Here is a 461373-nt window from a genome sequence, read left to right on the forward strand (position 1 = left end):
AGGTCCTCGGCATCACAACGGTCCAGGACGCCGTCACGGCAGCGTTCGACGGCGAGGAGGTGTCGATCGACCTCGGAGAGGCAGAGGAGGAGACCTTCGTGCTCAACGCCAGTTCGGGGTGGGACGCCGCCACGATCGCGGGGGTCGACGACGGCCTGAAGCGATTCGGTCGGGCCGGCTTCGCCGTCGCTGGCCTGAGGGAGTGGATCCGCAACCGAGCGCTGCCCGTGCGGGTGACCGTGGACGGTCACACCTGGCACGACGGCCACGCAGTCGCGGTGCTCGTGCTCAACGTCGGACAGCGCGCATCCACCGACTTCGACGTCGCACCGGAGGCCTCCGTGGAGGATGGTCGACTTGACGTCGTGGTCCTCCCCCGACACTCGGTGGTCGGCCTGATGCGGTCGATGGCTGCGATCGTGCGAGGAGGCGACGCCACACATGGCGATGCCCGCGCCACGCAGGGGGCCGAGATCACCGTGCAGTGGGGGACCCCGGTGGCCCATCAGGTCGACGGCGACGCGACCGGCCTCGTGGCCAGCGTGACGTACCGGGCCAGGCCGGGAGCGCTGCGGGTCAGACGGCCCCCCCGTCGCTCAGCGGTCCGTGATCCCGCGTGACCGCTGCTCCTCGATCGTCGGGCATCAGCACGGTGCTCACCAGACGCCGGCGGCGCCCCCGACCCGGGGTGTGCTGCAGTCGTTGCTCGAGCAGGCCCCGCATCTCCCTCGCCAGCTCGTCCGCCTCCTCGTCGGACAGCCAGAGCGGCACCTGCCGATAGCCGACGCGATCTGCCTCGAGATCCGGGGCGCGGGCGTCACTGACGCCGTCGAGGAAGGCCGCGTAGTCGGCCAGCAGTGTGCCGACGAAGGTCGCGAAGTAGCGGAAGTGATCGGCGCGACTCGTCCCGGCCAGGTCGGCCGGCCCCAGGTGGACAGCGTCCTCGACCACCCGGTAGGTCCGCTCGACGGTTCCGCGAACGGGCCGCTCGGCCGCCACCTCGATCAACCCGCCGGTCTCCAGCGCCCGGAGGTGCCGATACAGCGTCGCCTGTGCCACGTCGCCCAGGGTCTCCAGCAACGCGCCGGGGGTGAGGGATCGGCCGACCAGGGCCTGCACGATCCGCAGCCGGACCGGATGCAGAAGAAGGTCTGCTGGCCGGTCAGCCACCGGCCGTCACCGCCTGGTTCGGGGGCGCGAACGATTCGGTCTTTCCCATTACTATCGAGACTGATAACATGATCAGCAATGATAGCAAACGAACGTCCAGCTCGACTGGAGCCCACCGAGATCACGATCGACGGGCCTGCCGGGCAGCTCTCGGGCACCCTCGTCCACGCCGCCGACGGGGTCGCTCGACCAGTGGTGCTGCTGATCAGCGGCTCAGGGCCGATCGACCGGAACTCCGACAGCAAGAAGCTGGCGATCGGCGTCATGGGCCGACTTGCCCGCTGTCTTCGCGACGCTGGGGTTGCCTCGCTTCGCTACGACAAGCGCGGGGTGGGTGCCAGCAGCGGGGCGTTCCTGACGACCGGCTTCCACGACAACGTCGGCGACGCCACTGCCGTCCTCGACGCGCTGCGCTCACGGGATGACGTGGACCCGAGCCGGGTCGTCGTGATCGGGCACAGTGAGGGTGCACTGATCGCCGCCGAGTTGGCTGCGGCCAATCCGGACCTGGCCGGCGTTGTCCTGCTGTCCGGTGCGGCGGTGACCGGCGAGGAGGTTCTGCGCTGGCAGGCCGGTCAGGTCGGCGCCACGCTTCCCAAGCCGGTCAAGCTGATGCTGCGGCTGCTCCGGGTCGACATCCTGCGCTCGCAGGCGAAGCGGCTGGCCCAGCTGAAGGCCACGACGGAGGACACGACCCGGATCCAGTTGGCCAAGGTCAACGCCAAGTGGTTCCGGGAGTTCATGGCGCACGATCCGCTCGAGGCGCTTCGGGCGACCACGGTCCCGGTCCTGGCGCTGACCGGGTCGAAGGACATCCAGGTCGACCCGGTCGACGTGGAGCGGATGGCTCAGGTCGTCACGGCGGCGTACACCGGTGAGATCCTCGACGACGTGACCCACCTGCTCCGCACCGAGGAGGGTCCGCCTTCGCTGCGGACGTACAAGAAGCAGGCCAAGCAGCCCCTTGCTCCGGCCGTGCTCCGGCGGACCACCGACTGGGTCCTCGCGCACACACGCGAGAAGACCGGCTAATCGATCACAGCGGTCCCCCGGATCATGATCCGGGTGTTGAAGGACGTCCAGCCCTCGTCGATGGTGGTCAGGTCCAGTTCGGCGAAGCCAGCACTGGTCAGCAGTTGGCCGGTGTCGCGCATGACGTCGCAGCCGTTCGCAATCCACTTCTGGGCCGGTCTCGTGACGCGCTGGAGCAGACGGACCCCTGGGGTGGTTGCGACGACGTGCTCCAGGAAGAAGAAGGTGCCGCCCGGCTTCACGACTCGCTGGATCTCACCGACGACGGACGCGGGGTCACCCACGCCGCACAGGACCAGGGTGCCGACGGCGTGGTCGGCCTCGTCGTCCTCGAGGCCCATCCGCTCACCCGCGACCGTGCGGATCTGCAGGTCGACACCGTGCTTTTCGGCCTTCTGCCGCAGTCGGTCGTGCATGACCGGGTTCGGCTCGACGGCGATCACCGTCGTCCCGGCGGGGTAGTAGCGCAGGTTGGCTCCCGTCCCGGCACCCACGTCCACCACCGTCCCGGTCATCGCGCCGATGGCGGCCTGCTTGGCCTCGCCGTGCAGGCGGTGGACCGCGGGGTCGATGAGGTCGAGCGTGCGGGCCTCGAACCGCGATCGGAGGCGGCCGAACGTCGGGATCCCGGCAGGCATGGGACCACTATGGCACCGGTAGCACCCTGGCCGGGACGTGCTTGTGCCAGGGCGTCCCGATCAGATCGTCGGCCAGGTCTGAGCTCGTCAACTCGTTCGGGGCAACCCCGACCCCACGATCGTCGTCCGAGAGGGTCAGGCCTTGCCCGTTCGGCAGGCTCATCTGGCCTGGCGCGGCCTCCTCGGTCACCGCCGCCACCCCCTCCACCGCGCCGGTCGCAGTCTCGATCCGGACACGGCCGCCGTCAGTCACCCCGAACGCCTCGGCGTCGGCCGGGTGGATGCGGACAGCCCCCTCCGCGTCGCGCTTTCGCCAGGCCGGGTCCCGAAAGATCGTGTTGGCCGTGTACGAGCGTCGCTCGCCAGCAGCCACCAGCAGCGGGAACGCCGGATCCTGCACTGGGTCCACGGGCAGGCTCGCCAGCCGGGCCAACAGCTCGGGGATGGCGAGGTGCACCCGCCCGTCCTCGTGGGCCAGCCGTTCGAAGCTCACCGCTGGGTCGTCATCGCTGCTGAACACCACTCCAGACCGACCGTCGAGAACAGCGTGGAACAGCGCGTTGCCCAGTGCCAGCGGACCCTCTCCGTCCGGCTCAACCCCTGCTCGACGAATGGCGGACGCGTTCCGCTGCGCCGCCTGATGGCACACGGCGAACAGCACCGCGCCCTCACGTAGATCAGGATCCAGCGCCGGACCAAGCGTCTCGTACAGCAGCACCGGCAGCACCTGCAGGGCAGCAGGGGTCGACGCTGCCGCCCCGAACAGCGCGGTGGCGTAGGCCTCCAACCCCTCCGACGCCGCCTCCGTCAACCCCTCGACGTCGATGCCCTCCATGGCCCCCAACGCATGGCAGAGCCGACGGTGGATCTCCGCCTCGGGCAATGTGCCGTCCAGCGGATCGAGGATCGCGTGGCGCAGGTGGAAGGTGTTCTCGGGGAAGTCGGTCGTGAAGAACGTCGCCTCGGCCTTCTCGAACTGCGACGAGGCGGGCAGGACCCAGTCGGCCAGCCGAGCGGTCTCGGTCATCGCCACGTCGATCACCACGACGGTGTCGAGCGCGCCGATGGCCTCGCGCATCCGTCGAGAGTCCGCGATGGAGTGTGCGGGATTGCCCGACTCGACGATCAGCGCCCGGAAGCGGTCCGGGTGGTCGGTCAGGATCTCGTCGGGGATGTGGTTGCAGGCCAGCAGTCCGGCGGCCAGTGGCCGGTCCGCCACCGGTGAGCGGTGCCGCGAGTGCGAGCCCATCAGCGGCGCCATCGCCGTGTGCAGGTTCATCCCGCCGGCCACGCCGAAGTTGCCGGTCAGCAGGTAGATCAGCTTCTCCAGGTAGCTGTTGAGCGTCGAGTGGCGCCCCTGCTGGACGCCGAGGTCCTCGTAGACGGAGACGCTGGAGGCGGTTGCGATGCGCCGTGCGACGGCCTCGATCTGGGGAAGGTCCAGCCCGGTTGCGGCGGCGTGGGCCGCCACGTCGAGGGTGGCGAGGACGGCCATGACCTCCTCCAACCCCTCGGCGTGCGCGTCGAGCCACGCCGCATCGAGCAGCCCGTCACGGACGATGATCCCGAGCATCGCAGCCAGCAGATTGGCGTCGGTCCCAGGCCTGACCGCCAGGTGCACGTCGGCCATTGCGGCGGTCTCGGAGCGGCGGGGGTCGATCACGATGATGGTCCGGTCCGGGTCCCGCTGCGCCTCCTTCAGCACGATCCGTGCCCGCTCCACGCCGTGGGAGATCCACGGGTTCTTCCCCAGGAACACCAGCACCTCAGCGTGCTCCCAGTCGCCGGCGGTGTGGCAGGTCGACTTGCCGTAGAGGTGGCCGTCGACCCAGAACTCGCCGGTCTTCTCCTGGCCCAGGGCCGAGGACGCGACAGTGCTGCCGAGCACCCCTCGGGTCGCCTTGGCGTAGGCACCGGGCAGGTGGTTGCCCTGTCCGCCGCCGCCGTAGTACAGGATGGACCGGCCACCGTGGGCGTCGCGGATGGCGGCCAGGTCGGCGGCGACCCCGGCGATGGCGGTGTCCCAGTCGACCTCCTCGAAGGTTCCGTCCTCGCGGCGGCGCAGCGGCGTGGTCAGGCGGCCCTCGAAGTTCTGGTAGTGGTCCAGCTGTCGTGCCTTCTCGCAGGTGTAGCCCTGGCTGCCCGGGTGGGCCTTGTCGCCGGTGGTCCGGACGAAGGTGCGGCCCTCCAGCTCGACGGTGACGCCGCAGTTGAGCTCACAGAGGATGCAGGCCGTCGTGACCAGCTTGGTCCCGTCGTCGGTCGGGGTGGCGCGAAGCGGGAACGTGGGCACAGGGACCTCCGGGTGCAGTCAGGTGGGATCAGGAGGACCGATCAGAGCACATTCGGTTGCGTAACGCAACCTAATCACCTGTTGTTCGGTACGGTGGGCTGGTGAAGCGGTCCGACATCACCCACCTCAACTGCTCCGTGGCGCGTGCCCTCGACGTCGTCGGGGAGTGGTGGAGCCTGCTGATCATCCGCAACGTCGCCTATGGCCAGCACCGGTTCACCGACATCGCGGAGTCGCTGGGCGTGGCTCGCAACGTCCTGACCGACCGACTGAGGACACTCGTGGAGGCGGACGTGCTCCGCCGGGTCCCCGATCCGGACGATGGGCGGGCCGCCCGGTACGAGCTGACCGACAAGGGGCAGGAGTTGGTCCCCCTGCTGCTGATGCTGATGCAGTGGGGCGATCGCTGGGAGTCACCGGACGGCGCCCCGCTCAACGTGGTCGACTCGAGTGGGGAGGTGGTCGACCTGGCCCTGGTCAGCCGCCGAACCGGTGAAGAGGTCGACCTGGCCACGATGCGGCTGCGGCCGGGACCTGGATTCAGACACGAGGCTCGGGGCGGCTAGCTCAGCGATCGGACGTGCCGGTGAGGAGTCCCAGGGCGCGGGTGCGGATCCTCTCATCTGGGTCATCGGCTGCACGGGCATGTAGCTGCCGGAGGTGCTGGTCGTTCCAATAGTCGACACTGCGCGGCCACCCGCATCTTCATGATCGGATGCGTATTGACCGCTACACCCGTAGGTGCCGCGGCAGCCGGTGATGTTCCAGGCAGGCGCTGTCGTAGGGTTATCCACAGCGCCTTGGTGTGGACGGTTGCGGCCCCCGACCATGTCCGAGCATGATCCGAGGAGATGACCACGTTGCTCTCACCCGTGACCGAACTCCCGCCTGAGTTCCGACCCCTCCTCCGCAGCGAGTATGACCGACTGGTCGAACTGGGCGTGTTCGAGGGGACGAAGGTGGAGCTCATCGGAGGACTCCTCGTCGAGATGTCACCCCAGAACAGTCCGCACTACCAGTTCATCGCCGACCTCACCATGCTGCTGGTACCGATGGTCGTCGGGCGGCACACCGTCGGCGTGCAACTCCCGCTTCTGGTCGACGACGTCTCCGAGCCGGAGCCCGACCTCACGATCCTGCCCCTGCCGCAGTATCGAGGTGTCGGCAAGACCGGTGAGGCCCTCCTGGTGATCGAGGTGTCGGAGTCCAGCCTGGCCCTCGACCTGGGTGAGAAGGCCCGCCGATATGCAGGCGCCGGATACCCGGAGTACTGGGTCTTCGATGTCGTAGGGCGGCAGTTGATCCGGCACACCGAGCCTGCGGAAGACGGGACCTGGGGGACGGTGACCACACTCAGCTCGGGAACGGTGGCCGCCGTCGCAGTCGAGGGGGTGACGATCGACCTGGACGATCTCTTCGACTTCTGACGTCGAGCTGCTTGGACACGCGATCTACGCCCGACCTCCACGCGACCGGCGTCCGGGCTATGGTGCCCGCGGACCAGGCGGTCAGCGATGACCTCGAGTGAGAGAAGGCGGAGACGATGCGGATCGGAATCCTGACAGGCGGCGGTGACGTACCCGGGCTCAACCCGTGCATCAAGGCGGTGGTCGAGCGAGTCATCGACGACGGGCACGAGGTGATCGGACTGCGGCGAGGCTGGGCCTCGCTGGTCGACGGGGACCCGGCCCAGCCCGAGACGCTGAAGGCGATCAGTCGACCGCTGCCGCGCAACGCCGTTCGCACCATCGACCGCACCGGCGGAACCACGCTGCACACCTCCCGGACGAACCCCAGTCGGGTCAAGCCCTCCGCCCTGCCAGCCCACCTGGCCGACCGTGCCCCGGAGGACCAGGACAACGACGACCCGATCGACGTCACCGACCACGCGGTCTCGGTCCTCGAGGCCCTGAAGATCGACGCCCTCATCCCGATCGGCGGCGACGACACGTTGTCCTACGGCCTCCGGCTGCACAACGAGGGTGTACCGGTCGTGGCCATCCCGAAGACGATGGACAACGACGTCCACGGGACGGACTACTGCATCGGCTTCTCCACGGCCGTCTCCCGCTCGGTCCAGTTCATCCACCAGCTGCGGACCAGCACCGGCTCGCATGAGCGGATCGCCGTCATCGAGCTGTTCGGCCGCTATAGCGGCGAGACCTCGCTCATCGCCGCCTACCTGGCCGGCGCCGACCGGGCGTTGATCTCCGAGATCCCCTTCGACGTCGAGAAGCTCTCCGGCCAACTCGTGAACGATCGAGATGCCAATCCCTCCAACTACGCGGTGGTCACCGTGAGCGAGGGCGCGCGGATGCTGGAGGGTGAGGTGCACCTCTCGGGCGAGGCAGACGACTACGGGCACCGCAAGCTGGGCGGGATCGGCGACACCACCGCCGAGGCCATCAAGCAGATCACCGGCGTGAACATCATCTCGCAGCGGCTGGGCTACCTCATGCGCTCGGGCAGTCCGGACTCGCTGGATCTCATGGTGGCCACGAACTACGCCGTGATGGCGGCCGACCTGGCGGTTGAGGGCGCGACCGGCCGGATGGTCGCGCTGCGCAGCGGCACCTACACCGACGTGCCGGTCTCGGTCACGGGTGAGGGGGTCAAGCGCGTGGATGTCGACGCGCTCTACGACGCGGACGCCTACCGCCCCAAGGTGCGCCAGGTCGTCGGCAAGCCCATGTTCCTCTACTGACCGTCACCGCCCGCCCGTGGCGCGGCGGAACCGAGATAGCCTCAGGGTGGTGAGCTACCCAGCGAACCGCCCGTCCGGACCGCCGCCAGACGGGAGTCGCCCTCCCGGTTACGGAGAGGCCGGCTCGAGTCTGGCCGATTCCCGTCCCAACCCCTTCGCCAGCTCGGGCAATACGTGGACGACGACGAGTGCCTCGACACCAGGCCGTGAGCCGACCGGTGGCGAGGATGGCCGAGGAACGGCCAGGTGGCTCCTGCTGGCGGTCATCATCCTGGTCGTTGCTCTGGCCGCAAGCAGCACGGTCGCCGTCGTGCAGACCGACCGTCTCTCCGACACCAGGGACGACCTGACCGACACCCGCTCCGACCTCGCAGTCGCCGAGCAACGGGCCGCCGATCAGCAGGCCCAGATCCGGGAGTTGGAGGAGGAGTTGGCAGCCGGAGGAGCGCCAGGCGACAACCCCCTGGAAGACCTCTTCGGCGGTGCCGCACCCGGTGGCGAGAACCCACTCGAGGACTTGCTCGACCCAGAGGACTTGGAGGAGCTGTTCGGTGAACAGGGCCTGGAGGACCTGTTCGGCGAGGGGGGTCTTGAGGACCTCCTCGGCGAGGGTGGCCTCGAAGATCTGCTCGGCGCGGCCGAAGATGCGCCGGACGTCAACGCCTGCCTGGCTGACGTCGAGGACCTGCCCGACGTGGACGCTGACACGTTGGAGGGTCAGTTCGAGCAGGTGGCCGAGATCGTCCAGACCCTGCGCGGCCAGACCTTCCCGGAGCCGTTCACGCCCACGATCAGGACCGCTGAGGAGATCCGCGAGTTCTTCGCCGAGGAGATCGCCGAGGCGTACAGCGAGGAAGCCGCAGACGCCGACCAGCGCATCCTCGGCGCGCTCGGTGCGGTCCCGACGGGCACCGATCTGATCCAACTGCAGACCGACCTGCTCGGGGACCAGGTGGCGGGTTACTACGACGACGAGACCGGCGAGCTCGTCGTCCGGGCCGAGAGCGGCGACGATCCGCTCGGTGGCATCGGGCTGATCACCCTGGCACACGAGTTCGAGCACGCCTTGGTCGACTCGACCATCGGCCTCCCAGACCTCGAGGGCTTCGGCGATGACGAGGACGGTGCGCTGGCGGCGCTCTCGATGGTCGAGGGCAGCGCTGTGGCCCTCCAGTCACGGTTCCAGACCTCCGCGCTCGACCCCTTCAGCCTGCTCGGTGACCTGGACGGGCTGGACCAGGGTCTTGACGAGGTGCCCTTCTACCTCCGCGAGAGCCTGACCTTCCCCTACGTCGAGGGCGCGACGTACATCTGCAGCCAGTACGCGGTCGGCGGCTGGGACGCCGTCAACGCGCTGATCGCCCAGCCGCCCGCAACCTCCCACGAGGTGCTCTTCCCCACCGGTGTGACCGGCCTGGTCGACGTGCCGCAGGCCCCGATCCCCGACGGCTTCGACGAGGTCACCCGGCGCTCGTTCGGGGCCGCCCAGTTGAGCTGGTTGTTCGGCGCCCCGGCCACGGACGAAGCGCTGTCCCTGTCAGACCCGGTCAGCGCCGTCGAGTCATGGCGGGGTGGTGAGGTGACGCTGTCCACGGCAGGTGAGGACTCCGCCGTCGCGGTCGTGCTCGCGGGCGGAGGCCTGTGTGATCCCGTGACGGAGTGGTGGGGCCTCCGGGCAGGCGGGAGCGGTGAGACCGGGGATCTCCAGGACGACGAGACCCTGACCCAGCAGACCGACGATGGCTTCTGGGGCGCGGTCAGCTGCAACGGCGACACCGTCCGCGTCGGGATCGGCCCCGACCTGACCACCGCCCGCGCCGCCATCGGCTGACCTCACTCCGTCTGAGGGGCCAGGCCAGGATCGACTCGCAATCTCGAGGACAGGCCGTAGCCTGCGAGGACATGAGCAGCGACAGCGGCCAGCGACCGCCGGCCGACCAGCACGATTCCGCCGCGCCGGGGGACGACGGCTCGGCCGACTCCGGCCACCTGGCCACCCTCATGGACGAACGACGGGCCAAGGCCGAGCAGTGGCGTGCCGACGGCGTCGAGCCGTACCCCGTCGGAATCGAGATCACCGACACCCTGGCCGACATCGCCGCCCAGTACCAGGACCAGCTCGAGGCCGGTGAGGAGACCGATCACGTCGTCACCGTGGCCGGCCGACTGGTCATGCGGCGTGGCATGGGAAAGCTCGCCTTCCTGGTCCTGCGAGAGCGCGGGACCGACCTGCAGGCCATGGTCTCCAAGGCCGTGGCGGGGGAGGGGGTGATGGCCACCGTCGACCGCTTGGACACGGGCGACTGGGTCACCGTGACCGGACGGGTCATCCGCTCACGGCGCGGCGAGCTGAGCGTCATGGCTGACAGCGCAGGCATCCTCGCCAAGTCCATTCGACCGCTGCCCGACAAGTGGCACGGCCTGTCCGACACCGACACGCGGTACCGCCAGCGCTACGTCGACCTGATCGTCAACGAGGACACCCGGCGCGCGTTCGCCGTCCGCAGCGCCACCATGCAGGCGTTCCGCAGCGAGCTCGTCGAACGCGGCTTCGTCGAAGTGGAGACGCCGGTCCTGCACCCGATTCCCGGCGGGGCGGTCGCCAAGCCATTCATCACCCACCACAACGCACTCGACGTCGATCTGTACCTGCGGATCGCGCCAGAGCTGTACCTCAAGCGGCTCATCGTGGGCGGCATGGACCGGGTCTTCGAGATGGGACGGGTCTTTCGCAACGAGGGACTCTCGCCCCGGCACAACCCCGAGTTCACGATGCTCGAGACCTACCAGGCCTACGCCGACCACGAGCAGGTCATGGCCATGACCCAGGCGTTGGTCCAGCGCGCCGCGAGCGAGGCCACGGGCTCGGAGGTTCTCACCCACGCCGGTCGCGATATCGACCTGAGCGGCGACTTCATCCGACGTCCGCTCCTGGATCTGGCTCGAGAGGGGACGGGCGAGGCGACGCTCTCCTACGACAGCCACCTCGGTGATGTTCGCGATCTGTGCGACGACCACGACGTCCCCTGGGAGGAGGGGCACGGTGTCCAGAAGCTGATCGTCGAGCTCTACGAGAAGCTGGTCGAACACACGCTGTGGGACCCCACGTTCGTCACCGAGCACCCGATCGAGACCTCCCCGCTCGCACACGCCCACCGCAGCCAACCGCACATCACGGAACGCTTCGAGTTGCTGATCGCTGGCCGCGAGATCGCCAACGGCTTCTCCGAACTTGCCGACCCGGCTGACCAGCGCGATCGCTTCGAGGCCCAGGCCACGGCCAAGGCGGCCGGCGATGACGAGGCCATGGTGGTGGACGAGGACTACCTGCGTGCCCTCGAGTACGGGCTGCCGCCGACGGGCGGTCTGGGCATCGGCGTCGACCGGCTGGTGATGCTGCTGGCCGGCGTGGAGACGATCCGCGACGTCATCCTCTTTCCGACACTCCGTCCCGAGGCCTGAGCGCCCGCCGACCTCCCACACCCACGACCGCCCCCGCGCGACAAATCTTCGACAGCACTGTCGAATCGGTGCTTGGCTCATCGTCGGCACAGGTGAGGGGACACGTCCGGTGTCCTCCGGAGCCACCCGAGAAGAGGGACCACCGATGAACTACATGTTGTTGATCACATCCACCCACGAAGACGAGCCCGCCACTGAGGAGGAGGGCCAGACCCGCATGAACGCCTGGTTCGAGTACAACCGGATCGCGGAGGAGGCGGGTGTGTATGTGGCTGGCGAGGCACTGCACGGCGTCGAGACCGCCAAGGTCGCCGACGTCCGCACCGGCGTGGTGACGGATGGGCCGTTCGCCGAGACCAAGGAGGTCATCGGCGGCTTCTACGTGCTCGATGTCGCCGACGAGGACGCTGCCATCGAGTGGGCCCTGAAGATGCCGCCGTACGTCTCGGTCGAGGTCCGACCGGTCATGGCCTTCGGGTAGGGGCTTGCCCCTCTACCCCGACCCGGCCACGTCAGCGGCGGCCCAGGCGGTTGCCCGGGCCGTCGAGCGGGCCTTCCGCGAGGACGAGGGGCGGGCGGTCAGCTCGCTCATTCGCAGCTTCGGTGATCTGACGCTGGCCGAGGAGAGCGTCCAGGAGGCATACATCCGGGCCCTCGCGACCTGGGGGGCGGGCGTCCCGGACAATCCGGGCGGCTGGATCCTGACCACGGCCCGCAATCGGGCGATCGACACACTCCGCCGTGCCGGTCGCCTGGAGACCAAGACCGCGGAGATGGCTGTCGAGCTGGATCGGCGCCAGCAGGACACCGACACCTTCGGCCCCGTCGAGACCATCGCCGACGATCGGCTGCGACTGGCGTTCCTGTGCTGCCACCCGGCGCTGGACGCCCAGGCCCAGATCGCGTTGACGCTCCGGCTCGTCGCCGGCCTGTCGACCGTGCAGATCGCCGCTGCCTTCATGGTCAAGACCGCCACGATGGCGGCCAGGATCACGCGTGCGAAGGCCCGAATCGCCGCTGAGGGGACCCCGTTTCGCCTCCCCGACGACCACGAGCTCCCGGACCGTCTGGCGTCCGTCCTCCACGTCCTGTACCTCATCTTCAACCAGGGCTACGTCTCCCGCGACGGTGCGCAGCTGGTGGACCTCGACACCGCCGCAGAGGCGATCCGCCTCACCAGTCTGGTCCGACGCCTGATGCCCGAGGAGCCCGAGGTCTCCGGCCTGCTCGCCCTCATGATCCTCACGCATGCGCGTCGCGACGCCCGTCAGGTCGGCCTGCGCATGCTGCTGCTGGGAGAACAGGATCGGCGCCGGTGGCACACCACCGAGATCGAGGACGGACTTGCCATGCTGGAACGGGCGCTCCGCCGTGGTCGTCCCGGCCCGTACCAGCTCCAGGCGGCCATCCAAGCCGTCCACGTCGAGGCGACGACGGCCGAGCAGACGGACTGGACGCAGATCGTCGGGCTCTACGGTGCGCTCGAGGCGCTGGACCCCTCACCGGTCATCCGCCTGAACCACGCCGTTGCGGTCGGAAAGGCAGACGGTGGCGCAGCCGCCCTGGCCAGGCTGGACGACCTGCGGGGGGAGTTGGACACCTACCACCTCTTCCACGCCGCCCTGGCGGAGTTCTCGCTCGACGTGGGGGACGTCGACACCGCAAGGGCGGCGTTCGCACGTGCTCTGGCGTTGACGGACAACGAGGTGGAGCGTCGGCATCTCAGCAACCGTCTGGCTTCGCTGAAGTGAGATGAACGTCTTCTCATCGTGCCCTAATCGTGTCTTCAGGCCCGCCGGACACAGTCCATAGCACCTGACACGCGGCCGGAGGCCGGTACTCGATGAGGAGACACACGTGATGTTCACACCACTCAGCCCCGCTCGAGCAGACCAGCTCAAGCGCAGCTACACCACACGCATGGTCCCGCAGGAGCGGATTGCAGGTGTACGCCACCAGGGCACCCCCGAGTCGGGAGACGTCGTCGTAGCACGGGTCCTCGAGGTGGGACAGCACACCCGTCTCGAGGCTCCGGATGGTCGACGGCAGACGCTGTTTCCGGGGGACGAGATCATGGTCTGCTTCGCCAACCGCTACGCGCCCGCCCAGTACGAGGCCGTGGTCCCCGAAGGACTCGGGATCTGTGACCTCGTCGCGGCCGGCGGCGTTGCCGCAACGGCCCTGTCCTGGCACGCCGCGAAGGACGCCCCGACGGTGATCGACGTCATCGGCTTCGCGTGCGACGACTTGGGCCGAAAGATCAACCTGGAGCAGCACCGCATCCCGAGCTCGGCCCCAGCCGGACTCGTCCCCGTGCCCACGGATCGACCCCACACGGTCGTCGTGTGCGGGACGTCCATGGACTCCGGCAAGACCACCGCAGCCGCTGGCATGATTCGCGGCCTGGTCGGCGGCGGCCTGGATGTGGGAGCCGCGAAGGTGACCGGCACCGGCGCGGGTGGCGACGTCTGGCTCATGCGAGACGCGGGCGCACGTCCGGTCATGGACTTCACTGCTGTCGGCATGGCCTCCACCTACCTGATGAGCCACGACCGGATCGTGGACTCGTTCGTGACGCTGACCGACGAGCTGTACGCCGTCGGCATCGACGTGGCCGTCATCGAGATCGCAGACGGGTTGTTCTTCGACGAGACCCGAGACCTGCTCGACGACCCTGCACTCCGAGACCGCTGTGACGCCCTTGTCTTCGCTGCCGGCGACGCCATCGGCGCCCAGGCCGGTGTGCAGCTGCTCCAAGGCATGGACCTGCCGGTCCGTGCGGTGTCCGGTCTGCTGACCGCCTCGCCGCTGGCCATCCGCGAAGCGCAGGGGGAGCTCGACGTGCCGGTCCTCGACCTGGAGCAGCTGTGGACAGCCGACCACGACCTGGTCGACGGCGCCGCCTGCCGGGCACGCCTCGAACCGTCCTCGCTTCCGATGATGGCGCCAGCCGCGGCGCCCGCTCGCAGACTCCGCACCTCACGGGCACATCAGCTCGCGGTCGAGGCGGACACCGCCGTCCGGGAGGAGACGAGCGTGCGGGCCGTCTCATGATCCCGCTGTTCCGAGACAGACGCGGCGTCACGTTCGTCCTCCTCATCGCCAACGGCTTCGGCCAGGCGCTGTCGGCGATCGTGGCCGCCTTCGCCGTCGAACACGCCTTCACTCGCTTCGGCCAGCCGAACAGCGCGGGCGACATCGCGTCCGTGGCTGGGGTGCTCGCCGGTGCCGCCGCCCTCAGCGCGATCCTGCGTGCCAGGGAACGAGTCGACGCCGAACGGTTGGGCCAGAGCTACGTGCACGAGCTGCGAATGCACCTGTTCCGCCGGCTCACGGCCATGTCCCCGCGAGCGGTGTCGCGGCGCAGTCAGGGCTCGACTGCCCTTCGGTTCGTCGGTGACTTGAGCGCTGTCAGGAAGTGGGTCAGCTTGGGCCTGTCCCGGCTGGCGGTCGCCACGACGATGATCGTCGGGACGCTGGCCGCGCTCTCCGTCGTCGACCCGCTGCTCGCCACTGCGACCGGTGCGGCCGCGCTGCTCGGCGGGATCGGCGCCATCGTCCAGGGCCCGTCGTTGCGGGAGGCCGATCGGAGGGCACGGCGGCAGCGTTCGAAGCTGGCCGGCACGGTGACCGAGACGATAGGGGCGGTCGGAGTGGTCCAGTCCAGCAACGCCGTGAACCGCGAACGTCGCCGGGTGGGCAAGAGAAGCCGACGGCTGCGATCGGCGATGATCGACCGGGCTCGGCGGCTGGGCCGCCTCACGGCGATCGCGGAGGCAACGGGATCCGCAGCCACCGCCCTGCTGCTGCTGGCTGCGCTCCACTTTCGAATCCCCGCGCCAGAGGTTGCCGCCGGAATGACCGTCGTCGGGTTGCTCGTGCCCCAACTCCGCGGACTCGCACGGGTCCAGGAGTACCGGCAGCGCCAGCAGGTCGCGGTCGACGCCATCCAACGGTTCTTGGATCGTCCCGCGATGCTGACCGAACCTGAGGAGCCCATCTCGCTGCCACAGGGCCCCGGCCGGATCAGGCTCGTCGCGGCGTCACACGGGGTGGTCCGTGAGGTCACGGCCACCGCCGAGCCGGGACGGACCGTTGCCGTGGTGGGGCCGAACGGCGCCGGGAAGTCCACCCTCCTTGCGATGATCGGCCGTCTGGTCGACCTCGATGCCGGTCGTGTCCTCTTCGAGGACGTCGACCTGGCGGAGGTCTCGCTGGCAGACGTCCGCGCCGCGGTGGGGATGGCTGGCCCGGACCTGCCGCTCATGAAGGGGAGCCTTCGCCGCAACCTCACCTATCGCGACAAGGACGTCGATGACGCAGTGCTGCAGAGGACGATCGAGCGCTGTGGGCTGGGTCCGCTGATCGAGGAGTTGGACGGCGGGCTGGACTTCAGGATCTCGGAGGGCGGCGCAAACCTGTCCTCGGGACAACGACAGCGGATCATGCTGGGGAGGGCGATCCTCACAGCTCCCCGGGTGCTCCTCCTGGACGAGGCCGACGCAAATCTCGACAGCGCGACGGCCGACTTGATCGACGCGGTGCTCACCCCGCACATCGGCCCTGCTCTGATTATCACCCATCGACTGGAGCGGGCCATGGCTGCCGATGACCTCTGGCACCTCGCCGACGGTCGCCTGGTTGAGCAAGGTCCTCCCGACCAGCTGCTCAAGCCCGGAACGGCCACGGCTGCACTGTTCGGGGTCGAACGGACACCCGAGCTCGAGTCCGGCGAGCTGGTCTCGGCGTGAACGGGATCGGACCGATCAGGTCGGAGCGAGGTGCCCTGACCGTCATCGTCACCGTCGTGGGCGCGGTGCTCGCGCCGATCGCCAACCAGTTCAGGGCCGCACCCCGCGACAGCTTCCCGTTCTCTCACTACCCGATGTTCTCGGCCCGTCGTGGCCACGACATCGGCCTGTCGTTCGTTCGCGGGGTTCGTGCAGATGGGACGTTCGTGCCACTGGACTCCCGCCTGGCCGCCCGTGGAGGCATGAACCAGGAGCGCAAGCAGCTGGCGGCCGCCGCGCGGCGGCGAACGCGGGCACGGAAGGTGGCGTCCCGGGTCGCCCGTCGAATCGCCCGTCGTGACCTCCATCTCGATGTCGTCGCCGTGGAGTTCGTCAGAGGGCGGTTCCTCCTCGCCCAGTACTTCGATGATGCGCCGCTGGAGTGCCACCTCGAGGAGGTGCGCGGCTTCGCCGTCGTCCCCGGCCGGCCCGGCGACGACGTGGCGCCCGATCTGCAGCCATCGGGCAACTGCCCACCGTCGACGCCGGCTCCTCCTCGGCGTCGACCCGCGGCTCGAGCTGAGGGCGCTGGAGACACGGGTCCCGTCGCACGCCCGAGGTCAGCCCCGTGAAGTTCCTCCTCCGCTGGTGCTTCCGGCCCGCAACTCCGCAGGCGCTGGCTCTGGTGCGCATCGCCACCAACGGGTGGATGCTGTGGTACCTGGCGAAGCGCTGGAAGCTGATCACCAAGACGGCGTCGGGTGACCCGCGGAACTTCGAGGGCGTCGGGATCACCCGATCATTGCCGGGCCCGCTTCCACCGTCGCTGATCAAGGCGACCACGGCCGCCAACTATGCCGCCACGGCGCTGGCCGCCCTGGGGGTGGCCCATCGCGTCACCGGTCCGGCCAGCGCCGCGCTGTCCTGGTGGACGCTGACCTACCGCAACTCCTGGTCGATGGTGTTCCACACCGACAACCTGGCAGTCCTCCATCTGGTCGTCCTCGGCCTCTCGCCTGCCGCGGATGGCCTGTCCGTCGACGGGTGGCTGGCCAGGCGCCGCGGCACGCCGGCGGTCACCCAACCGAGCGGGCAGTACGGCTGGCCCATCCAGACCGTCAACGCCGTCACAGCCGCCGTGTACCTGGTGAGTGGGACCGCCAAGCTGACGGGCCCGCTTGGGCTGCGCTGGGCCACCGGCGACCACCTCCGCTCACAGGTCGCCGTGGACGGTGTCCGCAAGGCGATGCTGCGGCCTGACCAGGACAAGAAGGCCACCCCGTTCGTCGCGTTCGTGGACCGGCGGCCATGGCTGTGGTCGGCCTTTGCGACTGGTTCGTTGCTGGCCGAGCTGGGCGCGCCACTGGCCCTCGTGAATCGACGGCTCGGCCGACTGTGGTCCCTTGCGGCCTTCGGGATGCACGTCGGCATCAAGGCCATCATGCAGATCACGTTCCGCTATCAGCTCTCCGGCGTTCCCTACGTCGGGTTCGCCGTCGCGCCCCGTGCACCGCGATCGTGACGCGGCTCAACCGATGCCGTCCCCGCCGATGAATGCGCACACCGCGGCCACATCGAGGTCACTCTGGTGGCCATGGCCACCAGACTCCGTTCGTCCTTGCTCCTCGTCTTGCTGCTGTTCGTGGCGGCGTGCACGGGTTCGGCTGACTCGGGCGATGGGGGCGATGGGTTGGACCTGGCGGACGAGGTCGATCTCTCCGACGCCGAGGTTCCCGAGATCGAGGTGACGCCGGGCTTCTGCGAGCAGATCGCAACCATCCTCGACACCGTATCCGCGGGGTCTGACGGCCCGGAGGCGCTCGAGAGCTCCTTCGTCACCATCGACCAGGCGTTCGCCGAGGCGCAGGATCTCGCCCCGGCCGGGACAGAAGACACGCTCGCCGGGGCACGGGCCTTCTTCGGAGAGCTCGATGCCGCGGCCGCAGCAGTGGGCTACGACAACGAGCAGGTTCCGGACGAGGTGTTCACCGATCTCGAAGCCGAGTACGGCGAGGACGTGGAGACGATGGAGGCCTACTTCGCCGCCTGCGAACTGGACGGCGAGGGCTGAGCCGACCGCCCGGCGGTCGCTGCCACCCGCTGTTCGGAGCCTCACCGCGCGACCAGCACGGTCCCCTCATCCGCGGCATCGGTCCCCTACGTCTCGGAGACCTCGAGGTCGGCGGCGACCGCGTGGGCTACGACGACCTCGACCGGGTCTCGCTCATCGTCGACGGGAGTCAGGTTCGTCGTGAACAGCTGCGTGCGCCCGCCGTCGACATCAACACCCTCGATGATCGTGTCCCCGGACTTCCGACGGACTCTGAGCGCAGCCAGGCTGTCCCACGTCGTCGTCGTGCTGCCGTCGTGGACGCCATCCCCATCGATGCGGACGCGCTTGGCACGAGCGTTGTTCGCCACCACGCCGAAGACAACGCACAGGGGCAGCATGCCGCCGAGCGCCGCACTGCCCTGGACGAGGCCGAGGATGCCGGAGACAGCGAACATGACAGCCGCGGCGGCCGGGAGCTGCCAGGCCATGTCGCGATTGCGGAGGACGAGTTGGTCGGTCGTCGGAAGATCGGTCATGTGACCACCATGGGGCAACGTGGGAGCAGGATCAGCGGCGAGCGTCGATCAGGTCCGGCATCAGGTAGTGCAACTGCCAGGCCGCGAATTCAGCCGGCTCATCGAAGGCCCACCCGAGGTGGCCGGCCACCTCAACGGACACCAGGCCGAGGAGGCGCTGCCAGCCGACCGCGGTGGCGTAGAGCTGCACGGCGGTCACGTCTCCGGGACCAGCCGCCGCACGCTGCTCCAGCGATGTGCGCAGCGACGTCGGCAGGAACTCGAGGTCGTCCACGAGGATGCGGCCCGCGGCGTCCAGTTCCACGAAGATGCGCGTGAACAGGTGGCCGAGTTCGCGGGACGCCGTGGTCGTGGGACCGTCCTGTGGCGCCTCGTAGCCGATGATCGGCGTCCCGTAGAGCAGCCCGAACTCCGAGGGGTTGGCCAGCGCCCAGTCCCGGAACGCCGCACCTGCGGCGCGAAGCCGAGCCAGAGGGTCTTCCACACCGGCAGCGGCAGCCGCACACCGTGCCGTGAGCTCCCGCAGCAGGGCCGCGATCAACTCGGTGAGCAGGCCGTCTCTCCCGGCGACGTGCTTGTACAGCGCCGGTGCGGTCACGGCCAGGCGGCGTGCGACCTCGCGCACAACCACAGCGTCGGGGCCGCCCTCCACCAGCAGGTCGCGTGCCGTCGTCGTCAGGAGCTCGACGGACAGGGGATCGCGTTTCGACGTTGACACCATGGTTAACGATGTTAGCCTGAGGGTTAGTTAACGCCGTTTACCAAAGGACCTCTCGTGCTCGCACCACTCCGCCCACTCGCCAGGCGGGCCTGGGCGGTCAGTCCCGCCATCACGGTCCTGTTCGCGCTCAACCTCGTGCTCGCACCCTCGGCGATCCTGCTCGGACTGGTCGATGACACCGTGGTGGGTGGCGTCTCGGCCTGGGCGAAGCCCCTGAAGTTCGCGCTGTCGTTCCTCGCCTTCTCACCGGCCCTGCTGTGGATCTTCGACCGCGTCGAGCGCACCCGAACCGTCCGCGTCGCCCTGGAGGTGATCGGCCTCTCGATGATCCTCGAGATCGTCCTGATCACCCTGCAGGCTGCACGCGGCGTCGCCTCGCACTTCAACTTCACCACCGCCTTCGACGGCGCCGTCTTCTCGCTCATGGGGGCCGGGGTCGGCATCTTCAGCGTCGTCGCCGTGGTCGCGGGGCTCGTCCTGGCCCGACGACGACTGTCAGGACCCGTGGGCCTCGGCATGACGATCGGTGTGGGGCTGATGGCCGTGGGAGCGACCCTGGGGTTCACGATGACCGCGCCACGCCCCGACCAGCTGGCTGACGGTGGCGTGTTGGGCGCTCACGCCGTGGGTGGCCCGGACGGTGGTCCAGGCCTGTGGCTGCTCGGGTGGTCCACGGAGTTCGGTGACCTCCGCGTGGTGCACTTCATCGGTCTGCACGCCCTGCAGGTACTGCCGCTGATCGGACTCCTGGTGCGCCGACTGTCCGACCGTGGGTGGTTGCAGATCGACGCGGTGCGGCAACGCCTGGTGGTCTGGTGGGCCGCGGGTGGCTACCTGGGGCTGATGGCGACGTCACTCGTGCAGGCACTGCGCGGCCAATCGGTGGTGGCGCCGGATTCACTGACGCTGCTGATGCTGCTGGTCCTCGCCCTCGCGCCGGCCGGCGTGGCCGTGGCGCTGGCCCGTGGTCGCTCGGTCAGCGCCGACGAGTCCCACGAAGTCGCTCCATCTCCCGACGGTCCTTCTTCGTCGGACGCCCTGCCCCGCGATCCCGAACCCCCTCGATCAGGTCCGCCACATCGCGCGAGGGCGGGGGCGGCGAGTGGTCGACGTAGCACTCCACCGCGATCTTCGCGCCGACGCGGGCATCGATCACCCGGGTGACCTCCACCGAGCGCGCCCACTGCCCGACGCGGGCATCCACCCGATCACCGACCCGGACCGGCGAGGAGGGCTTGGCCTTGGCACCGTTGACGGAGACGTGCCCGGCACGACAGGCCTGGCCAGCCGCCGTCCGGGTCTTGTACAGGCGGATGGACCAGAGCCATTTGTCCACACGAGTGGTCTCCACAGGCTCCATCCTGCCTGCCCGCGGTTGCGGACGGAGGTAGTTTGGAACTCTCAACTGGACCCCTCGCAGTGACGATACAGGAGAGGTCCCTTCAGCTTTCTCCAAGCCGCCTCGAAGGAGGCAACCCGTGTTCGAACGCTTCACAGACCGAGCCCGGCGAGTGGTCGTACTCGCCCAAGAAGAAGCTCGGATGCTCAACCACAACTACATCGGCACCGAGCACATCCTGCTCGGCCTGATCCACGAGGGAGAGGGTGTCGCCGCCAAGGCCCTCGAGTCGCTCGGGATCTCGCTGGAGGGTGTGCGCGAACAAGTCGAGGAGATCATCGGCCAGGGTCAGACAGCACCCGCCGGCCACATCCCCTTCACCCCCCGCGCGAAGAAGGTCCTCGAGCTCTCGCTCCGTGAGGCGCTCCAGCTCGGGCACAACTACATCGGCACCGAACACATCCTGCTCGGTCTGATCCGTGAAGGCGAGGGTGTCGCCGCCCAGGTCCTCCAGAAGCTTGGCGCCGACCTCAACCGCGTGCGCCAGCAGGTCATCCAGCTGCTGAGCGGGTACGCGGGCTCCGAGGGTTCCTCCAGCTCCGGGTCGAGCCAGAAGGCCGGCGTCTCCGGGGGCTCCGGCGACTCCGAGACCAAGGGGTCGGCGGTGCTGGACCAGTTCGGGCGCAACCTCACCCAGCACGCTCGCGAAGGCAAGCTCGACCCGGTCATCGGGCGGAAGCGCGAGATCGAACGGGTCATGCAGGTCCTGTCTCGCCGGACCAAGAACAACCCGGTCCTGATCGGCGAACCTGGTGTTGGCAAGACCGCGATCGTGGAGGGCCTGGCCCAGATGATCGTCGGCGGGACCATCCCCGAGACGCTCAAGGACAAGCAGCTCTACACCCTCGATCTCGGCGCCCTCGTCGCCGGGTCCCGGTACCGCGGTGACTTCGAGGAGCGCCTCAAGAAGGTGCTGAAGGAGATCACCACCCGCGGTGACATCATCCTGTTCATCGACGAGCTGCACACCCTGGTCGGAGCCGGTGCCGCAGAGGGAGCGATCGACGCCGCCTCGATCCTCAAGCCCATGCTGGCCCGTGGTGAGCTGCAGACCATCGGTGCCACCACCACCGAGGAGTACCGGAAGTACCTGGAGAAGGACGCCGCCCTCGAGCGCCGCTTCCAGCCCATCACCGTCGAGCAGCCCTCGATCCCGCACACGATCGAGATCCTCAAGGGCCTCCGTGACCGGTACGAGGCCCACCACCGCGTCACCATCACCGACGCGGCACTCGTTGCCGCCGCGAACCTGGCCGACCGCTACATCGCCGACCGCTTCCTGCCGGACAAGGCCATCGACCTCATCGATGAGGCGGGCTCCCGCCTCCGCATCCGCCGCCTGACCGCTCCGCCGGACCTCCAGGACCTCGAGGACGAGGCCAACCGGGTCCGCAAGCAGAAGGAGCAGGCCATCGACGACCAGGACTTCGAGAAGGCTGCGAAGCTCCGGGACGACGAGAAGAAGCTGCTCGAGCGCAAGGCCGCTCGGGAGAAGGAGTGGAAGTCCGACGGCATGGACTCCGTCCTGACCCTGGACGAGGAGGACATCGCCGAGGTGCTGTCCAACTGGACCGGCATCCCCGTCTTCAAGCTGACGGAGGAGGAGACCCAGAAGCTGCTGCGCATGGAGACCGAGCTCCACAAGCGCATCGTCGGGCAGGAGGAGGCCATCCAGGCCGTCTCCAAGTCCATCCGCCGGACCCGCTCCGGTCTTAAGGACCCCAAGCGTCCGGCCGGCTCGTTCATCTTCCTCGGCCCCTCCGGCGTCGGGAAGACCGAGCTCGCGAAGACCCTGGCCGAGTTCCTCTTCGGCGACGAGGACGCCTTGATCCACCTCGACATGTCCGAGTACATGGAGAAGCACACCGTCAGCCGCCTGATCGGGTCCCCCCCGGGCTACGTCGGGTACGAGGAGGGCGGTCAGCTGACCGAGGCGGTCCGCCGTCGTCCCTTCTCCGTGGTGCTGTTCGACGAGGTCGAGAAGGCCCACCCGGACGTGTTCAACTCGCTCCTGCAGATCCTGGAGGACGGTCGTCTGACCGACTCCCAGGGCAAGGCCGTGGACTTCAAGAACACGGTGCTGATCATGACCTCGAACCTGGGAACCCGGGAGCTGGGCAAGACCGCCACCGGCTTCGGTGTGCAGGATGAGACCAGCCACTTCGAGCGGATGCAATCCCAGGTCGATGATGAGCTGAAGCGCCACTTCCGCCCCGAGTTCCTGAACCGGATCGACGAGACCATCGTCTTCCACCCGCTGACGCAGCCGCAGGTCCAGACCATCGTCGACATGATGATGAAGCGCGTGAAGGAGCAGCTGAAGTCCAAGGCACTGGACATCGAGCTGACCGACGACGCCAAGGTCTGGCTGTCGAAGAAGGGCTTCGACCCGACGTTGGGTGCCCGGCCGCTGCGCCGGACCATCCAGCGGGAGATCGAGGACGCGCTGTCCGAGAAGCTGCTCTACGGCGACTTCACAGCCAACCAGCTCATCGTTGTCGACATCGAGGACGACAAGGTCGTCTTCCGCGCGGTGGACGCCCCGGAGGTGCCGCCGATGGAGATGGTCAGCGCATCCGGGGACGCCGAGGAGTAGACGCTCCGCTGATCCGACCGGCCCGGGCCCCACGGCCCGGGCCGGCCTGTGTCCGGAGGCTCAGCGGTCGCAGAGAGCGGGGAGGTCGTTGCTCACACGGACGAACTCCGGGTAGACCTGCTCGACCTCCGCTGCGGCGGGCTCGACCGCCGCGATGTCGAAGTTCGCCCGCTCGCCCAGCGCACCGAGGGTCTGCGTGCCCTGCGTGACCCACTCCAGCAGGAGCGCGCGACGGCGGTCAGGGGCGGCGGCCGCTGCGGCCCTCGCCGACTCGAGGAGTTCGTCGAAGGTCGTGCGGAACTCCTCAGGTGTGGCCGGCTCACCCTCGGCGATGACGGCGACCTGCTCCACGGCCTCGCAGAAGCTGCTCTCGTTGCCATCCCGATTCGCGCAGTAGGACTCAGAGAGCAGATCCACCAGTGGCTGGAGCTCGGTGGTGACCGTCTCGTACGCGCCGGCGTCGGCCTGTCGGACGGGCTCGCCCTCCGGTAGGTCCAGCATGCCCAGAGCGCCGAGAGCGGTCTCGAGCGGCCCGTCGGGCCTGACCTGGATCTCGGTGGACTTGGCGATGGCCGCCGACAGATCGGTCGCAGCCGCGTCGGCATTGTCGACCAGTACGGAGGCGAGGGTGGTGTCGTCGCCCCGGCCCATCGCGGTGATGGCGACCTCCACGCGGAGCTGGGCGGTGCAGACGTCGGTCCGCACCACATCGCTGTCGACCTGGACGGCCGGGGCAGGCGACCCCTCCGGCGCTGATGACGGCGTGGCGTCGGCTGGTGCCGGGTTCGCTAAGGTCGGCTCAGCCGGCTTCGGGGTGGCTGATGCCGAGGCCACTGTCGCCGGATCGGTCTGCTCCGTGACGGGGGTGTCATCACCACTGCCGCAGGCGGTCAGCACGAGCACGAGGGGTAGGCAGATGGCGACTGCGCGTCGGATCATCCGACCACTCTGCCGACATGAACGCGGGTTTTCGTTGGGTACTTCTTCCCTTCATCCGCTGGCCGTCACCCGCCGTGCGTCAGCAGCGCTCCTGACGAGCTGAGACGGCGCAGCGCCTCGGCCGCAGTCGCCCGGAAGGCGGGATCGTCCGAGCCCAGGTAGATCGTCAGTGAGAGGTGAACCGCCCAGCCCATCCCGCGGGCCCACGTGTGGTCGTCCATCGAGTGGGTCTGGTGGCGGAGGACACCGTGCACCTCAGGGTCCAACAGCAGCCAAGCGACGATGGCGTCAACCGCCGGGTCGCCACCGCAGACGTCGGAGAAGTCGATGACGGCGTTGATGACCCCGTCGTCGACCAGCAGGTTGCGCGGGTGGAGATCCCCGTGGCACCACACTGGTCGCCCGGACCAGCGTGGGGCTGCGAGCGCCTGGTCCACGACGTGCTCCAGGCTGCCCCGGTCGAGGTGGAGCTCCGGGCAGGCGCGGGCGAGTCGCTCCTCGATCGTTCCCAGGGATCCGTCGCCCGTCGACTGGCTGACCCGATCGGCCAGCGGGACGCCCCGATACGGGTTGTGTGGCGCGTCTGCCGGTGCCGGCCGGTGCAGGGCGCCCAGGAAGCGGCCCAGCATGGCAGCGGTCTGATGCTGGTCTGTTGGGGGTGCCACGGTGGCCGGCAGACCCGGCAACCAGGGCACCACCGACCAGCGGTACGGGTACGCCGTCGTCGGCTCGCCCGTGCGCAGCGGGACCGGGACGGGAAGTGGGAGCTCGGCTCCGTATGCGGCCAGGAACGATTGTTCGTTCCCGATCATCCCGGCGCCGAGCGCCCGCCGGGGCAGCCGCACACAGAGGTCCCGCCCAAGCCGCGCCATGACGTGATCCCACCCGCTGTCGATCAGCTCGATCGGGAGCTCGGCCAGGTCAGGATGCTGGTCTTTCAGCAGCGCCCGGACCAGGTCCGCGGTGATCCGGACATCGCTCGGCACGGCTTCGACCATGGCCCAGCGGTACCCGACCCGCCTGGGCGCGTACCCTCCCTGCGATGCGTCTGCTCGTCGCCCGCTGCACCGTCGACTACGACGGCCGCCTGACCGCACATCTCCCCGAGGCCAAGCGCCTGATCATGGTCAAGGCCGACGGGTGTGTCGCCATCCACGCGGACGGCGGGGCCTACAAGCCCCTCAACTGGATGAACGCCCCGAACACGCTGGTGGAGGAGGAGGGACGGTGGGTCGTCACGTCCAAGAAGGGGGAGTCGCTGACGATCACCCTCCACGAGGTCATCTGGCAGTCGACCACCGAACTCGGTGAGGATCCGGGACTGACCAAGGACGGCGTCGAGGCCCATCTCCAAGAGCTCCTGGCGGCCAACACAGCCGCCCTTGGCGATGACCTGTCCCTGGTGCGCCGCGAGTTCCCGACCGACATCGGCCCCGTCGACCTGCTGCTCAGGGACGGCGACGGCACGGCCATCGCCGTGGAGATCAAGCGTCGCGGAGAGATCGACGGCGTCGAGCAGCTGACGCGCTACCTGGAGCGGATGGATCGCGACCCGATGCTGCGGCCCGTGCGCGGGATGTTCGCCGCCCAGGTCATCAAGCCCCAGGCGCGCGTCCTGGCCGAGTCCCGCGGTATCGAGTGCGTGGAGGTCGACTATGACGAGCTGCGCGGCATCGAGTCCGACGTGCTCAAGCTGTTCTAGCCACAGCGGTAGGTGAGCAGGAGTTCCCCGTCGGCCTCCAGCACCTGGGCCAGGGTCACGTCGCGTCGTTCGGTCAGCCCGTCCACGATCCGCTTGCCGTCGTCGCCTCCAGCCAGCGCCGGGGCCAGGGTCACGCACACCTCGTCGGCCAGCCCAGCCGTGAGGATCTGGCCGTTGAGGTTGGGCCCGCCCTCGACCAGCAGATGGGCCAAGCCGTGGTCCGATCGCAACTGCTCGAAGCCGGCGGTCAGGTTCACGTCGCCCTCACCGGCCGCGACGACGAGCCCGCCGGCGTCCTCGACGGCGGCGACCCGTTCCGTCGGCGCATCGGTCGTCGTCAAGACGATGGTCGGGGCCACGGCCTCGGTGAACACCCTCGACTCGAGGTCCAGATCCAGGCTGCGCGTCACGATCACGATCGACGCAGGGCCGTGACGCCCGTCGGCGCGCCTCCGCTCACCCCAGCCGTCCCGGACTCTCATCGGCCCGTACCCCTCGGCGCGGACCGTGCCTGCCCCGGCCACCACGCCGTCGGCGTTGTGGCGCATGGCGAAGAAGGCCTGGCCGTCACCGTCACCGCCCAAGGTCCCGCTGACCCCGTCATCTCCGACCACCCGACCGTCGAGCGCGGAGACCATGTTGATGCGGACCAGTGGGGCCAGGGGATCTTCGGGTCGGTACGCCTCATAGACGTCCACTGCGGTGGAGGGGTCGATGCCGGGCCGGTTCGGGTAGAGACGACGCATGTCCGCAACCCTCCCCGCTGACGCGCCTCGTGGCACCTCGGAGTCGGTCGACTCCGCGGGAGTTGCCGCCATCGCGAGCCCGTTGCTGGCCTGGCACGACCCCACAGCCCGGCGGCTTGCCTTCCGCGAGGGCACCACGCCGTTCGGCGTGCTGGTCAGTGAGATCATGGCCCAGCAGACCCAAGCCGAGCGGGCCGCCTCGGGCTGGACCGCCTTCATGGCGCGGTTCCCCGACCCAGCCACGCTGGCGGCCGCCGCAACAGCCGACGTGATCGACGCCTGGCAGGGCCTGGGGTACAACCGGCGCGCGGTCAATCTGCAACGAGCCGCCCAAGCCATCGTCGCCGACCACGACGGGCGGGTGCCGGACGACCTCCAAGCGCTGCTGGCGCTCCCGGGCGTCGGCCCGTACACCGCCCGGGCCGTGCTGGCCTTCGCGTTCGACCATCCCGTCGTGCCCGTGGACACCAACATCGCTCGCATCCTGGCGCGAGTGACCGGCCGGGTCCTCACCCGCCCCGCCGCCCAGCAACTGGCTGACGACCTGGCCACCGCGCCTGAGCAGGGCTCGCTGCCGGCCGCTCTCATGGATCTGGGAGCAGCGATCTGCACCGCGAAGGGCCCCGACTGTGGGATCTGCCCGCTTCGCGACCACTGTGGCTGGCGTGGCGGCCCGAGCCCGGATCCAGCGGCGCGCGGGGCGCACAAGCCGACCGCGCAAGGCCGATTCGAGGGCTCTCGACGACAGGCCCGCGGCCGCATCATCGATGCCCTCCGCCGGGGAGCGATCTCGACCAAGACGGCAACCGAGCTTGCGGGTGACCACGGTCCAGCCCTGCTCGACGGCCTCGTCCGGGATGGCCTGGCCGATACGATCCCCGGCGGATTCGCCCTCCCGGGCTGGTCCGGCGACCTGGCGAAGGGAACACTCGATGTCCACGACCGATGAGGCCGAGCAGGACGAAGCCGCGACAGATCGAGCCGCGCAGGAGGAGTCCTTCTGGAAGATCGGCAAGGAGAACTGGAAGACCGTCCTGAAATCGACGGGGAAGCAGTTCGCCTCCGATCAGGTGGCGACGCTCAGCGCCTCGGTCACGCTCCGGATCGTCCTCTCCCTGGTTCCGGCGCTGATCGCCGCCATCGCCATCGGCGCCCAAGTCATCTCCACCGCCGACATCGAGGAGTTGGTCTCCTCGGCTAACAGCATCGTGCCCGGCGAGTCGGCGCAGGACTTCGTGTCCAACACCGTTCAAGATGCCATCGCGAGCCTGCAGGACCAGGGTCTCTCCGCGCTGCTGATCTCGATCGGGGCCGGTCTGTTCGCCGCCAGCAGCGCAGCCGTCCAACTCATCAAGGCGCTGAACGTGGCCTACGACGTCGAGGAGAACCGCGGCTTCATCGGCCAGCGGTTCGCCTCGCTGGCGGTCATCGGCGCGCTCGTGCTCGCACTCGCTGGCATGTTCGTCGCGATCGTGCTCGGCCCGAGCCTGCTCGAGTTGGTGCTGCCCGCCAACATCATCGAGTCGCCGCTGAACATCCTGATCACCCTTGGCCGCTTCGTGGCCGCCGTCCTGATCCTGATGGGGTTCTTCGGCTTCGCGTTCTGGTACGGACCGGATCGCGAGCGACCCAAGCTGCGGTTCCTCAGCCCCGGGGCCGTCTCCGGTGTGATCGGGTGGCTGGTGCTGAGCTACCTCTTCAGCCTCTACGTTCGGACGGCAGGAAGCTACAACGCGACCTACGGAGCCGTCGCGGGGATCGTCGTGCTGCTGATCTGGCTCAACTACTCCTTCATCGTGCTGCTGATGGGCGCCGAACTCGACTCCGAGTTGGAGAAGTTCATCGAGCAACGACGCATCGAGCGGTCGCTGACGGCCATTCCGGGGTCCGAATCCGAGATGGTCGGAAGTCTGCCGGCCGCGCCACGGGACGCTCCGACGCTGGATGACGTCTCACCGGACATGCCGCGCCATCCGGAGCTGATGGCGGCCAGCCGGCCCGCCACGCGATCGGAGGACGAAGCCGACCCTGACCAGGTCGATACCGGCGCTGCCGCGCCCAGCCCGGCGGTCCTGATGGGCGCAGCGAGGAAGACCAGCGGTGCCAGCATCGCGGCAGCGCTGTGGGGCCGGATGCGTGACTGAATCGGGCAGGCCGCATCGGCTGGGCCGTTCGCGGCGTCGCTGCATAAGATGAGATCGAGCCACGAGAGGAGTTGCGGTGCCGGAGAGTGATGCGTCGATGTTGGAGATGCTCCAGCTCGTCGCACCGGGGACGGTCCTTCGGGAGGGCATCGAGCGCATCATCAAGGCGGGCAAGGGTGCGATCATCGTCCTCGGCTACGACAAGCAGATGGAGGAGATGCGCTCCGGCGGGTTCCAGCTGAAGGCCAAGGTCACCGCGCAGCAACTGTCGGAGGTCGCCAAGATGGACGGGGCCATCCTCCTGGACGACGCGTGCGAGAACATCCTCTTCGCCAACGTCCACCTCGTTCCGGACTCCTCCGTCGAGACCGAGGAGACGGGGACCCGACACCGCACCGCGGATCGGGTCGCGAAGCAGACTGGAACGCCGGTCATCAGCGTCAGCGAGTCGATGCAGATCGTCTCGTTGTACTTCGGGCAGGACAAGCACGTCTTGGAGGACCTCGCCCAGATCATGTTCCGGGCCAATCAGGCCCTGGCCACGCTCGAGCGCTATCGCAACCGACTGGATGAGGTGTCAGCCGCCCTCTCTGCCCTGGAGATCGAGAACGTGGTGACCTTGGGGAACGTCGTGGCCGTTCTCCAGCGGGCAGAGCGGGTGGCGCGCATCGCGGCGGAGATCGACCACGCGATCACCGAACTGGGCACGGAGGGGCGGCTGCTGGAACTGCAGTTGGACGAGTTGCTGCACGGTGTGGCCAGGGAGCGGGAGTTGGTCGTCAAGGACTACATCGCTGACCGACGTCGGAAGGACTCCAAGGTGCTGGAGCGCATCGCCGAGTTGGACGATGCCGATCTGCTGGTGCCCGGCAACGTCGCCTCAGCGCTCGGCTACAGCCCGGCCGAGCAGGGCGATGAGCGTCCGGTGGCCGCGCGTGGCTACCGACTCCTCAGCCGCATCCCCCGCCTCCCCTCCACGATCGTCGACAAGCTGGTCGACAAGTTCGGGTCGCTGGATCGGCTGCTGGACGCGACGATCGATGATCTGGGAACCATCGACGGGATCGGTGAGGCCCGCGCCCGCTCCATCAAGGAGGGTCTGGCCCGACTCGCGGAGTCGTCCATCCTCGAGCGATACGCCTAGCAGTCGCGGTCACTACAGAACGTGACAGCGTGTCACATACGCCACTTGTGCAACACCCTGGATGGGTCCGGTGGTTGCGTCGTCCGCAGGCGGCATCGTAGGCCGCTGACCTGCCCTTTCCCATTTGGGTTCTCGTCATAGATGTGTTACAGTCGCAGACGGCACTAGTCGCGGAGGGCCCCCCGACGTTCCGTCACCGGCATGCTCCGCCATCACTCGCCGTGATGTGTGCGTCACCCATACAAGCGACTCCAACAGGAGAACCCACATATGACCTATTCCGTTGGCGATACCGTTGTGTATCCGCACCATGGAGCAGCCGTGATCGAGCGCGAGGAGACGCGCAAACTGCTTGGGGAGGAGAGGTCGTATCTGGTTCTGAGGCTCACCTACGGTGACCTGACGATCAAGGTTCCGGCTGATCAGACGGATGAGGTGGGGCTGCGGAACGTCTGCGATGACCAGGAGATCGAAGAGGTCCTCGACGTGCTGCGACTGCGTGGCGCGAAGGTCCCGACGAACTGGTCGCGGCGGTTCAAGGCGAACAACGAGAAGCTGAAGGGTGGGGACATCATGAAGGTGTCTGAGGTCGTTCGTGACCTCTCCCTTCGTGAGATGGACAAGGGGCTGTCGGCAGGGGAGAAGCGCATGCTGTCGAAGGCCCGTCAGGTGCTGGTGTCAGAGCTCGCCGCCTCCCTCGAGAAGGAGGACGAAGAGGCCGAGGCCTACCTCGACGAGGTGCTCCAGAGCTAGTCCCGAAAGAGGGGTCAGCCCCCACCGGTCACGCGGTTCGTCGAGCAGAAGTGCGGCGAAAACCGCGTGACGAGTTGCCCGGTACGCTCGGGCTGTGAGCAACCACAGCGCGGACGTGCCGGGCGGTATCGCTTTTGTCGAGCTGATCCGTCTTGCGATCGTGATCCTCGCGACCGCCGCGGCCCTCGAGATCTCAACAGCTCTCGACCTCGACGGGTCCCCGCGCGTGGTCGTGACCGGTCTCGGCGCCGGCGCCGGGTATGTGATCGGTGGGATCCTCGGTCGGTTTGCACAGACTCGGATCACCAAGACCGAACGATCGTTCCAGCGAGTCGCGACCAGCGAGATCGTGGCCGGTGGGGTCGGGGCACTGGTCGGGATCATCATGGCAACGGGGGTGACGTGGCCGGTGCTGCTCTTCGGGGGGAAGACCTTGACCGTCCCCATGGCCGCGATCGTGATCATCACATTGGCCTGGGCAGGGTGGCGGTTGGGACGGGCTCGAGCCGGCGATCTGATGGTCTTCCTGGGGGCCGGCGGCCGCCTCCCCAGCGGCTCGCGTGCGCAGGGTGGCGGTTACAAGCTGGTGGACACCTCGGTCCTGATCGACGGGCGGATCGTCGACATCTGCCGCGACGGCTGGGTGGACGGTGTTCTCTGTGTACCCGCCTTCGTCCTGCTCGAGCTGCAGGGTCTTGCCGACTCCGGGGAACCAGAACGCCGTCGCCGCGGACAGCGCGGTCTCGACACCGTTGCGGAGCTGCAGCTGCTCTCCTCGATCGCAGTCGAGATGCTGGAGGACGAGCCGCCCGGCGAGGAGGTGGACGTCAAGCTGCTCCACGTCGCCAAGCAACGCGGGACCCCGCTGATCACCACGGACGGCAATCTGGCCCGCGTCGCGCAGGTCCAGGGCATCGCCGTCCGCAACGTGCACGAGCTGGCGGACAATCTGCGGCCGCCGGTGGTCCCAGGCGACCAGCTCCAGGTGTCCGTGGTCAAGCGAGGACGGGAACCGGGGCAGGGCGTCGGGTTCCTGGCAGACGGGACCATGGTGGTGATCGAGTCCGCTTCCACGGCAGTCGGGCGTGAGGTGCTGGCCGAGGTCACCAGCATCATGTCGAACTCCCACGGTCGAATGCTGTTTGCGACGAACGTGAGCAGCCGGTCCGTACCCGACACACCCCAGTCCAGCGCAAGCCGGCGCTAGAGGTCGGAGCGTTGGACATCCGCATCGGCCAGGGCGTCGACGTGCACGCGTTCATCGACGTCGAGGACCCCGGGGCGCTGGAGCGGCCGCTGCGGCTGGCCGGCGTGACGATCGATGGACCGCTCGCGCTGGCCGGTCACTCCGACGCCGACGTCGTGCTGCACGCCTTGGTCGATGCGCTCCTCGGGGCGGCGGGAGCCGGGGACCTCGGGTCACTCGTCGGGGTCGACCGCGACGAGACGGCCGGTGCGGACAGCGCCCTCTTCGTCGACCAGGCGCTCGACGTGCTGGATCGGGCGGGGCTGCGGGTCGGCAACGTCGACCTCACCGTGATCGCCCAGAAGCCGCGGCTCGGGCCCCACCGCGACGCGATGCAGCACCGCGTCGCCGAACTCCTGCACGTCGATGCGGGCAGGGTCTCCATCAAGGCCACCACCACCGACCGGCTCGGATTCATCGGTCGTGGTCAGGGCGTGGCCTGCCTCGCCATCGCCTCGCTGGTCAGCGACTGATCAGCACGCCGCGGTCAGGAGGTGGTCAGGAGGCGCTCACGAGACCATGAGCGAGGCGACCCCGGCCACGATCAGGACCAGCGTCACGTAGAACGCGATGCTCTGGACGCGACGGAAGCGGTGGTAGTTGCGAGTTGTCGTGCCGTTGCGCTTCCGCTGCAACTGGCCCGCCACCCGGCGGGCGCGCAACTCCTCGGACAGGGTGCGAGTTGGTGCGTTGTTGGCCATGCCGACGCTATCGGCGTTGCTGCGCGTCACCTTGACTGCCCTTTCGCTGGTGCGTCCTCGTGCGCCGGCCCGGTCTGCCGGCCCTGACTGCGTATCCCGCCCGGAATAGGCTACGACGACGATGCGTCTGTACAACACGTTGACCCGGGACCTCGACCAGGTTCTCACCGACGCCCACCGCTCGGGTGAGACGCCGTTTTCGATGTACGTGTGCGGGCCCACGGTGCAGGACGTCCCGCACTTCGGCCATGCCCGTGCCGCGCTGATCCCCGACGTGTTCAGGCGCGCTCTGGAGCACCAGGGCATCGAGGTCCTCCACGTCCGCAACATCACCGACGTCGAGGACAAGATCATCACCCGTGCCGAGGAGGAGGATCGCGACCCCGCCGCCGTGAGCGAGCAGTACTCGCGGGTCTACGAGGCGCAGATGAAGCGGCTCGGCATCCTCGAACCCCACATCGTCCCGCGTGCCACCGGTCACATCATCGAGATGATCGAGCTGATTGAGTTGCTGCTCGACAGCGGCCACGCCTACGTGGTCGAGGGCGGCGCTGACGCCATCCCGGGCAGCGATGACGTCATGTTCCGGGTCCGCTCGTTCGAGGGGTACGGCAAGCTGTCCAACCGGGACGTCGACCAATCCCTGGCCGGCGCCCGCGTTGACGCCGACGCGCGCAAGGAGGACGCCGCCGACTTCGTGCTGTGGAAGGCCGCCAAGCCAGGTGAGCCCAGTTGGCGGTCGCCCTGGGGGCCCGGGCGGCCGGGCTGGCACATCGAGTGCTCGGCGATGGCCCGCAAGTACCTCGGCAGCGACTTCGACCTCCACACCGGCGGCACCGACCTGATCTTCCCCCATCACGAGAACGAGATCGCGCAGGCTGAGGCGGCCTACGGTGAGCGGTTCGCCCGCCTCTGGCTGCACAACGGGATGCTGAACATCGACGGCGAGAAGATGTCGAAGTCGCTGGGCAACTTCATCACGTTGGATGACGCCATCTCGCGCTACGGCGGCCCCGTCGTCCGGTTGTACTTCCTCCAGATCCACTACCGGTCCATCGCGCAGTTCAGCGGTGAGCGCCTGCGCGAGGTCGAGTCCGCGTGGAACCGGCTGACCGGATTCGTCTCCACGGCTCCGGAGGGTGGGCAGGCACGTCAGGAGGTCATGACCGCTGCGGTGGCCGCGCTCGGCGACGACCTGAACACCCCCGAGGTGGTCTCGGCCATGTTCACCCAGGTCAAGGAGGGGCACGCCGCGTTGGCGGATGGCCGATCCGCGGACGCAGGCGCGGCCCGGGCCACCGTGATGGAGCTGGCAGGGTTACTCGGCCTGGACCTTGCGACCGGCACCCACGACGACACCGACGTCGCGCCACTGGTCGAGACCCTGCTCGAGCTGCGCGATGCAGCGCGCGAGGCCAAGGACTACGCCACCTCCGACACCATCCGTGACGCGCTCAGCGCGGCCGGCATCGTCGTCGAGGACTCCCGCGACGGCGCCCGCTGGCGTCGCTCGTGAGTCGCGGAGGCCGCAGCGACGTCATCCCCGGTCGGGGGCCGGTGCGTGAGGCGCTGGCAGCCGGACGTGAGCTGCGGGAGATCGTGGTCGACCGCAAGGTGGCCGACGCCACCAGCGACATCGCCGAGCAGGCACGTGCAGCCGACATCCCCGTCCGCCAGGCCACCCGACACGAGATGGACACCCTGACCGGCGAGGTCCGGCACCAGGGCGTGCTCGCCCTGGCGGCACCCTTTGCCTACGCCCCGCTCGACCAGGCCACCGACGGCGACCTGGTGATCGTCCTGGACGGCGTCACCGATCCGCGCAACCTCGGGGCCATCGCGCGTGTGGCGGAGCTCGCCGGCGCTGCTGCCTTGGTGATCCGAGACCGTCGCGCCGCCGCACCCTCCCCGGCCGCCGAGAAGGCGTCCGCCGGGGCCCTGTCGTGGTTGCCGATCATCAAGGTGACCAACATCACCCGGGCCCTCGAATCGTTGTCCGATGCGGGGCTGTGGACCGTGGGCCTCGAGGGTGGAGCGACGACGTCCATCTGGGACCAACCACTGCTGGACGAACGCATCGCACTGGTCATCGGGGAAGAGGGTCAGGGGTTGTCACGCCTGGTCGCTGAACGGGTCGACGCCCGCGTGACCATCCCGATGGCGGGACACCTGGATTCCCTGAACGCCTCCACCGCGGCAGCCGTCGCCACGTTCGAGTGGTGCCGGCGTCGAGTGCAGACGGAAGTATGATCGCCCCGTGCTGACCGAGGACCTCCGGACGCTGATCGATCGCCTTGAGCGGATCGACCGTGCGGTGGACCTTGCCTGTGTCAGCCTCGAAAGGCACTACTCGCCGCAGATCGCCGACGCGCTGACCGACACCTGTACCGAAGCCGTCAGCCTCGGGCACGAGCTCACCATGCGCGTCTTCTACGACGAGCCGTGGAGCCGCCTGGACACCCTCCACCAGATCTGGGTGTTCGTCCACACCATGATCCGCCGCGTCGCCGGTCACGGGGTCGACACGATGGACACGATGCTGGTCTCCGACGCCACGCGGGATGGGTTGGCGACGTTGTGCATCGCCACGGCGGCGCTCGAGACGGCCGGGCTGCAAGTTGCCACGACGCCGCGGGACGCCACGGCGCTCCGAGCCGCCTCCCAGGCCATCACGGACCTTGCTGCTGCGGCCGACCACGTGTTCATGACCGCGGTGACGGCCATGGCGGGTCCGGAGGCCCGTGGGGTCTCACGGCTTGACGCGGCCTATGCGATCCTCACCGCGACAGCGGCACGGGCAGCACGCGAGCGGGCGTCGGTCAACGCCCACCAGTGACGACCAGCAGCGGGGACCGATCGTGACCACCAGCAACCTGACACGCGAGGCTGCCGTCCGACGTGCATCACTCGTCGGGCAGGTGTCCTATGACGTCGACCTCGATGTCGCCGGACCCGACGACGAGACCTTCGGGTCGACCACCCGGATCACCTGGACCACACCCGACCCGGGCGAAGGTGTCTTCGTCGACCTGGCAGCCCACACCGTGGATCGGGTGGTGCTCAACGGCCGCGAGTTGAGGGACGTGTACCGGGACGGGCGGATCCACCTGGACGACCTGACCGAGCGCAACGAGCTGGTGGTCGAGGCGCGGTGTGAGTACTCCCGCTCCGGCGTCGGACTGCACCGCTTCACCGACCCGGTCGACGACCAGGTCTTCCTCTACACCCAGTTCGAGCCGTTCGAGGCGCATCGTGTCTTCGCCTGCTTCGACCAGCCGGATCTCAAGGCCCCCTTCCGGCTGGCGGTGACGGCGCCCACGGGCTGGCAGGTCGTCTCCAATGCCGCGGTTGCCAGCGGGAGCCCCGACACCGGTGTGTGGGCCTTCGAACCGACCCCGCCGATCTCCACCTACATCACCGCGATGGTCGCCGGGCCCTACCACAAGGTCGAGGCCACCCACGGGGACGTGGCGATGGGCATCTACTGCCGTACGTCCTTGGCCGAGTTCCTCGACCCCGACGAGATCTTCGAGATCACGACCCAGGGTCTGGACTGGTTCGCAGAGGCCTTCGACGTCCCCTATCCGTTCGGCAAGTACGACCAGCTCTTCGTCCCCGAGTTCAACTTCGGCGCCATGGAGAACCCGGGGTGTGTCACCTTCACCGAGTCCTACCTCTTCCGCTCGCGTGTCACCGACGCCACGCGGCTGCAGCGGGCGAACACGATCCTGCACGAGATGGCCCACATGTGGTTCGGGGACCTCGTCACCATGCGCTGGTGGGACGATCTGTGGCTGAACGAGTCCTTCGCGACGTTCATCGCACACACGGCGGTCGGTGAGGCGACCCGGTTCGGAGACGACTCGTGGTCGGACTTCGCCCACTCGATGAAGGCGTGGGCCTACCAGCAGGACCAACTGCCGTCGACGCACCCGATCGTCGCGGACATGGTGGACACGGAGTCGGTCATGGCCAACTTCGACGGCATCACCTACGCCAAGGGCGCCAGCGTCCTGAAGCAGCTGCACGCCTGGGTCGGCGAGGACGCCTTCATCAGCGGTCTGCGCGACTACTTCGACGCCCACGCCTGGGGCAATGCCACCCTGCGCGACTTCCTCAGCGCGCTCGAGGGACCCTCGGGCCGCGACCTGCTGCCCTGGGCCAAGCAGTGGCTGCAGACCGCCGGCGTCGCGACCCTCTCCGCCGAGGTCGAGACCGACGACAGTGATGTGATCACGGCGGCGTCGATCATCCAACAGGCGCCCGTGAAGCATCCCACCTTGCGTCCCCACCGGCTTCGCGTCGGCCTCTACAACAACGGTCCCGACGGGCTGACCCGCACCCAGCTGATCGAGGGAGACATCGACGGTGCGACCACGTCCTTCCCCGGTCTGGTCGGCAAGCCCCGCCCCGACCTGCTGCTGGTCAACGACGACGACCTGGCCTATGCGAAGGTCCGGCTGGACGAGCGGTCCATCAGCACGCTGGAGGAGTCGCTCGGCACGCTGGCGGGTGGCGTGGCACGGGCGGTCTGCTGGGGCTCCCTGTGGGACATGACCCGGGACGGAGAGCTGGCTGCCCGGCGGTTCGCGGAGCTGATCGCACGACACAGCGTCGCCGAGAGCGACATCGGGGTCCTCCAGACCCTCGTCCGCCAGATGACGGCCTGCGCAGACCGGTACGGCGCGCCGATCAACCGCGAGACGCTGCGTGGCCGCCTCACCAACCTGGCGCACGAGCAGCTCGAGTCGGCTGAGCCGGGCAGCGATGAGCAGCTGGTCTGGGTTCGGGCCATCTGCTCCTCGCGGATGGACTACCCGTTCATCCGGGGCCTGCTGGACGGCGGCCTGGTCGTGGAGGGGCTGGCCGTCGACCCGGACCTGCGCTGGTTTGCGCTGGGACACCTGTCGGCCATGGGTCACGCGGACGCGGAGCGGATCCAGCAGGAGCTGGAGCGGGATCCAACGGATGTCGGCCGTCGCGGGGCGGAGGCCTCTCGGGCGGCACGTCCGCTCGGGGAGGCCAAGGCCGAGGCGTGGGAGCGCGCCCTCGACACCTCCCTGGCCCTTCACTCGCGGCGCGCGATCCTCCGCGGCTTCTGGCAGGTGGAGCAGGCCGAGGTGCTGCGTGGGTACGCGACGACGCGCTGGCTCGAGGCGTTGCCGTCGCTCTGGGCCGATCGAAGTGGTGAGGAAGCGCTGTCGATGACCGAGCAGCTGTACCCGCACAGCTTCATCGACGAGATCGTGGTCGAGGCTGCCGACCGGGCGATGGCCCTCGACTTGCCACCGGTCGCCAAGCGTCGGGTGGCGGAGAGCCAGGACTCGACCCGCCGGGCGCTCCGGGCGCAACAGACCGACGCCTCAGCGACGTAGGGTCGCCGCTGAGCGTGTTCAGCAGAGGTTCTAGAAGCTGCCGACCAGCACGTGGATGTTGACGCTCTCGTTCAGGCCACGGTTGGGTTCCACCACCTGGAAGCGGGGGTCTCGGGCACGGAGCGCCTCGGCCTCAGCCTCGTTGTCCGCCGTGAAGTACACGGTGGTGGTCGAGACGTCGCGACCTGAGGACGCGCGGGCCACGATGTTGTAGCCCAACTGCTCGAGGACCGAGGCGGCAGCGTCGACCGCGGCGCTGCCACCACCGGCATCGAGGATCTGGACGGTGGTGTCGCCAGGCGGAAGGGCGGCTGCGATGAGCTCCTGTGGGTCGACCGTCGGCGGCGCTTCGGTCGGCTCAGCCGTGGCACTTGGGTCAACGGCTTCCGGAGTTGGTGCGGCGGCGACCTCGGACTGGGTCCGCTCGCTCTCACTGGCGTTGGCGGCCGCCTCGGCTCGTGCGATCGAGGCGGCATCGGGACGGTCCTCGATGGCGAGCGCCCACGTCAACCCCACGTACAACGCCAAGAGCAGGCTGCCCACGAAGAGAACCCGGGCGGCGTTGAGTGAGATCAGGCGGAGAATCGTCGACACTGCAGTGAGCGAGGGTACTCCCTCAGGAGACTGACGCCGGTTCAGCCGGACGGGAGTGCTGGTCATCCGCGGTCGCCTTGGACTCGGCCATCCGTCGGCGCAGCAGCAGGGGGTAGCCGATCAGGCCGATGAGCGTGAAGGCGAACCACTGCATGGCGTACGAGACGTGGTTGCCCGAGTCGAGCGCCGGAGGATCGGCCGGTCGAGGGATGGCCCCAGCCAGTCGGGCTTCCTCGTCGATCACCTCGACGTATGCACCCGTGGTCAGGTCCGGCACCTGGGGGCGGAGCTCGTCGAGGTCCACTGCGCCGAGGACCTCGACCGTGCCATCGTCGTCGCTGATCACCTGTCGCGCCGGTGTCGGCTGCCGTAGGCGTGCCTGGATCGTCACATCGCCCGCGGGCGGCCTGGGGGCCTGGTCGTCCAGCGGCACCCAGCCGCGGTTGACGAGCACGGTCTGTCGGTCGGTCGTCGTGAACGGGGTCAGGACCTCATAGCCGGGCCTGCCGTTGCGAGAGCGCGGGCTCAGGCTGACATCCGCGTCCTGGGCGAACGCTCCCTCGACCGTGACGGGTTGATACTCGATCGGCGTCCTCAGCAGTTCGGCGCTCAGCGGGACGGGAGGGCTGTCGATGACGGCCTCGATCTGGGCGTTGATCTCATCGACCTCACCCTGGCGGTCGAGTTGCCACAGGCCCAGGTTGATCAAGCCGATGGCGATCGCGATCACCGCGATGTGGGTGGCGATCCAGCCGGGCTTCAGCAGCATGCTGCGCATGGCCCCACTGTAGGTTTCGGTCCGTGACCGTCCCGTCGTCTGCGCTGTCCTCCCCGCCGCCCGAGATTCGTCGTCATCGAGTGGCCATCGATGGTGGTCGGGCGCTCAACGTGCGGGAGCGGTCCGGCGATGACCGCGCCTTCCTGCTGGTGCACGGCTTGGCGTCGAACGCCAGGCTGTGGGATGGGGTGTCGGCGGAACTGGCCGGCCGCGGGCATCGCGTGGTGGCCGTCGATCAGCGGGGCCATGGGCTGAGCGACCGTGCCCGGACTGGGTACCGCTACCCCGAGGTGGTGGGGGATCTCGTGGCCCTGGCGGAGGTGCTGGGGCTGCATCGCCCGGTGCTCGTGGGACAGTCGTGGGGTGGGAATGTGGTGATCCACGCCGGGGCTCAGGCCGGGTCGCGCTGGCATGCCATCGGGGCCGTCGACGGTGGGACGATCAACCTGGGTGACACGTTCGACGACGCGCAGGCGGCGTGGGAGGCCTTGCGCCCGCCGCCGCTGGCCGGGCGGCCGGCATCGGAGGTCCGGGACATGATCGCCGGATCGGTCCAGGGCTGGCCTGCGGGAGCGCTCGAGGCGCAGATGGGCAACTTCGAGATCTTCGAGGACGGGACGCTGGCGCCGCACCTGGCGCTGGGGGACCATCGGCAGATCGTGGAGGCGATGCTCACGTCGGACCCGCGGGACGTCTACGACCAGGTGGACCTGCCCGTGCTGCTCATGCCAGTCCGTGGTGGGACGGGGGAGTGGGCGGAGCGCAAGGCAGCAGCGGTGGAGGAGGCCATCGAGTTGCTCCCGGATGGCCGGGTCCAGTGGTTCGACGGCGCCCACGACGTCCACCTGCAGAAGCCGGCGGAGGTGGCGGAGGCGCTGTTGACGTTGCTGTAGGCCGGGGTCTGCTCAAAGGATTCTTGAGGTCGACCCAACCTGATGGGGCGGTCAGACGTGTGAGGAGTGTGCAGACCATGACAGCGGCGGGGGAGGTCCCGGGCGAACGTCTCGAGCCCGAAACGGCCTTCGCGCGGGCCTATCTCGCGTCGCACGCCCAGACGGTGCGGCTGGCCTACCTGTTGACGGGGGACGCCTCACGGGCGGAGGAGCTGGCACACGACGCCTGGGTGAACGCGTATCGGCGGCATCGCCGTCAGCCGATCGATGACCTGATTCCCTACGTCCGTCGAGCCGTGGTGAACGCCACCCGGTCGCGCGGCCGGCGCTCCGCGCTGGAGCGGGCGTACGTGAAGCTGGTCCGGTCCCGAGATCACTCCGTCGCAGCCGACGAGAGCGTGCTCGAGCGTGACCGCATCCTGGTGGTCCTCAACCAACTCTCCCAGCGCATGCGGACGGCAGTGGTGCTCCGCCACTGGCTGGATCTCTCCGTGGCCGAGACGGCCCGGTTGATGGGTGTGACCGAGGGGACCGTGAAGTCCACGGTGCATGACGGGTTGGCGCGGCTTCGCACGCTGCTGGACGAGGAGGACGCCGATGGCTGAACGCGAATCAATCGACCCCGATGACCCGGTGAGCGACATGGCCGTGCGGGTTCAACGCGAGTTGGCTGCGTCCGCCGCAGATCTTGAGGTCTCAGCGCCAGACCTGGCCGCGGTCCGTCACGGGGGTGCTGGCAGCCGCGAGGGGCAGGTCTTCTGGGGGGTCGCCGCATGTCTGGTGGCGCTCCTCGTCGTCGTGGTGGTTGCCGGTCCGTGGCAGTCTCCAGATGCCGTGGTCGTCGGATCCGTGCCCTCGCGGAGCGCGGGCGACCTGGTCCCGGCTACCCCGACCCTCCTCGACGGGCGGGCATTCGAGGGAGCGTGGGACGTCGTGGAGGCGCCGGATGACCCACGGATGATCCGCGTGGAGTTCAGCGTGAATCCAGATGGCAACGAGCGAGGCCTGATCACTGCCTCGATGACCGGGGCCCAGAGCTGCGAGCAGTCCATTGCAGAGCTCCTGCTGGATGACGGAGTCGTCCTGACCGGGCCCGTTGGCTTGACGATCGATGCTGAGTGTCCAGAGCTCGAGGGGCCTCAGTGGTCGCGGGAGTTCTGGGTGACCGTCGTGGGCATGGACTTGGGGCAGGAGCAACTGATCATCAGACGGTCCGATGGCAGCCGCGTCGTTCTCGATGAGGACCCCGCTGGTGCGCCGGAGTTGCCGACTCCCGCGCCGGTCCTGGCGACGGCCGATCAACTCGCCGGGCGGACGTACAGGGCCGATCCGGCCTCGCTCGACGTTCCTCGCGCGTCTTCGCTTCAGCTCGTGTTCCGCCTGCCGGTGGACCCCACTCCCACGCCTGTCGGAGCGTCGGGGCTCCAGGTCACGGCACGGCGGGCCCCCGACTGTGAGCTCGCGTCCGGGACGGTGCGGATCGACGCGGGGCGCGTGACCTTCGTCGATGGTCTTCCCACCACGCCGAGCACCTGCACCGAGGGTGATGACGACCTGGTTCGCTGGGCCATCGAGTTCCTGACGTCGATGCAGGAGATCACCATCAGTCCTGTCGGCATCCACGTCTCGCTCGATGATGGACGAGACGTGCTCCTCAGCGAGTTGGTCGACCCGGCACCGGCTGCCACCCTCCCGCCACCTGATGGCGAACCGATACCGGAGGCCACCATCACGGCACAACCGCAAGGACACTCGGAACCGCTAGCGGGAGGTGGACCGCCGGTGGTCGGCCGCTGGTGCGGCGACGTGGGGATGATCGGGGCTGCCGTCAGCACCTCTGGCAGCCTTCACGTCATCTGTGCGGACGGAGGTCAGATCCCGGTGGATGAGTACACCGACCGCAGTCGCGTCGACATCGACGCAGAGCGCCTGGCCGCCGACTTCTCGGCACCGAACAGCACGATGGAGATCTTCGATCTAGCGGAACCGACTGGTCCCGCTGCAGCGAGAGGGGACGTCCCGGCATTGGCCTCGGACGGCCGGCTGGCGACCAGGGTGACCGAGACCCAGGTGGCCATCGAGGGCGAGCCCACGCCGTACGAGACCGGCGCGCGCATCTACGACGTGTCGTGGACCCGCAACGCACGATGGCTGTTGACCCTCCGCGACCGAGAAGATGGCTCCCTCCAGGTCGACGCCCTTCGGCCGGACGGCTTCGGTGGCGGCAGCGGTGTGGGCGACTATCCCGACGGCCTGGTTGCGATGTCCGGCGAGGTCGACACGCCGGATGTCGCCGCCCTGCTGATCGACGACGGCACCGGTCCGGTGATCGCCGGCTTCCACCTGACGGATCCGAACGGCCGGATCGACGCCGTAGCCGCCGTGGACTTGCCGTCAGGGACGTTCCCGACCGACGGGACGGCCTTCATCGAACCAGTGGGACTACTGGCGCCCGACGCCGACAGCACCTGGGTGCAGGGCAACCGCATCGGCTGGGTTGTCGGCGACGGCGAGAGGGCTTGGTACGTCGACGGCGCACGGACGGTCGAGATCCTCACCGGTGTTCGGGACGTTGCGATGATCGCGCCAGCTGGGCAGTGATGCGGAACCAACCGCGATGCCGTGGCGTCACAGGTGGTGATGGATCCTCGTGATGACACTGGCCGGCAACGGGTCTTCACGGCCATTACGGCCGCCATGCTCCTTGGCGCAGCCTTTGGTCTGGTGCCCTTCGTCATCGGCGATCGAAGCGCCGGTCAGCCTCAACCAGCCGCCACCGCACCGGTTCCCTCGCAGGACACGACGCTCCCACCACTCGAGCCGGTCCCGCCGGGGGACCAATCGCTGGACGGCCGTGCATTCGTCTCGGAAGGCCCACTGCCTGGAGCGCCGGAGAGGGGACAGATCACGCTGTCGTTCCGGGAGGGTCGACTTGGCGTGGGCATCGACCCTGGCTGCAACGGCGGTGGGGGGCTCTACGCGATCGACGATGGTCGGTTGCTGGTGTCGGACCTGACCCGGACCGCAATGGGGTGTGACCCGGCGCTCGAGGCCATGGACGAGTACGTCTTCTCGCTGATCAGCGCAGCACCTGAGATACAGATCGACGACCAGTTGATGGTCCTGCGGCACGTGGGCGGGGACGTTGTGCTCTACGACCTCGGTCTGGAGGACTGCCGGCCGGTGGCCGAGCAGATCGCCGCGCAGGTCGACGTGGCGGTCGCGACCTTCGACGTCGAGGCGTACCTGGCGGGGCAACCGGTCCTACCGGACGCCAGCGGCGTGGAGTTCGGCGACCAGTTGGAAGCCATCGAAGAATCAGGCTGCACCGACCAGCTGGAGCGGAACGTCATTGCTGAGGCCATCACGGCTGTTGGGCAGGCCTACGACCTGACGGGACCGGAGCGGATTCGCTGGGAGGTGGCGGGGAACCTGGCCTCGCTGGCGGCGTCGGGGGCCTCGACGGCGGTCCCACGGCCGTCACAAGCCCCGGTCCCACCAGGAACGGACTTCCTCAACGATCGGACCTACGTCACCACCGCACGCCTGACCGACACGGGGGAGGACGACGTCATCGTCGTGCTGTCGTTCGAGGAGGGGCGGGTGAACGCCGAAGTGCAGCCGGCCTGCAACCAGATCAGCGGCTCCTACACGGTGAGCGAGCGGAGCCACCTCATGGTCGACGACGCCAGCAGCACTGAGCGTGGATGCCCTGATGAGGTGGTCGCAGAAGAGCGGTGGCTGATCGACTTCCTCGCCTCCAGTCCGCGAATCACGCTGGAGGACGGCGGGCTGATCCTGTTCGATGGCCGCGACACGGTCGTCTACCTCGACCAGCAGCGCTGAGAGCCGGGAGCGAGAATCGAACTCGCGACATTCGCTTTACAAGAGCGATGCTCTGCCAACTGAGCTATCCCGGCGATGAGATGTGGTTCAGGGTAGTGGACGCCAGTGGATGGCGCCCACTCGGGCATCACGTCACATGTTCCCGACTCGCTTGTGGTTTCCGACCAGCCTCGGCAGGCCCCTGACGAAGTCCCAGACGGCGACGATGCCGCCCATCAGCAGCGTGCGGACGGCGCCAAGTGAGAAGGGCGGCACGGCCTTGAGCTCGCGGGATTGGACCGGCTGTCCGTCAGCCACGGCGCCCAGGATGTCGTCCATCTCCTCGGCGTTGTTCCAGATGCTCCGGAACAGGATCGTGCCATCGGGGTCGATGACGAAGATCGAGTTCGGCATCGTGCCGTAGTGCCGATGTGCCGCACCGTCCACGTCGTCGACCACGATGGGGCGGCGGTCGTCGTAGCGGCTCTGTGTGCGCTTGGCGGCCTCGACCTTCTCCTCTCGGGTCTGGTGCTGCGGCTGGCGCTCACCGGGGTGGGCCTCCCGGACGTACATGAGGAGGTGATCCAGCTGCGGATACTTCTCCATCAGCGACATCATGGGCGGCACGCTCTGCGCGTACATCGGGCAGGTCATGCTGCCGGTCTCGAGGACCAGTGGCTTGTCCTGCAGGTAGTCCGAGAGGCTGACCTGCTGCCCCGTCAGGGTGTGCAGTGTCACGTCCTCGAAGGTCTCGCCTGCCTGTAGTCCCTGATCGACGGTGAAGTCGTACTCCTCAGGGGTGAAGCGGCGGTACCCGTACTCGTTGATCGCGGTGGTCGTGTTCATCGTGTCTCTCCTTCTCTTGTGGGGTGCTGCCGTTCAGGTCAGCGAGGTCTGGAGTGCGATGACTGCGAGGAGGGTGGTGCTGGTCATGAGGAGACCGCGGTGGTGCAGCAGCGCCAGGCGGCCCAGTCCGCTGCGAACCTCGGATGCCTCGCCGTCGGAGGGCACCTCGTCAACGCCTCGGATGTCGCGGAACAGCCGAGCGACGATGAGTGCCAGCTGGATGAAGAAGAGCGCCGCGAGGCTCACGCTGGCGAGGGTGACGCCGGTCTGCACCAGCAGCAGGATCATCAGCAGCGAGGCCGCCCCCATGGTCGTCATCATGGTGGGTGGCAGCAGGTGGATGACCCGCTTGAGGATCGCGTGGACCGTTCGTGCCTCGTCGTCGCTGACGCGGCCTGACCGCGGCTGCCACATCAGGCGCCAGACCGGCTTCTCGATCAGGGACAGCACGACGAAGATGCCGGTCCCGAGACCCAGCAGTGCTGAGAGCAGTGGGAGGAGACGGTCCATGGTGATCGTGGCCCTTCCTGGTCATGTAAGATGTAGTCAATGACAACATACAGGTTAATGTAGGCAATGTCAACATCTACTGATCAGGGCTCAGCCGATGGGGCGTATCACCATGGGAACCTGCGGGAGGCGCTGCTCGGGTTGGCGGTCGAGACGCTCAGCGACAGCGGGGTCGAGCAGCTCAGCCTGCGAGCGATGGCCCGCGAGCTCGACGTCAGTCATGCCGCGCCGCTGCGGCACTTCAAGACCAAGGCCGACCTCCTGAACGCCATCGCTGTCGAGGGGGTCAAGAGCCTGCTGGCCGCCACCTCCGCGGCTGCGGCCGATCAGCCATCCGGCGTTCGTCGTCTGCGGCACATGGCGTTGGCATACGTCGACTGGGCGCGGGAGCACGCCGCGTTCCACCGCGTGATCCGGAACCCTGAGGTGATGCGCCATGCCACCGCACCGCTCCACGAGATGCTCGCGGAGTTCGCGTCCCTGCAGCGGCGTGAGATCAGTGCGGCCCAGGGTCAGGGCTGGCGAGCAGACGCCGACGCCGACGTGCTCTTCGTGCACCTGGTGTCCTTGACGGCCGGCACGGCCATCGTCGCCACCGATGCGATGTACCAGGCGCCCATGGGCGCCGCCACGTCACGCGAGGCGCTGACGGCCTCGTTGGACCTGTTCCTCAGCGACCGCAGTTCCTCGTGATCGTCGCCGACACCAACTGGGGCGCACCGATCAGTCCTGTCGTCGCTGATCAGTCCTGTCGTCGCCGGTCGGTCCAGGCGCGACTAACAGCCAGGGCACGGTCGTGGTCGTCGGCCACGACCACGAGCTGGTTGTTGTGATCGCTGTACAGCACCTCGATGTTGACCCCCTCGTCCCGCAGCATCGCGGTGAACGCACCAAGCTGGCCCGGCGCGTCCTGGACCAGTCGTTGGACCACGACGGCTCTGACGCGGACCACCTCGATCCCCGCGGCCCGGAGGGCAGCTGCGGCGGCCATCCCGTCGGCGACGAGGAAGTGGGCCACGCCGACACCGGCCACCGCCCACGCGCCGCCGCCCTCGACGCTGATGCCGGCGGCGCCGAGCGCCTCGCCCATGGCCGCCAGTGCCCCCGGTTCGTCGACCAGTCGGATTTCGATGTCGTCCATGCTCGCCTCCACGCCTGGCCTGACCGTCCGTCGGTCGTGAGCGGGGGTCGTCCTCGCTCTGGCAGGCTCGAGCAGGACGGTACGAACGGCACGCTTCGGCAGGGGCCGAATCGTTCTGCGGCACACTCGGGGGATGTCAGCCGACCGACTCGCGGCCGTCGCGAGCCTGCTTGCCGACCAGTCGCGTGCAGCGATCCTCACCGCCCTGCTCGGCGGGACGGCGCACACCGGGAACGAGCTGGCGCGACACGTCGGCATCGCACCGTCGACCGCCAGCGAGCATCTCGGTCGTCTTCTCGATGGCGGGCTGGTGGCGGTCGAGAGCCAGGGCCGGCATCGCTACTGGCGACTGGCCTCCCCCGACGTCGCGGAGCTGATCGAGTCGCTGGTCGCCCATGCCCCCGACCGCGTGGATGGCCCGTCCCTCCCTCGGCCGTCGGACCTGGCACTCGGCCGGAGCTGCTACGACCATCTCGCGGGCCGTGTCGCGGTGGATGTGTACGGCGCCCTGGTCGAGCGGGGCCATCTGCTCGCCAGACCGGGGGCAGTGGAGGTGACCGATTCCGGCCGGGTGTTTCTGGGCGATCTGGGCCTTCCGCAGGCGGCGTTCGAGGCGACGACCAGACCGCCCGTACGAGCCTGTCTGGATTGGACCGGGCGTCGTCATCATCTGGCCGGTGCCGTAGGGGCAGCACTGCTCGACACCCTGCTCGATCGTGGCTGGGCACGACGCGGCCCCCGGCCGCGTCAGATCCGCTTCACCCGGACGGGGCGTGCCGAGCTCACCACTCGGCTGGGAATCGGCTGGTGATGGACCGACAACACCAACGGTGAGCTTGCCGGCTGCGGCTGAGGACCGTGGAGGTTCGTCGGATCCGAGGACGCTCGTGCGTAGGATCGGCCCCGAGCGACTCAAGGAGTGAGGTTTGTGCCTGCGCGGAAACTGAGCAAGCGAGAGATTGCGCTGCTCGACTTCGAGCGTGACTGGCCTGCGCACGAGGGCGGGAAGCTCGCCGCCATGCGCGCGCGCTTCGAGCTATCGGACTCGCGGTACTACCAACTGCTCCGCGAGTTGACCGATAGCGATGCGGCGATGGATCATGATCCGCTGCTCATCCGTCGCCTGCGCCGCCGCCGGAGGGAGCGCGACGCCGGGGCGGCAGACCACGGTCCGATGGTCCACAGGCGGCGAGACCAGACCAAGTAGGGTTTCGAGCAGTATGGATGACTTCGAACAGGTAGACGGCTACGCCGAGGAGCGAACAGGCCCTGGGATCCTTGGTCCGATCCTGACCACGGTGCTGGTCGGCCTGATCACCTTCCTGCTGTACGGACTGGTCTTCGGCGGACTCGGCGGCGGTGACGACGGGTTGTTGGCCGAGGACGAGGCGACGACACCCGCCGACGCCCCGGCGATCGAGACGCCCACCCCCGGTGAGGTTGCCACGCTGGCCCCGGAGGAGGAGCTCGGCGCGGAGGTCGCTCCGACGCCCATCTCGCCAGCCCCCACCCCACCAGGACAAGAAGCGACCGAAGCAGCGCCGGCGCCCGGTGGCCAGATCGGCGCAGGGGTGTCCGTCCAGGTCGTCAACGGCGCCAACACCGGGGCCGAGCGGTTCGACGCCGCAGTCACCGCGCTCAACGAGCTCGGCTACAGCGTCACGGAGTCCGGAACCTCCCCCAACGCCTACGCGCAGACCACGGTCTTCCCGAGCCCCGGGCAGGAGGCCCAGGCCCAGGCCCTCGTCGACGGTGACCCGCGGTTCATCGTCGTCGGTGAGAACCCCGGCAATCTGCGTGAGGACATCCAGATCCATGTGCTGGTCGGCGAGGACTTCCCAATTCCCGAGGCGTGATCCAGCGGCATCCGCGTGTTGGGCGGGTGGCGTTCCAACCTCCTCGGCGGGGAAGTCCACCCACCACGAGGTGGGCACCCGACCCGATCGGACTGTGTGAGGGTTCTGTGTGAAGGTCTGTTTGAGCGGTCGCTGTGAGGGGTTTCTGTGAGGGTCAGCGTCCGCTTCGTCGGAGCGCAGCCGTGACCGCCTGCGCCACGCCGGCCCCGTTTCGCCCGGTCACGGTGAACCGGTTGCCGCCGGGCTCCCCGTGCCCGTTGCCGACGATGACGTAGGTGCCGACCACCTCCGCCATGGTCTGGTCCTCCAGCGAGTCGCCCACGGCCATGGCCCGGTCGGCGGGGATGCCACGGGCGATCAGATCGTCAGCCACCGCTCGTGCCTTCCCCACTCCACGGGCGACCAGGTGGTAGGCCCGGACGTCGTCACGCCCCCGCCAGCCCCTGGTGAGCCCGTTGTCGACGATCTTGGCCCAGCCGATGCCGGCCTCCGCCAAGGCCTGATCACAGCGCCCGGTGTCGACCAGCCCGACCAACAGGCAGTCGCCTTCCCGACCCTGATCCCACGGCTCGTAGTAGCGGAGGTCGTCCGGGTAGAGCTCGAAGAGCACATCAGCGGCCCCGACGGCGTCCAGCGTCTGGCGCGGGTCGTCCGCGATGCCACGAGGCGCCTCGCCCCACTCGAAGTGGTGCTCGCGACCGCGGATGATCACGGCCCCGACCTCAGCGATCGCGCCGTCCAGACCCAGCAGCCGCGCGTTCTGCTCGAGCATGCGCGCGGCCCGGCCACTCACGCCCACGACGGCGACGCCCGACTGCGCAGCCGCGACGAGCGCTCGGACAGCGCGATCATCCGGTGCGCCATCCGCGTCGTGCAGCACCGACCCGTTGCGGCCCAGCAGCGTGCCGTCCAGATCCGTGTACACGATCTCGACGGGCGGCAGATCGTGCAGGTGGTCGAACAGATCGTGACCTTCGACGGACGACGTGGTGCTCATCGGGCCACAGCCTCACATGCGCAGCCGCCGGCGACAGGGCCGGCCGTGCGACAGCCCGTTCCAAGCCGGCATGGTGCAGACTAGGAGCTTGTGAGTGACACCCTGCGCAAGCCTGTCCGCGAGTTCGTCGCCGGCGTCGCCCCGGCCATGGCGGAGCTCGGGTCAGACGACCCCTCGGCCGATGTCGTCGCGGAGGCATACGAGATCGTCTCGGCGATGGTGGACGCTGACGGGGCCCACTCCGACACCGAGCTGTGGGCGCTGATCGGGGCGTTCAGCGGCCTCATGGACACCCACATCCACCACGCCACGCCTGCTGATCTGCGAGCCATGGGGATGATGGCGGGCAAGCGGGTGTTCGTCGACAAGCCCTCACTCATGTTCGACACGCTGGTGGCGGCCGACCAGTCCAAGCAGACCTCCCACGCCTGGACCTACTACGTCCACGCCCTGCGGCTGGCCCATCACGTCGTCGCCCTGGATCACGTGACCCAGCACGTCGAGTTGCAGGCCATCGAGCGGTTCCGGCGGACCTTGCTGACCGCGATCTCCTCAGCTGGGCTGCCGCGCGGTCCGCGGGACTCGGGCCGCAGGTCGACGACCAATGATGCACCGGTGGCCCAGGCTGCTGCACAGGCCGAGGCGGACACCGATGCCGAGGTGGCGGTGGAGTTGCCTCCGGCCCGACCGCTGGAGGAGTTGCTGGCCGAGCTCGACGAGTTGGTCGGCCTCGACGCCGTCAAGTCCGAGGTCAAGCTGGTCACCAACCTGCTGCAGGTCCAGAAGCTGCGGGCAGAGAAGGGACTGAAGGTCTCGGACTCGAGCCGTCATCTGATCTTCACGGGCAACCCGGGAACCGGGAAGACCACGGTCGCTCGGCTGATCGCTCAGATCTACCGCACCCTCGAGGTGGTCCCGAAGGGGCATCTGGTCGAGACGGACCGCTCCGGCCTCGTCGCCGGTTTCGTCGGCCAGACGGCAGCCAACGTCGTCAAGGTCTTCGACTCGGCCCGTGGCGGGGTCCTGCTGATCGACGAGGCCTACTCCCTCGTCCGCGGTGGCGAGAAGGACTTCGGCCGTGAGGCCATCGACTCGATCGTCAAGCTGGTCGAGGACCGACGGGACGACACCGTGGTGATCATGGCCGGCTACCCGGACGAGATGGCCGACCTGATGGGCTCCAACCCCGGGCTGGTCTCCCGCTTCCCCCAGACGATCCACTTCCCGGACTACACCACCGACGAGCTGGTCACGATCGCCGGCCTCATCGCCGAGGGCAACGAGTACAGCTTCGATGACGGGGCGAGGGAGCGGCTGGCCGAGCTGCTGGACGAGGTGCCGCGCGACCGTGGCTTCGGCAACGGCCGGCTGGCCCGCAACGTCTTCGAGCAAGCGGTGGCGATCCACGCCAGCCGGATGGTGGAGCTGCTCAAGCGAGCTGAGAATCCCACCGGCTCGCAAGCCCGCGGCTCGGGAGCAGCGACCGATGACGAGGCGTCGGAGGAGCCCTCTGCGGAGCTGCTCCAGACCCTGACGGCGGAGGACCTACCAGGGGAGATCACCACGTCGTGATCAAGTCGATAGCGGCCGGGATCGCGGCCATCGTCCTGATCGTCGGGGCCCTGTGGGTGCGTACCAACCTGATCGAGTCCGGGGACGATTCCGTTGCCGGCGAGGAGAACTCCGTCGACCAGGGCGACCTCGACGACCTCCGGATCGCCTGTGACGCCACGCTCGGCAGCGCCTGCCCGTCGGGGTCGGATCGCCTTGACGTCGAGGAGATGCTGGGAGCCTTCTCGACCACACCGGTGGCGTATGACGTGGTGGTGGCCCCGTCGGTGGTGGTGGAGCTGGTCGAGCAGTCCCAGACCGCCCTCGTCTCGTTCTCCGAGGAGCGCACCCCGGTCGCCGTCAGCCCCGTCGTCCTCGCCACGGCGATCGCCGTGGACGAACAGGTCGCCGACGCCTGCGGCGATGCGGTCACCTGGACCTGTGCGGCACAGCTGACGTCGGAGGGAGCGCTCCGGCCGGCGTTGCGCGGGACCGATGACGTCAGCGGATTGGTCGGGGCCGCCGCGATGACCGGTGGGTTCCTCGAGAACGCCTCCTTCTCCGCCAACGCCCTGGGCGGCTCGGCCTTCCTGGGCTGGGTCGACGCCTTCGGCGACGCGCGAGCCACCGCGCAGCCGATCCAGAACGTCATCCAGTTCAACGCAGCGCAGGCCAACGCCGGTGTCGAGCTGGAGGCAACCGGGCTGCCGACGGTGACCTCCTCCAGCCGACAGGTGGTCAACCTGTCCTACCCCACACCGCTGGCGTTCGTCGGGGTCGTGGCTGTGGCTGTGGATGACGCCGACCCGGACGCGGCTGCCGAGATCGGCCAGACGGTCGGTGCGGCACTGGTGGACTCGGGCTGGCGTGGACCCGATGGTGCGGCGCCGGGAGCTGAGGGGGTGGTGGTGCCGCCGTCGTTCGACCCGGCCGGCGATGATGGCCTCCCCAACGGCGGGACGCTGTTCTCCCTCCGTCAGCGCCTCTAGGTCGCAAGCGGGTGCGGTGCGCGTCAGGCGTCCGCTTAGTGGGCCACCAGCGCCCGATGACGCTCGAGCGCATCGATCGACAGCATGAACCAGTGCCGTCCCACGCAGCGCACGTAGACGTGCTCGATGGGTCCGTCGGTGCTCTCCAACACGTCCCGGCGCACGATCTCGGCCGTGTCACCACACGACGGGCAGGTCGTCAGCTGGGTGGTGGTCAGGGTCTGGGTGGCGTTCATCACAGGCTCCAGAGCAGTGGTTCGAGCGTGCGGCTGTCACAGGGAAGAGAGCCCGATTCCGGGCCCTGATACGTCCCGTCATCTCCGCGAAAGGTCTTGCCGCTCAGCAGCCGAGGACGGCGATAGGGTGGCGGGAACGAGCAACAGCGGAGAAGGCAGAGTGTGATGAGACGTTGGCGGGCGATCGTGATCCTGCTGCTCCTGACCATGGTGGCGGCGGCCTGCACGGGGGGTGACTCGCCGTTCGACTTCGGTGGCGAGGACGAGTTGGGCGAGGAGGGCCTGGCCGAGGCCGACGCGGGCGACTGCATCACGGTCGACATGGCCGTCTCGAGCGAGAAGATCGACTTGCTGACCGACCTCGCGAACGAGTTCAACAACGCCGACGCCGCCGAGTTGGACGGTGAGTGCATCTTCGTCCGTCCGCAGCGCAAGGCGTCCGGGACGGCGGCCAGCCTGCTGTCCGAGGGCTGGGACGAGGAGCTGGAGGGACCGCGGCCGGTGATCTGGTCCCCGGCCTCCTCCGCCTGGGGACAGGTGCTCAACCAGCGCCTCATCGATCAGGGGCAGGCGGCCATCGCGCCGGAGGACTTCACCCCGTTCATGCTCACGCCCCTGGTCATCGCGATGCCCGAGCCGATGGCCGAGGCGCTCGGCTACCCGGAGGAGCCGATCGGCTGGAACACCTTGCTGGAGCTGTCCCGTGACCCGCAGGGCTGGGCCGTGTTCGGCCACCCCGAGTGGGGCCCGTTCCGCCTCGGCAAGACCAACCCGAACTTCTCCACCTCCGGGCTCTCCGCCCTGATCGCGCAGTACTACGCGCTGGTGGACAAGACCCAAGGGCTGACGAACGAGGACATCACCCGCCAGAACGTGCTGGACGACGCCTCGAGCATCGAGTCTGCGGTCGTCCACTACGGCGACACCACGCTGACCTTCCTCAACAACTGGTACCGCAACGACGTCCGGGGGACAGCGCTCACCTATGCCTCCGCGGTGGCCATCGAGGAGGTCAGCCTCATCAACTACAACCGCGGGAACCCCGACGGGGTGATCGAGCCGGGTGAGGAAGTGGTCCCACCGCGCGTCCCGCTGGTCGCCATCTACCCGGAGGAGGGGACGCTGTTCAGCGACAACCCGTTCTTCATCCTCGAGGACGCCGACTGGGTGGACGCCGACCAGGCCGCCGCGGCCGAACTGTTCACCGACTTCGTGCAACTGCCCGAGAACCAGGAGCGGGTCCTCGAGTTCGGGTTCCGACCTGGCAACATCGAGGTCCCGATCGCCGACCCGATCATCCCGGCGAACGGCGTGGATCCGAGCGAGCCGAGCACGACCTTGGCGACGCCGGAGTCCGACGTCATGGTCAACCTGATCAACCAGTGGTCGCAGACGCGCAAGCCGGCGCAGGTGCTGATCGTGCTGGACGTCTCGGGGTCGATGGGTGACTTCGCCTCCGATGACGGACGCGAGACGCTGCTGGATCTGGCGACCCAGGCGGCGACGACGGCACTTGACCAGTTCATCGACACCGACGTCGTCGGCCTGCGGATCTTCTCGACCGATCTCGGGGCCGATCCGGAGACGGGGGAGCCGGTCGACTACATCGACCTGGTGCCGCGGGCACCGATCGCGGAGAACCGCGAGGTGCTCGCCCAGTCCCTGCGGCAGCTCTTCCCGGTCGCCGGGACGCCGCTGTACACCGTGACCGAGGACAGCTTCAACGACATCGTCGACACCTTCGATCCCGAGAAGATCAACGCGATCGTGTTGCTGACCGACGGGCAGAACGACGACCCACGGAACAGCGACCGCAATGGGATGCTCCAGACGCTGGAGGGGGCGCAGGGCGAGAACGCCACCCAGGTCCGGATCTTCCCGATCCGCTACGGGACGGGGGCCGACCTGACGGACCTCGAGGCCATCGCGGAGGCGACGGACGCCACCGTCTACGACTCCTCCGATCCCCGCTCCATCGACCAGGTGTTCACGGCGGTCATCTCGAACTTCTAGGTGGCTACCTCCGGGGTGTGTCATGTCCGCGTGCCCCGGCGCTCGTTGGTGACACAGCCAGCGCCAGGTGAGCCCCTGTGCGCGAGGGTGTGTCGCGTGTGCCTGGCGCCTCGCTCAGAGGTGACACACCCCCGCAACGGCTACACGCGCGAGATCACCACCGCGTAGGACCCGATGCCGAGCAGGCGCGCCTCGTAGCTCACGCCGTCGGCGGTGACGCTGACCACGGCACCACCGGCATCCATGGTCATGTCCTCGACCTTCCCCAGACGACGACCCGTCTCGTCCAGCAGACGGCTGCCGCGCGCGTCGTCGTCCGTCGGCAGCGCACCCGGGTCCTCGATCACCACCGAGCTGTCGGGCAGGGTCACGGCGTCAGGCCCGAAGCTGATCACGTCCGTCCGGGCCACGATCCCACCGGGCCGGCCCTTCACCACGACGGCGGCCACGGAGGCCGTGTCCAGATCGATCTGGAACGCCCGGACACGGCCGATGGTCTCGGCGGTCGCCGTGTCGACGACCTTGCGCTTGCGCAGGCTCTTCAGACTCAGCAACTCGGTCACGAGGACGCTCCTCCAGCCCCGCCCTGCAGCATCGCCCGGAAGGTGTCGACGGAGGCCCCGAAGCCGGACAGGTCCTTGGAGATGAAGTCCAGAGCCTCATCCGGGACCATCAGCCGCCCCTCGTTGACCGCCAGCGTGTCCGGCAGCGGGACGAATCTGACGTCTCCTCCGTCGGGCGGCTCAACCTCGTATCCGACGACGTCCAGCTCGCCGTCGGGTTCCAGACGCAGCACGGCATCCACGACCTGCCCGATGACCTTGCCCGACCGGGTCAACACCTCATCACCGGTCACGTCACCCTTGACGGCCTTCTTCTGCGCCTTCTCCTGCGCGACCAGTCGCTCAGCCGAGTCGATCATGATGGCGTCCGGACCGAACCCATGGACGCCCGACCACGGCAACCATTCCTTCTTCGGCCCACTGAACAGACCACGGCCGGCGAGCGTGAACCCCTCCACCGAGCCCTCCGGTGTGAACACGACGTCCCTCACCTGCGCGACGTCTTCGCCGCGGAGGGTCACCACGGGCTGACCGGTCACCTCGCTCGCGTGTCGGAGCAGTCGTGTGTCCTCGGTCATGTGTCGTCTCCATCGCCGGTTCCACCCTTGCGGGTCACCTTGATGCCGCCCTGGCGCCGTCGACGTTGGATCAGTAGCGCGAGGGTGACGAGCACGATGATCGCCACGATGACGATGATCGCGATCGCTGTGGTGTCCATGGCAGGCCTGTCAGTCGGGGGTGACGTCAGGACTTTCCCCTGACAACTCCCTGAGAAACGGCGTCTGGGCCTCCAGAGCCTCGAAGATCATGCCACGCGCCGGTAGGCTCGCGGCCGGATGACAGCAATCGAGGACCGCTCACTCCGGGACCGCTTCTTCACACCTGCGGTGTCCCGAGCCATCACGGCGCCGTCCTCGTTGTTGCTGCTCGGCGGGGCGGCTGCCGTCGGCATCGTGGCGGGTGGGCCGGTCATCGGGGCCGTTCTCGGCGTGGGTGCCTACGCCGGCAAGGTCTGGCGGGCCATCCCCCGCCGAGGCCGGGCCGAGCAGATCGACCCACGGTCCCTGCGCTCGCCGTGGCGGGACTACGTTCACGAGACGCAGATCGCGCAGGCTCGCTACCGGCGGGTGGTCGAGCAGGCCCAGGAGGGCCCGCTGACCGACCGGTTGGAGCAGATCGGCGAGCGCATCGGCGACGGTGTGCGGCAGGCCTGGGGCATCGCGAAGCGCGGGCAGGCGTTGGAGGACGGGCTCCACCAGTTGGAGGTCAATCAGGCCCAGCGAGAGCTGAAGCGGACCCTGGAAGAGGTCCAGCGCCACCCCACACCATCCAATCGGCAACGCCTGGAGTCACTGCAGTCCCAGGTGGCTACCGCGCAACGGCTCCAGCGGGTGACGACCGACGCCTCCGAGCGCCTCCGCCTGCTCGATGCAAGGTTGGACGAGGCCGTGGCGCGAGCAGTCGAGTTGTCCTTGTCCGGCGACACCGGCCAGTTGTCTGGCCTCGGATCAGATGTTGACAGCCTCGTCGGGGAGATGGAAGCCCTGCGACAGGCGCTCGAAGAAACCGGCGGTACCACCGCACAGATGGGAGTGACGTAGACATGATCAAGTTGTTTCGACGCACGTGGGCGTACCTGGTGGCGCTGTTCACCGGGAAGTTCAACGAGCGTGCAGATCCGAAGGTCCAGCTCGAGCAGGCCATCATGGAGGCGCAGGAGCAGCACCGGAAGCTGAAGGAGAACGCGGCCAATGTGATCGCGAACCAGAAGCAGACGGACATGCGCCTGACCCGCGCCATGGAGCAGATGGAGAAGGTCCAGAAGTCCGCGCGGCAGGCGGTGCTGATGGCGGAGGACGCCTCGAAGAAGGGGGACACCAAGAAGGTCGGGGAGTACACCGCCGCTGCTGAGTCGTTCGCCAACCGGCTGATCGCCGTCGAGCAGGAGGTGGAGGACCTCAAGGCCCTCTCGCTGCAGCAGGCGCAGTCTGCCGACCAGGCCAAGGCCGCCGTCCAGCAGAACTCCACGGCCCTGCAGAAGAAGCTGGCAGAGCGGCAGAAGCTGCTGAGCCAGCTGGACCAGGCCAAGATGCAGGAGCAGATGAACACGGCGATGGCCTCGCTCTCCGAGACGGTCGGTCAGGAGGCCCCGACCTTCGACGAGGTCCGCGAGAAGATCGAGGGCCGGGTGGCCAAGGCCAAGGGTGTCCAGGAGCTCCAGGGCGAGTCCGTGGAGGGCCGGATGCTCGAGATCGAGCAGGCCGCGCTCAACACCGAAGCGCAGGCACGGCTATCCCAGATCCGCTCGGAGTTGGGCCTGGATGTGGCCGAGGCCCCAGCCGAGGAAACGCCGCAGGTCGCTGAGGCGACCGCAGAGCCTGCGGCGGGGACCGAAGCGGGCGCCTGACGCCCCGCTGACCGACGTGCACTGACGGGCCGCTCCCTCCGTCGGGGGCGGCCCGTCGTGTGTCCAAGCACCTGTCAAGACGGACACTTGGGCGGTCGATACCTGCAGCCCAGACTCATCGTCGAGGTACTGCATGCAGGTCTTCCCCATCACCATCAACTCCGCACTGCGCTTGGCCCTGACCGTTGTCGGGCTCGCGTTCGCGGCGCTGCTCTTGACGGCATCTCCAGCGATGGCGCACGGCGACACGCCTCACACGCCCTGGCACAACGACCACGCTGAGCCATCCGCGACGTGGACAGCTGAGGGCGATGAGTACGTGGTCGACCTGACCTTCCCGCACCCCGGCACGGCGGCCTACAGCTACACCGACACCTACGACGCCTGCCGCAGCGGCTGCTCCCGTCTCCACCGCGCCACCGACATCATGACCGACAAGATGGTGCCGATCCACGCCACCGTCGACGGCGAGATCTGCTGGGCGCCAGGCATCGACGAACCGATGCCCAGCTACGGCTACATGATCAGCCTGTGCGGCGACGACGGGTTCAAGTACGTCTTCGTCCACCTCAACAACGACACGCCTGGCACCGACGACGGCCTCGGCGGGCCGGAGAACGCCTACGCACCGGGGATCGAGCAGGGCGTCCGGGTGGAGCGCGGCCAGCACATCGGCTGGGTCGGTGACTCCGGCAACGCCGAGGGCACGGCCCCGCACAATCACTTCGAGATCCACGAGGCCCACTCCGGGGACGTCCGGATCAACCCGTACAACTCGCTCCTCGCCGCCGAGGCTCGAGGTGACTTCCCCGAGTCGATCACACCGCTCGAGGACGACGGTGGCCCGGAGGGTGGAGGGTCCGGGGAGGGAGACCACAGCAACCCGTTGGGCCCCGACGACCTGCCCGACCCTGAGTCTCCTGGCGAGGGCGCCGAGGCACCCGAACCACGGCCCGAGACCGACCAGCCGGACACCGACGAGGAGGAGGACACCCTCGCCCCCCAGGCCACGGGCCGGCTTGCCGGGCCCACGCGGGTGGAGACCGCCGTCGCGCTGTCCCAGGCCACCCGGCGTCCTGGAACGTCGCGAGCCGTGGTCATCGTGCCCTCCGACTCACACGTCGAGGCGCTGGTGGCGGCACCGCTGGCTGGGATGCTCGACGCGCCGGTGCTGTTGTCCGGCACCGGCGGGCTGCCCGTGGCAGTGCGTGATGAGGTGGACCGACTGGACGTCCGCAACGCCTACATCATCGGGTCCGAGGCCCTGCTGTCCTCCCAGACGGAGGCTGACCTGGCTGCTGCCGGCGTGGCCAACATCGCACGGATCGGGGCGACAGACCGGTACGCCCTGAGTGCCGCCGTGGCCCAGGAGCTGCTGTCATATGGAGGCGACATCGACGATGTCATCCTGGCACTGGGGGACGCGGAGGAGGCCAGTCGCGCGTGGCCAGATGCGCTCTCGGCCAGCGCCCTGGCGGCGCAGACCGGGGCGCCCATCCTGCTGACGGACGGGACTGGGCTCTCCGACGCGGTGGTCGACGTATTGGCCGTCGTTGGGGCGGACCAGGTCACCGTCGTCGGTGGCACGGCGGCGATATCAGACGCTCTGTCAGGCGAGGCCGCCGCGGCAGCAGGCGCGTCCGTGCGCCGACTGGGCGGTGCCACCCGGTACTCGACCAGCGTCGCCGTCGCCGAGGCGGCCGTCGACGCCGGTTTGGACGCTGGGCGCGTCTGGGTGGCAACCGGCCTCAACTACCCGGACGCCCTTGCGGCAGGGCCGGCAGCGGCCTCGTCGAGCAGCCCGTTGGTGCTGGTCGACGGTGATGGTCTGCCGGGCTCACCTGCCAGCCAGATCTGGCTGGCCCGCCACGCCGAGGAGGTCGTCGTGGTGGGTGGCGAGTCGGCCGTGACCGGGGCGGTCCAGGCTGAACTCATCCGCTGAGGTCGGCGGCTCACGGACGTTTCCACGGGCACAGCGATGGCAAGGGTCTAGGTACACCAACTCGACCCTCTGAGGAGTGCCATCACCATGAGTACTTGGACCGTTCCCGGACTTGACGACGCGGCCGCCGACAAAGTGAGGACGATGCTGCAGGAGCGTTTGGTTGCCCTGATCGACCTGCAACTGACCCTCAAGCACATCCACTGGAACGTGGTCGGCCCGAGCTTCATCGGCGTCCACGAGATGTTGGATCCGCAGACCGACGCCGTCAGGGAGATGACCGACGCCGCCGCCGAGCGGATCGCCACACTCGGTGGCGAACCGGTGGGCACACCAGGCTTCGTGTCCTCGACCCGTAGCTGGGAGGAGTACACCGTCAAGCGCGCAGCCGTCCAGACGCACCTCGAAGCGCTCAACGCGGTCTACGACGGCGTCATCGGCGATCACCGCAAGGTACTGCTCGAGGTCGAGGAACTTGACCCGATCAGCCACGACATGCTGGTCGAGCAGACCGAGCAGTTGGAGCTCTTCCAGTGGTTCGTCCGCGCCCACCTGGCCAACGAGGACGGCACACTGGACCCCAAGCCCGCCGCCTGACACCGGGGACCCTGACACGCAGGACCTCGTGCGAAGCCCCCGTCTACTTGGCGGGGGCTGTTGTTGTGGTTGCCTACTGCGGTCGGCGTGCCACCAGGTCGATCTCGACCAGTGCACCGACTGCCAGGCCCGTGACGCCCACACAGGTGCGAGCTGGCAGGCTCCCCGGCTCGAAGTAGGACTGGTAGGCGGCGTTCATGGCCGCGTAGTCACGGTCGAACTCAGTCAGGAACGCGCGCACCTGCACCACGTTGTCGAGGGACAGGCCCACGGCCTCGAGCACGATGATGAGGTTGTCCATCACCCGCCGGGTCTGTGCGTCGATGCCATCCGGCAGCGGCTTGTCCGGATCATCCGGCCAGGTCGGCATCTGCCCCGTGAGGAAGACCCAGCCGTCGATCTCGGCCGCTTGCGAGAAGGGCGCCACGGCCTGTGGGGCCGCGTCGACCAGGTGGAAGGTCGGAAGAGACATGGTGCTCAGACCTTCGGCTCAGGGCGGCCCGGGAAGCTCTCCGGGCCATCGCCGCGCTTGGGGATCAGGACCTTCCGCGTGAACTCACACACCACGGTCCCGTCCTGCTTGTAGCCGATCGTGCGGACGCTCACGATCCCACGGTCCGGCTTGGAGCGGGACTCCCGTACCTCGAGCACCTCGGTCTCGGAGTAGATCGTGTCACCGTGGAACGTCGGGTTCGCGTGCTTGAGCGACTCGATCTCGAGGTTCGCGATCGCCCGCCCACTGACGTCCGGGACGCTCTGGCCGAGGACGATGGAGTACACCAGGTTCCCCACCACCATGGCCTTGCCGTGCGGAGTGGCCGCCGCGGCGTAGTTGTCGTCGGAGTGCAGTGGGTGTTGGTTCTGGGTGATCGCACAGAAGAGGATGTCCTCGGCCTGGGTGATGGTCTTGCCGGGCCAGTGCTTGTAGACATCCCCGACGGTGAACTCCTCGAGGTACCGACCGAACTGCATGACATGGGCTCCTTGCCTGCGCGTGAGGGTTGGTCTGTGGCGGCGCCAGCGTAATGACCGCGCTGCCGGCGGCGAAATCCGCGCACGGCCGGGGGAGACGTGCGGCCAGCCTCCGTTAACCGTCCGGCTACCAGCACTGGCTACCGTGCCGGCCATGTCACAGCGCCCCAGCATCGTGTACCTCTGCATCCACAACGCCGGCCGGTCCCAGATGGCCGCCGCCTGGACGGCTCACCTCGCCGGCGACGCCGCAGCGGTCTTCAGTGGAGGATCGAATCCAGCGGCAGAGGTCAACCCGGCCGCCGTCCAGGCGATGCAGGAGGTCGGGATCGACATGTCGGGTGCCCAGCCGCAGGCGTGGACCGATGAGGTCGTGGCCGCGGCCGACGTGGTCATCACGATGGGCTGCGGTGACACCTGCCCGGTCTTTCCCGGCGTGCGCTATGAAGACTGGCCCCTGGAAGATCCGGCGGGCCAGGGCGTCGAAGCCGTCCGACCGATCCGCGACCAGATCAAGTCCCGCGTCGAGGGGCTGCTGGCCGAGCTCGGCGTGGCCACACCGGCCTGACAGTCGCCACGGTGGACGCCCACCTGCTGCGCCCGGTCCTGGCAGAGGGGATCGGCACCGCGCTGCTCCTCATCGCCGTCATCGGGTCGGGGATCATGGCCTCGACGCTCTCGACGGGCGATGACGGGCTGCAGTTGCTGGAGGCGGCCCTGGCCACCGGCGCCGGGCTCGCCGCCCTGATCATGGCCTTCGGACCCACCTCGGGTGCCCACTTCAATCCGGCGGTCAGCCTGGCCGACCAGTTGCTCAACCGGACCGGATGGTCCCGCACGGGGCTGTACATGGCGGCCCAGGTCTTGGGCGGTGCGATCGGCGTGGCGATCGCCAACGTGATGTTCGAGCTCCCGATCATCTCGATCGCCACCAACGACCGCGGCGGGCTCGGGCGAGTGGTGGGCGAGGCGGTCGCGACCTACGGCCTCGTGGCAGTGATCTTCCTCATGGTCCGGGCGTCCGCCTCCATCGCATCGATCGGCGTCGCCGTGGGGGCCTTCATCGCCGGCGCCCACTTCTTCACGTCCTCGACCAGCTTCGCCAACCCAGCGGTGACGATCGCCCGGACGCTGTCGGACTCCTACGGCGGCATCGCGCCGGCCAACGTCGGCGCGTTCATCCTCGCGCAGGTCGTCGGCGCGCTGCTCGCGGTCGGAACGGTCGCTCTCCTGGCGCCTCGTCACGAGATCGAGTAGTAGGCCAGCGCCGCAGCTCGCCGAGCTTCCCGGAGTCGACCGGCACGGCTCAGCTGAGGACGGGAAAGCGCGGGTCGGGGTGCGCCTCCCGACCGGTGGCTGCCAGGATGAAGCTGGGAGGGTCCATCCCCTCCGGTCGTGGGGCACCGAGCAGCCCGGTCAGGATCGACTCGGTCACCGCCACGCCCTCATCGGTCACGCTCGGTCGGACTCCGAGCGCGGTCGTCAGGTCGAGGTGGTGGACGGTCAACTCGAGCACCCGCGTCGCCAGGTACTCGTGCAACAGCATCGGCCCGCGAAGCGTGGCCGTCAGGTGATCTGCCGATCGCGCCCGCACCTGCTCGGCGGTCTCGGTCCACGCCGCCGCGAAGGTGCTGACCAGCGCGTCGGTCCCGATCCGCGCCGCGTCTGCCCGCGACCTGGCCGCGACGTCTGAGGCGACCGCAGCCGTGTCGAAGTCGAAGTAGCTGACGCGGTCGCACGCCGGGGCGATCCTCTCCGCCGACCTCTCCACCGACCCCTCGACCGGCCGCTCGACCGGTTGAGCGAGGTAGTGGGTCGTGCGATCGGCTGCCCGGACGAGATGAGCGGTCAGCTCGGCCAGCGACCACTCACCCAGGCCGGGCTGATCCCACTGATCGGGCGTGATCGACCGAAGGGTCTGCTGCACGGCGAGCGCCTGCGCAGAAAAAGCTTGGAGGACGTCCATGAGGTGACGGTACGCCAGTGGCCATGGCCACGTCTGAGCCCACTCCACGATCGGGTGCTGCGAGGTCGACTTTGGTGTGCGGCTACTGGTCAGTAACACTGGGAGCATGTCCCTTGCAGCAGCCCGCACCATCACCTCCGCAGCCCGCGAGGTCGTCGACACCGCTCTGGCCCGCCTGGCCGTGGACAGCCAGAAGGACGGCCGGATCGATCTCGAGCTCATGGACCGTGAGCAGCAACTGGCGTACGACCTGGCCAGTGCGGCCTCCCGCGTCACCGCGGCTGAGGAGATGCTGGCCTACGGCGAGCAGGGGGAGTACCAGGCGCAGCTCACGCTCGCCTTCGCGGGTGAGATGGCTGCCGACCTCGCAGCTCGGATGGCTGGCCGCGAACAGACCTGGGCCCTAGCTGCCGACGCCGCCTGGCACGGTGAGGCGTTCACCGACGCCTTCCGCGCCGCTCGCTCCACCCAACTGCTCGAGGACCTCGGGGATCGTGCCCTTCGCAGTCCGGATCTCCCCCGGGACCTGGGCGAGGAGATGCAGATGGTCCGGGGCACGTTCAAGGACTTCGCCGAGCAGAAGGTCATGCCGATCGCCGAGCACGTGCACCGCGAGGACGCCGACATCCCCGACGAGATCATCGCCGAGCTCAGCGAGATGGGCTGCTTCGGCTTGTCGATCCCAGAAGAGCACGGTGGCTTCGCCGAGGGTGAATCAGAGAACGACTTCATGTCGATGGTGGCGGTCACCGAGGAGTTGTCCCGGGGCTCCCTCGGGGCTGCGGGATCGCTCATCACGCGCCCCGAGATCCTCTCCAAGGCCCTGGTGGGTGGTGGGACGGACGCGCAGAAGGAGCGCTGGCTGCCCGGTATCGCCGCCGGGGAGCTGATGTGCGGCGTGGCCGTGACCGAGCCGGACTTCGGCTCCGATGTCGCCGGCATCAAGGTCTCCGCAACCCGCGACGGCGACAGCTATGTGATCAACGGCGTGAAGACCTGGTGCACCTTCGGCGGGAAGGCCAACCTGCTCATGGTCCTGGCCAGGACCGACCCGGACCGGTCGCTGCGGCATCGGGGTCTGTCGCTGTTCGTGGTCGAGAAGCCGTCCTTCCCGGGCCACGCCTTCGAGTACACCTCGCCGCTCGGCGGTCGCATGGAAGCCAAGGCCATCCCCACGCTGGGCTACCGCGGGATGCACAGCTTCGAGATCAGCTTCGAGGACTATCGCGTCCCAGTTGACAACCTGGTCGGCGGGGAGGAGAAGCTCGGCAAGGGCTTCTACCTGCAGATGGATGCCTTCGCCAACGGGCGGCTGCAGACGGCAGCCCGGGCCAACGGCGTCATGCAGGCGGCCTTCGAAGCCGCTGTCACCTACGCCGGGGAGCGCAACGTCTTCGGGGTGCCCCTCGGCAGCTATGGACTGACCAAGACCAAGTTGGGTCGGATGGCCGCGACCATCGCCGCGTCACGGGCCTTCTCCTACCGCTCTGCGGCGCTGCTCGGCGCCGGGAGCGGCCAGATGGAGGCCTCGATGGTCAAGTGCTTCAGCTGCCTGGCAGCGGAGTGGCTCACGCGAGAGGCCCTGCAGATCCACGGTGGGTTCGGCTACGCCGAGGAGTACGCCGTCAGTCGCTACTTCGTGGATGCGCGGGTGCTGTCGATCTTCGAGGGGGCCGACGAGACCCTGGCGCTGCGCGTGATCATCCGTCAACTGCTGCAGGAGGCGCTGTGACGGACAGGCTCGTCGGACGACGCTTGCAACCTTCGGCGCAGTAGCCATCTCGTTCTGCATCGAAGGTGCACGGTTCGGGCAGGTCACGTCTGCGCCGGCGCCCTAGACTGCTGTCACATATGTGAGCGGTCGGTCTGCCCGCTTGACGCCGACCGTGCCCGGACAGCGAGCCGACGCCGATGAGGAGCCCGACACCTGATGGTCCTGAACAGAATCGATGGCCCGCAGGACCTGAAGAGTCTGACCCACGATGACCTGCTGACCGTGGCCGAGGAGCTGCGGACGTTCATCGTCTCCTCGGTCGCCAAGGTCGGCGGCCACCTCGGCTCCAACCTCGGTGCGGTCGAGCTGACGCTGGCCCTGCACCGCGTCTTCGACAGCCCGCGCGACACGATCCTGTGGGACACCGGTCACCAGGCCTACGTCCACAAGATCGTGACCGGGCGCATGGGGCTGTTCGATCAGCTGCGTCAGGCGGGTGGCCTGTCCGGGTACCCCAGCCGCGCAGAGTCCGAGCACGACATCATCGAGAACTCCCACGCCTCGACCTCGCTGTCGTGGGCGTTCGGTCTGGCCAAGGGACGGTCCAGGGACGACGGCCAGGTCATCGCGGTCATCGGCGACGGTGCCCTGACCGGTGGCATGGCCTATGAGGCTCTGAACACCATCGGCCACCTGCAGGTCCCGGTGGTCATCGTGTTGAACGACAACGGCCGGTCCTACGACAAGACCGTCTCGCGGCTCGCCAGTGAGGTGTCGCGGGTGCGACTCTCCGGGGTGTACCGCGCTGCCCGCCGTGCCGTCGACCCGATCATCGACCGGGTTCCCTACGCCTCCAAGGTGGCGGATGCGGGCCTGGGGGCCGTCAAGGCCGTGGTGGCTGACGATCCGGCGCTGCAGGGGTTCGTCGAGGCGCTCGGCATCCACTACCTCGGGCCGGTGGGTGGGCACGACTTCAAGGACCTCGAGCACGCGCTCCGCGTTGCCTCGGCCGAGAACGGCCCTGTCCTGGTCCACGTCCTGACCCAGAAGGGCAAGGGCTACGCACCGGCTGAGACCGACCGCGAGAAGAAGCTGCACGACACCTCTGCCTTCGACATCGCGACGGGACGCGGGACCAAGACCAAGCCGCGCAGCTGGACGCAGGCCTTCAGCGATGTCCTGCTCGACGTGATGGACGCCAACGAGGACGTGGTGGCCATGACGGCTGCGATGCCCGGCTCCACCGGCCTGCTGCCGTGCGCTGCCCGACATCCGGAGCGCGTGATCGACGTCGGGATCGCCGAGCAGCACATGGTCACCTCTGCCGCCGGTCTGGCCCACCAGGGCAAGATCCCCGTGGTTGCGGTCTACTCGACCTTCTTCAGTCGGGCGTTCGACCAGGCCAACCTGGACGTCGGGCTGCACGACGAGCACGTGGTCTTCTGCTTCGATCGTGCGGGCATCACCGGCGACGACGGAGCCAGTCATCACGGCGTGTTGGACCTGAGTCTCTGCTTGCGCATCCCGGCCATGACCGTCTTCGCGCCGTCCTCCGAGCAGGAGCTCGTGGAGATGTTGCACACGGCCGTGACCCTGGACGGGCCGGTGTCGCTGCGGTGGCCCAAGTACGCGGCGGCGCAGCGGGACACCGTCGGATCGGGCCTGGCGGCCCACAAGCTGCGAGAGGGGACGGCCGCGGCGGTGGTGGCGATCGGTGATCGGGTGGAGCCGGCGCTGGTGGCCGCGGAGGCCCTGGCCGAGGATGGCGTTGACGTGGCCGTGTGGGACCCGCGGGTGATCCGACCGGTCGACGGGGCGATGTTGGACGACCTGCGGCGCTACGACCTGGTCATCACCGTGGAGAACGGCTACGCCAGCGGCGGCGCCGGCGCGCACATCGCGGACCGGCTGGTGGAGCTGACCGGTGTGATGGAGGCCCCGCGCGTCCTCCGGCTGGGTGTCCCCGACGGCTACATCCAACACGCGAAGCCCGATCACATCCTGGCGGAACTGGGGTTGGACGCAGCCGGCATCGAGGCCGGCATCCGCAAGACGCTCGGCATCGACGCGGCCTGACCGGCCCGGCGGGCGAGGCGAGCGCAGATTCCAGGCGGTTCCTGGCGCGCGAACCCTCCCCGTCCCCTATGGTCACCAGAGCCCACTCCGGACTCGTGATCGACGGTGAGGGGATCACGAGCCCGTCTGTGGGCATCGCGCTGGCTGCTACACCGCTCGGCGATCGGCCATGAAGGGGAAGCGCTGCCGGGTTACCGCGACCTCCTCGGCGTGGACCGCGGCCAGGAGGATGGTCTCGACCTCCGCGGCGCTGGCCAGCACCGCACCCATGGGGGAGATGACCATCGAGTCGCCGGCGTAGGACAGGTTGTTGCCGTCCTCCCCGACCCGGTTGACCGCCGCGACGTAGGCCTGGTTCTCGATGGCCCGAGCACGCAACAGCGCCTGCCAGTGCTCCCGTCGTCCCCGCGGCCAGTTGGCCACCACGACGTACAGGTCCGTATCGGCGGCCGTGGCCCAGAACTCGTCGGCGAAGCGCAGGTCGTAGCAGACGAAGAAGGTGGTGCGCAGGCCGCCGATCGCGGTGGTCAGGAACGAGGATCCGGCGTCGTAGTGCTGGTCCTCACCGCCGTAGCTGAACGGGTGGATCTTGTCGTAGCAGCCGACCAGGCCCTCAGGGCCGGCCACCACCAGTCGGTTCGTCGGCAGACCATCTCCCTGCGGTGCCGTCGCCATGGAACCGGCCAGGTGGATGTCGTGGGTGGAGGCCTGGTCGATCATCCACTGGACCGTAGTCCCGTCGGGCGGCTCGGCGATGTCGGTGGAAGCCATGGAGAACCCGGTGGGGAACATCTCGGGGAGCAGGACCAGACCCGCCCCGGCCCCCGCCGCTGCCCACAGCCGTTCGGCGAACCGACGTCGGTTCGTCTCGTGATCCTCCCACTCGAGGTCGGCCTGGATCGCCGCGATGCGCATGGCCTCGATCGTAGTCGGGTCACGTCATGGCGCCGACCGAGCCATCCGCGGAAGGCCCGTTCGGAGCCGCTCCAACCCCTCCGCCAGCAGCGACTCGCTCTTGCAGAAGGCGAACCGGACCCAGCCGCGACCGTCCTCCGGCGAGGCGTGGAAGACCGAACACGGGATGGCGGCCACACCCACCTCGGCTGGCAGTCGCTGGCAGAAGTCGACGTCGTCGGCGAACCCAAGCGTCCGCACGTCGGCCGTGACGAAGTAGGTGCTGGTCGAACTGGTCCGGCCCAGACCGACGTCGTCCAACCCGTCGATCAGGACGTCGCGGCGTGCCTGGTACTCCGCCGCCAGGGGAGCGGTGTAGGACTCACCCCAGGACAACGCCTCGGCGATCGCGTGCTGGAACGGCGTGCCGGAGGTGAAGGTGATCCACTGCTTGGCGGCCTCGATGGCCGCGGCGACGGGTGCGGGCGCACACGCCCAGCCGACCTTCCAGCCGGTGACGGAGAAGGTCTTGCCGGCCGAGGAGATCCGGACGGTGCGCTCGCGCATGCCGGGGAGCGTGGCGATCGGCGTGTGGCGCTCATCGTCGTAGACGAGGTGCTCGTAGACCTCGTCGGTGACCACGAGCAGGTCGTGCCGGGTGGCCACGTCCGCGATGGCCTGCAGTCCGCCGGTACTGAAGACGGTGCCGGTCGGGTTGTGGGGGGAGTTGAGGAGGATCGCCCGTGTCCGCTCGGTGACGGCCGCCTCGAGGTCGTCCGGGTCGAAGCGCCAGACCCGAGCACCGGCCTCCTCGACCGGCCGGAGCGGGACACCCACGACGGTCGCGCCAACCATCGCGATCGCGGCTGGGTAGACGTCGTAGACCGGTTCGAAGACCACGACTTCGTCCCCTGCCTCGACCAGCGCCTGGACGCTGGCGAACATGGCTTCCGTGGCACCCGTGGTGACGATCACCTCGGTGTCGGGGTCGAAGTCGAGCGCGTAGTTGCGGCGGTCATGATCGGCGATGGCCTGGCGCAGGGACGGTACGCCACGGCCCGGCGCGTACTGGTTGTGGCCAGCGGCCATGGCCGCCTCCGCTGCCTGGACCAGTGCGCTCGGCGGGTCGAAGTCGGGGAAGCCCTGCCCCAGGTTCACCGCATCGTGCCGGCGTGCCAAGGCCGACATCTCGGTGAAGATCGTGGTCCCGAACCCCTGGAGACGGGAGGTCAGGTACGGGTCGGTCGACGTCACATCCAACCTCTACGCAGACGGCTGGAGACCAGCGGCCTGCCCACGGCCCGCAACGACTTGAGCCATCTTCGCCGAGGCCTCGTCGATCATGACGTCCCCGAACATCAGCGCTCCGGTCCCCTCCGCGCCCGTCGCGCGGTCGTAGGCGTCGAGCAACGCCATGGCGTGATCGAACTCCTCCTGGGTCGGACTGAAGACCTCGTTCACGACGTCGACCTGCGCTGGGTGGAGCACCCACTTGCCGTCGAACCCCAGCGCCTTGGCCATCTCCGCGACCTCACGGAGGCCGTCACTGTCCTTGATCTTGGCGTAGGGGCCGTCGATGGCCTGGATGCCGGCGTTGCGGGCGGCGATCAGGATGCGCATCAGCACGGCGTGCCACATGTCGCCGGGGTAGCTCGCCGTCCGCTCGCCGAGGGTGGTGCCGGGCATCCCGAGGGCCGCGGCCATGTCGCCCGGCCCCAAGATGAGGGTCTCCAGTCGGTCTGACGCGAACGCGATGTCATCGATGTTGGTGAGGCCCTGCGCGTCCTCGATCTGAGCCTCCAGACCGATCCGGTGCGGCAACTCGCTCTCGACCTCGACCATGCGGAGGAGATGGTCGACGAACTCGATCTGGCCGGGGTTCTGGACCTTGGGGACCATCACGCAGTCGATGTACTCACCAGCGGTCCCGACGACGTCGATGATGTCGCGGTGGCAGAAGTGCGTGTCGACGGCGTTGACCCTGACGACGACGGTCTTGTCCCCGAACTCGGTGTCCTCCAACGTGGCGATGACGTTGCGCCGCGCCTGCGCCTTCTCTCCTGGGGCGACGGAGTCCTCGAGGTCGAGGAACACCTCGTCGACGGGGAGGCCGGCGGCCTTGCTCAACATCTTGGGTGAGGAGCCGGGAACGGCCAGGCAGGTGCGGCGGGGACGCGTGAGCGGAGAGTCGGACACGCGGACACGATAGTCGCCACGGCCACAGTCACGAAACGCGTCACAGCGTTTGATGGGCAACACCTCGGGGATGCTCGTCGCTGATGGATTGGATGCGCAGGCCGAGTGGCGATCCGGCCGACCCGCACGGGGTCGCGGATCTGCTGGCTCGCGCCTGTGGAGCGGTCGCCACGACCGCCGTCGAGGGGACCCGATTCGTCTTCTCGACCAAGGAGATGCTCCGGGTCAGTCGTGAGATAGAGCAGGCCGCTCTGGTCGAGCCCGCCGATCCGCTCTACGTCGGGGTCCAGCACGGCCACCGACTCGACGTCCAGGACGAGGTCTACTCGGACTTGATCAACCGGGGGGTCACCGTCTTCGCCTTCGGCACCGACGAGGGCACCGTCGTCGATGGTGTCCAGTGGGTGAGGGTGCACGACGACGATCGACTGCTGGCTGCGTCATGGTTCCTGGTCCGTGGGGGCTCCGACGCCCACGCGCTGGTGGGCTTCGAGGTCGGTGAGCCGATCGACGGCGTGCGCCAGTGGGAGGGCTTCGAGTCGCGCGACAGCCGTCTGGTGGACGGGATGATCCGTCACCTGGACGCACACCTCGAGGGATCGGCCGCTCGGGCTGGGTAGATCCGGGAGTCGCACCCCGTCAGCTGACGCGAACCCGTGACTCAGCGTCGTCAGACGAATACCATTGGTCTAGACGATGGCTGAGGCACCAAGCTCCGCGAAAGGTGCGATGACCCGCGCCAAGCTCCTCCAAGCCGCCGCGGACGAGTTGATCGAGACCGGGGGATCACTCGAGGTGGCCGCCGTCGCCCGTCGCGCGGAGACCTCCATCGGACTGACCTATCGGTACTTCCACAACAAGGGGGCCCTGGCGGCTGCTGTGGTGGAGGAGTTCTTCGATCGGCAGAACGAGGCGGTCCTCATGGCCACCATCGACGCCGACGGGTGGCGGGAACGGGAGCGTCGGCGCATCGAATTGATGGTGGCGTTCCACTACAGCGAGCCCTTGGCCAAGGTGGCCCTGGGTGGCTTGGCCCGTGAACCCGAGGTTGCAGCCGTGATGATGGAGAAGCAGGCCGGCCAGGCCGCGATCGTGGCGGCGATGTTGGCTCGCGGGCAGGACCTGGGCTTCATCGATCCGAGTCTTGACCCCTCGGTGGCGGGGGCCATGGTGCTGGGCGCGATTCGCGAAGCGATCCGGGTTGCCCTGGCGGCCGGCGAGCACCTGGACGCGGGTGCGCTGACCGAGCAGATCCTCACCTTCGTCGACATGGCCACGCGGCTGCGCACGTAGGTCAGGCGGTCTGGCCGATGGTGCTGGACCAGCGCGCGCCGGCCTGATCGGGTTCGACGGGTTGCCGGGCTAGGAGGTGGAGCATCTCAGCGAGCCCGACCACGAGCATGATGTCGCCGACGCTGAAGACGTTCGACAGGGGCCACGAGGCCGGGATGGCGAACACGTCTCCGAGGAACCACAGAGGACTGCCTGCCGACACGCTGGAGTTGGCGAACTCGCCGTCCGCGACCAGACCAGCGACGCTCGTGGCCCAGGGTGTGGCTGGCATGACCCCACCGTTCATGGTGATCGCCGCCAGGTTGCAGGCGGCCCCGACGGTGATCATGGTCAGCCCCTGGATGGCACGGTTGCGCCACAGGAAGTAGACGATCAGGCCATAGGATCCGACGTGCAGCACCAACGGCACCATCTCGAGACCGGCCAGAGGGCCCTCGATCGCCGCGGTCTGGACGACGATGGCGACCAGGGGAATCCACGCGGCTTGCAGGCGCAGGGTGGTGACCGCGGCAAGGGATCCGCCGGTCAGCGGGACCGATGCCACGATCAGCAGCGCCAGGACCAGCACGATCACGTCGAGACCGCCGGGTCGGTGTCGGTGAGGTAGATCGGACGCTGGACGCTGGACCGGCCGGCCAGCCACGCGAGGGACTCGCTTGGTCCCATGGGGCGTGAGATGCCGTAGCCCTGCGCTTGATCACAGCCCGAGCGGGCCAGGAAGTCGAGCGTGGAGGCGTGCTCCACACCCTCAGCGGTGACGATCAGGTCGAAGGAGTCTGCGATGTCGATCAGGGTGCGGATCATCCGGCGGCCGCGATCGGTGTCGGCATCACGCAGGAAGGAGCGGTCGATCTTCAACCCGTTCACGGGGAAGTCACGCAGCTTGGCAAGGGACGAGTGACCGGCGCCGAAGTCGTCCAGCGAGACGTTCACGCCGAGGGCGATCAGCTCCGCCAGCGTCTCCATGGAGGCGTCCGCGTCGGACATCAGTGCGGTCTCGGTGATCTCGAGCGTCAGGTACTCCGCTCGCAGGCCGTATCTCGAGAGCAGCTGACCGACGATCTCCGCGAAGCCGCCTTCGCTGAGGTTGCGCACGGAGATGTTGACCGACATCCCGACGGGGTACCCGCCGGCGTGCAGCTTCAGCAGGTGCTGAAGCGCGTGGTCCAACACGTACTTCGTCAGCGGTGCGATGAGGGGTGTCGTCTCGAGGAAGGGCATGAACTCCGATGGCGGAATCAGCCCTCGCTCGTCGTGGTCCCACCGGATCAGCGCCTCGAAGCCCGTGACGGCCTCGGTTCGAGCATTGATCAGCGGCTGGTACTGCAGCACCAACTCTTCGCTGGTGAGCGCTGACGCGAGCTCTGCGAACTTGCCCTGGCGGGAGTTGTCGGCCACGGAGTAGTCAAGTCCAGCGGCCTTGGCGATGTACATGGCCGCGTCGGCAGCACGCGCCAACGAGCCGACCGTGTCGAGCCCGGGCCCCGAGGCAGCGATCCCGATGGACGCCGTGATCGACAACTCCACGTCCTCGTCGACGTCGTCGGTCGAGATCGGTGCGTCCACGGCCGTGGTCAGCGACATGGCCAGGGCCTCGACGTCCGCGACATCGCCGACCTCTGGGAGGAGGATGGCGAACTCGTCGCCGCCGAGCCGTGAGACGGTTGCCTCGTCGGGCAGGACGGCCACGAATCGGGTGGCCATCTCCTGCAACACCGCGTCGCCGACGTGGTGTCCGTAGGTGTCGTTGATCTGCTTGAAGCCGTCGAGGTCGACCAGCAGGACGGCGACAACACCGCGGTGCGCCGCGGCGTGTTCGAGTGCCGCTTCTGCGTCGTCATCGAACCGACGCCGGTTCGGTAGGCCGGTCAAGGCGTCGTGGTTGGCGCGGCGCTCTGCCTCAGCCGACCGCTCGATGACACGGGCGATGCCGTAGGCGAGGAGGATGGCCAGTGGCAACAGGACCGGGTGGTCCTGGCCGATGCCGACCATCACCGGCCCCAGAGGGAGGAGGACTCCGTCCGTGGGCAGGGTGAGGAAGAAGTGGCTGCGAATCGTCGCGATGACATCGCGCCTGGTGACCAGGGCCACGACGACGTAGACGACGACGCTGCAGACGGTGTAGACCACGGCGCAGGCGAGCGCGATGGTCAGCAGTCCGAGGATCGAGACGGATCCACCATCGAGGTGTTGGATGTCTCCGAGGCGCAGCACCGCAGTGCCCGCCGCAAGACCCAGGGACAGCATCGAGCCGTTGAAGGCCGACTGTTTGATCGGGACCCCTCTGCGGAGGTCGGCGAAGATGGATAGGAGACCGACGAGAACGGCCGCGCCGTAGCCCGGAACGACGAACATCAGGGCGCACGCGTAGGCGAGCGACACCGTGATGAAGCCGGTCCGGAACCGCATGAGTGGGCGGAACTCCGCTGCCAGGAAGCACCCGGCGAAGAGGACCGCCAAGAAGGCGTTGGTCGGACGGACTCCCTCGCCCTGGCCGACCATGATGGCCAGCACAGCAACAAGGACTCCGCCGGCGATCACACTGCCGACGTAGGTGTTGAGTTGAGCGAGGGAGGGTTCATCGTCGGCCGGGATGGGCCGACGAGCGCTCACCCCCCTACCACCACTTGTACGGTGCAGCGGCTACTGCCACGACCGATACGAGCACCATGAGGTTGAAGAGCATCAACTTTGACCGCGAATTCATGAAATCCCTCTCAGATACATCCCGACCTCGACTGCCGAGACCGGTGGTTCACGGCGTGTGGTATCGGCACGCGATCAGCCAACCTGAGGACATTTTCTGAGCGAAGTTCAGAACCACTCACTCACAGGGCATCTTGGAGGGGCTCCAGCACCTCAGGTTGCATTGTCCCGAGGATCATGGTGCCGATTCGCGAGTCCTTCCACGCCTCCAACCGATCCAGAATCCGGTCGAGTGGTCCGACCAGCGCACACTCGTCCACCAGGGCATCCGGGACCAACGCGATCGCCTCGGACTTGTTGCCGGCCAGGTACAGGTCCTGGATCTTCCCGGCGGCCTCCTCGAAGCCATACCGACACGCCAGGTCGTTGTAGAAGTTCTTCTCCTTCGATCCCATGCCGCCGATGTACAGCGCGAACATGGGTCGCAGCATGTCCCGGCAGGCTTCGATGTCATCACCCATGACCACCGAGACCGTCGGGGCGATGTCGAAGTCGCTGCCGTCGCGCCCGGCAGCCTCCATGCCCGCATCCAGATTCTCGTTGTAGATGGTCTCGCGCTCAGGGGAGTAGAAGATCGGCAGCCAGCCGTCGGCGATCTCGGCCGTCAACTGGACGTTCTTCGGTCCGATGGCGGCCAGGTAGATCGGGATGGCCGGCCGGACCGGGTGGAGGATGGACTTCAGCGGCTTGCCGAGACCTGTCGCGCCCTCGCCGCTGTAGGGGATCTGGTACTCCTCGCCGTCGTGCTCCAGTCGCTCGTCGCGGGCGATGATCGTCCGCACGATCTCGACGTACTCGCGAGTCCTCGTCAGCGGCTTGCCGTACGGGACCCCGTGCCATCCCTCCACGACCTGCGGGCCGGACAGGCCCAGCCCGAGGAGCATCCGGCCGCCGCTGAGCGCATCCAGCGTCATGGCGGTCATCGCCGTGTTCGCGGGTGTCCGTGCCGGCATCTGGAAGATCGCCGAGCCGACCTTGATCCGCTCGGTCTTCGCAGCGGCGTACGCCAGCACGGTTGCGGCGTCGGAGCCGTAGGACTCTGCGGCCCACACCGAGTCGACGCCGACCTCGTCCGCGTGCTGGATGAGCGGCATGACATCGCCGATCGAGGATCCGGAGTATCCGATGTTCAGGCCAAGGCGCATGACGGTGTCTTTCGGTCGAGGGGTCGGGTTGTGCGTCGGGTGGCGGAGCCTAGTCCGAGACGTCCACAGCCTCGATGATCTGCTCTCGGGGCATGGCCGCGATGGCGAGGATGTTGGCCCAGAGCTGCTCGTCGGAGACGCCGCGCTCGTTCACCAACGCGTACTCCTGCCCCAGGTCGGTGTTGAACATGGCGGGGTCATCGGTGTTGATGGAGAAGGCGACACCGGCGTCGAGAAGGGCGTCCAACGGGACGTCGTCGGTGTGGTCGACCGCGCCGGTCCTGACGTTGGAGGTGGGGCAGACGTCGAGGCCGATCCCCTCGTCAGCAAGCCGTGCCAGGAGAGCCGGGTCGCCGGCGGCCCCGATGCCGTGACGGATCCGATCCGGCTTCAGGTGGTCGAGCACCTCCGCCACCCGGGCGGGGCCGGTGACCTCGCCGGCGTGGGGCACCGAAGCCAGCCCGCCCTCGCGCGCGATCGCGAAGGCGCGGGCGTAGGTCGCCGGCTGCTGCCAGTGCTCGTTGCCTCCGATGCCGAAGCCGACGATGCCGCGGTCGGAGTACCGGACCGCCCACCGCGCTGTCTCCTCCGCGAGGTCGGGCTCGATGGACCAGAAGATGTCTGGTGTCAGCCGCATGAGGACACCGTGGGCATCCAAGGCCTGCTGGGCCCCCGCGCAGTAGCCCTCGAAGAGATCCTCGAATGGCACGCCGCGCATGACCCGTTCGGCCGGTGAGAAGATGGCCTCGACGTAGCGGGCGCCGTGGGACGCCGCTTGTGCCGCGTAGTCCAGGGTGATCTGCTGGAAGTCCTCGGCGGTCTGCAGGCAGTTCGTCGTCAGGTGCCAGACCTCGATGAAGTGCTCGAAGTCCGTGAACTCGTAGAGCGCTCCGAGTTCCTCGACGGTGTCCACCGGCAGTGGGCGGTCATTCCGACGTGCGATGTCGAGCAGGACCTGCGGGCGGACAGATCCCTCGAGGTGGATGTGGAGCTCCCCACGTGGTGTGATCATCGGCTCGACTGAGGGTAGCGGACGTGGTGGCCTGTGGCCTCCCTGGTGCGGTTGAGACCCGGCTCGCCGCTCAGATAACGCCGCACGCCGTACCCTTGCGCCATGGTCGGACCCGTTGCGCTTGCCCTTGCGCTGGTGGTGCTGGTCATCGTGGCTGTTGTCACTGCCGAACGGCCCACGGTCGTCGTGCCCGACCGCGAGGGCTACTTCGACAAGTGGCAACCACTGCACGGGGGCGTCGACCCGCGTGCCAACCCCTGGCTGCGCGGCTGGCTGGCGCTGGGCTACCGCGTGGCCCGTCCACTCGCCGTCTGGGGCGTGAAGCCCGACGTCCTGACCTTCACCTCGACCTGGATCGCCCTGGCCGCGATCGTGGTGGCGACGTACGGGGGTCGTTGGGAGATCCTGGCCGGATGGCTGATCGTCTTCAGCGGCCTCGGTGACACGCTCGACGGCGCGGTCGCGGTGGCCACCGACCGGACCACAACATGGGGGTACGTGCTGGACTCGGCCGTCGATCGGCTGAACGACGTGCTCTACCTGGTTGCTGTGTGGATCGTGGGTGGGCCGTTGTGGATCGTGGTCGTGGCCGGCGTCGCGTTCTTCATGCTTGAGTACGTCCGGGCCCGCGGTCGGAACGCCGGCGGCAGCGAGGTGGGGACCGTCACCGTCGGGGAGCGCGCGCTGCGCGTGATCTGCTGCTCCATCGCCGTCCACTGGGGTGGGGTCTTCCTCTCGATCGACGAGTTCATCGCGACGCTCCTGATCAGCATCCTGGCCGTCCTCAGCGTGATCGGACTGGCCCAGATCATCCTGGCCGTGCGGCGTGACCTGCAGGCCCTCGACCGGGCCCAGGCGGCCGCGCTCAGCGACGAGGCCGCCGCCAACTCAGGCCGCGCCGACCTGTCCGGCGACGATCTCGGCTGACAGCAGCACCAGGGGCAGCCCGCCCCCCGGGTGCGCCGAACCACCTACCAGGAACAGACCCTGCAGATCGCTGACGTTCGGCGGTCGGAGGAAGGCCGCCAACGGACCGTTGGACGAGGTGCCGTAGATCGCACCGCCGGGTGTGGCCGCCGTCTCCTCGAGCACCGCCGGAGGCCGCTCCACGCGCAGGGTCACAGCGTGGCGCACGTCGACACCTCGCGCGGCCATGAGCCTGAGGATGTGGTCGGCGTAGCCGTCCGGGGGAGAGGTGGCCTGGTCGGTCCGCGGTGCGTTGACCAGCACGAACCAGGCCTGATGTCCGGCCGGCGCAACGCTGGGGTCATCGGGAACCGAGATGTAGATCGTGGGGTCGGGCACATACCGATGGCGGTGGACCGTTGCCCCCACAACTCGGCGGACGACAGCACGCCGGAGGCTGGGCCGGCCGAAGAGCGAGTCGAACTCGTCGTCGTAGTCGGCTGGGAAGAGCACGGTGTGGGCAGCCATGTCGGCGGCGGCCCCGGACAGACCTGCCGTGCGCACCCCCAGCAGCAGGACGTACCCCGCAAGCGACCGTGGTGCGTGGCGCAGGCGTCGTCGCAGAGGCCGGCGGTTCGCGGGAGGGAGCAGGTGAGCCGCCAGGATCTGTGCGTCGGCGTTGGCCACGACCACGTCAGCTTCGATGCGAGTGCCGTCGGCGAGTTTGACACCGGTGGCCGCCGCGCCATCGGTCAGGATCCTGCTCGCCGCAGTTCCGGTCGCAACGGTGCCACCCAGTGCGGTGATCCGGTCGGTGAGCACGGTGGCGATGGTTCGCAGTCCGCCGTCGATGTACCAGCCGCCCCAGGTGCGCTCGGCGTAGGGCACGGTCACCAGCGCCGCCGGCGCGCGACGCGGATCAGAGCCTGAGTAGGTGGCGTAGCGGTCCAGCATCATGCGCAGCCGGGGGTCGCTCAGGTACTCACGACCCAGGCTGCGGAGGGTCCGGTGCGGCGCCACGGCGTGGAGCGCACGAGGTCGCGCGGCCAGGGGCAGCAGGTCCAGTGGTCCCCGAAGGGCCGACCGGAGGATGGGCTGCTCCGAGGCGTCCCAGACGCGTTCTGCACGTTCCATCAGGGCGCCCCACTGCACGCCTGCGCCCAGCCCGAGGTGGCGGTCGAGTTCGGCCTTGAACGTGGCCTCGTCGCTCCACGCGTCGAGCCAGGTGTCGTCGGCGAAGCGGTAGCGGGCGATGGGGTCGAGGCGACGAAGGGGCAGGTTCTCCGGCGTGCCACCCGTGGCCTCGAGTGTCTCGAGAAGCGTCCATGGCAGCGTGACCAGCGACGGGCCGGTGTCGAACGTGAACCCGGCTTCGCGGTGGACCCCGAGCTTTCCCCCGACGGTTGGCGCCTGTTCGACGACCGTGACCGAGTGCCCGAGGGCGGCCAGGCGCGCGGCGGCGGCCAAGCCCCCGACGCCAGCGCCGATGACGACCACCCGCTTCATGTGACGGCCCGACCCTTCCACGTGAGCAGGCCGCGTCGTCTGCGGTCGAAGGACCGCACCGTCAACGCGGCCAGGGTCCCGATCGAGAGCGGGTGGAGAGGCGCATCGACCACTCGGCCACCGGTTCGGCTGGCAGTGAAGGCTCGGCCGATGGTTGCCGCGCCGTACCCGAGGGCGCCGAGGCGAACCAGTCCGCGGTCGCGCCGTGCGAGGCCGACCAGCAGCCCCAGCGGCGGAGCAAGGTACAGCAGGGCCAGCAGGGAGAGGGCCCCCACAGCACCCCGCGGTGAGCCGAACGCAGCCCACAGCGACTTGCTGTACCCCTCCCGCAACTCCGACCAGCCGATATACATCCGGCAGTGGGCCAGCTGGGTGCCGTCGGCCATCCCGACGCGGAACCCCGCGGACTTGAAGGAGCGCGCCAGCGCGACGTCCTCGATGACCTCGTGCTTGACGGTCTGATGGCCCCCGGCTGCGTGGTAGGCCGCGGTGCGGCAGACCATGAACTGACCGTTGCCAGCCGTGAGGCTTGTCGAGCGTGTGCGCTCGGCCAGTCGGAGAGGCAGGAAGGTGAGCCAGGACCACTGCAAGAGCGGCTGCACCACTCGCTCCATGGCGCTGCCCGTGACCTGACGCGGGTACGGCGACAGGAGATCCAGCGCGCCGTCCAGGAGCACGCCGACCGCCCGGATCACCGCGTCCTCCTCCAGCCTGACGTCGGCGTCGAGGAAGACGAGCACCTCTCCCGTGGCGTGCTGGGACAGTTGCCAGCAGGCATGTGGCTTGCCCAGCCAGCCATCCGGTCGAGGGTTGCCGTCGAGCACACGAACGGTCAGGTCGCCGTGCTCTGATGACGCGGCGATCCGACGAGCCAGCACGCCGGTGCCGTCGGTCGAGCCGTCGTCCAGGACCACCACCTCGCCCGACACTCCTCCCTGGGCCATGGCCGCCCACAGCGTCGGCTCGAGTCGGTCGGCCTCGTCGCGCGCGGGAATGAGGATCGACACGGTCGGAGGATGGGGGACCTCGGAGGTGTCCGGCTTGCGCAGCAGCAGCCAGTTGAGCAGCGAGTGGGCGCTCAGGAGTGACGCCCCGACTGCGCCGACAGCGACGGTCTGGCGCAGCAGACCGGGCAGATGCACCGCCTCAGCTCACCGGCCCCGGTCGTGTCATGCGGGGGTTGCCGGCTCTGGCGGAGCGGGCCCTGCGGTCGCGGACGCGGCGGGCTGGGTGGGTTGGCGCAGCCTGGCCCAGGCCAGCAGGCCGACGATCAGGCCCATGCCCACACCGCCGTAGACGCCGGATTGGACCAGGTCGAAGTAGAGGATGTGGGCAACAGCGCTGCCGCTCCAGGTCCAGACGTAGAGGGCCACGGGGACCACGCTGTGCCCATCGCCACGGGACCACCGGTCGGTGAGGTGCCACGCAGCCATCATCATCAGCCAGGCGGTGCCCAGCCAGGCCAGGTAGTTGCTGGCCGGGACCGTCCCGATCAGGTAGGGACCCGTTCCCTCCCAGGTCCAGTACCCCTCCGTCACCATCTGCGGATCCAGGTACAGGTCCCAGGCGGCCAGCGCCGCAGCGCCGATGGAGGTGCCCAGCCAGCGGCTGGGTGTGATCTGACGTGCTACCACCAGGGCCGGATAGCCCATCATCGCCCAGGCCAGCGGGATGATGACGGGCACCTCACCGATCAGCGGTCCGATCCGGTCGGAGTAGCTGTAGCTGCCGAACGGGAACCCGGTCGCGACACCGACCACCTCGACCAATAGCCCTCCGCCAGCGAAGACCGCCGCCACGGTCAGGGCCGAACGCGGACCACGGCTGAGCCACACGTGGGTCAGTGACGCCGCCGCGAACAGCAGCACGGTGACGACCGTGACGACGTCACGCTGGGCACCCGAGTAGTTGGGATAGCTGATCTGGCCGGCGATCACCAGGACGGCCAACACGACGGGAATCCATCCCGCCGGACGGGCGGGCCGCCAGCCACGGACGGCGTGGCGCGTCCGGTCCCGCAGGCCAGGGGCGCTGACGTGCGCCGTCACCGTGACAGCCGTGCCTTGACGTCTCGTGACACCCGGGCCATGACGGAGGGTTTGGCGTCGTCCAGCACGATCCGTGCAGCCGTCCGACCGCTGGCGCCGAACACGCCGCCGCCGGGGTGAGTGGACGCGCCGGTCAGGTACAGACCGTCCAGCGGCATCCGATAGCCCGAGAGCTCGGGCATGGGCCGCCACGAGAACATCTGGTCGAGGGACATGTCGACGTGCATGACCTGGCCGCGGACCAGCCCCAGTTCCCGCTGCAGATCCAAGGGCGTCTGGACGTAGGCGTGTTCGACGCTGTCGGCGAATCCGGGGGCGCGAGCGTCGACTGCGGCGATCAACTTCTGGCCCTCACGCTCCTTGATCGTGTCCCACTCCTCGCCGTTCGACAGCTCGAAGGGATGCCACTGGCCCCAGACCGTGATGTTGTGCTTCCCGGCTGGTGCGATCGAGGGGTCGATGGCGCTGAAGGCCATGGCGAGGGCGGCCGGCTTGGACGGTGGCCGACCCGCAACGAACTCGCCATGCGCCTCGCGGAGGAACCGGCGCGACGGGGCCAACAGCTGCATGGCGTGGTGCTCCGCGCCGCCCAGGGAGCCGGGGTACTCCGGCAGTGTCGACGTGCCGAGACGCACCACCATGCCGATCCCGTTCCCGGTGCGGATGGTCCGCCGAGCCCGCTCCGCGAAGCCGGACGGGAGGTCGTGCTCCGCCACCAGCGAGAGGGTCGTGAGCACGTGACAGCCCGCGACCACGGTCTGCGCGGCGATGTGGTCGCCGGACTCGGTCAGGACGCCCGATGTCCGCCCGGCTGCGGTGGTGATGCCGGCCGCCCCGTCGCCGAGGCGGATGGTGCCGCCGTATCGCCTGAACCGTTCGGCAAGAGCCACCGAGAGGGATCCGGATCCACCGACAGCCCGACCGGGCGCCAGGTGGTGCATCACCATGTTCCAGCCGACCAGGTCGGCGGTGGCCGGCTCGTGGGTCGGTGGGCCGGACTGCGCGCCCAGCCAGGCCAGCGCGGACTTCAGCCGCTCGTCGGTGAAGTGCTCGTCCAGCAGCGCGTCGGCGGAGGTCAGGAACTGTCGCGAGAGCTCCAGGCTGGACAGCCCAGCCCGACGTCCCAGCCCTGCCATGCGCCGCCCCATGTTCACCATGGTCGGCGCCTCTTGGAAGAGCTCGAAGATCCGCTGGTTTCGACCCCCCCAGTCCGTTGCGAAGGCCTGATAGGCGTCGGCCTCGGCGGCACCACAGACCCGCGCGATCGACTCGCAGGTGGTGTCCAGGTCGATGTGGAAGGCGATGGCGTCCGTCGCCTCGGCCTCCACAGCCGTCGGATCAGCGGAGACGGGCGCAAAGCCCCACGGGTCCATGTCGATGTAGGTCAGCCCGCACTCGCCCAGGGCGAGCTCCTCCACGATGCCCGTGTGACGGACCATGATGTGGGCGCTCGACCCAACATCCATCTTGTAGCCGTCGAACCGCTCGACCGTGGAGACCGCACCGCCGACGACGTCACGTCGCTCGACGATCTCGACATCCAGACCGGCGCGAGCCAGGTAGCACGCGGCGACGAGGGCGTTGTGCCCCGCACCGATGACGACGACGTCCCTCATGTGACGCCCGCGCCGCGTCTGTCGTCGGAGAGATCCACTCCGAACACGGTGCCACGAATTCCCAGGACCGCGAACCGCGCGAACATCTCCTCGGCGTACCAGCCCAGTCGACTTGTGTCCTCGATGGCCTGACGGTGCGGCGTGCGCCGGTAGGCGAAGTCGATCAGGTCGTCCAGGCTGGACCAGATGGTGAACGTGCCTTGGAGGCCGATCGGGGCCTCGCCGATGCCGACGCGGAGGAGGGGCCCGCCACTGGCATCGGGAAGGTCGGCCACCACCGGCGGCACCGCCCGCCAGAAGGTGCTGGCCTTCCTCGCCACCAGTCGTGCCCGGGTGATGGATGCGACTGGTCCGTCCCAGACCCCGGGGTCAGCCGTGGGCACGAAGGGCTCCCTGCCGCTCCACTGCCCCCGGCTGCGGAGCGGACGGAGGTCGGCCCGCCACTCCTCCTCCGCAATGCGACGCCACCCACGCAGCGTCGGGTGCGCCTCGAACGCAACCGAGTCGTGTCGAGTCCGCCACGTCGCCACCAGCCCCCAGGTGCGGAGGTCAGCGTCCCGGGGGCTGAAGGTCGTCCCGTCACCGGTGCCGAGCAGCTTGTGGAAGATCATCCCGGGGGTGCCACGCAGCCTGATCCGATCGACGCCCATGCGGCCGATGGCCTGCGGGATGCGAGCCGTCGGGACCCGCCACAGGTGCATCGTCACGTGTGACATCGCCGCCTGATCCTATCGGGGGAAACCCGCAGATCAGTGGGCCCATCTCAGGGTCGGGAAATCAGTGGGATGCCCGATTTCGGGAACGGGGCCGGGCCGCCACAGTACGGACCCATAACGAACTGACCCCCACGCGTCACGAGGAAACATCCCATGCAAACCATTCAGGAGACGACGGCACCCACATCGCACGGCAGGCCGCGGCTCGCGGCCCGGGCCATCGGCTTGGAGAAGATCTACGGAGACGGTCACACTGCGGTGCGCGCCCTGGACGGGGTGTCCCTCGAACTGCCGGTCGGCCAGTTCACGGCCGTCATGGGCCCCTCCGGCTCGGGCAAGTCGACGCTGATGCACTGCTTGGCCGCGCTGGACCGACCCTCCTCGGGTCAGGTGGTACTGGGCGACACCGACGTGACGGCGCTGTCAGACAAGCAGTTGACGCTGCTGCGTCGCGACCGCATCGGCTTCGTCTTCCAGGCCTTCAACCTGTTGCCGCAGCTGACCGCCACCGAGAACATCCTGCTCCCGCTGCGCCTGGCCGGCCGGCGCCCCGACGACGACTGGTTCGACGAGGTCGTGACCACCGTGAGCCTGGGCGACCGTCTCACCCACCGCCCCTCCGAACTGTCCGGCGGACAGCAGCAGCGGGTCGCCGTCGCCCGCGCACTGGTCGGACGCCCCGACATCGTGTTCGCCGACGAGCCAACCGGCAACCTGGACTCGGCCTCCGGCGAGGAGGTGCTGACCTTCCTCCGCAGCAGCGTGGACCGGCACAACCAGACCGTCGTGATGGTCACCCACGACCCCGTCGCTGCCGGGTACGCCGACCGGGTCGTGTTCCTGGCCGATGGCCAGATCTGCGGCGAGATGGCCGACCCGACCGCCGAGGCGGTCCTGGACCGCATGAAGGCGCTGGGCTGATCATGGGACGCGCCGTACTTGCAAGCCTGCGTGCCCACAAGCTGCGTCTGCTCGCCACATCGCTCGCGATCGTGGTGGGTGTCGCCTTCGTCTCCGGCACACTCATCCTGTCTGACACGCTGCGACTTGCGTTCGACAACCTGTTCAGCGAGACCACCGCGGGCATCGACGTGGTCGTCACCGGCCCCGAGGACTCAGCCGACCCCTTCAGCGGTCAGCGAGACCCGGTTCCAGCCGAGTTGGTCGAGGTCGTCGAGGCCGTCGAGGGGGTCCACACGGTCGCGCCGGAGGTGCAGGGCTTGGCCCAGCTCATCTCCGGGGACGGCGAGCCCGTCGGCGGCGGCGGGCCACCCACCCTCGCGATGGGCGCCCCTGTCAGCGAGGCCATCACCACACCGGACGTGCGCTCCGGGCGGTTCCCGGACTCCGCGGATGAGATCGCGGTCGACGTCGGGGCCTTCGAGGCCCTCGGGGTCGAGCTCGGCGACACGGTCGGCGTGGTCCTGAGCGGTCCCGTGCAGGACAAGACGGTCGTCGGCACGGTCGGGTTCGGCGATCTTGACAACCTGGCCGGCGCCACGATGGTCGTGCTCGAAGCGGAGTACGCCGTCCAGACGTTCGGCCAGGACGGGTTCACCCAGCTGTCCGTCATCGCCGACGACGGCGTCGACGCCGCTGACCTGCGTGACCGGATCGCGGCCGTCACCGACGAGGTGGAGGTCTTGACCCAACTCGAGGCCGCCGATCAGGCAGCGGCACAGGTGTCGGAGGGACTCGGCTTCTTCACCACGGCACTGCTCGTCTTCGCCGGCGTCTCGCTGTTCGTCGGGGCCTTCCTGATCGCGAACACCTTCACGATCATCATGGCCCAGCGAACCCGGGAGATGGCTCTGCTGCGAGCCGTCGGTGCCTCCCGAGCCCAGATCCTGCGCTCGGTGCTGGCCGAAGCCCTGGTCATCGGGCTGATCGGCTCGGTGCTCGGATTCGCCGCTGGGATCGGGCTGGCCCAGGGTCTCTACGCCCTGCTCGACGCCTTCGGCATCGCCCTGCCATCCGGTGACCCGGTCGTCGCCGGCCGGACCTTCGCCGTCGCGATGGGCCTGGGCACGGTGTTGACCGTCGTCATGGCGGTCGTGCCCGCGATCCGCTCCACGCGGGTTCCGCCCGTCGCGGCTCTGCAGGCGGTGGCTGCGCCGTCTCTCAAGCAGACGGGGCCCGGGCGCGTCGTCTCCGGCGGCGTCGTATTCGTCGGCGGAGTCGCCGGCTTGGCCGTCTCGCTGCTGCAGTCCCTCGGTCTGGCCGCGGTCGGCGCAGCTGCGGTCGTCACGCTGATCGGTGCGGCCTTCCTGGCTCCGCTGGTCACCCGGCCCCTCGTCCGCCTCATCGGTGGGCCGGTGCGTGCCAGCCGTGGGGTGCAGGGTGAGCTGGCCAGCCAGAACGCCATGCGCAACCCACAGCGAACCGCGTCAACGGCCTCCGCGCTCATGATCGGGCTGGCATTGGTCAGCTTCGTGGCGATCCTCGCGGCCTCGTTCTCGGCCTCGATCGAGCAGACCATCGAGGACTCCTTCGGCGGCGACTTCATCGTCTCGCAGACCGGCTTCGAGCTCGGCATCGATCCCGGTCCGAGCCTGGCGGAGGACCTGGCCGCCGTCGACGGCGTGGCGCTGGTGGTGCCGGAGTCCTTCGCCTTCCTCGAGGTGGAGGGAGAGGAGGCGACAGCCTTCGCGACCGATGCCGGTCTCTACGAGCAGGTCATCGCCACCGAGATCATCGACGGCGGGGCCGACGGCCTGGTCGGTGGTGGCGCGGCCATCGATGAGGAGTCGGCAGCCGAGCAGGGATTGGCCGTCGGTGACGTGGTCCAGATGTCGGCGCTGGGTGGTGACCCGGTTGACGTCGAGGTGGTCACCATCTACAGCGCGGAGGCGCTGGACGATGGCTGGTTGGTTGATCAGGCGGCCCTGCTGGCTGCTGGCATCTCGGCCGACAGCTTCCGCCTCTCCTCGACCTACATCGAGCTGGCCGACGATGCGGATGCCGCAGCCGTCAGCGACCGGCTCGACGACCTGTTGGCCGCGGAGTACCCGGCACTGTCCGTCCTGGATCAGACCGGGTTGATGGAGCAGATCACCGACCAGATCAACCAGTTGCTGGGCCTGATCACGGCGCTGCTGGCACTGAGTGTCCTGGTCGCGCTGTTCGGCATCGTCAACACGCTGGGCCTGAGCGTCCTGGAGCGCACCCGCGAGCTCGGGCTGCTCCGAGCCGTCGGCGCCACGCGGCCGCAGATCCGCTCGATGGTCCGCTGGGAGTCCGTCCTCGTGGCACTCCTCGGCGCGGTGTTCGGGTTGACCATCGGCATCCTCTTCGCGTGGCTGGTGGTCACCGCCCTGGCGGAGCAGCAGCCCTTGACGCTGTCCATCCCACCGCTGCAACTGCTGGTCGGCCTGGTGGCCGCAGCCGTCGCGGGTGTGGTGGCAGCCATCCTCCCGGCCAGACGGGCGGCTCGGACCGACATCCTGCGGGCGTTGGAGGCGCAGTAGGGGTCGGCCGGTCACCGTCGGAGGGCGTTACCTCACACGTCATTGCGTGGGGTGACGCCCTCCACTCATGGTCATGGGCATGAGACGACAACTCCTCAGCATCTGCCGCGAGTACGACCGCCCCACGGCCGCGATGTGGGCTGTCGTGTCCGACCTGGACTCCTACGCCGACCACGTCGAGGCGCTGGCCTCCACACCCGTGCTGCGAGGCTCCGGTGTCGGGGCCGTCCGACAGTGCGTCACCACGTCGGACCAGCGGTGGCAGGAGACGGTCACGGCGTGGGATGACGGGCGCTCCTACGAGATCGAGGTCGACACCAGCACCTACCCTGTGGTGCTGCGAGGGGTCTTCAGACGCTTCACCGGTGTGTGGCGTGTGGAGCCCGTCGGTGAGGACGGGTCCCGGGTGTGCATGGACTTCATCGCTGACGTGCGAGGTGGTTGTCTGCTGTGGCCGTTGGTCCGCCTGGCCGCCCGTGCGACGCGCAAGGATCTGGAGGCCACGCTGGAGAGCTACGGCGCCTGATTCGGGACGAGGACACTAGAGTCCGGTGCATGATCAATACGCGCACCGACGGCCCCATCACGATCGTCGAGATCGACCGCCCGGAGAGCCGAAACGCGGTCGACGGGCCGACCGCGGATGCGTTGCGGCGGGCCTTCCAGATCTTCGATGGTGATGATCGCCAACTGGTGGCGGTGCTGACTGGGGCGGGTCCTCACTTCTGCGCGGGTGCCGACCTGACGGCGTTCGTGGCGGAGGACGGACGTGAGTTGCGAATCGAGGCTCCGCCGGCTCCCGGGCCGATGGGTCCGACACGAATGCGGCTCTCCAAGCCGGTGATCGCGGCAGTGGAGGGGTACGCGGTCGCCGGCGGGCTGGAGTTGGCCGTCTGGGCCGACATGCGCGTGGCTGCTGAGTCGGCGGTCTTCGGTGTGTTCTCCCGCCGATTCGGTGTGCCGCTGATCGACCTGGGTGCGGTCCGGCTGCCGCGGTTGGTCGGGCACTCACACGCCATGGACATGATCCTCACCGGTCGCCCGGTGGCCGCGGAGGAGGCCCTGATGATGGGACTGGCCAACAGGGTCGTGCCCGACGGGATGGCCCTCAGCTCGGCGATCGAGCTCGCGCGGACCATCGCAGCGTTCCCCCAGCAGACGATGCGATCGGACCGTCAGGTTGCGATCGAGCAGTGGGACCTGGACGACGAGCGCTGGAACCAGCGGGAGTACATGTTGGGCCGCAACGTCCTGCAGTCGGGGGAGGCGCAGACCGGCGCCGTGCAGTTCGTTGCCGGCGCCGGGCGGCACGGGCAGTTCGGCCAGTAGAGCCGCCCACCGGGCACAGGAAGACGCCCCGGCCAGTGACCGGGGCGTCTGAGTCCGCGCAGGCGGGTGCTAGCGAAGGGCCTCGCCGGACTCCGGGTCGAAGAAGTGCATGTTCTCGGTCTTGAACACGATGTCCAGTGAGCTGCCGACGGTCGGTGCCTTGCCCGGCTCGAACCGTGCGACGATCGTGTGGCCACCCTTCTTGGCCTGCTCCTTCAAAGCCTCGAAGGCCTCGTCGTCGTCCAGCGCCTCACGCATGTCCTCACTGATCACAGCGCGGGCTTCGGTTCCGACGTGGACCAACATCTCCGAGCCGAGCATCTCGACCAGCTCGACTTGGGTGTTGTGCCACACCATGTTGGGTCGGGACTCGCCGCTCGCGGGCTCGAAGTGCTCCGGGCGCATGCCGACGGCCAACGGCTTGTCGACGTACTCCGGCAACCTCGGGTAGGCGTCGAAGGCCTCGGGGTGGACGCGGAGCTTGTTGTTCTCATCGATCGCGACGTAGTGGTCATCACCCTCCTTGGAGAGGGTGGCCTGGACGATGTTCATCGACGGGGAGCCGATGAACCCGGCCACGAAGAGGTTGTCCGGGCGGTCGTAGAGCGTCTGCGGCGAGTCGGCCTGCATCAGGACGCCGCGCTTGAGGACGGCCACGCGGTCACCCATCGTCATGGCCTCGACCTGGTCGTGGGTGACGTAGAGGGTGGTGACGCCGAGGCGCTGCTGGAGCGCCGCGATCTCGGCACGCATCTGGACACGCAGCTTGGCGTCCAGGTTGGACAGCGGCTCGTCCATCAGGAAGGCCTTGGGAGAGCGGACGATCGCACGACCCATGGCGACGCGCTGCCGCTGACCACCGGAGAGGGCCTTGGGCTTGCGGTGGAGGTATTCGGTGAGGCCGAGGATGTCGGCGGCTTCCTTGACCCGCTCGTCGATCTCGTTCGCGGGGACCTTGGAGAGCTTCAGCGCGAAGCCCATGTTGTCGGCGACGCTCATGTGGGGGTACAGCGCGTAGGACTGGAAGACCATCGCGATGTCCCGCTCCTTCGGGGACAGATCGTTGACGACCTCCTCGCCGATGGAGAGCTTGCCACCACTGATCTCCTCCAGGCCGGCGACCATGCGGAGGGCGGTCGACTTCCCGCAGCCGGACGGACCGACCAGGATCATGAACTCGCCGTCAGCGATGTCGAGCGACAGGTCTTTGATGGCGTGGTAGCCGTCTGGGTAGAACTTGTTGACCTTGTCGAGGGTGACTCTTGCCATGTGGGGGTGCCTCCAGGCTCGGGTTGGGGTGCCGTCATCTTTCCGCAGGACGTGGTATCGCGCAAGGGTCAATCCTGTAAGCGCTTACATAGTGGGCAGCCGGTGGTCGGGCGGTGCCATGTGGTGCCAGTCCGGTTGCTGGCTGCGCTCAGAGGTCGGATGGGGCAAGGTGGCGCCCCAGCCCCCGTAGCTCAGTGGATAGAGCGTCGGTTTCCTAAACCGTGCGTCGCAGGTTCGATTCCTGCCGGGGGCGCCATCGAAACCGCAGGTCAGCGCCACTTGCCGTTCTGGGTGCTCGGCTCGACATGGTGCTGGGGAGCAGAACAGGGAGCCAAGCGGCACCGGGCGCAACTCGACCCGGCCGTGAAACGGCTAGCCGACGCTCCCGAGAACCGTTCCGTCGTCGATGCGCAGCGGGCCGGGGCCCTCGTGGTCGATGACGGCCTCGCCGTGCACGGCGACGTTGCCGCCCACGGTGACATCGCCGTTGATCGTCAGGCTGTCCGCCAGGACGAGCGACGGAGGGCCGGCTGGAAACCGCGCCTCGAAGTCGTCGAGCAGCTTGTGGTGTGTCGGGTCGAGGTTGACCAGCGGAGCGGCGTCCCGGCCACTGTCCAGGCGCGCTCGGACGAGGGCTACCGTGGCCTCGGCGGTCAGCTCGTAGGCGTCAGAGCGGAGCGCGAGCAGATCGTTGGTGGTCTTCACGGGGAGGAAGCGCGACCGGGGGACCCGGATGGCCGTGGTCCCGTCGATGACCCCGATGGCCGCACCCATGGCGGTCTCCAACTGGATGACCGGGGTCGAGGTGGGGTCGGTGGGGTCGACGGTCTTGCGGTTGACGATCATCGGGAGTCCGAGTTCACCGTCCCGCTCGGTCAGCAGGTCCTGCATCGCGATCAGGTCCAGCCACAGCGAGTTGGTGTTGAAGTACCGGTGACGTGAGATGTCCTGGAAGGAGTCGAGGTCAGCCTCCGGGGTCTGGGCGATCTCGCGGAGGATGAGACCGCCGTCCGGCCGGCGCGCGAGGTGGCCGCCCTTGCGGTCGGCGGCGGTGCGGTCAGCGACCTCCATGGCGAAGGGGGCGCCGGAGCCGGCGAACCAGCCGAGGATCGCTCGGTCAAGGGTGGCACCCAGATTGTCGGCATTGGAGACGAATGCGTACCGAAGGCCGGCGTTGATCAGGCGGGCGAGCAGCCCATCCCCTTGAATGGCGGCGTAGAGATCGCCATGACCGGGCGGGGCCCACTCGAGATCACGGTTCGCGGGCCAATCGACCGGCTCGAGGTCGTCGGCCCGCAGCTTCGGCACCCGGTTCTGCAAGAAGTCACGCGGGACGCCTTCGACACCGGGATCCACCGCCCGTACGGCCTCCAGACTCGCGTCTCGCGTCGCGAAGCTGTTCATGAGGATGAGCGGCAGCCGCGCGCCCATCCGCTCCCGCTGACCGTGCAGCTGCCGGGCAGTGATGTCGAGGAACGACAACCCATCCTTCACCGGCAACAGCGACTTGGGACCGGTCATCCCCATGCTGGTCCCTAGCCCTCCGTTCAACTTGATGACGACCGTGGCGTCGAGTAGGTCGGGGTCATCGCTGTTGGGCAGGCCACCGGCGTCCTCGAGCGTCTCCACCGGTTCGATGTCGCCCTCGCTGATCTGCCCGGACCCGCCAGACCGAAGATCCGCGAGTTGGCGGACGAAGGTGTCGATGGCTGCTTGGGCAACCCCGGCCTCGCGCATGCGTTGGCCGGCCGTTACTTCGGGGTCGTGGGACGCGTTCATCTCACGGACCGTACGGCCTTCGGATGGCTGGTGGCCAGCCCATCGCTGAGGATTTCAAGGAATGTGGGTATGCGAATCCGGTGACCGCATCGGCAGTTCTTGAAGGCGATCACTCGCTTCTCGCAGCTTGACCTCTGGTGTCGACGGCGACACCGCACGATCGGCCGAGCCCACGGCTCGGGCGCCCAGCCGACGGGATTCTTGCTCGGTCGGCCATCTGTTCCGTCGTCACCGACGAATTGCCTGGCAGAGGGGTCCTGCGGGGCACAGGACGACAGACACCGAGCTGAGGAGCGGACAATGATCTTCCGAGAGGTGGCTGAGACCGCCACATCGTTCAGGGCATCGGTGGATGCCGCCACCACTGCCACGGCCCGGTTCACGAGAGCGGTAGCTGCCCTGCTCGGGGCCATCGGAGCACTGCTCAACGTGCTGAAGTCCATCGACTTGCCCTTGGCGACGCTCAACACCGGCATCATCGCCCTCACCCGGGCGCTCCGTCGGATTCGGACCGGCCCACCGCCACTCGTCGCGCTCGCAACGGTGGCCAGGCAGGTCCTCGTCGTCGCCCGGCGACTGATCCGAACGGTTCGAGTCCCCGTCCGTCGGGCCAACACCGCGCTGGCCAACCTGCGGAGGTCCCTGCTGGCAGCCCAAGCGGGGCTGAATGCAGCCGCGACCCAGATCCCGGCCCTAGGGCCGCAGATCCAACAACTCATCGACGTCGCCAACGCGCTGGAGCCACAACAGGACCTGATCGAACCGCTCCTGCCACCCGAGCTGCGGGCCCAGATCCGAGCGCTACTCGCCGATCTCCGGCGCGCAGGCCGAGAGCTGGACGAGGTCGCCACGGACTTGAACGTCCAGTCCACGGAACTCGAAAGGGTCAGCGCCATCCTCATGTCGATCGCCCAGGACCTGAACGCCCAGACCCAGGCGCTCCGATCGGCCGTGTCGAGCTTCGATGGCATCGTGCAGTCGATAGCAGACGCGGCGGACTACGTCGAGGAGTTCATCAACGACATCCCCGGCGTCGGCGCGCTGCTGAGCCTGCTCGACGACGTCGGAGACTTCATCGACGACGCGATCCAGTCCTTCCTCGACGCGACCGGCATCTCCGGGCTGATCAGAGATGCCATCAACGCGCTGGCTGACCTCGACGAGCTGGTCACCGGTCTTGGCCGTCTGCTCGCCGAGATCAGCGGGCTGAACGCCGTCATCAGGGCCGTGAACCGCATCGTCTCCCGCGTCACCGACGCCGTGCGCGAGGCCCTGGACGCGATTGTCGAACTGCTCACGATCTTGAACGGCCTGGCGCTGATCAAGTTCCTCCTGGAGTGGGTGATTCCCTGGGTGTGCGAGCGCCTGGACGAGGAGATCGAGTACCTCGGCGACGCGCACCGGGACGTCGATGATGCCAAGGCGTCCGTCGTGCGATTGCGGCGGTACCGCAAGGACCTGGCAGCCACGTCGGTCGCGGCCACGGTGCCGGCGGTGCAACTGGCCGCGCTCGACGACGTGCAGCAAGTCGTTCGTCGGCTGGACACCGCCACTCGTTCGCTCAGTCGGTCGTTGTCCAGGGCCGCAAAGGCTGGGGAGGCACCTGGCCTCGACGCCGGCATCGCTCACCTGGAGGACTCGGTGAGGATGTGCCGCGATGCCGCGGCCGCCTTCCCACCGTGCGAGCTGCCCGACTCCTACTTCGAGGACATGGGTGAGCTCATCGAGGTTCCGTTCGCCCGGGCCGCCTGAGCGTCGGACAACGGGCAGCACCCGCCGGCTGGCTTGGTCGAGCGGCCAGCTCAGTCGGCGGTCATGCGGTCACGGCGGCGCCACACGAACCGCATGATCAGCAGGACGAGTGCGGCGAGGATCGCCCCGTTCAGCCAGTCGGAGTACTCCCCGACGTTTCGCCAGTTCGACCCGATCAGACTGCCGAGCCAGAGCCAGACCGCGTTCCACACTGCGCTGCCGATGGCGGTCAAGATGCCGAACCGCACCCGACCCATGCCCTCCGTCCCGGCCGGCAGCGAAATAAGCGAGCGCACGAAGGGTACGCAGCGACCGGTCAGCACCGACGCGGTTCCATGTCTGCTGAACCACGAGGTCGCCCGCTCCATGTCATCGTCATCGACCAGCGGGATCCGGTTCAGCAGTGCTGCAGCACGCTCGTGCCCGAAGGCCCTGCCGACCTCGTAGTACACGAAGGCGCTGGCGGTCGACCCGACAGTGGCGGCCAACAGCGTCAACCAAAACGATATCCGTTCCTGCGATGACAGATAGCCGGCGAAGGGCAACACCACCTCCGACGGCACAACCGGGACCACGTTGTCCAGCGCCAGCAGCAGACCGACCCCGACTGGCCCAAGCGACGTGATCACGCTGACGACCCAGCCGACGATGCCGGTGAAGTCGGAGCTTGCTGCTGCGGCTGAGGAGGACACGGGCAACGTCCTTCCCGCTGCGGTGCGATACGACCCACCACGGCTGGAGTTGTTGCTGGAGCAGACCTACCCAGCCCCGTCGGTCAGCCGTCGGCCTCGACGCGACGCTTCAGGTTCTCCAGTGCCGTCGGCAGCGCCAGGGCCGCTCGCGACCAGATGCGCGCCATCACCCAATCCAGACCTCGACGGCCCTGCACGCCTTGTCGATAGGTGACCCGGCAGCCGGTATCGGTCGAGGTCAGTCGGACGGACTCGGCCAGGCTGCCGAGGACCGGGAGGTTCGAGCCGGTCACGGCGAACGCGAAGTGGGCGGCCTCGTCCCACGCCGTGAATTGCTCGTCGATCGTCAGGACGCTGGCGGACACGCGCCTGGTCCCGCCGACTCCGGCTGCGATGGGGCCGGGGTCGACCCGGGTCAGGGCGGTGAACCACTCCGGCCAGGCGGCGTGATCAGCGATGTGGGTCCAGACCTCCTCCGGCGTCGCAGCGATGTCGATCGACTCCGCCACGACGGTGGAGGCGGACTCGATCCACTCGGGCGGTCGGACCGGGTGGATGGGCATGCCGCCACGATAGTGGGCGAACCGGCGCCGGCGTCGGCACGGACGGTTGTGAACCATCCCTCACAATGGGGAGCCATGAAGGATCCGTTTGCGGGAGCGTGTGGATGAGTCCGACCAACGCCGAGGTCGTCAGCGCCGTGGGAGCACACCGGCCCCGGCTGCTTCCCGACCCTGGAGGTCGCGCGGCCGCCGCCACCGCGCTGATACTCGCCGATGTCGTCAGTGGCCCCGAGATCCTGTTCATCGAGCGGGCGGCACGGTCCGGCGATCGCTGGAGTGGGCAGATGGCCCTTCCGGGTGGGCGCAGGGACCCTGGCGATGCGGACCTGGCCGCGACCGCCGTCCGCGAGACGGCGGAGGAGACCGGCCTCGTGCTACCGCGACCGCCCATCGGGCGTCTGGACGACGCCGGTTCGGGCGGCATGCGCAAGGGGACCGTGTCGACCTTCGTCCACACCGTCGCGGGCCGGCCCGACACCATACCGGAGGAGCGAGAGGTAGCCGCCTGCGTCTGGATCCCACTGGCCCACCTCCTGGACCCGGCGAACGCGGTCCGGTACCGCTACGGCGCCATCGGTCCCTTCGCGGGCATCGAACACGACGGCCGCACAATCTGGGGGCTGACCCACGGCATCCTGACCGGCTTTGCCGCCATCCTCGGCCGGGATCTTCCCCGCCCCCGCGGCTTCCTATTGGGCTGACGCGCCCTCCGACATTCGTAGGATCTCGTCTGTGCCCAGCGCCGACGTGGTCGCCCAGTTCGCGTTGGCGTCGTTGCTGCTCGCTCTGGTACGGGGCCGTCGGCCGTCCTGGCAGCCACCATCGGAGCCGAGCGCGGAGTGCGTGCGGGCCTGGCGGCCGCGGTCGGGTTGGGCCTTGGCATCCTTCCGTGGGGCGGTCTCGTCGCCGCAGGTCTCTCGGCCCTGCTGAGCTCGGGATCGGGCTCGGCTATCGCGCTCGCGATCGCCGGCGGGTGCTACCTGCTGTGGATGGCGTGGCGGGCATGGCCGTGGCCGGATTCGCAAGACGACGTCACAGCGGCGACCGTGGCCGAGGCGACCCCGGGCGGCGGAGCCGTCGCGAATCCGTCGCCCACATCCGGGACATCGAGGGGCCTGAGTCGTCCGCTGCGGGACGGCATCGTCGTCAACGTGACCAATGCGACGCTGGTCCCCTTCCTCGGTGCGGTCCTGCCGCCGTTCATCGTCGTTCCGGGCCCCTCACCCGCTGGGCAGGCGTTCCTGCTCGTGGTGGTGCTGGCCGTCGTCTCGACGGTCGTCAACGCCGGCTGGTCCATCGGTGGCGCCACGGCGGGCCGGCGCTTGCGACGAGGCAGCGGCCACCTCGCCGCGAAGTTGGCCGCGGTGCTGTACACGGGCCTCGCTGCGTTCGTGATCGCACACGCCTTCCTGTCCCGAGGGTGACAGCCCGCGTCGATCCGCAACGGCCTGCTGGCGGCCAATCGGACCACGCCGCAACCGGCACGATTCGGTACGGTCCGCCGATGAGTGAGGAACTGGTGAACCGCTTCTACACGGCGCTCGACGACCAGGACGGCGACGCGATGGCGGCCTGCTATCACGAAGACGTGGTCTTCAGCGATCCCGGGTTCGGGGAGCTTCGGGGGGAGGACGCGGCAGACATGTGGCGGATGCTCTGCCACAACGCGACCGACCTGGACGTGACGCACGAGATTCTCCACGTCACCGAGGAAGGGGCGAGCACCCGCTGGGTCGCCCGCTACTCCTTCGGGCCGAAGAAGCGACCGGTGATCAACCGCATCGAGGCATGGATGCGCTTCGCCGACGGGCGCATCATCGAGCACCACGACACCTTCGACGCGTGGAAGTGGGCGGGACAGGCCCTTGGGCTGCCGGGCCGCTTGCTCGGCTGGGCGCCCCCGATGCAGTCCAAGATCCGCTCGACGGCTCGGGGGCAGTTGCGGTCCTACCAGCGGCGGCACCGCAGCTGACGGCCACTCACGCGCCGGCGTCGCTGATGACTCGAGCGGCAGTCACATCGGTGTCGTAGCGCAGGAAGGTGATGTGGGCCCACCGTGGATCCTGTTCCTCCGCGGTGAACTGAGCCGGCCGACGGCCGTGCGTGGTCCAGGCCCAGAGCAGGATGTTCTCCTCCGGGGTGGTGTGGAGGAGGGATCGCGGACGCTCCCGGTTGCCGTTCCACAGGGGCTCCTGCATGATCATCCGCCGGGCAGTGCGTGGGACGAGACGTCGCATGACCCGATGACGGGGTGGATGGAGCAGGACGGCGACCTCGGCCCGCAGGAGGACGACGTCGCGGACCGCGGGGTAGGTGCCGCACACCGTCCAGCCCTCCTGTGAGCAGAAGTCTCGAACGCGGTCGCGGAACTCCGGGGTGGGCAGGCGCTCCCAGTCCGGCTGGTGGGCCAGCGAGTCGAGTTCGAGATGCGGGACGTCGAGGCGTTCGGCAAGCGCCCTGGCGAGGGTTGTCTTGCCCGCGCCGCTCACACCCGAGACCGCAATTCGCATGGTGGTGCACGCTACGTGGATGTGTGTCCGGTCTCCGCTTCCCCACCGCGAGGTCAGGTTCCCCGCCGCGAGGTCAGGTTCCCCGCCGCGAGGTCAGGTTCCCCGCCTGTGCATCGAGCTTGTCGACCTGTGCAACAGTCAGACCATGCGTTGGTTCACGACCCTGATCGCGCGTCTGACCACCTACTTCCTGTACCGGCGGTTCGAGGTGGACGGTGAGGAGCACATCCCTCGTGATCGACCTGTCCTGATCGTCGCCAACCACGTCAACGGCCTGCTCGACCCCGCCGTACTGGTGGCCGCCCTCAACCGCACGCCACGATTCCTCGCCAAAGCCACCCTCAGCCGGATCGTCGGTGTCGGCTGGTTGCTGCGGGCCTGCGGGGTCATCTTCGTCCACCGACAGCAGGACGGCCGGGGGACCGGCGGAAACGTCGAGGCCTTCGCCGCCAGCCACGATGCCCTCCGCGACGGCGACACGGTCGCCATCTTCCCGGAGGGGACCACACACGACCGGCCCAGCGTCGAGCCGGTCCGAACGGGCGCCGCCCGGATCGCCCTCGGTGCGATCGACGCCGGCGCCGACCGGCTCGTGGTGCTCCCCATCGGCATGACCTTCACCGACAAGGTCTCGCTCCGCGGCGACGCCCTCGTGGTGGTGGGGCCCCCGATCGACCCGACCACGATCGTCGATACCAGCGGAGGCGCCCAGGACACCGAAGCCGTCCGAACCCTCACCGCCGCGGTCGACCACGCGCTCCGGCAGGTCAGTCCTGACTTCCCCGACGTCGAGTCCTGGTTGGCGCTCGGGCAGGCCGCCGAGGTCACGGCCCGCAAGGCCGATCGGCCCCGCCCGCCGCTGGCCGTCCAGGCCAGGATTGCCCGGCAACTCTCCAAGGCCGCCCCCGACCGCCAAGCCGAGGTGCAGCGGCAGGTCGGCCGCTACGCCACCGTGCTGGCGCGACTGCGCATCGACGACCGAGATGTCGTGACGCCGATGAACCTGCGGCGACTGGTCCGCTCCGCGATCGGGACCGGTCTGCTGGTCGTGATCCTCGGCTCGCTGGTCGGTGCGACCATCACGGTGAACATCATCCCCCTCGGGGTCGTCATGCTGGCCAGTCTGCGCATGACGGCGCCGGTGATGAAGGGAACGGTCCGAGCACTGGTCGGCCTGGTCGCCTTCCCCACCACCTGGTTCACCGCCGCAACGTTGTCAGTCGACGGTGCCTGGTCGGTGCTCGGCCTGGCAGGCCTCTTCGCATTGGGCGCGGTGGCGGCGATCGCACTGGCAGACCGGACGGTCCGCTTCGTGGGCTCCCTGCTGCGCTGGAGGTTGGCGCACGAGCGGCAGGCGACCCTCGTCGACGCCGTGGCCATCCGGGCGGACGTCGTCCGGGCGGTCGAGGAGGCGCTCAAGCCGGCCTAGCCGTATCCGTCCGGGCGGCCCGTTGTCTCGTGCGATCGCGCGGTTCGTCGGCTATGGACGAGGAAGTCCACGATCGCGCACCAGCGGCCTGGCGTCAGACCGTGCCCGCCGGCCCGATCATCGCGTACCCGATGAAGCCGACCATCGCCGCCGCCACGCAGTAGTAGGCAAAGCCCGTCAGGCGCTCACGCGAGACCAAGGCCACCAGGAAGCGGATCGCCAGATACCCCGAGACGAACGCCGCCACGATCCCCACCAGCAACTCAACGGCGGTCTCCGAGCCCGCCTCCCCGAGGTCGCCCAGGCTCAGCAGGGTGGCGCCCACCAGCGCCGGGATGACCAGGAGGAACGAGAACCGCGTGGCCGCCTCGCGCGTCAGCCCGGCGAACACACCCGCCGTGATCGTCGCGCCCGACCGGCTCACACCGGGCAGGACTGCCAAGCACTGCAGCGCTCCGGCGATCATGACCTGCTTGAGGGTCAGATCCGCCAGCGTCGTTCCCAGCGGGTCGGCATCGTCCACACCCAACGGCAACACCACGTCGGACTCACCTCTGGCCCCTGACCCCGACTCCCCGGACGCACCCCCTCCGCGCCAGTCACCCTCCCAGGCCGGCGCCTCAGCCGCGGCCGTGGACCGCACCGCGCCCGCGGCGACCGTCTCCCGGGCCGCCTCGACTCGTCGGGACCGAACACCCTCCATCGCCAAGAGCAGCAGCGCGGTGACCAGCAACATGGACGAGGCCACCAACGGCGAGCCGAACGCCTCCTCCACCTGATCCTTGAACAGCAGCCCCACCAGGGCGATGGGGACGCTCGCCGGCACGATCAGGAGCCCCACACGCCGGTAGATCTGGCCCTGCGCCGAGCGGTCCAGTCGCAGGATGCCCTTGATGATCGCCATCAGCTCACCACGGAAGAACAGCAGCACCGCGAACATCGTCCCCAGGTGGAGCACGACGTCGAAGGCCAGGCTGGAAGGCTCCCACCCGGCCAGGTAGGGGACCAGCGTCAGATGCCCAGAGCTCGAGACGGGGATGAACTCCGTCAGGCCCTGGACCACACCGAGGATCAGGGCCTCGAGCCACGCAGGAAACATGGGGCCCGATGGTACTGCCCTTGCCGGCCTGACCCCGCCGCCCTCACTCCCGCCCGACCAGGGTGAGCAGCACCGAGCCGCGGGCCAGTGCCGTCGTGGTCGTCGCCACCTCCTCCTCGGGGATCGAGACCAGGGCGACCGCGGCCCGCCCATCATCCTGCACCTGCAGCACCACACGCTCGCCGGCCAGACGGCGCAGCTCGCCCTCTCGAGCCGGCGAGACCCACACATCCACCAGCCCGCCAGCCTCGATGCCCCAGCCGAGCTCCACCGGGATCGGCACAGCGCGCTCATCGTCGGGCAGTGAGACGGCCGGACCGATGGGATCAAGATGCTGGGTCGTCAGGATCCCACCCTGAACGAGCGGCAGGCTGAGCACCGCCGCCCGGTCCACCCGGCCCACCACCGCATCGGCGGGAACCGCCGCCGCCGGCAGGGTCACCGCCTCCAGGTGATCATGAGGCGAGCCACCCGCCGGGACGATCTGCGTCGCCCGCCACACCCGCTGGCCCGCGCCACCCCACCTGGTCTGCACCCCCGCGACCTGGGCGCCCTGGACTCCCAGCAGCACCAGGATCACGAGGATCAGGGCGAGGAACCGGATGCGCGGCGGCAGTCGCGCCCAGCGCTCGGCAAGCCGGTCGAGCCAGCGGGGCAGCACCAGTGGGGGGCCGTGCAACAGCGAGGGCATCCACCGAAGGGTGCCGGATCACGAACCGGCCCCGATGCGGGATCAGCTCGACCTGTGGACAACCTCGCCGAGGATGTCCTCGGCGGCGTCGCGGCAGTCGTCAGACGCCAACACCACCCGGTCACGACCGTCTTGCTTGGCCGTGTACAGCGCGGCATCGGCCCGGGCGATCCACTGCTCGACCAATTCGCCCGGAACGCCTTGGGCCGCACCGATCGACGCCGTGACGTCCGTCCTGCTGATCGCGGCCCGAATGCGCTCGGCGGTGTGACGTGCCGCGTCGAGGTCGGCGCGACCGAGCAGGACCAGGAACTCCTCACCACCCCACCGGCACACGGCATCTCCGGGGCGGATGGCGTGGGCCAGGATCTCTGCGATCTCCACCAGGGTCGCATCGCCGGCCGCGTGGCCCCGGGTGTCGTTGAGCGCCTTGAAGTGGTCCAGGTCGATCATGAGCACGGTCGCGCCAGGTCCGGTGTCATCGATCGCTGCGGTCACGGTCGTCAGGCGCCGCACCATCGGTCGCCGGTTCTCCAGGCCGGTCAGCGGGTCCAGGTCGGCCAGCTGTCCTGCCTCCTCGGCGCGGTCCGTGTGAGCGTCCAGCGTCAGCAGCGCGGCTGCGTGCGTGGCGATGATCGCGAAGGACTGCATCAGGGTGATGGGGGCGTCGGGCAGCAAGCGGAAGGACCCCGTGCCGAGCATCAGCGCGGCGACGGCCACCGACCAGCGGCGACGTGTTGTCCGTGGTGCGACCAGCATGGTGAGCAGCGGCATGATCGTGCCGTACCCGACCGTCTCGACGCCCGCCCGACCCGGATCGACCGTGGAGCCGATGGACCAGCCGAGACAGGTGATCACCCCGAGCGCCAGAAAGGCCCGGCCTGCTCGAATCGGTGTGATCCGATCGGTCAGCAGACCGGCCAGCAGGGCCGCCAGGAAGACCAGGCGCGGCAGCAGCGTCAGCTTGAAGGGGCCCACCCCGTCGGAGAGGAACTCCGACGGGGAGACCGCCATGACCGCCACGATCAGCCATGCCATCGACCGCTTGGTGAGGCGGCCAGACAGCAGGGCGGAGGAGTCAGGCATGAGCGCCTGATCGACCGACCGTGCCCCGGACTTGAGTCGTTCTCAGCCCGTGTCACGCAGCGTGACGGCCACTGCGGACGACTAGCGCTCGGCGTTGGCCACGATGGCGTCCCGGTACCACTCGGCCAGGCCGGGCTCGTGCTGGTCGTAGTACTCCGTGAAGCGGGGGTCGGCGACGTACATCTCACCGAGGTTGACGTGCATCTCCTTGGAGCAGTCGTACATCTCCCGGTTGATGCCGAGTCGCGCCTCCTCCGCCAGGTCCATCGCCTCGGCCGAGCCGGGATCGACGCCACGCCGCTTGGCTTGGGCCATCCGCTTGGCATGGTCGATGCCCTGCTGGATGATCCGTCGCTTGTCCTCCTCGGTCCACGAGGCCTGCCGGGCCTTGGACTGGGCGTAGGCGTCGGTGTCGCCCCAGCGCTCCCTCACTTCCTCTTCGTACTGGGCGTTGTCGAACGCCTCGAACATGGCCTCGTCGGTCACGGCGGGGCCTCCTCTCTCTTCGGTCAACGCATCGTCGACGGCCTTGAGCATCAGACCCAGGTCGTCCAGACGAGCGCTCAGTGCCGCCCGCTGGTCCTCCAGCGCGGCGACGCGGTTGTACTCGGGGTCATCCAGCAGGCTCGCGATCTCCTCGAGGGAGAAGCCGAGCGCCCGCCAGAACAAGATCTGCTGCAGGCGCTGCAGGTCCTCGCGGTCGTACAGCCGGTAGCCGGCCTCGGATCGCGCAGACGGGCGCAGCAAGCCGATCTCGTCGTAGTGGTGCAATGTCCGCACGGTCACACCCGCCAGACGAGCCAGGTCGGAGACCGTTCTCAGGCGGGGGGAACCGTGGGTGATGCCGTTCATGTCCCACACTCTGGGGCCTCACGTCGCGTGAGAGTCAACCGCCGCTCGAAAAAAGATTCAGTGGGGTGTCGTGGACAGCGCGCTGAAGGCCGGCCGGTCGGGTGAGAGCGGCAGGGCCGGAACCAGCGCGAACAGCAGGTCCCGCAGCGTGGAGATGTTGGCGGCGAAGACCTCCAGCACCTCGGAGTGGGTCACCGCGGCGATGTCGGGGTCATCGGCCAGGCCCACGTCGTAGTCGGTGATCAGCGAGATGTTCAGCGCGGCCATCTCGAGTTCCCGGCAGAGGATGACCTCCGGGTACTGGGTCATCCCGATGACCTGCCAGCCCTGGGCTGCGTACCAGCGCGACTCGGCGCGGGTCGAGAAGCGCGGCCCGTTCACCACCACCATGGTCCCGCCGTCGTGGACGGTGATCCCCCGCTCGCGGGCCACCGTCAGTGCGGTCGCGCGCAGCTCCTCGTCATAGGGGTCGGCGAAGGACACGTGGACCGTCTCAGGGCCGTCGTAGAACGTGTCCGGCCGATTCTTCGTGCGGTCCACCACCTGGTCGCACAGCACGAACGAGCCGGGTGCGACCTGCCGGTCAAGACTGCCCGCCGCACACGGCAGGATCATGTCCGTGGCGCCCAGGTGCTTCATCGCCCACACGTTGGCGCGGTAGTTGATCCGGTGTGGCGGTAGGTGATGGTCTGGACCATGACGGGGCATGAACCCCACCGTGCGATCCTCGATCCGACCGACGGTCACCGGTGCCGATGGCTGGCCGAACGGGGTGTCGATCAGGATCTCCTGGGCGTCGTCCAGGAGGGAGTAGAACCCGGACCCGCCGAAGATGCCGACCTCGATCCGCACATCGGCGTGGGCAGGGACGAGCGCCGCGAGATCGACCATCGAGCTCAGTCAGACGACGAGCTGGAGGAGGAGTTGCTGCCGGACTTGCTGGACGAGGAGCCGGACGACGAGGCCGCAGTGCTGCTGGTGGCCTTGTTGCCCGACGAGCTGCCCGACGAGCTGTCCGACGAACGCGTCGAGTCGGACCCTGAACTCCCGGACGTCGAGCCGTCAGAGCCTGACGAGCTGTCGCCGCCCTCCTTGCTGCCGTTGGACCCCCCAGGCGAGGATCGGGTGTCGGTCACGTAGTACCCCGACCCCTTGAAGACGATCCCGGCGGCGCTGAAGACCTTGCGGACGGGCTCACCGCACTCGATGCACTCGGTCAGCTTGTCGTCGCTGAAGGACTGCTTGACCTCGAAGCGATGGCCGTTCTCGCGGCACTCGTACTCATACGTTGGCATGGCGTGAGCAACGGTACACGTCGGCCTCGGTGATGACGGCACCAACGAGTTGGTCGTGGTCATCGCGCGGAACCTGCTGGACCACCAGGACGTCCGGGCAGACGCCGAGGGTCTGGGCCTCGGGGTGCGCCGCGAGGTACCCGTCGTAGTAGCCACCGCCGTAGCCCAGCCGGCCACCACCACGATCGAAGGCCAGGCCAGGCATCACGATGACGTCGGGAACCACCGGGGCCGCGTGCGCCCGGGGTTCCCGGATCGCCGGCAGCCTGGGGGTGGTCTGGCGTGGCTCCAGATCGCCGAGCGCGTCGACGAGGCGAAACGTCATCTGCCTGCCAGCCCCCACCCGGGGGAAGGCCACGCGGTGCCCGGTGTGCAGGAGACGGTTGGCCAGCTCATCCAGGGCGACCTCCCGTGCCAGGGCCGCGTACACCCCGATCGTCAGGGGCGCCGCAGACGTTCCTGCGATCAGATCGACCAGTCGGTCCCGGATGCCAGCGCTGATCCGCCGGAGCTCCTCCTCGGCCAGTCCGCGTCGCACCCCGTGAGCCCACGTGCGGAGCGCTGCCTTCTGCTCCCTGACCGGTCGATCGTCAGATGGCGGGCCGGCGGGTAGGTGTGCCATGGATGTCCTAGGATGCCTGCCATCCACCGCTGCCAACAGGAGTTGATGTGCGAGCACGAAAGGCGGTCATACCCGCTGCCGGTCTGGGGACGCGGTTCCTGCCCGCGACGAAGGCGCAGCCGAAGGAGATGCTGCCGCTCGTCGACAAGCCTGCGATCCAGTACGTGGTCGAGGAGGCGGTCAGAGCCGGGCTCGACGACATCCTCATGGTCACCGGCCGCGGCAAGCGGGCGCTGGAGGACCACTTCGACCACGCCATCGAATTGGAACGCCAGCTCGCGGCAACCGGCAAGGAGAGCCTGCTGGCCGCTGTCCAGGCCGTGACCAACCTCGCCCTCATGCACTACGTCCGGCAGGGGAAGCCGCTCGGTCTGGGCCACGCCATCGGGTGCGCCCGGCATCACGTCGGCGACGAGCCGTTCGCGGTCCTGCTCGGTGACGACCTGCTGGGTGAGGACGAGAAGCTGCTGTCCCAGATGGTCGACGTGTGCGAGGAGTCGGAGCGGACGGTCATCGCGGTCATGGAGTTCGGGGACGACGCCCTCTCCAAGTACGGCGTGGTTGCGGCCGAGCCAGACCCCGACATGGAGGGCGTCTACCAGGTGACCGACCTGGTTGAGAAGCCCGGCAAGGCCAACGCGCCCTCGAACCTCTGCATCATCGGCCGGTACGTCCTCACGCCGGACATCTTCGATCACATCGCGAGCACCAAGCCTGGACGAGGCGGCGAGATCCAGCTGACCGATGCCATGCGTGCGCAGGCGAGGGAGAAGCCCATCCGGGCCATCAAGTTCGACGGGACGCGCTACGACGTCGGGCTGAAGAGCGACTACCTGCGGGCCACGGTCCAACTGGCGGTGCAGCGCGATGACCTCGGGCCTGGCTTCGTGGCCTTCCTGCGGGAGTTCATGGCGGGCATCGACGACGAGCTGGCGGGCTGATGGGCGACCGTCACCACGTCGACCCCGGCGAGCTGACGGCGGTCGGTGCGCATCGGCACACCATCCTGTCGGGGATCAGCCCGGGCGAGCCCACCTCCTCCTCGCTGCTGGAGGCACGCGGTCTGGTCCTGGCCGAGGACGTCACGGCCCCGGGCGACATCCCGCCGTTCGCGAACTCGGCAATGGATGGCTTCGCGGTCGTGGCGGACGCCGTGGGCGAGGGCTCGCGCCTGCGCGTGGCCGGGGAGATCGCCGCGGGAGCGGCTGACCTGCCCTCCCCACGTGGTGATGAGGCCATCCGGATCATGACCGGGGCGCCCATCCCGGCCGGGGCGACAGCGGTGGTGCCGGTGGAACTCGTCCGCGAGCAGGGTGGCGAGATCGTCCTGGACATCGACCCGGCAGAGGGGGAGAACCTGCGGGAGGCCGGCGAGAGCGTCCGGGCGGGGGAGGCCATCCTCGCCTCGGGCACCCTGCTCGGCCCCAGCGAGATCGGCCTGTTGGCCGCCATGGGGATCCCGCGCGTCCACGTCCACCCCAAGGTCCGCGTGGCGACACTCGCTACGGGTGACGAGCTGGTCGAGCCCGGCAAGCCGCTGGCGCCCGGTCAGATCCACGAGTCCAACTCCTACGGACTGGCCGCGCAGGTGGCCGAGGCCGGTGCCGTCGCGTATCGACAACCCACCGCACCCGACGACCGACAGGCCCTGCGCCGGGCCTTCTCCAGCGCGCTGTCGACCGCGGACATCCTGGTGACCAGCGGCGGGGTCAGTGCCGGCACCTACGACCTCTCCAAGCAGGTCATGGCCGAGATGGGCAATGTGGTCTTCAGCAAGGTCGCGATGCAGCCGGGGATGCCGCAGGCCTTCGGGACGATCGACGGTGTCGTGGTCTTCGGGCTTCCGGGGAACCCGGTGTCGGCCGCCGTGAGCTTCGAGATCTTCGTCCGGCCCGCCATCCGGCGGATGCAGGGACGGGCCGACCTCAACCGGCCACGGCTGCGCGCCACGCTGGGGGCGGACATCCGCAGCCCGGAGCACAAGGTGTCCTTCCTGCGGGTGACACTCGCCCGTGAGGACGACGGGTGGGTCGCACGGACCACAGGCGCGCAGGGGTCGGGGATCCTGAAGTCCATGGTGCTCGCCGACGGGCTCGCCGAGGTCCCGGTCGAGCGCACCAGCATGTCGGCCGGGGAGCAGGTCACCGTGCACCTGCTGTCCGACCCGACATGAGCACATCCGGACAGCGGTCCTCCGATGCGGGAGGGCTGACCCACGTCGACGAGTCCGGTCACGCACGGATGGTCGATGTCAGCGGCAAGCCGGTGACCAGCCGCACGGCCACGGCCTCGGCGCTCGTGCGGATGGCGCCGGCTACGGCAGAGTTGCTGGTCGCGGGTGGACTTCCCAAGGGCGATGCGCTTCCGGTCGCGCGGCTGGCCGGGGTGACCGCCGCCAAGCGCACACCGGACCTGATTCCCCTGTGCCACGTGATCGCACTGGCCGGCGTCGAGGTCGAGGTCGACGTGGATGCCGAGGCGGGAACCGCTCGGGTCGTGGCGACCGCCAGGGCGGCCGACCGGACCGGTGTCGAGATGGAGGCCATGGTTGCGGCCTCCACGGCCGCGCTGACGCTGTACGACATGACCAAGGCCGTGGACAAGGGCATCCTGATCGAGCAGGTCCGCCTCGAGGCCAAGACCGGTGGCAAGAGCGGCGATTGGCATCGGGACCGTGACGCGTCGGGTGGCGGGCAGGAGTAGGCATGGACAACGCCGAAGTGACCGTGCAGGTCATCACCATCTCCACGAGGGCGAGCGCCGGCGTCTACCAGGACACGGCCGGCCCGGCCGTCGTCGAGGTGCTCGAGGCCGAGGGGTTCCACTGCCTCGACATCGTGGTCGTTCCCGACGGGCGTGAGGGCGTGTCGGCCGCCATCGTCGAGGCCTGCGAGTCCGCCGACGTGGTTCTCACATCGGGTGGGACGGGCATGCACCCGAAGGACACCACACCCGAGGCGACGAGGGATGTGCTGGACCGAGAGGTTCCAGGCATCGCGCAGGCCATCCGTGCTGCGTCGCTGGCGATCACCCCGATGGCGATGTTGTCGCGGGCCATCTCGGGCATTCGCGGGGATACGTTGATCATCAACGTGCCGGGTTCTCCGAAGGGAGCGCGTGAGTCCGTGGAGGTCGTGACCGGCATCCTGGCCCACGCCGTCGACCAGCTGGCGGCCGGTGACCACGAGCGGTAGCGCCTCCCACGCTGAGGGTGATGGGTGTCCTATCGTCGGTGGCGGAGTTCGCCGTCGTGGGTAAGGATGGTGCCGTTCAGCCATGAGTCTCTTGCAGCAGCGTCGCCCCGGCCGTCAGTTGATGGTGCTCGACGACGCAGAAACCATCGCCCGTCAGGCCCGGCGGCGGGCGGCCGCGCGTCGGCGCCGTCGTGAGGCGCTCAAGGGTCTGGGCGTGATCACCGGCCTGCTGGCGGTTGTTGCGATCCTGCTGGGTGCGGCCATCCCGACCGTGCTGGTGTCGTGGGCTGCCGTGATGGGCGTGCTGCTGTTGGCGTTCGCACAGCTTCGCGAGCGTCGGCAGATGGACCGACAGCGGAAGCGTCGAGCCAACCCGGGCCAGGGCATCGGGACCCCCCGGCCGAAGGGTGCCTTCTCGACGACGCGGCACCGCTCCGGCGCGCCGGTCTGGGTCAGCGACCAGGCGGCCTGACCGCTACCATCCGGGGCACCCTGGGGCTGTAGCTCAATTGGTAGAGTGCCTCGGTCGCCACTGTGGGGGCTCAGGGGTTGAGAACTGAATAAGGGGCTGTAGCTCAATTGGTAGAGTGCCTCGGTCGCATCGAGGAGGTCAGGGGTTCGATTCCCCTCAGCTCCACGCCGGACGACTCGCTTCGCTCGCGTTTGACGTCCTCGGCACTCCGTGCCGACTCCATCTCCGGCGTGGAGCGAGTCCACGCTTCTCCCGCTCCGCTCTCGGGCGTTCAAGGCCACGCAGGCCGAGCTGATCCTGTTCCTTGTCGAGTCTGTGCGTGGGGCCGGTTCGTCCGCAGGGTGGGGAAACTAACTTCGTCGTGGTTGACCCTCGTGTCGTCGTGGGAGAGTCGACGCGCCGCCTACCCTGTTCGCCATGCCCACGGTCATCGCCTCCGACATCGACGGGACCCTCCTCAGGTCCGACCGGACGGTCAGCGATCGGACCCGTGCGGCCGTGACCGCCGTTGAGGACGCCGGCATGACCTTCGTGCTCGTGACCGGGCGGCCTCCCCGGTGGTTGGCGCCGGTCCGAGACCAGATGGCCCACCGCGGCCTCGCGATCTGCGCCAACGGCGCCCTGGTCATGGACCTCGAGACGGAGGAGGTCGTGACCGTCAACGCCTTCGACCCCGAGGACGGTCTGGAGGTCATCGACGCCATCCGCTCGCTGTCCGACGGGTTCGGGTTCGGCGTGGAGTGGCCTACAGGGTTCGCCCACGAGTCCAGCTACCCGCGTGGCGTCCGACAGTCCGAGATGGTTCCCAACACCAAGAGCGACGTGACCGACGACCGGGAGTTCTTCGAGCACCCCGTCATCAAGATCCTCGTCCGGGCCGAGGGGCATCACATGGAGCACCTGGCGGCGCAGGCCGTCGAGCTCACGCGCGGCAAGGCGACGGTGACCTACTCCGATCTCGAGCTGCTGGAGATCTCGGCGGCTGGTGTCTCCAAGGCCTCCGCTCTGGAAGCGTTCGTCGCCCAGCGGGACGGCGCCCCCGAGCACGTCGTGGCCTTCGGGGACATGCCGAACGACCTCCCGATGCTCCGGTGGGCGGGGTCCTCCGTCGCCGTCGCCAACGCCCACCCACTCGTCCTCGATGCGGCGGACCGAACCACGGCCAGCAACGACGAGGACGGGGTGGCCTTGGTCCTCGAAGAGCTGGCTGGCGCCTGAGCGCAGGGAGCCGGCCGTCTCGTCCAGACGGCGCTCGTCAGAGGGGCAGCCCTGACTCGATCGCGCCCCAGGCGACCACGATCAGCAGGAGCACGGCGATCACCTTGGCTGCGGTGCCGATGCCGAGGTCGATCATCCGACCGTCGTTTGGCCCCGGGCGGGACCAGTCCTCGTCAGCCTCCGGGATGATCGTGTCCACCGGGTGCTCCACTCCGAGCAGGCCCCGCGCCTCGTCCACCCGATCGGCTGCTGTCTGGACCTCGGCGCCGCTGAAGCTCAGCGGGAAGCCCATCCCGTCCGCGTCGTCAGCCCGGACACGGTAGGCGATGCCGGCGCTGGCCAGGGCTGAACCCGCAACCTCTGCCAGGCCCCGATTGGGGAAGCTCTCGACGGTGACCCACTCCTGCGACCCGGCCATCACACCCTCCCTCAATCGACGCTCACGAGCACGACCGTACCTGCGTCAGACCCAGCTCGACCACAGGATCATCGCGTCCCACAGGCGGCGGGGGACCTCGAGGCCCAGGAACACCGGCGACCAGAAGACGAACGCTGCGGTCGCCAGGAACGCCACCGTTGCCGGCACCCACTTCATCGTGAAGGAGTCCATGGCCTTGTCGACCAGGAAGGCCAGCGACAACACGATGAAGGGCACCGCAGGGGTCACGTAGAAGAGGAAGACAGGTCGCGGGCTGATCGCGTACGGCACCGTCTGCCCGAAGAGGAACAGGGCGATCGTCAACGCCGGCCACGACCGTCGGGCGATCGCGAAGAAGAACAGGAACGGATACCCGAGCAGCGCCATCCACCAGATCGCCGGGTTGCCCAGACCCAGCACCTCGCTGACCGTCCCGGGGGCCACCACGCACTCCTCCCCATCAGCCGGCCCGCCCTCGGGACACGACTCGTAGTAGTACGCCACCGGCCGGGTCATCAACGGCCAGGTGTAGGCCGGAGCACGGTAGGGATGCTCGGCCTCCAGGTCGCGGTGGAAGCGGAAGATCTCCCCCTGCTCCTCCCACCATCCGCCCAGGATCTGGCTGACGGCAGCCACGCCCTCGCAGCGGCCGTCGGACTGGACCGGCCCGGTCGTGTCCAGTTGGATGACCTCGGTCTGGCAGCGGTCGGCCTTCCGGGTGTCCTCGAAGTTGGCGAACCAGCCTGAGTAGCTGACCAGGTAGACCACGACGGGGACCACGACGAGGGCCAGCACCCCTCGACCGATCGCGCCGCCGAGCCCGACGGTCCACGAGCCGGTCAGGCGCCGCCGCCACCACAACTCGCTGGCCAACAGCCAGGCCCAGGCCAGGCCGATCGGGGCCAGCGCCGACCACTTCGTCGCGACGGCAAGCCCGAAGAACAACCCGGCGGCCCACAGCCACCCCCGATTTGGGGTGGGAAGGTCCGGAGGTGGCGCGTCCAACTCGGCGTCGCCGTCACCCGTGGCAGGCAGATCGTCGGGAACTGCTGCCCACATCCGCTCCCGGTCGACCAGGAGCGCCAGCACCCCGAGCACGACGAAGAACTGGAGGAAGATGTCCAGCATCGCGATCCGCGACATGGTGACCGCCAGCCCGTCGACGGCGAGCAGTGCACCTGCCAACAGGGCGGCGGACTGCCGACGGAACATGCGCAGCCCGATGAAGTAGGTCACCAGGACCGCACCAGATCCGAAGAAGGCCGAGGCGGCCCGTCGGGCGAAGGCATCAGCGGCCTCGCGGGCCCGCACCTCCGGGTTCGGTCCCTCACCCTCATCCACCAGGCAGTTGTCGTCCTGGACCACGATGGCCTGCTCTTCGGGGGAGTTCTCGTCGGTCCCGAAGGCCGAGAGGCTGATCGCGATCAGCCACTTCCCGACCGGAGGGTGGACGGCGAAGGAGTCCTCCGTGCCCTGCTGCAGGTAGTCCCGCGCGTCGTAGTAGTAGTACGTCTCGTCGAAGTAGCAGCGCTCCGGATTGCCCAGTTGGTAGAAGCGCACGGTCCCGGCGACCAGCACGATGATGAGGGGTAGCACGACACTCCAGACCAGCCAGTTGCGATCACGCAGTGGCGTGGGGGCCGCGTCGGCCCCGTCCTGGTCACCGGAGGGCGGTGGCAGGTCGGCTGGTTCGGAGGTGACGGTGTCGCTCATCGTGTGGGGCCCGCGGCGGCGCGCTGAGATAGCGGCGACGATAGAACCTTGTGAGCCCGGCAGCAGAAACCGACCACGGCCAACTGGTCGTCGTCGCCACCCCGATCGGCAACCTGGACGACCTGTCGCCCCGGGCGGCCGCGATGCTGGCGTCGGCCGATCTGATCGGCTGTGAGGACACCCGCCGAACCGGGCAACTGCTCGCCCACCTCGGGGTGCGCACTCCCATGCGGGCGGTGCACGACCACAACGAGTCCGCCGTGGCCGGCGAGCTGTGCGATCTCGTTGCAGCCGGTCAGACCATCGCCCTCGTGAGCGACGCGGGGACGCCCGGGATCTCCGATCCGGGGCACGACGTGGTGCGCGAGGCCGCTCGCCGTGGGTTGACGGTGACGGCGATCCCGGGTCCTGCCGCCGTCATCCACGCCCTCACGATCAGCGGCCTGCCGACGGACCGATTCGCCTTCGAGGGGTTCCTGCCACGCAAGCAGGGGGCACGGCTGTCGCGACTTCAAGCTGTGGCTCGCGATGACCGGACGTTGGTCTTCTACGTCTCCCCGCACCGTGCCGCAGACGACCTGGCCGCCATGGTCGAGGCGTTCGGCCCCGAGCGACCCGCCGCCCTGACCCGCGAGCTGACCAAGCTGTACGAAGAGGTCACGCGCGGGACCCTGGCCCGGTTGGCGGAGGAGGCGGTGACCAACCCTCCCCGGGGTGAGGTGACGCTGGTGGTCGGCCCGGCACCCCCGACGGACCCATCAGAGGAGATGACCGATCAGGAGGTCCGTGACCGCGTGCAGGCACTCGTCGAGCGAGGCGCGAGTCGCCGCGATGCGGTGCGGCAGGTTGCCGACGAGACCGGTCGCCGCAAGCGCGAGGTCTACGATCTCGCGACCTGAACCCCGCGGCCAGGACCGGCCAGGACCGGCCAGGAGAGGTCGTCAGGTCTTGGAGGGAGGGGAAGGAGGCTTGGACGTGGGCTCCCCGCCCGGCTCGGTCGCAGCTGACGGCGCGGGTTGGTCGGGTTCGCTCGTTGCGGGCTCGGCGGCTGACGGCAGAGCAGATTCGTGGCGCCCGGTGCGTCGCTGCTCCACGGTGCTGGCACCGTCCTGACCGGAATCATCCCGCAGGGTCGGCACTGCAGACAGCGGGATCTGAACGGTTTGGGACGACAGTGGCCGGGCGGCCGCGTCGGGCTGAGCTGGCTGTTGGAGGTGGTCCGGCAGCGCCGGTCCGCCCTGCTGCTCGAACACCGGTGCTGACTGGACGGGCGGTGGGGCGACCGGAGAATGACCGCCCGGTGGTGGCGAGGGTGGCGGCCCGGCGCTCGCGACTGGGTAGGGCGTGGCCGCGTAGGCACCGGGAACTGCCGCTGGATGCTGCGGGAGTGCGACAGGCGGGCCCGGAGCAGGCACTGACCGAGCAGTAGCCGCCCCACGTCCGAGCGCCCCGCTTGCAGTCAACACCAGGCCGAGTGGGACGAGCATCACGACCTGCAACGAGGCCGAGCCCCCGAGCCCGGGAAGGTCGAAGACGAATCGTGGTGCGACCACCGCCAGGACCCCGGCGACCGTCAGCAGCACACCGGCCACAACCCGTGCGGTCCCGCGCACCACCGGCAGGCACACCGTGGCGAGGAGCAGACCGCCCACGATCAGCAATGCCAGGCCGAGGTAGCGGGAGCCCGTGTCGAGGAAGGTGAGGCCTCGGATCACCCGGTCCATGCCGATCAGGATGAGGGGTAGGGCCAGCAGCCCGACGACCAGCCCGATGAGTCCCGCTACTGCACGTGGCATGACTGCTCCTTACCAGCTTGCTGGAGCGCCGCTTCGCAGGCGGGCCGGCTGGTCGCCGCCCTCGTTCGGACAGCGGAACGTGCCGTCCCACAGGGTCGTGAACCGGGCTCGGAATCCCCAGGCGATCAACATGGGCCGCAGGCTAGGGACGGCACCACCCGACCACCAGGCCTGTTCGGGACCCGTAAGACCTGTCGCTGAGCCGGAGAGGGCGCTTACCCGCCCGAGCCGCCGAACCTCGCGGTCCAGGCTTCGATCTCATCGTCCTCGATCCGGCGGAACAGCAGCGGGGGCACCTCGAAGGGGTGCCCCTCCGGCAGGGCGGTGAGGTCGACGGTCGGCCACCCGCTCGGCTGTTGTCCCACAGCGGCCAGGGCGGTCGCCGCGGCCGTCGGGATGACGGGCGCCGCCACCTCGGCCATGACGGGGATCAGGTTGATGGCCGTCCGCAGGACCATGGCTGCGGCGTCCCGACCTGACTGGGTGCCGCCCGGCTCGGTGTCGGCCTTGACCAGTCGCCAGGGCTCCCGCGCCTCGAGGTAGGCATCACCGAGCGACCAGAGCTCGCGGATGGCTCGCGTGGCCTTGCGGAACTCGGTCCGCTCGAAGTGCGCGGCGATCTCCTCCGCCTTGGCGGTGACGCCTGCGGCCAGCTCCGCCTCCATCGCACCCGGTGTGCCACCCGTCGGGACCTGCTCGCCGAACTGCTTGCGCGTGAGCGAGAGGGTGCGGTTCACGAAGTTGCCCAGCTTGCCGACCAGGTCGCCGTTGATGGCCTGCTGGAACAGCGGCCAGGTGAAGGCCGTGTCGTCGGACTCGGGCGCGTTGGCGATGAGATACCAGCGCCAGTAGTCGGCGGGGAGCAGTTCGAGCGCGTCGTCCATGAAGACGCCCAGGCCCTGGGAGGTCGAGAACTTGCCGCCGTAGTAGGTCAGCCAGTTGAAGGCCTTGAGCAGGTCGACCTTGTGCCACGGCTCGCGCGAGCCGATCTGGGTGATCGGGAAGGACACCGCGTGGAAGGCGACGTTGTCCTTGCCCATGAACTCGGTGTAGGTGACGTCCGGTGAGTCGTACCACCAGCTTCGCCAGTCCCGCTCGGTCTCGCCGTCCGCCCACTCCTCCTTCGGCACATCGGCCCACTCACGGGTCGCGCCGATGTAGCCGATGGGGGCGTCGAACCAGACGTACCAGACCTTGTTCTCGAGGCCGGGGCGGTTGACCGGGATGCCCCAGGAGAGGTTGCGGGTGATGTCGCGGTCGTGGAGCCCCTCGTCAAGCCACTTGAGGGCGATCGAGCGAGGCAGTGTTGGCCAGTGGTCGTTGGCCTCGATCCATGCGCGGACCTCATCCGCCAGCGCGGACTGCAGCAGGAAGACCGAGGTCGACTGGCGGACCTCGAGGTCGGTGGCACCGGTGACGGTGGAGCGGGGGTTGATGAGCTGCGTCGGCTCGAGCAGTCGACCGCAGTTCTCGCACTGGTCGCCCCGGGCCCGATCGTAGTCGCAGTGCGGGCAGGTCCCCGTGACGTACCGGTCCGGCAGGAACCGTTCCTCGGAGGGGGAGTAGATCTGCTCGATCGTCCGCTCCTCGAGGTAGCCGTTCTCCGCCAGCTTGTCGGCGAAGTGGTTGGTCATGTCGTGGTTCTGCTGACGGCTGGTGCGGCCGAAGTGGTCCCACGAGAGGCCGAAGCGCTCACCCAGGTCCTTCTGGATCAGGTGCTGCTCGTCGCAGTACTCGCGGACGGACTGGCCTGCCTCCATGGCTGCGAGCTCCGCCGGCGTGCCGTGCTCGTCGGTGGCACAGATGGCCAGCACCTCGTGCCCGCGGGCCCGCATGAAGCGCGCGTACACATCGGCGGGGAGCATGGACCCGACCAGGTTGCCGAGGTGCTTCACCCCGTTGATGTAGGGCAGGGCGCTGGTGATGAGGTGGCGTGCCATAGGTGGAGGCAAGGCTAGCGTCGGCCTGGCCTCGCACGGGAGCGGCGAGTAGCTGGGTGGTGGTCGCCCCCGACGAACACGTCGGCTTGGTCTTCCCTTTACGCATCGGCCGCTGAAGGCCGGGATATCCTGGCCACATGCGCACATCCAACCCTGCACTGTCCGAGTCTGCGTTCAACCGCCTTGGCACCAACCAGGGTCAAGCCGGCTACACCCAGCACGGTGACTTCGGCCAGAGCCCCTTCGGCCAAGGCACCTTCGGCTCCGGCCCGGGCACCCAGGCCCGGCCGGTCACCGAGCGCTTCACCGTCGAGGGAGCCATCTACAAGACCGGGATCCTGCTTGCGATCCTCATCGTCTCGGGGCTCGCCACGGCGCTGCTGCTCCCACCCGCGCTGTACTACCCCGCGATCATCGGCGGGGTCATCCTCGGCTTGGTCGCGCTGTTCACGATCATGTTCCGGCCACACCTCGCCAAGATCATGGCCCCGGGATATGCGGTCGTCGAGGGCGTGGTCCTCGGCGCCATCACCGTGACCATCGAGAGCCAACCCGGCCTCGACGGCATCGCCGGTCAGGCAGCACTGGGGACCGTCGGCGTCCTCGGCGTCATGCTCTTCCTCTACCGAACCGGCGTGATTCAGGTCACCCAGCGCTTCCGGATGGTCGTACTCGCCGCCACCGGAGCCATCTTCCTCACCTACCTGGCGTCGTTCATCCTGGGCTTCTTCGGGATCGAGTTCGGGTTCCTCCACGGCAACTCGATGCTCTCCATCGGGATCTCGCTGGTCGTGATCGGCGTGGCAGCGCTCAACCTGGCCCTCGACTTCGACTTCATCGAGCGGGCTGCCGCGGCCCAACTCGAGCAGCAGATGGAGTGGTACGCGGCCTTCGGGCTCCTGGTCACACTGGTGTGGCTGTACCTCGAGATCCTCCGCCTGCTGGCGAAGCTGCAGTCCAGGGACTGACGCGGCCCCGACGGGAGGCCTTGCCAGACCTCACTCCTTCTGTTAGACCCTGAACTATGTCCGTTGCGCTGTGGGTTCTGCAAGGTCTTCTCGCGGCGGCGTTCCTCGCCGCAGGCGCCATGAAGGCGTTCACGCCCGAGGAGAAGCTGCTGGCCAACGACAACATGGCCTGGATCGAGACCGAGGGCATGCAGCGCGCCCGCACGGCTGGCTACGCCGAGATCGCCGGGGCACTCGGGTTGATCCTCCCCGGGGTCACGGGCATCGCGACCTTCCTGACACCCCTGGCGGCGCTCGGACTGGCCATCACCATGGTGCTGGCCATGCAGGTGCATCAGAAGCGGAACGAGCCGATCGTCCCACCGGCCGTCCTCGGCGTGCTCTGCCTGATCGTCCTCATCGGACGGGTCATCGAGCCGCTCTGACTGGTCTCACTTCGCCAGTCCGGTGCGACCGATGCGCTTCGTCGGGCGGAGCCTGACCACGTCCTCGCCGGGATACCGGGATCCGGCAGGATGGCCCCGTGACGATCGACGTGGTCATCGACCTGCTCCGCTGCCCGGTCTGCCACGGTCGGCTGCGCGCCGAGCCGACGGTTGTGGTCTGTCACGACGGCCACCGCTTCGACCGTGCCCGGCAGGGCTTCGTCACGCTCAGCCGGACCGGCATCCGCCATCCGGGTGACACCGCTGCCATGGTCATGGCCCGCGAACGGGTGCAGCGGGCTGGTCTGCTCGACACCGTCCGCGATGCGATTCGCTGCGCGATGCCGACCGCTGCACGGACGCTCGTTGACCTGGGCGCAGGAACCGGCTTCTACGCCGCTGCGGTCGTCGGGGATGGCAGCGACCGTGTCGGAGTGGCGCTGGACTCGTCCAAGCCCGCCCTCAGACGAGCGGCCAGGGCGCACGATCGCATCGGAGCCGTCGGAGCGGATCTCACCGCTGCGCTGCCGCTGCACGACGCCTCAATCGATGCCTGCCTGGTCGCCTTCTCCCCGCGCAACCTGGCGGAGATCCGCAGGGTTGTGGCCCCCGGCGGTGTGATCGTGGTGGTGACGCCGACCTCCGATCACCTCGCTGAGTTGGTCGGTCCTCTGGCCATGCTGACGGTGCCTGCTGGAAAGCGGGATCAGATCATCGCGCGCTTCGGCGACGCCGAGGTGGTCACCAGCCAGCAGGTGCGGACAACGGTCGAGGTGACTCCGGCCCAGGCGGCCGATCTCGCCGCGATGGGCCCGACGGGCTTCCACCACGACACCGAGACCTTGGCTGCGCGTGCCGCGACGCACCTGGCCGGGCAGCACCCGGTAACGGTCTCCGTCGACGTGACCACCCTGCGCCTGCCCAGCGCCGCGCAACCCCTCGACCGACCACCCTCCATCGATGGACCACCCGAGGCCTGACCGGGGCCGGTTCGCAGCCACCCACCCCGAGCAGGCGGTGGGCGCCATGGATCAGGGATCGAGCGCCGCTCAGCCGAGGAGGTCGCGCATTGCTGCGAGCACCAGGCGGACGTTCCGCTCACTGGCCGAGTGACCCATCAGCCCGATCCGCCACGCCTTGCCAGCGAACTGGCCGAGGCCACCGCCGACCTCGATGCCGTACTCATCGAGCATCCGGCGTCGTGTGGGAGCCTCGTCGATGCCATCCGGCAGCCCGACGGTCGTCAACTGTGGCAGCCGATGCCCCTCCTGCGCGAGCAGCGGCAGTCCCATCTCGCTCAGACCGTCCTGCAGCATCGAACCGAGACGAGCATGGCGGTCCCACCGGGCCCGCAGTCCCTCCGCCAGGACGTGGTCGAGCCCGGCCTGCAGGCCGTAGAGCATCGAGATCGGTGCGGTGTGGTGGTAGGTCCGTCCGCCTTCACCGTCGACGTAGGCCAGGATCAATGACAGATCGAGGTACCACGACTGCACCGGCGTCGACCGCGACTTCAAGGCCTCGACGGCCTTGGGGCTGAACGTGACCGGTGACAGACCAGGCGGCACCGACAGGCACTTCTGGGTCCCGGAGTAGGCAGCGTCCACGCCCCAGCCATCGATGTCCACGTCCACACCAGCCAGCGACGTGACGGTATCCAGCACCAGCAGGGTGTTCGTCTCCGCGAGCGCCGCGCCGATCTCCGCCACCGGTTGGTGGGCACCGGTGGAGGTCTCGGCATGGACGATCGCCGCCACCTTGGCCCCTCGGGCCGCCTCGATGAACGCCTCGGGTTCGATGATCCGGCCCCACTCACGCTCGACGGTGCTCACCGTCGCGCCCGCCCGCCGTGCCACTTCCGCCAGGCGGCCCCCGAACACGCCGTTGACCCCGACGACGACGTCGTCGCCCGGCTCGATCAGATTGACCATGCAGGCCTCCAGGCCCGCGCTGCCCGTTCCGCTGATGGGTAGGGTGGCGCTGTTGGAGGTCCGGAAGACCGTCCTCAGCTGATCACAGATGCCGTCGAGGACGGGGAGGAAAGCAGGGTCGAGGTGGCCGAGGAGTGGACGACCCAACGCCTCCAGCACACTCGGGTGGACGTCGGAGGGACCGGGGCCCAGCAGGATCCGGTCAGGTGGGAACGTGTTCGTCATGATGGGCCGTACCGTAGGCCATTCAGGCCAGCGGAGCGTCGACGACCGTGCAGTTCCGCCCCTCGGCCTTGGCGTTGTACAGCGCCTTGTCAGCCAGATCCATCATGACCTTGAGCGCTCTGCGGTCCCCGTCGTTCGGATCCTCGCAGACGAAGCCGCCCACGCTGACGGTGATGTCCAGATCGCCCACCTCCGTGGCGATCGGCCTGGCCGCAATGGCGGCCCTGAGCCGTTCGGCAACGGTCATCGACATGATGAGGTCGCTGCCGGCGAGCAGGACGACGAACTCCTCACCTCCCACCCTGGCGACCAGATCGTCGGGGCGGACCACCTGTCTCAGCCGGTCGGCGACCGCAACCAGGACCTCGTCCCCGACCGCGTGGCCGTGGCTGTCGTTGACCTGCTTGAAGTGGTCCACGTCGATCATGAGCAGTGAGAGTGGCTGCTCCTGCACGAGGGAACTGGCGATGATCGGCTTGCTGGCTTCTTCCAGATGACGGCGGTTCGGCAGGCCGGTCAGCGTGTCGTGACTGGCCAGCCGCTGCATCTCGCCGTACATGCGGGCGTTGGCTATGGCGACGGCGGCCTGGGCGGCAAAGGCCTCGGCCGTTCGCGCGTGCGCGTCGTTGTAGAAGTCCGCCTCCTGCGAGTCGATGGTCAGCATGCCGAGCAGTTCACCCTTGAACGTGAGTGGCACCCCCATCCAGCCGCGGATCGCGGCCGGCCGGTGGGGTCCGGCATTGAAGTGGGGGTACACGGTGGCGGCATCCTTGAGGATGTGGGTGGCCCGGCTGCTGATGACGTCCTTGTTGGGGTTGTGACCGTCGAGGGAGAAACTGAGCGTCAGGATCTCGTCGCTGTTGTCGAAGCCCTGGACCCCGATGATCCGCAGGTTGGTGTCGTCCTCGAGCAGCTGGACCGAGGCGGAGTCGAAGGGCACCACCTTCTTCAGTTGACCGAGGATCTTCTCCAGTACCTGGGTGACGTCCATCGTCTGGCCGAGGACCTGGCTCGCGTGCGACAGCGTCCGCGTGTGACGTTCGGCCTCCAGTGCGCGGGCCCTGGCCTCGAGGAGGTCAAGACGCAGCGCGAGGAGCACGACGACGTCCTCGACCACGGTGTCGGCGAGCACGGTGTCGGCCAGGTCGGCGACCATGGTGAAGGTGGCGGCCGCTTCGGTGGGGATGGCGAGTTGCAGGAGTCCGTCGTCCGAGAGGTCGGCGCCTCGGGCGAGGGTCCCGACGGCTGCCAGCACGCGCCCGTCGTCGGTGTCGACGAACGAGACGCCGTCGGCGATCCCAGCCGTGACGATCTCGGCGGCGAGATGGCGGAGGGACCCCGAGCTGGTCGTCGCCATCGTCCGGATGGTCTGTCGCACGGCCCGCATCCCCTCGACCGACAACGGGGCTGGCATCTCGGTTCCTCCTCGTCGGGGATCCCGAGTCTAGACCAGCCTCGAGCGACCGAGTTGGGGAAGAAATACCCAACGACAGCGGCAGTGGCGTTGCGTACGGTCCCTTCACGCCTGTACGCAGTCGGTGCCGACCGCTCTGGCCAACCGTGCGACGGTCGGCCGGAGTGAGGGCGAGACACCTGCCGCTCGCAGATCCATGAGGGGTAGGGCGGGACCGTGGTCCCGCCCTCACTCATGGCGCCCGCGCGCCGCTCAGACGTCGCCGATGACGCGGAAGGTCTCGATGGCACGGCCCAGTGCCTCCAGGTCACGCTCGGCGGTGACCTGGACCTCGACGCGGATGACGAACGCGCGGGTGTTGGGGACGGCGCCGATCACGACGTAGCCGGTCTCCGTTCCTCCGCAGAGGTCGTAGATGTCGGCCTGCCCGGTGTACAGCCCGTCGTCGTAGGGCTCACGGCCGAGATAGGTGCACTGCGCCGAGAGCGGCTCGACCAGCTCATCGAGCAGCGTGATCTCGTTGGCCGATTGCGCCACGTCGCTCGAGGCCGTGATGATGATCCCGGGGATCTCCCACGTGGTCAGGAACCCCTCGAGATCAGGAGCCGTCCGTACGTCGAAGAGTTGGCGGCCAGCGTCGTCGGTGAAGGGACGGCCGTCCACCTCGTCCCACTCGGTCGGCACCTCGACCTCGATGGTTCCCGCGTCGTCGGTGATGACGGTGTAGCTGTCGTAGCTGGTCTCGCCACCGACGTCCATCGCCTCGGCGACATCTTCCTCCGGCTTGGGATCATCGGCGGGGGCGGCCTCGGTCGGCACCTCCTCGATCGGCTCGGCGGTCGGGGCGGGGGGCTCCGTCGTCTCCTCGGGCTTCGGGGTCGGGGTCGGGGTGGGGGTCGGCGTCCCCGCCTCCTCCGCGGGGGTTGCCTCGGCCGCCGTCTCCGCGGCGGGGGCGTCCTCGGTGGCTGCCGGCTCCTCGGTCGCGGCCGCTCCCTCGGTGGACTCTGCCGCCTCGGTGGCCTCGCCCTCGTCCCCGCCTCCACAGGCGGCAGCCACCAGGGCCAGGATGAGCAGCAGCCCGAGCAGGCGCAGTGGAACGGACGTGGTCTTCACGAGATGTCTCCCTCAGTCAGCGACGATGCAGGACTCATTATCCCGCTCGGATCATCCACTGCCAGCGGCGAAGGTGGCGAGCAGCGCCGCCACCATGCCGAAGACGATGACGAGGACCATGATCTGGACCCATCGCTTGTTCTTGTTCATCGACCTTCTCTTCCTCGGGCTCGGACGGCGGCCACGCAGGACCAGCACACCGGGCGGTTCAGAACCTCGCTGAGGTCATCGGGGCTGTCGCAGAACGTGCAGGTCGTTCGCGGCTTCGCGAGCGAAACCGTGTCACCGGCCAGCCGGACCTCCAACTCGTCGCCCTCGATGATGCCGAGGACACGGCGCATGGAGGCCGGGATGACGATCCGACCCAGGTCATCGACCTTCCGCCGGACGCCGCGCCCTGACCCTGACCCTGCCGTCATGGGCCCACGCTACAGTCAATCTCCGTGCGGATTCGTACGTCCACACCCCTGGAGCCCGCCGTGTTCACCGACACCCACTGTCACCTCACCCATCTCTCGGGTGCGGTGAGTGCGGCCGTCGACGAGGCGAACCAGGCCGGCGTGACGACGATGATCACGGTCGGGACGGACCTGGCATCGAGTGCGGAGTCGGTGCAGATTGCGACTTCACATCCCGGGGTCTACGCGTCGGTCGGGATCCACCCGAACGACTCGATCGAGGCCACCGAGGCCGTCCTGGACCGGATCGAGGATCTTGCGCGCCACCCCCAGGTCGTCGCGGTCGGTGAGACGGGACTGGACTGGTTCCGCGAGGGTGCCCCCCGGGTGCGGCAGGAGGAGTCCTTCCGCGCCCACATCCGGATCGCCCGCGACCTCGACCGGACGGTCGTCATCCACGACCGGGAGGCGCACGACGACATCGTGCGGGTGCTCATGGACGAGATGCCCTTGCCGCGGGTGGTGTTCCACTGCTTCTCCGGCGGGCCCGACCTGGTGCAGACCTGTGCCGCCAACGGCTGGTTCATGTCGTTCGCCGGCAATGTGACCTTCTCCAACGCCGCTGACCTGCAGGTCTCCGCCAAACAGGTGCCGTCCGATCTGCTGCTGACCGAGACCGACTCGCCCTACCTCACCCCTCACCCCCACCGAGGGAAGCCGAATGCGCCGTCCTACGTCCCCGTGACGACGGCGTTCCTGGCCGACCTGCACGACATCGAGGCTGAGGAGATGGCCCGGATCACCGCCAGCAATGCACGCCGGGCCTTCGCGCTACCGGATGGGTGAGCGCTCGCGCGACCTGCTGGGCGGCCGTGAGATCCGACGACTGCTGGACGCCCACGGACTCCATCCGACCAAACGACGTGGCCAGAACTTCGTCACGGACCCGGGCACGGTGCGTCGAATCGTCCGGGATGCCGGCGTCGAGGCGGGAGACCTGATCGTCGAGGTGGGGCCGGGACTGGGCAGCCTGACCCTGGCCCTGCTCGAGGCCGGCGCGCAGGTCATCGCGGTCGAGTTGGATCGCGGGTTGGCTGCCGCCCTTGAGGAGGTCGTGGGGCCGGACGTCCCGGTCGTGGTCGGCGATGCACTGGACCAGCAGTACCGCGAGCTCACCTCCGGTCGACGTGCCGCAATGGTGGCCAATCTCCCCTACAACGTGGCCACGCCGATCCTGCTGACGGGGCTGCGGGAGGGGCACCTGGCTGCCTACCACCTGATGGTCCAGCGGGAGGTCGGCGAGCGGTGGGTGGCAGGCCCGGGCGAGAAGGCCTACGGGGCCGTGAGCGTGAAGATCCGGCTGCTGGCTGACGCGGCCATCGCGGGCACCGTCAGTCGGCAGGCGTTCCATCCCGTCCCCAACGTCGATTCGGTGACCGTCGACGTCCGCCCGCACGGCCGCCACGACCTCGCCACCGTCGAGCGGACCATCGCGTTGGTGGAAGCCGGCTTCGCCCAGCGTCGCAAGCTGCTCCGCAATGCGCTGGCGGTGAAGGGGCGTCGTGGTGTCGAGGTCGACGGTTGGCTGGAGGCCGTGGGGTTGCCGCCGACGGCCCGGGCCGAGGAGCTCGGTGTGGACCAGTGGCTGGCGCTCCGCCGCGTGGCAGACCACGGAGAGGCCGCCGACCGTAAGCTCGCCCCGTGAGTCCCCCCGAGCAGCTGATCAGACGACTGCAGGTTCGTGCGCCCGCGAAGATCAACCCCTACCTGGCGGTCCGCGGCGTTCGTGACGACGGGTACCACGAGCTGACCACCGTGTTCCAATCGGTCGCCCTCAGCGACACGCTGGTGCTGACGCTGCGGCCGGGTCACCGCCAGCCGCTGGCCGAGGGGGTTCGGCCGCTGGGTCAGTCCCGCCGTCGGATGGCGCTCGCGCTGACCCACGACGCCGGGCCCTCGGTGCCCACCGGGTCGGCCAACCTCGTGGTCGCCGCCGCTGCGGCACTGGCCGAACGCCTCGACCTGGACCTGGTCATCCTCGGCGACTCCGAGGAGACGGTCGAGGCTGACCTGCACACCACGATCGATCTGCACAAGCGAATCCCGGTGGCCGGTGGGATGGCCGGCGGGTCGGTGAACGCCGCCGCCGCGCTGGTCGGACTGAACGAACTGTGGACGGGGGAGCTGTCCCGCGCGTCGCTCCAGGAGATCGGTGCCACACTCGGCTCCGACATCCCCTTCGGCGTGATCGGTGGAAGCGCGCTGGCGACCGGGACCGGCACCACGCTGGCTGGCGTCCTGGCGCGCGGGACGTTCGACTGGGTGGTGTGCACCGCCGCCGAGGAGCTGTCCACCCCGGAGGTCTACGCCGCCTGGGACGAGCACTGCGCGCCGGGCGGCGAGTCCGAGCCGGATGCGGTCCTGTCCGCCATCGCCAGTGCTGACCCGGAGGCCTTGGGAGCGGCGCTGCACAACGACCTGCAAGCAGCGGCCGAGATGCTCCTGCCCCGCCTGGTCGGTGACCAGAAGGCGCTGATGGACGCCGGGGCGCTGGGGGCGATCGTCAGCGGCAGCGGCCCGACGTTGCTGGCGCTGGCTGCGGACAGCGAGGAGGCGCAGCGCATCGCCGGACGTGTGGCGGGCCGGTTCGCGGCGGTCCACCTCACCCGCTCGCCGGCCTCCGGCCCGGTGACCACACCGGTCTGAGGGGCTAGGCTTGCGGCCCACTCGCTCGGGGGTGGTGAAATGGAATCACGTCGGCCTTTGAAGCCGAAGTCGAAGGATCGATACCTTCTCCCCGAACTCGTGCTCCCACGGGAGCTGACCCACTTCCCCGCCTGACAACTCCCGCCTCCGGAAGAGACCAACAGTCTGATGAGATCCGCCGTGGTGCTGGCCGCGGGCAGGGGAACCCGCCTCCGGTCGAGCAAGCCGAAGGTGCTGCACGAGGCCGCCGGCCGGCCGCTGCTCGGCTGGGTGCTGCACGCGCTTGCGCCACTCGAGTTGGACCACATCGTGGTCGTGATCGGTCACGGCGCTGAGCAGGTTCGGGCCTACGCGGAGTCGCTGCCGATCCCCGGCATCAGCTGCGTCGTCCAGGAGCAGCAGAACGGCACCGGTCACGCTGTGCGGATTGCGATGGAGTCCGGGGCCCTGGACGCGGCAACCGACGTCATGGTCCTGGCCGGTGACGTCCCCGGCATCTCCACCGAGACGTTGTCCCGAGTGTTCGTCGAGCGTGGCGGCGCAGCCGCTGCCGTGGTCACGACCCGCCTGGACGACCCGACCGGCTATGGCCGCATGATCCGCTACGGCAGCCGGATCACCGGCATCGTGGAGGAGAGAGACGCAAGCCCGGAGCAGAAGCGGATCGACGAGATCAACACGGGCCTGTTCGCCTTCGAGGCCCAAGCGCTCCGCGACGCGCTGGGCCAGCTGACGACCGACAACGCCCAGGGCGAGGAGTACCTGACCGACACGGTCGCCTACCTGGCGCAGACCCGCACGGTGGTTGGCCTCGAAGTCGACAGCGATGAGGTCGAAGGCGTCAACGATCGGTCCCAGTTGGCCACGATCTCCTCCACGCTGAACGCGCGGACGCTGGATCGCCTGATGGCCGGCGGCGTAGGGATCGTCGACCCCTCCTCCACCTACGTCGACGCCGACGTGGTGGTGGAGCCCGACGCCCTGCTGCTGCCCGGGGTGATGCTGCACGGCGCGACGCGGATCGCCTCCGGCGCGGAGGTCGGCCCGTACTCGCGGCTGACCGACACGGTGGTCGAGTCTGGCGCCACCGTGGCATTCACCGTCTCGACCGGTGCGGAGATCGGACCGGAGGCCCAGGTGGGCCCCTACACCCACCTCCGGCCTGGCACCGTGCTGCACCGGGGCGCCAAGGCCGGTGGCTTCGTCGAGACCAAGAAGGCCGTGATCGGTGAGGGTTCGAAGGTCCCGCACCTCTCCTACGTGGGTGACGCCGACCTGGGCAAGGGGGTCAACTTCGGAGCCGGGTCGGTCACCGTCAACTACGACGGCTTCAACAAGTTCCACACCACCATCGGGGACGGGGCGTTCGTCGGATCCGATACGATGTTGGTCGCGCCGATCGAGGTCGGGCCGGGGGCCTACGTCGGCGCTGGCTCGACCATCACCACCGACGTGCCGGCGGATGCGCTGGCGATCGAACGGGCGGAGCGACGCACCATCGACGGGTGGGGGGCGCGGAATCGCGAGCGTCATACCAAGCAGTCATCATCGGAACCGACGAGCCCAACCGAGTCGGGCCAGAAGGACAACTGAGCGCATCGTGGAGCACAACCTCGAGATCACGAACAAGAAGCGGATGCAGGTGTTCACGGGCACCGCGTTTCCGGGGCTTGCGAAGGAGATCGCCGACGAGTTGGACCTGGAACTCGGGGACGTCGACATCCACCGCTTCTCCAACGGTGAGATCTACGTGCGGTACGGCGAGAACGTCCGCGGCAGCGACGTGTTCCTGGTGCAGACCCACTGCGAACCGGTCAACGCCAACATCATGGAGCAGTTGATCATGATCGACGCCGCGAAGCGGGCGTCGGCCAAGCGGATCACCGCCGTCGTCCCGTACTACGGCTACGCACGGTCGGACAAGAAGACCAAGTCGCGCGAGCCGATCACCGCCCGGCTGCTGGCCGACCTGTTGACGACGGCGGGAGCCGACCGGGTCGTCAGCGTGGACCTGCACACCGGACAGATCCAGGGGTTCTTCGACAACCCGCTGGACCACCTGACGGCGTTGCCGCTGCTGGTGGGCTGGATCACCGAGAACTGCTCGCACGACGATCTGGTGATCGCCTCGCCGGATGCCGGTGGTGTGCGTCTGGCACAGAAGTTCTCCAACCGGCTGCACAACGCGCCGATCGCCTTCCTGGCCAAGACCCGGACCGCACACAACGTGGCCAAGACCCTCGCTGTCGTGGGTGAGGTCGAGGGCAAGACCGTGGTGCTGGTGGACGACATGATCGACACGGCCGGGACCCTGTGCGGTGCGGCGGACATGCTCCTGAAGAAGGGTGCTCGGCGAGTGATCGCCTGTGCCACCCACCCGGTCCTCAGCGGTCCGGCGTACCAGCGGCTGCAGGAGTCCCCGATCGAGAAGATCGTCGTCACGACGACGATGCCGATCCCGGAGAACTCGGGGTGCGACAAGATCGAGCAGATCTCGATCGCGCCCATCCTGGCGTTGACGATGCGGGCCATCTTCGAGGACCGCTCGGTCAGCGAGTTGTTCAACGACGACAACGCCTGACCTCGCTGCGGGGAACCTGACCTCGTCGCGGGGAACCTGACCTCGCTGCGGGGAACTTGGCCTTCGTGGTGGGGAACCTGACCTCGCCGCGGGGAAACTGACCTCGTCGCGGGGAACCTGACCCCGGCGGGGGAGTCCGTCTCTCGCGCCCAGACCTCCTGGAGAGCGACGTATCACGGCCGGTCCGTTACCCTTCTCCGACGCGCAGTGCCACAGGGGTGTTGCGTGACCCAGCGAGGAACCACATGCGTCGTGTCCTGATCGCTCTGTCCGTGGCTGTGCTCCTGATGGCGCTGCTCCCCGTCTGGACGGCGACGGCCCAAGAGGGCTCCAGCGACCAGGACTGGCCCGGCCCCAACGGGCCGATGACGAACACGCGACGGTCAGTGGACGCCGGACCGACGTCGACGCCGGGGGTGGTCTGGTCGACGCCGGGAGCCTCGATCGACGTGGCGCCCGGGGTGTTCGTCGGCCTCGACGGCGCCACCGGCGACTTCGGGTACGACGCGGTCCTCGATTCGCTGGGTCACGTGGTCTGGCAGGGGGCGAGCGATGACGATGACCCCGGCACGCCGGACAACCTGCTGGTGGCCCTGGACGCTGAGGACGGCTCGGTCGCCTGGACGACCGACCCAGCCGAGGTCGACGTCGTCGACCAGTGCGAGGCGCTCGTGGACTCGACCGGCGGCCTGTGGACCCTGGCAGACGTCACGGCGGAGGCAGGTGGCGGGAACGCCCGCGTGCTGCCGGTCGAGATCGACCCGAGCGACGGCTCCGTCGCCAGCCGCCCCCTGGACGACGTACCAGCCGACGAGCTGCCCGACACCAGGCAGGGCATCGGCTGCACCTTCTCGCCCGTCATGACGCCCGACGACGTCTTCGTCTTCCAGATGCTGACCTTCGACCAACCGGTGGTCGGCGTCGACGTGGCTGACGGCACCCTGGCCTGGTCGACCGACCTCGCCGCCGCGGGCTTCCCCGGCGACGGCGACGCCAAGTGGCTGATTCCAACGCCGGATGGCCAGCGGATCCTCCTCGGGCTCGACCCGGACGCCAACTTCGAAGGCGACGAATTGATCGTGGTGGCGCTGGACGCCCAGGACGGCAGCGTGCTGGGTTCGACGACGGTGCCAGGTCAGGACTTCTACACGACCAACGAGCAGAACCCGGCCGTCGGGCTGAGCGATGGAAGTGTGGTCGTCGGCACGGAGACGTCCGAGACCGAGCGCACCGGCAACCTGGTGCGAATCGGCAGCGACCTCGATGTCATCTGGACCGTGCCCACGGCGACGGATACGCCCGAAGGTCAGCTACGACCGCTCGGCACACTTGCCGTGGGCGGGGCGGACGAGGACCTGATCATCGGCTGGTCGTGGGCTGGACCGAACGACGTGTACGCCGTCTCGGTCGACGATGGCTCGCTGGTGTGGGAGGTGGACCCGGACAGCTTCGACTCCACGCCCTCGATCACCGTGGATGCTCGCGGCTACGCCTACATCGGCGTGTTCAACACCGGCGGCGAGGACCCACGCATCCAGGTGATCGACCCCGATGGCCAGATCATCGGTTCGGTGCTCGGCGGCAGTGAGGTGGAGGACGACACGTTCGGGACGACCACGGTCACCGGGATGGGCCCGGTGGTCGACGGACGCCTGTTCCTCGCCATCGGCTCCGGTACGGAGACGGGTTTCATCGCGGTCGAGGACGAGGCCGGCGGCTTGGTCCCCGGTGTCAGCCGGCCGGCGGGAACCTCGGACGATCCCCGTCAGATCGCGATCGACCTGTGCAACTTCCTCCAGCCCCTGCCGGACTCCGCGCGGGCCGTGATCCTCGCCCAGGATGAGATCTTCGCCGACGCGCTGACCGGTTCGCCGCTGGCCGGCGACGACGGCTGTGTGCTGTTCACCGGTCGCGCACCTGAGGCGCTTGACGAGGCGACCGCGGCCGAGATCGATCGCGTGCTGCCGGAGGGTGGGACCGTCTACCTGCTCGGTGGCGTCAGCGCCGTCGACCAATCCGTGGAGGACGACCTGACCCTGACGGGCTACGACGTGCAGCGACTGGCCGGCCCCGGCCGGGTGCAGACCGCGGTCGAGATCGCCCGCGAGGTCAGGCGCCTCAACCCCGCCGTCACCGACGCCATGCTCGCCACCGGCGGCAACTGGCCGGACTCGGTCGCCGGCGGTGCCTACGGCGCGGAGACAGGCACACCGATCCTCCTCACGGAGGCCGAGGTGCTGAACCCCGACACCGATGCGGCCCTGACCGAGTTGGGTGTGCAGGACGTGACGATCCTGGGCCAGACGGCGGTGGTCTCGCAGGCCGTGGAGGACTCGCTGTCGCAGCCAAGTGTGGGTCGGGCTGGTGGCGTCAACCGCATGGCGACCGCCGTCGCGATCACGCAGGACCTCTGGCTGACCCGGACGTCGGCCCCCGGTGAGAGCTTCCTGGCGGTCAACCTGGAGGCCCCGAACGCCTGGACGATCGCCCTCGCCGCGGCGCCGCTGTCGGCCCGGGAGGACGCGCCGCAGCTCGGCCTGGGGAGTGACCGTTACCCGACCGAGACCGCAGACTTCCTGACCGGACAGGGGTTCACCGAACTGCCGTCCATCGGACTGATCGGCGGCCTGGCCTTCATCGGCGAGGACATCGAGTCCGAGATCGGCGAGGACATCGAGCCGTAGCCGGACGACCAGCCGTGGCCTAAAGAGAGCAGCAGCGGATGTATCACGACCGCGACGGCAGATGTCATCTCCCCCAACGGGCCCGCGTGGGGCCTCATCACCGGGAGAGGGAAGCCTCACATGCGTCGTACAACCATCGTCCTGCTCGTCCTGTCCATGCTGCTGGCCGCCGCGCCGGCCATCGCACAGCCAGCATCGTCCTGGCCCGGCGCGGATGGGCAGCACACGCACGACCGCCGGTCACTCGATGTCGGGCCGACCACGCCCGGCGTCCTTTGGGAGAGCCCGTTGGCCGATCTCGACGTCGGGCCCGGCCTGACCGTGAGGGGCGTCGGTGGCAGCTTCACCGGTCAGGGCATCCCGATCATCGATGACGGTGTCGGCCACCTCATCACGCCGGTCGTCCTAGATGATACCGCCACGACCTTGACCATCGATGACCACGCGCTCGTCGCGCTCAACCAGTCCGACGGCTCGTTGGCCTGGAGCACCGATCCCGAGGAGGTGGATGTCCAGCAGGGCTGCACCCCCTGGATCGACGGCGACGGCGATCTGTGGACGCTGGCTGCGCGCTCGGCAGAGATCGGCGACCCCCTCCCCAACGTGCTGCCTGTCAGACTCAACAGCCTGGACGGGACCGTGGCAGCCCGGCCGCTGGACGATGTGGCCGAGGAGGATCTCCCTGACACCCGCCACGGCAGGTGCGAACTGGAGCCCACCATGGTCGGGGGCGACGTGGTGGTGTTCCAGACCCAGAGCTTCGAACAGCCGCTGGTAGCAGTCGACCTGGCCGCCGAGACGCTGGCATGGACCGTGGACCTGGAGGCGCTGGGCTACGCAGCCGAAGCGCAGTGGGTTCTCGGCTCGGACGACGGCTCCACCGTCCTGGTCGGCGTCGACACGCCGGATGAGGCGGACAACGAGGTCACCGTCCTCGCGCTGGATGCGGCCGACGGGTCCCTGGTGGACTCTCAGGTCGTGACCGGCGAACGCTTCAACACCATCGTGCAGGAGAACACCGTCATCGGCCTGCCGGATGGTGGGATCGTTCTGACCACTGCGCTGCCCAACAGCGGAGGCGCGCTGCAGGGTCGCCTCATGCGGCTGAGTGCCGACCTCGACGTCGTCTGGGACGTGGCGACGGAGACAGACGAGGATGCTCCGGTCACTGTCGAGACGTTCGGCTCCCTGGCACTCGGAGGTGCCTCGGAGGAGTTGGTGATCGGCTGGGACGCCTCCACCGTCGCAACGACAGTGAGCGCGGTCTCGATCGATGACGGCGCATCGGTCTGGGAGGTCGACCCCGCCGGTCTTGAGTCGGTCCCATCTATCACGGTCGACGCCGACGGCCGGGCGTACGTCGCACTCGCCGCGGATGCCGACCACGACCATCGCCTGCAGGTCATCAGCCCCGATGGCGCCCCCGGCTTCGCTGTGGCCTCTGGCGCCCTGTCGACCGAGGAGACCATTGCAGCCATGGGCCCAGTCGTCGACGGAACGCTCTTCGCTGCCACGGGAACCGCTGAGGACGCCGTCTTCGTCGCCTTCGACAACTCTGGCGAGCCCACGTCACCGGTCGACCCGCCGACATCGGTCGATCCGACTGATCCTGAGTCGCTGCTGCCCCCTGGCATCACCCGACCCGCCAGCTCCTCCGACGACCCCCGCCAAGTCGCGATCGACCTGTGCCAGTACCTGAACCCGGAGGAGGGATCCGCGCGGGCCGTGGTCCTGGCCCAGGACGTGATCTTCGCCGACGCCCTGGCCGGGTCGCCCCTGGCAGGCGACGACGGGTGCGTGCTGTTCACCGGCCGTGCACCCGAGACGCTCGACCCTCGGACAGCCGCTGAGATCGACCGAGCCCTCCCGCCGGGTGGAACCGTCTACCTGCTCGGCGGTACGGCTGCGGTTGCGCCAGCGGTGGAGAGCGAGTTGCTGACAGACGGCTACGACGTCCGTCGACTCGCGGGACAGGGTCGCGTCCAGACGGCCATCGCGATCGCCGGTGAGGTAGTCAGGGAGGTCAACCCTGCCGCCACCACGGTGATGCTCGCCTTCGAGGGCAACTGGCCGGATGCCGTCACCGGCGGTGCCTACGGTGCCGAGGCCGGCATTCCAATCCTGCTGACCGCAACCGACGAGCTCTCACTCGACACCCGGATGGCGCTTGCGTCCTTCGAGTTCGGGGAGGTAATCCTCCTGGGCAGCGACGTCGTTGTAAGCGAGGAGGTGCAGGCCAGCATCGGACTGCCGACCTCACGGGCCGGCGGGGTCAACCGCATGGCGACGGCGACGGATATCGCGGGTGAGCTGTGGCAGATCAGGTCCGGCATCACCGAGGACCGGTTCCTGCTTGTCAACCTGGAGGCGGCCAACGCCTGGACGCTCGCCTTGGCGGCGGCACCGTTGTCAGCTCGGGCCGACGCACCCCAGCTGGGTGTTGGCAACACCTTCTACCCGACCGAGACCAGCACCTTCCTCCGCAACCAGGGGTTCCCGGACCTGCCGTCCATCGGCTTGATCGGTGGCGTGGCCTTCATCGGCGAGGACATCGAGGCTGAGATCGGTGCATCCATCGAGCCGTAGCTCGTGATCGCGTTGCCGGCCGTCGTGGCACAAGGCGACCGGTCGCGGCTACACTCGCACGCCCCCGGTGGCGAGCGGACGACTTCTCTGCGCCCACACCGGGGTATCTCCCTGCCCCGCCCCAGTGGCCGGTGGCGCGCCCCGAACTTCCAAGGAGTACCCCCGATGGCCGACCAGATCGTGATCTCTGCTGAGCCCCGCCCCGGCGACGGCAAGGGAGAGGCCCGCGCCCTGCGTGCCGAAGGTCGTGTCCCCGCCGTCACGTACGGCGCCGACGTCGAGAACCAGCCCATCCACGTGGATGCCCGTGAGCTTCGCGCCGCCCTGTCGACCGAGGCCGGGGAGAACGCGGTCATCGACGTCAAGGTGGGCGACACCAGCCACCTGGCCCTGCCCCGCGAGATCCACCGCCACCCGGTCCGTCGAGACATCCTCCACCTCGACTTCGTGGCCATCAACCGAAACGTCAAGGTGACCGTCGACGTGCCGTTGGTCGTCGAAGGCGACGCGCCCGAGGGGTCGATCGTCAGCCAGCCGCTGAACACCCTCTCCATCGAGGTGCTGCCACTGGAGGTACCGGGCAACATCACGGTCTCGATCTCCGGGCTGGAGATCGGCGACGTCATCCGGGTCGGCGAGATCACCGTCCCCGACGGCGTCGACCTGCTCGATGACCCCGAGCGGACTGCAGTGTCCATCACGCTGCCGGACACCGAGCCGGTGGACGAGGCCGCGGAGGACGAGCTCGACGGTGAGGTCGAGGGTGAGGCGGTAGAGGCTGAGGACGGTGCTGAGGAAGCTCCTGCGGAGGGCGACGCCGAGTAGCGTCGACGACGCACCTGACGGGTCGGACATGGATCGCTGGCTGGCGGTCGGTCTGACGAACCCGGAGGGCGAGTACGGCGGCACCCGCCACAACATCGGTGCTGACGTCATCCGGGCGTTGGCCGCACGTCAGTCGACCGACCTCAAGCCCCACAAGGCCCAGGCGCTGGTCGCCGACACGTGGGACCGGCCCGGTGGGACCCCGCTCACCCTCGCGGTGCCGTTCGGCTACATGAACAACTCCGGAGGCCCCGTCCAGCAGCTCGTCCGCTTCTACAAGATGCCGACCGAGCGCGTGATCGTTGTCGCCGACGAACTCGATCTGGAACCAGGTGTGCTCAAGCTGAAGCGTGGAGGGACCAGCGGGCACAACGGCTTCCGCGACGTCAAGAACAAGCTGGGCGCTGACGACTACATCCGCCTCCGCTTCGGCATCGGGCGTCCGCCCGGACAGATGCCAGGCGCCAAGTACGTCTTGGGCCGGTTCAGCACCAGCGAACGCGCCGAGGTCATCGATGTCGCCGTCGAGGAGGCGGCCGACACGATCCTCCGCATCGTCGGTGACGGCTTCGATGCGGCGCAGAACCGGCTGCACACCACATGACCGGGCTTCACGGCTCGGGTGGAGCGACCACCAGCACCGACGTCGCCGAACACGCCGATCCGGTGATCGATCGGCCTGCCGGCCAGCCGTGGCAGCCCTCCGGTCCGCTCGCCGGGCTGCTCACGCGCACGACGGAGGACCTCGACGATCTCTCCCTGTCGACCGACGCGATGGTCTCGCCCACGCTGCGCCCGTTCGTCCTGGCTCAGCTCGCGCGGCGCCGCCCGCTGCTTGCCGTCACGCCGACGCTGAAGGACGCGGAGGCACTGGCGGACGACCTGGCGGCATTCATCGGCACTGCGGCTGTTGAGGTCTTCCCGCCCTGGGAGACGCTCCCCCACGAACGACTCTCGCCGCAGCCCTCAACTGTCGGACGTCGGCTGCGGGTCCTCGACCGCCTGCAACACGAGACGGCCGCTGCGACTGACCAGCAGCTCCGCGTCGTCATCGCGCCCGTCCGGGCGGTCCTCCAACCCATGGATCCCCGCCTGGTCGAGCGGCACCCGCTCCGGATATCCACTGCAGGCATCGAGGCCGCCACCTCCGAGGCCCCGAGCACCGGCGACGACGAGCCCCTCGGGCTGACCGGTCTGGTCGACCAGCTGGCCAACCTGGGCTACGTCCGCAGCTCGATGGTCACCGAGCGCGGCGAGTTCGCCCAACGCGGTGGACTGATCGACGTGTTCCCCACCACGGAGGACCACCCCGTCCGCGTCGAGTTCTGGGGCGACGACGTCGACGAGCTGCGGGCCTTCTCCACCGCCGATCAGCGGGCGCTGGAGCCCGTCGAGTCCGTCACGATCCATGCCGCCCGCGAACTGGTGCTGGACGCCGAGACGGTCGGGACGGCCCAGGCGCTGGCCGAGCAGGTCCCGGCGCTGGCCGACCAGCTGCAGATGCTGGCCGACGGGGTGGCCTTCGAGGGCATCGAGGGGCTCGTCACCGCCATCCATCCGACACCCGCCCACCTGCCGTCGCTCATGCCCGACGGCACCGGGCTGGCCCTGATCGACCCCGTCCAGTCCGCGGATCGGGCCGAGCAACTGGTCGCTCAGGCGTCAGAGCTCATGATCGCCGACTGGGCGTCGCTGGTCGAGCAGGTCGGCCACGCGGCCGAACCGGTCCAGATGTCCGAGCCAGGTGCCGGGTCGCCCACGACCGGGCCGCCCACGACAGGGCCGCCCGCGACCGCACCACGAGCTGGCTTCGCCCACCTCGACGAGGTCATCGCGGAGGTCGAGGGTGCCGGCGGGAAGCTCTGGCGGCTGACCCCGTTCTCGAGCGCCGACACCTTCGTCGAACTGAAGGCGCGCCCCTGGGACACCTTCAAGGGTGACGTCGTCTCGGCAGCGCAGACCGTCAGGCGGTACCTGAAGCCGAGCGGCGACGACGACCCGCCGATGACCGTGGTGCTCACCACACCCGGCCCTGGGCCCGCACAGCGGTTGGCCGAGGTGCTGCGGGCCGAGGGGGTTCCGGTCGATGTCGATGACCCCCGCACACGAATCGCCACGCAGCCGGATGGCCGGGCTCACATCCGCGAGTCATCGCTGCGGACGGGTTTCGTGGCGCCGGAGCTCGGCATCTGCCTGCTGGGTGAGTTCGACATCTTCGGGCCGCGCCGCCACCGTGCCGGCCGGCGTCTGAAGAGCCGACGGCTTGCCGCCCAGACCGTCGTCGACCTGGAGCCGGGCGACCCGATCGTCCACTCGACGCACGGCGTCGGCACCTACGTCGGCATGGTCACCCGTGAGTTGCGCGGCACCACCACACTCGGGGGCGGCACCGCCGGAACGGTGACCCGGGACTACGTCATCGTGGAGTACGCCGGCGAGGACCGGCTGTTCGTCCCCTCCGACCAGGTCGACACACTGGCCAAGTACGTGGGCGGCGAGGAGCCCAAGGTCATGCGCATGGGGGGCGCCGACTGGGAACGGGCCAAGGGCAAGGTGAAGGCCGCCGTTGCCGAGATGGCCGGTGAGCTGATCCGCCTCTACCAGGCTCGGATGCACGCACCGGGGCACGCCTTCAGTCCCGACACGACCTGGCAGACCGAGCTCGAGCAGGCCTTCGCCTACCCGGAGACCCCGGACCAACTCGAAGCCATCGACGCCGTGAAGCAGGACATGGAGGCGCCGGTCCCCATGGACCGCCTGATCTGCGGCGACGTCGGATTCGGCAAGACCGAGGTCGCGGTGCGGGCTGCCGCCAAGTGCATCTTCGACGGCAAGCAGTGTGCCGTCCTCGTCCCGACCACCCTCCTGGCCCAGCAGCACGGCGAGACCTTCACCGAACGGTTCAGCGGATTTCCGGTCACCATCGCAGTCTTGTCCCGCTTCGCCTCCGACGCCGAGCAAGCCAAGATCCTCGACGGCCTCGCTGCCGGCACCGTCGACCTGGTCATCGGCACCCACCGACTGCTCAGCAAGGACATCCGCTTCAAGGACCTCGGACTGCTCGTCGTTGACGAGGAACAGCGCTTCGGCGTCAGCCACAAGGAGCGCCTGAAGCAGATGAAGACGTCCGTCGACGTCCTGACGATGTCAGCGACCCCCATCCCACGGACGATGGAGATGGCCATTGCCGGCATCAGGGACCTGTCCACCATCGAGACCGCTCCCGAGGAACGGCAGCCGGTCGTCACCCAGGTCGCCGCCCTGGACGAGAACCTGGCGGCCCTCGCCATCCGACGCGAGTTGCTCCGCGAGGGACAGGTCTTCTGGCTCCACAACTCCGTCCGCACGATCGATGCCGCCGCGGAGGCCATCCGCGAGCTCGTGCCCGACGCGAAGATCGGGATCGGCCACGGACAGATGGCGGAGGGGCAGCTCGAGAAGGTGATGCTCGACTTCTGGCATCGCGAGTTCGACGTGCTGGTGTCGACGACGATCATCGAGTCCGGGCTGGACATCCCGAACGCCAACACCCTCATCGTGGAGCGGGCCGACATGTTCGGGTTGGCCCAGCTCTACCAGCTCCGTGGGCGTGTCGGCCGGTCGCGCAACCGCGGGTACGCCTACCTCTTCTATCCCGAGGACTCCCGGCTGACCGAGGAGGCCTACAAGCGGCTCGAGTCCATCTCAACCCACACCCAGCTGGGATCGGGGATGTCGATCGCGCTGAAGGACCTCGAGATCCGTGGGGCCGGCTCGATGCTCGGTGCCGACCAGTCGGGCCAGGTCGCCAGCGTCGGGTTCGAGGCCTACAGCCAGTTGATGGCCGACGCGGTCACCGAGCTGACCCAGGGCACACCGGCCGAGCCGGAGCCCGAGATCAAGGTCGACCTGCCGATCGACGCGCACCTCCCGAAGGACTACATCGCCGCGGAGGGTCTGCGCCTGGAGGCCTATCGAACCATCGCAGCGGTGCGGGACGCCCGTGGCGTCGCGGCCGCCCGGGAGGAACTCGTGGACCGCTACGGGCCGCTGCCGCCCGCCGCCGAGCGCCTGATGACGGTCGCCGCCCTGAAGGCCGCGCTGCGGCGCTTCGGCGTGGAGGAGGTCTCCACGACTCCGCGACGCACGATCCGGATCAGTCCCGTCAAGCTGTCGGACAGCCAGGAGGTCCGTCTGCGTCGAACCGACCGCTCAGCCTCGTACAACGCCGCCGCGGCACACGTGGAGCTCCAGATGCCCGGGAAGACGGGGGACGGCGGCGGCGACCTCATCGGCTGGTTGGCCGGGCGGGTGAAGCACGTCCTCGCTGGCAAGTAGCCGTCACCGCCGACAAGTAACGTAAGGACCCTCATGACACGTCGACTCGTTCTCCTCGCGCTGGTCGCTCTGCTCGCCACAGCCTGCGGGCAGGCCCTGAGTGATCCGGGTGCGGCAGCGGTCGTCGGCGACGACACCATCTCGATCGCCGAGGTGGAGGAGCTGGCAGCCCCGCTGGCCGGTCAGATCAATCCGCAGACCGGCGCACCGGGCGGGCTCGACGAAGCCGCGACCCAGGCCCTCGGCGAGCTCAGCCTCTTCACCGTCCTCAATCAGGAACTCGAGGCCATCGGCGGGCAGCCGGTGACCGACGACGCGGTCGACGCCTCCATCGACGAGGCCATCGAGGCCGTCGGGGGAGAGGACGCCTTCCAGGCACAGCTCGACGAGCAGGGCATCACCGACGCGCGGCTGCGGCTGGATCAGTCCTTCACCCTCCTGCTCGACAACATGACCGACGTCGTCGCTGGTGACGAGGAGATCTCCGAGGAGCAGATCCAGCAGGCATACGAGACCCAGTTCGGTGCGCCGGAGGTGTCCCACATCCTCGTGGAGACCGAAGCGGAGGCCAACGAGGTCCTCGATCGACTGGACGACGGTGAGTCCTTCGCCGACGTGGCAACCGAGGTCTCGCTCGATCCAGGCAGTGCGGCCAACGGCGGCTCGCTGGGCCCGCTCCAACCAGGAGCCTTCGTCCCCGAGTTCGAGGAGGCTGCGCTCGCCCTCTCGCCCGGCGAGGTGAGCCAACCGGTGCAGACCCAGTTCGGGTTCCACATCATCACGGTCGGCGACGTCCCGCCGCTCACCGACGACGTCCGTGAGGTGATCGTCGATCAGCTGCAGCAGCAGCAGTCACAGCTCGCCATCCAGACCGTCATCCAGACGGCGCTGGAGGAGGCCGACGTGCAGGTCAACCCTCGCTTCGGCCGCTGGGAGCCGGTACTCGGCCCGCAGGGGCTGTCCCAGATCATCGCTGCCGGGGAACCGCTCGGGGATCTGGTTCCGGCCGCGTCGGCTGACCTGCAACTCGAGCAGGCACCGCCTCCGCCGCCCGACGGCGAGTAGCCGACGGCACTGACTGATGAGTGACGTGGCAGGCCAACGGCTGCTGCTGGTCGACACGGTCGATCAGCTCCCGGGGCTCCTTCCCTGGCATGCGTTCGTGGCGTTGCGTGGCTGCGACCTGATTCTCCTGGGCACGGCCGATCATCCCATGGCGAGCCACCTCGACATGGCCGAGGAGCGCTACGAGATCGTCCCTGCCGACGTCGGGGAGCAGGCGGTCGGACGTGCGGACCTGCTCGGTGGCCTCTCCCTGGCCGACAAGGCTCGCGCCACCTGGGTCGTGGAACGGATCACGGCGACCGGCGCGGTGGCCTACATCTTCGGGCCCGACGACACCGATGCGTTCACCCGAAGCCTGGGCATGGAGGCGGCTCGAGAGGGCATCGAGGTCGAGGTGGTGTACTTCGGCGTGGCACCGAAGGGGGTCAAGCTGCTGGATCTGGTCGGCGTCGAGGAGCGGCTGCTGGCGCCCGGCGGGTGCCCCTGGGACGCCGAGCAGACGCATGCGACGCTGGCCAAGTACGCCATCGAGGAGGCCCACGAGCTGGCCGACGCCATCGCCATCGATGATCCAGCTGCCATCGCCGAGGAGTTGGGCGATGTGCTGCTGCAGGTCGTGTTCCACGCCGAGATGGCTGAGACCTTCGACATCGACGCCGTGGCGGCCGGGATCACCGAGAAGCTGGTCCGGCGCCACCCGCACGTGTTCGGTCGGGACGGGGACGCCTACACCTCGGCCGACGACGCCGGACAGGTCCAGTCCAACTGGGACGCCATCAAGGCGGCGGAGAAGCCTGACCGAACCGGCCCCTTCGACGGTGTGCCCAGTGGCCTGCCGGCGATGGCTCTGGCGGCCAAGGTCCAATCCAAGGCCGAGCGTTTGGGGTTCGTCTGGGAGGACGAGGCGGCGGCCGCCGAGAAGGTGGCCGAGGAGCTCGGTGAGGTGCTCGACGCGCGAGACGCCGAGGAGACACGTGAGGAGATCGGCGACCTGCTGCTGGCCGCGGTCAGCTTGGCGCGAGCCTCAGGCGTGGACCCGGAGGATGCTCTGCGCCGGCGGATCGCCCGCTTCCGCTCGCGGTTCGAGGCAGTGGTCGAGGGTCTGGACGCCGACGAGGTCGCGGCGCTGACCCCGGAGGCGTGGCGGGCGCGCTGGGCCGCGACGGCGGAGTAGGCCCGACCCTGGCAGCGTGATGCCAGCCGACACGATCGTGCGGATTCGGCTGCCTATGACGGTTGGGCCCCGATCGTGACATCTGAACGGGATCATCTTGCCTTGACCCCACGAGGAGCTCTACGGTACGCAACTGTCTCTGTAATCGCTTTCACAGCTTGGATCGATGACCGCCAGCATCACCGACGTCGCCGCGCGCGCTGGCGTGTCCGTCGCCACGGTCAGCCGGGCGCTGCGAGGGCTCCCGAACGTCGCTGACGGCACCCGGCAGAAGGTGATGGCCGCCGCCGAGGCACTGGACTACGTCGTCAACCCGAACGCCTCCCGACTGGCAGCCGGACGGAACACCACGATCGGGGTGGTCCTGCCGCACACCGTCGGCTGGTACTTCCAGCACGTGATGACGGGCCTGCAGGCGCACCTGCGGCTGCGAGGCTTCGACCTGTTGGTCTACACCGTGCCGACCCCGGAGGCGCGTGACCAGTTCTTGACCACCCTGCCGTTTCGCAAGCGGGTCGATGGCCTCGTGCTCGTCGACGTCCCCCTGACCGACGCTGAGCAGCGGGCGCTGGCCGAGCTGGACATCCCCCTCGTGGCGGTGGGCGAGGGCGGCCGGCACTTCCCACTCATCAAGGTGGACAACTGTCGGGGTGCCGAGATCGCCACGGACTTCCTGCTCGACCTCGGCCATGAGCGCATCGGCTTGGTGTCAGGGCCACTGGACGATCCGATGCGCTTCCGCGTCGCCAACGACCGGCACGAGGGCTGGGCGAAGAGCCTGGCCGGCCGCGGGGTGGACCCCGAGCCGAGTTGGGTGTCGATCGGCGACTTTCGGATGCAGCACGGGGTGAGCGGCATCATCGACCTGCTGACCCAGTCGACCGGGCTGACGGCCGTGCTGATCATGTCCGACGAGATGGCCACCGGCGCGCTCCACGTCCTGAGCCAGCAGAACATCCGCGTGCCGGAGGATCTCTCGGTGATCGGGTTCGACGGTCAGGAGATCGCCACCTACCTGGGCCTGACGACGGTGCACCAACCGATGGAGATGTTGGGCGTGCAGGCGGGGGAGGTGCTGCTGGCCCTCATCCGTGGGGAGTCCCCGGGCGCGTTCCCGCGGGTCCTGCCCGTCTCACTGGCCGTCCGGGAGACCACATCGATGCCGCCCGCGTGCCGATGACCACCCGATCTGCCCGATTGGGTGTTGGTCATGTGGCTGGTGTGGCCTAGGGTGGTTGATGGTGTCAGCGTGGCATCGTGGCTGCGGCCCGCTGTCGCGGATCGCCGGAGGAGGACGACGTGGAAATCATCGATGTACTAGGCCGAGAGATCATCGACTCGCGCGGGAACCCGACCGTCGAGGTCGAGATCCTGCTGGAGGACGGATCGCTTGGCCGCGCGGCCGTACCGAGCGGCGCATCGACCGGGCAGTTCGAGGCAGTCGAGCTGCGGGATGGCGGCGACCGCTACCTGGGCAAAGGCGTCACGGCTGCCGTGGAGAACGTCAACGCGCAGATCCGTCCCCTGCTGGTGGGCTTCGACGCCACCGACCAGCGGGTCATCGACGACGCCATGCTGGATCTGGACGGCAGCGACAACAAGTCCGCCATCGGCGCCAATGCCATCCTCGGTGCGAGCCTCGCGGCCGCCAAGGCTGCTGCGGCGTCCCGTGGGCTCCCGCTGTACGCCTACCTGGGTGGACCGAACGCCCACCTGCTCCCGGTGCCGATGATGAACATCATCAACGGCGGCTCGCACGCCGAGTCGTCCGTGGACTTCCAGGAGTTCATGATCGCCCCCGTCGGCGCCCCGACCTTCTCCGAGGCGCTCCGCACCGGCATCGAGGTCTACCACGCCCTCAAGAAGGTCCTGTCATCCCGGGGCATGAACACCGCCCTGGGCGACGAAGGCGGGTTCGCCCCGAACCTGCCGTCCAACTCCGCCGCGCTGGACCTGATCATCGAGGCCATCGGGAACGCCGGCTACGAGCCCGGCACCGACGTCGCACTCGCCATGGACGTCGCGGCCTCGGAGTTCTACGCCGATGGCAGCTACAACCTGGCCGGTGAGGGGAGAAGCCTCTCGTCGGAGGAGATGGGCGGCGAGCTGCAGGGCCTGGTGGACAACTACCCGATCGTGTCCATCGAGGACGGTCTGGACGAGGAGGACTGGGCGGGCTGGAAGGCACTTACCGAGGCCGTCGGTGACCGCTGCCAGTTGGTCGGGGATGACCTCTTCGTCACCAACGTCCAGCGGATCAAGCGTGGCATCGATGAGGGGTCGGCCAACAGCGTGCTGGTCAAGGTCAACCAGATCGGAACGTTGACCGAGACGTTCGACGCCATGCAGATGGCGCACCGCACCGGTTGGACGTGCATGGTGTCCCACCGCTCGGGTGAGACCGAGGACACCACGATCGCGGACCTGGCCGTGGCCACCAACGCCGGTCAGATCAAGACCGGTGCGCCGGCGCGGAGCGATCGAGTGGCCAAGTACAACCAGCTGCTCCGCATCGAGGAGGAGTTGGGCGATGCCGCGCGGTACGCCGGTTCCTCGGCCTTCCGATTGGCGACCTAGAGCACCTGCATGGGCCGTCCGGCAGCAGCGCAGTCGCCCCGCACTCCGTCGTCACCACGGGGGGCGCGGGGTACGTCGTCGCGCGGCGATGCAACGCCGACCCGCCGGCGAAGGAAGGCGGCTCGCGGGAAGCCGGTCCGTGGGAAGGCGGCTCGCGGGAAGCCGGTCCGCGGGAAGCCGGCTCGCGGGAAGCCGGCCCGCGCGAGTGAGCGGTCGCAAGCGAAGAGGAGGGCCCGGCCGGCGTCAACCACGCGTGTCCGCCCGGCCAGACGCCCGCCAGCGGCACCCTGGATCTACCCGCTGGTCCTCCTCAGCGCCGTGGCGCTGATCGGGGCCATGGCCCTCACGCCGTGGGCCAGTCTGACCGCCGCCACCGATCGGGTTGATGCACTCGAGGCCGAGCAGGCCGAACTCGACGCTGCCGTGGAGGAGTTGCAGGCCGAGGCCGACCGCCTGCAGGACCCGCTCGAGCTGGAGGGTCCGGCGCGGGAGGACCTGGGGCTGTCACGTCCCGGCGAGATCCCCTACATCATCACCAACCCGCCGTCCGACAGGCCGGAGCCGGCCGGTGCCTCCGCCGACGGTCCTGGGGGGAACGAGGAACCGTCGGTCTGGCAACAGGTCGGCAGCTGGTTCGCGGACCTCCTGCCCTGAGCATGGCTGGCGCAGCGGCGGCGCTGGTCCTGCACGACAAGCCGTTGGCCGATGTCGACAGTCGCGTCCTGCTCGGCATACTTCGGCTGCGCTGCGACGTCTTCGTCGTGGAGCAGCAGTGCGCCTACCCCGAGATCGACGACGACGACGCATCACCGTCCACACGACACATCTGGGTGGCGCCCGCAGACGAGCCTGCCGTCGTCGCGTCCTACCTCCGCGTGATCAACCCGGTCGGCAGTACCCCTCCCGCCTCTGGCCGTCCGCAGCGGGTCGGCCGGGTGGTCACGGCGCCGTCATGGCGTGGCCGGGGTCTCAGCCGACGACTGCTGCACCATGTGCTGGATCGCCATCCCGGACCAACCGTGCTGAACGCTCAGTCGCGCCTGCGCGGGTTCTACGAGGGGTTGGGCTTCGAGGTGGTCGGGCCAGCATTCATCGAGGACGGCATCCCGCACCTCCCCATGGCCCTGGCCGTGCCGCCGTCGGCGTCAGGACGCGAGTGATCAGTTCCGGCCACGAACGTGGTGGATCATGATCAGCAGCGGTAGCAGCCCGGCGTCGTGGGACGCCACGCTCGGTTCGAACGCCGGATCACCCAGGACCCCGTCTCGCTCAGGAGCCGTCGGCGACCTCGACCGACTCGAGGATCGCTCGGAGCTGGGCCGGGTCCGCAGAGTCCACGGGAGCCTCTGACCGTCCGTACAGCAGCTGACCTTCGGGGGTCAGCACGAACAGGTCGAAGTGGTGGACCGCGTCACCCTGTGCGGTCGAGAAGCGGAACTCGTGCAGCTCCGCCGTGGTGGCCCCGGCGATGTCCACCATGTCCACGGCCAACTCCTCGACGTCCGTGCGCACGTTGTTCAGTACGGTCAGGGTTCCTTGGACGGCTGCCTCGAACTCGGCCTCGCCGCCGGTGAACGCATCATCGAGGGTCAGCGCTGCTGAAGGCGGCAGGCCCTCGACGTCTGGCTGGAGGACTCGTATCTCGGTGTCGCTTTGGCCTTGGACGTCCCAGCCCGGTGGGTAGGCCATCGTCGCAAAGGGCGCTTCGACCGGTGTGAAGCCATCGGGAGTCTCGGCGGAGTCGGTGCCCGTGCAGCCCACAGTTACAACGGCCATCACGATGATGACCAGGATCGTTCCCCGCACTCGTGCTCTCCTATCCGAAGCAGTTGATCCACGGCTCGAACTGGCCGGTGCTCGGATCGTAGTACGCGGCTTCGACGAGTCTGGCGTTCTCGCGTATGAGGTTCGCACTCAGGCGACCGCCGACGATGAAGTCGCCGCTCGCATCGATGCCGTAGACCCCGTCGTTCAGTTCGTAGACCTGCCGGGTGACGGTTGAGTTCTCCACGATCGCCGTGCCCAGCGCGGCAGCGTTCTCGTCGAGGGGCTCGCCACCCGGGGCCAGGGAGACGATGAAGTCGACCGTCGCCTGCTCGAGCTCTGGGCTGTCGACGTCCAACTCGAAGGTCATCACGACCTGTTCGGTGGCGTCCTGCGGGTTGACCACGCTGTCGGCCAGCTGCTCCAACGCCTCTCCTGGATCGTCGCTGATCAGCGAGCTGTCCTGGGTGACGGTGCTGGTGACCGTCAACGCGACGGTGTCGATCGTGCCGTCAGGCGCGAAGGTCACGGTCAGCTCGTGGGTCCCGCCGGAGCCGAGGTCGACGTCGGCCAACGCCGGGATGCCGATGCTGCCGGCCAGTTCGGCGTCGATGATGAAGGTCGATTCGATCGAGCCGTCGGGCTTCAGCGTGTGTCCGGCGGCTGCCTCGAGCCCCGCCGACAACTCGGCTGACGCCACACCTCCGACGGCCTCGGCCACGGCGGTGCCGGTCACGCCGACCTCGACGCTGACCCCGTCCTGCTCGGTGTCGACGTCGTTGCCACCGATCCCGATGAGGCCCAGTCCGCCCTCGGCGAGGTCGCTCACGATGGGCAGCCCCGTGATCGGATTGGAGTGGATCGCGTTGCTGACCAGACGATCCTCGATGTACCCGTCGGCGGCGTCCTGGTCGGCGACGATCACGCTGTTCCCGAGCTCGATGAAGACGCCGGCACCCGCACCGGCCTCGGCTGCGCCGCCGACCTGTTGGTCCCCGGCGTTGACGGTCACACCGCCCCCGACCCCGGTTGAGACGCCGCCTTGCCCGCGAACGACCTCGGTCACCCTGACGGTGCCGTCGGACAACTCTTCGGTGATGAACCCGTACGACCCGTCCACGTCGACCACGACCACGGTCACGCCGAGGTCGAATCGGTCGGAGTTGGAGGCCACCACGCAGGGCTGCGTCGGGCCACCGTCGGCCACGTCGGGTCGGCCGCAGCTGTCACCTCCCGTGATCCGGCTGACCAGACATCTGAAGTCGTCGGCCAGGCCGTCGCCGATCCCCGGCGAGATGAGGACCAGTGCCGTGAGGAGCGCCACGATCACCGCGGCGATGCCGAGCCACTCGATGGTGGTCTGGCCGTCGTCGGGACGCAGTCGTCTCATTGCATGGTGGACGCTAGTGGTCGGGCGCCGCATCGTCTTGAGCCGTGGGACCCATATTTGGTGCGGGATGGGGGCCCAATCATCTGGGCCCCCAGGGACCCCGTACGAGCGCCTGCTACGGGGAGCGGCGCAGCCGGGCGAACACCACACCCGCCCCACCGCCCGCGCCAAGGACCGCAGCGAGCAGCGCGCCCAGGCCGGCGGTGCCATCGCCGAGCTGGCTGATGACGACGCCGATGACGATCGTGCTCGTGACGACGCCGAGGCCCAGCAATGCGGCAGAGGCATCGGCGTAGCCACGTCGAGCGGCGCTCCGCGTGGTGATGGCAGCGGCGACAGCCGTTCCGGGTGCCAGTGTGACGGCCGCCACACCCGCCGGAGAGGCCGATTGCAGCAGCACCGCCAGGACGGCTGCCAGGATCCCGGCCACGACCGCGGCGAGGACGGTGGTTCCCACCCCGATCGCGGCAACGGCCGCGAGCGGGTTGTCGACCAACCTCACGGGTCGACGGATCCTGGCTGCACCAAGCCGATGAGCGCGGCGTGCTCCGCGACCACGCGGCTGTCGGCCGCCAGGACGAACGGCACGTCGACCGACCACCGACCGCGCACGGCCTCGACGCGACCGTCCTCCGGGTCCAGTCGGACCTCGCGGATGTAGACGGCCTTGACCCGGCCAGGGTGGGCCCGGGCCACCTCGGCATAGATCTCCGGGTCGTGTTGGCCTGAGTCGCCGATCAGCACGAAGGGGAGGGTCGGGTGCAGGGCGAGGATCTCGTCGATGCGCTCGTGCTTCGCGGAGCCGTGGGTCCGGTCGAGATCCTTCCCGATGAGTTCGCGCAAGAGGATGGGGCCGAGTGGGAAGGCGCGGTGCTCCATGAAGGCCGTCAGGAACCCGTGCAGATTCCAAGGGCTCGAGGAGACATAGAAGACCGGATTGCTGCTGGTGCCCTCCGGGCCGGCGACCAGTGCGCGGTACAGGGCTGCCGCTCCCTCGAACGGGATGCGGGTGAGTGCCGACCCGAAGAAGGTCGTCTTCAGCATCTCGGCGACCCGCTGCGCGCCCGTCTCGAGGATGGTGTCGTCGATGTCGGAGATGACCCCGAACGCACAGTCAGGGGAGGGGACACGAGCGCGGATCGTGGTGGCGTGGAGTCCCGTGGTCCCCCGAACTGGCGCGGCCAGCTCGACCCGGCCCTCCTGCCACGGCCCCTCGAACGGCGTCTCGCCGGCCTCGACCTCGACCCGGAAGTAACCCTGGTCGTCCGTGGTGGTCTCCACCTCCACCCCTGCGATCTGGATCAGCAGGTCGACGTCGGGGATCTCATCGGTGATGAACCGTTCGAAGGACCGACGCAGCGCGGCCAGAGCGTCCTCACCAGGCTGCGCCGCCGCCGGTTCCCGCCCGTCGAGGACGCGGCCGCGCAGCACGAGGCGCTCGGCGTTGCCGTGGCCGATGTAGGGGACGATCGTCAGATCCTCCGGCGGGTCGTCCTTCATCTGCTCGCGGCGAGCAGCATCCCAGGCAACCTCAGCCGCCCTCACCGATCGCTTCAGGAACCGCTTGACGGGTTGCTTCACGATGGTGGGGACGAGATGGTCGGGCACGATCCAGAGCGTAGACCGGCGTCCACGCGTGGTGTGGCTGGCAGGTGGTGCCACACTTGGCGCCATGAACGCAGCCAGTCCCGTCCCCGACCCCGAGGGACTGCCCGATGCACTGACGCTGGCGAGCGACGCGGGCTACGAGTCCCAGGCTGCGCGACCGGCGATCGACGCGGATGACGCGGCCGTCGCAGCGGCCATGATCGGCCGGCCGCTCCGAGGCCGATCGGCTGCAGCCGTGCGCTGCGGGTGGGGGTTGCCGGCGGTGCTTCGCGTCGACCCGGTGCTCGAGACCGGTGCCCCATTCCCCACGGTCTTCTGGTTGGCGTGTCCGCTGGCCAACTCCCGCATCGGGACGTTGGAGGGGACGGGGGCGATGGAGACGCTCCGCGAACGGGTGGCTGATCCCGAGGAGTGGCGGGACAGCTATCGGCAGGCCGGCGAGCGGTACGTGGCGTTCCGCAACGGCCTGGGGGAGCGGGTACCGGGCGACCCGGCAGCCGGCGGGCTGCCGGAGCGGGTCAAGTGCCTGCACAGCCTCTACGGCCACCACCTGGCCACGGATGACAATCCCGTTGGAGCCTGGGTGGCGGAGCGGCTGGAACCGCTCCACTGCCCGACGCCGTGCGTGGACGTCTCCCCTTCCACCGATGGGTAGGTTCACCCGGCTGGTCAGGCACCGCCGGCGCAGGTGTAGCCCCAGGGGGCACCGATGAGCCCGGCGTCGGCGGGCGGGCGGGTGGTGGCCGCAGTGGATGTCGGAACCAACTCCGTGCGGCTGCTGGTCCTGCGCGAGTCCGGCGACGGCCCGTCCGCACTGCGTCGGGAGCTGCGTCTGGTGCGCCTGGGGGAGGGGGTCGACCAGACGGGCCGACTCGCCCCCGCCGCCATCGAGCGCACTGTCGCGGCGATCAGCGAGTTCGCGGGCATGTGGGAGGCCGCGGGCGCGGAGGCAGTCCGGATCACCACGACGAGCGCCGCGCGGGATGCCGACAACGTCGACGATCTGGCCGCGCGGGTGCGGGAGACGACCGGGGTGCGGTTGGAGGTGATCTCCGGGGAGGAGGAGGGACGGCTGGCCTTCGCCGGCGCGACCGCGGGTCTGCGGGATGAGGAGCCCGTGGCAGTCCTGGACATCGGCGGCGGATCGACCGAGATGATCGTCGGGACCACCAAGCCTCGGGCCTGGACCTCCCGACAGCTCGGATCGGTCCGCCTGACCGAGCGGGTGCTGCTCTCGGACCCGCCGACGGAGGCAGAGGTCGCTCGGGCGCGGGAGGTGATCGACGTCGAGCTGGACGCGATCCTCGCCGAGACCGCGCCAGCCAGCGGTGCGCGGCTGGTGGCTGTCGCCGGGACGGCGACCACCGTGGCGGCGCTGCACCTCGGCGCCGACACCTATCCCGAGGGGCAGATCCACGGTCTGGTCCTGACGACGGCGGAGGTGGGGACGATTGCTGACACGTTGCTGGCCCGCTCAGCGGCGGAGATCGCCCGTGCCGGCGGAGTCCAACCCGGGCGAGAGGACGTGATCGCGGGCGGTGCGCTCATCCTGCACCGGACCATGGAACGGCTCGGCTTCGACGAGGTGACGATCAGCGAATCCGACTCGCTGGACGGGTCTGCTGCCCGCCTGCTGGAGGAGCAGCGGAGAGCCGCGGCTGCCGCGGAGGAGCTGGTCGAGGTCGTCGAGCGTGACGGATCCGTCGTCGACGTCATCACCCGGGCCGAGATGCGACGCCGCGGGGCTCGCCACCGCTGCACCTTCATCGCGGTGGTCCGCTCGAGCGGTGCGGTCGTCGTGCACCAGCGCGCGGCCTGGAAGGACGTGTCGCCCTCCCGCTGGGATCTGGCCTTCGGCGGGGTGTGTGACGTCGGGGAGGGGTGGCTCGAGTCCGCGACCCGGGAACTCGAGGAGGAGGCGGGAGTCAGCGGCGTCGAGCTGACCGAGCTGGGACAGGTGGCCTTCGAGGGCGAGGGCTTCGCCATCGTCGGGCGCGTCTACGCGGTGCTGTACGACGGACCGGTGAGCCCGGATGACGGCGAGGTCGTCGCCCTGGACGAGATCCCGATCGAGGCCCTGGACCAGTGGATCGCCACCACGGAGCTGGTGGACGACTCGCCGGTCGTGGTCCCGCCGTTGCTGGTCGAGTGGTGGCAGGGACGCTGAGCCGGTAGAGCAGTTCGAGCCGCTGCGCCCAGTTCGAGGTGGCAGCCTCAGGCACACTCGCTCTCGCCCAGCTGGACCGCGAAGCGCTCGGAGTTGCCCCAGTCGGTGTAGAAGTCCGGGTCCTCCTCCAGTGCTGGCATGGAGTCGTGGACCTTCAGGTCCGCCTTCAACGTCTTCGGGCCCACACGGGCCACCCAGTCGGCGAACTGCTCACCCCGCTGGCGTTCGGTGGCGTAGCGCTCGAGCAGTGTGACGGCGACGTCAGGAGCCTTCTTGGCGGGAACCTTTGCGACGTAGTGGCCGAACTTCGCGCCGCCGTCGCCGATGCGCGCGCCGACGAACACCCGGTAGCCGGGAGCCTCGTTGCCGTTCGGGTCGCGACGGGCCATCCCCGAGAAGCCGAGGTCGGCGGTGGTGTGCTGGCCGCAGGAGTTGGGGCACCCGGAGATGTTGATCCGCAGGTCCTCGATCTCGTGCAGGCCACCAGCCTCCAGCGCATCGGTCACCGCGCCCGCCAGGCCACGGGATGCCGTCACGGCCAGGTTGCAGGTCTCGGCGCCCGGGCAGGACACGATGTCCCCGGACCGCTCGGCTCGGGCCAGCGCCATGTTCCCGTCGTGCAACGCCGCGAACAGCACGGGGACGTCCTCAGCCTGGAGGCCGACGAAGAGCAGGTTCTGCCGGATGGTCGTCCGGACCGAGACGTGGTCGCCGATCCGCCGCCAGACCCTGGCCAGGTCTCGCATCTGACCGCTCGTGAGATCTCCCAGGTGGAAGGTCGCGTAGGCGCCGTAGGCGACCTCGCCGGGCTCGTCCTCGACGTCGTAGCCGAAGACGTTGGCGTCGCGCCACGCCTCGTAGGCGGGCAGCACCCCGGCGGCCAACGTGGGACCAGCGCCGGGGAGTGGGATGGTCGTGATGGCCTCGCCGTCGGCACGCCGGGCGGCGGGGCGGATCGGAGCCTCGATGTGGGGGTAGATCGTTTCGCGCTCGAGCCGGATGCGGTGGGTCTCCACCTCTGCCCGGAACCGCTCGATCCCCCACTTGTTCAGCAGGAACTTCATGCGGGCGCGGACGCGGTTCTTGCGTTCCCCGTGCTCCTCGAACACGGTGAGGATGGCCTCGACCGTGGGCAGCACACGGTCAACCGGGGTGAACGGCTCGAGCAGGTCGGCCTCCCGTGGTGCGGAGCCGAGGCCGCCTCCGACGTAGAGCTTGAACCCGGCCTGACCGTCCTTGACCACACCGAGGAAGCCGATGTCGTGGATGCCGAGTTGGGCGTGGTCGCGCGTCGACCCGTCGAAGGCCATCTTGAACTTGCGCGGCAGGGCCTGCGTCAGGGGATGGCGCAGGAAGTACCGGGTGACCACCTCCGCAGCGTTCCGGGTGTCCACCACCTCGTCGGGGTCGATGCCAGCCAGGTGCGACTGGGTGATGGTCCGGACGCTGTTGCCGCATCCCTCGCGGGTCGTCAGCCCGCTCTCGGCCAACCGGCGGAGCATGCCCGGCACCTCGTCGGTCTTGACGAAGTGCAGCTGGAAGTTCTGGCGCGTGGTGAGGTGGGCGAACCCGCGCGAGTACTCATCGGCGACATCGGCGATGGCGTCCAGGTGATCCGGCTCGATGAGCCCGCCGGGGATCTTGATCCGGATCATGTGGTCTTCGGAGTTGCGGATCCCGTAGGTGCCCATGTGCAGGCGCCTGGTCCGGAACTCGTCGTCGTCGATCGTTCCGGCCTTCCACGCGGCGATGGTCTGCTCGAACTCGTCGATCTCGGCCATGTCGGCGTAGGAGCGGTCTGCCTGGGACTGGACGGTCGGCGCAGTGGTGGTCATGCGCGAGAGGCTAGGTCCGGGCCACGCCAACCCGTTGTGCGGGAGCAGGGGAAACCACGCAAATGGCAGTGGCAACAGTGCTATTCCGGTCGGCAGGCGGGCCGGGTCCAACTGGGTACCCTGCCCCGAATGGGACCCTCCGGTAGTCCGATCGAGCGCGTCCGTGCAGGCCTGACTGCCTTCGACGCGGCGGATCTGGACCCTCCACCCGAGGCTCGGACCGGAGCCACCCTGGTGCTGCTCCAGCCGGAAGGTCAGGCCGTCAGCATCCTGTACACCCGGCGGCAGGCCCACCTGTCCAGCCACCCGGGCCAGATCAGCTTCCCCGGCGGACGGGTGGACCCGGGCGAGGGGATCGAGGAGGCGGCACTCCGCGAGGCGGAGGAGGAGATCGGCCTCCGCCCCGAGAGCGTCACCGTGCTCGGGCGTCTCCCAGCCTTCTACATCCCACCATCCCGGTTCTGGATGTCAACGGTCGTGGCCGCCTGGGACCGCCCTCACGACCTCGCGCCGAACGAGGCGGAGGTGGCGGAGATCCTGCAGGTCGAGCTGTCCCGGCTGCACGACCGCGCGGCGTGGCGGGCCGTCCCGCTCAGTCGGATGGGGATGAGTTGGGCCTGGGACCTCGGCGGGACCAACCTGCTGTGGGGCGCGACGGCGGTCGTCACCAGCGTCCTGCTGGGTGTGATGGACGGTGACTGGGCAGGTGGCACCCAGCCTGAGGACCTGCCGCCTGAGCGGTATGTCCGGCCCTGGGAGCGGCCGGCGACCGCAGGGCTGCAGCCCACCGCCCGACGACCCCGCGCCCGACTGCAGGACATCCCCGATGCGGAGTTCCCTCCGGATGAATCGGACGTGGAACAGCGGGCCGCAGGAGTCGATCAGCCGAAGGCGGACCGGGCGTTGGCCGCCGACGTCGTCCTCGCCGTCGAGCGTCTCATCCACCGCCCGGACGGACCGATCGTCGTCCTGGTGGGTCCGGGACGGACCGGTCGGGTTGCGGTCATGGCGGCTGATCTGCTCCGCTCCGCCGGCGAGGAGGTCGTGGTCGTCACGCTGGCGTCCGACGCCGCGGGGAGCCTGACCGACCCCACGGGGAGCCTGAGCGACCAAGACGAGATGCCATCCGCCTCCGACCCCCTCTCCAAGCGCCGCCTACCCCGCGGGGATGCTCCCGCAGGCCTCGACGGGCCGATCGGCGTCGTGATCGACGGGATGCTTGGGCGGGGATTCGTCCAGCCGCTGCGCGAGCCGCTCCTCGGGGTCGTTCGATCCCTCGCCACCACCGGTGCCCCGCTGATCGCCCTGGACCTCCCCAGCGGCATCGACCCAGAGGAGGGCATGATCGGAGATGCCGTCTCGGCCGACGTCACGATCGCCGTCGAGCCCCTCCTCCCAGCGCATCGGGGGCTTGGTGTCGCCCCCTTCCTCGGCGACATCTACGTCAGCCGTCTGCAGCACGACTTGGCACGCGCCGTCCTGGTCGATCGGCCGACGGCCTGGGCTGAGTAGCCGGGGGGCCCTCCCCCCGCGATCACGTTCGGAGGCACAGCCCCTACCCTCGGGGGCCATGAGGTACCTGAGCACCCGAGGAGACCACACACCTCGGCGCTTCTGCGACATCCTGCTGGAGGGGCTGGCTCCGGACGGTGGGCTCTACCTGCCGTCGGCCTACCCCACCGTGGACGACCAGACCCTGTCAGCATGGCGAGGGCTGCCCTACGACGACCTCGCGTTCGAGGTTCTCAGCCTCTTCATCGACGACATCCCGCCGGATGACCTTCGCGACCTGGTGGGCAGGACCTACACCGCGGACGTCTTCGGCAGCGACGAGATCACCCCTCTCCGACCGCTTGACGACGGAGTGCTCCTGCAGGGTCTCTCGAACGGCCCGACGCTCGCCTTCAAGGACATCGCGATGCAGCTGCTCGGAGCGCTGTTCGAGTACGAGTTGGCTCGGCGTGGCGAGGAGCTCAACATCCTGGGGGCAACCTCCGGCGACACGGGCAGCGCGGCGGAGTACGCGATGCGTGGTCGCGAGGGCATCCGGGTGTTCATGCTGAGCCCATACGGCCGGATGAGCCCCTTCCAGCAGGCGCAGATGTTCAGCCTGCGGGACGCCAACATCCACAACATCGCTGTGGAGGGGGTATTCGATGACGCCCAGGACATCGTCAAGGCCGTGTCGGGGGACCTCGAGTTCAAGCGTCGGCTGCGGATCGGGACGGTCAACTCGATCAACTGGGCCAGGCTGCTGGCGCAGGTCGTGTACTACGTCGCCGGATACCTGCGGGCCACGTCCTCGAACGACCAGACCGTCAGCTTCACCGTTCCCTCCGGCAACTTCGGCAACGTCTGCGCCGGCCACGTCGCCCGGTCGATGGGCGTCCCGATCAGCAACCTGATCGTCGCAACCAACGAGAACAACGTCCTCGCGGAGTTCTTCGAGACGGGGACCTACCGCGTGCGTGGCGGGGCCGAGACGCATCAGACGTCCAGCCCCTCGATGGACATCTCCAAGGCCTCCAACTTCGAGCGCTTCATCTTCGACCTCGTCGGTCGCGACACGGATCGGACCCAGACGCTGTTCGGCACGTCGCTCCGCGAGCACGGGGAGTTCACCGTCTCACCAGCGGAGTTCGACCGGATCGGGACCTACGGCTTCTTGGCCGGGACCAGCACACACGCCGACCGGCTGGCCATGATCAAGCGGACCTGGGAGACCGACGACGTTCTGGTCGACCCGCACACCGCCGACGGCCTGACCACGGCGCGCCGTCTTCGCCGGACCGGCGCCGTCGCCAGCGAGCCCATGATCGTGCTCGAGACGGCCCTGCCGGTGAAGTTCGCTGAGACCATCACCGAGGCCGTGGGGTTCCAGCCGGAGCGGCCGCCGTCGCTCGAGGGGCTGGAGGACCTGCCGAGGCGGGTCCAGGTCATGCCACCCGACGTCGACCAGGTCAAGGACTACATCGAGACCCACGCCGGGGCGTGAAGCGCAGGGCCGTTGGTGGTCAGCTGGCTCGGGCCTGGTCGAGCAGGTCCTGGCACACTGCGGCCTCGCCTCCGAGTGCGACCACGCGGTCAGGGTGCAGGCGGGCGATCTCGTCAGCCACCACACCCGGCAAGACCCCGCAGGACGGAACCAGGAGTATCGGGCCGGCGGTCAGCGCCCCTCCGGCGACGGCGTCGGCGAACACATCGGCTCGGGCCAGATAGGCGGTCGCCGCCCCGTCGGGGAACTGCTCCTGGGAGATCGCGATGGCCGTCTCGATGCGAGACGGCCCGGCCAACCGGTCGCCGTCACGGAGCGGACCGGTCTGCGTCGGTGTCGGCGACGGGGTCGGTTCGCCGGGTTGGCGGGCGGCACCCGAGTCGGGCGCCACCTGAAGGCCACTGACGTCGACGGCCTGCCAGGCGCGACCGGGAATGTCCCGCAGCGACCGGAGGGCGTCGTTGTCCCAGCGCTGGTCGGGGACCCCACCGATGAACCAGGGCGAGCCGTTGTCGGCCAGGATCGCCCCGTAGGTCTGCAGCGCGACCAGGACCGGCCTGACCTGCTCGGGGAACTCAGCGGGGTCCAGGGTCGGGTCCAGGCGGAATCGGGCACCCATCGGCGGGAGAGACGGATCGTCGGCTGCTCCTGCCTGGTGCCGGGCTGGCCAGATGAAGCTGCGGTCAGTCCGTGGCGCCGTCATCCGGATGGCGTGGTCGATCACCCCGGCTTCCACCTCGTCGTACCGGACCAGGCCGGGGAGGATCGGCAGGCCGGCGGCGTCCGCCGAGGTCCAGGTCTCGGGACGGAGATCGTTCGAGGTGAGGTCGAAGATCGCACCTGAGCCGGCGGTCCAGCTGGCACCGCCATCGTCGCTGCGGGCATCGAACAGCTCGTAGAGGCTGCAGGAGTCCCGGTCGATGACGAGGATGTGCCGGTCGCCGTCCGCGTCGGGACCACCTTCGATGGGCGCATCCGGAGGGACGGGGTAGGGGCCGGGGTCGCTCTCGTCATCGAACCGGAAGGTGACGGGCACCCGCGGCTGGTCGTCGTCGACCACGACGTAGGGGATGCCGATCGGGCCTCCGGCGAACGTGCCCGACCCGAAGTCGGTGACGATGGTGGCATCTGACCCGATGGAGGCCACCCACGCCGCTGACTGCTCGTGGACGGGGGCATCGACGATCGGCGTGTTCCAGATCGAGTCGTCCGGGAGGACCGGGCAGTCCGGGGCCTCCGGGAGGGGTGCGGCCACGTCGACTCCGGCGGGGGCACAGGCGGAGAGGAGGAGGGCCATGGCGAGGATCAGTCGACGCATGTGTGACTTCTACCGGATTGGCCGGGTCAAGCTACACATGAGGCGACCGGGTCTCGCACGCGATGCCGTCAACACGCGAGCGAAGCGAGTCGTATCGCGTGGGGGTGGCGGGATTCGAACCCGCACTGGACCGATTTTAAGTCGGGTGCCTCTGCCGGTTGGGCTACACCCCCGAGAGTCCTCAGTCTAGGGAGCCGGCGCCGTCCGGATACCGCACCCAGAGGTCCCGGATCCAGCCCACCACCGTCGTGATGAACTGCTGGGAGTACGGGCCGTCCAGCTCGCCGGCCATCCAGTTGCGCAGGTGGGCGTCGGCGTCAACCGACTCCGGGATCGTGTGCATCCCGTGATCAGCCCCGCGGATGATGGCCAGCGTGACGTCGGGGTTGCCCGCCGCCCTCAGCGCCGCCGCCGAGTCGTAGGCCTGCTGCACCGGCACGTTGATGTCCCGGTCGCCGTGGATCACCATCACCGGTGCCCGGACGTGGGCGAACTGCTCGGGATAGGCGTGCCGGAGCTCCTGGATCGTCCGCTCCAGGTAGTCGACCCGCTCGGTGCCGTCCTCGTCGGTCCAGCGGTACTCCGGCTCACCCCGTCGCGCCGCCGCCAGCATCTGCGGCCACACCCGGGCCACCCCGAGGAACGGTCCCTTCGTCCGCTGCACGAGCGCGAGCTCGTCGGGACCGCGCTCGCTGAAGTCCAGCACGAGCGAGTAGATGTAGCTGATGAAGTCGCCGATGTCCTGGTGCACACCGCCCCACAGGATGTAGGCGGCCGGGATCTCGGTCCGTTCCGCCACACGACAGGAGAAGTGGGCGCCGGCACTGGTGCCCATCACGACGATCCGGTCGGGGTCCACCTCCGACCGGGACGCCAGGAACTCGATGGCCGCGTGGACGTCCTGCACGTCGGTCTCGACACTGGTGTAGCTGTCTCGCTCACCCGGCGGATCTCCCGGCTCACGTGGCCCGCCCGTGCTCGCCTGCACCCCTCGCTTGTCCCAGCACAGCTGGGCGATCCCGGCCTGCGCCAGCTGCTCGCCCACCCAGTGGTGGCGCGAGTGGGGCTGCACCGTCCCGTCAGGCAGCACCTGGTCGCCGTATCGGTTCTGCGGGCCGGTTCCGGCCACGGACAGCACCAAAGGATGTGGTCCCGGCCCCACCGGCACGACCAGGTCGCCCACCAGGGTCTCGGCGCCGGAGGGGAAGGTGACCTCGAACCTGCGGTGCTGACCGGTCATGCGTCCAGCGAGGCCGCGAAGGTACGAGCCGGATGATCTTCGGGTAGCTCGGCCAGGGTGAACACCGCCCCCTCCTCGCGGACCTGGCGTTCCAGGCTCGCCTGCATCTCCACCAGCCCCTCCACCATCTCGGCGTGGGTCCACGAGCCGGACTTGAAGATCAGCAGGACCGCCGGCTCGTCGAAGGGGTTCTCGAAGCCCGTGGGCACGTCGTAATCCATGTGGAAGAGGTCGCCGGGTCCCAGCACCGTCCGGATCTCCTGACCCTCGTCGTCGGTGGTGCAGAACACCCAGCGCCCGGATGGGGTGAAGATCAGGCTCTCGGTCGGGTGTGGGTGCGGGTAGCACCACATCCCCGGCTCCATCACGATCATGTGGGACGTCACGTTCTCACCGGAGAGCAGCGGCACGACCCGACCCTCGAGGGTGTCGACGCCGGGGAGGTCGGCCACGCCGCGGAGGACGGTGCACGCACCGATCGGCTCGGACGACGGCTCGAGGAGGGTCGAATCGGGCGGGGTGAGGTCGCTCATCAGGACACCCTAGAGGCGGGGATTGATCCGCTCCTCCATCCAGAACGCCATGAGCGCGAACCCCAGCGAGGACGCCATGATCATCAGCCCCGGCGGCAGCACCCACCACTTCCAGGCCGGTGTGAAGAAGGCGCCGCGTTCCTGCGCCCAGAACAGGATCGAGCCCCAGCTCTTCTGGATGGGATCGCCCAGCCCGAGGAACGACAGGGCCGCCTCGAGCAGGATGGCCTGCGCGGTGGCCTGCACGAACTCGCCGGTCCCCAGCAGCGCCGTCCGGGGCAGCACGTGGCGCCTGATGGCCCACCGATCACGTGCCCCCATCGACTTCGCCGCGAGGACGTAGTCCCGGGTGCGCAGCGAGAGCACCTGCGAGCGGATCACCCGCGCCGTCGGCGCCCAGATCAGGATGCCGATCACGAACGTGGTCGTGACGATGCTGCGCCCGAGGTAGGCCGCCAGCACGATCAGCAGCGGGAGGAACGGCAGGATCAGCACGACGTCGACCCCACGCATGAGGAACGACCCGAGCCGCTTCGGGTAGTACCCCGCCAGGATTCCGACCGTGCCCCCGATCAGCATGGCGAAGGTGGCTGCGACCAGCCCGACCAGGAGCGACACCCTGGTGCCGAAGATCAGCTCGCTCAGGAGGTCGTTACCGACGTCGTTGGTGCCGAGCGGATGCGTGCTGCTGGGTGGAAGGAACGGTGTGGCGACCCGCTCGGTCGGGTCGAAGGGGGCCAGCAGCGGCGCGAAGATCGCGATGATCAGCAGGGTCGCGACCATCCCCGCGCCCATGATCCCGAGGATCCGGGGGAGCCGCCGCCGTCGGGCCAATCCCGCCGCGGCCTTGGCGTCGGCGGAACCCGGCTCGATGTCGATCGCCGTACTCACCTCGACGCCCTCGTCCGCGGGTCGAGCACCGGGTAGATCAGGTCGGCTGCCAGGTTGGCCAGCAGCATCGCGATGGTGAACACCAGGAAGGCGGCCTGCATGACCGGGTAGTCGCGTCCGCCGACCGCCTCGAACGTCAGCCGGCCGAGCCCGGGATAGCTGAACACCGTCTCGATCACGACGGTCCCGCCGAAGGCGAAGCCCAGTCGGATCGCCAGCACCGTCAGGACGGGGGCGAGCGCGTTCCGAGCCACGTGGCGGAACAGCAGCCGCGCCTCCGAGGCGCCCTTGGCTCGGGCCGTCCGGATGTAGTCCTCGCCCAGGGTCTCGAGCATCGAGTACCGCATGGTCAGGTACACGGCGGGGGTCGAGACGATGGAGAGGGTGGCGACGGGCAGGACGGCGTGCTGCGCGATGTCGAGGGCACGGTCCCACCCGGTGAGGCCGCTGGCTGCTGTCTCGGCCCCGAACGACGGCAGGATCCCGAGCGTGACGGCGAAGCCGGAGATCAGCAGCATCCCCAGCCAGAACGGGGGCATCGACTCCAGGCTGATCATGGTCGTCAGGGAGGTGAGGTCCGAGGCCTTGCCGCGCCGCCACGCCGAGATGGCCCCCGTGGTCACGCCGACGAGTGCGGAGATGGCCAGCGACGCCAACGTCAGCAGCAACGTCCAGGGCAGCCGCTCGGTGATCATCTCGATGATCGGTCGGCTGGACCGGTAGGAGAACCCGAGGTCGCCGGTCAGCAGGTTGCCCCAGTACTGGACGTACTGCTGCAGCAGGGACTGATCCAGGCCGGCCGCCGTCACGATCTCCGCGCGCTGTTCGGGGGTGAGCAGGCCGACGTCCACACCCGCGATCAGTGCCAGGGGGTTGCCCGGCATGAAGCGGGGGAGGAGGAAGTTGATCGTCACCGCGATCACGAGTACCAGGAGGTACTGCGCGATCCGTCGGGTGTCGAGTCGGCCCACTCGGCGTGCCTGGCGGTGCGTCGCCGCTACGGACGAGCCTCGGCCGGCAAGAGCGAGAGCTTGCTGACGATGCCCTGACCGGCGATGAACTCCCACTCGCCGTAGACCTCGCTGTTGTAGGCGTACGCGCCGTCGCGGTACAGCAGGGTCACGAAGGGCAGTTGCTCGGCGAAGAGGGTCTGCAGCTCACCGATCAGCTCGAGTCGGGTGTCGGGGTCACCCTCGACGGTGAGCGCCTGCGCGACCTCGTCCATCTCCGGATTGCTGAACGCGGTCAGGTTGAGCGCGCCGATCGAGGGATCGGAGTGCACCAGTGAGGCGACCCGGCTGGCATCCGCCTGGATCGGCGCCGACCAGCCCCACATGGCCAGGTCGTAGTTGCGTCCGTTGGCGATGTCGAAGCCCGGCCACACCGCCTCCTCCCAGGTGGTGGACTCGACGGATGTGACCTCAGCCCCGATGCCGATCTCGGCCAGCATCTCTGACACCAGTTCCGCCGTCCGCAGCCGGAGGGTGTTGTCGGAGGGGGTGATCAGCTCATACGACATGGGCTCGCCGTCGGCTTCGCGGATGCCGTCCCCATCGGAGTCGGTGTACCCGGCGTCCTCGAGCAGTCCGTTGGCCTGTTCGACGTCGGTCGTGGTCTCGACGTCGGGGTTGAAGCTGACCTGGTCCGGGTGGATCCAGCCAGCCGATCCGGGTGTCGCCGCACCCAGGAAGACGGTGTCGACGATGTCCTGCCGGTCCATCGCCAGCGACATGGCCTGCCGGACGGCGACGTCATCGAACGGTGCCTTGGAGGCGTCGTAGTACAGCAGGTCGGTTGAGAACTCGGGCCCCTGGACGATGTCGATCGGGTCCTGCGCATCGAGCAGCGGGACCTGCTCGGGCGAGACGCCGTCGAAGATCACGTCAACCTCGCCGGACCGGATGGCCGCCTGGGCGCCGGTGTCGTCGGCGAACTGGACCAGGACCAGCTCATCGACGGCGGGGGCGCCGCGGAAGTAGTCGGGGTTGGCCTCCATCGTGTAGCTCTGGTCGGGCGCGTAGTCGGTCAGGACGTAGGGGCCCGAGCCGACGTTGGTCACGCTGTCGAACTGGTGGTTCTCCGGGTCGGTGACCTCCGACCAGACGTGTTCGGGGATGATCGGGACGTCGGAGAGGGTGCTGAGCGGGAACGACGGGTTCGCGGCCTCCAGGGTGATGTCAACCGTCAGGTCGCCGGTGGCCTCGGCCCCGGTCACCCCGGCCAGTGCCCGGCTGAACCGGCTCTGGCTGTTGTTGAGGAAGTAGTCCACGGTGAAGGCGACGTCGCTGGCGTCCAGGGTCTCGCCGTCGTTGAACGTGACGCCCTCCGCGAGGGTCAGGCTGTAGGTCAGTCCGTCGTCGGAGACGTCGACGGTCTCCGCCAGCCAGGGCTGCGGGATGCCGTCTCCGTCGATCTGCATCAGCGAGTCGTACTGCATCATCAGCAGGTTCCAGCCGGGGAAGCCGGTGATGTAGGTGTAGGGGTTCAGCGACGCCTCGTCGCCGATCATGCCGGCCCGCAGCGTGGTGGCGGCATCCGATCCACTCGCCGGCTCGTCGGGCTCGGCCAGAACCGCATCTCCGTCGGAGTCGCTCTCTGTGTCACCCTCGGACGGATCGGAGCTCTCCGTCGCAGCGTCACCGTCGGCGGCGTCGGCCGTCTCCTCGGTGTCCACGCCCTCATCGTCATCGCCCTCGTCGTCGCCGCCCCCACAGGCGGCTGCCAGCAGCGCCAGCGCCAGCGACATCGCGAGCAGTCGCAGCCAAGCGGTGTTCGAGCCGGTTCGGTTGAGCGTCTTCATCATGTCGTTCCTTGGTCGAGGGTCGTGTGCTGTTGGGGGCATCGGACGAGGGGACGATCACTGGGGTACTGCGGTTCCACCGGCTGGCTCGACCAGATGGCAGGCAACGGTGCGGTCGGCCGTGATGGCACGAAGCGTGGGGACCTCGACGTCGCAGGTCCCGGGAACGGCCAGGGGGCAGCGGGTGTGAAATCTACAGCCGCTGGGCGGGGCCAACGGGCTCGGCAGGTCTCCCCTGAGCCGGGTGTCCTCGCCGCGACCACCGTCCTCCCCCTCGTCGTCCTGGGCTCGGGGCTCGGGGGAGGGCACCGCGGCCAGCAGCGCGACGGTGTAGGGGTGCAGGGGGTTGGCGTAGAGCTGGTCGCGAGGTGCCCGCTCGACGATCTGGCCCAGGTACATCACGGCCACATCATCGGAGATGTGGCGGACGACGGCCAGGTCGTGGGCGATGAAGAGAAAGCCGAGTCCGCGCTCGATCTGCACGGTTGCCAACAGGTTGACGATCTGGGCCTGCACCGACACGTCGAGGGCGGAGACCGGCTCGTCGCACACGATGACGTCGGGCTGGGCGGCGATGGCCCGCGCCACCGCGATGCGTTGTCGTTGACCGCCGGAGAACTCGTGGGGGTAGCGCGACACCGCGTCCGCTGGCAATCCCACGGCCGCCAGCAGTTCGATGACGCTCTCCTCGATCCGGTCCTCCTCGACCAGTCCGTGGATGCGCATGGGCTCGGCGACGACGTCGATCACCCGGGCGCCCGGGTTCATCGACGAGAAGGGATCCTGGAAGATCATCTGGATGCCACGCCGATGGGGACCCGGCTTGGAGGTCACGGCCACGCCGTTCAGGGTGATCGTGCCGGCTGTCGGCTCGACCAGTCCGACCAGGGCACGGCCCAGGGTGGTCTTGCCACAGCCGCTCTCGCCGACCACACCCAGGGTGCGACCGGGGCGCACGTCGAGGGTGACGCCGTCCACGGCACGGACCGTGGCCGACCGGGAGCCGAGGAAGCCACGCCGGACGTCGAAGTGCACCGAGAGGTCGCGGATCGCAACACCCGGCCCCTCGGTCCGAGAGGTCCAGGATCGGGTGGTCGGGGCCGCCCATCTGAGCTCCCGGACGATGTCCGCATGTCTCAGGCAGGCCGTCCGGTGGCCGTCCTCCGCCAGCGGGGTCAGCTCGGTTGGTGTGCTCTGGCAGGCGTCGTCGGCCATCGGACACCGATCGACGAAGGCACAGCCGGTGTGGGGTTCGGTGACCACCTCCGGCGAGCCGGGTATCTCGGGGAGCGTGCCGGTCACCTCGCCGTCCAGACCTGGGATGGAGCGCAGCAGGCCGGCGGTGTACGGGTGACCCGAGCCGCGGTAGACCTGCTGGGCGGTGCCGGTCTCCATGACCCGGCCGCCGTACAGGACGCTGACACGGTCGGCCAGCTCGGCCACGACCCCGAGATCGTGGGTGATCCACACGACGGACATGCCGGTCTCCGCCTGCAGGTCCCTGACCAACTCGACGATCTGGCGCTGCACGGTGACGTCGAGTGCGGTGGTCGGCTCGTCGGCGATCAGCAGCTTCGGGTTGCAGGCAAGCGCCATCGCGATCATGGCGCGCTGCCGCATGCCGCCGGAGAACTCGTGGGGATGGTCATCCACGCGGCGTGCTGCGGCTGGTATGCCGACCCGGTCGAGCAGGTCGATCACACGGGTGCGTCGCTCACGCCGCGAGAGGTCGGTGTGCAGCTGCAGGGACTCGCCGATCTGGCGGCCGACGGAGTGCACCGGGTTCAGGGAGGACATCGGGTCCTGGAAGACCATCGCCATGTCTCGGCCCCGTATGGCCCGCATCCGCTTGGCCGAGGCGTGGAGGAGTGATTCGCCTGCCAGGATGATGTGCCCGCTGACGGCCGCCGTGGCCGGCAGCAGTCCCATGGTGGCCAGCATCGACACGCTCTTGCCCGAGCCGGACTCACCCACCACGGCCAGGACCTCGCCGGGGTCCACCGAGAGCTCGATGCCATCGAGTGCCAGGACACGCCCGCGAGGCGTCGCAAACGATACCCGAAGGTCCCGCACGTCGAGGAGGGGGCCGGCGACCGTCATGCCCCCACTCTTCACGACCGACGTGTCGGTTTGATGTCTTTCTCCCGGCCGGTCCGTCAGCTGGGAGGCTTTTTGCCCGCTACGACCCGACGATCATCGTGATGTCGGGTCAGCTCGTGGTGGTCGTTCCCGCTCGGATCCACGTGGACGGTGACCTCCTCGAGCCTGGCCACGCCGTGGAAGAGGGTGTGTCGGACGGCCTCGGCCACCTCGTGACCTGCAGCCACCGACAGCGCCCCGTCGACCTTGATGTGCAGGCTCGCCTCCATGCGGTGGCCCAACCAGCGGACCCGGACCTGGTCGGTGCCGAGGACGCCATCGACGTCGTCAGCCAGGCGCTGGATCGTCTCGGTGACGGCGGGATCGACGCCGTCCATCAGGCGCCGGAAGACCTGGCGCAGGGCGTCGCGGAGGACGAAGAGGATCGCGACCGTGATCAGCAGACCGATGATCGGGTCCGCCAGCGGGAAGCCGGCCCAGACGCCGATGCCGCCGAACACGACGGCGAGCGAGGTGAGCCCGTCCGTGCGAGCGTGGTGGCCATCGGCGATCAGCGCTGCTGACCCGATCTGGTTCCCGATCCTGATGCGGTACAGGGCGACGGCCTCGTTGCCGAGGAAGCCGATGATCCCCGCAGCCACGAGCAGGCCGACGTTGTTGACCTCCTGTGGTTCGACCAGCCGGCCGATCGACTCCCAGCCGGCGACGACGGCCGAGAGGGCGATCATCGCCACGATGAACAGCCCTGAGAGGTCCTCGGCCCGGCGGAACCCGAAGGTGAAGCTCGTCGTCGCTCCCCGGCGACCGAGGACGAAGGCGATCCAGAGCGGGATCGAGGTCAGCCCGTCCGAGAAGTTGTGGATGGTGTCGGCGAGGAGCGCCACCGAGCCCGTGATGAGGACCACGACAACCTGCAGCAGCGCCGTGACGAGCAGGCCGACCAGCGAGATCTTCACGGCACGAATCCCCTGCTCCGAGGATTCCAGGGCAGTGTCGACCGAGTCCGCCGAGTCGTGGCTGTGCGGCTGGTAGAGCTCCTTCAGCCACGCCAGGGGACCTGACGGGTGGTCGTGGTCGTGCTGGTGGTCGTGGTCGTGTTGGTTGTCGTGGTCGGGCACTGGCGTTCCCATCGGCGCACGGATACCTGCAGGGCAGGGCCTTAGATATATCAGCAAGTCTATACAGATATATCTGACGGTCAAGGAGTCCCTCAGTCCAGAGCACTAGGGTCCACGTGTGTCCCGCTACCACACCCAGGCACATCGCCCGGCGCACCCGCCGGCGCAGAGCGCCACCACCCGGGCGTACCTGCACCTCAAGGAGCGGATCCTCACCTGCGAGCTGGCGCCGGGCACGTCGATGTTCGAGGGGGAGTTGGCGGCCGAGCTCGAGATGAGCAAGACCCCCGTCCGTGAGGCCCTGGGGATGCTGTCGCACGAGGGGTTCGTCCAGGTGATCCCGCGACAGGGCTACCGGGTCAGCGACATCTCCCTGGCGGATGTGAAGGAGCTGTTCGGTCTTCGGCTGCTGCTCGAACCGGAGGCGGCCCGACTGGCGGCCGCGCGGGCTGATCCTGACACGCTCGCGGAGCTGGGGCGACTGGCCGCACACGATCCGGACGACGACGCGGGAACCCGTGCGACACAGGCCACCGCGTTTCACATGGCGCTGGCTCACGCCTCGGGTAGCGCGCGTCTGGCTGCCACGCTGGGCAATCTGCTCGAGGAGATCCAGCGACTCTTCTTCATCGGTCTGCCGTTGGGGGAGGGGTCAGGACACGCCGAAGCTCAGACCAGCGGAGAGCACCACGACCACGGCGGGCACGCCGCGCTGATGGACGCCCTCGACGCAGGGGATGCCGACGCCGCCGAGCGTCTTGCCCGCCAGCAGGTGCAGGCCAGCCGAGATGCGGTGATGGCGGCGATCATGGCGACGTTGGCCGGCAGCGGCCCCGCCGCCTCGGCCGAGGACGTCATGCTCGGCCAGGCCCTCTGAGCCTGCCCCCTACGCCTGGTCGGTGGCCGACCCGACCGCGCGCGGGCACGCATGCATGAACTCACGCGCTCTGATCGGGCTACCTCACGCCTGCGTCGGCGCCGTGGTGACCGAATCGGGCCAGCCCCGGAGTGCAGCCGCCAGGATCTGATCGGTGTCTGCCCGACGGGCCGGGTCGGGGAGCGGGGCAGCCGGGCCGGTCAGGTGCCGGTCGATGAAGCGGCGCACCACCGCAACCCCGGCGTGGTCGTCGTCCTTGGCGATCCGATGCGAGGCGTGTTCGACCAGCAGGGCGGCCGTGTAGACCCGCCCGGCACGCAGCGCGAAGATCCGCATGGTCGCCTCCACGTCGGCGGCGTCGGAGGAGGCGAAGGCCGCCGCCCCCTCGGCCAGCCGCCGCAAGTGGGCCGCGACCACGCTGACGGGCTCGGCCAGGTCGGGACTGTCCGTGCCGGTCATGCGGTCTGCTGCGTCCTCCAGGAACGCCGCCACGGCATCCTCACGGACGGCCGCCCGCAGCAGGTCCAGGGACAACACGTTGGTGGTGCCCTCCCAGATCGAGAGCACCTGGGCGTCCCGGAGCAGCGCGGGCAGCCCGGTGTTCTCGACGTAGCCGGCGCCGCCGAAGGACTCGACCACCTCGGACGCGGCAGCCACGGCCGAGCGGGCGGTCAGCAGCTTGACGACTGGCATCAGCGCCCGGCGGGCGAGTGCCTCTGCAGGCGAGGCCGTCCCGGTCTCGGCGCGTCCCATCAGCTGGGCGGCACGCGCGACGATGGCGGCCGATCCCTCGTACTCCACGGCCAGATCGGCCAGGGTCGTGCGGTGCAGCGGCAGGTCCAGTAGGCGGCGTCCGAACGCCTGGCGGACCTGCCCGTAGGACAGGGCGAGCTGCAGGCCACGTGCCTGGCTGCTCATGGACCAGTAGGCATTCCACAGCCGGGTGACGGTCAGCATGCCAACGATCGACTTGACCCCGCGGTGCGGCGGCCCGACCGGCGTGGCATACGCCCCCACCAGGTCGAGTTCGGCCGTGGGGAGGGACTTGGTCCCGAGCTTGTCCTTCAGGCGTCTGACCTGGATGGTGCGGCCGATCTGCGAGCGCCCATCACGTGGGTCGACGCGCTCGACCAGGTACAGGCCAAGCCCCCGCGATCCCGCCACCACGGAACCGTCGGCCGCTGCCGTCCGGGCCAGCGCAAGCGCACAGTCCGCTGTGGTGGCCGAGGTGAACCACTTGGTCCCGCTCAGCGCGAAGCCGCCGTCCGGCAGCGGGTGGGCGACCGTCTCGGTGCGTCCCACATCCGAGCCGCCGGGCTTCTCCGTCATCCACTGGCCTGACGTCCAGGCGTCGGGGGTCCTCCCGGTCAGGCGGGGCACCACACGGTCGCGCACCTCGGGCTCGCCGACGTCGGTCAGCACCCGTGCAGCCGCGTCGGTCATCGAGACCGGGCAGGTGTAGACGGCGGAGGAGGGGCCGTACAGGTGCACCAGGGCCATCTGCTCCAGGCGCGCGTGGGGATCGTCGGGTCGCTCGTAGGGGATGGCTGCCAGTCCCAGGGACGCCTGGACCTCGTGGAGCCTCGTCCAGGCAGACGACACCGCGATGTGGTCAACGCGCCGTCCCCAGGCGTCGTACTGCTCCAGCGTGGGTTCCTCGCGCTGAGCCTGGGTCGCGAGGTCAAGCAGCTCGCCAGCCGCGCGCTCCCCAAGCTGGCGAAGCTCGGGCTGGATCTCCTCCCACCGGGCAGCAGGGAGCAGACGCCGGAGGTGCGACCGGAAGATCGGATCGGCGTCGTAGGTGTTCGGCAGGCTGGGCCCGTCCTGGATGAAGTCCATGTTCGAACACTATCGCGGAGTCCCGCCCGGCTCGGTTGGCACGTCGACGTGAGCCAAGATGGCTCCGCGTATGGTGTGAAGACATTCCAACCCAAGGAGCCTCTCCCCATGACCGCCGACGAGGAGCGCATCGCGCTATTCCTCGACTACGAGAACCTGGCCATCGGTGCCCGAGAAGACCTGCGCGGCATGCAGTTCGCCCTCCGGCCCCTGGCTGATGCCCTGGCCGAACGAGGTCGCGTGGTCGTCCGCAAGGCCTACGCCGACTGGTCCTACTTCGACTCGGACCGCCGGATGTTGACGCGTGAGAACGTGGAGCTCATCGAGATCCCCCAGCGGATGGGGGCGGTCCGCAAGAATGCCGCCGACATCAAGATGGCGGTCGATGCCATCGAGTTGGTCTTCGAGCGCGAGTACATGACCACCTTCGTGATCTGCACCGGCGACAGCGACTTCACGCCGCTCGTCAACAAGCTCCGCGAGCTCAACAAGCGGGTGATCGGCGTGGGCCTGGAGGCCTCGACCTCCAAGATGCTGCCGCCGGCGTGTGACGAATTCCTCTTCTACGAGCGACTGGAGGGCGTGGACCTGCCGACCAAGAAGGGCCGCTCCGGTCGTCGCAGCGGCGGGGGCCGCAGCTCGTCGGGCCGTGGGTCGGGCGGGTCGTCGTCGAAGAAGTCGTCGCAGCCCGAGGAGTCGACCTCGTCCACCTCCGACGATGACTCGGCTGATGACGCGCCTCGGCACACCGATGTCGGCAAGCTGGTGACACAGACCCTCTCGGGCCTGCAGCGGTCCAGTGGAGGGGTGGTGCTGGCTTCGGCGCTCAAGCGCGCCATCCTGCGGAAGGACCCGACCTTCAGCGAGGCGGACTACGGCTTCCGCGCCTTCGGGGAGTTCCTGCGCGACATGGAGTCCAAGGACGTCATCGAGCTGTCGAGCAGCGCGGCGAAGGGTGACCCGGAAGTCGGCTTCCCCGAGACCTCCAAGACCGAAGCCGATGCCTTCGAGTTGCTCGGCGACGTCGTGCGAGACAACCAGCCCACACCGCTGTCAGGCCTCAAGGACAAGATGCGGGCGATTCAGCCCGACTTCTCGGAGAAGCGCTTCGGCTTCGGCGGGTTCCTGCAGTTCTGCAAGGCGGCGCGGACGCGGGACATCGTGTCCATGGAGTGGGACGACGACGTCGACGACTACGTCCTTTCCATGGTCAGCAGCTGACGAGTACCCTCCAGCAAGCCGACAGACCAAGGAGGCGAGGGAGTGGCTGAGCCGATCGGTGTCGTCATCGTCGACGACCACGCGATGGTCCGCATGGGCCTGCGCACGATGCTCACCGCCCACCATGACATCGCCGTGGTGGGCGAGGCCGGGAAGGTCGAGGAGGCGCTCGACGTCGTGGAGCAGGCCGAACCCGGGGTCGTTTTGCTGGACCTGCGACTAGGCGAGGAGGAGGGTGTCGAGGTGGCTCGGCGTCTTCGCGAGAAGGGCTCCGAGGTCACGATCCTGATGCTCAGCGTGCACGACTCGTCGCGGCACCTCCGGGATGCGCTGGCCGCCGGAGCCGATGGCTATCTGCTGAAGAGCGTCGCCGCCGACGACCTGGTAGCCGGGATCCGCAGCGCCTTCGCGGGCGAGACCGTCATCGGGCAGGAGTTCGTGCCGAAGCTGCTGGCGGACGCCCAGCGTGGGGTGCCGCTGGGTCAGCCGGGCGTGACCAAGCGGGAGCAGGAGGTCCTCGAGTTGGTCGCTGACGGCAAGGCCAACCGTGAGATCGCGGAGCACCTCGGGATCAGCACCCGGACGGCCCAGAAGCACATGGAGAACCTGTTCAAGAAGTTCGACGTCCACGACCGAACGGAGCTGGTCGCTCACGCCTTCCGCCGAGGCCTGCTGGGGTGAGCACGACTGCTTAACAGCATCGAAACACCACGGATGTTGGTCAGAAACCATGGCACCAATACGCTGCGGTCTCAGCAAGACCCGGGCCTTCCGGGAGAGCCACAGCCAGTCTGAAGGAGACACCGTGAAACTCGTCATGGCCATCGTGAAGCCGTTCAAGGTCGAGGACGTCAAAGAAGCCCTGCGTGAAGTCGGTGTCGCCGGCCTCACCGTGTCCGAGGCCCGCGGCTTCGGACGGCAGCGCGGCCACACCGAGGTCTACCGCGGTGCGGAGTACCAGGTGGACTTCGTGCCGAAGAGCCGCATCGAGGTCATGGTCGACGACGACCAGGTCGACGGTGTCATCGATGCGATCGTCAAGTCGGCGCGGACCGGCAAGATCGGGGACGGCAAGGTCGCCGTGATGGCCCTCGATGACGTCGTCCGCATCCGCACTGGTGAGCAGGGTCCCGACGCCATCTGAGTTGAGCGGCCGCCTCGACGTTCGGTCCGTAGCCGAGGAACCCGGCCGAGCCTGGTCGCACGCCTGGACCGCCATCGTCGACGACACCATCCGGTCGGCTCTGGCCGACCACCAGTCACAGAGCCGACGAGGCGGTGTGGTGTCGCTGATCGCCCTGGGATCCTACGCCCGACGAGGGTTGTGTCCCGGGTCGGACATCGACCTGCTGATCCTGCACGACGGGTGGCCGGGGCCCGATCTCGAAGGCCTGGTCCAGGCCGTCTGCTACCCGTTGTGGGACGCCGGCCTCTCCGTCGGCCATGCCGTGCGCACCGTGAAGGAGGCGGTGCGGTCGACGGGCGACCGAATCGACACCGCCACGGCGCTGACCGACCGTCGGCTCGTCGCCGGATCATCCGGCCTCGCCGACGACCTGTCGGCCCGGATGGCGAAGTGGCTCAGGAGGAATGGCGGGGCCTTCGCCACACAGATCGTGGAGGCGGACGCGGACCGTCAACGACGCCACGGGGGCACCGCCGGAGCGCTCGAACCGGATCTGAAGAGCGGTGCCGGCGGGCTGCGGGACCTGCACTCGATGCAGTGGGCGGGAGCGATCCTGCTCGGCGAGGCCGGGCTGGACCCGCTCGTCAGCGCCGGCTACCTGGGTGCTGACGAGCGAGCCCGTCTGGCCGGTGCCGGCGATCAGCTGCTGGCGGCCCGCTGTGCCCTGCACATGGTCGGGGACAAGTCCGTCCGCAACACCCTCCGGCTGGACCTGCAGGACGAGGTCGCCGTCCGCCTCGGCATGGGTGACGGCGACGACCTGCTCCGCGAGGTGGGTCTGGCAACCCGCACCATCGCGCACCTCCACGCGCGGACCTGGCCCGTGATGCTGGAAGACGCGACCAGCGGTCGCCGTCGTCGCCGGCCCTCCCCCCGTCCGGTGGATCACGGGTTGGTCCTGATCGACGGTCTCATCGAGGTCACCCCGGGGGCAGGCCTGGCGGACGACCGCTCGCTCGGGTTGCGCGCCGTCGCCGCAGCCGCGGAGCACGGCACGGTCGTCGGGCGCCGCAGCGCGATGGTGCTCCGCCGCGAGGTCGCCACGGCCGGATCGCTCGAGTGGGACGAGGACAGTCGCGGCGCCCTCCTGCGCATGTTGCGCTCGGGACGGCGCGGCATGGCAGCCATGCGCGATGCCGACTACCTGGGGCTGTGGGATGCCTACCTGCCGGAGTGGCACAAGGTCCGTGGGCGCCCCCAACGCAACCCGTTGCACACCTTCGACCTGGACACCCACGCGCTCCAGGCGGTGGCGTGGCTCGCGGATGTCGTCAGTGGCCAGCTGGATCCGGCCCACGCAGACATCTTCTCCGAGATGGAGGATCCGGACGGTGTGGTCCTCGGCACCTGGCTGCACGACGTCGGGAAGGCCTGGCCGGGGGATCACTCGGAGTCGGGGGAGATCATCGGCCGCCAGTGGATGCTCCACATGGGCTTCAGCGGCAAGCGGGCGGACCAGATCGCCAAGCTCATCCTGCTGCACCTGGTCCTGCCGGATGTGGCCACCCAGCGGGACATCGACGACCCGGACGAGATCGAACGTGTCGCGCTCATGGTCGGCGACGTCGAGACGTTGGACGGGCTGTACCTGCTGGGCATCGCGGACTCCCGGGCCACGGGCAGGGCCGCCTGGTCGGAGTGGAAGGACCTGCTGATCTCGCGGCTGCACGGCAAGGTGCGTCGGCTGCTGGTCGGCCAGGTCGGCGTGCTCGCCGGACCGAGCCCGGCGGACCTCGTGGTCCGATCGGCCCGCCACTTCGATGGGGACGTCGGGCTGCTCCGCAGCACCGTGGGCGGCCTGCCCGAGCGGTACCTGCGCCACGCCGGCCCCGAGCAGGTGGCCGCCCACTGCTCACTGCTCGAGAGCTTCTCCGCCGGGATTCGAGCTGCGGTTCGCCCCGGCCCCGTCGACTCGGTCGTCACGCTGACGGTGGTGGCCACGGACCGTCACGGCCTGTTCGCCGACGTCGTCGGGGTGCTGGCCTCGAATCGGATCGAGGTGGAACAGGCACGGGCCTTCACCCATGACGACGGGACGGTGCTCGACTGGTTCGTGGTCACCCCGCCGGAGGAGGTCGACTGGGAGCGCGTGATCGCCGATCTGGAGGCCATGGAGCGCAACGAGCACGAGGTCGCCGAAGCGGTCGAGCGACGGGAGCGGTCGCGAGACGTCCGACCCCCGGTCCTGGCCCGGCCCGTCCCGATCCGGGTGAGCACCTATGACCGGGGGGACGTCACCCGTGTGGAGGTCCGGGGGCCCGACAGCCCCGGGGTGCTGTACCGCGTGTCACGGGTCCTGTCGGACCTCGGGACCGAGCTGACGGGAGCCCTGGTCGCGACCCTGGGTCCGGAGGTGCGGGACGCCTTCTTCGTGTCGGGTGAGCTCCCGCCGCTGGAGGAGTTGGAGGCCGCGCTCGAACCAGCGCTGCTGGACACGCCGGCCGTCGCCTGAGGCCATTCTGCAGCATGTTGGACCTGGCCCACCTGGGGTCGGCTTCGCGCAACCTGTTGCTCAGTGGCTGCGGCTACAACACCCCGCCCTCCGTCATCTTCTTCATGTCGAGGATGCGGTCGACCTCGTCCTCGGACAGCCCCGAGTCCGCCTTGACGACCTCACGGAGCGGGCGGTCCTCCTTCAGCGCCTTCTTGGCCAGCTCCGCTGAGAGGTCGTAGCCGATGGCCGGCACCAGTGCGGTCACCGACGAGAGGTTCTTCTCGACCAGCTCGGTGTTGCGCTCGACGTCGGCCTCGACGCCGGCGATGCACTTGTCGACGAAGTTGCGGCAGGTGTTGGACAGCAGCGTGATGGACTCGAGCACGTTGCGGGCCATCATCGGGATGTACACGTTCAGTTCGAAGTTGCCGGAGAGCCCGCCGATCGTGACGGCCGCATCGTTGCCGATCACCTGGGCGGCGACCTGGGTCACCGACTCGGGGATCACCGGGTTGACCTTGGCTGGCATGATCGAGGAGCCCGGCTGGATCTCCGGCAGCCGGATCTCCCCGAGGCCGGTCCGCGGCCCCGAGCCCATCCAGCGCAGGTCGTTGGCGATCTTGGTCAGGCTCGCCGCAATCACCTTGAAGGCACCGGAGAGTTCGACCAACGCGTCGCGCGCGCCCTGCGCCTCGAAGTGGTTCTCGGCCTCCCGCAGGGCATCCAGGCCCGTCCGCTCCCGCAGATCCGCGATCACACCATCGGTCATGCCCTCGGGCGCGTTCAGGCCGGTGCCCACGGCCGTTCCGCCCAGTGGGAGTTCGGCAACCCGCTCCATCGCACTCTCGACCCGGACCTTGCCCAGTTCCACCTGGCGCGCGTAGCCGGAGAACTCCTGTCCGAGCGTCACCGGCGTCGCGTCCATCAGATGCGTCCTGCCGGACTTGACCACGTCGGCGAACGCCTCCGCCTTGTCCGCGAGGGCCTGGTGAAGGTACTCCAGCGCCGGAACCAGGTCCGCCGCGCAAGCCTGGTAGCTGGCGACGTGGACGGCGGTTGGGAACACGTCGTTGGAGGACTGCCCCGCGTTGACGTGGTCGTTCGGGTGGACGAGCTTCGAGCCGAGGTCCCCGCCGAGGATCTCCGTCGCCCGGTTCGCGATCACCTCGTTGGTGTTCATGTTCGAGGAGGTCCCGGACCCGGTCTGGAACACGTCCACGACGAAGTGGTCGTTCAGGGTCCCGTCGATCACCTCCTGGGCTGCCGCGGCGATCCCGTCGAACTGTGCCGGCGTGATGACGCCCTTGTTCCGATTGACCACGGCTGCTGAGGCCTTGATCTGGCCGAGGGCCTTGATGAGCGCCGGCGGGATGGGCTGGCCGGAGATCGGGAAGTTCTCCGCAGCACGCTGCGTCTGCGCGCCGTAGTAGGCCTTCGCGGGCACCTGCATGTCGCCCATGGAGTCTGATTCGATTCGGAAGTCGCTCATGGCGCTCACGATAGAGCGCCGTCCCGTCCGCGGCGATGCCTGCGGGCCGGCGGATCGCGATCAGCTACCAGCCCAGCGGCTCCCCATCCCGGAAGAAGCCGCCGGAGGGGCCATCGTCGGGCAGCGTCGCGGCATACACGACGGAGCGGGCCCCGTCCTCGATCGGCCTGGCACCCATCTGCTCGGCGCCCGGGAACGTTGCCGTCAGGCCGGGACAGACGGCGTTGACGAGGACATCGTCCTCGGCGAGTTCAGCGGCAAGACTGCTGGTCAGCGCGTTGATAGCGGCCTTGCTGATCCCGTAGCTGGCCGCAGCGCCGCCGCGGGCGGTGAGCCCGAAGTCGGGATCGGCGTGGCTGCCAGCCCCGCTGGACACGTTGACGATCCGCGGGTGGGCACTGGAGCGGAGCTGTGGCAGGAAGGCCTGGATCATGGCCCAGGTGCCGTACAGGTTGACGTCGAGGACCTGGCGCGACCGGTCGAGGTCCGCACCGGAGGTGGACTCGGTCCAGTCGACGAACGCGGCGGCGTTGTTGACCAGGATGTCCAGCTGTGCTTCGGCCGCGGCGAGGGCGGCTGCGTAGGCGCTGATGCTGCCGGCATCCGCGACATCCAGCGGCAGTGGCAGGCTGCGGGCACCATCCCCGAGGGCGTCAGCGGTCTGGGATGCGGTCGCCGGGTCGCGCCCGCTGACGTAGACCGTTGCACCGGCGCCGATCAGCTGTCGGGCCACCTCCTGCCCGATTCCCCGCGTCGACCCGCTCACGAGCGCCACACGCCCATCGAGTTCTGCCATCACCCACATCCTTGATTGAAACGGACTGTTCCGTCACAATGACTGGTGATGACTGAACGGTCAACCCCCCGACGCCCGGGCCGGCAGCGCCTCCCGCGGGAGGAGCGAGCGCGCCGGGTGCTCGACGTCGCCGCCCGGCTGTTCTACGAGCGGGGGGTCCACGAGGTCGGCATGGACGAGCTCATCCGGGAGACGGGGCTCGGCAAGGCGACGGTATATCGCCTCTTCCCGAGCAAGGACGAGCTGATCGGCGCCTACCTCGAGCGGCGGGCGAGGGTGACCCTCGGCTTCATCGATGCCGACATCGCGGCCCACACCGGGCGGCCTGCCGAGGCCATGGCAGCGATCGTGGACGGCGTCCGAACCCACATCGAGGGCGATGGGTCTCGAGGCTGTCCGTTCAACAACGCCTCGATCGAGTTCGACGACCCGGCCCATCCCGCTCGGGTGCAGGCCCGTGCCTACCGCGAGGGCCTTCGAGCACGGTTGCGGGGGCTGGCCGAGGAGTTGACGGGTGCCTCCGAGCTCGGAGACCACCTCGCCGTACTCATCGACGGCATGTACACCAGCGCCGCGCACCTGGGTGCCGCCGGTCCGGCCCGCAGCGGACACGAGCTGGCACGACACCTCATCTCCCGTGCATCGGGCAGTTCGGCGGTGGACGACTAGGCTCGGCTGCTCATGGCAGCAACGATCCACCTGGTCCGGCATGCAGTGACCGAGGCCACGGGCTCGAGACTGGGCGGTCGCACGCAGGCGTCGCTCTCGGAGAAGGGGCAGGCCCAGGCGGCGGTCACCCGGGACGTTCTGGCCGGAACCAAGTTCGGTGCCGTCTACGCCTCGCCGCTGCCCCGCACCACCGAGACGGCAGAGATCATCGCGCGGCCCCATCGGCTCAAGGTGCGTGACGCGCCGGGCGTGATCGAGATGGACTTCGGCCGCTGGACCGACAAGCCCCTCAAGCCGCTGTTCAAGCACAAGCTGTGGCCGGTGATTCAGCAGACGCCGTCGCTGGTCACGTTTCCCGACGGCGAGAGCATGCGGGGCGCCCAGGCCCGCGCGGTCGACCAGATCGAGGCGATCGCGGCCAAGCACAACGCCAAGAACGTGATCGTGACCAGCCACGCCGACATCATCAAGATGCTCATCGCGTTCTACTCCGGGATGCCCTTCGACACGTTCCAGCGGCTGCGCGTCGACCCCGCGTCGGTCACCGTCATCTCGACCGGCAAGGGGGAACGACCCGTCGTCCACTCCACGAACCACGTCCCCTACGGCGGGGAGTTGCGATGATTCCCGTGCTGCGCACCGCGCCGCCCCAGCCGTCCGGCTCCGAGCCGGCGGGATTCTCGCAGGACTGGCGGCGCGCATGAGCCCGAGCTTCGACTTCGACCCCGTGGAGTGGATCACCGCATCCTCGATCGGGCCGCCGGGAGACCGCACCTTCTACGTCCAGGCCCGCAAGGACGGCGAGTACGTCGCGCTCGTCGTGGAGAAGGCGCAGATCCGTTCGTTCGCCGACCTCGCCCAACGCCTGCTCGCCGAGGCCGGGGTCACGATCGTCCCGGACGATGTCGACTCCACGCTCGAGTTGCACGGTCCGGTCCAGCCGGTCTGGCGAGCCGGACAGATGAGCCTCGGTACGGACGAGGCTGCCGAGATCTTCGTGCTCGAGGCGGTTGAGTTGGTGACGCTGGAGCCGGGAACCGATCCGGAGTCGCTGGACCCCGACGAGATCGAACCCGCAACGGCGCGCTTCGTGATGGACCGTGAGCAGATGACCGCCATGACGGCGTTCGCCGCGTTCGCCGTCGAACACGGGGGACGGGAGCGGTGTCAGGTGTGTGAGGGCCTTCGTGACCCACTGGCTGGGTGCATGGGCTGCCCGTTGACGAACGGGTCCGGTCCGAAGCGCATATGAGCGCGAGCGGGCTCAGCGTGTTCGACAGCGAGGCTGCCGCCTTCGCCCGAAGCCACGGCGACGGCCTGGTGCACCTGGCCGAGGACGAGATCACGATGCTCGGGTTCATCTCCTCCGCCAGCAACGGGACCATGCTGGTCCACCTGGGATCCGAGGCCGAGCAGCGCTACGCGATCTACAAGCCCGGCCAGCACGAGCGGCCGCTGTGGGACTTCCCCGGCGAGCTGTACCTGCGGGAGGTGGCGGCCTTCGAAGTCAGTGCCTTCCTGGGGTGGGACCTCGTGCCACCTACCGTGGTGCGCACGGGCCCGCGAGGTGAGGGCTCCCTCCAGCTCTTCGTGCCACACGACCCCGCGGATCACTACTTCGAGCTGGTCGAGGACGCCTCGCTCTGGCCGCAACTCGTCCGCATGGCGATGTTCGACATGGTGTGCAACAACGCCGACCGCAAGGGTGGGCACGTCCTGCGGCGCAGTGGGGCCGATCAGCTGTACGGCATCGACCACGGACTGACCTTCCACACCGAGACCAAGCTGCGGACGGTCATCTGGGACCTGCCGGACGTGCCGTTTCGCGAGGAGGACAAGGACGACCTCCGGCGACTGGAGCGCTGCATCGCTGGCGATGAACCCTTCGCCAGGCGGCTGCACGAGCTACTGACCATCCGCGAGGTGGACGTCCTGCGCGCCCGGTGCGAACAGGTTGCCGGCATGACAGCCATGCCGCGGATCCCCTCGCAGGACCGCTGGTACCCCTGGCCGCCCATCTGAGCCGGACGACCACGCCACCGATCAGCGATGTGGCCGGGGCGAGCCCGGCGCGTCAGTCCTGTTGGGGGACCAGACACCCGCCCTGCAGCCGGTCAGGACCGCCTGTTGGAGCCTCCTCATCCCCGCACAACGCGTTGCCGAGGTCCGAGCCGCCGGTGTCGAAGGCGATCACCTCGCTGACGACCGCGTTCTCGGGGAGTGGGATCAGCGTCCACGCGGCCGGCAGTTCCCGCGCCTGGGTGAGCCCGTTCAGTCCCTCACCCGTGGTCGTCGTGCCGCCGACGGTGGCCACCTCGGGCGGCGACGCAACGATCACGTAGGCGGGGTCCGCGTCGTCCGGCGCGTCGATGCCCCAGATCGGCCGCAGCGGATCCGGTGTTGCGCAGGTGCGATAGATCGAGCCTTCGCTGTCCGTCACCTCGGCGCAGACGCCGTCGCGTGACCATGTGGCCTGGCCGACCTCGGCGCCGGCCAACAGGAGGGGGCTCGTCACCGGCCCGTCGGGCGGTGGATCGAAGCCCAACCCGGCGTTCAGACCCAGATCGTCCTGCAGCCGTGGGGAGATGGTCAGGATGACCACCAGGAACACCAGCAGGAAGGCGCCAGCCGCCACCACGAAGAAGGTGCCGCTGCGGCGCGGGGGCTGGGCACCGACATCGGTTGTCGTCGACCGCGATTCGCTCACATGGCCATCATGCCGCGCGCTACTTGACGCGCTTGCCGCCGTGGGAGTCCAGCCGATAGATCCGGACCTGGCCGTCCTGTCGGACGTAGGCAATGATCCCGTCGCTGGTGCGGTGGGTGGAGATGACCTGGCGGTCCATGGTCTGACCTTCCTTGGTAAGCTGTCAGAGCGAGTTGGACCTTACAGATGAGGTTGTAATTAGTCAATGGACTACGGTCATTACACGACGCAGACGATGGAAGAGACCGTCGCGCTGACGAACGGCCTGGCGAACGGGGAGCGTTCGATCTCCGACGATGAGCTGGAGGAGTTGCTGGTCCGCTTCGGGACGTGGGAGCGGGGCATCGACATCGAAGGGCTCACACACCTGGCCAGCCGTCTGCGGAGTGTCTTCTTGGCGGACGACGAGGCGGACCAGGCCCGGATCCTCAACGAGCTGATCGCGTTCTACCAGCCGCATCCGACCATCACGGACCACGACGGCCAGGGGTTTCACCTGCACTACGGACCGCCAGGAGCCGGGCATCTGCGGATGATCGCGACGTCGATGACGATGGCCGTCGCGCTCGTCTTCTGCGACTACGGGGCTGACCGGCTGGGTGTGTGCCCTGACTGCGAGGACGTCTTCGTCGACACCACCCGCAACGGGCGGCAGCGATTCTGCTCGAGGACGTGTGCCAATCGGGTCCACGTGGCACGTCATCGGGAGCGGACGCGGTCAGAGTGAGTCACGACGACTCGAAGCTGGTCGGCATCGACGACATCCGCGCGGCGCGTGAACGCATCCAGGATCTGATCCAAAGAACTCCCATCGAGGAGTCTCGCTCGGTCAGCGCCATCACCGGAGTGGAGACGCTGCTGAAGTGCGAGCACCTGCAGCGGACCGGGTCGTTCAAGATCCGCGGCGCGGCCAATCGGATCGCGGTCCTGGGAGAGGCGGAGCGAGCCGCCGGGGTGGTCTGCGCCTCGGCCGGCAACCACGCGCAGGGCGTGGCCTTGGCGGCATCGACCATCGGCGTCACCTCGACGGTCTTCATGCCGGCCGATGCGCCGCTCCCCAAGGTCGAGGCAACGCGCGGGTACGGTGCGAACGTCGTCCTCGGCGGCGCCACGTTCGATGACGCGCTGGAGGCAGCCCGGGCGTTCGAGCACGAGCACGGCGCCACCTTCGTCCATCCGTTCGACCACCCCGACGTGATCGCCGGCCAGGGGACGCTGGGGCTCGAGATCCTGGAGCAGGCACCGGAAGCCGCGACGGTCCTGGTGGCCATCGGGGGCGGAGGGCTGATCGCTGGCGTTGCCGTCGCTCTCAAGGCGCTCCGGCCGGACATCCGCATCATCGGTGTGGAACCCGCGGGGGCGGCCAGCGCCGTCCAGGCCCTGGGGGCCGGCCACGCCGTGACGCTGCCCGAGATCGGGACCTTCGCCGATGGCATCGCGGTGAAGCGGGTTGGGGACGTGCCCTTCGCGCACATCCACCGGCTGGTCGATGACGTCGTCGTGGTCACCGACGAGGACATCGCGCGCGCCGTGCTCCTCTTGGTCGAACGGGCCAAGCAGGTGGTCGAGCCGGCGGGAGCCGCCCCGCTCGCCGCACTGCTGCGGGGTGACCTGGACATCACCGGACCGGCCGTCCCGCTCCTGTGCGGGGGCAACGTCGACCCGCTGCTGCTGGGCAAGATCATCCAGTCAGGCCTGTACGAGGAGGGCCGGTATCTGGTGGTCAACACCCGGGTAGGGGATCGCCCCGGCGCACTGGCACAACTCCTCGGCCTGATCGCGGGGGCCAAGGCCAACGTGCTCGCCATCCAGCACCACCGTCTCAACACGGCGCTCGGGCTGCTGGAAGTGGGCGTCGAGATCCAGCTCGAGACCCGCGGCGTTGCCCACATCCGTGAGGTGGTCCGGGTCCTGGAGGAGGCCGGGTACCCCGTGGAGGCGGAGATCCCCGACTGAGGGAGTCTTGCGGACCAGCGCTCCTCCACCGCGACCGCCAGCCCGCGCCCGCCGGCCTGTCCCGGCAGCCCGTGCCACCATGGCCGGTCATGGCGTCGTCTCCTCCCCTCGAGCATCCGCGGTCGATGCCGGTGCAGTCCCCGGGCACGTCGTTGGGTCAGGTCGTCTCGGGCTCGCTCTCGTGGCTGCTGGCGTCCATGACGGTCGCCGGGGTCATCGTCCGCGCGGTGGGCCTGGATGTCGGGCCCCTGCTGATCCCCGCCATGGCCATGTTCCCCTATGCCGTGGCTGCCGCAGCGTTGCTGTGCCTCGTCCCCTGGCTGACCCGGAACCGGGTGGCCGCCGTGACCATGACGGTGGCGGTGGGTGTCGGCGTTCTGTTCCTGGTACCCCGGGCGGTGGGTGCACCGGCAACCGTGCAGGCGGGCACGCCCGAGTTCCGGGTCGCCTCGCTGAACGTGCTCTTCGGCCAGGCCAGGGTCGAGGACGTCGTCAGGATCGCCGAGCAGGTCGACCTGCTGGCCCTCCAGGAGATCGACCAGCCCTTCGTCGAGGCTCTGACCGACGCGGGTATCGACGAGTTCCTCCCGCACCGGGTCGTTGAGTTCCGCGGCGGGGCCGGTGGGTCCGGCGTGTGGTCCCGCGACCCACTGCAACCACTCGCGCCCGTGGCGACGACCTTCGCGACGATCCACGTCGAGGTCCAACGATCGGACCGGATTCCCATGAGCGTCGCTGCGGTGCACCCGGTCCCGCCGATCGGCTTGGAGGGGGCGCCGCTGTGGGAAGAGGAGCTAGCGACCCTGGCTGATCTCGCCCCACTGGACATCATGCTCGGCGACTTCAACGCCACTGCTGACCACCGCCGGTTCCGGGCGATCGTGGACCGGGGCATGACCGATGCTGCCGAGGCGGTGGGACAGGGCCACCGTCCGACCTGGCCTGACCGGTCGTGGTTTCCGGGGATCCCGCTGGACCACATCCTGACCGGTCCTGGGGTCGCGACGCTGGCGTTCGATGTCACGCCCGTCCAGGGGTCGGACCACCGTGCGGTCATCGCCCGGCTGGCTGTGCCTGACCCGACCCTGAGCGTGCCGCCCGAGGGCTCCGGTTCGTAGGTATCTCCGGCTTCTCGGTGTATCGACGGCCCAGCGGCCGCTAGTCCCGCGCGACCAGGTCGGCCATCTCGGCGATGAGCCGACTCACCTCGAAGTCCTTCGGGGTGTACACCGCGGCGACGCCTGCGGCGAGCAGGGCCTCCTCATCCGCTGCCGGGATGATCCCGCCCACGACGACGGGAATGTCCTCGGCGCCCTGGCCCCGCAAGCCCTCCAACACCTCCGGAATCAACTCACCGTGTGAGCCCGAGAGGATCGACAGGCCGATCAGGTGGACGTCCTCGTCCACCGCGGCCCGAACGATCTGAGCCGGCGTCAACCGGATCCCCTCGTAGATCACCTCGAACCCGGCATCCCGAGCCCGGACGGCGATCTGCTCGGCGCCCGACGAGTGACCGTCCAGACCGGGCTTGCCCACCAACAGGCGTGCCTTGGTGCCCAGTCGCTGCTCAGCCCGCGCGACCGCCGCACGGGCGGCCGCCAACGATTCCGCACCGTCGCCTCCGACGGCCGAGGGGGGGAGTGCCGCGGCGGCCGAAACCCCGGTCGGCCCCCGGTAGGTCCCCCACTCGGCTCGCAGTGCCTCGGTCCACTCGCCCGATGTGACGCCAGCCTTGGCGGCGGCGATGGACGCGGGCATCACGTTCTCACCAGCGGCCACCGCCTCCCGCAGTTCCGCGAGCGCCCCCGCCACCGCCTGGTCGTCCCGTTCCGCCCGGAAGGCCTCCAACCGCTCGATCTGCTCGGCCTCGCTGGCCGGGTCGACCTTCATGATCCCGCCGTCAAGTCCGTCCATCAGCAGGGAGGGTTCCGACTCCGTGAACGCGTTGACACCGACGACCGTCTGGTCCCCGGACTCGATCCGCCGGAGCCGCTCCGCGTTGGAGGCGACCAATTCGGCCTTCATGTACTCCACAGCCGAGACCGCCCCGCCCATGTCGAGGATCCGGGTGTACTCCGCTCGCGCGGCGTCAGCCACCTCCGCAGTCCTCGCCTCCATGACGTGGGAGCCGGCGAAGATGTCCTCGTGCTCGAGCAGATCGGTCTCGTAGGCCAGGATCTGCTGCATGCGAAGCGAGAGCTGCTGGTCCCAGGGGCGGGGCAGGCCCAACGCCTCGTTCCAGGCCGGCAGCTGGACGGCGCGGGCCCGGGCGTCCTTGGAGAGGGTGACAGCCAACATCTCCAGCACGATCCGGGCGATGTTGTTCTCGGGCTGCGCCTCGGTCAGACCCAGGGAGTTCACCTGGACGCCGTACCGGAACCGCAGGTGCTTGGGGTCGCGGACGCCGTACCGCTCACGGCCGAGCTCGGCCCACAGCTGTCCCATCGCGCGCAGCTTGGCGACCTCGTCCACGAACCGGATGCCGGCGTTGACGAAGAACGAGATCCGTCCGAAGACCCTGCCGAAGTCCTCCTCCGACACCGTTCCCCGGCCGCGGATCTCATCCAGCACCGCAGTGGCGGTGGCCATGGCGAAGGCCACCTCCTGCACCGGGGTCGCCCCCACCTCCTGCAGGTGGTAGCTGCAGATGTTGATCGGGTTCCACTTGGGGACCTCGGCGACCGTGAACGTGATGACGTCGCCGATGAGGCGGAGCGACTCCTCCGGACCGAAGACGTAGGTCCCGCGGGAGAGGTACTCCTTGATGATGTCGTTCTGCGTGGTGCCGCGGAGGACGGATCGGTCGACCCCCTGGTTCTCGGCGACGGCGATGTACAGCGCCAGCAGCCACGCAGCGGTGGCGTTGATGGTCATGGAGGTGTTCATCTCGGCGAGGGGGATTCCGTCGAAGAGGGTCTCCATGTCCGCCAGCGAGCAGATCGGGACGCCGACCTTGCCCACCTCGCCCCGGGCGAGGACGTGGTCCGCGTCGTACCCCGTCTGGGTCGGCAGGTCGAACGCAACGCTCAGGCCCGTCTGGCCCTTCGCCAGGTTCGATCGGTAGAGCTCGTTTGAGGCCTTGGCGGAGGAGTGCCCCGAGTAGGTGCGGATCAGCCAGGGACGGTCGCGCTCGCGCTGGTTCATACCTGTCAGTGTGCAGGACGCGCAGAGTCGCCCACAAAGCGTATGGTGCCAACCGATGGAACCCGTCTACACACCGGTCATCGGTGCCGCTGTCGGCTTGTTCAAGGCGATGCGCTGGACGGTGCACGTCAGCGGCGCACACAACATCCCGTTGACCGGTCCGGCCATCCTGGCCAGCAATCACATCGGGTACCTGGACTTCGTGGTCGTGGGCTACGGCGCTCGCGAGGCCGACCGGTTGGTGCGGTTTGCCGCCAAGCAGGAGGTGTTCGAGCACTCGGTCGCCGGGCCCCTCATGCGGGGTATGAAGCACCTGCCCGTGGACCGGGACGGCGATGCCATGGCCATCATGCGGCTGGCCAAAGAGCGTCTGGCGCTAGGACAGGTGATCGGGATGTTCCCGGAGGGGACGATCAGTCGGTCGTTCATGCCGGCACAGGGGAAGACCGGCACCGCCCGGATGGCGCTCGAGTCCGGCGTGCCCTTGATCCCGACGGCGGTGTGGGGCTGTCAGCGCCTCTCGACCAAGGCGGTCACGAAGAACATCGAGCGGAACATCGAGATCAGGGTGACCTTCGGCCCACCGATCCCGTACGACCAGGACGACGAGCCCCGAGACCTCAGCCGCCGGCTCATGGAGAAGATCACGGGGCTGGTCGTGGCGTTGCAGGAGGCCTACACCCAGGTCCCGGCCGGGCCGGAGGACAGCTGGTGGCAACCGGCGCACCTGGGCGGGTCAGCCCCCACGCCGGAGGAGGCTGAGGAGATGATCCGCCAGGAGCGGATCGAACGACGTCGGCGGCGGAAGGCCGAGCGGGAGGGCGGCGGGTAGGCCCCGGTCAACTCGCCGTCATCGCGGTGACGAACAGTGGCGTTCCGACTTGGCAGAAGGTCGCCATGCCGGGGTCGATCGCACCCTCCACCGTCACCTCGTCGCCGGCGCTGGCGATCTCGCTGCCGCTGGCGTCCGCGACCACGCCGTTGCGTGCGTCGACTGCCAGCTCGGAGCTCGGGTCGGCCAGGACCTCGTACTGCTCGCCGTCGACGTCGAGCACCAGGCAGCCACCCTCGACCTCGACCAGTTCCAGCGTGCCCGTCAACGGGAACCGGGGCCCCGACGCCCCATCCGCGGACTCCTCCGCCGTCTCCGAGACCCCGTCAGAGCCGGCGGTGTCGCCCTCTGTCGGCGCGGGCACGTCGCTCTCGTCAGCGGAAACCGGCGCATCGGAAGCGTCGTCCGATGGCTGGACGGTCACATCTGCGGCCTCGTCTTCTGCGGCGCAGGCTCCGAGCAGCACGGCGGAGAGCAGCACGATCGCGACGACGGGCAGGCTTCGAGACACGGGACGCATGATGACCTTTCTAGCGCGGGTGCTTGCGACTGGTTGGACGCACGACCTGGGAAGATCGTTCCATGGAGGTCCTCCAAGCCAGCAGCGCGGCGGATGTCTCGTCCTGGCTGGCGGAGACGGCGAGTGTCCCCTTCCTGGCCGTCGACACCGAGACGACCGGCTGGGACCCGTGGCGCTCACGTGTCCGCCTCGTGCAGGTGGCCGCCGGACCGGCACATCCGGTCTTGGTCCTCGACACGGCGCGGGTCGACGCGCAGAGCCTGAGCAAGGTCCTGGCCGATACCCAACGCCTGAAGGTGTTCCACAACGCGGCGTTCGACCTGCGCATGTTGTGGGCCACGGGCCTGGACACGCGCCGGGTTGCCGACACGATGCTGGCCCAGCAGCTGCTCGACGGCGTCGCGGTCACCCCGGTCGGCGCGTCGCTGGCCGCGATCGCCCTCCACCGGTTCGACATCGTGCTGGACAAGTCGGTCCGCACGACGTTCATGGACGGCGGGACCTTGACCGACACCCAGATCGAGTACGGCGCGTTGGACGCCCGCGTGACCTGGGACACCTTCGCCGAGCAGATCGAGGAGCTGAAGGCGCAGGGCATGGTCCGGGTCGCCCGACTGGAGTTCGACGCGCTCCGAGGGGTCACGGCCATGCAACATCGTGGGATCGGGCTCGATGCCGACGCCTGGCGCACCACGCTGGCGGTCACCGAACGACGCCTGCCGGCCCTGCACGACCGGACGCAGCGGGCGCTGGTCACCGACACATCCCCGCAGACGCTGTTCGGTCCGGAGCCGGTCAACCTCGACTCACCGGAGCAGGTCATCACGGCCCTGGGCCGGACCGGTCTGCACCTCGAGTCGACTCGGGAAGCCGTCCTCCGTGATCACACCGACCACCCCGCGGTCGACGCGCTCCTCGCCTATCGACAGGCTGCGAAGCTGGTCAGCGGCTGGGGTGGGGACTGGGTCGAGCGGGCACTCCACCCCACCACCGGCCGTGTCCACGCCAGCATCCAGCAGATCGTCGGCACGGGCCGGATGGCGCACTCCGACCCGAACCTGACCCAGATCCCCGCTGACCCGACCTATCGGCGTTGCTTCGTCCCCGGTCCGGGGAACGTCATGGTGGTGGCCGACTACTCGCAGCAGGAGTTGCGCGTCCTGGCGGCGGTCTCTGGCGATGCGGCGTTGACCGAGGTCTTCGCATCGGGCGCTGACCTGCACAGCCGCACCGCCGCCACGGTCTTCGGGGTGGACGCCGAGGCGGTCTCTGCCGACCAGCGCAAGGCCGCGAAGGCCCTCAACTTCGGGCTGATGTATGGCATGGGTGTTCGTGGGTTCGCCAGGGCCACGGGGATGACAGAGCCTGATGCCAGGGCAGCCATGGACGCCTACTTCGCGGGCTTCCCGCAGGTGGCCGCCTGGCTGCGGGGCATCGAATCACAGGCCCGCCGTACCCACCGGGTCGCCACGCCCCTCGGCCGGGCACGCTACCTCACCGACGCTGGGACCTTCGCCCGCAACGCACCCATCCAGGGCGCCGGCGCCGACATGACGAAGCTCGCCGTCGCGCGGACCGAGCAGGCGCTGGCCGACCGATTCGGTGACGACCCCGCAGCCCCGCGTGGCCTGGTCCTGACGGTCCACGACGAGTTGGTCGCCGAGGTCCCGGCTGCGCACGCCGAGGAGGGCCGGATGCTGGTGGAGCAGGCGATGGTCGAGGCCGGCCGGGAGGTGCTGGGTGAGGTTCCTCCGGCGGTGGACGTGGCGGTCGGCTCGTCCTGGGCCGCGAAGGGTTGATGGGCCGCGCGGTCAGTCCGTCAACGATCGGTGCAGCGCCGTGATCGGGTCGACGTGGTCATAGCCCAAAGCCGCTGCAACCGCCGGCTCCGTCACCATCCCGGCGTGGACGTTCAAGCCGGCGGCGAACATGGGGTCCTGGGAGAGCACCGTCTTCGCCCCGTGATCAGCCAACCGGATGGTGTAGGGCAACGTCGCGTTGTTGAGGGCCATCGCCGAGGTCCGTGGCACCGCGCCGGGCATGTTCGCCACGCAGTAGTGGACCACCCCATCGATCACGTAGGTCGGGTCCGCGTGGGTGGTCGGCCGTGACGTCTCGAAGCAACCACCCTGGTCGATGGCCACGTCGACCAGCACGGACCCGTCACGCATCTCCGGCAGCATCTCCGCCGTCACGAGTCGGGGTGCCCGCGCCCCCTTGACCAGCACGGCGCCGATGACGAGGTGGGCTGCCAGCACCTCGGCCCGCAGGCTCGCTCCCGTCGAGTAGATCGTCCGCAACTCCGCCCCGAAGCGACGGGACAGGCGGTCGAGGACGCCGAGGTCGCGGTCGAGCACGGTCACGTCTGCGCCCAGCCCGATGGCCATCTCGATGGCGTTGACCCCGACCACACCTCCGCCGATCACCACGACCTTGGCTGGTGCCACACCCGGGACGCCCCCGAGGAGCATGCCGGCACCACCGCTCTGCGTCTCCAGGGCGTGAGCCCCCGCTTGCACGCTCAGGCGTCCGGCGACCTGCGACATCGGGGCCAGCAGCGGCAGGCCGCCAGCGTCGTCGTGGATCGTCTCGTAGGCGATGCAGGTGGCACCCGACTCCACCAGATCCTTGGTCTGCTCGGGGTCCGGCGCGAGGTGGAGGTAGGTGAACAGGACCTGTCCTGCCCGCAGCATCGCCCGTTCGGCGGCCTGTGGTTCCTTGACCTTGACCACCATCTCGGCCTCGGCGAAGACCGTCTCGGCGTCGGGGACCAGGCGTCCCCCCGCCTCGGTGTAGTCATCCGGTGTGGCCCCGATCCCGTCCCCACATCCGGTCTGGACCAGGACCTCGTGTCCATGGGCGACCAGTTCCGCGACGCTGCCCGGCGTCAACCCAACCCGGCGCTCGCCGCTCTTGATCTCCGTCGGGACTCCAACTCGCATCATCACACCTCTTCGTCGCCTCGATTGCCGCCCACAACCTAACCCCTTTGGCGGAGGGCCGAACGGGGCACGGTGGGAGCATGAGCATCCTCAGCCAGACCGCCGCACGGCTGCCCTCGGCGCCGGTGCCGGGTCTGTCGTGGGCGGTGCGCAACTGGCTCCGCCGCTCGTTCGGTGAACCCCCGCTGGACCCCGACGGCACGCCAGGGGACCACGGCCTGTTCGGTCCGGGCAGCGCGTCGTGGCAGGTGTTCGGCGACGCGGCCTCGATCGTCGGCGGGATCCGGTCGCTGCTGGTCGAACTGACCCACCCGCTGGCGATGGCCGGCGTGAGCGATCACTCGCGATACCTCGACGAACCTCTCGAGCGGCTGCAGCAGACCTCTGCCTACTTCGCCCTGATCACCTTCGGGTCCACGGCGGAGGCGGTCGGCGTGACCCGACGTGTCCGGGCCATGCACCGACGCGTCACCGGACACGCGCCGGACGGTCGGCCCTACGACGCCGCCCGACCAGACCTCCTCACCTGGGTCTCGATCACGGCCACTGCCAGCTTCCTGGTCAGCGACCGGGCCTTCGGGACCAATCCTCTGCCGCAAGCCGACCGCGATCGCTTCGTGGCGGAGCAATCCCGCGTGGCCAGCCTGCTCGACCCGCGGGTCGACCTGGAGGAGTTGTCCGGGATTCCGGACCTCGGCGCCGCCCTCCATCGGGGGGACGTCACCCTGCCGCTGATCGAGGAGGGTTGGATGCCGCTGACCGAGCAGGCGCTGGACGAGCGACTGGCCAGCTTCGACGACGCCCTCGCGGTCGGGCAGCAGGGGCGGACCTGTCTGAAGTTCCTGCTCTGGCCGCCGGTCGATCCACTGCTGCGATTGGGATACCTCCCGACGTTGGCGGGCGCGTTGGCCACCCTCGAGCCCGGGACCCTGCGGCTGCTCGGCCTGCCAATCGGTGAGGTTCCCGCCACGATGATGCGCCTCAACGCAGAGGTGGCCCTGGTGGCACTGCGCACCGCATTGGCATCGCGCTCACCCAGCGCGGAGCAGGCGGGCAGGCGGGCCGAAGCCTGACGTCCTGAACGAACCGGCCCGATGGCCAACTGCCGGACGTGTGCGGGCCGTGAGCGAGTGTCGGCGGTGGTGCCGAACACCGTCGCGTTTTGCCCTTGATCCTGCGGGCGGATCCGTCAAGACTGACGGCTCACGAGCCGTGTCGTCGCCGTGACGGCTTGTGACAGCCGCTATTCGCCGCTCCACATCGGAGAAGTCATGTCGCTCGCCCGTCGGTTCGTTCCCGTCTGGATCACCCTCCTCCTGATCCTGAGTCTGCTCTCACCACCGGCCACGGCCGAGCCCGCCAGTTCCGACCCGGGCGGAGTCGAGCCGACCGGCACAGCAGCCCCGAGCGCTGCGGCGACCGCCGCGCAGTCCGCGGACACGGACTGGCCGGCGGACGAGGAGTTGGCCCTGCCGTCACTCCGCGACGAACTGGACGACGAGGTCTTCTACTTCGTCCTGCCCGACCGCTTCCACGATGGTCGAGCTGACAACAACTGCGGCGACTACGAGGGCACCTGCACCACCGAGGAGATGCTGGAGCACGGATTCGACCCGACCGACCAGGGCTTCTACCACGGGGGCGACCTGGCCGGGCTGCTGGACAAGCTCGACTACATCGAGGGGATGGGCGTGACCGCGATCTGGATGGCCCCGGTCTTCAAGAACCGCCCCGTCCAGGGCGTCGAGCCCGACATCTCCGCCGGCTACCACGGCTACTGGACCGTCGACTACACCCAGATCGACCCGCACTTCGGCACCAACGAGGAGCTCGAGAGCCTGATCGACGCGGCCCACGATCGCGACATCAAGGTGTTCTTCGACATCATCACCAACCACACGGCCGACGTGATCACCTACGAGGAGGGGGTGTTCACCTACGTCCCCAAGGCCGACCAGCCCTACCTGGACGTCACGGGCGAGCCCTTCGATGACCGGGACTTCGCCGGCACCGGGACCTTCCCCGAGCTCGACCCGGCCGTGTCGTTCCCGTACACGCCGACCTTCGCCACGGCGGAGGACGAGACCATCAAGGTCCCGGAGTGGCTGAACGACCCGACCCTGTACCACAACCGCGGCGACTCGAGCTTCTCGGGGGAGAACTCCGCCTACGGCGACTTCTTCGGCCTCGACGACCTGTTCACCGAACACCCGACGGTCGTCGAGGGCATGACCGACATCTTCACCTTCTGGACCGACAACTACGACATCGACGGGTTCCGGATCGACACGGTGAAGCACGTCAACCGGGAGTTCTGGGAGCAGTGGGTCCCGGCCGTCCTCGACGACGTGGCCACCGATGACAACCCCGACAACGACGACTTCTTCATGTTCGGCGAGGTGTTCACCGCCGACCCGGCGTTCCTGTCGATCTTCACGACCAACACCGACATGCAGGCGGTGCTCGACTTCGGCTTCCAGGACCGCGCCACGGCCTTCGCGGCTCGCAGTGCGCCGACCAATGAGCTGGCGGCCTTCTTCGCCTCCGACGACTGGTACACCGACGCCGACAGCAACGTGTACAGCCTGCCGACGTTCCTCGGCAACCACGACATGGGCCGCATCGGGACGTTCATCTCCCAGGCCAATGACGGTGCGGACGACAGCGAGCTGCTGGCCCGCGACGTCCTCGCCCACGCGCTGATGTACGCCGCTCGCGGCATGCCGGTGATCTACTCCGGCGACGAGCAGGGGTTCACCGGCACCGGCGGTGACAAGGAGGCGCGACAGAACCTGGATCCCAGTCAGACACCGATCTATCAGGACGACGACCAGATCGGGTCGACCGAGACCCCAGCGGACGACAACTTCGACACCGATCACCCGCTGTACCTCACCATCGCCGATCTGTCGGCGCTGACCAGCAACCACGAGGCGCTCCGCAGCGGCGCGCAGCTGCCGCGATATGCGCAGGACAGTGCCGGGCTGGTCGCCTTCTCCCGGGTGCTGCGCGAGGATCAGGTCGAGTACCTGGTGGTGGCCAACAACGCCGAGACCGAGGCGTCGGCAACCTTCGCCACGGGGACCCCGGACGCCACGTTCAACCAGCTCTGGTCGACCGACACATCCGGTGACAGTCAGCCGGCGCCGGTGACGAGCTCCGCGAGCGGCGAGGTGAGCGTCACCATGCCGCCGCTCTCCCTGACCATCTTCCAGGCCGACGCTGCGCTGCCGGCCCGCGATGCGGCACCGGGCATCACGCTGAACGACCTGGACCGCTTCGACATCGAGCAGGACAGTCAGGAGCAGCACGGCCTGGTGCTGTCCGCCGAGCTGGACGAGGACACCTTCACCGAGGTGACGTTCGCCGTCTCGATCGACGGTGGGGAGTGGGCGGTCGCCGGGACGGACGACAACGCACCGTACGCCGTCCACTACCGGACCGACGCCGCACCCGGCACGTCGGTCCGGGTCAAGGCCGTCGCGCGTGATGGCTCCGGCAACCTCTCCTCCGCCACACTGGAGGGTGAGGTGCCTGCACCAGGCAACCCGGGCGGTGGTGGGGACTGCTCGGTCGACACTGCGGTGGTCCACTACAACCGGCCCGACGGCGCCTACGACGACTGGACCCTGTGGTCCTTCTTCGACATCACGAACACGATGCCGGGGGACTACCCGAACGGGCTGCCGTGGGACGGCGAGGACGACTTCGGTGTCTTCCGCACCCTTGACCTGACGCCCGACGCCCAGCAGGTCGGTGTGATCGTCGTGGACGGGAACGGGACCAAGGACGGCACCGAGGACGACCGGATCTTCGACCCGAGGGTCTCACCCGAGGTGTGGATCAACGCCGGCGACCCGACGACCTACACCTCGCAGGCCGCTGCCCAGGGCTACGTGAGCGTCCACTACCAGCGGCCGGACGGCGAGTACGGGACCTGGCCGAGCGACGACTTCACCGACTTCTGGGGCCTGCACCTGTGGGGTGATGCGCTGGCCGACGGCGTCGCGACGGAGTGGACCGCCCCCCGGGCCCCGGACGGGGTGGACGAGTTCGGTGCCTACTGGCAGGTCCCGATCGACGACGCGGACAGTGCTTTCAACTTCATCATCCACCGCGGCGACGAGAAGGACCCCGGCCCGGACATGTCCGTTATCCCCGCGGATGACTACGGCGATGTCTGGATCCAGTCGGGCGAGGAGGAGATCCACCGCTCCGCGGCCTCGGCGACCGACACCGCCGTCCTGCACTACCAGCGCCCTGACGGCGACTACGGCACCTGGCCGAGCGATGACTTCACCGACTTCTGGGGCGTCCACACCTGGACCGGGTCGGCCAACCCGACCGACTGGCCCGCTCCGGTCCAGCCGACCAGCGTCGACCGCTGGGGTGCCCGGTACGACATCGATCTGGTCGACGGCGCCTCCGAGCTCGCCTACATCCTCCACCGTGGGGACGAGAAGGACCTGCCCGAGGACCAGTTCCTCGATCTGGACGGTGTCGGCCACGAGGTCTGGATCGAGTCCGGCGAGCCCGGGTACGTTCTGCCGATCAGCGGCTGTGACGGACCGGGCGAGGGCGGCTCGCTCGCGACCCAGTCGGCCCACTGGCTGACCAGCGACACGATCGCCTGGGACGTCGAGACCGACGCCGACGGCACCTACGCGCTGCACTACGCCGCCGACGGTGGTCTGGAGCTGGTCGAGGGTGGGATCGACGGGGACGAGCAGGTGCCGCTCGAGTGGGTCTCGGACAGCCTGCCCGCGGGTCTCGCCGAGGCCTACCCGCACCTGGCCGGGCTGGACGTCCTCCGGGTGCCCGGCGACATCGACGTCCCGACCTGGTTGCGAGGCCAGCTGGCCGTCTCGGCCGTCGCAGACGGCGTCCGAGTGGACGCGACCGGTCTGCAGCTGCCGGGTGTCATCGACGAGCTGTACGCCACGGACACGCGGCTGGGCGTCACCTGGGAGAGCGGGCAGCCGACCATCGCCGTGTGGGCGCCGACCGCTCAGGACGTGGCGCTTCGCCGGTACTCGGTCGGCGACGCAGACCCGGACTCGCCCGACGAGCAGCTGCCCATGACACGTGACGACGCCACCGGCGTGTGGAGCGTGACCGGAACCCCCGACTGGGCCGGCAGCTACTACCTGTTCGAGGTCGATGTGGTCACCCCGACCACGAACAGCCTCGAGACCAACCTGGTGACCGACCCGTACGCTCTGTCGCTGTCGACCAACTCGACCAAGAGCCAGATCGTCGACCTGGCGGGAGATGCGGCCCTGCAGCCGCCCGGCTGGGACGACGTGGGCACCACCGCTCCGGACCGGCCCGAGCAGCTCAACCTCTACGAGCTCCACGTCCGTGACTTCTCCATCCGTGACGAGACGGTCCCGGCGAACCTGCGTGGCACCTACGCGGCGTTCGGTGTGGAGAACTCTGATGGCATGGCCCACCTGCAGTCGCTGGCCGCCAGCGGCATCAACGCCGTGCACCTGCTGCCGACCTTCGACATCGCCACCATCGAGGAGGTGCGGGCTGACCAGGCCGAGCCGGACCCCTCGCCCGAGGCGAGCCTGGACGACTGGCCGGCGGACTCAGAGGTCCAGCAGGAGCGGGTCGAGGCCGTGGCCGATGAGGACGGGTTCAACTGGGGCTACGACCCCTACCACTACACCGCCCCCGAGGGCAGCTACGCCACCGATCCGATGGGAACCCAGCGGATCGTGGAGTACCGCGGCATGGTCCAGTCGCTGAACGACACCGGACTCGGCGTGGTCATGGACGTGGTGTACAACCACACGGCCGCCGCCGGCCAGGCTGACCAGTCCGTGCTCGACCGAATCGTCCCCGGCTACTACCACCGACTGCTCGAGGACGGCGCCATCGCCACCTCCACCTGCTGCCAGAACACGGCCCCCGAACACGCGATGATGGGCCGTCTGGTCGTGGACTCGATCGTCACCTGGGCCCGCGAGTACAAGGTGGACGGGTTCCGCTTCGACCTGATGGGCCACCACCCCCGCCAGAACATGCTGGACGTCCGCGCTGCGCTCGACGCCCTGACGCTGGAGGATGACGGGGTCGACGGGTCGCGGATCGCCCTCTACGGCGAGGGTTGGAACTTCGGCGAGGTGGCGAACGACGCCCGCTTCGTGCAGGCCACACAGGCCAACATGGCCGGGACCGGCATCGCCACCTTCAACGACCGGTTGCGCGACGGCGTGCGCGGCGGGGGCCCGTTCGACGAGGATCAGCGGTCAAACCAGGGCTTCGGCTCGGGCCAGTGGACCGATCCGAACGGGGTCGACGGCAACGACGGCAGCGCTGACGAACGCGACGCGCTGTTGCTGAATGCCGATCGCATCCGTGTCGGCTTGGCCGGCAACCTGGCTGCCTACACCTTCATCGACCGGACCGGCGCGACCGTGACCGGCGCCGAGGTGGACTACAACGGCTCACCCACGGGCTACACGGCGGATCCGCAGGAGAACGTCCTGTACGTGTCCGCCCACGACAACGAGACGCTGTACGACTCCAACGTCTTCAAGTTGCCGGCCGACGCCACCATGGACACCCGGGTGCGCATGCAGGCGCTCGGTCTGTCGACCGTGGTGTACGGCCAGGGCATCTCGTTCTTCCACGCCGGGTCGGAGCTGCTGCGATCCAAGTCGCTCGACCGCAACAGCTTCAACTCCGGCGACCACTTCAACGAGGTCGATTGGACCTACCAGACCAACCGCTTCGGCATCGGGTTGCCGCCGGCGCCGGACAACTCCGATCGCTGGCCGGAGATGCGGCCGCTGCTGGCTGACCCGGCTCTCGAAGCCGACAGCGCTGCGGTCCAGGCCTCCTACGCCCGAGTCGCCGAGCATCTCGAGGTCCAGCAATCCTCACCCCTCTTCGCGCTGGAGAGCGCCGAGCAGGTCCAGCAGGTCGTGCAGTTCCTCAACACCGGAGCCGACCAGGTACCTGGACTGATCGCCATGCACCTGGATGACACGGGCGGGCTGGACCTCGACCCCGAGCGAGACCGACTCGTGGTGCTATTCAATGGCACCGACGAGGAGCAGACCTTCACCGTGGAGCCGCTTGCGGGGCGGCAGCTCGACTTGCACCCGGTGCTCGCGGCCTCTGAGGACGCGGCGGTCGCAGGTGCGTCCTACGACGCGACGACCGGCACGTTCACCGTGCCGGCGCGGACGACATCGGTGTTCGAGGAGTCGGCCGTGATCAGCCTGGACGCGGTCGCCGTGCCACGGCGACTGACGGAGGCTCAGGGCTGGGTCGTGGTCAGCGCCTTCAGCGGCGAGGTGGACCTGGGCGAGGTCGACCGGCGCACGGTCGGCTTCGGCCCGGCCGAAGCCCGTCCCTGGTGGTGCTGGTCGGTCGACTGGGACCGAGACGGTGACGACGAGCGTGCCACCTGCCTGTTCCTGGTGGCCCAGACGGGACTGGTGGCCGGTGACACCGAGTCCACACTGGTCGGCGCGCTACGAGACGGCCAGCAGATCCAGGCGGTTGTGCCGGTCGACGTGCGGGCTCCACGCAACTGCCCGCGCTGGTGGCCCTGCCATCGGGCCGGGCTCGGCGGCGGTGGAGGTCAGGTGGTGACCGACACCACGGGGTAGAACGCGACGTGGTCCTTGATGTGGGCCGCGTCCGCCTTCGGGTCCGGGTAGAACCAAGCGGCGTTCTCGTGCTTCACACCATCGACCTCGATGGTGTAGTAGCTGGCATCGCCCTTCCACGGGCAGTGGGTGTGGTGGTCCGTGGTCGTGAACAACTCCCCGGAGACCGAGTCGGGCGGGAAGTAGTGGTTGCCTTCGACGATCTTGGTGTCATCGCTCTGCGCGATCACCGTGCCGCCCAGCGTTGCGGTTGCCATGGCCGTTCCTTAGCGTTGCGTGCGAGCCCAGAGTGGGTCCCGGGATGCGACAACTCCTGGTCGACCACTCGTATTCCGGACCCCACCGTGCTACTACTGATATAGGAGGGGTATTCGGGGTATGGCTCTCATGGAGCCAAACCACTCAACACAAAGGACAGAGCTATCCACGCAACATTGAGATTGAGACTTCTGGCGCTGATCGGTGTGCTGGCACTGCTGGCCGCCGCGTGCAGCGGATCCGACGACGACACCGCAACGACCGACGAGGAAGCGGAGCCCACCGAGGCGGCCGCCGACGACGCTGGGGGGGACGACGAGGCCACCGAGGCCATGGACGACGAGGAGATGGCCGAGGACGACGGCGAGGAGATGGCCGAGGACGACGGCGAGGAAGCGGGGGCCTCCAGCGGGGGCACGCTCTCTGACTTCGACCTGAGCGGCGTCGAGATCACCGTCGGATCCAAGGACTTCGCCGAGCAACTGGTGCTGTCCCAGATCTACATCCAGGCCCTCGAGGCGGCCGGTGCGACGGTGACCGACGAGTCGAACACCGGCGGGACCAACGTGGCCCGTGATGCACTGGTGAACGGCGACATCGACGTGTACCCCGAGTACAACGGCACGGGCTGGACCGTCCACCTGGGCAATGAGGACCCGGTCGATGATCCCGACCAGCTGACCGAGATGGTCCGCGAAGAGGACATCGAGGAGAACTCGATCCGGTGGATCGATCGTGCCCCGTTCAACAACACCTACGGCTTTGCTGTCGGCCCCGACTTCGTCGAGGAGAACGGCGAGTTGGACCTGCAGGGCATGGCCGACTACCTGGCTGAGAACCCCGACGCCACCGTCTGCATGGAGCAGGAGTTCCCGAGCCGTCCTGACGGTCTGGTGCTCTTCGAGGAGGCCACGGGCTTCACCATCCCGCAGGAGCAGCAGGAGATCCTCGGTACCGAGGTGATCTACACCGAGACGGCTGAAGGTGGCTGCACCTTCGGAGAGATCTTCACCACCGACGGTCGCATCCCGTTCCTCGAGCTGGACGTCATCGACGATCCCGGTGTGTTCATTCTGTACAACATCTCCGCCACGATGCGGGACGAGGTCTATCAGAATGCACCAGAGGACCTGGACGGGCTCTTCAGCCTGATCCATGAGCCGTTGGACATTCCCACGATGGCTGAGCTCAACCGACAGGTGTCGGTCGACGGCGAAGACCCCGCCGACGTTGCCGCCGGGTACCTCGAGCAGTTCTCCGGATAGCTGCTGAGAGCTACATCACGCCGATGGGCGGGAGCACGTGCTCCCGTCCATCGCTCGTTCTGGCCGCCTCTCGGCGGGAGATCGACATCACGGTCTGATCAGCGGAGGCCCTTGGGGCTGAGTGTGTACTCCGCAACGGCAGCCAGCCAGTCGATGGACATGGCCAGCAACGCGGCGAGTGCCGCACCGGCGAAGGTCACGAAGTCCTCCCGCAGTTCGAGTCCCGCGGTGATGATCTCGCCCAGACCGCCGCCACGGATGTAGGTCCCGAGCACGGCTGTCCCGACGTTGATGATCAGCGCCGTCCGCAAGCCCGCGAGGATGATCGGCACTGCCAACGGCAGCTCGATCCGTCGCAGGACCTGGCGTTTGGTGAGCCCCATGCCGCGTGCCGCCTCCACCACCTTCGGGTCGACCTGCCGGAGGCCGACCATGGTGTTGCGCAGCACTGGCAGGATCGAGTACACGGCCAGTGCGTAGACGGCCGTCCCGAAGCCGAGGCCGAAGAAGATCGCGAACAGGACCAGCAGACCGTAGGCGGGCACCGCCTGGCCGCTGGAGGCGACGGCGAGAACTGGCTCGGCGATCCGACGAGCCGACGGACGCGTCAGGAAGATGCCCAACGGGATGGCGAAGGCGACGACCAGGCCCGTGGAGTAGGCGGTCATGGTGACGTGTTGCGCGAACTGCCGGCGGATCTGGGCTGGGTTGAAGACGCGCTGCTCGGCGAAGCGCAGGTTCTCTCGTGCGGCCTCGTCGAACAGGGCCATCGCATCCAAGAGGAGGTAGCCGAGGATCGCGATGACGATCGGGACGATCGACAGCGTGATCCAGCGGTTGGCGCGGACGTAGCTCGTGACACTGCTGAGCAGGTCGCCCAGCGACTGGTCGCCCGCCGTCGTGGTCGCGGTTGCTGCGCTCATGCGGACACCTGTCGGCTCAGCTCGTCGTAGTGGACTCGGGCGTCGTGCTGCATCTCCTCGATGCGCTCGTTCAGCGTGGTCATCCGGATCACGCCGACGTAGGCCTGGTCCTTGTCCACCACCGTGGCGCAGGCCGTGGAGGAGTGGAGCATCAGCTCGAGTGCATCGCGCAGCGTCGCATTCTGTTCGATGGTGTCGATCGGCTGACCGACCTCCACGAGTGGCTTGTCGGTGCGCTCGAGGTCGCTGCGGTGCACCCAGCGCAGTGGTCGCTCACCCTCGTCGACGACCATGGCCCAGCCATCGGGGGTGGTTTCCATTGCGGCCTGCACCTCCCGGCGGGGGGAGCCGGACGCGACGCGTGGGAAGTCGTCCAGCTTGATGTCCCGAACGCGCTCCAGGTTGAGTCCCTTCAGGGTGGCACCACTCCCGATGAAGTCGGAGACGAAGTCGTCGACGGGGAAGGCCAGGATCCGCTCGGGCGTGTCGAACTGCGCGATGCGTGACTGCTCACCGAGGACGGCGATGCGGTCCCCCATCTTGATGGCCTCGTCGATGTCATGCGTCACGAAGACGATGGTCTTCTTGAGCTCCTCCTGAACGCGCAGGAACTCGTTCTGCAGACGGTCTCGAGTGATCGGGTCGATGGCTCCGAAGGGTTCGTCCATCAGCATCACCGGTGGGTCTGCGGCCAGTGCGCGAGCCACGCCCACACGCTGTGCCTGTCCACCTGACAGCTCCTTGGGGAACCGGTCGCGGTACTGCCCTGGGTCCATTCCCACCAGGTCCAGCAGCTCGTCGACCCGACTCTCGATCCGGTCGTTGGACCAGCCGAGGAGCTTGGGAACCGTTGCGATGTTCGCCTTGATCGTCAGATGCGGGAAGAGTCCGATCTGCTGGATGACGTAGCCGATGCGGCGGCGCAGCTTGTCAGCGTCGACGGACGTGACGTCCTCGCCGTCGAAGATGATCCGACCGGACGAGGGCTCGATCATCCGGTTGATGAGTCGCAGGGTGGTCGACTTCCCACACCCCGAGGGTCCGACCAGCACCAGGATCTCACCCTCGGGGATCTCGAGGTCGAGATCGGACACGGCGGGCACCGTCGTGCCGGGGTAGGTCTTCGACACACCCTCCAGCCGGATCATCGTCTTCGTGTCGTCCGTCGACATGGTCGTGGCCACTTCACGCGAGACTCCGGCGCGTGGTTCGGTGTCGTCGGTTGCGGAGTGATCGGTCACTGGATTCCCTTTGACGTGGTGAGCTTGGTGAGCAGGGCGAAGAAGGCCTCGAAGACCAGGGCAAGGACGATCGTGAACAGGGTCCCGGCCCAGATCGCCTCGGTGGAGTTGGGGAACCCGAAGCGAGTCAGTCCGTCCTGGATCAACTCCCCCAATCCTCCGGCGCCGATGAGCGTGGCGATGGCCGCGATCGACACAGCGAGAATGGTGGCGACGCGGATGCCGGTGAGGATGACCGGCCATGCCAGCGGCAGCTCGATCTTGCGGATGCGCTCGAATCGCGACAGGCCCATGCCCTTCGCGGACTCCACCACGGCTTCGTCGACCGAATCGAGTCCCGTGACCGTGTTTCTGAGGATCGGCAGGACCGAGTAGATCGCGAGTGCCACGTACGGCGGCCCGAACCCGATCCCGAGCACGGGCAGCAGGATGGCGAAGAACGCCAGCGACGGGACGGTGAGCGCGATGCCGAAGAGCGTCAGGAAGCCGTTGCGCAGCGGCGGGGTCTTCTGGATCGCGACGCCGAGCGGCACGCTGAAGATCGTGGCGGTTCCCACGGAGGCCACGGTCAGGACGGCATGTTCCCTGGTCCGGGTCAGGATCTCGTCGACCCGTTCGGCCACGAACTCGAAGAAGCTCACGACGCCGGAGTAGCCGACGGCCACCCGCCAGGCGAGCAGCGCGAGGATGACGGCGACGACGAGGGCGGTCCCGATGAGTACGGTCCGCTCGCCCTCGACAGCCGGAGCTCGGGCAGGTGTTTCGTCAGGCATTGGGTTGACCCTACCGAACACAGCGGACGGAACAGCGTGACAGCGTGGAAGGTTGTGTCCGCCCAGCTGGGAAGCGGGCCGGTCGGGCGGGGGCTGCCGGCGGTCGCATACGCTGCCCGACATGAGCGTTTCGAGCGAAATCGGTCGGCTGCGCGAGGTCATCCTGCATCGTCCCGGCCTCGAGTTGCGACGGCTGACCCCGGCCAACAAGACGCAGTTGCTGTTCGACGAGCTGATCTGGGTCGAGAAGGCGAAGCAGGAGCACGACATGTTCGCCGAGGTGCTGCGGGGCCGAGGTGTGACGGTCCGCCTCTTCGCCGACCTGGTGGAGACCGTCGTCACCGACGACGAGGTGGCCGCCGAGCTGATCCAGCGACGTGCGACCCCCGAGACGTGTGGGGTGGAACTGGTGGACCGAGTGCGTGGGTTCCTCCGCGACCTCGAACCACGGGCGCTCGCCACACACCTGATCGGCGGGCTGACGGTTGATGAGGTTCCCGGTGCCGGCGACGGGTTCGCCGGGGGGCTCCTCGGTCCGACCGCCTTCCTCGTCCCGCCGCTGCCGAACTCCGTGTTCACCCGGGACCCCAGCGCGCACCTCTATGGCGGACGCGTGCTCTCGCCCATGTACAAGCCGGCCAGGCAACCCGAGCGGCTCCTGTGGCGCACGATGTATGCCGCCCATCCAGAGCTGGGCGGGCGCCCGATCTGGTACGGCGAGGGAACCCACGACTACTTCCCCGCCACCGTAGAGGGCGGGGACATCCTGGTGCTGTCGGATCGCGCGATCGCGGTCGGCGTCAGCGAACGCACCTCACCCATCGCGGTGGAGAACCTTGCGGCTCGGCTGTTCGACGCCGGCGAGATCGACCACGTCCTCGCCGTCGAGTTGCCCATGGGGCGCGGCACCATGCACCTCGACACGGTCATGACGCAGGTGGATCGGGACGCCATCGTCATGTGGCCCCGCCTGGGCGAGGTGTCCCGCGCCTTCCGGATCGACCCCGGCGGAGGCGCCGGTCCGGCCAGCGGGGAGGGGACGATGACCGTGCGCGAGGAGCCGGATCTCGTCCGTGCGCTGGCCGCCGCCATCGGGGTGGATGAGCTGCGCGTCATCACCACCGGCGAGGACGAGGTGGCCAGCGATCGGGAGCAGTGGGACGACGGGAACAACACCCTGGCCATCGCCCCGGGTGAGGTGATCGCCTACGAGCGGAACGTCGACACCAACCGGCGGCTACGTGCGGCTGGGATCACCGTGCACGAGATCTCCTCCTTCGAACTGCCCCGTGGGCGGGGCGGTCCCCGCTGCATGTCGTGCCCCGTGGAGCGCGAATCGCTCACGTGACCCTCGTGGACACGGCGGGAGTGGCATTGTCCGACAAAGTGTGATCGACTGCTCCAGCCGCAAACCACGGAGGACGTATGTCGACCGATGCAGTGACGTCAGCCCGCCGCCTGACACGCACCCACTGGCCACTGGCCCTCGCCCTGCTCATCGTCGCCATACTGGGCACCGCCGCCCAGGGTGCTGACCCCGAGGCGTCGGAGCCCGGTCCAGATCAGCTGGGGGCCTACGACGTGGTCGTCTCGCCACAACGGGCCGAGACGCTCCGGGTCTTCGGGTACGACATCACCCGGGTGGCGCAGGCCGACCAGGACGAGGTTCGCCTCGAGGTCATCATGACCGGTGCACAGGCTGAGGAGCTGCAGGCGGCTGGTGATGTGGTGGAGGAACGTCCTGCGGGTGACGGTCAGGGCACGACGTTCAACCAGGCAGGGGTCTTCCGACCGTGGAGCGGTCCTGGGAACCTGGCCGAGGAGGTCGACGACCTGGTCGCGGCGTACCCCGACATCACCGAGCGGATCACGATCGGTCAGAGCCTCAACGGACAGGACATCGTCGCGGTCCGCGTCACCGGGGACCCCGACGGCACCGAGATCGGTGACCTTCCCGCGGTGCTGTACCAGGCGACGCAGCACGCTCGCGAGTGGATTGCGCCCGAGGTCAATCGTCGCCTGCTGCGCTACGTCCTCGAGAACTACGACAGCGGGACGGACACCGAGATCACCGAGCTGGTCGACACCCGCGATCTGTACTTCATCGTCGTGGCCAACCCCGATGGCTACGACTGGACCTTCACGCCGGGCAACCGGCTGTGGCGCAAGAACCTGCAGGACAACAACGGCGACGGCAGCATCACCGCCGATGCGGATGGTGTCGACCTGAACCGCAACTGGCCCTACCAGTGGGGGTACGACAACGAGGGCTCCTCGCCCGATCCGGCCGACGCCACCTACCGGGGGACGGCCCCTGGCTCAGAGCCGGAGATCCAAGCCCTCGATGCCTTCATCGGCGAGATCAGTCCGGCCTTCCTCGTCGACTACCACTCCGCTGCCGAGCTCATCCTGTACGGCGCCGGATCCCAGGTCGCAACGCCGACACCGGACGACGTGATCCTCGAGGCGCTGGCCGGCGACGACGCAAAGCCCGCCGTTGAGGGGTATGACCCCGACCTGTCCGCTGAGCTCTACATCACCAACGGCGCCGCGACGGAGAACGCGCAGAACGTCCACGGCGCCCTCGCCTACACCCCGGAGCTCTCCACGTGTCAGACCGTGGCGCCCGACCCGCAGAACTGCCAGAGCGTGTTCAACTTCCCCGACGACGAGGCCCTCATCCAAGCCGAGTTCGAGAAGAACATCGAGTTCGCCCTCGACCTGGCCCGCAGCGCGGACGACCCCTACGAGCCGGACAGCCACATCGGCAACACGGCCGACGACTTCCAGATCGATCCGTTCGAGGAGGCCCACAGCGGCACCACCGAGGTCGCAGCGATCATCAGCCGTCAGATCGAGGCCCCCGAGGTCAACTGGTCGGTGGGCGGTGGCGCCACCCAGACCGCCGCGACGACCGAGTGGGACGGCGGCGAGCGGTACGGCGCCGACTTCGACCGCTACTACCGTGAGGTGCGCGGGACCGTGACCGGCGCGGCGCCCGGCGACTCGGTCGAGGTGTGGTTCAGCGGCAACGGCGCGGAGTCGGAGCGCTTCACCTACACGGTGAGCACCGAGCCGAGCAACGTACTCGTCGTCGCCAACGAGGACTACGACGGCTTCAACCCCGAGCAGCCGGACGTCGACGCGCCGCAGTACGCGCAGATCTACGTCGATGCGCTGGAAGCGGCGTCGTACTCCGCCGAGGTGTGGGACCTCGACAGCCAGGGTGTCCCGCACCACCTGGGCGTGCTCGCCCACTACGACGCAGTGATCTGGTACTCGGGACAGAACCGCCTGACCCAGGCGGCAGACGACACCGGCTTCGGCGGCGACGCCCTGGTCGATGAGTCGATGGTCGAGTTGACGGTCAGCCTGCGCGACTACCTCAACGAGGGCGGGAAGGTCATGAACACCGGTGAGTTCGCCGGCTACTTCGGCCTCGCCGGCCAGGTCGGCTTCGGCGGAGCACTGGTCGCTGACAACGGCGACATCACGTCGACCTGCACCGACCCCAACACGTGTCTGCTCTACTCCGACGACTTCCACCAGTACTACCTGGGGGCGTGGAACCGCGTGAACGAGCGGCCGGCAACCGCCGTGATCGGCACCGCAGGCGCGCTGGCCGACAGCCTGCTCGAGTTGGCCGATGAGCCCAGCCCGCAGGATGCGGCCGGTGAGTTCGTCGTGACCTCCGACATCCTGCCGGCAGACGAGTTCCCCCTGTTCGCCTCCGAGACGATCGCCCGCTACGGCGATCTCCCCGGTGTTCAGGGTCCCTTCGCACCGCTGGACAGCGACTTCTACGTCGGCGTCCCCGCGACCAACCTGGCGTACAACCGCGTGACCCGGACCATCGATCTCACCGGGGTCACGGCCGGGGAGGCCCCGACCCTGACCTTCGCGACCTCCTACGACGTGGAGGCGGCCTACGACTTCTTCGCGGTCGAGGCCCGAACGGATGGTGGCAACGACTGGACGACCCTGCCGGACGCCAACGGCAGCACCGTCCAGGGCCCGCTGTCGGTCTGCACCGACGGGCTGTGGGACGTCCACCCGTTCATCTTCGACCACTATGTCGACGGCGCGTGCAACCCGACCGGTCCGACCGGTGAGTTCCACGCCTTCAACGGCAACTCCGGAGGGTACGTCGACGCGTCCTTCGATCTCTCCGCCTACGCCGGCTCCGTCGTCGAGGTCTCGCTGGCCTACATCTCGGACGTCGGCCTGACCAACACCGGGGTTGTCGTCGACGACGTCGAGATCGTGGTCGATGGTGATGTCATCGAGTCGGAGGGCTTCGAGGACGGTTTAGGCGAGTGGGCGGCGACGCCACCGCCGGCTGGGTCGCCCGATCCCACCATCAACTGGGAGCGCACCGAGTCGATCCTCCCGACGCTCTCGGCGGGGATCGCGACCGAGGACACGATCTTCCTGCCCTGGGGCCTCGAGGCGATCGGGTCCACGCAGGCCCGCAACGCCGCGTTCCTGCGACTGGTCGACGATCTGGTCGGCCTCGATCGCCCAAGTGCCGTCGCCTCGGTGACGGCCAGCATCGACGGCGACGCCGTCCTCGCCGAGTTCGAGGTCGGGGCCAACTTCGATCAGTCGGCCGGCTACCGAGCGACGGCCTACGCCGACGGCGAACCCGTCGCCCAGGTCGAGGTCGAGGGTTCGCCGGCTCGGCTCGAGGGCATCGAGCCCGGCACCTACGTCGAGGTGGGAGTGGCGCCGTTCGTGAACGATGTGGTGGGCGAGCAGGTGCTGTCCGAGGAGATCTTCTTCTCACCGGAACAGCCTGACGGGATCACCAGGATCGGCGGCGGGGACCGCATTGCGGGCGCCATCGAGGTGTGTCAGTACCTGGTGCCGGACTACACGCAGGCGCGACGGGTCGTCCTGGCTCGTGACGATGCGTTCGCCGACGCGTTGGCCGGGTCACCGCTGGCCGGACCTGATGCCTGCATCCTGTTCACCGAGGGTGGGCCGGACGCCGAGTTGAACGCCGACGTGGCGGCTGAGATCGACCGGGTCTTGGAGGCCGGTGACGATGTCTTCGTGCTGGGCGGCACCGAGGCCGTCTCGACGGCGGTCTCGGACGCTCTTGCTGCTGCCGGGTACGACGTCGAGCGCTTCGCCGGGGAGACCCGCTTCGAGACCGCCGGGCTGATCGCGCAGTACGTCCATGCGCTTAACCCGGGGGCCGAGGCACTGGTTGCCTACGGCTACAACTGGCCTGACGCGCTGGTCGGCGGTGCCTACGCAGCTCGGACGGGTGTGCCGATCGTGCTCAGCGAGACCGCATCACTGCATCCCGCGGCCGCCACCTTCATGGTGAACGCCGAGATCGAAGCAGCGACGCTGCTGGGTGGAACCGCGGTGCTGGCCGACGACGTGCTCGACGCCGTGCCTGGCGGGGTGCGGGTCGCCGGGTCCAATCGGATGGGCACCGCTGCCGCCATCGCGCAGGAGCTCTGGCCCGCCTTCACCAACGGCGAAGGTGCCGTGTTCATCAACGCCGAGGCCGACGACGCGTGGGTGTTCGCCCTGGCTGCGGCACCGCTGTCCGCTGCGGCGGGCGAGCCACAGCTCGGGGTGCGAGCCGACGAGATCCCCACGGAGACCGTGCCGTTGCTCGAGGTGCTCCGGCGCGGCCAGATCATCGGCGACAGCTCCCACATCGACGAGGCCGTCGAGGGCGCACTCCAGGCAGCGATCGAGGGCTGAGCAACGACCGACCGGACGGGCCGCGGGTTGATCGGACTCGCGGCTCGTCGTCAGTCCGGGGCTTGATCCAACCGTGGCGCGTCGACCTCGCGATGGGCGTCGAAGTCACCATCCAGGTAGTGCGCCATCAGGATGTCATCCACCAGCCGGTTCTCCAACTCGAACTCCTGTCGGAGCACGCCCTCGACCACGAAGCCAGCCAGGGAGTACAGGCGACGCGCCACCACGTTGGTGCCGAGCACCCGCAGTGACACCTTCGTCGCCTCGCGGTGTCTGGCCAGCTCGAGCACGCCGCGGATGAGCGCCCGACCCACGCCCTCACCCTGGAAGCGTGGGTCGACGGCCAGGGCCTGGATCTGCATGACGTGCTCGCTCGACGGCAGCGGCGTCGGGTGTCCCCACGCGGTGTATCCCTGGATGCGCCCGCCCTCGGACTCGGCGACCAGCACCTGACCGGGCCCGAAGTTGCCGAGGTGGTGGCGTTCGGGGTCCGGCGGCGGGCCGGGGGAGGTGTCGACCGAGTGGGTGGCGATGTCGATCGCGCGCAGGACTGACAGGTCAGCGGGTTCGGCGTCACGGATGTGGGTCACGCGTCTCAGTATGGAGGAGCATGTTGCGAGATGGCGGTGCCGAATCTCCGCGGGACGGTGATCAGGCCAGGAAAACCGATCGAGCCACGATGACCAGGCCCCCGATCACGATCAGGGAGGAGGTGGCGACGGGGAGGGCCGCGGACACCCGAGCCCACGTCGTGCTCTCCAGACGTTCCATGACCCGGTAGCGAACGCGATGCAGGAGGTAGCCGGCCCCGACGAGCGCCAACGCCATCCCGACCCCGTAGGCGATGACCAGGATCACGCCGAACCAGGTCCGACCCAGGGCGACGCCGCCCAGGAGGACCAGCAGTGCAGAGGGCGAGGGGACCATCCCTCCGGCCAGTCCCGGCACCACCAGCATGCGCCAGCTCGGTTCCGAGGACCGCTGACCGGTGTGGCTGTGGTCGTGATCATGACCGTGATCGTGGTCATGACCGTGGCCGTGGTCGTGGTGGTGGTCGTGGCTGTGCCCACGGTTGCGTAGCGCCCGGTACAGCAGCAACAGGCCGAGGCCAGCGAACAGCGCGCCGCCGATGGCACCCAGGACCGGATACAGCGACTCGGGAGCCACCGTGGCGGAGGTCTGCACGACCAAGCCGAGGAGCAGGACACCGATGGTGTGGGTGACCGCCACGGTTCCACCGAGCGCCAGGGCCTGACGGGCGTGTCCACCTTCACCCAACAGATACGCGGCGATGACGGTCTTGCCGTGCCCGGGAGCGACGGCATGTGCGGTACCGAGGAGGATGGCGAGCAGCAACGCCAGCAGGACGAAGCCGACGGTCAGGTCTTGTCGTGCGATCAGGTCGGTGTAGGACTCGACCAGCCCCGATAGGCCACCACTCGGTTCGTCTGGGACGGGCGTGAACTCCGCGGATCGCAGAGACGCTGGTGCTGGCTCTCCCTGCGTGCTCTCCAACCGCAGGCTGGCGCTGGTGGTTCGTGATACCTCCGCGTCGGGGTACTCGCGGAGTTGGTCGGTGGCCGACTCGCTGGGCACATCGCTGGTGCCCACCGTGGTCCCGTCCCCGACCGCGAGCACCTCCCGCCATCCGGCTCGTTCCGGCACGTACTCATCGGCGTAGTCGATCTGCGTGTCCCTCGCGATGGGGGTCTCACCGGACAGGCTGCAGGTCAGCCGCAGGGTGTCCAAGCCCGCCTCCCCCTCGGGGAAGGTGATTGCGGCCGCGTCGGCGAGGATCTCGGTCGTCGCACCGTCGGTCTCCAGAGACTGGGTGTCTGCGATTCGCCGACACTCCTCGGCCGCCCAGGTCTGCGCGCCTCCGGCGTCGGCGATGGCTGAGGCCGTCTGCTGAGTCGGGATCTCAGCCAGATCGAGGACGTAGACGACGTCGACCGCGTCGGGCTGGATCAGCAGTGTGGCCGAGGTGTTGGTCGTGAAGTTGCCCAAGGGGTGCGCTGCCGCCGGCGCGGCGAGCACCGCCAGTGCGACCAGCACCGCAATGGTCACCCGCAGCGTCCGGGAGAACCGCCGGGTGGCCGTTCCACGCATGCGTGACGTTGCCCGCCCTGGCCGGGTCAACTCACGCATGCGTCGGCCTCCGACGGCGCCGGATCGGACCGGCTCACGGGAGAGACTCACGGGAGGTAGAGGTCACGTGCGACGGGGTTGCGGGAGAGGACGGCGGGGTCCTCCTCGCCCAGGACTTCGGCCATGCGCAGCTCATGGGCCGTGTCGATCGTCCCCAACCGACTGGCCCGCTCTGCCAGTTCTCGCGCCCGTTCCACGTGGCCGTCCTGGTGGAGCGCCCACGCCAGCGACCCGGCGGCGAACACGTTGTCCGGTCGGGCCTCATATGCTTCCTGCGCCAGCTCGACCGCAACCGCCGGGTCGCCGAAGGAGGCCTCGAACAGCGCAAGCTCGAGGTCGACCGTCTGGCCGGCTTCCTGCTGCAGCGTGGCGATGGTCCGCGCGAGCGCAACGGTCTCGGCCAGACCCTCGTCGTCACCAGCTCGTTCCTGCACCTCGGCCAGGGCGGTCACGACCGCTGGGACCGGGGCACGCAGGGACAGATCGCTGAGGATGTCGGTGGCCCGATCCAGGTCACCCCTGGCGGCGGTGATCCGCGCCAGGCCAGCGGCCGCAGCCGGCGTTTGGGCACGGACGTAGGCCTCTTCGGCTTGCTCCAGGTCACCACGGTGCAAGAGCAGGTCGCCCAGCAACGCGCTGACCGAACTGGACGTCGAGGCACGCTCCCCCGCGATGGTCACGGCTGCGGCCGTGCCGCCTCCGGCAGTCTCTGCCTGGCGCATGGCCACGATGGCCCCGTCCAGGTCGCCGTTCAGCTGTCGCAGGTACGAGGCACGTGCCAGCGCCGGAAGATCCGGCCGCAGGTCGAGCATCCGTTGCACGGAGTCAGCAGCCTCGTCGTAGGAACCGAGCTCGACCTGGGCGTCGGTCAGCACGCCGTAGGCGTCGGCGGTGTCAGGCAGCTCGGCAACGGCCTGCTGCCCCAGCTCGAGGGCTTGGGTGAAGTCGTGCAGGCTCAGGGTCAGCTGGCCTTGGGCGATGGTGGTGAACGGGTCGGCGGGATCGAGTTCCGCGGCGCGGTCGAAGGCCTCCTCGGCGACGGCGTACCACGCAGGGTCGGCCGTTGCGATCGCCTGATTGGTGGCGGCGACGCCGAGCGCCTGCCAGTTGGCGGCATCGTCCGGGTCCTGCTCAGCTGCGCGCTGGAGGTCTCGGACGGCGTCGTCAGCGGGCAGTGCGATGTCGGGCAGCGGTGTGCTCGGGGTGTCGTCGTAGGTCAGGAACACGCCGACGGCCAACCCGACGATGGCGGCGACGACGAGCGCTGTGACGGCAGGAGCCCACGATGGGGAGGGACGTGTGTCCCTCCCCATCGCGGCGGTGGCTACTAAGTTGCTCACCGGATGATGGTAGGCCGAGGCCTACAGGTTGTTGCCCAAGGGATCTTCCTGCGGCGAGTAGTAGCCGCTGTGCGGCTGCGCCAGGTACGGGAAGGTGTCCAGGAACGGCAGGTCGTTGGTCAACGTCCCATCGCTCAGCGGGGCAACGGTTGCCGGGTCGACGCCCGGAACGGTCGCGCCGGCCAGGGCCAGCAGGGTGATGTCGGTCACGTCGTCGTACAGACGACGGCCGTTCGGGAAGCCGTCGGCCTCCGCGCCCTCACCCAGGAAGTCGGTCCCGTTGTCTCCGCCCAGCACACCAAGACGGTTGACGTCGTTGGGGTTGGAGGATGACGGGGGCACCGCGGTGTTCAGCCGGATCATCTCGGCGGGGACGCCGCCGGGGATCTGGTTGACGTTGTCGCAGTCGTCGGCCGTCGAGTCGAGGCAGGGCTCGCCCTCGGCGGTGATGCCGACACCGGTCAGGTAGATGGCGGAGAGGTCCACACGTCCGACCTCGTCACCGACGGCAGCAGAGACGGCCTCGGCGCTGTAGTGGGTGAAAGCGCCCTCGTCCGGTCCGTCTTCGCCGTCGGTGTCGAAGGCGTCGGGGTACAGGACGGGGAACAGGTCGAGGAGCTCAGGGTCGGTCACGACGGGGACAGCACCCTCGTCGGAGTTCGCACCGGAGGCACGCTCGATGGTCACGCCAGCGAGTGCGCCGGCGTCCTGGCTGGGTGAGAGGGTGTTGAAGGTGTCCTTCAGACCCAAGGGGATGACGGCCTCGTTGACCAGGGGCATGCCCAGGCGGGAGACCTGACGGTAGGGACCGGTGTAGATCGGGTCGGCGGAGTTGCCGGCCGAGAACGTCCGGGTCTGACGACGGGATGCGGTTGCCCACACACCGACGACGGGCTGGTCCTCGGTTGCGCCGAGGTAGCTGGAGGGCACCTCAACAGCGATGGAGTGGGTGTTGCGTCCGGCGACGGAGTCGATTGCCGACTCGGTCGGTGAGTCGTTGCCGACCAGGTGCAGACCCTCGAAGGGACGGAGGGTGCCGAGGTCGAAGACGGAGCCGAGGTCGACCCAGAACGGGTCGTCCTTCTGACCGGCGAAGGCCTGCAGGGTGCCGCCGTCCACGTCGATGGACTGGATGGCTGCATCCGAGAGGGCCGCGTAGTTGGGGGTCGAGCGTGGGCCGAGGTTGTTCGGCGGCACGACCAGGTCCTGGCCGAGCACGGTCCGCACGCCGTCCTGGACGACTGACAGGTCGTAGCTCTGACGCAGGTTCCAGGCGGCAGCGCCCTCACCCTCGAGCGCGGTGATCGGGCCGAACGCGTACAGGAAGCTGTTCGGGTCGGTCAGCGTGGTGGTGAAGTCGAACTCGAAGGTCACGTCGGCAACAGCGTCACCGTCGTTGTCCACGTTGATCTCGTAGAGGACGTCGTCGCCGAAGTTGTGGAAGTTCGGACCGGCATCGGCGTCTTGCAGTGGGATGTAGTTGGCGATGAGGACGGTGTTGTCCGGGTTCGCCGGAGACACGAAGGCGTAGGTGTCGGTGTTGTCGGCCACGGGGTCCTCCGCGATCAGCGGCGCCTCCCGGTGACTCGATGCATCGACGGTGGACAGGGTTGTGATGGCCAGCAGGGCTGCAAGCCCGGCCGCCAGCAGCGCCCGGAAGCTCCGGGTGCGTGGTGTGGTTGTCATGGGTGCTCCTTCAGAACTGATGTGTGCTCGTGACTGGTGTGCTGCGTGAACCGACCTCACTCGTTGATCGCCGCCTCAGCGGCATCGCAGGCCGCCTGGCTCACACCAGGACCACAGATGAGCGGACGTGCCGCGCCTGTGACGTACTCGGTTGTCTCGGGCGTCAGGCTGTCGCCGTTGGCGAGCAGCACGGCCGCGCCGTTGCCGGTCTGGACGCCAGCGGGGAAGCCGGAGGTCCACGAGGTGTCGCTCTGGGCCTCGAACAGCAGAATGCGGCTCGCGTCGGCTGCAGTCGCATTGCCGAGGGCAATGCTCATCTGCACCGCGGTCGCCCATCGGTTCGGACCGTCGATCCGGGTGACCGATGTGCCGGGCTGCTGGTCCGCGCCGTCGACGTCGGGCACGCTCAGTGCGGCCTCGACCTCATCGGCCACGCCCTCGCTTACGGCATCGGTGCCGCCCACGATCTGGACCCGCTGGATCGGCAACTCGCCCAGTGCGGCGGCCGTGGGGCCGTCGAGCGAGTCAGTTGCGGTCAGCAGGCTGGGGGTGTTCGTCGCGGCACCGAACGGTCCGGTGACGAGCGAGTCGGCAAAGGCCTGGGTCGGGTCGGTCTCGGTGCCGAAGGCGCGAGCCAGGATCACGTCGGTTGTGGAGGGGAAGAACCGCTCCACGATCAGGACCGCGGTCTCAATCCGGGTGGGACCGCCGATCCGCTCGGTCTCAAGGCCCAAGGCCTCGAGTTCCGTGATGACCACGGGGCCTACGGCGTCCACGCCGCCGAGCACGATGGCGCTGGATGAGCCGAGGCGGGTGATCTCCGCAGCGGTCTCCGGGCTCAGTGCGTCGGTGGCGGTCAGGAGCAGGGGAGCTTGCAGGAGTCCCTGGACGGCACCAGAACCCAGTGCGTCGGCGAACTCGTCGTCCCTTGCGATGATGACTGTCGGTGCGCTGCCGTCGGTGAAGCTCAGCTGGCTCCACGCGATTGCTGAGGAGACGGGTGTCTCCCCGCCCTCCAATCGCGTGGTGTCCTGCGCGGACGCAGGTAGTGCCAGGGCAAGAAGCATCACCACGGCCGCGAACAGTGCGATAGGTGCACGTGCGACCTTGTGTCTACTCATATGTATGGCCCTCCAAGGTGGGGCGTTGATGGTTGGATACCGACGAACACCACAACCGCCCACTCGCTTGTACTGCGGCGGCAAGCGGCTCTGAGGCTCGACAGTCGTTGTTCGAAGCAAACACCAGGTCGGGTTGGTACGAACCGTATGACATACCCTGCACCCAATAGCCCAACGTCAAACGTGGATATCGGAGAGTAATCTTGGTTGGAACGCGACTGTCATCACGTGGCCTGGTGATCCTTGCCCTGCTGGCCGGTCTCGCCATCGGTGTTGCCGCGGCTCTGGTCATCACAGGGTCCGGAGGGGACTCCGACACCCCTGCCGCCACCTCTGAGACCACTCGGGACGGCGATCCCGAGGCGCTCGCCGAGCTGCCCGAACCCAGAGAGCCGGTGACGCCCGAGGCGGCCGACGATCCGGAGTCTGCGCTGGCCAGCTTCCTGACCCTCGAGGCAGCAGGGGAGTGGGAGGCGTCCTACGAATTCCTGACCGACGATCTCCGGTCGACCACCTACCCGAGCCCCGCCGAGTGGGTCAGCGCCCACGCCGACTTCCCCACCGTGACCGGCTACCGGATCGACGACGTGACCGAGGGCGAGGACGGCACGACTGCGACGGTCGCGACGTTGACCGGGTTCCAGGCCGGGCTCGACCCCGTGCTCGGTTTGGTGGCCGCTCGGGGCAGATCGACCTGGCAGCTCCAGCAGGACGGGGATGTGTGGCGCGTGAACGTGGCGGAGAACACCAACACGTTCCTCTACCCGGCGTCGGACGGTGCTGAGACGACGGTGCGGCGGTGGGTGGATGCACGGGTGGCCTGCGAGGACTCCTCGGCGTTGGAGCAGGGCCTCATCGGCTCGCCGTCGTTGGCCGAGCAGCTGTGCACCGAGGAGCAGGACGGGACGGTGGGCATCGGCGACGTCGCGTCGCTGCCGGACTCAGCCGACACCTCGACGTTGGTCAGCGAGTTCGGGCCGCAGGTGTTCACCTGGGCGCGGACCGTCTCCGTCGACGCCGCGACGCCGCTGACCGCGGTGCTGGGCCCGGTCGGGGAGGAGTGGCGCGTCGTGGCGGTCCTCCCCGGGACCTGACCGGGTCTGACGGGGTTGACCGGTGCCTGTCCGGTCTGGGCGGGTGGACTTCCCGGCCCGGACGGGCGGGAAGTCCACCCACCCGTGCTAGGCCGGCTTGAGGTCGGGGCGGCCCAGCGGGTCCAGTCGGTCCAGCCGAACCTTGATGGAGCCACCCAGCGTGAACTGACCGTCAGCGGTGGCCATCTCGGTCGTGTCCAGCTCGAGCGTGGCCTTCTGCCGGGGCGGGAGACCGAGCGCCCGCGCAGCCGGCATGAACCCGACCAGGCCGGGGACGGTCATCCGGATCCGCAGGCCGGCCTTGGAGATGCCGACAATGGTTCCCGGCGTGGGGAAGTGGACTGCGTTGCGTTCGAGCAGAGCCGACCAGAGGGCGTTGCGCTCCAGCGCCTGAGCGTGTGAGGCCGCACCGCTGCGCGCGTCCAGCCAGACCGCAAGCTTGGTCAGATCCTCGGCGGAGTAGGGCGGGACCTCCCCGGCGATGGCCGCGCGCAGCTGTCGGTGCACCACGAGGTCGGCGTACCGACGCAGCGGCGAGGTGAAGTGGGTGTAGGCGCCCGCGCCGAGCGCGTCGTGGGCGGAGGGCACGGCGGTGTACCCGGCCCGGGCAACGACGCCGGTGGCCGTGGTCGCGAGCGCGGCGGCGGCATCGTGTTGTCCTTCGTCCTGCAGTCGCTCGACCAGGGAGACCAGGTCGGCCGGCTGGACGGACCCGGGATCTTCGAACGGCGTCCCGAGCTTCTCTGCGGCCGCCAGCAGCCGTGGTAACCGGTCCTCCGCGAAGCCGGAGTGCGACCGATACAGCAGCGGCAGGTTCCGCGCTGCGCCCCACGCCGCCACTGCCTCGTTGGCCGCCACCATCAGCCGCTCGACCAGCCGCTGGGCAGCGGGATGTGGGTCGGCCTTGACGGCCCGGATCTTCCCGTCGATCACGGCCGCCTCGAGTTCGGCGTCGGTGAAGAGATCCTCCAGCGTGTCGCGGGCGTCACGCGCCGCGCCCAACCGGGTCGCGGCCTCCGCCAGCGCGGCCACGGCGATCGAGACGTGCGGCAGGGCCTCCGGCGACGCGCCATGCGGCCCATGAGCGCCCGTCATCAACGCCGTGGGGCCAGGATCCTGCAGGTAGGCCTCGACGGCGGCGTATGACAGGCGAGCATCCGATCGGATCCAGGACAGGTCAACCGTCACGCCGCTGACCACACCGTCCGGGGCGACGAGCATCTGCACGGTCACGGCGCGCCGGTCCTGCCCGGGGAGGAGGCTCAGGTCGCCCTCCGACAGGGCCGGATCCAACATGGCCGCGTTCGGCCCGGCCGTGAAGTACGCCGTGGCCGCCATCGTGCGGGCGTAGCGATCCGCGGCGGAGCCGATGCCCACGGTTCCCGCCGCGTCGGCGATGTGGACCTTGATCAGGACGGGGTCCTCGGCGTCCCCGCTCCACGCACCGAACAGCGCATCGTCCAGGTCCTGGGAGGAGTCGGCGTCGATGGTGATCTGCACCTCGTCGCGCCGGTCCACCAGTTGGTGCAGCGCGCCGGGGACGGGCCCCTCGTCGGGGGTGAGGCCTGCAGCCAGGCCCGCCTGACCAGCAGCCATGCGCCCGGTCGTCCGCAGCACGTTGGTGTTGGTCTCCGCAACCGGGAGTCCGACGGCCTCCGGCCCTCCGGGAATCGAGTCCGGGGTGGCCCCGCCGTGGGCGATCACCACCGAGCGAGCCCGAACGGCGGAGGGCGAGAGGGCGGGCAGAGGACCGGCTACCAGCGCCGCGCAGCTGGCGACGCCGGTCGGCTGCAGCGTGGCGACGATCTGCTTGCCCTCGGCGTGGAGGAGCTTGCTGGTCATCTCCGGCGTCATGGGCCACTCACCCAGGCCCAGTCGCGCGTCGGGCTGCAGGATCATCTTGCCGGCGAAGGGCTGGACCACACCGACGGCGAACCGCCGCTGCCGGGTCACCAACGTCATCGAGGCCACGTTCACGCGTCCCTCGGAGTCAACGGTGAGCACGGCCGTCACCGTGTCATCGGCGACCCAGCCGCGGGCGACGTCCGGCGGCACGAAGGCCGACTTGACGCGGTGGGAACGGCCCGCCTCATCAACGACGAGTGGTGCGGCGCCTGAGCTGGTTGGCGGTGGCTCGACGAAGCCGAAGCCACGGGGATGGGGGGTGAAGCGTCCGGTGACCTGCACGTGGTGGTTCCTGCACGGGGGTGGGGCCGCGCAGAGCGCGACGCGGTGGCGGTGGGGGCGTCCCGGGGTGGCACGGTACCCGTCCGGCGTGCAGGGGGCCAGACGGGTTGCGGCACCCCGCCAGATCAGGCCTGGGAGGGGGTGTCGCCGTTGCCGAGTGGGGCGTCGGGGAGGTCCCGAACACGCGCACGTCGACGGCGCCGCTCGGGGATGAGCCCCCGCATCTCCTCCAGCTTGCCGAAGCACAGCAGCCGGTCCCCACCCTCGAGGATTCGATTGCCGCGCGGGTTCGGAACGACGGTGGTGTCTCGGTGGAGCGACAGCACCGAGATGTCCGCCTCCCGAAGCCCGGACTCCCGCAGCGTCTGGCCCGCGTAGTGGGAGTCCTCGCGGATCAGCAGCTCGGCCACGCCGTAGCCGGTGCTGACCGTCAGGCGCTGGCGCACGTCGAGTTCCGGGAAGGCCACCTGGTTGTCGATGTGGTCCATGATGGCGCCAGCGATGTCGAGGCCGGTCGCGCCCTCGATCCCCTCCAGACCGGGGGAGGAGTTGACCTCGAGGATCAGCGGCCCGTCGTCGCCCTCCAGCATGTCGACGCCGGCCACCTTCAGACCCATGATCTGGGCGGCACGTACCGCCGCGCGCGCGTACGCCGGCTCGATGTCGATGGCCGTCGCGGCGCCGCCTCGGTGGACGTTGCTGCGGAACTCGTCACCCTCGGCCGTCCGCCGCATCGCGGCGATCACCCGGTCTCCGATGACGAGCGCCCGGATGTCGCGCCCCTTGCTCTCGGCGACGAAGCGTTGCAGCAACACGTTGGTGCCCGTCGACTGCAGCGTCTCGATGATCGCCTCGGCGACCTTGGCGTCGGGAGCGAGCATGACACCGATGCCCTGCGTCCCCTCCAGCAGCTTGATGATCACCGGGGCTCCGCCGACCCGGTCGATGGCGGGGACGGCGTCCTTGCGGTCGCGGACGAAGGTGGAGGAGGGGATGCCGATGTCGTGGCGGGAGAGGATCTGGAGGGACCGCAACTTGTCGCGGGAGTTGGTGATCCCCGTCGAGGTGTTGGGCGTGTAGACGTCCATCTGCTCGAACTGTCGCACCACGGCGGTGCCGAAGTAGGTGATGGACTGCCCGATGCGTGGCAGGACGGCGTCGTAGTCGTCGACCGGCTGGCCGCGGTACTGCAGGTCGGGCTCGTCGCCGCTGAGATCGATTGCGAACCGCAGGGTGTTCAGCACCTTCACGTCGTGACCGCGTTGCGCCGCCGCCAGCTTGAGCCGACGGGTGCTGTAGCTATCTGCTGCCCGGGAGAGGATGGCGATCTTCATGCGTTCGTCTTCATGCGTGGTTGCCTTCGTTGTGTGCGATGTGGACCAGGGCGTCGCCTTGGTTGACGCTCGGGTCCAGGTTGAGGCCGATGACCATGCCGTCGGCGGGCGCGTTGATCTGGCCCAGCCGGCCACCGAAGGAGTCGTGGATGCGGCCGAGCGACGCCCCCTTGTCGACCCTATCCCCGAGGTCGACGGCCAGCTGCATGAGACCGGATCGACGGGCGCGGACCCAGCGGGACCTGCGACTGATGTAGGGCGTCGGGGGTGTGCGGTCGAATGCCTCGCTGACCATGTCCAGGGCAGCCATCACCGCGAGGACGCCATCGGTCCCGGCCACGATCGCCGTCTCGTCGTACCGCCACGCCTCGCCGCCCTCGTAGAGGAGCACCGTCGCGCCCGCCTCGGTTCCCGCTTGACGGAGCGACCCGTCTCGGGTTGCGGCGTGCATCATCAGCGGCGCCCCGAAGGCGTCGGCCAGCGCCCGGGTGGTGGGGTCGTCCAGGTTGGCTCGGATCTGTGGGAGGTTCGTCCGGTGGCCCGAGCCGGTGTGCAGGTCGATGCCGACCGTGCAGCGGCGAACGATCTCGGTCATGAAGATCTTCGCGATCCTGCTGGCCAGCGACCCGCGGGACGATCCGGGGAACGACCGATTGAGGTCCCGTCGATCGGGGAGGTAGCGGTCGCCGCTGAGGAAGCCGGGGACGTTGACGATGGGGACGGCGATGACCGTGCCGTGCAGGGACCGGGGGTCGAGTTGGGCGAGGACCCGGCGGATGATCTCCACACCATTGACCTCATCCCCGTGGATGGCACCGTTCAGCCAGATCGTCGGACCCTCGTGCCGCCCGTGGACGGCCAGCACGGGCAGCGAGATCGGGGAGCCGCTGACCAGCTTCGTGATCGGGATCTGCGTCCGGGCCTTCCGACCTGCCTTCACGACGGCGTCACCGATCTCGAAGACCGGTCGGCTGGCCCGCCTCGCCGGGCTCACGAGCGACCGCCTCGGCCACGATTGCGGTCGCGGACGTCCAGCGGCGGGCGGCCCTGCAGGTAGGAGTGGGCAGGATCGATCAGGAACGTGCCGCTGAGCGCTTTGCGGCCGAGCAGCATGCGAAAGCCCATGTCGTAGCGGCGGGCCAAGGTGAGGTCCGCCTGCACCGACCGCGGGCCCACCCCGATGGTCGTGCGCACCACCGGGCGCAGCGACAGCTCGCCGTTGGATGAGCGGATCTCCCGATGTTCGAGCACCGGCGCGGTCACCCGGACCGGGTCGGCGTCGCTGTCCTGCCACGGGTGGATCTCGAATGACACCGTTTCGATGCCATCGGGCATGCTCACCTCGAGCTCCGTCGCATGGATCGCCGACGTCCGCGCGCCGGTATCGACCTTGCACTTGATCCAGGGGATCCCGAGGTCCGGGAGGCTCACCCACTCCCGCCAGCCGACGGTGCCCAGACCCGATGCGCTCGCCTCACCCATCGCTGTGCTCACGCGGAGGACCGTAGCCGGGATCGCAGCCGCTCGGCGTCCTCACGCCAGGTCGTGGCCTGCTCGTGGTCGCCCGTGAGCTCGGCGAGGTCGGCGGCGACCGCGGCGACCGGACCGTAGGAGCAGGTGCCCTGCCAGCAGACAAGATGGGTGTACGGCGCCAGCGCCGGGAGTACTCGCGCGGCCCGGGCCTGGTCCTCCAGCGCGGCGGCGGACGCGCCCAGGGAGAGCACACCGGCCAGCCAGGCGAAGTCGCGATGGAGGCCGCTGACGGTTCCGTCGTCGGTCACCAGGGCGTCGAACCACGCGCCGGCGAGCTCAGGGTCCTCTGCCGCCACGATCAGGCTGCCGGCCGCCTTCCAGGCCGGGATCTCCGGCTGGTCCTCGACGATCTGCCGGATCAGGGCGGCCAGTTCGCCCAGACGGCTCTGCTGCCACCGCAGAGCGAACAGCTGCCCCGACCAGGCCGACATGGCCCGGGTCGCCGCGACCGTGAGGCCCACGTCGAAGGCCTCGGTGTTGCGCGCCTCCGCCGTGGCCAGGTCGCCGTCGATCGCGGCCAGCGCGGCCGCTTGATACGCCACCGACCACGTCCGTCCGACGTTGCCGGCGAAGGGCAACAGACGTTGCGCCTCGGCGTGTGCGTTCCGCAGTGACGGTCCATCCGCCTGCATGATCGCGATCGAGAACGACAGGTGGGCTGCCTCCCACTCGGCGACGGGATCGCCTTCGGTCAGCGCGGCCTCGAGCAGCCGATCGCGCGCGGCGACCCGGCGATCCAGGTCGTCGACGTGGCCGAGGGCCATGTAGGCGTACGGCAGGACGTCGCAGGCCACGCGATCGTCCTGCCCCTCGAGGAGCTGTTCGGCAGACAGGAAGAGGGCACGACACCGGTCGGGGTCCCCCGCCATCGAGTGCAGGATGCTGGAGGTGGCCTGCAGGCGAGCCAACCACCCGGGGTCGGTCTCCTGGTCGAGACCTCGCCCGGCGACGGCGACCGCCCGCGCCTGGACGCCCCCGGGGTCCACTGCCTCCCCCAACTGCACGGCAGCCACCAGAGCGCGGCGGCGAAGGTCCACGTGCCCGGTCTCCATCGCCTCCTCCGCCAGGTCGAGCAGGGAGGTGGCGTGTCCACTCTCACCCGCCAGCCGTGCGCTGTCCGCGGCTTCGAGTTGAAGATCCAGGACGGCCAGCCGGTCGTACTGGTGCGACTCGGCCAGCTGCGCCGCGGTCCGAAACCACTCCGCAGCGTCGGCGTAGGCCTGCCGGGTGAACGCCTCGCGCGCGGCCGAGCCGGCGGCGCTCACCGCGGCGTGTGGGTCCAGCTCCGCTGCTCGCACCAGGTGGTGGGCTCGCTCCGGAGGACTGGTCGTTGCCTGCCCGATCGCGTGGTGCAGCTCCAGCCGACGTCCGGGCGGGATCTGGTCCCGGGCCACCCTGCGGAAGAGCTCGTGGCTGAAGCGGATCTCGCCCGGCGCCACCTCGACCAGCACCCCGGCGGCGATGAGCGGATCCATCCGTCCGACATCGGTGATGGCCCGGAGGACGGTCAGGTCCAGCGGGTCGGCCATGACCGCGGTCGCGTCGAGGAGTGGGCGGGTGTGCGACGGGAGCTCGGCCAGCCGGGCCTGCAGCAACGCGACGAGTCCAGCGTCGAGCGGGTCCTGACCGTGGTCCTCCCCAGGTCCGGCGACCATCTCCTCCGCGGCGGTGTGCTCGAGCAGTTGCCGCGCGTAGAGCGGGTGGCCGCCCGTGCGATGCCGCAGCCACTGCGCCACCGCCTCGACGTCCTCGGTGGTGATGTCCGGTCGACTGGCACCGACCAGGTCCGCGAGGGCATCGGAGTCCAGTCCGGCCAGCGGGATGTGGACGGCGTCCTGCATCGCTGCGGCGTCCTTGCCACCATCGCGGGCGGCGAAGACGGCCGGTGTGCCCGACTCCCGCAGCGCTGCCACCAGGATCGAGCGTGTCGTCGGACCGGCGCGGTCGATGTTGTCGATGAGCACGACCGTGTCCGGGAGTCGGACCAGTGCGGTGGCGATCGCACTTGCGGTGCGGGTCGCCATGCTCCCGGGACGGCGAAGGCGTCCCCGGGCCGGGTCCGCCTGCACGTCGTGGCTCTCCGTCGGATCGGCGGGCAGGCCCAGCGACAGCAGCGTCGGACGCAGGTGGTCCATCAGTTCGTGGACCGGGCCCAACGCCCGCCATGGGTTGGTGTTGCACTCGACCGTGATGCACCGGCCCTTCCACCCGCCTCGGATCATCCGCAGCAGCGAGGTCTTTCCGATTCCAGCCGGCCCGGTCACCGCGACCTGCTTGCCGGAGGAGATCGCTGCCAGCGCGTCCTCCACCTCCTGCGTCCGGCCGATCCTGAGCGATCCGCCGACGTCCCCGGTAGGACCGGATGAGCGCAGCATCTCGGCATGCAGGCGGGAGAGCTCCGGCCCGGGTTCGGTCCCGTGCTCCTCCACCAGCTTCCGGCGCGCCGAGTGGAAGGCGTCCAGCGCTTCGGTCCGACGGCCGGCCCGGTCGAGGGCCACCATCAGCAGCTCCCACCGTCGTTCGTGGGTTGGCGTAGCCTCGAGGAGGCCTCGCAGCTGGCTGATGGCCGGATCCAGTTGCCCCAGCTCGAGCAGCGCGAGCGTGCGCAGATCGAGGAGCTCATCGACCTCCGCGTCCAGTCGGGCAGCAACGCCCCGAGCCACGGTGTCGTCGAGGTCGGGGAGCGCCGGGCCCACCCCGATGGCCGTGCCGCGGTTGGCCGCCTCGAGGGCGGCTGCCCACAGGCCGTGGGTCCGGGCCTGGCGGGCGTCCTCGAGCTCCGCCGTGAACTGCTCCAGGTCGGTGCTGACGTGGCTGGCCAGCCGGTATCCCTCCGGTCCACGGATGAACACAGCGCGGCCGATCTTGGCGCGCAGCCGTGAGAGGTGGTTGTGGAGTGAGTTCCGGGCCGTGGCCGGAGGATCGCCGTCAGGCCACAGGGCGTCGGTCAGTCGGGCTTCCGGGACCGGGGTCCCGTGGTGAAGGGCGAGGGTGCCAAGAACACGCCGTTCCCCGAGGGTCAGCGCGATCGCTCGGTCATCTCCGGTTGACCGTTCCAGCCGGAGTGTCCCGAACATGATCACGTGCAGCGACGGGCTGGGCATTCTCCGTAGCGTAGCGTGGTCGATGCGCCGTTAGTGCCTCGTTAGCGAGGGCGGTCGGGTGAGACCCCTAGGTGTCGGATCACACGACTGACGACGCGCCCAGCCACGCTCCCCACGTCGCCAGCTCCGCCCGGACCTCCTGGGTCTGCGGTGAGATCCCGGCCACCAGCGGTGTGAACTGCTGGACCAGCAGCTCACCGGCCGTGCGGTCCAGCTTCAGGTCCACCAGTGCGACGAGCTCCTCGCCCAGCAGGAACGGCAGGGCGTAGTAGCCGTACTGCCGCTTCTCCTTCGGCACGTAGATCTCGATGCGGTACTCCAGGTCGAACAGGCGGGCGGTGCGCTCCCGGTTCCACACGAGGGGGTCGAATGGGTTGATCAGTGCGGCGGCGTCCACCCGGCGCGGGATCACCAGGTCCGGGTCGGCGTACGTCGGCTGGTCCCACCCCTCCACGTCGACCCGCACCACGCGTCCGGCGTCCGCCAGCTCCTCCATCTGCCGGCGGGCCGTGGGTACGTGCTGCCGGTGCCAGTCGGCCGCATCGGCCGCCGTGCCGACGGCCATGGCCCGGATCGCCCGTACCAGCAGGTCCTTCTGCGCCGCGTCCGGTGCTGGCACCGCTGCCTCGATGATCGCAGCCGGCAGCACCCGCTCGGCCAGATCGAAGTGACAGGTCATCCGGTCGTCCCGCCAGCTGATCAGGAGGTCACCGCGGTGGTGGAGGTAGTCCAGCGCCGCCCGCCCGAGCGACCGGCTGGACTGCCCGGCCCAGGTCGGGTGACGGCCGCCGGTGTCTGACAGCTGCGCCGCCGTCAGCTCGCCGTGGTCTCGAATCTCGTCCAGCACCTGATCGACGAAGGCTGCGTTCTCCTCGTTCCCAGCTCGCCAGCCCCGCCAGCTGGTGGTGTTCGCCCGTCGGTGTGCGAGCAGCGGCCACAGCTCGGCCGGGCCGGTGGCGTCGACGTGAATCCACCCCTCGTAGACCTCACCGGACCGCCAGATGTACCGATCCAGAGCGTCGGTGTCGTAGGGGCCCAGCCGACTGGCGAACACCTGATGGTGCGCTCGCGCGACGACGTTGATCGGATCGATCTGGACGACGCCGACATCGCCGTAGACCCGGCGGAAGTGCCGCGAGTCGATCCGCCCGCTGGGGCGCGGGCGTGCCAGCCCGAGCGCGGCGATCGTGGCGCGCCGCGCCTGAGACCGCGTCAGACGGCGCATGGCCGCGTCCCGAGGTCACGATCGTGCAGAAACGCCCGCAGGCGTTGGTCTGGCCCCGATCGTGCACCGTGGCGGCGGCGAGGCGGCAGATCAGCAGCTCTCACGCCGTCACCAGTCGGTCCAGGTGATCGCAGTCGATCCACGGCGCTGGCGGGGCCACCGTGAGCTCGGCCAGTCCGAGGAGCGCCTGATCGTAGTTGACGCGCCATCCAGCCCAGTCGCGCCACGCCTGGTCCCGATCCTCGCGCAGGGGTACACCCGCCTCGTCCATGGCCTCCCACGCCTCATCGAACTGCTCACGGGTGATCGAGATCGGGTCATCCGGCGCAGGATCGTGGTTGACCGGCAGGTCCATGAACGCCGCGACGCGGCGGAGCGCCAGGAAGCCGGCCCGGATGCAGATCTCCGCTCGGGGCATTCGGATCATCTGCCCGTCCCGGGTCTCGAAGCCGTGCTCATCCAGGCCGGCGCGATCCAGATCGACGACGGCCGCCACCATCGCGGCTGCGTCGAGCACGGCGCCCGCCGAGTTCACCCAGGAGTGCCGCGGGTCCGGAGAGCGGAAGAAGACGAGCGCCGGCAGGTCAGTGTGCGACTCCGCAAGCTTGGCAAACCACCGCTCCCACTCGAGCCACACCGTCTCCGTCTCGCCGAACCCGCGGATGCGGTGGTAGCGGATCATCATCTCGACGGCGCTCGGTGGTATGCCACCGGAGACCTCGAACAGCGAGACCTGGTGCTCGCGCTCGCTGAACGCCGCGTACATCGAGGGCAGGTAGGTGACCAGCAACAGCGCCAGCACCGACATGGACATCGCGGCCTCGAGGAACGACAGCAGGATCGGGCCGAACCCGTCGGGTCGCTCGAAACCGAGCGTGGTCAGCGATGACCCGGACACGGTCAGCGCGGTGACGAACGAGCCGCCCTGCATGGCCCAGAACAGCAGCGCGAAGCCCAACCACGCGATCGTCAACCAGACCAGGGGGAGCAGGAGCAGGCAGACCGGCGCGTAGTGCGCCATCAAGCGATCCCGAGCGGTGAACGTTCGAAGGGTCCCCACGCCCAGATTGAACAGGACCCGCACGGTCTGGAAGACCAGCCCGACGATGCGGACGGGTTCGCCCCGCGGCAGGACGACCGTGCGGAGGGCGGACATGAAGACACCGACGACGACGGCGCATCCCAAGACGCCAGCCAGGACTCGGAGGGCAAGCACGGGCCGCAGTCTGCCACCTGACTGCGACAGGGCGGGGTCAGCGAAGCGGGACGGCGTACCGGATGACGGAGGCGGCGGAGTCTGGCAGGTACGCGGGGCCGTAGATCTCGAGGTCCGGGCCGCTGCTGTGCCGCTCGTCAGTGCGAGGCAACCACGAGCCGTAGATGTAGTCGATGGTGTGGTCGAGGTCCGTCGGAAGGCCACGATGATCGAACACCGCCCACCGACCCGCCGGTACCTGACGGCGCACCATCCCGGCGGGGGTGGACGCCAGTGGGGCGTCGACGCCGGCGACGTACTCGAGTCCCTCCCCGCTGTGCTCCTCATCCGAGATCAGCCCGATCATCGTCCCCGTGTCGGCACCGGCGACCTCCTCAGCTCGGGCCACGAAGCCGGCCCACAGGTCGGCCAGGCTGACCCCGAGTGTGTTGCGCTGCCGATCGCCCAGGTCATATCGCGTGGCCTGGCCGACCACCGTCATCGCCGGGCGGTCTTGGATAGTCGGGACCGTAGAGATCTCGTCGGAGGTCACGTGACTGAGGTACGCGAGGTTGATGGGCGGGCGCCGCAGGACCTCCCGGGCGCGGTGGCCGTGACGGAAGGCAGACGGGGTCATGCCCATGACCGACTTGAACGCACGGGCAAAGCTCTCCTGCGTCTCGTATCCCGCCGCGAAGGCGATGTCCAGGATCCGCAGATCGGTCGACTCCAGCAGATCGAGGGCGTGGCTCAACCGACGTGCGCGGACGTACGCCTTCACGGTCTCGCCGGTCACAGCCCGGAACGACCGCTGGAACGTGCTGTGCCCCATGGCGGCAGCCCGGGAGACCTCGCGCAGATCCAGGTTGGTGTGGAGGTGAGCCTCGATGAAGTCGACGGCGGCCTGGATCTGCCGGGCGAGCTCGGTCACGGTCCGAGCTTCAGCCGTCGGTCGGCACGTCGAAGAAGCCGGTCATCGAGGTCAGCATGCCGCCAGCGGAGTAGGTGGCGTGGGAGGCACCGGTGCCCGCAACGGTCCCGTCCGCGGCCACCATGTTCCACTCCGCCAGCGACTGGGCGTGATGGGCTGCGAAGCCGGTCACTTCGAACCCACCGCCGGGCAGGAGATCTTGGAAGTCATCCATGTACGCCCCGATCTCGGCGTGGCCGGTGGCTCGAGTCGTCGGGTCGGTGTAGACGCAGTCGGGGGCGAGGAGTTCCACCATGGCGGCTTCGCGCTCCGCCGGGTCCGTCATCGACCACAGCTGGCTGTAGCGCTCCCAGACCTGGTGGGCGTCGGTGGTGCGTGTGGTGGGCATGTGGCACTCCTTGTCATCTCGGTGGGTGTGTCACCGCACCGTATGGAGGCCGGAGGAGCTGCCTCTGACCGTTTGTGCCGATGTGTGACGCGCGGCCGCTGGTCAGGAGCGTCGGGCCAGCACCACGCCGAAGTAGCCGCGCTCGTCGGTCTCGAAGCGGTCGACCGTCATACCAGCGGCTGCAAGCCGGTCGGCGATGCACTCACGGGTGAACTTCGCCGATATCTCGGTGAAGATGCCCTCACCTGCCTCGAACGTCACGTCCAGGTCGAGGTCCTTGATGTGAACGGCCATCGCCCGTGACGCGCGCAGCCACATCTCGATGCGGTTGTAGTCCTCACGCCACGTCGCCACGTGCTCGAACTGCTCGGGCTCGAAATCGGCACCCAGCGTCGCGTTGATGTTGTGCAGGACGTTGCGGTTGAACGCTGCGGTCACACCGGAGGCGTCGTCGTAGGCCCGCACCAGCACCTCGGGGTCCTTGACCAGATCGATGCCGAGGAGGAACGCGTCGTCTCCGTGGGGTGCCAGCATTGCCGCCACCTTCTGCAGGAACGGCACCTGCGCGACCGGCTCGAGATTGCCGAGGGTCGAACCCATGAAGCTGACCAGCCGACGGCCGGTGCGTGGCACCTGACCCAGATGGTGGTCGAAGTCGCCGACGATGCCGTGGACATCCAACCACTCGTAGTCGGCCTGCAGCGCCTCGGCCGCCCCGACGACCGCGTCCTCGCTGACGTCGAACGGCACGTACAGCACCCGTCCGTCGCCCCGATCACGCATGGCCTGCAAGAGCACCCTGGTCTTCTCACTGGCCCCGGAGCCGAGCTCGACCAGCTCGTCCGGCCGGACGTCCGCGATGACCTGCGAGGCGATGCGCCGCAGGATCGCCGTCTCCGTACGCGTCTGGTAGTACTCCTCGAGCTCGGTGATCTCGACGAAGATGTCGCTGCCGGAACCGTCGTAGAAGTACTTCGGTGGCAGGGTCTTCGGCGTCGCGGTCAGTCCCTCCCGGACATCCCGGCCCATCTGGGTCTGGTAGTCCTCATCGACGGCGATGCGGGTGAGTGAGAAGTCGGTCACGGGTTCGGCTCCTGTTCGGCGCGGGATACGTCGACGGCCTCCCCGGCGGCCACGCGGCGCCACGAGAGTCGGGGGTCGAGTGGTTCGGAGGCCACGTAGGTGTGGTCTTCGGCACGATGGACGTAGAGGGAGTTGGCCTGCTCCTCGACCACGGCATTGACGACGGCGATGCCGGTGTGGTCCGCCAGAGCCAGCGTCAGTCGGGCCGTCTGGCCGGCCGCTCGAACGATCTTGGCTGCCCGGTCGGTGGCCTCCTCTGCCGCCTGGACGAGCCCCGCACCGGCGCGGTGGGCGTCGGCCGCCAGCAGGAAGAGCACGGCTGAGTCGCCGATCACGTCAAGCGTCGAGAAGGCCTCGTCGGACAGCTCGGCGACCAGGTCTCGTGCCACGTGCTGCCTGAAGCCGGAGATCCACCCGTTGTGGGTTCCGGCCAACTCGCCGGCGACGAACGGGTGGACGAACGTGGTGCCGTGACCGATGCCCGCGGTCGCGGAGCGGACGGCACCGAGCATCACCGGTCCACCGAGCCGCGGGGCGAGGTCCAGCAGTTGCGAATCGGCCCAGGGCGGTGCCGTCGTCCGGTACCGCAGGGGGCGTGGATCAACGGCGCCGGTCGGGTCCGGCCGATGGTCGAACCAGACGATGGAGGTGCCGTCGACGTTGACGTGGGCCCCCACCATCTCCTGCGGCATGTAGGCCTGCTCGGAGAGACCGTGTGGCTGGTCGTACAGCAGCGTGGCCAGCGGCCGGGTCGGGCCGACGTAGGCAGCTATCCGACACACCTCTAGCGCACCTGCGGCCGGACCGGCCGGCCGTCCCGGAGGTCGTAGGCGACGCGGACGCCGGAGAAGATCTGCCGGCGGTACGGGTGGTCCCAGTTCCGGAACGTCGACCGGGCCACCGAAGCTCGCGTGGCCCACGACGCGCCGCGGAGGACCTTCCAGTCGCCGCCGAAGAAGACCTCGGAGTACTCGGGGTAGGGAAAGGTCCGGTAGCCGGGGTAGGGCTCGAAATCAGAGCTCGTCCACTCGTAGCTGTCACCCAGCAGGTGCTCGACGCCGTACGCGCTGGCACCGTCCGGGTAACTGCCGACCAGTGAGGGCCCCCACAGCGTCCGGTCGATGTTCGCCAGGTCAGGGGTCGGAGCCACATCGCCCCAGGGATAGGGACGGGAGGAGCCGGTCGCCGGATCGTGAGCCGCGGCCTTCTCCCACTCCACCTCCGTCGGCAGCCGTCCGCCCGCCCAGGCGGCGAAGGCCTCGGCCTCCCAGAAGGTCACGTGCTCCACCAGTTCGCGTGGATCGAGCGCCGACACGCGGTTGAAGCGTCGGATCGCCCACTCACCGTCGGCCGTTTGATACCAGCCCTGCGGGGCGGTGTGGCCCTCGGTCTTCAGCCACTCGCGCCCGCGCTCGCTCCACCAGTCCGGGTTGCGGTAGCCGTGGTCAGCGACGAAGGCGGCGAATCGCCGGGCCGTCACCGGGAACACGTCGATCGCAAACCCTGGGACGGACACGGTGCGCCGCGGGCGCTCGTTGTCGTAGGCGGCGACCGCGGCATCGCGGGCCGCCCGGGGCGCCGATGGAGCAAGATCGGCTGGGTCCGGAGCGCCGAGGGCGAAGGGGCCGGCGGGCACGACGACCGTCTGGAGGTCGTCGACCTGCCGTGCCGAGCGGAGGACCCGCCTCGTTGCGGGCAGGTAGATCCGCAGCCTCGGGTCGTCGGCGTCGGCCAACTCCTCGGCGTCGTCGCCGTGGGTCTCTCCGCGCAGGTCGAGGGCCTGCAGCATGGTCTCCTGATGCTGCGCCTCGTGCTGGGCGACCATGTGGTAGACGAACCCGTCGCGGACGAGCGGGTCACCGTCGACCAGGTCGGCGTCAGCCATCAGGTCGAGCGCGCGACCACGAACCTCCGCGATGTACTCGGTGGCCTCGCGCCGAGGCAGGAGGGGCAGGTCGGCCCGGGTCCAGCGGGGGTTGTCGAAGGGGTTGTAGACGGTGTCGAGGCGCTGATCGCTCAGCGAGTGATCGCCCAGCCCCCTGAGCAGCCACAGCTCCTCGAAGTTGCCGATGTGGCCGAGGTCCCAGACCAGCGGCGACATGATGCGGTGGGGTTGGCGGGCCATCTCCTCGTCGTCCAGCGGGTCGAGCAGCGTGAAGGTCCACTGCCGTCCGGCGTGCAGTTGCTGTCGGAGGTGGCGTCGGAGCGGATGGATGTCGGTTGCGGTCATCGGGAGCCTCCGGTCAGGAGCAACGGCTCGGCACAGGCGTCCATGACGGCGGCCGGACCGCTGGCCTGGGCATCGCGGAGCACGTCGGAGGGGGCGCGTCCCCGCAGCGTGAAGGTGTCGAGGAACTGCTCCGCGACCGCGACCTCGGACGGTGACACCGTGGCCGACCCGAGCCGGCGAGCAGCACGTGCAGCGGTGGTCCACACCTCGACCGCCATGGCACACAGCTGCGGGTCCCACAGACCGAGCCGCGACGACCGGTCCAGCAGTTCGGGCAGCGAGCGTTGGTGCGGCCCCATGACCCGCTGGGCCACGTTGCGGCACTCCTCGTCGTAGAGCAGGCCGGCGTAGAGCGTGGCCGGCACCGAACGCCACGCTGCCGGCAGCGCATCGACGCTGCGGATCTCGAGGACCCCTCCGTGGTCGCCCGGTCGCACGCGGACCTCATGGAAGAGGGTGGTCAGATGGTTTGCCGCATCGGCCATCGAGGGGCGTCCGTGCACCTCGTGCCCCTCCTCCAGCCACCGCTCGAAGGTGAAGCCGGGTTCGCCGGTGCTCCCCCGGTCGTTGCGCCGCACGAGGACGACATCAGCGCACAGGGCCGCATCGAGCAGCACGTCGACGGGGTTGGTGTTCTCGGTGTCCAGGTCGGAGGCGACGAAGGCCGAGGGGATGCCGGTCCGGGTCGGGTCGAGGGCGCCCCAGACCACCGCACGTCCGCTGATGGCACCGGGGACGGGACTGTTGGCGAACGTGGCCGTGGCCAGCGGGGCGACCAACTGCGCCACCCTCCAGCGCTGCGCGGCTGTCTCGCCCGAGCCCAGATCGAGGTTGACCTGGATCGACGCGGTGCCCGTCATCATCAGGTGTCCGTGCGGCGAGCGTCGCCCGAAGTAGGCGTGCATCGCCGGGTAGCGGGTGCCCGTCAGCTGCTGCTCGACGTGATTGCCGAGGGGGTCGAGGCCGGCCGAGAGCAGCGCCACGCCATGTGATCCGGCGTGGGCGGCCAGCGCCTGGACGGTCTCGTTCAGGTCGGCGATGGCCGCTCGGACGCCAGTCCTCGGTGGTCCGGCGTACTCCACCTGCCCGCCCGGCTCGGGGAGCAGTCGGCCACCGGACGCGGTGTGCCAGACCGGCATGTGGCCCGGTCCGTGTGGGTGGACTTCCTCGCCCCTGGGGGCGGGAAGTCCACCCACCCCAACTGGGCGGGCACCCTCCCGCTGGACACCGGCCAGATCGTCCAGCAGATGTGTGAGGTCGACCAGGCTCAGTCGAGCGCCGTTCCGGGTGACCGGGAAGAACTCCACCTCGAGCCCGATGGCGCCGTCTGCACCTCGTGGCGGTGTCGCGTCGTCGGCGTGGAAGGTTGCCTCGATCAGGGATCGCAGGGCCGCACGGCTGGCGGGCAGGTCGTGCTGGCCCACGGATCTCCTCCGGCTAGTCGGCATGGCCTGCGGGGTCAAACCCAGGTGCCGGTCCCATTGTTCCGTCGCCAGGAGAACGGCGGCTGGCGACCAGATGATCTGCGGATCAACTGGCTACGGGGCGCGAACCTCTTTGATGGTCACATCGAAGGTGGCCCCGGTGGGTCCGACGTAGGAGACGGTGTCGCCGACCTTGCCACCCAGCAGCGCTCGGCCCATGGGGCTGGTCTGGCCCACCACGTCGACCCCTCCCTCGGGACGGTCCTCCATCGAGCCGACGAAGAGCTCCTCGATGTCGCCGTCGTCGTCGATGGTGACGATCATCCCGACGGCGACTTCGCCGGAGGCCACGTCCACCTCGCTGATGGTGGCGTTGCGAAGACGAGTCTCGATCTGACGGATCCGGTCCTCGTTCAACCCCTGCTCGTCCTTGGCAGCGTGGTACTCCGCGTTCTCCTTGAGATCGCCGTGCGCACGGGCGACCTCGATCCGCTTGGTGATCTCCTCGCGGAGTTCGGTGGACCGGTACTTGAGGTCAGCCTGCAGCCGCTCGAAGGCGTCCTGGGTCAACACTTCAGTGTTCTCGTCCATCAGCCGGAGTCTAGGTGGAGTGAGCGACAGACGCCCTCGTCCGAGGCCCAGCAGTGGACCGATTTGGCAGAATGGACGGCATGCCCGAGCTGCCTGAGGTCCGCGCCCACGCCGAACGGATGACGGCGGCGTTGGCGGGGGACACCCTCAGCAAGGTGCAGCTGATCAGCTTCTCGACGCTGAAGACCTTCGACCCGCCTATCGACGGCGCGGTCGGGACGGGGCTGGATCACGTGCGGACGCGTGGGAAGCTGATGATCCTTGACTTCGGGACGACGGCCCACGTGGTGCACCTGATGCAAGGCGGGCGGCTCAAGCCCGATCCGAAGGTGGCGAAGAAGCCGCGAGGGGGAATGGTCCGTTGGTCCTTCGAGCGCGACGGCGCCTGGCTGCTCACGGAGGCGGGGACCGAGCGCAAGGCCGGTGTCTGGGCCGTCCGCGGGACCCCCGAGGAGCAGGAGCCACTCGACCATCTCGGGCCCGAGGCCGACGAGGTGGACGTCCCCACGATGACCCGGCTGCTGGGCGAGCACTCGGCCCGGCTCCACACCTTCCTCCGCGACCAGCGCATCATGGCCGGCGTCGGTCGGATGTTGGCCAACGAGATCTGCCACCGGGCCAAGCTCTCCCCGTTCGCCCAGACCGCCTCGATGGGTGAGGAGGAGGCCGCGGTGATCGTCGAGGCCACCGGCGCGGCCATCGACGATGCGCTGGCAGCTGAGCGGGCTCGCGACGACATGAGCTCGTCGAAGGAGCGACCGTCACGTGTCCACAACCGCACCGGTGAGCCCTGCCCCGTGTGTGGGGACGAGGTCCGGTCGGTGGAGTACCGCGCGTACACGGTGTGCTACTGCGCGACCTGCCAGACCGGCGGAAAGGTGCTGGCAGACAACACGACCAGCAAGTTCCTGAAGTAGCCGTCGCTCACGCGGACGTCAGGACGGCAGGTCCGCCAGCCAGCGCCCGACCTCGTTGTTGATCGCCTCCGGCACGTCCTCCTGCACGTAGTGCAAGCCCTTGCCGAGCGGGCGGATCGTCAGGTTGGTCGCGCCGTCGGCGATCAGGGCGACCTCGCTGGTCTTGAAGATCATCCCGGGGTCTGCGTGGAGCAGCAGCTTCGGCACCGCCGAGGTCTTGAACCAGTCGTAGTTGGCTGCGACGACCTCGTGGACGTCGGCCGGTTCGCCGTCGAAGGGGATCTCCCGCGGCCACCTGGCGATCGGCCGGCGGCTCTCGGCGGTGGGGAAGGGCGCGAGGTAGGTGTCGCGCTCCTCCCCGGACAGCGTGCGGGCGGTCATCCGTGGCATCGCCACGGTCAGGAAGAAGCGGTTGCGGACGTTCAGCCAGTCGCCGATGCGCGGGTGGCGCATCGCCTTGAAGAGCAGTCGCTCCTGCAGGTTCGCGGCGGACCAGGAGACGGGCTTGACGACGGCCTCCATCACGACGATGCCCCGAACCCGGTGGGCATGGCGGCGGGCCCAGGACAGGCCCAGCGCCCCACCCCAGTCGTGCAGCACGAGCACGACTCCGTCCAGGGCGAGGGCATCCATGAAGGCGTCCACGTACCGCTCGTGGTCAGCAAAGCGATAGGCGAGATCAGGCTTGCCCGACTGGCCGAAGCCGATCAGATCTGGGGCGATCGCCCGCCCGTATCGGGCACTCGACGGCAGGATGCGGCGCCACAGGTAGCTCGACGTCGGATTGCCGTGGAGGTGCACGATCGGCTGTCCCTCACCCATCTCCACATGGTGCATGTGTGAGTCGAGTACGGGGGTGCGGTGGCTGGAAGGCGCCGTGGTCGTCATCGCCGATCACTCCTTTTGCAACGATCGTTGTGAAAGTGGCCGGTAATCTACACCGCATGGTGCAAAATGCAACGGACGGACTCCCGGCGAGAGGGCGACCGCCGTCGTTCGATCGCCCTGCGGTCATCGACGCCGCCCTCCGCGCCTTCTGGCCCGCAGGCGCGGGCGGGACCACCGTGGCGGATCTCGAGCGCGCCACGGGCGTGGACCGCTCCTCCCTCTACAACAGCTTCGGGGGCAAGGGTGGGCTCCACCGTGCCGCCGCGGAGGCCTACGTCGGACGCGTCGAGGCTGGGCTGTTCGCGCCGCTGCGCGATGGCGATCGAGGGGTCACCGACATCGAGGCGTTCCTCGACAGGCTGGCCGGGATGCTGGCCTCGGCGGAGACCCCTGCGGGCTGCTTCATCGTCAACTCCATGGGCCGCGGCGACCGAGACGCTCACGCGACGGCTCGCTACCTCGACGGGCTGCGCGAGGCGCTCTCGGCCGCGGTCAGCCGAGCCGTCGATCACGGGGAACTCGATGCCGACGGCGCGGCCGACCTGGCGTCTGCCCTCGTGGCCGGGGTGCTCGGGGCCAACCTGATCGCCAGTACCGCTGGAGCCTCCGCGGCGGGGGACCACCTGGCGTCCCTGGCCCGCCTGCTGCGCATGTGAGGTGATCCCGAGAGCGTGCCGCAGCGCCGCGAAGCCCCGGTCTGGCATCGGGGTGACCTGGCCAGCCGGCTGCTGACGAAGCCGCGTCGTACACTCCGCGCGCACCCGCCACGCACCACTGATGCCTCGATCCGCCAACGCCGCCCCCGCCACCGCCCCCCGGGTGGGTGGTCTGCTGTACCGCCTGTACGGCAAGCAGTTGGAGCGCGTCGTCCGCCGCGACGACCTGCCACAGCACATCGGCGTCATCCTGGACGGGAACCGACGCTTCGCTCGGGAGCGCGGGCTGTCCACGGCCGCCGACGGCCATCGCAAGGGTGCGGAGAAGATCCCCGAGCTGCTGGACTGGTGCGACGAGCTGGGCATCTCCTACGTCACGCTGTGGCTGCTCTCGACCGACAACCTCGGTCGCGACGAGGCGGAGCTGTCTGAGCTGGTCGGGATCATCTCCGACAGCGTTGCCGGGTTGGTGCAGCAGCGCGAGCGCTGGCCGGGCTTGAAGGTCAGCGGGATCGGCGCGCTGGACGCGTTGCCGGACGAGTTGCGGACGGCGCTGAAGGAGGCGGCCGAGGCCACGGCAGACGGTGCGGGCATGCACGTCCAGATCGCCGTCGGGTACGGCGGCCGGCAGGAGATCACCGACGCGCTGCGGACCCACCTCCGTGAACGCTCCGAACTGGGCGAGTCGATCGACGACATCATCACCAACCTCGACCCCGACCACATCAGCGCCAACCTGTACGCGGCCGGCACCCCGGATCCGGATCTGATCATCAGGACCTCCGGCGAGATCCGACTGTCGGGCTTCCTGCTGTGGCAGTCCGCTCACTCGGAGTTCTACTTCTGCGACCCGTACTGGCCGGACTTCCGGCGCATCGACTTCCTCCGGGCGCTGCGCGAGTTCCAGAGCCGGTCGAGGCGCTTCGGGCGCTAGCGCGCCGAATGGAACGGCGCTTCGGGCGCTAGCGCTTACCCTCCCCGCCATGCCTGTTGAACAGACCGATATCGCTGGCCTGCTGGTCGTGCGCTGGGACACTCACGGCGACGAGCGGGGCTTCTTCCGCCAGACCTACCAGGTGAGGGAGCTCACCGACGCGCTCGGCCGCGAGGTCGTGCTGCGACAGGGCAATCACTCCCACTCCGCCCCGGGGGTCCTGCGCGGCTTCCACGCCGAGCCTTGGGACAAGCTGGTCTACGTCGTCAGGGGCTTCGCCATGGCGGCCATCGCCGACATCCGTCCTGAGTCCCCGACCTTCGGCGAGGTCCGTACCTTCATGCTCGGCGAGCCGCCGGAGGGTGAGCGGATCCGCCTGTTCATCGCGGAGGGGCTGGCCAACTCCTTCGTCACCCTGGGCACCGAACCGGTCGATTACCTCTATGACGTCTCGGGCTACTGGCAGCCCGACGTCGTCCAGCCCGCTGTCGCCTGGGATGACCCCGATCTGGGCGTCGAGTGGCCCATCGAGGAGCCCGTCATGAGCGAGAAGGACAAACAGAATCCGACGCTCAGGGAAACATTCGGCGACCACCCGCGACTCCGCTAGTCCCCACGCCTCAGGGGTGCGGCGGTTGCCCGGTTCCAACCCCTCCCACGGTTAGGCTCGGGCCGTACCGTGAAGACCACCATCGAACTCGTCCGACACGCCAAGGCACACAGCCGCGATCGCTGGTGGGGGCGACCGGATCGGGAACGACCGCTGACCGACACGGGCATGGATCAGGCGCGAGCACTCGCCGCGGCGCTGCCCGACTCGGGACCGCCGATCGCCAAGCTGTTCTCGAGCCCTTGGGTCCGCTGCACCCAGACACTCGATCCCCTGGCAGATGCCATGGGTGTGCACGTCGTCGACGCCGAGGAGCTTGGCGAGGTGGTCAACCTGCCGGTCCACGATGGCGGCGACGCGTGGGTCACCTCGGCCTGGCTGGGTGGCCGGGCGGTGTCGTTCATCGACCAGCTGGTGGCCAGCTACGGCGAGAAGCGAGTGGTGTGCTGCTCCCACGGCGATGTGATCCCAGCCCTCGTCGCCGTCCTCGTCGGCCGTGACTCCCTCGACCTGACCGATGTTCGGTGCAAGAAAGCCGCCCGCTTCACCCTGACCTTCACCGACACCGTCTGCACCGACGTCATCTACCACCCCCCAGCCCGCTAGCCGATCACACCTACCGCCGAGCCGCCCCCGATCCTGCTTCCCCAACTTCATATCCGCACACGCTGAAAGGCCTGACATGTCCCCGTCCCGGGTCACCTACGTCCTCGACACCTGTGTACTGCTGGCAGATCCTCGCGCGATCTATCGGTTCGACGAGCACGACGTCGTCCTCCCACTGGTGGTCATCGAGGAGTTGGACCGGCAGAAGACCCGGATGGACGAGGTGGGACGCAACGCGCGGACGGCGATCCGGCTGATCGAGGAGGTGTCGGCGACCAGTTCCGACGGCCTGGTGTCGCCGGCACCACTGCCGGGGTCAGGGACCCTGCGGATCGAGGCGAACCACGTCGACCAGCAACTCCCGCACTACCTGGACCCGAGCACGCCCGACAACCGAATCCTGGCGGTTGCGGTCGCCCTGGGGGGCACGCTGGTCACCAAGGACGCCGCCCTTCGGATCAAGGCGGCCCAGCTGTCTGCCGCGTCGGAGGACTACCGCGCGGATCAGGTCCACGTCGATCACCACTACACCGGCATCGCCGAGCTCAGTGTCGGTGGCGACTGGTTGGACACGCTGCACACCGACGGCAAGGCATTCCTCGAGGCTGTCGACCACCCGGATCTGTGGACCAACGAGTGCCTGGTCCTCAAGTCCGCCACCAGCTCGGGCCTCGGCCGGGTCACCGAGATCGCGGGCGAGCGCATCACCGTGCAGCGGGTCCTCGGCTCGCCGCGGGCGTTCGGGGTCCAGCCCCGCGACGTGAAGCAGACATTTGCGCTCGACCTGCTGACAGATCCGGCCGTGCCGTGTGTGTCGCTCATGGGCATGGCCGGCACGGGGAAGACCTTCCTGGCCCTGGCTGCCGGGCTCGAGCAGGTGGTGGAGCGCGGCTCCTACCGACGTCTGAGCGTGTACCGGCCCCTGGTCGCCGTGGGCCGCCAGGAGGTCGGCTACCTGCCGGGCGATCTGGACGAGAAGCTCTCGCCCTGGATGGCTGCGGTCCACGACAACCTCTACTCGCTGTTCCGCAAGGATGCCGATAGCCCGTTCGCGAAGGGGACCTTCAACTCCGATGGGCACGTCCAACGGATGGTCGACTCACTCCTCGATCGGGGTCAGCTGGAGATGGCGGCCATCACCTACCTCCGCGGCCGCTCCATCACCGACGAGTACGTGATCGTCGATGAGGCCCAGAACCTGGAACTGCCCACGCTCAAGGTGATCCTCACCCGGATGGCGGCCGGGTCGAAGGTGGTGTTCTGCGGGGACCTCTCGCAGGTCGACAACCCCTACATCTCGCCACACGGCGGCATGTCGGCCCTGATCGAGAAGCTCAAGGGCACCGACCTGTTCGGCCACGTGACCATGGCCAAGGGTGTCCGGTCCCCGCTGGCCGAGTTGGCTGCCACGACGTTCTGATGGCCAACTGGACCGAGCAGCCCTGGTCGTGGTGTGGCCGGCACACCGGCGGCCGTCCGACGGTCTTCCCGCTGTACCGGGACTGGTTGCGGCCGCTCCCCGCCCGCAGCTGCGGCCCGCCTGGGCGTCGATCGGATTCTGCGGGCGGCAGCCATGAGCAGCGCGGTCCGGAAGCCTGCGTGAGCCGGAGTCGCAGGCACCTCCCCGGACACTGAGCGGAGGGGCAACGGCAGTCATGTCGTGGTCGCCGGGTCGTCGAGCAGGATTCCGCGGACGGCGGCACGAACGGCGCGAGCGGCGATCGCGGCATCCAACGCCCCCTCGTTGACCAGACCAGCTGTGCCGTGGGCAACCCCCCAGACGGCCATCGCCACCTGCACCGGATCCCGCTCGTCAGTCAACGCGGCAGCGACGTTGTCGACCAGGGAGGCGTATCCAGCCTTCCCGCTCGGACCCTTGGCGCCGATCGCCACGAGCGGCCACCGGGCCGGCCGGGTCACGGCGTAGCCGAAGTAACCGGTCGCGATGGCGATCGTGCTCTCGACGGGACCGGTGACACGGGTGCGGGCGTCCTCCACGTGATGGAGGAGTTCGCGAAACACACGCTCGGCTGCATGTCCCCGCAGGGTCTCGAGGTCACCGACGTGACGGGCCAGGGCGTTGGGCGCCACGTCCAGTCGACGGGCGACCGCACGGACGCCCAGGGCGTCATACCCCTCGTCGTCGACGAGTTGGAGCGCGACATCGACGATGCCGGCCCGATCGAGCTTGGTGGGGGGAGCCACACGCACCTTTCTACAGGCCTTGATGAACAGTGTGCACTATGGCGCCTCCATGTCATGATGGACACTGTCCACCATCGACGAGCTCAGCTGGGAGTGCCTCGAATGCCGCAGACCATCGTGATGACCGGATCCACCTCGGGCTTCGGGCGGGTCACCGCTGAGGCCCTCCTCGCCCGCTCCGACATCGCACTCGTCACGCACCACCGGTCCTCGACCAATCGGCCCCCGCCCGGTGCCCGTCGGGATGATCAGGTCGATCTGGCCGACCTCCAGGCGGTGGCCGGATGGGCCGACGAACTCGCTGCCGCAGTCGCGGCGGGTGAGTTGCCACCGATCGGCGCGATCGTGGCCAACGCCGGCCTGCAGATCCCCGAAGGCGTCAGGACCACCGTCCAGGGCCTCGAGACCACATTCGCGGTCAACCACCTGGCCCACGTCGTCCTGATCGACCGTCTGCGTGCGGTGCTCGAGCCGGGTGCTCGGGTGGTCATCACCGCCTCCAGCACCCACCGGGGCGACCTGACGGCCCGGCTGTTCGGGATCAAGCCGCCACGGCTCGAGTCAGCGCACCGGATGGCCGACCCGGCCTCGCTGGACGGCAGTCGGGAGGCGGGCCTGCGTCGCTACGCCACCTCCAAGCTCTGCAACGCCCTGCACGTCACCGCCCTGGGGGCTGACCAGCCGGACCTGGTCCCCGTCTCCTTCGACCCCGGGCTGGTCCTCGACACCGATCTGGCGCGCGACTGGCAGATTCCCGAGTTCGGGCGGCGCGTGACCGCCGCGCTCGCGAAGCCGCTGTCGCTCCTGCCCGCCGCCAACACCGCAGCAACTGCGGGTGCCTGGCTCGCGGACCTCGCAACTGGTCAGACCGGTTCGCGGGGGCAGTACATCGAGGCTGGGCGTGGCCACCGCGATGCCACGGACGAAGCCCGGTCTGTGGACCTCGCGCGTCAGCTCCTGACCGAGTCCCGGGAGGTCGTGGACAGGGCCCTCAGCTCGACGTGATCAGCCGGAGCCGGCCGGTGGCCGCTGGCCGGTCACCACGTAGGCCGTCTGCCGTGCGATCTCGACGCCGTGGTCCGCGATCCGCTCGTAGTAGCGGGCGATCAGCGCCAGACTGACGGACTCCTCCACCGACTGCGTTCCGGTGTACAGGTCGGTCAGCAGCACCTTCTGCAGGAGGTCGACCTGATCGTCGTCGGATTCGAGCTCGTTGGCGGCCAGTGCGTCGCGGGTGGTCCACGACGCGAGGCCGCGGGTGAACAGGTCGTGGCTGACCGTGCCCAGTTGCCGGACTGTCTCGCGCAGCTTCTCCGGCAACGACGGGGGGTGGATCCAGGTGAGCGACTCACCGACGTGCCGGAGCAGGTCGCCGGACCGGTAGACGTCCTGCACGCACTTGAGCACGGCGACCAGATGGCGCAGGTCGCCCGCGACGGGCGACTGCTGGGCGATGAGCAGGAAGCACCGCTCCTCCAGCTGCTGGCAGGCGACGTCGACCTTGCGGTCTTCCGCGATGAGCTGCGCCGCCGTGTGTGCGTCGCCCAGCAGGAACGCGTCAGTCATCGGGTCGATGGCGCCCGCGACCAGTTCGCCCGCCTGGATGAGGGCCCGATCACAGTCCTCGAGGGCTTCCTGGAAGCCCAATCGCAGCGAGGCCTGGTCGTCCTCTTCGTCGCCAAGTCGGGCGAGCGGGTCATACGCGCTGTCTGAGTCCATCAGCCCCCTCAGCCTAGCGCGGGCGGCTTGCGGGACAGTAGCGGTTGGGACACCGATCGGGCGCCTACCCTCCTGGTATGTCAACCCGCTCCTGGAGCCTGATCGCTCGTCGCAGTGCACCCATCCTGATGGAGCCGGACTGGGTCACACCGCTCGACGAGTGGGACGACCCCAGGCTGGTCGAGGTGGCGCGCGGCACCCATCGCCACGTGGTCAAGTTCCTGGCGCTGGACGACGGCGTCTATGCGTTGAAGGAGCTGCCGAACGACGATGCCATGCGGGAGTACCGGCTGCTCGGATCGATGACCCAGGACGGGTTGCCCGTCGTCGAGCGCGTCGGTGTCGTCCGCCGGGACCACCTGGACGACGTCCTGATCACCCGCTACCTGGACTACAGCCTGCCGTACCGCCACCTCTTCAGTCAGCGCTGGGGGACGATGAAGAACACCTCCGAGTTGGTGTTCAAGCTCCTGGACGCGATGGCCCTGCTGATGGTCCGGGTCCACCTCCGTGGTTACTACTGGGGCGATTGCTCGCTGAACAACGCCTTGCTGAAGCGCGATGGCGGCGAGCTCACGGCCTACGTCGTCGACATGGAGACCGGCGAGCACCACCCGTCATTGACGAATGGTCAACGCGAATCCGACCTCGAGATCACCGAGATGAACGTGGCGGGTGGGCTGATGGACGTGGCCGCGGAGCTCGGCATCGACGACGGGCCGGACCCCCTGGAGGTCGTCACCGAACTGCGCCACCGCTATGAGCGGCTGTGGGACGAACTGACGGTGGAGCAGATCGTCGGCGTGAACGAGCGGTACAAGATCGATCAGCGGATCCGGCGATTGAACGACCTCGGGTTCCATGTGGATGAGGTGGAGGTCGTGCCGATCGAGGGGTCGGAGGGCGGGGTGATGCGGATGCGAGCGCTGGTCACGGAACGAGGTCATCACGCGGGGGAGTTGCTCAACCTGACCGGCATCCACGCCCAGGAGAACCAGGCCCGGCTGATGCTCAACGACATCAACAGCTTCCGGTCGTGGGCGGAGAGCGACGCAGGCCGGTCGATACCACGCTCCGTAGCCGCCTTCCGGTGGCTGAACGAGGTCTTCGAGCCGATGCAGCAGGCCATCCCCGACGACATGAAGGACCGACTCGAACCCGTCGAGGTGTTCCTCGAGGTGCTCCGGCACAAGTGGCACCTGTCAGAACAGGAGGGGCACGACGTCGGCAACGACATCGCGCTGGCCTCCTACATCGACACGATCCTGCCCGACGCACCGACCGAGCGGGTTGTGGTGGCCGACGATCCGGAGCTCGAGACCGGGTGGATCGGGTTCGGGTGACCGGATGTCGCTCGAGCGGGGCCCGCCTACGGCGCCTTGGTGACGTGCTGCTCGTCCAGGTAGGCCATCAGGTCGTCTGCCGGGACACGCCAGCAGCGACCGACCTTGGTGGCGCCGATCTCGCGGCTCGAGATCAGTCGGTACACCGTCATCTCCGACACCCGCAGGTACTCAGCGACCTCCGCGACGGTCAGGAGTTGCCGGTCGAGGATGGAGCGGACAGGGGTGTCGACGGGGTCACCGATGTCCAGGGGAAGGGCAGACATGTGAATTCCTCTCATGTAACTCATCGAACGTATGTTCCTACTGTACCCATGAAAGCATGACCCTGTGACATTCGGGTCTCGTGTGGCTGTTCCTGCGCCATCGGCGTGAGGACGAGGAGGGCGCAGAGGACGAAGCCCACTCCCTGGACGACGCCGTGGGTGAGCGCCATGGTCGGGATCGTCGGAGCCCAGACGCCGGTGACGCTGCCGATGGCCCACCAGGTCGCGAGTGGCATGCCGACGAAGACCGAGCAGCGGGAGAGCGCCCAGAGGGCTCGCCGGCTGCGGTCGCTGGTCCGGACCGGTCCTGCTGCCACGGCCCAGAGCCACAGGGAGAGGGTCAGGACCACGGCCCCGGCGATCTGCGCGGGCCGGTAGACGGCGAACCCGATGGCCACGAGTGGGGAACCCAACACGACCCCGATCGTGGCCAGGGCGAGCGCACGTGAGCGTGCTCCCGCCCGCAGTCGCGTCGTGGCTGCCAGGATCGCGATGGATGCGAACCCGGCGTAGTGGAAGTGGATCGCCGTCAACGTCACGATGGCGGGGCCGACCGCCAGCGGGTCTGCGGCGGCCCGATCGAGGACCAACCAGGCCGCTCCGACGGTCCAGTAGGCCGGGGCACTTGTCGCGGCCACCGCGGCAGCTCCCGTGACCAGCAGACCTTCGCGGGCGTGTGGCTCCGGCCTCCCCCTGAGGTCGCGGATGGTTGCTGCCGTGGCCTGGACCGTGGTCGCGCCCGCCAACACCACCCACGGCACGGCCAGCAGCACGGCCCAGGGCGATGGCGGCAGCAGCAGGGAGGGAGCCGCGAGCAGGGCCAGGAGCACGGCTTGACGCCCGGTCGATGGGTGTCCGGTGAGGCGAAGCGCCAAGGGCACCACACCCACCAGAGCCAGGATCAGAAGCACATGGACAGCGACCATGGCTTGAAGCCTACCAGGTTAATTGATCGATCGATTAATCTGTCGCTGTGGCGCGATCGGACGCCAGTGCATCGTCCTCGGCGTCCGCCAGTGCGCGTCCCGCGTCGACGTCAACACGGCGGAGCAACCACATGCCCAGCGCGAAGAAGATGGAGAGTGAGCCGACGGCGGGCCGGCTGGAGGCGAACAGCGCGACGCTGATCGTGAACACGAACGGGGAGACGAAGGAGGCGAACTTCGACAGGATGGAGAAGAACCCGAAGAACTCGCCACTGCGCCGGTCGGGTACGAGGCGGGCGTACAGCGATCGGCTGAGGGCCTGGGAGCCGCCCTGCACGACAGCCACCAGCCAGGCCAGCAACCAGAACTCCACCACCGAGTCCAGGAACGCTCCCCAGAGCCCGATGACGAGGTAGGCGATCAGGGCCAGGTTGATCGCCGACTTCGTGGTCATCCGATCGGCGAAGCGGGCGACCACAACGCGGCCGACCGTCAGGGCGAAGAGCCCGGCCAGGAGTTGGACGGCCAGCGCGATGCCGATGATGGCCGGCAGGCTTGCGGTCCGGGTCGCTGGCAGCACCTCGATCTGTTCGATCTGGAGCGGGCCCACTGCACCCGCCGGGACGACCAGCACGTGGTCGCCGATCGACGGGACGGCCACGGTGATGGTCTCGCCCTCCCGCACAACAGGGCCCTCGGCGTCGATCACCACCCGGTCGCCGCCGGACAGCAGGGGCTCGCCGTCGAGCGTCAGCGGGATCTCGCCCATCCCCGGCTGGGCGGTGAACGTCACCTCCAACGACTGACCCCGCCACTCGACGACCGTCCGGTTCTGCTCGTCCGGTGGCGGTGGGGCAACGATGCCCTGGTCGGCGAACGTCGGACCGGCAGAGCCGATCAGGTCGCTCGGCCCCGTGATGCGAAGCGCGATCGACGTCAGCGGCAGCAGGACGATGTTGGCCACGACGAAGGCCGTGATCATTCGCTTGCGCCGAGGATCGCTTCCGGTCGGCAGTGAGCCGAACACCAGGGCGTAGGGCATGCCCAGGAACTGGACCAGCAGGATCGCGAAGGTGAGCTCGATCGGCGCGAAGCCAAGTTCGACTCCATAGATCGCGGCGACGGCGATGACGGCGCCGATGGCATCGTTGTAGATCAGAAAGCTGACCAGGAATCGGCGCAGGTCGGGGAAGCGCTTGAGGTCCCGCAGCGTCGCGATCGCGTCGCTGACCCCCGCACGCAGTGCCTCGCGTCCGGTCCGGTCCCCCTCACCCGGCGGCTCGGGGACGTGCCGGATCAGCGGGACGGAGAAGACCGCCCACCACACCGCCACGCTCAGCAGACTCAGTCGGAAGCCGAGGTTGTCCTCCGGCAGAGCCAGGATCATTCCAGCATTGATGGTCAGGAGCAGCCCGCCGCCGAGATAGCCGAAGGCGTAGCCCCGAGCCGACACCCGGTCGAGCTCCTCCCGTGAGGTGATGTGCGGCAGCAGGGCGTCGTAGAAGACGTTGGCGCCGCCGAAGCCGATCCGACCGATGACGAACAGGACCGATGCCAGGATCCAGTCCCCGGTGTTCACGCCGAACAGACCGGCCGTCCCGATGATCCCTATGACGGCGAAGAGCAGCAGGAGGCGCTTGCGGGTCCCGGTCGCGTCCGCCACCGCACCGAGGACCGGGGAGAGGATCGCCACGACCAGCACGGAGGCCGAGAGCGTGACGCTGTAGTACTGGGTCGCGGTGGCCGCTGACGGCAGTGTGGCCCCGGCGACTGAGGAGTAGTAGACGGGCAGGACGGCAGCCAGGATCGTGGTCGCGAACGCCGAGTTGGCCCAGTCGTAGGTGATCCAAGCGCGGACCTGGCTGCGGGTGTCGGTGGCGCTCACGACGGGCAACCCTAGTGGAGGGCCACCACCGCCGTCCGGTGCACACCCAGCGTTCGCATCCGGTTCACGGGTCAGGGTCACCACGGATGCCGTCCGTTGGCTGCCGTGGCTATCGTCAAGACCATGACAGCCGTCATGGATGCCGCCCCCCATCCGGCCCGGGACACGTCGGCCCGGCTGGAGCGGTACCTGGCCCTCGGTGACAGCCTGACGGAGGGGAAGGGAGACCCGGACCCAGCGGGCGGGCTACGCGGGTTCGCCGACCTGCTCGCCCTGGGGCTCGCACGGACCCACCCGCAGTTGCAGTACGCGAACCTCGCTCGCCCCAGCGTCCGCGTGGCCGAGGTGTTGGCGCATCAGGTGCCGCGGATCCCGCAGTACAGCCCCGACCTCATCACCGTGATCGCGGGTGTGAACGACGTGATCGCGCTGCACTTCAATCCAGACCGCATGGCCAGCCGCGTGGAAGCGCTGTTCGGGGCCGCCAGGCGTCGGGCCCCCGCGGCGGCCATCCTGACCGCCACCCTGCCGGACATCGCGGAGATCAGCGATGTCGGCCGGCTGTTCCGCGGACGGGTCCGACAGCTGAACGCGATCACCCGTGCCACGGCGGCCCGTCACGGCATCCGGCTGGTGGACCTCCACCACGACGTGCAGCTCACAGCCGAGGACCTGGCGCTCGACCGGGTTCACCCAGGTCCGCGCGGCCACCACCTGCTCGCCAGCGCCTTCGCCACGGCTCTCGGTGTCGCTGTGCCAACCGCGCCTGAGGGGCCGACGTGCCGCACGGCATCGACGGGTGAGCGGCTCGTCAGGACGGTGCTGGTCGCGCCCAGGTTCGTCGTCCGACGACTGGACCGACGCCGGCTGATCGCCGGGCAGCCGCCGAAGCGGCCACTGGCCGCGGTACCAGTCGCCCGGCCACCGAGGGTCAGCCGCTAGCCTGCCCGCCATGCCCCCCGTGACCATCGCCGACCATCAGCTCGAGTCGAGGGGACGCATCCGTGTGGTGACGCTCTCGCGGCCGGCGGTCCGCAACGCGATGGACACCCGTCTTCTGATGGTGCTGCTGGACACCCTGACCGACGCCGTCGGTGACGACGATGTCGCCGCCATCGTCCTGACCGGCGACGCCGGCCACTTCTCGGCCGGTGCTGACCTGAAGGAGGAACTGGACCGCGCCGGCCAGGTCCGGCGCATGGAGCTGTTCGGCCAGGTGTACGAGACGGTGGCGATGTGTCCGAAGGCCGTGGTCGCCGCCGTCGTCGGCTCGTGCGTCGGAGGGGGAGCCGAGGTGGCGACCGCCTGTGACATCCGGGTGGCCTCGACCGACATCACGATGCGGTTCCCCGGGACCCGGATGGGGGTCCCGGTCGGTGCCGCCAAGCTGGTGGGACTGGTCGGGCTCGGCACCGCCAAGGACCTGGTCCTCTCCGCACGGACCATCGACGGAACCGAGGCACACCGGATCGGGCTGGTGCAGCGCCTCGCACCCGCCGAGGCCGTGCTCAGCACCGCGGTCCAGGTCGCAGAGACCATCGCGGCGGGCGACCCGCACACCGTGACCTACCTCAAGGCCATGTTCGACCGCTTCTCCGGCCTCGGGGATCGGGTGCAGGCCGAGAACGACGCCATCCACGCGCTGGCGGAGGCCGGAGGCGACTACACCTCGCTCAACCAGCCCAACCCGAAGACCACCTCGGGGTGGTCGGCCACCGCGTGGAAGCACCGCTGAGCGCACCGAATCCGTCCCTGCCCGCTTGGTCTGCGGATCCGACCGCGGGGTAGGGTCCGCGCCATGGCTGACCGCAACCTCGCACTCGAACTCGTCCGGGCCACCGAAGCCGCCGCGATCGCGGCCGGACGGTGGATGGGCCGAAACGACAAGGAGGCCGGCGACCAAGCCGCCGTCGACGGCATGAGGCACATGTTGACCACCGTCGACATGGCCGGGGTCGTGGTGATCGGGGAGGGGGAGAAGGACGAGGCCCCGATGCTGTTCAACGGGGAGACGGTGGGCTCTGGGAACGGCCCGGCGACCGACATCGCCGTCGATCCGGTCGATGGGACCACGCTGCTCGCCCAGGGCCGGCCCGGGGCGCTGGCGGTCCTCGCGATGTCGCCGCGCGGGACCATGTTCGACCCGGGACCCATGGTCTACATGGAGAAGTGGGTGGTGGGTGCCGACGCTGTCGGCGTGATCGACATCGATGCGCCGACCACCGAGAACCTCAAGCAGATCGCCAAGGCGAAGTCCAAGAACGTCAGCGACCTCACGGTGATCATGCTGGACCGTGAGCGTCACGCGACGATGGCCCAGGAGATCCGGGACGCCGGCGCACGGCTGCGGCTGATCATGGACGGCGACGTCGCGGGCGGACTGCTGGCGGCAATGCCGGACCGCTCCATCGACCTCTGCGTGGGCATCGGCGGGACCCCGGAGGGTGTGGGGACGGCTTGCGCCATCCGGGCGCTCGGCGGTGAGATGCTCGGCCGACTGTGGGCCCGGGACACCGACGAGGCGGCGCGGGCTCGTGCGGACGGGTTCGACCTCGAGGAGATCCTGACGACGGAGAAGCTGGTCGCCAGTCCGGACACCTTCTTCGTCTGCACGGGTGTGACCAGCGGGGAACTGCTGGCGGGCGTGAACTACACCGGTCACGGCGTGTCGACCGACTCCCTGGTGATGCGGGGAAGCTCGGGGACCGTCCGGCGGATCCTGGCGGACCACACGGATCGGAAGCTCGAGGAGCTCGGCGCCCTCGGCCAGTAGGACGCCAGGTACGGTTGGCGGCCGTGAAGCCTTCAATCGTCATTCTGGGAGGTGGCCCGGGCGGGTACGAGGCCGCACTGGTCGCGGCCGAACAAGGGGCCGACGTCACCGTCGTGTCCGCCGAGGGGTTGGGGGGCAACTCCGTCCTCTGGGACTGCGTCCCCTCCAAGGCCATGGTCGTCTCCTCGGTTGCCATGGGGTCGATGCAGAAGGCCGAACGGTTGGGGGTCCACCTCAAGGGCGACGGGTCGGACAACGTGGCCTCGGCCACCGAGGCCGACATCGGTGAGGTCATGGACCGCGTTCGCCGTCTGGGCCTCAGCCAGTCCGCCGACATCGAGTCAAACGTCGAGGCCGCGGGCGCCCGCATCATCAGGGGCTGGGGTCGACTGGCCGGACCCGACACGGTCGAGGTCACCGCCGAGGACGGCACGGCAACCGCTCACCACGGCGACGTCGTTCTCGTGGCCACGGGCTCCACGCCGCGGATCCTGCCGTTCTTCGAGCCCGACGGGGAGCGGGTCTTCACCTCACGGGAGCTGTTCAACCTGACCAGCAAGCCAGACCGGCTGATCGTGGTCGGCTCGGGTGTCACCGGCGCCGAGTACGCCCAAGCCTTCGCCAAGATGGGCGTGGACGTCCATCTGGTCAGCTCCCGCGACGTCATCCTGCCCAGCGAGGACACCGACGCCGCGCGAGTGCTCGAAGGCGAGTTCGAGCGCTGGGGCATGACCATCCACCGTCGGCGACGTGCGGGCGACTGCGACGTGACCGGCGAGGGTGTCCGGGTCAAGATCGCCGCCCCGGACGGCACTGAGGAGGAGTGGATCGAGGGCAGCCACGTCTTGTTCTGCGTGGGCCAGGTCCCGGCCTCCCGTGGCCTGGGTCTCGAGTCCGCCGGTGTCGACATCGACGAGCACGGGTTCGTCCAGGTCGACGCGGTCAGCCGGACGAACATCCGCACGGTCTACGCTGCCGGAGACGTGACCGGTCGGATCATGCTGGCCAGTGTCGCGGCCATGCAGGGCCGCAACGCCATGTACCACGCCCTCGGCATGGCCGTCGCGCCGTTGCGGTGGGACGCCGTCGCCGCCTGCGTCTTCACCTCACCGCAGGTGGCCACCGTCGGCAAGTCGGGTGAGGAGATCGCCGCCGAGGAGTTGGGTGCCGACACCCTGCGCCTGAACTTCGCGGGCAACCCGCGGGCGAAGATGGAGGAGGCGACCGTCGGGTTCGTCAAGATCCACGCGTTGAAGGGGTCCGGAACCGTGGTGGGTGCGACCGTCGTCGCCGACAACGCCAGCGATCTGATCACACCGCTCAGCGTGGCCGTCCACCACCGGCTGAGCGTCAGCCAGGTCGCCCAGGCCTTCGCCATCTACCCGTCGATGGGCGGCTCGACAGCAGAGGCGGCACGCCAGCTCATGGGGCTCCAAGCGGGCGCGAGCGCCTGAACGCCACGACCTGGCCGACCCCCGCCTGACGTCCGCCCGTCAGGCCCGCGCCCGTCGCTTCTCCTGGTACATGGCCGTGTCGGCCCGAGCGATGATCGCCTCGACCGACTCGTCCGCCGTGGCCAGTGCCATCCCCATCGAGGCGGCGACCTGCACCGGCCGACCGTCGATGATGATGGGCCGGCTGATGACGTCCCGAATCCGGTCGGCCAGGACGTCGAGTGCTCGCTCATGGGTGGCGTTGCCCACCACGACGAACTCATCACCCCCCAAGCGGGCCACGACATCCTCGTCCCGGAGCACATCGGAGATCCGGGCCGCGACCTCGGTCAGGACCCGATCGCCACCCTGATGGCCGAATGCATCGTTGACGGCCTTGAAGCCGTCCAGGTCCAAGAAGAGCACCGCAGACTGGCCTTGTCGGGCCAGGCGGGCTTCCAGGTAGCGGGCGAAGCCAGCACGGTTGGGGATGTCTGTCAGGGCATCGGTGTGCGCCAGGCGGTCGAGCTGCTCGTTGGAGGCTTCGAGCTCCCGGACCAGTGCCTCGTTGCGGATCCGAAGCTCCGACGCCGTGCGGAACGCCGCCCCGGCCTGTCGCGCATTGAAGAAGAGGATCCCCCCGACGATCGTGATGCCGACAGCCAGGATGATGCCGATCCCGCCGACCAGGAGGGCGCTCAGCGCCGCGAGTGCGATCATCGGCACGCAGGTGACCAGGAACATGCTGGTGCGTGCGAAGGCCGTCGGCAGGTTGGCCGCGACGATCACCGTGACCGACGCCAGGAGGACCGGGTACATCGGATTGTCCAGCCCGGCTGGATCCATGGGGATCAGGGTCGTCCCGCCGGTGAGGAGGCCGTGGGCGAACAGCAGGATGTAGATCCCCCGCAGGCCCGGTTCGAGGTCAGCCAACGTCGGACTGGAGGCCACCTGCCTCGTCCGCAGCGCCAGCACGCCGGTGACCACCGCCAGGACCAGCGGCACACCGATGGCCAAGGCCGGCGCCGCGCCACCCACCAGCAGCATCGCAGCCAGCACCACCGGCCCCACGAAGGTGCCGGCGAGGGCGTTGGAGGCCGCCGACCGGAGCGAGGCCACGAGAGCCGCGTGCTCGACGATGTCGGCTTGGCTCTCCTCGGAGGGTGTCGCGGGACTGCTGGTCACGCCTCCGTAGGGTCCTACGTATCCACGATGGTCGCAAGGACGTCGCCGGAGTTCACCACGTCCCCCGCGGCCGCCCTCAAGGACACGGAGCCCGCCTTGTGTGCCTTGATCGCGTTCTCCATCTTCATCGCCTCGAGCACCAGGACCAGGTCGCCCTCGGCAACCTCCTCGCCGTCCTCGACGGCGGTCTTGACGATGGTCCCCTGCATCGGTGCGGCCAGGTCATCGCCGGACACGGCCTGGCCACCACCGGTCGATCCGCGGCGGCGCTTCGGCTTGGCCGCAGCCGGCGCGCCAGCAACCGCGGCGAGGCCGTGGACGGTTACCTCGAGGCGCTTGCCGCCGACCTCCACCACGAGCGGCTGGGTGGCCTGGTCGTCATCATCAGCGGCGGCCGGTGCCGGCGCGGCGGCGATCCCGGAGAGGTCCCACTCCGTCTCGACGCTGATGGTCGAGGTGGAGCCGGCGATGAAGTCCTCGTGGCCGAACGCGACCTCGAAGAAGTCCTGGGTCGTGGGCACACCCTCGATGGTCAACTCGCCGAGCGCACGGATCATCCTGCGGCGTGCCTGTTCCCGGTCCGCCCCCGTGGTGATCAGCTTCGCGATGAGCGAGTCGTAGCTCCGCGGGATCTCCCAGCCGGCTGCCCCGACCCCATCGACACGGACACCGGGACCCGACGGCGCCTGCCAGCCGGTGATCAGCCCCGGGGAGGGGACGAACCCCATGCCGACGTTCTCGGCGTTGATGCGCGCCTCGATCGAGTGGCCCTCGAGTCGCACGTCGTCCTGGGTGAAGGGCAGGGCCTCACCGGCAGCGACCCGCAGCTGCCACTCGACCAGGTCCACACCGGTGACCTGCTCGGTGACCGGGTGCTCGACCTGCAGGCGCGTGTTCATCTCCAGGAAGTAGAAGTCGCCGTCCTCGTACAGGTACTCACACGTGCCGGCACCGGTGTAGCCGACCTGCTCGGACACGCGGACCGCGGAGGCCCCCATGGCGGCGCGAACCTCATCGGGAAGACCGGGGGCCGGCGCCTCCTCGATCAGCTTCTGGTGTCGACGCTGGGTCGAGCAGTCACGGTCGCCGAGGTAGAGGGTGTTGCCGTGGGTGTCGGCCAGGATCTGGATCTCGATGTGCCGGGGTCGGGCCAGGTAGCGCTCCACGTAGACCTCCCCCCGACCGAAGGCGGCTACGGCCTCGCGCTGGGCACTCTCCAGCGCCTCGAGGAGGTCCCCGTCACCGCGCACGACCTTCATGCCGCGTCCGCCACCGCCGAAGGCCGCCTTGATGATCAGCGGGTAGCCGTGCTCTGCGGCGAAGGCCTTGACCTCCTCGGGGTCATCCGTCGGCTCCATCATCCCGGGGACCAGGGGGCACTCGGCGGCCCGTGCGGCCTCGCGGGCGGAGATCTTGTCGCCCATCGCGGTGATGGACGCAGGCGGCGGTCCCACCCAGGTCACACCTGACTCGGTCATCGCCCGGGCGAAGTCGGCGTTCTCTGACAGGAACCCGTACCCCGGGTGCACCGCACCCGCTCCTGACTGCTCGATCACCTCGGTGATGCGGGCGATGTTGAGGTAGGACTCCGCCGCCGGAGCAGGCCCGAGCAGGTAGGCGGCGTCCGCCGCGGACAGCCAGGGTGCATCCCGATCGGCCTCGGAGTAGACCGCGATCGACTCGAGTCCGAGGTCGGCGCAGGCACGGAACACCCGGAGGGCGATCTCGCCTCGGTTGGCGACCAGGACGGGACCCAGATCGGCCAACGCTGCGCTCGGTGGGTCGGGGAGGGGAGCCGTCACTGCAGGGCCTTTCGAGGTGGTGTTGGTGGGGCGGGACGAGCGCGCCGGATGGTATCCAACTCGGGGTCGTGCACCCCAGCCGACACCGCCTTGGTGAATCGAGCGGTTGACGGCGTACCCTTCACTGTCGTTCTGCCAGATCCGCCCCAGGAGTCTCGCCCCTTCATGCGTTCGTCACCGTCGATCCCCCAACCGTCGCCCGAGCCGCCGGCGTCCGAGCCGGCAGGATTCTCGGCCGGCTGGCGACGATCTGCGCCGCTGCTGCTGCTCGTCGTCCTCGCAATGACGTTGAGCGCCTGCACGCAGCAGGAACCGGAGGTCAGTGCCAACGACCAGGTTCCTGCCGCCCTTCGTGTCGCCGAGGTCGAGGAGGGCGAGGACGGCGAAGGCGGTGAGAGTGGTGGTGAGGGTCTGGAGGAGGCTGACGCGGTGTGGACGGCCGATTCCAGTCTGGTCTACACCTCCGCTCCCTCGACCATCCCCGCAGACGGCGCGCTGCTGGCGATGGAGTTGACGGCAGGGACGCCGCACAACGTGGTCATCGAGGGGTTCGAGGGTGACCGGATCCTGCTCGAGTTGGACGGCCCCGGCGTCGACACTGCGCAGGTGTCCATCCCTCCCGGGACCTACACCTACTACTGCTCCATCGCCGGCCACCGCGCCGCCGGCATGGAAGGCACGGTCACCGTCGAGTGAGCCGCGGGTCGGCAGCCGACCGTAGCGGGGCCACACCGGTTGCCTCCCGGCGCGCCGCGTAGGCCCACGCCGAGGAAGAGGCCGCCGGCGGGGGCCCACCAGCCGATGACGCCAGGGCGAGCACAGCCATGCTGAGGGCCGCGACCTCCTCGGCCGTGGCATGGCCGGACGTGACGGTGATGCGCAGGTGGTCCTCGCTCATCGCAGCACCCGCTTCAGCGCACGAACCATCCCCCGACGGTCAGCCGGGCTGACGACCACGACCCCTCTGGACGTGGTCAGCGGGATCACGTGGGTCTCCTCGCGGGTGGTCAGATAGGCCCGGAAGATCCCCAGGTCGCTGCGACGAAAGCGGCCGTACCAGCCGAAGACGCCACTCGATCCGCCGATCCGGATGCCCAGGCGACCTGGGTCATCGTGCCGACTGAACCCGTCCACATCCGCGGACCAGGGGCGCCAGAACCGCCGGCGGACCGCCAGCGTGGTGCCGTCGAGGTCATACCCGGTCGGGCCCATCGCCCAGGACAGGCCCATCGTCGTGGCACTGATCAGCACCATCAGCAGCACCAGCGCCGCGGACCCACTCAGGAGTCCAATCCCGGCCGGAATCATGAAGGTCAACCCGAGGGTGAACTGGGTGGTGGCGCGGCCGACGCGGTCGAGGTCCGCGGCCGCGAACTGGGGGTCGCCGTCGCTCACAGCGGGATGTTGCCGTGCTTGCGTGCCGGGGCCGGCTCCCGCTTGGTCCGCGCCAACTCGAGTGCCTTGATCAGCGCTGGGCGGGTGTTGGCCGGCTCGATGACATCATCGACGTAGCCGCGCTCCGCCGCGATGTAGGGGGTGGCGAACCGCTCATCGTAGTACTCGATGAACTCGGCGCGCTTGGCCTCGACGTCCTCCCCGGCCTCCTCCGCGGCAGCCAACTCCCTGCGGTAGAGGATGTTGACCGCTCCCTGCGGACCCATGACCGCCACCTCGGCGGAGGGCCACGCCAGGTTGATGTCGGCCCCCACGTGCTTGGAGCCCATGACGTCGTAGGCGCCCCCGTAGGCCTTTCTCGTGATCACGGTCAGCTTCGGCACGGTCGCCTCGCAGTAGGCGTAGAGCAGCTTCGCGCCGTGGCGGATGATGCCGTTCCACTCCTGCTCGGTTCCCGGCAGGAAGCCGGGGACGTCCTCGAAGGTGATGATCGGGATGTTGAACGCGTCGCAGGTCCGGACGAAGCGCGCGCCCTTCTCCGACGCCTCGATGTTCAGGGTCCCGGCGAGCGACATGGGCTGATTGCCCACGATGCCGACGACGTGACCGTTCAGCCGGGCGAAGCCGATCACGATGTTGGTGGCGAAGTGCTGCTGCACCTCCAGGAACTCGCCATCGTCGACGACTCGGCCGATGATGTCCCGCATGTCGTAGGGGACGTTCGAGGAGTCGGGCAGGAAGGTGTTGAGCTCCTCGTCCGCGCGTTCGGGGTCGTCGGTCGGCGTCTCGTACGGCGGCTCCTCCAGGTTGTTCTGCGGGAGGAAGGACAGCAGGTAGACGAGGTCGGCGATGCAGGCCTCCTCGTCGTCGGAGGCGAAGTGGGCGACACCGGACTTGGTGTTGTGGCTCATCGCGCCGCCGAGCTCCTCCATGCTCACGTCCTCGCCGGTGACGGTCTTGATCACCTCGGGTCCGGTGATGAACATGTGGGAGGTCTCCTTCACCATGAAGATGAAGTCGGTCATGGCCGGGCTGTAGACCGCGCCACCGGCGCACGGGCCCATGATGGCCGAGATCTGGGGGATGACGCCGCTGGCCTGGACGTTGGCGTGGAAGATCTCGCCGTAGCCACCGAGCGCCACGACACCCTCCTGGATCCGGGCCCCGCCGGAGTCGTTCAATCCGATCATCGGCACGCCCATCTTGAGCGCCAGTCCCATGACCTTGGTGATCTTGGCCGCGAAGACCTCGCCGAGGGACCCGCCGAAGACCGTGAAGTCCTGGGCGAACACGCAGACCTGTCGACCCTCGATCGTGCCGTAGCCCGTCACGACGCCGTCTCCGGGAACCTTCTTGTCCTCCAGACCAAACCCAGTGGCCCGGTGGACGGCCAGCCGGTCGAGCTCGACGAAGCTCCCGTCATCGAGCAGCAGATCGATCCGTTCCCGCGCCGTGAGCTTGCCCTTCTCGTGCTGTTTGGAGATGGAGCTCTCGGAGGCGGCGTGAAGCGCCTCATCCATCCGACGACGAAGTGTTTCGAGCTTGGACGCGGTGGTGGCAGACACGGGGACGGAGGCTACCCCGCTCACCCAGGGGACTGGTAGCTGGAGGACGTGGCCCGTCCCAGCGGTCAGGTGGCTCTCCGGCGGGCCGGGGACGTTGGCCCTCAAGGTGCCCTCGTGGCAGGCCGACCCACACTCCATGAGTCTCCCGCAGTTCGCTCGCCGCCTGCCCAGCATTCGCGGCCTGCTCCTGGTCGGCGGCCTGCTCCTCCTCGTCCCGTTGCTGTTCACGACGGGGATCGAGTTGATCGAAGCCGATCAGCGCGTGGATGCCTCCACCAGTGCGACGGAGTCCGCTGACCGACTTGGTGTCCTGCTGCGGCTTGCGCCGGCGATCCGGGTTGAGACCAACGCGTCGGTGTCAGCCATGGGCAGCGAGGAGATCCCCGCCGAGATCCCACCCTTCATCCTGGCGACGGTCGGGCTCGACTTCGAGGCAGCCCTCACGGACTCCCGTGAGGTCGTCGATCAGCTGCTGGCCCAGTTGGATGACGACGAGATCCACCAGCTCCTGGCGGACCTGCGCCCGCAGGTCGAGGGCGCGGAGATCCAGCAGGTGTTCGATGGCTTCAACGCCGCCGCCGAAGTGATCGACGTGGCCATCGACCAGGAGGTCCAGACCCTGACCGCAGCAGCGGTTGATTCCGGTCGCGGCGGTCAGCTCATCGCGGCTGTGCGGGTCGCCGAAGCCGTTGCCGCGGTGCAGGTGGCCCAGGCTGGTCTGGTCCCACAGTGGGGCGCGCTGGTGGCTCCCGTGAGCGCTCCCGACACCAGCCAGGTCCGACAGCTCAGTGACGGCGTCGCGCAGTTGCGGCGTGCCGCTCGCGATCTGGATGTGGTCGCCGCGGGAACCGACGTGGGGGAGCAGTGGCGCGCCATCCACGACTCGCCGGAGAACCGCCGACTCATCGCACGCTTCGAGGACGCCGTCGAGCAGTTCAGCCTCTCCGGGGCCCGCGATCCCGCCGTCGACGTCCCCCTCTTCGCCGAGAACATCGACATCGACCAGATCAGCGAGGCCGTCGAGATCATCGGTGCCGCCACTGCCGACAGTGAGCTGTTGGCCGAGCAGTTCGACGTCCTGGTCGACACGGCCCTGTCCCAGGTCAACCAGGCAGCCACCGACGCCGCGGACGAGGCCCGACTGATCCGCAACCGGACGTTGGGCTGGGCGGTCGGCTTCGGCATGGTCCTCGTCCTGCTGGGCACATCGCTGTTCGTGGTGGTCGTCGGTCCGGTCCGGCGCATGGAAGCGGTCGCCCGGGCGCTCCGGGACGGTCACCTCGACAAGACGGCCGACGAGCAGGGCCCGCGCGAACTCCGGATCGCGGCCGGCGTCCTGAACGAGGCTGTCGCGTCGGTCCGACTGGCGGAGCAACAGGCCGCCGCGTTGGCGGCAGAGCGCCTGGACGACCCGGTCCTGAACCAGTCGGTGGCCGGTCGGCTCGGCGTCTCCCTCCAACGAACGGTGACCAGGCTTGCGGCCTCGCTCGCCGAGCGAGAGGAGTTCCAGCGGCAGCTCTCCCACGAGGCCAGCCACGACGGACTGACCACCCTGCCGAACCGCCGTGCGATCATGACCCACCTGGAGGAGGCGCTGTGGCGGCTGTCACGGCGCGACACCTCCATCGCCCTGCTCTTCGTCGACCTCGACGGCTTCCGGGAGATCAACGAGGAGCACGGCCACCTCGTCGGTGACATGGTCCTGCGCATCCTCTCCGACCGGCTGCTCGAAGTCTCACGGGACACGGATCTGGTCGGACGCATGGGTGGCGACGAGTTCGTCGTGGTCGCCCAGGATCTCGGCCGGATCGAGCACGCCGCGGCCGTTGCCAAGCGGGTCGGCGAGCGCCTGAACGAACCCATCACCGCCGCGGGTGTGACGGTGATCCCCGACGCGAGCATCGGTGTCGCCTTCACCTCCGATCCGGCGGCCACGCCGGAGGAGCTGTTCCGAGACGCCGACATGGCGGTCGCCCAAGCCAAGCTGGAGGGCCGCGGCCAGGTCGCGGTGTGCGACGAGGACATGCGCCGCCATCTGCTGGAACAGGGCGAGATGGAGGATGCCATCCGGGCGGCCATGGACGGCGACGAGTTCCACCTCGTCTTCCAGCCGGCCATCGACACCCGTACGGGGGCGGCCATGTCGCTCGAGGCCCTGATCCGGTGGGATCGGCCCGAGGTCGGCTTCGTCTCACCCGGGGAGTTCATCCCGGTGGCCGAGCGCAGCGACCTGATCGTCGAGTTGGACCGGTGGGTCCTCCGTGCCGTGGCCAGACAGATCGCGGCGTGGCAGTCCCACCCGGGCCTGTCAGGCATTCCGGTGGCAGTCAACATCTCCGGCCGTCACGTCGGCAACGGGACCCTGGCGAAGGACGTGCGGGCCGTCCTCGACGAGTTCTACATCGAACCGCAGTCCCTGATGATCGAGGTCACCGAGACCGCAGTGCTCGACGACGAGCGGGGCGCCGCCCAGCAGCTGACCGCGCTTCGCTCCATGGGTGTCAAGATCGCGCTGGACGACTTCGGGACGGGCTACATGTCTCTGGCGCACCTCCGGAGCCTGCCGGTCGACACGCTCAAGATCGACCGGAGCTTCGTCGCCAAGATGGAGGAGTCCACCGACCGGTCCCTGGTCGAGTTGATGGTCAACACCGGCCACCTGTTGGGCCTGTCGGTCACCGCCGAGGGTATCGAGACGCAGGAGGAGGCCGACGGGCTCACCGAGCTCGGGGCTGACGCCCTGCAGGGCTTCCTGCTGTGCAAGCCCATCGTCAGTGACGAGCTGGAGCGGCGGCTGCAGGGGCAGACCGCACTGGTCGGGCCGCTCTCGGTCACCGACACCTGGATGGCCTGATACCCACCTGGACGGCGTGCTCCCTCAGCTCGAGCTCTAGCATCAGGCGGGTGCCAGCGACTGATCCACCCGCCGAGTTCCTGCGTGGGTTGCAGCAGACTCGTCTGGTCTCCTCGGCGTCCTACGTGCCGTCCATCGGCTCGACCAACGCGGCGTTGCTGGGCCGCCCGGCCCCACCCGGCACGTTGCTGATCGCTGATGAGCAGACCGCTGGCCGCGGCCGCCGGGGACGGAGCTGGTATGCGCCGCCTGGCACCTCACTGATGTTCAGCCTGGCCGTGGAGCTCCGCCTCGATGCCGCCAGCCGCTCGCTGGTCACCTTGGCGGCGGGCGCAGCGCTCATCCAGGCGATCCGGGAGGCTCTGGACCCTGTCACCCCACGGGTGGGGCTGAAGTGGCCGAACGACCTGCTGATCGGCGAGGCGAAGGCTGCCGGGATCCTGACCGAGTCCCAGGATGAGCTGATCGTGATCGGCGTCGGGATCAACGTGGACTGGCGTGACGTCGACCCGCCCCCGGCGATCCAGGCCACGTCCCTCGCCGAGGCGGCCGGTCAAGACGTCGACCGCTGGGATCTGCTGGGCCGGCTGGTCACGCGGCTGGACGCGGAGCTCGAGGAACTGGAGCGTGATCCAGGCGGCGTCGTGCCGCGCTACGTCCCGTCCTGCGTCACCATCGGACGGACTGTCTCCGCGACCGTGGGGGACCGGTCGATGACCGGCCGCGCCGTTGGCGTGACCACGGCAGGGCACCTGCAACTGAGCCTGGCCGATGGTCGCCGAGTCACGGTCACCGCCGGTGAGGTGACCCACATCCGCCCGGCGGGCCATCCGGACGAGAGGGCCTGACCGAACCGGATTAGCATGGTCAGGTGCGATGAACGATTCCAAACCAGTTGAGCCGACCGAGGCGCTGCCACCCGCGGGAGCACGGCCGCCGAGCCGCGAGCCGATGCCGCCCCCGCAGCTGGGCACGGCGCCTGATCCGCGGGAGCGCACGCAGGTGCTGGGCCAGACCGAAGCCGCACAGGTCCGACCTCCGACCACGTCCTACACCGAGGAGTACGTGGCGGACGAGCGCACGATGATCGACCACGCTGAGGCGGAGGCTGGGCCGGCCGCAGTACCGCCGTCCGAGCCTCCTGCCGGCCCGGACTCGGGCAAGCGGTCCTGGACCACCACGACCATGGTGCTCACGGCGATCGCGGCGCTGCTGATCGGTGCGATCCTGACCCTCCTGCTCCTGCCCGAGGAGGACCGCCAGGTCGTGCTCGACGAGCAGGCGGCCCAGCAGGCACTGCTCGAGGCGCAGCAGTCGTCGGCCGAGCAGCAGGCGCGCATCGCCGAGCTGGAGGCGGCCCTGGCGCAGCGGGATGCCGAGCTGGCCGAGGCCCGGGCGCAGGTCGCCGGTGATCAGGCGGCGGTCGACCAGGCGCAGGCCGGGCGGGAGGCGGCGCTGGCCGAGCGGGAGACCGCGCTCGAGGAGTTGCAGGCGACGCTTGATGGTCGTGAGCAGGCAGTCGCTGCACGGGAGGAGGCGGTGGCCACGGCCGAGGCTGCAGCTGCCGCTGCGGCCCAGCAGGCTGCCGAGGCCGCCCAGCAAGCCGAGCAGGCGGCGGAGGAGGCCGGGCTGGACCTGCCGGACGTCCAGCTGCCGGAGTTCGGCGGCGATGGGCCGGTCTTCGAGGTCCCCGATGTCGGTGAGGTCGACATCCCCGAGCTGCCGTCCGTCGATGAGGATGTGGCCCGAGGCATCTTCGAGCGGTTCGTCGACCGACTGAACAGCATCTTCGAGTAGCCGGCGGCCAACACGGTCCTCGGTACAAGACCTCCACGCCCGAATGGGGGAGGAGTCGCGGTACTAGGATCACCGCGATGACGACGCCGTATCCCCAGTTGACGCCGGCGGCTGGGCGCCGGGATGACACCTACCCCACCTGGTCGGACGCCAACACGGCCCTCGCCGCAGACCTGGCCGAGCAGCTCGCCGCGGTGGCACTCGGAGGCGGCGAGCGAGCCCGAGCCAGGCACACCGACCGCGGGAAGATGTTGCCGCGCGACCGGGTCGACGCCCTCCTCGATCCGCTGTCCCCGTTCCTCGAGTTGTCCCCGATGGCGGCTCACGGTCTCTACGACGGCGACGCTCCGAGTGCTGGCGTGATCACCGGCGTCGGCCGCGTCAGCGGGCGTGAGTGCGTGATCGTGGCCAACGACGCCACCGTCAAGGGCGGCACGTACTTCCCGATGACGGTCAAGAAGCACCTCCGCGCACAGGAGGTGGCGCTGCAGAACCACCTGCCGTGCATCTACCTGGTCGACTCCGGCGGCGCGTTCCTGCCCAAGCAGGACGAGGTGTTCCCCGACCGGGACCACTTCGGCCGGATCTTCTACAACCAAGCCAACCTGTCCAAGCGCGGCATCCCCCAGGTCGCCGCCGTGATGGGATCCTGCACGGCTGGTGGTGCCTACGTACCCGCGATGAGCGACGAGACCGTCATCGTCCGCAACCAGGGCACCATCTTCCTGGGCGGGCCACCGTTGGTGAAAGCCGCTACCGGGGAGGTGGTGACCGCCGAGGAGTTGGGTGGAGGCGACCTGCACAGCCGGACCAGTGGCGTGACCGACCACCTGGCGGACAACGACGCACACGCGGTGCAGATCGTTCGGCAGATCGTCGCCTCCTTCGCCCCGAAGCCTGCCGTCCCCTGGACCGTCGTAGCCGGTAAGGACCCAGCGGCAGACCCCGAGGAGTTGTACGGCGTCGTCCCCCCCGACACCAAGACCCCGTACGACGTGCGAGAGGTCATCGCGCGGGTGGTCGACGACTCCCGCTTCGCCGAGTTCAAGGCCCTCTACGGCACGACCCTGGTCACGGGCTTCGCCCACATCATGGGTCATCCGGTCGGCATCATCGCCAACAACGGCATCCTCTTCCGCGAGTCGGCACTCAAGGGCGCGCACTTCATCGAGCTGTGTGACCGGCGGAAGACGCCGCTGGTGTTCCTGCAGAACATCTCCGGCTTCATGGTCGGCCGTGACTATGAGGCCGGCGGCATCGCCAAGGACGGGGCGAAGCTGGTCACGGCCGTATCGACGGCCAGCGTCCCCAAGCTGACCGTGGTGATCGGTGGGTCGTTCGGGGCGGGCAACTACGGCATGGCCGGCCGGGCCTACTCACCCCGATTCCTGTGGATGTGGCCGAACGCGCGGATCAGCGTGATGGGCGGCGAGCAGGCCGCCACGGTCCTGGCAACCATCCAGGCCGACCGGGCCGAGGCTCGCGGTGAGGCGTGGACGGCAGCGGATGACGAGGCGTTCAAGGCGCCACTGCTGGAGCAGTACGAGCGGCAGGGCCATCCCTACTACTCAACCGCTCGCCTGTGGGACGACGGCGTCATCGACCCGCTCGACACCCGCATGGTCCTCGGCCTGGCCCTGTCGGCCTGTGCCAACGCACCGGTGGCGGATCCCTCCTATGGCGTGTTCCGCATGTGAGTCCTCAGCGGCGGCGTCCCTGACCCGGGGGGAATCACCGCATTAGGGGTGGCAGCAGACGCTGAGAAGGCGCGACGCCGCCAGATGACGGCGAGCAGGGTGGCCGCAGCCGTGACCAGCGCAACCATCGTCCAGCCCTGGGCATAGATGCCCTGCCGGTCCACGATCCAGCCGAAGAGCACCGGACCGAGCGCAAAGCCACCGTAGAACCCGATCAGCACGACACCCGATGCCACCCCAGCCACGGACCGAGGGGCCTGCCGGATCACGGCCAACATCGCCACGCCGTTCCAGGCGGCCAGGCTGGAGCCGATCAGGATGGCTGATCCCCAGAGCAGCAGCTGCCGGTCGCTGGTCGTGACGGCCAGCCCCAGGGCCCCGACCACGGCCACGGCACCCATCACGACCAGGGCCCAGCGGACGGTGGATGCCACCCGGTCGGCCAGCTGACCCCAGCCGAGGCGGGCGAGGATGGCGATGGCGCCGACGACGGCCGAGGTCCAGCCGGCCACCGTCTCGGTGAGGTGCAGATCCTCCACCGCGAAGAGGGGCAGGTAGGCGCTGACGCTCGAGATCCCCATGCCCATTGCCAGGGCGTACACCGTCAACCAGCCGGTCCCAGGCGGCAACCGATCAGTCTTCGTCCGCGGGGAGGGCCCGTCGGGGGCAGTCGACTGCGGCGCTACCGTCTGCCGCGTGAGCACCAGCCCGAGGAGACAGACCGCGATGCAGGTGGCAACGGCAATGCGCCAGTTGCTGACGGTCGCGACCACCGGCAGCGCGGCACTGCCGACGAAGACGCCGACCTGGATGCCGGCCTGCTTCACCCCGGTGACGATGCCCTGACTGGCCGGTCGGACCTGGCGTTGGATCACCATGTTGGTGACCGGATTGGCGATCGCGATGGCGAAGCCGCAGGAGAGCGATCCGAGGATCAGCCACGGATAGTCCGGTGAGACCGCCACCACCAGCACGCTGGCAGCCATGCTCCCGAAGAGTGCCATCAGCGGCATGCGGGCGCCCAGCCGGTCACTCCAGCGTCCGGCGGACATGCTGAGTGCCGCTGCGCTGACGTACATGGCCGTGGTCAGGCTGCCCAACTGGGTGCGTGACAGGCCGAGATCCCGGGTCAGGAACGGGCCCAACGCCCCGAACGCGACCTGCAGCAGCACGGCGACGGTCATCGCGAGGGCCAGGGTCGTGATCAGGAGGGCCTGCCGCCCGCCTGACTCGGTCGGTCTGATCACTCGGGGTCCGGGTTGCTGCTCGGCTCGCCGCCCGGGTTGGTCGGCCACTCTCCCTCGCGCCGGCTGCTGCCCGGTGGCGGCGTGCCGAAGATGCGGCGCAGGCTCGACTCCATCACGTTGACGCCGACGTTGGTCATGTCACGCGCCGTCTGGGTCAGTCGGTCCGGTGGCGTGAGCAGCGCATCCTGGATGCCATCCCGCACACCCCGCCGCACGCGGGGTATGAGCGCCTCACCGGCCGCCGTCAGCTCCTCGGTGGCCGCCCTGGTCTTCTCGTCCGCCAGGGCCTGTGCCCGCTCCTCGAGCTCCCGCAGGGTCTGGTCCGCCAGGTCCTTCGCGCGCCGCTCGAGCTCGTCGAGTCGCTGGTCGGCCAGCGCCTGCGCGCGTCGCTCTGCCTCCCTCAGGTTGGCATCAGCCAACGCCTGGGCCCGCTCCTCCGCCTCGGCCAGCTTCTCCTCGGCCAGCGCGTGGGCCCGGGTCTCGAGATCGTCCACGACCACACCGGCGCGCGTCTCGAGATCGTCCACGACCACACCGGCGCGCGTCTCGAGATCGTCGACGACGACCGCGGCGCGCCGCTCCAGATCCGGCGCCAGGACGCCGCGCCACAGCAGGTACAACGCCCCAACCGTGGTGGCGGAGCTGAGCAGTGCGGTGAGCAGGATCGGCATCAAGGCCTCCGGGTCCGGCGGACGACCCCTCCACTCGGGGGCGCGTCCGGCTGCATCGTATGGCCTAGATTCGACGGCGTGAGCACCGCGACGCCGAACGGCCACGCCGCCAATGAGCCGATCTGGGCGGCCGAACTCTCCTCCCTCCGCGTGCGCCAGGACCTGCGTGGGGTGGTGACCCTGACCATCGACCGTCCGGCGGTTCGTAACGCCTTCGACGCCGGGCTCATCGCCGAGCTCACCCTGGCAGCCACACGGTTGGCTCAGGATGACCAGGCACGCGTGGTCGTGCTCACCGGGGCCGGCTCGGTCTTCAGCGCCGGAGGCGACCTGAACTGGATGAAGGGGATGGCGGCCCACACGACGGAGGAGAACCACGCCGACGCCGTGAGGATGAACGCCATGTTCCGCGCGCTCTGGGACCTCCCGAGGCCGCTGATCGGCCGGGTGAACGGACACGCCATCGCGGGAGGTACGGGCCTGGCCGCCGTATGTGACATCGTCATCGCCGTGGAGGGTGCCCTCTTCGGATTGACCGAGGTGGTCCTCGGGTTGGCACCGGCGGTGATCGCGCCGTACGTCGTGCGCAAGATCGGCCAGTCCCACGCCCGGGCCCTGTTCGTCACGGGTGAGCTGTTCGACACCACGCGCGCGCACCACATCGGGCTGGTCCACGAGGTGGTCCCCGATCTGGACTCGCTGGACGACGCGGTCGCCGGCAGCATCCGCCGGGTGCTCAAGGCAGGACCTCGAGCGGTGGGTGTGGCGAAGCAGATGCCCGAGCGTGTCTCGGTGCCCCTGGACGACGCGACCACGATCACACCGGGTGTCATCGCCGGTCTGCGGAGCGGGCCGGAGGGGCAGGAGGGCATGGCCGCCTTCTTCGAGAAGCGCCCGGCGTCGTGGGTGCCCCACGAACCCGCTGTCGCACCGACGTCCGACCAGTCCGCCAGGTCAGCTGCCGGGTCGGACGAGAGCTAGGGGCCCACGATGTTCGACACCGTCCTGATCGCCAACCGCGGCGAGATCGCCGTCCGCGTCATCCGCACGGTCCAGGCGCTGGGCCTGCGTGCCGTCGCCGTCTACAGCGACCCGGACCGCACCGCGCCGCACGTCGCCCTGGCAGACGAGGCCGTGCACATCGGCCCAGCCGCCGCCAGCCACTCCTACCTCTCGATCGAGAAGATCATCGACGCGTGCCGCACCACGGGCGCCCAGGCCGTCCACCCGGGCTACGGCTTCCTGTCGGAGAACGCGGCGTTCGCGCAGGCGCTCGCCGATGCCGATCTCACGTTCATCGGGCCTCCGGTCGGTGCGATCACCGCGATGGGGGACAAGATCTCGGCGAAGGAGCTGGCCGTCGCGGCAGACGCTCCGATCGTCCCCGGGGTGTACCGACCGGGCATGACGGACGAGGAGCTGATCGCCGAGGCCGACGGCGTCGGCTACCCCCTCATGGTCAAGGCCGCCGCCGGCGGCGGGGGCAAGGGGATGCGCATCGTCTCCCAGCCCGGGGAGCTGCAGGAGATGATCACCGCCGCCCGGCGCGAGGCGATGGGCGGCTTCGGTGATGACACCATGATGCTGGAGCGGTACGTCGAGCAGCCGAGGCACATCGAGATCCAGATCCTGGCCGACGGTCACGGGACCACGCTGTGGGTGGGTGAGCGGGAGTGCTCCCTCCAGCGTCGCCACCAGAAGGTGATCGAGGAGTGCCCCTCCCCCGTGCTGTCGCAGGGCGTGCGCGTCGCCATGGGGGAGGCGGCGGTCCGCATCGCCAGGGAGGTGGGCTACGAGGGTGCGGGGACCGTCGAGTTCATCACGAACTCGGAGGCCAGCGAGTTCTTCTTCCTCGAGATGAACACCAGGCTGCAGGTCGAGCACCCGGTCACCGAGGAGGTCTATCGCCTGGACCTCGTCGAGCAGCAGATCCGCGTCGCCGCGGGCGAGCGGCTGTCACTGCGTCAGGAAGAGCTGCTGCCATCCGGGCACGCCGTGGAAGCCCGCCTCTACGCCGAGGATCCCGCCCGGGGGTTCCTCCCGACCGGCGGGCAGGTGGTCCGGTTCGACGTTCCCGAGCATGCCGGGTTGGGAACGATCGGCCCGACCGGCGTCCGCGTCGATGCCGGGGTCCAGACCGGAAACGCGGTCACCGCCGACTACGACCCGATGGTGGCCAAGCTGACCACCTATGGCCCCGACCGGGCGCAGGCGTTGGCTCGCCTGGACCGGGCCCTGGCCCGGACCGTCCTGTTCGGGTTCCCGACCAACATCGGCTTCCTGCGTGACCTCATCGCCTTGGACGCAGTCTCGAGCGGGGACCTCCACACGGGCCTCATCGAGGAGATGGCCGTCGGCACGTCGGGCTCCGACGCGCCCCCGGAGGAGGTCCTGGCGGCGGTGGCGCTGGCCACCGTGGCCCGACGACAGCGTGCGTTGCCGACGTCGTTCGACCCCTTCGACATCCCCGGGGGCTGGCGGGTCGGGGAGCCCAGCTGGACGAGGTGGCCACTGCGGCCGGTCGGTGCAACCGCCATCACCGATGTGTTCGTCAGGGTGACCCGCGATGGGATGGAGGTGCGGATCGCCGATGGCGCTCCCAGTACGGCACAGGTCCGCCTGGCTGACGGTCAGCTGGTCGTGGAGTACCTCCCCGGAGGTCACCTGAGCGGCCGGTTCGCCTACGCGCTGACCATGGACGACGCGCAGGCGTGGATCGGCCGGGATGGTCGGGCCTGGTTGATCAAGGAGGAGGGTCTGGCGGCCGGGGCGGGATCGGGTCCGGGCGGGGGCGACGGAGCACTGGTGGCCCCCATGCCCGGGTCGGTGGCAGCCATCTCAGCTGTCGTCGGCGACAGCGTCGAGTCGGGCCAGACATTGGTGGTGGTCGAAGCCATGAAGATGGAGCACCCGCTGAAGGCACCGTTCGATGGGACGGTGGTGGCGGTCCACGTCGAAGCCGGGGAGCAGGTCGGGATGGAGGCACCGCTGGTTGATGTCGAGCCCCACGAGTAGGGGAAACCCCCGATGGGATGACGGCTGATCCGGGCTTAGGCTCAGACCCATGTCTGGCAACTCCTCTCCCGGCGGAGCCGGCCCCGTGGGCGGCCTCCTCTTCCTTGGCGTCCTCCTCCTCGTCGGCTGGGTCGTCATCACGACGGTCGTCGGCATCATCAAGTGGTTGATCGGCGCGGCCATCCTTTTGGCGGTTGTGAGCCTGGCTGTCAAGGTGTTGAGTCGGAGCTAGTTCTCACCAACCGTCTGGAGCGCCCGTGGCCATCTCATTCGAACTGACCGAGGAACAGCGAGCACTTCGTGAGGTCGTCCGGCACTTCGCGGTCAACCAGGTGGCGCCCCGGGCGGAGGAGATGAACGCCACGGGCGAGTTCCCGCTGGATCTTGTTGCCCAGATGGGACAGATGGGCCTTTTCGGCCTCCCCTTCCCCGAGGAGTACGGCGGTCAGGGCGGCGACTACCTCTCGCTCTGCCTGGCCATCGAGGAGATCGGGCGGGTCGACCAGTCCCTGGGCATCACGTTGGAGGCCGGCGTCGGGCTCGGCGCACAGCCGATCTACAAGTTCGGGACCGACACCCAGCGCAAGGAGTTGCTGCCCCAGCTCGCGGAGGGCCGGGCGTTGGCCGGCTTCGGCCTCACGGAGCCTGGCGGTGGCTCGGACGCGGGCGGCCTGCGGACCACGGCTGTTCGTGACGGCGACCACTGGATCATCAACGGCTCGAAGCAGTTCATCACCAACGTCGGGACCGACATCTCCGAGTTCGTGACCATCACGGCCGTCACCAACGACGACCCGCGGGAGGTCACGAACTTCGTCATCCCGACGGGGACGCCCGGGTACACGATCGGGAATGGCTACAACAAGGTCGGCTGGCACGCCAGTGACACCCGCGACCTCTACTTCGAGGACGTGCGAGTTCCCGCCGAGAACCAGCTGGGTGAGACCGGCCGTGGGTTCGCCAACTTCCTCAACATCCTGGACGAGGGGCGGATTGCCATCTCCGCGCTGGCCGTCGGCCTCATCCAGGGATGTGTGGACGAGTGTGTGCGGTACGCGGGGGAGCGGGAGGCCTTCGGCAGGCCGATCGGGTCCTACCAGGCGGTGGCGTTCAAGATCGCCGACATGGAGGCGATGGCGGAGGTGGCTCGCAACCAGTACCTCTACGCCTGCTGGTTGATGGAGAACGGCAAGCCGTTCAAGCGACAGGCGTCGGTGGCCAAGCTGATGTCGACGGAGTACGCCGTGACCGCTGCCCGTGAGGCAACCCAGATCTTCGGCGGGTACGGCTTCACCACCGAGTACCCGGTCGGCCGCTTCTACCAGGACGCCAAGATCCTCGAGATCGGCGAGGGGACCAGCGAGGTCCAGCGGATCCTGATCGCCCGCTCCCTCGGTGTGGGCTGACGCCTCGGCCGGCCTACTCCGGGACGGTTGGCGAGACCATCAGCGCCTGCCCGGGGAGGAACACCTCCTCGGTGCGGAACACCGCTCGGGTTCCGAGCACCTCCCCCGTCCCGGAGCTGAGCGCGTGGAGTTGCCGGCCCAGCGGGTCCTCGCCGCCCAGCGCCCCCACCAGCTCACAGAAGTCCGCCGTCTCGAGCGGGCAGGTGGCGGCGTAGCTGAGTCCTGAGCCGGCCACGAACGTGGTGACAGAAACGTCCTCCAGAGCCCGTGTGACCTCCTCCAACCGCCCGTTCAGCAACCTGACGCCCGGCTCGGTGCCGAAGGCATAGATCCGGTCGCTACCGGGCTGGAGCGCCACATTCGTGGTGATCCCGTCGTCGAGAAGAGCCTGTTGGTTCAGGTTGGCGTCGTACAGCGCGATGCCGAACGGCTGGCCGTCGAAGTCGTTCATGAACCGCTGTCGACCACGGCCGCTCACCGCGACCTCACCGTCGGCGGCCGCCAGCACCAGCCGGCCACTGCGGGCGGCCTGTGAGACCGGGTTGTCCTCCGCCGGCAGATCGACGGTGCGGATCAGCCCGGTCGACAGTTCTATGCTCCACAGCCTGGAGAGGGGGCCGTCGGCCACGTAGAGCCGATCGGCATCCAGGTCCCAGGCGTGCACCACAGCGCCTTCGCCTCGGGCCCCGGCCTGGCCGACCTCGGTGAAGGTGGAGAGGATGCCGGTGCGGAGGTCGATCCGGACCAGCTGCACGGGTTCGTCGTCGGTGGGCTGCAACAGGACGGCGAGGCTGCCGTTGGGAAGGAGCCGAGCGTCTCTCAGCTCCCGTCCTGGCGGGAGCGACTGGGCAGTTCTCGCCTCGCCGCTCAGGTTGCTCCGGATCACACGGTTCGTGTCGATCCAGGCCAGCACGGGCCGTTCGGCCGTAGCTGGCTCTGACGCCGACGGGCCGTCGCTGGTCAGCCCGTCAGCAGTGGGACCTAGGCGACCGTCGTCGCGCTGGGCGCTCGCCCCGATCCACTCCAGGTCTCGCAGGCGCGGCACGCGCACAACTGGCCAGGCATCGGGAGCAGTTGCGTCCGTCACCACACGTGCCTGTGCGTCGTCGGAGCCGGGGATGTCCTCGATCAGCACCAGCTCGCCACCGTCCAGGCTGGCTCGCCACTCCTCGCCGACCGTGGTCAACGTGGGCTGACTGACCGCGAGCGTGGCGGGGTCGAGGACGGCGACGTTCAGTCGGGCCAGTCCGTTCGGGATCGTGTCGGTTGGGGAGTCTTGCTGGGACGGGACGCCGGCTGGCGCACTCGGGCGGGGCTGCGTGGCCTCAGACGCGCTGGCGTTCGGCGGGGGAGGGGGATCGGTCAAGCTGTCGCCGGCCGGTGTGCGCGCCAACAGTCCGACCGCGAAGACCGCGGCCATGACGAGGACTGCGGTCCGAGCCCGGCTCATTGGCCCCAGCCTGCCCCGGTCGACGTCCAGGTGCGTCAGGTTCGCGTGCGCCTGTGCTCGAAGGTGACACACCCCCGCGAGTCGGGTCCGACCCGACAGGACAGGGCCTACTCGTCACCGTCCTCGACCTCGCGGGAGTCGCCGGCCCACTCGCGGAGGCGTTCGATTCCCTCCTCCGGCGCCAGCACCACCAGTCGGTCGCCGTCCTCCAGTCGTCTGGTGGCTTTGGGCTTGTTGATCCACCGTCCCCCTCGCTTGAGCGCGAGGACATCGGCGCCGGTTGCCGTCCGCAGCTTCAACTCGCGCAGCGTCTTGCCGACCATGTCGGAGCTGGCCTGCACCACCGCGTCGTCCACCCGCTCCTCGGTGTTGATCAGCGCCGCGCGGATCACGGGGTGGGTCTCCTCCGGCGACTCGGCCAGCCGGGTCATCTCCTGTGCCGCATCGGCGATCGACTCGGCCGACTGTCCGATCGAGATGAGAGCCCGAAGCCCGTCCAGGTCATCGTCATCCGGCAGCTCGCGGGCGGCCCGTAGCACCCAGCGCTGGAGGTCGTGGTACAGCCCATCGCAGAGGTCCTCGATCCCGCTGACCTCGCTGGCCAGGCCGGTGTCGTCGAACAGCACCGCGGAGTAGGCCAGGCCGACCGCCGCCTCCGCCGCGTTCTTCATCTCGATCAGGATGTCGACGGCGCGATCGAGGTCGCTCAGCTTCTTCGGCTGTGGTGGCGCTTGGAGATTGAGCCGACTGGCACCCGCCAGGTGACGGGCGAGGTCCACACCCTCGGCCGGCCCCTGCAGGAACAGGACATCCCCGCCGAGCAGCGTGGTGTCAGAGGACGGCCCATGCTCGTACTCGACCTCACGGCGGATCGCGATGACCCACATCCCCGTCTCGGATGGCAGGCCGATGTCGCGCAGCGTCCGGCCGGCCAGCGCGGAGTCGTCCCGGATCTTCACGCGTGCCGTGACCTCGTCGGCGTACCGCAGGTCGTCGCGCAGAGCCGGCGGCACACCGAGCTCGCGCAAGGTCACCCGGGCGATGTCCTCGGCGGCGTCGGCGATCTCCTCGATGGCGTTGACCAGACCCAGCACACCCGACAGCTGCTCGGCATCCTCCGGCGACCGGGTCGCCAACATGCACAGGATGCGCAGTTCCCGGACGGCGTGGTCCATGCGGTCTTCCAGCCGCAGGACCTCACGTGCCAGCTTCTCCTCATCGAGGAAGACCGACGCGAAGGCCAGGTCCAGCATCAACTCGGTGGAGTCCTTGCTGGCGCTCAGCAGATCTTTGACTGTTCTACGCATGGGGTTCCAAGTCTGTGGACACGCGGCTCACGCACCCACCGTGAGTATGCCGACAACCAGGCAGAGGATGCCCACAAAATCCATGGTCGAGGTGACCAGCGGGATGCTGACGTTGTCGGGGTCGAGGCCGAAGTGGAATGACGCCGTGGCGGCGTAGTAGCCGACCAGGAAGATGAGCATGACGGCCAACATCCCGGCGATGAAGACGATGCCGATCATGGGGAGCAGCCCCGGCGAGCCATAGCCGAGGAGGGCCGCGGCCAGGTGGGTCAGGCCCCCCACGGCGAGGTATCCGAGCACCGCGAACAGCACCGTCAGGCTGCCCTCCAACCAGGCGGGCCGACCGGGGAAGGCCTTCGGCTCGACCAGTCCCAGGTGGAGCTGGCTGGAGAGACGGGCGGAGAGGATGCCGCCGATGGCTCCTGAGCTCGCGATGAACGGTGGCACGGCCACCAGCAGGGCCGCACTGGAGATCAGCGTCTCCTTTCGGGCTTCGAGGACCGTTCCGGCCAGGACACCCATGACCGCGGTGAACAGCAGGACCGGCAAGCTCTCCTGGATCACTCGACGGGCGAGGTCCAGTGAGCGGCGCAGCCCGTAGACCGTTGCGACCGCCGCGGCCAGCACCATGACCCAACCGAGGATGGCGGAGACGACGGCGTTGCCGATCGCGAAGGTGCCGACGATCAGGGCGGGAAGCGTCGAGATGTCGGCACTGGCCGAGATGATCGGTGTACCGATGGCGTCCATGTCCCACCGGAAGCGCTCCGCGGACCGCGTCAGCGCGATCACCACACCCATGACCACGAGCGAGCTGAGGACCGCGCCGATCACCGAGACGATCACGAGATCGGTGAACGCGATGACCTCCAGGCCCAGGACTCCGGTGAGACCCTTGGCGACGGCGGCCAGGAGGACCGCGGTAACCAGGCTCAGGATGCCTGCGGCCTCGGTGTTCTGGCCCAGGAAGGAGTCGCGGCTGAACTCCCCCTGGATCTGGCCGGTCAGCATCCCCGTGCCGAGGCGGGCACCCAGGGCTCCGAAGATGGCGCCCCGCATGCCGATCGCGGCGGGCGCCAGGACGAGCAGACCGGGTAGCTCCTCGAGCAGCCCGTCCATCGCGCCGAGGATCACGCCGGCCACCAGGGTGATCCCGATGCCGATGGTCAGCGCGAGGAGGCCCTGCCGGACGGTGGACCGTTCGCGCAGCCAGTGGCTCAGCACCTCGCGGACCAACGGGAGGCGGCGGCGACGGCTCAGCCACGCGATCGCAGGCCGCAGCGCCCCCGCGATCGCGGCGGTCAGACGACTCTGCGGGAAGGAAGCCAACGGGCCGGCAGTCTACGGGCTCATGCCCACAACAACGTGGGCCAATCTCCACGGCGCGTTAGCAGCACCTAGCCGGAGGTAACTAGCCCGTGGGGGGTGTCCTGATGCTATGGACAAATGGTTGCAGTGAGCGAGGCTGGGGTTACAGCACAACGATGTGCCTAGGATCGCAGCTCGGGGCCACAGATCGGGGATTGACGAACAGGTGAACGAGGACCGGAGGGATGAGTTGGTCGGGGTCCAGCGGACCCTGACCTGGGCACGTGTCGCGGCCATACCCTTCGGCATGTTCCAGATCGCCACCTTCTACCTCCCCTATCCACCCGGGACCCTCTGGATCGCCTGGTCCGCGATGGCCGTGCTGTCGTTGGTGACCCCCACGGTCTTCGTGGGTGCGGCCCGCGCCACCACCCTCACGGCGGCGAGGCGGTGGGCGCTGGTCGGCCTGGCTGGCGACATCGTGGTCGTCATGATGCTGGTGACCGCGCACACCTTCGATCCTGAGACGGCCGTGTGGGCGCTGCTCTACCTCGTGCTGATAGAGGGCGCGATCGTCTTCGAGTTGCGCGGTGGGCTGGCGGTGCTGGGTGTGATCACCGTCCTGTACACCCTCCGGGAGGTCTACGGCGCCGCCGTCTGGGACGTGCCGTTCCTGCCCCAGTCGATCACCTTCCGGATGGGCATCGGCGCCATCATGGCGGTCGCCACCGGTCTCACGGCCCGTCGCCTCGTGAAGGAGCGCGACCAGTTGCAGGTAGCCAAGCGCACCTTGGACCGTCGTGGCGCCGCGCTGCGGGATGCGAACCGGGCCCTGGAAGCTGCCCGAAAGTCCCAGCTCGAGTTCATCTCGGTCACCAACCACGAACTCCGGACGCCGCTCACGGCGATCAAGGGGTTCTCCCGCACACTCATGTCGCGGTGGGACGAGATGGATGACGCCGGCAAGCGGGCGGCCATCAGCGCCATCGACCGGCAGTCGGTGAAACTGTCGGAGCTGGTCGAGGACGTCCTGACCGTCTCGGCCATGCACACCGGCGACCTGCCGCTGTCGTCGCGCAAGCTCCATCTCGCGACCTGGTTCGACGAAGCGGCGTCGCTGGCCGAAGCGGACGACATCGTCATCGACTGTCCGGAGGACCTCTGGGTCAAGGCCGACTCGACACGGCTGGTGCAGGTGCTCGGCAACCTGCTGTCCAACGCCCACAAGTACGGACGGCCGCCCATCCTGCTGACCGGACGGGTCGGCCGGACCCCGGACCGGGTCGTGATCACCGTCGCGGACCACGGGCCGGGCATTCCGCCGGACTTCCAATCCCGGATGTATGACGAGTTCACGCAAGCCTCGGTGGGCGACAGCCGCACCGCCGACGGATACGGGCTGGGCCTGGCGATCGTCCGGTACCTCGTCGGCGTGCTGGACGGGACGATCCAGTACCGCTCCGCCTATCCCGCGGGGGGAGCGGTGTTCGAGATCGATCTGCCAGCCGGAGACCTGACCCCCGACGCCAGCCGCCGGGTCGGCGAGGTGTCGGTGCTCATCGACGACGGCATGACGCCAGCCACGGCCGACGCGCGGACGGCATCCGCCCGACAGCCCTAGCTGACGCCCTCCTGCTGGGCCAGTCGGGCCAGCCCCGGACCGTCGAAGCCACGCGCCAGCACCAGGCCCGTGCCGGCCGCCAGGGTCCGCGCGATCACGAAGACGGTGTCCTCGGTCAATCGGTCGCCGTGGTGCAGGATCCGGGTCTCGGGTGCGGCGCGCTGCGTCTCGCCGAGCAGGGTGGCCTGCGTGCGACCGCCAATGGCCCAGGCGCCCGGGTCCTCCGGATCGCTGATGAAGTCGTCGGGCTCGGCGAGGATGTCGGTGACGGTGAGCGCCTCTCCGGGGACCGGACCGGTCGGGCGGCCCCCCATCCCAGTGCCGATGAGGACGTCGGCGGCCTCAGATGTGTCAGCTTCGTGCCCGATGCTCGCCTGACCGCCCGGGTCCAGCCGGACGGCTGCCCCGCACGCCCAGGTGGCGAAGCAGGCCACCGGCATCAGCCAGTGCAGTGGGCCCTCAACCGTGACCTCATCGCCCAAGGTGATGTCCAGCGCGTCGGCCAGCAGGTTGGCCGTCTTCGACACCCAGTTGTGGAGGGTTCGGAAGCCGAGTTCGGTGCGCTCGCCGGTCCCGGCGTCGACGAAGACGACGGCAGGGTGGTCGCCCAGGTCGCGGGTGTGGCGCGTCAGCTCGTGGAACAAGGTCGGCATCAGCTCGCAGCCTATTGGTGTGCCCGGGCGGCCACCCCTGATCCGGGCGGCGACGACGATACGCTGTTTCGCGTGGTGCGGACGACGAGGCGTCCGGCCGCCCTCTCCCAACTGCCCCGATTGGATCTACCCGCACATGGCTGCGTCTAACTCCCCCGTGGGCTCCCGCCTACGTCCGGGAGCCTTCGGACCGCGCGTGCTCTACGGGAAGCCGCGCAGTGGCGGACCGAACTGGGGCCGGCTGAGCCTCATCGCCGTCGTGGGGGTCCTGCTGTTCGGGCTGGTCGTCTCAGCCACCTACGCCGGCCTCATCTGGTGGGAGTTGGGCCAGATCCAGGACCCGACGGTCACCATCATCCCCCAGGAGGGCCAGACCTTCGCGCCGGCCCCCGGAGTCGACGAGCCGCTGGTGGTGCCGGACATCGAGGAGACTGTCGGGCGGACCAACATCCTCATCGTCGGCTCGGACTCGCGCGAGGGCCTGACGGACGCCCAGCTGGCCGAGATCGGCACCGAGGACGTCGGGACGGACCTGACCGACACCATCATCCTGCTCCAGATCGATCCGGAGACCGACGGCGCAGCCATGCTCTCCTTCCCTCGTGATCTGCTGGTCGAGCGGTGCGACGGGTCGCTCGGCAAGATCAACAGCGCGTTCTTCATCGGCGAGCAGCAGGAGGAGGGCCGAGGGCCTGAGTGCCTCGTCAGCACCATCTCGGCGATGACCCGCATCCAGATCGACCACTACGTCCGGGTCAACCTGGCCGGCTTCGTCGACGCCGTCGATGCGCTCGGCGGGGTCGAGTTCTACCTCGACGCGCCGATCCGAGACCGCTTCGCCGGCCTCGACGTGCCGCAGGGCTGTGTGGAGTTCGACGGCGTGACCGCACTCCAGTTCGTCCGCGCTCGCAGCATCGACAGCGACTTCGGCCGGATCGCACGGCAGCAGCGGTTCGCCAGGGAGATGCTGGACCAGGCAGCCAGCCTGCAGACCCTCGTCAATCCCGCCCGGGTCGCCGCGCTCATCAGCTCGATCTCCGAGGTCATCGAGACCGACAGCGGGTTCGGTGCCAGCGAGATGGTCGAGCTCGCCACCAGCGTCCGCAACATCAGCTCCGGCCGCGTCGACACCAGGACCGTTCCCGGCTTCGACAGCCGGTTCGGTGAGGACGACGCCGCCGTCATCCGTCCCCTGGACGAGCAGGCCGAGGCCCTGTACGCCGCCTTCCGGACCGGCGACCTGCTGCCCGAGGATGTCGGTGTCGATGCGGCACCGATCACCCTTGGTCCACCCAACGTCATCCCGATCGTCGTCCAGAACGGGTCGGGGCGCGATGGCCTGGCAGACCAAACCGCCGCGGTGCTCGAGTCGCTGGGCTACCGGGTCGAGGAGACCGGGACGGCGGAGAACTACGGCTTTTCTGCCTCGCTGGTCCTGTACCCCGAGACACGCCAGGACCACGCCGACGTTCTGGCGGAGTCACTGGGCGGCGTATCGACCAACAACACCACGCGTGAGACCGACACGTTGACGTTGATACTCGGGAGCGACTTCGACCCCGAGGAGTTCGCGCCGGAGGACTTCGACCCCGAGGCGGTGGAGGAGGGTCCGACGGTCCCGCTGGACACACCCACCGACACCTCCGAGTTCACCGGCGCCACGCAGAGCGAGGTCAGCTGCTAGCGGTGCCCGGAGAACGCGGCTGTTAGCGTGGCCGCGTGAAAGCACTTGTCCTGGCCGGGGGCTCCGGCACGCGGCTGCGGCCGATCACCCACACCTCCGCCAAGCAGTTGGTACCGGTCGGCAACAAGCCGGTCATCGACTTCGGGTTGGAGGCGATCGCCGCCGCCGGCATCACCGAGGTCGGGATCATCGTCGGCCACACGGGACCGGAGATCGAGGCGTACGTCGGCGACGGCTCGCGGTATGGGATCACGGTGACCTACGTCCCCCAGCCCGAGCCGCTGGGCCTGGCCCACGCGGTGCTGACGGCAGAGGAGTTCCTGGGCCGTGACGACTTCGTCATGTACCTGGGTGACAACCTCATCGCCGGCGGGATCACGGAGTTCGTCCAGCAGTTCGCCGATACCGAACCCGACGCCCAGATCCTGCTGGCCAAGGTGCGGGACCCCGAGCGCTTCGGCGTCGCCGAGCTGGGTCCGAACGGGCACGTCTCGCAGTTGGTGGAGAAGCCCAGCGAGCCGAAGAGCGACCTCGCCCTGGTCGGGGTGTACCTGTTCAGCGGCAACATCATGGACGCCTGCCACGCCATCGAGCCGTCGCCGCGGGGTGAGCTCGAGATCACGGACGCCATCCAGTGGCTGATCGACGATGGGCAGACGGTGGCTGAGCGGACCATCACGGGGTGGTGGAAGGACACCGGGAAGCTGGCCGACATGCTGGAGGCCAACCGGATCGTGCTGGACACCTACGAGCCCCGGGTGGTCGGGGCCGTCGACGAGGCCAGCGAGATCCAGGGGCGGGTGGTGATAGAGGAGGGGGCCCGGCTGATCAACTCCGTGGTCCGGGGGCCGGCGGTGATCGGGAAGAACACGGTGATCGAGAACACGTTCGTGGGGCCGTACACGGCGATCTACCACGACTGTCGGGTGACGAACTCCGAGATCGAGCACTCCATCGTGCTGGAGGAGACCACGATCACCGACGTCGGCCGGATGGAGGACTCCCTCATCGGCAAGCAGGTTGAGGTCGGTCGCTCGGAGCGACGTCCGGTGGCGATGCGGCTGATGCTCGGGGATCACTCGCGGGTCGGCCTGACCTGACCTCGGGGTGGGGAACCTGACCTCGCGTGGGGAACCTGGCCTCGGGGTGGGGAACCTGGCCTCGCGTTGGGGAACCTGGCCTCGTGTGTGGGAGACGTCCCTGGCTCACTGCGCCAGATGAGCGGCCGCCGATCGACGGACGGGAAGCGTCACCCCGCAGCGATCGGCTGCTTCATGGATGGCACACTCGACTCCCCGCCGGTAGCTCGCCTCATCCTCATGGACCAGCGATGATCGGTAGCGCCTCACGGTCCAGTCCAGTTCCTCACGCATGCGGCTGTCGCGACGGGCGTCGCGTCGGATCTGGTCGGGTGAGTCGTGATGTGGCCCATCGATCTCGATGTCCAGCCGAATCTGCTCGATCGCTATGTCAGCTTCCGCGACCGGGTTGAACTCGTCGGGGAGCGGCAGGGGCCGAGGGTGAACGCGAAGGCCCAGCGGCCGGGCGATCTCGTCGGCGATTCGCCGTCCAACGTGCTCAGACCCGGAGTGGGAGTGGCCCGCCGCCAGACGAAGCACGGCCAGTCGGAATGACGTCGGGAGGGGCGTCGGGAGCCTGAAGGCGGCAGGATCGCGCAGGACTTCGTGAAGGTCCTTGGCCCGCATGATCCGCAGGCCGTCGGCTCGCGACATCCAGCGGACGAGCGGGAAGACAATGTCACGCTCGCGTCGCCCGATCCATGCCAGGTCCCAGAACATGCGGAGAGGATCAGCCAGAGGCAGGCCGCCGACGAAGATCTGATCGATGGGCGAGAAGCGCGTCCGGACGACTCGGACGTTCGGCACGATTCTCTTCACCGAGTGCGGGATGAGTATTTGCGGCTCAGGCGGCGCCGTCGTGGCGATTCCTCGGACGTACGCGGCGGAGAGGCCGGTGACCGCTACGCCGGACCGGGCCGCGCGGTGGGCCTCCTCCCAGGTGATGGGACCGGTGGTGGGCGGCGTGGTCGTCGCCAAGAGAGCGGCCCATGTCGCTTGTTTGACTGGGTCCGTCGCGAGGTCGAGGCGCCAGACCCCCCGGTGCAGCCTCGTCCAGCCCGAGCGCTTCGGCAGTTGGTGAAGCTCGAACGGCCTGAGGCCCAGGAGCCGCAGTTGCCAAGTCGCCACGACACCCTCCTGGTGGGACGCGAGCCGATGGATGGTGTCTTGGTCTGGTGGTTGCATCCCACGATCGTGCGTCACACGGGAACGGGCGCGAGTGGAATGAGGCGCCGCCTGTGGATAACGCGGCTGGTCAACCGTCGGGGTCTCACCGCACTAGGCCAGGTTCCCCACCCCGAGGCCCGGTTCCCCACCCCAAGGTGAGGTTCCCCACCCCAAGGTGAGGTTCCCCGCCGTGAGATCAGGTTCCCCACCCAGAGGTGAGGTTCCCCGCCGTGAGGTGAGGTTCCCCGCCCGAGCGCTCGAGCCCCTACAGCGCCGGCTCAGGTGCGCAGGGGGAGGTGTTCGCCCGCCTCCACCGCCACATCCAGCCAGTTGGACGGCGGCGCCAGCGGGCACGACCACACGTCGGACCAGGCACACGACGGGTGATAGGCGTAGTTGAAGTCGAGGACCACGCGGCCCTCCACCAGCCCCAGGTCCGCGCCCTTGACCGTGTCCAGCAGGTACCGACCGCCCCCGTAGGTCAGGTCCCCATTGGTCAGGTCACGGAAGGGGACGAACAGCCCACCTCCGTAGGCATCCAACCAGAACGCCCGCAACGAACACCCCACCCCCGACAGCGAGAAGCGCACGAGCCCCACCTCGACGAACCGGGTCGTCCCGTCCGCGGAGTGCGGGATCTCCACCACCTCCCCAGTCTCCACCGCCTCCCAGGATCCGAGCACCCGCGCCGCCGGGTCGTAGGGGCCGAACGGGGTGACCCACGAGGGCGTTCGCCGATCCGCCGGCAGCGGACTCTGCGAGTGCCTGCCGATCAGCCGGTCCCGACCAGTCCGCCACTGCTGCCACGCCTCCGCCGGCCCGTCCGCCCCCGCCGCACGCACCTGACCGTAGAGCCCGGCCACCTGCCGCCGGTAGTCGAGCAGGGCCAGGATCTCGTCCGGTCCACCGTCATCCATGGGCGAACGATAGGACACCAGTCAGACCAGCGGCCGGACAAGTACGGTGATGGGCGCAGTCACGCGACCACCCATCTCCAACCCATCGCAGCGAGGCCATGCGCATCTTCGTCACCGGCGGCGCCGGATTCATCGGATCGAACTTCATCCGGTACGCCCTGTCACAGGACGCCGACGTCCGGATCACCAACTTCGACAAGCTGACCTACGCCGGCAACCCCGCCAACCTGGCCGACATCGAGGCCGATCCCACGACCGCCGACCGGTACACGTTCCTCAAGGGGGACATCTGCGACCACGATCACGTGACCGAGGCGATGGCCGGGCACGACGCGATCGTCAACTTCGCGGCGGAGTCCCACGTCGACCGTTCCATCACCGGCGGCGCCGAGTTCCTGGTCAACAACGTGATCGGCGCGCAGATCGTCTTCGACACCGCTCGTCACCTCGGCATCGAGCGCACGCTGCACATCTCGACCGACGAGGTGTACGGATCGATCGAGGAGCCGGACTCCTTCGTCGAGGGAGATGCGCTCGAGCCCAACTCGCCGTACTCGGTCTCGAAGGCCTCCGCGGACCTGCTGGCCCGCTCCTACGGGGTGACCTACGACTTCCCGATCACCGTCACCCGGACGGCCAACAACTTCGGGCCCTTCCACTACCCCGAGAAGGTCATCCCGCTCTTCGTGACCAATCTGATCGACGGGCGCCCCGTTCCCCTCTACGGCGAGGGTTCGAACGTCCGCGATTGGACCTACGTCATCGACAACGCCGCCGCCCAGTGGCTCGTGCTGACGCAGGGCACTCCGGGAGAGGTGTACAACGTCGGCGCGGGCAACGAGTTGACGAACAAGGCGCTGACCTACGCGATCCTCGACCGCTTCGACCTGCGAGACGAGGACGCCGAGGCGATGATCCAGCACGTCGCCGACCGTCCGGGCCACGACCTGCGGTACAGCGTCGACACCGCCAAGGTTCGTGCACTCGGCTGGGAACCGGCGCACAGCTTCACCGACGCGCTGGATGCAACCGTGGAGTGGTATCGCGCCAACGAGGCCTGGTGGCGGCCGCTCAAGGACAGTGGCGCCAGCGACCGCCGAGGACTGGTCGACGCCGGCAGCACCGGGACCTAGCCCCGCATGCGCGTGCTCATCACAGGTGCCGGTGGCCAGTTGGGCACAGACCTGACATCGGTGTTCGAGTCGGCCGGCGACACCGTCACCGCGCTGGACCGTGCTGGTCTCGACATCACCGACGTCGACGCCGTCGATTCGGCGATCCAGACGACCAGCCCTGACGTGGTCATCCACTCGGCAGCCTTCACCGCCGTCGATGCGTGTGAGACCAAGACCGAACACGCCTGGTCGGTCAACACCACCGGCTCGTGGAACGTGGCCCGCGCCTGCGACACCTACGACGCGCAGATGGTCTACGTCTCGACCGACTACGTCTTCGACGGCAGCCTGGGCCGTCCGTACACCGAGTTCGACCCGACCTGTCCCGTCTCGATGTACGGCCGGACGAAGGAGGCGGGGGAGCAGAAGGTCCGTGACAGCCTCCCGCAGCACTACATCGTCCGGACCTCCTGGGTGCACGGCGCCGCCGGAGGCAACTTCGCCAAGACGATGCTTCGCCTGGGACGGGAACGGGACGCGGTGCAGGTGGTCGACGACCAGTGCGGCTCACCGACGTTCACCGACGACCTGGCGGCGCAGATCCGACGGCTGACGCAGACCGACGCCTACGGGACCTACCACCTCACCAACACCGGTCACTGCACCTGGTTCGAGTTCGCCAAGCTCATCTTCGAGTTGGCCGACGTCACCGTCGACCTCACCCCGACGGACACCGCGTCGTTCGGTGCGCCGGCGCCGCGGCCGGCCTACTCGGTGCTCGACAACCTGATGAGCCGCCAGATCGGCCTGCCGGCCATGCCGGCCTGGGAGGACTCGCTGGCGCGATTGATCGAGCGGATCGCGTGACGAGCCACCCGTGAGCCGGGGTCCGAGCGGCGAGCCCGCCAGCGGGCTGATCATCGTCAACCACAACACCAAGGGTGACCTCCTGGCCTGCCTCGAGACGGCCAAGACCGCCGGCGCGGATCACGTGGTGGTGGTCGACTGCGGCTCCACGGACGGTTCCCTCACGGCCGTCGCCCGGTCCCACCCCTGGGTCATCCGGGTGGCACTGCCGAACCTCGGCTTCGGTCGTGGGGTGAATGCCGGTGTGCGGCGACTCGACATCGAGCAGCCGAGCGACGTGATCGTGGTGGCCAACGCCGACACCCGCTTCGAGCCCGAGGCCGTGCGCGACCTGGCGACCTACCTCCGGGCCAATCCCGACGTGGGCGCGGCCGGCCCCCGCGTGGTCTTCCCCGACGGCCGCCTGCAGTTCTCGGCACGGAGCTTCCCCGACATCTCCACCGCCCTGGGCCATGCGCTGTTCGGCCTGTTGCGCCCCACCAACCGCTGGACCCGGCGCTACCGCCTGACGGACTGGGATCACGAGTCGCCCCGCGACGTCGATTGGCTCTCCGGCTGCTGCGTGGCCTTCAACGCCGCGGCCTTCGACGAGGCCGGCGGCTTCGACCCCGCCTACTTCATGTTCGTGGAGGACGTGGACCTCTGCTGGCGGCTGGGGCAACTCGGCTGGCGGGTGACGTTTGCCCCCGTGACCCAGGTCACCCACGCGATCGGTGCCTCCGTCGGCAGCCGCCGGACACGGATGGTGCTCGAGCACGCACGCAGCCTGGACCGCTTCTTCGACCGGCGCTACAGCCCGGGCCTGGCCACTCGGCTGCTCATCCGCCTCGGTCTGCTGGGCTGGGCCGTGTCGGTCATCGTGTGGTCCCGAATGCAAGGTCGGACTCATGCCCAAGCTGCGTGAGCCGATGACTAGACTGGTCCGTCTTCCCCACCTGCCCCTGACGGCTCATCTTCCCCAATGAACCTGACACTCCTCCACCACCGTGTGGCCCCGCTCCTGCGTGCGCTCGTCGTCGCCGCGCTCACTCTGGCGTTGCTGGCGCTCCCGACGGTCGCCGACGCGGCCCAGGGCTTCGGCCCGACCACGGACCTGACCGGATTCGATGACGCCGCACCGGCGCCGCCACTCGCCTCGTTCCACCAGGGCTGTTTCCCTGCCGGAGGCGCCGAGATCCCCGATCCTGAGATCCCCGAGGGCGACGCCGTGTTCGTCGGCGGCGGCTGGGGCCACGGTGCCGGCATGAGCCAGTACGGGGCGCAGGGGGCGGCCCAGCTGGGCTGCACCTCCACCCAGATCCTGGAGACCTACTTCCCGGGTGCCAGCGTCGCCTCGACCCCAGGCGACGCGGGGATCGTGATCGGGTTGTCCTCCAGCGTCCAGAGCACGACCCTGACGGCCGAGTCCGAGCCGGTCGCGTGGGAGCTGTGCCACTACGAGACCGGCGAGTGCGAGGATCTGCCAGTTGTCCAGGACACTCGCGATGTCTGGACGGTCCAGATCCTCGGGGACGCCAGCTACCGAATCACGGAGGGCGGTGAGGTCGTCTTCGAGGGCGGCGACTTCGAGCAGAACCTGCGCGCCCAGCTGTCGGGGAGCGACGACGACGATCGGCGTCTGGGTGTCTCGACCACGGGACACACCTACCGCTGGGGTGTGCTCCAACTCGACTCGGTGCAGTCCGCCACCTCCGCCGCGTTCCTGACACTGCACTTCGAGGAGATGGAGCGGTATCTCTTGGGGCTTGCCGAGGTGCCGTCGTCCTGGCCGGCTGCGGCGCTGGAGGCGCAGGCCATCTCCGGCCGGTCCTACGCACTATCGCGCATCGCCACGCAGGGTCTGCGCGACTCGTGCCGCTGCAACCTGCTCGCCACCCCGCAGGACCAGAACTACGAGGGCTACGACTACGAGTTGGCTGACGCCCGGGGAGGTGGCGCCTGGCGCGCGGGTGTCGAGGCAACGAGCGGCACCATGCTGGCCTACGAGGGGCAGCCGGCGGAGACGTTCTACTCCTCGAGCCATGGCGGGTTCAGCGAGTCGGCCCGGTTCGTCTTCGGCGGTGAGGTCCCCTACACCGCACCGGTTGACGACTCCCGTTGGGATCTGGCGAGCAGCAACCCACGCCGACGGTGGACCAGCGCGGTGAGTGCCGCAGAGCTCGGTGCCGCCGCCGGCGTCGGTGTGGCCACCGACATCGAGCTGCTGGAACCCCGCGGCGCCGGGGGCCGGGTGGGTCACCCCAGCCGGGGCTACGGCGGTGTCCAGGTGACCGGCACGGACGGGCAGGTGGTCCTGACCGGCGATGACGTCCGGCGCGCGTTCGGTCTCTTCTCGACGCTCTACGACGTGATCGACAACCTCTCTGGCGAAGCCGGGACTCCGGAGCCCGACCCACCCGGCATCCCCGATCCCGAGATCCCCGAGCCCGCCGATCCCAACGCACCGGGCTTGGTCCGGGCCGCCGGGCAGAGCCGCATCGACACCGCCGTCCAGGTGAGTCGGTTGGAGTGGGACACCGCCCCCGCGGTTGTCCTGAGCGCAGCCGACCGCTTTCCCGATGCGCTGGCCGGCGTCCGGCTGGCGGCCACGCTGGAGGCGCCCCTGCTGCTGACCGACTCGACCCAGCTCTCCTCTGCGGTGGCAGCCGAACTCGAGCGCCTCGAGACCGACACGGTCTGGTTGCTGGGCGGCTCGGCCGCGTTGTCCAGTCAGGTTCGCAGCGCCATCGAGGCCCTGGACATCCACACCCGGCGGCTGTCGGGGCCGGACCGGTTCGCGACGGCCGCAGCCATTGCCACCGCCGCGACCGTGACGTCGGAGGAGGTGACGGTCGCCCTCGGGTCCGACTGGCCCGATGCCGTGTCGGCGTCGTCTCTGGCCGCCTTGGCTGATGGCCCGCCGACCCTCCTCGTCCAGCCGGACTCGGTCCCCGAGGCCACGGTCCGCGCCATTCGTGACCTGCAGGCCGAGCGGGCCTCCATCGTGGGTGGGAGCGCCGTCATCAGCGCGGCAGTGGAGGCGGAACTCCGAGTCCTGGGGCTGGAGGTGACCCGACTGGCCGGTCCCGACCGCTTCGCCACGGCCGCTGCCGTCGCCGGCGCGGCGCTCGAGCGACGTGCGGCGGAGGAGGTTCCCGTGATCGTGGCAGCCGGGAGTGGCTTCCCCGATGCGCTCGCCGCCGGGGCCCTGGCTGGCCGAATGGGCGGCGTGCTGGTGCTGGCCCCCGCAGTCCAGCTCTCCGACGGCGCCGCCACAGGTTCGTTCATCGAGGCCAACGCCGACGTCCTCAGCGGCGGCGTCGTGGTCGGCGGGACCGGTGTGATCTCCCGGGAGGTGGAGCAGGCGCTCGAGGATCGGATCGGCGACTGACGCCGACGCTGCCCCGGCGTCGTGCCTAGAGCCGGTTCGCCCGCACCCACGCCACGGTCCGGGCCAGTCCCTCGTCCACGGGGACTTGTGCGTGCCAGTCCAGCTCCCGCTCGGCCAGCGACGTGTCCGGCCGACGGACCCTCGGGTCATCGATCGGCGCAGGCTGGTGCACGATCCTCGACGTCGAGTCGCAGGTGCGGATGATGCGCTCGGCGAGGTCGAGGATGGTCATCTCGTGTGGGTTGCCGATGTTGACCGGTGTGTCGCCGTAGTCGCTGGAGAGCAAGCGGAGCAGACCCTCGACCAGATCGTCGACGAAGCACAGCGAGCGCGTCTGCATGCCATCGCCGAACACCGTGATGTCCTCGCCACGGAGGGCCTGCCCGATGAAGGTGGGCACGGCCCGGCCGTCGTCCATCCGCATGAACGGGCCGAACGTATTGAAGATCCTCGGGACCCGGACATCCAGGCCGTGATAGCTGTGATAGGCGTAGGTGAGGGCCTCGGCGTAGCGCTTCGCCTCGTCGTAGACCCCGCGCGGACCGACGGGGTTGACGTTGCCCCAGTAGGTCTCCGGCTGCGGGTGCACCTCGGGATCGCCGTACACCTCGCTGGTCGACGCGAGCATGAACCGGGCGGTCTTGTTCCGCGCCAGCCCCAGGGCCTTGTGCGTACCCAGGCCGCCGACCTTCATCGTCTGGATCGGCATCTGCAGGTAGTCGATGGGGGAGGCGGGGGAGGCCCAGTGCAGGACGAAGTCGACCTCGCCGCCGATGTGGAGATACTCGGTGACGTCGTAGTTCATGAACCGGAACCGGCTGTGGCCGAACAGGTCGTCGATGTTCCCCGCGCGTCCCGTGGAGAGGTTGTCGAGGACGATGACGTGGGCGCCGAGCTCGATCAGCCTCCGCGAGAGGTGCGAGCCGAGGAACCCGGCACCGCCGGTGATCACCGTTGTGGAGCCGTCGAACTGCGTGAAGTCGTAACCCATCGGCGGCGAAGCGTACCGGTCAGCCTACGGGTGCCCGGACTACTCTTGGACGCGCCCGACCACCCATGCCGAGACACACCAGAGAGTTCCAGCGATGAGCAACCAGCCCCCACCTGGATGGGGAGAAGGCAGCCAGCCCGGCCAGCCGGGGTATCCGCAGCAACCGCCCTACCAGCCCCAGGGTGGCGGGTACGGCGGTCAGCCGCAGGGACCCGGTCAGTACGGACAAGGTGGGTACGGACCCGGCGGGTATGGCCCCGGCGGCCCGGGCGGACAGGGTCAGCCCCCACCTGGCTACGGCGGACAGCAGCAGCCGTACGGCGGCGGATACGGTCCTCCGCCAGGGTTCAACCAGCCGCCGAAGAAGAGCAAGGCGGGGTGGATCATCGGCGGCGTGCTCGCGCTGATCGTGCTCGGCATCATCGCTGCCGCCGTCGTCATCTTCGTGGCAGCGGACAACCCGGAGACCGTGGTGACCGCACCAGCCTCAGCCTCAGCCTCACCCTCGGCGGCCGCACCGGCCAACCCCCCTGGGACGGCCACGGACGCGCCGACGGACCCGGCCACACCCGCCCCCGCGACGCCGACGGACCCCGGGACCGACGCACCAGCGGCACCGCCGGCACCCTCGCCGGGTGCAACGGTCCCCGGTGTGGAGCAGTCGGTCTTCGAGTTGGCGGTCGGAACGTGCTTCAACAACCCCGGCACAGCCGACGAGATCGAGAACGTCGCGGAGGTCCCCTGCGAGACGCCGCACGACAACGAGGTGTTCGCCTTGGTCGACTTCCCCGGTGCCGACGGCGAACCGTTCCCCGGTCGCGAACCCATCCAGCAGTTCGCGGACGAGCAGTGCCGCGGCGCCCTGTTCAGCGACTACGTCGGCAGCGAGTACCTGGAGTCGCGCTACTTCGTGAGCCAGCTGACACCGACCGAGGGCTCGTGGGACCAGGGGGATCGTGAGATCGTCTGCATCCTGTTCTCGAGCGGCGAGCAGTTGAGTGGTTCGGTGCGCGGTGCCGGTGACTGAAGCACGGTGACGGCCCGGTGACCGAGCAGCTGTTCGAGCCCGACACCGGAGAGGCGCACAGCACCACCGAGCCGCCGGGCCAGCCACTCGCGGCCCGTCTGCGACCGCAGACCCTGGACGAGGTCGTTGGCCAGGCCCACCTGATCGGACCCGATGGGCCGGTCAGGAAGGCGCTGGAACGAGGGCGGATCCCCTCGATGATCCTGTGGGGCCCACCCGGGACCGGCAAGACGACCCTGGCCGGGGTGATCGCGGCGGAGTACGGCGCCGCCATGACCGTGCTGTCCGCCGTCACGGCCGGCGTGAAGGACGTCAGGGCGGCCGTGACGGAGGCCGGGGAGCGTCGTCGACGCGTGGGCCGCGCGACCGTGCTGTTCATCGACGAGATCCACCGGTTCAACAAGGCACAGCAGGACGCCCTGCTGCCGTCCGTCGAGGCCGGCGACGTCACCCTGATCGGGGCCACCACGGAGAACCCGAGCTTCGAGGTCAACTCCGCCCTGCTGTCCCGCAGCATCCTCTACCGGCTGGAGCCGCTTCCCGACGACGATCTACGGGTCCTCATCGAGCGGGGGCTCGACCGCCTCAACGAGCCGGTCGAGGGCGAGGCTGCCGCGGCCCTCACCATGGCGGCCGAGGCCCGGACCGCCCTGATCCACGCGGCGGACGGCGACGCGCGGGTGCTGCTCACCGGCCTGGAGGCTGCGGCCGCGCTGGTCGAGCAGGACGCCACGATCAGTGCCGAGGTCGTCACCGCGGCGCTGGCGCAACCCCACCTCCGCTACGACAAGACCGGCGACAACCACTACGACCAGGTCAGCGCGTTCATCAAGTCCATGCGGGGCTCGGACCCGGACGCCGCGCTGTACTGGCTGATCCGCATGTTGACCCAGGGGGAGGACCCGCGGTTCCTGGCTCGTCGCATGGTGATCCTGGCATCGGAGGACGTGGGCCTCGCCGATCCCCAAGCGCTCAACGTGGCCGTCAACGCCTTCGACGCCCTGGACCGGGTGGGCCTGCCCGAAGCCCGATTCGCCCTGGCGGAGGCCTGCCTCTACCTCTCCCTCACCCCGAAGTCCAACTCCGTCACCACGGCACTGGCGGCCGCCGATGAGGCCGTGGCACGTCTCGGCAACGCCCCGGTGCCGCCAGCACTGCGGGACGCCCACTACAAGGGCGCGAGGAAGCTCGGGCACGGGGTCGGCTACCGCTATCCCCACAACGATCCCAGCGGCTGGGTCGAGCAGCAGTACGGCCCGGATCGCCTCGGTCGCCTCTACTCGCCCGGCGAGCACGGGCACGAGCCCCGGATCAACGCGTGGCGCGACTCGCGACGCGACGATCCCGACACCTACCATCCTGGTCATGGCAGAGACCACGACGCCTGAGCCGACCACCGTGATCGTCAGCGGATACTTCAATCCGCTCCACATCGGCCACCTCCGCTACCTGCAGGCCGGTGCGGCTGCTGGCGACAGGTTGATCGTGATCGTCAACAACGACCTCCAGCAGCAGTTGAAGAAGGGCAGGGTCATCATGTCCGCCGAGGACCGCCGGGAGATCGTCGCGGCTCTCGGCATGGTCGATGAGGCGGTGATCGCGATCGACCAGGACCCGACGGTCGTGGCGACGATCGAGTCCATCGCCCAACGCGAGACCGGTGCCCGCCTGGTGTTCGGCAACGGTGGCGACCGGGACTCGGCTGCGGAGGTGCCCGAGCAGACGGTCTGTGACCGCTACAGCATCGAGATGGTCTTCGACATGGGCGGGACGGAGAAGGCGGACTCCTCGACCCGGATCAACGCCGCGATGGCCTCGGAGTAGTCGGCTACAGCGGTGTCGCTGCGAGCCCGGTTGCCGGGGCAGCGGCGCGGGGCGCTGCGGGACAACCGCCTTCGACGTAGCTGCGAACGTTGTCGCCGAAGGCGGGCGGCAGCAGGTCGGTGTCGCCGACCATCACGAACTCCTCGACGTCCTCGATGAACCGCAGGCCGTCGGTTGCGCGACACAGGCCGTCCTCGACCCGTGGGGTGATCGTCCCGTCGGTGGTGACGATGAAGACCGCGCCCCCGAAGCGCCCCGAGACCGTCGAGGCGGCCAGGACGTGGGCGAAGTTGTTGCTCTCGAGGTCCCCGGCCAGCGAGACGCCGACGGCGTACTGCTGCGGGTTGTCAGGGACGAGGGAGGTCTGCGAGCCGAACCGACGAACCATGTCCCGGTTGAACTGGGCCACGGAGGCTCCGGTCTCCAGGCGCTCGGCCCCACCCCAACGGCACAGGAAGTTGCCCTCACCGCAGAACTCCTGCCAGGGGTCGCTGTCGAGGTCGACACCCGGTCGGCCCTGGCCGTAGCCTCCGGCGGTCACGTGGTCACGGATGGCCGCGCCGACGTTGCCGGAGATCACCGCGTCACCCCCGATGGCGTGGATGTAGTCGGGCCGCAACTCGTCGAGCGCGGCCAGCGTGTCCGGGTGGACCGGCGGCTCGACGTCGACCAGCAGGATCGGTGTACCCCAGAAGGCCCCGACTGATCCAGCCACCACCGCGTCGGGCCAGTTCGAGCGGGTGGCCAGGAAGACCATGTTGGTGTCGATGAAGTCGGTCGTGGCGGCGAACTCGGCGACCTTGGCGTCGACCTCCTGGGAGACCAGTCGGGCCGTCTGCTCTCGACCCACCCCCGCGAAGCGGACCACCTCATAGCCCATGGCCGTCAGCGTCCCGTCCAGACCGCCGTCGAGAGCCGCAATCCCACCCATCAGGTAGACCGTCCGGCCGCGAGGGACGGTGCGAATGAGTTCCTGCCGTGTGGCAGGTGCCAGTGCCCCCGGGTCGGTACCGGGCGGTGCCGACGTCGGCGAGTAGGTGAACAGCAGCGGACCCTGGCCGAACGCCAACGAGGAGCCGGTCAGTGCGTCGGCGAAGTCGTCGTCCCGCGCGATGACGGCGTAGTCACCCTGGTAGGGATCGATGGCTGGGGTGACCGGCTCGTCGAACACGAACTGGGATGTCGCAACGGCTTGGGAGATCGGCTCGGTCCCGCCGACGCCGCAGGCCAAGCGCCTGACCGTCAGCTCGTTGCGGGTCGAGGCCGTGGCGTTCTGACACAGCGGCGGCGACTCGGGCTCATCCGGCAGAGGGAGGGTGAGCTCACCGTCGCCCAGCTCATCGACTGCGACGGCGCCGGCCCCGGGTTGGTAGGCCATCGTCGCGGTCATGCGAAGCTCGGGGACCTGATCGACGCATGTCCGCGGGAAGCGGGCTGCGATGATCCCACCGCCGGTGAACGTCTCGGGGTCGCACACCTCCGTGCCCGTCGCCGGGTTCATGAGGTCCGCCTCCAGGACGCCACCGTCGAGGTAGATCTCGAGCGTCCGCTCGATGGTCGGCTCACCGTCCAGGTCGAAGCCGACGGTCGCTCGCGTCGCCGAGCTCGCCCAGTTGGGGTCGGTCTCGGGCTCCAGATCGCCGACCGCGTCGAGGACGACGACGAGGTTCGGCTCGCTCGGCGCATCGTTGTAGGCCACGACGAGCTCGATGAGATCTGCTTCCGGGACGGAGACATCTCCGGCCGGGTCGGTGTACTCACCCGTTGCCTGGAAGGTTGACGCGCCGGGAACGGGCCAGTCATCGGCTGCTGCGCCTGCAGGGGACGGTCGGGCCAGGGCCAGCAGCCCGGCCACGAGGACCGCTGCGGTCAGAACGAGGACCAACGTTGGCTGACGTCGATGCCGTCGGTCGGCGAACTGCGGTCCCATGACTACCCCTACTCATGACGATTGACGATCTGCGGTGGTGAAACTCTATCGCCGCCCAGGCCCGCAGTAGCCTGTGGGCCGAGTATGAGACGAGAGGGTAAGAACTCACGTGGCTGAGGAGCCCGGCCGCCCCGTGGATCCGGACTGGGCGCGCTTCGCCATGCCGGACGAGTTCACCGATGCCACCCGCATCGGTCGGGGCGGGTTCGGCTACGTCTTCCGGGCGCGCGAGACGTCCCTCAGTCGAACCGTTGCGATCAAGATCCTGACGCAGCCGTCGGTCGACCAGCGAACCGACAATCGGTTCACCAGCGAACTGCAGGCCATGGGGACCCTGGCCGGGCACCCGCACATCGTCACGGTCTACACGTGGGGCAAGACCGTCTCCAAGCACCCCTACATCGTGATGGGGTACATGAGCGGGGGCTCGCTGAAGGATCAGATGCAGCGACGGGGGGCCGTGCCCTGGGAGGAGGCGACCGCAGCCATCATCAAGGTGGCCGGCGCCCTCGAGACGGCGCATCGCTCCGGCATCCTCCATCGCGACGTCAAGCCGGAGAACATCCTGCTGGACGGGTTCGGCGAGCCGGCGCTGGGTGACTTCGGCATCGCCCGCATCACCGGTGGGACCGAGACGGCGACCGGGTCCATCACCGGCTCACTCAGCCACGTCGCTCCGGAGGTGCTGGAGGGCCGGCGACCGTCACCCGCCTCGGACACCTACTCGCTGGCCTCGACGCTCTACGCCCTCGTCGCCGGTCAACCGGCCTTCGCGGGCGAGGAGGACGAGACCCTCACCCCGATGTTGGCGCGGATCCTGTTGAACCCGGTCCCGCCGATCACGGATCAGGACGTCCCCGACGAGGTGATGCAGGTCATCCTGACCGGTCTGGCCAAGCAGCCGCAGGACCGCCAGGCCTCCATCGAGGAGTTCGGTCGGCAACTCCAGGAGGCTCAGACGGAGAACGGTCTGGCGGCCACGTCGATGCTCGTGCGCGGCGACTCCGAACTGGATCTGCCGCACGGTGGATCGACCGGTGAGGTGTCGGACACGGCGCTCGGGATCGGAGTCCAGGAGCTTCCCACGATCGACCGGGAGCCGCCGCCAGCAGCCCCGAGCGACCCCTCTGCCACTCCTGATGCGGCCGGCTCCACCAGCGAGGAGGGGACGGACGACCCGGCACCGGTCGCAGCCGCGGCACCGGCTTCGGGCGATTCGACCCGAGCTGCCACCCAAGGCACCACCCCACCCTCGCTCGACACCCGCATCGTCCCGCCGGCACCGATACCGCCGCCGGAGCGGAAGGACCGGTCGCGAGGCCGTGGTCTGCTGATCGGGCTGCTGGTCGGTGCGGTCCTGCTCGTCGGGGCAGTCGTTGGCGCCATGACCTTGACCGGCGGCGATGCCCAGCCGACGGAGACCCCGTCTGGATCGGGAACCCCAACCGCTCCGTCGGAGTCGGAGTCCGAGACCGAGCCGACGGAGTCCGAGACCGAGGCCGAGCCGACGGAGACCGAGCCCACCGAGACGGAGGAGCCGGACAAGGAGGAGGGCCCGGGCATCGATGTCCCGACCCCGACGCCGACCCCCACGCCCACCACGGAAGAGCCCACACCCACGGCCCAGGCGACACAGCCGCAAGCTGCGAATCCGCCGCCTCCACCGCCTCCTCCACCTCCACCCCCGCCCCCACCACCGCCCCCACCTCCTCCGCCCCCCCCACCGCCCCCACCTCCACCTCCACCTCCGCCTCCACCCCCGCCTCCACCTCCACCACCGCCTCCGCCCCCACCGCCTCCGCCCCCACCACCCCCGCCACCGGGGCCCACCACCGCGCCGTTCTGATGAGCGGTCCGGTGGTGTTGGGGCGCCGGAGGATCCGTGTGTGGACAGCCCTCGTCGGTGCCGTGCTGGGACTGCTCGTGCTGGGACTGCCAACACCTGCGGCGGCGCACACCGCCCTCCTCGGATCCTCACCGTCGACCGGTGAGGAGCTTGCGTACTCCCCACAGGAGGTGGTGCTGCAGTTCGCTGCACCGGTGGCGACGTCCACCATGCAGGCGAGCCTTCGTAACGCCGCGGGGCAGGAATTCACCCTCGAACTGCTCACGGAGCAGCCCACGACGGAGGCGGTCATCTACGAGGTGTCCCGTCTGCCTCATGACCTGTACGGGCTGGCCTGGGAATCCGTCGGCGACGACGGGCACCGCGTCAGCGGGGAGGTGGTGTTCGGCGTCGGGACGGACGTGACCGCCACCGCCGGGTTCGCCCGCAGCACGGCCCCGCTGGACCGCACCCTGGATCTGATCGCCGTGGCCTCGCGGGTTGCCTGGTACCTCGGCTTGGCACTCCTCGCAGGGGTCGTCGTCCTGGCCCGAACTCGTGCACCACTGGTGGCCGCGCTGGCGGCACGCCGGCTGGATGCCGCGCTGCTGCTGGTCGCGCTCGCTGCCCTGCTTCGTGGTGTGGTCGGGGTCGCGACCTTCGTCGCCGCCGGTGGCGGACTGGCAGAAGCGGTGCTCAGCCGGCCGCTGCTGCTGTGGGTCGCGACGGCGCTCGGTGCGGTCGTGGTCCGGCACCGCGGCCGTGGTCGGCCGCCACCTGTCGCAGCCGGTCAGAGACCACGCGCTGGCGGCTGGCTGACCTCACCCCTGGTCCTCCTCGCGACGGGGCTGGTCATCCTCGGGACTCTGGCTGGGCACGCACCGACACGCCCCGATCCCGCCGTCGCCGTGCTCTTCGGCGCCGTGCACCTGGCGGCGGCAGCCGTCTGGATCGGGCCGCTCGGCCTGCTGGTGATGCTCCGACGCACGCCGGCCTGGGCAGCGCTGGGTGAGGATGCCCGCCGCAGCGAGGTTCAGGCGGCGGTCGCCAGGATCGTGCCCGCGGCCGGCTGGTCGTTCGCTGCTGTCGCAACGTCCGGTGGGCTGTTGGCCCTGCGAGCGTGGGACGGCATCAGCCTGAGCGGCGGCTTCGGCCTCACCCTGGCCCTCAAGGCGGCCGTCGTCGTCGCAGTGATCGTGCCGCTCGCCATCGTCCACCACCGCACCCGGGCGGGATGGCCGCGGATCCCACGCACCGCTGCCGTCGAGGTGGCCGCCCTCGCCGGCGTCATGATCCTCGGCGGGGTGCTGGTCGGTCAGGATCCCGGCTGGGGGGCAGCCAGCGGGCAGGCCGGCATCTCGGTTGCGCAGGTGCTCGGCGGTGCAGTCGACGAGCCCGAGGACTGCGCCCAGCTGGAGGTCGGTCGGGCGGCGTGCTACCGCAGCGCCCTGGAGAACGTGCTGGTGGCCGAGGGCCCGCAGTCGGCCATCGACATCATCCGGGATCTGGCAGTCACCAACCCCTACGTCACGGCGAACTGTCATCAGGTCGCCCACGACCTCGGCAACGACGCAGCCGAACAGCTGCCCGACCTTGCTGTGGGTCTCGGGGTGCAGGACGTGACCTGCTGGTCGGGCTACATCCACGGCTACGTGGAGGCAGCCCTTGCCCGCACCAGCAGTGGCGACCTGGCGACGGAGCTGCCGACCTTCTGCGACGGCGCCGCGACGACGCCCTACAACCTGACCCACTACAACTGCGTCCACGGGCTCGGGCACGGCGTCATGCTGACCGTCGACGGCGACCTCTTCGAGTCGCTCGAGCTGTGTGCCGAGGCCCGCGACAACTGGTCGGTGCAGTCCTGCGCCTCAGGTGTGTTCATGGAGAACGTCGTCGCCGCCCAGCAGGGCCTGGACGCCGAGCTGGACGACGATGACCTGCTCTACCCCTGCACGGCGGTCGACCAGACCTTCGTGGACAGCTGCTTCCTGATGCAGACCTCACACGTGCTCTGGGCGCTGGAGGATGACATCGAGGCGGCGTTCGGCTGGTGCGACAGCGCCGAGCCGGAGGTGCAGTCGACCTGCTACCGCTCGATGGGTCGGGACCTGTCCAGCCGGGCGTTGCTGGACGGGCCGGAGACCGCCCGGCTGTGCGGCCTTGGTGACCCGGCGCTGGAGCGGTGGTGCATCCACGGGGCCGCCACGAACGCCGTCTACGACCAGATCGCGGCCGGGGCGGCCGACCCGATCTGCGAGGCCGTCGATCCAGCGCTGGAAGCCGCCTGTCGTGAGGGGCAGGCGGACGCCGCAGCGGTTGTGGCCGCCGGGTGAGGCTTCCGGAAGAGCATGCTGGAGGCCATGTCCACGCCACCGCTCCGCCTGCGCTTACCGATCGTCACCGACGAGGAGCAGGTCCGAGCCGCTGAGTCGGAGTTCGCCGGTTCGGGCTTCATCTTCGCGTTGGGTCTCCAGCCCGACGATCCCTTCGACGAGTGGGTCGAGCGGGTGCGGGCCCACGAGCGCGGCGAGCAGTTGCCTGATTCCTGGGTGCCCTCATCGTTCCTGCTCGGCGTGATCGACGGCGCTGACGGCGACGTGGTCGTTGGTCGAACGTCCATCCGGTACGAGCTGAACGACTTCCTGGTCCACGAGGGCGGTCATGTCGGGTACGGCGTCCGCCCGCAGCACCGGCACCAGGGGTTCGCCACCGCGATGCTCCGTCTGTCGCTGGCCCGCCTCGAGGAGCGGGGGATCACGCGAGTCCTGGTGACCTGCGACGACGACAACCTCGGGTCCGCAGCCGTGATCGAGGCGTGTGGCGGCGTCCTGGAGGACAGACGCCACCGGTCCGACGACACCATCGTGGTGCGCCGCTACTGGATCGGGTGAGCGGCCGGTGTCGCCCGGTGACCGAGGTCGCGACCACCGATCAGATCCAGGACTCCTCCGCGGCCGTCGCCTCGTCACCGGTGTTCGGAGTGTCGGCCGGCTCGACGATCGCGATCAGCGCCTCCTCGGACGCGATCGGTCGGTGCCTGACGCCGCGCGGGACCACGTAGAGGTCGCCTGCGGCCAGGTGTGCGGGCTCACGGCCGTCGACCTCGATCACCAGCTCGCCGCCCAGGCACATGAAGACCTCGTCGGTGTCGTCGTGGGTGTGCCACTCGAATGTCCCCTCGACCTTGACCAGTTTGACGTGGTTGCCGTTGAACTCGGCCACGATCTTCGGGGACCAGTGGTCGTCGATGAGGGCGTACTTGGCGGACAGGCTGACGGGAACATCGGGGGCGGCCATGGGCACCAGCGTAGGGACACCTCGGAGAAGCCGTCAGCGCACGCCGCGCGTCCGCGCCGACACGATCGCCGCCCGCCATGCCTCTTCGGTCCGTTCGACGGCCGAGCCGGGGGAGAGGACCCGGCGGACCCGGTTGCCGGCCCTGAGGACGGCGGGAAGGTCGGGGTCCTCCAGCGCCTCCACCAGGCGGGCTCGCAAGGTCCCGATGTCACCCGGACGGACCAAGAGCCCGCGCTCCAGCAGGTCCCGAACGCCGCCAGAGTCGGTCGCGACCAGTGGCCGCCCGAGCATCGCGGCCTCGGCCGCGACCAAGCCGAAGCCCTCGCCATGTGACGGTTGGACGACGACGTCCGCGGCCGTGTACTCGTCGACCACCTCGGCGGGGGTGACAGAGCCCGGTAGCTCCAACGCCACGTCGAGGTCAGCGGCCAACCGTCTGAGCCGGGTTGCATCGGGTCCCTCGCCGACGATGCGGACGCGCACCTCGCGATCCAAGCCCGCCGCGGCGCTGATCAGGTCCGCAAAGCCCTTCTCGGGGACCAGGCGGCCGACGGCCAGGATGACGGGCACGTCCAGCGACACGACGTGCTCTGACGGGACCAGCCGCTCGGTGTCAACCGGCATCGGGTTCAAGCCGTCAACCACGACCCCGATGGCACCAGCCGCCCGCTCGGCCAACGAGGTCGAGACCACCTCGATCCGATCCACGCCGTCCAGCGCCCACCGGGCCAGCGGCGCCAGCCAGGGACGAGACTCGATGACCCCCACGTCTGTCCCGTGCAGGTGCACCACGGTCGGGAGGCGGACCCCGGCCAGGCGGGTGATGACGGCCCCCGGCATCCACCAGTGCACGTGCAGCACATCGGGTTGCCAGCGCCGGACCGCGCGTCGGAGGCTGGCAGCCAGCTCCGTCACGAAGGCCCCGAGCAGGGGTGGCCCGAACGGGGGACGGGTTGCGATGCGGTGCATCTCGCCGCGGTAGGCCAACGTCTCGTGTGCCTCGTCGGCATACCGCACCCTGCGGACCGGCACACCCCCGACCATCCCGACCTCCGTCAACCCGACGTCGTGCGGCGCGATCACCCGCACGTCGTGGCCGGCCTGCCGGAGCGCCTGGGCCCAGGTCAGCAGGAATGCCGCGGACGGGTCTCCGTCGTAGCGGGGGAAGACGTGGGTCAGGACCAGCGCTCGTACAGCTCGACCGACGTCGGAGGGGTCCGTGGCCGATGGCGGCTGCCTGTCCTGCGGTTCGGTCACGTCGCCCGCGTCGCCTCCTCACCCGGTAGGGTCGACTCGATGGACGGACGCCCGTCCACCCGCCGCGAGTCATGATTCCTATGTTGGGTCGAGGAGCCTGATCCTCGGTCTGCCTCGTCGACGCGCTCGACACCGAGGCTGCGTCGCACCCGGAACGGTTGCTGATGTCGGGCAGCCGTGTGTCGCAGCACGTCCCCGATGAATCCGGTGCCGATCAGCTGCACACCGACCAACAGCAGCAGGATGCCGAACAGCAGCAGCGGTCGGGTGCCGATGCCCTCGTCGAGGACCAGCCGCAGGTAGCTGAGATATCCCAGGATGAGGACGCCCAGGATCGAGAACACCGCGCCCACCCCGCCGAACAGGTAGAGCGGGCGATCGGCGAACCGCGTCAGGAAGAGCACGGTCAGCAGGTCCAGCATGGTCTTCGGGAACCGGGTCAGGCTGAGGAACTTCGATGTCCCCGCTTCGCGTGGTCGGTGTTCCACGGGTACCTCGTCGACCCGGAACCCGAGGTCGTAGGCGAGCACCGGCACGAAGCGGTGGAACTCGCCGTACAGCGGTAGCTCCTCGACGACCTCGCGGCGCATCAGCTTGAAGCCGGTGTTGAAGTCGTGCAGGTCGAGGCCCGTCACCAGTCGGGTGACCGCGTTGTACATCTGACTGGTCCGTCGCTTCACCGAACGATCGATCCGGTGGGCCCGCCAGCCGCCGACGAGGTCGACGTCGCGCTCGATCAGGGTGTCGACGAGGGTCCCGATCTCGCCAGGAACGTCCTGCCCGTCGGCATCCAGCGTCACGATGAGATCGCCGGTCGCCGCCTCGAACCCGGCCGCGAGTGCGCCGGACTTCCCGAAGTTGCGGCGCAGGACCACAACGCGGACTCGCGCAGGATCGACCTGCTGGAACTCCTCGAGCAGTCCGGTGGACCCATCCGTGGAGCCGTCGTCGACGTAGATGATCTCCCGCTCCGGCAGACGCGTCAGGTCATCGAGCGCAGCGCACAGCGATGCATGGAACGCGGGCAGCGACTCGACCTCGTCGTACACCGGCACCACGCAGGACAGGCTGCTGGGCGTACTCATCTGCTCCGTAGGGTAATCGTCGCTCAGCAGCACTCCCATACACTCCCAGACCACATGCCACCCCCACCCGCATCAGCGTCTGCGTCTGCATCCGGAGAGCCCGACGGCCGCGACCTGCCCACGATCACGGTCGTGGTCGTCAACCTCAACGGCAAGGACCTGCTGGGTCCGTGTCTGGACTCGCTGGCGGCGCAGGCCTACCCGGCCGAGCAGATCGAGATCATCCTGATCGACAACGCCTCGACGGACGGGTCGGTGGCGCAGGTGCGGCGAACGCACCCGGACGTCCGGATCCTGGTCAACGACACCAACGTCGGCTTCAGCCCCGCGGTCAACCAGGCGGCCGTGACCGCCCAGGGCACCTACCTCGCCCTGCTGAACAACGACGCCGTCGCCGATCCGCTGTGGCTCAGCGAGGCCGTCCAGCACCTCGAGTCCTACGACGAGGCCGCCTGTGTCGCCTCCCTGATCCTGCGCGACGACAAGCAGACCATCGACTACGCCGGCGGGACGATGGCGTTCAACGGGATGGGGTACGCCGAGCACGTGGAGCAGGACAAGGCCATGGCGCCGACGGCCAGCCAGCCGACGCTGTTCGCCTCTGGTGGTGCGATGGTCACGCGGACGGTCGTGTTCCGGGAGACCGGCGGCTTCGACGACAGCTACTTCGCGTTCTTCGAGGACGTCGACTTCGGCTGGCGGCTGTGGGTCATGGGGTATGAGACCCACCTCGTTCCCAGCTCGGTCGTCTACCACCGGCACCACGGCACCATCAAGCGATTCGGCTACGCCAGGGAGCGGTATCTGCTGGAGCGCAACGCCCTGGCCACCATCTTCAAGAACTATGGCGACCAGAACCTGGCCACGGCGCTGCCACCCGCAATCCTGCTGACCGTCCTGCGAGGTCTGTCCGACGTCGACGGTGGCGACGGTCTGCCCGACTTCACCATCACCACGGGGGCGAGGAACCTGGATGAGGAGCGGGTGGCGATCCCCGCCCTGACCGCCGCGCACCTGGCCGCCCTGAGGGACTTCGGGCGGGCCCTCCCGGAACTCAACGGCAAGCGGCAGCAGATCCAGCTGCGCCGAGCCCGACCGGACGACGTCATCCTGCCGCTGTTCAACGAGACGCTGCGGCCCAACGTCTCGGGGCCGGAGTACAAAGAGGCGTGGGAAGCCGCACTGGAGATCTTCGGCCTCCGAGAGCACCTGGACCGACCAACCCGGGTGTTGATCATCACCGGCGACCGGCTGACGCCCAAGATGGCCGGCCCTGCCATCCGGGCCTACGAGATGGCGACGGCACTCACCGAAGCCGGCCTGGACGTCACGCTCGGGTCGCTGTCCCCGCCGCAGATCGGCGGCCGCACGATCGGCAAGCGCGAGTTCGTCACCACGGACGTGGGTGCGCCCGGCGCCATCGACAACTACCTGGGCGCCACGGACGTGGTGATCTTCCAGGGCTTCGTCATGCACGACCTGCCGCAGATCGACGCCTTCGACGGGCCGGTGGTGGTCGACATCTACGACCCCTTCCACCTGGAGAACATGACGTCCCGCAAGGACGACCACGGCTGGTTCCGCTACGCCACCCACCACTCGGACACCGCGGTGCTGAACCGCCAGTTGGAGCGCGGCGACTTCTTCGTCTGCGCGTCGGAGAAGCAGCGTGACTTCTGGCTGGGGCAGCTGTCGGCGGTCAAGCGGGTCAATCCGGCCACCTTCGACGCTGACGAGTCCCTTCGCGGTCTGGTCGACGTCGCCCCCTTCGGCCTCCCCGGCGGGCCGCCGATCATGACCGAGCCGCGGGCCATCAGGAGCCGGCACGAGGCGATCGAGACCGGGGACTTCGTGCTGCTCTGGGGTGGCGGGATCTACAACTGGTTCGACCCGCTCACGCTGCTGCGAGCGGTCGGCCAGGTCGCCCATGACCACCCGGCCGTGAAGCTGTTCTTCATGGGCAACGCCCACCCGAACCCCGACGTGCCGAAGTTCGCCATGGCGGGGAGGGCATTCGCGCTGGCCCAGGAGCTGGACCTGCTCGACTCCCACGTCTTCTTCAACGACGGCTGGGTCGAGTACGCCCACCGACAGAACTTCCTGCTGGATGCCAGCGTCGGGGTCTCCACCCACTACGAGCACCTGGAGACGCGCTTCAGCTTCCGCACGAGGATCCTGGACTACATCTGGTGCGAGTTGCCGATCCTCGCGACCGAGGGTGACACCCTGTCGGCGCTGATCCGCGAGCGCGGGCTGGGCCTCACCCTTCCCCCCGAGGACGTCGACGCGTGCGCCGAGGCCATCGTCCGGCTGCACACCGACACCGAGTTCTTCGAGAGCTGTGTGGCCAACCTGCGGGAGATCCAGGCCGAGATGACCTGGGGTCAGGCCATGGCCCCGGTGGTGGAGTTCTGCCGCAGCCCCCGTCGAGCGCCCGACAAGGCCGGCCTGCGGCGTGAGTACGTGACCGGCTCCCGACTGCCGGAGCCGCCAGCCCACGACGCCTCCGCGGTGGAGTACGCCGCCCGATTCGCCGAGGCGGTCAAGCGGGATGGCCTCGGCGCGGCCGTTCAGTACACGCGCAACATCGTCCGATCCAGGCTGAATCGGCGGTGATCCGCAAGATCGTCCGTCGACTGCTGCCCTACGGCAGTCGGCGCAACCACAACGCCAAGGTGGCGCTGGCGAGCCTGCGGGTCATCGAGCACCCGAACTACGATGCCAACTACAACCGGTGGATGGTGCTGGTGGAGCCCGAGGGGTGGCGGGCCGTCGTCCCGCACACCGACGCCGAGCCGCTCATCTCGGTGGTCGTGCCGTGCTTCAACACGCCGGCGCGCTACCTGGACCCGCTGATCGAGTCGCTGCACAACCAGTCCTTCGCCGGCTGGGAGGCCATCTTGGTGGACGCCTCGGACGAGGCTGCGTCTGCCGATCGAATCCGCGATGCCGCCACCACCGATTCGCGGTTCCGCTACCTGCGGGCCGAGGACAACGCGGGCATCTCGGCCAACACCAACGCCGGGATCGCGGCCGCGCGGGGGGCGTATGTGGCTTTCGTCGACCACGACGACACGCTCAGCGTCCACGCCCTCAACGAGGTCGCGGGCCGGCTGGCCGACGACCCCGGCCTGGACATCCTGTACTCCGACGAGGACAAGCTGAGCGAGGACGGTCGCTGGCGCCACACGCCGCTGTTCAAGCCGGGGTGGTCACCGCACACGTTCATGCAGGTCAACTACACCAATCACCTCTCGGTCATCCGCCGGGACCTGGTGGAGTCCGTCGGCCGGCTGCGTCCTGAGTTCGACGGGGCCCAGGACTACGACCTGCTGCTGCGCATCCACGCGACGACGCCCGACGTGCAGGTCGGTCACATCAACCGGGTGCTGTACCACTGGCGCGAGGCGTCCGGCTCGACCGCGCACCGGGTGGACGCCAAGACCTATGCCTTCGATGCCGGGGTCAAGGCCCACCAGGAGGTCCTCGACGCCTCCCCCTTCGAGGGAACGGTCGAGCGGATGTGGATGCGGCCGGGCTTCTACCGCCACATCATCACGCCGACCCAGCTGCGCAGAGCCGAGGTGTACGTCGCGCCGACCGAGCGGCTGGCCGACAACACCCGCCTGGCCGAGCGGCTGCGATCGATGACCTCGGCGCCGGCACTGGCGGTGTCGTTCCGGCCTTGTCTGCCGGAGGAATTGGAGGCGGCTCCGCCAGCTGATGGCGCCGACACCGCGGTGGTGAAGATCCGCATGCCGGTTCTGCCGGACCAGGCGACGTGGTTGCAGGAGCTGGTCGGCATCCTCCAACTGCCGGACGTGAACGAGATCGCGCCGCTGATCGTGTCCGCGGACGCCGGCCTGATCGTCGACAGCGGCCTGGTCGAACGGGAGGGGGAGCTGGTTGGCCTGTTCGCCGACCGACCCGCGGACGAGCAGTCGCCGGTCGGCCCACCCGAGTGGGTCCGTGACGTCGATGCGCTCTCCGGCGCCGTGGTGGCGTCCGCGCCTGATCCGACGGACGACGGGTACCGCGTCGTCTGGTCACACGTGCGCATGCGCCGGATCCCGGCGTTCGACAGCGCGTCGCCGCTGCTCAGCCGCAACCTCACCCTCGATGATGTCGGGGGGTTGATCCCCGATGGCTAGTGGTTCGGGGGACAGCTACATCGCCTACCTGGTGGTGTGCTGGAACAACGTCGACGTCATCAGCATGTGCCTCGAGGCCATCGCCGCGCAGACGGAGGCCGAGCACTCGGTGCTGGTGCTCGACAACAACTCCTCCGACGGCACCGCCGGGCACGTCAAGGCGACTCACCTGGCTGACTCGCGGGTCCGGCTGTTCCGGTCGGGGTCCAACCTCGGCTTCGCCAAGGGTGTGAACGCGCTGATCCCGCACGCGCTGGCCGACCCTCGGGTCACCCACGTCGCGCTGATCAACTCCGACGCAATCCTCGACCCCGCCTGGGCGGCGGAGCTGATGGGCGGCCTGGCCGACAAGCAGCGCGTGGCCTGTGCCCAGGGCACCACCCTGGACTTCGACGACCGGGCCCTGATCGACTCCACGCACATCTACATCCGCAGCGACCTGCAGGGTGCCCAGTACGGCTACACCGAGGTGTTCCGGCCCGAGCACGCCTGGACCCGCCAGGTCTTCGGCGTCAACGCTGCCGCGGGCCTGTTCAGCCGCGCGTTCATCGAGTCCCAACCCGGCCACCAGCTGTTCGACTCGCGGTTCTACATGTACCTGGAGGACGTCGACGTGGCGTTCCGGTCGACGATGGAGGGGTGGAACAACTACTACGTCCCGAGCGCGCGGGCCTACCACATGGGGTCGGTGTCGTCGAGCCGCCGGGCCAGCCACTACAACTACTTCATGACGTGGCGCAACCACACCGCGGTGCTGGTCAAGAACGCGCCACTGCGGACCATCGCGGCCCACCTCCCGCGTCTGCTGCTGGCCGAGTACGCCTTCTACCGGCACATGCAGGTGACCGGCGAGACGGAGGTGTTCAGCAACGTCAGCCGCGGCCGACTGGCCGGGCTGGCGCGGGCCCCCCTGTACCTGGGCAGCCGGGTGCAGCTGTGGCGTCGGCGACGGATCGACCATGCCAAGCTCGAGCGGTTCATCGCCGGTGACGGGATGCTCGGGTGAACGATCCGATGGTGAGCGAGCGACCTCGGACACGTGGGTCGCGGCGTGCTCCGTTGGCCCGGGCAGTGCAGGCGCGGGTTCCGGAGGTGCTCACCCGCCCGGGCACCCTGCGCTGGCTGGGAATCGGACTGATCATCCGGCTGCTGATCGCCCCGTTCACGATCAGCGCTGACCTGCTGGCGGTGTACTGGCGCAGTCACCTGATCGCCTACGACGGGGAGGTGTTCAGCGAGTACCTGGTCAACATGGGCGCCCACTACACCCACGCGCTCAGCCTGCGGCTGCTCGATCCCGTCCTGCCCTCCGCCGATGTGCTGTGGACCGACCCGTGGTGGTGGTCCGACAGCGCGGGCCTGGCGCCGCAGATCCAACGCGCGTTCGTGGACACCGATGGGATCTTCGGGACCTTGCTGGCGCTCAAGACGCCGTATCTGCTCTTCGACCTCGCCGCCGGTGTCGTGATCCTGCTGATGGTGGCCCGGGTTCCGGCGCGACAGGCTCAGCGGGCCTGGGCGTTCTGGATGCTCTCACCCATCGGCCTCTACGCCTCCTACGCCTTCGGTCGGTACGAGATGTTCGCGGTGGCGCTGGTGGTCGTGGCGATCTGGGCGTGTGAGAGCGACCATCCGTGGTGGGCTGCGGTGGCGCTCGGGGTCGCCATCACCATGCGGGGCTACCCGGTGATGCTCATCCCGATCTTCGCGTTGGTGGCGATGCGAGGGGTCACGCGTCAGGCGGCGTGGACGGCCCTGTCGTTGCTCCCCCTGGGTCTCGTGCTGTGGACCAACACGCTCTGGGCGGACACGCTGGGGGAGTTCTCGCGTCTGCGGGACTTCAACACGGGCGCGACCTTCTTCGCCTACACGCTGCCGGTGGACGGGCCGGGGCCGATCTACCTCTTCGGCCTGTTCGCCGTCGGGCTGTACGTGGTGCTGCTCGGCCGGTCCTACGACTGGTGGGGAGAGAGGCCGCCCGAGGTGAGCGAGCTCTGGGTGTGGCTGGCGGTGTTCCACGCCGGACTGTTCGCGCTCACGACGTTCAGTGCGCACTACTTCGCCTGGTTCACGCCGTTCGTGGCGTTGGCGCTGGCTCGCCGACCGACGTGGCGCGGGAATCTGGGCACCCACCTGCTGATGGTGGTGGTCGTGTTCGGGCTGGCCGATCTGCTGGGTGGGCCGGGGACGACGTGGGGGCTGTTCCAGCCGCTGGCGCCGGACCTGGCGGACGCCGTGCCCAACCTGCGGGAGGTGACATTGACCAGCCCGGACCTCGCGACCCAGCTGGCCGGCGGGTTCCGCTCGGCCTTCATCGCGGTGATGGTGATCTGGGCGTGGCCGGCGGTGCGTGAGCTGGCGCGGTCGTCGGGTCCGTCGTCGGGTCCGTCGCCCACTCGGCCGTGACCGCCAGGGGTCAGAGGCCGTGACCGCGAGGGGTCATGGGCCGTGACCGCCAGGGGTCACAGGTCCTCGGGGCGGCCTGGGCCTGGCGGGTGGACTTCCCGCCCGTGAGGGCTGGGAAGTCCACCCACCCCTGGCCGGGCACGAGTGGGATCAGCAGGCGCTGTGGTCCACCTGGAGCGGGCCCGTGGCGTACACGCTGGCCGAGGTGTCACCGCGGGTTCCGGTGACGTGGACCCAGTACGTGCCCGGTGGCACCTGGCACGTGTCGACCTCCACACCCGTGCCCGTTGTGCTCGTGCCGGTCCCAAGGACCTTCCCGTCGAACCCGACCCGGTCGGTGTCCAGGGCCACGGTCAGCTGGGTGGCGTCCAACCCCTCGTCCGCCCGGGTCTCGGCGATGTCCACCACGAACGGGCCCGATGCCTCGTCGTCGGCCCGGATGGCGATCTCGTCGATCGTCCAGTTCCGAGCTCCGGGGTCCTCGTTGGGGTCGAACCGAAGCTGCTCGACCGGCTGAGTGGTCCACGGCGCCACACCAGGTTCCAGCGCCAAGGGATCCAGCATGGAGAACGTGAACGAGTCGTAGGCGGCGTAGGACACGATGTCGTTGCCCGTCTGGAAGTTGTCGCTGCGGCCCCACAGCAGCCGGGCCATCGACCCACCGCCGGGATTGAAGGACAGGTCAGCGGGGCCCTCGTTGCCGAAGCGCAGGGTCACCCGGTGGTAGCGGGTCGGGTCCAAGGGTACCGGCCCCATCCGCAGGTCGACGCCGGGGTCGTTGGAGGTGTTGGTGCCGAACAGTACGCCGCCCTCGAAGCGCTGGTTCCGGGTGCTCCAGAAGCGGGTGACATCGGTCGGCTGGTCGAAGTCCCACGCATCCCCGGTGGTGGCCGTGATGTAGTCCTCCCCGCCTTGATCGTCGGGGTTGGTGATCTGGATCCGGGGCGGCTCCACGACCTCGAGCTCGCTGCTGACACCGTCTGCGCCCGTGAGCGTGTAGGTGCCGTTGGGGGCACCGTTCAGCGAGAACGTCGTGCCGTCGAGAACCGGCTGGATGTCCCCCTCAGGACCAGCGGTGATCTGGAGGGGTGCGACACCTGCCACCGTGGTGCTGGGCTGTGCGGTGGGGATGACGCGGGCCCAGTCGACCCGCAGGTCCGCGGCACCCGTGGCCCCGAAGCGGAGGCCGTAGACCGGTCCGTCCCAGTTCGGCTCGACCTCGATGGTCTGCCAGCCGGGTCGGAGTGGTGCGGTGTGGTTCAGGCTGCAGTGGCCCGGCGGCTCGAGGCACATCTGCGACCCGACGACGCCGAGCGTCTCGACGCTGGAGTGGACGCGGACCTGGACCCGCCCGAAGCGGCCTGGATCGATGGGGTTGAGGGCGCCGTCGCGACCCATGGCGATCGCGCCGGGCATGCCCTGCCACAGCAGGTGGACGTGCCCGGCGTTGGTGCTGAAGCGCAACTCACCCTCCTCGAGCCGCGCGTTCCAAGCTTGGTACATGGTCCCGGGCGCGAGGACGATGTCCTCGATGTTGTCGTAGTCCCACGGGTCACCGAGCACATGGGTGGCGAAGTCGGGGACTCCGGCCAGTTGCGGTGAGCGCCCAGGGAGGACGGTGGCGATCGCGGTCTGGGTGACACCGTCCGCGTCAACCGAGGTGATCACGAGGTGACAGGACGATCCGACGTCGCCAGCCAGCGCGACGGACCCGCCCGAGGGAATGGAGGTAGCGGCGCTGATGCAGGTGCCGAGCAGACCGATGTCCCCACTCGCCCCCTCCACGGTGACGCTCATCTCCTCGCCGGGGCCGGGATTCGGCGGTGTCACGGTGACCGCCGTTCCCGGGGCCAGTTCCATGGCGGAGGCCGCGTCGGCGCACGCGCCGGAGTCGCCGGCACAGACCAGCGGGCCCGATTGGTTGGCAAGACCGGCGCGCGCGGCGTCGCTGAGGCCACCGGCTGAGAGGACGACCGCGGCACCGGTCGCCGACGCAAGCGATGCGCTCGCGAAGCCAGCGACCCAGGCGTCGGGTGCGCCGGCGTCGAGGACGACGGCGTGGGCACTCGGCTGGGCTCCGTCATCGTCCTGCGACGCACCGCCCGGACGGGTCGCGCCGCTCAGCGGTGAGACCGCGCGGAACGCGCTGCGCTCACCTTGGACGGCCTCAGCGGTCTCGACCCGAGTGCTGCCCGCTAGGCGACGGGTCGCGAAGCCCAGCTCGTCCAAGCGGCCCTCCACCGCAGCGCCGACCGCCGCACCACCGCCGATGAGGATGACCTCACGCGGCTGCAAGTCGATCAGGGCGGCCTCGGTCTCACCGGAGAGGACGTCGGTCTGGGTGAGCAGGATCGGGCGTCCGGCCTCGGCGGCCAGGGACCCGGCGGCCAGCGAGTCTGCGAAGGCGCGGGTCTCGTCGCCACCGTCGCCGAACGCGCGGGCGAGCATGACCGCGTCCACGCCGTCGGTGCGCTGGCCCGCGACCTCGTCGGCGATCGCCGCTGCCGTGGCCAGTCGTGTCGAGCCGGCGATCCGGAGGACGCTCAGACCGAGTGCGGCGACGCTGTCTGCCGTGGTCCGACTCACCGCGCCCTCACCACCCAGGACCAGGGCCTCACCGGCTTCCAGCCGTTCGATCTCCGCCGCGACTGCCGTCGGGACAGGAGCGGTCCCGTCGACGAGCAGGAGCGGCGCGCCCGACTGCAGCACCCCCGCCGCCAGCGCATCGGCGAAGGCATCCGAACGGGCGATCAGAACACGCTCCGCGGACATCCCCGGAGGGAAGGACAGCCGGGCCAGGGCAAGACTTGCGGCCGTCGGGTCCGACGGGATCCAACGCAGGTCGGGTGAGGCGATCACGTCGGGCTGCTCGGCATCGGGCTGGGGCTGGGCGGATGCCGAGCGCGGCGGGGCCACAAGAGCCAGGCTCACAGCGAGGGCGAGCAGCCCAGCGATGAGCAGACGCCACGGCCATCTGTCACTCAGGGTAGTCACCCGTTACTTGTCGGTGAGTACAGCGGAGGGCTTGAGTGGTCGGCGTACCATTCCCCCGATGTCGTCCCCCGTCGCTGTAGCCACCGAGGTCTGGCAGACCCGGGAACTCCTCGCCAACCTCATCCGCAAGGAGTTGAAGGTCCGGTACAAGGGATCGGCGCTCGGGTTCGCGTGGTCGATGATCACGCCGCTCGCGCTGGCGGCCATCTTCACGCTGGTCTTCGCGACGTTCCTGCGGATCCCCTTCGGGGACGGCAACTTCACCGTCTTCTTCCTGGCCGGCTACCTGGTGTGGGGGTTCTTCCAGAACTCGGTGATGTCGTCGGCGGGCTCGATCATCGCCAACGGGGGGCTCATCTCCAAGGTCTACTTCCCCCGAGAGCTGATCCCCATGTCGCTGGTGATCGCCCAGGGGGTCCACCTGCTGATCGGCCTGGCGGTCGTGAGCCCGCTGTTCATCTGGGAACGAGGGTTCCACCCCGAACTCCTACCGGCGATCGTCGTCGCGCTGCTGCTCGTCGCGCTCTTCACCGCTGGGGTGTCGATGCTGTTCGGCGCACTCACGGTCAAGTTCCGTGACCTCACCGAGTTGCTCCCCGTGGTGATGATGGCGTGGTTCTACCTGACCCCGATCATCTACTCGATCGAGACGATCCGGGGGGCCGCCAGCAACGGCGACACCTGGGTCACCGTGCTGCGCGTCAACCCGATGACGTGGTTCGCCGAGCTGTTCCACACGCTGCTGTACGGCATCGCGCTGCCACTCGACCCGAGCAACCCACTCGGCAGCCCACCACACCCACCGCCGCAGATCCCCGACCTCGCCACCTGGGGCGTCTGCACCCTCTGCGCCGCCCTGGCCTTCGTCTTCGGCTACGTGGTCTTCCGGCGCTCGGCCTCGAGCTTCGCCAAACAGGTCTGAGCGTGCCCGGGCGCTAACCTCCTCGCATGGACGTGCGCAGCAGACTCTCGCGGCTCAAGCCGCGCCTGGTTCGATCAGGCGGGAGCGGCAGCGCGCCGGCCGAGCCAGTGTTGCCTGCTGAGCCAATGTTGCCTGCTGAGCCAGCGGAGCCCCCCGTGGCCGATGGGCCCACCCCGATCCTCGATACCCACGTCAACGAGCCCCCCACCGTCCAGGGGACGCTGGACATCTTCCACGGCGGCTGGGCCTCTGCCATGCCGGGGTCCCTCGGCGAGGTCCAGGCCGGCCAGAGCCCCCTGTTCGAGGACCCCCGCATCACCCAGACCATTGCTGCCGTCGGTGGCGTCGACGGCAAGCGCGTCCTCGAGCTCGGACCGCTCGAGGCCGCCCACACCACCATGCTCGAGCAGGCCGGCGCCGCGTCGGTCCTCGCGATCGAGGGCAACACCAAGTCCTACCTCAAGTGCCTCGTCGTCAAGGAGCTGCTCGGGCTGCAGCGCTCGCGGTTCCTCTGCGGCGACTTCGTCAGCTGGATGGAGGACAACCCCGAGGAGCACTTCGACCTGGTCGTGGCCTGTGGGGTGCTGTACCACATGCAGGATCCGGTGCGGGTCATCGAGCTGGCGGCTGGTGCGGGGGACCACCTCTACATCTGGACCCACTACTACGACGCCTCCTCCTTCAGCGAGGAGGTGGCGGCCATGTTCTCGGAGGCCGTGCCCGTCGAGCGCGGCGAGCGCACCTACACCTACAACAAGCACCAGTACCGCGACGACCGGGCGGCGGACCACTTCTGGGGGAGCGGGCATCACTACAGCGTCTGGCTGAGCCACGACGACCTCCTGGCGGCCGTCAGGTCCACAGGCCTCGAGGTCGTGGACACCACGCTGCACACCGACGGGGTGCCCAGCATCGAGATCCTCGCCTCACGACCGTGAGCATGTCGACTCCTGCGCCTGGCCAGCCCATGAGCCAGCGCACGCCCGCGATCCGCGTCACCGACCTCCACGAGGTCTTCAAGATCTACGACGAGGTCCCACCCGGCATCAAGGAACGGCTGACCAGCTTCCGGCGCAGCTCGTTCCGCGAGTTCCACGCGCTGAACGGCGTCACCCTGGACATCATGCCGGGGGAGCGGGTCGGGCTGATCGGTCACAACGGCTCCGGCAAGTCGACCCTGCTCAAGTGCATGGCCGGAATCCTCCCCGCAGACCAGGGGTCCGTGGAGACCAACGGCCGCGTTGCCACGCTGCTCGAACTGGGGGCCGGGTTCTCCCCGGAGCTGACCGGCCGGGAGAACATGTTCCTGAACGGGTCGATCCTGGGTCTCTCGCGCGCAGAGGTGGAGGCGAGCTTCGACGACATCGTCGACTTCGCGGGCATCCGGGATTTCATCGACAACCCGGTCAAGAACTACTCCAGCGGCATGTACGTGCGGCTGGGCTTTGCGATCGCCGTCCACGTCGACCCCGACATCCTGCTGGTCGATGAGGTCCTGGCCGTGGGCGATCAGACGTTCCAGGAGCGGTCGCTTGCGCGGATGACCGCCTTCGCCGAGGCCGGCAAGACCGTCGTGCTCGTCTCCCACGACCTGGAGTCCATCAACAACCTGTGCGACCGCGGGATCCTGCTCGAGTCCGGCCGGGTGGTCTTCGACGGCCCGGTCTCCCAGGCGCTGGAGGAGTACCAGCGCCGCCTGGCCAGCGGGCACGGGGCGGAGATGCGCCTGCCCGAGCTGTCGGCTCACGAGTCCGTCGAGGAGGACGAGGACACGGTGACCGGAGCGGTCACGATCACCGATGTCGGCGTGACGTTCCCGGATCTGCCGGCATCCGAGACGCCGAGCGGACCCTCGGAGGCCGTCGACACGGGCACCGCGGCCCGGTTGACGGTGACGGCCCAGCCGACGCGGCAGCTGATCGGCGACGGGGGCCTGTACGTGCGGATCGTGCTGCGCCGACCGGACCTGGCGATGCCGCTGTACGACTCGCGGACCTCCTACCGCGTGCAGTACGTCGCCCCGCCGCCGCCTGACACGCCGTTCACCACCACCGTGGACCTGCGGCTCAACGTGTTGTCCGGCACCTACCTGGTCGATGTCGAGATCGGCAACGCCGAGACCGACGAGGTGCATGACCAGGCGCTGGAGGCGGCCCGTGTGGTCGTGCGGGGCGAGCCGTGGGATGTGGGGGTCGTCCCGGTGGAGGCGACCTTCACCGTCGACAACCCGGCCGGGGTCTGGCCACCGGAGTCCGAGCCACCGGCGCCCGAGGACGGTGGGCCGGCGGCACACCCGGACCCGCTGTGGCCGCGGGGCGCGGAGCCACCGACGGCCACTCGCTGAGGACCGCCGCCTCGCCGGGTCGCACGAAGCGCCTCCTCTAGCGCGATCGCGCAGTTCCTCGGCTCTGGCCGAGTATCTCCACGATCGCGCACCAGCGGCGCGCCGGTCAGCGCTTGGAAACCTGTCTGCGGCGGCCGAGCGCCACCAGCACGCCCGCCCCACCAAGCAGCACCAGCCAGACCAGCGCGAACCACGGCTGGTCCAGCAGCCGGGCACCAGCGCCTCGCACGACCTCGACCACGTGGTCGCTGACGGAACCGTCGGTCGTCACCACCCGGAAGGCCAGATCGCCATCGGTTGGCCGTCCGTCCACCACCAGCTGTCCCGCCGCGTACGGATCGTTCTCGATGCCGACGGTCCCCGCCAGCGTCCGGTTGCTCCACACCGCGAGCGGCGTCGCCCCGTCCCAGGACAGCTGCACCTCGGCCAGGTCCCCCACCACGACGGGCGGGTCGAAGGAGGCCGCAACCCACGCGCCGTCGGTGAGGTCTGCGCCCGACACCGCCGTCTCCCTCGGTCCGCTGGCCCCCTCCACCGTCACCGTCAGTATGCCCTCGGGATCGGGCTCCTGGGCGAACGTGGCAACGCTCACGTCGATCCGACTGACGGATTCGCCGACCGGGTTGAGAATTTGTCCGACCGAACTGTCCGCTTCAACCACCAGCGGGACGTTCAGCGACGGTTGGAACGGCTCCCCACCCACGCGTCCACACCCAGCGCTGAGCAGGAGAATCGTTGCAATTCCGAGCCTTGCCACACGGCGCATCGGCTCACTGTAGTCCGATCAGGCAGGTGGACCACCGGACGATGAGTGCTCGGGAGCACCTGAGGCATTCTCCCTGGCATTACGGCTTGAGGGCCCGCCGACTACGGAGAGTGAGACCCATGAGCGCACCAGCCTCGACCGTCCACCGGTCGCCCGTCCGCCTGAACCGTCGCACGCTGCTGGGGGGCTTCGCCGCCGCCGGCGCCCTGGCAGCCATCCCCGCGGTACCCGCATCAGCTCAGTCCGCCGCCGACAGCACACTGCTGCGGCTCATCAACGAGTACCGGCAGCGCAACGGTCTCCCGGCTCTCACCGAGGATCCGGCCCTGTCGGCGGTCTCGCGAGGCTGGTCGCAGGTGATGGCCGCGAACGGTGGCCTGTCGCACAACCCGAACGCCGTGCAGCAGTACGGCCGCGCCGTCGGCGCCTCGGGTGAGATCGTCGGGTATGCGGCGCAGAGCGGCGTCGCCGACGAGGAGCTGGCAGCACGCGTCGTCCAAGGCTGGATCAACTCCCCACCACACCGCGCCATCATGCTCGGCAGCAACTGGAACCGGATCGGCGTCGGGTCGGTCAGGGCCGCCGATGGCCGCCTGTACGGCACCGGCAACTTCGTCCAGCTGCTGGAGGAGGAGTCCGCCCCGCCACCACCACCCCCACCACCACCGCCAGCCGAGGAGCCAGAGCTGTCCCCGGCAGGCGCGGAGGCGCTGGCGCTCTCACAGGCGCTCATGGCGGCAGCCAGCTGCCCCCGGATCGTGATCAGCCGGGACGACCTGGCGGTCGACGCCCTCGCTGGCTCGGGACTCGCGGGCGCGGACAGCCCGATCCTGTTCGTCAAGCAAGGACGACGCCTGCCCACCGCGGTCGTCGAGGAGATCAGCCGAGTATCGACCGCCGACACCCGCGTCTACCTGCTCGGCGGCGGCCTCTCGAGCGAGGCCGAACAACAGATCGCCGCAACGGGCGCGCAGCCCGTCCGCCTGGCGGGCTCCTCCCGCTACGCCACGGCCCTCTTGGTCGCACGAGAGCTGCTGGCCGTGCGCGGCCGTCCGTCACGCATCCACCTGATCGGCGCCGACGCATGGGCCGACGCCGTGTCCATCGCCGGCCAGTCAGCCCTGCACGGCGAGCCGGTGCTGCTCCTCGACCGGAGCCGAGTGCCCGGCGAGACCGCCGAGATGCTCGACGCCGTGCCCGAGGCAGACCGGCTGGTGATCGGTGGGACCGCGGTGGTCAGCGACCCCACGATGCGGGCCGCAGGGGCCCGTCGCCTGACTGGTCGTGACCGCTCGGAGACCGGGGCCAACGTCATGCGTGGGCTGTGGGCCCAGGAGCCCCGCTTCGGGGGGCACCTGATGGTGACGCCGGGATGGGCAGCGGACGGCTGGGCCTCCGCGCTGGCCCACAGCTCCTACGCCGCCAGGCATCAGGCTCCGTTGCTGTTCGCCGGTGACACCGAAACTCCCGGGCCGGTCCGGACGGTCCTGGCCGAGCAGAACTACGGACCAGCATCTGCGCCGACGCTGCGGTTTGCCGAGGGCGTGAACGCGACCGTCCGCGACGAGATCCGGGCTCTGACCGGCAACTGACCGCCCACACCCCGGCGTGACAATCCCGCGCATGAGGTATCAGTGACGACGGCCGGTTCGTCCTAGGGTTACGCGGCGGTCCGTTCGAGACCGCCATCGCCCAAGGGAGCCTCAGGCCCGCAATGCGCACGACCTCACCCACTCGCCACCCCCGTTCACGACTGCTGGTCGCCATCGCCGTCCTTGCGCTGCTCGCCGGCACCATGACGGCAGCGATCGCTGATCCCGCCGACACGATCTCCATCATCAAGGACGGGGAGGAGGGGCTGTCCACGGCTGAGATCGCCTCACGCCTGACGGACGCGACGTTCGCCTCGGCGGAGCGGGTCCTGATCGGTCGTGACGACGAGTTCGCGGACGCCATGACCTCCGGCCTGCTGCAGAGCGAGAGTCCGCTGCTGCTGGTCCCGTCGGCGGGTCCGATCCCACCGGAGATCATGACCCAGATCGAGCTGCTGGATCCGGCGGAGGTGCTCCTGCTGGGCGGCGTCGATGCCATCTCCGCCGGGGTGGAGGCGGAGCTGACCGGTGAGGGCTACGCCGTCGATCGCACCTTCGGTCCCTCGCGCATCGAGACGGCGACGGCCATCGCCGACGTGGGAGCGCAGGGCTCCGAGACCGTCCTGATCGCCCGGGCCTTCTCCGACCCGACGGTGGGGGATCCGACCCAGGCCTTCGCCGACGCGATGGCCGCCGGCGGTTGGTCCGCGTCGTCGGGCTGGCCCATCCTCCTGACCGAGACCGAGGTCCTGACCGGGACGACACGCAACTACCTGTCGAGCGGCGCTGTCCGCAATGCGTTCATCCTGGGCGGCACTGCCGCGGTCAGCGCCGAGGTCGAGGCCGAGCTCCGGCTGCTGGTGGACAATGTGGAGCGGGTGGCGGGCAGCGACCGGTTCGGCACGGCGGTCGCCGTGGCCGAGAAGGTCGGCGCCCCGACGGCTTCCGATGCCGCTCGGCTGACGCTGGTCGACGGGCAGGGCGACAACGCCTGGGCGGGCGGGTTCGCCGCGGCGGCCCACTCCGCTCGCTTCGGCGCACCGATCGTGCTCACCTCCGGCGAGGTCATCCCGCCGGCCACGGCGGCCTGGCTGAGCAGTGCTCAGACCCCCGAGGCCCGACGGGGATCGGTGGGCGACACCCCCAATGACACCGATCCGATCCGACTCACCTGCGTGACCGTGGCCTCGGTCTGCGACGAGGCCCGCAGCCTGCTCGAGCTGCCGCCGCGGGTCCTGCTGCGCTTCGACCCGCCGAGCGGATCGACCATCACCCAGGGCGATGGGGTCGAGATCCTGGCCAACAACACCGTGGACGAGCTCCAGATCAGCGGATCCTGCACCGACGGGCCGATCGCGGGGCCCAGTCCGACAGACGTGACGATCACCACGGTCGGGGAGTGCGAGCTGATCGTCACGCCGATCCTGCCGGGTGGTGTGGCTCAGGACGCAACGACGGCCTCCTACACGGTCATCCCGCCCGAGGATCCCGTGCCCCAGGTCGTGTTCCATGCGGGGGAGGAGGCGACGGACCAGACGACCGGAGAGCTGCGACTGGTTGGTGTCGATGGCTCGAACCCGCGCGTCATCGACGCGTGCGACGGCTGCCGCGACCTTCGGGTGTCGGCGGACGGCCAGACGCTGGTGTACGTGCACGATGACCAGATCATCACCCGCACGGGCCAGGACTTCGCCACGCCGACGACCCTGGTCCCGTTGGCAGACGCCGTCAGCTGGTCCGAGCCGCAGTTCACCCCCGATGGCCAGGCCGTGATCGCCACCCGCAACAACAACGGCGACATCGGCGTGGAACGCATCACTCTCGCGGACGGAACCATCACCCCCCTGGCCCCGGGTCACCGCGTCGCCGGCAGCGATGCCGTCGGCGCCGCCGACGGCGCGGCCAGTGGTGCGGGGGTGTTGGTGTACGTGATCGAGAGCGTCCAACCTGGTGTCCAGAGCAATCTGGGTCTGGTCGACATCGCCGGTGGCCCGGTGATGCCGCTCGTGACCGTCCCAGGGGTGCTCCAGTCGGCCGCCCTCAGTCCCGACGGCACGGCCTACGCCTACGACCGCGGCGGAGATCCGCAGGTCAGCGTCGGGTTCTTCGAGCAGCGCCCCACACTTGACACCGATCTCGGCGCGGACCTGCGGATCGGCCAGCTGGTCTGGGCTGACGACAGCACCGTCCAAGGTCTTGACTACAACCCTCCACCGCTCAAGGCGGCTGGACTGGCGACCACCGCCCAGGTCGATGTGACCGTCGGGGCGCAGGACCTGACCGTGGACGAGGGACCGCGCCGGCAGACCCTCATCGATGTCGGCCGTCCCGGTCCCTCTGGCGGCTCCCTGATCGCCCAGATCGGCACCGATCTGGCCTTCGCCGACACCGGCGTCACGATCACCGACGTGACCGGAACCCAGGTGACCAACCCCCACGTCCTGCCCGTCCCATGACGGCGTGGCCATGAGGGTCACGGTCTGCGTGGTGTCCTACAACACCGCGGACCACCTGGCGGCCGCGCTGACCAGCCTGCTGGACCAGACCCACCCCGACCTGCACCTCGTCGTGGTGGACAACAACTCACATGACGGTTCGGCGGATATCGCGCGGCGGTTCTCCGACGTCGAGGTGATCGCCAACCGCCGCAACCTGGGCTACACCGGGGCCGCCAATCAGGCGCTGGCCCGTGCCGCCGACGGTGGGTTCTTCCTCGTCACGCCAGACGTGCGCCTGGATCCCGGCCACATCGCAGCCCTCGCGACGGGTCTGGAGGCCCGGCCGCACGCAGCCAGCGTGCAGGGCCGGCTGCACCGCATGCGGCCCGACGGGTCCGTCGTCACCGTCGATGGCCAGCCGATGATCGACTCCGCCGGGCACAGCGCCCACACCAACCGGGTCTTCCGCAACCGCGGTGACGGCCTCCCGGACGACGGCAGCTACGACGACCCGGTCGAGATCTTCGGCGTCACCGGCGCCGCTGCGCTCCACCGCGTCGCCGCCCTCCACGACATCGCCCTCGACGGGGAGGTGTTCGACGACGATCTCTTCGCGTTCTTCGAGGACGTCGACATCGACTGGCGGCTGAAGGCGCGAGGGTGGCAGGCGTGGTACCTCCCCGATGCCGTCGGCCGTCACGAGCGAGGCGGGGAGGGCGCCCGCCGGAGCCGACTGGTCGAGCGACTCAGCTACCGCAACTGGTTCCTGACCGTGGCCAAGAACGACGACCCCGGATCGCTGCTGCGCCACTGGCACCTGCTGGGCGCGACGACGGCCCTCCGCACCGCCGACCTCGCGCTGACCGTGCCGCTGGCGTTCCTCGGCGCCGTCCGCGATCTGGCAGATCCTCGCTCGACTCTGCGCAAGCGCCGGCTGGCCGAGGCCCACCGGACGGTCCCGAACGCCGAGATCGTGGCGCGTTGGTTCGAGCCCTTCGACTACCGGGCCTGGGTGGCCAAGCGGATCAGACGGGGCTGGTAGTCGCCCGGCCAGAGCGGGCGGGTGGACTTCTCCGGCCTGGGGGCCGGGGAAGTCCACCCACCCGGTCAGGTACCAGCCCGGCCACGCGCCACGGCACCGATCCAGCCAACGGATGGCACCGATCTGGACAACGGATGGACGGTGTTGCCCCACCGGAGTTGGCGGCGCCGCCGTTTAGGCTGGGCCGGAGAGCAATTGCCGAAAGGTACACCTGCGCATGAGCGACATCGAATCACGAGTGGACCAGGCCTTCGAGAGCGCGGTGACCGCTCAACTCGAGGAGCAGCGCCGGATCCGGCGCCTGGTCAGCCGTGTCGAGGAGAGCCTGGTCACGGTGTCCGATGGCCTTGCGACACTGTCCGACCAGTTCGGCGGGGCAGCCAGTGAGCTGACCAAGAACACCGTCAGCCCACGGGAGCTCGACTACGTCCGGGACCAGCTCGTCACCGCCCTCGACCGCGTCGAAGGCGGCATCGCCGGCGTGGGGGCGCAACTGGCCGACAGCGAGACCCTCACCGAGTTGCGGCGCACCGTCGCAACCCTGCGTGAGGAGATGATCAGCGGCCTCGAGCGGGTCGAGCACGGGGCCTCCCCGATCGCCGACGCCGTGGCCCAATCGCGCAGTGACGTCCTGGTCGCCATCGACCGGGTGGCCGACATCGCCCGATCGGAGCAGGACCGTCGCTGGACGGGCGCGATCGAGCGTCTGGACGACGCGATCGAGAGCCTGGAGGACCGGGCGGACGCGCAGACCGCGGGGACCCGCGAAGCCGTCGAGACCCTGCAGCGCAGCGCGGCCGGTGCGCTGGCCAGCCTGGCCGAGTCCACGGAACGAGACCTGGCCGCGCTCCTCGAGTCGGCGCGGGCGGACATCGGCGACGCCAGCCGTGCGGCAGGCGAGACGGCAGCTGCGACCGGCTCGGCGGCCATCGAGGAGATCGCGGTCGCCGCAGCACAGCAGGCCATCGCGGCCCTCCAGGAGCAGTCCCAGGCATCGGTGGAGCGGCTCTCGCGGGTGTCCGAGCGCCAACTGACGGAGGTCGTGACGACCGCCGCCACGCAGGCCGCGACCGAGGTGGCCACCCGCCTGAGCAACGTCGCCAGCCAGGTCACCGTGGACCTCACGGAGTCCTCACGGCAACTGGACGAGGCCAGCACGGCCGTCGGTGACGCCGCAGCCCAAGCCACCCGCGAGGCCATCGCCGGTGAGCTGGCCGGACTCCTGGACACCGCGGCCGATCGCAACGAGCGGCTCGCCGGACTCATCGATCGGGCCGCCGATCTTCGCACGGACCTGGAGCCGCAGCTTCGTGACGCACTGGCTGGCACCACCGAGCAGCTGGCCACGATGTTGGACGCCCAGCGTCAGCAGATCGTGGAGACCGTCACGGAGCTGGCCGGGGCACGAGGTGCCGGCATCGGCGATGTGCGCTCCATCGTCGACCAGGCGGTCGCCCGGCTGGAGCGCAGCAGTGTCGAGCGCTTCGCCGACCTCACCGAACACTCCACCCAGGCAGCCGACGCGCTCACCCAGGCGGCAGCGCTGGTCACCCAGGTCACCACCGACAACGCCGCGCAGACCCGACAGACGCTGGACACCGCCCTCGATGCCCTGCTGGGCGCCAACGAGGACCGGACCGAACGCGTGGCCGCGGCTGCGGCCCTGCTGACCGACGCGGCGTCGTCGCTCGAGCCGCGCCTGGCGCGCGCGCTCGCGGACGTGCAGACCTCCTTGCGGGAGGTGGCGGCGGAGGACCGGGCCGAGGTCGACGCGGCACTTGCGGCGCTCACCGAGGCGTCTTCGTCTGCCCGCGAGGGCGTGCTGGAGGCGGTGGGGCGGGCGACGGCCAGGCTGGCGGAGGCGCACGGATCGGGCCTGGCGCGCCTGACCGAGGCGGCCGAGACCCTGGAGCAGATGCCGGCGGAGCTGCAGCCGGTGCTGCTGGCCGCGGTCACGCAGGTCCAGGACGGCGTTGCGCAGGCCGTGGAGGACCTGGGCGCCGCCTCGGCTGCAGCGGCCCAGACCCTGGAGCCCCAGGTCCGGCAGTCCCTGGTCGACGTCCAGCAGGCGCTGGGCGAGGTCGTCAGCGGCGAGAAGGCCCGGTCCGACCAGGCCATGGCGATGCTGACCGACACCGCCCGTGCGGCTGCCGAGCGGGTCCAGTCCGCCGCCGACGAGGCCACTCGCCGCTTCACCGAGGCGCAGGTCGAGAGTCTGACGGGCTTGACGGAGGCATCCCGGACCCTCCGCGACGTGGTCGAGTCCGTCCCGGGCAGGATCGAGGGGGCCACGCAGCGACTGCAGCAGTCGCTCACCGACGTGGCGCTGGCCGACCGCGAACGGGTGGAGGCGTCCCTGGCCGAGCTGACGCAGGCCGCGGCCGACATGACCGAGATCGCCCAGTCCTTCAGCGACACCGGGCGCAGCTTCCTCCCCTCGGCGAAGGGGCTGGTGAATCAACTGGCGGCGGCGGTCGACCAGGCGGCCGAACGCTCCAGCGGGGTGGCCAGCGAGGTCACCGCCGAAGCTCGCGGGATGCTGACCGAGGCCATCGGCCAGGTCCGCACCGAGCTGGCCGAGGACCTCGAGCAGACCAGCACACGCATCGAACAGACGACGGCCGCGCTCTCCGAGGCCAGCCTGGCCAACACCGATCGGCTGCAGCAGGCGGCCGAGGACCTCGCCGCGGTTGCCCTGCAGATCAGGCCGGACGTCACGGCGCTCGTGACCGACGTCCGCCAAGCCCTGCAGGACGACGTCGCAGCATCCCGGTCCGCCACGACGGAGTCGATGACGCTGCTCGGGGATGCGACGCGGCAGACCCGGGCGGCCCTCGAGGCCGGGCTGGCCGATGTCACCGGGGACCTGGCGTCGACCATGACCGAGAGCCTGGCCTCCCTCCAGGAGCGCTTGCAGGCCGCCGGCGAGGACCAGGTCGCCCAGACCTCTGCACTGACCGCAGCGACGTCGGAGCTGTCCGTACGGGTGGGTGAGGCGCTGGAGATCGCCGTCGACGGCCTCCGGCAGGCAGCCGAGCAGGCTGCAGGCCAGCTGGGTGAGGCCTCCGACCAGATGGCGACGCGGATCGAGGCGAGTACGGAGGCCGTGGCCGGCGGGTTGGCCGAGCAGATCACCCGGGCACGAGACAGCGTCGCGGAGGCCAGCACCCGGATCGACGGTGCCGTCGAGCAGCTGGGCTCGGCCGGACAGTCGATCGCCGCCGACATCCAGGCGGCCAGTTCGGACGTCGGACGGCAGCTCTCCCAGGACGTCGCGGGAACGCGGCGGGAGCTGGAGACGATCCACCGCCGGCACACCGAGCAGCTGGAGACCCTCATCACCGAGGCCACCGAGCGGCTGACGGCCGAGCTGACGTCGACCCGGGAGGGCCTCGCGGAGACGTTGACCGGCGGTCGGGCCGCTGGACAGGAGACGGTGGCGGGGGTCGAGGCCACGGTGACCCGGCTCATGGACGGCTTGGGCGACCAGGTCAGTGCCCTGGAGGGCGTGGTGAGCCGCGCTGTCGACCAGAGCGAGGAGCTCAGCTCGCGCGGACACACCGAGGTGGGGGAGCTGCTCACCGCCGTCCGCGAGGAGATCGACACCCAGATCAGCCTCACCCGGACGGCCCTGCGGGGCCAGGTGGATCGGCTCGCGCAGCGGGAGCGTGAGGACGCCGGCCGGGTCGGCGACATCGCCGGACGCATGGAGGAGCTGCTGCTCGACCTGCCCTCCGACGTGACCTCGACCGTCTCGAGTGTCCGAGATGCCCTGGTCGCCAGCGTCGAGGAGGACCGTCGCCAACGGGATGAGGTGGTCCGGGACCTCGGCGCGGTCGTCGAGTCGGTCCGGTCGGAGATCATCGACGCGGTCGGCCAGCTGAACCAGGCCGTCACTGTCGCGCCCTCGCTCTTCGAGGACCCCGCGTCCACCGCTCTGGGGACGATGCTGTCCTCCATGGAGCGGCGCCTGGCCGACCAGATCCAGCAGATGGTCGCCGCGGCGATCGAACAGCAACCCGTGCCGCCGCCGCCCGGTCCATCACGGCGAGACGTCGTGAGCATGATCGACGCTGCGGTCGAGCGGATGAGTGCCGCCACGGAGGAGGGGCTCAGGGTTTCGCTGTCGGACACCGATCAACGGCTCGCAGACCTGGCTGTCGCCGTCGATTCGCTCCGCGGACGACTCGAGGAGGGGCCGGCCACCGGACCAGATGGCATGGAGGTGATGGAACGGGCCGACCGCCTCATCACGGACCTCCGCCGCGGGCTGCGCACCGATGCGGATGCCGTCCTCGATGCTCTCGCAGTCCGAGCGGACGAGGTCCTGGCCGGGGTCGACGCGCAGGCCAGCACCGTGCTGGCGCAGCTCGCGAGCGCCGAATCCTCGCTGCGGACCCAGCTGTCCCAGGCCTTCCAGCAGGCTCAGGACGACAGCCTCGGCAGGCTGGACGAGGCCACCTCCCGACTGGCAGCCATCAGCCCCGGAGTGGACCGCCAACGGCGGCCGAGTGCGGAGGGCGCCGAGGTCGGCCTGGCCGACGTCAGAGCCTTGCTGTCGGACGTGACGGACCGCTTCGAGCAGTTGGAGATGGCCATGACCGGGCACGTCCAGGACCTCAAGGGCGATGCGGAGGACACCGAGCGAGTGTTGGCCACCATGGCCGGACAGCTGCAGGATCTCCTGTCGCGCGATGCAGACGGCGGGCGGCACCGCTGGGCCCAGCCCCGTCCCGGTGACCGCCCTCCGGCTGACCGCCCCCGGGCTGACCGGCCGCCGGTTGACGTGAGGGACACCGCTGCTCGGGTGACGGCGCCACCACCGCCGTCCGTGCCCGCGCCGGTCGCCGATGTGCCGGTGCTGGAGCGCCGGCGGGGGCTCGGCAACGTCTGCCCGGACTGCGGCTTCGTGGCCAAGACGCCACCGGGACTGGCAGCGCACCGGCGGACCTGCACCGGCGCCTCCGAGTAACCCCGCCGGCGGGCCCAGGAACCCCGTACCACAGATTCGCCGGATCGGGGTTGACGTTCCGCACGTCTTGCCACAGACTTACAGGCACGTAGTTACACACCGGATACTCGAGGCCACTGGATGTGGCCGGTGACCTGAAGGACGGCACATGATCGGCATAGAGCAACTGCCATGGGCAGACCAGGCCAAGTGCCTGCAGGCCGAGCCTGACACCTTCTTCCCGGAGAAGGGGGGCTCCACCCGCGAGGCCAAGCGCATCTGCTCGATGTGCGAGGTGAAGGCCGAGTGTCTGGAGTTCGCCCTGGCCAACGAGGAACGATTCGGCATCTGGGGCGGGATGAGCGAGCGGGAGCGGCGCAAACTCAAGCGACTGGCCTCCTGACCACCCCCAGCCCGTGGCTCGATGCTCCGGCCGACCCATAGGCTGGAGGCAGTAGCGCCATGACGACCGCTCCCGCACCTTCCCCACCGTCGGCGTCGCGGTCATCCGCGACCCCGCGTGTCTTGGCGATCATCGTTGCCAGTTCAGGCGGCGACTGGCTCCGAGCAGCGCTGCGCACCCTTCGCGCGCAGGGGTATCCGCGCCTGGCAGTCGTCGGCGTGGACAACGCCTCGACCGACGACACGGGCGAGATCATGCGGGAGCGGCTGGGCGCCAGTCGTGTCCTCCGCCTCGACCGCAATCGCGGGTTCGCCCGCGCCGTGTTCGAGGCCCTGCGCGAGTACACGGACGCCAAGGCCGACTACGTCCTGCTGGTCCACGACGACATGGCCCTGATGCCGGACGCCGTGCAGTGGCTGGTCCGAGCCATGGAGGCCGACCCGCGTCTCGCGATCGCCGGCCCGAAGCTGCGGGAGTGGGACGAGGACGCGCTGCTGCAGAGCGTCGGCATGAGCGCCGACGTGTTCGGGCGGGCCGAGCGGCAGTTGGACGACGGCGAGTTGGATCAGGGGCAGCACGACAGTCGGCGGGACACGCTGTACGTCCCCACTGCCGGGATGATGATCCGCGCTGACCTGTTCAACAGGATCGGCGGGTTCGATCCACGGTTCGTGGTGTTCCGAGAGGACATGGACCTGTGCTGGCGGGCGTGGAACACCGGCTCACGGGTCGCGGTGGTGCCGGAGGCCGTCGGCTACCACGTTGCCGCGGCTGCCAACGGGCTGCGCGAGTCGATGGACATGAGCCGGGCTCGATACCTCATCGAGCGCAACACCCTGGCCACGACGATCAAGAACTACTCGCTGCGTCGGTTGGCGTGGCTGCTCCCAGCCGGCTTCGCGTTGGCCGTGATCAGGACGCTTGCCCTCGTCGTCGCCCGGCGGTTCGGTGAGGCCTTCTCGATCATCCGGGCGTACGTCTGGAACATCAGCCAACTCGGTGGGACGCTCACCCGTCGCCGTGTGGTCCAGACGGCCAGGACCCGGACCGACAAGCAGGTCGGCGCCCTGTTCGCCGCCGGCCTCCCTCGTCTGCAGCAGTACTCCGACTCCTTCAACGAGTTGATCGCCGGGACGAACACCTCAGCCCTGATCGACGCGGAGGAGGTGGAGCGCATCGGCATCGACCCGTTGGCGGACCAGCCGTTGCAGCGCTTCCTCCGCGACCGACCCCTGGTCCTCCTCGGCGTCCCGCTGCTGCTGGCGTTCCTGTTCTCGATCGCCCCACTGCTCGGCAGCGGGCCGGTCGTCGGCGGACAGATCACCCCCTGGCCCGACTCGGCCGCCACGTTCCTCCGCAACTACGTCAGCCCCTGGGGAGCCGAGCCGCTCGGCTCAGCGTCGTTCCCCTCACCCATCCAGGCGGTCTTCGGCATCGTCGGGACGGTCCTCGGCGGCAACGCCTGGCTGTCCGGGCGGCTCCTGGTCTTCGGCTTGCTGCCCCTGGCCTTCGTCACGACCCTCCGCGCCGGACGTCTGGTCACGTCACGGCCATGGCCGCGCGTCGTCGGCGCGACCGTCTACGTCCTCTCGCCGGTCGTGCTCGGAACCTTGTCCCGCGGACAGTACGGGCTGCTCGTGGTCGCGGCCCTGTTGCCTGCGGCCGCGTCCCTCACGATCACCACCGCCTCGCCCCAGACCGTCCGAGGCCGGGCGTGGCGCAGCACCGCGCTGCTCGGCCTGACCCTGATGCTGGCCCTGGCCGCGGCACCCATCGACGGGCTGCTCCTGGTCGTCGGCGTTCTCGTGGGCGCGGTCACCGCCGCCCTGCGTGGCTGGTGGCGACCACTGGCTCGGCTGCTGGTCGGGCTGGCCGGAGCCGGCGCGCTGTTGGCACCCTGGTTGCTGGACCTGGCCCGGAACGGCGGCCCCGCCGGCGGCACCCTGGCCAACACCGTGGGACTGCCCGCCACCGAGCCGCTGTCCCCCTGGCGGGCGCTGCTCGGGCAACCCCAGACCGTGGACGGCCTGGATGGCGTGCTCGGGTTCGGGATGCTCCTGCTGCCGGCCGCGGTGTTCATCGGGGTGCTCTTCGTCGGCATGCGCTCCCGCCCGCTGATCACCGGGGCGTTGTGTCTGGCCGTTGCGGTCGCCGGGACGCTGGCCTGGTTGGCGCAGTGGGCCGGCGTGCCGTTGCTCGACACCACCACCCTGCTGCTGCCTGGGGTCCTGGCCCTGGCTGTTCTGGCGACCGTGGTGACGCGATGGTCTGCCGACCTCCTGACCGCCGCTGACTTCGGCGCCAGCCAGGTCGGCGCTGCCGTCGGCGTCTTGGTTGGCATCGGCGGCGTGCTGGCAGGTCTCGGTCTGCTGACGGCTGGTCCGTGGCAGTCCCTGAGCCTGGACCCGACGTTGGTGCCGGCCTTCATCGGGTCAGAGGGTGATGAGGTCGGCCAGTACCGGGTGCTGCTGCTGGACACCGACGATGAGGGCGGCGTCACGTGGGAGATCACCGACGACGACGGCCCGGACATGTCCGAGTACGGGACCATCCGGGATCAGGCGCTCACCGACCTGATCAACGACACCGTCACCCAGATCAGTGATGGTGTCGGCAGCGGTGCGGCCGCCACACTGGGTGTCCTCAACATCCGCTACGTCGTCCTGCTCGAACCCGATCCCACGTTGCAGACCGCGCTGTCGGGCCAGGTTGACCTCGACCCGCTGTCGTCGCAGGCGGCCGTGACATACCAGGTGCGCACGTGGTTGCCCCGGGCCGGAATCCTCGGCCAGCCGCAGGCCGATCGGCTGCTGGCCACCGGTGACCCCGGGCCCACCGGGCCGCTCGACATCACGCTGTCGCAGGTCCGGCCCGGCCGCTACACCACCGACACCCTGGACTCCGACCGCGGCTTGCTGGTCGTCAGCGAGTCGACCTCCTCTGCGTGGCGTGCTGTCGGCGGCGGAGACGAGCTCCAACAGGTCGAGGTGCCGGCCATCAACGCCTTCCGGGTGGAGGAGACCACCTTCAACTTCACCGTTGCGGTCGAGGGTGGCCTGCGGCGCCGGGCCGTGGTCGCGGGCCAGATCCTGGTCGCGCTGATCGTGCTCTCGCTCGCCGTCCGACCGCCCGGCGCCTCGGTCAGGGAGGAGCGCGTGACGTCGATGCCGGCTGACCTGGTCGGACTGGCGGATCAGACCATGGCGCTGCCGAAGATCGACCCCGACCGACCGCCAGCGGGGGCATCATGACCGCCGTCCGGGGACGTAAGCGAGGGAGCGTCCTGCTGCTGCTGGCGATCGGGCTGGCGGCAGCGCTGGTCCTGGGCAGTGCCGTGCTGCCCGACCCGCCCGACCAGGTCGTTCAGGCGGAGACCGGTGAGGTGCAGCGCGCCCGGTCCGGAACGGCCTACTGCCCGATGACCGCCTCGGAGGGCGACACCGCGGCCCTCGAGATCGCCTCGACCTCCGCCGATGAGGACTCCCAGATCACGATCACGCGCTTCATCGACGGCGTGCCGCAGATCGACGAGCCGCGTGTGCTCGAGGCGGGACGGTCCTCGACCCTCGAGATACCGGCAGACCAGCTCTCGACCCCGGTCACGGTCGACTGGTTGGGCGCGCCGGTCCTGGCCCAGTACCGCCTGACCGATGACACCGAGCAGGCGGTCGCAACCTGTCAGACGAGACCCTCCGACCGCTGGTACCTGTCCGGCTTCGACACCAACCGCGGCAACACCTCCACGATCAACCTGTTCAATCCGTTCGAGAGCGACGCCATCGTCACCCTCCGCTTCGGGACCACCGAGGGAGCCGTCGAGTTGATCATCGCCGACGAGTTGTCCGTCCCCTCCGGTGAGGTGGTGGTCACGGACCTAGCGGACTTCCGTCCCGAGACGGCGGACCTGGCGGTCACCGTCCAGGCGCGCACCGGGCGAGTCATCCCGCAGGGACAGATCGTCCGCGGGCCCGCAGGCGAAGGACTCGAGGCCATCACGGGCCGTGCGCTGATCCCGGCCGTGCCCGAGGCCAGCGAGACCCTCTACCTCCCCGAGGCCCAGGTGGACTCGTCAACCGACTCGTGGGTGACCGTCTACAACCCCGAGGACCGAGCGGCAGCCGTCCAGGTCAGCGTCACCACGCCACTTGCCACCACGGCGGCGTCCGTCGGTGAGGTCACCGTCCCCGCTGGTGGCACGACCCGGTTCGACCTCGCCGACCAGTCAGCCCTCCCTCGTATGGGTGTCGCGCTCACCAGTGTCAACGGCGTCCGCCTGGTGGCCACGCGGACGACGGCCCTGATGGAGGGGGAAGCCGGCTCCGACGCCGAGCGGGACGGCGTGTCGATCGCGGCTGCAGCCAACGCCGCTGACGTGGCGTGGACGCTGCCGGGCGCCCGACCACCCGATGGCGTCATCACGATCTTCAACCCGGGCGCCGAGGTGGCCTCAGCACGCCTGAGCACGGCCGGGTCCGCACCCCCGGAGTGGGATGCGGTCTCGATCCCACCGAACGCGGTGGTGGAGCTCCCGCTGCAGGACGCAGCACCGGAGGGGCCCGTGCTGGTCGACGCCGACCGACCGGTGGTGGCGGCCGTGGTGTCGGTGTCGCCGGGCAGCGCGCCTCAGCTGTGGTCGGCGACCGGGACCCCGGTCCGCGAGTTGCTGGGCCCTGATGAGGCCGACCAGGCCAGACGTGATCCCGCCCTGTCCACCCGGCCGGCGACATCCGCGACGGCAACACCCAGCGCGGCTCCGGTGATCGATGACGGCGGCGGCGAGGGTCAGCTCGATCCGCTGGAGTCCAGCCCGACACCCTCGATCGTCCCCGAGCCGACGGTCACGCCGACCTTCTCGCCCGGACCGCTGCCCACGGATGCGCTCCCGACCGATGAGGCGCCGGGGGAGGCCGGAGCCGGTGGCGACGCGCCAACCGGGACACCTGAGCCCGACGAGAGTCCGCCACCGCAACAGCCCGCGCCGGGGGAGGAGGCAACCGAAGAGGGCAACCTCTTCGGCTGACGAATTGCATGAGATCCGAGGAAAACAGCCGACTTGGCCGTACGGTCCCTTGCATGCCGGACATGCGCTCGTGTATCAAGACAGGTTGTCGGTGGCCTGCTGCTGCCACGTTGTCCTATCGCTACGGCACCAGCGAGGTCTGGTTGTCCGACCTCGGTGAGGACCACCCGGCGACCCACGATCTGTGCCCCCACCACGCTGACAACCTCAAGGTGCCGCGAGGGTGGAGCCTGGTCGACGAACGGCAGCCGGCACCGGTCGTCCACGAGCCCTCCGCGGCTGAGATCGTGGAGCGCGTGGCCACGCTCCGTGAGACCGTCGACCGTCGCCTCGAGGAGCAGCTCCCGAAGCCCGAACGCACCTCGCGCTACGCCGATCTGCTCGACGGGCTGCCGACCTACAACCCCGACGGAACCGACCAGCGAGCGGGCAGCGAGGCCGTCACGCAGCCCACGCCCCTGGTGACCGCCGACGAGGACGAGGCAGGCGAGCCCGAATCCGTCGGGGCGGCACCGTCGGTTCGGATGGTCTCCGCCGCCGAGATCTCCCACGGCATGGCCCCGGTGCCCCGCAACCTGCCAGCCCTGGCCACGACGATGCAGCAGACGAGCTCCCACCAGGCGGGGACCCAGCACCGTGGCGCTGCGGACGACGCAGACGGGCCGGCCGTGGTCCTCACGTTGCCGCTGCGCACGGACGGGCCGGTCGACGAGACCCCCACCGACCAGTAGCCGGGGCCGGTCATGGCGCTCCCACGCTGGCTGGTGGAGGAGATCCGTCGTCTCGACGAGCCCCAACTGCGACAGTTGCTGGTGCTCGGGCGTGGACTGCTGGTCACATCGGAGTCGCCCGTGCTGGAGATCGAGGGGCTTCCGGGGATGCCGACCGTCCGCTACCGCCAGAAGCCGGTGAAGTGTGGCAAGCCCACCTGCACTCGGTGCCCCCACGGTCCGTACTGGTACGCCCACTGGGTCGAGGACGGCAGGCGCAGAAGCCGGTACATCGGTGCCGAACTCCCCCCTGACGTCCGTCGGAAGCTTGAGGAGATGGAGACCGAGGTCGCCGAGGAGGGTGCGATCGCGGCCGATGGGACCACCACGGCTGACCCGCGGCCGACGCTCCGCCTCGTCAGAGAGTAACTAGTTAGTCGGTGAGGAAAAGATAGCCCAGGATGCCCATGGGGTTTCGGTGTCGTGCCGCCGATCACTACACCACGTTCCGATCCTCAGAGCACCGAAGGTCAAACCCCCATGACGCGTGACGCCACCTGCCCGACCTGCACATCCACCGACCTCCTCCGCGTGGAATTGAAGCCGCAGGACACCCCGATGATGTTCAACACCTGCCGCGAGTGCGAGAACACCTGGTGGGACGCCGTCGACGCCTCCATCGACCTCACCGACGTGCTCGAGGTCCTGTCCTAGAAACCCTCACGGTCCCTCGACGCCCGGTGTGCTCGCCCCATGCCCGGCGTCGACCCCATTTTGGGCATGATCGCCCGGCAACGGGATGAGCTTGCCGGGGTTCATGATCCCGGCCGGGTCCAACTCCTGCTTGACGGCCCGCAGCAGCGCCGCGCCTCGTTCGCCGATCTCCGCGGTCAGATGGGCACGATGCTCCGTTCCGACGCCGTGGTGATGGGTGATCGTCCCACCCGCTCGGGTGATCGCCGTGCTCGCCGCCTCCTTGATGGTCCGGTACTGCCCCAGCACGTCATCAGCGCGCTCGCGACACAGCCACGTGAAGTACAGCGAACAGCCGCTGTCGTAGAGGTGGCTGACGTGGCAGAGCACCACGCCCGGTCGGCCGCTGTCCGCCATGGCGTGCCGGATCGCACCGCGGACGGCTGAGTAGAGCCGCTCCACGTTGGTATACGTGGTCGCGGTCTCCAGCGTCTCGACCATCACACCACGGTCCATGAGGGCATCGCGGAGGTAGGGGCCGTCGAAGCGTCCCTGCGCCCATGACTGCCCCGGTCGCGAGCCCAGCCGGATCGTGGTGTGCTCGCTCAGCACCCGCGCGGCGGCCGCGCGGCTGAGGGCGATCTGCCGTCGCAGGCCACTCCACCCCAGCAGCAGCAGGCAGCCGTCGCCGTACCCGCGTGTCCGCAGGTACCCCCGGAACAGGCGGCCTGCGCCGCCGTCGGCCTGCTGGGCGAACAGCCGCGTCTCATCAGGGTCGGAGAGCCGACAGACGTCGGGCGCCATTCCCTCCTGCTGGAGGTGGCGGAGCACCTCCAACCCCCGATGGAACGAGCCGACCGCTCGCGCCTCGTAGCGCTCCTCCTCGGGGGCCGGCTGGATCTGCAACGTGGCCTGGGTGATCACCCCGAGCGTGCCCTCGCTGCCGATCAGCAACTGGCGCAGGTCCGGCCCCGCAGCACTCGCTGGCGCACCTCCGGCCACGACGGTTCCCGTCGGCGTGGCCAGACGCACCTGATGGACCAGCTGATCGACACGCCCGTAGCCGGTTGACGCCTGGCCGGCAGATCGGGTTGCCACGTAGCCGCCGATCGAGGCGTAGGCGTAGCTCTGCGGGAAGTGCCCCAGCGTGAACCCGCGACGCCGCAGCTCTGCCTCGGCTGCGGGCCCGCGGACACCCGGTTCGAACGTGGCCAGTCGGCTGGTCTCGTCCACCGCAACCACACGGTCCATGCGGGACAGATCCAGGCTGACCAGCGTCTGCCGGTCCTCACGGCACGGCTCGAGGCCACCGACGACGGACGTCCCCCCGCCGTAGGGGACGATGGCGGCACCGTGGCGTGTGGCCACCTCCAGGACCTGCGTGACCTCGTCGTGGTCCGCGGGGAAGACCACGGCGTCGGGGGCGCCCTCGGCATCACCGTCCCGGCGTCGCCAGAGGTCGGTGTAGCTCTTGCCTCCGGACCGTCGAATCCGAGCGAGGCGGTCCGTGGTCAGATGCGCCGCACCGACGGTCCGTTCGAGGTCGGTTTGCAGGGCGCTGCTCACCGTCGACGGGCGGAGCCGAACCTCGTCCACGGTGACCGGTGTGGTCGTGGCTGCGAGCGTGCCGATCTCGGCCTCCAGCGCCTTCACGACGCGGGGTGTGAGGTCCGGGATGTGGCGTGGATCTCCCCAGCCTCGCCAGCTCATCGGCTGGTCCGGTGGTGCGATGTGTGTCGAGGATGCCGGCATGTGGTCGCTACTGTGCCTCGGGATGCCCGACACCGTCACAGCCCGCCGGACCGGAGAGGTCCCGAGGCCGGTGCCGTCGGCGTTGTCGGCCGCCAGACGGCGGGCCGACCTGGACCGCCTGGGCAACGGCTGGCGGCCGGACGTCCTGGTGATCGGTGCCGGCTTCACCGGCTGCGGGGTGGCGCTCGACGCGGTGACGCGCGGACTGTCGGTGGCCGTCGTCGACGTGGGGGACCTGGGCTCGGGTACGTCCGGCTGGTCGTCCAAGCTGGTCCACGGCGGCCTGCGGTACCTGGCCAGCGGCGACGTGAGGCTGGCCTGGGAGTCCGCGGTGGAGCGTGGTGTGCTGATGGAGCGAACGGCGCCCCACCTGACCAGGGCACTGCCGTTCCTGACCCCGATCGGGGTCGGCGCATCGGTCGCCATGACCGCACTGGTCGGGTTGGGGTATCTGGCGGGGGACGTGCTGCGACTGACCGCCGGGACGGCCGGTCGGACCTTGCCGTCACCTCGGTGGGTCTCCTCGCGTGTGGCACGGCGTCTGGCCCCGACCGTGCGGACGGCCGGAGCGGCCGGCGCACTGGTGAACACCGACGGCCAGGTGGTCGATGACGTCCGGTTGGTGGTTGCGCTGGCCCGCACCGCAGCGGCCTTCGGAGCACGGGTGCTGCCCTACGTCGGCGCGGCAGCGGTCGAGCGGACCCGTGCGGAACTCAGGGATGAGATGACCGGCGAGACGTTCACCGCGACGGCTGGTCGGGTGGTCGTGGCGGCCGGGGTGTGGTCGGACACGCTGGACGACCGGGTTGCCCTGCGGCCGAGTCGTGGTGCTCATCTGGTGATCGACGGCGCAGCGCTGGGACATCCGACAGCCGGCATCACCGCACCGGTGCCGGGCCACCCGACCCGGTTCGTGTTCCTGCTACCCCAGCCCGACGGTCGGGTCTATCTCGGTCTGACCGACGAGGAGGCCGGCGGGCCGATCCCCCGCGAGGCTTCAGTCACGCCGGAGGAGCAGGCGTTCCTGCTGGACGTGGCCGGTGGGGTGCTCACGCGGCCGCTCGCACCCGATGCTGTCCTGGGTGGCTTCGTGGGCTACCGCCCGTTGGTCCAGCCCATCGACGCCTCGGGAGCGCGGGGCAGCACCCCCGATCTGTCCCGCCGGCATCTGGTCGTGGACGACGGGGAGGGGCCCATCACGGTGGTCGGCGGCAAGCTGACGACGTACCGGGCCATGGCCGCCCAGACCGTCGACCGTCTGACCGATCGGCCCGGTCGCACTCGCTCGCAGCCGCTGGTTGGGGCGCTGCCCCGAGCGCGACTGGCCGCCTGGCCGGAGGACCCGTGGTTGGTGGCCCGCTACGGGGCAGAGGCGTCGGTCCTGTCGAGCATGATGCGCGACGAGCCCTCCCTGGCCGAACCCGTCGTACCGGGACTGCCCTACCGCAGAGCGGAGTTCCGGTTCGCCGTCGACCGCGAGGGGGCACTCACCGTCGACGACCTCGTCGACCGGCGAACCCGCCTGGGGTTGGTCCGCGCGGACCGTGTGCTGGCCGCCCCGGTGGCGGCGTCGTTCGTGCCGTGAGGGTCACTGCACGCGAACGGACATCGTTCCGGTCCGGCCGTCCACGATGGTGCTCTCCAGGACGTACTCCCCGCTGATCGGCAGGGTGAGCGGGTCGCTGACGTTCGTGGTTCCCTGGCCGGTGCAGTCGCTGAACCCGTTGTTGAGCTGCCCCACTCGAGCGCCGGTGGGGCTTCGCAGTTCGACGTCGACGCACACCTCGCCCTGGGCATCGGTTGAGGTGAGCCCGGAGTAGCTGATCGCCACGGTCTGTCCCTCGGCGCCCGTGAACGTCCCGCGGTGGAGCAGCCCCGGCCGATCGACGGTGACCGGGATGGGCGTGCCGAGCGTCAGCGGCTCGTTGACGACGGGTGTGACGTGCAGGTCCAGGTCGGCGCGTCCGCCGAAGGCCATCGCCGCCTCGACCACGTAGGTGCCGTCGGTCGGCAGGACGACAGCATCGGTCAGGCCCTGGGACGGACTCTGTTCGGTGCAGTGGGTGAAGCCATTGGTCATCTGTGCGATCACGCTGTTGTCCAGCGGCGTTCGCAGCCGGATCTCGGTGCAGACGCCGCGGTCCACGTCGTCGGGGACGAAGTTGCGATAGCCGATGGAGACCTGGTCGTTCTCCTGTCCCTCGAACACCGTTCGATGGACCTCGCCGGGCCGGCTGACCGACACCGGTACCGCTGGGTCGCCGGGCTGGATCTCGACCTCGGGCGCCCCCGTCACGAAGACCTCGAGGGTCGCGGAGAGACCGTCCGCGATGGAGGTCTGCAGGTTGTAGGTGCCGCCCGCCCCGAGGAGGATCGACGACACGGAGCCGGCAGCGGCGTTCGGTCGATCGCTGCAGTGGGAGAAGCCGTTGGTCAGCGCGGCGATCTCCCGGCCGTCGGGATCGGTCAGGATCATCTCCACGCAGACCGTCGTCTCGGAGTCGGCGGCGATCAGGTCGCGGTAGCCGATGCCGATCCGCTCACCCGGTAGCGCATCGAAGGTGATCCGGTCGACATCATCGCTCGTCAGCGACAGGGCCACTGGACCGATGTCCTCGAACGGCGTGGTGGGCGTCGGCGGCAGTCCCGCCGTGACCCGGGTCTCCTCGCAGAGCGAGGCGACGATCGCACAGGTCAGGACCGGGCTTGCAGCCGGGTCGCCACCCACACCGCCATCCAGGAAGGCCTGGGTCGGCGCGGGGATCCGGCCGTCCTGCGCCAGCACGATCGGCGCGTCGAAGGCGGCGGCGTGGGAGGCGAGCGCAAACCCACTGGCCCAGGCGTTCTCACCCTCGCCCTGGGTGATGATGACCCGCTCGGCATCTGCCGCGCTCTCATCACCCGCGATCTTGGCGATCTCGATGGCGGTCTCGTCCCGCGAGTTACCGGCAACGCGTTCGACGGCGATGCCCATGCCGGCAAGCTGGTCGGTGACTGCTGCGCTGACGGCGGCGGTCCCGCCCATGACGAGCACCGTCGTGATGTTCGAACCCGACAGGTAGTCGGCCGTCGCCCGGGTCAGCGTCTCGGTCTGCGTGAGCAGGATGGGCAGCTTCTGGCGCGCGGCGACACCCCCGGCGGCCAGCGTGTCGGCGAAGCCCTGTGACTCCGGTCCGCCGGGGGCCGGAAACGCCCGTGCCAGCATGGCGGTGGTTGCGCCCGCGGCATCGGTGGCCGCCACGTCGATGGCCGTCTCGAACCGGGAACCCCCCTCCCGTCGCTCGACCTCCAGGCCCTGACCCGACAACTCCGCCTCCACAGCGGCCGACACCGCCGCGGTGCCACCGAGGATCACCGCACGAGTTGCGCCCAGATCCGTGATCTGCTGGGTGACGCTGGCCGGGATCGGCCCATCGGTCGGGACCATCAGCAGCGGCGCGGTGTCCTGCAGGTAGCCCGACGCCAGGGCATCGGCGAAGCGGTCGTCCCGGGTGATGAGGACCGTCTCACTGGTGGTGAACGTCTCCTCGGCGATCGTGACCGCGATGTCGATGTTGGTCGGCTGCTGCTCGTCCTCCACCAGGGCCAGCGTGTCCCCAGCCCGTGTCTCCTCACCGGCCTGCGCACGCGATCCCGGCAGCAACGCCGCCACGAGCGCGAGGAGGAGGATGGGTGGAAGGAGGGTGAGGCGTGCGGCCGATCCCGCTGCGGTGTGTGATGTCCCCATGGGCGTGTAGCACACCAGACGGCGCGTCCAGATCCAAGCCGACGTTGGGGAACCGGTAGGATCCCGCCGCGTGGAAGCCCTGATGACGCAGATCGTGAAGGCCTACGACGTTCGCGGGACCGTGCCGGACCAGCTGAACTCCGACGTCTGCCTCGCCCTCGGCCGCGCCGCCGCAGTGGAGCTCGGTGGCCCCGAGATCGTCGTGGCTCGTGACATGCGGCCGTCCGGTGTGGAGCTGGCGGACGCCTTCATGCGTGGCGTCCGGATGCACGGGGTCGGTACGGTCGACCTGGGCCTCGGCTCCACCGACCTGCTGTACTACGCGTCGGGCTCACTCGACCTCCCCGGGGTCATGTTCACGGCCAGCCACAACCCCGCTGGCTACAACGGGATGAAGTTCTGCCGGGCCGGTGCCGCGCCGGTGTCCACCAACACCGGGCTGCTGGCCATGCGCGACCGGGCGGCCAGTGGAGCATTGGCTGCACCGGCCAGGCGACCCGGCTCGCACCGCACCATCGATGACATGGTCGGTCGGTTCGCCGAGCACGTCCGATCCTTCATCGACGTCGCCCAGATGAGCCCGCTCCGAGTCGCCGTCGATGCTGGGAACGGGATGGCCGGTCTGATGGTGCCGGCCGTGTTCGAGAGCCTGCCGATCGACCTGGTGCCGCTGTACTTCGAGTTGGACGGCACGTTCCCGAACCACCCGGCCAACCCGCTCGAGCCGGAGAACCTCCGTGATCTGCAGGCGCGCGTGGTGGCCGAGGGATGCGACATCGGCCTGGCCTTCGACGGCGACGCCGACCGGATGTTCTGCGTCGACGAGCAGGGGAGGGCGGTGTCCCCCTCGATCGTGACGGCCATGATCAGCGAGTCGCTGCTGGCGGCCGACCCCGGGGCCACGATCCTGTTCAACGTGATCTGCTCGCGGATCGTCCCCGAGACGATCGAGCGTGCCGGCGGCGTCGGGGTCCGGACCCGTGTCGGCCACAGCTTCATCAAGGAGGTCATGGCCGAGACCGGTGCGATCTTCGGTGGCGAGCACTCGGCGCACTACTACTTCAGGGACAACTACCGGGCCGACTCCGGTCTCATCGCCGCCGTCATCCTGCTCGAGATTCTCGCCCGGTCAGCCCAGCCCTTCTCCGCCCTGGCCGCCCCCTACGACGTCTACGCCGCGTCAGGCGAGATCAACTCGACGGTGCCCGATACCGATGCCGCGATGAATGCGGTCCGGGCCGACTTCGCTGCTGAGGCCGAGATCGCGGACCGTGACGGGCTGCTGGTGGAGGCCGACACGTGGTGGTTCAACCTGCGCCCCTCGAACACCGAGCCGTTCCTGCGCCTCAACGTCGAGGCGGAGGACCCTGCCATCATGGCAGCGGTCCGCGACCGCGTACTGTCCATCATCCGGTAAGACGTCCATCCGAGAGAGAGCACCCCACATGGCTGTCCCCAAAGACCTGGTCGAACTGCTGCGCTGCCCGTGCGACACCCACTCCGAGATCGAGTACAAGGAGCGGCGCCAGGTGATCCTGTGCAACGAGTGCACTGCGGTCTTCCCCGTCCGCGACAACATCCCGGTGATGCTGCTGGACGAGGCGAAGCCGCCGCGTGGTCAGCAGGAGATCACCACCGGCGACGGCACCATCATCCGCAGCAAGTAGGACTGTTGTGACTGACACCGCATCTGCACTTCGGGAACGCCTCGGCGACCGGCAGCCGACCGTCATGATGACCCTCGGGTCGGGGCTCGGATCCCTGGCCGATGGTGTGGAGGACCGCCTCGAGATCCCCTTCGCCGACGTCGGACTGCCCGACACCTCGGTGCCCGGACACGCCGGGAAGTTCGTCTCGGGGACGATCGACGGCGTCCAGGTACTGGTCCAGCAGGGGCGGGTGCACCTCTACGAGGGGCTGGGCGTCGACCGGGTCGTGGCTGCCGTGCTCGCCGCGGCGGAGATCGGGGTTGGTACCTATGTCGTCACGAACGCCGCGGGGGGGTTGGCTGACACCTTCGACCCCGGCGACCTCATGGTCATCGCCGACCACATCAACCTGAGCGGTCACAACGCACTGACCGGGCGGGTGCCGCCACTGTTCCTGGACCAGTCCAACGCCTACGACGCGGACCTGCGGGCCTCCTTCGAGGCGACCGCCAAGGACCTCGGCGTGTCGTTGCAGCGCGGGGTGTACGTCGGCCTGGCGGGGCCCACCTACGAGACACCGGCCGAGGTGATGATGCTCCGCGTCGTGGGCGGGCACGCCGTCGGGATGTCCACCGTCAACGAGGTGATCGCCGCCAACGCCGAGGGCATGCGGGTGATGGGCTGCTCCCTGATCACCAATGTCCACCGGTTGGGGGGCACCCCGACCGATCACGAGGAAGTGATGCGGGAGGGCAAGGCTGCAGGTCCCCGCCTCGCCGGCGTGCTGAAGGCCTGGCTGCCGACGCTCTGAGCGGCGGACCGGGCTCGCGGGAGGGCGGGTACCATCTGCCGCCGACATGGCCGACCTCCTGACCGACCTCGACGCGCTGTTGCAGAGCCGCAAGCGCGAGCAGCCGGCTGACTCCTACTCCGTCTCCCTGATCACCGATCCGGTCGTGGCGCAGCGCAAGATCATGGAGGAGGCCTTCGAGGTCTGCCTGGAGCTCGGTGCCGCGGAGGTGGATCAGGACCGGACGGCGTCCGAGGCCGCCGACCTGGTCTTCCACCTGATGGCGGGGCTCACCGGCGCCGGGGTGAGGTGGGAACAGGTCCTGGCCCATCTGGCCCGTCGCCGCCGCTGAGCCCGACGTCGACCCACACGTCCTGTTGCCGGAGAGTCCTGCCTGATGAACGCCATCCCTGCCCGACAATCGACCAACGGCCGCGCCCGCGTCGCCGTCCCCTCCAAGGGGCGGTTGCGCGACGAGGTGCTCAAGCTGCTGACGACCGCCGGGTATCCCACCTCCGGCCTGCGGGGCTCCGGATCGATGGCCCTGGCCGGCAAGGGCCTGGAGCTGATCGAGATGCGCCCGCGGGACGCCGCCGCCGCGCTCTGTGCTGGTGCGCTTGACGGCGCCTTCATCGCCACCGACATCGCCATGGAGCACAGAGTCACCGAGTTCGCCTCCCAGCCCCTCGGGTTCGCTCGCTCGACGTTGGTCGTGGCCAGCAAGGACGACGACGGCCGAGCGGACCTAGCTGACCTGTCCGGCTGTGTCGTCGCGACGCACATGCCGAACCTCACCGAGCAGTTCTTCGAGGAGAAGGGTGTCGACGTCCGGGTCGTGGCCATGGGCGGGTCGCTCGAGGGCGTCTGTGCCGCCGGGCTTGCCGACGCGATCGTGGACAACTCCGAGACCGGGACGTCGCTGCGGCAGAACCGGCTGAAGGTCCTGACCGAGATCAAGGCGTGCGAGGCCGAGTTCGTCCACCAGTCAGGCCACCCTGCCCTCGAGGACCTCGAGCTGCGGCTGGAGGCCGCCCTTGCCGCCCGGCAGCACCGCTACGTCATGCTGCACCTGCCACGGGAGCGGATCGAGGACCTGATCCTGATGTTCCACGGGCTCGAGTCGCCGACCGTGCTGCCGTTGGCGGGCCGTGACGACCTGGCTGCCGTCCACTTCGTCGCGCAGAACGGGCAGCTGTGGGAGCGGCTGACGGACCTCCGTGACATCGGGGCCACCGACATCGTGGCCACCCAGCCGGTCGCCCTCCTCGACTTCCTACCGGAGTAGCCGCCCACGGGCCCCGTCCCCTCCCGAGACAGCGGTCGGTCTGACTTTCGGTCCACCGTCTCGCGGCTGACTTTCGGTACATGAGTTGGTGCCGCCCCGGGTCCTGCGCGTACCGAGAGTTCTGTGGCCCCAGGTCAGGCCCCACTCTCAGTACACCAGCCGGAGCCCGGCTCCCACGTGTGCACCGAGAGTCCAGGCTGCGCGAGATGATGGCTGCCCGCGCCCCCCACGACGAACTAGACCGAGGCCGGCGTCCGCAACTCTGCCAACAGGTCTCGGACGCGCTGTTCCAGATCATCGCGGATCGGCCGCACGGCCTCCAGAGCCTTGCCCGATGGGTCCTCGATCTCCCAGTCGAGATACCGCTTGCCGGGGAACACCGCGCAGGCGTCACCGCAACCCATCGTGACCACCACGTCGGCCGCTCGGACGATCTCGTCGGCCCAGGGCTGGGGGATCTCCTGACTGATGTCGATGCCCTTCTCCTTCATCGCTGCCACGGCTGCACGGTTCACCTCGCTTGCTGGCTCCGAGCCGCCCGAGAAGACGTCGACCGCGCCGCCGGAGAGATGACGCATCCACCCCGCCGCCATCTGGGAGCGTCCGGCGTTGTGGACGCAGAGGAACAGGACGCTGGGATTCAGGTCGAGGTCGCTCGACTCCAGGCGGATCAAGGCGCGGAGGCGGTCGGCGGCAAACCGCTCCGCAAGCAGCGGCACCCAGTCAGGGATGGTGGCGTTCGCGACGATCCGGTCAAGCGACTCATCGACGAATCTGGCGATTGTCTCGGTGTTCAACTGCCCGTCAAACCGCTGACGGAGGCGTTCGACGGCCTGCTTGACGTCGAGTTGCTGGCTGGGAGTGAGTTGGACGGTCATGGCGGGGTCCTTCCTTCGTGTCGATTCGGTTGCGAGGCCGCTCCGGCGGCAACAGCGCGGATGCGCTGATCGATCTCTGTGAACGCGGTCCGGAACGCGGCAGCGGTGCCAACCTGTCGGGGATCGGGGACCGACCAGTGCCAACGTCTGCGGGCCGGCCAGGCCCCGGCCTCGTTTGCCCGATCGCACACCGAGATCACGAGGGCAGAGTCCAAAGACACCTGGTCGTAGCCCTGTGGCCGCACGACGGAGAGGTCAACGCCGAAGTCCCGGGCGATCTCGACCGCGATCGGGTGGACGCGTGATGCCGGTTGGCACCCTGCACTGCGGGCTTGATCACCCACGATGTTCGTCCACAGTCCGGCCGCAAACGGCGAGCGCGCGGAGTTGTGCGTGCAGACGAAGACGACGCTCTGCCCTGGCATGGGGACCCCAACCGTCAACTGACTCACTCGCGATCGATCGAGCTGCAGGTACCGGCGGCGGCGATCACCCTCCGAGGTATGTCGACGGACCAGATCGGCATCTTCCAAGACCTTGAGGTGATGGGCCAGACGGTTACCCCGGAGACCGGTCAGCCGCGCCGCCTCAGAGAACGTCATATCGGTCCACTGCAGCGCGTCAACGATCTGGAGGCGGTGCGCATCGCCGAGGGCGGCATGCCCTGCGGCTCGTTCAGCCACGTTCACACCAGGACCTTATAGGTCAAGCCATTTTGAGTCAAATTCGACGGACCTATTAGGTGTGGAGTGAGTCTCTCGGTACACCGGGCGTTGTCCTCCGCGAGCCGGTCGGGTACCGAGAGTCTTGATGGCGCGGGTCAGGTACGACTTCCAGCGCAACGGTCTCCCGCACCGCCTACCCCTGTGTGCGGAGAGTCGCGGGCAGCCCCAATGACGAGATCTGACCTCGCTCTCGCCGACGTCTACGTCGTCAGGACGATCTTGCCGAAGAGCTCACCCTCGGCCATCCGGCTGTACGCCTCATGGGCCTCGGACAGCGGGTAGGTGGCGTCGATCAGCGGCGTCAGCCCACTGGTGGCCATGAACTGCATCAGCTTGGCCAGCTCCTTGCGGGTGCCCATGGTCGACCCGATGACCCGCAGCTGACGGAAGAACAGGTGCGCCAGCCCTCCCGGTGCGTCCCCGCTTGTCATCCCGGCGACCACGACGGTGCCCTGGGTCCGGACCGAGCGGAGGGAGTGCTCCCACGTCGCCCGGCCGACGGTCTCGAGGACCCCGTCGACGCGCTCCGGCAGACGGGAGCCGGACTCGAACGCCTCATGGGCGCCGAGCTCGACGGCCTTCTCCTGCTTCTGCTCCGAGCGACTGGTCACCCACATCCGCAGGCCGGCCGCGCGACCCAGCAGGATCGCGGCGGTGGAGACCCCACCACCGGCGCCCTGCACCAGCACGGTGTCGCCGGGCTTGAAGCCGCCCTGGACGAAGAGCATCCGATACGCCGTCAGGTACGCGACCGGGAGGCAGGCAGCCTGCTCGAATGTCAGCTCCGCCGGCTTGTCGATCAGATTGGGGGAGGGGACGGCCAGCTTCTCCGCGTGGGTGCCCGGGTGGTGTTCGCTGAACAGCGAGAACCGCACATCGGGGTCGTTCTCGTCGCCCATCCCGTCCGCCCCGACGACGACGCCGTGGCACACGACCTCGCGCCCGTCGGCGGTGACACCGGCGGCGTCACCTCCCAGGATCATCGGCAGTTGGCTCTCCTTCAGACCCACGCCCTTCAGCGACCAGATGTCGTGGTGGTTCAGTCCGGCCGCCTTGACGGTGACCAGCTCCCAGCCGTCGGGGACTGCTGGGTCGTCGACCTCCTCCACACGCAGTCCCTGCAGGGGGTTCTCGGCGTCGAATGATTCCGCATAGGCAGCAAGCATGTCCGCAGCCTCGCACAGATCCCTCGCCTGTGGACAACGGGGCCGGCAACGAGCGGAGCCGTGCCACCATCACGAGATGTCGGTCATCCTCGATCTGCTGGTCCCACCACGCTGCCTCGGCTGCCTGGCACGGAGCCGTGATGGGCTCTGCACCACCTGCGCGGCAGATCTGGAGGACGACGGTGTCCCTCACCGCCTCGCGCCGGGTGTGCTCGCCACGGCGGTCTTTGCCTACGAGGACCCGCTGGCGGGAGCCATCAAGCGCGTCAAGACCGACGGCATGCGGGAGGGGGCCCGACACCTGGCGACGATCATCGACCCGCATCTGCCGCGTCAGGTGCCTCGAACCTGGGTGCCCGCCCCCCGGCGGCGGGCTCGACGCCGCGGGCTGGATCTTCCAGAGGTCTTGGCCGGGCCACAGGCCACCCGCCTGCTCAGCGCCCGGGCCGGCCGGCGCGATCAGGGTGGGTTGAGCGCGAAGGACCGGCGGCGCTCAGCAATCGGCGCGTTCGAGGCCCACGGGCGGGTGCCGCAACGGCTGGTGCTCGTCGACGACGTCCGTGCCACCGGCGCCACGCTGCTCGCCGCTGCCAGGGCACTCCAGGCCGCCGGCGCGCAGCGCGTGCTGGCGATCACGCTCGCGGGCGCAGCAGGCGCACCCTCGGCAGCACGTCAAGCCGAGTCGGGACGCTGGTGATGACCACACCTCGCTGGAACAGCAGCGCACTCTTGAGCTGCAGCACGGAGGTGTTGTGCAACGACCGCTGCCACGGCTTGGGGAGCACGTACTCGCTCATCACGACGGTCACCACCGCGTACTGGCCGTCCGGCTCGAAGTCCTCCAGGTAGTGGCGGACCGAGTCCACCACCGCCCGGTAGGGGCTGTCGATGATGTCCAGTGGCATGTCCACGCCCAGGGTCTGCCACGCCTCCAGGATCTCCCCGGAGCGACGACCGCCGACGTTGACCGAGAGGGCCTGGATCGACGTGGACTCGAGCGACTGCGCGTAGGCGATCGCCCGCATCGCGGCCGTGTGGACGCGGTTGACCAGGACGACCACATGGTGCTGGACCGGTTCGATGACCTGGTAGGGGCCGTCCCCCCCGGGTGGGGCCACCACGTTGGTGACCACCGTCCGTCCGTCCGCTACCAGCGCGGCTTTGGCCCGTTGGGCGCCACGGTGGGCCCTGGCCAGATCGACCCAGGTGTCGGAGCGGGTCTCCGGGATCATCGAGACCACGAAGGCATCGGGTCGCTGGGCCGCCAACTCTCGCGCCGCGTTGCGCATCGACAGGGCGGGTGAGGTGGTGATGCCCTGCGCCAACTCGGCGACGTCCAGGTCGGGTGCCAGCGTGCGCCAGCGCTCCCGGGTGTTCGCCCGCCGGCTGCCGCTTGGGACGAGCACACCCTCAACCCTGTCCGAGCCGATGGCGATGGCGTAGGCGACGGCGGCTGCAGTGGCCGCGTCGACCCGATCCTCGATGATCGCGACGTTGATCTCTCTACGGGACTGCGGTGCCACGCCGAGTTCCTGCACGGCCTGCGCGAAGGCTCGGTAGTGCCGATTGATCGCCGCCATGCCCCACACCAGCAACGGGCCGATCAGCAGCACGATCCACGCACCGACGAAGAACTTGGTCACCAGGACGATGACCAGCACCGCAGACGTGGCAGTCGCACCGACCAGGTTGAGGGCCAGCGACGCCCGCCAGCCGGAGGACCGCTCGCGCAGCCAGTGCCGCACCATGCCGGCCTGGGAGAGCGAGAAGGCCGTGAACACGCCGACGATGTAGAGCCCGACGAGGTCGGTGACCCGAGCGCCGGCCGCCGCCACGAGCACGGCCGCAGCCGCCGAGAGCGCCAGGATGCCGTTGGAGAACACCAGCCGATCACCGCGTCGGGCCAACTGCCGCGGTAGGTACTGGTCGGCCGCCAAGGCCGACGCCAGTCGGGGGAAGTCCGCGTAGGCCGTGTTGGCCGCCAGGAACAGGATCGCGGCGGTCGCGACCTGGACGGCGAAGAAGCCCGAGCTGTCGGCACCGAACACGGCGGCCGCGATCTGGGAGGTCACCGTGCGCTCGAGGCCGTCGACCGCGACGACCCCGTCGATGCGGGTTGCCAGGTAGGCGATGCCGCCCAACAGCGGAACCGCGATCGCTCCGATGACCCCCAGCGTCTTGGCCGCATTGGCCGCAGCCGGCGGGCGGAAGACGCCGACCCCGTTGGAGACCGCCTCGACGCCGGTCAGGGAGGTGGAGGCGGTCGCAAACGCCCGCAAGACGACCAAGGCCGTCAGCCCGGTGCCGACCTCTGCCACGGCGGGTTGGTCGAAGGGCACCGTCGCACACCCCTGCACGCACTGGACGAGCCCTCGGGCGATCATGGCCACCATCACGATGAGGAAGCCGTAGACCAGCACCGCGACCGGGACACTGACATCCCGCACGCCACGCAGGTTGATGACCGTGATGACCCCCACGAAGGTCAGGGCGATCACGAGCCGAGCCGAGGTGAGCTGCGGGAAGGCTGACACGACGGCGGCGGTCCCGGCCGCGACGGACACGGCGACGGTCAGGGTGTAGTCGATCAGCAGCGCGGCTGCTGCCGAGAGACCGGCCCCCTCACCTAGGTTGGTCCGGGCGACGCGGTACGCACCGCCGCCGTCCGGATAGGCGCGGATGGTCTGGCGGTAGCCCGCGATCACCACGACGATCAGCAGTCCGACAAGTGCGGCGATCGGCCAGACCGTTGACACCGCGGCCGTCCCGGCGACCGCCAGGACGATCATCGTCTCCTCGGTTGCGTAAGCCGCGGACGAGAGCGTGTCCGAGGCGAAGACCGGCAGGCCGAGCCACGGCGGCACGACCTGTTCGGTCAACTCCCCACTGGCACGGGGATCGCCGATCAACCGGCGCTTGAGTGAGCTGACAATTGCCATTGGAGAGCGCAAGGGTACGCAGGATGGGTCACACTGAGGCCAATGCGCGTCATCATCGCTGGCTGCGGCCGAGTCGGTTCCGGCCTGGCGTCAGGTCTTGACCATCTGGGGCATCAGGTCGCGGTGATCGATCGGAACGCGCGGTCGTTTCGCCGACTGGGGGCCGACTTCGGGGGCCGGACCATCACCGGGGTGGCGTTCGACCGGGAGACCCTCGCGCAGGCCGAGGTCGAGGATGCCGACGCGTTCGTGGCGGTGACGAGCGGGGACAACTCGAACATCGTGTCCGCGCGAACGGCGCGGCGGGCCTTCGGGGTGCGGACCTGCGTGGCTCGGATCTACGACTCGCGGCGGGCCGCCATCTACGAGCGGCACGGCATCACCACGATCGCCACCACCCGCTGGTCCATCGATGCCGTCCTGGGGCAGATCCTCACCGACGCGGCCCGCATCGAGACGACCATCGGGCCGGGGGAGGGGGACGTCGTCGTCATCTCCCACGACCTGCCGGCGCACGGCGGACCCTGGGACGTGGCCCACTTCGAGCGGGACGGCAAGTGGTCCCTGACGGCCGTCAGCCGAACGGGGCAGACCACGATCCCCGTGCCACGACAGCTGGTCCAGGCAGGTGAGCGGGTCCACATCGCCGTACATCGCGACTTCCTGGACGACGTCGAGGCGGCCCTGACCACACTCGGGGCCGAGACGGCCGAGGGCACCTGATGCGCATCGTCATCGCCGGTGCGGGCGGGGTTGGTCGGTACCTGGCCAGTGAACTGGACGCCCGCGGGCACGACCTGACGCTGATCGAGCTCCGCCAGGACGCCCTGGCCAAGATCGTCACTGGTGACATCACGGTCATCGACGGGGACGCCTGCTCTCCCGACACCCTCGAGGAAGCAGACCTCCGCGACGCCGATGTGATGGTCGCGCTGACGGGCGACGACGAGGACAACCTGGTCATCAGCCTGTTGGCCAAGGAGGAGTTCGCCGTCCCCCGCGTCCTCGCCCGGGTCAACTACCCCTCCAACGAGTGGCTCTTCGACGAGTCGTGGGGCGTCGACCTGGCGGTCTCCCCACCGCACCTGCTGACCGCGTTGGTGGAGGAGGAGGTGCTCTCCGGGGACCTGATCTCCCTCCTCAAGCTGCAGCGGGGCGAGGTCGAGTTGCTGGAGGTCCGTCTGGACGACTCGAGCGTGGCCGTGGGAGAGCGGGTGGACGCGCTTGAGCTGGGGCCGGGCAGCGCGGTCGTGGCCATCGTCCGGGGCAGCCGCGTCCTTCCGGCGCGTGGCACGACGGCGCTTGCGGAGGGCGATGAGGTCCTGGCGCTCACCCCGGTCGGCCAACTCGAGTCCGTCCGGCAGGCGCTGATCGGCTAGACGCCGACGGGGGTCAGCCCTTCAGCTCCGAGCAAGCGTACGGATCCCGGACCAGACACCAGGTGGGGTTGCGCATCACGGGGACATCGCCGTCGGTGCAGACCGTCCCCTGCAGCCGCAGGCCTCGGCCCAACTCGAGACCTCCCATCACCTCGACCTCGGTCCAGACGGCCCGCAGCTTGCCGGTGCCATCTGTGATCGTCGCCTCCATCGATTGGCCAGGTACCAGCCGCAGACGTTGGATGACGCCGAGTGTCGTCGCGTGCTCACGAGCGGTCAACTCGTTGATGTGGGTGCAGCCGTCGAACAGGTTCCACCATGCCTGGAGTGGTCCGCTCCCGGCTGATTCGGCTCTGGACTCCACGGTCTGTGACATTTGGCTACTCGTTCGGTGACATTGATTCGGGGGAGTAAGACTTGCGCGACTCTGCGATACCTACGATCCTACCAAGGAGCGACAACCTGGAGGTGATCGGCATTCGTCTGCAGACTCCCGCGAGCTGCTTGCCATCACGTCCGTCCAGACCCCGCTCGGCGACCGGCCGATGGCGGGGTCTTGTCGTTGTTGGCACAGCAACCGCGGCCCACGCCAGCCGCACGAACAGGAGCACTCGTGGACATCATTCTCCGAGCCAGGAACTGCGACGTCTCTAGTCGAGTCAAGGACGAAGCGCGTCGCAAGGTTGAGCACGCGACCCGCATCTTCGACCGGATCATCGATCTCGAGGTCAGTTTCTCGGAGGAACACAATCCACGCATACCCGACCCGGCCTCCGTCGAGATCACCGCCAGGTCCAAGGGGCACACCGTCCGCGCCGTGGGTGCGGGGGCCGACCATCACGAGGCCACCGACAAGGCCATAGACCGCCTGGAGCGTCAACTTCGCCGCTACAAGACCCGACTGGTCGACCGTGGACGCCGCAACCGTGTGGACCACACACCCGTCGACACCACACCACCGGACATCGAGGCCGTGATGGTCGAGCCGGAGCCCGAGCCGGTCATCGTCCGCCGCAAGCAACACGAGCTGACGCCCATGTCCCCCGAGGAGGCGGTCCTGCAACTCGAGTTGCTGGGCCATGACTTCTACCTCTTCACCAACGCCGAGACCGGTGACCCGAACGTCGTCTATCATCGCGACGGCGGCGATGTCGGCCTGATCGAAGGTACGGCTACCGTCATGGCCAGTTGAAGGGGCACGGCGGAAACGGTGCTGACCTGCGGATGTTCGGCCGGTTAGGCTTGTCACCGCAGGTGTCGTCTTGAAACGGAAAGCGAAACAGTGAGCGACGAAGCGCAGAGCGGGTCAGCCTCGGGCGAGGAGGAGGAGAGCGACTCGATCAAGGTCATCGTTGCCGACGACCACGCCCTGTTCCGTCGGGGCCTGTTCATGGTGCTCGAGTCCGAGACGGACATCGACGTCGTGGCCGAGGCCAACGACGGTGAGGAGGTCGTCCAGCTCACCGAGTCGCACATCCCCGACCTCGTCCTCATGGATGTCCGCATGCCCGGCACCACCGGCATCGAGGCCACCAAGGCGATCAAGGACAAGGTTCCCTCCACCAAGATCCTCATGCTGACCATCTCCGACGAGGAGGAGGACCTCTACGACGCCATCAAGGCGGGCGCGTCGGGGTATCTGCTGAAGGAGATCTCCATCGACGAGGTGGCCGACGCCATCCGCAGCGTGCACGCGGGGCAGTCGCTGATCTCGCCGTCGATGGCGTCGAAGCTGCTCAACGAGTTCGCCCTCATGGCGAAGAAGGACGAGCAGAAGCAGCAGATGCCGGCGCCGCGGCTGACCGATCGGGAGATGGAGGTGCTCACGTTGGTCGCCAAGGGGATGAACAACCGTGACATCGCCAAGGAGTTGTTCATCTCCGAGAACACCGTGAAGAACCACGTCCGCAACATCCTTGAGAAGTTGCACCTGCACAGCCGCATGGAAGCCGTGGTGTACGCCGTGCGCGAGAAGCTGCTCGAGATCAAGTAGAGGGGTAAGCCCGTGTCAGACAATCCGCAGAACCCAGGCCAGGGCGGACAGAACCCGCCTCCGGGCCCGCCACCAGGCGACTGGTCGCAGGCCCCCGGGCAGCCGCCGTCCCAGCAGTGGGGCGGTCAGGACCAGTGGGGCAACCAGGGTGGCGGCTACCAGCCGCAACCCCAGTACGGCCAGCAGCAGCCCCAGGGTGGCAACGGGATGGCCATCGCGGCACTCGTGCTGGGCATCCTCGGCTTCATCGGCGGCTTCTTCGTCGTCGGTGCGCTGCTCGGCGTCGTCGCGATCATCCTCGGGTTCATCGCCCGCGGGAAGGTCAAGCGCGGGGAGGCCACCGGTGGCGGCATGGCGCTGGCCGGGATCATCCTGGGCATCCTCGGCGTCCTGATCGCCGTGGCGTTCGTCGCCCTCGGCGCGGCGCTGTTCAACGCCGCTGAGGACAACTTCGACAGCTTCGCGGACTGCGTCGAGCAGGCGGGCAACGACCAGGCAGCTCTGGACGCGTGCGGCCAGGACTTCACCGAGGACCTCTTCGGCGAGTAGGCCGGGGGCCCGCGCCTCGCGGGCCGAATGCCGGATGAGGTGATCTGATGCCCACGACCGATCATCTTCGGTTGGAGAGTGCTACTTCGCGAGTGGAGATCGACCTCGGCGACGGGGGCCGCATCCGTACCTGGCACATCGGTGACACCCAGGTCCTGGCCACCACCGGCGCGGCGTACGCCCGCGGCCTGTTCGTCATGGCTCCCTGGGTCGGGCGCACCCGTGAGGCGCGGTTCGACGTCGATGGCCGCACGGTGGAGCTCCCGGCAACGCTCGCGCCCCACGCTCTTCACGGCACCGTGTGGTCAACTAGGTGGGAGTCCGACGGTGATGGCTGGATCCGCGCCGACCTGACCGACGAGTGGCCCTTCGCCGGGTTCGTGCGACAGCAGATAGTGCTGAGCGACACCGGTCTGGACCTGCGGCTCGAACTGCACGCCACCGACGAACCGATGCCCGGCGACCTCGGCTGGCACCCCTGCTTCCGGCGTCGCATCGAGGGGGGCGAGCCAGCCGAGCTGTCGTTCGCCGCGACGACGATGTACGTGCGCGAGGCGGACGGCGTCACAGGGCGTCGCACCACCGAGCCAACGCCCGGTCCCTGGGATGACTGCTTCACCGACCTCACCGACCCGGCGACGGTCACTTGGCCGGGTCGGCTGGCCATCGACGTGACCTCGACGCTGTCCCACCTCGTCGTGTTCGACGAGTGGCCCACCATGGTTGCCATCGAGCCACAGTCCGGTCCGCCGGACTCCCTCAACAGCGGCCCCCACGTGATCCACCCGGGCCAGCCCCTGGTCGCCGAGTCGACCTGGCGGTGGCGGGTGCCGGAGTAGCGGCCTACGGCTGGGCAGCCATGAGGGTGTCGAGTTGATCCAGCTGTCGGCGCGCGACCTCGACGTCCGGTGCCGGGAACAGCCCCACGTGGTCGACCCCGGCATCCGCCAGGGCACCGAGATGGCCCATGACATCATCGAGCGTCCCGATCGGGCCGATCTCGGTCCACCACTCGTGGGGCATGTCGACCAGTGCAGCGTCACCGCCGTCGGCGAACCGGGCCTGGAGCTCCTCTGCGAACGGCAGGGCCGCGACACCGGCGTTCGGGTCGGCCAGCTGCCCAGCCACCCATGGCGCCATCAGCTGGTGCGCCTGCGTGGCGTCGTCGGTCAGGCACAGCGGCGAGTACACCGCGGTGATGAAGTCGTCATCGGCCCGGTCCCCGACCCTGGTGTGCTGATGGGCCCAGCGGACGTAGGACGGCGCCGCCGGCTCGGCCAGGAGCACCCCGTCGGCAACCCTTCCCGCCAGGGCGAGCGATTTGGGTCCCCGGACGCCGGAGATGACCGGGACCGGTTGGGAGGGGGGTGCCTCCAGCTTGACGGCGTCCAGCGAGACGACGGACCCCTGCGTGGTGACCTCCTCGCCAGCCAACAATCGCTTCACGGCGACCGTCACCTCCTCCAGCGTGGTGAGCGGCGATTCGGGACGAACACCCATCTGGCCCATCCAGCTCTGCACGCCGTGGCCGATGCCGGCGATGATCCGGCCGGGGGCGAGCTCGGCCAGCGTCGCGATCTCCATCGCCGCGATGGCGGGGTTGCGGGCAACGGCCGGCAGGATTCCGAGTCCGACGTTCAGCCTGGTCGTGGTGGCCAGCGCCGCGGCGGCCAACGGCTGAGCGGCGGTGTGGAAGCAGTCCTCGATCAGCCACAGCCGGGCATCGTCGTGCCGGTCCAGCCGGCTGGCGACCTCGAGGACGAAGGACGCCGGAAACGTGCGGTCGAAGGCCAGGCCGAGGTGCAGCGACATGGGCGGACGGTAGTCCATCCACACCCCTCAGCCCAGAGGGTCACCAGGCCGATACGATTGGTGGTCCCCCAGACGCCGGAATCGGGGCGTCGTCAATCCCTCGTAGGTGAGTAGGTCAATGGTGCTCCAGAAGCTGCTGCGACTCGGCGAAGGCCGTCAGCTGAAGCAACTGTGGAAGTTGGTCGAGGAGGTCAACGCCCTCGAGTCGGACGTGCAGGGCCTGACCGATGCCGAGTTGCGCGGCAGGACCGATGAGTTCAAGGCTCGGCTGGCTGACGGCGAGACCCTCGACGACCTCATGTTCGACGCCTACGCGACCTGTCGTGAGGCCGCGCAGCGCGTGCTCGGACAGCGTGCCTACGATGTGCAGATCCTCGGTGGGATCGTCATCCACCAGGGGTCGATCGCCGAGATGCGCACCGGTGAGGGGAAGACCCTGACCTCGGTCGCCCCCGTCTACCTCAACGCCCTGTCCGGCGACGGCGTCCACGTCGTCACCGTCAACCCCTACCTGGCCAGCCGTGACGCCGAGTGGATGGGCCGCGTCTACTCCTTCCTGGGCCTGTCGACGGGGTACGTCTACCCGCAGCAGAAGAAGGCGTCCAAGCGCGAGGCCTACGCCTGCGACATCACCTACGGGACCAACAACGAGCTCGGGTTCGACTACCTGCGCGACCACATGGTCCTGTCCGCCGATCAGCTGGTCCAGCGCGGCCACAACTTCGCGATCGTCGACGAGATCGACTCGATCCTGGTCGACGAGGCGCGGACGCCGCTGATCATCTCCGGGCCCGCCGACCAGTCGTCCCAGTGGTACGAGATCTTCGCGCGCCGCATCGCGCCGAAGCTGAAGCGCGACGAGCACTACGAGGTCGACGAGGCCAAGCGGACCGTCGGCGTCACCGAGGAGGGCGTGGAGAAGGTCGAGGAGCTGCTCGGCGTCGGCAACCTCTACGAGAACGCCAACACGCCGCTGATCCACCACCTCCAGAACGCCATCAAGGCCAAGGAGCTGTTCCGTCTCGACGATGAGTACATCATCGAGGATGGCGAGGTCCTGATCGTCGACGAGAACACCGGCCGCACCTTGAAGGGTCGGCGGTACTCCGAGGGGCTCCACCAGGCCATCGAGGCCAAGGAGGGGGTGACCATCAAGGACGAGAACCAGACCCTGGCCACCATCACCCTGCAGAACTACTTCCGCACCTACGACAAGCTCTCGGGCATGACCGGTACGGCGAAGACCGAAGAGAAGGAGTTCGCCGAGGTCTACGAGGCCGGTGTCGTCGTCGTGCCCACCAACCGGCCCATCGCCCGTGTGGATCACGCCGACCAGATCTACAAGTCGCTGGACGCCAAGATGAAGGCGGTCATCGCCGACCTCAAGGATCGGCAGGAACGCGGTCAGCCGGTCCTGGTCGGGACCGTGTCCGTCGAGCGGTCCGAGGAGCTGCACAAGCTGCTCAAGGTCAACGGAATCAAACACGAGATCCTCAACGCCAAGAACCACTTCCGCGAGGCCGACATCGTGGCCCAAGCCGGGCGCAAGGGTGCGGTCACCGTCGCCACGAACATGGCCGGCCGTGGTGTCGACATCATGCTGGGCGGCAACCCCGAGAACCTGGCGACGAAGGAGGCCAAGCGCGAGGCCGGATCCGAGCCGGTGCTCAACCCCGAGACCGGCGAGGTCGAGCCCGAAGCCGTGTGGCGCGAGCGCTACCAGGCCGCCTACGACGTGGCCCTCGAGAAGTACACCGCCCAGTGCGAGGCCGAGAAGAAGGAGGTCCTCGAGCTCGGTGGCCTGTACGTGCTCGCGACCGAGCGGCACGACAGTCGGCGGATCGACAACCAGCTGCGCGGTCGCTCCGGCCGTCAGGGCGACCCGGGCGAGTCGCGGTTCTACCTCTCGCTCGAGGACGACCTGATGCGGCTGTTCAACGCCTCAGCCGTCGAGAACATCATGACCCGGCTGAACATGCCGGAGGACCTGCCCATCGAGGCCAAGATGGTCACCAACGCGGTGGCCCGGGCACAGGCGCAGGTGGAGTCGCGCAACTACGAGATCCGCAAGAACGTCCTGAAGTACGACGACGTGATGAACTCGCAGCGCAAGATCATCTACGCCGAGCGGGACACCGTGCTGCACGACACCGACGAGGCGGTCGAGGAGATCGCCGAGCAGTTCGTCGAGGACGCCGTGTCCAACCTGGCCGAGCTGTTCTGCCCGCCCGGCGTGTTCCCGGAGGAGTGGGACGTCGACCAGTTGGAGGAGCGGCTGCAGACCCTCTTCGGCCTCGAGGACTATGAGGTCGACATCGAGGAGTTCGAGGGCAAAGAGGGTCACTTCCGGCTTCGTGAGGAGCTGGAGGACCAGGCGATGGAGCGCTACGGGCAGCGCGAGGAGGAGATCACGCCCGAGGCGATGCGCCAGGTCGAGCGGCGGGTCATCCTCTCCGTCGTCGACCGGGTGTGGCGTGAGCACCTCTACGAGATGGACCAGCTGCGCGACGGGATCGGCCTTCGTGCCGTCGGCCAGCGCGACCCGCTGGTGGAGTACCAGCGCGAGGCCTACAACGCGTTCGTCGAGATCCAGGCCCGGATCAAGGAGGAGTCGGTCGGCTACTTCTTCAACCTGCCGGTGAAGCGGGAGCAGGGTGCTGCTGGCACGGGTGACAAGGCGGCAGGCACGAACGGGGCGGCGCCGGCCAAGGATTCCTCGGATGCCTCGTCGAACGGGTCTGGCGCGGGGCCGAAGGGGTCAGGTGGGTCGCCCAAGCCGCCGATCCGTCGACCAGCGCTGGACGGCGCCTCGAGCCGGCCGATGGAAGCCCAGCTGAGCTACTCCTCCGGTGGGGGAGGGGGCTCGGGCTACCAGGTCGGCGGCGGGGCCACGACCACGGCCGGACCGGGCTCGGCTCGCGAGGCGGCGGCGAAGAAGGCGGCGGCCCCCGCGACCGTGCGCAACGAGGGTGAGAAGGTCGGCCGGAACGACCCCTGCCCCTGCGGCTCAGGACAGAAGTACAAGAGGTGTCACGGCGGCTGAGCGGGCCGCTGGGGAAGATCTCCGTCGGCGGGGCGGGTTGGCCGCCAAGGACGGGAGTCTGGCCGTCAGGTAGGGAGCCTTGCCGTCGGGTGGGGAGCCTTACCGTCGAGCGGGGAGTCTTGCCGTTGTGGTGGGGAGCCTTACCGGTCCAGACGGCTGGAACCCTCCCCCGACAACGCCGTTAGTCTCCCCGACGTGAACCGTTCGGAGGCCGTGGAGAAACACGTAGTCTCCATGGACGGCTGCTTCCCCGACCTGGGTGCCCCGGTGGGTGCCTGGTGGCCGGTCGATACCGGCTGGCATTGCCACGTGTTCAGGCTGGAGTCAGGGCACGCCGTCCGTCTGCCACGCCGCCGCGACGTCCAACGACATCTGCGGATGGAAGCCGGACTCCTGTCCGTGCTCGAAGAGTCAGACGTGCTGGCTCCTCGTCTACAGGCTGTCTGTCCGACGCATGGGAGCATGGTCATCACCTGGATCGAGGGACGTCCACTCAACGATCGGGTCCTGCGTGGGATCGGTGTCGCGCGGATCGTGGAACAGGTCGCCGCAGTTCTTCGAGCACTGGCCGTCGTTCCCGTTGCGCAGGCAGTGGCTGTTGGCGTCCAAGCTCGGGATCTGCGTCCAGTTCTTGCGGACTTCAGAGACCGCGTAATTCCGTTGGTCGACGACCGTCGGGCGCTGGGCCTGCTGCACGAGGCGGCGGCGTTGGAGTCCGCGAAGGCAGGTCGGTCTCCACGGGTCCTGCTGCACGCCGACATCGGTCCGGCTCATGTGCTGTGCGACCATCAGGGCCTTACCGGCGTCCTCGACTGGAGCGACGCCGCAATCGGTGATCCGGCAACCGATCTTGCCTGGCTGCTCAACGGCTGCGGTCGCCGCCTTCGGGACGGTCTCGTCAGTGCGCTCGAGTTGCCGCCAGAGTTGGTGCGCCGGGCCGATCTGATGCACGCGCTCGGACCGTGGTGGGAGGTCACCCACGGGCTGGACCAGCAGGACCAAGTGCTGGTGGCCCGTGGGCTTGCCGGGATACGCCAACGACTGCCTGCTTCGTAGTGCCAGACCTCGATCACCTCAGGAGGCTGCCGGGCGGCGAGCGGTGGCTCTCGGGGCTGGCTGCCCGACGCGCTGATGTCGCCGCGTTGTGGCAACTGGACGTCGGCCCTCCCTTCGGCCGCTCTCACGTCTCGTGGACTGCGCCAGCCGTGAGTCCGGTGCACGGTGAGGTGGTCCTGAAGCTGAACTTCCCACATTCGGAGAGCGAGCGGGAGGGCGCCGCGTTGGCGGTGTGGAACGGGGATGGCGCTGTTCGGCTCTTGGCGGAGGACTCAGCCCGCCGTGCACTGCTGCTGGAGCGTTGTCGACCAGGTACGGCACTTGCCGACGTCGAGGATGCGGACCTTGCTGGTTCGCAAGACCGGATGGACGTCGTGGTCGATCTGCTCCGACGGACGCTGGTTCCGACCACCGTGGCCTTCACCTCGCTGGCAGATGAAGCTGGCCGTTGGGCCCGCCGGTTGCCGCGACGATGGAACGCCTTCGGGCGACCGTTTCCACAACGACTCGTTCATGCTGCGGTCGCAGACATCGAGGATCTGCTCCTCGGTGTGGAGCCGCCGGTCTTGCTGAACGCTGATCTGCACGCCCACAACATCCTGTCGGCCGAGCGAGAGCCGTGGCTGATCATCGACCCGAAACCGTTGGTCGGAGAGCGAGCCTTCGCGGCGGCCTCGATCGTTCGATCCTTCGAGTTCGGGCACAGCCTCCGCGCCGTGTGGCACCGACTGGACCGGCTCTGCGATGGGCTCCAGCTCGATCGAGAACGGGCCAGGCGGTGGACGTGTGCCCAGACGACGGCCTGGGCGGTGGACTCGTCGCATCGCGAGGCCCATATCGAGGTCGTGGAGTGGCTGCGATCGGTCGGCTGAATCGTGGCCGCATCGGGTTGTCATTCCTAAGCGGAAGCGGTGTTCACCCCGCCTCGTGGCGCCTGTCGACTCACCCCCTCGAGACTCAGCCGGTCGGTGGTCTACCATCCCCGGCCCTGGAGCAGCGGATCCGGAGGTCTCGATGATGCACACCGACGAGTTGAATGTGTCGGCAGCAACGGTTCGGGCACTCCTTCGCGACCAGTTCAGCGAGTTGGCGCACCTGCCCCTCCGCCGGTACGAGTCCTCGGGCACGGTCAACGCGATCTTCCGTCTCGGCGAGTCGCTGGCGGCCAAGTTCCCACTGCGCAAAGGCAAGCCCGAGGAGGTGGCAAGCGTCATCGCCAAAGAGAAGGCGGCCGCCGTGCGCATAGCCGGCTTGAGTCCTGTGCCCGTCCCTTCCTTCGTCGGAATGGGCCGCCCGGGTGCTGGCTACCCGCTTGCGTGGTCGGTGCAGACCTGGTTGCCGGGGGAGGTGGCGACCAGCACCTCGCTGGGGGACTCGGAGACCTTCGCCATGGATCTCGCAGGCCTCATCGGCGCCTTGAGGTATGGCGACACACGTGGCGAGGCCTTCGCGGGCAGCAACAGGGGCGGGTCGTTGCCGGTCCACGACGAGTGGGTCGATGAGTGCCTCCAGAGGAGCCGAGGGCTGCTGGACACCGAACTCCTCAGGGCGCTCTGGCAAGACTTCAGGCGGCTGCCCCAGCCTCCCACCGACGTGCTTAGCCACACCGACCTGATCCCGGCCAACCTCCTGACGGATGGCACGCATCTGACCGGTGTCCTCGACGTCGGTGGCTTCGGTCCGGCCGATCCTGCATTGGACCTCGTGGCCGGTTGGCACCTGCTGGACGTCGGTCCGCGTCAGATCTTCAGGGAGCTGCTCGGCAGCGACGACGTCGAGTGGCAGCGAGGCAAGGCTTGGGCCTTCGAGCAGGCGCTCGGTGCGGTGTGGTACTACCTCGGGTCCAACCACGTGATGACGGAGATGGGTTCCTGGACCCTCCATCGGATCGTCGAAGACGAGACCGGTGACGGCAACCTCTTGGCACATTCAGGGAGCACGATCTGGAAGATGTTGGCAACCTCCTGAGCCGAGGTTGCGTCGGGCCCAATCTCGTTCCCGGTCCGGTGTCCCCGGGTGATCGAAGGCCGCAACGTGCACTTCGTTGAGCTCGCTGTTGGCGAAGGGTCCCCTCCACGTGACTCGACAGATCCGTGCACCTTGAGAACTGTGCCGCCCGCGCGGCCGTAGCCGCCATTCTCGGCGACGGCGACCGACCTTGAAGAGTCTCCTAGATTCCTCCTCGCTTGAGCCCGCATCGCGTCTGGACTGTCACACCCTCCTGGTTCAATACAGCCATGTCCGCACCCGTCATCAACCCGTCGCTGGAGCAGCCGTCCGGCTGGGTTTCGCCCGTCGATGACGTGGGGGTCGATGAGGTGCCGGCCGATGACATCGTGTGTAAGGGGGCGCCGCACCCGGCCGGACCCGACTCAAGCGCCGCTCGGCCGCAGTCGGCCGCGGATCAGTTGACCGGGTTGCTCCAATCACTCGATGCCGGCATGGCTGAGGCGATCGCGCTGGTCCGGAAGGCCCGCCAAACCGGTGCGGCCGAACGCGAGTCGGGGTTGCCGTTGGAGCGACTGGTCTCACTGGCGACGGGCCGGACTGGCGGAGAGGTCAGGTTCCTGTGCCGTGCCGAGAAGGCGCTGTGCCACCTGCCGGCTGTTGATGCCGCCTTTGCGCAGGGCCGCCTGTCCTGGTCGCAGGTCCGCGGGATCGTGAGCGCGGTCAAGGGGTTGCGGGTGGCGCAGATGGCCGAACTCGACGGCGAGCTGGGACCTGAGATCGGCCAGGGGGAGCCGGACCGCATCGTCCAACGGGCCTTTGGCTGGGCCGATGTCATCACCGCCGAAGACACCACAGTGGAGGAGCAGGACCCGGGCGACCGACGCACCTTCCGGGTGCAGCCCGATCTGTTCGGAGGCGCGGCCTATCACGGCTATGACCGCCTCGATGCGGTGACGGCGATCGCCGAAGCTGCTGAGGCGGCCGCCGACCCACCAGCCAAGCCCGTCGCGGTTCGGGTTGACGCTGACGGCAGTCCGGTGCCGGCCGAGCTGCTCCCATCGACCGCCCGGTCGGCCCAACTGGCCGAGGGGCTGCGTCGGGTCGCTGCCGCCTACCTGGCTGGTGCACTCCCGACATCGGACAGACACGAACCCCCGGACCCGCCCGAGGGCATGCCCAGTCGTCCGGCACTCGACCACGCCCAGACCGACGTGCCCCAGACCATCGCCGACCAGGCCCGGGCCCGAACCGACAGTGCAGCCGCCACACCCAACGAGCCCCACACCCACGGCACTACAAAGCACACCAACCCGCCAGGCGGGTCTCGGCGCACCCTAGGCCAGGCCGATCACGTCGCTCATCCGACTCCCAGACCCATCACGCCCTCGCGGGCATCACGGCCGCCACGACCCACGATCTCCATCGTCATCGACCACCGCGACCTACCGTCGGCGACCGGCCGGGCACTGACCCGCTGGCATGGCGGCCCGATCCCGCTGACCCGCCTCACGGTCGATCGGCTCCTGTGTGACCCGCACCTGACCACCGTGGTGACCGATGCCGGCCGGCCCATCGCCGTCGGCGATGCCACCTCGCCGATCACCAGGGCGCATTACCGCACCCTCTACGCCGTGGATCATGGCTGCCGCCTGCCTGGCTGTACCGCCCCGCCGCAGCACTGCGACGCCCACCACATCATCCCCCGCTCCCGGGGCGGACCCACCAGCACCGACAACCTGATGCTGCTCTGTCGCGACTGCCACAGCCGGGTCCACACGCGTGGACTCCGCCTCGAACTGGATCGACATACCAGGGCCGTCACCCTCACCACCCCCGACGGCCGCACCTACACCAGCCTCCCCGCCTGACACCACCCGTCAGGCGGGCGAGGGTGCGTTCGGAGAGCCGGGTCCATGCCTGTTAGCCGATCGTTAGCGGCGTGTGGAATCCTGAGCGCATGAAGCCGCAGTCGCTATTTCATCGTGTCCTGTCCGTCCAGGTTCTGCTCGCCCTCCTTGCCGCTTTGCTCGTCGCCGTTCCGGGGTTGGCGTCGGCCCAGGATGGGCCAGGCTGGCTCTTCGTGGGTCGCAACGGCGACATCCTCGCCATGCGCCCTGATGGCACCGACCAACGCAACCTCACACCCGACAACAGCCGGGAGTACGCGGAACCATCCGTCTTCCTGAACCCACCGGAGAGCGGAATCGGGAGTACCGGGATGCTGGCCTCCTACGTCGAGTTCGGCTCTGACGGCACGGCAACCGAGAGTGGAATCAGAGACATCACGTTGGACAGCGAGACGGGCGATTTCGACTTCGACGCAGTCCAGATACCTGGCTTCGCCGTACGTGGCCTGTCGCCGTCGCACGGCTTCTTCAGCAACATCTACTTCACCTCCGACAGCAGACGGGTGCAGCTCTCCAACGGCAGCGAGATCCGCGTCGTCGTCGACGGAACCGGTCCCAACTGGAACGTTGGGGAGCCCGACGGGTCAGAGTCACGAGACCCGGAACTCAACACCCGTGTGGCCTACACCGCCTACGTCGGTGGTGCCAGCGCGATCAGGTACACCGATCACGGCCAGAACCCGACGGATGTCGGTGTGGCCGGCGATCAGTACCAGCGAGCGGACTACGCCCAGTTCTACGACCTCTCGGGTACCAACCTGGTCTATAGCTGCGTCCCCAATGGCGCCTCCGCCGTTCACGTGTGCTTCTCCGACGTCGATGGCAACAACTTCCGGGCCGTGCCAGCTCCGGTTGAGCCGATCCATCCCTCCGTCTCGCCACACAACGGCGACATCGCCTTCCAGGGCACCAACGGGTCCGTGTGGGTCATGGGAGCTGACGGCAGCAACCCGCAGATGCTGATGGGCGCAGCCGCCGCCGACTTCCAGAGTCCCGAGCGGCTGGGCCTGGCCTGGGGCCAGGAGGTCGACCTCCGCGGCGGCGACCCCGACCCGGATCCCGATCCTGACCCGGATCCCGACCCGGACCCGGACCCCGATCCCGACCCGGACCCCGATCCCGATCCAGACCCCGCCCCCAACACCCCCCTGCCACCCGGCGGCGACGACGGCGACCCCACCACAACCGAGCGCGCCGAGTTCTCACAGCCCGGACCGTTCGCGGCGGCCGTCTCCAACGCCCGGTTCGGACCGGCCACCAGCAGCCGCGGCGGCACCGGCGGCCTGCCCCAGGCCGAGTACGCCGTCCTGGGCCGAGATGATGCCTTCGCCGACTCGCTGGCCGGCTCGCCGCTCGCCCGCAACGGCCCCCTACTGTTCACCCCCAGCAACGAGCTCTCCGACGCGACCGCCGAGGAGCTCCAGCGCGTCCTGCGTCCCGGCGACACCGTCTACCTCCTCGGTGGGGTCGTGGCACTCGATGAGACCGTCGAGAGGGCCGTGGCGGACCTCGGCTTCACCGTCGAGCGACTGGCCGGCCCCTCACGCTTCGAGACCGCAGCGATCGTGGCCCGCGAGGTCGTGGAACTCGGCGGCTCGACCGACGAGGTCATCGTCGCCCGAGGTGTTGGCCCCGAGGACAACCCGACGGCTGCCTGGGCCGACTCGGTCACCGGCGGCGCGTACGCGGCCGCGCAGTTCGTCCCCGTCGTCGTCACCCCCACCGAGTCCGTCCATCCCGCTGTGGAGTCCTACATCAGCGACGTCGGCGCCACCGCGACGATCCTGGGCGGCACCGCGGCGGTCACTGACGAGGTCGCTGCCGACCTGAGCGGATCGCGGCGGATTGCCGGATTGTCACGGGCCGACACCGCAGCCCAGATCGCCACCCAACTCCTGGGACTGCAGGCAGACCAGCCGCGCGACGTGCTGCTGTTCGACGGGTTCGCCGAGGATGGCTGGACCTTCGGCCTGGCCGGGGCGGGCCTTGCGGCTGATCGTGGCGCGGCCCTGCTGGTCAGCGGTCCCGACTTCCTGCCGCCCGAGACCGAGACGCTGCTGTCCACCTGCGGCGACCCGCAGGTCGAGACGCTGATCCTCGGTTGGGAGGGTGTCCTCCCCGCCTCGGTGCAGGCGCAGGTCGACCAGTTGGACGGGCAGGCGTGTTCCTAGCCGGAGCCATCCCCGATTGCGTGTCCTCACGGTCCGCTCTGGTGGACTGCGGGACACGCACGCGACCGGGACGGTCAGCCACCTCGATGATCAGACCTGGGCGGTGAGCAACATCTCCGCCCGGAGCGGGTCCGGGCGAGCGGAGCACTCCGCCGCCCGGGCCCACGCATCCGCGTCGGTCACCACCGGGTCGTGGAAGCCCGCAGCCTCCACCACCTGACAGATCTCCCAACTGTCGTACGTCGACAGGATCGGCTCGCCCATCGCCTGGAAGCCGTAGTTGGCCAGCGTGCCCGTCACCGGCGCGAGGACGCGAAGCCCCATCGCCGACGGGTTCGCGAACGTCATGCCCAGGCGGCTACCGCCGGCTGACTGCTCGACAATGCCGGACAGCGTCGCCGTCACCGCCTCCGGAGGGAGGTACGGCGCCACAGCTTCCCAGACCCACACCGTCGGCGCCGTCGGGTCGTGGTCGGTGGCCGCCATCACCGCTGGTAGGGACTCCCGAGCGAGGTCTGCCTCGACGAACCTGACGTGTGCCGCCTGTCCGCGGCCGCCAAGCCCCGACCGCTTGGCCTGCTGGGTCCCGGGGAGATCGAGCTCCCAGACCGTGCACTCCCGGATGCTCGGCACCCGCCACGCACGGGTGTCGAAGCCGGCGCCGACCACGACGACCTGCCGAACACCGCCGGCCATGGCCTTCTCCACGACCTGATCCATGGCGAACATGCGCAGAGCTGCGTGACGGGACAGGCCGCCCGTCGTCACCGCCAGGGCATCTGCCCCCATCCGCCGTGAGGCGACGGCGCGAGCCCGCTTCACCACGGCACGTTCGGTCGGCGGCAGGAACCGGTGTGCCAGCGGGTCGTGCAAGTGCCGGTAGCCGATCGCCCGACCGGCCGCCACCGCCCGAGCCGTGCGAGAGGCGCGGCCGCTGCCAGAAAGGCTCGATGCGACAGGGCTGGGGGCCATCCCCCGACCATACTGGTCTCGGGACGCCCTCGGGACATACGCAACCTTCTGGAAAGGCACCGCCTCCATGAACTATCGCACCCACACGGCGCAGGCGACGACCCTGTTCCTCGAGTTGGCACGGGACGGCGACCTCTCGACGCCGGTGGGCAGCTGCCCCGGATGGACGGTCGCCGATCTGGTGGGGCACCTCGGGACCGTTCAGCGCTTCCACGGCGCCAACCTGCTCCGCGGCGTCACGACGCCCCCGACTGATCCACGCCCGACACCACCTGACGCCGAGCTGATCGAGTGGGCGCAGGCGTCACTGGACATCCTGCTGGCGAACCTCGACCAGGTCGGTGATGACCGGCCGGCGTGGAACTTCCTGGGTCAGCCGCCGACGACCGCCTTCTGGCATCGACGGATGGCGCTGGAGGCGACGATGCACCGGTGGGACATGCAGCAGGCTCGTGGCGTGGACCTCGGCCTCGACCACGCGCTGGCGGTCGACGGCATCGACGAGGTGCTCACGGCCTTCGTGCCCGGACGACGGCGCGGCGACGAGCCCGAGGGGACGGTCACGGTCACACTCACCGACAACGATCACACGTGGACGGTCACCAACGGCGACGGTGACGCCGCCCGGGCAGCGGTCACGGGCCCGGCCGAGCAGGTCTGGCTGCGCCTGTGGGGTCGCGTTCCGCTGGACGCCGTCGAGGTGGTCGGTGACCGTGACCTCGCCGCCGCCATGGACGCCGGCCGCTGACTCGCGACCACGGATCTGCACGATCGGGGCCTGGACCGCACATGCGCGGGTTAGCCCCCGATCGTGCACCATCCACCAACAGATCGGACCCCCGCACGCGTGCGGGGGTCCGACCGTCGATGATCAGCAGATCACCCGATTCACCATCTAGTCGGTCACGGTGATCCGAGCCGCGATGGTCTGGGCGCTGCCGTTGCTGTAGGTCAGCACCACGGCCACGATGCACTCCCCGGAGGGTGTGTCAGCCGGGATCGTGACCCCGATCGAGTTGGCGGGCTGACCATCCATGTGGCTGGTCGGACCGCCGGTACCGGTCTCCACCGAGGGACCCTCACCGCAGGTGATGACCGTCCGGTACGACGACGAGTCGTAGGTGCCGGTCAGCTCGAACGTTGCCGTTGCGCCCTTGGCGTAGGAACCCATGGGCTCACTGGCCTCGGCCAGTGACGGCAGGCCCAGCAGGCCGCGGCCCTCGTCGCACCGGCTGGTGGCGATGCCGCAGACGAGCACGTACCCGTCGACGTTGTCCTCATCCACCCGCGGCATCGGACCGGTGGGCTGCAGGAACGCAACCGTCTGACCGGGGATGACCGACTCGACGCCGAGCACGATGGGTGCGCCGTTGCTGGCTGAGTACCCGGCACCGGTGAACCCGGCGACCCAGGCATCTGGCGCCTGACCCTCCAGCAGCATGACCTGGGCGGCGTCGGACTCACTGGTGTAGCCACGCGCCGCGGCGATCGCCAGGGCGGTGTCGAAGCGGCTGGGACCTTCGATCCTGTTGACCGTCAGGCCACGGTCGCGCAGCTCCTGCTCCACCTCGGTGGACACCGCGGCGGTACCGCCGACGATGTTGATCGTGGTGATCGTGGCGGAGTCCAGGTACTCCCGGGTCGAGGTGGACAGCACCTCGGTCTGGGTCAGCAGCAACGGCCAGCCGCGCTCGGCCGCCCAGGAGCCGGCCGCGATGGAGTCCGCGAACGCCTGGGTGTCATCGCCGTCGGGGCCGGCGAAGGCTCGGGCCAGGATGGCGGTGGTGGCCGTCGGGTAGGCGCCGCTCGCGATGTCGATGGCGGTCTCCAGTCGCGAGGGCCCCTCGAACCGGTTGGTGGCAAAGCCCCGCTGGTTGAGGTCGTCCTCGACGGTCTGGCTGATCGCCACGACGCCACCGAGGATGTGGACCAGTTCGACGTCCAGTCGCTCCAACTCAGCCACCACGCTCGGCGAGAGCTGGTTGGTGTCGGTCAGCAGCAGCGGACGACCGCCGGTCACGGTGTTGCCCTGCAGGGCGCCGGAGGCCAACGCGTCGGCGAACACGGCATCGGTGGCCAGCAGCGCCTCACGAGCCGGACCTTGACCTGCGGAGCCTTGGCTCCCCGGATCCGGGGTCGGGTACAGGTTGCGGGAGTAGTTGATCGAGATGTCGGTGGCACTGGCCGTGTCGACCATGCCCGTCTCGATCGGGTTGATGTTGACGCGCAGCGTGTCGTTGACGCCGTCGTAGGTGACGTTCTCGCCCTGAACCATCACGTCATCGTCGTCATCGATGATGGTGCCGGTGGCAAAGCCGCCGCCCGAGCCGGCCAGCACGACGCCTGAGGACGGATTGGACAGCGTCACCGTGAAGGTCTCGTCGGGCTCGATGTCGGTGTCGCCGTAGACCGGGACCGTGATGGTGCCCGAGGACGAGCCAGCCGCGATCGAGACGGTGCCCGAGGAGGTGCGGTAGTCGATTCCGGGACCGGAGGATGGCCCACCGGTCGCCGATCCATCGGTGGTGGCGTAGTCCGCCGTCACCGGTCCAGGACCAGGCGCTGGGCCCGAGAGGGAGACGGTGAACGTCAGGTCGACGGTGCCGTCGTCGCCCTCGATGACCGATGAGGGAGCGATGGACAGCTCGAGGTCCTCCTCCTCCAACTCGCCGACCGCGAAGATGTCGGGATCGTTGTTGTTGTCGTTGATCAGCGTGTGGTCGGAGGCGTCGGAGCGGAAGGCAGCGTTCATGCCGTCCGATGAGATCACCGGTGCGTCAGCTTCGTCGTTGCCGGTGGTGCTGGCGTTGGCGTTGCTGGACAGCACCGTCACGTCACCGGAGGGGAAGTCCGTCACGGCGACGTCATCCTCCGCGTTGTTGTCGGTCAGGCCGAGGTTGGACGCCTCGCTGCTGAAGATCACGGTGTTGCCGTCGTCGGAGATGTCGAGGCCCACGAACCCGCTGTTCGGGAAGCCGGAATCGCCGTTGCCGCCAGCATTGCCGAGGGTGTTGATGCTGACCAACTCGACGTCGCCGCTGGAGCGGCCGTACCGGACGACATCCCAGTTCGTTCCGGACCGGAACGGTGCGGCGTCGACGATGTCGTCGGCCAGGGTCAGGAAGGCCACGTACGAGCCGTCGCCGGAGATCTGTGGCTTGTCGCTGAAGCTGTCACCGGTGTCGTTCCCGGCCGTGTTCGTCGATGCGTACACAAACGTGGGAGCTTGGCCGACCGGGATCGTGGCCAGGGCGACATCGACGTTGCCGTTGGTGTCGGTCCCGTCGACGTTGGTTGCCTCGGTGTCGAACGCCACGTACTCGCCATTGTCCGAGACCGATGCGTTGCCGGAGTTTCCGTCGAAGCCGAAGGTCAGGGTGACGCTGAGTGTCGGTTGGTTGCCGACCGGCTGGCGGTAGTAGCCGATGTCGCTGACACCGTTGCCGCCGTCGCCGGCACCGATGTTGGTCGCCTGGGTGGTGTAGACGACTCGGCTGCCATCACCACTGATGTCGGGGTTCGTCGAGGCGCCGTCGCCGACCGTGATGTTCGCCGGGTTGACGGCGTTGGGACGGCTGACCACGTCGATGGTCGTGTTGGCCGCGCGGTCGTAGAGGAAGACGTTGCTGAAGGCACCTCCGGCGTTCTGGTTGGTGACGAGGTCGTCGCAGAGGGACTGGAAGGCGATGTAAGCGCCGTCGTCGGAGATGTCCTGTCCCAGCGACTGACCGTTGTCACAGGTGGTCGAGTCGTCGGTCGAGGCGTGGCTGACCAGCGTGTTCATGCCACTGGAGACCGAGTAGACGAACACGTCTCGCTCGTTGTTCTGGTCGGTCTGGCCGGTCACGATGTTCGTGGCGAAGGAGTCGTACACGACGTAGCGGCCGTCGTCGCTGATGACGGGGTTCCCGGACGACCCACCGGAGGCGGTGGTGGTCGGAGAGCCGGCGGCGTAGCTGATCAGCGTGGTGGTGCCGAGCATCCGATCGCGGAGGTAGACGTCGCCGAGATTCGCGCCGTTGGCGTCCGTCAGGCCGTCGATCAGGTCGGTGGCACGCGACTGGAACGCGACGTAGCGGCCGTCGTCGGAGATGGACGGCACGCCGTTGCTCTGGTCGTCACCGGCGGCGTTCCCGTCAGCGTTCACGCTGATGAGTTCCACCGGGCCGGTGGGTGCCGCGGCAGATGCCGGCGCCGCCACCAGGGCCATCACGGACGCGAGTAGTGCCAGCAGCAGCACACCAGATGTGCGCGCAGCAAGCTTGGAGTGGTTCTTCACAGGGGGTCCCTCTTTCCTTGACTCGATGCCGACCGATGCAGTGGCCGACTCAGGGGATCATTGCGTCAGGTCGAGGTGAACACCAGCAGGTGTAAGGACTTCGACCGTCGCATGTCAGGAATGAGCAAGGATCAGACGACCTGATACATCCTGTAAGAACCTCGTCAGGGACCGTCTGTCACAGCACCGCCGTCGAGCCGGGATCGTCCAAGCAGCGCCGCACCTTGCGGGCCATGTAGGGGGCCAGCAGTTGGAGTGCCTCGGCGACCGGTGCCCAGCGGGCCTCGGCGATCTCGTGGGTGTGCAGCGGTTCTGGGGAGGGCACGGCCTCCGTGGGCGTGACCCCGTAGATCAGGTTGATCCGGTCCGGGTGGTCGTGGGCGAACACGCCGAGCAGGTCGCCGGGCTCGACCGGCACACCACCCTCCTCGAGGGTCTCTCGCACGGCCGCATCCTGCGGACTCTCGGCCCGGTCGACCAGGCCACCCGGCAACGTCCAGCACCCCTTGAAGCTGTCGAAGACGATGAGCAGTCGGCCGGCGTCGTCCAGACACATCGTCGAGGCGGACACGATCTTCGTGGCGATGGAGGTGTAGAAGACCCGCGACCGGTCCGTCTCGGACGGCGGGGTTCGCCCGACGGCGAGGACCACCGGACCGGCGTCGCGGAGACCTGCCGACCGATCCAGGGCCAGATCGGCACGTCCCGCATAGGGCCGGCCGCCGACGTGTGCTGCGGCTCCCGGCCCCGCCAGCAGCTCGACCTCGACCCCACGCTCGCGCAACAGGTGGTCGAGGTCGTCGGCCGACAGGGCCGGCGTGGCGTCCTGGCCCCGACCGGTCAAGCGCAGGTACACCGCCGACGGAGCGGCGGCGACGATCAGCCCACCCGGTCGGCACTGCCTTGCGGCACGGTCGACCATCCCCGAGGCGTGGACGCCGGCGCCTGCCAGGCTGCCGTCCAGGAGCAGGACCACGTCGGCCGCGTCCTCCGTGGTGTGCCACGTCTGCCCCAGCGCCTCAACAGCCGCCCGGAGCCCCTCGTCCTCGGACCGCACACGCGAGCCCGACGGGATCAGATCGTGGACGAGTTCGAGCAGTGCGGCGCTACCAAACGGTGAGGTCGTCACGACCCGGCAGCGTAGCCGCGGCGACTCAGGCCGCGCGCACCGGACGACGCCAGCCGGCCGGAAGCTGCCATGTCGGCGAGTCCTGTGGCTCGACCCGATCGACCTCCGCGAGGTCGGTCCACGCCAGCTCCGCGTCCTCCTCCTGCGACCACGAGGCAATCTCGACGTCCCGGGCCTCAGGCCCGCACGCCTCGGTGACCACCCAGATGCCGTCGACCGGTCGCATCGCAACCGCAAGCACCCGGACCCTGGCCCCTCCGCTCGTGGAGGAGTGGACCACCGTCACCGCCGCTTCGTGGCTCCCCGGTCTGGACTGCAGTCTGACCGTTCCAACCACCGCCGTGGTGTGCGGTGGGATGGGGTCGCCACCCAACCGCGTATAGAAGTCGGGGTGGACCAACCGGCGGAGGTGTCGCCGTGGCCGACGACCGGCCTCGACCTCGAGCAGCAGCTCGACGAACCCTCGAATCCAGTGAACCACGACCGCTTGCTGGAACCGGCTGCTCACCGAAATGCCTCGTCGCTCTTCTGGCTGGCCTGCAGCTCGATGTCCTCCGACGGCGCCGCGACGTCCGGGGCTGCGGCGTCGACAGCGTCCAGGGATGCCCCCGGGACCTGCAGCGAGCCGTCCGTGTCCTCGTGCAACCACACGACCTCAGCCGTCACATCCCCACCGCCCGGCGGCACACCCTCAACCAGAGCCGTGACTGCCCCGGGGAGCAGCGGATGCGGATCGCTGCCGACGACGGTGACGTCGGTCCAGCCCGCTGCACGGACCGCTTGCTCCACCTCGCCGATGCGGACCGTGCCCATCGGCGGCTCGGCCACCTCGCGCTCCTGCGGTGGTGCGGCGCTGTGCGGCCACGGTGCGGACAGGACCCGGCCGTCGTCGGCAACTGGAACGGCCCAGCGGGCCTGGTGCACCTGGCCCAGCCCCTCACCCGTCGGACCGGCCAGCCAGATGGCGTCGAGCACCACGAGGTCGACCCCGGCACCCAGCGGCACCACCTCGACAGGGGTCGCCCACTCCAGGTAGCTGGTGTGCCCCTCCGATTCGGCGGTCAGGCGAGCCCGAAGCGCCGCCGTCGCGGGACCCACTGCGCGGAACGTCGTCGGCAGCTCCTGAGGCGGGTCGAGGGCCGCCGTCGGGGTCGCCTCCACGGCCACCTCGGAGAGGCCGCCGGCGGGGTCGGAGCCTGCTGTGGGGACGGGGGCGATCAGATCGTCGTCGACCGCGGCGTCGTCCGGAGGTGGGCTGGGCGTGGTCGAGACGGGGCCGTCCTGGTCCCCGTCGCCCTGTGAGACCACCACCATCACCACGATCCAGATGGCCGCTGCGACTCCGCCGATCAGCAGCCAGAGCCGGCCCTGTGGCCTCCCCTCCGGCCTCCCTCGTTCAGCGGACCGGGGGGTTACTGCGGGCGAGGGTTCCCACCCCGTGTCGACCTGATCGGGCTGCGGGCCGAGGTCCTCGTCCAACCACCGGTCCAGTTCCGCACTGTCCATCCGTGTCGCCTTTCGTCCGAACGATCGAGGTTGAGGGACACTATGACACGTTGAGGCTAGTTTACAAGTGTTAAAACGATTTGAGTTTGTCTGAAGCGGTGTGCGGGAACTCGATAGAATCCGCGGTCATGGCAACGAACCAGACGGCACCCAGCGGACCCGTCAGGCAGGTGCTGACCGACGAGGAGCGCCGGGAGCGGTTCGCCGCTGACGCGATGCCATACGTCGATCAGCTCTTCGGGGCGGCGATGCGGTACACCCGCAACCGATCCGATGCCGAAGACCTGGTGCAGGACGCGATGGCCAAGGCCTACGCGGCGTTCCACCAGTACGAGCCGGGTACCAACCTTCGCGCCTGGCTCTATCGGGTCCTGACGACCACCTACATCAACTCCTATCGCAAGCAGCAACGCCGCCCGAATGAGGTCTCGGCTGACGGGGTGCGCGACAACCTGGACGATGCCGGTGACTTCTCACTGTTCGACCGACTCGAAGGTGGGACCTCGCCCTCGGCCGAGTTCGAGGTCATGCAGCAGCTGCCGGCCGATGCGGTCAAGGGGGCGCTCGACGACCTGCCGGAGCAGTTTCGGACCGCGGTCTACCTGGCTGACGTGGAGGGCTTCAGCTACGCCGAGATCGCCGAGATCATGGAGACACCGATCGGGACAGTCATGAGTCGACTGCATCGGGGAAGAAGCGCACTGCAAAAGGCGTTGTACGACCACGCCGTGCGGTACGGGATCATCTCCCCGGACGAGAGCACCAGCACCTGACGCTTGCGTCCAGCACGCCATCGCGGCCGTCAGAGCGACAAGGACCCCACCATGACCGATCGTGACCATGCCAATCGTGACCATGCCAATCGTGACCATGCCAATCCTGACCATGCCAATCCTGGAAATGCCAAGAGTGACCGCCATGGGTGACTGCCATGAGTGACCAATGTGACGCCCTGCTCGAACGCCTGGAGCTCTTCCTGGACGGCGAGTGCGCCAGTGACGCGGAGCAGGTGATCGAGCAGCACCTGCAGGACTGCCCGCCGTGCCTCCACCGCGCCGACTTCGAACGACGTCTGCGTGAGTTGGTGGCCACGAAGTGCCGCGACAGCGCCCCCGCCGGTCTGGTCGATGGGATCATGTCCCGCCTCCAGCTCAGCTGACCCGCCGCAGCGCAGTCAGCGGGGAAGGATGAGCGGTGCCTCAGTGCGACGGCAGGATGTCCCACCTAGCCTTGCGGCACGATGAGTTCCAAGCCAGAGACCGGACGCGACTCGCGCGGTCAGCAGTCGCCCCGCCCCAAGCAGGGGGGTGAGGGCCGGAGCAACCGCCGCTCCGGTAAGGGTGGGCGTCGGGACAGCCGGAGCACGGAGGAGCAGGAGGCGGTCCGCCTCCGCAGCAAGCTCCTCAGCCTCCTGAAGCGGCTGCCCGAGGTCGAACGGCGTGTGCTCGAAGCCCGCATGGGGTTGGTGGACGGCCAACCGATGAAGCCTGGCGAGGTGGCCAAGATGATGGGCATGACCATCCCCGAGGTCAAGAAGATCGAGGCCCGGGCCTTCGAACGCATCCGGCAGATCGGCCCGCTGAAGGGCCTCGAACGGTTCCTCGGCAACTAGCGACCGGGACCCGGAACCCGTGGCCGTCAGGCTTGGCCTCCTGCTCGTCCTGCTCGTGGCGGTTCTGCCCGTTGCACCTGCGCCGGTGCAGGCGGCGGCCCCCGTCACCGCACAGGTCGTTCCGTTGGCGCCGGGGTCGGCCGGCCCGGACGCGTCGTTTGCCACCACCGGTCTCTGGACCTCGGTCGACCCCGGTCCGGTCGGGGCCTTCGCGATGGTTGGTCTGCACACCCCGGAGCCGGTCACTGCCGAGATTCGGACCGCTCAAACCGGTGAGACGTTCGGTCCCTGGTCCGCACTGCCGGCTCTGCACGACGGCCCCGATCCTGCCAGCGCCGAAGCGCAGAACGCGACGTCTGGCAGTTGGACCCAGCCCGTCTTCACGGGGCCGGCCGATCGCGTGGAGATCAGGGTTCTCGGCGAACTGCGTCCCGGGGCGGAGGTGGTGCTGCTCGATCCGTTCGGTCAGGACCGCAGTTGGGCGCAGCGGTTTGCCGACGGTGTGACCCAGGCCTGGTCCGGGGACGAACCGGACCCCCTGGCACCTCCCGATCCGCCGGCCAGTCCGGAGCAGCCGACGATCATCAGCCGCGCGGAGTGGGGTGCCGACGAGAGCATCGTCCGGACGGAGCCCGCGTACGCCCTGCAGGTCGACCGGGCCTTCCTGCACCACACCGTCGGGATCAATGGCTACGCGCGCGAGGACGTCCCGGCCATCCTCCGGTCGGCGCAGGCCTACCACGTCCAGAGCCTGGGCTGGGACGACCTCGGCTACAACTTCCTCATCGATCGCTTCGGCCGGATCTTCGAGGGCCGGGCGGGAGGACTGACGGAGCCGGTGGTCGGCTCCCAGGCTGCCGGGTTCAACACCGGGTCGACCGGCATCGCGCTGATGGGCAACTTCGAGTTCGCCGGCCCCTCGCCAGCCGCGCTGGACGGTGTGGTCGACCTCGTGGCCTGGCTGGCGGAGATCCACCACTTCTCCGCCCACGGCGTGGCCGAGGTGCGCAGCTACGGCTCGGAGAAGTACGCCGAGGGGGAGATCGCACTCCTCGACAACCTGGTGGCCCACCGCGACGTCAAGTTCACGACGTGTCCCGGCAACCCGATCATCGACCAACTGCCGACGTTGCGGGACCGCGTGGACGACCGGCTGGGGAACCAGATCATCGATCACCGGGCGGACGTGGAGGCCGTCACCCTCAGCGGTGGCCGCGCCGATGTCGATCAGGTGACGGTGCGCGCCACGATGAGCCCGCCCGGGGAGTGGGAGGTGACCTTGACCGATCCCATGGGCACACCGCTCGGCTCCGCGGCCGGGGAGGGGGAGGACGTCGAGTTGGAGGTGCCCCTGGCTGGAGAGCGATTCCGGCCGGGCGAGTACACCTACACGGTGACCGCGGCTGAACGTCGTACGGCCGTCGGGCGGCTGCCGTTCCTCGCGCCGGAGACCGACGACATCGGCGTCTCACCCACCGCGGTCACGGTCGACGGCGACGGACGGTTGGGAACACCGGTGCGGATCTCGGGCGAGCTTGCCCCGGGTGTCGCGTGGGTGGTCGAGGTCCTGGATCCTGGCGGCGAGCCGGTCTTCCAGCAGGAGGGCGAGGGCGACGTCGATGTGGTGTGGCGCGATCAGGCCATCGGACCGGGCCGGTACGCCGTTGAGGTCACGGTCGACGAGTTCGTGACCCTGACCCGGCCGGTCGACCTCACCCTCGACCTCTTCCGCCGGGTCGGCGACGTCGATGACGCCATCGGTGCGGCGGTTGCGATCAGTGCCACGACGTTCGATGACGGCACGGTGGACCGTGCGGTGATCGCTCGGCACGACGTGTTCGCCGATGCGTTGGCCGGTGGACCGCTGGCCGGCGGGGCTGGACCACTGCTGCTGACCACATCCGACCACCTCGACCCTCGTGTGGCGGACGAGCTCGACCGGATCCTGTCGACCGACGCCGTCATCTATGTCCTTGGTGGGACAGCGGCCATCGACTCGGCGGTCACCTCCGAGTTGGTCCGGGACCACGGCGGCGTCCGCCGGCTGGCGGGCCCCACGCGGATCGACACCGCGGCCGCCATCGCGGGCCAGGTGGTCGCCGAGTCCGGCGCGACGACGGCGATGATCGCGCGGGCAGGGCCGGACGACGCCGCGCCGTGGGCTGATGCGCTCGCCGGCGGGGCCTACGGCGCCGCGGCCGGGGTGCCGGTGCTCCTCAGCGACCAGGAGGCTCTGTCGCCGCAGACCCGCGACGCACTGCGCGACCTGGGCATCGAGCAGACGCTCATCCTCGGTGGTCAAGCAGCGCTGTCTCAGGCGGTTGCGTTCGACCTACCGGATGGCACCCGGTTGGCGGGACCGGACCGCACGGCCACTGCAGTGGCCATCGCCCAGGACCTGTGGACCGACCGGACCAGCGGGGTCATCCTGGCCGAGGGTTTCGAGGCGGACGCCTGGGCCTACGCCTTGGCCTCCGCGCCGCTGTCGGCCCGCCACGATGCCCCCCTGATCCTGACCCAGGGGGAGCAGCTGTCGTCGGCCGCCGCGGCGTTCCTCACCGATCGGGATCTCGATCCGGTCACGGTGGTCGGACGGCCGTCGTTGGTCTCCGACGCGGTCACGACCGAGGCCACCGCGCTGCTGGACTGACCCCCGCTGGACCGACTTGCGCTCGGTCGGTGGCGCGCGACGGTCGACCCGTCCAACCGAGACGTGGGATCCCAACCGAGACGTAGGATCGCGATATGAGCGTGCTGACGGACCTGCTGGGTGAGACCGATCTGTCCACGCACGAGGTTCGTCACATCCGTCACCTGCTGGCCGAGTGGCAGATCGTGGCCGACCTGTCCTTCGCCGATCTGCTGCTGTTCGTGCCGGCCAAGGAGGGCCAGGACGCCGGGTACCGCTGCATCGGTCAGATGCGGCCCTACACCGCTCAGACGATCTACGTCGACGACCTGGTCGGCGACTTCTTCCTCCGGCACCAACGGCCGATGGTGGGCCGGGGGTTCGCCGAGGGGCGGGTCATCCGCGACGCCGACCCGGACTGGTCGACCGGTGTGCCGGTCCGGGAGGAGGCCATCCCGGTGGGATACGGCAACCGCATCATCGCCGTGATCAGCCGCGAGGCCAACGTCGCCACGGCCCGGTCGCCCTCCCAGTTGGAACTCACCTACCTGCAGGCTGCCTCCCAGTTGGCCGTGATGATGGCGGCCGGCACGTTCCCCTACGCGGTCGGTGACCGACCCGAGGACAGCGACGCCTCCCCACGCGTCGGCGACGGCATCATCCGGATCAACGCCGGCGGGACGGTCACGTACGCCTCGCCCAACGCCATCAGCGCCTACCGTCGGCTGGGGCACGTCGACGCGGTTCACGGCCAGAACATCGCCGACATCGACCCCCGGCCGGGCGACGCCCACGCCGCCCTGGACGGCAACATCGCGGTGATGGAGGAGATCGAGCACGACGGCTCGGTGGTCCTCCGCCGATTCATGCCGCTGCTGGAGGGCGATCAACTCACCGGCGCGCTGGTCCTCGTCCGCGACATCACCGAGCGGCGGCGGCACCAGAAGGCCCTCCGCGTCAAGGACGCGACGATCCGCGAGATCCACCACCGGGTGAAGAACAACCTGCAGACGGTGGCCTCGCTCCTCCGACTGCAAGGCCGTCGCATGGCCAGCGACGAGGGGCGGGAGGCCCTGGCTGAGTCCGTCCGCCGCATCTCCTCCATCGCACTGGTCCACGAGATCCTGTCGCGGGAGGCGCGGCAGGAGGCGATGTTCTCCGAGATCGCGACTCGGATCGTCGACATGCTCCGCGAAGGGCTGGTCTCACCCGACACCCCCGTCGAGTTCACCGTGACCGGCGACCCTGGGGAGTTGCCGGCGGAGGTGGCCACACCCCTGGCTCTGGTCCTGACCGAACTGGTGCAGAACTCCGTCGAGCACGCGTTCGTCGAGTTCGACTTCTCCGCCCGGCGTGGCGCCGTCGACATTGCGTTCGACCGGCACTCGAGCACCCTGTCCATCATCGTGTCGGACAACGGACGGGGCCTACCCGAGGGCGTGACGCTCGAGTCCCTCTCCAACCTGGGTCTGCAGATCGTCCGGACCCTGGTGGGCAGTGAGTTGGGCGGCACCCTGCACAGCCTGGAGCCGGAGCAGGGCACCGCCGTCGAGATCGTGATCCCCCTGCAGGTGAGCGGCTGAGATCTAGGCGCTGGCTTTCAGGGCCTGCTCCAGGTCGGCCAGGATGTCGTCGATGTGCTCGATGCCGATGCAGAGCCGGATCATGTCCGGCGTGACGCCGGCGGTCACCAACTCCTCCTCGCTCAGCTGACGGTGCGTCGTCGACGCGGGGTGGGCCGCAAGCGACTTGGTGTCACCGATGTTGACCAGGCGGGTGAAGAGCTCCAGGGCGTCATAGAACCGCTCGCCAGCTTCGAAGCCACCCGTGATCCCGAACGTCAGCAGCGCCGAGGGACGGCCGGCCGTGTACTTCTTGGCCATCTCGTGGTTGATCGAGCCCTCCAACCCGCCGTACTCGACCCACTCGACGCTTGCGTGCCCCTCCAGGAACTCGGCAACGGCCTGGGCGTTGGCGGTGTGTCGCTCCATCCGGAGGTTGAGCGTCTCGATGCCCTGGAGGATCTGCCACGCACTGGTCGGGGCGATCGCGGACCCGGTGTTGCGCAGCGCCACGGTCCGGGCACGGCCGATGTAGGCGGCCGGGCCGAGCGCGTCGGTGTAGACGACGCCGTGATAGGCCGGCTCGGGCTGGGTGAGCCCCGGGTACTTGTCGGCGTGGTCGGCCCACGGGAAGGTCCCACCGTCGACGATGATCCCACCCAGGGTGGTGCCGTGGCCGCCCATGTACTTGGTCAGGGAGTGGACCACGATGTCGGCGCCCCACTGGATCGGCTTGATCAGCGCCGGCGTCGCAACGGTGTTGTCGACGATCACGGGGACGCCATGCCGGTGGGCCATCTCCGCGATGGCCTCGAGGTCGGGGATATTGCCAGCGGGGTTGCCGATCGATTCCAGGAAGACGGCCTTGGTGTCCCCGTCGATCTTGGCTTCCAGGTCGTCCGGCGAGTCGCTGTCGGCGAAGCGGCAGTCGATGCCGAGCTCGGGGAGCATGTGGCGGAACAGGGTGTAGGTGCCGCCGTAGAGCATGGGGACGCTGACGATGTTGTCGCCGGCCTTGGCGATGGTCAGCACCGAGTAGTTGATGGCTGCGCTGCCAGCGCTGACCCCGAGGGCTGCGACACCGCCCTCGAGCGCCGCGACGCGCTGCTCGAGCACGTCGGTCGTGGGGTTCATGATCCGCGTGTAGATGTTGCCGGGCACGGCCAGGTTGAACAGGTCGGCGCCGTGCTGGGCGTCGTCGAACTCGTACGCGACCGTCTGGTAGATCGGGACGGCTACGGACTTGGTGGTGGGCTCGGGCTCGTACCCGGTGTGGAGTGCGATGGTTTCGTCGCGCATGGTGTCACTCTCTGTGGCTTGAGGTCCTGCTGGGGGCGCAACCGTAGTCCACGGCGCGCGGGCGCTCCATATGCCGGGGGTGCAAACCGTGAAGCGGACGGCCTGACGGCGCTACGGCCCGCGGTCCGGCAGGCCCGGCACGCCGGGGCGCTCCTCGGCGGGCAGGTCCGGCACGCCGGAATCGGCGCCTGGGACGTCGAGTGTCGGGTCCTGCCGGTCGGCCAGGATCCCGAAGGCCGCGGCCGCACCCAGGATCACCAGGGCGATCACGACCCAGAGCGGTCCGCGCAGTCGGTCGAGCCGAGGTCGGGGTGATGCCTCGGTCGGGGGTGCGAGGTAGGGCTCAGGTGCGGCCATGGCTGCGCGATCGTGAAGTTGGTCGGCCCCAGACGAAGAAGTCCACGATCGCGCCGTTCCCGCTCTAGCTGGCCAGGCGACGCCGACGTTGCCGTTGCCGACGCAGCGCGCGCCGCTCGTCCTCGTTCAGCGCACCCCAGACACCAGCGTCCTGGTTGGTGTCCAGCGCCCACTCCAGACACTCCGCGACGACCTCACACGAGTTGCACACGGCCTTGGCTCGAGCAGTCTGCTCGACGGCCGGCCCCGTGCTCCCGATCGGGAAGAACAACTCGGGGTCGACGTTGAGACACGCGGATCTACTGCGCCAGGTCAGCATGCTGGCTCCTTGAGGTGTGTCGCGTGCGCACACAGGGTCGCGAGCACAGGCGAGGTGAGTGGACGTTGGTCACCCAGTTGTGAAACCGGGAATTGTGAAGCCGGTCACAAGCAACCACACAGGTAGGAGCCTAGCGTCCACGACCCATGACGTCTAGGGCCTGCTTGCAAAAGAACGCGATCGTCTGTGATGTTTCGCAACTGACGTCACCGCTGCGACTCAGCTCACCGTCAGCCGTCGCTTGTGCACGATGTTGTTGCCGTACCCCAGGCGGTTCCAGCGCTGGGTGAGGGGTTGGCTGCGCCCATGGCCGTCGGTGGCCCGGGACCACACCTCGTAGGTCCCTGGCTGGTCGGGGGTCCACGCGCAGGTCCAGCCACGTGCGGCGTACTTGCCCTGGGACTCGCCCAACTCGGCATCGATCCAGGTCCGCCCGCCGTCCGTGCTGACGGCGACGGCGGAGACCCCCTCCTGTGCCGACCAGGCCGACCCTCGGATGGTGGTCGCCTGACCGGCACGGAGGTCCTCGTCCTCACCGGGTGAGGCGATGATCGACCGCACGCGCATCTCGGTGACCGGGGCACCCTCCCCCGCCAACGAGTCCTCGAGGTAGCAGTAGCGCTCCTGGTGGAACCAGCCGTGGAACTCGGCCTGCCGCACGCTCAGCTCGACGACCCACTTGACCGATGCCATGGCGTAGAAGCCCGGCACGATCAGTCGGACCGGGGCGCCGTGCTCCGTGGTGAGCGGCCGCCCGTCCATGTCGAGGGCCAGCAACGTGTCGGGGTGCAGGGCACGCGAGAGCGGCAGCGACCGTGAGTAGGGGATGACGGCACCGTCCTCCTCACCGGAGTCGGCGCCGATCGCAAGCAGGTGCATGGCCTGCGGGTCGAAGGCCGCGCGGTCCAGCACATCCCTGACCGAGACCCCGGCCCAGGTGGCGACACCGGCGGCACCGAAGCCCCACGGGGTGCCAGGGGCCTTCGGGTCGAGGGCCGTCCGCCCGTTGCCGGCACACTCGAGCGTCACGTTCAGCTCTCGCTGGGGCAGCTGCCGCAGCTCGTCGACGGTCAGTTGGATGGGGTCACCCACCAGGCCGGAGATGGTGAGGCGGTAGCCGGCCTCCAGACCGACCGGTGTGGGGAAGTGGCTGCGGACGTAGAACTGCTCGGGGTCGAGCAGCCTCCCGTCCAGGGCCTCCAGGGGCGTGCCCTCGTTCAGCTCGTCGACGACGGTCCGTTGGAGATCGCTCATCTCCTGACTCAGACCGTCGCGAGGGAGTGTCGCAGCGGCGCGTGATCGATGCGCTGCAGCACGTGCTCGGCGAACAGCTGGCACTCCGCGATGTGGGGGTAGCCGGACAGGATGAAGGCGTTGACCCCGACCTCCTGATAGGCCCGCAACTTCGCGAGGACCTGATCGGGGTCGCCGACGATGGCCGCGCCCGCTCCCGACCGGGCCCGGCCGACGCCGGTCCACAGGTTCTCCTCGGCGAACCCGTCGGAGGAGGCGTTGGCGCGCAGCTCGTTCTGCCGGCTGACGCCAACTGACTGGGTGTCGAGGGACTTGGCCTTGATGCCGGCCCCCACCTCGTCGTCGAGCTTTGACACCAGTCGGTTCGCGGCATCAACCGCAGCCCCTTCGGTCTCCCGCACGATCACGTGTGCGCGCAGCCCGTAGGCCAGGGTCCGGTCGAACTCGGCCGCACGCCCGTTCATGTCCGCGATCGTCTCACCGACCGAGGCGACGGTGTCCGGCCAGGTCAGGAAGACGTCCGCCTCCTCGGCCGCGACCTGCTTGGCGTTGTCGCTGAAGCCGCCGAAGTAGAAGGGTGGGCACGTTCCGGAGACCGTGCCGATCCGCGGCGGGTCCAGCTCCAGGTCCAGGAAGTCACCGTGCATCTCCACGGACTCGCGGTTCAGCAGGGCACGCAGGACCTTCATCCACTCCACGGTCCGCTGGTACCGGGGCGCCGACTCGAGGGTCTCACCGGGGATGTCGGAGGAGATGATGTTGATCGTCAGGCGGCCATCCAGCATCTGATCGATGGTGGCGAGCTGCCGTGCCAACTGCGGCACCCACATCTCACCCATGCGGACAGCCGTCAGCAGCTGCATCGTCTCGACCTGCGGCGCCACGGCGCTGGCGAAGGCGACCGTGTCGATCCCCAGCTGATAGCCGGACGGCAGCAGGATGTTGTCATACCCGGCCCGGTCGGCGGTCAGGGTGATGTCGCGGCAGTGCTCGTAGCTGGACTGCAGGGACGGGTCGGGTTGGCCGAGGAACTCGTAGTCGTCGTCGCACAGGGCGCCGAACCACGAGATCTCGACGGGGGTTGCGCCGGTCGGGTCTGCGCCGGTCGTGTCTGCGCTGGTCGTGTCTGCGTCGGAGGGGTCCGGGCTCACGGTAGGGGTGCTCCTTGGGAGGCTTCGATGATGTCGTAGACGTCGGGACGGGTGAGGGTGATGTCGAAGACGTCGGGCGCTGCGGCGATCCGGTCGACGTTCTGCGTGCCGAGGATCGGCATGGCGCCGGATGGGTGGGCCAGGATCCAGGCGTGGGCGATGTCGGCGCGGCTGCACGACTCGCGCTCGGCGAGCCGGTCGAGGACGCCCACCAACTCGGGTCGTACGTCGTCGCCGGAGACCAGGGCGCCGCCGTGCAGCGGGGACCAGGCCAGCACGGCCATGTCCAGCTCCATGGCCAGGTCCAGGGTCCCGTCCTGCAGCGGATCCAGGTGCGCGGCCGAGAACTGCGGCTGGGTGCTCGCCAGCGGCACGTCCAGGTGGGCCGCCAGGGCACGTGACTGGGCCGGCGTGACGTTGCTGACGCCGATCTCGCGGATCTTTCCCTCCTCCCGCAGTGCGGTCAACGTCCCAGCCAGATCGGCCGGGTGGGTGTAGAGATCGGGTCGATGGATCTGGTACAGGTCGATCGTCTCGGTCTGGAGCCGTCGCAGGGACGCCTCCACGGCCTGACGGAGGTACTCCTCGCTCGAGTCGTACGGCACGCCGGGGATGATCCCGCCCTTGGAGGCCAGCACGATCCGATCCCTGATCGTGGCGTCGGCGGCCAGCACCTGGCCGAGCAGCTCCTCGGCCGCGCCGAACCCCGAGCCGCCCCAATCGAGGCCGTAGACGTCGGCCGTGTCGATCAGGGTGATGTCGGCGTCCAGACAGGCGTTGATGCGGGCGGCCGCCTCGGACGTCGACATGTCGACCAGTCGCCAGCAGCCGAAGGCGAGGCGGGTGACGGTGAACTGGCCGACGGCGGTTCTGCGGGTGGTCGTCAGGGGCTCAGACATTGGCCGTACTCTAAATCGACAGAGCCACCCACGTCGGGCTGGTCGCAGTTCGGCGCTGCAGGCGCCCAGAGGAGAAGGACAACGCAGGATGGGTGAGATTCGGTACGGCATCGTCGGGGCCGGGATGATGGGCCAGGAGCACATCATGAACCTCCGGCACCTCGACGGGGCAGTGGTCACGGCGGTGGCAGACCCGCACGAGCCGTCACGTGCTGCAGCCGCCGAGGTCCTTGCCGGAGCGGATGTCACCTACGTCGAAGACCACCACGAGCTCCTCGCCTCCGGCCGGGTCGACGCCGTCGTTGTCGCCACGCCGAACATGACGCACCGGGACATCCTGCTCGACCTCTTGGAGACGGACCTGCACATCCTGGTCGAGAAGCCGCTGTGCACCACCGTCGAGGACTGCCGGACGGTCATCGCCGCCGCCGAGGGCCGCGAGGCGCTCACCTGGGTGGGCCTGGAGTACCGCTTCATGCCGCCGGTGGCCCGACTGGTCGAGGAGGTCCAGAAGGGGACGACCGGACCACTGCGGATGGTCTCCGTCAGGGAGCACCGCTTCCCGTTCCTGCCGAAGGTGGACGACTGGAACCGGTTCAACGAGAACACAGGCGGGACGCTGGTCGAGAAGGCCTGCCACTTCTTCGACCTGATGAACCTGCTCACGGCGGCCACACCGGTCCGAGTCCTCGCGTCCGGCGGGCAGGACGTCAACTTCCTGAACGAGTCCTACGACGGTCGGACACCGGACATCCTGGACAACGCCTACGTGATCGTGGAGTACGACAGCGGTGCTCGGGCCGTCCTCGATCTGTGCATGTTCGCGGAAGCGGGCCGTGATCAGTCCCAGATCATCGTCGTGGGTGACGCCGCCACCGTGGAGTCGCGGCTGCCCGTCTCGGAGTTCTCGATCGGTCGACGGGGTGAGTCGTGGTTCTCACCCGACGTGGAGACCGCCACCGCACCGGAGGTGCCCTACATGGGGCACCACGAGGGCTCCAGCTACGTCGAGCACACGATGTTCCGGGACGCGATCCGAAGCGGCATTCGTCCGGAGGTGTCGCTGAAGGACGGGCTGCTCTCCGTCGCGATGGGAGTCGCGGCCCACCGCTCGATCGAGGAGCGGCGGGCCGTGACGATGGCTGAGGTCCTGGACCCTGCCGGTTAACCCTTCACGCTGCCCGCCAGCACACCGCTGACGAAGTAGCGCTGGAGGCCGAAGAACACGATCAGTGGCATGACGGTCTGCACGAACGCCGCCGCCGGCAGCAGATGCTCGTTCCGGCCGAAGTCACCGGCCAGGTTGGCGATGCGGATCGTCATCACCAGCGCCTCCGGGTTGGAGCCCGCCATGGTGTTGGCGATCAGGTAGTCGTTCCAGACCCACAGGAACTGGAAGATCCCGAAGGCCGCCAGCACCGGCATGGACAACGGCAGGACCAGCCGCCAGAACACGGTGAAGTGGTCGGCCCCGTCGATGCGTGCTGACTCGAACAGCTCTCGCGGCAGGCCCGAGATGTAGTTGTGCAGCAGGAAGATCGCGAAGGGCAGCCCGAACCCGGTGTGGGTCAGCCACACCGCCGTGGTGGTCCCGGCCAGGTCGAAGTCGGGAATCAGCGTGATCGTCTTCTCGAGCAGCGGGATCGTCAGGTGTGCGCCGCCCACGTAGAGCTGCAGCATCGGGATCAGCGCCACCTGCAGCGGCACTGCCAGCAGTGAGACGGTTGCGATGAACAGGACCTTGCGGCCCTTGAAGTCGATCCAGGCGAAGGCGTAGGCCGCGAACGCCGCGATCGCGATCGGGATGACCGTCGCGGGGAGGGTCACGGCCGCTGAGTTGAGGAACGCGTCCGTCAGGCTGGCACTGGCATCGGCCGACAGGACCGTGTTGTAGTTCTCGAGGGTGTAGGCCTCCCCGTTGAACAGATCAGCCCACCAGCCCGATGTGCGCTGGGCATCACGGGTGCGGAACGAGTTGATGAACAGCGACAGGGACGGCAGGGTCCAGATCGCCACGATGATCCACAGGGCGCCGGTCGGCAGGCTCTTCAGCCACCGATAGGCCTTGTCGGTGGGTCCGTCGCCCGCGTCAGATGGCGGGAGGCCGACGTCGCTGCGCTCGGAGAACGGGTCGGCCTTCTTCTCGACGACAACGGGCTCGGGAACAGTGCTGCTGCTCATGGCTTACGCCTCCTGCATCTGGCGAATGTTGTAGATCATGACCGGAAGGACGGAGAACAGGATCAGCATCGCCAGAGCCGCTCCACGCCCGGTGTCGAAGTTGTTGAAGGCGGTCGCGAACATGTCGTTGGCCAGCACCTGCGTCCCGAACTGACCGTTCGTCATGACCTTCACGATGTCGAAGACCTTCATGACGAGGACGATCAGCGTCGTCACCACCACCCCGATGGTCGTGGCGATCTGGGGCAGGGTGATCCGCCAGAAGATCTGTGTCGACGTCGCCCCGTCCACGGAGGCTGCTTCCAGAAGGTCAGCCGGGACGGCCCGGATGGCTGCGGAGAGGATCACCATCGCGAACCCGGTCTGGATCCAGATGAGGACCACCATCAGCCAGAAGTTGTTGAACGGGGTCTCCTGGATGAACAGGATCGTCTGTGCCACGAAGCCGCCGTCATCGGTGGGCGCGACACCGCCGACGCCGCCAGGGCTCCAGAACCGGACCGCGAACCACAGGCCGAGCAGAGCCACCACACCCGGGACGGCTGCCCTGCCGTACTGCTTGCGGGTCAGCGCGCGGGCCATCATCACGAACAGACCGATCACCGCGAGCACGGCGAGGCCGCCGACGATGAGGGTCGGGAGACCACCGCCGGTGCTGAGTCGTCCCAGCCCCACCCAGGCGGCGTTCAGCACACCGGTCTGCTCGATGGAGACGTCACGAGCCTGGTACATGAAGCGCCAGATGATCGAGGCGCCGACCAGCGAGATCGCCATCGGCATGAAGATCAGCGACTTGGCGACCTTCTCGAACTTGGCGTTCTCGGCCAGGACGGCCACGGCCAGGCCGAGCGCGGTGGAGAAGAACACCACGGCGACGACCCACCACAGGTTGTTGATGATGGTCCCGCGCAGGACGGTGAAGAGGGCGAAGAAGAAGAGCAGGGTGCCGCCGAGCAGCGGGAACATCGACGGGCTGCCGAGCTCCACGAAGTGACCCGTGGTCTGCCGCGAGCGGCTGCCGATGACGGCGCCGAGGACCAACAGGATCACGCCGACGATGAACATTCGGGAGGTGAAGAGGTTGGCCCACCCGGAGAGGTCGAGGGAGGTCCGGTCGGTGAAGGTGTCGGTGTAGTTCTGCAACCCGACGAACATCTCGGAGCGACGGTCGAGGAACGACAGGTACAGCGTCCGCACAGCCGGTACGACCAGCGTCGCGAAGATGAATAGCAGGGCAGGTCCGAGGAAGATGACCCCCCGAGACTTCTGATCCAGGATGGCCCGCTCCGAGAGGCTCGGGTTGCGACCCAGTCCGAAGCGGGCGCCGAGCAGCGCCGTGGGGACCGCCATGGCGACCACCGTCCAGGCCGCGTTGCCGGTGCCGATCTCCGGAGCGCCCCAGGCACCCAGGACCCACCCGATCGCTGCGCCGATGAGCGCGCCGCCGACGGGCGATGACTTCCGGAGGGTGGAGATGCCGGCGCCGACGCCCGCGAGAACCGCCGTGTAGCCGAGCAGCGGGACGACCTCGAGGCTGGGGTAGAAGTCGACCCTGGTCAGTGCGCCGGCGATGATGCCGACAGCTGCGCCGCCGCCCCCGCCGACCAGCAGGCGACGGCCGGGCGCCTCGGTGACCGACAGCAGCACGGCGACGGCCGCACAGGCGATGCCGGCGACGATGGGGAACCAGACCCACTGTCCGAACTGGCCCAGACCGGTCGTCGACCCGTCGGAGTAGATGAGTACACGGTTACCTGACAGCAGTACGCCGGCAACGAAGCCGATGCCGAAGCCGGCCATCGCGTTGAACCGGCTCCAGTTGTTGCGCGCCTGGTTGAACACCAGGTTGGCGCCGACCCAGAGGCCGGCACTTGCTCCCACGGCGATCACCACCGTGATCAGCGTTGAAATGATCTTGTCCATAGCCCTCTCTCTGTTGCTCCCTGCCGAGTGGCTCCGCCACGCTGAGCGGATTCTTGCACATCTCCCTGAAACGCCGTTCGGGGCGCCGACGGTGGTGTCAGCGCCCCGAACCGGGCATTGCGATCGCCTGAGGTCAGGCGGTCACCTGACCTACTCGGGCCACGAGGCCTCGATGTTGGCCGCTGCCTCCTCGGCGGTGATGTCGCCGTTGACTGCAGAGGTTCCCTCGCTCCAGAAGGTGCCCGCACCGACATCGGCCGGCATGAGGTCCGACGCGTCGAACCGAGCCAGGTCGGCGGTGTTCAGGATCTCCAGGAAGGACTGCTCCAGCGGCTGGTAGACGCTGGGGTCCTGGCCCTGAGCAGCCGACAGGAAGCCGGAGAGGCTACCGCCGAGCTCCTCGGTCTGGATCGTCTGACGGGTCTCTGCGTAGTCGGCAGTCGCCATGTAGTTCAGGACGGCCATGGTGGCCTCGTCCTCGCTGAAGGCGGCCGCGTAGGTGCCGGCGGTCAGGGCCGGGTTGTCACCGTTGATGTCCGGGAAGGCGAACACGTCGACTGCTTCCTCGGAGCCGTCGGCAAACGCCTGGCCCTCGGGGAAGAAGCCGGCGAAGAAGGACGCCTGACGGTGCATCATGCACTGGCCGTCGACCAGCGGCTGGGCGTTGTCACCGAAGTTGGTGGCAGCGATGGAGCCACCGGAGGCGAACACGTTCTCCGGAACCCAGAAGTCCAGGACGGCCTGCATGGCCTCAACGACCTGGGGGTCGTCGAAGGGGATCTCGTGCGTGACCCACTGGTCGTAGACCTCGCCGCCGTGCAGACGGAGCATCATCTCCTCGACCCAGTCGGTGTACGTCCAGCCGGTCGCCTGCCCGGACTCGATCCCGACGCACAGCGGGGTGTTGCCGTCCTCGACCATCTGGTCCATCAGTGCGGTGAAGTCGTCGATGGTGTCCGGGATCTCGTAGCCGAACTCCTCGAAGCGGGCGGGCTGGTACCACACCAGCGACTTCAGGTCGGTCTTGACCGGCACGCCGTACTGGGTGCCGTCGAGCTGACCGTCGGCCTGGAAGTCCTCGGCCCAGAACTCGTCGATGGTGGCGTCGACCTCGTCGGAGAGCGGGACGACGAAGCCGTCAGCTGCGAACTCCTGCAGCTTGCCGGGCTGGGGGAAGATCGAGATGTTCGGCGGGTTGCCACCGGACACCTGGGTGTTGATGTTGGCCTCCCAGTCAGCGTCACCGGTGTAGGTCACGTTGATGCCCTGCGGCTCGGCCCACTGGGTCAGCGTCTGCTGGATCGCAGCGACACTGGGGTCGTCACGCTCAGGGCCGGTGATGGTCACCTCGGCGCCACCGAAGTCGCCTTCGGCCATCTCGCCCTCGTCCATGGCTTCGTCGTCGGAGCCCTCGTCCATGGCTTCGTCGTCGGAGCCTTCGTCGGCAGCTTCCTCGTCGGAGCCCTCGTCGTCCGTGGACTCGTCCGCGGCCGCGGCGTCGTCGGCATCGGAGGTGTCGTCGGACGAGGACTCGGCTCCACCGCACGCGGCGGCGAAGAGTGCCAGCAGCAGTGTCATTGCCAGCAAGCGCGAAATGCGCATCATTGTGGTCTTCCTCTCGTGTAGGGGGGTGCGCGGCATCGCCCTGCGTGCGGCCCGCGCTGCGGCCATTCATAGCGCAGTGTTGCCGGTCTGTAAACGCTTTCTTACAATTCCGGCCGATTTACTACTGTCAAGGTAGTAGGTTTTACGTCCCGTAGCGAGCCATCACTGTCAGACGATCAAGTTGATGGCGTCGAGCACGAGCTTGACGGACAGGTGGGTGGTGCGGCCGACAGGATCGCCGTCGGTGTGCACGGCCACGGGTCGGTCGCTGGACAGATCGAACGTCTCGCGATCGTGCCAACCGGTGACCGCTGCCAGGTCCCGTACGTGGCGCCCGGTGAGTGCCTTGCGCATGACGTTGAGCAGTGTCGGCAGCGACAGGTCGGTCATGGCCGTGCAGTCCAAGCCCCGCTCCAGCGTCGCCTCGGGACACATCCGGGACGCCAGCGGGCCGAGGTAGGTGTAGGGGTCTGCCTTGCAGATGACCGCAGCGGCGGCCGTCGTCGTCGAGATCGGCGCGTCCTCCTGCCGCCCGATCGGTCGGGCGGGGCCTGCCTGGATGCGGATCGTCTGCTCGTGCATCCGCTGGCGCACGCCCCAGCCGTGGAGGAGGAACGAGGCCTGCCCCAGGGTCCGCTTCATCCGCGGATGGCTCTCGACCTCTCGGACGACTTCGGCGTCGTAGCCGAAGCCGACGCACCAGGCGAACCAGCGGTCGCCAGCCAGCCCGGCGGGCACTCGTCGGGTGCGATCGGTCTCGAGCGCCTCGTGCAGGATCGAGGTCGCGGTCACGAGGCGCTGGGACAGACCCAAGGTCCTCGCATAGACGTTCGTGGATCCGCCGGGCAGGACCGCGAGGCGCGTGTCGGTCCCGGCCACACCCTGCAACACCTCGTTGACCGTGCCGTCACCGCCGAGCGCCACGACCGCGTCCAGGCCGTCCGCCGCCGCCTCTGCTGCGAGCTCGCTGGCGTGATTGCGATGGGTGGTCGGCGCAACCCGGACCTTGGCGACGTCGCTCAGGGTGTTGGCGACCCAGCGGGTCAGATGCGGACGGGTCCGACGGGCAACCGGGTTGGTGACGATCAAGATCCGCACGGCCGGAAGGGTATCCGGCGGGATGCGCAGCGGTCCGCGGAGGAGCGCGGAGGCGGGTTCGGTCCCGCGGCTATCCGCCGCTGATCGTCGGCCCGGGCGGCGGTGGCGGAGGCTCGGGGGCAGGCACGACCGAGGCACCGGGCGTCGGGGTCGGTGTGGGCGTCAGGGTCGGCGTCGGGGTCGGCGCTGGCGTGGGCGTCGCCGGCAGGGTCGGAACCGGCGTCACCGGGACGGCGATCGTGGGGACGGGCGCCGGCTCCGGTGGCTGGACCGGCAGGGGAGCAGCGACGGCCGGAGGTGCGGTGTGCAGCGGACAGGTGAAGGTTGGCAGTTCGCCCGGCACACCGGTCACCTCGACCGTCGTGGGGCAGTAGGGCGTGGCGATGCCGCCGGTCAGCGGATCGACCAGGACCGTCTCGACCAGCTCGGCGGGCGGCGTGAACTCACGCACGGGCTCACCCTCGAGCGCCTCGGCCATGAAGGTCCGCCAGATCCGAGCGGGCCAGTTGCCGCCCTGCACGACCGCCTCGCCGTGGATGTTGAGGAGGGGGCGGCGACTCTCGGGATACCCGATCCACACGGCCGTCGACAGCTCTGGCGTGAACCCCACGAACCAGGCGTCGGCGTTGTTCTGGACCGTCCCGGTCTTGCCGGCCACAGGGCGGTCGGGCAGCTGCGCCTGGCCGCCGGTTCCCTCCTCGACCGCGTCGACCATGGCGCTGGTGACCAGGTAGGCGGTCTGGGCATCCATCGCCACGCGTGGCAGCTGGCTCGGCTCCCACACGACCTGGCCGTCGGCGTCGGTGACCTCGGTGATCGGTCGTGGCGGCGCGTGGACTCCATCGTTGGCGAGGGTGGCGAAGGCACCGGCCATCTCCATGGGGCTCACCCCCTCGCGAAGACCGCCCAGCACCGTGGAGGGGTTGACGCCGATCTCCGACGTCACGCCCATCGCCACGGCCGTCCGCTCGACGGCGCCCGCTCCCATGTCCAGGGCCAGACGGGCGAACGCACCGTTGGAGGAGCTCGCCAGCGCCTGACGCAGCGTGATCCGACCACTGGTGCCACTGCGGACGCTCCACGGGTCACCCGAGCCGAGGTCGAACGTCCCCGAGCCGGACTGGATCGTCTGATCCAGTCGCCACCCGCTGTTGAGTGCGGCGACCAGCCCGAAGACCTTGAAGGTGCTGCCCGGCTGACGCCGGCCTTGTGTGGCCAGGTCGAACTGATTGGTCTCGAAGTCCCGTCCGCCGACCATCGCCACGATGTCGCCGGTCTGGGGCCTGACGACAGAGAGCGCGACCTCGGGGTCGCTGGGCTGGTTCCAGAACCTGGTCGCCGCCGCCTCGGCTGTGGCCTGCAGCGCCGGGTCGATCGTGGTGTGGATGCGCAGACCGCCGCCGAAGAGGCGCTGCCACCGAGTGGGCTCGTCGAGCCCGAAGGTCGGGTCGTTGACCAGCGTGCGCTTGACCAACTCGACGAAGAAGGGGTACCGCGTGGCTGGCGGCTCCGGTGGCGGGATGACGCCGAGCGGGGCGTTGTTGATCGCGACGGCGTCGGGCCGGGACAGGTACCCCTCCGCCGTCATCGCCGCCGTCACCCGTCGGCGCTCCTCGACCGCGCCGCGGGGGTTGGTGTAGGGCGAGTCCGCCTCCGGCGACCGGATCAGACCGGCGATCAGGGCGGCCTGTCCGACGTCGAGGTCGCTGGTGGTCACCCCGAAGTAGGTCTGCGCCGCCGCCTCGATCCCGTACGCCCCGGCCCCCAGGTAGATCGTGTTGAGGTAGTCGGTCAGGATCTCGCTCTTGGTCGCGGTCCGCTCCAGCTGCATCGCCAGGTGGGCCTCGGTGGACTTGCGCTCGAGGGTGTTCTCGGCTTCGGGGAAGTACCGGTTCTTGATGAGCTGCTGGGTGATCGTCGAGCCACCCTGCACGATGGTGCCGGCCCGGCGGTTGGCGACCCAGGCGCGCGCGATGGCCCGGGCGTCCACGCCATCGTGATCGAAGAAGCGCCGGTCCTCGGCCGCGACGATGGCGTGGATCAGGTGTTCTGGGAGGTCGTCATGGGTGACGGGTTCGCGGTTGTTGAATCGCAGCGTGGCGATCAGCGACCCGTCGGCGGCGTAGACGAAGGACTGCTCGAACTGCGGCGCGGGTTCCAGGTCGATCTCGGCGACGCCGACCTGGACGAACGGTGAGCACGCCGTGCCCAGCAGCGCACAGGCCAGCAGCAGGCTGACCAGCGACCATCCGCGCGGCGAACGAGACATCACCTCAAGTATGTCGGCAGCTGGGGGCCGGTCTATGAGGGGATTCGCAGCTCAGAAGGTGGTTTCGGAGTCCTGTTGACGGTCGCGCAGGAACCGGATGGTCCGGGCCAGCTGACGGGAGACGTGCATCTGGCTGATGCCGACCTGCTCGGCGATCTGCGACTGCGTCAGGCCCTTGAAGAAGCGGAGGTAGAGGATCGTCCGCTCTCGCTCGTCGAGGTCGGCGACGGCCGGGGCGATGGAGGCGAAGTGCTCCAGCTGATCCAGGCGCTTATCCTCATCGCCCATCAGCTCGCCGACGGTCGCGGAGTCCTCGTCCTTGCCGACGCGCTGGTCGAGCGAGCCGGTCGAGTAGGCCATCGAGGCCTCGTAGGCCTCCAACGCCTCGTCGTGGGTCACTCCCAACTCCTCCGCCAGTTCGTCCACCGTGGGGGCGCGACCGAGTTCTTGGTGCAACCGGTTGGTGGCCTTCCCCAGCCGCAGACTGAGCTCCTGCAGACGGCGGGGCACCCGCACCGACCAGCCCTTGTCCCGGAAGTGCCGCTTGATCTCGCCCACGATGGTGGGGGTGGCGTAGGTGGAGAACGCCACCTTGCGGTCCAGGTCGAACCGGTCGATGGCCTTCAACAGACCGACGGAGCCGACCTGGACGAGATCCTCGAGCGGCTGACCGCGGTCGTTGAACCGCTTCGCCAAGTAGTGCACCAGGGGGAGGTGGAGCTCGACCAGCCGTTCCCGGACGTCGGTGTCCCCCGTCTCACGAAGCCGGGCGAAGAGCTCCCGCGTGTCGGAGCGTTCGTAGTGACGAAGCGCCTCGGTGCTCACTACTCCGCGACTCCCGCAAAGCGCATCCTCAGGGAGACCTCGTCGTGCTCGGTGGTGACGTCGAACGCCTCGGTCATGGCGTCGATCACCGTCCAGGTGAAGCCGTCGGGCTCCAGACTGATCGGTGCGGCCGGGGTGGCGGTCAAGGTCACGGTGAGGGGGATGACCGCGGGGTCGATGTCCATCTCCACAGCCGGCGGGCGGCCGGACAGCAGGGTGCTGGCGGCCTCGTCGACGGCGAGGCGCACGTCCTCCAGTTGGTCGAGGGTCAGCCGGGCGCGGGCGGCGACGGAGGCGGCGGTGGCCCGCAGCACCGGAAGGTGATCGACGTGACCGGGGATTGAGAGGGAGATCGCCATGGTTGTGCCTCGGAGAGTAGCCAGCGCAGGGCCGGGCGCATCAGGTGGTGTCCCACTGATCGCCGGTGGTTCGGGGATGTCACAGGGGTCTATAGCCTGCAGTACGTGGTTCGAACCGAGGTGATGGAGGCGTTCGGCGAGTCGACGCGCGCCTGGTTCACCGCTGCCTTCGCCGCTCCCACGGCAGCGCAACTCGGGGCCTGGGAGCACGCAACGCGCGGTGAGAGCGTGCTGGTCAGCGCCGCGACCGGCTCGGGCAAGACCCTCGCGGCGTTCCTGGCCGCCATCGACCGTCTCGTGCACCGGCCGGCTCCTGAGCCTGACGCGAAGAGCCGCACCCGGGTGCTGTACATCTCGCCGCTCAAGGCGCTGGCCTACGACGTCGACCGGAACTTGCGGGCGCCCTTGATCGGGATCCAGCAGGCGGCTGAGCGCCTTGGCGAGACGTTGCAGCCGGTCAGCGTGGGCCTGCGGTCCGGGGACACCACCCCCGAGGAGCGACGGGCGCTGGTGTCGCGGCCTCCCGACATCCTGATCACCACCCCCGAATCGTTGTACCTCTACCTGACGTCGCGGGCGCGCGAGACGCTGACGGACGTCGACACGGTCATCATCGACGAGGTCCATGCCGTCGCCGGATCCAAGCGCGGTGCGCACATGGCGGTGTCGCTGGAGCGGCTGGAGGCGTTGCGGCGGCGGGCCGGCGCCACCGAGCCCCTCCAGCGGATCGGGCTGTCGGCGACCCAGCGGCCGCTGAGCGAGGTGGCGGCCTTCCTCGGTGGCGGGGAGGTGTCCGCTGACGCCGGTGCCGCGCCCGAGTCGGGGTCGTCGGCGTCGTCGTGGACGCCGCGGCCGGTCCGGATCGTGGACATCCCGTCGGACAAGACGCTGGACATCGAGGTCATCGTCCCGGTGGAGGACATGGCCGATCTCGGACAGGTCATCCCCCAGGCGCCGGAGGGGCCAGCATCCGCCCCCGGGGATCACCGCCGCTCGATCTGGCCGGCCGTCCACCCGCGGGTCCTCGACCTGATCGAGGCGCATCGGTCGACGATCGTCTTCACCAACTCCCGTCGGCTGAGCGAGCGGCTGTGTGCCCGGCTGAACGATCTCTCGGCAGAGCGCTGGCTGGCCGCGCGGTCGGAAGAGGAGCGCCTGGCCCATCCCGACGCCGCGGCGCCGATCATCGCCCGTGCACACCACGGGTCGGTGGCCAGGGAGCAGCGGACGCTGATCGAGGAGGACCTCAAGGCCGGCCGGCTGCCGTGTGTGGTCGCGACGTCATCGCTGGAGCTCGGCATCGACATGGGCGCCGTGGATCTGGTGGTCCAGGTCGAGTCACCCGGCAGCGTCGCCAGCGGGCTGCAACGCGTCGGTCGGGCCGGACACCAGGTGGGCGCACCGTCCGTCGGCAAGATCTTCCCCAAATTCCGCGGTGACCTGGTGGAGGCTGCCGTCGTCAGCCGGCGGATGCTGGACGGCGACATCGAGCAGACCCGCTACCCGCGCAACCCGTTGGACGTGCTGGCTCAGCAGATCGTCGCCATGGCAGCCATGGAGGAGTGGTCGGTCAGCGAGCTGTACGACGTGATCCGGGCCGCCGCGCCGTTCAGCGAGCTGCCGCGAGCGCAGCTCGACGGCGTCCTCGACATGCTCAGCGGTCGCTACCCCTCTGATGAGTTCGCCGAGCTGCGACCGCGCATCACCTGGGACCGGGTGGCCGATCAGATCACGGGTCGGCGTGGGGCTCAGCGGATCGCCGTGACCAGCGGTGGGACGATCCCCGACCGGGGGCTGTACGGCGTGTTCATCGCCGGTGACGGGCCGGGGCGTCGGGTCGGTGAGCTGGACGAGGAGATGGTCTATGAGACCCGGCCGGGCGAGACCATCGTCCTGGGCGCCACGACCTGGCGGGTGGAGGACATCACCCGGGACCAGGTGCTGGTGTCGCCGGCTCCGGGGGAGCCGGGGCGGCTGCCGTTCTGGCACGGTGACACGCCCTCGCGGCCCATCGAGGTCGGCCAGGCGGTCGGGGCCTTCCTGCGCGAGGTCACGACGTCGGGCAGTGAGTCGGCGCTGTCGTCATTGCAGGCCGAGTACGGGCTCGACGACCTGGCTGCCACGAACCTCCTGGCCTATGTGGAGGAGCAGCGGCAGGCGACCGAGGTCATGCCGAGCGACACCCAGATCGTGGTGGAGCGGTTCCGCGACGAGATCGGCGACTGGCGGGTCTGCATCCTGTCGAGCTTCGGGGGCCGGATCCACGCGCCGTGGGCGCTGGCCATCGAGACACGCGTCCGGGAACGCTTCGGGATCGAGATCGCGACGATGGTGTCCGACGACGGGATCGTGCTGCGGCTGCCGGATGCCGGGTGGGGCGGAAGTGGGTTGGGTGACGGCCTGGGATCAGGCGACGTGGGGGCGTTCGGATCGTTGGACGGCTCGCCCGACATCGGATCTGCCGACGACCAGTCAGCGGATCTCGGCATGTTGGCGCCCGTCGACGGTGTCTCCGCTGGTGGGGTGAGCCAGGAGTGGCTGGACGACGAGATCATGCGCGAGGTCCTGGTCCCGCCGGCCGACGAGGTCGAGGACCTGGTGGTGGGCGAGCTGGCGAACTCGACGCTGTTCGCCAGCCGGTTCCGGGAGTGTGCGGCGCGGGCGCTGCTGCTGCCGAAGCGCCGGCCGGGCGGCAGGACGCCCCTGTGGCAGCAGCGGCAGCGTTCGCAGGACCTGCTCGCGGTGGCCAGCCGGTTCGGGTCGTTCCCGATCCTCCTGGAGACCTATCGCGAGTGCCTACGCGACGTCTTCGACGTGCCGGCCCTGCAGGGGGTTCTCCGGGACATCACCAGCCGGAAGATCCGGATCACCCAGGTGACGACCGAGGTCGCCTCCCCGTTCGCGTCCAGCCTGCTGTTCGACTACCTGGCCGGCTACATGTACGAGGGCGACGCGCCGCTGGCTGAGCGCCGGGCCTCCGCGCTGACGCTGGACCGGGAGCTGCTGGCCGAGCTCCTCGGGGCTGACGAGCTGCGAGATCTGGTCGACGCCGACGCGCTGACCGAGTTGGAGCTGCAACTGCAGCGGCTGACGGACGATCGGCTGGCGGGCTCGCCAGACGACGTGCACGACCTGCTCCGGGTCGTCGGGGACCTGCGGACCGACGAGGTCGTGGCCCGGTCGGATGGTCCGGCGGAGGAGTGGCTGGCCGCGCTCGACGCCGACCGCCGCATCTACCTGGCCCGCGTCGGCGGGGAGGATCGCTGGGCCGCGGTGGAGGACGCCGCACGACTTCGCGACGGGTTGGGGGTCCCCGTGCCGGTGGGACTGCCCGACGTCCTGGCCGAGCCGGTTGAGCGGCCGATGGTGGACCTGGTGGCCCGGTACGCCCGCACGCACGGGCCGTTCGTGACCGAGGATGTCCGGGATCGCCTGGGCCTGCCACGGGATGCCGTCGAGCTGTCGCTGAAGACGCTGCTGGCCGAGCAGCGGGTCGTGAGCGGGGAGTTCCGGCCGGGCGGGTCTCGCCGCGAGTGGATCGACACGAGCGTCCTGCGCCGGCTGCGGCGTCGGTCGTTGGCGGCGCTCCGGCGTGAGGTCGAGCCGGTCGGCCCCGAGGCGCTGGCCCGCTTCGTCCCGGCCTGGCAGGGGGCGGCTCTGCAGCCGCGGACCCCGGGAGTCGACCGCACGTTCGAGGTGGTCGAGCAACTCCAGGGCGCTCCGATCCCGGCATCGATCCTCGAACGGGATGTGCTGGCCAGTCGGGTTCGGGGCTACAACCCCTCCTGGCTGGACGAGCTCGCCGCGTCAGGTGAGATCGTCTGGGCGGGCTTGGGGTCGTTGGCCTCCTCGGACGGCCGGGTGGGGCTGTACCTGCGTGACCAGGCGGCAGTGCTCCTGGATCCGCCCGTGACGCCGGACGACCTGTCTCCCCTGTCGGTCTTGCTGCTGGAGCACCTGAGTGCCCGCGGAGCCTCGTTCTGGCCCGACCTCTACCGGGCGGCGCTCGCCGGTGCGTCCGGGGACGGCAGCGGTGGGCTGCCCGAGTCCGAGGTCGTCGATGCGCTGTGGGACCTGGTGTGGGAGGGGCTGGTGACCAACGACACCATGCAGGCCCTCCGCGCGGTCGCGGGCGGTGTCGGTCGGCGCTCGTCCGGTCGGGGCCGGCGGGGCCGAGCACGACGGCCGGGGCGTGTCGCCAGCCGGTCGGGTCCTCCGACCGCGGCCGGCCGGTGGTCGCTGGTGGCAGACCTGGTCGCCGGGGGCGTGCCGCCCACCGAGCGGATGGCGGCCAGAGCGGCGGTGTTGCTGGGGCGGCACGGCGTGGTGACACGGGATGCGGTGATGGGGGAGAACCTGCCGGGGGCCTTCAGCGGGGTCTACCCGGTGTTCAAGGCCATGGAAGATGCCGGCCGGGCCAGGCGCGGTTACTTCGTCGAGGGGTTGGGCGGGGCGCAGTTCGCCATCCCCGGCGCGATCGACCGGTTGCGTGCGCTTCGAGAGGTGGACGACCGGGCCGATCGGGAGCCGGAGGTGCTCGCGTTGGCGGCCACCGACCCGGCCCAGGTGTACGGCTCGACGCTGTCCTGGCCCGAGTCCGTGGGGGAGAGGGGCCGTCCTCGCCGGGTCCCAGGAGCCCATGTGATCACGGTTGACGGCGAGCTGGTCCTCTTCCTCGAGAAGGGGGGTCGGTCGGCGGTGACGTTCACGACTGATCGGGACCAGTTGGCGGTCGCCGCCGCCGGAGCGAGCGGTCTGGTGGACGCCGGGCGGGTGGACGACCTGAAGATCGGCAAGATCGACGGGGAGGTCCCCTCGGACCAGCCGCTGGTCGCGGCGCTCCGCGAGGCCGGCTTCGAGGACCACCCCAGGGGCCTGGTCCGCCGCTAGTCGATCATGGGTGGGTGGACTTTCGGCGCTTGGGCGCCTGGAAGTCCACCCAACCCCATTTGGCCTACCGCGGTCCGGGCCCCTGGCACCGGCGACACCAGTACGTCACGCGAGCCTGATCGCCCAGGGAGGCCACGTCGATCGGGGACCCGCACCGAGGGCAGGGTCGCCCGCCCTTGCCGTAGACCCAGACCGCGTCAGACCCGCGCCGCCCTGCCCGACGCACGTCCTCCGGCCGCCGGGTCGTGATGCGCTGGGGACCGCCGTGGGCCACGTTGGCCCGGAGGAGGTCCGAGGCGGTCTGCAGCAGCTGGCGCCGGACGGGCTCGTCCACCTCCTCCACGGGTGTCCAGGGGTCGACCGCGTGGATGAACAGCACCTCGTTCTTGTAGACGTTCCCGACGCCGGCCATGACCCGCTGGTCGAGCAGCGCCTCCCCGATGGCCGTCTCGGGTCGGGCGGCCATGCGCCGCTCCGCCTCCTCGAGGTCGACGGGCCCGGTGGCATCACCCTCCAGTGGATCGGGGCCGAGCGCCGCCAACGACCGGTGCCGATCGACCTGGGCGCGGGACAGCAGCTCGATCACCGGCGCGCTGAACAGCACGGCCTCGATCTCCTGCGTTGCGATCACCACCCGCGCATGTCGTGCCGGCTTGCGCCACGATCGGCCCGGCTCGTACAGGTGCCACGAGCCGGTCATCATCATGTGGGTGTGCAGGCACAGGTCGCTGGGTTCGAACCAGTGGAGGAGGTGCTTGCCGCGAGCCTGGACCTCCCGTGTCCGTTGGCCGACCAGGCGCTCGGGGACCAGACGCCGCACCTGTGTCACGGAGGTCCGCACAGCGGTCACGGTCTTGCCGGCCAAGGCCGCGTCCAACGACTTGGCGGACCGGAAGATGGTGTCCCCTTCGGGCATCCGCACACCGTATGGCGGCGCATCGGCCCGCGCCCAGGCGCCATCCCACCCCAGTGTTACGACCTTGTATCAGACGAGAGGACTTCAGTCTCTTCCCAGTAGTGTCGATAGCAGTGAGTGAGCGACCAGCCCAGGAAGGGGCAGACATGGAACAGATCCGGATCGACCGGCGACGTTCACGTCTGCGGGCGCTCAAGCGGCGCACCCGGGACCTGATGGCCGCGCAGCCACTCCGGTACAGCGCGGGAGGGGCCGACGTGGATGAGGAGTTGCTCGGACGCATCGATCGTGTGTTGGCCGAGGCATCGGATGGCTCAGGCGTTGGCCCGACCCCACGGCCGGCCTGATCGCACGGGGCCGGCCTGACCCACGGGGTAGACCCGGCCCGCTCGACCCAGCCAACACCGCGCTACCGTCGGCGCGACATGTTCACGAACCTGCGCCCTACGCGCGTCCTGTTGTTGTTGCTGATGACCGTGGCGCTGGTGGCGACCGGCTGTGCGGATGCCGAGGACGGGGCGGCCACCGTCGACGAGGACCAGACGGCCGCTGATGAGCCCTCGGCGGCTCCTGCGGACGGGGACGAGGGGGCTCCTGAGGACGGGGCGGGCTCGGAGGCTGCCGCCGGGACGCCGGACGGCCCTGCCACATCGACGGACAGCGCTGGGGTCGAGGTCACGGGCGAGCCGGGAACCAAGCCGGAGGTATCCCTGCCGGGTGGCGAACCCCCGACCGAGCTCGTGGTCGTCGATCTGATCGAGGGCGACGGCGATCAGGTTCCCGAGGGGGCTACGGTGACAACCGACTACGTCGGGGTGTCGTGGCTCAACGACGGGGTGGAGTTCGACTCCTCTTGGGACCGTGGCGAGCCGGCGACGTTCCCCCTCAACGGCGTGATCCCCGGCTGGACGAACGGGATTCCGGGCATGCGAGAAGGCGGCCGGCGCCTGCTGATCATCCCGCCCGACCAGGCGTACGGGGCACAGGCGCCCTCACCCGACATCGCCGCCAACGACACGCTGGTGTTCGTCATCGACATGGTCTCCTTCGAGCGGCCGCCCGAGCCGGTCGAGCCTGGCACGGACGATGCTGGCGTCGAGGTCAGCGGGGAGCCTGGCGAAGAGCCGCAGATCACCCTCCCGGGCGGTGAGCCGCCGGCCGAGTTGCTGGTCGTGGACCTCATCGAGGGGGACGGGGAGGAGGCCCCGGCGGGCTCGATCGTCACCACGCAGTACGTCGGCGTCTCGTGGACGAACGACGGCGAGAAGTTCGACGCGTCGTGGGACCGGGGAGAGCCAGCCACCTTCCCGCTCAGCAACGTCATCGAGGGGTGGACCCGCGGAATCCCGGGTATGCGGGTTGGTGGACGGAGGCTGCTGGTCATCCCACCCGAGCAGGCCTACGGTGCCGAAGCTCGTGGCGAGGACATCGCACCGAACGACACCTTGGTCTTCGTCATCGATCTGGTCGACGTCAACCAGTAGTCAACCTGTAAACAGCCCATCCGACCTCTGATCCACCAACCCCCACGACGAAGGACCCGTCACATGTCAGCCGTCCAGGTAGCCGGCCAGAAGACCGACAAGCCCGTCATCACCCTCCCCGGCGGTGAGCCGCCGACCGAACTGGAGATCACGGATCTGATCGAGGGGGATGGTGCGGAGGTGCCCGCGCAGGCCACGGTCACCGTGCACTACGTCGGCGTGTCGTGGAAGAACGGGGGCCAGCAGTTCGACGCCTCGTGGGACCGCGGCGACACGATCAGCTTCGGCCTGAACCAGGTCATCGCCGGCTGGACGAAGGGGATCCCGGGGATGAAGGTCGGGGGTCGCCGGATGCTCGTCATCCCGCCGGACATGGGCTACGGCGCCCAGTCGCCGACGCCTGCGATCGCCCCGAACGACACTCTGGTCTTCGTGATCGACCTGGTGGCCGTTCGCTAGCGGCCTAGTTCAGCTCGGGGTTGTCCGTGGCGGTCGACAACAGGCCGCCCTGACGCCTGAGCACCCGCTCCCAGAGGCTGTCGAGTTCGGCGGCGAACACGTCGTCGGCCTCACCCTTCACGACGAACCAGCTGCCCGCTTCGATCTCGTCGGCCAGCTGACCCGGACCCCAGCCCGAGTACCCGGCGAAGACCCTGAAGGCCGGCGCCTCGGCCAGCGTGGCCACCGGATCGCCTGAGAGCGCCAGCACGCCCACGTCACCAACCACACGCCGGTCCTCGTCGAAGGCGGAGAGGTCCCGGGCCCTGGCAAGGACGACGGCCGACTCCGGCTGCACCGGTCCGCCGACGAAGATGACCGGCGGGTCGGTGTTGTTCAGGGCGAGACGCTCGGCGGTCATGGCCTCGGCCAACGTCAGCTCGCTGGGCTGGTTCAGGACAAGCCCGGCAGAGCCCTCCTCGTCGTGCTCGAGCAGCAGCACGACGCTGCCTGCGAAGTTGGGGTCCGAGAGTGCCGGAGTGGCGACGAGGAGTCTGCCTCTGGCGGGCTGCAGCAGATCGGACAAAGCGCCCCAGGAAGGAATCGAACCTCCGACACCTGGTTCCGGAAACCAGTGCTCTATCCCCTGAGCTACTGGGGCAGGGGCCCGTGAATGCTAGCCGGTTGTGGTTCCGGTCGCTGCGCGCCCGGCGCCCCAGGAAGACGGTGTTCGATGCCTCCGACACCTGGTTCCGGAAACCAGTGCTCCATCCCCTGAGCTACTGGGGCAGGGGCCCGTGAATGCTAGCCGGTTGTGGTTCCGGTCGCTGCGCGCCCGGCGCCCCAGGAAGGCCCACCGATCAGCCGCGCTGCATCACCGACAGGCCCTTGGCGAAGGGGTTGTGATCGGCGATCACCGTCAGATCCGGCCCCTCTGCCGGGACCGACTCCTGCTGCTCGACGTAGAAGCGCCACGACGGCCGCTGGAGCTGCTCGTACACGCGGGCGAAGACCAGAGCGGCGTCCGCGCCCGGCCAGTCCTCGCCCAGCACGTCCGTCGGCAACCCAGGGTCCTGGAACAAGAACGATCGCCACTCGTGGATCAGGCGCAAGCGCATCCCCATGGCCTCCCCGGGCTCAGCGGATGGTGTGACGCCCGACCACCGTTCCAGGAATGCCGTGTGCCCGTCTCGCAACTCCTCCAGCTCCCAGGCCCGGGCGGCCAGCGCCGCACTGTCCTCGACCAGAACCTCGTCCAGCCACTCGACCGACGACTCGAGCCCCGGTACCCCGGACACGAGGGAACGAGCACTCTCGGGATGCGGATGCGGGTGCGCCCAGACACCGTCCTGGACCAGTCCGTATCCCAGCCACTCGAGCGCGGCCAGCGTGTCACCGTCCCGCAACGTCGGGCAGAGCAGCAGCCGCCAGCGGCCGTCCCACTCCTGGCCCTTGAGCCGATAGATGCGTGTGGCCGCCTCCTCCAGTCGCGCAACGCCCTTCTCCGTCAAGCGATACGCGGCGTACCGACCGGCCTTTCGCGGCTCGACCCACCCCTCCGCCGTCATTCGGTGCAGGGCCGTCCGCACGGCGGGGGCGGAGAAGTCGAGCGTCTCCATGCATGCGGTCAGCGTTGACAGCCAGGCCTCCCCTCCCGCCGGTCGGACCAGGTCGCCGAAGACGGTGAAGAGCGCTGACCTGGCCTTCACCGACGATCTCCTGGGACATGAGTCACCTGTGACAGTTTAGTACGTCAGTCGTAGGTATCCGTAACACGTGCTGCCGTGGTGGTCCAAGCGTGCCGTCTATCCGCCGGGAGCGGGGTAAGTGTCATGGTTACGGGTACAACCGTGGGTCGTGAGCCTTCTTCGCGTCGTTCCCGTCCTGCTGCTGGTCCTGCTCGTCGCATGCGGGGAGACACCCGGCGATGTCCTTCCCGATCCACGAGACGGACGGAGTGGCGTGCAGTTCTCGGGACGCCTCAATGATCGGCAGGTCGCCGTCAGCGACGGCTTGCCGGAGGTCAACTTCAGCGACTGCGACATCAACGATGGCCCGGACGACGACGTCTGCATCATCACCGAGGACGTGAACGGCGAACTCGTCGTCATCGTCTTCGAGAACCCGGACGTCCTGGTCGAGGGAGCCGAGCTCCGCATCGAGGACCCGCCCTGCGCCGATGACCAGGCGTGCGATGCGGTGACCGATGCCGCCATCGTCGACGTCCAGGTCGGGACCGGGCCCCGCGTGCGGGCCGTCTCCGGCAACCTCCAGATCGAGGTCGCCGTCCCCGAGGCCCGCTATCGCGGCGAGTTCGACCTCCGCCTGCCTGACGGCGGGACGCTCAACGCGACCTTCGACCTGGTGCCTCGACCGGAGGAGATCTCCTAACCGGACTCCGGCAGCGTCTGGGTGAGCGTGGCCGAGGCGGCCGCACGATCTCCGGCCTTGATGACCACGTCGGTGACCATCTTGTGGCTGCTGGCCTCGGTGACAGTCGCCCGCAACTCCACGGCACTGCCGACGGGCACGGCGAAGTGATGCTCGAGGCTCACCGCAGCCACCTCGGGGTAGGACCCCTCTCCCATCATCAGCGACGAGATGAAGCGCGACACCTCCTCGACATCGCGGATCATGGCTCCCGTCCCGTAGGTGCCCTCCCGGTCAGCCGGCGCGCCAGTTGGCCGGTCGTCATCCGCGACGGTGCTGCGCATCGTGATCGTTGTTCCAGTGCTGACAGTTGGCATCATCCACTCCCAAGGGTGCGACGTAGTCGGTCGACGAGCCCTGGCCGGGCCGCCTCTGCTTCATGCTCTGCGATGGCCACGGGACTGGCCCCGATCGCGAGGACCGGGGTTTCGTCCGGCGGGCTGGTCACGACCTGCAGGATGAGCGGGTCCGCGGACAGGTTTCGCAAGCCGTGCGGAACCCCGGCGGGAACCAGGATCGCCTGGAGCGCCGTGAGGGTGACCTCGCCGTCGTCGGTCACGACCCAGGCTTGGCCGCCGAGGACGGTGTACACGGCGTCAGCCGTCTCGAACGTCCGTGCCTCGACGGTCTGCTGTGGCTCGAGGCAGATCACGTCCAGCGCCAAGACGTCCGTCAGCATGGCCCGTCGCGACGTGGGCCCGTCGACGTCGAACTCCACGTAGTCCCGGAGGTCCACCGGCTTCGGTTCGGTCGACACGCCGTCGCCTGGCCCGTCGGCATTGCTCATGGAGTGGGAGGGTAGCCTGCGCGACGTGACTACCAGCCTCACCCACACCACCGGCCCACTCACCGACGCCGACGCTGATGCGATCGCCGCCCTGATCCCTGCCGACGAGGACGCCCGAGCCGCGATCCTCACGCCGCTCGGGGAGTCGCTCGGCGTCGACCTGGCCGCCGCCATCGCCGCAGTCGACGTCACCGGCGAAGCTGGCGATGTCGCGCGCATTCCAGTCGGAGGTCGCCTGCTGGTGCTCTGTGGGACGGGCCAGTCGCCGGACGCCGAAGCGCTGCGCAAGGCCGCGGGCCGCGCGGTCCGCAACGCGCCGAAGGACAGCTCCGTCGCCGTTCTCGCAGAGGGGTCCGTGGAGGAGGTCCAGGCCATCGCGGAGGGTGCCGGACTGGGCGCCTACGCCTACACGACGTACCGCAAGAAGCCCCACGAGGTCCCGACCGTCAGTGGCGTCGTGATCATCAGCGACGTCGAGGGTGCGGCTGACGCGGTTTCCCGTGCGGCGGTTGTGGCGACAGCGGTGAGCGCGGCGCGCGACATGGTCAACTGCCCGCCGGAGCACAAGCGGCCTCCGACGCTCGCCGCGACCATGAGCGAGCTGGTCGCCGACTCGGGCGTGACGGTCAAGATCTTCGACGAGGACGAGCTGGTCGAGGGCGGCTTCGGCGGGATCATGGGCGTCGGCAGGGGGTCCTCGGAGCCACCTCGACTGGTTGAGCTCACCTACGAGCCCGACGGGTGGGAGACCCACGTCGCGATCATCGGGAAGGGGATCACGTTCGACTCGGGTGGCCTCTCGCTCAAGCCGTGGAAGTCCATGCTGACGATGAAGTGCGACATGGCTGGTGCGGCTGCGGTGGCCGCAACGCTCTCGGCCTGTGCGGCCACAGGCGTGTCGGCAAAGGTGACCGGGTTGTGTGCCCTGGCGGAGAACATGCCCTCGGGCTCAGCCACCCGTCCCAGTGACGTCCTGGTGCACCGGGGCGGCTCGACGGTCGAGGTGATGAACACGGACGCGGAGGGCCGACTGGTGATGGCCGACGCGCTGGCCTACGCCAACGAGTCGGAGCCCGACGTGTTGATCGACCTGGCGACCTTGACCGGTGCCCAGGTGGTGTCCCTCGGGGACGACGTGGCCGCGATCATGGGGACCGACGAGGGGCTGGTCGGTGCGCTCGAGGCCGCCGCCGAGGCGGCGGGCGAGCAGATCTGGGAACTCCCGCTTGTCGAGGCCTACACCGAGACGCTCAAGTCGACGGTGGCCGACCTGAAGAACATCGGGAAGCCCGGTCACGCGGGGACGATAACCGCCGGGCTGTTCCTCAAGCACTTCGCCGGCGACGAGGTGCCGTGGGCGCACCTGGACATCGCTGGCCCGGCCTTCCGGGAGGCCACGGACGGGGCCTATCTGAGCGCGGGCGGCACCGGCTTCGGGGTGCGTACCCTCCTGCGCTACCTCACCAGCCTGTAGCGGCTCGGCCGCCGTCAGGTGGCGAAGACCTCGCGGCGGGCGATCACGCGCCGGTGGCTGCCACGAGCCACCTCGGCCTCCTCCTCCATCACCGACAGTGCGAAGTCGACCTTCCGGCCCTCCACCGCGGTCACGGTGGCGGTCGCCACCACGATCGAGCCCACCTGGCTCGCCTGGATGTGGTCCAGCTCCACCCGGACACCGACCGTGGTCATCTGCGGATCGAGCGAGCCGGCCAGCGCGGCGCAGGCCGCCTCCTCAGCCAGGGCGACGACCCGGGGGGTCGCCAGGACCTCGACGTCCCCCGACCCCAGCGCGATGGCGGTGTCGCCGGTTGCGACCGTCAGCTCGACCGAGCCGGTCGTGCCGACGAGAGCGGCGGGATCAGGGAGTGTGGTGGACGATGCGTTCGACATTCGGGACCTCGGTTGTGCGATCGGGTGAGCAGTCGGCTCCACCGCCCAATGCCCCAGATGGTGCGGGACATGCCAGTCGCTCGCAACCAGGCGGGTGCGGGACCGGCACGGTCGTCGCAAGCTGTCAAGCAACTCCGTGTCACTCAAGCGGCGTCGGCACCAGCTGGCGCGACTCTCCAGGACGGTGAACCAACGATGTCCGGCCCCGCCGGTGTGATGTCAGTCATCCTGCTCCAGACCGCAGTCGGCGGAGCTGTGGTCCTCTGGGCAGGCGGCGTCTGGGGTGAGGTCCGTCGAGGATTCTTCCTGCTCACCGGTGTCTTCCTCGTCCTCTGCGCGGCTGGCGCGTGGGCGCTGGTCGGCACCGGTGCCGGCGCCACGTCGACTGCGCTTGCCGCGTTCACCGGCCTGCTCGTGGTGTGGCAGGTGCTGCTGGTCATCGGCCAGCAGTCCGTGAGCCGATGGGTTGGCCTGGTCGCGGCCGCGGCCGGCGTGGTGACACTGCCGCTGTTCGCGACCCTGCGCGACGATGCCGTCATCCGAGGCCTCGCGGAACTGGCTTTGGGCGCGATCTTCCTGGGATCGGCGTTCTACGGACTCCTCCTGGGGCACTGGTATCTCGTCGAGCGCCGCCTGTCCAACAGCTTCATGGTCAACAGTGCCCGGTGGTTCGCCGGAGGGACCGTCGCCGCCGCCGTCGCCGCCGGCCTGAGTGCGATGAACCCGATTCCGGCGGACTCCACCCAGTTCTCGCCCTTCCTGCAGACCGACAACTTCACGGTCCTGCTGGCCGGCGGCCTGGTCGCGATCTGCTTCGTGATCGCCGCGTTCCTCATCAGGCTGACCAATGAGGGCGGCCGGTCGATCCAGGCTGCGACGGGCTACTTCTACCTGGCCGTCATCATGGCCTTCAGCGCGGAGTTGGCCAGCAAGTTCCGCTTCTTCGTCTAGGCATCCGGTGTCTGCAGTCCACCACCTCCACACCGGCGGGCCGCGGACGATGCCAGCCGGTCCAGGGCTACGCTGAGGCGGATGACGGCAGAGGATCCAGAGGTCGCCCCGACGCGTGAGCAGTCGGTCGACAACGCCGGGGACTCCGAGACGGGCAGCCCGGCGCGAGGGGTCGGAGAGGAGTTCTCGGACCAGGTGATGGGTGGGCTTGCTGGCGCGATCATCGTGATCCTGCTGGCGGCCGGGTTCGCCCTGAGCAGCGCGAACGACACCTCGGTCACCCTGGAGACCAACCCCTCCGCGCCGGGCGGCACGGCGGTCGAGTCGCCGACGGCCACCCAGCCGGCCTCACCGACGCCCGACCCGGAGCCTCCCGTCGCAACGGAGCCCGTCCCGACATCGGAGCCCGGTGAGTTGGACCCGACGCCCACACCCGCGGAGACGCCTCTGGCCACCGAGCCCGCTCCCGACACGCCCCCGGCCCCGGAGGCCGAGCCACCCGCTCTGCCACAGGAGCCAGGCACGGACGACACTCCGCCCCCACCTCCTCCGCCACCACCCCCACCGCCAGAACCTCCCGCCGACCCGGCACAGGACAACGGCGTGGCAGGCGACCCCGCAGCGGACACGCCACCTCCCGGCGGCGACCCGAGCCTGGTTCCGGGGACGTGCCTGGCCGCCATCGCACAGCCGGCGACGGTCGGGTCGGTGGCTCCGGGACCGTGCAGCCAGCCGCACGTCGGGGAGATCTTCGCCAGCCAGGTCCTGCCCTTCGGTGACGGCGCGACGTACCCGGGAGAGCAGTCCCTCCAGGATCAGACCCAGCTCCTCTGCCAGGGACCGGCCTTCCAGTCCTACGTCGGCATCGACTTCGCCGATACCAGCCTGCTGGTCACCCCGCTGTACCCGACGGCCGACTCCTGGAGTGGCGGCGACCGCGAGATCGCCTGTTCGCTGGGGGCCCTGGACGGGGAGCCACGCACCCAGTCCGCCCGCGACTCGGGGTTGTAGGGAGATTGCGGCCTAGACGGCCAGACTGCGGCCGATGATCTCGCACATGATCTCATCGGTGCCGCCGCCGATGGGGCCGAGCCGTGCGTCGCGCAGCCAGCGCTGCGCTGGGAACTCCGTCATGTAGCCGGCGCCGCCGTGGATCTGCACGCAGGCGTCCGTCACCTCGACGGCAAGCCGCTGGGTGAACAGCTTGGCCTTCGCCGCCACCACCGCGGCATCGCCATGACCGGCCAGCATCACGCGCAGTGCCTGCTCGGTGAGCGCGCGTCCCATCGCGATCTGGGTCGCGAAGTCCGCGAAGGTGTGTCGCCACGTCTGGAAGCTGCCGATCGGGCGGCCGAAGGCGTGCCGCTGCCGTCCGTAGGCCATGGCCCCCTCCAACGCGATCTCCGCCGCCGCGGTCGCCCCGAGCGACATCATCACGCGCTCCCAGGCGAAGTTCTGCATGACGGCGTAGAAGCCGGCACCCACCTCGCCCAGCCGGTGGCTGTCGGGCACGCGGACGTCGGAGAAGCTCAGCTCACCGGTGTGGGAGGTGTGCCAGCCCAACATGGACAGGCGGCGGCGCTCGAAGCCCGGCGTGTCGGCCTCGACCACGAACAGCGTCTTGCCGCCGTGGCCGGCAGCGGGATCCGTCGTCGCCAAGACCACGACGTAGTCACACCAGGATCCGTTGGTGATGTAGGTCTTGGCGCCGTTGATCACCCAGTCGTCGCCGTCCGGGACAGCACGGGTTGTGGTGGCGGCCACGTCCGACCCGGCGTCCGGCTCCGTGATCCCGAGCGCACCGATGACGGTTCCCGCGATGGAGGGGACCAGCCAGCGGTGCTTCTGCTCCTCCGAGCCGGCGCGGGCGACGTAGAGGGCGGCCAGGTCGCTGTGGGAGCCGAGATCCGCCGCCAATCCGCCGGCACCGGCCCGCGCCAGCTCCTCGACCCACACCGACTGTGCGACGAAGTCCGGACCGGACCCGCCGTACGCCTCGTCGAACTTGAGGCCGAAGAACCCGGCCTGGCCGACCTCGGCGAACAGCGAGCGGGGGAAGTCCCGGCGCTGCTCCCACTCCTCGACGTGGGGGCTGATCCGCTCGGCGACGAACCGACGAGCGGTCCCACGGAGGGCGTCGTGCTCGGCGGTGTACAGCGGCTGCAGCCCGCCTCCGTGCTCGTCGGACCCGGCTGCGGTTGCCCCTGGCCGGTGGAAGCGGTCGGGGTCGCGCCGACCGTTGCGATCGGGCGTGCCCAAGCGCGGCAGGGTCGGGGTTGCCTCGAGCATCTTCCCGATGATCTCGAGTTGGACCTCATCCGCCCCACCGCCGATCCGCGGGAGTCGCATGTCGCGCCAGAGGCGGGGAATGCCCGACTCCTCGGCGTATCCGAACCCGCCGAACAGCTGCATGACCTCATCGGCCACCCAGTGGGCGAGCCTCGCGCCGGCGAGCTTCACCTGGGCCACGAGCAGGGTCGGGTACTCACCGCGGTTCCAGGCGTCGGCCGCCACGTACAGCATCCGCTTGTACGCCTCGATCCGCGTGGCCACGTGGGCGAGCCGATGGCGTTGGACCTGGAACGACGCGATGGGCCGGCCGAACGCGTGGCGCTCGCGCCCGTACGCCAGCGCCCGCTCCAGCAGGTCCTGCGCCGTCCCGAGGGCCTGGAACCCGCTGATCAGCCGCTCGCCCTGCAGCTGCCACATGATCTGCTCGAAGCCCTTGCCCTCCTCGCCCAGCAGCGCATGGGGACCGAGCGGGACGTCCACCATGGACAACTCGGCGGTGTCGGAGGAGCGCATTCCGAGCTTGTCCAGCTTCTTCGCGACGCTGAACCCCGGCAGGTCGGTGTCGACCAGCATGAGGGAGAGCCCTGCGTGCTCCCCGGGCTCACCGCTGGTCCGGACGACCATGGTGATGAAGTCAGCTCGTGTCCCGTTGGTGATGTAGGTCTTGGCGCCGTTGAGCACCCACCCGTCGCCGTGCCGCACGGCGCGGGTTCGCACACCGGCGACGTCGGAACCGGCCTCGGGCTCGGAGATGCCGATGGCGGCGATCTTGGTGCCCTCGACCGCCGGTCGCAGGTAGTGCTGCTTCTGATGCTCCGTCCCGAACTTCTCGATTGGTGGCGTGGCCATGTCGGTCTGGACCGCCAGCGCCATCGGTAGGCCACCGAACCCCGACCGGCCGAGCTCCTCGCCGAGCACGGCGGTGGCCCAGTAGTCAGCCCCCGACCCCCCGTAGGCCTCCGCGACCGTCAGGCCGAGGAATCCGAGCTCCCCGGCGCGCCGCACGATCTTGTCGGGGAAGCCGTCGGCCTCCCACTCCTCCACGTTCGGCGCGATCTCGCTCTGGACCCACTGGCGGACGGTGGAGCGGAGCTGGTCGAGCTCCTCGGTGAACGGCTCGGTGCGCATGCAGGCGACGCTACCGCGGCCGGGCAGAGCAGCGGTAGCGTCAGCCGGTGATCCGAGCGAGAACTAGGAGGAGGGGGCAGCGGCGTTCATGAACGCCAACTCCGCGGTGCTGTGCCACGCGGTCACGGCGTCCCGGAACGGACGCCAGTGCTCGAGGACGGTCGCGAACGCCTCGTCGGAGGCCGCCAGCTCGTCGAGGAGCGCCTCTGACTCCTCCTTCGCGGCCGCCAGCACGTCGTCGGGGAAGGGACGCACGTCGGCACCGTCGGCCCGGATCTGCTCCAGGGATGCCGGCTGCAGGCTGTCGTAGAAGCCCATCATCCGCGTGTGGCTGAGCTCGCCGGCGAGGTCGAGGATCTGCTGGTAGGACTCCGGCAGCTCGTCATAGGCCTCGAGGCTCGCGAAGACGTCCAGCGTCGCGCCAGGCTCCCAGAAGCCGGGGTAGTAGTAGAAGTCGCCGGCCTCGCCCAGTCCCAGGGTGTTGTCGTCGTACGGTCCGACGAACTCGGCGGCGTCGATTGCACCCGTCTGCAGGGCCTGCGCGATCTCACCGCCGGGCAGGTTCTGCGTGGTCGCACCAAGCCGGCTCATGATCTCCCCGCCCTGACCGGGGATGCGCATGACGATGCCCTGCAGGTCCGCCAGGCTGTTGATCTCGACGTTGAAGAACCCGCCCATCTGGGTGCCGGTGTTGCCGGCCGGGAAGTTGATGATCCCGAACTCGCGGTACACCTCGCGGAGCACATCCAGGCCCCGCCGACCGGAGTCGTCGGTGTAGCTGTACAGCCAGGCGTGCTGCTGGCGGTAGTTGAGGCCGAACGGCACAGCCGTCCCGAAGGCGAACACCGGGGAGGTGCCCAGGTAGTAGTAGGAGGCGGTGTGGCCGGCTGGCACGGCACCGGACTGCAGGACGTCGACGACCTCGAGGGCGCCGGCGAGCTCACCGGCCTGCACGGCGTTGATGCTGAACCGACCGCCGGAGAGCTGGCCGACGACCTGGGCGAACCCGACCGCTCCCACACCGTTCTCCTCGGTCCCGAACAGGGTCTCCAGGCCGGCCGGCCAGCTGGTGGTCATGTCCCAGCTGACCTCAGGGCCCTCGCCGCCCGTCAGGTCGAGTCCGCCCGAGGTGCCGCCCTCGGCCTGTGCGGTGTCCTCGCCGTCGGCGCCCGCGTCCTCGGTGGCACCGTCCCCCTCATCATCGGTCGAGCCGTCGCCGCAGGCGGCCAGCAGCCCGGCTGCTCCGGCCATGCCGGCCATCGTGAGGAACCGCCGTCGGGACGCCGGGGCGGCGGAGGTTGTGGCGAGTGCTGCCATCGGGTCGGTCACGGACGGGACGGGGGCTGCCGTGGGGGTGGTGTCATCGGACATGGGGGCTCCTTCTCGAGTTGACGGTGGGTGGGGTGGAGGGGGTAGGGCGTGGACGGGGCAGGGATCGTGATGGGTCAGAGCAGGACGGTGACGATGGCCGGGAACGCGGCGACGAGGACGAGCGCGACGATCTGCAGGCCCATGAAGGGCAGCGCGCCCCGGTGGATGCTGGCCGTCCTGACCTCGTCCGGTTTGACCCCTTGCAGGTAGAAGAGGCTGAAGCCGACCGGCGGCGAGATGAAGGCCATGTTGAGGTTGATCGCCATGAGCACGGTGAACCAGATGAAGTCGGCTTCGGTGAAGTTCAGCGCGAGCATGGCCGGCACGAAGATCGGGACGACGATGAAGGTGATCTCGAGGAACTCCAGATTGATCCCGAGGAGGAACACCGCGATCATCGCCACGACGACGAATCCCCACTTGCCTCCGCCGATGCTCGACAGCCATCGGGTGGCCTGGTCCTGACCACCCAGCCGCTCGAAGACCTGCGCGAAGAAGGTCGAGGCGAAGAGCAGCGTCATCACGAGGATCACGATGTCGGCGGTCGAGCGGAGGGATTTCCGCATCATCTCCCAGGACAACTTGCGGTTGGCCGTCGCCAGGACCAGGGCGCCCAGGGCCCCGACGGCACCTGACTCCGACGGGGTGGCGATGCCACCGAAGATCGCGTACAGCACGGCGGCGATGAGGAGGACCGGCGGGACCATCGCGACCAGGACCTCGCGGCCGATGTGGATGCCGGCCACCTTGTCGCGCTCTTCCTGCGGCATGGCCGGCGCGGCGTCGGGGCGACGCCACGCAACCACCGCCACGTAGGCGATGTACAAGCCAGCCATCAGAAGCCCGGGGAGCAGCGCACCGCGGAAGAGTCCGAGCACGGAGATGTTCATCTGCTGTGCCAGCAGGATGAGGACCAGGCTCGGCGGGAGGAGTTGGGCGAGCGTCCCCGACGCCACGATCGCGCCCGTCGCCAACTTGTGGTCATACCCGTACTTGACCATGGTCGGCAGGCTCAGCAGACCCATGACGATCACGGTCGCCGCCACCACACCTGTGGCCGCGGCCAACAGGGTGCCGACGATGATCACCGCGATGGCCACGCCACCGCGGAGGTTGCCCATGACCAGGCCGATGGACCGCAGCAGCCGTTCGGCGACGCCGGACTGCTCCAGGACGGCGCCCATCAAGACGAAGAACGGGATCGCCAGCAAGGTCTGGTTGGACAGCGTCGGGAACCACCGGGAGGGCAGGAGGGCCAGCGAACTCGGGTCGAACACCCCGGCCAGGTCACCGATGAAGGTGAACATGACCGCCGTGCCGGCAAAGCAGTAGGCGACGTTGTAGCCGATCAGCAGCAGTGCCAGGAACACGCCGAACATCACGAACGCGAGGATGACGCCCAGGTCCATCAGAACGCTCGCCCCATCGAGCTACTCCACCCTCAGCGGCTGGTCGGGATCCACGACCTGGACTTCCTCGTGGCCTGCGATGACCACCACGTTCCGGATGATCTCCGCCAGGACCTGGACGGCGAACAGCACGAAGCCGACCGTCATCATCAGCTTGATGGGTCCGACCGGAAGGCCATCCGGGTTGGCCGAGGTCTCCCACACCTCCCAGAGCCGCCAGGTTGACCAGGTCCCGTCGAACCCCCGGCCCATGCCGCGAGCGGCGAAGGGCCAGGTCAGTTGGATGGCCAGGATGCAGAAGGGCAGCAGGAGGAGGGTGTGCAGCACCACGTCGATCAGCGCCTTGCGGCGGGCGCTGAAGTCGGCGTACCAGAAGTCGACCCGGGGGTTCAGTTGGTGCTTGATGCCGTAGGGGAAGCCGAGCAGGAATGCCAGCGCGTACAACTGCCACTGCGTATCGATCCACAGGTTCGAGACCAGGGTCTGGCCCGTCGCCCGACCGACGTATCGCAGGATCACGTTGAAGATGCCGACGGTGAAGATCACCAGCATCAGCCGGGCCGCGATCCAGCCGCACCACTCGGCCACGCGATCGGACCCGGCGCGAACCCGGTCGAGGGCGGCCAGCCACCCGGGGAGATCACCTGGCTCCGCAGGTGAGGCTGCCCCGTCCACGCCTGGCTCGTCTGCGTCGGTCACGGTGGCTGGACTCAACCCCAGGAGCGCCGCTGGCACAAGGGTTTGCGGCGGCGGTTCCGTCCAACGGTCACCCCTCGACCGCTAAGCGGTGATCGGGGAGGTGCATGACCGCCATCGTCTGGTGCACATCGTCGACCTTCATCGGGTCAAGGCGGGAGACGATGACCGCCACCCCGACCGCCAGCGGCACCGACCAGGCGGCGGGCGCCGACGTGAGCGCCTCGGCCCACCCGCTCTGCGGTCCGGAGACCATCGCCCAGAGGATGGCCAGGGTGGCGGAGGAGCCCCCCACGAGCATCGCCGCCAAAGCCCCACGCTCCGTCAGGCCCGACCACCAGATGCCCAGGATCAGCAGTGGACAGAACGACGACGCGGCGACCGCGAAGGCCCACGAAACCATGATCGAGATGTCGAACGGCTGTGCGATGAGACCGAGCAGCATCGCCACGGCAGCTCCGGCCCAGGCGGCACGGCGAAACTGCGGCACGCCGCCTGTGGTGAAGTCGTGGCTGAGCGCACCGGCCACGCTGATGAGCAGCCCGGCGGAGGTCGACAGCATGGCCGCGACGGCCCCGGCGGCGATGACGGCCGTGGCCGCCTCACCGAAGCCCCCTGAGAGCAGCGTGTCGGTGACGACCAGGCTGACCACCTCGGTGTCACCCGTGGACAGCACCTCCGGGGTCGCCTGGCGCGCGAACAGGCTGTAGAGGGGGATCAGGCTGTAGTAGGGCCCGAGCAGCGCCAACACCCAGACGGTCGTCCGGCGGGCCGTGTTGCCGTCCGGGTTGGTGTAGAAGCGGACGAGGACGTGCGGCAGCCCCATGGTTCCCAGGGCACTGGCCACCAGCGCGGAGAAGGCGAAGTACAACGGGTGGCCACCCGCCAGATCGCTGCCGAGGAAGGGCACGGCCCACTCGTCCTCGGCCGTCGGCTCGAGGTCGCTGACGTGCGGCACCGGCGTCCCGGCCGACCAGCGCAGCTCCGTGCCGCCGGTGACCTCGAACCGACCTGGTCCGATCTCCAGCGCTTCGCCGGTCCCCGATGCGTCGACCACGATCACCGTCGTCGGTTGGTCGAGGCTCAACACGACGTCGCGTGGATAGGTGACCTGCGTCGCCTGGTCGAACGCCGGCGGTTGGTCCGTGGCGGTGGGGACGAGCGCCTCGTCCGAGCCCCAGCCGAGCAGCGCCAACGGCACCACCACGCCGACGGCGATGAGGACGAACTGGAAGGCCTGGATGAACGTGATGGAGCGCATGCCGCCGGTCGACAGTCCGATGGCCACGACGGTGCCGATGAGGAACACACCAACCCAGTACGGGGCGCCGACGAGCTGCTGCAGGACCACACCGGCCCCCTTCATCTGCGGGAGCAGATACATCACGCTGATGACGAGCACGAAGCAGGCGGAGACCACCCGCAGCCGACGTGAGCCGAGCCGGCCCTCCGCGAACTCCGGGATGGTGTAGGCCCCGAAGCGACGCAACGGGGCCGCGACGAACAGCAGCAGGAACACGTAGCCGGCCGTCCACCCAACCGGCAGCCACAGGATGTCGACCCCGAAGATGACGACCAGGCCGGCCAGCCCCAGGTAGGAGCCAGCGGAGAGGTACTCCCCACACACCGCGAAGGCGTTCATCACGGGGTGAACCGACCGGTTGGCGACCAGGAACGTCGAGGTCGTCCGCGCATGGCGAACACCCCACACGCCGACCAGCAGCGTCGAGGACACGACCACGATCGTGGCAACCAGCGCGGTCACGAGTGGTCGTCCATCCACTCCTGCTCGACCTGGCGAGCGCGCCTGGCGTGGACGACCGCTAGGACCACGAAGACCGGATAGACCCCGGGGCTGAGCACCAGCCAGGCCAGCGATGGCACACCCAGTGGTCGCCACGCCGCCACGTCGGGCGCGAGCACGAACGCGACGGGCAGTCCGCCGATGAGCACCACCAGCACCGCGGCACTGATCAGCGCCAGTCGGCGCTGCCTGGAGACCAGTTGGGCAACGGTCCGCGGATCGGCGCGGTGGCCTCGGACGAACCGGCTGCGGGAGGTGGAACGCCCATGTCGGCGGGCAGCCGCCGTCCGAGGATGCAGGATCGTCTGACGGCCGTCGCCGGCCTCCGGGGCGCCGGCTTCCGAGCCAGGTGGATTCTCAGCCGGCTGCACGAGCTCGGTCACCGGTTCGTCAGCACGTCCTGCAGCAGCTTCGCGTACCGGCGGCTGACCGGAAGCTCCTCAGCCCCGACCTGGACGGTCCGGCGACCGTCGACGTTCGAGACCTCACGAATCGCGCTGGCCCGGACCAGGTATCCGCGATGGATCCGCACGAAGCCGTGCGGCAGCCAGGCACACGTGAGACCCGAGATCGTCTGGGAGACGAGGTGGCTCTCACCCGTCGAGATGTGGACCCGGCAGTACCCGCCCGCGGCTTCGACCCACTCGACGTCGTCCCGCTCGATCGTGACCGTCCGGGTGCCGACCGAGGCGTCCAACCGGTCCAGCTCCGCTGTGGCTCCCCGGGCGGCGGGGCCAGATCGTCGCAGTGTGATCCGCCGGAGCGTCTCCTCCAGTCGCTCCTGATCGACCGGCTTGAGCAGGTAGTCGACCGCGTTCAGTCCGAAGGCATCGACGGCGTACTCGTCGAAGGCCGTCACGAAGGCAACCGCGGGAGGCGCGCGGAAGTTGCCGAGCAGCCGCGCCAGCTCCAACCCGTCGAGCCCACCCATCTGGATGTCGAGCAGCACGGCGTCAACGTCGTCGCGGCTGCTCAGCACCCGCAGGGCCTCCGCGCCGCTGGTCGCGTCGATGACCTCGCTCACCGTGTCGGCTGCGTCGAGCAGCCACGTCAGATCATCCAGCGCCGGCCGCTCGTCGTCGACCGCCAGGACGGTCAGTCCCTCACGATCAGCTGTCATCCGCGACCCTCCGTTCCGCCCTGCCGGGTTCAGCTCGTTCGATCTCCACGGCTCTGGGGTGTTCCGGTTCAACCCAGAGCGCCGGACTTGGGCACCCGCATGGTCACCTCGGTTCCCCGGTCAGGTCCGGTGCGGATCATCAGACCATACTCAGGCCCGAACGTCGACCGGAGGCGTTCATCGACGGCCAGCACGCCGATGTGCCGGGTGGCGCGGTTGCCGAGCATGGCAGCCTGCAGCGCCTCGGGGTCCGTCCCGACCCCGTCGTCCTCCACCACGACCGACACCTCGGTCTGGGCGTCCACCGCACGGATGCGAAGACGACCGCGGCGTTCCAGCGGTTCCAGGCCGTGGCGGATCGCGTTCTCCACCAGCGGCTGGATGGACAGCGCCGGCACCGGGGCGGTCAGGACCTCCGGCGCCACCCGGAGTGAGACCTCGAACCGATCGCCGAACCGCGTCCGCTCCAGGTCCAGGTAGATCTCCACCAGGCGGAGTTCGTCGGCCAGCGGGATCAGATCAGCCGTCGTCCGGAAGCTGGACCGCAGGAACTCGGCGAACTTGGAGAGCAGCTCCCTCGCCGTCCCCGGTTCGCGGTGGACCAGCCCGGCGATCGCCGTCAACGAGTTGTGGATGAAGTGCGGTGAGATCTGCGCCCGGAGCGCGTGCAGTTCGCTGCGCGCCGCCTGCCCGCGCTGTGACTCGAGTTCCTGGGTCCTGATCCCCGTCGCCACCAGCTGTGCCAGTGCGTCCAGGCTGGCCAGCAGGTCCTCGGTGATGGTGTCGTGGACCAGGTGGATGGTGCCGATCGGGACACCGTCGATCGCGATCACCGCGCAGGCGGCCGCGACATCCAGTCCGCCGACCTGGGCCTGCTGGACCACCGGATCCGCCCAGCGGCGACGGTCGAGGATGGTGACCACCGTCGCCTCGGAGTCCTCCGGCACCTCACCCCGGGTGGCCAGCACGCGGTCCAGATCGGTCACGACGACGCCGCGCCCCCCCAGGACCAGGCGGGCAGCGTCGGCGACAACCGTGGCGGTTGGTCCATCGAGGGTCTGTCCCAGCTGTCGCTGCAGCTCGGCCATCGCAGTCACGCTGGCCAGGGCCCCGACGGCCGGTCCGGCGACACCCGCGGTGCTCGTGGTGGACGTTCCCCGGCCGCGGGGACGCCAGGGCCGTCGGCTGGCCCCAGTCCGTCCGGACCCGGCCACCGCCGAGGGTGCCCCGCTACTCGGCCAGGACCGCGACGAGGATTCCGTCGCCGATCGGCATGATGAGGCCGGACAGGTCAGGGTCCTCGGTCACGGCGGCGTTGAAGTTGCGCAGACCCAGCGTGTCCTCATCGTCGACCAGTTGGTCGGCCACCCGGCCACCGGCCAGGACGTTGTCGGCGACCAGCACCCCGCCAGGACGGAGCAGCCGCTTGGCGTGCTCGAGGTACTCGGGGTACTCCGACTTCTCGGCGTCGATGAACACGATGTCGTAGGAGTCGTCCGCCAGCTTGGGCAGCATCTGCAGGGCCGGGCCGAGCAGAGAGCGGACGCGCCCGGCGACACCGGCCTCGGCGTAGGCCTGTTGGGCGAGCGACTGGTGCGAGGCGTCCAACTCGATCGTGGTCAGGATCCCCTTGGGGTCCATGCCGCCCAGGAACCACAGGCCGCTGTACCCGCCACCCGAGCCGATCTCGACGACGGTCCGCGCCGCGGTCGCGCGGGCCAGGAATCGCAGCACGCCGCCGGTCTCTGCAGGGACGGCGGGGATGTCGGCTTCTTCGCTTCGTGCCCGGGCGGCGCGGAGAGGTTCGTCCTCTCCCTCGGCCAAGCCGCGTAGGTACGTAGCGATGCGCTGGTCGTTGAGCATCGCGTCGTAGCCTACCCCGCCGTCTCCGTGCTCCTGGGAACACCAACGGTGGCAGTCGCGTTATGCCCACACATGCCACGGCGACATGGCGACGACGAATCCTCGCAGGAGCCCGACCCCCGACCCTCCTGGGACGACGTCGCTGATCGCTACGGCCGGACGATCTACAACATGGCCTACCGGCTCACGGGAAACCCGGACGACGCCGCAGACCTCGCCCAGGACGTGTTCGTCCGCGTCTATCGCAACCTGCATCGCTACGAGCCCGGCACCTTCGACGGGTGGCTGTACCGGATCACCAAGAACCTGTTCCTCGACCAGGTCAGACGCAAGCAGCGCTTCCGGATGCAGCCGCTGGCCGAGGAGGACTGGAACGAGCCGGTCTCCGACGAGCCGGGTCCTGCCGACCTGATCGAACGCCGGCTGCTGGAGGCGGGGTTGGAGGAGGGGCTCCTGCAGTTGTCCCCGGACTTCCGGTTGGCCGTCGTCCTGTGTGACGTGGAGGGATTGCCGTACGAGCAGGTGGCCGAGATCACCGGCTGGCCGCTCGGCACCGTGCGCTCCCGGATCCACCGAGGTCGGAAGGGCCTCAAGGCCTTCCTGGCGGCGCGGGAGGCGGCCCGGACGGCCGGGGAGGCCACCTGATGACCCGGCGGCGCCCGTACCGGGCGGCCGGGGTGATGGAGGACGGGCGGTGAACGGCGAGCACACGTGTGCCGATCACGAGCCCGAGTTGTCACTCCTCCTCGACGGTCGGTTGAACGGTCGCGCGGCCGCCCGACTTCGGCGCCACCTGGTGGAGTGCCCGGGCTGCCTGGCGGAGTTGGAGGGTCTGCGGCGAGCCCGGTCCCTGCTCCGCTCGTTGCCGGTGCGGGAGGTGCCGGCCGGCCTGTTCACGCAGAGTGCGTTGGAGCGCGACCCGCAGGCCCCGACCGGCGAGGCCGCGTTGCTGCGGTGGGCGGTCACACCCGCCGTCGGACCGCCCTCCGAGCAGGTGGCTTCTGATGCTGTCCCGACCCGCCGGTGGCGATCGGTCGGCACCCTCCTCGCCGTCATGGTCATGGCCATCGGGATGGCGATGACGGTCGGTGGCGGCGGACTCATCCGACCCGTCGATGTCGACCTGGACCGGCTGGCGGATGATCACATCACCCTGACCAGGGCGGGTGGGGTGCCGATGCCGATCGGCGCCTGGTCAGACGTGGACGGGGCAGCGTCCGCGTCGGCGGCCCTGCTGACAGAATGGGGGAACCCGGCCAGTGACGGGGCTACCACGCTGCTGCAGGGGGCCGTGCGCGGCTCCAGCGTCTCTCGTACGGGCGAGACCCTCGTGATGACGTGGCCGAACGGACCGGATCGACCCGCCGTGGTCTCCGTCTCACCTGTCTCCGTCGCCGGACAGGCGGTTGCTGGTGGGGTCGCCGATCCGACGGAGAAGTACGACATCACTGTCGGCCACGTCGACCACATCATGGATCGGCCGTGCATCCGGGTGGACCTTCGACTGCGGGACCAGGAGGAGGTTCGCGAGCAGGTCTGGATCGACGAGTCCACCGGCGTGTTCCTCCGCCGCGTCACCTTCGACGACGGCAGGCGCCAGCGCTCGGTGTCCTACCAGTCGCTGGACCTGGACGCCGCCGTCGAGCCGGTTCGTAGCGGAGGTGAGACGGCGCTCCAGCAGCCGGGCCAGGTGGACGCGCTGCGCGCAGGGGGCTGGGACATCCCCGCGTCCCTGCCCGGCTCCTACCAGCTGATCGGTGTTGCGGTCCGCAGCGACGTGGCCGGGATGCCGGTTCAGGCGGTGTACAGCGACGGGCTCTACGTGGCCTCGCTGTTCGTCCAGCCAGGCCAGCCCGACCTGGCGCAGATCAGCGGGTCTGCCGAGCACGTCGGTGCCCTGACCGATCGGATGGCCTACCTGTGGGAGGGCTATCCGAACCGGATGTTGTGGGCCGCCGCCGGCCGGACGTACACGCTGATCGGGGACGCTCCGGTGGACGACCTGATGGGGATGGCGACCGGCCTCCCGGCAGGGCTGGTCGAGTAGGTCGGCGCCGTCCGAACCAGGGGTGTGCCATGTGCCGCCACGATCTCCAGCCAGGGATGTGACACACCGCGGGAGAGCGGCAGGCTGTCAGACGTGACCGACACGCCGCATCCGCCACCGCACCGCCCGCCGATCTCGGCCGGCGTCTGGGGGTTCCTCGGCGTCCTGCTGGGACTGGTCGTCGGCGCGGCGGGGGTGTTCCTCCTCATCAGCGAGACGACACCCGGCGACCCCGACGGGCCCGGCGACGTGGTCCGGGCCGCAGAGATCGCTGCACCCTCCGTCGTCCGGGTCGACGTCCGCGGGATCGGTGGGGACGGCGCGTCCGGCAACGCCTCCGGGGTCGTCCTGGATGCCGACGGGCACGTCGCGACCAACGACCACGTGGTTGCCGGTGCCACATCCATCTCGGTGACCTTCGCCTCCGGCAACACGGCGCCCGCCACCCTGGTGGGCAGCGATCCCGCAACCGACCTGGCCGTCATCCGGGTCCGAACCCAGGACGAGGAGTTGACGCCCATCACCCTCGGCGACATCAGCCGGGTGGTCGTCGGTCAGCCGGTGCTCGCCATCGGCTCACCCTTCGGCCTGAACGGCACGGTGACCGCCGGGATCGTCAGCGCGCTGGACCGTCCCGTCGACCTCCGCGGCGTCGACGGCACCACCGTGCGCCTGCCTGGGGTCATCCAGACCGACGCGCGAATCAGCCCGGGCAACTCCGGCGGTCCGCTGCTGGACACCGACGGACGACTGATCGGCGTCAGCTCCTCGATTCTCGGCGAGGAGACCCGCGGCGACATCGGCTTCGCCATACCGGTCGACATCGTCAGGGCCACGACGCAGACCCTGATCACCGACGGAGGTGTTGCGGCGCCCTACCTCGGGGTGGCCACCACCGAGGCCGAGGAGGGCGGCGCGCTGGTCGACCAGGTGGTCGCCCAGTCGCCCGCGGATGTGGCTGGTGTCCAGGCTGGTGACCGGATTCTCGCAGTCGGCGATCGGGAGGTTGGCGGCGTCACCGATCTGGTCTCGGCCATCCAGTCCCAGGAGGTCGGCGCTACCATCGACCTCCGCTACATCCGTGATGGTGCAGAGGTCACGGCCTCCGTCCAACTCTCGGATGGGCCTCCGTGACCGTGACCCTGCGGCCCGCGGCCCCGACCAAAGGGAGTGACTCGAGCAGATGGGCAGTCTCGGATTCGCCGAGATCATCGCGCTGGCCATCCTCGCGCTGTTCGTCTTCGGTCCAGAACGGCTGCCGGGGATGGCCCGCAATGCGGGCAAGGCCATCACGGCACTTCGTCGTGAGGCGAACAAGACCCTCGGCGAGTTGAAGGACGCCGCCGGCCTCGATGACGATCTGCTCGAGGTGGCGAACGAGGCCCGCGAACTCCGCACCCAACTGAAGGACGTCCGGCGCACGGCCGCGGGCGCGCTCATGGCACCGGTGAACGAGGTCAAGGCAGAGTTCGACGCCATCAAGGGGGAGTTCGACGAGGTCGAGGCAGGCGTCACCGCCGAGATCGGGTCGTCGGGCACGATGCCGGTGTCCAACAAGCCGCAGTCGGGTCCCGGCATGGCCGCGCTGACGCCCACTGCCAGCGGCGCCGTTCCCGGGGCAGCACCCTTCGACCCGGACGCCACCTAGGGGTCGTGGCGGCTGGGAGGAGGGCAGCACCACAGCGTCTGACGGTCGGACCGGGTCTGCACGCGATCGACGCACAGGCTGGCGAGGTGGTACGCCAGGCGTTCAGCCGTCTGCCCGGTGCCGTCGCGCTGTCCCGCGCCACCACGGACCTCGGATCCATGTTCATGGTTGCCGGCGCCGCCGCGATGCTGCTGGCCGGCGGCCGGGTCAGACGGGCGGGCGAGGTGGCAGCCGCCGGCGCGCTCGGCTGGACCGTTGCGCACCAGGCCAAGAAGGTCTTCGACCGGCCACGACCGTACGAAGCAGAGGCCACGCCGCGGCTGATCGCCGAACCGACCGGGTCGTCCATGCCCTCGGGACACGCTGCCGTGGCCATGGCGACCGCCACGGTCCTGGCCGGCAGAGCGGGCCCGGGACGTCGGTGGGTCTGGCTGCTGATGCCCGCCTGGGTGCCGCTCACCCGCATCCACCTGGGCGTCCACTACCCCACGGACACCATGGCCGGCCTGATCCTCGGCCACGGACTGGGTCGACTGGTGGTGGCCGTCAGCGACCACCGGTCACGGCGTCAGCCGCAGGATGATGGGCGCGTGGTCTGAGGGCTTCGTGCCCTTCCGGAAGTCTCTTGCCATCTCATAGCTCATGTCGTGCGACCGATGCAGCGGCTCGCTGACCATGAACAGGTCGATGCGCATGCCGAGGTTCTTGTGGAAGTTGCCACCGCGGTAGTCCCACCAGGAGAACGTCTGCTGCTCGGGGTGCAGGTGCCGGAAGGCATCGACGAACCCGACGGAGCCCAGGTCGGTCAGCGTCTGCCGTTCCTTCGCACTGGTGTGCGTGGTGCCGATGTAGCGCACCGGGTCGTAGACGTCGAGGTCACCAGGCGCGATGTTGAAGTCGCCCGTGACGATGGTCCTCCCGTCCGCCCACGCGGAGGCTCGGTCGGTCAGGGCCTGCAGGAAGCGGAGCTTGTCGGTGAACGCCGGGTCCTCCGGGCTCCGCCCGTTCGGCACGTACACGCTGACGATCCGGATCCCCTGGACGACGGCGTCGATCCAGCGGGCCTCGTCGGGGTTGGGTTCACCCGGAAGTCCACGGGTGACGTCCTGCACGTCCAGACCGTCCTTGACGAGGATGGCCACCCCGTTCCGACCGCCGCTGGAGTGGTCGATGGCGGTGTACCCGGCCATCTGCAATTCGAGGTGCGGCACCGTCTCGGTCCGCACCTTCGTCTCCTGCAGGCACAACACGTCGGGCTGGTGCAGGTCGAGGAACTCGAGGACCCTGGGCATTCGGACGGTCAACGAGTTGCAGTTCCAGCTTGCGAGGATCATTGTTGCGCGCAACGCTACAGGGGGCGGACGATCTGCCGATTGAGTAACGACGGCCGTATTGACGACCAGTAGGCACGTATCCATTACCATCCGGCGATGGCCGGTGGCTGAACGGTAGTATCAGCGCGGCCAGTCCAACCCTCTTCACTCCACCATGTTCGACCTGACCGGTACCGCCCAGCGGAACTCGATTCGGATACTCGCGCTCTTGGTCGCGAGTGTCCTGTTGATCCCTGTGTCGGCGACGGCGCAGGACGAGGACACGCCCACGACCACGTCAGCCCCCACGGAGCAGCAGTCTCCGGCAGCGCCGGCGCTCCCGGCAGAGCCGACCCCGACACCGATGCCCACGCCGACGCCAAGCCCGACCGCGGATGCGTCCACCGAAGACCTCGGCAGCGTCGGGGATGTCGCTCCGGTACCGCCGACGGCGCCAGCTCTTCCGCAGGAGGAACAGCCGGCGACCGGCGTCGTCCAGGCAGAGGGCGGGTCCGCGGAGGAGGTGGCGATCGTGCCGGTCGTCCCCGCCGACCCCGGGGCGGCTGAGGCGGTCGAGGCCGCAGATGGGGCCGCGCCAGCCATCGCGCCTCCGCCGATCACCACCTACGGGCCGCAGGTCGTCCCCTCGCTCGGGACGGCGACAGCGCCCAACACCAACACCTACACCGGTGTGCCCGGCGGCTTCGTCCCACCGACGGTTCTGGCGCCTGAGGTGGCGAGTGGCCCCCAGGCTGCTCCGGGGACCCCCGTGACGGGCTCCTCGTCGACGGACGGCTCGGTGCAGGCCTCCGGTGCGACCTCGCTGACCACGCCGCAGACCGGGATCGCCGTCGCCATCCAACCCGTCAGCAACGTTGCGGCGGCCAGCCTCTCCATCGTCCAGCCGAGCTGGTTCGCAACGGCGTTCGCGATGGTCATCATGCTGGTGGCGGCGTCCTACGGCGCCATGCTCCGGCGACGGGGTGAGGTGGTCCCCGAGGCGCTCGACTTCAGCCGGGCCATCCGTCCTCGTGACGCCTCGGTCCTGGCCGTCCGGTCCGTGCGACCGCTGGACCTCGACGAGGGCCAGGTCAGCTCCGTGCGTCCCTGACGGGCCGCACCGGCTGCAGCGGCGAGGGGTGGCCTGCGCAGCTCATCCCCAGCCCTCCGGCAGGGGTGCAGGGTCGATGTGCCAGTTGCTGGTCCGGTACGCCAGCGCCTGATAGCTGGACAGCAGCCGGTCCTCTTCGTCGCGGACCTGGATCCGATAGGAGGCGGTTCGACCACCGCGCGTGATCTCCCAGCAGTCCGCGGAGATGCGACCCTCCGTCGGCGCCGGCAGATGGTGGTGGGTCGTAACCTCCAGCGCCACCGCCATGCGGCCGTAGGAGTTGCAGGCGATCTCGAAGGCCGCGTCGGCCAACAGGAAGCTGATCCCGCCGTGCAGTGAACCCGCCAAGTTGGCCAGTGACGATGTTGGTGCCAGACTCACCAACGCCCAACCCGGCCCCCAATCATCGATGCGGACCCCGTGGACCGCGTACACCGGCGTCCGCGCGAAGATTTCGCTCAACTCATCGCGGAACGTGTCGAGTTCTACTGGGAACCCTGGCCGCTCTGACCGTGGCGGAGGGTGGTCCAACGTCGACATCATCACGACCCTAGTGCACCCACGACTCCATGCCATCTCCGACCCTCGCTCAACCCCGAGCCGATGCACATCGGCCGTCACTCGATGACAAAATCCTGCAAGATGGGGCAGCCGTGAACTTCCCCGAGCAGCAGCTCCTGACCTACCTCCGCGTCTTCCTGCCGGAGTCGCGTCTCGACGCCGTCCTCGACGAGATTGCCCAGGCCGCGCTCGAGTCCGGGGTCATCGACCAGGTCGAGTTCTTCTCGCTGGCTCACTGGCTGATGGACGCCGACGAACGGCGCACGCCGGCCATGGAGGCTGTTGTGCTCGTCGAGGAGGTCGGTCTGACCGACGCCGAGGTCGCGATCATCCTCGATACCGACATCGTCGAGGTCGAGCGGGCGGTCGCTGAGGCCTGGGACGCCAGCAAGACAAGTGACACCCTCACCAATGGTGTGGTCGTTCCCATCGACTCGAGTCAGATCGAGGTGGACATCCCCGAGGTCGAGGAGACCCTCGACGACCACACCGACGGCCCCAGGACGGTCACCGATGCCGACGTCTCCAGCGTCCTCGACGACCTGGCCGAGGGCGGTGGCGACGCCGCGTCCGCTGGTGATGAGGCGGCCAAGTGGCATGCGTTCGACCGGGACGGGACAGATGTCCTGCCGGAGCACGCCAAGGCTGACTCCGACGCCGTGACCGAGGCAGTCCGGAGCGCAACCGCCCGTCGCGAGAGCGTCGGGTCTGCGGTGCAGAGCGCCGTGGCTGGACTGGTTGGCTCGGGGATGATGCCGCAGGGCAAGTTCGACCCCTCGCTGATCCTCGGACCCCTCATGGGGAAGAAGGACGGGGCCGAGGCGCTGAGCAACCTGCCGGACGGACAGATCGATGGCGAGACCGTCGAGACCGTTGAGAGCGGGGAGTCCGGCGAGACCGACAGCACGGATGCACCGTCAACCGACACGACCGCTGCACCCGGGACCGGGTCAGCCGAGGCCGGGGAGACGACGAGCACCGAGACGTCCGTCGACGACAGTGCTGACACCGACGGCGAGGACGGGACCGCGCCAGCGGACAGCACGAGCCGCAAGAGCAAGCCAGCCGACAGTCAGGACACCAGCGGTGCCAGCACGGACGATGCCGGCTCTGTGGACGAGAGCACCGACACCCAGGCGGCCGACGCCGGCTCCGATGACACGGGCGCAGCGGACACGGGCGCCGTCGACTCGGGACAGGACCAGGCGGGGTCAGATGAGGACGACGCTGCGGGCGACGCGGCAGCGGAGACCGAACCCACACCCGGACCGGCGTCGCAGGTGGCAGCCACGGCCGGTTCCCGCAGGGCTCTGGTCTTCCGCACCACCCTCGCGCTGCTTGCCATGATCGGAATCGCCATCCTCGGCTTCGCCGTCTTCTCCGACGCCGGGCAGGACCGTCTGGCCGCCCAGGGCTTCGATCCGCTGTACGCCTTCCTGATCGTGGTCGGCTTCCTGAGCCTCGGGGTGCTGTTGCTGTTCGTCGGCGGTCGACGCCGAAGCGGTCGTGGCATCGAGGACCCCGACCGGTCCTGGAGCCGCGAGACGGAGTCCGCGCGTGCGGCCCGGGCGTCCAACATCGTCATCCCGTCCGAGCCGGACAACCGGATCGTGACCGGGACCGTCGACAGCACGGCTGGCTCGCTCGCGCGCACCGGCCCCATCACGCGTGAACGCTCGGAGTCCGACGACCGCTAATGTGAGCCGTCGCCATGCCCCGCGACGAGCCCTCACCGCCGCCGACATCACGTCGGGAGCCGATCAAGCCCGACTACGGTGCGGCGTGGATCGGTGGAGTGATCCCAGGGCTGTGCAGTTCATCACCGCCTGACTGGCTGCCGGATGCGGCTGTGGCGGCCAACCGGGTCGTGGTGCTGGTCCTCGACGGGTTGGGCTGGAGCATGCTGGCCGACCACGGCACCCACCTGCCGACCATCAGCGGGATGACGGGCCGCGCCGTGACCTGTGGAGTCCCGTCCACCACCGCCACCGGTCTGTCGTGCATCACGACCGGCCTGACGCCGGCGGAGCACGGCCTGCTGGGCTATCGCTTCGGCCTGGACCAAGGGGTCCTGAACGTCCTGCGGTGGCGCTACGACGGTGGGCGCAAGGGCCCTGATGCCGCCACCCTGCAGCCCGTACCGGCCTTCGACGGTCGACCGCTGCCAACCATCGTCAAGTCGGAGTTCGACGGGACGGGGTTCACCGAGGCCCACCTGCGCGGTGGGCACTTCCGGGGCTGGCAGACACCCGCCGTGCTCCGCAACCAGGTGGCGCTGGCCCTGCAGGCGGGATCACGGGTGGTCTACGCCTACTACGACGGCATCGACAAGGTTGCGCACGCCCACGGGTTGGGGGACCCGATGTTCACCGCCGAGTTGGCCGACACGAACCGGCTGGTGGACGACCTGTTGGCACTCATCCCGAGCGACGGCGCCCTGGTCATCACCGCCGATCACGGCCACGTCGAGGTCGGTCCGGACGCGATCGTGGGGACCGATCCGGTTGACCGCCTGATCGCGCGCCGGGCCGGAGAGAGTCGGTTTCGCTCCCTCTACGCGCGTCCCAACAAGCAGCAGGAGCTGCTGACGGCCTGCCGGGAGGTGTTCGGCGATCGCTGTTGGGTGTTCAGCCGCGACGAGCTGTTCGACGGCGGGTGGTTCGGCCCTGCCGGCCCGCCGCAGCACCGACGACGGATCGGCGACGTCGTCCTTGCACCCTTCGCCGACATCGGCATCGCCGACCCCGCCACGCCGGGCGAGGATCAGATGGCCTCGCGACACGGCAGCCTCACCGAGGAGGAGATGCTGGTCCCGCTGCTGGCGGCCGCCGGTCAGGCGGCGTAGCCCAGCAACTCGGCGGCACGCCTCGCGGCATCCCCGTCGCCGTCAGCGACGGCATCGTCGATGAGTGCCAGCGCCGCCGGTGTGTCCAGATCGTCATCCAGGCGCTTGGCGACGGCGTCACGGAGGGCGTCTGCTCGCCCGGCGTCACCCGCGGGAGCTGACTCCAGGGCGGCCGCTGCCTCCGCAGAGGCCATCATGGACTCTTCGGTGTAGGTCCACCCGCTCCGGTAGTGGTTCCGGAGCAGCAGGTGCCGGACGGCCCATGGGGAGTAGCGGTCCAGCAGATCCCCGAGGAAGACCAGGTTCCCGAGGCTCTTGGACATCTTGACGTCCTCGAGTGCGACCATCCCCACGTGCATCCAGACGCCGGCGAACGGGCCCTGGCCGGTCAGGCCCTCGCTCTGGAGGATCTCAGCCTCGTGGTGAGGGAAGATCAGGTCGTTGCCGCCGCCGTGGATGTCGATGACATTGCCGAGGTGCTCCATCGCCATGACGGAGCACTCCAGGTGCCATCCTGGGCGGCCGGTGATGGACGGATCGCCCCACGGGGTGACCCAGCCGGGTTCGCCGGGAGCGCTGGGCTGCCACAGCAGGAAGTCGAGGGGATCGTTCTTGCCTGCCGCATCAGGGTCGCCGCCCTTCTCGGCGAACTGCTCCAGTGCGGTCTCGCGGTCCAGGCGGGAGAAGGACAGGAACCCCTCCATCTGACCGGTGTCGGCATAGACGCGTCCATCTGGCAGCTGGTAGGCCAACTCGCGGTCCAGCAGTCCCTGCACCATCGGGATCATGGCTGGCACGGTCTCGGTGGCGTAGGGGATGACGTCGGCATCCCGCAGTCCCAGACGTCGCAGGTTCGTGTCGAAGGCTGCCGCCTCCGTGCGGGCGAGCACCTCGAAGTTCACGTCTCGAGCGGCTGCTGTACGGAGGATGTCGTCATCCAGATCCGTCACGTTGCGCACGTAGCGAACCCGGTGACCCTTGGCCTCGAGGTGTCGGATCAGCACGTCGAAGACCGTGTAGGTGAAGGCATGGCCCAGGTGCGCCGAGTCGTACGGGGTGATCCCACATACGTACAGCCGGACCGTGGCAGCCGGGACGAACGTCGACGTTGACCGCGTACGGGTGTCGTGCAGTTGCATGAGGTGACTATCCGATAGCAGGGTGTGATGGTGTGGCGGGCGCCAGCACTGGATCCGGTCAACACCGCAGTCTGACACGAGATTCCTGCAGTTGAGCCGTAAGGGTCGCTGCCGCCGAGACGTCTGTTCTACTTGAGACCAACCATCTGTAGACAGAGAGAAGCCCGGCGAAGAGCGCAGTCAACTCTCCGCCGGGCTATCAGGGGCGCCCTAGGGCCCCTCTTCTCTGGAGTGTGCACCGCCTGCTCCTACTTTGCCATGGTACGGATGGGCTATGCAACATATGTTACTGAATAACTAGTCCTTCTGAGTGGTGTCGAGCAGCTCCCGCAGCGGTGCCCACGTCTGCCGATGGGATGCGCACGGTCCGTGCTGGGCCAGCGCAGCTCGGTGGCTGGGGGAGGGGTACCCCTTGTTGCTGGCGAAGTCGTACGGGGGGTGCTCGGCGGCCACGACCTCGGCCATGTGACTGTCCCGCGTGACCTTGGCCACGATCGACGCCGCAGCGATGGACGCTGAGTGGGCATCCCCGTGCACGATGCACTCGTTGGTGGTCTCCAGATCCGCACAGAAGTCCCAGTTGCCGTCCAGCAGCAGCACCTCAGGACGGACCTCCAGGCCCTGGACGGCACGTCTGGCCGCCAGCTGCATGGCGGCCGACATGCCCAGGGTGTCGATCTCGGCGTTGGTGGCCTCACCGATGCTCACGGCGCGGGCGAAGTCGTGAACCCGGGCGGCGAGTTGTCGGCGTCTGACCGGATCGAGCAGCTTTGAGTCGCGCAGTTTGTACATCCGCCGGTCGCTGGGGAGGATCACGGCGGCGTAGGTGACCGGACCGGCCCAGGCACCGCGCCCCACCTCGTCCACGCCGGCAACGATGCGACCGGCGTCCCAGTGCGGCTGTTCGCGTCGGACGCCCGGAACGTCTGGTAGTCGGATCCGTCGTCCCCGTTTGTAGGTGACGTTCTTGCGGCGGTTGACGGGAAGTCCCATGGCTGGCGGCTTGACTACTCCTCGGGTGTGCGTCCCTGTGCGACGGCTTCCACGGCTGCGGCCACGGCTGGCGCAACACGGCTCGAGAACACACTGGGGATGATGTAGTTGGCGTGCAACTCCTCATCCTCGACCACGCCGGCCAGAGCCCTGGCCGCGGCCACCTTCATCTCCTCGGTGATGTCGGTGGCCTTCGCGTTCAAAGCGCCTCGGAAGACCCCGGGGAAGGCCAGGACGTTGTTGATCTGATTCGGGTAGTCGCTGCGACCGGTTGCAACGACCGCAGCGTGAGCGGCGGCCTCCACCGGATCGACCTCCGGATCGGGGTTGGCCAGTGCGAAGACGATGGCGTCGTCAGCCATGGTGGCGATGTCCTCGCCCGTCAGGATGTTCGGCCCGCTCACGCCGATGAAGACGTCGCTGCCGGCCAGCACGTCTCGCAGCGTCCCGGTCCGACCGTCGGCGTTGGTGTGCTCCTGCAACCACGCCTTCGCGGGGTCGCCGAGCGCCTTGTGGATGGCACCATCCCGATCGCACACGACGATGTCACGGGCGCCTCCGTCGATCAGGATCCTGGCGATCGCAGTCCCAGCGGCACCAGCGCCGGCCATCGTGATCCGCACGTCGGCCAGGGACTTGTCGACGACCCGCAGGGCGTTGGTGAGCGCAGCCAGGGTCACGATGGCCGTGCCGTGCTGATCGTCGTGGAAGACGGGGATGTCCAGCGTCTTGCGCAGGCGCTCCTCGATCTCGAAGCAGCCCGGGGCTGCGATGTCCTCGAGGTTGATGCCCCCGAACCCGGGCGCCAGGGCGGTCACGATCGAGACGATCTCATCGGGATCCTGCGTGTCCAGGCAGATGGGCCAGGCGTCGACGTCGGCGAACTCCTTGAACAGCACGGCCTTGCCCTCCATCACCGGCATCGCCGCCCTGGGGCCGATGTTGCCGAGGCCCAGGACAGCCGAGCCGTCACTCACGACCGCCACCGTGTTCCGCTTGATGGTCAGACGCCATGCGTCCTCTGGCTTCTCCGCGATGGCCGTGCAGATGCGGGCCACCCCCGGGGTGTAGGCGCGAGAGAGGTCGTCGCGTGACTTGATCCGGACCCGCGAGCGAACCTCCAACTTGCCCCCGAGGTGCATGAGGAAGGTGCGGTCGGACAACTTGTGCACCTGGGCGCCCGGGACGGCGTTGACGGCCTCACGGATGTGGCGGCCGTGCTCGGCGTTGCCAGCGTCTGCCGTCAGGTCCACCGTCATGCCCTCGCTCGTGGACTCGACGATGTCGACGGCGGTCACCGAGCCGCCCGCTTCGCCGACGGCGGTCGTCGCTCGGCCGATGGCGGTCGGGTCGTGGCTCAACTTCACGCGGAGGATGATCGCGTAGGACGCTCGTGGGATTGCCATGGTTGTTCGGGCTCCGGCGTTGGTGCGTGGTCAGGTGGACTATCTCAGAGGTACAGACCGGTGTTGCTCGCGTCCTCTTCGGTGGAGGCGACCGCGTGGATGTCGCGCTCGCGCACGATCAGGTAGTCGGTGCCGTGGACATCGACCTCGATGGCACTGTCCGGCAGGAACAGGACCTTGTCCGTCCGTGTCGTCGAGCGGACGAGTGGCCCCACGTCGACGACCTCGGCCCACACGCCCTGGCGGTTCTTCGACTCGGCCGTCGCGGGGATCAGGATGCCCCCACGTGACGTTCGCTCCGAGTTCGGGTCCATCTCGCACAGGACCCGGTCGGCGGTGACCCTGACGGCGTAGCCGGCGGTCGCCGTGCTGGCGTCTGCGGCGGTCATCCGCCCGGTCCCGCTCTCGGTGTCGCTGATGTCACTCATGGCTCACGAGAGGATAGCGGCGGTGATCCGGCCGAGGTGGTCGAGCAGCGGTGCCCGGCCAGCCCGTCGTCGGCGACGATGCGCCTGCGGCAGTACGGTCGAGGCACATCAGCCGACCGGCCGACGTGGCCGTGACCGTTTGCGAGGTGACCCGCGTGCGCAAGACCGTCAGACGTAACGCTGCCATCGGCCCCGAGCAACGCCTGGCCCAGGCGATCGGTGGTCTGCCCGGTCCCGCCCAGCACGCCCTCGCGGCCATCGCTGATCGCACGGATCTGCCGCTGGTCGCTGGTTCGTGGGAGGGCGGCGAGGGCGGCTGCCTCGTCGCCAACGTCGTACGGGTCCTGGACGGCGATGCGGTCCGGCCGCCGACGGCGGGACCCGCGACCTTCGACCTGCGTGTCCTCGACCTCCTACCGGAGTTGTCCTCCCGCGACCTCAACCACCTCATCGTGGCGTGGGACGAGGCAGCGCTGCAGGAGGGACGAGGCGACGACGCGACGCTGCGCCGGCTGCTGCGGGGTGCCCTGCTCCGCGCCGGCGTCGCCGTGGAGCGCTCGCTGCCCGTGTAGCTCCGGGCCGTCTGGATTCCGGGCGTGCAGATCCCGGGCGTGCAGATCCCGACGGGACCTGCACGGGCCGGGCTAGTCGTTGGTTCGGACGCCGCCCAGGGTCACCTCGACGGTCCGGCTCTCGCCGTCCTCGCCGATGACCTCGAGTTCGATCTGATCACCCGGGTTCATGCCGCGGATCGACGCGGCCAGGTCATCGAAGCTGCTGATCTCCTCACCGGCGATCGCGACCACGATGTCGCCCGTGACGATGCCCGCGACGTCGGCCGCACTCTGCGGGTTGACGTCCCCCACCAGCGCGCCGTTGGTGGTGTCGAGTCCGCGGGACTCCGCGATCTCGGGGGTCACGCCGCCGGGGATCTGGCCGACACCGAGTTGGGCGTACTCGAAGAAGCCCTGCTCGATCAGCTGGTCGCCGACGCGGACGACTGATGACGTGGGGACGGCGAACCCGATCCCGTCATTGGTCCCACCGCCGACGATGGCCGTGTTCAGGCCGATCACCTGGCCGCTGGCGTTGACCAGCGCGCCGCCGGAGTTGCCGGGGTTGATCGCGGCATCCGTCTGTACCAGGTCGACGAGTGAGGTCTGCGTCGCGGGGTCGCTCAGCGTCCGACCGGTCGCCGACACGATGCCGGACGTCACGGTCGAGTTGAAGCCGAACGGGGCCCCGATCGCGATGGCCGTCTCACCCACACGGGGCTCGGCATCCGCATAGCCCGGGACGACCAGATCGTCTGCCGTCACCTGGAGCACGGCGAGGTCGAAGTCGGCGGCCGTCCCGACCACGTCTGCCTCGAGGACACGCCCATCGAACAGCCGGACCCGGACCTGGTCGGCCTGATCGATCACGTGGTTGTTGGTCACGAGGTAGCCGTCCTGGCGGAAGACCACTGCGGACCCGGAGCCGACCTGGCGCCCGTTCACCGCGGTCTCGACGACCGCGACGGAGGGCAGGACCTGCTCCGCCACGTTGGCGACGGTGTCGGAGGTGATCTCAGCTGCCGGGGCCGCGGGTGCGACAGGCGTCTCGTCCTCCTCCTGCTGGGGCGCACTCGCGTCCTCCTCAGCGGGGAGTGCGATCGTCTGCGTCGTTGTAGCCGCAGCCGTTTCCTCGCCGGCGTCGGCCAGTCGCAGCGTGAGCGGAACCGTCAGTCCGGCAGCGACCAGCGCGGCCACGAGCGAGGCCGCCAACACCTGGCGGACGGTGGCGCCGCGACGCCGGGTGTCGCTCCCGCGATGGTCTGGTCCACTCAGCGGAGGTGATGGGTGCTCCTCCTCGGGGCGGGTCGCGCCCGTGGAGTCACCGAGGTCGGCTGTGCCTTCCGGCGCCTGCCACAGCGGCGCGGTTGGGATCTGCTGGCCCGGCATGCCGGGTGCGGCAGGACGGCCGGGCAGCGGCCCAGCGGGCGCCTGCCCCGGAGCCTGCCAGCGACCGTATCCCTCCGGCGTCGCCTCCCACGCCCCGCCGTCACGGGCCCGGCCGTTGGACGGCCGGTTGGCCTCCCCGGTCGGTGTTCGGCCGGTCTGACCTGGTGCCGGAGCGGTCGGGGCGGCCAGCTGCGCCGTCGGGGTCCGATCGGCTGCGCGCTTGGGACCACCGGTCCACTCATCGTCGTCGAGCCATGTCGAACTCATGCCAACGTTCCTTCCATGCTGTTGGTGTACCCGAATCGTCCGGGTCCATGTGCGTCATCACGGGGTCGTGTCGTGCAGGGATGACGGTAGGTCCGGCCATCACAAGCACGGACGTGGCAGCGGCAAAGATTCCGCAAAGCACCAGCGGAGGGGTTCGGCGCTGGTAGGCATACTGCTGGGCACCAGGCCGGAGGGCCGAGAACCGCAGGGACGAGACCAGCACCGACAGGAGTGGGTGAGACCGACCGTGGCCACCACAGGCAACCAGTCAACCGACGAGCAGAAGGTCCTGCTGGTCGAGGACGATGACGGCATCGCCATCCCGCTCGGCGCTGCGCTTCGTGGCGGCGGGTACGACGTCCATCGCGTGGCCACCGGTCGGGAGGCCCTGGCGCTGGCTCACGATGAGCTCGCTGCCGTCGTCCTTGACCTCGGCTTGCCCGACATTGACGGTGTCGAGGTCTGCCGGCGCCTGCACGACCAACTGCCGGGCGTCCCCGTCCTGATGCTGACGGCCCGGACCAGCGAAGCCGATGTGGTCGTCGGTCTGGACGCCGGCGCTGATGACTACGTCACCAAGCCGTTCCGCCTGGCCGAGCTGCTGGCCCGGCTCCGCGCGCTGATCCGTCGCGCCCAGGCCGGCGCCGGGGAGGCCGAGCTCGGGCCGGTCGAAGCCCAGGACGTCAGGGTGGACCTGGCCGCACGTCGCGCGTGGCGAGGGGAGGAGGAGTTGGACCTGACACCCAAGGAGTTCGACCTGCTCGGCATGCTGGTCCGTGAGGCCGGGACGGTGGTCTCCCGTGAGGACATCATGCGGGAGGTGTGGGACACCACGTGGTTCGGCTCGACCAAGACCGTGGACATGCACGTCTCGTGGCTGCGGCGGAAGCTGGGCGACGACGCCTCTGACCCGACCTACATCTCGACGGTCCGCGGCGTCGGGTTGCGCTTCGAGTCGGAGGCCGAGCCCAGCCGGTGAGGCGCCGCCTGCTGCTGGCAACCGTCGGCACTGTCGCCGTCGGGGTGGTCCTGCTCGGTCTGCCGCTGGCCTTCGCCATGCGGCTGACGCTGCTGGGCTCATCGCTCGACGCACTGCAGGGCCAGGCGGAGCAGGTCCAGGTCCTGATCAACTCCGAAGCGATGTCGGCCGCGGAAGTTCGTCAGCAGCTCGACCGCCTGGCGGCGGAGTCCGACCTTCGCTTCCAATTGGTCGGCCGCAGTGGCAATCGGGGGTTGGTCCTCGACACCGGTGGCCCCCCAACCGTCCCGGCCGACTTCACCGAGGACCTCGAGAGCGCGTTCGGCGGTGAGGTCGGCCAAGCGCGGGGGCCTGGCGTGCTGGCCGTGGCCGTGCCGCTGCGGACGGGCCAGTTCAGTCAGATCCTGCGGGCGGTCAGCAGCGACGAGGACTATCGGCGCCAACTGGGTGCCGCGTGGCTCTCGATCGCTGGGTTGGGCGTGACCGCGCTCGGACTTGCTGGCCTGGTGGGGCTGATGCTGGCCCGGCGCCTGGCCGAGCCGATGGAGTCACTCGCCGAGGCCGCCGCCCAGCTCGGGGAGGGCGACTTCACGGCCCGGGCACCCCGGACGGGGATTCCCGAGTCCGATCAGGTCGCCACCGCCCTGGACATCACGGCCGACCGGCTGGGAACGATGGTCGAGCGCAGCCGGTCCTTCGGCGCGGACGCCAGCCATCAGCTGCGCACCCCCCTGACCGCCCTGCGGCTGGACTTGGAGGCGCTCGAGCTGGCCGGCGCCGATGAGGCTCTGCTCGGCGCAGCGTTCACCGAAGCAGACCGGCTGGAGGCGACCATCGAGGAGCTGCTGGCCCTGGCCGACGTGCCCATGGGGGATGAGCACCTGCAGCTGGCTGCCCTGGTCGACGACCGCATCGACTCCTGGCGCGCCGTGGCGCAGGCCGCTGACCGGGACGTCCTGGTCGACGCACAGGACGTGCCGGCGGTGCGGGCTCGTGCGGCCGCGATCGGCCAGTGCCTGCAGGTGCTGCTGGACAACGCGCTGGTCCACGGCCACGGCACCATCACCATCCGCATCGCCGAGGCGGCCCGGCCGGCCGCCACGGGCCGTGAGTGGGTCCGATTATGTGTGTCGGACGAGGGCAGCGGCTTCGAGGAGGACGCAACGCCCGGGCGCGGCCTGCGCCTGGCCAAGTCGCTCATCCAAGGGGAGGGGGGTCGCATCCGGGTCGAGCGGGACGCCACGGTCTGCCTGCTCCTGCCCGCGGTGCCACCCGAGCACCTGTCGTTCATGACCGCGCCGGAGGGGATCCGGTGAGGGCTGACGTGACGCGTCTGGTCGTCACCCTGCTGCTGGGCCTCGGGCTGGTCGGCTGTCAGATCACCGACCCGGAGGGCCAGGTCACCATCGAGGCCTCCGACGACCAGGCAGGACCGGAGGAGGAACCGGCCCTGGGATCCCCGGAGGAGGAGTGGCCTCGCACCATCCCGGCACTTCGGGCCGCTGCGCTGCCCGAGGCCCAGATCTGGCAGGACGAACCGGTCCTGGCCGACCTCGTGGTCTTCATGACCGACGGCCGCTGGGACTCCGTCCGGCTGACCTACGTCGCGCCGGACGCGGAGCGGATGTTGGTGTATCGCTCGGCGCCTGACGACCTCCGGCTCGAGCGGCCACTGCTGGAGGGCCTGCAGTTGCCATCGATTCCGGCACTCGGGGTCGAGTTGATCGACCCGTTCCCCGAGGATGCCCTGGAGCCGATCGACCTGGCGGCGGCAGCGGCACCTGCGCTGGCTGACTGCGACGCCGAGGGAGAGGAGGTCCGTGCGGTGTTGTACGCCACCGGCGCACCGGCGACCTGGGACGGCTCGACCTGGACCCGCCTGCCGTCGTGGCGGGCGACTGTGGTGACGGAGTCCGTCGGCGTCGTGGTCGACCCGTTGAACGGGCAGGCCTTCGCGCCGCTCACCTGTGTCGAGCCGCTGCTCCTGGGGACTGAGTAACCGCCTGGTCGTGGGGAGACTCTCGGTCGAGCCGGTGGGGGATCCAGCCGTGCTGGTGGAGGAGTCGCTGGCGGTGTGGGGAGGGTTGGTCCGCCGTCGGGCTGGGGTTGCCGTCGCAGTGGATGGCTTGGCCGTGCCAGTGCCCGATCCATGGTTGGTTGCGGTGTTGCCGACCGAGTTGCAGTCCGCGGTTGCGGAAGGCGGCCTGCCGGTACCGCGCTGACCGCTGCCCCTGACTGCTTGTCCGGGTTGAGCTGTCGGATCCAACCGGCGTCACGGCTGGTCGATCAGCGTCTTGTCGATTTGTGTTCGCCGGATCGGCGGCGTCGCTCCCAGCATGGTGAGTCTTGGTGTCGAGGAGTGATGGTTGTGCGGCCGGCGCGGTTGACTGTGCGCCAACCGACCGGCCAGCAGGCTCAGGTGGGCTGTCCCGGGTGTCGGGAGGGTTGGTCTGGATCCAGTGGCGGTGGCCGGGTGGGCCGGTCAGCCGGTGAGTGCCGCGAGTCTTGTCGCGGTGATGATGACGGCACAGCCAGGCGAGCTGGTCCAGACGGGTCTGTCTCGATATCGCCCAGTCCGTGGTGTGGTCGATCTCCAACAGATGGGTCGACCGGCACTCGGGGACCTCGCACTCATAGCCGCGGGCTTGTAGGGCGGTGCGCTGGGCCGCCGTGACCTGCCGACCGACATGCACCACGGTCGCGTCCACGGCGTCACGGATGACGTAGGCAAGGTGGGCGTCAGGGATGGCCTCCTTGACTGCCTCGACGGGTACCCGCCCAACCCCGGCGATGTGGCAGGTCTCACCACGCTCAGCATGGCCACGCTTCAACGCCGCGGCGTCAACGGTGATGATCACCTTGGTCTGCCGACCACCCCGGCCAGCTGTCCCGGGCCATGATGCCGCGGCCGCCGGTGCAGTTGGATCAGCGGCATCAGCATCGGCGCCTTCGAGGGTGGCCAGCAGGGCATCGAACCGGTAGGCGGTGTCCTGCTCCCGCCGCCCCTCGGCGTGTGCGGTCTTGAAGATCTGGTCGTGGGTGCTGCGGATGGCTGCTTCGATCCGGGCACCGGCATCCGCCGGACCTGACAGGAACGCCTTCCACTCCCCATCGGACTGTGACCACGCCCGGAAGGACCGGTCACGGTGATGCCGACGTCGGGTTACTGCGGGGTCAGGGTCAGCAGCAGCACGGGTGTCCCGACAGGTCCGTTTCAGATCCTGCACCGACTGCACCCGAGCCGCCGCCAGCAGGTCAGCGGTCTGGTCAGGGGCGGCCTCGGCCGCATCAGCTACCACCTCGGCCTGGACCGCGGACAGGCTGCCCGCACGCACTGCCTCGGCAACCTGCTCGTTGCCCTGCAGGCTGATCGAGGTGGCCAGCCGCGGGCGCGCCTGCGACTCGGTGATGCCTGTTGCCGTGGCCAGCTGCTGCCGCACCTCGCGTGCTGCGGTCTGCCCGGTCGCAGAGGTCACGTCGTAGGCGCGGCGGGCGACCAGGGTGGTCATCCCCTCAGCCAGTAGCGTCGGGGTCCAACCGGGCCGCCAGACGCTGCAGGGCCGCCACCAGTTGGGTGACCTCTGCCGCCTCCATCACACCCGCCGTCATCTGTCTGATTCTACTGCCCGTAGGTCCTGAGATCGATACAAAACCCCAGCTCAAGGCCACTTCGGACAATCTGGCACCCCCCTCCGTTCAAGGTCGACGTGGCGCGTCTCTGCCGGGCCACCCGTGCAGGTTCAGGCGCCTCCGGCTGGCTGGCGAAGGGTCGGCGCTGGCCGCAAGAGCCCTGACGCTGGAACGGCGCCGGGCCGTGCTCTGACGATCCCGCGGGACAGGCCTGACGATCTGTCGGATCTTCCGGTCGTCCCGCCTCGGCCGATGGTCATCCTGGGTCATCCTGTGGGTGGCCGAAGGGGTAGACATCGGTCTGGACGATGACCTTCGCGGTCCCCGGTGGTGGGTTGTCGCGGTCCCGGAGACCCTTGTACCGCTCCGCGACCTCGGCCAGTTCGTTGGCCAGACTCCACATCTCATCTGGCGTCAGCGCCATCCAGCGGAACGACAGCGTCGTCGAGTCCCTCCACCGCTTCCCCCACTCGCGTCGATGCGCCTGCCAGGTACGTAGCCGCGCGACCCGTGCGCCAACCGATTGATCGAAGATGATGTCGACGTCACCCCGGTCGTCCTCGCTGTCATGGTCGTCGTCAATCGTCCAGCCGCCGACCGCCTCCCACCAGCGGTCCCGCGCGTCGCCGAGTTCGTCGGCCTCTCTGATCAGGTCGGCTGCCGCCAGCTGCCGCAAGTGGTAGCTGGTGGTCCCGCTCGACTCTCCCAGTTCCCTGGCCAGCATGCTGGCGGTGGCCGCCCCACCCAGCTGCAACATCTCCAAGAGGCGAAAGCGGATCGGGTGGGCAAGAGCCTGGAGCATCGTCGTGGTGAGGCGTCGTGACTCACCCGGGTGAGAGGGGCGTTCATCGGCCATGCCAGATCCTTTGCAGAGAAGATTTTGCAGAGAGACTTTTGGGGAAGTAGCTTCGAGCTCCGATTGCAGAGATTCCTTTGCATTGAAGCACGGTTTCGACGAGATCTGAGGATGGCCGACCACGACAACGACAACATGAACGGGTTCGGTTCGCTATGGCTGGCCACGGGCGGTGCCAACCTTGCGGACGGCATCCTGCTGGCAGGATTGCCGGTCCTCGCCACCCTGGCGACGACGGACCCGGCCCGAGTTGCGGGTGTTCAGACGGTCTTCATGGGTGCACTCGCCATTTCCGCACTTCCGGCCGGAGTACTCGCCGACCGTGGTGACCGTCGAAGCATCTTGGTCTCCTCGAACGTTGTTCGGGCGACCCTGCTCGCAGGCCTCGCACTCTTGGCACGCGACCAGACGCTGCTGCTTGTCGTCTATGCGGTCGCAGCGCTTGGCGCGACCTGTGAGATGGTCAACGACGTCACGGCTGAGACCGCCACGCCGTCGCTCGTCACACCCGAACGCCTGGCAACAGCACACAGCCGGTTGGGCGCCACGCAGATCGTCATGAATGCGGGGGTGGGTGCGCCAGTTGGTGCCGTTCTGGCCGGAAGCAGCGTCCTACTCGCACTGGGCATCCCAGCGGCCTTGTACGGCATCGCGGCTGGGCTCTGCCGCCGAGTGCGACTTGCCCCGCGCGAGGTCATTGGATCGGCTGAAGCCTCCGACTCCCTCAAGGGAGACGTCAGAGCGGGCTTCGCCGCCATCTGGGGTGATCGGGTCCTCCGCAGAATCGCGATCTGCGCCGCTCTGCAGAACATGGCCAATACCGCAATCTTCGCCATCGCCGTGCTCCTGGTCATCGGGCCGATGGGACTACCTAGGTCGCTCTACGGCGGCGCACTGACAGCTCTGGCCGTCGGAGGCGCCGTTGGGGGTTGGGCTGCCGACCGCGTCCTCAGACTGCTGGGCTATGCGTGGTTGCTACGAGCCGGCGCACTCGCCATCGGCCTTGGGTACGGGGTGGTCTTCATGACGGTCGACCCGGCGATGTCTCTCGTCGCACTGCTGATCGTCAGTGCTGTCGGCGTGTGCTGGAACGTCGCAACTCGAGTGCTGCGCCAAGATCGAGTGGCCGCGGACCTTCTGGGCCGAGCAGCCGTTTCCATGAAGCTGGTCGCGCTGTGCGCCGCACCAATCGGCGGACTTGTGGCCGGGCTGACCGCGGATCGGCTGGGGGTGCGCAGCGTCGGATGGGTCACGCTGGCGGCCGGTGTTACGGCCACGGCCGTGATCTGGCGTGTCGATGCCGACATGGATGGATCAGATCGATCGAGATAGGTCCGCGGCTCGGTCGTGGCCGGCCTGTGGTGTGCGGCCGATGCGGAAACTGCCACCCAGCCCGTGGACCTACTGCAGGTTCTTCCAGCCGTCCAGCTCGTCCTGCAAGGTCGCCCGCTTGGCGGCGTCCTGCACGCCCTGCCCCTCCGCGGTGGCGCCCACCAGCACCCCGAGCTTCCCCGTGTGGGCATTGGTGTGCATGGCGTAGGCGGCGTCCGCCACGTCGTCCAGCGCGAAGGTCTCGGTGAGGATCGGGTGGATCATGCCGAGGTCGACCAGCCGGTTGGCTTCCCACGCCTCCTTGTAGTTGGCGAAGTGCGAGCCGATGATCGACTTCAGGTTCATCCACAGGTAGCGGTTGTCGTAGTCGTGGTTGTAGCCCGACGTCGACGCACACGTGACGATCTTGCCGCCCTTGCGGGTCACGAAGACACTCGCGCCGAAGGTGGCGCGCCCCGGGTGCTCGAAGACGATGTCGATGTCCCGTCCACCCGTGAACTCGCGGATCCGGCTGCCGAACCGCTTCCACTCCTTGGGGTTCTGCTCTTCGCCGTTCCAGAACTGATAGCCCTCGGCTTTGCGGTCGATCACGGTGTGGATCCCGAGGGAGTTGAGCAACTGCACCTTCTCGGGGGAGGAGACCACACAGATCGGGATCCCGCCGCCGTTGGCCACCAGCTGCGCCGCGAACCCGCCGAGCCCCCCGGTCGCACCCCAGATCAGGACGATGTCGCCCTGCTTCATGCCACCCGCGTTGGGGCTGACCAGCATGCGGTAGGAGGTCGCCAGGGTCAGGCCCAGGCAGGCGGCCTCCTCCCAGTTCAGGTGGGTCGGCATCGGCATCAGCTGGTTGGCCTTGACCATGCTGAGGTCGGCCATGCCCCCGAAGTTGGTCTCGAAGCCCCAGATCCGCTGGCGCGTGTCGATCATGGAGTCGTCATGCCCCTCGGGGCCCTCCATGTCGACGTAGTTGCAGTGGACGGTCACCCGATCGCCGGCCTTCCACCGAGTCACCCCCGGGCCGACGCGCACCACGACGGCGGCCGCGTCAGAGCCGACGATGTGGTACGGGAGATCGTGGCGCGCCCCCAGCGCACCTTCGCGCGCGAAGCGCTTGAGGAAGCCGAACGTGGGCAGGGGCTCGAAGATCGAGGTCCACACGGTGTTGAAGTTGAGGGCGGAGGCCATGGGTGCGATCAGGACCTCGTTCGGACCCAGAGGAGGGATCGGCACCTCATCGATGTGCAGCGACTTCCGCGGGTCCTTCTCCGAGGAGTCCAACCCGGCGAACATCTCGACCTCGTCTGCTCGGACGACGGCAGCACGCATCGACTGGGGGAGCGGTGTGGACTCGATGGCCTCCGGTGTCGCCTCGGGGGAGAGGGCGACGTCCAATAGGGTGCTCATCTCGGTCGGCATGGCAGTCCTCATCTCGATTCTCGCGGGATCGGTGAGCGGAGGTTACTGGCCGGTAGCTCCTGAACGCCAATCGAGCGGACCGGATCGGGAGCCGAGCAAAATCGGGAGAAGGTAGACGCCGTTCATCGTCCTGTCAACTCACGTTTTCCACAGGGTCAGGTGTGGATTGGAGAGACCCCCGGTTGACCTGCACAAACGGTGCCCGCCAGGCTGAGGAGAGTTGTTGACAAACTGTGGATGTTGCGCGGCATTGCCGTGCTGACCTGGTGTTTTGGCCTGTGGACAAACATTTTTCGCTGTGGATTACTGGCGCGCGCCGGCTACAGATCATCCAGGCCGGCGAGGTCGTCCGGCACCTCCAGATCCTCCAGAACGTCCTGTCCTGAAGCCGCCTCCTCGACCGAGATGGCGCCCGTGGCCTCGTCCGCAGCCAGGCGCAGGAGCCAGCGGCTCGGCTCGGCGATCTCGGCGGGTGTGGGCAGGTGGACGGCATCGCTCCAGACGACGTCCAGGCCCTGCGGCCCCCGTGCTGCCAGGACCGCCTCGCAGAACACGCGACCGGCACCGATGTCGGCGGGTCGAAGGTCCAGTCCCACCAGTTGGGTCAGGAACTGCTCGCCCTTGCCCTGCTGCCCACGCTCAGTGAGCGTGGCGGCTTCGATTCGCTCGAGGTTCGGCAGCTTCCCGGTTCCGGCGCGGTCCACCAGGACATCGGCGTACCCGGCGATCAGCGAGACCAGGGCCTGCAGCCTGGCGAGGATGTCGCGCTGCCGATCACTCGGCTCGATGCCCGCGCCGGCCTCTTCGGCCATCCGCTGCATGGCCTCAGGGTCACTGAGCATCTCTGGCCCGAGGTTGCCGAGGCCGCCCATCTGCTCGACCAGACCGGAGGGGTCGAACTCCGCGGCCGCGGCGAACTCCTCCATCTGCTGCGTTAGATGGGGCATCACCCACTCGGCACCCTCGAACACGCGCCGGTGAATGCACTCGCGCAGCGCCAGCCAGAACCGCATCTCGTCGCTCGAGATGTCGTGGCTTCGGGCCAACAGCCCTGCCTGGTCGCCCACCGTTGCCACGATGTTCGTCGGCAGGGTGGGAACGGTCAGGCTGTAGGAGCCCAGCAGCTGGTCGGCCAGGTGGCCTGCGATCGTGCCGACCTGCATGCCCGTCAGCATCGCGGTGATCGGGTTCATGGCGCCGGACATGCCGCCAAGACCCGCCATGCCACCCGGAAGTTGGTCGGCCAGGCCCTCGGCCAGCGCCTTCTGCATGCCGGTGGCGATGGGCTCGACGTAGACGGCGATGCCGCCGGGCCCGGCAGCGCGCTCGACCCACTCCTGTGCCGTGAGGGCCAGCGCGGGACCGGGGACCGCGTCGAGCGTCGTGTGGGGATCCAGCCACGACTCCGCGACCCGGACGGCGTCGGCCCAGGCTTCTCCGTCAGCATCAACGCCGATCGCCAGGCGGGGCTCGCCGGCGATGCCGGCGGCCGTCTGCCGGGCGAAGTCCCAGTTCACGGCTCCTCCTTGCCAGGACATCAGCTTGCTCAGCTCCTTGAAGAGCGGGATGTTGGCGAAGTCCTGCGGATCGAAGCCGAAGCCGGAGTCGTTGTCGGACATGCAACCCATGGTAGTGATGTTGGGCATGGAGCAGAGAAGCCGCTGATGGCCCGCGTCGCAGTGGTGGGGGCGGGCAATCCCCTGGGCCTGGCGGTACTCACCGAACTGGCGGCGTCCCAACCGGCCTGGGAGCGGCTTGCGGTGGATGTGGAGTCGCAGCCGACCGTCCCACCGCTCACCCAGGTCGTCCAGGCCGACATCAGAGATCGCACCCTGGGGCAGAAGCTGCGCGATGTGGACATCGTGATCCACCTGCCCGCGGTCCGGCCGACCGGCGAGACGCCTGACGCGGGCTACGGACGGCGTGTGCGGGGCACCCAGAACCTGCTCCGCGCGGCCGCGCAGGCCGACGTGCGCCACGTCGTCGTGGTCATCGGTGGCGCGGTGTACGGCGCCCACCCACACCGGGTCGAACCGCTGGATCCCAGCGCCGCGCTCGCGGCCAACCCGGGGTTGCCCGCGGCGATGCACCAGCAACTGGTCTGCGAGGAGGTGGACCGGTGGGCCGAGGTCCATCCCGGCGTGACCGTGACTCGCCTGCGAACAGCGGCCATGCCGGGTCTGACCGACGTGGCGGGCCTGGCTGGTCGGCTGCTGGCCCCTCGCCTCCTGGTGCCGACGGACCCGGAGGTGCGGTGGCAGTTCGCCACGGCCCGCGACGTCGCCACCGCGGTCGTCCTCGTGGCCGAGCAGACCCTGGACGGCACCTTCAACGTGGCCTGCCCGGGGTCGCTTCCGACCACCGCGGTGGCTGACCTCACCGGTCAGGTCATCATGCCGCTGGACCCGACGGCGCTCGAGTCCCTGGTCAGTCGGGGCCGCCGCCTCGGTGTGCCCGGGGCTGCGGGTGACGTGTTGCCCTTCCTGCGCTGGCCGCCCGTGCTCGAGGTGGCCGCACTGCAGGCTCGCGGCTGGAGCCCGCAGGACACCAACGAGTCGGCGCTGCGCGCCTTCCTGGCCGCTCATGCGGATGTGACCGCGGTGGGCCCGTGGCGCTTGCGCCGCGCGGGGCTCCGCCAGGCGCTCCTCGGGGCCGCAGGTTTGCTGACCGTGGCCGGGTGGCGGATGATTCGAGGATGACCCGGCTGCACACCGCCATCTCCACCGACCCGCTGAGCCTGGACGACGCGCACGCCTTCGTCGCCGACCCGGCCGCCGGTGCCAGCGTCACCTTTACCGGTGTCGTCCGTGACCACGCCATCGATGATGCCGAGCACGGCGACGGCTCCGGCGAGCGGCGTGCCGTCACCGGTCTGGACTACGAGGCGTACGAGTCCGCGGCCGAGCAGCGACTCGCGGAGCTCGCGGCCCAGGTGGCGGAGCGGTGGCCGGATCTGTGCGCGGCGTGGGCGGTTCACCGCACCGGATCCCTGGCCATCGGCGACACCGCCGTGGTCGTGGCGGTGTCAAGCCCTCACCGGGACACGGCGTTCGAGGCGGGCCGCCACTTCATCGACACGCTGAAGGCCACGGTGCCGATCTGGAAGAAGGAGCACTGGGCCGACGGCGGCTACCACTGGCCCGGCACCGACTGATCAGGGGCGGATGAGCGACGAAGTCCTCCGCCTACGCTTGAGGTCATGGGCGCAGACTTCGCGATCGACCTCGGCACGGCCAACACCGTCGTCTGGGCGCGGCGCCGCGGCATCGTGATCCGTGAGCCCACGGTCGTTGCGATGGACGTGCGCAGCGGCAAGGTGATCGCGGCTGGCCAGCGGGCCTACGACACCGTTGCCACAGCGCGTCGGCCGGCCCAGCTGGAACGCCCGCTCGACGGTGGCGCCGTCACCGACTTCGCCATGACCGCGTCCATGCTGCGGTTGCTCTTCGACCGCCTGGGGATCAGCCGGTTCAGCCGGACGGGCGTGCTGATCAGCGTCCCGTCGGGGGTCACGCCGGTCGAACGGGATGCGCTGCGGGATGCGGCCAAGCAGGCGGGGGCGGGACGGGTCTATCTGATCGAGGAGCCCATGGCCGCCTCCATCGGCGCGGGGATGCCGATCCAGGATCCGGTCGGCTCCATGGTCGTCGACATCGGTGGGGGCAACACCGAGGTGGCCGTCATCTCCCTCGGCGGCGTGGTCGTCAGCAAAGCCGTCCGGGTCGGTGGCTTCGACCTTGATCTGGCGGTCCAGTCCTGGGTGCGGGACCACTTCGACATCGCGATCGGTGACCGGACCGCAGAGGAGCTCAAGATGGCCCTGGGGCGGGCGTTTCCGGCTCCGGACGGCGTGGCGGCCGAGGTCCGGGGGCGTGACCTGGAGGGCGGTGGCGCACGGGTTGTGCGCGTCGAGTCCGAGCAGATCCGGGTGGCCCTGGAGAAGCCGACTGCAGCCATCGCCGGTGTGGTCATCGACACCCTCTCGGAGTGCCCACCCGAGCTGGCCCAGGACGTGATGGGCCAGGGCATCCTGCTGGTCGGTGGTGGTGCGCTTCTCGAGGGGTTGGACCAGCGAATCGAGGCGGAGACCCAGGTCACGGTCCGCGTCGCCGACAACCCACTGGATGCCGTCATCACCGGTGCCGGCGCCGCCATCGACGCCGACTGGGACCTCGGGACCGTGTTCGGGGCGTGACCGCAGACCGGCGTTGCCCACGCCGACTTCCGGTGGTTGCCACGTCAGGACCCTCAAGTCCCTAAAGTCGGTGGCCGTGGGTGCCGATGAGAGATCCACGTCCACGTCGTCCACCTACCCGAGGGAGATCCCTCGACGACACCGAAGTGAGGGCTAGATGCAACACGTTGTCCGTTTCACCACCGCCGAGGGTCGTGACGGTACCCACTTCAGCGACTCCTTGGATGACGCGGTCACGTTCATCGAGCGGGTCCGAAACCTCGAGAACGCCAGCGACGTCCGGCTGTTCAAGTTGACTGAGGTGCCGGTGAGCTTCAAGACGTACTACCAGGCTCAGGTCGGCGGGGCCTCAGTCCCCCGTGTCGGTCACGCAACCATCTCGTCGGCCGACGATGACGCCGCGGCCGATGGCTCCACCACCGCCTCCGCGCTCGACTCACCCGCGCAGGATGCGACCCCGCAGGACCAGACCACACCGGACCAGACCGGCGCCTCCTCGGCAGCTCTGTCAGCGGTCGAGGCCGGCTCGCCACCTCTGGAGAGTCGCTTCTCGGAGAGCAACGGGAGTCAGGAATCCGCGCCGACCAACGGGCGCCGACTGTTCTCCCGCGCCTGAGGCAACACGCCAGGGTTCGTTCCCGAACCAAGCTGGATGGCCACCGCCGCTGTCGTAGACTGCCCCCGCGACCACGTCCCACACCGAATCCGGTCGCGAGCTGTTCAGGTAGGACCACTAGAGACGTAGGAAAGGTGTGCGGGTGCTGACTCCAGAGGAGATCCATTCACGAGAGTTCCTCGTGTCCCTTCGTGGGTACGACCGGGACGAGGTCGACGCCTTCCTGGGCGAGGTCGCCGAAGCCTTCTCCCAGCTGCTGGAGGAGACCGGCGGCGCCGCGGCCGACGTGGACACCGACGAACCTGCAGCCGAGACGGACGCCGAGTCGGAGGAGGTCGCCCAGCCCCAGCCGGCCGCGGCAGCACCAGCTTCGGAGTCACCGTTCGCCGCGATCGGCGCGGAGACCCAGCGCATCCTCGACGCGGCCCAGGAGGCCGCCGACGAGATCCGCAAGAAGGCGCAGACCGAGGCTGAGGAGGCCCGCGAGGAGGCCCTTGCAGCCGCCCAGAAGGAAGTTGCCTTCCTCCGCGAGCAGGCCAGCGCCACCCAGGATCAGATCGACGCACTGGTCGCCCGCCGGTCCGAGCTGGCCCAGAGACTCGAGCAGGCACGCGAGACCGTCGAGGTCGCCTTGCACGAACTGGAGGAGAACGTTGAGGAGGCAGCTGCCACCGACGCGAGCAACTCCGTGCTGGCCGAGGCCGCCGAGCCAGATGCCGCTGACAGCGACACCGCCACTGCCACCGACACCTCGGAGGACGAGGAGTAGGTAATCCGGCGCCCCTGCCGGGGCGTCACATCCGGCCCGCGAACACCCCAGCGGCGTCCGCCGCCAAGCGCGTTACCCTCGGCCGTCGAACATGAACATCGTTGCTGAGCTGCGTCGACGCTGGATCCTTGTCGTCTTCGGGGTGGTGGTCCTGCTGGCGGTCGTCGGGCCGCGCCTGGCGGCCTTCTACACCGACATCCTCTGGTTCCAGTCCGTCGGGTTCGCCGACCGCTTCTTCGACCTGCTGTACACGCGCTTCGGGCTCGGGATCGTCTCGGGACTGGTCATGGCGCTGCTCGTCGGGGGCAACCTCTTCCTCGCGCGGCGGCTGGAACCTGACTTCCGGATCCCCTCTGAGGCCGAGGAGATCGTGGAGCGCTACCGGATCGCCCTGAAGCCCTACGCCAAGCCGATCATGATCGCGGTGGCGCTGGGCATCGGCCTCATCGCGGGCTCGGCGCTCGTCAGCGAGTGGCGGACCTATCTGCTGTGGGCCAACGGGGACAGCTTCGGCATCGATGACCCGCACTTCGGCATCGACCTCGGCTTCTTCGTCTTCGATCTGCCGTTCTGGACGATGATCAACGGCTGGCTCTTCGGCGCGATCGCCGTCACGATCGTCGTGACCGCGGGGGCGCACTACATCTTCGGCGGAATCCGACCACAGGCTCCGGGGCAGAAGATCACGGCCCCGGCGAACGTCCACGTCTCGGTCCTGCTGGCCTCGCTGGTGGCCGTCCGGGCCTGGGGCTTCTGGCTCGACCGCTATCACCTCAGCTACTCCGAGCGAGGGTTGGTCACCGGTCTCTCCTACACCGACGTCAACGCCGAGCTGCGCGCCTTCACCCTCCTGACGTTCATCAGCGTGGTCTGCGTCGCCCTGTTCCTGGCCAACATCCGCTACCGCGGATGGGTCCTGCCGAGCGCTGGCGTCGGGATCCTGCTGGTCGCCTCCGTCGTGCTGGGTGGTGCCTACCCCGCCGCCATCCAGGCGCTGCGAGTCAACCCGCAGGAGCTGCCCCGCGAGCGCGAGTTCATCGAGCGAAACCTCGACTTCACGCGCTACGCCTTTGACGTCGCGACCGATGAGCAGGCCCTGGAGGGGCAGGAGGGCAACCTCACCTACGAGCAGTTCCCGGCCACCGAGGACCTCACCAACGAGGAGGTCGCGGACAACACCAACACCCTGCAGGCCATCCGGCTGTGGGACCCGGCCACCCTGCAGAACACCTACAACCAGCTGCAGGAGCTGCGGCCCTACTACGACTTCCGGGACGTCGACGTCGGCCGCTACATCGTGGACGGCGAGCCGCAGCAGGTGATGATCAGCGTCCGTGAGCTGAACATCGACGAGCTGACCGAGCCGTCCTGGCAGAACCGGGCGCTCTCGTTCACCCACGGGTACGGCGTCGTGTCCTCCACCGTCGCGACGGCAGCCAGCAACGGTCAGCCGGAGTTCCTGGCGCGCGACATCCCGATCGACGGGGTCGACGAGTTGCAGCTCGAGCAGCCGCGCATCTACTTCGGTGAGAGCGCCCCCACCTACTCGATCATCGGGACCGAGGACCCCGAGTTCGACTTCGAGACCGACACCGAGCAGCAGTTCAACCGCTATGACGGAGAGGACGGCGTCGGCGTCGGGGGGATCATCAACCGGGTCGCCTTCGCACTGCGCTACGCCGAGCCGAACATCCTGCTGTCGGGTCTGATCGAGAGCGACAGCCGGATCATGTTCAACCGCAACGTGCGTGAGCGCGTCGGGGCCATCGCGCCATTCCTGCAGCTGGATCACGACCCGTACCCGATCGTGGTGGACGGTCGGATCAAGTGGATCCAGGATGCCTACACCACCACGGACATGGTCCCGTACTCCGAGCGGATCGACTTGGCCACGGAGAGCCAGGTGACCGAACGGCGCACGCTGTTCATCCCGAACGCCGAGGGGGACCTGATCCCCCAGGAGCGGATCGCGAGCTTCGCCGCGTTGCAGGGCCAGGCCAACTACATCCGCAACTCGGTCAAGGCCGTGGTGGACGCCTACGACGGCACCGTCGAGCTCTACGTCACCGACCCCGAGGACCCGCTGATCCAGGCGTGGGACCGGGCCTTCCCCGGCGTGTTGACGCCAGGCGACGAGGTGCCGGACAACATTCGCGAGCACTTCCGCTCGCCGGAGGACATGTTCCGGGTGCAGGCCAGCATCCTGGAGCGCTATCACATCCCCGGCCCGGACGGCTTCTACAACGCCTCGGACCTCTGGGAGCTGCCGGCCGATCCGGCGTTCGCGGACAACAACCAGGATGCCGGAGCTGCTGCCGACCGCAGCTTCCCGCCCACCTACCAGCTGATCCGACTGCCCGGCGAGGCGGAGGAGGACTTCGCCCTCATCCAGCCCTTCAGCCCGGCCAACCGTGAGGTGCTCAGCGCCTACATGGCAGCCAGTGGCGACAGCGAGACGTTGGGCGAGATCCGGATCCTCAACATGCCGCCGAACCGCACGGTGTTCGGACCGGAACAGGTCTTCGCACGGATCAACCAGGACTCGGTCATCGCCCGGGAGCTGACCCTGCTGAACCAGGCCGGCTCGGGGGTGATCTTCGGGAATCTGATCGTGGTCCCGGTCGAGGACTCGCTGTTGTACGCCCTGCCGCTCTTCCTGCGGGCAGAGCAGTTCGACATCCCCGAGCTTCGCCGGGTCGTGCTCGTCTACGGCGATGAGGTCGTGCTCGAGGACACCTTGGGCGAGGCCCTCGAGTCCCTGTTCGGCGACCTGCCGGAGGACATCGACGACACGCCGGCGTTGCCGGAGGATCCCGGGGCCGCCGAGGAGAGTCCAACGCCGATCCCGGGTGAGGGCGGAGAGGTCACGCCGGAGGTGCAGGGCCTGATCGGTCAGGCGATCGAGGCGTTCGCGGCGGCCGAAGCTGCGCTTGCCGAGGGAGACCTGGGCGAGTACCAGAACCAGGTGTCGCTGGCGCAGGACCTCGTGGCGCGCATCGAGGAGCAGGTCGGTGGCGGTCTGCCCTCGACCGAGGGTGCCGGGGACGAGTCCGATGATCTCTTGGACGGCGATGCCTCGACGGACGATGCGACGGATGATGACTCCAGCAGCTGACGGCTGACGCCGCTGCCCGGGCCCCCGCGGCACACTCGGAGCTGGTATGACCTCACGCCTCGCCGCCTTCTGGTCCCGCAGCCCGACGTGGCGCAAAATCGCGACCGTGGCCGGCGTCAGCTTCCTCATCGTGGCCACCTGGATCGGGCAGGGCGTGGCCTCGGTCTTCGGCCAACACGACGCCTACGCCGAGTACTGGGAGGCCCGGTCGGAGGAGCCAGGCGACCTGCTCTACGTCGCGCTGGGGGACTCCGCAGCCCAGGGCGTCGGGGCCACCGACCCCGAGGACGGCTACGTCGGGCAGATCGTGCGGCACGTCGAACAGGCCACGGACATGACCGTCAGGATCGTGAACCTCTCCGTGACCGGTGCCCGGACCGCGGATGTGCTCGAGACCCAGCTGCCGCAGCTGCGCTCGGTCGTGCAGGAGAGCGGTGAGCCGGACCTGATCACCCTCGACGTCGGCGGCAACGACGCGACCAACACCCCGGCCGCCGTCTTCGAGGAGCAGTTCGATGAGCTCTTGTGCGAGCTGCCGGCTGGCACGCTCGTCGCCGACCTGCCGGACTTCCAGGGCGGTCCCCGGCTCGAGGAGTCTCGACGGCTGTCGGCCATCGCCCGGGAGGTGATTACTGAGCACCCGGATCTGGTGCCGGTGGCCCTGGAGGCTGCGACTCGTCCGATCACGATGCTCGACTACTCTCCGGACTTCTTCCATCCTGACGACTCGGGCTACGAGTACTGGGCCAGCGCCTACATCGAGCAGCTGCCCGAGGCACTCGGAGGTGACGGAGCCGAGCCAGCCTCGGCCGTCTTCGATGCCGAGGCAGCGGAGGACGGAGAGTCATGAGCCAGCCGACCTCACTCAGTGCCGTCACGCTGGTGGTCACCGACATGCGTCGGTCGTGGGCCTTCTACGCAGCCCTCGGGTTCGAGGCGGCCTACGGCGGCCCTGACGAGCCGTTCACCTCGTTTCGCGTCGGGTCGTCCTACCTCAACCTGCAGGTCACCGGTGAGGATCCGGAGACCGGTTGGGGCCGGGCGATCTTCTACGTCACGGACGTCGATGGGATGTATCGGCGGGCTGTGGAGGCGGGGATGGAGCCGGAGTTCGAGCCGCGCGACGCCGAGTGGGGTGAACGCTACTTCCACCTCCGTGACCCTGACGGTCACGAGCTCTCCTTCGCCAAGCCCCTGTGAGCGCGCCTCGGCCTCCTGCTGGGGAACCTGACCTCGCGGTGGGGAACCTGACCTCGCGGTGGGGAACCTGACCTCGCGGTGGGGAACCTGACCTCGCGGTGGGGAACCTGACCTTCCGGTGGGGAACCTGACCTCCGGCAGTCAGGGCAGGAGAGAGAGCTGCTCGGCCCTGGCGGCTGACGGGGCTGCCGCGGGTGTGGTGTGGCCGCTCGGGTTCTCGGGACCGTCGGGTCTCCTGGGCCACTGTGCCGGATCCGGCATCCGGCCATGTCGCGTCCACGCCGCGGCGCGGGTACGCCGCACGACCGACACCAGTGGCGCGGCCGCATCCTCCGGCAGCGTCGCCCGTCCTCGGGCCTGCGGCTGGCCGTAGAGCTCCTCGTAGGTCCTCAGGAGGTTCGGATACGTGGCGACCAGCCACGGCCAGAACGCCTCCTTCACCTTGGGGCGCAGGTGCAGGGTGATCGGCGTGACGTGGGTGGCGCCGGCCTCCACGGCAGCCTCGGTCACCGCGGCCAACTGGCCCGGGTCGTCGTTCAGGCCGGGCATGATCGGGGCGAGCATCACACCGGTCGGGATCCCGCTGGCGTTCAGCCTGGCGACGGCCTCGAGCCGTGCCCGCGGTGAGGGTGTCCCGGGTTCGGTCTGCCGCCACACCTCCTCGTCGAGCATGCCGATGGTCAGCGTGGCGGTTGCCCCGACCTTCTCGGCCGCGACTCTGAGCCCCTCCGTGTCCCGGGTGATCAGCGTCCCCTTGGTCAGGATCGAGAAGGGCGTCCACGAGGTCGTCAGGGCCCGGATGATGCCCGGCATCAGCTCGTAGCGCCCCTCGGCCCGCTGGTACGGGTCGACGTTGGTCCCGAGCGCGACGTGCTCGCCCTTCCACGACGGACGGGCCAGCTCGCGGGCGAGCACCTCGACGATGTTGGTCTTCACCACGATCTTGGTGTCGAAGTCCGTGGTCGCGGTCAGATTCAGGTACTCGTGGGTCGGTCGGGCGAAGCAGTACACGCAGGCGTGGGAGCAGCCCCGGTACGGGTTGATCGACCAGCCGAACGGCATGCCCGAGACCTTGTTCAGCGCCGACTTGGTCTCGACCTCGAGGAAGGTCAGGCCGCGGAAAGCCGGCGTGTCGACCGTGGTGGCACGCTGCAGTGGGAGTCGGAGCCCCGGCGGTGGGTCGGCTGGAGCGTCAGGTGCGCGCTGCAGCTCGGCTAGTGTCGGCATGCCGGACACGGTAGCAGAACATGTGTTCGATTATGGGCCAGCGGCCGTGCTCGCCGCTACCGTCGGAGGGGTGGATGACACCCGCGGTCCGGCGCCCGGTGGCAGCGAGCAGTCGTTCCGCTCGATCGCGCAGCACGGCCTGATCGGGGACCTGCACACCGTCGCCCTCGTGGGGAGCGACGCCACGATCGACTGGTACTGCCCGGGACGGGTGGATGGGCCGAGCGTCTTCGCGAGTCTGCTGGATGCCGAGGACGGTGGTCGGTGGGCGCTCGCCCCCACGGCTCCCGCCACGACATCACGACAGCTCTACATCCCTGACACCAACGTCCTGGTTACCCGCTTCCACAGCGACCAGGGCATCAGCGAGGTCGTCGACTTCATGTGCCTGCCCGGCGAGGAGGGCGTCCTCGGGACCGCGGACGGAACAGACGGTCACGTCGGCCGGATCGTGCGTCGCGTCACCTGTGTGCGTGGCCAGGTCGAGTTCGGCATGCAGTTGGCCCCTCGATTCGATTACGGACGCGCCCACCACCAGGTTCGCTGCCATGACGGCGCAGCGGTCTTCACGTCGAGCCACCAGCAGCTCACCGTGCGGACGACACAAGTCCTCGACGTGGACGATGGGGACATCAGCTGCACGTTCACCCTCACCACGGGCCAGTCGACCACCTTCGTGCTGCGGGACGGCGTGGAGACCGACGACCTGGACGAGGTGGAGGCGCAAGACCTGTACGACCACACCGTGGCCTGGTGGCAGGCATGGATCAGGCAGTCGACCTACCGGGGTCGCTGGCGCGAGATGGTCCAGCGCTCGGCGCTGACGCTGAAGCTGCTGACCTACGCCCCGACCGGTGCGATCGTGGCCGCCCCCACCACCAGCCTCCCGGAGATGCTCGGTGGCCAGCGGAACTGGGACTACCGGTACACCTGGATCCGTGATGCCGCCTTCAGCATCTATGCACTGCTCCGCCTCGGCTTCACCGCCGAGGCCACGGCGTTCTTCGACTGGTTGGCACAGCGGTTCTGCGATCGGGGCGCGGACGAGCGGCCGCTGGAGATCATGTACCGCATCGACGGCGAAGCAGTGCCCGATGAGGAGGTGTTGGACCACCTGTCCGGGTACCGCGGCTCAGCCCCGGTGCGGATCGGCAACGCTGCAGGATCGCAGACCCAACTGGACATCTACGGCGAGTTGATCGACTCGCTGTACCTGTACAACAAATATGGCCGGCCACTCTCCCACGACGAATGGACCGACGTTCGCCGCCTGGTCGACTGGGTCTGCGACCACTGGGACGAGGCGGACTCGGGGCTGTGGGAATCCCGCGGCGAGGCCAAGCACTTCACGTTCTCCCGACTGATGTGCTGGGTGGCCGTCGAGCGAGCCATCCGCGTCGCAAACCAGCGGGGCTTGCCCGCCGATCACGACCGCTGGCTGGCCACCCGCGACGCGATCCACCTCGCGCTCTGGGAGCAGAGCTACGACGAGGACCTCGGTGCGTTCGTCCAGCACATCGATGACGACGTCGTCGACGCGTCGATCCTGCTGATGCCACTGGTCAAGTTCGTCTCGCCCACGGATCCGAAGTGGCTGTCGACGCTCGAGGCCATCGAGAAGTCCCTCGTCGTCGACAGCCTCGTCTACCGCTACGACCCCGAGCGCACCCAGGACGGCGTGGGCGGCGAGGAGGGCACCTTCAGCATGTGCTCGTTCTGGTACGTCGAGGCGCTGACGCGCGCCGGACGGGTTGACCAGGCACGTCTCGCCTTCGAGAAGATGCTGACCTACGCGAATCCGCTCGGCATGTACGCAGAGGAGATCGGCCCGAACGGCGAGCAGTTGGGGAACTTCCCACAAGCCTTCACCCACCTGGGCCTGATCAGCGCCGCATTCAACCTGGACCGTGCGCTCGGCTGATCTGCGCGGCGGAGACCGTCGCCTCCTCGAACTGCAGTTGGGCTGATAGCGAGTAGACGAAGCCGACCAGCGCCAGTGCGAACGCGAAGTTGACGACGGCGAAGGAGACCCGCAGCCAGATCCGGCGATGGAGCGCGATGGGTGGCTTGTAGAAGCTGCCGGGGCCGTTGAGGAGGAACACCACGAGAGCCGCGTGCAACGGCGTGTGGCCGATGACCTCAACCCGTCCGAAGACCAGCGTGGTGGTGAAGAAGACCAGGGTGATGACGGCGGCCAGGGGACGCTCGAGCAGGCCGATGATGAGGAGGAAGCCCAAGCTGATCTCGACGAACGCGGCCCCCTGGAGGAAGAAGTCCGGTGGGAGCCCGAGGACGAGGTTCGGATTCTCCTCCAGGATCAGCAGGCTCCACTCGGGATAGACCAGCTTCTCGAACCCCAGCCAGATCAGGGCGAACCCGATGGTCAGGTAGAGGGCCGGCAGGCCGATGCCGCGGATCTTCTCGTCCTTGCTGGCCGACACGAAGAGGTAGATCCCGATCCCCACGTAGTGCAAGTAGTCCAGCATGTGGAGGGGGCCGTACTCACCCAGACCGATCACCCAGAGGAAGATGATCCCGATGCCTGCCGCGGGTGCTGACCGAGGGAAGAGCAGCAGGAGGGCCAGGACGAACTGCATCCAGCCGACCCAGGCCTGTGGTTCGGCGAGTTCGGGGGTGAGCAGCGCGCGATTCTCCCAGGAGATCAGCAGCACGGCGGCCATGGCCACGCGGATGACGGTGGTGCTGTACTCGGCTCGATCGGACAGCCATGAGTTGATCCGGCCGTACCAGCCGACATCGTCCAAACGGCGGTCGATGAACACCATGGCTCCGATGACGGTCATCGCCAGCGCCGCGAGGGCGAAGAAGGTCGGCGTCAGGACCTCGGAGAACGACCGCGGCGGATCGGTGAAGTCGAACTCGCTGAACCACTTCACGTGCGCCAGAACAGCTGGTTCCATGCTCCTAAGGGTAGTGACGGGACTGGGCCGGACAGCCGTTGCAGCACCCTGTCTGCCTCGCTAGATTCAAACGTGCGAGGTGGAGCAGTTCGGTAGCTCGCCGGGCTCATAACCCGGAGGTCGCAGGTTCAAATCCTGTCCTCGCAACTACCACTAGGAGTCAGAGGCCCTTCCATTCGGAGGGGCCTTTGCCGTTGGGGGCCCAAATGGGGGCGATTGGTCACAGAATGGTCACAAGCGTCTGAGCAGCGCGTCAGATCCTGTGACCAATGGTCGCTGATCGATGGCGTCGGGGTCTGGTTGGCTCAGCGGCCTCGCCGCCTCCCACGCTGGCTAATGGGCCGCCCGCGGCATCCGAGAGGAACCTGCGGCCCCGGGGGAGGCCAGCTCTCGTGCCGCGAACGTGAGGCAGGGGCCACTGGCCATCAGTCCAGTATGACTAGTCACCAATGGATGACTAACTAGTCTTCTAGCTCGAAACTGCATCCGAAAGGCAAGCACATGAAGAGGTCTCTTGTCTCGCTTGTCATCTCGCTCCTCTTGGTTGGACTGACTCCTGTCGCCGCGGTCGGCCTAGAGCGTCCGGTGTCCTCCGCCGCATCGATCAGCTCGTCCATGTCTGAACCTGGGATAGAGTGCGGGCCGACTATCGACGGGCTGATTCTGACAACACCAGACGGCTTGCATTGGGAGTGCCTACACCATTGGCTCGCCGGCTGGATCTGGATGCCCTGGGGACAGCCGATTCTGAATGAGCACTGAAATCTTCCAGCATCCGAGCCGGCGGTTCACTCCGAGAATGCTGCGGGCTCTCGAGGGCGCCGCGCAGATCGTCCAGGACAACGGACAGACCGCAATCGGCACGGAGCACATGTTGTTGGCACTCATTCAGGATTCGCGGGGTATCGCGGCTCAAGCGCTCCTTCGGAGTGGTGTGGATCTGAGGGCTCTTTCGTTGAGTCTCGAGGAGCTATTGGTGTCTGAGCGCTACCGAGGTGGAGAGAACATCTGACTATTGGCTCCCCCGATCGACTGGACCGTCCAGCTCACGCGGACGCCTACACGGTGAGGTACTCCACCGGGACGTGCTGGACCAGCCAGACGCCATTGGCAGCCAGGTAGAACTCGTGACCATCCAACTGCATACGCTGGGCATCGACGGTCAGGATCACCGGCGTGCCCCGACGGGCGCCGACGACTCTGGCTGTGTCGGTGTCGCTTGAGAGGTGCACGTGCGTCCGGCTGCCACTGAGGAGGCCCTGGTCGAGAATGCTCGCAAGGAACCGCTCCACCGTTCCGTGGAAGAGCTGCGCTGGAGGCGTGGTCGGTGCAAGGTCGAGGTCGCCGGGCACCGAGTGCCCCTGTGCTGCCCGGATCAGGCCGTCACGGATCTCGTAGCGCCGCTTGTCGGATCGGTTGATGATCGCATCGAGTTGGTCTGCGGTGATCCGGTGCCCAGCAGCGTTCATCCGCTCGAGGAGCTCCTCGACATCGATCCAGCCGGAGGGGTCGAGTTCGAGCCCTGCGGCCGCAGGGTTGTGGCGGAGGAGATAGGCGACGGTCTTGCTCAGCTGGATGCTCGGCTCATTCCGACCCACCGATCTCACCGTCCGTGCGTTCGGCGGCGGCGACGTTGTCCGTCATCCACGCCTGTATCTCCGAACACTACGGCTGGTTCCCGACCGAGCCCACCGAGGACGACTTGACGGGGGATCGCTCAGGGATCACCATGTCGCGCGCCGTCGTGCCGTCCTGGACCCTCGGCTCTTTGGGAGGTCAGCATGTTCGACGGTGTGTTGGCGATCGTGGCCGGTGTGATCGCACTCGCATGGGCGGCCGATCAGTTCGTCATCGGGGCTGCGCGGGTCGCCCTCATGCGCCGTGTGCCCGCGTTGGTCGTCGGCGTCGTGATCATCGGGTTCGGGACGAGCGCACCGGAGTTGCTCGTCTCCGCGCTTGCCGTCGCCGACGACAACACCGGCGTCGCCATCGGGAACGTGGTCGGCTCGAACCTGGCCAACCTCACGCTGCTGCTCGGTATGGGCGCGCTCATCGTCCCGCTCACCGTCCAGTCACGGACCGTCAGAGTGGAGGCACCACTCGTCCTCGCCTCCACCATCGCCTTCGGCGTCGCCGTCCAAGACGGCGTCGGGCGCTGGGAGGGCATCGCCTTGGCCGCCGGACTTGTGGCAAGCCTCGCGATCGTCGTCCGACAGCCCGCTTCAGCGTCGCCGGTCCCCGACGCGGTGGGCGAGGACGTCACCGAGCTGGCCGATGCCGAGCACCACAGGATCGGCATCGAGTCGGCCCGGACCGCGGTCGGTCTGGTGGCAACGGTCGGCTCCGCGCAGCTGCTCCTGTGGGGAGCCCTGCGGGTCGCCGACGAGACGGGGCTGTCGGGTGGCTTCGTCGGGGTGACCCTCGTCGCGGTGGGCACCTCCCTGCCCGAGCTGGTCACCGTCATCCAGTCCGCACGTCGCCGGCAGACCGATCTGATCGTGGGCAATCTGCTAGGGTCCAACCTGTTCAACGCGTTGGCCGTGGGTGGCATCATCGGCATCCTCGGTGGACCTCCTGTGGATGACCCCGCACTCACGATCACGGCGACCGGTGCCGCGATCGGCGCGGCGGTCATCGCCACTGTGGCCATGGTCACGCGCCGCACCGTCACGCGAAGCGAGGGTGCCGTGCTCATCGTGCTCTACCTCGCCGTCCTCCCGCTGCTCACCTGAGGCTTGGTCGCGGCTCCTACGATGGAGATATGTCGGAGACGCGGGACACACAGATGGTGCAATTCCCTGCACCGAGGCTGCGCCCCTACGTGGACCAGTACGTCGGGTACCGGGTGTCGGGGCTGCAGCCAGGCATCCACGCCGGGCTGCCGTCGCGATCACTCACCATGATCGTTGCGTTCGACGAGCCGCTCCACGTCTCCAGCGCTCGCACTGGCTCCGACCGGTTCTGGGGGATGGTCGCCGGGCTGCACGACGCGCCCTCCAGCGTCCATCACCACGGGTCGATGCACGGCATCCAACTGTCGCTGACACCGCGTGGTGCGCTCGCCCTGTTCGACGCGTCACCTGCGGAGCTGTCGTCGACGCACGTGCACCTCGGCGACATCGTCCCCGCCATCGCGCAGGGGCTGGTCGATCGGCTGGGTTCGGCGCCCTCCTGGGCCGAACGCTGGGTCGTCCTCGACGAGGTCCTCGGCACCATGATCGATGACAGCATCACAATCCCCGACCCGCTCGACGCGGCCTGGACCCTGCTGAGCGAGACCGACGGGTCGGCACGCATCACCGACATCGCAGATCACGTCGGATGGGACCGTCGAAGGCTCAGTCAGCGGTTTCGTGGGATGTTCGGTCTGACGCCCAAGCTCGCCGCCCGTGTCATGCGATTCGAGCGAGCACAACGACTGCTCGCCTCACCACGTCGTCCGGACCTGGCCAGCGTCGCCGCAATCTGTGGCTACGCCGACCAGGCGCACATGACCCGGGAGTGGAATCAGTTCGCTGGTGCGCCACCGGCCACGTGGCTCGCATCCGAGGACGTCTCGATCTCCTGACGGCTGCTCGCCACGATCGTCGCCCGCGACCTCCGGGTGATCCGCAACGTCATCGTCCTGGTCCTCGGCATCGACGTCCGGACCGCCGTCGAGCTGGTCAACTACCCCTCCCGTGCCGACGAGGGCGCGTCCTGGGTCGAGCAGCGTCCGCTCGACACCGTCGCCTGCATCCCGCTGGGGCCGGCGGCTCGCACCATCGGTGTGCTCGAGGTGCCCGTGGACGCCGCGATGGCCGTCCCGGCAACGGAGGATCTGGCGGCCCTGGCGCCCCAGCTGACGACCCTGCTCCGCCCGTCCATCGATGCGGCCCAGCAGGCCTGGACAGAGCGGGCGTCCATCAGCCGCGTGTTGGAGACGGCCGCCCTCGACATCGTCTTCCAGCCGATCGTCCGGCTGCAGGATCGCCAGCCCGTGGGCTACGAGGGCCTCAGCCGCTTCGGCCCTGGCATCAACCCGGCCGACCGGTTTGCCGAGGCCGCCCCGGGCCGGCTTGGGCGTCCAGCTCGAGCTCCTGGCCGTCCGCAAGCTCCTGGAGGGAGCCAGGCGGCTACCTCGAGATGCCTACGTCTCCATCAACGTGTCGGGAGCGACGATCCAGTCCGTGGAGCTGCGCGACCTGATCATGGCGGTCGACCGCGCCATCACGCTCGAGGTGACCGAGCACGAGCCCATCACCAACTACCAGCAGGTCGCCTCGATGGTCGAGGGGTTGACCGACGTCCGCCTGGCAGTCGATGACGCCGGCTCGGGCTATGCGACGCTGCAGCACGTCCTCAGACTCCGTCCACAGGTGGTCAAGCTCGACCGGGCGTGGGTCAGCGGCGTGGATGGTGACCGGCCACGGCAGGTCCTCATCTCGGGTCTGATCTCTCTGGCCAGGGAGATCGATGCCACGCTGATCGCCGAGGGCGTGGAGACTCCCGAGGAGGCCCGGACCCTGACTGACCTCGGTGTCGTCTACGCGCAGGGGTACCTCTTCGGCAAGCCGGCACCGCTCGGCGACATCCTGGCCCAGCAGTAGGACGGCTTGGAGCTACCGACTGGCCAGATCGATCGTGGCGGCCTCGCCTGGCCGGACCTCGATGGCCACGCCCGCAACGCTCAGCGCCACCGCCGTGGAGTTGGCCTCCTCCGCCTGGACCGTCACGCCGTCGTGGGCAACCAGGATCGTCAGGCGCTGACCGCGCCACTGCACCGGGTAGGTCAGTCTTGTCCACGCCTCCGGCAGCCGTGGGTCGACCGTCAGCATGTCCTGCACGAAGCCGAGGCCCCCGAGACCCTGCACGGCCAACTGGTTCGTCCCACCGCAGGCGGCGGTGTGGATTCCGCCGATGAAGGTGCCGGCGACCACGGCGTGCTGGGCGTTCAGCAGGTCGACGCGAGCCGTCTCGCGGAAGTGACGGAGCGCGACAGCGGTATCGCCCATCTGGGCCGCGACCATCCCGTAGGCGGCGTCGCTCAGCGACGACTTGTGTGCGCAGCGAGGCTCGTAGTAGTCGTGGTTTGCTCGCACCACATCGCCCGAGAACCGCTCCCGATGAAGCCACAGCAGCATCACCACGTCGGCCTGCTTGGCAACCTGGGTGCGGACGGCGATGCCGTTCGGCCAGCCCCAGTACTCGTCGGGGTGCTGCAGCCGGGTGGCCAGCTCCTCGGGTGAGATGTCCTCCAGGTCGAAGAAGCCGCGGAACTGCTCGATCAACCCGGTTGTCTCGTCCGGCTGGGGTAGGAAGAGGTTGTCCCGGACGTGACGCCACCGGTCGACCTCTGACGCCTGCAGTCCCATCTCGGCTGACAGCTGTGTCAGGGCGTCGGCGTGCTCCTGCTCGAGCCACTCGTAGGTCTCGATCGCAAACGTGAGGGCCGCGTGGGTCTGGTAGTTGGTGAAGGCGTTGTCGTCGACGTTCTCATGCCACTCATCGGGTCCGAGCAGCCGGATGATGTGGTACTGGCCACCCCAGTCGTTGAAGTGCACGAAGGACCGCAGGAACCGGGCGACCTCGAACGCCACCTCGGCACCGTGCTCGACCATGAAGGCGGTGTCGCCGGTGACGTCCACATACGTGCGGATCGTCGTGACGATGTCCGGCGAGACGTGCATCTGCCAGACGTTGAAGTGGTTGCGGATCTCCCGGCCGGTGAGGACGTCGACGAAGAAGACGTCGGGGCACAGCTCCTCACCCGTCACCCCGGACACCCAGGCGTAGTACGCGCCGTCGTAGCCGAGGTCCCTGGCCTTGGTTCGGGCACCGTCGAGCGTCTTGTGGCGGTAGGCCAGGATGCTGCGTGCGACCTCGGGTTCGGTGAAGAGGAACGCCGGCAGGTTGTAGACCTCCTGATCCCAGAAGGCCGCACCCTGGTAGGCCTGACAGGACAGCCCGCGCGCACCCACCGGCAGGTGATCGGTGTGCAGGGGCGTGTGGACGCGGTTGTGGTAGTTGCTGAACCGCAACGACGCGTCATCGAGCACGTCGCCCTCGATCCGGACATCCATCACCCCCCAGATCCCCTGCCAGGTGGCGGTGGTCCGCTCGAGCAGGGTGCCGAAGCCCTCAGCGGCTGCCGCGGCCGCCTGATTGAGCGCCACGGCCAGCGGGTCCTCGACGTCGGAGGAGGTGGCCACCGCGGCGAACGTCTCGAGCACCAGCGGCTGGTCGGGCTGTAGGTCGAGCGTGACCGTACGCGCCACCAGGCGGTCTCCGGTTGCCGGCTCCTCGGTCGGTACATCTCCGTCCAGCCGGTGGGCAGCCGCAACGGCCACTCCGATCCCGCTCTCGCCGGTCACGCCGGACAGGGCGGTGACATCACCGTCGATCGTGGGGTCGAGCGTGGGGAGGTGCACACCGTTCAGGTCCCAGACGTTCCCGTCGATGCCGCACCGCAGTTGCATCTCGAGTGGCGCGTCGCTCTCCACCGTGACCCGCTGGCACAGCAGGTGGAGGTTGTCGTAGGAGGCGAAGCGCTCGACCGTCAGGGTGATCGATGCCTCATCGAGCACGTGCGTGCGGCGTTGTCCGTTGACCCCGGCGCGGAGGTCCAGCCAGCTCTCTGGCTCAGCTGACTCCTCCAGCCGCAGGGTGGTCCCGTCCACGGCGAAAGTGACCATGAGGGGGTTGGGGGCATTGACCAGTTCGCGCCAGCGACCGTCGGCACAGTCGTAGGTGTCGCTGACCGTGAGCGCGACGAAATCCTCGGCGCCCTGCTCGGGTGCGGTCGCCCGGTAACCCAGGTAGCCGTTGGCGACGGTGAAGTTCGATCCGACGGCGACAGCCCGGTCCTCCTCGAACCCCGTCTCGACCAGCCGCCAACCGTCGTCGTCAACGCGGAGCGTGTCGTTGAAGCGTGCATCTGGGCCTCTGGTCATGCGGCACACCGTTGCACATCCGCTCCGCCCAGTCCTGCTGCTCCACAAAAGACCGCTTCCCCTCGCGCTCCACCTCCCGGAGGTCGTAGGCTCCCCGCTGAGGAGGAGGTGTCGAGCTGCCATGCGTGTCGACGAGCACTACAGCCGTCAGGCCGACCTGTCGGAGCGCGTGCAGACGGCCTTGCAGGACGCCGGCTTGGACCCCGGGGACCTGACCGCCGACGATCTGGCGGGTGTCGACGAGTTCCATCTCGGCGGCCGGGCGGCCACCATCGCACTCCTCGACGACCTCGACCTGACCGATGGCATGGCCGTCCTGGATGTGGGCTGCGGGATCGGTGGAGTCACACGGACGATCGCCAGGCGTCACGCCGGACCGGTCACCGGCGTCGATCTGACCCCCGACTTCGTGGATGCCGCCCGGGCCCTGACGGCCCTGGTCGGCCTCTCGGAGCAGATCAGGTTCCAGCAGGCCGATGCGCTGGCGTTGCCGTTCGACGCGGAGACCTTCGACGCCGTCGTGCTGGTGCACGTCGGGATGAACATCCACGCCAAGGACGCCTTGATCCGCGAGTTGGCGCGGGTCACGGTTCGCGGCGGCACCGTGGCCGTGTACGACATCATGCGGATCTCGGATGGGCCCCTGTCCTTCCCGCTGCCGTGGGCCAGCAGTGACTCGATGAGTTGGCTGGCCAGCCCGGACGTCTACGGCGATGTCATGGCGGCTGCCGGCCTGGTGCCGGGCGAGGCAGTCGACCGTCGTCCGGTGGTGCGGCAGGCGTTGGCCGATGCGGCCGCCAATCCGCCACCGGTCAATCTCTCGCACCTGATGGGTTCGGAGTGGCCCGCGATGTTCGCCAACCTCCGGGCCGCTCTGCAGGCCGGCATCCTCGCCCCGACCCAGATCCTGGCGTCCAAGCCCTCTGGTTGACGGCGCGCCGGTATGGTCGTTCCCGACCGCCACAGATGCACATATCCTGCAGTCACGCCAGGAGTCCACCCATGGGAAAGCGCAACAAGAAGTCCGACAAAGCGGCCGAGAGCGTGGCGAACGCCACCGCCACGGCCACCGATCACGTCGTGGCCGCCGCCAGTCAGGTGGAGAAGAAGGCCGGCAACGCCGTGGTCCGCCTCCTGGTGGGGGTCATCACGCTGCTGCTCAACCTGGTCCGTGGTCTGCTGGCCACCATCCTGGGTGGGCTCGGCGGGATCATCAGCGCGATCGGTTCCACCCTCAATGGTGTCAGCAACGTCCTGAAGGCACCCCTCGTCGGTGCCGCCAAGGCGATCAGCCCGCTCGATCACGCCCCAGCCGCCGTGGAGGACGCGACCGGCAAGGCGCCGAAGAGCGGCAAGAAGGCCTCGAGCAGCAAGAAGGACACCGCGGACTAGCAGACGGTCACGACCCCCAGACCGCTCGATCGGTCAGCAGTCCCGTGATGGCCTGCTCATCGAAGCCGATCTCCGCCAACAGGTCCGCGGTGTCCTGACCCGGCAGTGGTGGGGGACCGGGATGCGGCTGCGCCTCGCCGGCATACCGCACGGGGTGACGGGGCGACACCACGGTCCCGTAGACGGTCTCGGTCCGCTCGAAGAACCCGAGCGCGGCAAGGTGTGGGTCGTTGAAGACCTCCGCCAGCGAGTTGACGTGTCCCGCAGGGATGTCCAGCTCCCGGAGGACGGTGATCCACTCCTCCGAGGACCGGGTCCGCAGCAGGTCGCCGAGCATCCCGTAGAGCTCGCCGACACGACCGGCCCGCTCATCCGCGTCGGTGATCCAGGTGGCGGCCGCCCAGGCACCGGCCGGATCCGCATCCGCTGCCTCGATCCAGTCCAGGAGCGCCGCCCAATGCCGTGAGGTGTAGGGGAGGATGACGACGTGGCCATCGGTGGTCGCAAACGGCCGACGGTTGGGGGTCAGCAGCCGGTTGTAGCCGACTGGCCCGATGGGTGGCTCCATGGCGGCGCCGCCCATGTGCTCTGCCATGACGAAGGACGTGACCGTCTCGAGCATCGGCACCTCGACCACCAGGGCCTCGCCCGTCCGCTCCCGGTGGTAGAGCGCCGCCAGCACGGCCTGGGTGACGTGAAGTCCGGTGACCTTGTCTGCCATCACGGTCGGCGCCAGCACGGGTGCCGAGCGGTCGAAGCCAAGCAGCGACGACAAGCCGGCGCGGCCCTGGATCACGTCGTCGTAGGCCGGCAGTTCGGCGTCAGGCCCGTCGCTGCCGAAGCCGGTGGAGGAGCAGTGGATCAGCTGCGGGTTGTGCGCCTGCAGTGCTTGGGCGTCCACCCCGAGCCTCGTGGCGGCCGCTGGGCGCATGTTCGACACCACGACATCACACCTGCTGGCCAGACGCGCCAGCACGGTTTGCCCGCCGGGGGTCTTCAGATCGATCCCAACCGATCGCTTGCCTCGGTTCACGCCGACGAACGGCGCGCCGACTCCCCGCTGGATGGTGGGTTTGGCTGAGCGGTAGGCATCACCGCCAGGTGCCTCGACCTTGATGATCTCAGCACCCAGGTCGGCCAACAGCATCGTGGCGTAGGGGCCTGCCACGATCGTGGTCAGGTCGAGGACGCGGACGCCGTGGAGGATCGCAGCCATGGCCGTGGACTGTAGAGGCCGCAGCGGCACGAGCCCGGCGGCTCGACGCGATCGCTGGTCCCTGCCTTGGTCATTGCTCTCTCCTCGGGTCCAGGCACCAGTCGACACGAGGTCAGGAAGCCGTGCAATAGTCGGCAGATGACCAGACAGATGAACGTCACGATCCTCGGCTCCGGCTCGTGGGGGACCACTCTCGGCAGCGTCTCGTGCCACAACACCCCGACGACGATCTGGGCCCGTCGGCCGGAGATCGCAGAGGAGATCCGGACCCAGCACACCAACACCCAGTACCTGGGTGACAACCAGCTGCCCTCCAAGCTCGATGCCACCGCGGACCTCGCGGCCGCCTGTGCCCAGGCCGACGTTCTGGTCGTGGGGGTTCCGTCGCAGTCGATCCGGCAGGTGCTGACCGACGCCGAGCCGCACCTGCGACCCTGGGTCCCGGTGCTGTCGCTGGTCAAGGGTCTCGAGCAGTCCACGAAGCTGCGCCCCACCCAGGTGATCGACGAGATCCTGCCCGGCCATCCCATCGGCTTGCTCGCCGGTCCCAACATCGCGAGCGAGATCATCCAGGGCAAGGCCGCGGCCGCCACGATCGCGATGCCCGACCTGCGCATCGCCAGTTCGTTGCAGCCCCTGTTCGCCCGCAACCGGTTCCGGGTCTACACCAACACCGACGTGCTCGGCAGCGAGCTCGGCGGGGTCCTGAAGAACATCATCGCGATCGCCGCCGGCATGGCTGACGGGTTGGGGGTCGGGGTGAACACCGCCGCCATGGTCATCAGCCGGGGGTTGGCGGAGATCACCCGGCTGGGCGAGGCCCTGGGCGCCGACCCGCTGACCTTCTCGGGCCTGACCGGACTCGGAGACCTGATCGCGACGTGCATGAGCCCGGCCTCCCGAAACCGCCGGGTGGGGGAGCAGTTGGGCGAGGGCAGGACCATCGAGGAGGCCGTCGAGATCCTGGGTCAGGTCGCCGAGGGCGTCAAGACCGTCCGCAGTGTGGTGGATCTGGCCCGTGAGCACGATGTGGAGGTGCCCATCTGCGCCGAAGTCGACGCGGTCGTCAACGAGGGTCGAACTCCGATCGAGGCGTATCGCGGCCTTGTCCGAATCCAGCCCGGGATGGAACACGAGGCGGGGTAGCGTCTAGTCATGAGCGACCATCCCGCCGAAACCGTTCCCGCAATCCCCGCCTCGGAGTACGACGCCGTCCTGTACGACCTCGACGGTGTCCTGACCGACACGGCATCCCTGCACGCCCAGGCGTGGAAGCAGATGTTCGATGAGTTCCTCCGCCGGTACGCCGCGGACCACGACATCCCCTTCGAACCGTTCGAGATCGCCACCGACTACCGCAGCTACGTCGACGGCAAGCCACGCTACGAAGGCGTCAGCGCCTTCCTCGAGTCGCGCCGCATCGTGCTGCCGGAGGGGTCGATCGACGACCCGCCCGAAGCCGACACGACCTACGGGCTCGGGAACCGGAAGAACGAGGTCGTCCAGAAGCTGATCCAGGAGGGCGTCGACGTCTACGAGACATCCCTCCGACTGGTCCGGATCCTGCTCGACGCGGGCGTTCGGGCGGCGGTCGTCTCCTCCAGCCGCAACGCTCGCCCTGTGCTCGACACCGTCGGGATCGCCGACCTGTTCGAGGTCGTCGTGGACGGGGTCACTGCGGCCGAGGACGACATCCCCGGCAAGCCCGAACCAGACATGTTCCTCGCCGCCGCGGAGCGGCTCGGCGTGGAGCCCGCGCGAACAGTGGTGGTCGAGGATGCCATCGCCGGCGTCGAGGCCGGGCATGGTGGCGAGTTCGGGCTGGTCATCGGCGTCAACCGCGAGGATGACCACGGTGAGAACGCTGTCGCACTGCGCAATCACGGTGCGGACATCGTGGTCGACGACCTGGGTGAGTTGCTGCAGCCGGCTGAGAATCCAACCGGCTCGGAAGCCGGCGGCTCGGCAGCAACGGCATGAGAAACCGCGAGTTGCTGCAGGCAGCCGAGTAGCGGCGAGAGAGAGGTACACCGATGCTGCAACGTGACATCGTCGGACTGCCGACATCGATGTACCCGCCCGATGAGTGGGCGCTGGTCGAGACGGCCTGGACCGAGCGGTACATGGCGGTCACCGAGACCATCTTCGCCATCAGCAACGGCTACCTGGGACTACGTGCCGTGCAGGAGGAGGGCCATCCGCACGCCGAACGCGGCACGCTGATCAACGGTCTCCACGAGCAGTGGCAGATCGAGCATGCCGAGGAGGCGTTCGGGTTCGCCAAGACCGGCCAGACCATCATCCCGGCCCCGGATCCGCGGCGGTTCCACCTCTACGTGGACGACGAGATCCTGAACCTCGCCTCAGCTGAGGTGAGCGAGTACGAGCGTCGGCTGGACTTCCGCACCGGCCAACTCACACGCCGGATGACCTGGCGGCTGCCCGCTGGCGTGGTGGTCCGCGTCACCTCCGCCGCCATGACCTCGCTGGCTCAACGCCACCTGGTCGCCATGCGCTATGACATCGAGGTCCTCGAGGGCAGTGCGCCCATCGTGATCAGCAGCCAGTTGCGCAACGAGGCTGACAGCCGGGACAACGCCGGCGACCCGCGGCTGGCTGACGGGTTCGATCATGAGGTGCTCGAGTGCGTCGACGCGCGGGCTGACAGCACCCGACAGATGCTCGAGTACACCGTCGCGAACTCGAAGATGACCCTGGCGTGTGCCATCGACCACGTCGTCGAAGGCGACCACATCACCGACATGACCGGCCATGCCACCGCCGACCGCGGGAAGCTCGTGATCACCGCCGACGGCGTCGAGGGCTCGCGCATCAGCATCACGAAGTTCGCGGCCTTCCACACCTCGGCGGTGAACCCCAGCTCCACGGTCACGCCGACCCACCAACTCGCCGATCGCTGTGACCGGACCTTGGATCGCGCGCTGCGAACCGGGTTCGACGGGGTGGCCGCCGAGCAGGCCGAGTACCTGGAGGACTTCTGGGATCGCAGCGATGTCCAGATCGGCGGAAACACCACCGTCCAGCAGGCCGTCCGCTGGAGCCTGTTCCACATCATCCAGGCGGCGGCCCGGAGCGACGGCCTCGGCATCCCGGCCAAGGGTCTAACCGGCAGCGCGTACGAGGGTCACTACTTCTGGGACACCGAGATCTACGTCCTGCCCTTCCTCACCTACACCCAGCCGCGCGTTGCCAGGAATCTGCTGCAGTTCCGCCATCGTCTGCTGGACCACGCCCGCGCGCGAGCAGTTGAGGTGGGGGAGCGGGGGGCGCTGTTCCCGTGGCGGACGATCACCGGTGAAGAGGCGTCGGCCTACTACGAGGCCGGGACGGCCCAGTACCACATCGACTCCGACATCAGCTACGCCGTGGACAAGTACGCCCGCGTGACCGGTGACGTCGAGTTCCACCACGACGCCGGTGCGGAGATCCTGGTGGAAACCGCGCGCATGTACGCGAGCCTCGGGTTCTTCCGCGAGACCGACGCGGGCACGTCGTTCCACATCCACGGCGTGACCGGGCCGGACGAGTACACGACGGTGGTCAACGACAACGCCTACACCAACTTGATGGCCGCGAAGAACCTGGCTGATGCCTGGAAGTTGGTCACCCGCCTGCGTGAGCACGACCGTGAGGCGCACCTGCGGCTGATCGGACGGACCGGTCTGCGACGGGAAGAGGTGGAGACCTGGCGTCGAGCCGCCCGGACGATGTACCTGCCCTACGACGCCGCGAAGGGCATCACCCCGCAGGATGATCACTTCCTGTCGCTCGAACCGTGGGACTTCGAGGGCACGCCGCGAGAGAAGTACCCGCTGCTGCTGCACTTCCATCCGCTGGTCATCTACCGGCACCAGGTCCTCAAGCAGGCCGACGTCGTGCTCGCCATGTTCCTGCGGGACGAGTGCTTCGACGACGAGCACATCGCCCGCAACTTCGAGTACTACGACCCACTCACCACCGGGGACTCCTCACTCTCGACGTCGGTGCAGTCGATCATCGCCAGCCGGATCGGCAACGCCAGCAAGGCCATCGAGTACTTCCGCTACGGCGTCTTCATGGACCTGGCCGATGTCGCCGGGAACACCAGTCACGGGGTCCACGTCGCCGCGGCCGGTGGCGTGTGGATGTCGATCGTGTACGGCTTCGGCGGTCTGACCGACACGGCAGAGCGGTTGACCTTCCGACCGCGACTGCCCTCGTCCTGGGACCACCTGCACTACTCGTTGATGTGGCAGGGGCATCGCCTCGACGTGGCGGTCGAGCGGAGCGAGGTGATCTACCAGCTGAACTCGGGCCCCGACCTGGTGATCGACCACGAGGGCCACTCGGTGACCTTGACCGCCGGGGTCGAGGAGCGCTGTCCGATCACCTCGGTGTGGGATGACCAGCACCGGGGTGAGGTGGAGTCGGTCGCCTGACCGGCCGGGATTCGGCACGATCGGGGCCTGACCCACGCCAGGGCGGAGTTCTGCACGATCGTGGCCCGGAAAGCCCTCAGAACCAGCTGCCGTCGTCCTCGTCAGGCTCCTTGGTGCCGTTCCACACCGCGTACGCGCCTGGAATGACCCCGAGCCCCGTGCCCATGATGGGCCAGACGGGCCAGAAGTAGCCGCCGAAGTCCGTGACCGCCCAGATCATGGTGAAGAAGAGCGCCAGCGTCAGCCAGCCGACGATCATCGACTTTGCGGCGGCCCTCCGCCGGGCAGCTGACGGGTCAACCGGCGGTTCTACCACTGCCGGCCGACCGTCGGCGTCCAGGGCCGGCAGGTCGTCGAGGATGCCGGCCAGGTCCGACTGCTTCCGCGCGGCCATGGTGCGCTCGAGCC

At 69.0% G+C, this 461373-nt stretch carries 405 protein-coding genes, 8 tRNA genes and 3 pseudogenes (2 of these 416 cut by a window edge); 229 read left to right on the top strand and 187 right to left on the bottom strand.

What is annotated here, in order from left to right; all coding sequences use genetic code 11:
* Nucleotides 1-620, top strand: the 3' portion of a protein-coding gene (locus C1746_RS08470; protein WP_162867545.1) for a diacylglycerol/lipid kinase family protein. Its footprint begins 460 nt before the window's first position; only the last 620 of its 1080 coding nucleotides appear in the window; the start codon falls outside the window, past its left edge; its stop codon occupies nt 618-620.
* Here the strand turns inward: C1746_RS08470 and C1746_RS08475 are convergent.
* Nucleotides 577-1170, bottom strand: a complete 594-nt coding sequence (locus tag C1746_RS08475; protein ID WP_116714187.1) for a helix-turn-helix domain-containing protein — start codon at nt 1168-1170, stop codon at nt 577-579. The two genes, C1746_RS08470 and C1746_RS08475, sit on opposite strands and share 44 nt — an antisense overlap.
* A gap of 78 nt (nt 1171-1248) precedes the next feature.
* On the opposite strand from C1746_RS08475, the gene C1746_RS08480 reads away from it, so the two are divergent.
* On the top strand, nt 1249-2202 hold the full coding sequence (locus tag C1746_RS08480; RefSeq protein WP_116714188.1) for an alpha/beta hydrolase family protein: 954 nt from the start codon (nt 1249-1251) through the stop codon (nt 2200-2202).
* On the opposite strand, the gene C1746_RS08485 is transcribed toward C1746_RS08480, so the two are convergent.
* A complete protein-coding gene (locus tag C1746_RS08485; protein WP_116714189.1) occupies nt 2199-2840 on the bottom strand; it encodes a class I SAM-dependent methyltransferase in 642 nt (213 codons plus the stop codon). The genes C1746_RS08480 and C1746_RS08485 overlap by 4 nt on opposite strands.
* A gap of 7 nt (nt 2841-2847) precedes the next feature.
* Nucleotides 2848-5133 carry a molybdopterin-dependent oxidoreductase gene (locus tag C1746_RS08490; RefSeq protein ID WP_116714190.1) on the bottom strand — a complete coding sequence of 762 codons (2286 nt, stop codon included), beginning with the start codon at nt 5131-5133 and terminating at the stop codon, nt 2848-2850.
* 101 nt (nt 5134-5234) lie between these two features.
* Between C1746_RS08490 and C1746_RS08495 the strand changes: the two genes are divergently transcribed.
* The 12 genes from C1746_RS08495 to C1746_RS08550 all read left to right on the top strand — a co-directional run bounded on the left by C1746_RS08495 (nt 5235) and on the right by C1746_RS08550 (nt 18100).
* Complete coding sequence (locus C1746_RS08495; protein ID WP_162867546.1) at nt 5235-5699, top strand: winged helix-turn-helix transcriptional regulator; 465 nt, start codon at nt 5235-5237, stop codon at nt 5697-5699.
* Nucleotides 5700-5984: 285 nt separating this feature from the next.
* Nucleotides 5985-6560 (top strand): Uma2 family endonuclease, encoded by a 576-nt coding sequence (locus C1746_RS08500; RefSeq protein ID WP_116714192.1) that lies wholly within the window; start codon nt 5985-5987, stop codon nt 6558-6560.
* A gap of 116 nt (nt 6561-6676) precedes the next feature.
* Nucleotides 6677-7837 carry a 6-phosphofructokinase gene (locus tag C1746_RS08505; protein WP_116714193.1) on the top strand — a complete coding sequence of 387 codons (1161 nt, stop codon included), beginning with the start codon at nt 6677-6679 and terminating at the stop codon, nt 7835-7837.
* 49 nt (nt 7838-7886) lie between these two features.
* On the top strand, nt 7887-9668 hold the full coding sequence (locus C1746_RS08510; RefSeq protein WP_116714194.1) for a hypothetical protein: 1782 nt from the start codon (nt 7887-7889) through the stop codon (nt 9666-9668).
* A gap of 71 nt (nt 9669-9739) precedes the next feature.
* A complete protein-coding gene (gene lysS, locus C1746_RS08515; protein WP_116714195.1) occupies nt 9740-11299 on the top strand; it encodes a lysine--tRNA ligase in 1560 nt (519 codons plus the stop codon).
* Between the two features lie 145 nt (nt 11300-11444).
* Nucleotides 11445-11780 carry a YciI family protein gene (locus C1746_RS08520; protein WP_116714196.1) on the top strand — a complete coding sequence of 112 codons (336 nt, stop codon included), beginning with the start codon at nt 11445-11447 and terminating at the stop codon, nt 11778-11780.
* A gap of 4 nt (nt 11781-11784) precedes the next feature.
* Nucleotides 11785-13050, top strand: a complete 1266-nt coding sequence (locus tag C1746_RS08525) for an RNA polymerase sigma factor (RefSeq protein ID WP_116714197.1) — start codon at nt 11785-11787, stop codon at nt 13048-13050.
* Nucleotides 13051-13159: 109 nt separating this feature from the next.
* Nucleotides 13160-14353 carry a P-loop NTPase family protein gene (locus C1746_RS08530; RefSeq protein WP_205711774.1) on the top strand — a complete coding sequence of 398 codons (1194 nt, stop codon included), beginning with the start codon at nt 13160-13162 and terminating at the stop codon, nt 14351-14353.
* Nucleotides 14350-16050, top strand: a complete 1701-nt coding sequence (locus tag C1746_RS08535; RefSeq protein WP_116714198.1) for an ABC transporter ATP-binding protein — start codon at nt 14350-14352, stop codon at nt 16048-16050. Before C1746_RS08530 ends, C1746_RS08535 begins: the two co-directional genes overlap by 4 nt.
* Nucleotides 16047-16661 carry a hypothetical protein gene (locus C1746_RS08540; RefSeq protein ID WP_116714199.1) on the top strand — a complete coding sequence of 205 codons (615 nt, stop codon included), beginning with the start codon at nt 16047-16049 and terminating at the stop codon, nt 16659-16661. Before C1746_RS08535 ends, C1746_RS08540 begins: the two co-directional genes overlap by 4 nt.
* A complete protein-coding gene (locus C1746_RS08545; RefSeq protein WP_116714200.1) occupies nt 16658-17551 on the top strand; it encodes a hypothetical protein in 894 nt (297 codons plus the stop codon). The genes C1746_RS08540 and C1746_RS08545 overlap by 4 nt, the downstream gene beginning before the upstream one ends.
* 72 nt (nt 17552-17623) lie before the next feature.
* Nucleotides 17624-18100, top strand: a complete 477-nt coding sequence (locus C1746_RS08550) for a hypothetical protein (RefSeq protein ID WP_116714201.1) — start codon at nt 17624-17626, stop codon at nt 18098-18100.
* Nucleotides 18101-18186: 86 nt separating this feature from the next.
* Here the strand turns inward: C1746_RS08550 and C1746_RS08555 are convergent, their stop codons facing one another.
* Both C1746_RS08555 and C1746_RS08560 read right to left on the bottom strand, forming a co-directional pair.
* The gene (locus tag C1746_RS08555; protein WP_116714202.1) at nt 18187-18618 is read right to left on the bottom strand and encodes a hypothetical protein; all 432 of its coding nucleotides are present in this window, start codon (nt 18616-18618) and stop codon (nt 18187-18189) included.
* Nucleotides 18619-18649: 31 nt separating this feature from the next.
* Nucleotides 18650-19339, bottom strand: a complete 690-nt coding sequence (locus tag C1746_RS08560; RefSeq protein ID WP_116714203.1) for a TetR/AcrR family transcriptional regulator — start codon at nt 19337-19339, stop codon at nt 18650-18652.
* 54 nt (nt 19340-19393) lie between these two features.
* On the opposite strand from C1746_RS08560, the gene C1746_RS22720 reads away from it, so the two are divergent.
* Complete coding sequence (locus C1746_RS22720; RefSeq protein WP_240598865.1) at nt 19394-20503, top strand: hypothetical protein; 1110 nt, start codon at nt 19394-19396, stop codon at nt 20501-20503.
* Between the two features lie 49 nt (nt 20504-20552).
* On the opposite strand, the pseudogene C1746_RS22725 reads toward C1746_RS22720, so the two are convergent.
* Nucleotides 20553-20699 (bottom strand): annotated as a pseudogene (locus C1746_RS22725) (S4 domain-containing protein); the annotation flags it as partial.
* A gap of 118 nt (nt 20700-20817) precedes the next feature.
* On the opposite strand from C1746_RS22725, the gene C1746_RS08570 reads away from it, so the two are divergent.
* A complete protein-coding gene (locus C1746_RS08570; RefSeq protein WP_116714205.1) occupies nt 20818-23334 on the top strand; it encodes an ATP-dependent Clp protease ATP-binding subunit in 2517 nt (838 codons plus the stop codon).
* A 60-nt stretch (nt 23335-23394) separates the two neighbouring features.
* Here the strand turns inward: C1746_RS08570 and C1746_RS08575 are convergent, their stop codons facing one another.
* A complete protein-coding gene (locus C1746_RS08575; protein ID WP_162867547.1) occupies nt 23395-24273 on the bottom strand; it encodes a hypothetical protein in 879 nt (292 codons plus the stop codon).
* A gap of 65 nt (nt 24274-24338) precedes the next feature.
* Nucleotides 24339-25271 (bottom strand): aminoglycoside phosphotransferase family protein, encoded by a 933-nt coding sequence (locus C1746_RS08580; RefSeq protein ID WP_116714207.1) that lies wholly within the window; start codon nt 25269-25271, stop codon nt 24339-24341.
* Between the two features lie 44 nt (nt 25272-25315).
* Here C1746_RS08580 and nucS point away from each other — a divergent pair, with 44 nt between their 5' ends.
* The gene (gene nucS, locus C1746_RS08585) at nt 25316-25975 is read left to right on the top strand and encodes an endonuclease NucS (RefSeq protein WP_116714208.1); all 660 of its coding nucleotides are present in this window, start codon (nt 25316-25318) and stop codon (nt 25973-25975) included.
* On the opposite strand, the gene C1746_RS08590 is transcribed toward nucS, so the two are convergent.
* Nucleotides 25972-26721, bottom strand: coding sequence for a dihydrofolate reductase family protein (locus tag C1746_RS08590; RefSeq protein ID WP_162867548.1), 750 nt, complete (start codon nt 26719-26721; stop codon nt 25972-25974). The genes nucS and C1746_RS08590 overlap by 4 nt on opposite strands.
* Between C1746_RS08590 and C1746_RS08595 the strand changes: the two genes are divergently transcribed.
* The 6 genes from C1746_RS08595 to ispF all read left to right on the top strand — a co-directional run bounded on the left by C1746_RS08595 (nt 26720) and on the right by ispF (nt 32481).
* Nucleotides 26720-27670 (top strand): HhH-GPD family protein, encoded by a 951-nt coding sequence (locus C1746_RS08595; RefSeq protein WP_116715631.1) that lies wholly within the window; start codon nt 26720-26722, stop codon nt 27668-27670. The genes C1746_RS08590 and C1746_RS08595 overlap by 2 nt on opposite strands.
* Nucleotides 27654-28865, top strand: a complete 1212-nt coding sequence (locus tag C1746_RS08600; RefSeq protein ID WP_162867549.1) for a YihY/virulence factor BrkB family protein — start codon at nt 27654-27656, stop codon at nt 28863-28865. The genes C1746_RS08595 and C1746_RS08600 overlap by 17 nt, the downstream gene beginning before the upstream one ends.
* A gap of 76 nt (nt 28866-28941) precedes the next feature.
* Nucleotides 28942-30009: a DNA integrity scanning diadenylate cyclase DisA gene (gene disA, locus C1746_RS08605; RefSeq protein WP_205711775.1), complete on the top strand. Its 1068-nt coding sequence runs from the start codon at nt 28942-28944 to the stop codon at nt 30007-30009.
* Between the two features lie 270 nt (nt 30010-30279).
* Nucleotides 30280-30762: a CarD family transcriptional regulator gene (locus tag C1746_RS08610; RefSeq protein ID WP_116714211.1), complete on the top strand. Its 483-nt coding sequence runs from the start codon at nt 30280-30282 to the stop codon at nt 30760-30762.
* A gap of 94 nt (nt 30763-30856) precedes the next feature.
* Nucleotides 30857-31969 (top strand): PIN/TRAM domain-containing protein, encoded by a 1113-nt coding sequence (locus C1746_RS08615; RefSeq protein ID WP_116714212.1) that lies wholly within the window; start codon nt 30857-30859, stop codon nt 31967-31969.
* Nucleotides 31970-31980: 11 nt separating this feature from the next.
* The gene (ispF, locus tag C1746_RS08620) at nt 31981-32481 is read left to right on the top strand and encodes a 2-C-methyl-D-erythritol 2,4-cyclodiphosphate synthase (RefSeq protein WP_116714213.1); all 501 of its coding nucleotides are present in this window, start codon (nt 31981-31983) and stop codon (nt 32479-32481) included.
* 36 nt (nt 32482-32517) lie between these two features.
* Here ispF and C1746_RS08625 read toward each other — a convergent pair whose 3' ends face one another.
* On the bottom strand, nt 32518-32739 hold the full coding sequence (locus C1746_RS08625) for a hypothetical protein (RefSeq protein WP_162867550.1): 222 nt from the start codon (nt 32737-32739) through the stop codon (nt 32518-32520).
* A 91-nt stretch (nt 32740-32830) separates the two neighbouring features.
* On the opposite strand from C1746_RS08625, the gene cysS reads away from it, so the two are divergent.
* From cysS to pepN, 4 genes are read left to right on the top strand one after another with little or no spacing between them, the layout of a single operon-like run.
* Nucleotides 32831-34225: a cysteine--tRNA ligase gene (cysS, locus tag C1746_RS08630; RefSeq protein ID WP_116714215.1), complete on the top strand. Its 1395-nt coding sequence runs from the start codon at nt 32831-32833 to the stop codon at nt 34223-34225.
* Complete coding sequence (gene rlmB, locus C1746_RS08635; RefSeq protein ID WP_162867551.1) at nt 34222-34959, top strand: 23S rRNA (guanosine(2251)-2'-O)-methyltransferase RlmB; 738 nt, start codon at nt 34222-34224, stop codon at nt 34957-34959. Before cysS ends, rlmB begins: the two co-directional genes overlap by 4 nt.
* 7 nt (nt 34960-34966) lie before the next feature.
* Nucleotides 34967-35545, top strand: a complete 579-nt coding sequence (locus tag C1746_RS08640) for a hypothetical protein (RefSeq protein ID WP_116714217.1) — start codon at nt 34967-34969, stop codon at nt 35543-35545.
* A gap of 22 nt (nt 35546-35567) precedes the next feature.
* A complete protein-coding gene (gene pepN, locus C1746_RS08645; RefSeq protein ID WP_116715633.1) occupies nt 35568-38084 on the top strand; it encodes an aminopeptidase N in 2517 nt (838 codons plus the stop codon).
* Nucleotides 38085-38114: 30 nt separating this feature from the next.
* Here the strand turns inward: pepN and C1746_RS08650 are convergent, their stop codons facing one another.
* Together C1746_RS08650 and C1746_RS08655 are read right to left on the bottom strand one after the other, a co-directional pair.
* Entirely contained in the window at nt 38115-38678 is a 564-nt protein-coding gene (locus C1746_RS08650) for a LytR C-terminal domain-containing protein (protein WP_116714218.1), read from the bottom strand.
* 22 nt (nt 38679-38700) lie between these two features.
* On the bottom strand, nt 38701-39456 hold the full coding sequence (locus C1746_RS08655) for an SURF1 family protein (protein ID WP_116714219.1): 756 nt from the start codon (nt 39454-39456) through the stop codon (nt 38701-38703).
* Nucleotides 39457-39479: 23 nt separating this feature from the next.
* Here C1746_RS08655 and C1746_RS08660 point away from each other — a divergent pair, with 23 nt between their 5' ends.
* The 4 genes from C1746_RS08660 to C1746_RS08675 all read left to right on the top strand — a co-directional run bounded on the left by C1746_RS08660 (nt 39480) and on the right by C1746_RS08675 (nt 44195).
* The gene (locus C1746_RS08660; protein ID WP_116714220.1) at nt 39480-40349 is read left to right on the top strand and encodes an alpha/beta fold hydrolase; all 870 of its coding nucleotides are present in this window, start codon (nt 39480-39482) and stop codon (nt 40347-40349) included.
* A 77-nt stretch (nt 40350-40426) separates the two neighbouring features.
* Nucleotides 40427-40954 (top strand): sigma-70 family RNA polymerase sigma factor, encoded by a 528-nt coding sequence (locus tag C1746_RS08665; protein WP_240598955.1) that lies wholly within the window; start codon nt 40427-40429, stop codon nt 40952-40954.
* Nucleotides 40947-42950, top strand: a complete 2004-nt coding sequence (locus tag C1746_RS08670) for a hypothetical protein (RefSeq protein WP_116714222.1) — start codon at nt 40947-40949, stop codon at nt 42948-42950. Before C1746_RS08665 ends, C1746_RS08670 begins: the two co-directional genes overlap by 8 nt.
* A gap of 39 nt (nt 42951-42989) precedes the next feature.
* A complete protein-coding gene (locus tag C1746_RS08675) occupies nt 42990-44195 on the top strand; it encodes an META domain-containing protein (RefSeq protein WP_162867552.1) in 1206 nt (401 codons plus the stop codon).
* Nucleotide 44196: 1 nt separating this feature from the next.
* On the opposite strand, the gene C1746_RS08680 is transcribed toward C1746_RS08675, so the two are convergent.
* From C1746_RS08680 to C1746_RS08690, 3 genes are all read right to left on the bottom strand, one after another.
* Nucleotides 44197-44269: transfer RNA gene (locus C1746_RS08680), tRNA-Thr, on the bottom strand.
* Between the two features lie 58 nt (nt 44270-44327).
* The gene (locus C1746_RS08685) at nt 44328-45020 is read right to left on the bottom strand and encodes a deiodinase-like protein (RefSeq protein ID WP_116714224.1); all 693 of its coding nucleotides are present in this window, start codon (nt 45018-45020) and stop codon (nt 44328-44330) included.
* 33 nt (nt 45021-45053) lie between these two features.
* The gene (locus tag C1746_RS08690; protein WP_116714225.1) at nt 45054-45530 is read right to left on the bottom strand and encodes a hypothetical protein; all 477 of its coding nucleotides are present in this window, start codon (nt 45528-45530) and stop codon (nt 45054-45056) included.
* Nucleotides 45531-45596: 66 nt separating this feature from the next.
* On the opposite strand from C1746_RS08690, the gene C1746_RS08695 reads away from it, so the two are divergent.
* Nucleotides 45597-46223: a TetR/AcrR family transcriptional regulator gene (locus C1746_RS08695; RefSeq protein ID WP_116714226.1), complete on the top strand. Its 627-nt coding sequence runs from the start codon at nt 45597-45599 to the stop codon at nt 46221-46223.
* A 49-nt stretch (nt 46224-46272) separates the two neighbouring features.
* Here the strand turns inward: C1746_RS08695 and C1746_RS08700 are convergent, their stop codons facing one another.
* Nucleotides 46273-46671, bottom strand: a complete 399-nt coding sequence (locus tag C1746_RS08700) for an amino acid-binding ACT domain-containing protein (protein WP_116714227.1) — start codon at nt 46669-46671, stop codon at nt 46273-46275.
* Nucleotides 46672-46804: 133 nt separating this feature from the next.
* Between C1746_RS08700 and C1746_RS08705 the strand changes: the two genes are divergently transcribed.
* The 3 genes from C1746_RS08705 (at nt 46805) to C1746_RS08715 (ending at nt 48527) form a co-directional block, all read left to right on the top strand.
* Nucleotides 46805-47482 carry an ArsR/SmtB family transcription factor gene (locus C1746_RS08705; RefSeq protein WP_116714228.1) on the top strand — a complete coding sequence of 226 codons (678 nt, stop codon included), beginning with the start codon at nt 46805-46807 and terminating at the stop codon, nt 47480-47482.
* A gap of 117 nt (nt 47483-47599) precedes the next feature.
* On the top strand, nt 47600-47878 hold the full coding sequence (locus C1746_RS08710) for a DUF3263 domain-containing protein (protein ID WP_205711776.1): 279 nt from the start codon (nt 47600-47602) through the stop codon (nt 47876-47878).
* A gap of 13 nt (nt 47879-47891) precedes the next feature.
* Nucleotides 47892-48527 (top strand): LytR C-terminal domain-containing protein, encoded by a 636-nt coding sequence (locus C1746_RS08715; protein WP_162867553.1) that lies wholly within the window; start codon nt 47892-47894, stop codon nt 48525-48527.
* A gap of 154 nt (nt 48528-48681) precedes the next feature.
* Here the strand turns inward: C1746_RS08715 and C1746_RS08720 are convergent, their stop codons facing one another.
* On the bottom strand, nt 48682-49524 hold the full coding sequence (locus tag C1746_RS08720) for an HAD family hydrolase (protein WP_116714231.1): 843 nt from the start codon (nt 49522-49524) through the stop codon (nt 48682-48684).
* A gap of 90 nt (nt 49525-49614) precedes the next feature.
* Here C1746_RS08720 and C1746_RS08725 point away from each other — a divergent pair, with 90 nt between their 5' ends.
* The gene (locus C1746_RS08725) at nt 49615-51096 is read left to right on the top strand and encodes an AAA family ATPase (protein WP_116714232.1); all 1482 of its coding nucleotides are present in this window, start codon (nt 49615-49617) and stop codon (nt 51094-51096) included.
* On the top strand, nt 51093-52064 hold the full coding sequence (locus C1746_RS08730) for a hypothetical protein (RefSeq protein ID WP_116714233.1): 972 nt from the start codon (nt 51093-51095) through the stop codon (nt 52062-52064). The genes C1746_RS08725 and C1746_RS08730 overlap by 4 nt, the downstream gene beginning before the upstream one ends.
* Before the next feature lie 35 nt (nt 52065-52099).
* On the opposite strand, the gene C1746_RS08735 is transcribed toward C1746_RS08730, so the two are convergent.
* Nucleotides 52100-52300: a hypothetical protein gene (locus C1746_RS08735; protein ID WP_116714234.1), complete on the bottom strand. Its 201-nt coding sequence runs from the start codon at nt 52298-52300 to the stop codon at nt 52100-52102.
* Nucleotides 52301-52465: 165 nt separating this feature from the next.
* On the opposite strand from C1746_RS08735, the gene C1746_RS08740 reads away from it, so the two are divergent.
* Nucleotides 52466-54313 carry a substrate-binding domain-containing protein gene (locus C1746_RS08740; protein ID WP_116714235.1) on the top strand — a complete coding sequence of 616 codons (1848 nt, stop codon included), beginning with the start codon at nt 52466-52468 and terminating at the stop codon, nt 54311-54313.
* Nucleotides 54314-54453: 140 nt separating this feature from the next.
* On the opposite strand, the gene C1746_RS08745 is transcribed toward C1746_RS08740, so the two are convergent.
* Genes C1746_RS08745 through C1746_RS21990 form a run of 3 tightly spaced genes read right to left on the bottom strand, consistent with a single transcriptional unit; the run spans nt 54454 to nt 55594 of the window.
* Nucleotides 54454-54876 (bottom strand): PRC-barrel domain-containing protein, encoded by a 423-nt coding sequence (locus C1746_RS08745; RefSeq protein WP_116714236.1) that lies wholly within the window; start codon nt 54874-54876, stop codon nt 54454-54456.
* On the bottom strand, nt 54873-55454 hold the full coding sequence (locus C1746_RS08750) for a PRC-barrel domain-containing protein (RefSeq protein WP_116714237.1): 582 nt from the start codon (nt 55452-55454) through the stop codon (nt 54873-54875). The genes C1746_RS08745 and C1746_RS08750 overlap by 4 nt, the downstream gene beginning before the upstream one ends.
* Nucleotides 55451-55594 (bottom strand): hypothetical protein, encoded by a 144-nt coding sequence (locus tag C1746_RS21990; protein WP_162867554.1) that lies wholly within the window; start codon nt 55592-55594, stop codon nt 55451-55453. The genes C1746_RS08750 and C1746_RS21990 overlap by 4 nt, the downstream gene beginning before the upstream one ends.
* Before the next feature lie 118 nt (nt 55595-55712).
* Between C1746_RS21990 and C1746_RS08755 the strand changes: the two genes are divergently transcribed.
* The 4 genes from C1746_RS08755 to C1746_RS08770 all read left to right on the top strand — a co-directional run bounded on the left by C1746_RS08755 (nt 55713) and on the right by C1746_RS08770 (nt 59822).
* The gene (locus C1746_RS08755) at nt 55713-56477 is read left to right on the top strand and encodes a hypothetical protein (protein WP_116714238.1); all 765 of its coding nucleotides are present in this window, start codon (nt 55713-55715) and stop codon (nt 56475-56477) included.
* A gap of 2 nt (nt 56478-56479) precedes the next feature.
* Nucleotides 56480-57283, top strand: coding sequence for a PspA/IM30 family protein (locus tag C1746_RS08760; RefSeq protein WP_116714239.1), 804 nt, complete (start codon nt 56480-56482; stop codon nt 57281-57283).
* A gap of 133 nt (nt 57284-57416) precedes the next feature.
* Entirely contained in the window at nt 57417-59225 is a 1809-nt protein-coding gene (locus C1746_RS08765; RefSeq protein WP_116714240.1) for a cell wall-binding repeat-containing protein, read from the top strand.
* Between the two features lie 87 nt (nt 59226-59312).
* Complete coding sequence (locus C1746_RS08770) at nt 59313-59822, top strand: Dps family protein (protein ID WP_116714241.1); 510 nt, start codon at nt 59313-59315, stop codon at nt 59820-59822.
* A gap of 73 nt (nt 59823-59895) precedes the next feature.
* On the opposite strand, the gene C1746_RS08775 is transcribed toward C1746_RS08770, so the two are convergent.
* Complete coding sequence (locus C1746_RS08775) at nt 59896-60294, bottom strand: RidA family protein (protein ID WP_116714242.1); 399 nt, start codon at nt 60292-60294, stop codon at nt 59896-59898.
* Between the two features lie 5 nt (nt 60295-60299).
* Nucleotides 60300-60794: a MaoC family dehydratase gene (locus tag C1746_RS08780; RefSeq protein ID WP_116714243.1), complete on the bottom strand. Its 495-nt coding sequence runs from the start codon at nt 60792-60794 to the stop codon at nt 60300-60302.
* A 154-nt stretch (nt 60795-60948) separates the two neighbouring features.
* On the opposite strand from C1746_RS08780, the gene C1746_RS08785 reads away from it, so the two are divergent.
* A complete protein-coding gene (locus C1746_RS08785) occupies nt 60949-61362 on the top strand; it encodes an arsenate reductase ArsC (RefSeq protein ID WP_162867555.1) in 414 nt (137 codons plus the stop codon).
* 11 nt (nt 61363-61373) lie between these two features.
* Nucleotides 61374-62051: an aquaporin gene (locus C1746_RS08790; RefSeq protein WP_205711777.1), complete on the top strand. Its 678-nt coding sequence runs from the start codon at nt 61374-61376 to the stop codon at nt 62049-62051.
* 49 nt (nt 62052-62100) lie between these two features.
* Here the strand turns inward: C1746_RS08790 and C1746_RS08795 are convergent, their stop codons facing one another.
* Nucleotides 62101-62760, bottom strand: a complete 660-nt coding sequence (locus C1746_RS08795) for a maleylpyruvate isomerase N-terminal domain-containing protein (protein WP_162867556.1) — start codon at nt 62758-62760, stop codon at nt 62101-62103.
* A 106-nt stretch (nt 62761-62866) separates the two neighbouring features.
* On the opposite strand from C1746_RS08795, the gene C1746_RS08800 reads away from it, so the two are divergent.
* Both C1746_RS08800 and dxs read left to right on the top strand, forming a co-directional pair.
* Nucleotides 62867-64492: an acyl-CoA dehydrogenase family protein gene (locus C1746_RS08800; protein WP_116714246.1), complete on the top strand. Its 1626-nt coding sequence runs from the start codon at nt 62867-62869 to the stop codon at nt 64490-64492.
* Between the two features lie 198 nt (nt 64493-64690).
* Complete coding sequence (gene dxs, locus C1746_RS08805) at nt 64691-66550, top strand: 1-deoxy-D-xylulose-5-phosphate synthase (protein WP_116714247.1); 1860 nt, start codon at nt 64691-64693, stop codon at nt 66548-66550.
* A 147-nt stretch (nt 66551-66697) separates the two neighbouring features.
* On the opposite strand, the gene C1746_RS08810 is transcribed toward dxs, so the two are convergent.
* Genes C1746_RS08810 through C1746_RS08820 form a run of 3 tightly spaced genes read right to left on the bottom strand, consistent with a single transcriptional unit; the run spans nt 66698 to nt 69640 of the window.
* Nucleotides 66698-67465, bottom strand: a complete 768-nt coding sequence (locus C1746_RS08810; RefSeq protein WP_116714248.1) for a nitrilase-related carbon-nitrogen hydrolase — start codon at nt 67463-67465, stop codon at nt 66698-66700.
* A gap of 24 nt (nt 67466-67489) precedes the next feature.
* The gene (locus tag C1746_RS08815) at nt 67490-68698 is read right to left on the bottom strand and encodes a pyridoxal phosphate-dependent aminotransferase (protein WP_205711778.1); all 1209 of its coding nucleotides are present in this window, start codon (nt 68696-68698) and stop codon (nt 67490-67492) included.
* 9 nt (nt 68699-68707) lie between these two features.
* A complete protein-coding gene (locus tag C1746_RS08820) occupies nt 68708-69640 on the bottom strand; it encodes an HpcH/HpaI aldolase/citrate lyase family protein (RefSeq protein ID WP_205711779.1) in 933 nt (310 codons plus the stop codon).
* A gap of 92 nt (nt 69641-69732) precedes the next feature.
* On the opposite strand from C1746_RS08820, the gene C1746_RS08825 reads away from it, so the two are divergent.
* Together C1746_RS08825 and C1746_RS08830 are read left to right on the top strand one after the other, a co-directional pair.
* Nucleotides 69733-70260, top strand: a complete 528-nt coding sequence (locus tag C1746_RS08825; RefSeq protein WP_162867557.1) for a hypothetical protein — start codon at nt 69733-69735, stop codon at nt 70258-70260.
* A 109-nt stretch (nt 70261-70369) separates the two neighbouring features.
* Nucleotides 70370-70933: a TetR/AcrR family transcriptional regulator gene (locus tag C1746_RS08830; RefSeq protein ID WP_162867558.1), complete on the top strand. Its 564-nt coding sequence runs from the start codon at nt 70370-70372 to the stop codon at nt 70931-70933.
* Nucleotide 70934: 1 nt separating this feature from the next.
* On the opposite strand, the gene C1746_RS08835 is transcribed toward C1746_RS08830, so the two are convergent.
* The 4 genes from C1746_RS08835 to add all read right to left on the bottom strand — a co-directional run bounded on the left by C1746_RS08835 (nt 70935) and on the right by add (nt 75796).
* Nucleotides 70935-71507, bottom strand: a complete 573-nt coding sequence (locus C1746_RS08835; RefSeq protein WP_116714251.1) for a DUF5317 domain-containing protein — start codon at nt 71505-71507, stop codon at nt 70935-70937.
* On the bottom strand, nt 71504-73546 hold the full coding sequence (locus C1746_RS08840; protein WP_116714252.1) for a putative bifunctional diguanylate cyclase/phosphodiesterase: 2043 nt from the start codon (nt 73544-73546) through the stop codon (nt 71504-71506). The genes C1746_RS08835 and C1746_RS08840 overlap by 4 nt, the downstream gene beginning before the upstream one ends.
* A 215-nt stretch (nt 73547-73761) precedes the next feature.
* The gene (locus C1746_RS08845; RefSeq protein ID WP_116714253.1) at nt 73762-74784 is read right to left on the bottom strand and encodes an LLM class F420-dependent oxidoreductase; all 1023 of its coding nucleotides are present in this window, start codon (nt 74782-74784) and stop codon (nt 73762-73764) included.
* Between the two features lie 49 nt (nt 74785-74833).
* On the bottom strand, nt 74834-75796 hold the full coding sequence (add, locus tag C1746_RS08850) for an adenosine deaminase (protein ID WP_116714254.1): 963 nt from the start codon (nt 75794-75796) through the stop codon (nt 74834-74836).
* Nucleotides 75797-75898: 102 nt separating this feature from the next.
* Here add and C1746_RS08855 point away from each other — a divergent pair, with 102 nt between their 5' ends.
* Nucleotides 75899-76723, top strand: a complete 825-nt coding sequence (locus C1746_RS08855; RefSeq protein WP_116714255.1) for a CDP-alcohol phosphatidyltransferase family protein — start codon at nt 75899-75901, stop codon at nt 76721-76723.
* Here C1746_RS08855 and C1746_RS08860 read toward each other — a convergent pair.
* Genes C1746_RS08860 through C1746_RS08880 form a run of 5 tightly spaced genes read right to left on the bottom strand, consistent with a single transcriptional unit; the run spans nt 76685 to nt 82588 of the window.
* A complete protein-coding gene (locus C1746_RS08860) occupies nt 76685-78208 on the bottom strand; it encodes a phytoene desaturase family protein (protein WP_116714256.1) in 1524 nt (507 codons plus the stop codon). The genes C1746_RS08855 and C1746_RS08860 overlap by 39 nt on opposite strands.
* Nucleotides 78205-79350 carry a glycosyltransferase family 2 protein gene (locus C1746_RS08865; RefSeq protein ID WP_205711780.1) on the bottom strand — a complete coding sequence of 382 codons (1146 nt, stop codon included), beginning with the start codon at nt 79348-79350 and terminating at the stop codon, nt 78205-78207. Before C1746_RS08865 ends, C1746_RS08860 begins: the two co-directional genes overlap by 4 nt.
* 27 nt (nt 79351-79377) lie before the next feature.
* A complete protein-coding gene (locus C1746_RS08870) occupies nt 79378-80256 on the bottom strand; it encodes a carotenoid biosynthesis protein (protein ID WP_116714257.1) in 879 nt (292 codons plus the stop codon).
* Entirely contained in the window at nt 80253-81872 is a 1620-nt protein-coding gene (locus C1746_RS08875) for a phytoene desaturase family protein (RefSeq protein ID WP_116714258.1), read from the bottom strand. The genes C1746_RS08870 and C1746_RS08875 overlap by 4 nt, the downstream gene beginning before the upstream one ends.
* Nucleotides 81869-82588, bottom strand: a complete 720-nt coding sequence (locus C1746_RS08880; RefSeq protein ID WP_205711781.1) for a hypothetical protein — start codon at nt 82586-82588, stop codon at nt 81869-81871. The genes C1746_RS08875 and C1746_RS08880 overlap by 4 nt, the downstream gene beginning before the upstream one ends.
* Before the next feature lie 153 nt (nt 82589-82741).
* Between C1746_RS08880 and C1746_RS08885 the strand changes: the two genes are divergently transcribed.
* The 4 genes from C1746_RS08885 to C1746_RS08900 all read left to right on the top strand — a co-directional run bounded on the left by C1746_RS08885 (nt 82742) and on the right by C1746_RS08900 (nt 87384).
* Nucleotides 82742-83509, top strand: a complete 768-nt coding sequence (locus tag C1746_RS08885) for an ABC transporter ATP-binding protein (RefSeq protein ID WP_116714259.1) — start codon at nt 82742-82744, stop codon at nt 83507-83509.
* Between the two features lie 2 nt (nt 83510-83511).
* Complete coding sequence (locus C1746_RS08890; protein WP_116714260.1) at nt 83512-86055, top strand: ABC transporter permease; 2544 nt, start codon at nt 83512-83514, stop codon at nt 86053-86055.
* Between the two features lie 79 nt (nt 86056-86134).
* Nucleotides 86135-86581, top strand: coding sequence for an SRPBCC family protein (locus C1746_RS08895; protein WP_162867560.1), 447 nt, complete (start codon nt 86135-86137; stop codon nt 86579-86581).
* A gap of 29 nt (nt 86582-86610) precedes the next feature.
* Entirely contained in the window at nt 86611-87384 is a 774-nt protein-coding gene (locus tag C1746_RS08900) for a crotonase/enoyl-CoA hydratase family protein (protein WP_116714262.1), read from the top strand.
* Between the two features lie 69 nt (nt 87385-87453).
* Here the strand turns inward: C1746_RS08900 and C1746_RS08905 are convergent, their stop codons facing one another.
* Nucleotides 87454-88653 carry an ABC transporter ATP-binding protein gene (locus C1746_RS08905; protein ID WP_116714263.1) on the bottom strand — a complete coding sequence of 400 codons (1200 nt, stop codon included), beginning with the start codon at nt 88651-88653 and terminating at the stop codon, nt 87454-87456.
* 180 nt (nt 88654-88833) lie between these two features.
* On the opposite strand from C1746_RS08905, the gene C1746_RS08910 reads away from it, so the two are divergent.
* Nucleotides 88834-88909 (top strand) — tRNA-Arg (locus tag C1746_RS08910).
* Between the two features lie 116 nt (nt 88910-89025).
* Here the strand turns inward: C1746_RS08910 and C1746_RS08915 are convergent.
* On the bottom strand, nt 89026-90432 hold the full coding sequence (locus C1746_RS08915; protein WP_205711782.1) for a UTP--glucose-1-phosphate uridylyltransferase: 1407 nt from the start codon (nt 90430-90432) through the stop codon (nt 89026-89028).
* A gap of 300 nt (nt 90433-90732) precedes the next feature.
* Between C1746_RS08915 and C1746_RS08920 the strand changes: the two genes are divergently transcribed.
* Nucleotides 90733-92184, top strand: a complete 1452-nt coding sequence (locus C1746_RS08920; RefSeq protein WP_116714265.1) for a hypothetical protein — start codon at nt 90733-90735, stop codon at nt 92182-92184.
* A 50-nt stretch (nt 92185-92234) separates the two neighbouring features.
* Here the strand turns inward: C1746_RS08920 and C1746_RS08925 are convergent, their stop codons facing one another.
* Both C1746_RS08925 and C1746_RS08930 read right to left on the bottom strand, forming a co-directional pair.
* On the bottom strand, nt 92235-92876 hold the full coding sequence (locus tag C1746_RS08925) for a DedA family protein (protein ID WP_116714266.1): 642 nt from the start codon (nt 92874-92876) through the stop codon (nt 92235-92237).
* A gap of 83 nt (nt 92877-92959) precedes the next feature.
* Complete coding sequence (locus tag C1746_RS08930) at nt 92960-93439, bottom strand: SRPBCC family protein (RefSeq protein ID WP_162867561.1); 480 nt, start codon at nt 93437-93439, stop codon at nt 92960-92962.
* Between the two features lie 104 nt (nt 93440-93543).
* On the opposite strand from C1746_RS08930, the gene C1746_RS08935 reads away from it, so the two are divergent.
* The 3 genes and pseudogenes from C1746_RS08935 to C1746_RS08945 all read left to right on the top strand — a co-directional run bounded on the left by C1746_RS08935 (nt 93544) and on the right by C1746_RS08945 (nt 95411).
* The gene (locus C1746_RS08935) at nt 93544-94140 is read left to right on the top strand and encodes an NUDIX hydrolase (RefSeq protein WP_116714268.1); all 597 of its coding nucleotides are present in this window, start codon (nt 93544-93546) and stop codon (nt 94138-94140) included.
* A gap of 105 nt (nt 94141-94245) precedes the next feature.
* Nucleotides 94246-94863 (top strand): annotated as a pseudogene (locus tag C1746_RS08940) (LysE family translocator); the annotation flags it as partial.
* An 80-nt stretch (nt 94864-94943) separates the two neighbouring features.
* Complete coding sequence (locus C1746_RS08945) at nt 94944-95411, top strand: nuclear transport factor 2 family protein (RefSeq protein WP_116714270.1); 468 nt, start codon at nt 94944-94946, stop codon at nt 95409-95411.
* 7 nt (nt 95412-95418) lie between these two features.
* On the opposite strand, the gene C1746_RS08950 is transcribed toward C1746_RS08945, so the two are convergent.
* Entirely contained in the window at nt 95419-95949 is a 531-nt protein-coding gene (locus C1746_RS08950; protein WP_162867562.1) for a P-loop NTPase family protein, read from the bottom strand.
* 145 nt (nt 95950-96094) lie between these two features.
* On the opposite strand from C1746_RS08950, the gene C1746_RS08955 reads away from it, so the two are divergent.
* Entirely contained in the window at nt 96095-97378 is a 1284-nt protein-coding gene (locus C1746_RS08955; protein ID WP_162867563.1) for a 1-acyl-sn-glycerol-3-phosphate acyltransferase, read from the top strand.
* Nucleotides 97379-97472: 94 nt separating this feature from the next.
* Here C1746_RS08955 and C1746_RS08960 read toward each other — a convergent pair whose 3' ends face one another.
* From C1746_RS08960 to C1746_RS08985, 7 genes are all read right to left on the bottom strand, one after another.
* The gene (locus tag C1746_RS08960; protein ID WP_162867564.1) at nt 97473-98477 is read right to left on the bottom strand and encodes an undecaprenyl-diphosphate phosphatase; all 1005 of its coding nucleotides are present in this window, start codon (nt 98475-98477) and stop codon (nt 97473-97475) included.
* A gap of 43 nt (nt 98478-98520) precedes the next feature.
* On the bottom strand, nt 98521-99168 hold the full coding sequence (locus tag C1746_RS21995; RefSeq protein WP_162867565.1) for a hypothetical protein: 648 nt from the start codon (nt 99166-99168) through the stop codon (nt 98521-98523).
* A gap of 42 nt (nt 99169-99210) precedes the next feature.
* Nucleotides 99211-100254 (bottom strand): GGDEF domain-containing protein, encoded by a 1044-nt coding sequence (locus C1746_RS08965; protein ID WP_116714274.1) that lies wholly within the window; start codon nt 100252-100254, stop codon nt 99211-99213.
* 81 nt (nt 100255-100335) lie between these two features.
* Entirely contained in the window at nt 100336-101106 is a 771-nt protein-coding gene (locus C1746_RS08970) for a MerR family transcriptional regulator (RefSeq protein WP_116714275.1), read from the bottom strand.
* A gap of 57 nt (nt 101107-101163) precedes the next feature.
* Complete coding sequence (locus tag C1746_RS08975; RefSeq protein WP_116714276.1) at nt 101164-101997, bottom strand: S-methyl-5'-thioadenosine phosphorylase; 834 nt, start codon at nt 101995-101997, stop codon at nt 101164-101166.
* Nucleotides 101998-102002: 5 nt separating this feature from the next.
* Nucleotides 102003-102401 carry an FmdB family zinc ribbon protein gene (locus tag C1746_RS08980; RefSeq protein WP_116714277.1) on the bottom strand — a complete coding sequence of 133 codons (399 nt, stop codon included), beginning with the start codon at nt 102399-102401 and terminating at the stop codon, nt 102003-102005.
* Nucleotides 102388-103023, bottom strand: coding sequence for a 5-formyltetrahydrofolate cyclo-ligase (locus C1746_RS08985; RefSeq protein ID WP_116714278.1), 636 nt, complete (start codon nt 103021-103023; stop codon nt 102388-102390). The genes C1746_RS08980 and C1746_RS08985 overlap by 14 nt, the downstream gene beginning before the upstream one ends.
* Before the next feature lie 47 nt (nt 103024-103070).
* On the opposite strand from C1746_RS08985, the gene galU reads away from it, so the two are divergent.
* From galU to C1746_RS09020, 7 genes are all read left to right on the top strand, one after another.
* Nucleotides 103071-103964, top strand: a complete 894-nt coding sequence (galU, locus tag C1746_RS08990) for a UTP--glucose-1-phosphate uridylyltransferase GalU (protein WP_205711783.1) — start codon at nt 103071-103073, stop codon at nt 103962-103964.
* On the top strand, nt 103964-105196 hold the full coding sequence (locus C1746_RS08995) for a molybdopterin molybdotransferase MoeA (RefSeq protein ID WP_116714280.1): 1233 nt from the start codon (nt 103964-103966) through the stop codon (nt 105194-105196). The genes galU and C1746_RS08995 overlap by 1 nt, the downstream gene beginning before the upstream one ends.
* Nucleotides 105193-105726 (top strand): cyclic pyranopterin monophosphate synthase MoaC, encoded by a 534-nt coding sequence (gene moaC / locus C1746_RS09000; RefSeq protein ID WP_116714281.1) that lies wholly within the window; start codon nt 105193-105195, stop codon nt 105724-105726. The genes C1746_RS08995 and moaC overlap by 4 nt, the downstream gene beginning before the upstream one ends.
* A 2-nt stretch (nt 105727-105728) precedes the next feature.
* On the top strand, nt 105729-106217 hold the full coding sequence (locus C1746_RS09005) for a MogA/MoaB family molybdenum cofactor biosynthesis protein (RefSeq protein ID WP_116714282.1): 489 nt from the start codon (nt 105729-105731) through the stop codon (nt 106215-106217).
* Nucleotides 106218-106299: 82 nt separating this feature from the next.
* Nucleotides 106300-106689: a hypothetical protein gene (locus C1746_RS09010; protein WP_116714283.1), complete on the top strand. Its 390-nt coding sequence runs from the start codon at nt 106300-106302 to the stop codon at nt 106687-106689.
* Between the two features lie 92 nt (nt 106690-106781).
* A tRNA-Ala gene (locus tag C1746_RS09015) sits at nt 106782-106854 on the top strand.
* A 252-nt stretch (nt 106855-107106) separates the two neighbouring features.
* Nucleotides 107107-107907, top strand: coding sequence for a Cof-type HAD-IIB family hydrolase (locus C1746_RS09020; RefSeq protein WP_116714284.1), 801 nt, complete (start codon nt 107107-107109; stop codon nt 107905-107907).
* 37 nt (nt 107908-107944) lie between these two features.
* Here C1746_RS09020 and C1746_RS09025 read toward each other — a convergent pair whose 3' ends face one another.
* Both C1746_RS09025 and C1746_RS09030 read right to left on the bottom strand, forming a co-directional pair.
* A complete protein-coding gene (locus C1746_RS09025; RefSeq protein WP_116714285.1) occupies nt 107945-108325 on the bottom strand; it encodes a hypothetical protein in 381 nt (126 codons plus the stop codon).
* Nucleotides 108326-108370: 45 nt separating this feature from the next.
* Entirely contained in the window at nt 108371-110038 is a 1668-nt protein-coding gene (locus C1746_RS09030) for a phospholipid carrier-dependent glycosyltransferase (protein WP_116714286.1), read from the bottom strand.
* Between the two features lie 50 nt (nt 110039-110088).
* Here C1746_RS09030 and rsmI point away from each other — a divergent pair, with 50 nt between their 5' ends.
* Nucleotides 110089-110937 carry a 16S rRNA (cytidine(1402)-2'-O)-methyltransferase gene (gene rsmI, locus C1746_RS09035; protein ID WP_116714287.1) on the top strand — a complete coding sequence of 283 codons (849 nt, stop codon included), beginning with the start codon at nt 110089-110091 and terminating at the stop codon, nt 110935-110937.
* 42 nt (nt 110938-110979) lie between these two features.
* Here rsmI and C1746_RS09040 read toward each other — a convergent pair whose 3' ends face one another.
* Together C1746_RS09040 and metG are read right to left on the bottom strand one after the other, a co-directional pair.
* Complete coding sequence (locus tag C1746_RS09040; protein WP_116714288.1) at nt 110980-111834, bottom strand: hypothetical protein; 855 nt, start codon at nt 111832-111834, stop codon at nt 110980-110982.
* Nucleotides 111835-112049: 215 nt separating this feature from the next.
* Nucleotides 112050-113774: a methionine--tRNA ligase gene (gene metG, locus C1746_RS09045; RefSeq protein ID WP_116714289.1), complete on the bottom strand. Its 1725-nt coding sequence runs from the start codon at nt 113772-113774 to the stop codon at nt 112050-112052.
* 137 nt (nt 113775-113911) lie between these two features.
* On the opposite strand from metG, the gene C1746_RS09050 reads away from it, so the two are divergent.
* The 3 genes from C1746_RS09050 (at nt 113912) to C1746_RS09060 (ending at nt 116147) form a co-directional block, all read left to right on the top strand.
* Complete coding sequence (locus tag C1746_RS09050; RefSeq protein WP_116714290.1) at nt 113912-114742, top strand: Bax inhibitor-1/YccA family protein; 831 nt, start codon at nt 113912-113914, stop codon at nt 114740-114742.
* 56 nt (nt 114743-114798) lie between these two features.
* Nucleotides 114799-115167, top strand: a complete 369-nt coding sequence (locus tag C1746_RS09055) for a DoxX family protein (RefSeq protein WP_116714291.1) — start codon at nt 114799-114801, stop codon at nt 115165-115167.
* Nucleotides 115168-115265: 98 nt separating this feature from the next.
* On the top strand, nt 115266-116147 hold the full coding sequence (locus tag C1746_RS09060) for a putative RNA methyltransferase (RefSeq protein ID WP_116714292.1): 882 nt from the start codon (nt 115266-115268) through the stop codon (nt 116145-116147).
* Nucleotides 116148-116216: 69 nt separating this feature from the next.
* On the opposite strand, the gene C1746_RS09065 is transcribed toward C1746_RS09060, so the two are convergent.
* From C1746_RS09065 to C1746_RS22945, 4 genes are all read right to left on the bottom strand, one after another.
* A complete protein-coding gene (locus tag C1746_RS09065) occupies nt 116217-117320 on the bottom strand; it encodes a pyridoxal-phosphate-dependent aminotransferase family protein (RefSeq protein ID WP_116714293.1) in 1104 nt (367 codons plus the stop codon).
* 22 nt (nt 117321-117342) lie between these two features.
* Nucleotides 117343-118734, bottom strand: coding sequence for a GGDEF domain-containing protein (locus C1746_RS09070; protein ID WP_116714294.1), 1392 nt, complete (start codon nt 118732-118734; stop codon nt 117343-117345).
* A 252-nt stretch (nt 118735-118986) separates the two neighbouring features.
* Complete coding sequence (locus C1746_RS09075) at nt 118987-119847, bottom strand: hypothetical protein (RefSeq protein WP_116714295.1); 861 nt, start codon at nt 119845-119847, stop codon at nt 118987-118989.
* A gap of 146 nt (nt 119848-119993) precedes the next feature.
* On the bottom strand, nt 119994-120266 hold the full coding sequence (locus tag C1746_RS22945) for an AbrB/MazE/SpoVT family DNA-binding domain-containing protein (RefSeq protein ID WP_116714296.1): 273 nt from the start codon (nt 120264-120266) through the stop codon (nt 119994-119996).
* 24 nt (nt 120267-120290) lie between these two features.
* Between C1746_RS22945 and C1746_RS09085 the strand changes: the two genes are divergently transcribed.
* The 17 genes from C1746_RS09085 to C1746_RS09170 all read left to right on the top strand — a co-directional run bounded on the left by C1746_RS09085 (nt 120291) and on the right by C1746_RS09170 (nt 141920).
* Nucleotides 120291-121091 carry a TatD family hydrolase gene (locus C1746_RS09085; protein ID WP_162867566.1) on the top strand — a complete coding sequence of 267 codons (801 nt, stop codon included), beginning with the start codon at nt 120291-120293 and terminating at the stop codon, nt 121089-121091.
* Nucleotides 121057-121950, top strand: coding sequence for a 16S rRNA (adenine(1518)-N(6)/adenine(1519)-N(6))-dimethyltransferase RsmA (gene rsmA, locus C1746_RS09090; RefSeq protein ID WP_205711784.1), 894 nt, complete (start codon nt 121057-121059; stop codon nt 121948-121950). Before C1746_RS09085 ends, rsmA begins: the two co-directional genes overlap by 35 nt.
* Nucleotides 121947-122951 carry a 4-(cytidine 5'-diphospho)-2-C-methyl-D-erythritol kinase gene (gene ispE, locus C1746_RS09095; protein WP_116714298.1) on the top strand — a complete coding sequence of 335 codons (1005 nt, stop codon included), beginning with the start codon at nt 121947-121949 and terminating at the stop codon, nt 122949-122951. The genes rsmA and ispE overlap by 4 nt, the downstream gene beginning before the upstream one ends.
* Nucleotides 122952-122976: 25 nt before the next feature.
* Nucleotides 122977-123047, top strand: a tRNA-Gln gene (locus C1746_RS09100).
* A gap of 72 nt (nt 123048-123119) precedes the next feature.
* Nucleotides 123120-124544 carry a bifunctional UDP-N-acetylglucosamine diphosphorylase/glucosamine-1-phosphate N-acetyltransferase GlmU gene (gene glmU / locus C1746_RS22460; RefSeq protein ID WP_116714299.1) on the top strand — a complete coding sequence of 475 codons (1425 nt, stop codon included), beginning with the start codon at nt 123120-123122 and terminating at the stop codon, nt 124542-124544.
* Nucleotides 124545-124551: 7 nt separating this feature from the next.
* Nucleotides 124552-125532, top strand: coding sequence for a ribose-phosphate diphosphokinase (locus C1746_RS09110; RefSeq protein ID WP_276309962.1), 981 nt, complete (start codon nt 124552-124554; stop codon nt 125530-125532).
* A gap of 245 nt (nt 125533-125777) precedes the next feature.
* Complete coding sequence (locus tag C1746_RS09115; protein WP_116714301.1) at nt 125778-128216, top strand: cell wall-binding repeat-containing protein; 2439 nt, start codon at nt 125778-125780, stop codon at nt 128214-128216.
* A gap of 120 nt (nt 128217-128336) precedes the next feature.
* A complete protein-coding gene (locus tag C1746_RS09120) occupies nt 128337-130802 on the top strand; it encodes a cell wall-binding repeat-containing protein (protein ID WP_116714302.1) in 2466 nt (821 codons plus the stop codon).
* A gap of 165 nt (nt 130803-130967) precedes the next feature.
* Nucleotides 130968-131627: a 50S ribosomal protein L25 gene (locus tag C1746_RS09125; RefSeq protein ID WP_116714303.1), complete on the top strand. Its 660-nt coding sequence runs from the start codon at nt 130968-130970 to the stop codon at nt 131625-131627.
* A gap of 28 nt (nt 131628-131655) precedes the next feature.
* Entirely contained in the window at nt 131656-132231 is a 576-nt protein-coding gene (gene pth, locus C1746_RS09130; RefSeq protein WP_116714304.1) for an aminoacyl-tRNA hydrolase, read from the top strand.
* Nucleotides 132228-135944, top strand: coding sequence for a transcription-repair coupling factor (gene mfd / locus C1746_RS09135; RefSeq protein WP_116714305.1), 3717 nt, complete (start codon nt 132228-132230; stop codon nt 135942-135944). The genes pth and mfd overlap by 4 nt, the downstream gene beginning before the upstream one ends.
* Nucleotides 135945-135977: 33 nt before the next feature.
* On the top strand, nt 135978-137009 hold the full coding sequence (locus C1746_RS09140; protein WP_116714306.1) for a peptidylprolyl isomerase: 1032 nt from the start codon (nt 135978-135980) through the stop codon (nt 137007-137009).
* Between the two features lie 16 nt (nt 137010-137025).
* Complete coding sequence (gene mazG / locus C1746_RS22465; protein ID WP_205711785.1) at nt 137026-138183, top strand: nucleoside triphosphate pyrophosphohydrolase; 1158 nt, start codon at nt 137026-137028, stop codon at nt 138181-138183.
* Nucleotides 138184-138349: 166 nt separating this feature from the next.
* Nucleotides 138350-139363 carry a LacI family DNA-binding transcriptional regulator gene (locus tag C1746_RS09150; protein ID WP_116714307.1) on the top strand — a complete coding sequence of 338 codons (1014 nt, stop codon included), beginning with the start codon at nt 138350-138352 and terminating at the stop codon, nt 139361-139363.
* Nucleotides 139364-139482: 119 nt separating this feature from the next.
* Nucleotides 139483-140760 (top strand): phosphopyruvate hydratase, encoded by a 1278-nt coding sequence (eno, locus tag C1746_RS09155; protein WP_116715640.1) that lies wholly within the window; start codon nt 139483-139485, stop codon nt 140758-140760.
* A gap of 318 nt (nt 140761-141078) precedes the next feature.
* Nucleotides 141079-141414: an FtsB family cell division protein gene (locus C1746_RS09165; RefSeq protein ID WP_116714309.1), complete on the top strand. Its 336-nt coding sequence runs from the start codon at nt 141079-141081 to the stop codon at nt 141412-141414.
* 2 nt (nt 141415-141416) lie between these two features.
* Nucleotides 141417-141920: a GNAT family N-acetyltransferase gene (locus tag C1746_RS09170; protein ID WP_116714310.1), complete on the top strand. Its 504-nt coding sequence runs from the start codon at nt 141417-141419 to the stop codon at nt 141918-141920.
* Nucleotides 141921-142029: 109 nt separating this feature from the next.
* Here C1746_RS09170 and C1746_RS09175 read toward each other — a convergent pair whose 3' ends face one another.
* From C1746_RS09175 to C1746_RS09190, 4 genes are all read right to left on the bottom strand, one after another.
* Nucleotides 142030-142566, bottom strand: a complete 537-nt coding sequence (locus tag C1746_RS09175) for a hypothetical protein (protein WP_116714311.1) — start codon at nt 142564-142566, stop codon at nt 142030-142032.
* 10 nt (nt 142567-142576) lie between these two features.
* Nucleotides 142577-143914 carry a hypothetical protein gene (locus C1746_RS09180; protein ID WP_116714312.1) on the bottom strand — a complete coding sequence of 446 codons (1338 nt, stop codon included), beginning with the start codon at nt 143912-143914 and terminating at the stop codon, nt 142577-142579.
* Nucleotides 143915-144029: 115 nt separating this feature from the next.
* Nucleotides 144030-144416 carry a hypothetical protein gene (locus C1746_RS09185; protein WP_116714313.1) on the bottom strand — a complete coding sequence of 129 codons (387 nt, stop codon included), beginning with the start codon at nt 144414-144416 and terminating at the stop codon, nt 144030-144032.
* Nucleotides 144413-145522 carry an App1 family protein gene (locus tag C1746_RS09190; protein ID WP_116714314.1) on the bottom strand — a complete coding sequence of 370 codons (1110 nt, stop codon included), beginning with the start codon at nt 145520-145522 and terminating at the stop codon, nt 144413-144415. Before C1746_RS09190 ends, C1746_RS09185 begins: the two co-directional genes overlap by 4 nt.
* 64 nt (nt 145523-145586) lie before the next feature.
* Here C1746_RS09190 and C1746_RS09195 point away from each other — a divergent pair, with 64 nt between their 5' ends.
* Both C1746_RS09195 and C1746_RS22000 read left to right on the top strand, forming a co-directional pair.
* Nucleotides 145587-146177, top strand: a complete 591-nt coding sequence (locus tag C1746_RS09195; RefSeq protein WP_162867567.1) for a DUF501 domain-containing protein — start codon at nt 145587-145589, stop codon at nt 146175-146177.
* Nucleotides 146178-146231: 54 nt separating this feature from the next.
* Entirely contained in the window at nt 146232-147689 is a 1458-nt protein-coding gene (locus C1746_RS22000) for a Ppx/GppA phosphatase family protein (protein ID WP_162867568.1), read from the top strand.
* 47 nt (nt 147690-147736) lie between these two features.
* Here C1746_RS22000 and C1746_RS09205 read toward each other — a convergent pair whose 3' ends face one another.
* A complete protein-coding gene (locus C1746_RS09205) occupies nt 147737-149524 on the bottom strand; it encodes a nitrite/sulfite reductase (protein ID WP_116714316.1) in 1788 nt (595 codons plus the stop codon).
* A gap of 129 nt (nt 149525-149653) precedes the next feature.
* Here C1746_RS09205 and C1746_RS09210 point away from each other — a divergent pair, with 129 nt between their 5' ends.
* Both C1746_RS09210 and thrC read left to right on the top strand, forming a co-directional pair.
* Nucleotides 149654-151036, top strand: a complete 1383-nt coding sequence (locus C1746_RS09210; RefSeq protein WP_116714317.1) for an NAD(P)H-hydrate epimerase — start codon at nt 149654-149656, stop codon at nt 151034-151036.
* A gap of 58 nt (nt 151037-151094) precedes the next feature.
* Nucleotides 151095-152519 (top strand): threonine synthase, encoded by a 1425-nt coding sequence (thrC, locus tag C1746_RS09215; protein ID WP_116714318.1) that lies wholly within the window; start codon nt 151095-151097, stop codon nt 152517-152519.
* Between the two features lie 19 nt (nt 152520-152538).
* On the opposite strand, the gene C1746_RS09220 is transcribed toward thrC, so the two are convergent.
* The 9 genes from C1746_RS09220 to C1746_RS09260 form a co-directional block, all read right to left on the bottom strand.
* Nucleotides 152539-153837 carry a cell wall-binding repeat-containing protein gene (locus C1746_RS09220; protein ID WP_116714319.1) on the bottom strand — a complete coding sequence of 433 codons (1299 nt, stop codon included), beginning with the start codon at nt 153835-153837 and terminating at the stop codon, nt 152539-152541.
* A gap of 99 nt (nt 153838-153936) precedes the next feature.
* Nucleotides 153937-154010, bottom strand: a tRNA-Leu gene (locus tag C1746_RS09225).
* Nucleotides 154011-154018: 8 nt separating this feature from the next.
* Entirely contained in the window at nt 154019-155077 is a 1059-nt protein-coding gene (locus C1746_RS09230; RefSeq protein WP_116714320.1) for an alpha/beta hydrolase family protein, read from the bottom strand.
* Nucleotides 155074-155610 carry a cupin domain-containing protein gene (locus C1746_RS22950; RefSeq protein WP_116714321.1) on the bottom strand — a complete coding sequence of 179 codons (537 nt, stop codon included), beginning with the start codon at nt 155608-155610 and terminating at the stop codon, nt 155074-155076. Before C1746_RS22950 ends, C1746_RS09230 begins: the two co-directional genes overlap by 4 nt.
* Nucleotides 155611-155619: 9 nt before the next feature.
* On the bottom strand, nt 155620-156501 hold the full coding sequence (locus C1746_RS09240) for an ABC transporter permease (protein WP_205711786.1): 882 nt from the start codon (nt 156499-156501) through the stop codon (nt 155620-155622).
* Nucleotides 156498-157472, bottom strand: coding sequence for an ABC transporter permease (locus C1746_RS09245; RefSeq protein WP_116714322.1), 975 nt, complete (start codon nt 157470-157472; stop codon nt 156498-156500). The genes C1746_RS09240 and C1746_RS09245 overlap by 4 nt, the downstream gene beginning before the upstream one ends.
* A 26-nt stretch (nt 157473-157498) precedes the next feature.
* A complete protein-coding gene (locus tag C1746_RS09250; RefSeq protein WP_116714323.1) occupies nt 157499-159304 on the bottom strand; it encodes an ABC transporter substrate-binding protein in 1806 nt (601 codons plus the stop codon).
* Nucleotides 159305-159358: 54 nt separating this feature from the next.
* Entirely contained in the window at nt 159359-161401 is a 2043-nt protein-coding gene (locus C1746_RS22740) for an ABC transporter ATP-binding protein (protein WP_116714324.1), read from the bottom strand.
* Nucleotides 161402-161457: 56 nt separating this feature from the next.
* Complete coding sequence (locus C1746_RS09260) at nt 161458-162531, bottom strand: cation diffusion facilitator family transporter (RefSeq protein ID WP_116714325.1); 1074 nt, start codon at nt 162529-162531, stop codon at nt 161458-161460.
* Nucleotides 162532-162637: 106 nt separating this feature from the next.
* Between C1746_RS09260 and C1746_RS09265 the strand changes: the two genes are divergently transcribed.
* Nucleotides 162638-163396: a GntR family transcriptional regulator gene (locus C1746_RS09265; protein WP_116714326.1), complete on the top strand. Its 759-nt coding sequence runs from the start codon at nt 162638-162640 to the stop codon at nt 163394-163396.
* Between the two features lie 84 nt (nt 163397-163480).
* Here C1746_RS09265 and C1746_RS09270 read toward each other — a convergent pair whose 3' ends face one another.
* Nucleotides 163481-165235: an acyl-CoA dehydrogenase family protein gene (locus C1746_RS09270; RefSeq protein WP_116714327.1), complete on the bottom strand. Its 1755-nt coding sequence runs from the start codon at nt 165233-165235 to the stop codon at nt 163481-163483.
* Between the two features lie 108 nt (nt 165236-165343).
* On the opposite strand from C1746_RS09270, the gene C1746_RS09275 reads away from it, so the two are divergent.
* The 4 genes from C1746_RS09275 to C1746_RS09290 all read left to right on the top strand — a co-directional run bounded on the left by C1746_RS09275 (nt 165344) and on the right by C1746_RS09290 (nt 170094).
* A complete protein-coding gene (locus tag C1746_RS09275; RefSeq protein ID WP_116714328.1) occupies nt 165344-166456 on the top strand; it encodes an NYN domain-containing protein in 1113 nt (370 codons plus the stop codon).
* Nucleotides 166457-166498: 42 nt separating this feature from the next.
* Nucleotides 166499-167137, top strand: coding sequence for a response regulator (locus tag C1746_RS09280; RefSeq protein WP_116714329.1), 639 nt, complete (start codon nt 166499-166501; stop codon nt 167135-167137).
* A 124-nt stretch (nt 167138-167261) separates the two neighbouring features.
* The gene (locus tag C1746_RS09285) at nt 167262-167600 is read left to right on the top strand and encodes a P-II family nitrogen regulator (RefSeq protein ID WP_116714330.1); all 339 of its coding nucleotides are present in this window, start codon (nt 167262-167264) and stop codon (nt 167598-167600) included.
* A gap of 1 nt (nt 167601) precedes the next feature.
* Nucleotides 167602-170094: a [protein-PII] uridylyltransferase family protein gene (locus tag C1746_RS09290; protein WP_162867569.1), complete on the top strand. Its 2493-nt coding sequence runs from the start codon at nt 167602-167604 to the stop codon at nt 170092-170094.
* Nucleotides 170095-170167: 73 nt separating this feature from the next.
* Here C1746_RS09290 and C1746_RS09295 read toward each other — a convergent pair whose 3' ends face one another.
* On the bottom strand, nt 170168-171565 hold the full coding sequence (locus C1746_RS09295) for a class II fumarate hydratase (RefSeq protein ID WP_116714332.1): 1398 nt from the start codon (nt 171563-171565) through the stop codon (nt 170168-170170).
* Between the two features lie 64 nt (nt 171566-171629).
* Complete coding sequence (locus tag C1746_RS09300; RefSeq protein ID WP_116715642.1) at nt 171630-172361, bottom strand: SDR family NAD(P)-dependent oxidoreductase; 732 nt, start codon at nt 172359-172361, stop codon at nt 171630-171632.
* 48 nt (nt 172362-172409) lie between these two features.
* Here C1746_RS09300 and C1746_RS09305 point away from each other — a divergent pair, with 48 nt between their 5' ends.
* The 4 genes from C1746_RS09305 (at nt 172410) to C1746_RS09320 (ending at nt 175052) form a co-directional block, all read left to right on the top strand.
* Nucleotides 172410-173030, top strand: a complete 621-nt coding sequence (locus C1746_RS09305; RefSeq protein ID WP_116714333.1) for a TetR/AcrR family transcriptional regulator — start codon at nt 172410-172412, stop codon at nt 173028-173030.
* A gap of 12 nt (nt 173031-173042) precedes the next feature.
* A complete protein-coding gene (locus C1746_RS09310; RefSeq protein WP_116714334.1) occupies nt 173043-173654 on the top strand; it encodes a histidine phosphatase family protein in 612 nt (203 codons plus the stop codon).
* A gap of 76 nt (nt 173655-173730) precedes the next feature.
* Nucleotides 173731-174282 (top strand): DUF3090 family protein, encoded by a 552-nt coding sequence (locus C1746_RS09315; RefSeq protein WP_116714335.1) that lies wholly within the window; start codon nt 173731-173733, stop codon nt 174280-174282.
* Nucleotides 174279-175052, top strand: a complete 774-nt coding sequence (locus C1746_RS09320; protein ID WP_116714336.1) for an SCO1664 family protein — start codon at nt 174279-174281, stop codon at nt 175050-175052. Before C1746_RS09315 ends, C1746_RS09320 begins: the two co-directional genes overlap by 4 nt.
* 52 nt (nt 175053-175104) lie before the next feature.
* On the opposite strand, the gene C1746_RS09325 is transcribed toward C1746_RS09320, so the two are convergent.
* Nucleotides 175105-175737 carry a hypothetical protein gene (locus C1746_RS09325; protein WP_116714337.1) on the bottom strand — a complete coding sequence of 211 codons (633 nt, stop codon included), beginning with the start codon at nt 175735-175737 and terminating at the stop codon, nt 175105-175107.
* Nucleotides 175738-175942: 205 nt separating this feature from the next.
* On the opposite strand from C1746_RS09325, the gene C1746_RS09330 reads away from it, so the two are divergent.
* The 3 genes from C1746_RS09330 to C1746_RS09340 all read left to right on the top strand — a co-directional run bounded on the left by C1746_RS09330 (nt 175943) and on the right by C1746_RS09340 (nt 178811).
* Nucleotides 175943-176464, top strand: a complete 522-nt coding sequence (locus C1746_RS09330) for a CGNR zinc finger domain-containing protein (RefSeq protein WP_116714338.1) — start codon at nt 175943-175945, stop codon at nt 176462-176464.
* On the top strand, nt 176461-177693 hold the full coding sequence (gene ilvA, locus C1746_RS09335; RefSeq protein WP_205711787.1) for a threonine ammonia-lyase: 1233 nt from the start codon (nt 176461-176463) through the stop codon (nt 177691-177693). Before C1746_RS09330 ends, ilvA begins: the two co-directional genes overlap by 4 nt.
* A gap of 125 nt (nt 177694-177818) precedes the next feature.
* Nucleotides 177819-178811 carry an endonuclease/exonuclease/phosphatase family protein gene (locus tag C1746_RS09340; protein ID WP_162867570.1) on the top strand — a complete coding sequence of 331 codons (993 nt, stop codon included), beginning with the start codon at nt 177819-177821 and terminating at the stop codon, nt 178809-178811.
* Nucleotides 178812-178851: 40 nt separating this feature from the next.
* Here the strand turns inward: C1746_RS09340 and C1746_RS09345 are convergent, their stop codons facing one another.
* Nucleotides 178852-180837, bottom strand: a complete 1986-nt coding sequence (locus tag C1746_RS09345; protein ID WP_116714340.1) for a protein meaA — start codon at nt 180835-180837, stop codon at nt 178852-178854.
* Nucleotides 180838-180892: 55 nt separating this feature from the next.
* Here C1746_RS09345 and C1746_RS09350 point away from each other — a divergent pair, with 55 nt between their 5' ends.
* Nucleotides 180893-181669, top strand: a complete 777-nt coding sequence (locus tag C1746_RS09350; RefSeq protein WP_116714341.1) for a lysophospholipid acyltransferase family protein — start codon at nt 180893-180895, stop codon at nt 181667-181669.
* Nucleotides 181670-181676: 7 nt separating this feature from the next.
* On the opposite strand, the gene C1746_RS09355 is transcribed toward C1746_RS09350, so the two are convergent.
* Nucleotides 181677-182189 carry a hypothetical protein gene (locus tag C1746_RS09355; RefSeq protein WP_116714342.1) on the bottom strand — a complete coding sequence of 171 codons (513 nt, stop codon included), beginning with the start codon at nt 182187-182189 and terminating at the stop codon, nt 181677-181679.
* A 62-nt stretch (nt 182190-182251) separates the two neighbouring features.
* Here C1746_RS09355 and C1746_RS09360 point away from each other — a divergent pair, with 62 nt between their 5' ends.
* Nucleotides 182252-183988, top strand: a complete 1737-nt coding sequence (locus tag C1746_RS09360; RefSeq protein WP_116714343.1) for a DNA polymerase — start codon at nt 182252-182254, stop codon at nt 183986-183988.
* Between the two features lie 12 nt (nt 183989-184000).
* Here the strand turns inward: C1746_RS09360 and ald are convergent, their stop codons facing one another.
* Nucleotides 184001-185131, bottom strand: coding sequence for an alanine dehydrogenase (gene ald, locus C1746_RS09365; RefSeq protein WP_116715644.1), 1131 nt, complete (start codon nt 185129-185131; stop codon nt 184001-184003).
* 80 nt (nt 185132-185211) lie between these two features.
* Between ald and C1746_RS09370 the strand changes: the two genes are divergently transcribed.
* Together C1746_RS09370 and pulA are read left to right on the top strand one after the other, a co-directional pair.
* Complete coding sequence (locus C1746_RS09370) at nt 185212-186204, top strand: oxygenase MpaB family protein (protein ID WP_116714344.1); 993 nt, start codon at nt 185212-185214, stop codon at nt 186202-186204.
* Nucleotides 186205-186402: 198 nt separating this feature from the next.
* Entirely contained in the window at nt 186403-192759 is a 6357-nt protein-coding gene (gene pulA / locus C1746_RS09375; RefSeq protein ID WP_116714345.1) for a pullulanase-type alpha-1,6-glucosidase, read from the top strand.
* On the opposite strand, the gene C1746_RS09380 is transcribed toward pulA, so the two are convergent.
* A complete protein-coding gene (locus C1746_RS09380) occupies nt 192732-193016 on the bottom strand; it encodes a DUF427 domain-containing protein (protein WP_116714346.1) in 285 nt (94 codons plus the stop codon). The genes pulA and C1746_RS09380 overlap by 28 nt on opposite strands.
* 177 nt (nt 193017-193193) lie before the next feature.
* Here C1746_RS09380 and C1746_RS09390 point away from each other — a divergent pair, with 177 nt between their 5' ends.
* Nucleotides 193194-194282: a glycine betaine ABC transporter substrate-binding protein gene (locus C1746_RS09390; RefSeq protein WP_205711788.1), complete on the top strand. Its 1089-nt coding sequence runs from the start codon at nt 193194-193196 to the stop codon at nt 194280-194282.
* Between the two features lie 98 nt (nt 194283-194380).
* On the opposite strand, the gene C1746_RS09395 is transcribed toward C1746_RS09390, so the two are convergent.
* Genes C1746_RS09395 through C1746_RS09405 form a run of 3 tightly spaced genes read right to left on the bottom strand, consistent with a single transcriptional unit; the run spans nt 194381 to nt 197219 of the window.
* Entirely contained in the window at nt 194381-195205 is an 825-nt protein-coding gene (locus C1746_RS09395) for an ABC transporter permease (RefSeq protein WP_116714349.1), read from the bottom strand.
* Complete coding sequence (locus C1746_RS09400; RefSeq protein WP_276309964.1) at nt 195202-196446, bottom strand: ABC transporter ATP-binding protein; 1245 nt, start codon at nt 196444-196446, stop codon at nt 195202-195204. The genes C1746_RS09395 and C1746_RS09400 overlap by 4 nt, the downstream gene beginning before the upstream one ends.
* Nucleotides 196443-197219 carry an ABC transporter permease gene (locus C1746_RS09405; RefSeq protein WP_116714350.1) on the bottom strand — a complete coding sequence of 259 codons (777 nt, stop codon included), beginning with the start codon at nt 197217-197219 and terminating at the stop codon, nt 196443-196445. The genes C1746_RS09400 and C1746_RS09405 overlap by 4 nt, the downstream gene beginning before the upstream one ends.
* A 121-nt stretch (nt 197220-197340) precedes the next feature.
* Between C1746_RS09405 and C1746_RS09410 the strand changes: the two genes are divergently transcribed.
* Entirely contained in the window at nt 197341-198567 is a 1227-nt protein-coding gene (locus tag C1746_RS09410) for an arginine deiminase (RefSeq protein ID WP_116714351.1), read from the top strand.
* Between the two features lie 77 nt (nt 198568-198644).
* Entirely contained in the window at nt 198645-202943 is a 4299-nt protein-coding gene (locus tag C1746_RS09415; RefSeq protein WP_116714352.1) for a M14 family zinc carboxypeptidase, read from the top strand.
* A 50-nt stretch (nt 202944-202993) separates the two neighbouring features.
* On the opposite strand, the gene C1746_RS09420 is transcribed toward C1746_RS09415, so the two are convergent.
* The 5 genes from C1746_RS09420 to C1746_RS09440 all read right to left on the bottom strand — a co-directional run bounded on the left by C1746_RS09420 (nt 202994) and on the right by C1746_RS09440 (nt 209238).
* Nucleotides 202994-203533: a GNAT family N-acetyltransferase gene (locus C1746_RS09420; protein ID WP_162867571.1), complete on the bottom strand. Its 540-nt coding sequence runs from the start codon at nt 203531-203533 to the stop codon at nt 202994-202996.
* A gap of 61 nt (nt 203534-203594) precedes the next feature.
* Nucleotides 203595-205091 carry a HoxN/HupN/NixA family nickel/cobalt transporter gene (locus C1746_RS09425; protein ID WP_116714354.1) on the bottom strand — a complete coding sequence of 499 codons (1497 nt, stop codon included), beginning with the start codon at nt 205089-205091 and terminating at the stop codon, nt 203595-203597.
* Nucleotides 205092-205138: 47 nt separating this feature from the next.
* Entirely contained in the window at nt 205139-206431 is a 1293-nt protein-coding gene (locus C1746_RS09430) for a tetratricopeptide repeat protein (RefSeq protein ID WP_162867572.1), read from the bottom strand.
* Between the two features lie 21 nt (nt 206432-206452).
* Nucleotides 206453-208117 (bottom strand): DUF4331 domain-containing protein, encoded by a 1665-nt coding sequence (locus tag C1746_RS09435; RefSeq protein WP_116714356.1) that lies wholly within the window; start codon nt 208115-208117, stop codon nt 206453-206455.
* Nucleotides 208118-208173: 56 nt separating this feature from the next.
* Complete coding sequence (locus C1746_RS09440; RefSeq protein ID WP_116714357.1) at nt 208174-209238, bottom strand: cell wall-binding repeat-containing protein; 1065 nt, start codon at nt 209236-209238, stop codon at nt 208174-208176.
* A gap of 236 nt (nt 209239-209474) precedes the next feature.
* On the opposite strand from C1746_RS09440, the gene C1746_RS09445 reads away from it, so the two are divergent.
* On the top strand, nt 209475-210332 hold the full coding sequence (locus C1746_RS09445; protein WP_116714358.1) for a hypothetical protein: 858 nt from the start codon (nt 209475-209477) through the stop codon (nt 210330-210332).
* Nucleotides 210333-210419: 87 nt separating this feature from the next.
* On the opposite strand, the gene C1746_RS09450 is transcribed toward C1746_RS09445, so the two are convergent.
* The 14 genes from C1746_RS09450 to greA form a co-directional block, all read right to left on the bottom strand.
* Nucleotides 210420-212519: a ribonuclease catalytic domain-containing protein gene (locus C1746_RS09450; protein WP_116714359.1), complete on the bottom strand. Its 2100-nt coding sequence runs from the start codon at nt 212517-212519 to the stop codon at nt 210420-210422.
* 125 nt (nt 212520-212644) lie between these two features.
* Nucleotides 212645-213853 (bottom strand): RimK family alpha-L-glutamate ligase, encoded by a 1209-nt coding sequence (locus tag C1746_RS09455; RefSeq protein ID WP_116714360.1) that lies wholly within the window; start codon nt 213851-213853, stop codon nt 212645-212647.
* A 10-nt stretch (nt 213854-213863) separates the two neighbouring features.
* On the bottom strand, nt 213864-214847 hold the full coding sequence (locus C1746_RS09460; protein WP_205711789.1) for a succinylglutamate desuccinylase/aspartoacylase family protein: 984 nt from the start codon (nt 214845-214847) through the stop codon (nt 213864-213866).
* Nucleotides 214844-215347, bottom strand: a complete 504-nt coding sequence (locus C1746_RS09465; protein WP_205711790.1) for an ATP-dependent zinc protease family protein — start codon at nt 215345-215347, stop codon at nt 214844-214846. Before C1746_RS09465 ends, C1746_RS09460 begins: the two co-directional genes overlap by 4 nt.
* Entirely contained in the window at nt 215344-218490 is a 3147-nt protein-coding gene (locus C1746_RS09470) for an ATP-binding protein (RefSeq protein ID WP_116714361.1), read from the bottom strand. Before C1746_RS09470 ends, C1746_RS09465 begins: the two co-directional genes overlap by 4 nt.
* Before the next feature lie 79 nt (nt 218491-218569).
* Nucleotides 218570-219715: a winged helix-turn-helix domain-containing protein gene (locus tag C1746_RS09475; RefSeq protein ID WP_116714362.1), complete on the bottom strand. Its 1146-nt coding sequence runs from the start codon at nt 219713-219715 to the stop codon at nt 218570-218572.
* A 100-nt stretch (nt 219716-219815) separates the two neighbouring features.
* Complete coding sequence (locus tag C1746_RS09480) at nt 219816-220931, bottom strand: hypothetical protein (protein WP_205711791.1); 1116 nt, start codon at nt 220929-220931, stop codon at nt 219816-219818.
* Between the two features lie 37 nt (nt 220932-220968).
* Nucleotides 220969-221841 (bottom strand): AraC family transcriptional regulator, encoded by an 873-nt coding sequence (locus tag C1746_RS09485; RefSeq protein ID WP_116714363.1) that lies wholly within the window; start codon nt 221839-221841, stop codon nt 220969-220971.
* Nucleotides 221842-221851: 10 nt separating this feature from the next.
* Nucleotides 221852-222229 (bottom strand): nuclear transport factor 2 family protein, encoded by a 378-nt coding sequence (locus C1746_RS09490; protein WP_116714364.1) that lies wholly within the window; start codon nt 222227-222229, stop codon nt 221852-221854.
* A gap of 102 nt (nt 222230-222331) precedes the next feature.
* Nucleotides 222332-223312, bottom strand: a complete 981-nt coding sequence (gene egtD, locus C1746_RS09495) for an L-histidine N(alpha)-methyltransferase (protein WP_205711792.1) — start codon at nt 223310-223312, stop codon at nt 222332-222334.
* Nucleotides 223309-224094 carry a class II glutamine amidotransferase gene (locus C1746_RS09500; RefSeq protein WP_116714365.1) on the bottom strand — a complete coding sequence of 262 codons (786 nt, stop codon included), beginning with the start codon at nt 224092-224094 and terminating at the stop codon, nt 223309-223311. Before C1746_RS09500 ends, egtD begins: the two co-directional genes overlap by 4 nt.
* Before the next feature lie 2 nt (nt 224095-224096).
* On the bottom strand, nt 224097-225542 hold the full coding sequence (locus tag C1746_RS09505) for an SUMF1/EgtB/PvdO family nonheme iron enzyme (RefSeq protein WP_116714366.1): 1446 nt from the start codon (nt 225540-225542) through the stop codon (nt 224097-224099).
* The gene (locus C1746_RS09510; protein WP_162867573.1) at nt 225539-226966 is read right to left on the bottom strand and encodes a glutamate-cysteine ligase family protein; all 1428 of its coding nucleotides are present in this window, start codon (nt 226964-226966) and stop codon (nt 225539-225541) included. Before C1746_RS09510 ends, C1746_RS09505 begins: the two co-directional genes overlap by 4 nt.
* A 114-nt stretch (nt 226967-227080) precedes the next feature.
* Complete coding sequence (gene greA, locus C1746_RS09515; protein ID WP_116714368.1) at nt 227081-227557, bottom strand: transcription elongation factor GreA; 477 nt, start codon at nt 227555-227557, stop codon at nt 227081-227083.
* A gap of 80 nt (nt 227558-227637) precedes the next feature.
* On the opposite strand from greA, the gene C1746_RS09520 reads away from it, so the two are divergent.
* Nucleotides 227638-228474, top strand: coding sequence for a DNA-formamidopyrimidine glycosylase family protein (locus C1746_RS09520; RefSeq protein WP_162867574.1), 837 nt, complete (start codon nt 227638-227640; stop codon nt 228472-228474).
* Nucleotides 228475-228492: 18 nt separating this feature from the next.
* Here the strand turns inward: C1746_RS09520 and C1746_RS09525 are convergent, their stop codons facing one another.
* The gene (locus C1746_RS09525) at nt 228493-229362 is read right to left on the bottom strand and encodes a haloalkane dehalogenase (protein WP_116714370.1); all 870 of its coding nucleotides are present in this window, start codon (nt 229360-229362) and stop codon (nt 228493-228495) included.
* Nucleotides 229363-229418: 56 nt separating this feature from the next.
* On the opposite strand from C1746_RS09525, the gene C1746_RS09530 reads away from it, so the two are divergent.
* The 5 genes from C1746_RS09530 (at nt 229419) to C1746_RS09550 (ending at nt 233588) form a co-directional block, all read left to right on the top strand.
* Nucleotides 229419-230018, top strand: coding sequence for a TetR/AcrR family transcriptional regulator (locus C1746_RS09530; protein WP_116714371.1), 600 nt, complete (start codon nt 229419-229421; stop codon nt 230016-230018).
* Nucleotides 230019-230139: 121 nt separating this feature from the next.
* A complete protein-coding gene (locus C1746_RS09535; RefSeq protein ID WP_116714372.1) occupies nt 230140-230952 on the top strand; it encodes an isoprenyl transferase in 813 nt (270 codons plus the stop codon).
* A 49-nt stretch (nt 230953-231001) separates the two neighbouring features.
* Nucleotides 231002-231562: a dTDP-4-dehydrorhamnose 3,5-epimerase family protein gene (locus C1746_RS09540; protein ID WP_116714373.1), complete on the top strand. Its 561-nt coding sequence runs from the start codon at nt 231002-231004 to the stop codon at nt 231560-231562.
* 69 nt (nt 231563-231631) lie between these two features.
* Nucleotides 231632-232168 carry a phosphoglycerate mutase family protein gene (locus tag C1746_RS09545; RefSeq protein WP_116714374.1) on the top strand — a complete coding sequence of 179 codons (537 nt, stop codon included), beginning with the start codon at nt 231632-231634 and terminating at the stop codon, nt 232166-232168.
* A 76-nt stretch (nt 232169-232244) separates the two neighbouring features.
* Entirely contained in the window at nt 232245-233588 is a 1344-nt protein-coding gene (locus C1746_RS09550; protein WP_116714375.1) for a PhoH family protein, read from the top strand.
* Nucleotides 233589-233821: 233 nt separating this feature from the next.
* On the opposite strand, the gene C1746_RS09555 is transcribed toward C1746_RS09550, so the two are convergent.
* Complete coding sequence (locus tag C1746_RS09555; protein WP_162867575.1) at nt 233822-234373, bottom strand: TetR/AcrR family transcriptional regulator; 552 nt, start codon at nt 234371-234373, stop codon at nt 233822-233824.
* Between the two features lie 102 nt (nt 234374-234475).
* Between C1746_RS09555 and C1746_RS09560 the strand changes: the two genes are divergently transcribed.
* Complete coding sequence (locus tag C1746_RS09560; protein WP_116714377.1) at nt 234476-235378, top strand: Rossmann-fold NAD(P)-binding domain-containing protein; 903 nt, start codon at nt 234476-234478, stop codon at nt 235376-235378.
* Here the strand turns inward: C1746_RS09560 and C1746_RS09565 are convergent, their stop codons facing one another.
* On the bottom strand, nt 235379-236092 hold the full coding sequence (locus C1746_RS09565; RefSeq protein WP_116714378.1) for a phosphate signaling complex PhoU family protein: 714 nt from the start codon (nt 236090-236092) through the stop codon (nt 235379-235381).
* Nucleotides 236093-236169: 77 nt separating this feature from the next.
* On the opposite strand from C1746_RS09565, the gene C1746_RS09570 reads away from it, so the two are divergent.
* A complete protein-coding gene (locus C1746_RS09570) occupies nt 236170-237435 on the top strand; it encodes a DUF4032 domain-containing protein (RefSeq protein WP_116714379.1) in 1266 nt (421 codons plus the stop codon).
* Nucleotides 237436-237461: 26 nt separating this feature from the next.
* Here the strand turns inward: C1746_RS09570 and C1746_RS09575 are convergent, their stop codons facing one another.
* The 3 genes from C1746_RS09575 to C1746_RS09585 are packed head-to-tail and all read right to left on the bottom strand — an operon-like array spanning nt 237462 to nt 240512.
* Nucleotides 237462-237701, bottom strand: a complete 240-nt coding sequence (locus C1746_RS09575; RefSeq protein WP_116714380.1) for a helix-turn-helix domain-containing protein — start codon at nt 237699-237701, stop codon at nt 237462-237464.
* 20 nt (nt 237702-237721) lie between these two features.
* Nucleotides 237722-238627, bottom strand: a complete 906-nt coding sequence (locus C1746_RS09580) for a YndJ family transporter (protein WP_116714381.1) — start codon at nt 238625-238627, stop codon at nt 237722-237724.
* 34 nt (nt 238628-238661) lie between these two features.
* Entirely contained in the window at nt 238662-240512 is a 1851-nt protein-coding gene (locus C1746_RS09585) for an MFS transporter (protein WP_162867576.1), read from the bottom strand.
* 123 nt (nt 240513-240635) lie between these two features.
* Here C1746_RS09585 and C1746_RS09590 point away from each other — a divergent pair, with 123 nt between their 5' ends.
* The 4 genes from C1746_RS09590 to C1746_RS09605 all read left to right on the top strand — a co-directional run bounded on the left by C1746_RS09590 (nt 240636) and on the right by C1746_RS09605 (nt 244739).
* Nucleotides 240636-241454 (top strand): SGNH/GDSL hydrolase family protein, encoded by an 819-nt coding sequence (locus C1746_RS09590; protein WP_116715650.1) that lies wholly within the window; start codon nt 240636-240638, stop codon nt 241452-241454.
* Between the two features lie 10 nt (nt 241455-241464).
* Entirely contained in the window at nt 241465-242247 is a 783-nt protein-coding gene (locus tag C1746_RS09595; protein ID WP_116714383.1) for an enoyl-CoA hydratase/isomerase family protein, read from the top strand.
* 63 nt (nt 242248-242310) lie between these two features.
* Complete coding sequence (gene glpX, locus C1746_RS09600) at nt 242311-243285, top strand: class II fructose-bisphosphatase (protein WP_116714384.1); 975 nt, start codon at nt 242311-242313, stop codon at nt 243283-243285.
* Nucleotides 243286-243308: 23 nt separating this feature from the next.
* A complete protein-coding gene (locus tag C1746_RS09605) occupies nt 243309-244739 on the top strand; it encodes an NAD(P)H-quinone dehydrogenase (RefSeq protein WP_240598871.1) in 1431 nt (476 codons plus the stop codon).
* A gap of 39 nt (nt 244740-244778) precedes the next feature.
* On the opposite strand, the gene C1746_RS09610 is transcribed toward C1746_RS09605, so the two are convergent.
* Nucleotides 244779-245903, bottom strand: coding sequence for a GGDEF domain-containing protein (locus C1746_RS09610; protein ID WP_116714386.1), 1125 nt, complete (start codon nt 245901-245903; stop codon nt 244779-244781).
* Nucleotides 245904-245917: 14 nt separating this feature from the next.
* Nucleotides 245918-247705: an acetyl/propionyl/methylcrotonyl-CoA carboxylase subunit alpha gene (locus C1746_RS09615; RefSeq protein ID WP_240598872.1), complete on the bottom strand. Its 1788-nt coding sequence runs from the start codon at nt 247703-247705 to the stop codon at nt 245918-245920.
* A gap of 165 nt (nt 247706-247870) precedes the next feature.
* Here C1746_RS09615 and C1746_RS09620 point away from each other — a divergent pair, with 165 nt between their 5' ends.
* Nucleotides 247871-248401 (top strand): plastocyanin/azurin family copper-binding protein, encoded by a 531-nt coding sequence (locus tag C1746_RS09620; protein ID WP_116714387.1) that lies wholly within the window; start codon nt 247871-247873, stop codon nt 248399-248401.
* Here C1746_RS09620 and C1746_RS09625 read toward each other — a convergent pair.
* The 4 genes and pseudogenes from C1746_RS09625 to C1746_RS23190 all read right to left on the bottom strand — a co-directional run.
* Nucleotides 248388-248603: an acyl-CoA carboxylase epsilon subunit gene (locus C1746_RS09625; RefSeq protein ID WP_116714388.1), complete on the bottom strand. Its 216-nt coding sequence runs from the start codon at nt 248601-248603 to the stop codon at nt 248388-248390. The two genes, C1746_RS09620 and C1746_RS09625, sit on opposite strands and share 14 nt — an antisense overlap.
* Nucleotides 248600-249100 carry a PH domain-containing protein gene (locus tag C1746_RS09630; RefSeq protein WP_116714389.1) on the bottom strand — a complete coding sequence of 167 codons (501 nt, stop codon included), beginning with the start codon at nt 249098-249100 and terminating at the stop codon, nt 248600-248602. Before C1746_RS09630 ends, C1746_RS09625 begins: the two co-directional genes overlap by 4 nt.
* A complete protein-coding gene (locus C1746_RS09635; protein WP_414627959.1) occupies nt 249097-250539 on the bottom strand; it encodes an acyl-CoA carboxylase subunit beta in 1443 nt (480 codons plus the stop codon). The genes C1746_RS09630 and C1746_RS09635 overlap by 4 nt, the downstream gene beginning before the upstream one ends.
* Nucleotides 250491-250616: pseudogene (locus tag C1746_RS23190) on the bottom strand (hypothetical protein); the annotation flags it as partial. The pseudogene C1746_RS23190 and the gene C1746_RS09635, both read right to left, overlap by 49 nt.
* Nucleotides 250617-250801: 185 nt before the next feature.
* Between C1746_RS23190 and C1746_RS09640 the strand changes: the two are divergent.
* The 4 genes from C1746_RS09640 to C1746_RS09655 all read left to right on the top strand — a co-directional run bounded on the left by C1746_RS09640 (nt 250802) and on the right by C1746_RS09655 (nt 257013).
* The gene (locus C1746_RS09640) at nt 250802-253519 is read left to right on the top strand and encodes a putative bifunctional diguanylate cyclase/phosphodiesterase (RefSeq protein ID WP_116714391.1); all 2718 of its coding nucleotides are present in this window, start codon (nt 250802-250804) and stop codon (nt 253517-253519) included.
* 50 nt (nt 253520-253569) lie between these two features.
* On the top strand, nt 253570-254367 hold the full coding sequence (locus tag C1746_RS09645; RefSeq protein WP_162867577.1) for a biotin--[acetyl-CoA-carboxylase] ligase: 798 nt from the start codon (nt 253570-253572) through the stop codon (nt 254365-254367).
* A 28-nt stretch (nt 254368-254395) separates the two neighbouring features.
* Entirely contained in the window at nt 254396-255316 is a 921-nt protein-coding gene (locus C1746_RS09650; protein ID WP_116714393.1) for a hypothetical protein, read from the top strand.
* A gap of 77 nt (nt 255317-255393) precedes the next feature.
* Nucleotides 255394-257013, top strand: coding sequence for a carboxyl transferase domain-containing protein (locus C1746_RS09655; RefSeq protein WP_116714394.1), 1620 nt, complete (start codon nt 255394-255396; stop codon nt 257011-257013).
* On the opposite strand, the gene C1746_RS09660 is transcribed toward C1746_RS09655, so the two are convergent.
* Nucleotides 256992-258260, bottom strand: coding sequence for an MFS transporter (locus C1746_RS09660; RefSeq protein WP_116714395.1), 1269 nt, complete (start codon nt 258258-258260; stop codon nt 256992-256994). The two genes, C1746_RS09655 and C1746_RS09660, sit on opposite strands and share 22 nt — an antisense overlap.
* Nucleotides 258257-258931 (bottom strand): hypothetical protein, encoded by a 675-nt coding sequence (locus C1746_RS09665; RefSeq protein WP_116714396.1) that lies wholly within the window; start codon nt 258929-258931, stop codon nt 258257-258259. Before C1746_RS09665 ends, C1746_RS09660 begins: the two co-directional genes overlap by 4 nt.
* A 150-nt stretch (nt 258932-259081) precedes the next feature.
* Here C1746_RS09665 and C1746_RS09670 point away from each other — a divergent pair, with 150 nt between their 5' ends.
* The 4 genes from C1746_RS09670 to C1746_RS09680 are packed head-to-tail and all read left to right on the top strand — an operon-like array spanning nt 259082 to nt 263352.
* Entirely contained in the window at nt 259082-259912 is an 831-nt protein-coding gene (locus C1746_RS09670; protein WP_414627960.1) for an enoyl-CoA hydratase-related protein, read from the top strand.
* Between the two features lie 9 nt (nt 259913-259921).
* Nucleotides 259922-261946: an acetyl/propionyl/methylcrotonyl-CoA carboxylase subunit alpha gene (locus C1746_RS09675; protein ID WP_116714397.1), complete on the top strand. Its 2025-nt coding sequence runs from the start codon at nt 259922-259924 to the stop codon at nt 261944-261946.
* Between the two features lie 49 nt (nt 261947-261995).
* Entirely contained in the window at nt 261996-262178 is a 183-nt protein-coding gene (locus C1746_RS22005) for a hypothetical protein (protein ID WP_162867578.1), read from the top strand.
* Between the two features lie 31 nt (nt 262179-262209).
* Nucleotides 262210-263352: an acyl-CoA dehydrogenase family protein gene (locus C1746_RS09680; RefSeq protein WP_116715653.1), complete on the top strand. Its 1143-nt coding sequence runs from the start codon at nt 262210-262212 to the stop codon at nt 263350-263352.
* A gap of 13 nt (nt 263353-263365) precedes the next feature.
* On the opposite strand, the gene C1746_RS09685 is transcribed toward C1746_RS09680, so the two are convergent.
* From C1746_RS09685 to C1746_RS09695, 3 genes are all read right to left on the bottom strand, one after another.
* Nucleotides 263366-264802, bottom strand: coding sequence for a hypothetical protein (locus tag C1746_RS09685; RefSeq protein WP_116714398.1), 1437 nt, complete (start codon nt 264800-264802; stop codon nt 263366-263368).
* 107 nt (nt 264803-264909) lie between these two features.
* A complete protein-coding gene (locus C1746_RS09690) occupies nt 264910-266109 on the bottom strand; it encodes a potassium channel family protein (protein ID WP_116714399.1) in 1200 nt (399 codons plus the stop codon).
* Nucleotides 266110-266136: 27 nt separating this feature from the next.
* The gene (locus C1746_RS09695) at nt 266137-267438 is read right to left on the bottom strand and encodes a magnesium transporter (RefSeq protein ID WP_116714400.1); all 1302 of its coding nucleotides are present in this window, start codon (nt 267436-267438) and stop codon (nt 266137-266139) included.
* 205 nt (nt 267439-267643) lie between these two features.
* Between C1746_RS09695 and C1746_RS09700 the strand changes: the two genes are divergently transcribed.
* A complete protein-coding gene (locus C1746_RS09700; RefSeq protein ID WP_116714401.1) occupies nt 267644-269038 on the top strand; it encodes a sensor histidine kinase in 1395 nt (464 codons plus the stop codon).
* On the opposite strand, the gene C1746_RS09705 is transcribed toward C1746_RS09700, so the two are convergent.
* Nucleotides 269035-269691, bottom strand: a complete 657-nt coding sequence (locus C1746_RS09705; RefSeq protein WP_116714402.1) for a TIGR03089 family protein — start codon at nt 269689-269691, stop codon at nt 269035-269037. The genes C1746_RS09700 and C1746_RS09705 overlap by 4 nt on opposite strands.
* A gap of 136 nt (nt 269692-269827) precedes the next feature.
* Here C1746_RS09705 and C1746_RS09710 point away from each other — a divergent pair, with 136 nt between their 5' ends.
* Nucleotides 269828-271375 (top strand): LCP family protein, encoded by a 1548-nt coding sequence (locus tag C1746_RS09710; RefSeq protein WP_116714403.1) that lies wholly within the window; start codon nt 269828-269830, stop codon nt 271373-271375.
* Between the two features lie 35 nt (nt 271376-271410).
* Nucleotides 271411-272475: a glucose-1-phosphate thymidylyltransferase gene (locus C1746_RS09715; protein ID WP_116714404.1), complete on the top strand. Its 1065-nt coding sequence runs from the start codon at nt 271411-271413 to the stop codon at nt 272473-272475.
* A gap of 105 nt (nt 272476-272580) precedes the next feature.
* Here C1746_RS09715 and C1746_RS09720 read toward each other — a convergent pair whose 3' ends face one another.
* Nucleotides 272581-273432 carry a PDDEXK family nuclease gene (locus tag C1746_RS09720; protein WP_162867579.1) on the bottom strand — a complete coding sequence of 284 codons (852 nt, stop codon included), beginning with the start codon at nt 273430-273432 and terminating at the stop codon, nt 272581-272583.
* A gap of 467 nt (nt 273433-273899) precedes the next feature.
* A complete protein-coding gene (locus C1746_RS09725; protein WP_116714406.1) occupies nt 273900-274538 on the bottom strand; it encodes a DUF1684 domain-containing protein in 639 nt (212 codons plus the stop codon).
* 98 nt (nt 274539-274636) lie between these two features.
* Here C1746_RS09725 and rfbB point away from each other — a divergent pair, with 98 nt between their 5' ends.
* Genes rfbB through C1746_RS09745 form a run of 4 tightly spaced genes read left to right on the top strand, consistent with a single transcriptional unit; the run spans nt 274637 to nt 279890 of the window.
* Entirely contained in the window at nt 274637-275671 is a 1035-nt protein-coding gene (gene rfbB, locus C1746_RS09730) for a dTDP-glucose 4,6-dehydratase (protein ID WP_116714407.1), read from the top strand.
* Between the two features lie 6 nt (nt 275672-275677).
* Nucleotides 275678-276520 carry a dTDP-4-dehydrorhamnose reductase gene (gene rfbD, locus C1746_RS09735; RefSeq protein ID WP_116714408.1) on the top strand — a complete coding sequence of 281 codons (843 nt, stop codon included), beginning with the start codon at nt 275678-275680 and terminating at the stop codon, nt 276518-276520.
* Between the two features lie 10 nt (nt 276521-276530).
* Nucleotides 276531-277424 (top strand): glycosyltransferase family 2 protein, encoded by an 894-nt coding sequence (locus C1746_RS09740; protein ID WP_116714409.1) that lies wholly within the window; start codon nt 276531-276533, stop codon nt 277422-277424.
* A 57-nt stretch (nt 277425-277481) separates the two neighbouring features.
* Nucleotides 277482-279890 (top strand): cell wall-binding repeat-containing protein, encoded by a 2409-nt coding sequence (locus tag C1746_RS09745; RefSeq protein WP_116714410.1) that lies wholly within the window; start codon nt 277482-277484, stop codon nt 279888-279890.
* 25 nt (nt 279891-279915) lie between these two features.
* Here C1746_RS09745 and C1746_RS09750 read toward each other — a convergent pair whose 3' ends face one another.
* Nucleotides 279916-280881 (bottom strand): UDP-glucuronic acid decarboxylase family protein, encoded by a 966-nt coding sequence (locus C1746_RS09750; protein ID WP_116714411.1) that lies wholly within the window; start codon nt 280879-280881, stop codon nt 279916-279918.
* Between the two features lie 94 nt (nt 280882-280975).
* Here C1746_RS09750 and C1746_RS09755 point away from each other — a divergent pair, with 94 nt between their 5' ends.
* Genes C1746_RS09755 through C1746_RS09765 form a run of 3 tightly spaced genes read left to right on the top strand, consistent with a single transcriptional unit; the run spans nt 280976 to nt 283732 of the window.
* Nucleotides 280976-281908, top strand: coding sequence for a septum formation family protein (locus C1746_RS09755; RefSeq protein ID WP_162867580.1), 933 nt, complete (start codon nt 280976-280978; stop codon nt 281906-281908).
* Between the two features lie 17 nt (nt 281909-281925).
* Nucleotides 281926-283296 carry a replication-associated recombination protein A gene (locus C1746_RS09760; protein ID WP_205711795.1) on the top strand — a complete coding sequence of 457 codons (1371 nt, stop codon included), beginning with the start codon at nt 281926-281928 and terminating at the stop codon, nt 283294-283296.
* A complete protein-coding gene (locus C1746_RS09765; RefSeq protein WP_116714412.1) occupies nt 283274-283732 on the top strand; it encodes an adenylyltransferase/cytidyltransferase family protein in 459 nt (152 codons plus the stop codon). The genes C1746_RS09760 and C1746_RS09765 overlap by 23 nt, the downstream gene beginning before the upstream one ends.
* Nucleotides 283733-283736: 4 nt before the next feature.
* On the opposite strand, the gene C1746_RS09770 is transcribed toward C1746_RS09765, so the two are convergent.
* Nucleotides 283737-285662: a cell wall-binding repeat-containing protein gene (locus tag C1746_RS09770; protein WP_116714413.1), complete on the bottom strand. Its 1926-nt coding sequence runs from the start codon at nt 285660-285662 to the stop codon at nt 283737-283739.
* A gap of 109 nt (nt 285663-285771) precedes the next feature.
* Here C1746_RS09770 and C1746_RS09775 point away from each other — a divergent pair, with 109 nt between their 5' ends.
* Genes C1746_RS09775 through C1746_RS09785 form a run of 3 tightly spaced genes read left to right on the top strand, consistent with a single transcriptional unit; the run spans nt 285772 to nt 290378 of the window.
* Nucleotides 285772-287508 (top strand): serine/threonine-protein kinase, encoded by a 1737-nt coding sequence (locus C1746_RS09775; RefSeq protein ID WP_116714414.1) that lies wholly within the window; start codon nt 285772-285774, stop codon nt 287506-287508.
* A gap of 38 nt (nt 287509-287546) precedes the next feature.
* Complete coding sequence (locus C1746_RS09780) at nt 287547-289820, top strand: copper resistance CopC/CopD family protein (RefSeq protein WP_162867581.1); 2274 nt, start codon at nt 287547-287549, stop codon at nt 289818-289820.
* 27 nt (nt 289821-289847) lie between these two features.
* Nucleotides 289848-290378: a GNAT family N-acetyltransferase gene (locus C1746_RS09785; protein WP_116715656.1), complete on the top strand. Its 531-nt coding sequence runs from the start codon at nt 289848-289850 to the stop codon at nt 290376-290378.
* A gap of 40 nt (nt 290379-290418) precedes the next feature.
* Here the strand turns inward: C1746_RS09785 and C1746_RS09790 are convergent, their stop codons facing one another.
* From C1746_RS09790 to C1746_RS09800, 3 genes are read right to left on the bottom strand one after another with little or no spacing between them, the layout of a single operon-like run.
* Nucleotides 290419-290784 (bottom strand): cupin domain-containing protein, encoded by a 366-nt coding sequence (locus tag C1746_RS09790; RefSeq protein ID WP_116714416.1) that lies wholly within the window; start codon nt 290782-290784, stop codon nt 290419-290421.
* 33 nt (nt 290785-290817) lie between these two features.
* The gene (locus C1746_RS09795; RefSeq protein ID WP_116714417.1) at nt 290818-292041 is read right to left on the bottom strand and encodes a glycosyltransferase; all 1224 of its coding nucleotides are present in this window, start codon (nt 292039-292041) and stop codon (nt 290818-290820) included.
* Nucleotides 292038-293126, bottom strand: coding sequence for a glycosyltransferase family 2 protein (locus C1746_RS09800; RefSeq protein WP_162867582.1), 1089 nt, complete (start codon nt 293124-293126; stop codon nt 292038-292040). The genes C1746_RS09795 and C1746_RS09800 overlap by 4 nt, the downstream gene beginning before the upstream one ends.
* A gap of 54 nt (nt 293127-293180) precedes the next feature.
* On the opposite strand from C1746_RS09800, the gene C1746_RS09805 reads away from it, so the two are divergent.
* The 4 genes from C1746_RS09805 (at nt 293181) to C1746_RS09820 (ending at nt 299683) form a co-directional block, all read left to right on the top strand.
* On the top strand, nt 293181-295742 hold the full coding sequence (locus tag C1746_RS09805; protein WP_162867583.1) for a glycosyltransferase: 2562 nt from the start codon (nt 293181-293183) through the stop codon (nt 295740-295742).
* Nucleotides 295739-297277: a glycosyltransferase family 2 protein gene (locus C1746_RS09810; protein ID WP_116714420.1), complete on the top strand. Its 1539-nt coding sequence runs from the start codon at nt 295739-295741 to the stop codon at nt 297275-297277. Before C1746_RS09805 ends, C1746_RS09810 begins: the two co-directional genes overlap by 4 nt.
* A complete protein-coding gene (locus C1746_RS09815) occupies nt 297270-298283 on the top strand; it encodes a glycosyltransferase family 2 protein (protein ID WP_116714421.1) in 1014 nt (337 codons plus the stop codon). Before C1746_RS09810 ends, C1746_RS09815 begins: the two co-directional genes overlap by 8 nt.
* A gap of 86 nt (nt 298284-298369) precedes the next feature.
* A complete protein-coding gene (locus C1746_RS09820) occupies nt 298370-299683 on the top strand; it encodes a glycosyltransferase 87 family protein (RefSeq protein WP_162867584.1) in 1314 nt (437 codons plus the stop codon).
* A gap of 150 nt (nt 299684-299833) precedes the next feature.
* Here the strand turns inward: C1746_RS09820 and C1746_RS09825 are convergent, their stop codons facing one another.
* Nucleotides 299834-302677, bottom strand: a complete 2844-nt coding sequence (locus tag C1746_RS09825; protein WP_205711796.1) for a cell wall-binding repeat-containing protein — start codon at nt 302675-302677, stop codon at nt 299834-299836.
* A 58-nt stretch (nt 302678-302735) separates the two neighbouring features.
* Here C1746_RS09825 and C1746_RS09830 point away from each other — a divergent pair, with 58 nt between their 5' ends.
* The 3 genes from C1746_RS09830 to C1746_RS09840 all read left to right on the top strand — a co-directional run bounded on the left by C1746_RS09830 (nt 302736) and on the right by C1746_RS09840 (nt 305943).
* Nucleotides 302736-303599, top strand: a complete 864-nt coding sequence (locus tag C1746_RS09830) for an ABC transporter permease (protein WP_162867586.1) — start codon at nt 302736-302738, stop codon at nt 303597-303599.
* 155 nt (nt 303600-303754) lie between these two features.
* A complete protein-coding gene (locus C1746_RS09835) occupies nt 303755-304537 on the top strand; it encodes a class I SAM-dependent methyltransferase (RefSeq protein WP_116714425.1) in 783 nt (260 codons plus the stop codon).
* A gap of 29 nt (nt 304538-304566) precedes the next feature.
* Nucleotides 304567-305943 (top strand): ABC transporter ATP-binding protein, encoded by a 1377-nt coding sequence (locus C1746_RS09840; RefSeq protein WP_116714426.1) that lies wholly within the window; start codon nt 304567-304569, stop codon nt 305941-305943.
* 106 nt (nt 305944-306049) lie between these two features.
* On the opposite strand, the gene C1746_RS09845 is transcribed toward C1746_RS09840, so the two are convergent.
* The gene (locus C1746_RS09845) at nt 306050-306535 is read right to left on the bottom strand and encodes a hypothetical protein (RefSeq protein WP_162867587.1); all 486 of its coding nucleotides are present in this window, start codon (nt 306533-306535) and stop codon (nt 306050-306052) included.
* 293 nt (nt 306536-306828) lie between these two features.
* Between C1746_RS09845 and C1746_RS09850 the strand changes: the two genes are divergently transcribed.
* From C1746_RS09850 to C1746_RS22010, 10 genes are all read left to right on the top strand, one after another.
* A complete protein-coding gene (locus C1746_RS09850) occupies nt 306829-308301 on the top strand; it encodes a cell wall-binding repeat-containing protein (protein WP_162867588.1) in 1473 nt (490 codons plus the stop codon).
* A gap of 122 nt (nt 308302-308423) precedes the next feature.
* Nucleotides 308424-310757 (top strand): cell wall-binding repeat-containing protein, encoded by a 2334-nt coding sequence (locus C1746_RS09855; RefSeq protein ID WP_116714429.1) that lies wholly within the window; start codon nt 308424-308426, stop codon nt 310755-310757.
* A gap of 10 nt (nt 310758-310767) precedes the next feature.
* Entirely contained in the window at nt 310768-311781 is a 1014-nt protein-coding gene (locus tag C1746_RS09860) for a glycosyltransferase family 2 protein (protein WP_116714430.1), read from the top strand.
* 217 nt (nt 311782-311998) lie between these two features.
* Nucleotides 311999-316753: a coiled-coil domain-containing protein gene (locus C1746_RS09865; protein ID WP_116714431.1), complete on the top strand. Its 4755-nt coding sequence runs from the start codon at nt 311999-312001 to the stop codon at nt 316751-316753.
* Nucleotides 316754-316901: 148 nt separating this feature from the next.
* Complete coding sequence (locus tag C1746_RS09870) at nt 316902-317135, top strand: WhiB family transcriptional regulator (RefSeq protein WP_116714432.1); 234 nt, start codon at nt 316902-316904, stop codon at nt 317133-317135.
* Nucleotides 317136-317194: 59 nt separating this feature from the next.
* Complete coding sequence (locus tag C1746_RS09875; RefSeq protein ID WP_116714433.1) at nt 317195-320386, top strand: glycosyltransferase family 2 protein; 3192 nt, start codon at nt 317195-317197, stop codon at nt 320384-320386.
* Entirely contained in the window at nt 320383-322155 is a 1773-nt protein-coding gene (locus C1746_RS09880) for a DUF5719 family protein (RefSeq protein ID WP_116714434.1), read from the top strand. The genes C1746_RS09875 and C1746_RS09880 overlap by 4 nt, the downstream gene beginning before the upstream one ends.
* A 53-nt stretch (nt 322156-322208) precedes the next feature.
* Nucleotides 322209-322886 carry a DUF3499 family protein gene (locus tag C1746_RS09885; protein ID WP_162867589.1) on the top strand — a complete coding sequence of 226 codons (678 nt, stop codon included), beginning with the start codon at nt 322209-322211 and terminating at the stop codon, nt 322884-322886.
* A 12-nt stretch (nt 322887-322898) separates the two neighbouring features.
* Nucleotides 322899-323294, top strand: coding sequence for a DUF6788 family protein (locus C1746_RS09890; RefSeq protein WP_116714436.1), 396 nt, complete (start codon nt 322899-322901; stop codon nt 323292-323294).
* Between the two features lie 111 nt (nt 323295-323405).
* Nucleotides 323406-323579 (top strand): hypothetical protein, encoded by a 174-nt coding sequence (locus C1746_RS22010; protein ID WP_162867590.1) that lies wholly within the window; start codon nt 323406-323408, stop codon nt 323577-323579.
* 6 nt (nt 323580-323585) lie between these two features.
* On the opposite strand, the gene C1746_RS09895 is transcribed toward C1746_RS22010, so the two are convergent.
* Entirely contained in the window at nt 323586-325310 is a 1725-nt protein-coding gene (locus C1746_RS09895; RefSeq protein ID WP_205711797.1) for an FAD-binding oxidoreductase, read from the bottom strand.
* Nucleotides 325311-325332: 22 nt separating this feature from the next.
* Here C1746_RS09895 and C1746_RS09900 point away from each other — a divergent pair, with 22 nt between their 5' ends.
* Entirely contained in the window at nt 325333-326895 is a 1563-nt protein-coding gene (locus C1746_RS09900; RefSeq protein ID WP_116715658.1) for a glycerol-3-phosphate dehydrogenase/oxidase, read from the top strand.
* A gap of 3 nt (nt 326896-326898) precedes the next feature.
* Here C1746_RS09900 and C1746_RS09905 read toward each other — a convergent pair whose 3' ends face one another.
* Nucleotides 326899-329037, bottom strand: a complete 2139-nt coding sequence (locus C1746_RS09905) for a cell wall-binding repeat-containing protein (protein ID WP_116714437.1) — start codon at nt 329035-329037, stop codon at nt 326899-326901.
* An 82-nt stretch (nt 329038-329119) separates the two neighbouring features.
* Between C1746_RS09905 and C1746_RS09910 the strand changes: the two genes are divergently transcribed.
* The 5 genes from C1746_RS09910 to hisG are packed head-to-tail and all read left to right on the top strand — an operon-like array spanning nt 329120 to nt 332761.
* Nucleotides 329120-330454 (top strand): phosphohexomutase domain-containing protein, encoded by a 1335-nt coding sequence (locus C1746_RS09910; protein WP_116715659.1) that lies wholly within the window; start codon nt 329120-329122, stop codon nt 330452-330454.
* 28 nt (nt 330455-330482) lie between these two features.
* Nucleotides 330483-330704, top strand: coding sequence for a Trm112 family protein (locus C1746_RS09915; protein WP_116714438.1), 222 nt, complete (start codon nt 330483-330485; stop codon nt 330702-330704).
* 7 nt (nt 330705-330711) lie between these two features.
* Nucleotides 330712-331497, top strand: a complete 786-nt coding sequence (locus C1746_RS09920; RefSeq protein ID WP_162867591.1) for a purine-nucleoside phosphorylase — start codon at nt 330712-330714, stop codon at nt 331495-331497.
* A gap of 46 nt (nt 331498-331543) precedes the next feature.
* Nucleotides 331544-331828 carry a phosphoribosyl-ATP diphosphatase gene (gene hisE / locus C1746_RS09925; RefSeq protein WP_116714440.1) on the top strand — a complete coding sequence of 95 codons (285 nt, stop codon included), beginning with the start codon at nt 331544-331546 and terminating at the stop codon, nt 331826-331828.
* A 45-nt stretch (nt 331829-331873) separates the two neighbouring features.
* A complete protein-coding gene (gene hisG / locus C1746_RS09930) occupies nt 331874-332761 on the top strand; it encodes an ATP phosphoribosyltransferase (protein WP_116714441.1) in 888 nt (295 codons plus the stop codon).
* A 236-nt stretch (nt 332762-332997) separates the two neighbouring features.
* On the opposite strand, the gene C1746_RS09935 is transcribed toward hisG, so the two are convergent.
* Complete coding sequence (locus C1746_RS09935) at nt 332998-333639, bottom strand: arsenate reductase ArsC (RefSeq protein WP_116714442.1); 642 nt, start codon at nt 333637-333639, stop codon at nt 332998-333000.
* On the bottom strand, nt 333636-334241 hold the full coding sequence (locus tag C1746_RS23195; RefSeq protein ID WP_414627965.1) for an arsenate reductase/protein-tyrosine-phosphatase family protein: 606 nt from the start codon (nt 334239-334241) through the stop codon (nt 333636-333638). The genes C1746_RS09935 and C1746_RS23195 overlap by 4 nt, the downstream gene beginning before the upstream one ends.
* Between C1746_RS23195 and C1746_RS22745 the strand changes: the two genes are divergently transcribed.
* Entirely contained in the window at nt 334143-334343 is a 201-nt protein-coding gene (locus C1746_RS22745) for a hypothetical protein (protein ID WP_240598877.1), read from the top strand. The two genes, C1746_RS23195 and C1746_RS22745, sit on opposite strands and share 99 nt — an antisense overlap.
* A 221-nt stretch (nt 334344-334564) precedes the next feature.
* Here C1746_RS22745 and C1746_RS09945 read toward each other — a convergent pair whose 3' ends face one another.
* The gene (locus C1746_RS09945) at nt 334565-335530 is read right to left on the bottom strand and encodes a zinc-binding dehydrogenase (RefSeq protein WP_116714443.1); all 966 of its coding nucleotides are present in this window, start codon (nt 335528-335530) and stop codon (nt 334565-334567) included.
* A 76-nt stretch (nt 335531-335606) separates the two neighbouring features.
* On the opposite strand from C1746_RS09945, the gene C1746_RS09950 reads away from it, so the two are divergent.
* Nucleotides 335607-336227: a ComF family protein gene (locus tag C1746_RS09950; RefSeq protein ID WP_162867592.1), complete on the top strand. Its 621-nt coding sequence runs from the start codon at nt 335607-335609 to the stop codon at nt 336225-336227.
* On the opposite strand, the gene C1746_RS09955 is transcribed toward C1746_RS09950, so the two are convergent.
* Entirely contained in the window at nt 336163-338469 is a 2307-nt protein-coding gene (locus tag C1746_RS09955; RefSeq protein ID WP_116714445.1) for an APC family permease, read from the bottom strand. The genes C1746_RS09950 and C1746_RS09955 overlap by 65 nt on opposite strands.
* A 42-nt stretch (nt 338470-338511) precedes the next feature.
* On the opposite strand from C1746_RS09955, the gene C1746_RS09960 reads away from it, so the two are divergent.
* On the top strand, nt 338512-339192 hold the full coding sequence (locus C1746_RS09960) for a potassium channel family protein (RefSeq protein ID WP_116714446.1): 681 nt from the start codon (nt 338512-338514) through the stop codon (nt 339190-339192).
* The gene (locus C1746_RS09965; RefSeq protein WP_116714447.1) at nt 339192-339848 is read left to right on the top strand and encodes a potassium channel family protein; all 657 of its coding nucleotides are present in this window, start codon (nt 339192-339194) and stop codon (nt 339846-339848) included. Before C1746_RS09960 ends, C1746_RS09965 begins: the two co-directional genes overlap by 1 nt.
* A 13-nt stretch (nt 339849-339861) precedes the next feature.
* Here the strand turns inward: C1746_RS09965 and C1746_RS09970 are convergent, their stop codons facing one another.
* Nucleotides 339862-340224, bottom strand: a complete 363-nt coding sequence (locus C1746_RS09970) for an OB-fold nucleic acid binding domain-containing protein (protein ID WP_116714448.1) — start codon at nt 340222-340224, stop codon at nt 339862-339864.
* Nucleotides 340225-340461: 237 nt separating this feature from the next.
* On the opposite strand from C1746_RS09970, the gene hpf reads away from it, so the two are divergent.
* The 4 genes from hpf to C1746_RS09990 all read left to right on the top strand — a co-directional run bounded on the left by hpf (nt 340462) and on the right by C1746_RS09990 (nt 343229).
* A complete protein-coding gene (hpf, locus tag C1746_RS09975; RefSeq protein WP_162867593.1) occupies nt 340462-341040 on the top strand; it encodes a ribosome hibernation-promoting factor, HPF/YfiA family in 579 nt (192 codons plus the stop codon).
* Between the two features lie 147 nt (nt 341041-341187).
* The gene (locus C1746_RS09980; protein WP_414627966.1) at nt 341188-341841 is read left to right on the top strand and encodes a response regulator; all 654 of its coding nucleotides are present in this window, start codon (nt 341188-341190) and stop codon (nt 341839-341841) included.
* Between the two features lie 12 nt (nt 341842-341853).
* Nucleotides 341854-342390 carry a DUF4190 domain-containing protein gene (locus C1746_RS09985; protein WP_116714451.1) on the top strand — a complete coding sequence of 179 codons (537 nt, stop codon included), beginning with the start codon at nt 341854-341856 and terminating at the stop codon, nt 342388-342390.
* A gap of 47 nt (nt 342391-342437) precedes the next feature.
* Nucleotides 342438-343229: an aldose 1-epimerase gene (locus C1746_RS09990; RefSeq protein ID WP_116714452.1), complete on the top strand. Its 792-nt coding sequence runs from the start codon at nt 342438-342440 to the stop codon at nt 343227-343229.
* Between the two features lie 4 nt (nt 343230-343233).
* Here C1746_RS09990 and C1746_RS09995 read toward each other — a convergent pair whose 3' ends face one another.
* A complete protein-coding gene (locus C1746_RS09995) occupies nt 343234-344202 on the bottom strand; it encodes an LLM class flavin-dependent oxidoreductase (RefSeq protein WP_116715660.1) in 969 nt (322 codons plus the stop codon).
* Nucleotides 344203-344320: 118 nt separating this feature from the next.
* Between C1746_RS09995 and secA the strand changes: the two genes are divergently transcribed.
* The 6 genes from secA to C1746_RS10025 all read left to right on the top strand — a co-directional run bounded on the left by secA (nt 344321) and on the right by C1746_RS10025 (nt 354329).
* The gene (gene secA, locus C1746_RS10000; protein ID WP_116714453.1) at nt 344321-347245 is read left to right on the top strand and encodes a preprotein translocase subunit SecA; all 2925 of its coding nucleotides are present in this window, start codon (nt 344321-344323) and stop codon (nt 347243-347245) included.
* 234 nt (nt 347246-347479) lie between these two features.
* On the top strand, nt 347480-348301 hold the full coding sequence (locus tag C1746_RS10005; RefSeq protein ID WP_116714454.1) for a phosphotransferase family protein: 822 nt from the start codon (nt 347480-347482) through the stop codon (nt 348299-348301).
* 149 nt (nt 348302-348450) lie between these two features.
* Nucleotides 348451-349173, top strand: a complete 723-nt coding sequence (locus C1746_RS10010) for an aminoglycoside phosphotransferase family protein (protein ID WP_205711800.1) — start codon at nt 348451-348453, stop codon at nt 349171-349173.
* Nucleotides 349174-349315: 142 nt separating this feature from the next.
* Nucleotides 349316-350269, top strand: coding sequence for an aminoglycoside phosphotransferase family protein (locus C1746_RS10015; RefSeq protein WP_205711801.1), 954 nt, complete (start codon nt 349316-349318; stop codon nt 350267-350269).
* A 269-nt stretch (nt 350270-350538) separates the two neighbouring features.
* Nucleotides 350539-352119, top strand: a complete 1581-nt coding sequence (locus tag C1746_RS10020; RefSeq protein WP_116714456.1) for an HNH endonuclease signature motif containing protein — start codon at nt 350539-350541, stop codon at nt 352117-352119.
* A gap of 89 nt (nt 352120-352208) precedes the next feature.
* The gene (locus tag C1746_RS10025) at nt 352209-354329 is read left to right on the top strand and encodes a cell wall-binding repeat-containing protein (RefSeq protein ID WP_116714457.1); all 2121 of its coding nucleotides are present in this window, start codon (nt 352209-352211) and stop codon (nt 354327-354329) included.
* A 90-nt stretch (nt 354330-354419) separates the two neighbouring features.
* Here the strand turns inward: C1746_RS10025 and C1746_RS10030 are convergent, their stop codons facing one another.
* Nucleotides 354420-355301 carry a class I SAM-dependent methyltransferase gene (locus tag C1746_RS10030; protein WP_162867595.1) on the bottom strand — a complete coding sequence of 294 codons (882 nt, stop codon included), beginning with the start codon at nt 355299-355301 and terminating at the stop codon, nt 354420-354422.
* Between the two features lie 67 nt (nt 355302-355368).
* Between C1746_RS10030 and C1746_RS10035 the strand changes: the two genes are divergently transcribed.
* The gene (locus C1746_RS10035) at nt 355369-356049 is read left to right on the top strand and encodes a maleylpyruvate isomerase family mycothiol-dependent enzyme (RefSeq protein ID WP_116714459.1); all 681 of its coding nucleotides are present in this window, start codon (nt 355369-355371) and stop codon (nt 356047-356049) included.
* 147 nt (nt 356050-356196) lie between these two features.
* Here the strand turns inward: C1746_RS10035 and C1746_RS10040 are convergent, their stop codons facing one another.
* From C1746_RS10040 to C1746_RS22015, 4 genes are all read right to left on the bottom strand, one after another.
* Nucleotides 356197-359580 (bottom strand): cell wall-binding repeat-containing protein, encoded by a 3384-nt coding sequence (locus tag C1746_RS10040; RefSeq protein WP_162867596.1) that lies wholly within the window; start codon nt 359578-359580, stop codon nt 356197-356199.
* Nucleotides 359581-359758: 178 nt separating this feature from the next.
* The gene (locus tag C1746_RS10045) at nt 359759-360709 is read right to left on the bottom strand and encodes an NUDIX hydrolase (RefSeq protein ID WP_116714461.1); all 951 of its coding nucleotides are present in this window, start codon (nt 360707-360709) and stop codon (nt 359759-359761) included.
* A 25-nt stretch (nt 360710-360734) separates the two neighbouring features.
* Entirely contained in the window at nt 360735-361217 is a 483-nt protein-coding gene (locus C1746_RS10050) for an Rv3235 family protein (protein WP_116714462.1), read from the bottom strand.
* On the bottom strand, nt 361214-362215 hold the full coding sequence (locus C1746_RS22015) for a hypothetical protein (RefSeq protein ID WP_162867597.1): 1002 nt from the start codon (nt 362213-362215) through the stop codon (nt 361214-361216). The genes C1746_RS10050 and C1746_RS22015 overlap by 4 nt, the downstream gene beginning before the upstream one ends.
* A gap of 128 nt (nt 362216-362343) precedes the next feature.
* On the opposite strand from C1746_RS22015, the gene C1746_RS10060 reads away from it, so the two are divergent.
* From C1746_RS10060 to C1746_RS10085, 5 genes are all read left to right on the top strand, one after another.
* On the top strand, nt 362344-362988 hold the full coding sequence (locus C1746_RS10060; protein ID WP_116714463.1) for a sigma-70 family RNA polymerase sigma factor: 645 nt from the start codon (nt 362344-362346) through the stop codon (nt 362986-362988).
* Nucleotides 362989-363146: 158 nt separating this feature from the next.
* On the top strand, nt 363147-363374 hold the full coding sequence (gene rsrA / locus C1746_RS10070) for a mycothiol system anti-sigma-R factor (protein WP_116714465.1): 228 nt from the start codon (nt 363147-363149) through the stop codon (nt 363372-363374).
* Nucleotides 363375-363455: 81 nt separating this feature from the next.
* Nucleotides 363456-363827, top strand: coding sequence for a sigma factor-like helix-turn-helix DNA-binding protein (locus C1746_RS10075; protein WP_116714466.1), 372 nt, complete (start codon nt 363456-363458; stop codon nt 363825-363827).
* A 19-nt stretch (nt 363828-363846) separates the two neighbouring features.
* A complete protein-coding gene (locus tag C1746_RS10080) occupies nt 363847-366477 on the top strand; it encodes a cell wall-binding repeat-containing protein (protein ID WP_116714467.1) in 2631 nt (876 codons plus the stop codon).
* A 95-nt stretch (nt 366478-366572) separates the two neighbouring features.
* Entirely contained in the window at nt 366573-368039 is a 1467-nt protein-coding gene (locus C1746_RS10085; RefSeq protein WP_116714468.1) for a sensor histidine kinase, read from the top strand.
* Nucleotides 368040-368042: 3 nt separating this feature from the next.
* Here the strand turns inward: C1746_RS10085 and C1746_RS10090 are convergent, their stop codons facing one another.
* The 6 genes from C1746_RS10090 to C1746_RS10115 form a co-directional block, all read right to left on the bottom strand.
* Nucleotides 368043-369317 (bottom strand): O-acetylhomoserine aminocarboxypropyltransferase/cysteine synthase family protein, encoded by a 1275-nt coding sequence (locus C1746_RS10090; protein WP_116714469.1) that lies wholly within the window; start codon nt 369315-369317, stop codon nt 368043-368045.
* A gap of 111 nt (nt 369318-369428) precedes the next feature.
* The gene (locus tag C1746_RS10095) at nt 369429-369674 is read right to left on the bottom strand and encodes a hypothetical protein (RefSeq protein ID WP_116714470.1); all 246 of its coding nucleotides are present in this window, start codon (nt 369672-369674) and stop codon (nt 369429-369431) included.
* 64 nt (nt 369675-369738) lie between these two features.
* Nucleotides 369739-369990, bottom strand: a complete 252-nt coding sequence (locus tag C1746_RS10100; protein WP_116715662.1) for a WhiB family transcriptional regulator — start codon at nt 369988-369990, stop codon at nt 369739-369741.
* 222 nt (nt 369991-370212) lie between these two features.
* Nucleotides 370213-371247 (bottom strand): sulfite oxidase, encoded by a 1035-nt coding sequence (locus tag C1746_RS10105; RefSeq protein ID WP_116714471.1) that lies wholly within the window; start codon nt 371245-371247, stop codon nt 370213-370215.
* A gap of 8 nt (nt 371248-371255) precedes the next feature.
* Nucleotides 371256-372317 carry an LLM class flavin-dependent oxidoreductase gene (locus C1746_RS10110; protein ID WP_414627967.1) on the bottom strand — a complete coding sequence of 354 codons (1062 nt, stop codon included), beginning with the start codon at nt 372315-372317 and terminating at the stop codon, nt 371256-371258.
* Between the two features lie 77 nt (nt 372318-372394).
* Nucleotides 372395-373297, bottom strand: a complete 903-nt coding sequence (locus C1746_RS10115) for an aldo/keto reductase (RefSeq protein ID WP_116714473.1) — start codon at nt 373295-373297, stop codon at nt 372395-372397.
* A gap of 88 nt (nt 373298-373385) precedes the next feature.
* On the opposite strand from C1746_RS10115, the gene C1746_RS10120 reads away from it, so the two are divergent.
* A complete protein-coding gene (locus C1746_RS10120) occupies nt 373386-374465 on the top strand; it encodes a Gfo/Idh/MocA family protein (protein ID WP_116714474.1) in 1080 nt (359 codons plus the stop codon).
* On the opposite strand, the gene C1746_RS10125 is transcribed toward C1746_RS10120, so the two are convergent.
* From C1746_RS10125 to C1746_RS10160, 7 genes are all read right to left on the bottom strand, one after another.
* Nucleotides 374462-375478, bottom strand: a complete 1017-nt coding sequence (locus C1746_RS10125; RefSeq protein WP_116714475.1) for a carbohydrate ABC transporter permease — start codon at nt 375476-375478, stop codon at nt 374462-374464. The genes C1746_RS10120 and C1746_RS10125 overlap by 4 nt on opposite strands.
* Nucleotides 375479-375481: 3 nt before the next feature.
* A complete protein-coding gene (locus C1746_RS10130; protein ID WP_116714476.1) occupies nt 375482-377401 on the bottom strand; it encodes a carbohydrate ABC transporter permease in 1920 nt (639 codons plus the stop codon).
* 150 nt (nt 377402-377551) lie between these two features.
* The gene (locus C1746_RS10135) at nt 377552-379006 is read right to left on the bottom strand and encodes an ABC transporter substrate-binding protein (RefSeq protein ID WP_162867598.1); all 1455 of its coding nucleotides are present in this window, start codon (nt 379004-379006) and stop codon (nt 377552-377554) included.
* A gap of 168 nt (nt 379007-379174) precedes the next feature.
* A complete protein-coding gene (locus tag C1746_RS10145; protein ID WP_162867599.1) occupies nt 379175-380104 on the bottom strand; it encodes a diacylglycerol/lipid kinase family protein in 930 nt (309 codons plus the stop codon).
* A gap of 70 nt (nt 380105-380174) precedes the next feature.
* Nucleotides 380175-382373 (bottom strand): transglycosylase domain-containing protein, encoded by a 2199-nt coding sequence (locus tag C1746_RS10150; protein ID WP_116714480.1) that lies wholly within the window; start codon nt 382371-382373, stop codon nt 380175-380177.
* Between the two features lie 51 nt (nt 382374-382424).
* Nucleotides 382425-383198, bottom strand: coding sequence for an RNA polymerase sigma factor SigF (locus C1746_RS10155; protein WP_162867600.1), 774 nt, complete (start codon nt 383196-383198; stop codon nt 382425-382427).
* Nucleotides 383198-383557, bottom strand: coding sequence for a hypothetical protein (locus C1746_RS10160; protein ID WP_116714482.1), 360 nt, complete (start codon nt 383555-383557; stop codon nt 383198-383200). The genes C1746_RS10155 and C1746_RS10160 overlap by 1 nt, the downstream gene beginning before the upstream one ends.
* A 123-nt stretch (nt 383558-383680) precedes the next feature.
* Here C1746_RS10160 and C1746_RS10165 point away from each other — a divergent pair, with 123 nt between their 5' ends.
* On the top strand, nt 383681-388447 hold the full coding sequence (locus C1746_RS10165; RefSeq protein WP_116714483.1) for an Lhr family helicase: 4767 nt from the start codon (nt 383681-383683) through the stop codon (nt 388445-388447).
* A 64-nt stretch (nt 388448-388511) separates the two neighbouring features.
* On the opposite strand, the gene C1746_RS10170 is transcribed toward C1746_RS10165, so the two are convergent.
* Nucleotides 388512-389363: an Fpg/Nei family DNA glycosylase gene (locus tag C1746_RS10170; protein WP_116714484.1), complete on the bottom strand. Its 852-nt coding sequence runs from the start codon at nt 389361-389363 to the stop codon at nt 388512-388514.
* Nucleotides 389364-389476: 113 nt separating this feature from the next.
* On the opposite strand from C1746_RS10170, the gene C1746_RS10175 reads away from it, so the two are divergent.
* From C1746_RS10175 to C1746_RS10185, 3 genes are all read left to right on the top strand, one after another.
* A complete protein-coding gene (locus C1746_RS10175) occupies nt 389477-389710 on the top strand; it encodes a hypothetical protein (protein WP_162867601.1) in 234 nt (77 codons plus the stop codon).
* 78 nt (nt 389711-389788) lie between these two features.
* A complete protein-coding gene (locus tag C1746_RS23200) occupies nt 389789-390847 on the top strand; it encodes an FKBP-type peptidyl-prolyl cis-trans isomerase (RefSeq protein WP_414627963.1) in 1059 nt (352 codons plus the stop codon).
* A 63-nt stretch (nt 390848-390910) separates the two neighbouring features.
* The gene (locus C1746_RS10185) at nt 390911-391306 is read left to right on the top strand and encodes an FKBP-type peptidyl-prolyl cis-trans isomerase (RefSeq protein WP_116714486.1); all 396 of its coding nucleotides are present in this window, start codon (nt 390911-390913) and stop codon (nt 391304-391306) included.
* 4 nt (nt 391307-391310) lie between these two features.
* Here C1746_RS10185 and C1746_RS10190 read toward each other — a convergent pair whose 3' ends face one another.
* The 4 genes from C1746_RS10190 to C1746_RS10205 form a co-directional block, all read right to left on the bottom strand.
* Nucleotides 391311-391871: a YqgE/AlgH family protein gene (locus C1746_RS10190; protein WP_162867602.1), complete on the bottom strand. Its 561-nt coding sequence runs from the start codon at nt 391869-391871 to the stop codon at nt 391311-391313.
* A gap of 2 nt (nt 391872-391873) precedes the next feature.
* A tRNA-Arg gene (locus tag C1746_RS10195) sits at nt 391874-391946 on the bottom strand.
* 50 nt (nt 391947-391996) lie between these two features.
* Nucleotides 391997-392074 (bottom strand) — tRNA-Arg (locus C1746_RS10200).
* 71 nt (nt 392075-392145) lie between these two features.
* On the bottom strand, nt 392146-392994 hold the full coding sequence (locus C1746_RS10205) for a PaaX family transcriptional regulator (protein WP_116714488.1): 849 nt from the start codon (nt 392992-392994) through the stop codon (nt 392146-392148).
* A 148-nt stretch (nt 392995-393142) separates the two neighbouring features.
* On the opposite strand from C1746_RS10205, the gene C1746_RS10210 reads away from it, so the two are divergent.
* Complete coding sequence (locus C1746_RS10210) at nt 393143-393676, top strand: hypothetical protein (protein WP_116714489.1); 534 nt, start codon at nt 393143-393145, stop codon at nt 393674-393676.
* Here the strand turns inward: C1746_RS10210 and C1746_RS10215 are convergent.
* Together C1746_RS10215 and C1746_RS10220 are read right to left on the bottom strand one after the other, a co-directional pair.
* Entirely contained in the window at nt 393673-393999 is a 327-nt protein-coding gene (locus C1746_RS10215) for a thioesterase, FlK family (RefSeq protein ID WP_116714490.1), read from the bottom strand. The genes C1746_RS10210 and C1746_RS10215 overlap by 4 nt on opposite strands.
* 32 nt (nt 394000-394031) lie before the next feature.
* Entirely contained in the window at nt 394032-394502 is a 471-nt protein-coding gene (locus tag C1746_RS10220) for a cupin domain-containing protein (protein WP_116714491.1), read from the bottom strand.
* A gap of 25 nt (nt 394503-394527) precedes the next feature.
* Between C1746_RS10220 and C1746_RS10225 the strand changes: the two genes are divergently transcribed.
* Nucleotides 394528-395976, top strand: a complete 1449-nt coding sequence (locus C1746_RS10225) for a leucyl aminopeptidase (protein WP_205711803.1) — start codon at nt 394528-394530, stop codon at nt 395974-395976.
* 14 nt (nt 395977-395990) lie between these two features.
* Here the strand turns inward: C1746_RS10225 and C1746_RS10230 are convergent, their stop codons facing one another.
* On the bottom strand, nt 395991-396392 hold the full coding sequence (locus C1746_RS10230) for a thioesterase family protein (RefSeq protein ID WP_116714493.1): 402 nt from the start codon (nt 396390-396392) through the stop codon (nt 395991-395993).
* A 195-nt stretch (nt 396393-396587) separates the two neighbouring features.
* Here C1746_RS10230 and C1746_RS10235 point away from each other — a divergent pair, with 195 nt between their 5' ends.
* On the top strand, nt 396588-397343 hold the full coding sequence (locus C1746_RS10235) for a hypothetical protein (protein WP_116714494.1): 756 nt from the start codon (nt 396588-396590) through the stop codon (nt 397341-397343).
* Between the two features lie 81 nt (nt 397344-397424).
* Nucleotides 397425-398354, top strand: coding sequence for a septum formation family protein (locus tag C1746_RS10240; RefSeq protein ID WP_116714495.1), 930 nt, complete (start codon nt 397425-397427; stop codon nt 398352-398354).
* 12 nt (nt 398355-398366) lie between these two features.
* Here C1746_RS10240 and C1746_RS10245 read toward each other — a convergent pair whose 3' ends face one another.
* From C1746_RS10245 to C1746_RS10285, 9 genes are all read right to left on the bottom strand, one after another.
* Entirely contained in the window at nt 398367-400763 is a 2397-nt protein-coding gene (locus C1746_RS10245; RefSeq protein ID WP_116714496.1) for an acyl-CoA dehydrogenase family protein, read from the bottom strand.
* 63 nt (nt 400764-400826) lie between these two features.
* Entirely contained in the window at nt 400827-402134 is a 1308-nt protein-coding gene (locus C1746_RS10250; RefSeq protein WP_205711804.1) for a TRAP transporter substrate-binding protein, read from the bottom strand.
* A 74-nt stretch (nt 402135-402208) separates the two neighbouring features.
* Complete coding sequence (locus C1746_RS10255) at nt 402209-403543, bottom strand: TRAP transporter large permease (RefSeq protein WP_116714497.1); 1335 nt, start codon at nt 403541-403543, stop codon at nt 402209-402211.
* A gap of 21 nt (nt 403544-403564) precedes the next feature.
* Nucleotides 403565-404242 (bottom strand): TRAP transporter small permease subunit, encoded by a 678-nt coding sequence (locus C1746_RS10260; RefSeq protein WP_162867603.1) that lies wholly within the window; start codon nt 404240-404242, stop codon nt 403565-403567.
* Between the two features lie 67 nt (nt 404243-404309).
* Nucleotides 404310-406004, bottom strand: coding sequence for a sodium/solute symporter (locus C1746_RS10265; protein ID WP_116714499.1), 1695 nt, complete (start codon nt 406002-406004; stop codon nt 404310-404312).
* On the bottom strand, nt 406001-406426 hold the full coding sequence (locus C1746_RS10270) for a DUF485 domain-containing protein (protein ID WP_116714500.1): 426 nt from the start codon (nt 406424-406426) through the stop codon (nt 406001-406003). Before C1746_RS10270 ends, C1746_RS10265 begins: the two co-directional genes overlap by 4 nt.
* Nucleotides 406423-407163 (bottom strand): LytR/AlgR family response regulator transcription factor, encoded by a 741-nt coding sequence (locus C1746_RS10275; protein WP_116714501.1) that lies wholly within the window; start codon nt 407161-407163, stop codon nt 406423-406425. The genes C1746_RS10270 and C1746_RS10275 overlap by 4 nt, the downstream gene beginning before the upstream one ends.
* A gap of 68 nt (nt 407164-407231) precedes the next feature.
* Nucleotides 407232-408251: a sensor histidine kinase gene (locus C1746_RS10280; protein ID WP_116714502.1), complete on the bottom strand. Its 1020-nt coding sequence runs from the start codon at nt 408249-408251 to the stop codon at nt 407232-407234.
* Between the two features lie 142 nt (nt 408252-408393).
* The gene (locus C1746_RS10285) at nt 408394-409026 is read right to left on the bottom strand and encodes an O-methyltransferase (RefSeq protein WP_116714503.1); all 633 of its coding nucleotides are present in this window, start codon (nt 409024-409026) and stop codon (nt 408394-408396) included.
* Nucleotides 409027-409098: 72 nt separating this feature from the next.
* Between C1746_RS10285 and C1746_RS22490 the strand changes: the two genes are divergently transcribed.
* The 5 genes from C1746_RS22490 (at nt 409099) to C1746_RS10310 (ending at nt 413320) form a co-directional block, all read left to right on the top strand.
* Nucleotides 409099-409671, top strand: a complete 573-nt coding sequence (locus tag C1746_RS22490) for a sigma-70 family RNA polymerase sigma factor (protein WP_116714504.1) — start codon at nt 409099-409101, stop codon at nt 409669-409671.
* 49 nt (nt 409672-409720) lie between these two features.
* On the top strand, nt 409721-411073 hold the full coding sequence (locus C1746_RS10295; protein ID WP_116714505.1) for a zf-HC2 domain-containing protein: 1353 nt from the start codon (nt 409721-409723) through the stop codon (nt 411071-411073).
* Between the two features lie 93 nt (nt 411074-411166).
* Nucleotides 411167-412207 carry a S1C family serine protease gene (locus tag C1746_RS10300; RefSeq protein WP_162867604.1) on the top strand — a complete coding sequence of 347 codons (1041 nt, stop codon included), beginning with the start codon at nt 411167-411169 and terminating at the stop codon, nt 412205-412207.
* 49 nt (nt 412208-412256) lie between these two features.
* Nucleotides 412257-412721, top strand: coding sequence for a twin-arginine translocase TatA/TatE family subunit (locus tag C1746_RS10305; RefSeq protein WP_116714507.1), 465 nt, complete (start codon nt 412257-412259; stop codon nt 412719-412721).
* Nucleotides 412722-412807: 86 nt separating this feature from the next.
* Nucleotides 412808-413320, top strand: coding sequence for a phosphatase PAP2 family protein (locus C1746_RS10310; protein ID WP_162867605.1), 513 nt, complete (start codon nt 412808-412810; stop codon nt 413318-413320).
* Here the strand turns inward: C1746_RS10310 and C1746_RS10315 are convergent.
* Nucleotides 413282-414055: an exodeoxyribonuclease III gene (locus tag C1746_RS10315; protein ID WP_116714509.1), complete on the bottom strand. Its 774-nt coding sequence runs from the start codon at nt 414053-414055 to the stop codon at nt 413282-413284. The two genes, C1746_RS10310 and C1746_RS10315, sit on opposite strands and share 39 nt — an antisense overlap.
* 154 nt (nt 414056-414209) lie before the next feature.
* On the opposite strand from C1746_RS10315, the gene C1746_RS10320 reads away from it, so the two are divergent.
* Nucleotides 414210-415145, top strand: a complete 936-nt coding sequence (locus tag C1746_RS10320) for a hypothetical protein (protein ID WP_116714510.1) — start codon at nt 414210-414212, stop codon at nt 415143-415145.
* Between the two features lie 42 nt (nt 415146-415187).
* On the opposite strand, the gene C1746_RS10325 is transcribed toward C1746_RS10320, so the two are convergent.
* Nucleotides 415188-415607, bottom strand: coding sequence for a hotdog fold thioesterase (locus C1746_RS10325; protein ID WP_162867606.1), 420 nt, complete (start codon nt 415605-415607; stop codon nt 415188-415190).
* 191 nt (nt 415608-415798) lie between these two features.
* Between C1746_RS10325 and C1746_RS10330 the strand changes: the two genes are divergently transcribed.
* Together C1746_RS10330 and C1746_RS10335 are read left to right on the top strand one after the other, a co-directional pair.
* Nucleotides 415799-417403, top strand: coding sequence for a prolipoprotein diacylglyceryl transferase (locus C1746_RS10330; protein WP_116714512.1), 1605 nt, complete (start codon nt 415799-415801; stop codon nt 417401-417403).
* Between the two features lie 14 nt (nt 417404-417417).
* Nucleotides 417418-418551 carry an alkaline phosphatase family protein gene (locus tag C1746_RS10335; protein ID WP_116714513.1) on the top strand — a complete coding sequence of 378 codons (1134 nt, stop codon included), beginning with the start codon at nt 417418-417420 and terminating at the stop codon, nt 418549-418551.
* Here C1746_RS10335 and C1746_RS10340 read toward each other — a convergent pair.
* The 4 genes from C1746_RS10340 to C1746_RS10355 form a co-directional block, all read right to left on the bottom strand.
* The gene (locus tag C1746_RS10340) at nt 418539-419690 is read right to left on the bottom strand and encodes a class I tRNA ligase family protein (protein WP_116714514.1); all 1152 of its coding nucleotides are present in this window, start codon (nt 419688-419690) and stop codon (nt 418539-418541) included. The two genes, C1746_RS10335 and C1746_RS10340, sit on opposite strands and share 13 nt — an antisense overlap.
* Before the next feature lie 297 nt (nt 419691-419987).
* Complete coding sequence (locus tag C1746_RS10345; protein ID WP_116714515.1) at nt 419988-420683, bottom strand: ribonuclease HII; 696 nt, start codon at nt 420681-420683, stop codon at nt 419988-419990.
* A gap of 14 nt (nt 420684-420697) precedes the next feature.
* Nucleotides 420698-422089, bottom strand: coding sequence for an NAD-dependent malic enzyme (locus tag C1746_RS10350; RefSeq protein WP_116714516.1), 1392 nt, complete (start codon nt 422087-422089; stop codon nt 420698-420700).
* 44 nt (nt 422090-422133) lie between these two features.
* Nucleotides 422134-422517 carry a GroES family chaperonin gene (locus C1746_RS10355; protein ID WP_240598880.1) on the bottom strand — a complete coding sequence of 128 codons (384 nt, stop codon included), beginning with the start codon at nt 422515-422517 and terminating at the stop codon, nt 422134-422136.
* 155 nt (nt 422518-422672) lie between these two features.
* On the opposite strand from C1746_RS10355, the gene C1746_RS10360 reads away from it, so the two are divergent.
* Nucleotides 422673-423089 carry a hypothetical protein gene (locus C1746_RS10360; protein ID WP_162867607.1) on the top strand — a complete coding sequence of 139 codons (417 nt, stop codon included), beginning with the start codon at nt 422673-422675 and terminating at the stop codon, nt 423087-423089.
* A 72-nt stretch (nt 423090-423161) separates the two neighbouring features.
* On the opposite strand, the gene C1746_RS10365 is transcribed toward C1746_RS10360, so the two are convergent.
* Nucleotides 423162-424727, bottom strand: coding sequence for a trypsin-like peptidase domain-containing protein (locus C1746_RS10365; RefSeq protein WP_116714518.1), 1566 nt, complete (start codon nt 424725-424727; stop codon nt 423162-423164).
* 235 nt (nt 424728-424962) lie between these two features.
* On the opposite strand from C1746_RS10365, the gene C1746_RS10370 reads away from it, so the two are divergent.
* From C1746_RS10370 to C1746_RS10380, 3 genes are read left to right on the top strand one after another with little or no spacing between them, the layout of a single operon-like run.
* Nucleotides 424963-425706 carry a response regulator transcription factor gene (locus C1746_RS10370; protein WP_240598882.1) on the top strand — a complete coding sequence of 248 codons (744 nt, stop codon included), beginning with the start codon at nt 424963-424965 and terminating at the stop codon, nt 425704-425706.
* On the top strand, nt 425703-427022 hold the full coding sequence (locus C1746_RS10375) for a sensor histidine kinase (RefSeq protein WP_116714520.1): 1320 nt from the start codon (nt 425703-425705) through the stop codon (nt 427020-427022). The genes C1746_RS10370 and C1746_RS10375 overlap by 4 nt, the downstream gene beginning before the upstream one ends.
* Nucleotides 427019-427705 (top strand): hypothetical protein, encoded by a 687-nt coding sequence (locus C1746_RS10380; protein WP_162867608.1) that lies wholly within the window; start codon nt 427019-427021, stop codon nt 427703-427705. The genes C1746_RS10375 and C1746_RS10380 overlap by 4 nt, the downstream gene beginning before the upstream one ends.
* Here C1746_RS10380 and C1746_RS22960 read toward each other — a convergent pair.
* Together C1746_RS22960 and C1746_RS10390 are read right to left on the bottom strand one after the other, a co-directional pair.
* Nucleotides 427668-429215: an HNH endonuclease signature motif containing protein gene (locus C1746_RS22960; RefSeq protein WP_116714522.1), complete on the bottom strand. Its 1548-nt coding sequence runs from the start codon at nt 429213-429215 to the stop codon at nt 427668-427670. The two genes, C1746_RS10380 and C1746_RS22960, sit on opposite strands and share 38 nt — an antisense overlap.
* Before the next feature lie 377 nt (nt 429216-429592).
* On the bottom strand, nt 429593-430192 hold the full coding sequence (locus C1746_RS10390) for a winged helix-turn-helix domain-containing protein (RefSeq protein WP_116714523.1): 600 nt from the start codon (nt 430190-430192) through the stop codon (nt 429593-429595).
* Nucleotides 430193-430303: 111 nt separating this feature from the next.
* Here C1746_RS10390 and C1746_RS10395 point away from each other — a divergent pair, with 111 nt between their 5' ends.
* Nucleotides 430304-431524 carry an MFS transporter gene (locus C1746_RS10395; protein WP_116714524.1) on the top strand — a complete coding sequence of 407 codons (1221 nt, stop codon included), beginning with the start codon at nt 430304-430306 and terminating at the stop codon, nt 431522-431524.
* A gap of 69 nt (nt 431525-431593) precedes the next feature.
* Here the strand turns inward: C1746_RS10395 and ccrA are convergent, their stop codons facing one another.
* Both ccrA and C1746_RS10405 read right to left on the bottom strand, forming a co-directional pair.
* Nucleotides 431594-432931 carry a crotonyl-CoA carboxylase/reductase gene (ccrA, locus tag C1746_RS10400; protein ID WP_116715666.1) on the bottom strand — a complete coding sequence of 446 codons (1338 nt, stop codon included), beginning with the start codon at nt 432929-432931 and terminating at the stop codon, nt 431594-431596.
* Nucleotides 432932-433263: 332 nt separating this feature from the next.
* Nucleotides 433264-434562: a zinc-dependent metalloprotease gene (locus C1746_RS10405; RefSeq protein ID WP_162867609.1), complete on the bottom strand. Its 1299-nt coding sequence runs from the start codon at nt 434560-434562 to the stop codon at nt 433264-433266.
* Between the two features lie 45 nt (nt 434563-434607).
* Here C1746_RS10405 and C1746_RS10410 point away from each other — a divergent pair, with 45 nt between their 5' ends.
* From C1746_RS10410 to C1746_RS10445, 8 genes are all read left to right on the top strand, one after another.
* Nucleotides 434608-435642, top strand: a complete 1035-nt coding sequence (locus C1746_RS10410; protein ID WP_116714526.1) for an NAD-dependent epimerase/dehydratase family protein — start codon at nt 434608-434610, stop codon at nt 435640-435642.
* Nucleotides 435639-436097, top strand: coding sequence for a molybdenum cofactor biosynthesis protein MoaE (locus C1746_RS10415; protein WP_116714527.1), 459 nt, complete (start codon nt 435639-435641; stop codon nt 436095-436097). The genes C1746_RS10410 and C1746_RS10415 overlap by 4 nt, the downstream gene beginning before the upstream one ends.
* Before the next feature lie 45 nt (nt 436098-436142).
* The gene (gene mreB / locus C1746_RS10420; RefSeq protein WP_116714528.1) at nt 436143-437138 is read left to right on the top strand and encodes a rod shape-determining protein; all 996 of its coding nucleotides are present in this window, start codon (nt 436143-436145) and stop codon (nt 437136-437138) included.
* Between the two features lie 157 nt (nt 437139-437295).
* The gene (locus C1746_RS10425; protein WP_116714529.1) at nt 437296-437754 is read left to right on the top strand and encodes a hypothetical protein; all 459 of its coding nucleotides are present in this window, start codon (nt 437296-437298) and stop codon (nt 437752-437754) included.
* Nucleotides 437755-437896: 142 nt separating this feature from the next.
* A complete protein-coding gene (locus C1746_RS10430; protein WP_162867610.1) occupies nt 437897-438523 on the top strand; it encodes a DivIVA domain-containing protein in 627 nt (208 codons plus the stop codon).
* A gap of 91 nt (nt 438524-438614) precedes the next feature.
* On the top strand, nt 438615-441638 hold the full coding sequence (locus tag C1746_RS10435; RefSeq protein ID WP_116714531.1) for a UPF0182 family membrane protein: 3024 nt from the start codon (nt 438615-438617) through the stop codon (nt 441636-441638).
* 46 nt (nt 441639-441684) lie between these two features.
* The gene (locus C1746_RS10440) at nt 441685-442488 is read left to right on the top strand and encodes an SGNH/GDSL hydrolase family protein (RefSeq protein WP_116714532.1); all 804 of its coding nucleotides are present in this window, start codon (nt 441685-441687) and stop codon (nt 442486-442488) included.
* On the top strand, nt 442485-442838 hold the full coding sequence (locus C1746_RS10445; protein WP_116714533.1) for a VOC family protein: 354 nt from the start codon (nt 442485-442487) through the stop codon (nt 442836-442838). Before C1746_RS10440 ends, C1746_RS10445 begins: the two co-directional genes overlap by 4 nt.
* A 141-nt stretch (nt 442839-442979) precedes the next feature.
* Here C1746_RS10445 and C1746_RS10450 read toward each other — a convergent pair whose 3' ends face one another.
* Complete coding sequence (locus C1746_RS10450) at nt 442980-444065, bottom strand: radical SAM protein (RefSeq protein ID WP_116714534.1); 1086 nt, start codon at nt 444063-444065, stop codon at nt 442980-442982.
* A 70-nt stretch (nt 444066-444135) separates the two neighbouring features.
* Between C1746_RS10450 and C1746_RS10455 the strand changes: the two genes are divergently transcribed.
* On the top strand, nt 444136-445986 hold the full coding sequence (locus tag C1746_RS10455; protein ID WP_205711805.1) for a glycoside hydrolase family 15 protein: 1851 nt from the start codon (nt 444136-444138) through the stop codon (nt 445984-445986).
* Here the strand turns inward: C1746_RS10455 and C1746_RS10460 are convergent.
* On the bottom strand, nt 445961-446986 hold the full coding sequence (locus tag C1746_RS10460; protein WP_116714536.1) for a DoxX family membrane protein: 1026 nt from the start codon (nt 446984-446986) through the stop codon (nt 445961-445963). The two genes, C1746_RS10455 and C1746_RS10460, sit on opposite strands and share 26 nt — an antisense overlap.
* Nucleotides 446987-447059: 73 nt before the next feature.
* Between C1746_RS10460 and C1746_RS10465 the strand changes: the two genes are divergently transcribed.
* Nucleotides 447060-447133: transfer RNA gene (locus C1746_RS10465), tRNA-Met, on the top strand.
* Nucleotides 447134-447737: 604 nt separating this feature from the next.
* Nucleotides 447738-447998 (top strand): Clp protease N-terminal domain-containing protein, encoded by a 261-nt coding sequence (locus C1746_RS23205; RefSeq protein WP_116714537.1) that lies wholly within the window; start codon nt 447738-447740, stop codon nt 447996-447998.
* Nucleotides 447999-448044: 46 nt separating this feature from the next.
* On the opposite strand, the gene C1746_RS10475 is transcribed toward C1746_RS23205, so the two are convergent.
* The gene (locus tag C1746_RS10475) at nt 448045-448584 is read right to left on the bottom strand and encodes an RNA 2'-phosphotransferase (protein ID WP_116714538.1); all 540 of its coding nucleotides are present in this window, start codon (nt 448582-448584) and stop codon (nt 448045-448047) included.
* Nucleotides 448585-448767: 183 nt separating this feature from the next.
* Here C1746_RS10475 and C1746_RS10480 point away from each other — a divergent pair, with 183 nt between their 5' ends.
* From C1746_RS10480 to C1746_RS10495, 3 genes are all read left to right on the top strand, one after another.
* Nucleotides 448768-449718 (top strand): sodium:calcium antiporter, encoded by a 951-nt coding sequence (locus C1746_RS10480; protein WP_116714539.1) that lies wholly within the window; start codon nt 448768-448770, stop codon nt 449716-449718.
* A 53-nt stretch (nt 449719-449771) separates the two neighbouring features.
* Nucleotides 449772-450554 carry a helix-turn-helix domain-containing protein gene (locus C1746_RS10485; protein ID WP_162867611.1) on the top strand — a complete coding sequence of 261 codons (783 nt, stop codon included), beginning with the start codon at nt 449772-449774 and terminating at the stop codon, nt 450552-450554.
* A gap of 301 nt (nt 450555-450855) precedes the next feature.
* On the top strand, nt 450856-451575 hold the full coding sequence (locus C1746_RS10495; RefSeq protein WP_116714542.1) for an EAL domain-containing protein: 720 nt from the start codon (nt 450856-450858) through the stop codon (nt 451573-451575).
* A gap of 12 nt (nt 451576-451587) precedes the next feature.
* Here C1746_RS10495 and C1746_RS10500 read toward each other — a convergent pair whose 3' ends face one another.
* On the bottom strand, nt 451588-453918 hold the full coding sequence (locus tag C1746_RS10500; RefSeq protein ID WP_162867613.1) for a glycoside hydrolase family 65 protein: 2331 nt from the start codon (nt 453916-453918) through the stop codon (nt 451588-451590).
* A gap of 121 nt (nt 453919-454039) precedes the next feature.
* On the opposite strand from C1746_RS10500, the gene C1746_RS10505 reads away from it, so the two are divergent.
* Entirely contained in the window at nt 454040-454849 is an 810-nt protein-coding gene (locus C1746_RS10505; protein ID WP_162867614.1) for a class I SAM-dependent methyltransferase, read from the top strand.
* A gap of 71 nt (nt 454850-454920) precedes the next feature.
* The gene (locus C1746_RS10510; protein WP_116714544.1) at nt 454921-455310 is read left to right on the top strand and encodes a hypothetical protein; all 390 of its coding nucleotides are present in this window, start codon (nt 454921-454923) and stop codon (nt 455308-455310) included.
* A gap of 7 nt (nt 455311-455317) precedes the next feature.
* On the opposite strand, the gene C1746_RS10515 is transcribed toward C1746_RS10510, so the two are convergent.
* Complete coding sequence (locus tag C1746_RS10515; protein ID WP_116714545.1) at nt 455318-456526, bottom strand: CaiB/BaiF CoA transferase family protein; 1209 nt, start codon at nt 456524-456526, stop codon at nt 455318-455320.
* 138 nt (nt 456527-456664) lie between these two features.
* Between C1746_RS10515 and C1746_RS10520 the strand changes: the two genes are divergently transcribed.
* From C1746_RS10520 to C1746_RS10530, 3 genes are read left to right on the top strand one after another with little or no spacing between them, the layout of a single operon-like run.
* The gene (locus C1746_RS10520; protein WP_116714546.1) at nt 456665-457672 is read left to right on the top strand and encodes an NAD(P)H-dependent glycerol-3-phosphate dehydrogenase; all 1008 of its coding nucleotides are present in this window, start codon (nt 456665-456667) and stop codon (nt 457670-457672) included.
* Nucleotides 457673-457681: 9 nt separating this feature from the next.
* Nucleotides 457682-458506 (top strand): beta-phosphoglucomutase family hydrolase, encoded by an 825-nt coding sequence (locus tag C1746_RS10525; protein ID WP_116714547.1) that lies wholly within the window; start codon nt 457682-457684, stop codon nt 458504-458506.
* A 53-nt stretch (nt 458507-458559) separates the two neighbouring features.
* Nucleotides 458560-460965 carry a glycoside hydrolase family 65 protein gene (locus C1746_RS10530; protein WP_116714548.1) on the top strand — a complete coding sequence of 802 codons (2406 nt, stop codon included), beginning with the start codon at nt 458560-458562 and terminating at the stop codon, nt 460963-460965.
* A 76-nt stretch (nt 460966-461041) separates the two neighbouring features.
* Here the strand turns inward: C1746_RS10530 and C1746_RS10535 are convergent, their stop codons facing one another.
* Nucleotides 461042-461373, bottom strand: the 3' portion of a protein-coding gene (locus C1746_RS10535; RefSeq protein WP_116714549.1) for a DUF1707 SHOCT-like domain-containing protein. Its footprint extends 166 nt past the window's final position; 332 of the gene's 498 nt are visible here — the last part of the coding sequence; the start codon falls outside the window, past its right edge — the gene reads right to left on this strand; its stop codon occupies nt 461042-461044.

The sequence above is a fragment of the Euzebya tangerina genome, assembly GCF_003074135.1.
GTDB lineage: Bacteria > Actinomycetota > Nitriliruptoria > Euzebyales > Euzebyaceae > Euzebya > Euzebya tangerina.

Excerpts from the sequence above, each read along its gene's own strand:
- C1746_RS08480 (WP_116714188.1), top strand. The coding sequence starts at position 1,249 with ATGATAGCAAACGAACGTCCAGCTCGACTGGAGCCCACCGAGATCACG.
- C1746_RS08485 (WP_116714189.1), bottom strand. The coding sequence starts at position 2,840 with ATGCCTGCCGGGATCCCGACGTTCGGCCGCCTCCGATCGCGGTTCGAG.
- C1746_RS08500 (WP_116714192.1), top strand. The coding sequence starts at position 5,985 with ATGACCACGTTGCTCTCACCCGTGACCGAACTCCCGCCTGAGTTCCGA.
- C1746_RS08505 (WP_116714193.1), top strand. The coding sequence starts at position 6,677 with ATGCGGATCGGAATCCTGACAGGCGGCGGTGACGTACCCGGGCTCAAC.
- lysS (WP_116714195.1), top strand. The coding sequence starts at position 9,740 with ATGAGCAGCGACAGCGGCCAGCGACCGCCGGCCGACCAGCACGATTCC.
- C1746_RS08520 (WP_116714196.1), top strand. The coding sequence starts at position 11,445 with ATGAACTACATGTTGTTGATCACATCCACCCACGAAGACGAGCCCGCC.
- C1746_RS08530 (WP_205711774.1), top strand. The coding sequence starts at position 13,160 with ATGTTCACACCACTCAGCCCCGCTCGAGCAGACCAGCTCAAGCGCAGC.
- C1746_RS08535 (WP_116714198.1), top strand. The coding sequence starts at position 14,350 with ATGATCCCGCTGTTCCGAGACAGACGCGGCGTCACGTTCGTCCTCCTC.
- C1746_RS08550 (WP_116714201.1), top strand. The coding sequence starts at position 17,624 with ATGGCCACCAGACTCCGTTCGTCCTTGCTCCTCGTCTTGCTGCTGTTC.
- C1746_RS08555 (WP_116714202.1), bottom strand. The coding sequence starts at position 18,618 with ATGACCGATCTTCCGACGACCGACCAACTCGTCCTCCGCAATCGCGAC.
- C1746_RS08560 (WP_116714203.1), bottom strand. The coding sequence starts at position 19,339 with ATGGTGTCAACGTCGAAACGCGATCCCCTGTCCGTCGAGCTCCTGACG.
- C1746_RS08575 (WP_162867547.1), bottom strand. The coding sequence starts at position 24,273 with ATGATCCGACGCGCAGTCGCCATCTGCCTACCCCTCGTGCTCGTGCTG.
- C1746_RS08580 (WP_116714207.1), bottom strand. The coding sequence starts at position 25,271 with ATGGTCGAAGCCGTGCCGAGCGATGTCCGGATCACCGCGGACCTGGTC.
- nucS (WP_116714208.1), top strand. The coding sequence starts at position 25,316 with ATGCGTCTGCTCGTCGCCCGCTGCACCGTCGACTACGACGGCCGCCTG.
- C1746_RS08595 (WP_116715631.1), top strand. The coding sequence starts at position 26,720 with ATGTCCGCAACCCTCCCCGCTGACGCGCCTCGTGGCACCTCGGAGTCG.
- C1746_RS08590 (WP_162867548.1), bottom strand. The coding sequence starts at position 26,721 with ATGCGTCGTCTCTACCCGAACCGGCCCGGCATCGACCCCTCCACCGCA.
- C1746_RS08600 (WP_162867549.1), top strand. The coding sequence starts at position 27,654 with ATGTCCACGACCGATGAGGCCGAGCAGGACGAAGCCGCGACAGATCGA.
- C1746_RS08610 (WP_116714211.1), top strand. The coding sequence starts at position 30,280 with ATGACCTATTCCGTTGGCGATACCGTTGTGTATCCGCACCATGGAGCA.
- cysS (WP_116714215.1), top strand. The coding sequence starts at position 32,831 with ATGCGTCTGTACAACACGTTGACCCGGGACCTCGACCAGGTTCTCACC.
- C1746_RS08655 (WP_116714219.1), bottom strand. The coding sequence starts at position 39,456 with ATGCGCAGCATGCTGCTGAAGCCCGGCTGGATCGCCACCCACATCGCG.
- C1746_RS08665 (WP_240598955.1), top strand. The coding sequence starts at position 40,427 with ATGACAGCGGCGGGGGAGGTCCCGGGCGAACGTCTCGAGCCCGAAACG.
- C1746_RS08670 (WP_116714222.1), top strand. The coding sequence starts at position 40,947 with ATGGCTGAACGCGAATCAATCGACCCCGATGACCCGGTGAGCGACATG.
- C1746_RS08675 (WP_162867552.1), top strand. The coding sequence starts at position 42,990 with ATGGATCCTCGTGATGACACTGGCCGGCAACGGGTCTTCACGGCCATT.
- C1746_RS08685 (WP_116714224.1), bottom strand. The coding sequence starts at position 45,020 with ATGAACACGACCACCGCGATCAACGAGTACGGGTACCGCCGCTTCACC.
- C1746_RS08690 (WP_116714225.1), bottom strand. The coding sequence starts at position 45,530 with ATGGACCGTCTCCTCCCACTGCTCTCAGCACTGCTGGGTCTCGGGACC.
- C1746_RS08695 (WP_116714226.1), top strand. The coding sequence starts at position 45,597 with ATGTCAACATCTACTGATCAGGGCTCAGCCGATGGGGCGTATCACCAT.
- C1746_RS08700 (WP_116714227.1), bottom strand. The coding sequence starts at position 46,671 with ATGGACGACATCGAAATCCGACTGGTCGACGAACCGGGGGCACTGGCG.
- C1746_RS08705 (WP_116714228.1), top strand. The coding sequence starts at position 46,805 with ATGTCAGCCGACCGACTCGCGGCCGTCGCGAGCCTGCTTGCCGACCAG.
- C1746_RS08715 (WP_162867553.1), top strand. The coding sequence starts at position 47,892 with ATGGATGACTTCGAACAGGTAGACGGCTACGCCGAGGAGCGAACAGGC.
- C1746_RS08720 (WP_116714231.1), bottom strand. The coding sequence starts at position 49,524 with ATGAGCACCACGTCGTCCGTCGAAGGTCACGATCTGTTCGACCACCTG.
- C1746_RS08735 (WP_116714234.1), bottom strand. The coding sequence starts at position 52,300 with ATGAACGCCACCCAGACCCTGACCACCACCCAGCTGACGACCTGCCCG.
- C1746_RS08740 (WP_116714235.1), top strand. The coding sequence starts at position 52,466 with ATGAGACGTTGGCGGGCGATCGTGATCCTGCTGCTCCTGACCATGGTG.
- C1746_RS08750 (WP_116714237.1), bottom strand. The coding sequence starts at position 55,454 with ATGACCGAGGACACACGACTGCTCCGACACGCGAGCGAGGTGACCGGT.
- C1746_RS21990 (WP_162867554.1), bottom strand. The coding sequence starts at position 55,594 with ATGGACACCACAGCGATCGCGATCATCGTCATCGTGGCGATCATCGTG.
- C1746_RS08755 (WP_116714238.1), top strand. The coding sequence starts at position 55,713 with ATGACAGCAATCGAGGACCGCTCACTCCGGGACCGCTTCTTCACACCT.
- C1746_RS08760 (WP_116714239.1), top strand. The coding sequence starts at position 56,480 with ATGATCAAGTTGTTTCGACGCACGTGGGCGTACCTGGTGGCGCTGTTC.
- C1746_RS08765 (WP_116714240.1), top strand. The coding sequence starts at position 57,417 with ATGCAGGTCTTCCCCATCACCATCAACTCCGCACTGCGCTTGGCCCTG.
- C1746_RS08770 (WP_116714241.1), top strand. The coding sequence starts at position 59,313 with ATGAGTACTTGGACCGTTCCCGGACTTGACGACGCGGCCGCCGACAAA.
- C1746_RS08775 (WP_116714242.1), bottom strand. The coding sequence starts at position 60,294 with ATGTCTCTTCCGACCTTCCACCTGGTCGACGCGGCCCCACAGGCCGTG.
- C1746_RS08780 (WP_116714243.1), bottom strand. The coding sequence starts at position 60,794 with ATGCAGTTCGGTCGGTACCTCGAGGAGTTCACCGTCGGGGATGTCTAC.
- C1746_RS08785 (WP_162867555.1), top strand. The coding sequence starts at position 60,949 with ATGTCACAGCGCCCCAGCATCGTGTACCTCTGCATCCACAACGCCGGC.
- C1746_RS08795 (WP_162867556.1), bottom strand. The coding sequence starts at position 62,760 with ATGGACGTCCTCCAAGCTTTTTCTGCGCAGGCGCTCGCCGTGCAGCAG.
- C1746_RS08800 (WP_116714246.1), top strand. The coding sequence starts at position 62,867 with ATGTCCCTTGCAGCAGCCCGCACCATCACCTCCGCAGCCCGCGAGGTC.
- dxs (WP_116714247.1), top strand. The coding sequence starts at position 64,691 with ATGGTCCTGAACAGAATCGATGGCCCGCAGGACCTGAAGAGTCTGACC.
- C1746_RS08810 (WP_116714248.1), bottom strand. The coding sequence starts at position 67,465 with ATGCGCATCGCGGCGATCCAGGCCGACCTCGAGTGGGAGGATCACGAG.
- C1746_RS08825 (WP_162867557.1), top strand. The coding sequence starts at position 69,733 with ATGCGCAGGCCGAGTGGCGATCCGGCCGACCCGCACGGGGTCGCGGAT.
- C1746_RS08830 (WP_162867558.1), top strand. The coding sequence starts at position 70,370 with ATGACCCGCGCCAAGCTCCTCCAAGCCGCCGCGGACGAGTTGATCGAG.
- C1746_RS08845 (WP_116714253.1), bottom strand. The coding sequence starts at position 74,784 with ATGCGCCTTGGCCTGAACATCGGATACTCCGGATCCTCGATCGGCGAT.
- add (WP_116714254.1), bottom strand. The coding sequence starts at position 75,796 with ATGATCACACCACGTGGGGAGCTCCACATCCACCTCGAGGGATCTGTC.
- C1746_RS08855 (WP_116714255.1), top strand. The coding sequence starts at position 75,899 with ATGGTCGGACCCGTTGCGCTTGCCCTTGCGCTGGTGGTGCTGGTCATC.
- C1746_RS08860 (WP_116714256.1), bottom strand. The coding sequence starts at position 78,208 with ATGAAGCGGGTGGTCGTCATCGGCGCTGGCGTCGGGGGCTTGGCCGCC.
- C1746_RS08875 (WP_116714258.1), bottom strand. The coding sequence starts at position 81,872 with ATGAGGGACGTCGTCGTCATCGGTGCGGGGCACAACGCCCTCGTCGCC.
- C1746_RS08880 (WP_205711781.1), bottom strand. The coding sequence starts at position 82,588 with ATGTCACACGTGACGATGCACCTGTGGCGGGTCCCGACGGCTCGCATC.
- C1746_RS08885 (WP_116714259.1), top strand. The coding sequence starts at position 82,742 with ATGCAAACCATTCAGGAGACGACGGCACCCACATCGCACGGCAGGCCG.
- C1746_RS08890 (WP_116714260.1), top strand. The coding sequence starts at position 83,512 with ATGGGACGCGCCGTACTTGCAAGCCTGCGTGCCCACAAGCTGCGTCTG.
- C1746_RS08895 (WP_162867560.1), top strand. The coding sequence starts at position 86,135 with ATGAGACGACAACTCCTCAGCATCTGCCGCGAGTACGACCGCCCCACG.
- C1746_RS08900 (WP_116714262.1), top strand. The coding sequence starts at position 86,611 with ATGATCAATACGCGCACCGACGGCCCCATCACGATCGTCGAGATCGAC.
- C1746_RS08905 (WP_116714263.1), bottom strand. The coding sequence starts at position 88,653 with ATGGCAAGAGTCACCCTCGACAAGGTCAACAAGTTCTACCCAGACGGC.
- C1746_RS08915 (WP_205711782.1), bottom strand. The coding sequence starts at position 90,432 with ATGAACGCGTCCCACGACCCCGAAGTAACGGCCGGCCAACGCATGCGC.
- C1746_RS08920 (WP_116714265.1), top strand. The coding sequence starts at position 90,733 with ATGATCTTCCGAGAGGTGGCTGAGACCGCCACATCGTTCAGGGCATCG.
- C1746_RS08930 (WP_162867561.1), bottom strand. The coding sequence starts at position 93,439 with ATGCCCATCCACCCGGTCCGACCGCCCGAGTGGATCGAGTCCGCCTCC.
- C1746_RS08935 (WP_116714268.1), top strand. The coding sequence starts at position 93,544 with ATGAGTCCGACCAACGCCGAGGTCGTCAGCGCCGTGGGAGCACACCGG.
- C1746_RS08945 (WP_116714270.1), top strand. The coding sequence starts at position 94,944 with ATGAGTGAGGAACTGGTGAACCGCTTCTACACGGCGCTCGACGACCAG.
- C1746_RS08950 (WP_162867562.1), bottom strand. The coding sequence starts at position 95,949 with ATGCGAATTGCGGTCTCGGGTGTGAGCGGCGCGGGCAAGACAACCCTC.
- C1746_RS08955 (WP_162867563.1), top strand. The coding sequence starts at position 96,095 with ATGCGTTGGTTCACGACCCTGATCGCGCGTCTGACCACCTACTTCCTG.
- C1746_RS08960 (WP_162867564.1), bottom strand. The coding sequence starts at position 98,477 with ATGTTTCCTGCGTGGCTCGAGGCCCTGATCCTCGGTGTGGTCCAGGGC.
- C1746_RS21995 (WP_162867565.1), bottom strand. The coding sequence starts at position 99,168 with ATGCCCTCGCTGTTGCACGGCCCCCCACTGGTGCTGCCCCGCTGGCTC.
- C1746_RS08965 (WP_116714274.1), bottom strand. The coding sequence starts at position 100,254 with ATGCCTGACTCCTCCGCCCTGCTGTCTGGCCGCCTCACCAAGCGGTCG.
- C1746_RS08970 (WP_116714275.1), bottom strand. The coding sequence starts at position 101,106 with ATGAACGGCATCACCCACGGTTCCCCCCGCCTGAGAACGGTCTCCGAC.
- C1746_RS08975 (WP_116714276.1), bottom strand. The coding sequence starts at position 101,997 with ATGGTCGATCTCGCGGCGCTCGTCCCTGCCCACGCCGATGTGCGGATC.
- C1746_RS08980 (WP_116714277.1), bottom strand. The coding sequence starts at position 102,401 with ATGCCAACGTATGAGTACGAGTGCCGCGAGAACGGCCATCGCTTCGAG.
- C1746_RS08985 (WP_116714278.1), bottom strand. The coding sequence starts at position 103,023 with ATGGCACACCTACCCGCCGGCCCGCCATCTGACGATCGACCGGTCAGG.
- C1746_RS08995 (WP_116714280.1), top strand. The coding sequence starts at position 103,964 with ATGGGCGACCGTCACCACGTCGACCCCGGCGAGCTGACGGCGGTCGGT.
- moaC (WP_116714281.1), top strand. The coding sequence starts at position 105,193 with ATGAGCACATCCGGACAGCGGTCCTCCGATGCGGGAGGGCTGACCCAC.
- C1746_RS09005 (WP_116714282.1), top strand. The coding sequence starts at position 105,729 with ATGGACAACGCCGAAGTGACCGTGCAGGTCATCACCATCTCCACGAGG.
- C1746_RS09010 (WP_116714283.1), top strand. The coding sequence starts at position 106,300 with ATGAGTCTCTTGCAGCAGCGTCGCCCCGGCCGTCAGTTGATGGTGCTC.
- C1746_RS09020 (WP_116714284.1), top strand. The coding sequence starts at position 107,107 with ATGCCCACGGTCATCGCCTCCGACATCGACGGGACCCTCCTCAGGTCC.
- C1746_RS09025 (WP_116714285.1), bottom strand. The coding sequence starts at position 108,325 with ATGGCCGGGTCGCAGGAGTGGGTCACCGTCGAGAGCTTCCCCAATCGG.
- C1746_RS09030 (WP_116714286.1), bottom strand. The coding sequence starts at position 110,038 with ATGAGCGACACCGTCACCTCCGAACCAGCCGACCTGCCACCGCCCTCC.
- C1746_RS09040 (WP_116714288.1), bottom strand. The coding sequence starts at position 111,834 with ATGCCACGTGCAGTAGCGGGACTCATCGGGCTGGTCGTCGGGCTGCTG.
- metG (WP_116714289.1), bottom strand. The coding sequence starts at position 113,774 with ATGGCACGCCACCTCATCACCAGCGCCCTGCCCTACATCAACGGGGTG.
- C1746_RS09050 (WP_116714290.1), top strand. The coding sequence starts at position 113,912 with ATGCGCACATCCAACCCTGCACTGTCCGAGTCTGCGTTCAACCGCCTT.
- C1746_RS09055 (WP_116714291.1), top strand. The coding sequence starts at position 114,799 with ATGTCCGTTGCGCTGTGGGTTCTGCAAGGTCTTCTCGCGGCGGCGTTC.
- C1746_RS09065 (WP_116714293.1), bottom strand. The coding sequence starts at position 117,320 with ATGACGAACACGTTCCCACCTGACCGGATCCTGCTGGGCCCCGGTCCC.
- C1746_RS09070 (WP_116714294.1), bottom strand. The coding sequence starts at position 118,734 with ATGCCAGCCCCGTTGTCGGTCGAGGGGATGCGGGCCGTGCGACAGACC.
- C1746_RS22945 (WP_116714296.1), bottom strand. The coding sequence starts at position 120,266 with ATGACGGCAGGGTCAGGGTCAGGGCGCGGCGTCCGGCGGAAGGTCGAT.
- rsmA (WP_205711784.1), top strand. The coding sequence starts at position 121,057 with ATGCACGCCGGGCCTTCGCGCTACCGGATGGGTGAGCGCTCGCGCGAC.
- glmU (WP_116714299.1), top strand. The coding sequence starts at position 123,120 with ATGAGATCCGCCGTGGTGCTGGCCGCGGGCAGGGGAACCCGCCTCCGG.
- C1746_RS09115 (WP_116714301.1), top strand. The coding sequence starts at position 125,778 with ATGCGTCGTGTCCTGATCGCTCTGTCCGTGGCTGTGCTCCTGATGGCG.
- C1746_RS09120 (WP_116714302.1), top strand. The coding sequence starts at position 128,337 with ATGCGTCGTACAACCATCGTCCTGCTCGTCCTGTCCATGCTGCTGGCC.
- C1746_RS09125 (WP_116714303.1), top strand. The coding sequence starts at position 130,968 with ATGGCCGACCAGATCGTGATCTCTGCTGAGCCCCGCCCCGGCGACGGC.
- pth (WP_116714304.1), top strand. The coding sequence starts at position 131,656 with ATGGATCGCTGGCTGGCGGTCGGTCTGACGAACCCGGAGGGCGAGTAC.
- mfd (WP_116714305.1), top strand. The coding sequence starts at position 132,228 with ATGACCGGGCTTCACGGCTCGGGTGGAGCGACCACCAGCACCGACGTC.
- C1746_RS09140 (WP_116714306.1), top strand. The coding sequence starts at position 135,978 with ATGACACGTCGACTCGTTCTCCTCGCGCTGGTCGCTCTGCTCGCCACA.
- mazG (WP_205711785.1), top strand. The coding sequence starts at position 137,026 with ATGAGTGACGTGGCAGGCCAACGGCTGCTGCTGGTCGACACGGTCGAT.
- C1746_RS09150 (WP_116714307.1), top strand. The coding sequence starts at position 138,350 with ATGACCGCCAGCATCACCGACGTCGCCGCGCGCGCTGGCGTGTCCGTC.
- C1746_RS09170 (WP_116714310.1), top strand. The coding sequence starts at position 141,417 with ATGGCTGGCGCAGCGGCGGCGCTGGTCCTGCACGACAAGCCGTTGGCC.
- C1746_RS09180 (WP_116714312.1), bottom strand. The coding sequence starts at position 143,914 with ATGAGACGACTGCGTCCCGACGACGGCCAGACCACCATCGAGTGGCTC.
- C1746_RS09195 (WP_162867567.1), top strand. The coding sequence starts at position 145,587 with ATGAACGCAGCCAGTCCCGTCCCCGACCCCGAGGGACTGCCCGATGCA.
- C1746_RS22000 (WP_162867568.1), top strand. The coding sequence starts at position 146,232 with ATGAGCCCGGCGTCGGCGGGCGGGCGGGTGGTGGCCGCAGTGGATGTC.
- C1746_RS09205 (WP_116714316.1), bottom strand. The coding sequence starts at position 149,524 with ATGACCACCACTGCGCCGACCGTCCAGTCCCAGGCAGACCGCTCCTAC.
- C1746_RS09210 (WP_116714317.1), top strand. The coding sequence starts at position 149,654 with ATGGGACCCTCCGGTAGTCCGATCGAGCGCGTCCGTGCAGGCCTGACT.
- thrC (WP_116714318.1), top strand. The coding sequence starts at position 151,095 with ATGAGGTACCTGAGCACCCGAGGAGACCACACACCTCGGCGCTTCTGC.
- C1746_RS09220 (WP_116714319.1), bottom strand. The coding sequence starts at position 153,837 with ATGCGTCGACTGATCCTCGCCATGGCCCTCCTCCTCTCCGCCTGTGCC.
- C1746_RS09230 (WP_116714320.1), bottom strand. The coding sequence starts at position 155,077 with ATGACCGGTCAGCACCGCAGGTTCGAGGTCACCTTCCCCTCCGGCGCC.
- C1746_RS22950 (WP_116714321.1), bottom strand. The coding sequence starts at position 155,610 with ATGAGCGACCTCACCCCGCCCGATTCGACCCTCCTCGAGCCGTCGTCC.
- C1746_RS09250 (WP_116714323.1), bottom strand. The coding sequence starts at position 159,304 with ATGATGAAGACGCTCAACCGAACCGGCTCGAACACCGCTTGGCTGCGA.
- C1746_RS22740 (WP_116714324.1), bottom strand. The coding sequence starts at position 161,401 with ATGACGGTCGCCGGCCCCCTCCTCGACGTGCGGGACCTTCGGGTATCG.
- C1746_RS09260 (WP_116714325.1), bottom strand. The coding sequence starts at position 162,531 with ATGGGAACGCCAGTGCCCGACCACGACAACCAACACGACCACGACCAC.
- C1746_RS09270 (WP_116714327.1), bottom strand. The coding sequence starts at position 165,235 with ATGGACTTCATCCAGGACGGGCCCAGCCTGCCGAACACCTACGACGCC.
- C1746_RS09275 (WP_116714328.1), top strand. The coding sequence starts at position 165,344 with ATGACCGCCGACGAGGAGCGCATCGCGCTATTCCTCGACTACGAGAAC.
- C1746_RS09295 (WP_116714332.1), bottom strand. The coding sequence starts at position 171,565 with ATGAGCGACTTCCGAATCGAATCAGACTCCATGGGCGACATGCAGGTG.
- C1746_RS09300 (WP_116715642.1), bottom strand. The coding sequence starts at position 172,361 with ATGGCAGAACTCGATGGGCGTGTGGCGCTCGTGAGCGGGTCGACGCGG.
- C1746_RS09305 (WP_116714333.1), top strand. The coding sequence starts at position 172,410 with ATGACTGAACGGTCAACCCCCCGACGCCCGGGCCGGCAGCGCCTCCCG.
- C1746_RS09310 (WP_116714334.1), top strand. The coding sequence starts at position 173,043 with ATGGCAGCAACGATCCACCTGGTCCGGCATGCAGTGACCGAGGCCACG.
- C1746_RS09315 (WP_116714335.1), top strand. The coding sequence starts at position 173,731 with ATGAGCCCGAGCTTCGACTTCGACCCCGTGGAGTGGATCACCGCATCC.
- C1746_RS09320 (WP_116714336.1), top strand. The coding sequence starts at position 174,279 with ATGAGCGCGAGCGGGCTCAGCGTGTTCGACAGCGAGGCTGCCGCCTTC.
- C1746_RS09330 (WP_116714338.1), top strand. The coding sequence starts at position 175,943 with ATGGACTACGGTCATTACACGACGCAGACGATGGAAGAGACCGTCGCG.
- C1746_RS09340 (WP_162867570.1), top strand. The coding sequence starts at position 177,819 with ATGCCGGTGCAGTCCCCGGGCACGTCGTTGGGTCAGGTCGTCTCGGGC.
- C1746_RS09345 (WP_116714340.1), bottom strand. The coding sequence starts at position 180,837 with ATGAACCAGCGCGAGCGCGACCGTCCCTGGCTGATCCGCACCTACTCG.
- C1746_RS09350 (WP_116714341.1), top strand. The coding sequence starts at position 180,893 with ATGGAACCCGTCTACACACCGGTCATCGGTGCCGCTGTCGGCTTGTTC.
- C1746_RS09355 (WP_116714342.1), bottom strand. The coding sequence starts at position 182,189 with ATGCGTCCCGTGTCTCGAAGCCTGCCCGTCGTCGCGATCGTGCTGCTC.
- C1746_RS09360 (WP_116714343.1), top strand. The coding sequence starts at position 182,252 with ATGGAGGTCCTCCAAGCCAGCAGCGCGGCGGATGTCTCGTCCTGGCTG.
- ald (WP_116715644.1), bottom strand. The coding sequence starts at position 185,131 with ATGCGAGTTGGAGTCCCGACGGAGATCAAGAGCGGCGAGCGCCGGGTT.
- C1746_RS09370 (WP_116714344.1), top strand. The coding sequence starts at position 185,212 with ATGAGCATCCTCAGCCAGACCGCCGCACGGCTGCCCTCGGCGCCGGTG.
- pulA (WP_116714345.1), top strand. The coding sequence starts at position 186,403 with ATGTCGCTCGCCCGTCGGTTCGTTCCCGTCTGGATCACCCTCCTCCTG.
- C1746_RS09380 (WP_116714346.1), bottom strand. The coding sequence starts at position 193,016 with ATGGCAACCGCAACGCTGGGCGGCACGGTGATCGCGCAGAGCGATGAC.
- C1746_RS09395 (WP_116714349.1), bottom strand. The coding sequence starts at position 195,205 with ATGAGCGCAGCAACCGCGACCACGACGGCGGGCGACCAGTCGCTGGGC.
- C1746_RS09405 (WP_116714350.1), bottom strand. The coding sequence starts at position 197,219 with ATGCCTGACGAAACACCTGCCCGAGCTCCGGCTGTCGAGGGCGAGCGG.
- C1746_RS09410 (WP_116714351.1), top strand. The coding sequence starts at position 197,341 with ATGAGCGTTTCGAGCGAAATCGGTCGGCTGCGCGAGGTCATCCTGCAT.
- C1746_RS09415 (WP_116714352.1), top strand. The coding sequence starts at position 198,645 with ATGTCGACCGATGCAGTGACGTCAGCCCGCCGCCTGACACGCACCCAC.
- C1746_RS09425 (WP_116714354.1), bottom strand. The coding sequence starts at position 205,091 with ATGCGTGAGTTGACCCGGCCAGGGCGGGCAACGTCACGCATGCGTGGA.
- C1746_RS09435 (WP_116714356.1), bottom strand. The coding sequence starts at position 208,117 with ATGACAACCACACCACGCACCCGGAGCTTCCGGGCGCTGCTGGCGGCC.
- C1746_RS09440 (WP_116714357.1), bottom strand. The coding sequence starts at position 209,238 with ATGAGTAGACACAAGGTCGCACGTGCACCTATCGCACTGTTCGCGGCC.
- C1746_RS09455 (WP_116714360.1), bottom strand. The coding sequence starts at position 213,853 with ATGAAGATCGCCATCCTCTCCCGGGCAGCAGATAGCTACAGCACCCGT.
- C1746_RS09470 (WP_116714361.1), bottom strand. The coding sequence starts at position 218,490 with ATGCCCAGCCCGTCGCTGCACGTGATCATGTTCGGGACACTCCGGCTG.
- C1746_RS09475 (WP_116714362.1), bottom strand. The coding sequence starts at position 219,715 with ATGCGCCGTCTGACGCGGTCTCAGGCGCGGCGCGCCACGATCGCCGCG.
- C1746_RS09490 (WP_116714364.1), bottom strand. The coding sequence starts at position 222,229 with ATGCCCACCACACGCACCACCGACGCCCACCAGGTCTGGGAGCGCTAC.
- C1746_RS09505 (WP_116714366.1), bottom strand. The coding sequence starts at position 225,542 with ATGACCGCAACCGACATCCATCCGCTCCGACGCCACCTCCGACAGCAA.
- greA (WP_116714368.1), bottom strand. The coding sequence starts at position 227,557 with ATGGACGAGAACACTGAAGTGTTGACCCAGGACGCCTTCGAGCGGCTG.
- C1746_RS09520 (WP_162867574.1), top strand. The coding sequence starts at position 227,638 with ATGCCCGAGCTGCCTGAGGTCCGCGCCCACGCCGAACGGATGACGGCG.
- C1746_RS09525 (WP_116714370.1), bottom strand. The coding sequence starts at position 229,362 with ATGACGACCACGGCGCCTTCCAGCCACCGCACCCCCGTACTCGACTCA.
- C1746_RS09530 (WP_116714371.1), top strand. The coding sequence starts at position 229,419 with ATGGTGCAAAATGCAACGGACGGACTCCCGGCGAGAGGGCGACCGCCG.
- C1746_RS09535 (WP_116714372.1), top strand. The coding sequence starts at position 230,140 with ATGCCTCGATCCGCCAACGCCGCCCCCGCCACCGCCCCCCGGGTGGGT.
- C1746_RS09540 (WP_116714373.1), top strand. The coding sequence starts at position 231,002 with ATGCCTGTTGAACAGACCGATATCGCTGGCCTGCTGGTCGTGCGCTGG.
- C1746_RS09550 (WP_116714375.1), top strand. The coding sequence starts at position 232,245 with ATGTCCCCGTCCCGGGTCACCTACGTCCTCGACACCTGTGTACTGCTG.
- C1746_RS09560 (WP_116714377.1), top strand. The coding sequence starts at position 234,476 with ATGCCGCAGACCATCGTGATGACCGGATCCACCTCGGGCTTCGGGCGG.
- C1746_RS09565 (WP_116714378.1), bottom strand. The coding sequence starts at position 236,092 with ATGGACTCAGACAGCGCGTATGACCCGCTCGCCCGACTTGGCGACGAA.
- C1746_RS09570 (WP_116714379.1), top strand. The coding sequence starts at position 236,170 with ATGTCAACCCGCTCCTGGAGCCTGATCGCTCGTCGCAGTGCACCCATC.
- C1746_RS09575 (WP_116714380.1), bottom strand. The coding sequence starts at position 237,701 with ATGTCTGCCCTTCCCCTGGACATCGGTGACCCCGTCGACACCCCTGTC.
- C1746_RS09580 (WP_116714381.1), bottom strand. The coding sequence starts at position 238,627 with ATGGTCGCTGTCCATGTGCTTCTGATCCTGGCTCTGGTGGGTGTGGTG.
- C1746_RS09590 (WP_116715650.1), top strand. The coding sequence starts at position 240,636 with ATGACAGCCGTCATGGATGCCGCCCCCCATCCGGCCCGGGACACGTCG.
- C1746_RS09595 (WP_116714383.1), top strand. The coding sequence starts at position 241,465 with ATGCCCCCCGTGACCATCGCCGACCATCAGCTCGAGTCGAGGGGACGC.
- glpX (WP_116714384.1), top strand. The coding sequence starts at position 242,311 with ATGGCTGACCGCAACCTCGCACTCGAACTCGTCCGGGCCACCGAAGCC.
- C1746_RS09620 (WP_116714387.1), top strand. The coding sequence starts at position 247,871 with ATGCGTTCGTCACCGTCGATCCCCCAACCGTCGCCCGAGCCGCCGGCG.
- C1746_RS09625 (WP_116714388.1), bottom strand. The coding sequence starts at position 248,603 with ATGAGCGAGGACCACCTGCGCATCACCGTCACGTCCGGCCATGCCACG.
- C1746_RS09640 (WP_116714391.1), top strand. The coding sequence starts at position 250,802 with ATGAGTCTCCCGCAGTTCGCTCGCCGCCTGCCCAGCATTCGCGGCCTG.
- C1746_RS09650 (WP_116714393.1), top strand. The coding sequence starts at position 254,396 with ATGAACGATTCCAAACCAGTTGAGCCGACCGAGGCGCTGCCACCCGCG.
- C1746_RS09655 (WP_116714394.1), top strand. The coding sequence starts at position 255,394 with ATGACGACGCCGTATCCCCAGTTGACGCCGGCGGCTGGGCGCCGGGAT.
- C1746_RS09665 (WP_116714396.1), bottom strand. The coding sequence starts at position 258,931 with ATGCCGATCCTGCTCACCGCACTGCTCAGCTCCGCCACCACGGTTGGG.
- C1746_RS09675 (WP_116714397.1), top strand. The coding sequence starts at position 259,922 with ATGTTCGACACCGTCCTGATCGCCAACCGCGGCGAGATCGCCGTCCGC.
- C1746_RS22005 (WP_162867578.1), top strand. The coding sequence starts at position 261,996 with ATGTCTGGCAACTCCTCTCCCGGCGGAGCCGGCCCCGTGGGCGGCCTC.
- C1746_RS09685 (WP_116714398.1), bottom strand. The coding sequence starts at position 264,802 with ATGAGCCGGGCTCGGACCGCAGTCCTCGTCATGGCCGCGGTCTTCGCG.
- C1746_RS09690 (WP_116714399.1), bottom strand. The coding sequence starts at position 266,109 with ATGCGTAGAACAGTCAAAGATCTGCTGAGCGCCAGCAAGGACTCCACC.
- C1746_RS09705 (WP_116714402.1), bottom strand. The coding sequence starts at position 269,691 with ATGCCGACCTTGTTCCACGAGCTGACGCGCCACACCCGCGACCTGGGC.
- C1746_RS09710 (WP_116714403.1), top strand. The coding sequence starts at position 269,828 with ATGGCTGCGTCTAACTCCCCCGTGGGCTCCCGCCTACGTCCGGGAGCC.
- C1746_RS09725 (WP_116714406.1), bottom strand. The coding sequence starts at position 274,538 with ATGGATGACGGTGGACCGGACGAGATCCTGGCCCTGCTCGACTACCGG.
- rfbB (WP_116714407.1), top strand. The coding sequence starts at position 274,637 with ATGCGCATCTTCGTCACCGGCGGCGCCGGATTCATCGGATCGAACTTC.
- rfbD (WP_116714408.1), top strand. The coding sequence starts at position 275,678 with ATGCGCGTGCTCATCACAGGTGCCGGTGGCCAGTTGGGCACAGACCTG.
- C1746_RS09745 (WP_116714410.1), top strand. The coding sequence starts at position 277,482 with ATGAACCTGACACTCCTCCACCACCGTGTGGCCCCGCTCCTGCGTGCG.
- C1746_RS09750 (WP_116714411.1), bottom strand. The coding sequence starts at position 280,881 with ATGGGTTACGACTTCACGCAGTTCGACGGCTCCACAACGGTGATCACC.
- C1746_RS09755 (WP_162867580.1), top strand. The coding sequence starts at position 280,976 with ATGAGCAACCAGCCCCCACCTGGATGGGGAGAAGGCAGCCAGCCCGGC.
- C1746_RS09765 (WP_116714412.1), top strand. The coding sequence starts at position 283,274 with ATGGCAGAGACCACGACGCCTGAGCCGACCACCGTGATCGTCAGCGGA.
- C1746_RS09770 (WP_116714413.1), bottom strand. The coding sequence starts at position 285,662 with ATGGGACCGCAGTTCGCCGACCGACGGCATCGACGTCAGCCAACGTTG.
- C1746_RS09785 (WP_116715656.1), top strand. The coding sequence starts at position 289,848 with ATGTCCACGCCACCGCTCCGCCTGCGCTTACCGATCGTCACCGACGAG.
- C1746_RS09790 (WP_116714416.1), bottom strand. The coding sequence starts at position 290,784 with ATGGCCGCCCCCGATGTTCCCGTCAGCCTGTCCGCCAAGTACGCCCTC.
- C1746_RS09800 (WP_162867582.1), bottom strand. The coding sequence starts at position 293,126 with ATGAGTACGCCCAGCAGCCTGTCCTGCGTGGTGCCGGTGTACGACGAG.
- C1746_RS09805 (WP_162867583.1), top strand. The coding sequence starts at position 293,181 with ATGCCACCCCCACCCGCATCAGCGTCTGCGTCTGCATCCGGAGAGCCC.
- C1746_RS09815 (WP_116714421.1), top strand. The coding sequence starts at position 297,270 with ATGGCTAGTGGTTCGGGGGACAGCTACATCGCCTACCTGGTGGTGTGC.
- C1746_RS09830 (WP_162867586.1), top strand. The coding sequence starts at position 302,736 with ATGTCGTCCCCCGTCGCTGTAGCCACCGAGGTCTGGCAGACCCGGGAA.
- C1746_RS09840 (WP_116714426.1), top strand. The coding sequence starts at position 304,567 with ATGAGCCAGCGCACGCCCGCGATCCGCGTCACCGACCTCCACGAGGTC.
- C1746_RS09850 (WP_162867588.1), top strand. The coding sequence starts at position 306,829 with ATGAGCGCACCAGCCTCGACCGTCCACCGGTCGCCCGTCCGCCTGAAC.
- C1746_RS09855 (WP_116714429.1), top strand. The coding sequence starts at position 308,424 with ATGCGCACGACCTCACCCACTCGCCACCCCCGTTCACGACTGCTGGTC.
- C1746_RS09860 (WP_116714430.1), top strand. The coding sequence starts at position 310,768 with ATGAGGGTCACGGTCTGCGTGGTGTCCTACAACACCGCGGACCACCTG.
- C1746_RS09865 (WP_116714431.1), top strand. The coding sequence starts at position 311,999 with ATGAGCGACATCGAATCACGAGTGGACCAGGCCTTCGAGAGCGCGGTG.
- C1746_RS09870 (WP_116714432.1), top strand. The coding sequence starts at position 316,902 with ATGATCGGCATAGAGCAACTGCCATGGGCAGACCAGGCCAAGTGCCTG.
- C1746_RS09875 (WP_116714433.1), top strand. The coding sequence starts at position 317,195 with ATGACGACCGCTCCCGCACCTTCCCCACCGTCGGCGTCGCGGTCATCC.
- C1746_RS09880 (WP_116714434.1), top strand. The coding sequence starts at position 320,383 with ATGACCGCCGTCCGGGGACGTAAGCGAGGGAGCGTCCTGCTGCTGCTG.
- C1746_RS09885 (WP_162867589.1), top strand. The coding sequence starts at position 322,209 with ATGCCGGACATGCGCTCGTGTATCAAGACAGGTTGTCGGTGGCCTGCT.
- C1746_RS09890 (WP_116714436.1), top strand. The coding sequence starts at position 322,899 with ATGGCGCTCCCACGCTGGCTGGTGGAGGAGATCCGTCGTCTCGACGAG.
- C1746_RS22010 (WP_162867590.1), top strand. The coding sequence starts at position 323,406 with ATGACGCGTGACGCCACCTGCCCGACCTGCACATCCACCGACCTCCTC.
- C1746_RS09895 (WP_205711797.1), bottom strand. The coding sequence starts at position 325,310 with ATGCCGGCATCCTCGACACACATCGCACCACCGGACCAGCCGATGAGC.
- C1746_RS09900 (WP_116715658.1), top strand. The coding sequence starts at position 325,333 with ATGCCCGACACCGTCACAGCCCGCCGGACCGGAGAGGTCCCGAGGCCG.
- C1746_RS09905 (WP_116714437.1), bottom strand. The coding sequence starts at position 329,037 with ATGGGGACATCACACACCGCAGCGGGATCGGCCGCACGCCTCACCCTC.
- C1746_RS09910 (WP_116715659.1), top strand. The coding sequence starts at position 329,120 with ATGACGCAGATCGTGAAGGCCTACGACGTTCGCGGGACCGTGCCGGAC.
- C1746_RS09915 (WP_116714438.1), top strand. The coding sequence starts at position 330,483 with ATGGCTGTCCCCAAAGACCTGGTCGAACTGCTGCGCTGCCCGTGCGAC.
- hisE (WP_116714440.1), top strand. The coding sequence starts at position 331,544 with ATGGCCGACCTCCTGACCGACCTCGACGCGCTGTTGCAGAGCCGCAAG.
- hisG (WP_116714441.1), top strand. The coding sequence starts at position 331,874 with ATGAACGCCATCCCTGCCCGACAATCGACCAACGGCCGCGCCCGCGTC.
- C1746_RS09935 (WP_116714442.1), bottom strand. The coding sequence starts at position 333,639 with ATGACCGTCCAACTCACTCCCAGCCAGCAACTCGACGTCAAGCAGGCC.
- C1746_RS22745 (WP_240598877.1), top strand. The coding sequence starts at position 334,143 with ATGTCGACGGACCAGATCGGCATCTTCCAAGACCTTGAGGTGATGGGC.
- C1746_RS23195 (WP_414627965.1), bottom strand. The coding sequence starts at position 334,241 with ATGACGTTCTCTGAGGCGGCGCGGCTGACCGGTCTCCGGGGTAACCGT.
- C1746_RS09945 (WP_116714443.1), bottom strand. The coding sequence starts at position 335,530 with ATGCTTGCTGCCTATGCGGAATCATTCGACGCCGAGAACCCCCTGCAG.
- C1746_RS09950 (WP_162867592.1), top strand. The coding sequence starts at position 335,607 with ATGTCGGTCATCCTCGATCTGCTGGTCCCACCACGCTGCCTCGGCTGC.
- C1746_RS09955 (WP_116714445.1), bottom strand. The coding sequence starts at position 338,469 with ATGGCAATTGTCAGCTCACTCAAGCGCCGGTTGATCGGCGATCCCCGT.
- C1746_RS09960 (WP_116714446.1), top strand. The coding sequence starts at position 338,512 with ATGCGCGTCATCATCGCTGGCTGCGGCCGAGTCGGTTCCGGCCTGGCG.
- C1746_RS09965 (WP_116714447.1), top strand. The coding sequence starts at position 339,192 with ATGCGCATCGTCATCGCCGGTGCGGGCGGGGTTGGTCGGTACCTGGCC.
- C1746_RS09970 (WP_116714448.1), bottom strand. The coding sequence starts at position 340,224 with ATGTCACAGACCGTGGAGTCCAGAGCCGAATCAGCCGGGAGCGGACCA.
- C1746_RS09990 (WP_116714452.1), top strand. The coding sequence starts at position 342,438 with ATGCCCACGACCGATCATCTTCGGTTGGAGAGTGCTACTTCGCGAGTG.
- C1746_RS09995 (WP_116715660.1), bottom strand. The coding sequence starts at position 344,202 with ATGTCGCTGCACCTCGGCCTGGCCTTCGACCGCACGTTTCCGGCGTCC.
- secA (WP_116714453.1), top strand. The coding sequence starts at position 344,321 with ATGGTGCTCCAGAAGCTGCTGCGACTCGGCGAAGGCCGTCAGCTGAAG.
- C1746_RS10005 (WP_116714454.1), top strand. The coding sequence starts at position 347,480 with ATGGACGGCTGCTTCCCCGACCTGGGTGCCCCGGTGGGTGCCTGGTGG.
- C1746_RS10015 (WP_205711801.1), top strand. The coding sequence starts at position 349,316 with ATGATGCACACCGACGAGTTGAATGTGTCGGCAGCAACGGTTCGGGCA.
- C1746_RS10020 (WP_116714456.1), top strand. The coding sequence starts at position 350,539 with ATGTCCGCACCCGTCATCAACCCGTCGCTGGAGCAGCCGTCCGGCTGG.
- C1746_RS10025 (WP_116714457.1), top strand. The coding sequence starts at position 352,209 with ATGAAGCCGCAGTCGCTATTTCATCGTGTCCTGTCCGTCCAGGTTCTG.
- C1746_RS10030 (WP_162867595.1), bottom strand. The coding sequence starts at position 355,301 with ATGGCCCCCAGCCCTGTCGCATCGAGCCTTTCTGGCAGCGGCCGCGCC.
- C1746_RS10035 (WP_116714459.1), top strand. The coding sequence starts at position 355,369 with ATGAACTATCGCACCCACACGGCGCAGGCGACGACCCTGTTCCTCGAG.
- C1746_RS22015 (WP_162867597.1), bottom strand. The coding sequence starts at position 362,215 with ATGGACAGTGCGGAACTGGACCGGTGGTTGGACGAGGACCTCGGCCCG.
- C1746_RS10060 (WP_116714463.1), top strand. The coding sequence starts at position 362,344 with ATGGCAACGAACCAGACGGCACCCAGCGGACCCGTCAGGCAGGTGCTG.
- rsrA (WP_116714465.1), top strand. The coding sequence starts at position 363,147 with ATGAGTGACCAATGTGACGCCCTGCTCGAACGCCTGGAGCTCTTCCTG.
- C1746_RS10075 (WP_116714466.1), top strand. The coding sequence starts at position 363,456 with ATGAGTTCCAAGCCAGAGACCGGACGCGACTCGCGCGGTCAGCAGTCG.
- C1746_RS10085 (WP_116714468.1), top strand. The coding sequence starts at position 366,573 with ATGAGCGTGCTGACGGACCTGCTGGGTGAGACCGATCTGTCCACGCAC.
- C1746_RS10090 (WP_116714469.1), bottom strand. The coding sequence starts at position 369,317 with ATGCGCGACGAAACCATCGCACTCCACACCGGGTACGAGCCCGAGCCC.
- C1746_RS10095 (WP_116714470.1), bottom strand. The coding sequence starts at position 369,674 with ATGGCCGCACCTGAGCCCTACCTCGCACCCCCGACCGAGGCATCACCC.
- C1746_RS10105 (WP_116714471.1), bottom strand. The coding sequence starts at position 371,247 with ATGAGCGATCTCCAACGGACCGTCGTCGACGAGCTGAACGAGGGCACG.
- C1746_RS10115 (WP_116714473.1), bottom strand. The coding sequence starts at position 373,297 with ATGTCTGAGCCCCTGACGACCACCCGCAGAACCGCCGTCGGCCAGTTC.
- C1746_RS10120 (WP_116714474.1), top strand. The coding sequence starts at position 373,386 with ATGGGTGAGATTCGGTACGGCATCGTCGGGGCCGGGATGATGGGCCAG.
- C1746_RS10125 (WP_116714475.1), bottom strand. The coding sequence starts at position 375,478 with ATGAGCAGCAGCACTGTTCCCGAGCCCGTTGTCGTCGAGAAGAAGGCC.
- C1746_RS10130 (WP_116714476.1), bottom strand. The coding sequence starts at position 377,401 with ATGGACAAGATCATTTCAACGCTGATCACGGTGGTGATCGCCGTGGGA.
- C1746_RS10135 (WP_162867598.1), bottom strand. The coding sequence starts at position 379,006 with ATGATGCGCATTTCGCGCTTGCTGGCAATGACACTGCTGCTGGCACTC.
- C1746_RS10150 (WP_116714480.1), bottom strand. The coding sequence starts at position 382,373 with ATGTCTCGTTCGCCGCGCGGATGGTCGCTGGTCAGCCTGCTGCTGGCC.
- C1746_RS10160 (WP_116714482.1), bottom strand. The coding sequence starts at position 383,557 with ATGGCGATCTCCCTCTCAATCCCCGGTCACGTCGATCACCTTCCGGTG.
- C1746_RS10165 (WP_116714483.1), top strand. The coding sequence starts at position 383,681 with ATGGAGGCGTTCGGCGAGTCGACGCGCGCCTGGTTCACCGCTGCCTTC.
- C1746_RS10170 (WP_116714484.1), bottom strand. The coding sequence starts at position 389,363 with ATGCCCGAAGGGGACACCATCTTCCGGTCCGCCAAGTCGTTGGACGCG.
- C1746_RS23200 (WP_414627963.1), top strand. The coding sequence starts at position 389,789 with ATGTTCACGAACCTGCGCCCTACGCGCGTCCTGTTGTTGTTGCTGATG.
- C1746_RS10185 (WP_116714486.1), top strand. The coding sequence starts at position 390,911 with ATGTCAGCCGTCCAGGTAGCCGGCCAGAAGACCGACAAGCCCGTCATC.
- C1746_RS10215 (WP_116714490.1), bottom strand. The coding sequence starts at position 393,999 with ATGCGCAGCACCGTCGCGGATGACGACCGGCCAACTGGCGCGCCGGCT.
- C1746_RS10220 (WP_116714491.1), bottom strand. The coding sequence starts at position 394,502 with ATGAGCAATGCCGACGGGCCAGGCGACGGCGTGTCGACCGAACCGAAG.
- C1746_RS10230 (WP_116714493.1), bottom strand. The coding sequence starts at position 396,392 with ATGTCGAACGCATCGTCCACCACACTCCCTGATCCCGCCGCTCTCGTC.
- C1746_RS10235 (WP_116714494.1), top strand. The coding sequence starts at position 396,588 with ATGTCCGGCCCCGCCGGTGTGATGTCAGTCATCCTGCTCCAGACCGCA.
- C1746_RS10240 (WP_116714495.1), top strand. The coding sequence starts at position 397,425 with ATGACGGCAGAGGATCCAGAGGTCGCCCCGACGCGTGAGCAGTCGGTC.
- C1746_RS10245 (WP_116714496.1), bottom strand. The coding sequence starts at position 400,763 with ATGCGCACCGAGCCGTTCACCGAGGAGCTCGACCAGCTCCGCTCCACC.
- C1746_RS10250 (WP_205711804.1), bottom strand. The coding sequence starts at position 402,134 with ATGTCCGATGACACCACCCCCACGGCAGCCCCCGTCCCGTCCGTGACC.
- C1746_RS10255 (WP_116714497.1), bottom strand. The coding sequence starts at position 403,543 with ATGGACCTGGGCGTCATCCTCGCGTTCGTGATGTTCGGCGTGTTCCTG.
- C1746_RS10275 (WP_116714501.1), bottom strand. The coding sequence starts at position 407,163 with ATGACAGCTGATCGTGAGGGACTGACCGTCCTGGCGGTCGACGACGAG.
- C1746_RS10280 (WP_116714502.1), bottom strand. The coding sequence starts at position 408,251 with ATGGCCGAGCTGCAGCGACAGCTGGGACAGACCCTCGATGGACCAACC.
- C1746_RS10285 (WP_116714503.1), bottom strand. The coding sequence starts at position 409,026 with ATGCTCAACGACCAGCGCATCGCTACGTACCTACGCGGCTTGGCCGAG.
- C1746_RS22490 (WP_116714504.1), top strand. The coding sequence starts at position 409,099 with ATGCCACGGCGACATGGCGACGACGAATCCTCGCAGGAGCCCGACCCC.
- C1746_RS10305 (WP_116714507.1), top strand. The coding sequence starts at position 412,257 with ATGGGCAGTCTCGGATTCGCCGAGATCATCGCGCTGGCCATCCTCGCG.
- C1746_RS10315 (WP_116714509.1), bottom strand. The coding sequence starts at position 414,055 with ATGATCCTCGCAAGCTGGAACTGCAACTCGTTGACCGTCCGAATGCCC.
- C1746_RS10320 (WP_116714510.1), top strand. The coding sequence starts at position 414,210 with ATGTTCGACCTGACCGGTACCGCCCAGCGGAACTCGATTCGGATACTC.
- C1746_RS10335 (WP_116714513.1), top strand. The coding sequence starts at position 417,418 with ATGCCCCGCGACGAGCCCTCACCGCCGCCGACATCACGTCGGGAGCCG.
- C1746_RS10340 (WP_116714514.1), bottom strand. The coding sequence starts at position 419,690 with ATGCAACTGCACGACACCCGTACGCGGTCAACGTCGACGTTCGTCCCG.
- C1746_RS10345 (WP_116714515.1), bottom strand. The coding sequence starts at position 420,683 with ATGGGACTTCCCGTCAACCGCCGCAAGAACGTCACCTACAAACGGGGA.
- C1746_RS10350 (WP_116714516.1), bottom strand. The coding sequence starts at position 422,089 with ATGGCAATCCCACGAGCGTCCTACGCGATCATCCTCCGCGTGAAGTTG.
- C1746_RS10355 (WP_240598880.1), bottom strand. The coding sequence starts at position 422,517 with ATGAGTGACATCAGCGACACCGAGAGCGGGACCGGGCGGATGACCGCC.
- C1746_RS10365 (WP_116714518.1), bottom strand. The coding sequence starts at position 424,727 with ATGAGTTCGACATGGCTCGACGACGATGAGTGGACCGGTGGTCCCAAG.
- C1746_RS22960 (WP_116714522.1), bottom strand. The coding sequence starts at position 429,215 with ATGACCACCCTGGTCGCCCGCCGCGCCTACGACGTGACCTCTGCGACC.
- C1746_RS10390 (WP_116714523.1), bottom strand. The coding sequence starts at position 430,192 with ATGGCCGATGAACGCCCCTCTCACCCGGGTGAGTCACGACGCCTCACC.
- C1746_RS10395 (WP_116714524.1), top strand. The coding sequence starts at position 430,304 with ATGGCCGACCACGACAACGACAACATGAACGGGTTCGGTTCGCTATGG.
- ccrA (WP_116715666.1), bottom strand. The coding sequence starts at position 432,931 with ATGAGCACCCTATTGGACGTCGCCCTCTCCCCCGAGGCGACACCGGAG.
- C1746_RS10405 (WP_162867609.1), bottom strand. The coding sequence starts at position 434,562 with ATGTCCGACAACGACTCCGGCTTCGGCTTCGATCCGCAGGACTTCGCC.
- C1746_RS10410 (WP_116714526.1), top strand. The coding sequence starts at position 434,608 with ATGGCCCGCGTCGCAGTGGTGGGGGCGGGCAATCCCCTGGGCCTGGCG.
- C1746_RS10415 (WP_116714527.1), top strand. The coding sequence starts at position 435,639 with ATGACCCGGCTGCACACCGCCATCTCCACCGACCCGCTGAGCCTGGAC.
- mreB (WP_116714528.1), top strand. The coding sequence starts at position 436,143 with ATGGGCGCAGACTTCGCGATCGACCTCGGCACGGCCAACACCGTCGTC.
- C1746_RS10425 (WP_116714529.1), top strand. The coding sequence starts at position 437,296 with ATGCAACACGTTGTCCGTTTCACCACCGCCGAGGGTCGTGACGGTACC.
- C1746_RS10435 (WP_116714531.1), top strand. The coding sequence starts at position 438,615 with ATGAACATCGTTGCTGAGCTGCGTCGACGCTGGATCCTTGTCGTCTTC.
- C1746_RS10440 (WP_116714532.1), top strand. The coding sequence starts at position 441,685 with ATGACCTCACGCCTCGCCGCCTTCTGGTCCCGCAGCCCGACGTGGCGC.
- C1746_RS10445 (WP_116714533.1), top strand. The coding sequence starts at position 442,485 with ATGAGCCAGCCGACCTCACTCAGTGCCGTCACGCTGGTGGTCACCGAC.
- C1746_RS10450 (WP_116714534.1), bottom strand. The coding sequence starts at position 444,065 with ATGCCGACACTAGCCGAGCTGCAGCGCGCACCTGACGCTCCAGCCGAC.
- C1746_RS10460 (WP_116714536.1), bottom strand. The coding sequence starts at position 446,986 with ATGGAACCAGCTGTTCTGGCGCACGTGAAGTGGTTCAGCGAGTTCGAC.
- C1746_RS23205 (WP_116714537.1), top strand. The coding sequence starts at position 447,738 with ATGAGCACTGAAATCTTCCAGCATCCGAGCCGGCGGTTCACTCCGAGA.
- C1746_RS10480 (WP_116714539.1), top strand. The coding sequence starts at position 448,768 with ATGTTCGACGGTGTGTTGGCGATCGTGGCCGGTGTGATCGCACTCGCA.
- C1746_RS10485 (WP_162867611.1), top strand. The coding sequence starts at position 449,772 with ATGGTGCAATTCCCTGCACCGAGGCTGCGCCCCTACGTGGACCAGTAC.
- C1746_RS10495 (WP_116714542.1), top strand. The coding sequence starts at position 450,856 with ATGCGGCCCAGCAGGCCTGGACAGAGCGGGCGTCCATCAGCCGCGTGT.
- C1746_RS10500 (WP_162867613.1), bottom strand. The coding sequence starts at position 453,918 with ATGACCAGAGGCCCAGATGCACGCTTCAACGACACGCTCCGCGTTGAC.
- C1746_RS10505 (WP_162867614.1), top strand. The coding sequence starts at position 454,040 with ATGCGTGTCGACGAGCACTACAGCCGTCAGGCCGACCTGTCGGAGCGC.
- C1746_RS10510 (WP_116714544.1), top strand. The coding sequence starts at position 454,921 with ATGGGAAAGCGCAACAAGAAGTCCGACAAAGCGGCCGAGAGCGTGGCG.
- C1746_RS10515 (WP_116714545.1), bottom strand. The coding sequence starts at position 456,526 with ATGGCTGCGATCCTCCACGGCGTCCGCGTCCTCGACCTGACCACGATC.
- C1746_RS10520 (WP_116714546.1), top strand. The coding sequence starts at position 456,665 with ATGACCAGACAGATGAACGTCACGATCCTCGGCTCCGGCTCGTGGGGG.
- C1746_RS10525 (WP_116714547.1), top strand. The coding sequence starts at position 457,682 with ATGAGCGACCATCCCGCCGAAACCGTTCCCGCAATCCCCGCCTCGGAG.
- C1746_RS10530 (WP_116714548.1), top strand. The coding sequence starts at position 458,560 with ATGCTGCAACGTGACATCGTCGGACTGCCGACATCGATGTACCCGCCC.